A 451,042-nucleotide genomic window follows, 5' to 3' on the forward strand; every position below is an offset into this window, starting at 1 on the left:
TAGTACCGCATCACCATCGCCGGATCGATCGCCGCGTCGGCCGCGATCGCCCGGATCGTGGCGCGCTCGTAGCCGTCCGCGCCGAACCGCTCGCGGGCCGCTGCCAGGATCGCCGCCCGGGTCCGATCGGACTTCTTCTCCGCCATGCCCACAGCATATGCCAACGCCTGTTGACTTTCGCAAGATGTGGACCTAGCGTGAAAGTCAACAAGTGTTGATAAAGGAGAGACGATGACTCCGCGAAGTACAGAGGTCGTAGTGGTGGGTGCAGGTCCGGTTGGGCTTGCGGTGGCGGTCGGGCTTCGGCTGCACGGGCACGACGTGGTGCTGATCGACAAACTGGCCGAGGGTACGAATACGTCCCGGGCGTGCGTGATCCACCCGCGGACGCTGGAGGTGCTGGAGCCGCTCGGTGTGACCAAGGAGCTCGTCGAGCGCGGACTCGAGCTGGAGGACTTCACGATCCGGGCCGGCAGCCGCAAGCTGATCCCGGTCGGATTCGAGGACCTGCCGACCGACTACCCGTTCGTGACGATGATCCCGCAGCCGGTCACCGAGCAGGTCCTGCTCGAGCGGCTACAGGAGCTTGGCGGCACCGTCCTCCGTCCGTACGCCGCAACCGGGCTGACGCAGAACGCCGACGGCGCCAAGGTCACGCTCGACAACGGCGACGTGATCCAAGCGCAGTACGTCGTGGCTGCCGATGGCATGAACAGCACGACCCGCGAGCTGGCCGGTCTGCGGATGCCCGGCAACACGCTGGAGCTGTCTCTGAGCCTGGTCGACATCCGCGTCGAAAGCGGACTGCCGACCGACGAGGTCGGGTTGTACTTCGCGGCGTCCGGGCTGCTCGTGGTTGCGCCGTTGCCGGACGGAAGCTTCCGCTTGGTTGGTGAGGTGCACGACGCACCCGAGCACCCGGACATTGCCTTCGCGCAGCAGCTGGTCGACGACCGCGGTCCGCGGAAGGCGCACCCGAAGGTGACCGAGGTGGTCTGGGGTTCGCGGTTCCGGATCCACGAACGGGTCGCGGACGAGTACCGCTCCGGTCGCGTCCTGCTCGCCGGCGACGCAGCCCACACCCACAGCCCGGCCGGTGGTCAAGGCATGAACTTGGGTCTGCGTGATGCGGTCGCTCTGGCAGACGCACTTTCCCAGGCGCTCAAGGGCGACGACTCCGACCTGGACACGTACGCCACGAACAGTCGCGCGGAAGCAGTTCGGGTGATCGGACTCGCGCACCGCCTGACCCGGCTGGCCAACGTCCCGCCGGCGATCCGTCCGGTGCGCAACGCCGTACTCAGCATCGTCGGCCGAGTCGGCAAGGCCCAGACCGGCCTAGCCAAACAACTCGCCGGTTTCCCCGAGCGTTAGCCGGCGGTGGATTCGCGGATCTGAAGGATGTACGGGACGGTGAGGTCGCGGTGGGTGGTGTCGCCGTGGCCGGCGATCCGTTCGAGCAGGAGGGCGACGGCGTTGTCGGCCAGCCACTCCTTGTCGGGCGAGATCGAGGTCAGCGTCGGCGAGTGGTACCGGCCGTCCTCGATGTCGTCGAACCCGACCACGGCGACGTCGTTCGGCACTCGCAGCCCGGCGTCGGCCAGTGTCCGCAACGCGCCCAGGGCGAGCAGATCGTTGAAGCAGAAGACCGCGTCGGGCGGCTCCGGTAGCGCGAGCAGCTCGCGCATCGACGCGGCGCCGTCCTCCCGGTGGTACCCGGTCCCGGCCAGCTCGAGCGCCGGATCGTGCGGCAGACCGGCCGCCTTCAGCGCCTTGCGGTAGCCCTTCCGCCGGACCGCTCCCGTGCTGGTCCCGCCGACGCCGATCGCCGCGATCCGGCGTCGCCCGATCGAGATCAGATGCGAGGTCGCGTCGTACGACGCCTGCACCGAATCGACCGCGACCCGGTCGAACTGACCGCCGGCCGGTCGCTCGCCGAGCAGCACCAACGGCTTGCCGGTGTCGGCCGCGGTCAGTTTGCTCGGGACGGTGGTGATCGGGGAGAAGATGATGCCGTCGATCAATTGCCCGCGCATCCCGTCCATGACTACCCTCTCGGCCGCGGCCTCGCCCTCGGTCTGGTCGATCAGCACGGTGATCCCGCGGCGCTTCGCGGCCCGGCTGATCGCGGCCCCGAGCTCGGCGAAGTACGGCGAGGCCATCTCCGGGATGGCCAGTGCGATGAAGTCCGAGCGGCCCTTGCGCAGTGAGCGGGCGCTGACGTTCGGCCGGTAGTCCAGCGCGGCGATCGCGGCCTCGACCTTGGCCCGGGTCTGCGCGGTGATGTGCGGGTAGTCGTTGATCACGTTCGAGACGGTCTTCACCGACACACCGGCCTGCGCGGCCACATCACTCAGCCTGGTCGCCATCGGAAGCCTCCACTCACCGTGCTGTCGCCCGAGTGTGCCATCGCCGAGCTCTTTACAGAGATTGTCAATCGTTGTAGACAACCACGTTAAACGTTGTAAACGACTCTGGGGAGATCCTGTGGCTCGGCTTGTGGTTGACCCGGCGTTCGTGGTCGGTGACCTGGACCGGCGGTTGTTCGGCTCGTTCGTCGAGCACATGGGGCGCTGTGTCTACACCGGCATCTACGAGCCCGAGCATCCGACCGCCGACGCGGACGGGTTCCGGCAGGACGTGCTCGAGCTGGTCCGCGAGCTCGGCGTCACCGCGGTCCGCTACCCGGGCGGGAACTTCGTCTCGAACTACGACTGGGAGGACGGCGTCGGCCCGAAGGACCAGCGGCCGCGGCGGCTCGACCTGGCCTGGCGGGCGATCGAGCCGAACCAGTTCGGCACCGATGAGTTCGTCGCCTGGTCCCGCAAGGCCGGCGTACAGCCGATCTGGGCGGTCAACCTCGGCAGCCGGGGGATCAAGGAAGCCGTCGAGCTGCTCGAGTACTGCAATCTCCCGCCCGGCACCGAGCTGTCAGACCGCCGGGTCGCGAACGGCAGCCCCGAGCCGCACGACCTCAAGATCTGGTGCCTCGGCAACGAGATGGACGGCCCGTGGCAGATCGGCCACAAGACCGCCGAGGAGTACGCGCGCCTCGCCGAGGAGACCGCGAACGCGATGCGCCGGGTCGAGCCCGATCTCGAACTCGTCGCCTGTGGCTCGAGCAACGCCGGCATGCCGACGTTCGGCGAGTGGGAGCGCGTCGTACTGGAACGCACGTACGACCTGGTCGATCACATCAGCCTGCACGCGTACTACGAACCGCACGACGGCGACCAAGCGAGCTTCCTGGCCGCGTCGGAAGAGATGGACCGGATGATCTCCTCCGTCATCGCGACCGCCGATCATGTGAAGGCGTTGAAGCGCAGCGACAAGGAGATCACCTTGTCGTTCGACGAGTGGAACGTCTGGTACCAGCAGCACTTCCCCGGCGAGCTCGGCCTCGGCATCCGTGAGGTCGGCCCGCTGATCGAGGACAGCTACACCGTCGACGCCGCGGTCGTCGTCGGCAGCCTGCTGATCACGTTGCTCCGGCATGCCGACCGGTTGAAGATTGCTTGCCTTGCGCAACTGGTCAACGTGATCGCCCCGATCCGCACCGAGCCCGGCGGCCGCGCCTGGCGGCAGACCATCTTCCATCCGTTCGCTCTGACCGCGCGGTACGCCGGTCCGACCGTCCTGCAGACCGCGGTGAGCGGCGGACCGGAGATCGACACCGCCGCCTTCGGCCGGATCCCGGCCCTGCTCAGCACGGCGACGTACGACGAAAGCACCGGGGAGACCGCGATCTTCGTGGTGAACCGGAGTGAGAACGACAAGGTCGACCTGGAGATCCCGGTGACCGGACGCCGGGTGATCGAGCACCTTGCCCTGTACGACGAGGACCGGTCTGCCGTCAACACGGCGGACGATCCGGACCGGGTGCAACCCCGGACCGTCGACGGCACCGAGATCGTGGACGGTGTCTGCACTGCCACGCTGCCTCCGGCTTCGTGGCATTTGATCCGTTTGAGTTGAAGGGACCCGCCCTGTGCCTTCTCAGAGATTGCTCGCCGCAGCACTCGCTGTCGTCGCGGTAGCGGCAGGTATGTCGCCTGCTACCGCAGCGCCGGTCGTGACCACCACCAACCCGATCACCTCCAGCTTCGCCGACTCGTTCGCGGACCCGTCGATCATCCAGGGCCGCGACGGCTACTGGTACGCGTACGCCACCTCCGACCCGCTCGTCGCGAACGGCCCGTTCGGCCTGATGCACATGGCCCGGACCAAGGACTTCAGCTCCTGGGAGTATCTCGGCACGGTCTTCAACGACCAGACCAAGCCGGCCTGGGCCGCGCCGGGCTCGTTCTTCTGGGCTCCGGACATCCGGTACTTCGGCGGCCGCTACATCATGTACTTCACCGTCACCGACACCACTGCCAACGCGGGCGGTGATCCCGCGATCGGTGTGGCCACCGCACCGACCCCGGCCGGACCGTGGACCGCGAGCGACGGCCCGGTCGTGGCACCGCGGTCCGACGGCAACGGCGGCTACCTCGGCACCATCGACCCGGCCGAGCTGACAGCAGCCGACGGCAAGCGATACCTGTACTACGGCGGCTTCAACGGCGGCATCTCCGTGACGGAGCTGAGCGCCGACGGCATGCACGCGGTCGGCACTCCCACCCAGGTCACGATCGGCGACCGCTACGAAGGCTCGTACGTCGTCTATCGCGACGGCTGGTACTACTTCATGGGCTCGTCGATGAACTGCTGCGCCGGCCCGACCACCGGGTACTCCGTCTTCGCCGGCCGGTCCCGCTCCCCGCGCGGCCCGTTCGTCGACGCGGACGGCGCCGCGCTGACCGACTCGAGGGTCGGCGGTACGACGGTCATCACGCAGAACGGCAACAAGTGGATCGGGCCGGGCCACCATGCGTTCATCACCGACGCGGCCGGTCAGGACCACATCGTCTACCACGCGATCGACCGCGGTACGCCGTGGTTGACGGACCCGTTCGGGATCAACCGGCGGCCGATGCTGATCGACAACATCGACTGGATCAACGGCTGGCCGCGGACCCGGGCAGGCCTCGGACCGTCCGAGGGACCGGTGCCCGCGCCAACAACCGGTTCAGGGCTCGGCATCGACTCGACCGATCCGGCCGCCGGACTGGTCGGCGCTGTGAGGCAGCCGGGCGATTCGCTCGGCGGACCGGCCGCGTCCATCTCCGGCGCTGCACAGACTCGTAAGGCGGCTCCTGGCGGTTCGCTGCGGGTCGAGGCGGACGTCAAGCTCGGGTCGTCGTTCACCACAGTGGTTGGCAACCAGGTGGTCGCGACGGTGGCGAACGGCAAGCTGACGGTGAGCGTCGGCCGGCGGACGAAGACGGTCGCGTTGCCGGCGGACTTCGATCGCTCGCAGTGGAACAAGCTCAGCGTCCAGATGTCCGGTTCGACCGTGACCGCGCGGTTGAACGACTCCGGTCTCGGCGACTTGTACGCCGAGGCGCAGGTCGCCGTACCGGGTCTGAAGTTGCGGTCGTCGCCGGTGCGGTGGCTTGGGTCGGCGGAGGTGGACAACCTGACGGTGCGTCCGGTTGCGCCTCCGGTGACGCGGATGGCCGACGTACCGCGGACCGGGAAGCTGCTGGCCGGGGACGACTTCAACGGTGCGCTCGGTGCGGACTGGTCGTGGGTCCGGCAGGACGACAAGGCGACTGTTGCCAATGGCAACCTGAGCTGGCCGCTGGAGAACGCCGACATGGTCGGGGCCGGGAACAACGCCGGTCTCCTGCTGCATGCGACGCCGGCCGGGAAGAGCTGGATCGCGGAGACCAAGCTGCACCTCGACACTGGCACCGGCGACGTTCGCAACTATCAGCAGGCGGGCATGATCGTCTACCTGAACGACGACGACTTCGCCCGGCTCGGCGATGTCGCGATCTGGAAGACCCGGCAGACGGAGTACGGGCGCGAGCTGGTGGCGCGGCCGTCCGACGGTGCCACGTCGTACGGCGCGGCCGCGATCGGGCGGACCGCACCGACGATGTGGATGCGGATCGCGTACCACCAGAACGCCGCCGGTGAACACGTCTACCGCGCCGGCACCTCGGTGGACGGCAAGAACTGGACCTGGGGCGCATCCTGGGTCCTACCGGCCGCCGCTCGCATCGGCCTCTTCGCACACGGTGAGTTCACCGGCGCGAACCCACCGCCCATCGCAACCTTCGACTACCTGAAGTTCTACGAGAGCAAATAGATGCCTTTCTCCAATCCGGTGTACGACGGGAACTTCGCCGATCCGCAGATCATTGCGGTGGGCAACGAGTACTACGCGTTCGCGACCAACGGGCCGCTGGGTAACGTGCAGACGTTGACGTCCCGCGATCTGGTGTCGTGGGAGCCGGTCGGCGACGCGTTGCCGTCGTTACCGGATTGGACCAGGCCGCGGACGGTGTGGGCGCCCGAGGTCGCCGTACATGCGGCGGACCGCTACGTCATGTACTACACGTCCCGCGACACCGCAGTCGATCGGCAGGCTGTCGGTGTCGCGGTGGCGTCCACACCCTCAGGTCCATATGTCGACAAATCTCCAAGCCCTCTCATCAGCCAGGCCGACGAGGGCGGGTCGATCGACGCGTCGCCGTTCCAGGACTCGACCGGCCGGCGCTGGCTGTACTGGAAGAACGACGGCAACGCGATCGGCGTGGACACGTGGATCTACGTGTCCGAGCTGTCCGACGACGGACTCTCGCTGATCGGTCCGGTACGACGGATGATCAAGCAGGACCTGGCCTGGGAGGGCAATCTGGTCGAGGCGCCGTACATGGTCGAACGGAACGGGAAGTTCCACCTGTTCTACTCCGGCAACGCCTTCGACAAGGCGACGTACGCCGTCGGGCATGCAGTCTGCGAGTCGCCGATCGGTCCATGTGTGAAGTCCGGCGATCCGATCCTGTCCAGCTCGCCTGATGCTGCCGGGCCGGGACACAACATGGTCCTGGGTGACTGGTTCGTCTACCACGCCTGGGATCCGGCGCAGGTCGGCACGGACCCGAAGGGCCGCACGATGTGGCTCTCGCGGCTGACCTGGGACGGCGACACCCCGATCGTCCAGCCGCCGCTCGCCGACAATCCCCTGCGTCCATAACCTTTTCGGTCCCGCCCGCATCAGGCTCTGTGGAAGAAGCAGCTCTGGGGAGGGATCGTTATGCGACGCACTGTTGTCTCCAGCCTGGCGGGGGCGGTCGCGCTGACCGCGGCAGCGTTCGTGCCATCGGCGCACGCCGCAAGCACCGCCACCACCGAGGCTTGTTGGATGAACCCCGGCTCGGTCACCGCCAAGGGTTTGCAGACCGGCTTCAACATCACCGCCGGCACACCGCCGACGATGACCACTCCCGGCACCGACAGCCCACCCGTGTTCCCGGCGGGGAAGGTCCGGCTGAGCTCTTCGTTCGAGGTCGAGCCGAGCGTGGCCGGCGCGGACCACTCCGGCTACGTGGTGGAGGGCGACACCCTGTTCAGTCGGTCCTACAACTTCAACGAGGGCACCGACATCACCACCCGGATCGGCGGTGGCTGGACGAACTTCACCGCGCTCGAGGTCGCGCACTTCGAGCAGGGCAAGGCGTTCCACTCGCTGGCGTACGGACTGCGCAACGACGGGACGCTGTTCCGCTGGACGGTCGGCACCGGCTGGCGGAGCAACGGGTCGGCCACCGGGTTCGCGTCGGTCAAGTCGATGGCGCTGATCAGCAAGACGGCGACGTACGACACCTTCCTCGCGAACACCCGCAGCGGTGCGCTCTACACGATCCGCATCCCGGTCTCGGCGCCGATGAAGCCGATCGTCACCAAGGTCCGTCCCGGCACCTGGCAGGGCTTCGAGACGATGATCGCGCAGAAGTGCGGCAACTACGGGACGCTCCTGCTCGGGATCGACAAGGACACCGGATCCGGCTACCTGTACGCCGTCGGGCACGCGAACGGTGCGTCCACGGTGATCAACAGCCTGGGCAAGGTCAGCGGCACCTTCCCGGACCCGGTCTACTTCCGCTGGGGCCCGGTCTTCTACCTCGACCCGCTGAACGGAGACTGACATGTTGCTGACGGCCATCCTCGCCACCGCGGCCTGTTCGCTCGCACCGGGATCAGTGCTCGACAGCGGAGCACAGGACAACGGCGGAATTACGGTGGGCTACCCAGCTCGCAACGTCGGGCTGCCCGGGCCCATCTTCGGCGTCTTCGCGCCGGGAGCGGTCCGGCTCAGTACGACGTTCACGAGCGACGCGTCCAACCTCGGCGCCACGAACGCGGGCTGGGTGGTGCAGGGCGATTCCCTGTACTACCGCGTGTACTCGATCGACACCATGAACGAGTTCGTCCCGGGCCTGCCGAACGTCACGCAGCGGGTCGGCGGCGGCTGGTCCAAGTTCACCGCAGTGGAGGTGTCCCAGACCACCGCTCGCACAACGGCGTACGGACTGCGCAACGACGGCACGTTGTTCCGCTGGTCCGTTGGTGGCGGGTGGAAGGCGACCGGCTCGGCGACCGGGTTCGCGGCGGTGAAGTCGATGGCGCTGATCAGCAAGACGGCGACGTACGACACGTTCCTCGCGAACACCCGGGGCGGCGCGCTGTACACCATCCACATTCCGACCGCGGCGCCGATGAAGCCGATCGTGAAGCCGGTCCGCACCAAGACCTGGCAAGGCTTCGAGAAGCTCCTCGCGAGCAAGTGCGGTCAGAACGGCACGCTGCTGGTCGGCATCGACAAGGACACAAAGACCGCTCACTGGTACGCCGTTGGTCGCGCCAACGGTACTGCCACGGTGATCAACCACCTCAGCTCGTCCGCGGGCAGCTACAAGGCCCCGGTGTACTACCGCTGGGGCGGCACTCCTGACATCGACCCGCTCAACGGCGAGTAAGGACCTCCGTCAGGATCGTCAGGGCGCGGTGCAGGTCGGACGTCGACGGAGTCGCGTAGCCGATCACCAGCCCTGGCGGTCCCGGCACGGTACGCCGGTACTCCGAGAGCGGGGCGATCACGACACCTGCTGCGCGGGCTTCGGCGGCGATCCGGAGATCGTCGGCGTCGTCCGGCAGCAGCAGGGTGATGTGCAGGCCGGCGTCCTGGCCGATGACCTGGCCATACGGCGAGAGGACCGCGACCGTGTGGGTACGGCGGTCTGCGTACAGGCGGCGGCCGCGGCGGACGGCATGGTCGAGGTAGCCGTCGTGGAGCATGGCGAGCATGGCGGCCTGCATCGGCCAGCCGGGCCAGTCGCCTGAGTTGGCGCGGTACGCGGCGAGGCGGTCGACGACCGGCTCTGCTGCCACCAGCCAACCGAGGCGGAGGGCCGGGCTGATCGTCTTCGACAACGTCCCGAGGTGGACTACGCGCTCCAGGTCCAGCTGGGCCAGCGCGGGCAGCGGCGCGACGTCGTACCGGAACTCGCTGTCGTAGTCGTCCTCGATCAGCATGCTGCCGGTCCGGCGCGCCCAGCGGACCAGTTCGTTGCGTCGGGCAACGGGTAGCCGGCCGCCGAGCGGGTACTGGTGGGACGGCGTGACGTAGACGGCGGCGACATCGTCCTTTAAGGCGCTGACCTGCAGGCCGTCCTCGTCGACTCCGACGTCGACGATCTCGAGGTGGTGGTCGCGGGCGGCGGCGACCGCGTTGAGGTAGCCGGGATCCTCGATCGCGATCCGGTCGCCGGGCTTCCTCGTGACGGAGAGCAGCAGGCGGAGCCCGTGCACAGTGCCGTTGGTGACGAGCACGTTCTCCGGTCCGCAGGCGATCCCGCGGACCCGGCCGACGTGATCGGCGAGGGCGGCGCGGAGCGCGGGCAGTCCGGCAGCGTCGTCGTACCCGCCGGGTGGTGACTGGGTCGACACCTCACGCCAGGCTCGGCGCCAGCCGGGATCCGGGGTCGGGGCGATGTACGGGATGCCGGGACGGAGGGTCAGGAGCTTCTCGCCGGAATCCGCTGGATGCGTCGTGCGGCGTCGTACGGCGGGTTGCAGGGGTACGACGTCCGTGACGAAGGTGCCGGCGCCGGTGCGGCCCTCGATCCAGCCCTCAGCGTGGAGCTGGTCGTACGCCGCCTGCGTGACGGACCGGGAGACGGCCAGGTCGCGGGCCAGGTCCCGGGTGGACGGGAGTCGGTGACCGGCCTGGAGTCGGCCGTCGAGCACTGCGGCCCGGAACTGCTCGGCCAACTGCAGGTGCAGCGGGATCCCGGCGGCGCGGTCGATGGTCAGCGGGAGCGAACTCTCCACGAATGGACTACCTGATTCGAACGGGAATGGACCGTGCCAGCATGCCACTCGTACTCGAATCTAGTTGTATGACCACTCCACTCCAGCCGACTGCCCGGACCTCGCTGCGTCGTTCGAAGGAGCGTGCTGCCACTGACCGGCAGGAGCTGTACGACGTCCTGCTCGACGGCATGTTCTGCCACCTGGGTGTGGTGGTGGACTCCGATCCGCTCGTACTGCCGACGGCGTACGGCGTGGATCTGGACCTTGGGCCGGACGGGACGCTGTACCTGCACGGCTCGGTCGCCGCTCGCAGCGTGGTCGCGGCGCCGCGGCAGACGATCTGTGTCACGGTCACGCACACCGACGGTCTCGTGCTGGCTCGGTCCGCGTTCCACCACTCGGTGAACTACCGGTCCGCTGTCATCTTCGGCGTACCGCGTCTGGTGACTGACCCGGACGAGAAGCTTCACGGGCTCAACCGGATCGTCGACCACCTGGTCCCTGGTCGGTCGAACGCGGTTCGGCCGCCGGACCGCAAGGAGCTGGCCAAGACCTCGGTGCTCGCGCTCTCACTCACCGAGGCGTCGGTGAAGACTCGCTCCGGGCCGGCCAACGACGAGGAGCAGGACCTCAACCTGCCGTACTGGACAGGCGTGATCCCGCTCCACGTCATCGCCGGCGAACCGGAGAACAACCCTGACTGCGACCTGCTGGTGCCGGCCCACGTTCGCACTCGCGCGAACCTGCTGGGCGCACCGTCTTAAGCAACCGTCCCCTTGTTGTAGCTCTTCTGCGCCCAGAAGTAGCCGACGACCGCGATCGCCAGGCACCAGGCCAGCGCGAGCCAGCCGTCGCCGCTGTCCATCGGCGTACCCAGCAGCAGGTGGCGCAGGGTGTCGATGATCGGAGTGAACGGCTGGTACTCGGCGAACCACCGGATGCCGCTCGGCATCGCGTCCAGCGGGATGAAGGTGTTGCTCAGGAAGGGCAGCAGCAGGCTGATCGGCAGCACGATGTTGCTCGCGCTTTCCGGCGTCTTGCTGGTCAGCCCGAGCGCGATCGCGAACCAGGTCAGGGCGACCGTCACCGCGATCAGCAGGGCGGCGGCCAGCAGCCATTCTCCGAACGATGCGTTCGGCCGGAACCCGATCAGGACGGCGAAGCCGACGACCAGGCCCAGGCTGACGATCGTCAGGATCACGTTGCCCAGCACGTGCCCGGTCAGAACCGCCGGCCGGAAGATCGCCATCGTCCGGAACCGGGCCACGATCCCTTCGGTCATGTCCATGCAGACGGCGACCGCGGGCGACATCGTCCCGGACGCGATCGACATCAGCAGGATCCCCGGGGTCAGGAAGTTGATGTAGTCGCCCCGCCCGCCTCCGCCGCCGAGGCCGGCCGAGAAGGTGTCGCCGAAGATCAGGCCGAACAGCAGGATCATGATCACCGGCATCCCGAGGGCGCCGAGGGACAGGCCCGGGTACCGCTGGGCGTGCCGCAGGTTGCGGCGGAGCATGGTGCCGATGTCGGCCAGCGGGCGGATCGTGGCGCCTGCCGGGTTCATGGTGGTGCTCATTTGGTCGTCACCTTCTCGTGCTCAACGGGCTGGGTGGACTCGGTGGACTGGGTGGGTTGACCGGTGACGGCGAAGAACACGTCGTCCAGGTCGGGGGTGTGGACGGTCAGTTCGTCGACTTCGAGCGACGCGTCGTCGATCCGCGCCAGCAGGTCGCGCAGCGAGTGCACGCTGCCGTCGTTCGGCACCTGCAGGACCAGCGACTCGTGGTTCGGTGCGGCGGTCGGCAGCACCTGGGCCGCGAGCGAGAACGCGTCCGGCGAGGTGAACCGCAGCCGGATGTGCCCGCCGGGTGCGAGCCGCTTCAGCTCCTCCGGCGTACCTTGGGCGACCAGTCGCCCGTGGTCGAGAACGGCGATCCGGTCGGCGAGCTCATCGGCCTCGTCCAGGTACTGCGTGGTGAGTAGGACTGTGACGCCGCCGGCGACCAGGTCCCGGATCATCGTCCACATGCTGTGCCGGCTGCGCGGGTCGAGACCGGTGGTCGGCTCGTCCAGGAAGATGATTCGTGGGCTGCCGACGAGCGTCATGGCCAGATCCAGGCGGCGCTTCATGCCGCCGGAGTACGTCATCGCGAGCTTCTTGCCGGCCTCGACCAGGTCGAACTGCTCCAGCAGTTCGTCTGCCCGGCGCCGGGCCTCCGTCTTGCCGAGGTGGTAGAGGTCGGCCATCAGGATCAGGTTCTCCCGGCCGGTCATCAGGCCGTCGACCGCGGAGAACTGGCCGGTGACGCCGATCGCGGCGCGGACCGCTTCGGGGTTCTTGTGCAGGTCGTGACCGGCTACCCGGATCTCGCCGGCGTCGGCGGTGATCAGGGTGGACAGGATCTGCACCACGGTGGTCTTGCCGGCGCCGTTCGGGCCGAGCAGGGAAAAGATGGTGCCTTCGGCAACGTTCAGGTCGATGCCGTCGAGCACGAGTTTCTCGCCGTAGGACTTGCGCAGTCCGATGACGTCGATCGCAGCTGACATGACTGTTCCTCGCTTGTTTTCAGGCAGGCCGAACCTGCCCCAGGTGGCTAAGGGGGTTGTTCCGGGCGTGCTTACCCAACCGACCGACCTAGACCAGGTCGCCGGTGCTGTTGTGGTGGCTGTTAGATGTCGAGGTCCTCGACTGCCGGCTGGCCGGCGGCTTCCTCGACTAGTTCGTACAGGTCTTCGGGGATCAGGTCGCGGAGTTCCTCGACCGTTTCGACGATCTGCAGGCTGGCCTCGCCCTGCGCCATGCTCCAGGACTGGTCGCTGCTCCAGTTGCCGATCCAGGAGCGCCAGCCGGTCAGGAACCGCTCGTCGTCACCGTTCACGATGAACTGGCTGCGACGGTCGGCGTGCAGGACGAACTTGCCGGTCCGGCTCCGGTACACCTTGAAGGCTTCGTACCCGGTGCTGCTCGAGCGCCCGCCCTCGGCCAGCAGTACGCCGGAGAACCGTTGCTTGCGGCCCGTCCCCCGGCCCACCCGCACGGTGATCTCGTCGTACCCCTCGAACCGGCCCTCTTCCAGCTCGACGTACTTCCGCAGCGCGATCGAGATCGCCGAGGACAGGTTCCCGGCGAGCTCGCCTGCCTTCTTGTACAGCGGCAGGTCGTCGTCGGACACGTAGATCGTCTTGTTTGGCATCGCAGTCTCCTTCTACGCAGAACTATACGCAGAAGGCTCCGTAGATGTCTACATATATCTCTACGTAGATGCAGGCGAGTACAGCCAAGGGCTGGTCAGGTCGAAGAACTCCGGCGGCTCGGCGTCCAGTGCGTCCAGTTCGTCGACCGTCGCCTTGAGGTCCGCCGGCGGTTCCTTGCGCTCGCCGTCCCGCGCCTCTGGACGAACCCGGCCGCCTCGGGATCGCCGGTCAGGCCGGGCGTCACGTCCTCGGTGTCGAGGAAGGTGGCGTCGCCGCTGAACACCGACGAGAACTCGTGCCACCACTTGTCCTGCGCCGGCTACTCGCTGTTGCTCCGCGCGGCGTCAGCGGACTCGAACCGAGCCAGCGCCCCGCGCCTGCTCGGCGTCGCTAATCCGCCCCTGAATGACCTGAACAAACATGATGCGACCCTCCCCGCTCTCCCCGGGCCGCTAAGACTGCTTCGACAGTACGCCTGCCTGCTGCCAACGTGAACGGTGTGGAAACTCATCCACTCAAACCTGAGTTATCCACAGATTTGGGGCAATTTCGGGCTGTTTCGGTGGAGAAGTCGGGCTCAGGCTGGGGACAACTTGGCCGAATCGGTGTGCACAACTGGGGATACCGGTGTGGATAACTCCACTGATGACATTTGTACGGAGTACCTGGCCGCCGCTCGCCCTACTGTCAGGGCATGAGCACTCCGACGATGCCCGCCAACCCGATCGGGGCGTTCTTCGCCCGCGTCGGCGCTCCTCGCCGGCCGTGGCTGACCGGCGCGGTATTCGTCGTCACCGCGGCCGCTCTCGTCGCCCAGTTGGCAGACGAGTCACTGCTGGGACACGTCCAGCGCGACGCCACCGCGATCGATGCCGGGCAGTGGTGGCGGTTGATCACCGGCATGTTCTTCCAGGACGGCGGGCTGCGCGGCGGGATCTTCAACCTGGTCGCGCTCGCGGTCGTGGGCACGTTGGCGGAATGGTGCTTCGGCCGGGTGCGGTGGCTCGTCCTGTACTTCGGTTGCGGGCTCTTCGGGCAGTTTCTCAGCTACGTCTGGCTGAATCCGGTCGGGGCCGGGAACTCGATGTGCGTCGCCGGGCTGCTCGGCGCGCTCGCGGTCGTCGTACTGCGGACCCGTGCCGCACAGCCGCCCCGGGGCTTGTTCGTGGCCGCCGTACTGATCGGGCCGCTGGCTGTGCTCGACACGGTGGTCCATGACAACCACGGCATGCCCGCGCTGCTCGGAATGGTGCTCGGGCTACTGCTCAGCCCCGGGCGAAGTGCTGGTTGAGCGCGGTCAGACCCACTGAGTGGAGACGACGAAGCCGACCGCGATCAGGCCCATGCCGATCAGCAGGTTCCAGTTGTTCAGGTCGTTCATGAACGGGATCTTGTCGCCGGCGATGTAGAAGACGACCAGCCAGGCGAGTCCGACCAGCCAGCAGAACAGCATCACCGGCGCGACCCACACGCGGCTGGTGGTGCGCGGCCGCTTCGGGGTCTTCTCGACCTTGACCTTCTCGGTCTTCTTCTTGTTGCGACTGCTCGACTCGGGCACGACTGAACTCCTTGTAAGGACGGACGCATAAGCTGACCGCGAGGACCTGTAGGGGTCCGGTCCGGGTTAGCGTAGTGCAGAGAGCAACATGGAGATCACGGGTGCGTAGGTTCAGGCGGATTTCGCTGTGGCGCGTGGGTGCGCCACTGGCTCTGCTGTGCGCCGGACTGCTGTTCGCAACCAGCGCCACCAACGCCCGCGGCACCGACCTACGGCCCAGTCGCAACACTACGCTCGCGGGCCTGGTGGAGGAACAGAGCCGCCGCAGCGCCAGCCTGGTCCGCCAGCACGCCGCACTCACCCAGGACATCGAGAAGCTCCAGGCGCAGCAGGGATCGATCGATCCGGCGCTGGCCAAGCAGCTCAAGGACCTGTCCGACGAGGTCGGTACGACGCCGGTCACCGGACCGGGCCTGACCGTGACGCTGAAGGACGCGCCGTCCGAGGTCGTCAAGGAGAATCCGGACGTCGACGCCGACTGGCTGGTGATCCACCAGCAGGACATCCAGGCCGTGGTGAACGCGCTCTGGGCCGGCGGCGCGGACGCGATCTCGATCCAGGACCACCGGGTCATCTCCACCACCGGGATCAAGTGCGTCGGCAACTCCGTCGTACTGCACGGCGTCCCGTACCTGCCGCCGTACAAGATCACCGCGATCGGCGACCGGCGGAAGCTGCAGCAGGCGCTCGACGACTCGCAGTACATCGAGAACCTGCAGGACTACGTGGTGAAGTTCCAGCTCGGGTACGACGTGAAGAGCGAGTCGTCGATCTCGATGCCGGCCTACGAAGGCACCCTGGACCTGCAGAGCGCGACCGTTCCCGGGTTCGAACGGACTCCGTCGGCGAGCCCGACCGTCAGCGGGCGATAATGGTCCGCATGCCGCGGATCCTTGTCGTCGACAACTACGACTCCTTCGTCTACAACCTGGTCCAGTACCTGCAGCAGCTGCAGGCCGACACCACGGTACTGCGCAACGACGAGGTCACCCCCGACCAGGCCGGTGAGTACGACGGTGTGCTGCTCTCCCCCGGTCCCGGTACGCCGGAAGAGGCCGGCGCCTGCGTGGACATCGTGAAGGAGACGGGCGGCAAGGTCCCGATCTTCGGGGTCTGCCTAGGTCTTCAGGCGATCGGTGTCGCGTACGGCGGTGTCGTCGGCCGCGCTGACGAGCTGCTGCACGGGAAGACCAGCCAGGTGTTCCACGAGGGCGCCGGCGTACTCTCCGGACTCCCGTCGCCGTTCACCGCGACCCGGTACCACTCGCTCGCGATCGCGCAGGACACCGTGCCGGACGAGCTGCAGGTGACCGCGCGGACCGAGGCCGGCGTCATCATGGCGGCCCGGCACCGCGACCTCCCGGTCGAAGGCGTGCAGTTCCACCCGGAGTCCGTGCTGACCGAGGGCGGTCACCGGATGCTCGCGAACTGGCTGGCCATCTGCGGCGACCCGGACGCGGTCGCCCGGTCCGTCGGCCTGGCCCCGATCGTCAGCTGAAAACAAATCCCCGGGGCAATCGCCCCGGGGATTCATGTTCTAGCCGCCGATTGTGATGCCCGGCGTGGTGGGCGTGCTCGGTGGCGGCGTGTCCGTTTGGGTCGGCGGCGGGCTGCTCGGCTCCTGCAGCTTGTTCACCGTCAGGGTGATCAGCGAGCCCTTCGGCGCCTTGGTGTTGGCCTTGACGGACTGATTGAGCACGACTCCGTCGGCCGAGTTCTGGTCGTTGCCGAAGACCAGTCCGACCCGGAAGCCGGCCTGCTCCAGGGTGAGCTTCGCGTCGTCGTACGTCTGCGTGACGACATTGGGTACGTCGACGTTGGTCTTGCCGCTCGAGATCGTCAGGGTGAACTCCTGACCCGACGGGTACTGCCCGTTCGGGTCCGGGCTGACCGACAGCACGGTGCCCTTCTTCTCGTCGCTGTCCTGCTCGGTCGACTTGTCCTTGACCTTGAAGTTCCCGGCCGTGCCTTCCAGCGCCTTACGGGCCGCCGACTCCGACTTGCCGATCACATCCGGCACCGGGAACGCACTCCGCCCGGACGAGAACACCACGGTGACGGTCGAATTCTGCTCGGCCTCGGTCCCCGCTGCCGGCGTCTGCCGGATCGCAGAGCCGCGGCCGACGGTGTCGCTGGTCTCCGACGGTCCCTGCGCGAACTTCAGGCCCTTGTCGGTCAGCAACGCTGTCGCGTCCGCCACCGACTTGCCGCTGACGTCCGGTACGGCGACCTTCGCGGCCGGGGTGTTGGTCGCGCCGCCGCCGGCCTTGTTGTCGTTGTTCAGGTTGGTGAACAGTGCGTAGGCGCCGACCGCGATCGCCACGATCGCGAGCCCGAGCAGGAAGTAGGCCAGGCCACGGTTGCGCCGCGATCGTCCGTCCTCATCCTCTTCCAGGTCGTCGCCGCCCGGGGGCAGGATGTCGTCTCCACCCTGGCGGTAGGCCTGGGTGGCGGCCGGCGCGACCGCGGTCGGCGCCATCGCCCGGGTCTCGGACATCGCCGCGACCGGCGCCATCGGCGCGGTCACTTGCTGGCCGGCCAGCACCCGGTGGATGTCGGCGCGCATCTCGGACGCGCTCTGGTAGCGCTCCTCACGGTTCTTCGCCAGCGCCTTCAGGACGACTGCGTCGACCTCCGGCGGGATGTCCGGGTCGAACGACGACGGCGGCAGCGGCTGTTCGCGGACGTGCTGGTAGGCCACCGACACCGGCGACTCACCGACGAACGGCGGCCGGCCGGTGAGCAGTTCGTACAGCAGGCAACCGGTCGAGTACAGGTCGGAACGGGCGTCCACGGTCTCGCCGCGGGCCTGCTCGGGCGACAGGTACTGCGCGGTGCCGATCACGGCCGCGGTCTGGGTCATCGTCGAGGACGTGTCGGCGACCGCGCGGGCGATACCGAAGTCCATCACCTTGACCTGGCCCTGCGGGGTCAGCATCACGTTTCCGGGCTTGATGTCGCGGTGCACGATGCCGGCCCGGTGGCTGTAGTCGAGCGCCTCGAGCACACCCGAGGTGATCTCCAGGGCACGCTCCGGCATGATCTTGCGGCCCTCGCGGATCAGGTCCCGCAGCGTCTTGCCGGTGACCAGCTCCATCACGATGTACGGGATGGTGACGCCGGATCCGTTCGGGTCCGGCTCCTCGCCGGTGTCGTAGACCGAGACGATCGTCGGGTGGTTCAGCGACGCGGCCGACTGGGCCTCGCGGCGGAACCGGGCCTGGAAGGTGGCGTCACTGGCCAGGTCGACCCGCAGTCGTTTGATCGCGACGCTCCGGCCGAGCCGGTTGTCGAGGCCTCTGCGGACCTCGGCCATGCCGCCGCGGCCGAGCGGTTCGCCTTCTTCGTACCGGCCGCCGACGAGACGTGCCTGCGATGTCATGACTCAGCCTTCCAACCTGTCTGTGAACCCACACAAAAAACACACTCAATTTGCCCACGGTAGCGGCCGCTACCGTGGGAACCCCGTCGGAAAAGCTCACGGGCATCATTCCGTATCGCGCTCATTGGCCCAGCACCGCCTCCATCACCTTCTTGGCGATCGGCGCCGCCAGCGTGCCGCCGGCGATGTCGTTGCGGGCGACGTTCGCGTCCTCGATCATCACCGCGACCGCGACCTTCGGGTCCTCGGCCGGCGCGAACGCGACGAACCAGGCGAACGGCGGGCGCTCCTTCGACGTCTGCGCCGTACCGGTCTTGCCGGCCACCTGGACGCCGCTGATCCGGCCCGGCTTGCCGGTGCCGTTGTTGACCACGTCGATCATCATCGTGGTCAGCTGGGCGGCGACCTGCGGGGTGACGGCCTGGTGCAGCGACTCCGGCTTGGTCTCGGAGACCGTCTTCAGGTCCGGGGTCTTCACGCTCTGGACCAGGTACGGCTTCATCACCTCGCCCTTGTTCGCGATTCCGGCCGCGACCATCGCCATCTGCAGCGGGGTGGCGCGGACGTCGAACTGGCCGATCGCGGACTGTGCGGTCTGCGGCTCGTTCGGGTCGCCCGGGAACTGGCTGGTGGCCACGCTCGGCAGCTCGGCCAGCGGCCGGGAGCCGAAGCCGAACTTCGCCGCCTGCTCCCGCAGCGCGTCCGGGCCGAGCGCCAGGCCGACGCTGCCGTACGCCGTGTTGCAGGAGTAGCGCAGCGCGATGGTCAGCGTCGCGTTGTTGCTGCCGCCGCAGTTCTTGCCGTCCTCGTTCACCAGCGGGACGGTGGTCTGCGGCAGCGGCAGTTCGGCCGGCGAGTTCACCTTGGTGTCCGGCGTGTACTTGCCGCTGGACAGCGCGGCCGCCGCGGTGACCAGCTTGAACGTCGAGCCCGGCGGGTAGAGCTCCTGGGCCGCGCGGTTCGACAGCGGCCGGGTCTTGTCCTCGGTCAGGTCCTTCCAGGCGGCGTCGACCTTCGCGTTGTCGTGCGAGGCGAGCCGGTTCGGGTCGTACGACGGCGTGGTGGCCATCGCCAGCACCCGCCCGGTCTTCGGCTCGAGCGCCACGACCGCGCCGGTCTTCTTACCAAGCCCGGAGTACGCCGCCTGCTGGGCCGCGGCGTTCAGCGTCAGGGTGACGCTGCCGCCCTGCTGCGGCCGGTTGCTGATCACGTCGATGATCCGGCGGAACGCCATCGACGGGTCCGAGCCGTTCAGCTCGGAGTTCATCGTCAGCTCGATCCCGCCGCGGCCGTACCGGTAGGAGTAGAAGCCGGTCAGCGGTGCGTACACCGGCCCGTTCGCATAGGTGCGCTGGAACTTGAACCGGTCGTCCGACGGTTTGCTCTGCGCGACCGGCGTACTGCCGATCAGGATCGGGCCGCGGTTCACCGAGAACTGCGAGTCGCGGACCCGGTTGTTGTCGTTGCGGCCGTTGATCTCGTTCGCCCGGAAGGCCTGCAGGTACGTCGAGTTCGCCATCAGCGCGAGCATCAGGATCATCGCCGCAACGGCCAGTCGTCGGATCGCCGAATTCATGCTTTCTGCACCGCCAACGCGATCGTTTCGTCGGACACGGGAGCGGCCGGGGTCTGCGGTCGCCTCGCCTGGTCGCTGATCCGCAGCAGCAGCGCGATGATCGCCCAGTTCGCGACCAGCGACGTACCACCGAGAGCCATGAACGGGGTGGCCAGACCGGTCAGCGGGATCAGGCCGGTGACGCCGCCGACGATCACGAACACCTGCAGCGCGAACGACATCGCCAGGCCGGTCGCGATCAGCTTGCCGAAGATGTCCCGGCAGCCGAGTGCGGTCCGCAGGCCGCGTTCGATGATGAGGGTGTAGATCAGGATGATCGCGATCAGCCCGGTCAGGCCGAGCTCCTCGGCCATCGAGGAGATGATCATGTCGCTGTTGGCGTAGAGGGTCGCCTCCGGGTGGCCCTGGCCGAGGCCGCGGCCGAGGATGCCGCCCCAGGCCTGGCCCATCAGCCCGAGCTTCACCTGGCCGCCGTCGATCGCCCACGGGTCGAGCCAGTCGGTGACGCGGCGATGCACGTGGCCGAACGCCATGTAGGCGAAGTAGGCCCCGCCCGCGAACAGCAGGCCACCGATGATCAGCCACCCTGCCCGCTCGGTGGACACGTAGAGCAGGAACAGGAAGAGGCCGAAGAACAACAGCGACGAGCCCAGGTCACTCTCGAAGACCAGTACGCCGAGACTGGCCAGCCAGGCGATCAGGATCGGCCCGAGGTCCCGGGCCCGCGGCAGGTCGAGGCCGAGGAACCGGCGTCCGGCCAGCGTCAGTACGTCGCGCTTCACCACCAGGTAGCCGGCGAAGAAGATCACCAGGCAGACCTTGGCGAACTCACCGGGCTGGAACGACATCCCGGCGACGCGGATCCAGATCGGTGCGCCGTTGACGTTGGCGCCGAGGCCGGGGACCAGCGGCAGCACGAGCAGGATGAGACCGGCCAGGCCGAGGCTGTAGGTGAATGCCTGCAGCCGGCGGTGGTCGCGGATCACGATGATCACCGCGAGGAACCCCACGACGCCGACCGCGGTCCAGGTGATCTGCTGCGGCGCGAACGGGACACCCTTGGTCCGGCCGATCGCCGTCAGGCCGAGGTCGACGCGGTGGATCATCGCGACGCCCAGCCCGTTCAGCAGGACGGCGCACGGGAGGATGACCGGGTCCGCGTAGGGCGCTCGGAACCGCAGCGCCAGGTGCGCGATCACTGCGAGCAGGGCGATGCCGGCGGCGTAGTACCCAGTGCTGGCGGGGACCTCGTTCTGGACGGTGACGCCGATGTTGACGTACGCCGCGACCGAGACGCCGACCGCGATGATCAGCAGCAGCAACTCCACCCCACGCCGAGTACGCGGGATGATCTGGATGACCGACGTCGAGGCGATGCTCATCGGACCCCGTCGCAGTCGTCCGGGCTGCCGGGCGTCGTCGTACCGCCCGGGCTGGTCGGCGTCGTCGACGGGTGCACGGTCGGAGTCGTGACCGGAGGCTTGGAGACGGGCGGCTTGGAGACCGGCGTGCTCGGCTTCGGCGTGCTCGGCTTCGGTGTGGGAGTCGGCGTCGGCTTGATCTTCGCGGCGCACTGGGCCGCGGTCTGCTTCAGCTCGGCGACGATCGACCGGGCGCCGGCCAGGTTGTCCGCCTGGATGTTGCCCTCCACCTGCTCCCGGCTGTACGTCGGGAGCTTGTCGACCTGCAACGACTGCCGCTCGTACACCTTCGACAGGTCCAGCCCCGGAAGGTCCGCCTCGACGCCCTTGAAGATCGCGACGTAGTCGCCGTCACTGCCGACGTAGTACTGCTTCTGGGTCCAGCTGTACGCGAACCAGCAACCGCCCGCGATCACGGCCAGAACGACCACCAGTAAGGCGATCCGCCGCAGCCAGAGGAACCGCTTCGGCGGGCGCGGCGCGTAGCGCAGCTCTTCAGGGTCGAGACCGCTGCCACGTCCACCGCCACCACCAGCGCCTTCACCGCCGGTGTGGAGCGTGACCGTCGGCTCGCCGCGGCCGGTGCTGCCCTGGGCCAGCTCGGCGGCCGCGCCGACCAGTTGTGGTGCGACCCCGCTGGCCGGCTGGGTTTCGACCACGTCCGCGACCACACAGGTGACGTTGTCGTTCGAGCCCGCCTCCAGCGCGTGCGTGATCAGCTCGACGACGACCGAGTCCGGCGTACCGGAGGCCATCGAGGCGGCGATCACCTCGTCGCTGACGTAGTCGGGCAGGCCGTCGCTGCACAGCATCAGCCGGTCGCCGGCCTGGACGTCGAGGATCTCCAGGTCCGGATCGGAGTCCGGGCGGCCGTCGAGCACCCGCAGGATCAGGTTGCGGTGCGGGTGGGTGAAGGCCTCCTCCTGGGAGATCCGGCCCTCGTCGACCAGCGACTGCACGAAGGTGTGGTCGTGGCTCAGCTGGTACAGCTGCCCGTCCCGCATCCGGTACGCACGGGAGTCGCCGAGATGCGCCATGCCGAGCTGCTTGCCGTCGAACATCAGCGCGGTGACGGTGGAGCCCATGCCCTCGCGCTCGGGGTCCTCCTCGACCAGCTCCGAGAGCCGCTCGTTCGCGCGGTGGACGGCGCCGGCCAGCGCCTCGATCATGTCCTCGCCGCCGATCTCGGCGGTGTCCAGCCGCCGGATCACCTGGACCGCCGCCGAGCTGGCCACCTCGCCGGCCGCGGCACCGCCCATCCCGTCGGCGAGCAGCAGCAGGTGCGGACCGGCGTACGCCGAATCCTCGTTGTTACGGCGCACCCGTCCGACGTCGGACAGTGTGGCGTAGTCGAGCGACAGGGTCATCGAGGCAGGCCTACTTCGCGATGTTCAGCGTCGTCCGGCCGATCCGGATCGAGCCGCCGATCTCGGCCGGGACCGGGCGGGTCACCCGCTGGCCATCAAGGTACGTGCCGTTGGTGGAGCCGAGATCCTCGACCCACCACTGGCCCTCGGACAGGAACAACCGGGCGTGCCGGGTAGAGGAGTAGTCGTCGTCCAGCCGGATCTGGCAGTCCGTGCCGCGGCCGATGATCACCGGCTCGTCGGTCAGCGACGCGCCGACGCCGGCCTGCGGCCCGTCCGCGATCGTCACCGAGGCGGGCAGGCCCTTGCGCTTCTTGGCCGGCTTCGCGGTCTTCGGCGTACGGGAGGTCTGCGGTGCGACGGCGGCCGCGGCGCGGCTGTCCACCTTCGCGCCGAACAGGTCGGACCTGATCACGGACAGCACCGCGAGGACGAACATCCACAACAGGGCCAGGAACCCCAGTTTGATCAGGGTCAGGGTCAGTTCCGACATGGACTGTCTGTCACCACCCGCTGCTCGGCGGCTGGGCCATCGGCTCGTCCGCGAGGCGCAGCGTCATGGTCGTGTTGCCGATCCGGACCGTCGAGCCGTCCACCAGCTCGGACTCCGTGCTGCGGCGGCCGTTCACCAGCGTGCCGTTGGTGGAGCCGAGGTCGACCAGCACCACCCGGATCCCACCCGGGCCTTCCGGCATCAGCCGGATCTCGGCATGCCGCCGAGACACACCTGGGTCGTTGATCTGGATGTCCGCGTCGGTGCCGCGACCGAGGACGACGCCGGGCGGGTTGACCGGGCGACGCCGGCCGTTCACCTCGAGCATCACCTGCGGGTGACCGCGCCGAGGAGACGGCTGGGGCTGGTACTGGGGCTGAGGCGGGCTCTGCACGACCGGCTCGTTCGGCGGCACGTAGGGCTCCTGCTGGTAGGGCTGGGGCTCGGGCTGCTGATAGGTGGCCGGGCGTCGCTGTGGCGTCCCGACCGTCTCGCTGACCACCCGGAACTTACCGGTCGGGAGGTCGTCCTGCAGAACCAGCTCGATGTCGATCGGCCCGGAGAACGTGTACCGCTGGATGTCGGCGTGATCCCGCAGCTCGTTGGCGAGCTCGTGGTTCAGGGTCCGGCCGTAGGCGTTCAGCCGCTCGAAGTCGTCCGGACCCAGCTCGACGGTGAAGTGGTTCGGCACCAGCCGCCGGTCCCTGGACAGGATCCGTGCGGTGTTGTCGATCTCACGCTTGAGTGCCGCCGCCAGTTCGATCGGCTCGACATCACCCTTGAAAGCGCGCGCGAAGACACCGCTCACAATGCCTTCCAGGCGTCGCTCGAAGCGCTGTAGCGGTCGCACGCCTCCTCCTCCACGGTCGGTACGCCAAAGATCATCCACCGGTCGAGGCGGACACACCGGGTACGACGATCGATCGTATCGGGAGGTTCGACCGAACCCGCAATGTGAAGCACCCTCGGAACCCGTGCTAATGTTCCTTCTCGTCGCCGGGAGCACCAACTCGTGCATCTCCGACGGCAGCGCGCGGGTGGCGGAATAGGCAGACGCGCACGGTTCAGGTCCGTGTGCCCGAAAGGGCGTGGGGGTTCAACTCCCCCCTCGCGCACAGATAGTCGCACAGAAAGTCCCGGTCGATCCGACCGGGACTTCATGCGTTTCCGGGCCGTTCCGGTCCTCATACCCCCATCCTCGCGGTACGCCGCTGTGAAACAGCTGAGAGCCGCCGCTGTCTGAAGCGGTGTGTTATGTTTTGAACGTGCGTTCAGGAAATCAGACGTTTATTGAGGCGGCGCGGCGGGAGCAGTTGGCCCGGTGTGCGGTCGAGGTGATCGCCGAGGCCGGAGTGGCGAAGGCGTCGATGGCGCGGATCGCGGAGCGGGCCCGGGTGAGTGTGGGCGTGATCTCGTACCACTTCGGCAACAGGGCCGGGCTGATCGACGCCGTCGTCGGTGAGGTCGCGCGGAGTGCGGTGGAGCTGATGGAGCCGCTGATCGTCGGGCAGTCGACCGCGACGGGCGGTTTGCGGGCGCTGATCACGAGCAACCTCGAGTTCATGCGGCTGCATCCCGACGAGATCAAGGCGTTGCTGGACATCATCCGGGCCGACGAGGGCGTGTACGCCGCACAGGGCGGGAAGGCAGTCGAGGACGTCCAGCGGGTGCTGCGGTGGGGTCAGCGCACCGGTGAGTTCGGGGACTTCGACACCCTGGTGATGGCAACCTCGATCCGGGCGGCGATCGATGCCGTCCCGCCGATGATCACGTCGGACCTGGACCTCACGGCGTACGGCGAGCAGCTCGCCGACCTGTTCGAACGAGCCACCCGTAAGGAAGGGAACTGAGGTGCAGCAAGCACTCGAGCTCGAGGGTCTGACCAAGGTCTTCGGGGATCAACGGGCGGTCGACGATCTCAGCCTGAGCGTGCCGGCCGGCTCGTTCTTCGGGGTGCTGGGGCCGAACGGCGCCGGCAAGACGACTTCGCTGTCGATGGCGGTCGGGCTGTTGCGGCCGGACGGCGGTACGGCGCGGATCTTCGGGGCCGATGTCTGGCGGGAGCCGACCAAGGCCAAGGCGCTGGTCGGCGTACTGCCGGACGGGCTGGGGATGCCGGAGCGGCTGACCGGGCAGGAAGTCCTGACCTACCTGGGCCTGCTGCGCGGGCTGCCCGAGGACGAGGTCAAGCGGCGTACGACGGAGCTGCTGGAGGTGCTCGAGCTCGATCACGAGGACGACAAGCAGGTGATCGGGTACTCGACCGGGATGCGGAAGAAGCTCGGCCTCGCGATCGCGCTGCTGCACGCGCCGCGACTGCTGGTGCTGGACGAGCCGTTCGAGGCAGTCGACCCGGTGTCGGCGGCGACGATCCGGACCATCCTGCACCGGTTCATCGCGGGCGGTGGTTCGGTGGTGATGTCGAGTCACGTGATGGCGCTGGTCGAGCAGTTGTGTGATCGCGTCGCGGTGGTCGCGGACGGCAAGGTCGTTGCCGCAGGCACCGTTTCGGAGGTGCAGGCCGGCGGCAGCCTGGAGGACGCGTTCGTCAGCCTGGTCGGCGCGTCGACCCGTGGTGCGGAGGGGCTGACGTGGCTCTCGCACTGACGTACGGGACCTCGCACACGCTGGTCCGGATGCGGCTGGCCTCGTTGCGGCACGCACTCAAGGACAGCTTCCGGCTGACCTGGATCGTCACCGGTGGTCTCGTCGGCCTGGTTCTCGCGGGCGGCACGATCTGGGTCGCGGCGAAGGGCGATCACGACGTACTGGTCGTCGTACTCGGGGTGTGGATGCTCGGCTGGGTCGTCGGGCCGTTGTTCGCCGGTGGTGGTGACGAGACGCTCAAGCCGGAGTACTTCACGATGCTCCCGCTGCCGCCGCGCACGCTCTCCACCGGTCTGCTGGTCGCTGCACTGGCCGGTGTCGCACCGATCATCAGCCTGATCGCCCTGCTCAGTCTGGTGATCTCCGGTGGGACTGTCGCTGCGGCTCTTGTCGCAGTACCCGCACTGCTGCTCCAGCTCTTCTGCTTCATCCTGGCGTCGCGGCTCGCTGTCGCGGTGTACGGCGTACTGCTGCAGGTGCGGGCCGGTGCAGTGATCGCCGCGCTGGTCAACGCGTTCATCCTGGCCTTCACGGCGCAGGGGTGGGCGTTGATCGTCGCATTCGTGTCCACCGACGTACAGGGCACGATGGCGAAGGCGGCCCGGATCGCACCGTCTGGTTGGGGTTTCGACGCTGTGCAGGCCGCAGGTCGCGGTGACTGGCTGCAGGTGATCGGTCTGCTCCTGGCACTCGCCGTACTCGCGGGAGCGATGCTGTTCGCCTGGTCCGCTCTTCTGGTACGCCGTACGACGGCCAGCCACGCCAACAGCAAGCCGCGACGTCTACTGACCGCGAAGACTCCGGGAGGAGCCGCTGCGGCCAAAGAGATCCGCTCGTGGACCAGGGACCTGCTCTACGGCCACAAGGCCATCTTCGCGATCGCGTACGGACTGTTCTTCTGCATGATGCCGTTGGCGATCGGACTGAAGTCGATGCTGCCGTGGGCCGGTCCGGCTGCTGTCGTGATGGCCGGCTCGATGTCGTCCAACCTCTACGGCGCGGACGGTACGGCGTTCTGGACCACGCTGATGACACCTGGTTCGGCCCGGCCGGACGTGCGCGCCCGTCAGCGGGCGTTCCTGCTGGTCTTCGGTCCGTCGACCCTGATGATCACTCTGCTGCTCACCTGGTGGTCCGGGTACCACAGTGCTTGGCCGCTGGTGCTGAGTGCGCTGCCTGCGCTCCTTGGTGGCGCGGCCGGTCTGATCGTGGCGTGCTCGGTGTATTCCGCCGTACCAACGACCGATGCGCACAAGCGGTCCGGCAACCCGCTCAACTCGGGTGAGAACGAGGGCGAGACGATGGGCCTCGTCTACGTGATGCTCGTGCTCGTCGCGACGACCTGTGCACCGGCGCTGCTCGTGGCGCTCAACGCCGGCTGGTGGGGCGTGCCGGTCGGCCTCCTGTCCGGCGTCCTCTGCTGGTGGTACTTCGGACGCGTGGCGGCCCGGCGTCTCGACAAGCGGGGTCCTGAGCTCCTCACGCTGCTCAGGCACGGCCGATCGCCCGCGGAGCAGGCCAAGAAGACCGCGGGGTTCGATGCGCTGCCCAAGTGGCGGCGGACGCTCGCCGGCTTCTGCCTGGGGTTCGGGGCGATCCCGTTGTTCCCGCAGGCCGTCGTACCGGCGATCTTCAAGCTGACCGGCAACCACGACACCAAGTCCTGGTTCCTGGCGCTCTACCAGACCGGACCGTGGCAGTGGGTGGTCATCGTGCTGATGGCCGCGTTGGGGTTGTCGATGTACGCCTTCGGCGGGCTTACCTACTACCGCGCGAAGAAGCGCGCTCCGGGTGGGTCTGTCGCGGCAGTCGCAAGCTAGGCGCGCCGCGGTGCCGGGCCGTCTGGGTCGGGGTGATGGTGCGGTGGTTGCGCAGCATCCAGATCGCGACGGCGGCCGCGGCGATCAGACCGGCGATGCCGGCGTAGTCGGTCATGCTCATCACAGTTCTCTCTCCGGGCGGTGGGCTCGGCGGCGGCGAGTTCCGCTGGGCGTCTGACCGGAAAGTGACGGGCGCTCACCCCTTCCGTGATGGCACGGCAGTGTCGTGGCTGAATGGTGCCAATAGGAAAGCGCCGAATTCCTGAAAGGGTGGTGCCCGGAGGTGGGGTGGATGCAGGACGGCTCGTTGCTCGACGCGCGCGAGGAGCAGGCCTACCGGTTGCTGGTCGGCCTGTCCGCCGCGCGGGCCGCTGAGCTCGCCGAGGTCGCCGACCTGCCGCAGCACGAGACGGACGAAGTGCTGCAGCGGTTGCAGGCAAAGGGGCTGGTTACGGTCCAGGAGGCCGACGAGCCGGTCTTCAGCCCGCTGCCGCCGGACGTGGCCTTCGGTACGACGCTGCTGCGCCGGCAGGAGTCACTCGAGGCGGCCCGGAAGACGGTGTCCGCGCTCAGCGAGGAGTTCCGGGCCAGCGCCGGCCGTCGGGACGCGCACCACCTGGTCGAGGTGATCATCGGCGCCACCACCCTGCGCGAACGGCTGCGAGACCTGCAGAACTCGGCCCGCGAGGAGATCCTCTGGTTCTGCCGCGCGAACCCACTGGCGATGCAGGGGGCCGACAACACCGAGGAGTACGGCGCTCTGTCCCGCGGCGTCCGGTACCGGGCGATCTACGAGCGCGCGCTGATCGAGACGCCCGGTGAGCTGGACTCGATCGCCGAAGGGGTCAGCTGGGGCGAGGAAGCCCGCGTATTGCCCACGCTGCCGGTCCGGATCGCGATCGTGGACCGGTCGACCGCGATCTGCCCGCTGGTCCGTGACGACGAGCAGAGCATCGGTGAACCGTCCGCCGCGATCATCAACCGCGGTCAGCTCCTCGACGCGCTGCTGGCCCTGTTCGAGAGCCACTGGGAGTTGGCGACACCTGTGCGGCTCCAGCCCGACGAGAAGCAGCCGGTCGAGGGCTTGGACGACTCCGAGCGACTACTGCTCTCCCTGCTGGTGGCCGGCGTACCGGACAAGTCGATTGCGAACCAGCTCGGCATCAGCCGCCGTACCGTGCAGCGTCGTCTGGATCGACTGATGACGCTGGCAGGTGTGGACACCAGGACCGGTCTGGCCTTCCAGGCGGCGAAACGCGACTGGCTCTAGCCAGTCGGACCGGCGGCGGACGGGGAACCGCCGCCGGCCCGCTGGGGTCTAGCGGACGCCGTACGCGCGGATCACCGTCTGGGTGATGCTCCCGCTCGCGCTGCTCGCCTTCACCTTCAGCGAGACTGTGTCGTGCGCATTGGGTACGACGGCCAGGTAGTGGCCGAGGGCACCTACTACGACAAGCCGCTTCCACGTCTTGCCTTCGTCGAACGACGCCCAGGCCTGCAGACCGGTCGCCTTGGATGACTCGAAGCCGATGATGTGCGTCCGGGCTGCCACGCGACCAGTCAGGTCGACCGGAACCTTGTAGCCGACCTGCTGCAGCGGTAGCGGCACCGCCTTGTCATCCGGCTGCTTCGCCGAGCGGAACTCCCAAGCGGTCTGGGTACGCGTACCCCAGTTCCACTCACCTTCGGTGTCATTGCGTTCGGTGGACAGGTCCAGCTTGTACGCCGCGTTGTCGCTGGACGTGATCACGTCCTCCCACGCGTCCGGCAGCTCGGCCACGACCTGTCCGTTGCGAGACAGGGTCGCCGAGGACGAGGTGGTCTCGCCGACGGTGTAGTGCCCGGCCGCGTCCACAAACGAAGGAATGCGGAGCGACAGCCGGTCTCCGGTGCGCGTCGACTGCACACCGGGCGCCGCGGCCGGACGGACCACCGGACCGAACCACGTCTCGTCCGACGTACCACTCCGGTAGCTGCTCGGTACTGACGTCATCCCGCCGGCCAGCGGGTTCATGTCGTCCCACGTGTAGAGGTGGTGGACCCGGTGCTGCCAGAGCGAATCACCGGACGTGACCCACTCCTCCCGGACCTTCGGCGTCTCGACGAACCGCTGGGCGTCGTTCCACGAGTACTCCTGCCACGGACGCCAGCCGAACCGCTGCTCTTTGGCCCAATTGAACCCACCGTTGTCGGCGTACCGCGTGGTGATCCGCGCACTGTTCGCCGCGGTCACCTTGTAGTCGATCTTGGCCGGGATGGCCCCGGTCGAGACCTGCTGTACGTCGTACAGGTACGGGCTGGACGTGGTCAGCGTGAGGTCAATCGAAGCCTTGCCGCGAAGCTTCTGCCCGTCCTTGAACGTGGTGACCATCGCCGGGATCGGCTCCCGGTCGCCTGTCGGTCGCCAGACCGTCCACGCCGACCAGTCGGCCGGCCGCACCAGGATGACAGCTGCGGCGCCGGCTGCCGCGGCAGCCTTGATCTGCTCCTCCTCGTCCTCGGAGTCAAGCACGACCAGCGCGCCCTTCGCCTTGTCCAGCGAAGTGACGATCGGGAACCGCTTCTTGCCTTCGTACGACGGCGACTGGTGCAGCAGGTTGATGTCGAGCGGACCGGGCACGCCGGGGACCGTCGCCTGCACCATGGGCGCGACCAGCTGCCAGCGGGACGAGAACTCGAAGCTGCCGTCCTTGACCGGCTTGGTCGGCGTCACGTTCACCTGCTTGACCGTGCTGAAGTGCATGACGCCATGGCTGATCGAGCGCCCGTTGCCGTACACGCGATGCACGTAGTAGCTGAGCACCGCCTGCTGCTCCGACGGCTTCGGCGTCTCGATCGTGATCGGGACCGCCTTCCGCGCGTCGATGACGATCTCGGTGTCCTTGCTGACCACGACGTTCGGATCGGTGAACAGACTCGCCTGCTCGTCCTGCGGGTCAGAGTTCTCCACCAGCGAGTGCAGCAGGTACGTGCCCTCCTCGACCTCGGCGGTGTAGGTCCCGCCGTTCGGGATCCACGCGAGTACGTCGGATCGCGAGTTGTCGCCGTACAGCGAGATGACCGGGACGCCGGTGGGCTGTCCGTCCAGGCCGACCGCGCGCAGCGTCACCTTGTGCTTCGGACCGGACCTGAGTGCGCCGACCGCGGTGTGGGTGACGACGCCGTCGGGGCCAGTGGCAACGATCCAGCCGCTGTACTGACCGCGTCCGAGCTTGACCGGATCCAAGGCCAGCGGTACGTCGGTGCTGCCCTGCGCTGGGACTGTAACGGTCGCAGGGATGCTGAACCCGTCGGTCTCCGGCTGCTTGTCGTCCAGGTTCGTCACCTGAATGGACAGCGTCAGGGCGATCGGCGCGTCGGAGTCGTTCCGGTAGGTGATGGTCCGGGTGCCCGCGTCGGCGGTCTGTACACCGAAGTCGGCGACACCGCTCGCGGTGACCTTCTGTGCCACGGCGCGAGTCAGGTCGACCCGGCCGGCGCCCTGCTGATAGACGGTCTGCTCAGGCTGCGTCTTCGCGGTGCTGACGAGGGCGTTCTTGAGTTGGTCGGCCTTCCAGTCCGGGTGCTGCTGGGCGAGCAGAGCAGCTGCACCGGCCACGTGCGGCGTCGCCATCGACGTACCGGATGCTGCTGTGTAGAGCTCGTCGACCGGGTCGCCCATGATCGTCCCGGCGGCTCGGGCCGCGATGATGCCGACGCCGGGCGCGGTGATCTCCGGCTTGAGGCCGGCGTCGCCGAGCCGCGGTCCACGGCTGGAGAAGTCCGCGAGCTGGTCGTTGCGGTCCACGGCTCCGACGGTCAGCGCGGAGGCGGCGGCACCCGGCGTACCGACGGTCTCGTCCTGGCCTTCGTTGCCAGCAGCAACGACGAACAGGGTGCCGGTCTGCGCGGTGATGTCGTTGACCGCCTGGCTGAGTGGGTCGGTGCCGTCGGTGGCTTCACCGCCGAGGCTCATGTTGACGACCTTCGCGCCCTCGGCCGCGGCCCACTCCATCCCGGCGATGATCCAGGAGTCGTACCCGTACCCGTCGTCGCCGAGCACCTTGCCGACCAGCAGGTCGGCCTTCGGCGCGACGCCCTTGCGGGTCCCGCCCGCGCCCGCACCGGTGCCGGCGATGGTCGCGGCGACGTGCGTGCCGTGGCCGAAATGGTCTTCGGTGCCGGTCGGGCTGCCGGAGAAGTCGAAGCTCTCCTTCACCTTGCCGGCCAGGTCCGGGTGCGTCGCGTCAACGCCGGTGTCCAGTACGGCGACCTCGACGCCGGAGCCCTCGTAGCCAGCCTTCCACGCATCGGGCGCGCCGATCTGCGGGACGCTCTTGTCGAGCACCGGACGAACCTTGCCGTCCAGCCAGATCTTGGTGATGCCGCTGTTCAGCGAGCGCGCACCGGCGGCCGGCTTCAGCGATTTCCACAGGGCAGGCAACTGGTCCTTGGCCGCGTCCACAGCCCGGCCGCCGATCGACGGGAGCTGCCGCGTGGTCGTCGTACCGGCCAGACTCTGCGCGGCCCGGACGCCAGGCGTGTCCTTGACGATGAGCGGGAGGTTGGCGGCGGCGCCGTACCCGTCGGCGATCAGCTCGTCGACGTCGAACAGATCCACGTCGAGGACACCGGTGGAGACGTACGGTACGGCGTCGCTCGGCAGGACCCGGAGTCCGCCGTCGGCTTCGATCGTGTGGAACGAGACGCCTTCGCGGCCGGGTGCGGGCCGGACCGTGGCCGCCTTCTTGCCGTTGCCGGCGTCGGTCACTTCGACGACGTCGCCGGTGATCAGAGTGACAGCGCTCGTCTTGGGGCCGAGGTTTCCGGCCGGGGACGGGGGCGCGGCGGTGGCTGGGTTCGCCGCCACCACGCCCAGGGTCAGCACCGCTGCGAGGGTGACAGCGGTGATGCGCGAGGAGGACATGGGCAATTCTCCTTCGAGAGGTTTGGGGCAGGCACACCTCTTCTTTCGAGAGAGTTTGCAATCCAGTCACAGCAATCGCGCCTGTCCATCACTGCCGTAGCTGCGACATGGCGCAACCACGCCAGCACCGGCACCATCAGGACCATGACCGCACAGGTGGTACGTAGGTGGGGATGGCTGGGCACGTTCGTGATCGGCGCCGGGCTGTACCTCGCCGTCCTGGCCGTGCTCACCGACACCGGGAACCCGAACCTGTTCCCGACGCTGATCCTGCTCGGTGCGCTCGTCGTACCGCTGACGTTCGTGACGTTCGCGGCCGGGCGGTCCGGGCGGTGGCTGATCGACGGGCCGACGCTCGGCGGCTGTCTGCTGTTCGGCGGAGTGGTCGGGGTGGTGGTCGCAGGACTGCTCGAGTACGACGCGATGCGGCGGCTCGGCACGCTGCCGATGGTCGGCGTCGGGCTGATCGAGGAGGCGGCCAAACTGGTCGTGCCGGCGATTCTGGTGATCTTCTTCGGCCACCGGTACCGGACGTCGATCGGCGGCGGCATCGTCATCGGGGTCGCGGTCGGCACCGGGTTCGCCGTACTGGAGACGATGGGCTACGCGTTCGTCGCACTGCTCGAGTCGAACGGGGACGTCGGCGCCGCCGAGCAGACGCTGTTCATCCGCGGCCTGCTGTCGCCGGCTGGACACGCGGCCTGGACCGGGCTGGCGTGCTGGGGTCTCTGGCGGTTCGTGATGAAGCCGACCGGCAGGCATTTCGCCGGCTTCATCGGGATGTACGCGCTGGCCGTCGCACTGCACAGCGCCTGGGACGGCATCGGCGGCCGCATCACGTACGCAGTGGTCGGCGCGATCTCGATCGGTCTGCTGCTCTACGGCCTGCGCCGGGCCCAGCGCTCCGACGTCCCAGTGACCGTTTAGACGCTCAGCCGAGTCCTGACGCTCGACCCGTGCCGCTCGGCCGGGACGACCCACGAGGACACGATCAGTTGCTGAGATAGCGGCGCCGAGCCATGGACATTGGGTGCCGGACTGAGTACGGTCCGTAACGGCGTCCGCCACACGCCACCCTTTGTCGGTGAGGTGCTGCCCGCCAGTAGTACCTCGCTGGTGGATGGGCAGAGCAGGCTGCGGCGGACAGTCACGGCCTGATGGGGGCCCATTCACTCAGGTGGGGCGCTGAACGACACTCACTCGTTCACCGCCCCACCGGTTCAACTCTTCATCGCGTGTTCGCAGGCCGGATGTTCGGTAGCCGGACAATCTGGGCAGACTGACCGCGTTCGGTCCCCAACCGCCCCTGGGAGTAGCCGTGTCCCGATTGTTCCGTCCGGCGCTGCTCGTCACCGCCGTCCTCGCGTTGCTCGGTGGCGTTACGAGCGTTACGCCGTCCAACGCCGCCACCACGATCACCGTCGCGACAGCGATCGGCCGCCAGGACAACTCCACGGCGTCCGTCACCGGGTACGTGGTCGGTCAGCCGACCGCTACCAGCACTGTTGTCCGCAGCAACTTCCCGAACGACTTCGCGCTGGCGCTCGCCGACTCGGCCAGCCAGACCAGCACCTCGTCGATGCTCTACGTCCAGATCCCGACTGCGTTCCGCGCGTCGTACGGACTGCAGAGCAACCCGAGTCTGCTCGGCAAGCAGATCACAGTCACCGGCACGCTGGCGGCGTACTTCTCGCACCCCGGCCTGAAGAACGCGACCGCGTTCACCGGCGGTGGCGGCTCGGACCCGGGTGATCCCGGCGATCCGGGCGACTACTACGCAAACGCGGAAGGCAAGACCGGCGCCGCATTGAAGGCCGCGCTGCACACGATCATCTCCAGCCAGACCAAGCTCACCTACGACCAGGTCTGGGACGCGCTCGAGGTCACCGACCAGGACCCGAACAACAGCAGCAACGTCATCGAGGTCTACTCCGGCCGCTCGATCGCGAAGAGCAGCGAAGGCGGCGGCGTCGACGACTGGAACCGTGAGCACGTCTGGGCCAAGTCCCACGGCGACTTCGGTACGGCGACCGGCCCGGGTACCGACATCCACCACCTGCGTCCCGAGGACGTCTCGGTGAACTCGGCCCGCGGCAACCTCGACTTCGACAACGGCGGCAGCGCGGTCGCCCAGTGCTCCGGCTGTACTGCGGACTCCGACTCGTTCGCCCCTCGGCCGGCCGTTCGTGGTGACGTCGCCCGGATGATCTTCTACATGGCCGTCCGCTACGAGGGCGACGACGGGTTCCCGAACCTCGAGGTGAACAACTCGGTCGGCAACGGCACCGCGCCGTACATCGGCAAGCTGTCGGTGCTGAAGGCCTGGGCCGCCGCCGACCCGCCGGACGCGTTCGAGAAGAACCGCAACGAGGTCATCTACAGCCAGTTCCAGCACAACCGGAACCCGTTCATCGACCACCCGGAGTGGATCAGCTCCATCTGGCCGAACTAGGGCTTACTGGCTCTTCGCCTGCACATCCCGAGTGGAGCCGCCCGGACCCTGAGCCGGGCGGCTGTGCCCTGAACGCTCGCTGCTGCTCGCGACCTGCGCCTGGAGGCCGACCGGGTGGGCGAGGCCGGACCGGGCGGCGTCGAGGCCGAGCCGGATCTGAACCCAATCCCGGAAACCGGGGTCGGCGACCATGATGTGGTGCTTGCCGGACCTGGCGAGCAGACCGTCGGACAGCAGATCCTGCGCGGCCTTGTCGCGTTGCCAGGTCGACCCGTCACGCACGGGCTCCTTGCTCGGCCGCAGAATTCCTTGCGGGCCACCGGCCGCGGTCTTGACCAGCAGATTCTTCTGAATCGCGGTGCAGTTGTACCAGGCCGCGCCGTACAGCAGTTCCGACCGCCCGTTCAGTCGCGCCGCTGCGGCGTTGGCCACGGTCTCGGTGATGCCGGCGCCCGGTCCGACCAACTCGAGCGCCGAGCTGGCGAGCGCCCGCAGCCGAGCCGGATTGCCGTTCGCCTCCTTGACCAGCTTGTCGATCGCCGCCGGCTCGTGCGAGATCTTCGCCTTGCTGAGCGGCTCGGCCACGGCCGGACCGAGCTCCTGCTCGCCCCAGAGCGGAACCTTGCGGAGATCCATCTTCAGCGGCGTGGTCGTGGCGACCTTGGACTTTCCTCCGGAGGCCGTGCGCAGCCGGGTGACCGACTGCTCGCCGCCGGCCGCGATCAGGAACACCGACTTCCTCGACTCGTACATGTGCTTCGACAAGGTGGACAGCGAGACCATGTCGTCGTCGGTCGCCGCGTCGAGATTGTCGATCATGAACAGCACCGGTTCACGCTTGGCCGAGCCCAGCGTGCCGAGATAGTCCGCGAGCTCGGGCAGGCCGACGCCGACGTTGTCGGACTGCACGCCCTCGACGGACTTGTGCACACCGATCTGGGGACCGCTGGACGGGCCGAGCCGGAGCTGCTTGGTCTTCATCTTGTTCTGGGTCCGCAGGGACAGCTGGCTGAGGAGTTTCTGCACGTGCTTCGCCTCGGCGTCACCGAAGTTCTTCCGGATCGAGTCGAGTTGCTCGTTGACCGCGCGGACGACCCGGAACTCCAGTGGTTCACGCGGGGTGGCGTCGAGCCTGATCGTCGTCCACCCCTGCTCGTCGGCCATCGCCTTCGTCCGGCTCAGTTCCTGGCTCGTGCCCACGCCGGGCGGGCCCGCGAACAGGATCGTGTTCCCGTCGGGCTTGCGCTGGTCGAGAGACAGCGGCAGGCCGTCGTCCTCGCCGACCCGGTCGAGCCGGACGGCAGGATCGCCGGCGGTACCGAGGATCTGATTGATCCGGGTCGGGTCGGCCGTCGGATGGATCGGCGCGATCCGGGCAGCCGGCTTGGTGAGCTGCAGGAAGTAGTCCTCCGGAGCGGCCGGATCAACTTCCGGGTACGGCGCTCTGATGTGCTCCCGCAGGCGCGGCTCGGGGATCGTGACGTACTCACCGTTTTCACGGAGCAGTCCGCGAGCGACCAGTTCCTGGCGGGCGGCATCGATGTCCTGCCATTTGTCCTCCCCGGCCGCCTGCAGCACGTCGGGCATGAACAGGCCGTTGCGGTCCTGCTCGGCCACCGTGGCCAGCAGCTCCCGCTCGGCGTACCCGCACTCGTCCAGGCGGGACTCGTACTGCTGCTCTTCCTTGGTCTCGAACTGGACGATCGCCGCGGCTGCCACGTCCGCGGTGAACCCGGTCCGGGGGTCCGCCAGTGCTTCGGCTGCCTCCGCGAAGCCGCGGAGCCGGTACGGACTGCCGTTCGCCGCCCGGACCAGGCGGTCGACAGCCTCCTGCTCGTACGGCATCTCGGCCCGCCGCAGCGGTTCGGTCAGGGCCGGCCGCAGTTCGGCGTCGGACAGCGGGCCGATCTCCCGGACGCTGAACTGGTTCGTGAACGTGCTGGCGATCCCGGACATCCGTTTGGACGCCGCCATCATCATGGTCGTCGACTTCGCGCCGCCGGCCGCGACCAGCCAGACCGGCAGACCGCTCTCTTCCAGATGGATGGCCAGCTCGTTCAGACCGGCGCGGTCGCGGTCGGAACCTTGGTCGACGTCGTCGATCAGCAGCAGGACCGGTTTCCCGCCCGCGAGCTTGCCGAGGTCGCCGGCCAGGTCGGTCAGGGTGGTGCCCAGTTGGTCGTACGGCGTGGTGTCGCGTTCTTCCTTGTAGATCGCCTGGCCGACGTTGATCGGCCCGACGCCGAGCGGGACGCGGAGCTCATAGCCCCACCGTGACCTCCGGCCGCTCTTGGTCAGGTCACCGACGGTCCTCCGGAGTTTCCGGACTGCCCACCAGCGGAATCTCTGCTTCAGATTCTTCGACTCGGCGAGGATCGCGTTGCTGATGTGGTGCTCGAGCGGGACGTTCTCCGACGCCGCCAGCCGGACGGTCAGATAGTCGTTGCGCTTGGCCACTACCTCGGCGTGGTTGAGCTCCCAGGTCTTGCCCATCCCCGGCGGCCCGGCATACAGGACCGCGTTGCTCACCGGCAGTTTGTCGCCGATCGAGATCGGCCGGCCCTCACCGTCCGTGCGCAGGATCGAGTGCTTCGGCTGCTCGGAGTCGCCGAAGATCTTGCTCATTGCTACAGGGTGCGGACCGTAGCGGTCGCCGACACGGGTTGTACATGGCCGATCGGTTAACAGTGGGCCCCCGGCAGTTGAATCGGACCGCGCGCTCAACTGGTCTACAAGCGGCGGCCCGATCGCGCAGTACTGCGCCGAAAGGCTTGGAAGTGGCCTGTACCGCTGTCACGCTCAGTGAAAGGCTTCATTACCCGAGGGAATGATCATGAGACGAGTGCTGACCGGGCTGCTCGCGGTGCCGATGCTGGCGCTGGGGTTTGCCGCGTCCGGGGTGTCTGCGCAGGCCGCCGCCGATCCGGATCTCCACATCACCTCCGTGACGCTGAACAAGACAGCCGTGGCCGTCAGCGGACTGAACACCGCGGTGGTCACCGTGACGGTCAAGGGTTCGTACGACACCGGTACGCCGTCGGACAGCAACACTCCCGTCAATGTGATCCTCGAGCGGACCGGCGGCTCCGGCTCGGAGAGGACGCTGTTCTCCACCAACCTGCCGCGGGTCGCGAGTAACGGGACCTGGAGCGGGCCGCTGCAGGTGCCCTCGACGGCCAACGGCACGTTCAAGGTGACGGGCGTGATCACCGGCCCGTTCTTCCCGGGCAGCGGCAGCATGACCGAGCCGACGCCGTACGCCGGTCCTTCGCTCGCGGTCACCGGCACGCACATGCCGAGGATCAGCGCGTCGGTGATCCCGAAGGTGGTGCCGTTCGGCAAGCCGTACTCGATCAAGTGGGCGGTCACCGACGGCCAGACCGGCAAGCCGTACGGCAGCCGGCTCCGCGTCGTGCTCGGGGTGGACAACATCTGTGCCGAGTACTTCGGTCCGGGCTCCACGAATCTCACCGACGTCAACGGCGTGGTGACCGCCGCTCATGGGGCCGCGGACGCCGAGGCCGTCAACTGCCTGCTGCTGCCCGGCAACCCGTCGTCGAACGGCGGACTGGGCCTCGTCGTGGCCAGGCCCGGCGTCGTCACGGCCACGCCGTCGAAGACCAGCGCCAAGGTCGGCGCGATCGTTCCGGTGAACGGCGTCGTCCAGGGCGCGCCGTCAAGCTGCAAGGTGTACCTGCAGCGGCTGTACGGCGCTACGCAGTGGAAGACCGTCAGCCCGGCGGGCGCCATCCGGTCCTACAGCGGAAAGTTCGTGCTCAACGCGCAACCGGCGTACAAGGGTCTGATCCCGTACCGCGTCTGGTTCCCCGCTTGCTACAACTACCAGGCCGGCGTCAGCAAGGTCTTCTACATCCGCGGACTCTAAGAGGGCGTCTAGGGCGGATGGGTTAGCCTACTTAGGTAGCCCTAACTTATCCGCCCGAGAGGACCGTGGTCGCGTGACCAGCCCAGCACCCCGTCGTAACCGCGTCTGCAAGCGCGGCGTCGTCAGCCGGACCGAGCGGATCACTCCGCACATGATCCGGGTGGTGCTGACCTCCGACGACTTCGTCGACAACGGCTGCACCGACCACTACGTGAAGCTGCTGTTCGGCAAGGCCGGTGTCGAGTACCCCGAGCCGATGGACATGGGCGTGGTCCGGGAGACGTACCCGGCCGAGCAGTGGCCGACCATGCGGACCTACACCGTCCGCAACTGGGACGAGGCCGCCCGCGAGCTCACCATCGACTTCGTCTACCACGGCGACGAGGGGATCGCGGGTCCCTGGGCGGCCGCCGCGCAGCCGGGTGACGTGCTGTGGTTCAACGGTCCAGGTGGCGCGTACACGCCCGACGAGGCGGCCGACTGGCATCTGCTGGTCGGCGACGAGAGCGCGCTGCCTGCGATCGGCGCTGCGGTCGAGCAGTTGCCGGCGGGTGCGCGGGCGACCGTTCTGCTCGAGGTGGCGGACGAGACCGAGGAGCAGAAGTTCGGCGGCTCGGGTGATGCCGACGTGCAGTGGTTCCACCGGGCGACCGCCGCCGGCGAGCGGGGCGACAGCCTGGTCGCGGCCGTCGAGGCGCTCGACTTCCCGGACGGGACGCCGCACGTGTTCGTGCACGGCGAGGCCGGCTTCGTCTTCCGGATCCGGAAGAACCTGTTCCAGCAGCGTGGCCTCCCGCGCGACCGCGTCTCGCTGTCTGGCTACTGGCGCCTCGGCAAGAACGAAGACGGCTGGCAGGCCGAGAAGGCCGAAACCGCCAGGGCCGAACGCTCCTAGAGCCCGCGGCGTTCGGCGAGTACTTCGATCAGGGTGGTGGACTGGTTGGTCGGGAGGACCCAGTCTTCGCCGTTGGCCTGGAGGATGACGGCTGGGCCTTGGCTCGGGACCGCGTGCGTGACGGCGATCGGGAACTTGAGGCGCTCCGAACCCGAGAGGGAGAACTCGTAGGTGCCGGTGATCCCGGTCAGCGGATAGGTGCGGAACTGGTGTTCCGACCGCGGGACCGGGTGGGACTGGATGGTGACCGAGTCCGCGCCGACCAGGACGGCGGCGAGCGGGATGCCGCGGAGCCGGAAGACCAGCTCGTACGGCGTCCCGGCGAGCTCGGGGATGAACGGCACCAGCAGCACGCGATCCGCGAAGCGGGCCAGCAACAGGCCGACAACGATCCCGACGATCAGACCGGGCAGCGCGAGGATCGCCGGCCACCAGACCCCGACCGCCAGCGGGAACAGCGTGATCATCAGACCGGCCAAACCGCCGTACAGCCCGGCGACGCCTGTCCACCAGCGCGGCTGGTACCGCTGCCGTCGCCGCAGCACGAGCCCGACGACCAGCATCGCCACCGGTACGACGCACCCGATCCATGCCGCCACCGGCCCGGTCGACGCGATCACCGCGACGACCACCAGCAGGAGCACCGGGATGCCCAAATAGATCGATGCCACAACCCGCTGCACACGTCGGTGCCTAAGCTCCACGGGAAAACCCAAGCACATCCGGGCCGAACCACCTACTGTGCCGAGGGTGATCGAGATCCCCGCGAAGCTCATCCGGAACCACAGCGGGTCGGCACCCGACTGGCTGGCCGGGTTGCCCGGAGCCGTCGATCGGTACGTCGACCAGTGGCAGCTGACCGTCACCGGCGACCCGCTGAACGGCGAGGCCTCCTTGATCCTGCCCGTCGTACGGCGGGACGGGACCGAGGCGATGCTCAAGCTGCAGCCGGTCAACGACGAGAGTGAGAGCGAGGCGCTCGCGCTGCGGACGTGGAACCACGACGACGTGGTCGAGGTGTTCGAGGACGATCCCGAGATGTCGACCCTGCTGCTCGAGCGGCTCGAACCGCGGATGCTGAACGACCTGCCCGACCCCGTCGAGGCGACCCGGATCCTCGCCGGGCTCCTCACCCGGCTCAGCGCCGTACCCGCACCGCCCGGCATCCGGCGGCTCGCGGACGTCGCAGCGCAGATGATCGAGGACGCTCCTGCTCTGATCCCGCGGCTGACCGACCCGGCCGAGCAACAGCTGGTACGGCGTTTTGTCGCGCAGGTGACCGAGTTGCTGCCCGAGTCAGGCGACCGTTTGCTGCACTGGGATCTGCAGTACTTCAACGTGATGGCGTCGAGGCGGCAGCCGTGGCTGGTGATCGACCCGAAGCCGCTGGCCGGCGACCCGGCGTTCGAGGTGTTCCCGGTGCTGTGGAACCGGTGGGACGACCTGGTTGCGACGGGTGATGTGGCGCAGGCGATCCGGGATCGGTTCGACCTGATGCTCGAGGTGACCGGTATCGACCGGGACCGGGCGCTGGGCTGGACGGCGGGCCGGATCCTGCAGAACGTCCTCTGGTTCACCGCCGGCGGCGACACTCGGATCGAGGCCGAGTTGAAGGCGGTCGCTGATGCCCTCTTCGCGTGATTACATGATTACGTGACTACTCCGACGCTGTACGAGTGGGCCGGCGGGCACGAGGCGCTGCGCCGGCTGACCGAGGTGTTCTACGACAAGGTGCTCGAGGACCCGATCCTGGCACCGGTCTTCGCGCACATGGGCGAGAACCATCGCGAGCACGTGGCGATCTGGCTCGGCGAGGTGTTCCGCGGCCCCAGCCGGTACACCGACGAGTTCGGTGGCTACCCGGGGATGCTGTCGCACCACCTCAACCTCGGCCTCACCGAGGAGCAGCGATCCCGCTGGGCGGCCCTGATCGCCGCCAGCGCGGACCCGGCCGGCCTCCCCGCCGACCCCGAGTTCCGCTCGGCCTTCGTCGCCTACATCGAGTGGGGCACCCGCATCGCCCTGGCCAACTCCCAGCCCGGCGCAACCCCGCCCCCGAAGGCTCCCGTTCCCCACTGGGGGTGGGGCGAGGCCCCGCCGTACCAGCCCTAACCTCCCGGGCGCCGCGCGGGTTGTTGAGCTGGCAGACACCCGTGCAGGCGCCGAGGGACTGTGGGTTGGATACAGTCGCGGTTCACGTTGTGTCCGTCGGCGGGGATGCGAGGGTTTACCTGTGACCGCTCAGCTCGAGTACCCCGACATCCAGGACACCGACGCGTTGCTGTCCGTCCAGGGGCTGTGGAAAGTGTTCGGCCCCAAGGCGCAGCGCGTCCCGCATCGCCCCGACCTGGCCGCGCTGGACCGGGCGGCGCTCTACAAGAAGACCGGCTGTACGGCGGCCGTCCGCGACCTCAGCTTCGGTGTCGCACCGGGCGAGGTGTTCGTCGTGATGGGCCTGTCCGGGTCGGGCAAGTCGACCCTGGTTCGCTGCCTGACGCGGCTGATCGAGCCGACCGCCGGGCGGCTGATCTTCGAGGGCGAGGACCTGCGTGCGGCCGACGAGAAGCGGCTGCGTGCACTCCGGCGGAGCAAGTTCTCGATGGTCTTCCAGCACTTCGGGCTGCTGCCGCACCGCAAGGTGATCGACAACGTCTCGTACGGACTGGAGATCCGCGGCGAGAGCAAGCCGGACCGGCGTCGTCGCGCCCAGGAAGTGATCGATCTGGTCGGCCTGGCCGGTAACGAGCAGCTGTACCCGGAGCAGCTCTCGGGCGGCATGCAGCAGCGGGTCGGTCTGGCCCGTGCGCTCGCCGGCGATCCCGACGTACTGCTGTTCGACGAGCCGTTCTCCGCGCTCGACCCGCTGATCCGGCGTGAGATGCAGACCGAGGTGGTGCGGCTGCATCGCGAGGTCGGCAAGACGATGGTGTTCGTCACCCACGACCTGTCCGAGGCGTTGAAGGTCGGCGACCGGATCCTGTTGATGCGCGACGGCGCCGCGGTCCAGTTGGGCACCGGCGACGAGTTGGTCGGGGCGCCGGCCGACGACTACGTGCGCCAGTTCGTCCGCGACGTACCGCGGGCCGACGTACTCACGCTGCGCTGGATCGTCCGCGACCCGCGGCCGGACGAGCCGCTCGACGGGCCGGAGCTCGGCCCGGATCTGCTGGTCCGCGAGGCGACCCGGCTGGTGCTCGAGTCGGATCGCCCGGTGAAGGTCGTCGACCACGGCGCGCTGCTGGGTGTGATCGGCGACGAGGAGATCCTTGCCGTCGTCGCGGACACGAACTGATGGCGTCGATCACCGGTTCCGTCGAGATCGAGGTACGCCGACCCCGCCGCAGCGTGGTCGTCGGCGTCGTCCTGGTCGTCTGGGTCGCGGCGTACTTCGTCCTCCGCGGCATCGACACGCTCGTCCTCGGCGGTCAGGAGACGACCGCGCTGCACCGCTGGCTGAACGACCATCGCGACGACGTCGGCCAGGGCAACGTCTTCTTCGACGCGATCCGGATCGCCGTCGACCACTTCGTCGTACTCCTGCAGAACCTCGTCTCGCAGCCGTCGTTCGACCGCCCGGTCCCGGCGATCGGGTGGCTCGGCGTGGTCGCGATCTCGGCGTACTGCGCCTGGGCGTTCGGCAACTGGAAGGTCGCCGTACTGACCGCTGCCGGCCTCGGCTTCGTCGGGGTGCAGGGGTTGTGGCAGGAGAGCATGGACACGCTCGCGCTGACCGTCGCGGCCGTGCTGTTGTCGCTGCTGGTCGCGATCCCGCTCGGGATCTGGGCCGGGTTGTCCGACCGGGCGTTCAAGGTCGCGACGCTGGTGCTCGACCTGATGCAGACGCTGCCGACGTTCGTGTACCTCGCGCCGCTGACACTGTTCTTTGCGATCGGACCGGCTGCCGCGACCATCGCCACCCTGATCTACGCCGCGCCGCCCGCCGTCCGGCTGACCGCTCACGCGATCCGCTCGGTCCCGCCGGAGAGCGTCGAGGCGGCCCGGTCGCTCGGGTCGACCCGTGGGCAGACGCTGACCAAGGTGCTGCTGCCGATGTCGCGGTCGACCGTGGTCGTCGGCATCAACCAGACGATCATGGCCGCGCTGTCGATGGTGACCGTGGCCGCGCTGATCGACGCGCCCGGTCTCGGACAGACCGTGCTGAAGGCGCTGCAGACGCTGGACGTCGGTGTCGCGTTCAACGCGGGCCTGGCGATCGTCGTGCTCGCGATCGTCCTCGACCGGGTGACCACGGCGGCCGGTGACCGTCCCTGGCGTACGGCGAACCGTCGCCGACGGATCCTGCTTGCGGCCGGCGGCGTCGGGGTCCTGGTCGCGGTCTGGTTCTCCCGGACCTACGTGTGGGCCGCGGAGTTTCCCTCGCAGATCGGCATCGGTTCGCAGATCGCGAAGGTCGCCTCCGACGTGACGAACTGGGTCCAGGACGTGTTCGGCGGCTTCACGTACGGCGTGCGTGACGCGGTCACGAACGGTCTGCTCAACCCGCTCGAGGCGCTGCTGACGGGGTCGCCGTGGTGGCTCGTGACCGTGGTCGTGGTCGCGCTGGCCGCCGTACTCGGAGGCTGGCGAGGTGCGGTGCCGGCGGCGGTCTGCTTGGGGCTGCTGGTCGCGACTGGCGTGTGGCAGGACAGCATGGTCACGCTGGCGTCGACGCTGCTCGCGACCGTCGTAGTCGTCGCTGTCGGGCTCGCGCTCGGCGTGTGGGCCGGGCGGAACCGGCGGGTTGACGTCTGGATCCGGCCGGTGCTGGACGCGGGCCAGACGATGCCGCCGTTCGTGTACCTGGTGCCGTTCCTGGCCCTGTTCGGGACCAGCCGGTTCACCGCGATCGCGGCCGCGGTGGTGTTCGCCGTACCGGTGACCACCAAGATCGTTGCTGACGGCATCAAGGCGGTGCCGGTCGCGACGGTGGAGGCGGCGAACTCGGTCGGGTCGAGCAGCTGGCAGGTGATCAGCAAGGTGCAGCTGCCGGTGGCGCGGCGGGCGATCACGCTCGCCGTGAACCAGGGCCTGATCTACGTGCTCTCGATGGTGGTCGTCGGCGGCCTGGTCGGCGCTGGTGCGCTTGGGTACGACGTGGCCGCCGGCTTTGCGCAGAGCGAGTTGTACGGCAAGGGGTTGGCCGCCGGACTGGCGATCGTCCTGCTGGGCGTCATGCTGGACCGCATCACGCAGGCGGCAGCCCGCCGTACCCAGAATTTCCCTAGTAGAGGAGACAAGCAGTGAAGAAGCTCCGGTACGCCGGTGTGCTGACAGCGGTGGCGCTTGCGCTGACCGGGTGCGGTGGAGAGAAGGTCGGGGCTGACAAGCCGGCCGCCGCGGGGAAGGACTGCGGCACGTTCAACCTGACGGTGAGCCCGTGGGTCGGGTACGAGGCGAACGCCGCGGTGGTCTCCTACGTGGCGACCAAGGATCTCGGCTGCAAGGTGGTGGAGAAGAACCTGAAGGAGGAGATCGCCTGGCAGGGCTTCTCCACCGGCGAGGTCGACGTGAACCTGGAGAACTGGGGCCACGAGGACCTGAAGCAGAAGTACATCACCGACGACAAGGTCGCGGTCGAGGCCGGCTCCACCGGGGTCAAAGGCGTGATCGGCTGGTACGTGCCGCCGTGGATGGCGAAGCAGTACCCGGACATCACCGACTGGAAGAGCCTGAACAAGTACGCCGGGTTGTTCAAGACGTCGGAGTCCGGCGGCAAGGGGCAGTTGCTCGACGGCGACCCGTCGTACGTGACCAACGACGAGGCGCTGGTGAAGAACCTGTCGCTGAACTACAAGGTCGTGCAGAGCGGCAGCGAGACCGCGCTGATCCAGGCTTTCCGGGACGCGGAGAAGAACAAGAAGCCGCTGCTCGCGTACTTCTACGAGCCGCAGTGGTTCTTCAACGAGGTCAAGCTGGTCAAGATCAACCTCCCGGCGTACAAGACGGGCTGCGACGCGGTTCCGGCCAAGGTCGCCTGCGACTACCCGCCGTACGACCTGGACAAGATCGTCTCGAAAAAGTTCGCCGACTCCGGCAGCCCGGCGTACGACCTGGTGAAGAACTTCAAGTGGACCAACGAGGACCAGAACGCGGTCGCCCGGATGATCGCGGTCGACAAGCTCACCCCGGACGCGGCCGCCGAGAAATGGGTCAAGGACAACCAGTCGACGGTCAACACCTGGCTCGGCAAATAGCCTGAAGTGCCCTTGAGCTTGTTCACACGGGCCAGGGGCAACTATCACGATGTTGAGGAGCAACGCCGACGACACGCCGGAATTCGGACAAAACCGGGTAAGTTCGGATTCATGATCATCGTGACAGCTGCACTGAAGGGCGGGGTCGGGAAGACAACCACGTCGGTGTACTTGGCCGCGCTGGCATCCTCCAACCGTCGTACATCCACTCTGATCGACGCCGATCCGCAGGGCAGCGCCGCTGACTGGATCGCGGAGTCGGACGACGAACAACTGAATCGGATCGAGATCGCGGAGGCGCCGACCGAACGACTGCTGAACAAGGCGCTGGACAAGGTGCCGCCGGAAGGCATCGGCATCGTCGACATGCCGCCGTCGCACGAGCGGCTGCTGAACAAGGCGCTCGAACGGGCCCGGATCGTGATCATCCCGACCCGCGTCGGCGGCGTCGAGACGCCACGGGTCAAGGCCGTGATGGAGCTGGTCCCGGACGATGTGCCGGCCGGCCTGGTGATCTGCTCGGCGCGCACCTACACCCGCTCGTACCAAGAGGCGATGCAGCTGTACGCGCAGGAGGGCATCCCGGTCTGGGGCACCATCCCCGAACGCGTCTCCATCACCGCCGGCCCGACCGGCCCGCTGGCCGCCGACGGCCTCGAGTCCTACAAGAAGGTCTGGCGCAAAATCCTCGCCGCCGCCCGCAGCTGACGGACGGACGTCTCAGGGGTCAACCCCTGAGGTGGACGGTTGCCCCCCGAGAATCTGGGTGCGCAACCGACCAACTCAGGGGTTGACCCCTCAAACGGTCAGCGTTGGAGGGGTGGTTCGCCGCGGACGTACGAGCGGATCACCGTGGCTGCTGCGCCTCGGGCCCAGTCGTCGAAGGTGTGCGAGCGGAGCATCAGGCGGCAGTCGCCGGCCGCGCCGAACGCGTGCTCGGCGAACGTCCGCCGCATCCGCTCCTCGTAGAGGTCGTACTCCGCGACGCCCTCGCCCGCGATCATCACCAGCTCGGGACCGACCAGGTTCACCATTGCGGCCAGCGCTGCGCCGATCACCTCGCCGGCCCGGTCGAACGCCTCACGGGCCTGCTGGTTGCCCTCATGCGCGAGCTTGATCGCGCCGGCCAGGTCCAGGTCCGCCCGCCCGGTCGTCTCCCGGGTCCGGGCCAGGATCGCGTCCGACGACGCAACGGTCTCGACGCAACCCCTCCGTCCGCAGGTACAGACCAGGTCGCCCGGCGCCAGCGGGAGATGGCCGAGCTCGCCCGAGACGCCGTACGCGCCGGAGACGACCTCGCCGTTGATGTAGAGCCCGCACCCGATGCCGGAGCCGATGGTCACGACTGCGAACGAGTCCGCGTTCACCCCGACGCCGAACCAGTGCTCGGCCACGGTCAGCGCGCGTACGTCGTTCGACACCACGATCGGCACCCGGACCCGCTCGCCCAGCAGCTCCGCGACCGGAACGCCATGCCAACCCATCAGCGGTGAATCCCGCACCACACCGTGCGCCGCGTCGACATCACCCGACACCGCGATCCCGATCCCAGCGAGCGGACCGGCCACCGCCGTGCCGGCCTTCAGCGAACCGATCAGCGCCTTCACGTGATCGGCGAGCCGGTCGATCACTGCCTCCGGATCGGTGGTGTCGAGCTCCTCGTGCCGGATGTTCAGGATGCCCGCGGTGAAGTCAGTGGTGACCCCGATCAGGCTCGTCGGCGTGATCTTGACCCCGATCACCGAGACGCTGCTTGGTACGACGGTCAGCGGGCTGACCGGCCGCCCGATGCCGAGCTGACTGTTCGCGTCGATCGGCGCGGCCGCCTGGTCGGTGACGAACCCGGTCTCGATCAGCGGCGCGACCGCCTTCGTCACGGCCGCCTGGGACAGCCCGGTACGGCGAGCGATCTCCACCCGCGGGATCGGGCCCTGAGTCAGGATTTTGGTCAGCACCTCGACACCCGCCGGCGTGGCCAGGGGAAGCGGACGATGAGGACGCAGCGGCACGAGAACAACTTACCGGCGTGTCATGCCTCCGCGCCGGTTTCTGCCAGTGTTGGCGACGCGAGTGCCCAGCGAATGGTTCTGGTGAGGCCGTCACCGGCTGCTCGGACGACGGTGTGCTCGGCAAGTGGGACGTAGGGCAGTCGGAGCGGCAGTCTGGTCCACCACGGGAGCAGTCCGACCGCAGCGGCCGTGAGTACGCCGTACGCGGGCCGGACTGTCCACGGGACGGGTGGGTGCACCAGCATGAACCGGGCCGCTTGCCGAGCCGCCGTTGTACCGCGGAGTTCTGGCTGGTACTCCGTCAGCACCTGACGGAGCTCGGCGACGGTGGTCGGCGGGTCGATCACGCCGAGCTTGCGGGCCACGAGGGCCGCGTCCTCGACGTACAGGTCCTGCTCCTCCGCGTTGAGCGGATGCAGCCCGTACCGCTGGTGGGCGGCGAGGAAGCTGTCCACCTCGGCCACATGCACCCACTTGAGCAGGTGCGGATCGGACGCCCGGTACTTCACCCCGTCCGGGCTGGTCCCGCGGACCCGCTCGTGCACCGACCGGACGTGCTCGATCGCCTCCTCGGCGGCCGGGATCGCGCCGTACGTCGTGATGGCGAGGAAGTAGCTGGTCCGGCGCAGCCGGCCCCACGGGTCGCCGCGGTAGCCGGAGTGCGCCGCCACGGCGGCCATCGCCAGCGGGTGCAGGGACTGCAGCAACAGCGCCCGCAGTCCGCCCGCGAACATCGAGGCGTCACCGTGCACCCGGCGGATCGGGCGGTCCGGTGCGAACCAGCGCGGTCCGGGAGTGTTGTGCACCCGGTCGCGCTCAGCGTGCGGATCCGGCCCGGCGACCTTCGTCAGAATCATCCGCGCCAGACCATCCCGCAGCGGGTTCAACGCAGTCATAGGACCAGTCTCCCCGCCACTCCAAGCCTTCGATCACTGGACCACGTCCACGAAGATCGGGTTGGTGTAGAGCCAGGTGTCGAGCCACGGGTCACCGTCGTTGTCCGGGTGCTGGATCGGGCCCGCCGGGTCGGTCCGGCTGCCCAGGTACCCGCGTCCGTTCCGCCGGCCGTCGCTGCCACGCACTCTGACGTAGTGGGACCGGTCCGCGCGGCCAAGTGGGATGCGCAGCTCGTACGTGCCCTTGCGATGCCGTACGTCGACCTGCTCGACCACTCTGGTGTCCGGTGCCTTCCAGCTGTCCTTCGACACGACCGGCCCGGTGACAACCCCACGGATCACGTCCACCTGCGCCAACTGAGGCAGGAGGCCGTGGTAGTTCGGCCGGGTCGCACTGGTCACGGTGACCCGCAGTTCGAGCCGCTGCGACCGGTGGACGCGCAGCCGCCCGCCGAGCGTCACACCGCGCTGCCGCGAACCCACTGGCGCGAGCCGTACGTCGATACCGTCCACAAGCTGACCGTGGTCCACCCAAACCCGTCCGGCCCGCAGAGCGGCCATCACCTCGAGGTAGCCGTATCCAGTCACACCAACGTGAGTCCGACTGAACTGACCGGGCCAGTAGTCACTACCAGGCTGCGGTACGCCGGAGTCGGTCGGCGACGGCTTCCAGCCGAGACTGTCGAAGTCCTGCCCCGGTGGGAAGGTCCCGTCGGTCCAGGTGTCCCAGATGGTCCGGTGGTTGTCGCTGTTGGACGTGATCGAGAACAGTCGGCCCTCGGCCAGCATGCTGTCCCAGAGCCCGCCGACGGTCGCAGTCGCCCAATCGAACCCGCCGTACGTCCGGTAGGCGTCAGCTGGGTAGCCGGTGTAGCTTCCGGCACCTGGTGCGTTCACGTACTCACCGCGCTGCGCGTGCGTCGACCCGCGGTACGCGACCCACGCCGGGTCGGCGTCGCCTTGGGCACCGGGTGCGCCTTCCATGCCGATGCAGACACCGGTGTCGCGCCATGCGCGCAGCTCGTGCGGTGCGTCGATGCCGAGACGTAGTGGGTGGTTGGCGAGCACGAGTACGTCGTCGACGTACCTGGACTGCTTCTGCGCGGCCAGCCACTGGAGGGCCTTGACTGCGTGCTGCTCGTTCTCCGCGGTGTCGGCGGACCGGTTGGTCAGCTTGCCGTCGTACACCCGCTCGAACTGCTGCAACAGCGAGACGTTGTTCGGTCCGGGCGCCACGAGGACAGTGCCGTGCTCGGCGGCCGGGATGTACCACTCCAGGCCCTGGAAGATCAGCATCCGCGGGTTCTCCGCACGGGCCTTCAGGACCTCCGCGTTCTCAGCCGCGGCGCCCTTGTCGGCATGCCCGAAGTTGCTGTGCTCGGTGAACGCCATCCAGTCCAGCCCGTACTGCGCTCCCCGCTGAGCAAGCTGGCTGAAGTCGTACTTCGCGTCGTGGCTGTACCGGCTGTGGACGTGATGGTCCCCGACCAGGTACACGAGCTCAGGATCGGTCGTCGTACTGGCTGCCGCCTCCGACGTCGTCCCGGCCGCCACGGTGAACCCCGCGCCGAGCAGGCCGGCGCCGCGGATCAGGGTGCGCCGCGACACCCCCTGCGGGTCCAGTGCCTCGTCCGGAACCTGGGGATCGGCCCACTCCGGGAGTTGTTGCGTCGCCATGACGCGCAACCTTGCTGGTCCTGACAAACCAGATCAAGGCTGCGAATGGCTCCCAGGTGAATATTCGTCTGCCAGCAGTGAGTACAGCAGGGAGTCCCGCCAGGCGCCGTTGGTGAAAACGTGGTCGCGGAGGTGGCCCTCGTAGGTGAAACCGAGGCGCTTGACCACCGCGATCGAGGCCTCGTTCTCGGGGCCGATCGCGGCGGTCACCCGGTGCCGCTCGAGGGTGGTGAACGCGAACCGCAGCAGCACCCGAGCGGCGTCGGTCGCGAAGCCGCGGCCCCAGTGGTCGGCGCCGATCGCATAGCCGAGCTTCGCGCCCCAGGGGCCGCTCGGCGCGATCCGGGCGAACCCGATCACGTGGTCGTCGTCCGGACGGGTGACGGCGACCATGTAATCGGGGCGGTCCTCGCGGGCGGACCGCTCAACGATCCCGGCCAGGACCTGCTCGGCCTTGGCCCGGTCGTAGCTGTCGAAGGCCATCCAGTCGGTGACCCGGTCGTCACCGGCGATCGCCAGGTAGTCGTCGAGGTCGGTGGGCTTGAATTCGCGCAGTACGGTCCGTTCGCCGCTGAGCGGGTCCATCCGCGAAGGCTACCGGTTGAAAGTCTGCATAGGAGTCCGGGTGAACGTCTCGATCTCCTCCTGAAGCTCCCGGGCGTCGTCGGCGCGACCGGACTGCCGCAGCGCCTGGTGGACCCGGCGGGCCGAGTGCACCACGCCGTTGATCCGGCGCTCGGTCGGCAGCGTCAGCACCGGTGCGAGTGCGTCCGCCGCGCCGTCCAGCTCACCGCTGGCGATCCGGGTGATCGCCATCGCGGCGTGGCTGCCGGCGGCGTCGCCGAAAGCCCATTCCGGGTGGTTCTGGTCGGTGTAGGCGTCGACCGCCTGGCTCGAGTACCGCTGCGCCTGGTCGACTTCGCCGGGCAGCCACGCGAGCGCGTCGGCGGCGTAGTACAGCTGGCGGTTGCGGCCGAACGTGCAGAGGCCGCCCATGTCGTCGAGGTCGTCGTTGCGCACCGAGTTCCACGCCTCTTCGGCCCGCTCGAGCGCGGCCCGGGTGGCCTCCGGGTTGCCGAGCGCGGCCCAGGCACGGGCCTCGCTGACCGGGAGCCAGACGCTGGTGGTGCTGTTGGCCTGCTCGGCGTACCCGGCGCCGAGCTGGGCGTACCGGACCGAGTCGTGCGGGTTGCCGGCCCAGTACGAGACCAGGGACTGCAGGCCGCGTACCCAGGCGCGTAGGCCGTGATGGTCGGCGTTGTCGGCGCACAGGAACGCGGTCCGGGCCTGGGTCAGCGCGGCGTGCGGGTTGCCGAGGTCGTGGGAAGCCTTGGCGAGCAGCCCGCCGGTGACACCGGCCAGGAAGTACAGCTGGCGATGGTTCTCCGGGCGTTGCCGGCTCTCCAGCAGGGCAAAGACCAGATCCTGCGTCTCGACCAACTGGCCGAGGATCTCCGGCAGCGGGCGCTGCGGATAGGCGGTCGCGGCGTGGCGCACGTCGTCGTACACCTGTTCCATGGCCTCGCTTCCGAGACCGGACTGGGCCGCGAGGGCAAATGCCCTCGCGCGGCTGGCAGCCATGTCGAGAACCTCCATCTCATTACCTGTCGTGATCCGTCCACTCGCGGCAGGTGCCGGCACCACCTGGGCGGCCTGTTCGGGCACGTACGGTGCGAGGAGCTCCTCGACCTGTTTGCCGAACATGCGTTGCAGGGTGCGCCGGGTCTGAGGAGTGGTCCCCGCCCGCTCGCCCGATGCGAGCCGACGCAGGTGCCGCTCGGTGATGGTTCCACCCAGCTCGACGAACTCGGCGACGATCTCGGAGTAGGTCTGGTTCCGGCGCTGGATCATGTGCGCCAGGACCGTCTTTGGCGCATACCTACTCGCCATCGTTCCTCCCGTTCACGTCAGTTCAGACGTTGTCTCGACTTGTGCCCCACGACAAGGTGCTGTCCCCCAGATGTCCGCCAGAGGACCGGAAGAGGTCCGGCAAAGGTCCGGTCCAGGTCCTAGAGCGGTCACGGTGGGCTCGTGCACCATTACTGCCATGACAACCAGTAAGTCCAACTGGTTGCAAGGGCTCAGAGTTACGGGGTGAGAGTGCAGTGACCATCGCGGAAATGACGTCGCGGCAGCACCGGCGCAGGGTTCGGGTCTGGTTCGGCGAGCATGTCATCGCGCAGTACGTCGCAGAGGCGCCGCTGGCGGCTCGCTACGAACAGGCGATGCGGCGCCGTTTCGCCGGTCTCAAGGTCACCAACGACCTGCTCGGCCCGCTCGACTCCACTGACTGAAACACCTGTTTTACCTGAGGTGTCCGGGTCCTCCTCAGACCCGGTCCGCTGCGCCCTGGGGTCTCCTCACGCTCAGGGGCAGTGCTGGAAAGTCCGGAGCATTCCTCAGCACCGGACGAAACCCGAGGTGCGGTCCGGAGCACTCCTCAGCTCCGGACCGCACCGCCCTCCCGAACCCGGCTGGGCTTGGCGGTTGAGTTCCCTGTATCGCCGCCGCCCAGCCGTTCCAACCACCTCCTGGCCGACACCTCGGGCCAGGTAGGGACGAGTGTCCTGGGCGGTAGGACACCGGAGGCCCCCGTCACCTCACCGGGGGCCTCCCCCTGAGGTGGCCGGCTCCGAGTGTGAGCGCCGCGCCTGGGCGGTCACACTCGGAGCCTTTAGCCGTTCTCAGGCCGGCCCGGCGTCGGGGCCTTGACCAGGATGTGGGCGCCGGAGACAGGAAATTGCCTGTTCAAAGCCACCGCAGAGGGTCCACAGCCACCAGTACAGGTTCACGATGTCCGGTCGGGCTGGTGCGGTGGCTTACCGCGCCGGTCGGGCGGATTGTCGGCGGGCTCGACAGGTAGTGCACCGCGAGACACCGTACGCGCGGACGCGATCACGCTCAGGTGCACTACCCGACCGCCTGATACCTCCTGTCCAGATGCAGATCGCAAGGGCTCAGCGGGTGGCGACGTAGGCGGCGAACGGGGCGTCGGGCTGGACTTCGGGCGAGCCGTCGGTCCAGCCCTCCGCGCGGATCTCGCCGGCGTAGCGCATCCCGAGTCTCTTCATGACTGCCTGGGAGGCTGTGTTGACGCGTTCGGTGAAGGAGATAACGGCCTGGGCGCCGAGCGTGTTGAAGGCGAAGTCGAGGCCGGCGCGGCCGATCTCGGTTGCCAGGCCTCGGCCGCGGGCCGATTCCTTCAAGGCCCAGCCGAGTTCGAGCCGATCGGCCGCCCATTCCGGACCGACCAGTTCGGCGATCGCTGCGGCAGTCGGCGACTCGGCGGGGATCCGCGACAGCCCACCTCGCCCGGCCAGGGCCCCGCTCGACCGCTCGTACGCGATCCACTTGCCGACCGAGTCCCGCTCCCAGCCCGCCTGACTGTCCGCGACCCGAGCCGCCACCTCCTCCGGTGACCACGCGGCGTCGTACCAGCGGGCCACCCACGGATCGGCGAACAGGTCCGTCAGGTCCGCCGCATGTCCGGTCAGGACCCCGTTAGGTCCGGTGATCGGCTCGAGGCGGAGGCGGTCCGTGAACCTGGTCCGGACCGTATGTGCAACCAGGTCCCGCAGCCGCCGGTCCCCGTCGGTCCGGTTGACCATCAACAGGTCCAGGTCGTCCGGTCCGGCCCAGGCGTTGGCGTCGTGCTTCCCGGCTTCGAGGCGGGGCCGACTGAGGTCTCCGTCGACGGTGATGAGGTAGTCGATCTCACGTCGTACCCGGCCCTGCCACTCCCACTCCCAGTCCGCGACGGTCCAGAGGATGTCGCGGACCTTCCAGCCCGTCTCCTCCTCGACCTCCCGCGCCAGCGCCTGCTCCGGCGTTTCGCCCGGCTCCAGGTGCCCGCCGACGATGTCCCAGATCCCCGGCAGCAACCGACGGTCCGGCGTACGCCGCTGCAGATAGACGCGATGTTGCTCGTCCCGGATCAGTGCACCCACACAGTCGACCGCACGCATGCCACCAACGTATGCCCTTCCAGACGAAGAGGGATCAGGCGTTTGACAGTGGGCGTTCGACGATGCGATTCGGCATGAAAACTACGGCGGCTACGAGGAGTACGGCGGCGATCGCAGCGCCGTAGTAAACATCGTGGATCGCGGGGGCGAGGATGTCCTTCGGCAGCTTCTCCAGGTCCTCGTGGTCGCCGCCGAGCCGGGCCGCCACCACACCGTTCGCGACCGCACCGAAGACCGCGACCCCGACCGCACTGCCGACCGAGCGGGAGAACATGTTCGCGCCCGTCACCACGCCGCGCGTCTGCCAGTCCACCGAGGACTGTGCCGCGACAACCGACGGCGACGCGGAGAAGCCGAGCCCGATCCCGATCACGAAGCACGCCGTGGCCAGGTGCAGGACCGAGCTACCGGCCCCGACCGTGAGCAACAGCCCGGACCCGAGTACGACGATGATCGAGCCCATCAACATCGTCGTACGGAAGCCGACGCGCAGGTAGATGCGCCCGGCAAGCGATGCCGCGATCGGCCAGCCCAGCGTCATCGCCGCCAACGCGAATCCGGCGACCAACGCCGATGTACCGAGGACGCTCTGGGCGAACAACGGCACGTACGTCGACAGGCCGATCATCAGCAACCCGATCAGCAACGCCGCCGAGTTGGCCGAGTTCAGCACCCGCTGACTGAGCACCCACAACGGCAGGATCGGCTCCGCGGCCCGACGTTCGACCAGCACGAACGTGACCAGCAGCACCACCGCGGCGGCCAGGATCACGACGCTCGTCGTCGAGGACCAGCCCCACATCACGCCGCCCTCGAGCAGTCCGAGCAGCAGCAGCGAACCGCCGACCGCGAGCAGGATCGCGCCGGCGTAGTCGATCTGGTGGCTGGTCTTGACCGCGACCTTCTCCTGGAACCGGCGTACCAGCACCCAGGCGGCCGCCATCCCGAGCGGGATGTTCACGAAGAAGATCCACCGCCAGGAGATGTAGTCCGAGAACACGCCACCGAGCGTCGGGCCGACGAACGACGCGATGCCCCAGACGCTGGCGATGTAGCCCTGCACCTTGGCCCGCTCGGCGACCGTGTAGATGTCGCCGACGATCGTCATCCCGATCGGCTGGATCGCACCCGCGCCGAGTCCCTGGACCAGCCGGAACGCGATCAACGCCGGCATGCTCCAGGCGAACCCGCAGAGCACCGACCCGAGGATGAACAGCCCGACGCCGAGCAGCATCATCGGCTTCCGCCCACGCTGGTCGGCGAGCTTGCCGTAGATCGGCACCGACACCGCCTGCGCCAGCAGGTAGATCGAGAACAGCCAGGGGAACTGCGTGAAGCCACCGAGGTCGTCGACCACGGACGGTACGGCGGTGGCCAGGATCGTCGCGTCGATCGCGACCAGCCCGACACTCAGCATCACCGCCAGCAGGATCGGCCCCCGCTCCGACCGAAGCCCCACACTCGCCCGGTCGATCCGCTCAGTAGTCATATCGGTTGTCAATGTATGTGAACCGGCAACAATTCCCCCACGCCGTGATCGCCTACTGGACGGCGACGCGCGTGCCGAGGACGGTGGGCTCACGGACCGTTACGCTCCGGTGGGTGAGGATGCGCGATGGGCTGGTGCGAGCCGTCGTGCTCGTGGTGACCGTCTCGCTCACCCTGGTGCTGCTGCCGATCGCGATCAACGTTGGGACCGGCGGCACCGCCCCGGCCTTCCTCGAGCCGTACGTCGGTTGGGCCTGGCCGCTGATCGGGGTCCTCTGGGTGGTGGCGATCGTCACTGCACTGCTCGAGGTCCGCAATCGCCGGCTGCCCGTCGTCTCGAGTCGCAGCGCCGACCAGCCGCGCAACCGCCCGAACGCCCTGGCTCGCATCGACCGCTACATTTCCGACCGGCGGGCCGGCTCACTCGCCTCGCGGACCCGCATCGCACTGGCTCTCGACGAGCACCCGGACGCGGTGGTCCGCCCGTACGACCTGCTCGTCCAGCCGCTCGACAGCGCGCCCAGACGGGTCCCGGACGAGGCGGACATCGCAACCGTCTTCGACGAGCTCCAGGACTCCATGCTCATCCTCGGCGCACCCGGCGCGGGCAAGACCACTCTGCTCCTGGAGCTCGCCCGCAACCTCTCTGAGCAAGCACATGCCGACGAGACCAAGCCGATCCCGGTCCTGGTCGATCTGGCCGGCTGGGGTGCACAGCCGACTCGCCAAAGCGACGACGACCCAGCCGACAGCGCTCTGCTCGCCGGCTTCGTCCGTTGGCTGCTGTACGAGCTGAACGACCGCTACGGCATCCCGGCCCCGGTCGGACGCACCTGGCTCCGCACCGGCCGCCTGGCCCTCCTGCTCGACGGTCTCGACGAGATCGCCGAACCGGACCGCTCCAAGCTCGCACCGGTCTTAGGAGAGCTCAGCCGGAACTACCTGATCGGCCAGATCGCAGTCACCTGCCGAACGCACGACTACGAGCGCCTCCCGCACCAGCTCAGCCTTTACGGCGCCGTGCACATCAGACCGCTCACCAGACAACAGGTCCTCGACTACTTCGCCGCTGTCGGACCAGCCCTGGACGGTGCCCGGGCAGCGATCGAGCAGGACGACGAGCTCTGGGACCTGGTCAACTCGCCGCTGATGCTCAACGTGATGATCCTTGCGTACCAGGGCCGAGAGCCCGAGGACGTGATCGCCGGTGGGGTCGCCGACCTACGCAGGGAGCTCTTCGACACCTATATCTGCGAGGTGCTCGCCCGGAACCGCAAGGCCGGACGACAGTACGACTCCAAGACCGCAGTACGCCGTCTGTGGTGCTTGGCGTGGTGGACTCGCAGCCGGGCGGGCGACCGGACCGCCGTACCGCGGTGGATGACACCCAATGGCTGGTTCGGGTTATCGCTTCCTGAGGTGGACTATCTGACGCACGCGGTCTGTCTGCCGGCTCTGTTCGCTGCGCTGAGTGCGGGCGCGACGCTGGTGATGATCGCGCAGTACGGCGCACTTGTCGGACTGGCTGTGGCCGCAGCCACCCTGCTGCTTGTCCACCTGATCCCGCACCCGTGGCAGAAGCTCCCAGGCAGCGCACCGGACCGCTTGCCAGTACTAGCCGTCCTGTTCGTCACGGGTACGGCGATCACCGTCCTGGTGACCGTTGCTGCGCTGGGAATCGTCGAACTGCTCACGGCCAAGCTGACTCTCGGCATTGAGGCCGCGCTGATCGCCGGGGCGTACTGCGTCGAGCTGATCGTGTTCCACGCCAACCGGCGCCGGTTGCTGCTCGGTGTGCGGCTAGTCGTGGTTGTGGCGACCAGCTGGATCACGCTGATCCTCGGCGACGCCACTGGCTTCGCTTCCGGGGTTGCGATCGCGCTACTCGTCGCCCAGGGCATCCGGATGGTCAAGGCGCTGCCCACCGACCACCTCGCCGCCACCGCCGACAAGGGCTGGCGAATGGACCCGTGGGTCGTCGGCGGTGCGGTCGTGGCGTTCCTGGTCGCGCTCGTGCTCGGCGCGGACCTGTCCACGCCACAGCTGTCGGCGGTCGCAGGCATCCTGGTCGGCGCCGTCGCTGCGAAGCCCTGGCGTAGGCGGCCACCTGTTCTCGCCGGACCGCTGTCCCGGCTGTTGCATGACTCGCTGTTGCGCTGGACCGGGTACCTGCCGTGGCACCGCAGCGCCTTCCTGCAGTACGCCGCCGACCGCTACGTCCTCGCGCGCACCGGACGTGGTCAGTACGCGTTCATCCACCTCCTGGTCCGCGACCATCTGGCGGACTGCTCACCCGACCAGCTCGCAGCCAAGGTCGACCACCGCATCGCCGAACGCGCCGCTCGTCGCTAGGCAGGCTCCTTCAGTGCGTAGCCGATCAGGCTGCTGCACAACGTCAGGGCGATCAGCGTGCTCAGAGCGACGCGCAGGGACGAGTGCTCGGCGATGGTGCCGAGCACCGGAGTGGCGACGCCGCCGATGCTGACTGCGAGGCCAAGAGTCATGCCGCCCGCCGTACCGACGCGTCCCGGGAGGAAGTCCTGGCCGAGGGTCACGTGCAGCGAGAACGGGATCGACATCGCGACCGCGGTCAAGGCTAGGAACCCGAAGAACGCAGGTCCGGGTACGAAGACCAGACAGGCGATCGCCGGCACAGCGACGGCGTACGACGTGCGCATCGTGCGGACGCGCCCGTAGCGGGTGGCGAGGCGGCCGCCGAGCAACGTGCCGAGCGCGCCCGAGGCGAAGAGTACGAACAGCGCGGTCCCGCCGGTCGTCGTGCCGCCGCCGACCCGCTGCCCGGCGTACAGCGCGATGAAGGTGCCGAGGCCGACGAACACGATCGACCGGCAGACCATGATCACCGACAACCGCAGGAACGACGGCCAGTCGTCGGTCCCTTCCGCTCGGCCGCGGGCAACCGTGTCCGTAGCCCGTGATCGGACCGCCCACGAGGTGATGGCGGCGCCGAAGAGCGCGGGTACGACGAGCACCGGCGTCAGCGACAGTCCGCCGGCGGCGATGATCGGCGTGACCAGGACCGGCGCCAGCGCAAACCCGACGTTCCCGCCGACCGAGAACCAGCTCATCCCGACATGGCTGCCGCCACTCACCACGCGCGCCATCCGGGCGGCCTCCGGGTGGTACGCCGCTACGCCGAGGCCGGACAACGCGGCCGCGAGCCAGCTCAGCAGGTAGGTGTGACCGACTCCGATCAGGGCGATGCCGAGCCCGGCGGTGGTCATCGCGACCGGGATCAGCCAGGTCAGCGGCCGCCGGTCGGTCAGTACGCCGAAGACCGGCTGGACGACCGAGGACAGCAGTGTCGCGGCCAAAGTGATGCCCGACACCGCGACGTACCCGAGGCCGCGCTCGGCGACCAGGAAGGGGACCAGCGCCGGCACGCTGCCCTGGTAGATGTCCACGCAGGCGTGGCCGGTGGCCATCAGTCCGATCGGTCGAATTCTCCGCACTCATCGATCGTCGCGGCCTGGTGCCTTGTCCGGCTTCCGATAAAATGCCAACCTATGCCGGAAACCCGCCAACGTCCCGCGACCACCGGCCACCGACCGATCGAGGCCGGCGGCGGCATCGAGGCGCACTGGCACGACCGCCATCAGATCGTGTACGCCGGCCGCGGCGTCCTGTCTGTCACCACCGACGCCGGCAGCTGGGTGGCACCCGCCACCCGAGCCATCTGGGTCCCAGCCGGCACCGTCCACCAGCACCGCGCGTACGGCGAAACGACGCTGCACACCGTCCGCCTGGACGAGAACCCCCTCGGTCTCGACGCCCCGTCAGCCCTGGTTGTCAGCCCACTCCTCCGCGAGCTCCTCCTCACCTACACGTCTGGTGAGAAGGACCAAGCCGAGCCCACCGGTCGACATGGGGCGCTAGAGCGACGCGACGAGAGTGGTGCCGCGGAGCGGGAGCGGCTGCGGGGTGTGCTGCTTGATCAGCTGCGGCGGTCGCCGCAGCTGCCTACCTATCTGCCCACGCCTCGCGACGCGCGGCTCGCGGCGATGTGCACGCTCCTGCAGGACGACCCCGCGGACAGCAGGACGCTTACACAACTGGGTAACGAAGTGGGTGCCAGTGAGCGGACTCTTAGCCGACTGTGTAAAACGGACCTGGGGATGAGCTTCCCGCAATGGCGGACTCAGCTACGGCTGCATGAGGCGCTCCGGCTTCTCGCCGAAGGAGAGTCGGTGACGCGCGTGGCGCATCAGACCGGTTGGGCCTCGGCCAGTGCGTTCATCGACACCTTCCGGCGCGCGTTCGGTCACACACCCGGCTCGCGCAGAGCCTGATCCAGGATCCGGCTCCACTGCCGCACGATTCCCCGCCGGCGCGCGCTGTCGTCGGTCAGCAGGTCAGCCAGTCCGAGACCACGCGCCATGTCCAGCACGCCCTGCACGGTCTCCCGCACCCCAGGCGTCCGCTCACTGACCTCAAGCACCTCGAGCAACGCCCGGTGCGCCTGCCGCCCCACATGTGCCTCCAGCCGGACGATCTGCTGCCGCAGCGCGTCCTCGGTCGACGCCGCCACCCACAGATGCAGTGCGGCCCGGAACAACGGCCCGGTGTACACATCCGCCAGCATCCCGACGATCGCCTCGGTCCGCCCCAGCCCGCTCGGCAGCCGACCAGCCTGCGCGCGAATCTCCGCCAGCCGCACCTCGGTCATGTACTCGACCGCCGCCGCAAACAGATCCGCCCGGGTCGGAAAGTGATGCTGCGCAGCGCCCCGCGACACCCCGGCCCGCGTCGCCACCACGCTCACCGTCGTCGCGGCGTACCCGACCTCAGCCAGCGACTCGACCGCCGCAGCGAGCAACCGCTGCCGCGTTGCCCGCGAACGGTCCTGCTGAGGCGCCTTCAGAACCTCACTCACGCGCAGCCTCGCGGGCCCGGAGCTCCCGCCGCAGGATCTTCCCCGACGCCGCCTTCGGCACCGCCTCGATGAACTCCACCTGACGGACCTTCTTGTACGGCGCCACCCGCGCGGCGACGTACTCGATCACCTCAGCCTCGGTCAGCTCGACACCTGGCATCCGCACCACGAACGCCTTCGGTACTTCGTTACCGTCAGCATCGACTCCGATCACCGCCGCGTCCGCGATCCGGTCGTCGGTGAGCAGCACCGCCTCCAGCTCGGCCGGCGGCACCTGATACCCGTGGTACTTGATCAGCTCCTTCACCCGATCAACGACGTACAGATAGCCGCGCGCGTCGACGCGTCCGATGTCGCCGGTGTGCAGCCAGCCGTCGCGGTCGATGGTCGCGTCGGTCTCGGCCGGTCGGCCCAGGTACCCCTTCATCACCTGCGGTCCGCGGATCCAGATCTCACCCTCGTCCGTATCGTTGCCATCAGCACCGACCAGTCGCATCTCCGTCGACGGGAACAGCTTGCCGACGGCACCCGGCGGCGGCTCCGGGTCGTCCTGCGGTACGGCGTGCGTCCCCGGCGACAACTCCGTCATGCCATAGGCCTGCAGGACGGCATGCAGCCCGAGCCGCTTCGCGCACGCCTCGGCCAGCTCACCGTCCAACGGCGCCGCGGCCGAGGTCACGTACTTCAGCTTGGACAGATCGACCCCGTCCACGGCCGGGTGCTTGGCCAGCGCCAGCACGACCGGCGGCGCGACGAACGCCCGGGTGATCCGCTGCTGATCCAGCGTGGTCAGGAACTGCTGCAGCTCGAACTTCGGCAGGACGACGACGGTCGCGCCGAGCCGCAGCGGCAGGTTCATCAGCACGGACAGCCCGTAGATGTGGAAGAACGGCAGGATCGCGATCACCCGCTCGTCCTCCGCGACCGTGATCATCGCCTCGGCCTGCGAGATGTTGGTGGCGATGTTCCGGTGCGTCAGCATCACGCCCTTCGCCGCGCCGGTCGTGCCGCTCGAGTACGGCAGCACCGCCACGTCCTCGGCCGGATCGATCGTCACCGACGGCTCCGGGCCGGTGGACGCGAGCAGCTCCTGGATCGACCGGTACCCCTCGGCCTGGTCGCAGACGAAGATCTGCTCGACGCCGGTGCCCTCGATCGCAGCGGTCGCGACCGGCAGGAAGAGCGAAATTGTCACCAGCAACTTCGCCCTCGAGTCGACCAACTGCTTGTGCAACTCGTCCGCGGTGTAGAGCGCGTTCACCGTGGTCACGGTCGCGCCGGCCCGGGTGGCGCCGTAGAACACCACCGGGTACAGGATCGTGTTCGGGCTGTAGAGCGCGATCACGTCACCGTGCCGGATCCCGAGCTCGGCCAGGCCGGCCGCGACCCGCCGCGTCATGTGGTCCAGCTGGGCGTAGCTGATCTCCTTGCCGGTGACCCCGTCGACCATCGCGGGCCGGTCGCCGTACTCCTGGGCTCTGCCGAGGACTGCTTCATGGATCGGTACGTCGAGGATCTCGACGGGCGGGAACTCACTGGTGATGATCATTGCCCCACTCCTTTAGTACGACTTGGGCAGTCCAAGGCTGTGCTGCGCTACGAAATTGAGGATCATCTCCCGGCTGACCGGCGCGATCCGGGTCGCCCGCGCGGCCGCGACCAGCGAGGCAACGCCGTACTCCATCGTCATGCCGTTGCCGCCGAGCGACTGGACCGCCTGATCGGTTGCCCGTACGGCGACTTCCGCGGCGGCGAACTTGGCCATGTTCGCGGCCTCACCGGCTCCCATGTCGTCGCCGGCGTCGTACAGCGCCGCCGCCTTCTGCATCATCAGCCGGGCCAGCTCGAGCTCGATCTTGATCTGCGCGAGCGGATGGGCCAGACCCTGATGCGCGCCGATCGGGGTCTTCCAGACCTGGCGCTCCTTGACGTACGCGGTCGCCTTGCCGAGCGCGTGCCGGGCGATCCCGATCGCGAACGCCGACGCCATGATCCGCTCCGGATTCAGCCCGGCGAACAGCTGCATCAGCGCTGCGTCCTCGGCACCGACCAGGGCCTCCCGCGGGAGTTGTACGTCGTCCAGGAACAGCGCGAACTGCTTGTCCGGGCTGATCAGATCCATCTCGATCTGCTTGAACTCCACACCGGGGGCGTCGGTCGGGACGATGAACAAGGCCGGCTTGAGATTGCCGGTTCGGGCGTCCTCGGTCCGGCCGACGACCAGCACAGCCTTCGCCACATCGAGTCCGGAGATGAAGACCTTGCGCCCGGTCAGCGACCAGCCGTCGTCGGTACGGCGGGCGGTCGTGGTGATCTGGTGCGAGTTGGAGCCGGCGTCGGGCTCGGTGATCGCGAACGCCATCACCGTCGTACCGTCGGCCAGGCCGGGCAGCCAGTGTTGCTTCTGCTCGTCGGTGCCGAAGCGGGAGATCACGGTGCCGCAGATCGACGGGGACACCACCATCATCAGCAGCGGGCAGCCGGCCGCGCCGAGCTCCTCCAGCACGATCGACAGGTCGGCCATGCCGCCGCCACCTCCGCCGTACTGCTCGGGCAGGTTGACGCCGAGGAAGCCGAGCTTGCCGGCCTCAAGCCACAGTTCGGTCGTGTGCCCGCCGGATCGCGCCTGCCGGTTGAACCACTCGTAGCCGTACTTCTTGCCCAGCTCGCTGACAACCTTCCGCAGCTCGCTGCGCTCTTCAGACTCGACGAAACTCATGCGTTCTCCCCAACCACGGCCAGTACAGCGCCGACCTCAACCTGTTGTCCTGCCTGCACGTTCAGCTCACCGACGACCCCGTCGGCCGGAGCGGCGATCGTGTGCTCCATCTTCATCGCCTCCAGCCACAGCAAGGGCTGTCCTTCTTTCACTGTGTCACCGACCTGTACACCGACCCGGATCACCGTCCCCGGCATTGGCGCCACCAACGACCCGGCCGCCACCTGCCGCGCCGGATCCGTGAACCGCTCAACCGGAGTGAGGCTCACGCTTCCCAGGGACGAGTCCACACAAACCAATCCGTCGTACGCCGCAACCTCGAAGGATCGCCGTACGCCGTCAACTTCGAGCACCACGCGGTCCGGTGTGCTGTCGACGAGTTGGATGTTGCCGTCGGCAACCAGACCGTCGCGGGTCAGGCGGTACGCGATCTCGTGTACGGCATCGCCGGTGCGGTAGCTCTTGCACTGCGGTTGTGAAGGTAGATTCCGCCAGCCGCTCGGCACTCGCACAGGCCCGACTCGGCCGGCCGCATCAGCCAGCGCGGCGGCCAACGCCGACGTCCGCACCACCGCGTCGTCAACAGGCTTCCCAACGCCATGCTTCTCGAAGAAGGAGGTATCGGTGTCGCCGACGAGAAACGCGGGATGCCGCAGAATCCAGACCACCAGGTCCCGGTTGGTCCCGACGCCGTGGATCGTCGCTCGCTCCAGTTCCCCGGCGAGGCGCCGTGCGACCGCGGTCCGGTCAGGCCCGAACGCGATCACCTTCGCCAGCATCGCGTCGTAGTACGGCGAGACCTCCGAGCCGTCCTCGACCCCCGAATCCACCCGCAGCCGGGGTGTCGACCGGCTCTCCGGAACATTTTCGTCGCCACGTGCCGACTTTGCTCCGGAAAGCCGCCGGGCGCCGACTCCGAAGGCGTGGAGACGACCCGTTCGGGGCTGCCAGTCGTTGGCCGGATCCTCGGCGTACAGCCGCACCTCGATCGCGTGGCCTACTGTTGCCGGTGGATCCGCCGGTAGCCGCGCCCCGGACGCGACCGCGAACTGCAGCTCCACGAGGTCCAGCCCCGTGGTCTCCTCGGTAACAGGGTGTTCGACTTGGAGGCGAGTGTTCATCTCCAGGAAGTAGAAGTTGCCCGCCTCGTCCGCGAGGAACTCGACCGTCCCCGCACCCACGTAACCGATCGCGGCTGCCGCCTTCCGCGCGGCGTCGAACAACTCCGCGCGCATCGACGGGATCCGCTCGACCAGCGGTGACGGTGCCTCCTCGACGACCTTCTGGTGACGGCGCTGGATCGAGCACTCGCGCTCACCGACCGCCCAGATCGTCCCGTGCTGATCGGCCATGATCTGTACTTCGATGTGCCGTCCGGTCGCGAGGTACCGCTCGCAGAACACGGTCCCGTCCCCGAATGCCGACAACGCCTCCGCCGACGCCGCGTCGATCTCCACGGCCAGGTCCTCGAGCCGCGACACCACCCGCATCCCGCGCCCACCACCGCCGGCCGACGCCTTCACCAGCACCGGCAGCTCAGCCGCGGACACCTCGGCCGGCGTGAGCTCGGCAAGCACCGGCACCCCGGCCGCTGCCATCAACTTCTTCGCCTCGATCTTCGACCCCATCGAGGAGATCGCGTCCACCGGCGGCCCGATCCAGGTCAGCCCCGCATCGATCACGGCCTGCGCAAACCCGGCGTTCTCCGACAAGAACCCATAGCCGGGATGTACGGCGTCCGCACCGGCACGCAACGCCGCCTCGACGATCAGCTCGCCACACAGGTACGTCTCACCCGGAGTGTTTCCTGGCAGATGCACCGCCGCGTCCGCCTCGTCCACGAACGGCATCCGCGCGTCGGCGGTCGAGTGGACGGCGACCGTGGACAGCCCGAGAGCCCGGGCAGTCCGGAAGATCCGACGCGCGATCTCACCCCGGTTGGCGACGAGCACGGAGGTGATCACGCGCGGCTCCCGATCAGACACGGTCATGGGGCCTCCCGGCCTGGACTGAGGAGCGGAGGGAGCGAAGCGACCGGAGCGACGAGGGAAGGCCGGGAGTTAAAGCCCCATGACCCTGCCGGCGCCGAAGGCCCGGCCAAAAGCACAGCCATGCGCGTCACATCCTGAAGACGCCGAAGGTGGAGGTGCCTTCGACGGGGGCTGAATGGATCGCGGACAGGCAGATGCCGAGGATCGTTCTGGTGTCGCGCGGGTCGATCACGCCGTCGTCGTACAGCCGGCCGGACAGGAACATCGGCAGTGACTCGGCCTCGATCTGGCCCTCGACGTACGCGCGCATCTGGCCATCACCGTGCTCGTCGTACGGCTGTCCCTTCGCCTCGGCGGCCGCCCGCGCGACGATCGACAGCACCCCGGCGAGCTGCTGCGGTCCCATCACCGCCGACTTCGCCGACGGCCACGCGAACAGGAACCGCGGATCGAACGCCCGCCCACACATCCCGTAGTGCCCGGCGCCGTACGACGCCCCCATCAGGACGGAGATGTGCGGGACCTTCGAGTTCGAGACCGCGTTGATCATCTGCGCGCCGTGCTTGATGATCCCGCCCTGCTCGTACTCCTGCCCAACCATGTAGCCGGTCGTGTTGTGCAGGAAGATCAGCGGCGTATCGGAGCGATTAGCCAGCTGGATAAACTGCGATGCCTTCTGCGACTCCTCGCTGAACAGCACGCCCCGCGCGTTCGCCAGGATCCCCACCGGATACCCGTGCACCGACGCCCACCCGGTCGCCAGCGACGACCCGTACAGCGGCTTGAACTCGTCGAACACCGACCCGTCCACCACCCGAGCGATCACGTCCCGCGGATCGAACGGGATCTTCAGATCCCCCGGCACGATGTCCAGCAGGTCCTCGGAGTCGAGGACAGGTTCGTCGTACGACGGTTTGGGCGCCGGACCCTGCTTGCGCCAGTTCAACCGGGACACGATCTGCCGCCCGAGCCGGATCGCGTCCTGCTCATCGACAGCGAAGTAGTCCGCCAGGCCGGACTTGCGCGCGTGCATCGACGCACCGCCGAGCGACTCGTCGTCGGCATCCTCACCAGTCGCCATCTTCACCAGCGGCGGCCCGGCCAGGAACACCTTCGCGCCGCCGTCGACCATCACCACGTAGTCGCTCATGCCGGGGATGTACGCGCCGCCCGCGGTCGAGTTGCCGAACACCAACGCGATCGTCGGAATCCCTTCGGCCGATAGCCGGGTCAGATTCCGGAACATCGCGCCGCCGGGAATGAAGATCTCCTTCTGCGTTGGCAGATCCGCGCCGCCGGACTCGACCAGACTGATCACCGGCAACCGATTCGCCCGCGCGATCTCGTCCGATCGCAACGCCTTCTTCAGCGTCCACGGATTGCTCGCGCCACCCTTGACCGTCGGGTCGTTCGCGGTAATCAGACACTCGACACCTTCGACCACCCCGATCCCGGTCACCAGGCTCGCGCCCACCGTGAAGTCAGAACCCCAGCCGGCCAGCGGCGACAACTCAAGGAACGGTGTGTCGGGATCGAGCAGCAACTCGATCCGCTCCCGCGCCAGCAACTTCCCGCGCTTGTGATGCCGCTCGACGTACTTCTCCCCACCACCCGCCAACGCCTTCGCGTGCTCTACCTCCAGCGCGCTGAGTTTCTCCAGCATCGCCTCGCGGTTACTCATGCAATGAACCCCAGTCGTTTCGCGGCCAGGCCGGTCAGGATTTCGGTGGTGCCGCCGCCGATGGCGAGGATCTTCTGATCGCGGTACTGGCGTTCCACCTCGGCTTCTCGCATGTAGCCGAGCCCGCCGTGCAACTGGAGCGCCTGGTCGCAGACCCACTGCCCGGCCTCGACCGCGGTGTTCTTGGCGAAGCAGGTCTCGGCGATCACGTCCTCACCGGCGTCAGCTCGCCGGGCAACCTCCCGCACATAAACCCGCGCCACGTCGATCCGCCGTGCCATCTCGGTCAGTGTCTGCTGCACGGTCTGCCGTGAGATCAACGGCCGCCCGAACGTCTCTCGGCTGCGGCACCACTCGACGGTGAGATCGAGCGCCCGCTGCGCGCCGGCGTACGCCTGGGCGGCGAGTGTCAGCCGCTCGGCCACGAAGTTCACCGCGAGCTGCACAAACCCGGAACCCTGCGCTCCGACCAGGTTCCCGACCGGCACGCGTACGTCGGTGAACGACAATTCGGCCGTGTCCGAGCAGAGCCAGCCCATCTTCTCGAGCTTGCGAGACACCTCGAAGCCCGGCGTACCGCGCTCGATCACCAGCAGGCTGATCCCGTGCGACCCAGGCCCGTCCGTGCGGACCGCGGTCGTCACGAAGTCCGCGCGGCAACCCGAGGTGATGTAGGTCTTCGCCCCGTTGACGACGAACACGTCACCGTCGCGCCGAGCCGCCGTACGAATCGACGCCACATCCGATCCACCGTCAGGCTCGGTGATCGCCAGCGAGCCGATCAGTTCGCCGTCCAGCGTTGGCCGGACCCACCGATCGATCTGCTCCTGGTTGCCCGCAGCAACGATGTGCGGTACGGCGATCCCGCACGTCAGCAACGACGCGACCAACCCGCCCGAACCGCCCGCGTAGTGGAGCTCCTCGACCACCGCGAGCGCATCGAGCAACGACCCTCCGCCTCCACCGACCGCCTCCGGAAAGCCGACGCCGAGCAGACCAATCGCGCCGGCCTTCTTGTGCAGCTCACGCGGCAACTCCCCGTCCCGCTCCCACTGATCCAAATGCGGCAGCACCTCAGCGGTCACAAATCGCCGGACGGACTCCCGGAAGTCGTTCACAACAGCACCTCCGGTACGTCGACATACCGGGACCGCAGCCACTCGCCGACCGCCTTCGCCTGCGGATCGAACCGCGCCTGCGCCGCGACCCCCTCGCCGAGCAACCCTTCGACGACGAAGTTGACCGCCCACAGGTTGGGAAGCAGGTAGCGGGTCACCGTCAGCGGTTGGGTCTCGGGCAGCAGCTGCTTGAAGAGGTTGACCGTCAAGGTGTGCGCGAGCCAGCGCCAGGCCTTCTCGTCGCGCACCCACACGCCGACGTTCGCGTCGCCGCCCTTGTCACCCGATCGCGCACCGGCGACCCGCCCGAGCGGTACCTCCCGCGTCCGCGGCGGTCCGCTCGAAAGCTGCAGCAACGGCATCGGCTCCTCGATGTCGTCCACAGGCGCCAGCGGTTGGGTCTCGGCGGACGGCTCGATCACCTTGCGGGTGCCGTCCGGGAGTACGGCGACATGCTCCACCTCGTGAATGTCGACGTACCCAGCGCGGAAGACGCCGTACGGCGAACTGTCACCGGGCGGCGCGGTGATGTGGAAGCCGGGGTAGCTGGACAGCGCCAGTTCGACGGCGGCGCTGCTGAACGCGCGGCCGACGACCTTCGAGTCCGGGTCCTTGACCGCGCACTTCAGGAAGACGCTTGCCTCCTGCTCCGACTCGGCGTTCGGCTTCTCGGTCCAGGCCAGCGTCCACTTCAGCTCGGCCGGTCGCTGCGGCAGCGCCTGCTCGAGCTGCCGCTGCACCAGCTCGGCCTTCTGCTCCAGCTGCAGCCCAGTGAGCACGAAGTCGACCTCGTTCCGGAAGCCGCCGACGCTGTTCAGCGAGACCTTGTACGTCGGTGGCGGCGGCTCACCCTGGACCCCGGAGATCCGGACCCGATCCGGGCCGTCGGCGGAAAGCTCGATCGTGTCGAGGCGGGTCGTCACGTCCGGACCGGCGTACCGAGCGCCGGTGATCTCGTAGAGAAGCTGGGCCTTGACCGTGTCGATCGTGACCGCGCCGCCGGTGTTGTCGTGCTTGGTGATCACGCTGCTGCCGTCCGCGTGGATCTCCGCGATCGGGAACCCGGGTCGACCGAAGTCGCGGATCTCGCTGAAGAACGCGTAGTTCCCGCCGGTCGCCTGGCATCCGCATTCGATCACGTGCCCCGCGACCACGGCACCGGCAAGTTCGTCGTACTGCGTCCGCTTCCAGCCGTGATGTGCGGCGGCGGGACCGACGATCACCGACGCGTCGGTGACGCGACCGGTCACCACCACGTCGGCGCCCGCCTGCAGCGCCTCGGCGATGCCCCAGGCGCCGAGATAGGCATTGGCGGTCAGCGGTGTGCCGAGGTCGAGCTCCTCAGCGCGAGCCAGTAGATCGTCGCCTTCGACGTACGCGACCTTGGGGTGGAGGCCGAGCTTGTCGGCCAGGTCGGTGATCGCTTGCGCAAGACCGGACGGGTTCAGACCGCCCGCGTTGCTGACGATCTTCACGCCGCGGTCGAGCGCCTCACCCAGGCCAGACTCGAGCTGCCTGAGGAACGTCCGCGCGTAACCGAGCGACGGATCCTTCAGTCGGTCGCGACCGAGGATGAGCATCGTCAGCTCGGCCAAGTAGTCGCCGGTCAGTACGTCGAGCGGACCACCGGTGAGCATCTCGTGCACGGCACTGAACCGGTCGCCGTAGAACCCGGAGGCGTTCCCGATCCGGATCGGCTCGGTCATCCGAACTGCCCCGCTCGGCGACCCTTCCCCGGCAACCCGGCGAAGGCCTGGATGATCCCCAGCCACGCCTCCGCTGCGGCACCCTCCGCCGACACCGCCAGGTCATCGCGATGTCGCCGCTGGGTGGCCAGCAGGCAGAAGTCGAGCGCTGGACCGGCCACCCGATCGCTCGCGTCCTCGGGGCCCCAGCTCCACGCGTCCCCGTCCGGTCCGGTCAGCTCGACGCGGAACGGATCGGCCGGCGGGGTGCGGTCGTTGAGCAGATACGCGAAGTCGCGCGTGCGGACGGCGAGATGCGCGACGTGACGGAGGCGGTTGCTCGGCTGACGCCGTACGCCGAGTGCGTCGAAGACGTCCTGCCCGTGGGCCCAGGTCTCCATCAACCGCGCGGTCGCCATCGAGGTCGGGCTCATCGGCGGGCCGTACCAGAGCACCTTCTCGCCGGCCGGCACCTTCTTCAGCGCCTCGGCGACCTCGGTCCGGGTCTCCCGCCAGTACGGCAGTAGTTCCTCCGGCGGCAGCGCGGCCGTCTCGGCGGCACCGTCGTCGACGTACGTCGTGGGGCTCTCGGCCGCCGTCCGCAGCGAGGCCTTGAAACCCTCGGGGTCGGTCGCGGCCAGCTGAGTCGCCTCGTCCGTCCAGGCCAGGTGCGCGATCTGATGCGCGATCGTCCAGCCCTCGGCCGGCGTCGGCGTGGACCATTCCCCGGCGGCCAGCCCGCCGACCAACCGATCCAGCTCGGCACTCTCGGCCCACAGATCGGCCAGCACTTCGTCCAGTTGCACGCTGCACTCCCTCACCAGGGGATCGTGCAGCCGAGCGTCCCACGCCCCACAAAAAGAATCAAGCGTGCTTGTTTTCACCAAGGCGGACCGCCACGCAGGCAGAACTGCCCATTTGACCCCGCAAACCAGCCGTTTCCGGGACTTCTGCGTGCGTGGCGGTCCGCCCCGGCGCGGTACGAGTGGTCTAGGCGGGTTCGTTTCGGCGGTGGTGGAAAGGCTTCTCTGGGGGGTGTGGTCGGTGTTACGCAAGACCAATGCATGGTTCGCTGCCGGGGAAGGCCGCCGAGATCCGGGCGTTGTTGCTCAGTCTGATCGACACGTTGCCGGAGGGCGCCGCGCTGCCACCCGAGCGCGAGTTGGCGGCCCGATGGAACGTGGCGCGGATGACGCTGCGGCGGGCGGTGGACGAGCTGGTGATCGAGGAGCTGCTGGTCCGGCGGCATGGAAGCGGTACGTATACGACCCGGCCGAAGGTAGCGCGTTGGCTCGGGATGATCGGGTTCTCCGAGGACATCCGCCGGCGAGGGATGCGGCCGGGCAGCACCATGCTCGAGTTCCGGCACCAGAAGGCCGAGCGGGCCGCGGCGCGCCGGCTGCGGATCCCGGTCGGCGATCCGATCATCGCGTTCACCCGGCTACGGCTGGCCGACAACCACCCGATGGTCGTCGAGCGCACCACACTGCCGGCGGCGTACGTACCCGGTCTGCAGGCCGAGGACCTCAACGGTTCCCTCTACGACCTCCTCACCAGCCGATACGACATCGACGTCGTCAGCGGTACGTCGCGACTCGAACCCGTCATGCCCGACGCGAAGACGGCCGGCTGGCTGGACATCGCGACCACGCAACCCTGTCTCGCCCTGCACGGCATCAGCTTCGACAGTCGCGACCGCGTCTTCGAGTACACGTCGGCCGTCTACCGCGGCGACCGCTACGCCTTCACCACCGAGCTCCGCACCACCACCCCCAGCCCCCGCGCGAACGCCAAGGGTCTCTGACGCGTCACGGTGATTGGGTGTGCGGGCAGGCGATCAATAGGGTGCTGAGGTGGATTTGGGTTCGCCGATCAGCGTTGTAGTGCCGTCGTTGGACGGTCCGGTGTTGCAGGTGCTGGCGCAGGCCGACGAGGGATTGTCCGGTCGCCAGATCCACAAGCTCGCGGGTTCGGGGAGTGTCGCCGGCGTCCGGCTCGTGTTGCAACGGCTCGCTGCGACCGGCCTGGTGCACGTCGACGACCTGGGCAACTCGTTGCTCTATCGCCTCAATCGCAAGCACCTGGTCGCACCGATCGTCGAGCTGCTCGCCGACCTCCGCAGTACCTTGGTCAGCCGCCTCGCCGACGAGATCAGCCGTTGGCGGATCCCGCCTGTCCACGCCAGCGTGTATGGCGCTGTTGCCCGCGGCGACGGTGATCTGGACAGCGACGTGGACCTGCTCCTGATCCGGCCCGACCAGCACGAGTTTGAAGATGTGCTCTGGGAAGACCAGGTGACCCGCCTGATGCAAACCGTCGTCGACCTCACCGGCAACCCGGCCCACATCTTCGAGCTCAGCCAGACCGAACTCGCCAACCACCTCGCCACCGAAGACCCGATCCTCAACGACTGGATCCAGCCAAGCATCCAGCTCACCGGCGTCCCGTTGGCCGCGAGCCGCGCGCTAGATCACCTCGAGGTAGTCCTTCCCCGGTAGCTCGGGGAACGGGGCATGCGGCTCCGTCTGGTACCAGTACGACGTTGAGGCCAGGTCGTCCTGCAGTTGGAGGAACCGCCCGTCGCGGCGCCAACCCAAGGCCTGGACGGTGACTTGGAGATCCTCGGTGAAGCGGATCGCGTCCTGGATGTGCCAGCGGTAGAGACCGAAGCGTTGCTGGTTGTCGAAGAAACCGTCCGGTTCGATGACCTGCGGCATACCGAGGTACGGCGTGGTGAAGGTGGCGTACTGACCCTGCGGATGCTCGAACCCCCACGCGCCGCTGAAGTAGTCCTCGGTCCCGGTGCCGCAGATGGTTGGGTACTCGTCGTCGCCGTCGAGGTAGAACTTGAACTCGCCCTCGCCCCACCACCCGCTGTTGTTGCTGCCCCAGGCCAGATACGTCCCGACGTACTGCCCTTGTCCCCGCACCCCGTCGAGCAGCGTGTGCACCTCGCCGTACGGGACCGGATTGCTGCGCCGGAACTGCGCATGGAAGTACGCCATGTCCTCCGGTACGTCGGTACGCACGAAATCGACCTGGTAGAAGAAGTCCGAGACCTCTGTCTCGAGCAGGTTCTCGATCGTGATCCGGGCCCCGCCGCGGAACGGCATCTGCCAGTAGCTGTTGAACCCGCCCTTCGGATTCACCGCGATCGGCACCGAGCTGACCTGGCAATGCTGACCCCACCCGTTGCAGAAGAAGTCGCCCAGCGGTACTTCGACCGACGGCGTGTCCTCGTCGTCCCAGTACGCACGGAGTACCAGCGACCGCCACGTCTTCGAGTCGACCGTGATCCAGATGTGCGTGATCGCGCCGGAGCCCTCGATCTCCGCGAGCGTCCTGGTCGACTCGGGAGCGAGGTTAATGCACGGCTGGATCTTCCAGCCCGGACCGAGGTCGCGCGCCTGCTGGGACAGGATCCCCTCGGTCGCCCGCGCTCCGCCCGCCTTCGCGCCGTCCGGGTTCTCCGCGCTGATCGAGTAGGACCGCGCGGACGACAACCGCGCGACATTACCGAGGTGTACGTCGAGACCGTTGAAGTCAGTCATGGACAACGACCCTATGGTCAGTCGACGCCGACCGCCCGTCAGTCAGGTAGACCAGGTGTCTACCGGTAGTCGTCCAGCCGGTTGATGACCTGGTCGAAGACCGCGCGCTCGTGCTCCTTCGGCGTGTAAACGACCAGTTCGTCGAAGCCGATGTCCCGGTAGCGCTCGACCAGCCGAGCGAATCCGTCCACGGATCCCCACGGATCGATCGGCCCGTAGGCGAGCAGCAGCCGCCGGATCTTCCGCCCGTCGAGGGCCGCGTCCAGGGCCTGCACTCGCTCGATCGACTTGGCGTAGAACTCCTCCTCGGCGGCCGCGCCGGGGAATGTGACCCAGCCGTCGCCATGTGCCGCGACGACCGCGAGTGCCCGCGGTGCGTTCGCCGCGATGATGAGCGGCAGTCGTTCTTGGACAGTTCCGGGTGACATCGCGGCCAGCGAGTACGGGTAGTACGGCCCGTCGTGGTCGGCGACGTCGCCCGACAGCAGCCGGTCCACGATCGCGACGAACTCGGCCAGCCGGTCGGTCCGCTCGCGCGCGGTCCAGACCGGCGTACCCGCCATGCCGTGGTCGGTCGGCCAGACGCCGGAGCCGATGCCCAGCTCGAACCGGCCGCCGGAGATGTGATCGAGAGTGGTCGCCTGCTTGGCCAGCACGGTCGGCTGCCGGAACACCATGTTCGCGATCAGCAGCCCGACCCGGATCCGCTGGGTGGTGGCCGCCCAACCGGCGATGACGGTCGGCCCGTCGTGCACGGGGATGGCGGCGTCGCGCGGGTTGCGCAGGTTGTCGCCGGTCCACAGCCCGTCGAATCCGGCCTGCTCCGCGACGCCCGCCCAGGACGACGCGTCGTGCCAAGTGGCTGGATTGACCTTGAGTCCGAAGCGCATACCGGCCAGCCTGTCACACGATCCGGCCCGCGCCGGAAGGTCTCCCCGAGTGGTCTACTCAAGGTGCTTTACCGGGCGCGATTCGTCGGCGACAGTGAACCGGTGCCTGCTTCGTCTGTCGCGCTGATCGGCCCACCCGGACCGGCGGCCGCCTCGCCGCCCTGGGCAAGGCTATCCGGTACGACGACCTGCCTGCAGATCTCTCGTCGTACACCACTGCTCGATGATCGACGTACGCGGCGGTCACACTCCGTGGGAACCTGTAGGTACGCTGCACTTCACCGGCTCACCCGCCGTGATGTACGACGAGAAGCTCGGCACCGTCCGCCTGGTAGCGAACGACACCGCCGGCCAAGACCGCCGTACCCGCAAAGTGAACCGCTGGCACCTTCCCTGGCAAGACTATTCACACTGGATCACCGCATGACTCGCATTGCTATCGACGGCGGTCAGTCCGCCCTTCGGCTTCGTGTTCTTCCGTCCGGCCGGACCGGTGAGGGACCTGGCTACACGCACGGACCGGACGCGCTCCGCAAGATGCTCGACGCGATCGGTACCGCCGCGGCCGGAGCCGAGCTGACCGGTCCGGTCGAAATCGTTGCCCTTGGCCTCACTGGTTACCCACAGGCTCCTGGTGCCGCGGAGAAGTTCGCGGCAGACGTCGGCGAGCTGCTGGATGCCGACGAGGTCCGGCTGACGCAGGACATGGTCACGGCTCATGCGGGTGCACTGCCGGAAGGGTACGGCGTTGTCGTTGCCGCTGGCACCGGTCTCGTCTGTCTCGCGGTCGACCGGGACGGCACGTGGCGCAAGCTCGACGGACACGGGTACCTGTTCGGGGATGCGGGCAGCGCGTTCGCGATCGGCCGCGCCGGACTCGTCGCCGTACAGCGAGCCCGCGACGGCCGCGGCCCGGTGACCAAACTCGCGGACACCGCCCTCGACCCGGTCACGCTCTACCGCTCCTCGACCCTGGTCGACGACGTGGCCCGCTTCGCTCCCGAAGTACTGCGTTGTGCGGCCGAAGGTGATCCGGTCGCGTACGAGCTCGTCGTACGCGCGGCCGGTGATATCGCCGAGACGATCGCCGCCGCGGTTGCCCAGTTGGCTGGTGAAGGACCCGTCCCGGTCGCCTGCGTCGGCGGCCTCTTCAAAGGCGCCGGCGAGCAACTCCTGACCCCCGTCCGCGAAGCCGTGCCATCGCGCGCCCGACTAACGCCCGCCGCGGGCAACTCACTCGACGGTGCGGAACGCCTCGCCACCGGACCTGCAGGAACGTACGCCGACCTGATTGTGATGCACCGGCGATGAGAACTCTTGCCTCCGGCACCCTTGTGGTGTCCTGCCAAGCGGGGCCGGAGAACCCTTTGTACGGGCCGTCCTCGATGGCGTTGATGGCTCAGGCCGCCGAGGCCGGCGGTGCCGGGGCGATCCGGGCCAACGGGCCCGAGGACATCGCGGCGATCCGAGCGGTGACCGACCTGCCGATCATCGGGCTGCACAAACTCGGCGATCCGGCCGGCGTGTTCATCACCCCGACGTACGAGTCCGCAGCCGGTATCGTCGCAGCCGGCGCCGACCTGGTCGCGCTCGACGCGACGCTCCGACCGCGGCCCGACGGGCAACGCGTGGACCGTCTAATCGCCCGGATCCACCGCGAACTCGGCGTACCCGTGATGGCCGATGTGGACAGCCTGGAAGCCGGTCTGGCCGCCCGGGACGCGGGTGCCGACCTGGTCGCGACGACCCTGTCGGGCTATACCAATGGCCGTACGCCGACCGGACCTGACGTCGAACTGGTCCGGCAGCTCGCGGCCAAGCTGGACTGCCCGGTCGTTGCCGAAGGCAGGATTCGTACTCCCGAAGACGTCCGTGCCATGTGCGATGCGGGCGCGTACGCCGTCGTGGTCGGGCACGCGATCACGAATCCGATGGACCTCACTGCCCGGCTGGTCGGCGCGATCCCGGTCGGATAGCCCGAGAGTAGTGGTCCAGTCGATCTTGTCGACCGAGCTCGAATCATCTTCCGCGCGGGTGTCGCCCAGGCGTATCCATGACTCACCAGCGGACAGCAACTCCAGCAGCAACCCGCAGCCCCGGTTCATCCAGTGCAACCCGCCGGACCTGATCGAGAACGTCGGCCTCTCCCGGGCGTGGAACGAGTCACACATCGGCACGTACTTCTTCAACAGCGTGATCGTCGTGTGCGGTGGCGTCGTACAGAACCTCGGGTTGATGAACTCGTACCTTGGGCTGATCCTGGTGTACGCCGCGCACGGGATGTCGTTCTCGGTGTTCTTCCTGACGGCTTTTTTCAGGACGCAGTCGAAGGAGCTGGCCGAGGCCGCGCTTGTGGATGGGTGTACTCATTGGGGTGTGCTGTTCCGCATCATGCTCCCGCTGGCTCGGCCTGGACTCGTCAGCATCGGGATCTTCCAGTTCCTCGGAATGTGGAACGAGTACCTGTTGCCGTTGGTGCTCAACACCGACGAGAAGCGTTACCTGGTTACCCAAGGCTTGGCTAACATCGCGGTGACCCAGGGGTACCACTCTGACTTCTCAGGCTTGTTTGCTGGACTGACCATCTCCATAATTCCGGTGTTGGCCGTTTATCTCGGCTTCCATCGTCAGATCAGTGCCGGTATGACAGCTGGAGCCTTGAAATGACCGAACTCCTCCTGGCCGCAACGTCCCTCGACGTCACCCCGCCGCCCGGCCACCGGCTGGATGGGTACGCCGCTCGCGCGGGCGTCGCCACCGGTACTGCGGACTCGCTCCGCGCGACTCTGATCTGGTTGTCGACCGCGCACGATCCTGGTGTGCTGTGGCTCACGCTGGACGCGATCGCGGTGGGCGCTGCCCTTGTTGCTGAGCTCGCGGAGACCGCTGGTGCCGCAGCCGGCATCCCCGCGTCGCAGGTCGTCGTGTCCGCCTCGCACACGCACTCGGGGCCGTCCGGATGGACCGGCGAGATCCACCCCGTCATCCCAGCTGCGCAAGAGCGCTCGTTGGTTGACCCGCTGCTCGCCGCGGTGAGGGGTGCTCAGCTCGACCGACAGCCGGTGACCGCATCGTGGCGTTCGATCGAGGTGACCGGCGTTGGCACCAACCGGCACCGCCGCAACGGTCCGCACGACAACACGGCCGGCATCCTCGCTCTGCACTCGCTGTCGGGCTCGCTCGAGGCGGTGCTGCTCGACTTCGCCTGCCACCCGACGACGTACGGCCCCGAGAACCTGCAGTACTCCGCCGACTGGCCAGGCGCCGCCCGTGACGCGCTGGCCCCCGCCGTCGTCGGCTTCCTCCAAGGCGCCGCCGGCGACGTCAGCCCCCGCTTCACCCGCCAGGGCCGCGGTGCCGCCGAGGTCGCCCGCCTGGGCAATCTCCTGGCTGCCCGCGTCCGCGAAGCGCTAGCCGACCCGGGCCTCGAGCTACCGCAGTCAGCACCGGCAATCCGCCGTACCACTCTGACTCTGCCGGTCCGCTCAATCCCGACCGTCGACGAGTCGGAAGAGTTGGTCACCGCAGCGGAACGCGGTGTGAACAGGGCCGACGACGCCACCGGCCGCATCTCCCAGACCCGCCTCGAAGGCGCCCGCGGCCAAGCCCTGATGGCCGCCGCCGCCCTACCGCCGACCCTCGACCTCCCCGTCAGCGCCGTCACCATGGGCGACGTATGCTGGATCAACCTGCCGGTCGAACTCTTCGCCGTCCACGGCGCCTGCCTCGAGCACGACAGCACCCACCCCATCACCCGAGTCATCGGCTACACCGACGGTTACTACGGCTACGTAGTAGACCCATCCGCCGCCGAAGCCGGCACCTACGAAGCCCTCATAACCTTCTTCGACCAACCCACCACCAACACACTCCTCACCGAAACCGCCACCTTCGCCAACACCTAAAGGGACTGCTGGCAACCCCGCGTGCTACGCAGCCGCCCTCTCGTCGCTCCGCTCCTCGATGCACCCGCTACGCGCGCCCCCACCCGCCCCCCGGCTCAGCGCCGGTGCATCCTTTCCGGCTACCGCCGGGACTGGCGGCTGCCGCCGCGTGCGACTGCCGGCCCGTCCTCAAAGGCCCGCGTTGACGAGAACTCCGCGTGTCTTCTCGTCGGTGATGCCCATGGATCGGGGCCCCGGACACCGTTTGGGGGCGTGCGACAGGCAATAACCTGTCGCACGCCACCACACCCTGTCCGAAGCCCCGATGCGTGACCAGATCTGCCAGCTCTACAGAACCAGTTCTGGTTGGAGTTTCTTTGCTGGCCAGACTCGTTGTTTGCGGGCGGCCAGGGTTGAAGCGGCCAGGGCTGCGGCGAACCAGGCGGCTAGGGCTAGGAGGTCTGGGAGGAGCGACGTGCTGGGGCCGCCGTACATGAGGTGGCGGACGCCGTCGATGGCGTAGCTCATCGGGAGGGCGTGGTGGAAGAAGTACAACGGCGCCGGGATGGTTTGCCAGGGGAACGTGCCGCCCGCGCTGACCAGCTGGACCACCATCAGCACCAGCCCGAGGAACTTGCCGACAGCACCGAACCACGCCGACAGCGCGTGCAAGATCGCGACGAAGGTGAACGACGTCAGGATCAGGAACCCGACCGTCAGCCACGGATGCGCGGCGTGAATGCCAAGCCCGAGTGTCACGGCGACGAACACCAGCGTGGCCTGGATCGCGCCGAAAAGAGCCGGAGGCAACCAACCACCGAGAGCGACGCGGAACGGCGACTGCAACGCGGCGAGCGCCCGCGGTGACAGCGGCCGGACGAGCAGGAACAGCACGTACGCGCCGATCCAGCACGCCAGGCTGAGGAAGAACGGAGCCAGACCAGCGCCGTAGCTGTCGGCTGTCGCCTGCGAGACGTTCTGCAGAGTGACGGGCGCGCCGAGCGTCTCGGCGACAGCCTTGCGCTGGTCGGCGGACGGGTTCGGGATCTGCTTCACGCCATTCGCGAGTCCGGTGTTCAGTTGCGTCGCACCAGCTTTCAGCTGACCCACACCAGTAGCAAGGCTGTTCACGCCGGTCAGCAACTGACCCTGACCAACCACAGCCTGCTTCTCACCAGCCGCGAGCTGCTGCGCACCGGTCTGCAAGCTGCCGAGCCCAGTCTTGAGTTTGGACGCGCCAGCGTTGAGCTGGTGCGCACCATCGGCGGCTGAGCTGATCCCGTTGGTCAACGCCGGCGTCGCACCCGCCAGTGCACTGGCGCCGTTGGACACCTTCCGTGCCCCGACAGCGAGCTGGTTGAGCTGCTTGGAGGTCGACTGGATCTTCGTGTTCGCGCGTACGACGGGAGTCCGCAGCTTCGCCGTTTCCAGCAAAACCTCGCGGATCTGGTGCCGACTGAAGCCCTGAGCCTTCAGTTTCGCTGCCAGGTCCGTGTCAAATGTCTTCAGGTCCTTCACCAGCGTGCCGGACGCAGTCGCGACCTGCTTCCCGACACCGGCGATCTTCTCGTTGCCATCAGCAACTTGATCCGCGCCGGCAGCCAACGTCTTCGTCTGCTTCGGCAGTGTCGCGGTCTTCTGCTTCAACGTGCCCAGACCGCTGTCGAGCTGCGAGGCCCCACTGGCCAGCGACGTCGCACCCTGCGACGCCTGTGTAGCGCCGGTCGCCAGCTGGGTTGCGCCGGCGGACAGCTGCTTCTGCGCAGTGTTGAGTTGCGTCGCGCCGGTCTGCAGCTTCCCGACCCCGGTCGCCGCCGACGTCAGCCCGGTCTGCAGCTGTGCAGCCCCGGCGGCCGCGGAACTCACCTGCGTATGAATGGTGTTGTACCCGGCCAGCAGCTGCGAAGCCGCCGTCTCACTCACCTCCGACGCCACCGTCTTCGTCACCTGCGCGACGACCTGGTTGGCGATCGTGTGGGCGATGTAGTTGTTCGCGTCGTTGGTCAGCAGCTCCAGCTGCGCCTGACGCGGCGTGAAGTCCGCGGCCGACGCCAGGTCGGAGGAGAACGACTTCGGCAGCACGAGGGCGAACTCGTACTTCCCGTCCGACACCCCCGACGTCGCGTCCGCACGGTCGACCTCGTGCCAGTCAAAGCTCTTCGACTTCACGAGCTCGTCCGCGACCTGCGGTCCGACGTTCAGTTTCTCGCCGGTGGCCAGCGTCGTACCCGCGTCCTCGACGACGACCGCGGTCGGGATCTTGTCCAGCCGGCCGTACGGATCGTGGTTCGCGTAGAGGTACAAGCCGCCGTACAGCACCGGCACCAGCAGTAGCGCGACCACGGCCAGTTTGGGCAGGCGTCCGGCGGTGAGACGCCGCAACTCACTCAGGGCCATCCGCAGCGCGGTCACGCCTCTGTCTCCTCTACGTCTGATTCTTCGTCGATCGGTGTCACGGGCTCCACTGGAGCGACCGGAGCGACCTGTACTGGGTCAGGCTGGTCCGTCTCGCCCATCCGGGCCGCCTTGACGTCCAGCAGTCGCGCTGAAGCGTCAGCACACGTGATGATGACGCCGTACCCCTGCGCGGCCAGATCGCGCCCCAGCTCGTACCAACTATGCGGATCACCACCATGTCGGTCCGGCATGGTCAGAATGACCACCTGTACGTCGGGACGCGCCACGGTCAGCTCCGCGAGCAGTCTGGTGCGTACGACGACCGGTAGGTGCTCGAATCGCTTGCCGGCGTGCTCAGCCGCGTCTTGCTCGTCCAGCCACTCCAGAACGGCCTTTCGACCTGCCTTGCGGCCAGCGATCGCCAGCTCCTCGCCCACAACCGTCTGGACCGGCAGCGCGTCGTCCGGCTCGGTAATGCCCGGTGCGTCGACCACTGCGACCCGTCGGCGGAGCAGAGCCGGATCTGCCTTCCCGTCGAGCTTGACGGTCCCGGTGTCCGGCTTGAGTCGCCCGGACAGACCCAGTGCCGCCGCCACGTGCCCAGCGCCCGGGTACCCAGTCAGCAGCACCACCTGGTGGTCCGCGACCGACACCGACGTGGCATGCAGCATCGGCGCGTGCGGACCCCGCACACTGATCCTGGTGGCCTCGAGCTCCATCCTGCATCCCCGTTCAATACGGTTGTGTATTCAATACAAGACTGTATCCTACTCTTATGGAAACGCCCAAGCGCCGCCGCTCCAACACCCGGGCCCGTCTGCTCGAAGGAGCCCTGGAGGTGTTCGCCGAGCGCGGTTTCCACGGTGCGTCGGTGGAGGACATCTGTGAGCGGGCCGGGTTCACCCGCGGCGCCTTCTACTCGAACTTCGCGTCCAAGGACGAGTTGGTCCTCGCGCTCTTCCAGGCCACGACGGACCGCCTCCTGGAGCAGATCGAGGCGCTGCTACCCGAGCTGGCGAACCAGCCCGGCTCCCTCCTGGACGCCGTACTCGGGCTGCTCGACGAGACCGCGCCGGACCAGCGCCAGTGGCACCTGATCTCTACCGAGTTCACGCTGCACGCACTGCGCGACCCGGACGCCGCGAAGGCGCTGAACAAGCAGCGCGCGATGTTCCGCGACAGCCTGACCAAGCTGGTCGAGCAGATCACCACGACCAGCCAGCTAACGCTCACCGTGCCCGCAGAGCAGTTCGTCCGACTGGTGATGGCCGTACACGAGGGCGCCAGATCACAGAGCCTCCTCGAACCGCGCAAGGTCCCAGCCGGCTCTCTGGAGCACACCTTCCTGCCAATGGTGCTGGAGGCTGTGACGTCCTCCCCCGGTAATTAGGAGGGGAAGCGCGCCACTCGGCGCAGTACGGCGTCCGCGCCCGGAGTGGCCGGGTGGCTGAGCAGGTCGGCGAGCGTCGTCGTAGGTGTGGCGGACCAGCGGCTGCGAAAGTCCACGTAGAGCGCAGTCAACTGCTGCGCGGCGGCCTCGGGCAGTCCGAACGTTCCGGTGAGGTAGACGACGAACTCGTCGTCGGTGACCGCGCGGAACGGCACGCCGGCCAGGTCGGCCAGCTTGTCCCATCCGATCGCGTCCGGACCAGTCAGCTCCACGACTGCGCTGTCCAGGTCTGTGCTCAGCACGACCGCGGCGGACGCCTCGGCAAGATCCGTGAGTGCAGCCGGGGTGACCGAGGCGCCGTTCGCGGGCGCCACCAGCTCGCCGGTCTTCCGGCCCCAGGCGACGTCCCGCGCGAGCGCGTCGGGCAGTCCCGCGGCCAGTCGCACGATCGTCCAGCTCGGTCCGGCGGCCCGTACGGCGGCTTCGAGCTCGCGGTAATCCTGGACGGTCGGCATCGTTGCTCGCTCCAGATCGGGCCAGCTGGTCAGAACGATCCGGCGTACTCCGGCCTCGGCTGCGGCACCGATCGCGGCGGTCACGCGCCGACGACGCGCCGACGGGTCGGTGCCGAAGAACGTCGCGTTCACCAGGATCGTCTCGACTCCGGCCAGAGATGCCCGGAGAGTCGCCGGGTCGTCGAAGTCGCCCGGCCGATAGTCGACCCCGGGCACCGGCTGGGCCTTCGAGGGCTCGCGCACCGTCGCGACGACGGGCTGATCGGTCAGTGTTTTCAGGTGGGAGACGACGGCCGAGCCGAACTCGCCGTGGCCGCCGGTGATCGCGAACACCATTCCGGGCTCCTAGACTAAGCGGGGTCATCGCCCCGGTAAATATACGGGGCGCACGCCCCGGTTAGCAAGGAGGACAGCAGTGAGCCCACGGGCACCGCGCGCCGACGCGCTCCGCAACCGTGCCCGCATCCTCGCCGCGGCCCGCGACGCGTTCGCCCGGGACGGCCTGGACGTCCCGCTCGATACGGTCGCCGAGCGGGCCGGGGTCGGTGCGGGGACGGTGCACCGGCACTTTCCGACCAAGGAGGCGCTGGTCGGTGCGGTGATCGCCGATCGGCTCGAGCAGCTGGCCGACCGCGCGACGCTCCTCGGCGAGCAACCCGAGGACTTCTTCGCGTTCCTGGGTGAGCTGGTCGAGTCCGGCCGCGACAACCTGGCGCTCTCCGCCGCCCTCGGCGGCACCTTGGGGGCTGATGGCGCCGCCTTCGCCGAGCGGCTGTCCAGCGCCTTTGCGTCGTTGCTCGCCAAGGCGCAGAGCTCCGGCGTTGTCCGGCAGGACGTCACCGCCGCCGAGATCCACGCAATCCTCGCCGGCGTACTCGCCACCGAAAGCCGCCTGCCACCAAAGCGCCGAGGCCTCGGCCTCGAGATCGCGATCGCCGGACTGCGCGCTAGCCGACCTTCACGTTGACGGTGTGGAGGCCGGTCGAGCCGTTCGGGGCCGGTGGTGCGGACGACTCGACCTGTGGGTTTCCCTTGTCGTCAGTCGCCCGTACCTGCAAGACATGTGTGCCGCGTGGCGCGTCCCAGGTCCAGTGCCACTGCCGCCAGGTGTCGATCGACGCGTCCGTCGCCAGTGTCGCCTGTTGCCATTGGCCACCATCGACGCGGACCTCGACCTTGGACACGCCGACATGCTGGTCCCACGCCACCCCGGCCACAGTCACCGGCCCAGGCTCCACCTTCTTGCCGCCTGGTACGTCGATCCGCGACGACAACTTGATCGGCCCGAGCGCCGACCAGCCGCGCGGCGTCCAGTAGCCCTCGAACTGGTCGAACCGAGTCACCTCGATATCCACCAGCCACTTCGTCGCCGACACATAGCCATACAGCCCGGGTACGACGATGCGCACCGGGAACCCGTGCTCCACCGGCAACGGCTGTCCGTTCATCGCGAACGCGAGCATCGCCTGCCGACCGTCGAGCAGCGTCGGGAGCGGCGTACCTGCGGTGAACCCGTCCTTCGACATCGACTGGATCGCGTCCGCGTCCTTGGACGGGCCAGCCTCCTCGAGCAGGTCCTTCAGAACGACGCCGGACCAGAGCGCGTTCCCGATCAGGTCGCCGCCGACCTCGTTGCTCACACAGGTCAGCGTGACCCACTTATGCACGACCGGCCGCTTCAGCAAGTCGTCGAACGTCAGTTCGATCTCGTGGTCGACCATGCCGTGGATGCGCAGCTTCCAGTCCGCGGGCGCGATCTGCGGCACCGAGAGCGCAGTGTCGATCCGGTAGAAGTCGTCGTTCGGCGTGGCCCACGGTACGGCGCCGTTCGCCTGGACGCCGGCCGGCGGGTTGAGGCTCGGAGGCTTCGGAAGCTGGAGCTTGTTGCGGGCGTCGGCGACCGCGGCGCGGTTCCCGCCGACGACCCTGCCGAGCAGGGCAGCCGCTGCCGAGCCGAGCGCAACCCCGCCCGAGAGCTGCAGAAACCCGCGGCGGCTGACTGCGTCGTCCGGAAAGTTCAGAAGCGGTTCGAGTCGTCGGCTGAACAGCCGCAGGATGATCAGCGCGGTGATCCCGGCCATCGCGGACGGGAGGAACCCGGTCTGCCCAGAGTCGGCGCGGGTGAGTGCTGCTGCGACCGCGGCGCCGGTGAGCGCGACTGTGATCAGAGCACCGGCCCAATACCGCCGTACGGCGAGAACCCCGCCGACCGCGGCCAGGGCGACCACGACGATCACGATGCCGGTCCGGAGCGCGGTCTTGTCGTGGGTGCCGAACCAGGAGATCGCGAGATCCTTCAGCCACGGCGGCACCCGGTCGATGAACGCCGACCCGATCGCCACCACGGGCGTCTGCGGAGTGCCGAGGAATCCGGCCGCCACACTGCCGACCGCGAGACCGGCGAGGGCCGCGAGTACGCCGCCCACCGCTCCTCGCCATCGAAATCCGCCAGGAGCCTTTGGGTCAGCTTGTTGCTTCACTTCTCAACAATTGCGCGGCGGGGCGCCCGACACCAGCCGGACGCCCCATTCGTTAGTCGCGGGTAATGCTTGGCAGGGTGTTCAGATCCGGTCGGGTGTGATCGGGCCGAGCCCGGGCCGGCCGTTCGGCCAGCGGCGGGCGTTGTCCCGGACCCGTCGAAGCTTGCCGAGGACGATGTCTCGGTCGTCTGCCAGCTGGGACATCCAGAGGCTGTCGATCTCGAGCAGGTGGTCCGGCAGTGCTTCGCGCAACCGGCGCCTTCCCTCCTCGGTCAGGACGGCGAACGAGCCGCGGGCATCGTCGGGACAGGGCTCCCGGCGGACCAGTCCGAGGTTCTCGGCACGGTCGACCAGCCGGGTGATGCCGCCAGTGGTGACGGTCAACTCCCGGGCGAGCGAGGTGAGACGCTGTTTCTCGCCGTGGCTGCGGGCAAGCCGCAGCAACAGTTCGAACATTGCCATTTGCAGTCCACTGCGCTTCAAGGAATGGCGCATCAGGTGATCCAGTTCGGCTGCTGCTTCTCGCAGCAGGCCGTAGGCCGTCAGCACGTCGCTTTCCCAGGGTTCGGCGGCGCGAGTGGGTTCTGCATCGGCGAGCGCTAGGGGCGAGCAAAGCGAAGGCGCGATGGTCATGCGCGGACTCTATTAGCTGACTAGGTCACTTCGCTACACGGGGTGACCTTTCGGCTACAGATCGACCGGCAAACGCAAGAACCTTGAGCGTAACGAACCATCTGGTCTAGCGCGGAGTTCTTCCACCTGCGCCAGACATTCCTCCCTGTGGATAACTTCCGCGGGCCTACCGCGATTTTTGCCACCCTTGACCCGTGAGGTTGTCGACCAACGGATCGGGGAGTCAGATGAGCAACGACACGGAAGAGAAGTCGCCGTACGGCGCTGGTTTTATCGCGGCCTGCATCGTCGTCGGCGCCGTCCTGCTGTGCGGCCTCCTGATCCTCGTCACCGGCTCGGGCTCCTCCGGGAGCGCAACGGCAAGCGCCCAGCAGCCGCCCGATCCTGCTCCGGTAGCCCGGGCGGAGAACGATCCGGCCACTCCTGTCAGTACCGTCGATCGGGCGCAGGCTGGTGGTTGCGGCCTCCCGGCCGGTGACCAGGCGGTTCCCGACAGGGCCCCTTCGGTGGACAGCTGGGAGGTCAGTCGACGGATCGTCGTACCGCGATCGTCGGCGTACGGCCCACGGACAACCGACACCGACGGTTTCCGGCATTGCTTCGCCCACTCGCCGACCGGCGCGCTGTACGCCGCGTACAGCGCGATAGCGGCGATTGCCGACCAGAGCAAGGTCGTCCCCACCGCCCGAAAACTGATGATCCCCGGGGCGGCGACCGACAGCCTGATCCAGGAGCTCACCATTCAGCAGACCTCGACGGAATCGTCCTCGATCCAACCGGTCGGCTACCGGGTCGTCGACGCCGGGCCGGAGCGGGTGACCGTCATGCTCGCCTTCCCGGTCGAGTCCGTGTACATGAGCGCCACGCTGACCCTCGTTTGGTACCAGGGCGACTGGCGGATCCAGCCGCCGGCACCCGGGCAAGCTGTCGGAGCGCCCTTCGCTCAGCACCGTGATCTGGCCGATTTCGTGAACTGGAGTGGTGTCTGATGTGCGGACCAATGGACATGAAGTGCCACGTGGTGGACGCCGTCCAGTCGCTCACCAACGGGTGGTTCCAGAATGCCAACAAGATGTCAGCGGACTTCTTCTCGACCGCTCTGAACTCGCTGGCGACCTTCTGGGTCAAGCCGAAGACACCGGTCGCGCTCGCCACCCCGAACGATGACGGCACGTGGACGAACAGCGGCACCGTTCAGTTCGTCCATGACAAGACCCTTGCGCTGACGCTGACCATCTTCTCGCTCGCGATCGTCATCGCCGGCCTGCGGATGGCCTGGGAGCGACGGGCAAGGCCACTCCAGGAGCTGCTCAAGGCAATGCTGACCTTCGTCGTTGTCTGTGGTTGCGGCACGGCGGCAGTGCAGGTCATGGTCGAGTGGTCGGACGCATTCTCCGTGGACGTCGTCACTTCCGCGCTCGGCGGTGACTCCTTTTCGACAGCGGTCATGAACCTGATGAGCGCTCAGAACGACCGCGGCTCGACCGCCGGCATCACCTCGTACGTCATGCTGATTCTGCTCGCGCAGATGGCGACCTTCGCCTCGCTGATCCAGATCGTGCTGATGCTCATTCGATCGGCCATGCTGGTCATTCTGGGCGCAACGCTGCCGCTGGCGGCCGCGGCGACCAACACCGAGGTCGGCAAGGCCTGGTTCAAGAAGTACTGCGCCTGGACCCTGGGCTTCATCGCCTACAAGCCCGCGGCTGCTCTCATCTACGCGGCGGCGATCAAGCTGAAGGACGAGGACATGCTCGGTTCAGGGAGCGGTCTGACGCAGTCCCTGACCGCCTTGATGATGATGATGCTCGCGATTCTCGCCATGCCGGCGCTGCTGCGCTTCGCGGTGCCGGTCACCGCGGCGGTCGGCGGCGGCTCGGCCGGGATGGGTGCGGTGGGTCCCGATGTCGGCGGCATGGCGACCGGGGCGCTCAACGTCGGCTCATCCGGCGGCGGCCGGGGCGTCGGTGGCGGGAGTGGGGGCGGTGGCGGGGCTGCGGCGACGTCCGGCGGTGGTCCTTCGGGTGCGGGCGGTGGGGCAGCCACTGGCGCGAAGATGGCAGGTGGCGCGGCGTTAGGCCCGGTAGGCATTGCCGCGACTGCCGCTCGGAAGGCGGCCGGAGCGTTCGCGGGGGCGGCGTCACACTCGGCCGGTGAGTCGGGTGGCGGAGGCGGCTCCGGCTCATTCGCGCCGCGACCAAGCGGTGGCGGGGGTGGCGGACGATCGACTGGTGGAGGCTCCGGGGGCGGCCGCCCGAAGTCGGCCGGCTCATCGAGCTCCGGCTCCGGAGGCAAAACACCGGCTGGCGCTGGAGTCGGAGGAGGTACCGGCGGCCCCTCCGGCAACTGGTAACAGCTCCAGCCTCCTCAGATGAAAGCATGAGGAGCATGCAGCTGGATCGGATCGCGCTTGTCTCTGATGTGCACGGGAATCTGACGGCGCTGGAGGCGGTGCTGGCGGATATCTCGAGTCGGGGGATTCGGCGGATCTTCAACCTTGGGGACTACGTCGGGAAGGGTCCGCGGGGCAGCGCGGTGGTGGATCGGTGCCGCGAGGTCTGTGAGGTGAACCTGCTCGGGAACTGGGACGACTACCTGCCCGACCCGGATCGCCAGGAGGATCGCGAGGGGCTGCGGTGGTGGAAGAGCGAGTTGCGCGAGGAGCAGTGGGGCTGGCTGCGGGGGCTTCCGTTCTCGCATGACTTCGTGATGAGCGGGCGGCAGGTCCGCTTGTTCCATGCCTCATCGACGAGCGTTCACCGGCGGATCTCGTTCGATCACGACGAGACGGAGTACCTCAGCTTCTTCGAGAACACACCGGCCACCGGGGACGGCCCGGCGCCATCGGTTGTCGGGTACGCCGACATCCACGACCCGTACTTCGAGGAGTCCCTGGGGCGGACCCTGTTCAACACGGGCTCGGTCGGCAACAGCCTCGGCGACCCGACGCCGGTCTACGTGATCCTCGAAGGTGTCCTCGACTCACCTGAGCCCGCACCATTCTCGATCCAGTTCGTCCGCGTGCCGTACGACGCCCATGCCGAACTGGCCGTCGCCCGCGAGCTCGGGATGCCCGAACTCGACGGCTACGAGGCCGAGATCCTCCACGGCGTCTACCGCACCGACCTCTACAAGAACACCCAGTACGGCTACCACCGAACCCCTCCGTCCCCAGGTTTGTCCACACCTGTGGACTAGATGCCATCAGCAACCATGTGGTGGTTGTTCAGCTGATCGTCACTTGACGAGGAGGGCTTCGGATCCCACGGGGTGGTAGCCGGCGGCCAGGAAGGCTCGTAGTGAGGCGGCGTTGCCAGGGGTGATCTGGGCCCAGATCGAGGCGTCGGGCGGGATCAAGGCGCGCGCGGCGCGGGCGAGTCTGCGACCGTGGCCCTGGCCGCGGATGTCGTCGGGGAGCTCGATGGCGCATTCCAGGCGGTTGGCCAGGCCGTGGCCGGTGATGACGAGGGAGCCGTGGATGTCGCCGTACACGCGGACGTCGGTCCGGTACTCCAGCGCCCGCTCGACCCGCGGGTGCTCGTGGTCGCTGAGGACGGTGAGGCCCTTGATCGCGGCCGCGCGTTTGGCGGGGTCGGTGATGGACGGGCCAAGCATCATCGCGTCGATCGAGCTGACGCGGCGGCCGGTCAGCTCGGCGAGCGCGGTAAGGAACGGCGGGTTGGTCGGCGCGGCCAGGTCGCCGGCCGGTACGCGTTCGGCGACCCATTCGGGGCTGACGTCCGCGGCGATCACGATGTGGCCGGTGAACGCGACCACCGCGGCCTCACGCTCCGACGGTGCTGGTACGACGCTGATGCCGAGGTCCGGGGCCGGGAAGAGGCCGCGTTCGACGCCGCGCAGAATGTCAGCAAGAGTTCTCATCACGAGCATTGTCGCGGAGATCCCGCGTCACGCTCAGACGCCACGGTGCCCAACGGGTCGACGCCACCGCGATCTTCCCCAGCGGGTCCGCGGGTGGAGACGCGCCTGAGGAGGCAGCACGATGCGGAAACCGCAGCTGGTGAAGGCCAAGGGTTTGCCCGACCGGGTGACGATCTACGAGGTCGGCCCGCGTGACGGGCTACAGAACGAGTCGGCGATCGTCGACGTCGCGGTCAAGGCCGAGTTCATCCGGCGGCTGGTCGACGCCGGCCTGACCACGATCGAGACGACGAGCTTCGTCCACCCGAAGTGGGTCCCGCAGCTCGCCGACGCCGCTGAGTTGCTCGACCAGCTGGAGCTCCCCGACGAGGTCCGCGCCCCGGTCCTGGTCCCGAACGAGCGCGGCCTCGACCGTGCCCTCGCGGCGGGCGTACGCGAGATCGCGATCTTCGCAAGCGCGACCGAAACCTTCGCGGCGAAGAACCTCAACTCCACCCTCGATGACCAGTTCGCGATGTTCACGCCGACGATCCAACGGGCGCTCGCCGAAGGACTGACAGTCCGCGGGTACGTGTCGATGTGTTACGGCGACCCTTGGGAGGGCGACGTACCGATCGACCAAGTGGTCAAGGTCGGGGCGAGACTGGTCGACCTCGGGTGCCACGAGCTGTCGCTGGGCGACACGATCGGTGTGGCGACGCCGGGTCAGGTGAGCACGCTGATCGCCGGGTTCGATGCTGCTGGGGTGGGCGTCGACAAGCTGGCCGTGCACTTCCACGACACGTATGGCCAGGCGCTCGCCAACACACTCACCGCGCTGCGTGACGGGATCACGACAGTCGACAGCTCGGCCGGCGGTCTGGGCGGATGCCCGTACGCCGAGAGCGCGACAGGCAACCTCGCCACCGAGGATCTCCTCTGGCAGCTCGACGGCCTCGGCATCGAGACCGGCGTCGACCTGGAGGCGCTGGTCACGACAAGCGCCTGGATGGCCGAACAACTAGGCAAGCCATCACCGAGCCGAGTAGTCCAAGCCCTCGCCGGCTGACGCTACCCCTCGCCCCTGTCCTTTCCGCTTCAAGTTTATTCGGCTTCGCCTCACCCGAGACGCAGGTATCCACACGCACCTCGCGCGGCGAACATGCCTGGCGGCGCCAGTTGAGGGAGGTGCCACGTTGTGCACCGGAGGCGCACCGTTGGGTGGTTGGGGTGCGGATCTGGTGCACAAAGTGGGCCGGAGCCGGCCGCCGGCGGAGCCAGGTGGGTGCGCGAGGCGAGAGCGTGACGGGGTGCGCGAGGCGGGCGGCCGGGTGGGAGGGGCAGTGTTCGCTGGCGGCAGGGGAAACTGTCGGTGGGGTGGGTCACGATGGTGGGGTGAGTGCGCAGCGGGTTGAGCTTGGGGAGTTTTTGAAGGCGCGGCGCGCGCGGGTGGCTCCTGGGGACGTGGGGCTGCCGGCGGGTGGGCGCCGGCGGACGCCTGGGTTGCGGCGGGAGGAGTTGGCGCAGCTCGCGGGGGTTGGCGTGACTTGGTACACGTGGCTCGAGCAAGGGCGGCCGATCAACGCGAGTGGGCAGGTGCTGGACGCGGTTGCGACGACGCTCGGGCTCACCCCGGTCGAGCGGGAACACCTGTACCGCCTGGCCGAGGCGACCCCGGTCCGGCTTCCGTCGACGTCGGACTGCGCGAGTGAGGCGGTGTTCATCGAGATCGTCAACGCTCTCGATCCGCTGCCGGCGGTGATCACCAATACCCGGTTCGACATCATCCGCGCCAACCGTGCGTACAACGACCTGTTCCACGACTGGCACCAGCTGCCGTGCATCCACAAGAACCTGCTCTGGTGCGTCATCACCGAGCCGTCTGCCCGCGCCCAGTTGCTGAACTACGAGACCGAGGTCCCGTACCTGGTCGGTCGGCTCCGCTCGGCGTACGGCGAACACATCGGCGACCCGGACTGGGAGACCGACCTTGAGCGGCTGCGGGCGATCAGTCCCGAGTTCGCCCAGCTGTGGTCGCGGCATGAGGTTGCCGCGTGTACGCCGCGACTGCGCCGGATCCTCAACCCGGTCGCGGGCGAGCTGGACTTCACCGTCACCGAGCTCGCGGTCCCGGCGCACCCGGACCTGGTCCTGTTCGTCGAGACCCCGGCGAACGAGGACACTCGCACCAAGCTCCCGCTCACCCGCAGGCAGCCGGCCGACCAGTCAGCGTGACCGCGGGGGTCACTGCTCGATGGAAGGACGGATCCGGCGCAGCAGGCTCTTGTCGGCGTACTGACCGACGCGGTACGTCGACCAACCGTCGACGCCGGCGCCGACCGCACCACCGAGCAGCGGAATGCGGCGGGTGATCGTGAGGGCCATCTTCTTGCCGCTGATCCGCGCGATCAGCTCGGCGACGACTTCACCGGAGACCTGACGGTCGAGCTCAGGGTCGAACACCGGAGCGGTCGCGATGGCGATCGGAGACGTCGGCAGGCTCGACTTCTTCAGCCGGTCGGCGACGCCGTCCTCGCCGAGCAGGCAGGTGATGACGGCGGTACGAACGCGTGGATCGCCCAGGTCGTATCCGCGAAGGTGCGCGATCGCGGCCACCATCCGGGCCTGGACGATCGCGATGCCGGTCAGGTTCGCGGGCAGGGCGACCGGGAGGGTGACGAGGCCGCCGAGGCCGGTGGCGAATCCTTGCACGCCGGCCAGCCGGATGTGCTGGTCGATCACGGCCTCGATCGCGAGCTGTGGGTCGCCGCCGCACCGGGCCAGCTTGTTGTCGGCGATCCGTTCCGCGCCCGGGAACCGCTGGTACCCGTCGATGGCGATCTCGAGGATCTGGCGCAACACACCGCCCGCAGCCGTCGGCGCAAGTCGCTGGGCGGCGGGCGCGAGACTATTGGCAACGAACCTGGCTACTCCGGCCACGGTGCTCCTTCCCGCCCGACCCCACGCGTAGAACCCGGACGTGCTTCAACTGTACGTGGCTTCCCGGCCCCCGCCACTCGGGGCAAACCCTTGGTGTCCCCGGACCTCCGGCCCATCACAACTGCGTCCGTTCCAAGCGTCCACGCGTGACCGAGCCGCCGCTGAGCGCATTGTGATGGCGTGGCGGTCCGTGGGGGTGGGGATGGGTGAAGATGGGGGTGTGCCTGTCGAGCCTGCTCCATCTATGTGGGAGTTTCCGCCGGTTGGGGTGGCGGGGGCGAGTGATGTGGTTGCGGGTGGGGCGGACCTGGAGCCCGGCACCGTGCTGGCGGCGTACCGGCGCGGTCTGTTCCCGATGCCGGACCATCGCGGCTCGATCCTGTGGTGGTCGCCGGTCGATCGGGGCGTGATCGACGTCGCCGGCTACAACCCGTCGCGGTCGTTGCGGCGGGCGCGGGCGAAGTTCGAGATTCGGGTCAACACCGCGTTCGACCAGGTGATTCGCGCCTGTGCGGACCCGCGCCGCCCAGGGTCATGGATCGACCGGGACGTCATCGCGTCGTACACCGAGCTGCATCGGCTCGGTTGGGTGCATTCGGTCGAGGCCTGGGACGGCGATGAGTTGGCAGGCGGGCTGTACGGCGTTGCGATCGGCGGACTGTTCGCCGGTGAGTCGATGTTCCATCACAAGACCGACGGCTCGAAGGCGGCCGTTGCCGGGACGATCGAGTTGCTGAACGATGAGTACGCCGCCGACCGGGTGTTCGACATCCAGTGGGTCACCGACCACCTGGCAACCCTCGGCGCGGTCTCGATCCCTCGGGAAACCTATGTACGCCGAACCTCGCGCGCCGTCGATCTCCCACTCCCGAAAGCTTTCAGCTGAGCTCCAACGAAGAAAGCTTTCAGCTGAGCCCGACGAAGGCCGCCATCTGCCGTGAGGCCGAGGCGAAGAACTCGTCCGCCGGATCCATCGACCCGACCAGCTGACCGAACAGCTCGAAGCTGATCATCCCGAACAGCTGCGTCCACACGATCACCGTCCGCACCAACACCGCCAGCGGAACGTCCGGCGCCAACGCGACCAGCACCTCTGCCTGCTGCGCCACCAGACCCGACGGCTCCGGCGCGTCGGCCGGGACGACCAGCCGCCCCGAAAGCTGAGCCCGCTGCAACAGCCCAAGCAGCAGCACCGGAACACGGATCGCCGGCTCAACGGTCGTCTGCGGCGCCTTGTACCCACTGATCGGCGACCCGTAGATCAGCGCGTACTCGTGCGGATGAGCGCGCGCCCAATCCCGGACCGCCGCATAGATCGCCAGCCACTCATCGACCAGATCGTCGCCGCCGGCAGCCGCCTCGGCCGCCGAACCGAGCGCGTCGTACGCGTCGATGATCAGCGCGGTCAGCAGCTCGTCGCGACTCGGGAAGTACCGGTACAGCGCCGACGAGACCATCCCGAGCTCCCGGGAGACCGCGCGCAACGAGAGCGCCTCGGCTCCGACAGTCGCGAGCTGCCGGCGCGCGGCGCTCTTGATCTCCTCGGTCAGCTCGGCCCGGGCTCGGTCACGGGCAGTACGTCCGGCGTTCATAGAGCCAGTGTGCCACAGAAACGAGAGCACTGCTCTTGACAGTGAGCAGCGATCTGATATTCACTGATCTCAACAGAGAGCACCGCTCTCGCAAAGCCGAAGGAATCGCCGCCATGACCGAGTACAAGCAGACCTACGACAGCAAGCGCGTCATCACCGCGAACGAGGGCAGCATGCGGGTCTTCAACAAGATCGTCGCCCGGATGACGAAGCTCGGTCTGAGCCTGATGGGCAGCCGGGTGCTCTCGGTCCAGGGCCGCAAGTCCGGCGAATGGCGCAGTACGCCGGTCAACCTGCTGGTGATCGACGGTCAGCGCTACCTGGTCGCCCCGCGCGGCCACACCCAGTGGGTGAAGAACCTGCGGGCCAGCGGCACGGGCCGGCTGCAGCTCGGCGGCAAGGTCGAGACGTTCCACGCCGAGGAGCTCGCCGACGCGGACAAGCTGCCGGCGCTGCGGCTGTACCTGAAGAAGTGGGCCTGGGAGGTCGGCGCATTCTTCGGCGGCGACGTCTCGAAGACCTCCCCCGACGAGGTCCTCCACCACATCGCCCCCGGAGTCCCGGTCTTCAAGATCAACGCCTGAAGGATCGACTAGTGATAGGCGGCCGCCTGGATCCGGTACAGGTCGGCGTAGTGCCCGTCGAGGGCCATGAGCTCCTCATGCGTCCCGGTCTCGACCACGTGCGCACCGTCGAGTACGACGATCCGATCGGCCATCCGCACGGTCGAGAACCGGTGTGAGACCAGGATCGTGATCCGGCCGTCCGTACTCTCCTTGGCCGCCGCCGCGTACCGCTCGAACAAGGCATGCTCGGTCTCGGCGTCCAGCGCGGCGGTCGGCTCGTCGAGCACCAGCAGGAGCGGCCGGTCCCGCATGAAGCCACGCGCCAACGCCAGCTTCTGCCACTGCCCGAAGCTGACCTCCGCACCATCCGGCCAAGTCGATCCGAGTTGCGTGTCCAGCCCAGACTCGAGCCGCTCCAGAACGTCCTCCGCTCCAGCCCGTCCAACAGCGGTCGTGACAGCCGGTACGTCGTCCAGCCGCGGAAGATCACCGAGTCCGACACTGTGCCCGGCCCGGAACTCGAACCGGAAGAAGTCCTGGAACGCACCCGCGATCTTGAGCCGCCACGCCTCCGCCGGTATGCGGTCCAGAGGCGTGTCGTCCAGCAGGATGCGTCCGCCGGTCGGCTCGTACAGCTTGCAGATCAGCTTCACCAGAGTGGACTTGCCCGCCCCGTTCTCACCGACGACCGCGATCACCTTGCCGGCCGGCAGATGCAGGTCGACGTCGTCCAACGCCAGCCGATCGGACCCGGCGTACGCGAAAGACACGTGCTCCAACCGGATGCCGTCCGTGAGTCGATCGGGTGCGGGCAGATCGGCCGTGGTGTCGAACGAGGCTGCGTAGTTCTCCAGCCAGACCAGCCGTCGCGACCCGTCCAGCCAGATCCCTCGCAGGAAGCCGATCTCGCCGACAGTTGCGCCGATGTACGACGACAATCGCGCACCGGCCGCCAGGATCAACAGCACGTTGCCGACCGAGCCGTGTAGCCCGGTCGCGACGTACAACACCGCACCGACGTACGCCGCTCCGAACACTGCCCAGGCGGCCGAGTGCCACGCGGCACTGGTCCATCGGGCGGCCGCGATCGGCTTGTACCACTGCTCCCATTCGCTGCGACGGTTCACCACGAGGTCACGCCCGATGCCGATGACGCGAACCTCTTTGCCGGGAGCGGGCGTGGTGGCCGTCTTGAACAGATGGTCGGCCAGTCGGCTGTGAGCGGCGTACTGCTCCTCGATCCGACGCTCGACGCCCGGCCGCCAACTGGAGCTGAGGACCGTGGGCAGCGCGAACACCAGCAGGAACGCGAGCAACGGATTGATCGACATCAGCAGGGCAACTGTCACACCGAGCCGCAGGATCCAGCCGCAGGTCGAGAAGAGCGACATGTACATGTGATCGAGCACGAACACCTGTTTGCGCAGTACCGAAAGGCGATCCAGGTAGTCGCGGCGTTCATGGTGCTCGACCGTGGCGACGGACGCCTGCAGTCGGGCGACATGGGCCTCGAGCATGATCGTGACGCGATCCCGGAACCGCCGGGAGATCCGGGTCGACAACGTCCGCAGGAGCCAGGTCGCGGTCACGGACAGCGCGAGTCCGCCCGCGGCCAGCAACGCCGCACGCCGGTCGTGGTGCAGCACTCCGTCGGCGAGGATCTTGAGCCACAACGCGAGCAGGGCATCCGGTACTGCGGCCAGCAGGGTCATCACGAACGCGGCGACGAGCAGCCACGGCTCATGTTGGTAGCCGAGCTTGCAGAGTCGCCACATCGCGGGAAGTGCCCGGGGGAGATCGTCAGAGCGTGTCATAGCTGAGCCCTTCCTCGTCGACCTCGGCCGTGAATCGCTGCGCCTGCAGGTCGAACATCGTCCGGTACCGCCCACCGAGCGCCATCAGCTCGTCGTGGCTGCCGAGCTCGACGACATGACCGTCCTCCAACACGCAGATCCGGTCGGCGTGCCTGACGGTCGAGAACCGGTGCGAGATGAGGATCGTGGTGACGTCGCGGGTCGCGGTCAGGATCCGGTCGAAGATCGCCGCCTCGCCGCGGACGTCCAGTTGGGCCGTCGGTTCGTCGAGCAGCACGAGACCCGCGCCCTGCCGGACCGCGCACAGCGCCCGCGCCAACGCGACGCGCTGCCACTGACCGCCGGACAGATCGGTGCCGTCGCCGTACCCCGTTGCGAGGCGGGTGTCGAGGTCAGCCAGATCCGCGGCGCCCGCGTCCGCGAGCGCGGCCCGGATGTCCGCCTCCGGAGCACCTGCGGGTGCGACGTTGTCCCGCAACGGAAGCTCGAGCTTGAGGAAGTCCTGGAAGACGGCGGCCACTCGCCCGCGCCAGGCGTCGACGTCGAGTTGTCGGAGGTCGCTGCCGTCCACGCGGATGGTCCCCGAGTCGGGGTCGTACAACCGGCAAAGCAGCTTGGCCAGCGTGGTCTTGCCCGCACCGTTCTGCCCGACGACGGCCAGCGACGAACCGGCCGGAATCTTCAGATCCAGCCCGTCGAAAACCGGCCGATCAGCATGTGGATAACGGAAACTCAGTCCCCGGATGTCGAGCTCGACAGCGCCTCCTGGAACTCTCAGGGTCCCAGGAGACAACGCACCGGCCGGCGCCATGGCCGGCTCCAATCGTTGTACGGCGGCAACCGGCGCGGCCGCACCGTCGAGCGCCCAGTTCAGCCCGCCGAACGCGATCATGCCGACACCGATCGCGACCTGGGCGAACACCACGAGCCGGTCGAGCTCCAGCCGACCGTCGATCGCCGCGGCACCCAGCGACCAGAACACGACACCGTTTGCGACGGCGATGATCAGCAGGCTCCAGATCATCGGGCGCTCCCGCAGCCGGGTCGCGGCGTACTGCAACTCGAACAGCCGGCGACGCCGCTCGGTGAAGCGCTGCACAGTCCAGTCGGCGAGGCCGAACAGCCGCAGCTCCTTCGCCGGATCCGGGCCGACCGCCAACTCGTAGGCGTAATTCGCGTGCCGTTGCGCCGACCGGACCTCGGCGGTGTTCCGGTCCTTCCAGACGCCGCTCTCCCGCAGCAACCAGTGCGTCGCCGTCCAGGCGGCGACGAGTAGCAACGGCGCCCACCAGGTGTAACCGAACAGCACGATCGCCGACGCGAGACCGCCGACCAGTTCGACCAGGCTGCCCGCGACGAAGTCGACGTTCAGATACATCGGCGGACCGGTCTGCCCGTGATCGAACTCCCGGGCAACGGTCAGATCCTCGCTCAGACTCGGGTCTTCGAGGTGACCGATCCCTGGCGGTCCGACGCATGCTTCCGCGAGCTTGTCGTTCAGGTACGCCGACACTCGGCTGCCGAGGTTGGCGCTGACGGCCTGGTGCATCGGCGTGAGCACCTGCAGCAGGATGAACGTCGTACCCATCAAGGTCAGCGGCGCGGCCAGCGCAGTACTGTGCTGAACCGCGCCGATCAGCCAGCCCATCGCGATCGCGAAAACCGCGGGCAATACGCCGCGCGCCAGCAGAAGCACCCACCAGGTAGTGGCCAGCTTCGAATCCGCGCGCGGCAGCACGGCAAAGAACTGCCACTCGGGGCGACGATGCAGCCGATTCACCATCTGCTCACCATGGCACGCGCCACCGACGAAAATCTTGAACGTTTGCCGGATCGCACCAGAACCAAGGGATTAGGCCGCGTGCGAGATCACGATCTTGCCGAATCCGCCGCCGTCGAGGTAGTAGCGGAAAGCGGCAGGAGTCTCGTCGAACGGAAAGACTCGATCGATCACCGGGCGCAGATCGGCGGCGGCGATGGCCTCGTTCATCGACTGGAAGTGCGCCTTGTGTCCCAAGGCGATCGGGCGCAGCGTGACCGAGGAAGTGAACAGCAGACGCGCGTCGATCGGGTCAGCGCCACCGAGCGAGCCGACGAACGCGACCTCGCCGCCAGTCGCGGTGGCCCGCAATGACTCGTTCAGCGACCCGGCCACATCCACGACGTGGTCGACACCGCGGCCGTCGGTCAGTTCACGTACCTGCTTCGCCCAGTCGGGCGTCAGGTTGTGGTTGATGACCGCATCGGCGCCGAGCTCGGTCAGCCGCGCCGCCTTCTCGTCACTGCCGGCGGTCGCGATCACGCGAGCGCCGAGCAGCTTGGCGAACTGCAGCGCAAACAGCGACACTCCGCCCGACCCGAGGGTCAGTACGTGTTCGCCAGGCGCCAGACCTTGCCCGCCGACAAGAGCGTTCCACGCGGTCACAGCCACACACGGCAGGGTCGCCGCCTCTTCATACGTAAGCTGACCCGGGATCGGTACGACGCCGTCCTGATCGAGTACGGCGTACTCCGTCAGCAGACCGTCCAGTGAGCCGCCGAGCTGGTCGGCGTGCGCCAGATCGAAGCGGCCGTCGAACCACCGCTGGAACACGACCCCCATCACCCGATCGCCGACCTGGACCCGATCCACCTCCGCGCCCACCGCGACGACCTCACCGGCCCCGTCGGACGCAGCGATGATGTCGTCGGCGACCGGCAGCGGATAGCGCCCGCGCAGAATGTTCAGCTCCCGCGAACTGAGCGAGTTCGCCCAGATCCGCACCAACACCTCGGTCGGACCGGGCGCCGGCACCGGATGTTCCCGCAACCGCAGACTCTCAAGCCCACCGCCGTACTGAATGTGATAACTCTTCATCGTCTCCACCCCCCAACCGTGCGCCCACCCCCCACCCACCCTCAATTCCCGCCCAGGAATCAGGCCCTGCCGCCGGTTAGTCCTCGTCTGCGGCGGAGGTCAGCTCGGCCTCCAACTCGGCAACACTCGGCAGCGCGGACTGAAACTCCTCGGGGAGCGAGTTGTTGATCGCGCTCGTCCACTCCGCCACTCCGATCGGCGCCTTGAAGCCCTTCAGGGCGTACTCGGCGACGACCTGCTTCTTGTTCCGGCAGAGCAGCAGACCGATCGTCGGCTTGTCGCCGTCCTTCGCGAGTACGTCGTCGACCACAGCCATATAGAGGCCGAGCTGCCCGAGGAACGACGCGTCGAACTTGACGGCTTTGAGCTCGACAACCACGTAGCACCTGAGTTCGAGGTGGTAGAAGAGCAGGTCGCAGAAGAACTCCTCGCCCTCCAGCTCGAGCCGAACCTGCTGCCCGATGAACGCGAATCCTTGTCCGAGTTCGAGGAGGAACTTGCCGACGTGCTCCACCAGCTTCTTCTCCACCTCACGCTCGCGCCAGCCGTCGGTCGCGCCGAGGAAGTCGAACAGGTACGGGTCGCGGGTCGCCTGCTGAGCGAGGTCGGACTCGTCGGGCGGCATCGCTGTCGCGAAGTTGGTCACCGCCTTGCCGGCCCGCTGGTGGAACCGGCTCTCGATGTGCAACGCAAGTACATCCCGACTCCAACCGCGCTCGACCGCCGCGGCGGCGTACCAGGATCGCAACTCTGGGCTGCCGAGCTTCTCCAGCAGGGCGACGTGGTGACGCCACGGCAATTGTGCAATGCCGCGTTGCACAAATGAGGGATCCGGCCAGGCGGCCGCGAAGGCTCGCATGTACTTGAGGTTGCGAGGCGAGTAGCCGGTCACCCCGGGAAAGCGGGACTTGAGGTCAGTTGAGAGGCGGTCGATGACCTTGGCGCCCCAGCCTTCCTCGTTCTGGCGGTCGAGGATGTCGCGCCCGATCGACCAGTAGCTCGTCAGCATTTCTTGATTGGCGGCGGTGACGGCGCGTCGGTGACCGGTGGCGACGTGGTTGGAGACGCTGTCGAGCAGCTCGGGGTACCAGGCGGGGAGGGAGGATCGGGCCGGGGCGCTCTCGAAGCGCGGGGTCTTGTTGTTCATGTGCTCAGGCTGGCTGGCTCGACGTGTGCGACACGACGGCCTTCGTGGGGCTTCTCGGGGCAGATCGGGGCAGATTGGTTGGGGTGCCTGCGAAGATGGCTGGATGATTACGCCCGAGGAGTTGAACGCGGCACCCAAGGTGCTTTTGCATGACCACCTGGATGGGGGTCTTCGGCCTGAGACGGTGTTGGAGTTGGGGCGGGAGATCGGGCATGCGTTGCCGCGGGCGGATGCTGCCGAGCTTGGGGCGTGGTTTGTCGAGTCGGCGGATTCGGGGTCGTTGGAGCGGTATTTGGAGACGTTTGATCACACGGTTGCGGTGATGCAGACCGCTGAGGCGATCAAGCGGGTGGCTAGCGAGTGCGTTCAGGATCTGGCGGCGGACGGGGTGGTGTACGCCGAGATTCGGTACGCGCCCGAGCAGCACCTGAACAAGGGGCTGACGCTCGAGCAGGTTGTGGATGCGGTGCGTGAGGGGTTTGAGCACGGGATGGCGACTGCGGAGCGGCCGATCGTCGTACGGCAGTTGCTGACCGCGATGCGGCACCAGGCTCGCTCGATGGAGATCGCCGAGTTGTCGGTCAGGTACCGCGATGCGGGTGTGGTCGGGTTCGACATCGCCGGCGCGGAGGCCGGGTACCCGCCCACCCGTCACCTGGACGCGTTCGAGTACCTGCAGCGGGAGAACGCGCACTTCACCATCCACGCCGGCGAGGCGTTCGGGCTGCCGTCGATCTGGCAGGCGATCCAGTGGTGCGGCGCCGACCGGCTCGGGCACGGCGTACGGATCATCGACGACATCACGTACGACGAGGCCGGCGAGAAGGCTGAGCTCGGGCGGCTCGCGGCGTACGTCCGGGACCGGCGGATCCCGTTGGAGATGTGCCCGAGCTCCAACCTGCAGACCGGTGCGGCCGCGTCGATCGCCGAGCACCCGATCGGGCTGCTCGCCAAACTCCGCTTCCGGGTCACGGTCAACACCGACAACCGCCTGATGAGCGGTACGTCGATGAGCCGCGAGCTGGCCCTGCTCGCCGAGGCCTTCGGGTACGACCTCGCCGACCTCCGCTGGTTCGCGATCAACGCGATGAAGTCCGCCTTCCTCCCCTTCGACGAACGACTCGCGCTGATCGACAACGTCATCAAGCCTTGGTACGCCTCAAACTGAACGCTGGTAAGTCCTGAAAGCTCGCGTCGACAACCATCCGACGATCAACGTGAATGCCAGTAGATAGGCGCCATGCCGCCATACCGAGGACCAGTCGGGGTCAGCGGCCAGGGACTGGCGGGCTGCGATCGTGGCCCAGTCGACCGGGTTGTAGCGGGCGGCGACGTTCACCCAGTGCGGCGCCACCGACGGGTCGATCATGATCGACGACATGAAGGTCAGCGGCAGCGAAACGAACTGCGAGATGCCGATCAGAGCCTCCTGTTGCCGAGTGAGCAGCGCGACCGCGTTCGAGAGCGACCCGAAAGCGGTCCCGACCAGCATCGACGCGACGATCGTGACCAGATAACCGCCGACACCGCCGTCGTACCGCGCACCCGCCGCGAAGCCGATCGCGAACACCAGGATCGTCTGGATCAACGTCGTGGTCGCGTTGCTCAACAGTTGCCCGGCCATCAGCCCGCCGCGGCTGACCGGTGACGCGAGCAGCCGGTCCATCACGCCGCGCTCCATGTCCTGGATGAACGACGTACCGCTCCAGCCGCTGGTCATCAACGCGGTCATCATCACGATCCCCGGCGTCAGGAACGCGATGTACGACGAGTCGCCGAAGCCCGGGATGCGTACGACCCCTTGGAACAGCTGGCCGAACAGCAGCAGCCAGATCGCCGGCTGGATCAACGTGAACGCGATCAGCGCCGGCTGCCGGTACGACGCACGCGTCCACCGACCGAAGACGAGAGCTGTATGAGTGGACATCACGCGGCCTCCTCAGCGACCTTGAACGAACGACCGGTGTGCTGCAGATAGACATCGTCCAGCGACGGCCGCGACACCGTCACCGCGACGACCGGAATCGCCTTGTCCTCAAGGGCTCCCAGTACGGCGGGAACTGCGGTCGCACCGCGATCGACGCGTGCCCGCAGAGTGTTGCCCTCGACAACGATCTCGCCGATACCGGGCAACTGCTGCAGCAAGGTGCGGACCGACCCGTCGAGGTCGGCGTCGACCAGCTCGACCTGCACGGAGTCGCCGCGCAACGCGGACTTCAGCGCCTCCGGGGTGCCCTCGGCAACGATCTTGCCGTGGTCGACGATCGCCAGCTGACCGGCCAGCCGGTCGGCCTCCTCCAGGTAGTGCGTGGTGAGCAGAACGGTCAGGCCTTCCTGGCCGGACAGCCGGATGACCTCGTTCCACAGGTCGGCGCGTGCCTCCGGGTCGAGACCGGTCGTGGGCTCATCGAGGAACAGCACGCGAGGCCGGTGGACCAGACCGAGTGCGACGTCCAGCTTGCGCTGCATGCCGCCGGAGTACGTCTTGACCGCTCGGCTGCCGTGGTCGGCCAGGCCGAACCGCTCCAGCAGCTCGCCAGCCCGGCGTACGGCGTCCTGTCGGGACAGACCGAAGATCCGGCCGCTCAGCACCAGGTTCTCGAGACCGGTCGCCATCGGATCCGAGCTGGTCTTCTGCGGGACGTAGCCGATCGAGCGCCGGACCTGGTCCTGCTGAGCGACCACGTCGTACCCAGCGACACGCGCCGTACCGGAGTCGGCCCGGGACAGCGTGGTGAGGATCTTGACGGTGGTGGACTTGCCGGCGCCGTTCGGCCCGAGCAGCCCGAGGACGACGCCTTCCGGAACGCTGACGGTGAGACCGTCGAGCGCTCGTAGCGGTGGTTTCTTGCGGCCGGCCGGGTACGTCTTTACCAGGTCGACCGCTTCGAGGGCATGCGTGATCATCAGGTGACTCCCTTGTGTGCGGGGAGCCGGCCCGGGCTGGCTATCCTGATGGGTGCGCCTTGGGTGCCAGGTCTTCGGACCGACTCGAGGAACCGCGGCCCTTGACCCTGGTGTTGCCGCACCGTTGGGTCGAGGGCCGCATCTTTACTGTGCTTCCGGCGGCATCGCCTTCATCCAGGCGAACTCCTGGCCGAAGTACTTGACCGGATCCTTCAGCTGCTCGGTAGGACTGATTCCCTCTTCCAGGAAGACCTTCCAGGCCTTCCGCCAGAACTCCGAGCCGCCGAGTTCGTCGGTGCGGATCTCCTCCACGAGCTGGTGAACGTACGCCGACTCGGCCGCCAGCAGCGCCAGCCGGAACTCCGACTCGACCCAGAAGATCCGCGGGAACTCCATCGACGCCATGTGCTCGTGCAGCGCGGTGGTCTCCTCGATCTCCGCGTCGACCACCGCGAGCCGCTGCTCCAGCAACTCGACGGCACGATCAGGCGGCAGACCGGGCAGATACGCGAGGCCTGCCTCCAGCGGGTGGAACTCGCGCGACGGCGTACCGACCAGCTCGGACAGCCAGTCGCTGAACTCGGCCTGCCCGGCGTCGGTGATCTGGTACACCGTCCGCTCCGGCCGATTGCCCTCCCGGACCGTCTCCAGCGCCTCGACGAAGCCGTGCTTCTCCAGCGATGCGACGACCGAGTAGAGCGAGCCGTAGTTCATCTTGATGCTCTGGTCCTTGCCGCGGGCCCGGAGCATCGTGGAGATCTCGTAGGGGTGCATCGGCCGCTCGTTCAGGCTCCCGAGCACGGCGAACGCGAGTGGATTGCCCACCTTGCGTCTGGCCATCGCCCCTCCTCGATCTCGATTACTCGAAATCGAGTATTAGGCGACGGGTATCCGATGTCAAGTATTCAGCCGGGCGAACGCGCGAGCTCCCAGCCTGCGGACCCGCAGCGCCGCCAACGCGCGATACGCCGGCTCCTCGACGTACTTCGTCAGCAGCCAGGCCAGCGCGATCACGCCGATCACGGCGCCGGTGATCTGGGTAAGACGGCCCGCGCCGAGCTCCATCAGGCGGTACGCGATCAGGTAGCCGACCACCTGGTTGAGCAGGTAGAGCCCGAACGAGATTCGCGCCAGGAACTGGATCGGCCGCCGGAAGCGCGCGAACGCCGTCCAGTCCGGGCCGCGTGCAGCCAGGGCGACCAGTACCAGCAGAAACCCGATCCCCAACGACGAAGGCAGGTCCGAGGTGTGTGCGTGCTGGGCGAAGACGGTCGCGACCAGCAGAGCCCCGAGGTGCAGTACGCCGATCCGCCGCTGCGACCAGAGCCAGATCGCGATGCCGATCGCGAACAGCTGCAGGCGATGCAGACCGAGACCGTTCCAGGTCTGCTGCACCCAGAGCGGACTCTGGCCGATCCGGTCGTTCCACTGCAGCACCACCGGCGCGATGATCATGATCCAGAGCAGAGTGGTGATCCGCGTCCCGAGTCCGCGCGGCCACAGCAGAGCGGCTGCAGCGAAGGCCATCAGCTGCAGCGGCAGCGTCCAGTACGAGCCGTCAATGAGCTGGATGCTCGGGTCGAACGAGGCCGCCAACGTCAGGTTGGCCCACAGGTCGCGCCGCGTCGGCAGGATCCAGTTGGTGGGTCCGAAGAGCACGACAACCGTGTAGGTGAACAGCACAGCGACCAGGTACGGCGGGAGCACTCGACAGACTCGCCGCCACAACCAGCGGTACGTCGACCCCTTCCGGATCGTCACGCAGACGAAGTACGCGCTGATCACCAGCAGGATGCTGGCGCCGACCTGGAACGGGTACCGGCCGAGCGGTGCGCCGAGCTCGGGGTGCAGGAACGGGCCTTGGTACGTCACGTGGGTGAAGATCACCGCGAGCACCGCCAGCACGCGGATCACGTCCCAGCTCAGCCTGCGTCCAGTCCTGACCGGGGGACGGTCCGGCGTCGTCACACTCACTCCATCTACGTCGCTCGTTACCCCCTCGTGACCCTAGGGGCCCAAGGGGGTGGCGACGCAAATCGAGCAGTCAGCCGTCAGCGGTGACACGTGTGCGGTGTCACCTTCAGAGCGGCTTCACCCAGCGAGACCACTCCGGCTGGGGCGCGTAGCCGGCGATCGACCAGACTCGGTGCGCCTGCTCGTTGTCGTCGAGCACCATCGCGTCGGCCCGCGTCCCGCCGTACGACGTGAAGCGGGCCTCGGCGCGGGCGACCAGTTCACGCCCGATGCCCTGCCGCCGGTGCGTCGGCGCGACCGCGAGGCGGTACAGATGGCAACGCCATCCGTCCCACCCGACGATGATCGAGCCGACGACAACATCGTTGTCTACGGCAAGGATGAGCGCCTCCGGATCGCGGTCGATCAGCCGCAGTACGGCGTCGGGCGAGTCCGGCGGGCGATGGGAATCCTCAGCGGCACCGGCCCAGAACGCCAGTACCGCAAGGGCATCCGAGGGCGCCGCGTTGCGATAGGCAACCATCATCCGGCGGTCTGGAACGTACGGCGGTAATCCTGTGGCGGCACGCCCACCACTCTACGGAAGTGGTGCCGCAGTAAGGCGGCCGTCCCAAATCCCGATTCGGAGGCGATCTGCTCGATGCCCATCCGGGTTTGTTCGAGGAGGGTGCGGGCGCGCAGTACGCGCTGAGTGGTGACCCACTTCAACGGCGTCGTACCCGTCTCGGCGACGAAGCGGCGGGCGAAGGTCCGCTCGGACATCTGGGCTCGTTTGGCCAGTGCGGGCACGGTGTGGTCGGTGCTGAGGTTGTCGACCATCCAGTCGAGCACCGGCTGCAGGCTCTCGCCGGACGACTCCGGCACCGGAACCTCGACGTACTGCCGCTGGCCGCCGTCGCGTTGCGGTGGGACGACCATCCGGCGGGCGATCCGGGTCGCGACCGCGCTGCCGAGCTCGCGGCGGACCAAGTGCAGGCAGGCGTCGATTCCGGCCGCAGTACCGGCGCTGGTGATGATGTTGCCGTCGTCGACGAACAGCACGTCCGCGTCCAGCTTCGCGGTCGGGAACTGCTCCATGAACTTCTTCACGTACCGCCAGTGGGTCGTGCACGGCCGGCCGTCGAGCAGCCCGGCGGTTCCGAGCACGAACGCACCCGAGCACACCGTGAGCAGGATCGCCCCGCGGGCCTCCGCCTTCCGGAGTGCATCCAGGATCCGCTCGTCGTACTCATGCCGCCACGTGGTCGCCGGGATGCCGATCAGGTCCGCGTCCTCGAGCTCTTCCAGCCCGTACGGCGCGATCACCTGGGAGTGGCTGCTCGTCTGCAGGGGTTCACCCGGGCTGGTCGAGCACACCTTGAAGTCGAACGGGGGCACACCGTCATCGGTCCGGTCGATGCCGAAGACCTCCGCCAGTACGCCGAACTCGAACAGTGCGACGTCCTCCATCAGGACGACAGCGATCTTTTGCAGCATGCCGACAGTATGGCAGTAATTTGTCGGACTATGTCAATAGTGCCACTAGTGGCAGGATCTGTTGGGTGGCATTATTACTGCCATGACCGGATACATCGCATTCGTAGTACTCGTGCTGGCCGTCATCGCGGTTCTGGAGATCAGCAACAAGCGCCACTCGGGTCCGGAAGGGACCTTTGTGTCGCGGAACTCCGACGACCGTGACGTGGCCCGGACCAAGCTCGACCTGCTCGCCCTCGGCGCTGCGGCCAAGCCCTTCAACAACAAGCCTGCTTCGACCACCGCGAGCGTGCAGACCATTCGCACCGCCCGCCTGCTCCACCACGGCCGTCACGCGGCCTGATTTCGCCAGCTGGGGGCGGTCGCGTTCGTGACCGCCCGCAGTACGCCCGCTGGAACGTCCTCGAGGGTGGAGTTTCACCTACCCTCGACCGTGTGACTGACTACCTGGATGTGAATCGGGCCAACTGGGACGAGCGGGTGCCGGCGCACGTGGCCTCGCCCGGCTACCACGTCGAGGAGTTCGTCTCGAACCCGTCGTACCTGAGCGAAGTGGTCCGGTTCGACCGGCCGCGGCTCGGTGAGATCAGGGGGCTACGCGGCGTACACCTGCAGTGCCACATCGGCACCGACACCGTGTCACTCGCCCGGCTCGGGGCGCGGATGAGTGCGCTGGACTTCTCGGCGCCGGCGATCGAGCAGGGCCGGTCGCTGTCGGAGCGGATCGGGTTGTCGGTGGACTTCCACGTGGCCGATGTGTACGACGCGGTGGAGGTGCTCGGTGCAGCGTCGTACGACTTCGTCTACACGGGGATCGGGGCGCTGTGCTGGCTGCCTGACATTCAAGGGTGGGCGCACGTCGTCGCCGGACTGCTGAAGCCCGGTGGGCGACTGTTCACCCGCGAGGGTCACCCGATGCTGTGGGCGCTGGACGCCGGCCCCGAGGTCCCCAAGGTGCGCTTCCCGTACTTCGAGACCGCGGAGCCGATCGTGTGGGACGAGGGCGGGACGTACGTCGAGACCGACGCCGAGTTCGCCACCACCGTCACGCACGAGTGGAACCACGGGCTCGCCGAGATCATCACCGCCCTACAACAGGCCGGACTGGTCTTCGACTCCCTCGCCGAGCACGACAGCGCACCGTGGAACGCCCTCCCCGGCCTGATGACCGAGGACGCCGACGGCGAGTGGCGCTTGACGGAGAACCCGCAGCGTCTGGCCTGCACCTACACCCTGCAGGCGCACAAACCCATTTAGTGAGCCCGGCGCTGCTGGACCTTCTGGAATGCCTGCTTGATCTTCTGCTGGTTCTCCGGCTTGCTCAGCTCACGCTGCGCAACCTGCACCAGCTTGGCGACCACGGCGCCCTTCACCAACGTCTTAACAAACCCCATCAGGGCCTCCCAAACTCTGTTGCCCCCGACGCTACCGTCCGCCACAACCCCCCTCCATGGGTAATCCTCCCGAACTGTCCCTGATGTCAGGCACACTAGAGGGGTGCCTGAGTTGCCGGAGGTGGAGTCGCTTGCCACGTTTCTGCGGGAGCGTGCGGTGGGGCGTGCGTTCGTGCGGGCGGACATTACGGCGATCAGTGCGTTGAAGACGTATGACCCGCCGGTGTCCGCGATGGTCGGGTTGCTGATCGACGACGTGCAGCGGCACGGGAAGTTCCTGGACATCTCGGCGCAGGGCGTGCACCTGGTGATTCACCTGGCGCGGGCCGGCTGGCTGCGGTGGAAAGAGGAGCAGAACACCGGGCTGGTCCGGCCGGGGAAGGGCCCGATCGCGCTCAGGACCGTCCTGGACGACGGGTCAGGGTTCGACCTGACCGAGGCCGGGACCCAGAAGAAGCTCGCGGTGTACGTCGTTCGCGATGTCAACGAGGTGCCCGGGATCGCGCGGCTCGGGCCGGATCCGTTCACGCTGTCGCTCGAGGACTTCGGCAAGATCCTCAAGAGCGCGGGCCGGGTCCAGCTCAAGGGCGTACTGCGGAGCCAGTCGGTGATCGCCGGCATCGGCAACGCGTACTCCGACGAGATCCTGCACGTCGCGAAGATGAGCCCGTTCAAACCGGCCTCGAACCTCTCCGACGACGAGCTCAAGACGCTGTACGACGCGATGCGCGAGACCCTCCAGGACGCGGTCAACCGCTCCGCCGGCCTCGCCGTACAAGACCTCAAGTCGGAGAAGAAGTCCGGCCTGCGGGTGCACGGCCGTAAGGGTGAGAAGTGCCCGATCTGCGGCGACATCGTCCGCGAGGTCAGCTTCGCCGACTCCTCCCTGCAGTACTGCGCGACCTGTCAAACCGGCGGCAAACCGCTGGCCGATCGACGGTTGTCGAAGCTGCTCAAGTAGGTTTCCCGCCTATGCGGAAGATCTACGTGGCAGCGCACGTGTACATGATTCTCGGGGTGGTCAGCGGGCTGTACTACCGCGAGCTCACCAAACTGAACGACTTCACCGGCGACTCGCAACTCGGCGTCGTCCACACCCACATCCTTGCCTTGGGCATGCTGTTCTTCCTGATCGTGCTCGCGCTGGAGAAACTCTTCACGCTGACCGCGGGCAAACTGTTCGACGCGTTCTTCTGGGTCTATAACGCCGGCCTCGCACTGACCGTCGGCATGATGCTCGTCCGCGGCACGATGACCGTGACCGGCCACCAGACCGGCCCCGCACTCGACGGCATCTCCGGCCTGGGCCACATCGTCATCACCCTCGGCCTGATCTTCTTCTTCGTGAACCTCGGCAAATGCCTGCCCGCCAAGGAGAAGTCCGAAAAGGCCGAGGTCAGCTAGGTCGTCATTTGGTCGAACATGGTTTTTACGTCGGGGGTGTTCGGGGTCGACAGGAGAGTCGGCGTACCGCTCGTTGTACGGCGTGAGGTGACCGCGAAGACGTAGCCGAGGTTGGCGTCGATGCGGTCTTTCAACCACGGGCCGCCGCTCGCGCCGCCGTTCATCGTGCAGGGCAGGGCTGAGTCCGAGCCCGACGGGTAGGTGTCGCCGTCGCAGTAGTACGGCACCTCGCCGTTGTACGGCGGTTCGGCCGGCCAGCCCCAGATCCGGGTGCCCGGCTGGCTCTGACTGTTGCCCCACGCCAGTCCGTTCCCGCCGACCGCGTCGATCAGGTTGGCGCCGTCGCGCTGCTGCAGCGTCACGAACGCCTGGTCGTGGGCGAAGTCGCTGCTGTCGATCCAGGAGTTGAAGGCGCGCGCCTGGCTCCAGTTCCACAGGCCGTAGCCCGACTGGCCGTTGTAGTACGCCGGCGCGAACACGATGTTCGAGTGCCACGCACCGCCGGCGCCGCTGTGCACGCAGTGTCCGGCGGTGATGATCAGGTTCTTGTAGTCGTTGTTGATCGTGGACGCCGAGCAGACGTAGTTCAGCCCGTTGTCGACGAAGAACAGCTTGCCCGCCGTACTCGGAACGGCGTCGTTGGCGACCTTGAGTGGCGCGACCGGCTTCGAGGCGATGCCGCTAGAGGTCGAAGGCCCTTGTTTCAAAGGGGTTCCGGCGGGCAGATCGGCCGGGATCGCGTTCCGCAGCTTCTCGACGGTCCAGTACCCGGTGGCGTCGAGTGCGCCGGCCCGTGTCTTGGCCGGCAAGGCAGGAGCTTGTACGGCGGTTGTCGGTGCGGTGACGTCGGCTGCGGCCGGAGCGACGGCGGCGCCGGAGACGAGCAGGATCCCGGCAGCGAGCAGGCGAACAGTTTTACGCATGCGTGACTCCTCGATCGGGGCGGTAGATCGATTCACTGCCAGTACAGGGGAAGCGCTCTCAGAACGCAAGGTGTTACAGGTGTACGACGTACGGTGATGAAGCCGAGCGTCGGCCGGCATCCAAGCGCACTCGCAACTCGTGGTCGCCCGGTGGTCCGGTGAGTCGGGTCGCCCAGCCGACGGAGCGGCCGGGGTCGAGGCCGTCGAAGGTCCAGGTCTGGTCAGTCGCGGACCATCCCGGTAGCAGTGGGAGCTCGACCTCGCCGCGCGCTGAGGTTCGTCCGAAGTTGGTCACCACGACGGTGACCTCGTCGCGGCCCGGGTGGATCGACGCCAGCACCGTCCCGACCGGTGCGACGAGCACCCGCCGTACGCCGGTTGGCACCGCAAGCGGGACGACCCGCAGCGCGGGCATCGGGAACGGGCCGATTGTGGACCGGGTGAGCTGCTGCCCGGTCACGCCGTACGTCCGGCCGGCGAGCCGGACGTGATGCCAGCTGTCCGGCTCGACCATGCCGACGAACCGTACGGCGACATCGGCGGCGCGGCGGGCGACCAGGTGAGCCGTCGTACTCAAAGGTGTGAGATCCCAGACGCCGTCCGCGTTGGCGGTGACCGAGTCCTGCGGAACGATCCGCAGCTTGCCCTGCAACGCGACCCGGACCACCGGCGCATCACCGGAGTCAGGCAGCCGGACGACCAGATCGTCTCCGTCGTGACGCCAGGTCAAAGCCCGGCCGGTGTGGTCCTCGACGACGTGCCGTGGGGTGGTGGCGAGGCCCGGCAGGCGTACTTCGTCGTCCGGTGGCCGGCGCGCGATCCGGAGCAACAGCAACTCGCGACTCCGCAGGATCGCCTCACCCCAGGGTTGCGGTTCGAACTCCCCAGGGATCCCCTGAATCAATGCCACCGCGGCCTCCTCCCAGCCACGGTCCGAAATCCGCCGCCCGCTGTCAACGCCTTGTCCCGCACTCCGGGCAACCGTCTTCCACCTCCAGCCACCACGAGGCCCGGCCGGGTCTGACATGCTGGGGGCATGAAGCGGAACCAGGAGATCCCCTCGGTCGTCGTGGCCGATCTCGACGACGCGCTGCTGGCGGAGGCGTTCGTGCTCGACGTGCGCGAGCCGGACGAGTGGGATCGCGGCCACATCGAGGGGGCCGTCCACATCCCGCTCGGCGAGTTGCAGGAGCGGGTCGGCGAGGTGCCGCTGGACCAGAAGGTGCTCTGCGTCTGCGCGGTCGGCGGGCGTTCCGGGATGGCCACCCAGTTCCTGAACCAGCTCGGCCGGGAAGCCATCAACCTCGACGGTGGCATGCACGCCTGGCAGACCTCCGGCCGCCCGGTCAGCACAAACTGACGGACCGGCCGTTGTCGGGCAGGGTCGCCTCGACCAGCCAGCCTGCAGCAGCCGGTCCCGCGACCAGCTGACCACCCAGGTCCTGCACGCGTTCGCGTAACCCGGCCAGCCCACGACCGGTCCCTGTCAGCAGCGGTCGGGCCTGCACCGCCGCGCCGTTCTGCACGCGCACAGTCAGGTCCCGGCGAGAGCCGGTCACCACGACTCGTACTGCGGCACCCGGTGCGTACCGGAGCGCGTTCGTAAGGCTCTCCTGCACTACGCGGAACGCCGCATGCGCCACCGGCGCCGACACGCCGTCGCGCGACCCTTCGAACCGGCACGACACGTCCAGCCCACTCCGCGCGGCCCGGGTGACCACCTCCTCGATCAGCGACAGATCAGGCCCGCCGATCTCCATCCCACCCAGGAGCTCGACCAGTCGCTGCAGGTCGTCGTGCCCCTGCCGAGCCGACTCCGCCAGCCCAGCGAACACCTGCGACGTGCCGACCGGATCCCGGTCGACCAACCGCTGCCCGGCCGCCGCCTGGATCACCATCACGCTGATCGCGTGCCCGACGATGTCGTGCAGCTCCGACGCGATCCGGGCCCGTTCGTGCCGTACGGCGAGCTCCGCGAACAGCTCCCGCTCGTCCTCGAGTTCGCGACCGCGCCGCGTCAGCTCCTCGGCCGACTCCCGGTGCAACCGCAGTACCGTGCCGGCGAGGAAGCTCGGCACGCTGAACATGATCAGCGGTACTTCGGTGTTGTCGCCGAGGATCTCCCACAGCACGAACAGGTACGCCGCCAACGCCCCCGCCGCGACCCAGGCCGCCCGGCCCGACCACCCCAGCGCGGCGACCAGCGTCACCAACGCAAGGATCGCGAACGCCGTGTCCGGAAACCAGCCGTAGTCGGACAACACAGCCGGCACCAACCACAGCGCAGCACCGACAATGGCGGACACCCGCGGATGACTCCGCCACCACAACACCGTCAGCCCGCTCGCGACCAGCGCAGCCGTGAAGAGGTTCCCGACCAGCGTCGTCGGCCAGCCGTGGATCGCAGTCGGCAGGACGATGACCGCGGCGACCAGCGCCACGATCCCCGCCGACTCGAGCCTGCGTACGGCGTTCATCTCAATCAGCCGACTACCGGCAGCTGAGCGACAGCACCCGCCCGGCCCTTGCTGACCTTCACGTCGACCGAGCCGCCCAGCAACTTCGCGCGTTCCTTCGCCCGGACAACGGCCGCCTTCAGATCGGCCGCCTCGCCCACCTGCCCGTTCACCCGGATCTCGAGCGCGTCGTCCTCGAACCGCACCGTCACCACGATCGGCGCATCGGCCTGATCGGCCAGCGCCGTCACCAGGTGCTCGACGATCCGGTACGCCGAAAGCTCCACAGTCGCAGGCAATGCGCGCGGATCGCCCGTCACGACCAGCTGCGAATGCGCCGTACGAAGTCGAGCCAGCAACGTGTCGAGATGCGCGACCGTCGGCGTCGGCGCGAAGGCGATGTCGTCGCCGCGCAGCAGCCCAACGATCTCGCGCATGTCGTCCAACGTCTGCCGACTGCCCGACTCGATCGACTCCAGCACCGCCCTCGCCTCGGCCGGCGGCAAGCCGTTCGCGGATTCGGCCGCGGTGGTCAGACCAGCGAGCCGTTCCTGCAGCAATCCGTCGAGCTGCCGCGAGAGCCGGGCCCGGTCGTCTGCGACCTCGAGAGCAGCCCGATCGTCCCGCAGTTGCCGCAGCTCCGCTTCCCGATCGGCTAGCTCTAGGTTCAGCGCCGTACGACGACGAGCTGCCAGGCCGACCCCGAACACGATGCAGACGATCGGCAACGCCAGGATGATCGCGCTCGGGCCGGTGGTCGAGTCGATCACCAGCACAAGCACGGTCAGTACGACGCTGAGCCCGCAGACGATCCAGGCCGTCGCCTTGTCACTCGCAATCCCCCCGAGGAACGCGAGTACGAAGGCCAGCGGCAGACCCGCACCGCAGCGGGTCACCCAGCCGAACAGGACGTCGTGCAGTGCCATCACCAGCACGGACGCCGCGGCGACGGCGAGGATGCCCCGCCGCCACCACAGCACCGGAATCGTCGCCGCCGCGAAGACCGGGATCATCCAGAGCGAGTGAGAGCTCTGTGCGTGCACCATCGATCCCTCCGCGATGGCGTTGCGCACCTGCTCGTCGGACATCTGGGTGTCCTCCAGCATCAGCAGAACGCCGAGCACGGTGAGGCCGCCCGCGATCCCCCAATCGCGGAGCTTGATACTTCTGAAGACCTCACCCATGACTCGGCTCCCCCGCCCCAGCAGTCCCGCTCAGGCGACCGTACGCTCGTGGGCCGGTGCCAGCCCGGCGGTCTGCTGCTTGGTGACTCGATTCTGCACGAGTACGCCGACTCCGTAGAAGAGCGCAGCCCCCGGCAGCGCGATCACCAGCGCACCCGCGACGGTGTCGATCGACGAGTCCCGGGCCAGCATCACGAGCTGGATGACGACGATGCCGACCAGGCCGATCACCTGGTTCCGCCAGGCGCCGGCGAACCGGGCGACGGCGTACGCCAGGGCGAACGTCAGCGGGAGCATCACGCCGCAGCGCGTCAGCCAGCCGAAGGCCAGCACGTGGGCGACCGTGGTCACGGCGGTGACGCCGACGACCGCGAGGATGTTGCGCCGCCGCCACAGGATCGGCAGCGTCACCAGCAGGAACGCCGGCGCCATCGCCCAGGTGGTGGTCGACAGCGGGTGGGGCAGGTCGGTGCTCGACGCTCCGATGTTCTCAGCCATCATCAGCAGACCCGCAACGGTCATGAGACCGGCCAGTACGTAGTCGAGGGGCCGGATGCCCTTGAAAATCTCGCTCATCGGTCTGTCCTTTCGGTTCGGGTCCGTCTGAACCCCCATGACGCGAAGGTAGATTTCGGCCGGCGTGGCCTGCGTCTGGCGCGAGGACGACTTGCCGGGGTCGGCCGTCGTCCGTGCGGATGACGGCGATCGGCCGCACGGATGACGAAGTACGGGCACAATCACTGTGTGTCCGACAAGATCCGGGTCCTGGTGGCCGACGACCAGAGGCTCGTGCGTACCGGGTTCCGGGTGATCCTGGAGGCCGAGGGCGATATCGAGGTGGTCGCCGAGGCCGACACCGGGACTGAGGCGATCAGGCAGGCCCAGCTGGTCGCGCCGGACGTGATCCTGATGGACATCCGGATGCCCGAGCTGGACGGGCTGTCCGCGACCGAGCAGATCCGCCGGCAGCCGGACCCGCCGACGATCATCGTGCTCACCACGTTCGACCAGAACGAGTACGTCTACCGCGCGCTGCGTGCCGGTGCGGCCGGATTCCTGCTCAAGGACTCCCCGTCGACCCGGCTGATCGCGGCCGTCCGCGCGGCGGCGACCGGCGACTCGCTGATCGAGCCGGCCATCACCCGGCGGCTGGTCGAGCAGTTCGTCGAACCCGTCGTACCGCAAGGACTACCGGCCGAGCTGCAGACGCTGACCGAGCGTGAGCTGGAGGTACTGCGGTTGATCGCGCGCGGACTGTCCAACGCCGAGATCGCGGCCGAGCTCGTGGTCGCCGAGACGACGGTGAAGACGCACGTCGCCCGGCTGCTCACCAAGCTCGGGGTGCGGGACCGGGTGCAAGCGGTTGTGGTCGCTTACGAGACTGGATTCGCCAACCGCCGCTGAACAACAGGTGAAAGACCTTCCGATCCGGCTGGCAAGAGGTTAGTTTGTCACAGCTGTCCGTCCGTTGGGGAGGCTCCTGTGTCGCTCGTCCGTGCTTTGACTACAGCCGTAGGCGTCGGCGGCCTACTGGCCGGCGTACTCGTCGATCCGGCCCTCGCCAAGACCAACGGGATCACCGACGCCGCCATCGCGCAGGACGGCGTACTGACGTCGCGGGTGGACAGCCCGGTGGCGCCGGGCGTGAACTACACGTCGTTCGAGCGCCTCGACCCGAAGGGCTGGCAGCGCGGCGACATCCTCGACACCGACCTGAGCAAGCACGGCGTGACCGTCGACCTGGTCAACAACGGCGGCAAGGTGTCCGGCGGTCAGCCGCTCAGCCAGCAGCTCGCCCGCAAGGGCGCGATCGCCGGTGTGAACGGCGACTTCTTCGACATCAACGACACCACCGCGCCGCTCGGCGTCGGGGTCGAGCAGAGCGGCAAGCTGCTCAACGCCCCGGCCGCCGGGCACAACGACACCGCGGTGATCGGCAAGGACGGCCTCGGCCAGATCGCCCAGCTCTTCCTGCAGGGGACGGCGGTCGACGGTACGACGAAGCTGGAACTGACGAACCTGAACTCGCCCGCGGTCAACGCGGGCGGCATCGGCCTCTACACCCCGGAGTGGGGCGACGCGGCCCGGACCCGGACCGTCGACGGCCTGCCGACCGTCCGCGAGGTGATCCTTCGCGACGGAGTGGTCGTCTCCTCTGCCACTACTCCGGCCACCACCCCGTTGGCGGCCAACGAGCAGTCGCTGATCGGCCGCGAGGCCGGCGCCGACGCGCTCACCGCGCTCCAGGTCGGCGACAAGGTCGACGTGCAGTACGGCCTGCGCCCGGACGCGGCGAACGTCGCGGTCGGCATCAGCGGCAACTACCAGCTCGCGAAGGACGGCAAGGTCCCCGACGACGTGCCGGACGCGGACCTCGCGCCGCGGACCGCGGTCGGGTTCGACGCGGACGGCAGCCGGATGATCCTGCTCACCGTCGACGGCCGGGCGACCGGATCCCGCGGGCTGTCGCTGAAGGAAATGGGTCAGCTGATGATCAGCCTCGGCGCTGACGACGCGCTCAACCTGGACGGCGGCGGCTCCTCGACGATGCTCGCCCGGACACCCGGCAAGGCCGCGCCGGACGTGGTCAACGACCCGTCCGACGGCAGCGAGCGGCTGATCCCGAACGGCCTCGGACTGCTGCCGGTCAAGGGCTCCGACAAGCTGAAGGGCTTCCGCGTCGAGTCCGTCGGTACGTCGCAGGACGGCCCGGACGCCGACGTCTCCCGCAGCTCCCGCGTCCTCACCGGCCTCAGCCGAGTCCTCAGCGCCACCGGGTACGACGAGACCTACGCACCCGCTTCCGGTACGCCGTCCTGGTACGCCGGCAGCAACGTCCGCGTCGACCAGCACGGTGTCGTCACTGGTCGCCGGGCGGGCGACGTGGTCGTCACCGCGACCCGCGGTTCGGCCAACGGAAGGTTCCCGATGACAGTCCTCGGTACGCCGACCCGCCTCGCCCCCTCGACCCGTCAGGTGTCGCTGTCCGACCCGTCCGCCACCGGCTTCTTCGAGGTCGACGGGTACGACGGAGACGGCTTCTCCACCTGGATCGAGCCTCAGGACGTCAAACTCACCTACGACTCGGCGGTCGTCAAGGTCGTTGCCAAGCGCAACGGTTTCGAGGTGAACGCGCTGACCAGCGACGCGGTCTCGACCGTGATCACCGCGAAGGTCGGTGCCCTCAGCACCCAACTGAGTGTCACCGCCGGCCTGACCAGCACCGTGGTCGACAAGCTCGACGACCTGACCAAGTGGGCCGCGAACGCCGTACCCGTTGGAGCGGCGACGGCGACCGAGTCCGCCGCGGAAGGTCATGACGGCGGGCAGGCGATCGCGCTCGACTACTCGCTGACGGGCAGTACGGCCACGCGGGCGGCGTACCTCTCGCAGACTCCGCAGCAGACGCTGCCCGGTCAGCCGCAGAAGCTCGGTGCCTGGATCTACGGCGACGGCAAGGGCGCCTGGCTGCGGGCGAACGCGTACGACGCGGCCGGCGGTACGGCGCAGACGCTCAACCTCGCGACCACCATCGACTGGACCGGCTGGAAGTACGTCGAAGCCGACATCCCGCCCGGGTTGACGTACCCGCTGCGGTTCTGGCGGATCTACGTTGTGGAGACCTCGCCGACCCGGCAGTACTCGGGCCGGATCATCGTCGACGACCTGACCGTGCGAAGCGCGCCGCCGGTGACCATGGACCCGCCGGCGAAGGTGATCGACCCGATGGTGGTCACCGACGGGACGGTGGAAACGAGCGGGCGGTGGCGGTTCGCGGTGATGTCGGACGCGCAGTTCACGTCCGACGACCCGAACTCGGACTACGTGAAGCAGGCCCGGCGGACGATCCGCGAGGCGCTCGCGCAGAAGCCCGACTTCCTGGTGATCAACGGTGACTTCGTCGACCGGGCGTTCGGGCCGGACATTGCGCTGGCCAAGCAGATCATCGACGAAGAGGTGGCCGGCAAGGTGCCGGTGCACTACGTGCCGGGCAACCACGAGACCTACGGACCGGGCGACCTGTCGGAGTGGAAGAAGGTCTTCGGGGCGGCGACCAGCACGTTCGACCACAAGGGCACCCGGTTCATCCTGCGCGACTCGTCGCTCGGGTCGCTGCGGGCCGGTGGGTTCGACCAGATCCTCGACCTGCGCAAGCAGCTCGACGACGCGGCCACCAACAAGACGATCAAGAACGTCGTGGTGATGGCGCACCACCCGATCGACGACCCGTCGCCGACGCAGAACTCGCAACTCGGTGACCGCAAGGAAGCCGCGATGATCGTCCAGTGGCTGGCCGACTTCCGGGCCTCGACCGGCAAGGGCGCCGCGTACATGGCGGCGCACGCCGGAACGTTCGCCGCGACCAGGACCGACGGCGTACTGCTGCCGCTGACCGGCAACTCGGGCAAGAGCCCGGCCGCCGCACCGGACGCCGGTGGGTTCACTGGCTGGGCGCTGGTCGGGATTGACCCCAAGGCCACGGCAGCTCCGGCCGGCGAGCGGAAGTGGTCTGCTCCTGAGCGGTCCTGGTTCCAGGTCGAGCTGCGGCCGCACGTCGACTCGCTCGAGCTGACCGCGCCGGCCTCCCTGCGTCGCGGCCAGTCCGCGGCCGCATCCGCCACGGTCATCCAGGACGACCGCCGGGTCCCGGTCAGCTTCCCGGTCTCCGCGGACTGGTGGGGCTCGACGCTCCTCCACATCGGCCCGGCGAAGACGGCTCCGTTCTGGGCAGTCGCGTCGTACGACCCGGCCACGGGTCAGCTCACCGCCCTCCGCCCGGGCACTGCCCAACTAGGCGTCACCGTCAACGGAGTCTCCAAGAGCACGACGCTGCGGGTCGATTGGTAGCGTCACCCCGGTGACTGACGTGGTGGTGCCGCAGCGGCTGCGGAGTGGTGACCGGGTCGCTGTGGTGGCGCCGTCGGGGCGGGTGGACGGTTCGCGGCTCGCGATCGGGCTGGAGTACCTCAGGTCGTGGGGGCTCGAGGTCGAGGTGATGCCGTCCGTGCTGGCCGGTCATGAGCGGCTCAGTTACCTGGCTGCGGACGACAAGGCACGTGCCGAGGACCTGCGGAACGCCTGGCTCGATCCGCAGTACGCCGCGGTGTTCTGCGCGCGCGGTGGGTACGGCGTGCAGCGGATGCTGGAGTACGTCGATTTTGACGAGCTGGTCGCCGTACCGAAGTGGTTCCTCGGCTTCAGCGACATCAGTGCGCTGCACGAGCCGCTGAACGCACGTGGTCTGGTGACGCTGCACGGCCCGATGGCTGCTGCTGTGGAGCAGTTGGAGAACGAGGTGGGCCGCGAGCGGCTGCGGGCGCTGCTGTTCGAGCCGGAGAGTTTGACTGACCTGCTGGCACCGCATGGCGCGCGCACTGTGGTCGGTGGGGTTGCCGAGGGGCGGCTGTGTGGTGGCAACCTGGCGCTGCTGGCGTCCAGCGTCGGTACGCCGACCTACGCGCCGCCGGCGGGCATCGTCGTCCTCGAGGAAGTTGACGAGGCCGGCTTTCGAGTGGACCGGATGCTCACCCAGCTGTTGCGGGCTGGGTGGTTCGACGAGGTGACGGGCCTGGTCGTCGGCGACTTCACTGGCGTCCAGGACCCGCTCGATGTCGTTCGCGAGCGGCTCGAGCCTCTCGGCGTACCGATGGTGGAGGGTGCAGCGATCGGGCATGAGGCGTTGAACCTCGCCGTACCGCTGGGACTGCCGGTACGGCTGGACGCGACCGCTGCGACCCTCACCCCAGGTGGTCTCGCAGGAAGCTGAACGCCTGCGGGTAGGCGTCGAGGCGGTTCTTGAGTTTGGCGAGACCGTGGCCCTCGTCCGGGTACACGAGCAGCTGGCACGGTACGCCGCGCTTCGTCAGCGCGTCGGTGATCTGCTCTGCCTCCGACAACGGCACGCGTGGATCGTTGGCGCCGTGGATGACGAACAACGGCGCCCGGATGTCATCGACCCGGCTCAGCGGGCTGGCCGACTCCAGGAACTCGCGGTCCGTCGCCAGGTAGCCGTACTCGCGCTCCCGCATGGTCCGCCGGTAGTCCGACGTGTTCTCCAGGAACGTCACCAGCGAAGCGATTCCGACGATGTCCACACCGGCCGCCCACAGGTCCGGCTGGAACGCGACACCGGCCAGCACCATGTACCCGCCGTACGAACCGCCCCAGAGCGCGGCCTTTTTCGGGTCGCCGCCGATGGTTGGCAGCCAGGCGTTGATCGCGGCCAGGTCCTTCACCGAGTCCAGTCGCAGCTGGCGGTCGTCGAGCGTGTACCAGCGCTTGCCGTAGCCGGCCGACCCACGGACGTTCGGCACGACGACTGTGTGCCCCTCGCCGGCCAGCGCCGAGATGATCGGGCTCCACATCCGCAGCGCCGCGCCCTCCGGACCGCCGTGCACGTGGACCACCGTCGAACCCAGGTCACCGGTAGTCGGCCGGAACACGAACACCGGCACCTGCTCACCGTCGAACGACGGCACCCGCAGGCTCTCCGGATGCTGCAGCTCGGCCGGCACGTCCGGCGCCTCCGCAGGCCGGATCGCGGTCAGCTCACCACCCGGCACGAACCGGAACACAGTCGGCGGCATGACCGGCGAGTTGTACGTAATCGCCGCGAACGAGCCGTCGGACGACCAGATCGGATCCGGCGTGGTCATCGACAGCGCCGCGCAACCACCGGCGGGCAGATCAAGCGGTGCGATGACCGACCCGTCCTCCAGCCGGTGCAGCGCCAGCCCGACTTCCCCGTCCTCCAGTACGGCGACCAGCAGGTGCTCTCCGTCAGGTGAGGGCCACCCGGCCAGGTCACGGGCGTCGTCTACGAGTACGTCGCTCCACGCCGCGTCAGCCACGTCGTACCGGCGCAGGGCCATCCGGTCGCGGTCGGCGTTGGTCGAGACCAGGAATGCCGACGAGTCCGGCAGCCAGGCGATCGGGCCCTGGTCGTTGTGCGCGTCCTCCGGGGTGAGCTCGGTGACGGACCGGCTGGAGGTGTCGACCAGCAGCAGCTGCATCGAGTTGGCCGGGCTGCTCGCCTTCGAGAGGACGACCCACTTGTCGTCCGGGGACGGGTTGACCGCCATCACCCAGCCGCCACCGTCGTACTGGACGGTCTCGCGGCCGGTGGCCAGCTCGTGGGCGACCAGGTCGAAGTCGATGCCGTTGCGGCGGTTCGTCGTGTAGAGCACGCGTCCGTCCCGGGCGGCGACCAGGTGGTGGATGTACTCCGAGTCGTGCACAAGCGGCGTCAATGCGGGCAGACCGGGCTCGTCGAGGTCGAGCAGGGAGAGCTGGCCGCGCTCGTCGCCGCCGGTGTCGTGCTCGACGACCACGCGGCTGCTGCCGGGAACGAACCGGGCGCCGCGGCAGGTGTCGCCGAGGTCGGTGAGCGCACGCCAGGTCCCGTCCGGGGCGACCTCGTTGACCTGGCGGGTGCCGGTGCCGTCATACAGCACCAGCATCCGGCCCTCGTCGTCCACGTCGAGGGCCATCGCGGTGGGCAAGGAGAACAGCGTTGTCAGCAGCACGCCTTCATCCTCACACGAGGATGGGTGGATCCGCGGGGCCTTATTGGATCCTGTGGATAACCGTGGACCCACCCATCCTGTGCGTCAGCGCTCGCCGTGCCAGGAGTGCCAGAGGGCGGCGTACGGGCCCTGGGCGTCGACCAGTTCGTCGTGGCCGCCCAGCTCGACGATCTTCCCGTCCTCGACCACTGCGATCACGTCGGCGTCGTGCGCGGTGTGCAACCGGTGCGCGATCGCGACCACGGTCCGGCCCTCGAGCACGGTCGCCAGAGACCGTTCCAGATGCCGGGCCGCCCGCGGGTCCATCAACGAGGTCGCCTCGTCCAGGACCAGCGTGTGTGGATCCGCCAGCACCAACCGGGCCAGCGCGACCTGCTGTGCCTGGGCAGGCGTCAGCGAGACCCCGCCGGAACCCACCTCGGTGTCCAGCCCGTCGTCGAACCCGGCGACCCAGCCGTCGGCGTCCACCGACCGCAGGGCCGCCCAGAGGTCGGCGTCGGTCGCGCCCTCCCTGGCCAGCCGCAGGTTGTCCCGAACGCTGCCCACGAACACGTGGTGCTCCTGGTTGACCAGGGCAACGTGACTACGGACCTGCTCGGCAGACATCTGGTCCAGCGCCGCACCACCCAGGGTGATGTCACCGACGCGTGGCGAGTAGATGCCGGCCAGCAACCGGCCGAGTGTCGACTTCCCTGCACCAGAAGGCCCAACGAGCGCCACCCGGGCGCCCGGCTCGACCGTCAGCGTCACACCGTGCAGTACGTCGCGGCCCTCCAGGTAGCCGAACCGCACGTCGTCAGCCAGCACAGTCCGGCCGTCCGGCTCGGCGCTGCTCTCCGTCGTGGCAGTCTCCACCTCGCGGACGCCGACCAGCCGGGCCAGTGACACCTGCGCCACCTGCAACTCGTCGTACCAGCGGATCATCATGTTGACCGGCTCGACCAGTTGCTGGATGTACAGCGCACCTGTGGTGAGTGCACCGACCGTTAGCCAGCCCTGGATGGCGAAGCCGCCACCGATGACCAGCACTGCTGCCAGCGCGATGGTGTGGGTCATGTTGATCACCGGGAACAGGATCATCCGCAAGTACAGCGTGTACCGCTCCCAGGCGACCCACTGACCGATCCGGGTGTCACCGAGGTTGATCCGGCGGTCACCGAGCCGGTGCGACTCCACGGTCCGGCCGGCGTCGACCGTCTCGGCCAGCGCCGACGCCACGGCGGCGTACCCAGCCGCTTCCGATCGGTACCCCGATGGTGCACGCCGGAAGTACCAGCGACCACCGATGATCAGGAGCGGCGCGGCGATCACCACGGCGATGGCCAACGCCGGCGCGGTCACGATGAGCGCACCGATCAGCAGTGAGGCCCAGATCACCGCGATCGTCAGCTGCGGCACGGCGTCCCGCATCGCGTGCGACAGCCGGTCGATGTCCGTGGTGATCCGGGACAGCAGGTCACCGGTCCCGGCGCGCTCCAGCACACCTGGCGGCAGCCCGACCGCGCGGACCAGGAAGTCCTCGCGCAGGTCGGCGAGCATCTCCTCGCCCATCACGGCACCGCGCAGCCGGGTCAGCCGGACGAACACCGTCTGCACCAGAAGGGCGATGACGAAGCCGATCACGACGTACGGCAGCTGCACTTCGGTGCGACCCTCGGACAGCTTCTGTACGACGTTACCGAGCAGCCACGGGCCGACCATGCCGCTCAGTGCCGCCGCCGCGTTCACCACGGTCAGCCAGAGGAACTGGCGCCGGTGACGGCGGAACAGGATCTTCAGGTAGCTGCGCACAGTCACGCTGCTTGCCACCGGGAGCCGCACTACTTCCTGTGGGGCTGCCGGGTCGTACTCCGGGCGCTTCACGCCAACTCCTCGAGAGTGGATTCTTCTTCACGGGTTACGACAGCGCGGTACCGCGGGTTGGTGTGCAGGAGGTCGTGGTGCGTACCGACCGCGTCGACGCGACCGTCCGGCACGAACACCACCCGCTCCGCGCGGTCCAGCATCAGCGGACTGGACGTGAACACCACAGTGGTCCGGCCGGCGCGCAGCAACTGCAGACCGTCCGCGATCCGCGCTTCGGTGTGCGCGTCCACGGCACTGGTCGGCTCGTCCAGCACGAGCACCTGCGGGTCGACGTACAGCGAGCGAGCCAACGCCACCCGCTGCCGCTGACCGCCAGACAGTGAGCGACCGCGCTCGGTCAGCACCGCATTCATCGCGTCTGACTCACCAGCAGGCAGCGTCTGCCGCAGTACGTCGAGGATGTCCGCACACTGCGCAGCGTCCAGCGCAGTCTCCGGAGAGACCGCACCACTGGCTGGCACGTCGAACAGCTCGTGCACCTTCCCCGACAGCAGCACCGGGTCCTTGTCCTGCACCAGTACGACGGTGCGCGCGGAGTCCAGCGGGATGTCGTCCAGTGCGACGCCACCGAGCAGGACAGAGGCTTCGCCGTCGGCCGTCGGGCTGTGACCACCCAGCCGGTCGGCCAGCAGACCACTTGCGTCCGGGTCGCCAGAGACGACCGCGGTGAAGCTGCCGACCGGCACGTGCAGACCACTGACCGGGTCGAACAGGTCGCCCGCCGGCAGCTGAGCCTCGGCGGTGCCCTTGGTCTCGTCGGTCCGCTGCAGCGACAGCACCCGCGCGGCCCGGCGAGCCGACACCTTCGAGAAGATGAACGCGCTCGCGGTCTCCTCGAACGTGTGCAGCGGCACCAGCATGAACGTGACGAAGCCGTACGTCGTGACCAGCTCGCCGACCGAGATCCGGCCGGACGTCACCATCCGAACGCCCATCCAGACCACGACCACCAGGAACAGACCGAACAGCAGGACCTGCAGGGCTGCGATCAGCGACCACATCCGCGCACTACGGACCGCGCTGCTCCGGTACTGCTGCGAAGCCTCGCGGTACCGGTCCAGGAACAGCTGCTCACCACCGATGCCGCGCAGCACGCGCAGACCGGCAACGGTGTCGGCAGCCAGCTCGGTGGCGCGGCCGCCCTTGGCGCGCTGCTCGTCCGCACGACGCTCAGCCGGCCCCATCAGCGGCACGATCGAGAACGCCAGCACCGGCACGGCGACCGCGACCACCAGACCGAGCCGCGGCTCGTAGAACAGCAGACCGATCACAACGGCGAAGCAGGTCAGCAGGGCGGCGGCGAACCGGCCCAGCACCTCGACGAACCAGCCGATCTTCTCGACGTCGCCGCTGCTCACGGCGACGACCTCGCCGGCGGCGATCCGGCGGGTCAGCAGCGAGCCCAGCTCCGCGGCCTTGCGGAACAGCAGCTGCTGCAGGCGCGCCGCAGTACTGATCCAGTTGGTGACGACGGCGCGGTGGAAGAACGAGTCGGCGCCGGCCTTGGCCGCGCCGAAGACCAGCAGCAGCCCACCGGCCAGCATCAGCTTGGGCCAGGACAGGTCGATCGCCGCCTGAACAGCGAGGCCGACCGCGACCGGAGCGGCGGCGATACCGCCGAAGTAGACCAGACCCCAGAACACTGCGAGGGCTTGGCCGCGCAGCTGCTGGTGCTCCAGCCAGACGATGAGTCGGAGACCGGATCGGGTGTCGGGCACACCCGGATCGGCGAACGGGACAAGGCGCAAAGACATGACGTCTCACAAGAGGCGTAGAAGGGTGGAAAAGGGCACCTGACCAGGCGAATAGATCAAGCCTAGGCGGCCCCGCCGACAGTCCGTCAAACCCTTTTCAGTGCTGTCTTGGTATAGTCGTTTCGTGGCGCAACGAAATGAAAGAGCCGACTTCGCGCGAGCGGTCATGGACCTGATCGACCAGGGCCACCGCGGCATCTCGCGACGCCTGGATCTGACCAGGGTCCGAGTGCTCGGCCTGGTCGCGGACCGCGGCCCGATCCGGCCGAACGCGATCGCTGCGGAGCTCCGGCTCACCGCCTCCGCGACGAGCCGTCATCTGACCGCTTTGGAGCAGGCGGGCCAGGTCGCGGTCGAGCCGGATCCCAGTGATGCCCGGACGTTCCTGGTCGAGCTGACCGACCAGGGGCGCCAGGAGATCGAGGTGACGGTCCAGGCCGGCGTCACGGCGTTCACCAGCGTGATCGACGACTGGTCCGACGAGGACGTGGCCATGGCCACCGCACTGATTACCCGCCTCAACGAGGCCTGGGCCCAGCGACCTCCCGCTGCTGCTCCTGAGTCCAGCGCGGGACCACGGTGGCGCCGAGCACGCAAAGTCGAAGGAGAAGCCAGTGACTGAACGGCCAGGGACCATCACCTGGGTACGCCGGTTGCTCGTTACCGCCGCCGTACTCGACTTCATCGCACTGATCGCGTTCGTCGTGGTCTACGCGACCGACCGATCAGCCATCGCGGACTGGGTCAGCAGCTCACCTGCGTTCGCGGGACAGGTCCGCAATGACGGAGTCGACGCGACTGTCCGCTACGCGACGGTGTCCGTGTCTGCGGTCCACCTGATCATCACCGTGCTGTTCTTGTGGCTCGCAGTGGCCGTCGGCCGTGGTCGGCAGCGGATCCGGGCCACTGTGTTGCTGGTGATCACCACCTGCATCGACGGCTTCGTCAGCACGATGCCAGTCGGCGGAGCGGTCCAGCAGGTCGTCATGCTCGCCGCAGTGGCCGTAAAGATCGCCGCCCTGGTCCTGCTCTGGGCTCCCCGAAGCTCACGAGACTTCTTCACGGCCACATCCCGGGACCAGCGCCACCTGCCCGCTCCGGCACGCTGACCGCGAGGTACCGTCGACTTGTCGGACAAGTCGATGGGAGTTCGGTGGAGGCGTTGAGTCGCGGGCGTCGGCTGCTGATCCTCGGCATTTGCTGCATGAGTCTGTTCATCGTCGGGTTGGACTCGACGATCGTGAACCTGGCGCTTCCGGCGATCCGGTCCGAGTTCGGGGCGTCGGTCGAGAAGCTGCAGTGGACGATCGACGCGTACACGCTGGTGCTGGCCAGTCTGCTGATGGTGTCCGGGTCGACGGCGGACCGGGTCGGGCGGCGGCGGACGTTCCAGGCCGGCCTGGTGCTGTTCGGGATCGGGTCGTTGCTGTGCGGATTCGCGACGAGCATCGACCTGCTGATCGCGTTCCGGGTGCTGCAGGCGATCGGTGGCTCGATGCTGAACCCGGTCGCGATGTCGATCATCACCAACACGTTCACCGATCCGCGCGAACGGGCGCAGGCGATCGGGGTCTGGGGCGGCGTGGTCGGGCTGAGCATGGCGGTCGGACCGGTCGTCGGCGGTTCGCTGGTCGACGCGGCCGGCTGGCGGTTCATCTTTTGGATCAACGTCCCGGTGGCGGTGGCCGCAGTACTGCTGACTGCTCTCTTCGTACCGGAGTCGCGTTCGGCGGTGCCGCGACGGATCGATCCGGTCGGGCAGATTCTCGTCGTACTGCTGCTCGCCGGCCTGACCTACGGGATCATCGAGGGTCGATCGGCCGGGTGGGGTTCACCGCTGATCATCGGGTGCTTCGTCGTGTGCGTGGCGGCTCTGGTGACTCTCGTGTACTACGAACGTCGCCGGGAGGAGCCGTTGCTGGAGCCGCGGTTCTTCCGGAGTGCACCGTTCTCTGGGGCCACCCTGATCGCGGTGTGTGGGTTCTCGGCATTGTCGGGGTTCCTGTTCCTGAATTCCCTTTATCTGCAGTCGGTCCGCGGGTTTAGTGCACTGCACGCCGGTTTGCTGACGCTGCCGATGGCGGCGATGACTGTGGTGTTCGCACCGATCTCTGGGTGGCTGGTGGGCCACCGTGGACCGCGGGTACCGCTACTGGTGGCAGGCAGCATGCTGACCGTTGCCGGCCTCCTGCTGTCCCGTCTGGACCTGTCCACCTCGACCGTGACGCTCTTGGTCAGCTATCTGGTCTTCGGGCTCGGCTTCGGCATGCTGAACGCGCCAATCACCAACGCTGCCGTGTCTGGGATGCCACGTGCCCAGGCCGGTGTCGCAGCGGCCATTGCCTCGACCAGCCGACAGGTCGGCGCCTCACTCGGCGTTGCGATCGCCGGCACCGTGCTGACTGCCCGCCTGGTTGGCCCACTCGAGACAGGCTTCGTCGACGCGGCCAAGCTGTGCTGGTTCATCATTGCGGGCTGCGGAGTACTCGTACTGGTGCTCGGATTCATCACGACGACCCAGTGGGCTCGGCGTACCGCAGACGGCCTGCTCAGGGCTGGATGATGCCAGCCCGGATCAGTGCCTTCAGGCGACCGCGGAGGATCTTCTGGCGGCGCTCCTCATCCGGGAACAGGTCCAGGTAGCCAGGTCCCTCGGCGGCGAGCAGGTCGTCGTCAAGGCGTCGTACCGTGCCGGCTGGGGCGCGGTGGTTCATCGCTGCCTGCACTGCGGCGCTGTCGATCTCCTTGAGCAGAGCGGTGAGCTGCTCCTCGGTGGTGACGCCGAGCCGGTGCAGGATGCCGAGGACCCAGGCGTAGTGAGTTGTCTTGGCATGCGGCGCGTCCGGGTAGCGACGGGTCAGGTACGTCGTCAGCGTGCCGGTGGTGAGGTCCAGCGGCGCCTTGTCCGACGCGGTCGCCGCCAGCTCGCGGTACAGGCGGTCGATCTCGGTGAACTCGTTGTCGGCCAGCTCCATCAGCGCAGCGGCCAGCAGGAACCGCCGGTCGAACTCCGGCCTGCGGCCCGGCGGGATGTCCAGCTTGTACCGGATGTCGTGCTCGAACTCGGCCCACGCGTGCTGGACCGCCGTACGCACCTGGATCTCCATCACCAGGTTCTTCAGTACGGCGTACTCCGGCAGCTCCCGGCGGTGCGCGTTCAGCCGGACCAGGTAGTGCTTGCTCGCGTACCCGAACACGCCCTGCGCGCGGGTGTGGGCGCCCATGTCGGTGTGCTCGACGATCTCGAACTCTTCCTCGATCACCTCACAGACCCGGTCCACCGCCTCGACCAGGAACGTGATCACCCGGGCCGCGACCAGGTCGGTGATCTGCTCGAGCGGATCGTCGTACTTCGGCCTGGTGGGATCGTCGGGGTGCGGCTTCGACGCCTTCGCGAGGAACGACTCGGGCTCCTTCGCCCGGGCGGTCGCGGTCAGGTAGTTGATGCCTTCTTCTTCACCGATCAGCTCGTTGATGAGCGCCTCGAGCTTCCGCGCACCACCGACGTACTGCTGGTGCACCCGCTCGTACAACGTCCCCGCTTGCTGCGCCCACTCCACCTGCATGCGGGAACGATAGTGCTCTTCGGCTTGCTCGTGCTGTCTATCGGAATCTAGTCATTTCGCTAGAAAGTCGTAGACACTGCTCGCGACACGCTCTGGTCGTTGATTGGTCAATCTACGGAAAACGCTAGACGGGCTCATACAGTGACAGCATGGATCCGATCCGGAATCCCTATGCGCCCGGCGCCGGTCAGCGGCCGCCTGAGCTGGCCGGTCGCGACACCGAGGTGCGGCAGTTCGAGGTGGTACTCGAACGAGTCGCGGCAGGCAGGCCGGAGCGGAGCCTGGTGCTCAGCGGGCTCCGAGGCGTGGGCAAGACGGTGCTGCTCAACACGTTGCGTTCGCAGGCGATCAAGCGGGCCTGGGGCACGGGGAAGATCGAGGCGCGGCCGGAGCAGAGCATCCGGCTGCCGATCGCGCAGGCGTTGCACACCGCGATGCGGGAGCTGGGCCATCGGCACCGGGACGACGAGCGCGTCGACCAGTTCAGCGCCGTACTGAAGGCTTTTGCGTTGCGTACCGGAGCTGAGGACCGCAAGGGGATCCGGTGGCATCCGCCGGTTGACGTGGCTGCTGCGAAGGGGCGGGCCGACTCCGGTGACCTGGAGATGGACCTGATCGAGCTGTTCACCGACGCGGCCGACCTGGCCGGCGATCTGTCCGTTGGGGTCGGGCTGTTCATCGACGAGATGCAGGACATCAGCGCGGACGACCTGTCCGCGCTGTGCGCCGCTTGTCACGAGATTTCGCAGCAGAGCGCGCCGCTGGTTGTCGTGGGCGCCGGTCTGCCTCATCTGCCCGCCGTACTGTCAGCGAGCAAGTCGTACTCCGAACGGCTCTTCCGGTATGTCCGCGTCGACCGTCTGGCTCGTGAAGCGTGCGACCGGGCGCTGATGGTGCCGGCGGAGAGCGAAGGCGTGCAGTACGACGAGGAGGCGCTGGACGAGCTGTACGCCCAGACCGACGGCTACCCGTACTTCGTCCAGGCATTCGCACACTCGACGTGGGACCACGCGCCTACCTCACCAATCACGATCAAGGACGTCGCTGTCGCTGCGCCTGAGGCGTCTGCCGAACTGACCGTCGGGTTCTTCGGATCGCGCTATGAGCGGGCTACTCCGGCGGAACGCGAGTACATGCGTGCGATGGCTGAGTTGGGTATCGGCGTGGACGACGGGTCGGTCCCGACCGCGGAGGTCGCCAGCACCCTCAACCGCAAACCTCAGTCCCTCTCCCCGGCTCGAGACGGCCTGATCAAGAAAGGCCTCGTCTTCTCCTCCGAACGCGGCACCGTAGCCTTCACCGTCCCCCACTTCGGCAAATTCCTCCGGACCCGCACAGCCTGAGAACTGTGGTGGTACGGGGATGTGGTCGTCCCCCGCGTGCTCCGCAGTCGCGATCGACGCCGGCTGCACCGACGGCGGCACCGGCCTCGTCCAGGACCTCGCCTCGCCCGATCATGCACCTGGAGACAATCGCCGGGGTCTGGGAACAGGCTATTGCTTGTTCCCAGACCCCGGGAGTTGTCGCGGCGACCCTCGATGTGCGCGGTAGCTGAGCTGACTGTGCTCGTCGGTGGGGATTGCCGAGCCGCGTTGGAACCGACCGCGGCTTAACGAAACTGGCCTTCCGTGGGGTGGGTCGGAGTGGATAGGGTCAAGTGTTATGACCACCCGGCGGAGCGGCCAGCAGTCGGGTGCGCGTGGGCGGCATAGTCGGCGGAAGTCTTATCGCGGGCAGTGGTTTGCTGTTACGGCGCTGGCTGTCCTCGGCACTGTGGTGGTGGCTCATCCGGATGTGGCGCATCGGCAGTCTTTGGCGGCTGAGGTGGTTGCGGGGGCCAACGAACCGACGGTCGAGGCGCCTGTTACGGCTGTCGTGACGCCGACGCCGGTTGTGACGCCGACGCAGAAGTTCACTACTCCGTTGCGGCCGGCACCCACTCTGACGCGGAAGCCGAAGGGTGCGAAGCCGAACGTTCTGGTGTCGACCGGGAAGCTTGCCGTGGTGCCGGGGTTCGACAAGGCGACCGGGGTGCGGGACAAGCTGACGTACCGGGTGGAGATCGAGCAGGGCGTGTCGGTGAACGGCGCCGCGGTCGCCGCAGCAATTCACAAGACGTTGACGGATCCGCGTGGTTGGCAGGCGGTTCATCCGGTGAGCTTCGAGCGGACCGACAAGGTCGACGCCGATCTGCGGATCATCCTCGCGACGCCGGCGCTGACCGACAAGCTCTGTCTGCCGCTCGACACCGGTGGTGAGGTGTCTTGCCGGGTCGAGGACCGGGTAGTACTGAACGCCAAGCGGTGGATGTACGCGATCCCGGCGTACAACGGGAACGTCGACCTCTACCGCAGCTACCTGGTCAATCATGAGGTCGGGCACGCGCTCGGGCACGGTCACTCGACGTGTACGAAGCCGAAGACCCCCGCACCGGTGATGATGCAGCAGACCAAGGGCCTGGCCGGCTGCCTGCCCAACGCCTGGCCCACTATCAAAGCGACCTGAGAGACTGGGTACGACGGGAAGGAGTAAGCGATGTCGTCACAGGACTTCCCGACGTACGGCCGCGGCGAACCCGAGCAGCAGCCACAGCAGGAACAGCAACAGCGGCCCGGCGCGGACCAGCACTTCGCCCCACCCACGCCGTACGGCGGTGGCACCTACGTCAACGGTCAGCCCGCTCCGCCGGAGCACCACTACGCGCAGCCGCAGCCGTACGGCACTCCACCGGGCCAGTACGGCCACCCTGAGGGCCCGCACCACAACCAGCCTCCGATGTATCGTCCCGGCACCCCGTACGGCGGTCCGGTGACGCCCGAGCCGCACGACCTCCCGGCGTACGGCCGGGAGCAACCAGTGGCTCCGCGCGACCCCCGCGCCGCCAGAGTGGTCGGCCTGGCGACTCTGATCGCCGCGTTCTACGGACTGCTCGTCATTTCCGTCCAGCGGGTCTCGCTGCGCGACATCTCGCAGGCGCCGGGCTCACCGCTCAACCACCCGCTCCGCACTGATGTGATCGACGCGATCGGCCAGCTGCTGCTCGTGGTGGTCGGCGCCGGTGCACTGGTGATGTGGATCCGTGACGTGCTCGCCCGCCGCAAGGCAGGCCGCCAGCCCGAGCCGCTGGAGCTGGGCGGCCTACTACTGGTCGCCGTCTCCGCAGTACCGATCCTGGTCTGGCTGATCATGGTGCTGTCCACCGGCCTCGGCGCGGTCGACGACTCGGTCCACCGGCTGCCCACGGCGTACGGCTGGGGCGGCGCCGGTCTGCTGATCCTCGCCGTCGGCCTGTTCCTCGGGTACCGCGAGCTGAAGCCCGACGTACCGAATCCGGTCGTCCAGGGTCCTCCGGCCAAGGCACCCTGGGAGTGAGCGCACCTGTCGTCCTGGTGCCCGGCCTGGGCCTCGGCCCGGAGTCGTACGCCCGGACGGTCGAGCACCTCGTCACGCCGTACCACGTCGTCACCCTGCCCGGGTACGGCGAACCTGCCGGCACCCGCGAGGACCTGCACCCACGTGCTCTCGCGGTAGCGCTGGCCGGCAAGATCCGCGAGCGGTCCGTACTCGTCGGCCACTCGGCCAGCTGCCAGATCGTCGTCGAGACGGCGATCCGGTACGCCGACCTGGTCCACGCACTCGTCCTGGTCGCACCGGCCGGCGACGCGAGGATGTCGAGCTGGGTGGACCGGGCCGTCCGCTGGCTCGGGTCCGCCGTACCGGACTCACCGAAGCTGATCCGGGTCGTCACCCCGCAGTACGCGCGTACGACGCTGCCGACCATCGCCCGCGCCGGTGAGGCCTCCCGGCACCACGACCTGGCCGAGGTCATCTCCCGGGTCAAGGCGCCGGTGCTGATCGTCCGCGGGAAGCATGACCTGATCTCGACGGCGGAGTGGGTCGAACGGCTCGCCGAGCTCAGCCACGGCGAGGCCCGGACGCTGGACACCGGCGCCCACATGCCGGTCGTCACCAACGGCCCGGAGCTGGCCGCTCTCATAGAACGAGCCGCGGCGCTGCCGGAAACTAGCTGACGCGTTAAACTCAGCGACACATACCTATGCGGGAGCTCGCACCGAAAGATGCGCGGGCTGAGAGGGCGACAGCAGGGTCGCCGACCGCCTGAACCTGACCGGGTAATGCCGGCGTAGGGATTGGGGTCTTATGACCAGCACTGCTGTTCGTCCTGCGAAGAACACCGAGGCGCCGCTCGTCCTCACCACCGATGTGCCGCGGACGCTCGGCTTCTTCGACCAATTCACGCTCTGGGGCAATTTCGGCATCTCGCTGTTCGGTCCGGTGACCGGTGCGCTGGTGGCGGCGTACACCGGCTCGCTGTGGCAGGGACTACTCGCGGTGGTCGTCGGCTGTGGCATCGGCGCGCTGGTGCTGGGCGGTGCGGCCGTGTTCGGGTCGCAGACCGGTGCGCCTGCGATGGCGAGCCTGCGCGGTCTGTTCGGCCGGCGTGGCTCGATCGCGCCGACCATCCTCAACATCGCGCAGAACGTCGGCTGGGCGACGATGGAGATCATCGTGATCTCGCAGGCCGCAGTCGCGGTGACGAGCGAGCGGTGGCGCTGGGTCTTCGTCGTACTGGCCGGGATCATCGCGACCACGATGGCGATCCGTCCCCTCGGCAGCGTGAAGATCCTGCGGAAGTTCATGGTCTGGTTGGTGCTGATCGCGTCGGTCTACCTGTTCGTACAGGTGCTCAGCAAGCCGGTGCACGGGCTGCCACAGGATGGCGTGTTCGGCTTCTGGCCGGCCGTCGACCTCGCCGCCGCGGGTGTCGTGTCGTTCGCCCCACTGGCTGCCGACTACACGCGGCACTCGCGCACTAACAAGGCTGCCTTTGCTGGCTCATCACTCGGCTACGGTCTGGCAGCGATCGGGTACTACGCGCTCGGTGTCGTTGCCGTAGCCACATTGCAGACCAACAGCGACGACGTGATCACCGCACTGGTCACACTGCCCGCCGGTGCGATCGCACTGCTCGTACTGCTGGTGGACGAGGTCGACGAGGCGTACGCGAACGTCTACTCGACCACGATGGCCGCCCACAACCTGATCGGCCACATCGACCGCCGGTGGATCTCGGTCGCGATCGGCGTGATCGCCACCGGCATCGCGCTAATGGTTGACCTGGGCAACTACACGCAGTTCCTGTACTTGATCGGCTCGGTCTTCATCCCCTTGTTTGCAGTGGCTATCGCGGACTTCTTCGTGGTGAGCAAGATGAAATGGGACGTCTCGGACACGGCCCGCTTCCGTTGGCAACCAACCGTCGCCTGGCTGATCGGCTTCGTCGCGTACCAACTGGTCAACCCCGGCACCGTCAAGGGATGGTCCCCGTTCTGGACCAACCTCCAGCAGTGGCTTTTCAACAACCACCCGGTCCCCTCCTGGCTCGGCGCGACGTACACCTCGATCGTCGTTTCGATGGTGGCCGCGGTTCTGCTCGGACGAGTAAATCGCCGACCGCTGGACAACTGACCCGGAGTAACCGGAATACTGCAGGCATGCTGAATTCCGCATTGCGCAGTCGGGCCGAGTACGCGGAGCTTGGGGCCGATGGGTTGGCCGCGCGTACGACGCCCGAGCGGGACGCGCTGATCGTCAAGGCGGTCGAGGAGTTGCTGGACGGCCGGGAGACGGTGCTCGACCTGTGCTGCGGGTACGGGCGGATCGCGCTACCGCTGCGCAAGGCCGGAAAGGTCGTCCGCGGGCTGGACATCTCGCCGAACCTGCTCGAGGCCGGCCAGGCGCAGGCGGCTGAGCAGGAGCTCTCGATCGACTGGGCGATCGGCTCGATGACCGACCTGCCGTACAAGTGGGACTCGTTCGACGCGGTGATCTGCCTGTGGACGGCGTTCCACGAGTTGTTCTCCGAGGACGAGCAGATCTCCACGATCTGCGAGGTTTCCCGGGTGCTCAAGCCGGGCGGGATCGCGATCATCGAGGGCCCGGTCTGGGGGCCGGCGACGGCGGCCGAGATCGCGAACGGAATGCGGCAGGGACCGGAGCACCGGATCGTCACCACCGAGCATGACGACAACACCAGCAGCGTGCACTTCATCCACGACGAGATCAGCTACGGGCGCCTCTGCGCGGCCGCCGGAATCGACGACTACAAGGTCTACAAACGCGACTGGGGCGGCCGCCGCAGGCTCATCCTGGAGATCCACGCGCCGGCAAGTTCCTGACACGTCAGGAGGAGCAGATCCCCACTCCACATTGGGGACCTGCTCCTTATGTTTGCCGAGTCTAAAACCATTCCGGACGATTCCGGAAAATTCACCCTTTTGCTTCGAGATTCAGCAAGAAACGCTTTGCCTCGAGGCCACCGGCGTACCCGGTGAGTGCGCCGTTGGCGCCTACCACGCGGTGGCACGGCAGTACGACGCAGACCGGGTTCGCGCCCAGCGCCGTACCGACCGCGCGAGCCGCCTTCGGCTTGTCGATGTCACTCGCGACCGTTCCGTACGTCGTCGTCGCGCCGTAGCGGGTGTGGTCCGGTAGGTCGTTCAGCACGAGTCGCTGGAACGGCGTCGCCAGCGCGAGATCCACCTCCAGGTCGAAGGTGTGACGACTGCCCGCGAGGTACTCGTCGAGTTGCCGTCGGACGTCGTCCAGCGGCCGGGGCTGCCGGAGTACCCGCGGCGACACGGCTCGAGCGAGACGGGTGGTCATCGTCTCCTCGTCGCCGAACGAGCTGGCGACCACGCGGCCGCCCGCGATCGCGAGCAGCAACGTCCCGATCGGGGTGTCGTGCAGGGTGTACGCGACGTCGGCGTCCGGGAAGGTGGGTGGTTTCAGGTCGGGGGTGGTGAGCCGGTTCAGCCGGCTCTCGAGGTCAGTCATCATCTACTCCGAGTTTGCTGCGCAGGGTCGCGAGCGCGTCGCTGACGAGCCGGCGCGATGCGGCGGGCGTGGTGTCCAGAGCGGCGGCCACGCCGTGGTGGTCCAGGTCGCCGACGTACTTGAGCGTGACCGCGAAGCGTTGTCGCTCCGGGAGTTGGTTGACCGCTCGCCAGAGTTCCGGGTCCGGGAAGTCCGTGGCTTCCGGGCCCTCGACCGCGACCGGGGGCGCTTCGTCCAGCGGGCGCTGCGGTTTTCGCGCTCGGTGCACGTCGGTCGCGCACCGGGCGGTGATGGTGAGGAGCCAACTGCGCAGGTTCTTCGCCGACGTCAGCTTCGGATAGGCGGCGTACGCCTTCTCCCAGGCCCGCTGTGCCGCGTCGTCGCCGTCCACCGGCCCGGCCATCGCCCGCGCCAGCCGGGCCACGTCCCGCCAGTGCGCGTCGATCAGCGCCTGGAACGGCGGCAGCACGCCAGGCTTCAGCTGCGCCTTCTCCCGAGTCATCACGTTAGTAGAACGCACCCGGTCAGTCCGATGTGAGGGCGGCCGGTCCAGATCACGAGATTGTCTAGTTAGCCGATAGACAATGATGCGAAGATAGCTGACATGACGACGACACTCCTCACCCGCCGTCGCGTCATCGATCTGCTGCGGACGGCGAGCGCCACCTGTCGGTGACGCCTGTTCTGCCACTTCGCCCTGCATGAGGCCCCGTCGATACCGGCCTCCCCCAGAAATTCAGCACAGCCCGCCCGGCAGTTGCTGCCGGTCGTCCCTGCCCCGATTCCGAGGGAGAGACATGTCTTTGCCTGCCCTGAATCGTCCTGCCCTGTCCGTCGTACCCGACCATTCCGAGGAACGGATCGTGGACGCCGACGTCTACAAGTCCGTCTTCCGTCGCCACGCCGCCGGTGTCGTGGTGATCACCGCGGACGCCGGCCACGGCCCGGTCGGGTTCACCGCCACCTCGCTGGTCTCGGTCAGCCTGCTGCCACCGCTGGTTTCGTTCGCGATCGCCACCAGTGCGTCCAGCTGGCCGACCGTGAGTACGACGAACAGCCTGGTGATCAACTTCCTGTCCGCCGACCAGGACGCGATCGCCGGCCGGTTCGCCACCAGCGGGATCGACCGGTTCGCCGAACCGACCCGCTGGTCCCGGCTGGCATCCGGCGAGCCCGTACTCGACGACGCCCCGAGCTACCTGCGCGCGCAGGTCGAGCACCGTTTCGCCGTCGGCGACCACTACCTGGTCGTCGCCCGCCTCTCCACCCATACCGAACGACGTGAACACGAGTCGTTGCTGTACCACGACGGCCACTACGCGAAAGCACACCATGTCTAGAAAACGTCTCTACGCCGTACTCGCGCTCCTCGCCGTCGTCACCGGTTGCAGCGGCAACGCAGCCGCCGACGGTGCCGCCAAACTCTCGCTGGACGCGCCGCTGCCGACCACCGTCCCGGCCGGCGCCAAGATCGTCGTCGGTGACCCGGCCACCGAGGTCGCACTGAAGCTCTCCGGTCAGTACGACAAGGTGTCGAAGTACGTCCAGTTCGCGAACCTGAGTGGCGGTCCGCAGACCACCGAGGCGTTCCGGGCGCACGCACTCGACCTCGGCTCGGTCGCGGAGATCCCGTCGATCAACGCGACCTGGACCGGTCTGCACGTGAAGATCGTCGCCTCCAAGTTCCGGCAGGACCCGATCGGCCACCCGATCTACCAGCTCGGCATCGCCCCCGGCACCTCGGTGAAGACACTCGCTGACCTGCGCGGCAAGAAGATCGCGTACAGCCCGGGTCAGGCCCAGGGTGCGCTGATCCTGAAGGTGCTGAAGAAGGCCGGCTTGACCAAGGAAGACGTCAAGCTGGTCGAGCTGCCCAGCACCGGTGACGTCTACGTCCAGGCTTTGGCCGGCAAGCAGGTCGACGTCGCCCCGATCGGCGGCGTACAGATCAAGCGCTACCTGGCCAAGTACGGCAAGGACGGCGGCGCCACGATCGACCACGGCCTGCGCGACGACGCTGGGCATCTCTACGGGCCGGTCGAGTCGCTCGAGGACCCGGCGAAGGCCGCGGCGATCCGCGCGTACGTCGCCGCCTGGGGTATCGCCCAGGTGTGGATCGACAAGCACCCCAAGGAGTGGATCCAGGGGTACTACGTGAAGGACCAGGGCCTCACCGAGGCGGACGGGCAGTGGCTGGTCGAGAACGCCGGTCACCCGGACATCCCGGCCGACTGGAGTGACGCGATCCAGCGCCAGCAGGAAACCATCGAGCTGCTCGCCAAGGAGACCGGCAACCCGGTCATCCAGGCGAAGGACCTCTACGACCTGCGGTTCCAGACCGTCGCCGCGGACGCGATCAAGGGAGGCGCCAAATGAGCGCGACAACCCTTCCCGGACTGCGGTCCCGCACGACCGCGGCTCCCGTCGTACGCCGTCGTCGCCTCGGACCGGGGAAACCGATCAAGTTCGGGGCCGCGATCGGACCCGTGCTGTTGCTGGTGATCTGGAGCGTCGGGTCGGCCGCTGGTTGGATCGACCAACGAAATCTGTCCGCGCCGTGGACCGTGGTGACCACGGCCGGCGACCTGATCGCGGACGGCCGGCTCCAGTCGAACCTGTGGACCTCCGCCCAACGAGCGCTGCTCGGGCTCGCACTCGGCATCGTGCTGGGCGTCGTACTCGCCCTGATCTCGGGGCTGTCCCGGCTCGGCGAGGCGGTCCTCGACGGACCGATCCAGATCAAGCGGGCGATCCCGTCGCTGGCGCTGCTGCCGCTGCTGATCCTCTGGCTGGGCATCGGTGAGTCGATGAAGGTCGTCACCATCCTGCTCGGGGTGTTCATCCCGATCTACATCCACACCCACAACGGCCTGCGCACGATCGACAGCCGGTACGTCGAACTTGCGCAAACCGTCGGTCTGTCCCAGTGGGAGTTCATCCGGCGCGTGGTCCTGCCGGGCGCGCTGCCCGGATTCCTGCTCGGGCTGCGGTTCGCGGTGACCGGCGCCTGGCTGTCGCTGGTCGTCGTCGAGCAGATCAACTCCACCAGCGGTATCGGCTACATGATGGAACTGGCCCGCACGTACGGACAGACCGACATCATCATCGTCGGCCTGGTCGTCTACGGCGCCCTCGGCCTGCTCTCCGACGCCGTCGTCCGCCTGATCCAGAGGAGGGCCCTGACATGGCGCCGAACGTTAGCTGCTGCTTAATGGCCGGGCCTCCGGCGCCGGCGGGGTCATGGGGCTTTGACTCCCGGCCTTCCCTCGTCGCTCCGGTCGCTTCGCTCCCTCCGCTCCTCAGTCCAGGCCGGGAGGCCCCATGACCGTCATCACGACTGCAACCGTCCAGGTCCGCGATCTGGTACGCCGGTACGACGAACGCGCCGTACTGGATGGACTCGACCTGGATATCGCTCCGGGTGAATTCGTTGCCCTGCTGGGGAAGAGCGGTTCCGGAAAGAGCACGTTGCTGCGGGCCTTGGCCGGGCTGGACTACGACGTCGAGGGATCCGGTGAGCTCGCCGTACCGCAGAACGTCTCGGTCGTCTTCCAGGACTCCCGGTTGTTGCCGTGGGCAAGAGTGCTCGACAATGTCGTGCTCGGTCTGAGCGGCGCCGGCGATCGCGGACGGAAGAGCCTCGAGGAAGTTGGGCTCGCGGGCCGCGAGCAGGCCTGGCCGAACGAGCTGTCCGGCGGTGAGCAGCAGCGCGTCGCGTTGGCGCGGTCGCTGGTCCGGGAGCCGGAGCTGCTGCTCGCGGACGAGCCGTTCGGGGCGCTGGATGCGCTGACCCGGTTGAAGATGCACGTGTTGCTGCGGAAGCTGTGCGCGACCCACCAGCCCGCCGTACTGCTGGTCACGCACGACGTCGACGAGGCGATCGTGCTGGCCGATCGGGTGATCGTGCTCGACGAGGGCCGGATCGTCGCGGAAGAAGTGGTCGAGCTGGCCGCCCCGCGGAGTTCGGCCGATCCAGGATTCGCCGCGATCCGGTCGCGGCTTCTCGACGCTTTAGGAGTCTCGCTGTGAGTCGACAGTTGCATTTGAACGCGTTCCTGATGAGTACCGGGCATCACGAGGCGTCGTGGCGGTTGCCGGAAAGCGATCCGTTCGCGAACACGTCGGTGGCGCATTACCAGGGCTTGGCGCAGTTGGCCGAGCGCGGGAAGTTCGACTCGATCTTCTTCGCTGATTCGCCCGTTCTGATCGGTACGGTCGGGCGTCGGCCGGCTGGTTCTTTGGAGCCGACCGTGTTGCTGACGGCGATCGCGGCCGCGACGTCTCGGATCGGGCTGATCGCGACCGCGTCGACGACGTACAACGACCCGTACAACCTGGCGCGACGGTTCGCCAGCGTGGACCACGTGAGCGGTGGGCGCGCGGGCTGGAACGTGGTGACGACGGCCGGCCCGGACGCGGCTCGCAACTTCAACCTCGCGGACCAGCCGGCGCACGCCGAGCGGTACGACCGGGCGGCGGAGTTCCTCGAGGTCGCCTACAAGCTGTGGGACTCGTGGCAGGACGACGCCGCGATCGCCGACAAGGCCGAGGGCGTCTGGGCGGTGCAGGAGCGAGTGCAGCCAATCGACCACGTCGGGCGGCACTTCCAGGTCCGCGGGCCGCTGAACCTGCCGCGGTCGCCGCAGGGGCATCCGCTGATCGTGCAGGCCGGGTCGTCCGAGGACGGCAAGGGACTGGCGGCGCGGTACGCCGAGGCGGTGTTCACGGCCCAGCAGACGCTGGAGGACGCGCAGGACTTCTACCGGGATCTGAAGGCGCGCACGGTCGCGCTCGGGCGTGACCCGGAGACGATCAAGATCCTGCCGGGGATCGTTCCGGTGATCGGATCGACGGTGGAGGAGGCTCAGCGGTTGGAACGGCAGCTGGACGAGCTGATCCGGCCCGAGTACGCGCGGCTGCAGCTGGCGAAGACCCTGCGGGTGGCGCCGGAGGACCTGCCGCTGGACCAGCAGTTGCCGGCGGACCTGCCCGACGAGGACGAGATCGAGGGCGCGAAGAGCCGCTACACGCTGATCGTCACGCTGGCCCGGCGCGAAAAGCTGACCGTTCGCGAACTGATCGGCCGGTTGGGGGGCGGGCGCGGGCACCGGACGTTCACGGGGACCCCGGAGCAGGTCGCGGACGCGATCCAGCACTGGTTCGACGCCGGCGCCGCCGACGGCTTCAACATCATGCCGCCGGTTCTTCCATCCGGCCTCGCGGTCTTCGTGGACGAGGTAATCCCGATCCTCCAGGCCCGCGGTCTCTTCCGCACCGAGTACACCGGCACCACACTCCGTGACCACTACGGCCTACCCCGCCCCACCGGCCGTACGGCGGCGTTGCAGGAGGTAACCGCCTGATCTGGGTGCTGGGTTCCGTCAGGTGGCGGGATCCAGCACTCGTACGACCAGCTTTCCGACTGCCTTGCCGTCCTGCATGATGCGGTGGGCTTCGCCGATCTGCTCCATGGTGAAGACGCGGTCGATTCGGATCGGGAGTTTGCCTGCGGCGACCAAGTCGACGTACCGCTGGAACGCCTCGGCCGGCAGGTCTGAGCTCTCGCCGCCGTATGCCGTCAGCCGGACGCCGTTCGGGAGATAGTCCATCGGGTAGAAGTCCGGGATCGTCCAGGCATCACTGAGCATTCCGGTGAAACACGCCGTGCCGTGGATCGCGACCGCCTTCAGGGTGTCCGGAAGGACATTCGTGCCAACCAGTTCGAGCGCCGCGTTCACCCCGTCCGGAAGAATCTCCCGCACCTTTTGCGCAACGTTGCCATCATCAACAATCGGGTAGTCGACACCCAGCTCCCGCAGGACATCCAGCCGCTGCGGATTCCGCGTCGTCGAGAACACGGTCAGCCCGCGTTCCTTCGCCAGTACGGCGGCTGCCACCCCGACGGACGACGTACCTCCGCGGACCAGCAACGACTGACCCGGCTCGATGGCCAGGCCCGTGTAGAGCGAACCGTGGGCGGTCTGCAGCATCTCCGGCAGCGCGCCCAGCGTCGCCCAGTCGAGGTCGGTCTTGACCGGGATCACCGACGACGCCGGTACGACGGTGTACTCCGCGTACCCGCCGTCGAACTCGCGCCCCATCCCGCCCATCATCGCGACCACCTGCTGGCCCGGCGCGAACTCACCACCCGGCGCCGCGTCAACGGTCCCGGCCGCCTCGATCCCGGGGATGACCGGGAACCGCGCGTTCGTCGCCAGCCCGGCCCTGAGGTGGTACTCCGACCGGTTCAGGCCGAACGCCTCCACCTTGATCCGCACCCACCCGGACCTGGGTTCGGGGACGGCAACCCGTCGTACCCGAAGCTCCTCAGGCGCCACCGGCCCATCCAGAACAACTGCCCGCATGTCCATGTCGCCTATCCTGACCCATCGTGTGAAAGAGTTTCTTTCATGGGGAAACTCCCTCGCGTCGTCGCCCATCGCGGCGCCAGTGACGTCAATCCGGAACACACTCTCGCGGCGTACCGCCGGGCGATCGAGGTCGGCGCGGACGGACTCGAGTGCGATGTCCGGCTCACCGCCGACGGACATCTCGTCTGCGTCCACGACCGCCGGATCGACCGCACCTCGAACGGCCGGGGCGTGCTGTCGACGATGAGTCTCGCGGAGCTCGAGTCGTTCGACTGGGGCTCCTGGAAACGCCCGTGGGCCGATCTCGACGACGAGGCCGAGCTGCCCGATCTCGACGAGATGAAGGTGCTCACGCTCGACACGCTGCTGGCGACCGTCCGGGACGCCGGACGGCCGGTCGAGCTGGCGATCGAGACCAAACACCCGACCCGGTACGCCGGTCTGGTCGAACGCCGCCTGATCGAGGCGCTCGACCGCTACGGCTGGGCCCGTCCGAAACTCGGAACGGAGTCGCCGATCCGGGTCATGAGCTTCTCCTGGCTGTCGCTACGCCGGATGCGTACGGCGGCGCCCGGCCTGCGGACCGTCCTGCTGATGGACCGGATCCCGCTGCGTTTCCGCGACGGTTCCCTGCCGACCGGGGTCTCGTACGCCGGGCCGAGCCTGGAGCTCGTCACCGCACACCCGGAGTACGTCGACCGCGCCCACAAGCACGGGCACCAGGTGCACGTCTGGACAGTCAATGCCGAGGAAGACATCCGGCGCTGCCGCGAGATCGGCGTCGACGTACTCATCAGCGACCGCCCCGAACTCGCCGTACGGACCTTGGCGGAACCGCCGGAAGAGGTACGACGTCGGAGCTGAGCTCTTGGTTTGTGACACGCCGAAACGATTGTGTGTGGCCTGTGTCACGTGGGTATGGATACGTAGTGGCGCGAATGCGGGCGGTTATTGCAACGTTCAATTCCGTCGATTTCGTTACGGTTTCTTCGGGTTTAGGCGGGATCCTCGCCGCGCTATGTAACGGAATACCTGCGGGTGTTTTTCCCGCCTGGATCGTGGGCAGATGTCTTGGTGGCTGTACCGATCATTGAGGAGACCCTGCTTGTCCTCTGCGACCCTGCCCGCCGACGTTAGCGTCGTGGACGTCGTACTGCCGCACGAAGTGTCCGCGGTAGCGGATGCCCGCCGCCGTCTGGCCGCCTATCTCAAGCGTTACCGGATCACCGAAACCGCCCGTGACGACGCACAGCTCGTCCTGTCCGAGCTGCTCTCCAACGCGATCCGGTACGCGCCGCCGCTGCCTGCCGGTGAGGTCCGCGCGGCCTGGTGGATCGACCGGGCCGGCATTCACGTCGAGGTCACCGACGGTCGCGGCGACACCGAGCCGCAGCGAATCAGCGGCACCCACCCCGAGTCGATCGGCGGCCGCGGATTGGCGATCGTCGACATGCTCACCACCGGCTGGGGCGTTCGTACCGCCGCCCACCACCGCACCGTCCACGCAGTAGTCCCCAGCTAACCCGCTGCCCCACCCCGCCTTCTTCCTTCCCTCCGCTCTACTCCGGAGAGGGTTCGCCTGTCCTCACCCGGCTTCTTCTTTCCTTCCCTTCTGCTCCCTTCCTGAGTGGGTTCGCTCTGGGGTGGGGTTGGCTGCAAGACTGCGGGGTTATGGGAAAGAAGTCGCGGCAGCGCGCGAAGAACACGACGACCGTCACGCTCGACCCGGCCGACCTGGTGGACGTCGGGCCGCGCGAACCCTGCCCGTGCGGTTCGGGCAAGCGGTTCAAGCAGTGCCACGGCAAGGACCTGGCCCAGGCCGCGGACGCGTTCGTGGTGCGGCCGTTCGAGGGACTGCCGGCCGAGTGTGACCTGATCGCGTTCCGCGAGATCGTCCCGTCCGGCACCGTCGAGCTGGAGCTGACCGGCGACAACGCGGGCAAGAAGATCAACCTGGTCACGTTGCTGCCGATGGCGATGCCCGGCCTGGTGCGCGACGACGAGACGGTCTGGATCGGCATGCAGACGCACGCGTCGTCCGGCGACCCGAGCCGCGACCTCGGGCACGCGATCACCGCCGCGCTGCACACCGAGCCGGGCAACCCGATCGAGCTCGGCGACCTGATGAAGGACGGCCCGCGGCTGCAGGATCTGATCGACACCGCGAAGCCGGTCGAGGTCAAGGTGCACGAGGGCTTCGACTACTGGGTCGGTGAGAACGTCGAGGACCCGACCGGTGAGGTCGCCGCGGGCCTGGAGCGCGCGAACGCCGCGGCCGCTCCGACGGTACGGCTGGAGTCGGTCGACGCGGCGTACTGGACGCAGATCGGCGACCGCATCTACCTGCGCTGGGTCATGCCGCACACCGAGGACACACTGCTCGACGCGCTGGCCCGTCTCCACGCGGCCGGCTCGTCCGCGCTGATCAACGGCAGCCGGCTGATCGGCTCCTTCCGCGCTCTCGGCGTACTCGCACCGGTCTGGGAGCTCCCGTCCGGCACCGAGGCCGCCGACGTCGAGAAGCCGGCCGCCGACTTCGCCACCGCCCTCGAGAAGGCCCTCGCCACCGAGGCCCCCCTCACCACCGAGGAGCGGGCGGCCCGAGCCGGCCTCTCCAGCCGCCAACTAACCATCCGCTGACAGACGCACGAACGCCCGGCTGGAAGGTCTCAGCCGGGCGTTTCGTGTACTTAGAGTGGTCTAGGCCATGATCGTTAAAATCTGCCTAGGAACGTGGACGGCCCAAGTCCTGCTGACGGGGGAGCAACAGGGCCTGGGCCTAGCCATGAAGAGTACTCATGATGGTGGTCCGCCACAAGCCCCGATCTCACTCCGCGTGTCGTAGGGCTCACATGGCTGGACCGGGGACGAGCTCAGAGGGCGGCCGGAGCGCGGAGTACCGGGCAGGACATGCATCGCGGCCCGCCGCGGCCGGAGCCGAGCTCGGAGCCGGAGATCCGGATGACCTCGATGCCGGACTCCTCGAGCCGCGCGTTGGTCTCCACGGTCCGCTCGTACGCGATGCAGACCCGCGGAGCCAGCGCGAGGGTGTTGTTGCCGTCGTCCCACTGCTCCCGCTCGGCCGTCACCGGGTCCAGGCCGGTGTCGATCCGCCGGAGCGTGTCGATGCCGAGCGCCTTCGCCGCCGCGACCAGGAACGGTTCGGACTCGGCGACGTGCAGCTCTTCGCCGTCGGTCGTGACCGCGAGCGCCCGCATCTCCTCGGCCATGTTCGGATACATCAGTACGGCGTCGGTGTCGACCATCGTGCACACGGTGTCGAGATGCATCGTGGCGCGCTGCTGAGCGATCGGTACGGCGAGCACCGTGTGCGCCAGCCCCTTCGCGAACACCCGTCGCGCCAGCCGCTCCACGCCGGCGGGCGTCGTCCGCTCCCCGACCCCGACGGCGAGTACGCCGGGACCGAGCGCGAGTACGTCGCCGCCCTCGACGTGCTCCAACTGGTGGTCGTACACCTTGTCGGCGCCCGCGAACCGCGGGTGGAACGTGTAGATCACCTCGGTGAGCTGCGTCTCACGCATCCGGGCCGGCATCGCCAGCGAAGTGACCGCGACCGAATCCCGGATCCAGACGCTCGAGTCGCGGGTGAAGAGCAGGTTCGGCAGCGGGTCGATCAGGAAGTCCTCGTGGGCGAGCAGCGACGTGACCAGCCCGCCTGCGCGTACTTCGTCGTTGCGTACGCCGGCCATCAAAGCCTCGGCCAGCCCCGCCGGATCCAGATTGCCCAGCGAGGCGCGTAGGTAGTCGCGCAGGGTGTCGCCCAGTCGCAGGTCCTCGGTCGCGCCGGCGATCGCCTGGGCCCGGGCTGCGGGATCGGCGAGCGACTCGGTCAGCAGCTCGCCGAGGTACAGCACCTCGACGTCGCGGTCCCGGAGCGCCTGGGCGAACGCGTCGTGCTCGTCCTGGGCCCGGCCGACCCAGGGGATGCCGTCGAACAGCAGCTTGTCGTTGTTCCGCGGGGTGAGCCGGCGCAGCTCGTTCCCGGGGCGGTGCAGCATCACGGTTCGGAGCGGACCGACCTCACTGTCGACGCCGTACGCCGTACCGCCCTGCTGCGCCTCGATCATGTCCGCCCCTTCGCTCCGGTAGTGCCCACCACGCTACGGCAGTCCACTTCTGATCTGTCTGATTGTCAGACAATATCCTACTTAAGAGCGGACTCGGTCGTAGAGGAGGCAGAGGGCGCCGGAATCGGTGGGGGTGGAGTCGGTGAGCTTCCAGGAGGTGGCTGGGAGGCCGTCTTCGAACAGGCGGGCGCCGCCGCCGACCAGTTCCGGGTCGAGGGTGATGCTCAGGCGGTCGACCTCGTCGGCGGCCAGTAGTGCCTGGATCACGCTCGTGCTGGCCAGGACGATGATGTCGCCGCCCTCCTGGTCACGCAGCTGCTTGACGACGTCCGCGGGCTCGCCGTCGGCGATCCGGGAGTTCTGCCACGGCGTCTCGGTCAGCGTCGTGGAGAAGACCACCTTGTCGGTCTCGTTCAGCCAGCGTGAGAACGCCCGGTCCTGCGGCGCCGCGGTCTCGTCGTCGGCCACGGCCGGCCAGAAGCCGCCGAAGCCCTGGTAGTTCTTACGCCCGAGCAGGGCGGTGGTGGCCGTCTCGGTCACCCGGATCATGTGGTCCCGGGCGCCTTCTGTGATGGCGTGCGGGACGATCCAGCTCATGTCGTACTCGCCACCCGCTCCGTTCACTCGTCCGTCGAGTGAGAGCGAGATGTTGGCGGTTACGGTGCGGCTCATTTCGGTACCTCGTTCTGTTCGGTGTGGTCTGACACCTGAAATCTTGCTGCGGTCAGCGCCACGGAACATCTGCCACCTGGCCGATATCCACCAGCCGCCTGGCTGACCTGCTCGTCGTACGAAAGGACGAATATCCACAGCCGACCGCCGCTGACGAGGTCGATCGGCTGGAGAGGAACTAGGCTGACCTGCTGTGTCCGGTCATGCTGTACCCAACAACGACGTGTCCCCCGAACCCTTCGAGCGCGCCGTCGCCTGCGTGATCCCGGCGAAGGACGAGGCCGAGCGGATCGCGGCGACCGTCGACGCGGTGCACAAGATCATCGGGGTCGACCTGGTCGTGGTCGTCGACGACGGCTCCACGGACGGTACGGCGGAAGCCGCCGAGCAGGCCGGTGCCGTCGTGGTCCGCCACGAGCGCAACCGAGGCAAGGCCGCGGCGATGGAGACGGGCGCGGCTGCGGTCGCGGATCGAGACGGAGCCCGGGCGCGCCACCTGCTGTTCCTCGATGCTGACCTGACCGACTCCGCGTCCGGCGCGGGGCCGCTGATCGAGCCGGTGCAGACCGGTCGCGCGGACATGACCATCGGGACCCTGCCGGCGCAGGTGCGGACCGATGGGTCCAAGGCCGGCGGCCACGGGTTCGTCGTACGACTGGCGCGGGCTGGGATCCAGGAGGCGACCGGCTGGGCTCCGGAGCAGCCGTTGTCCGGGCAGCGCTGCCTGACTCGGGCTGCGTTCGACTCCGCCGTACCGCTGGCTGCTGGGTTCGGGGTCGAGACGGCGCTGACGATCGATCTGGGCCGGAAGGGCTTCCGGATTGTCGAGGTGCCGATCGAGGTCAGGCACCGCGCGACCGGGACTGACCTGCGTGGTCAACTGCATCGCGCGAAGCAGTACCTGCACGTCCGCCGGGCGCTTGCCGGACGCAGCGCGCTCCCCGCGGACGGTGGTGGACCGTCGTTGCGCAGTCTCTTCCCGCGGAAGTCAGCGCAATGAGTACTGATCTTCAGCTTGGCCAGAAGTACGGCCGCCGGGCCGTCGCTCTCTACTTGGCGTGTACGGCGCTGATCGTCGCGGTCGGCCTGCTCGGACCGTCCGTGGTCGTGCTGACCCTGACCGGCCGGCACCCGTGGCTCCCGTCGTACTGGTTCGATGCCCATGCCAACGACTGGCTCGTGTCGGTGATGATCTACGTCGCGATCGCCCTCGGTGGGTACGGAGTTTTCCTTGCCACCAAGGCACTCCGGCACGGCTGGGCGCCGCGCGTCGACAGATTGATTGCCCTCGGCATCGGTACGACGGCGGCCATCACGTTGGTGCCACCAATGGCATCCGGTGACGTCCTGATCTACGCGGCGTACGGCCGGATCATGACGCTCGGCGGCGATCCGTACACGGCCTCGCCGGCCGACACGATCCGGCTCGGGTACGACCCGGTCATCGCTGCGACCGAGCGCCCGTGGCAGGGCGCGCGCAGCGTGTACGGGCCGATCGCGACCTGGATTCAGTGGCTCTCGTCGCTGATCGGCGGCAACTCGGCGCAGCTCACGGTGTGGATGCTGCAGCTGTCGGTCGCGATCAGCCTGGTGGTCACCGGGCTGCTGCTGGTCAAGCTGGTCGGCAAGGACCTGCCCGCTCGACGCCGGGTGATCATGCTCGGCCTCGCGAACCCGCTGATCCTGTGGTCGGTGCTGGCCGGTGCGCACAACGACGCGATCGCGGTGATGTTCGCGGTGATCGCGCTGGTGCTGTTCCGGCGGCACGTGTTCCTGGCCGGCATCCTGATCGGGGTGGCCGGCTGCACCAAGCTGTCGATCGGCCTGGTCGGTGTCGCGATGCTGTGGGCGCTGCGAGCCGATCGGCGGAAGGCCGCGTTCTTCTGCGGCGGCGGTGTGATCGCGATGGGCGGTCTGTACGCGATCGTCGGGCTGCAGGCGTTCCAGCAGGCGCGGTCGCAGACGTCGTTCATCTCGACCGGCACGCCGCACAAGGTGCTGCTGAGCTTCTTCACCCTGTTCCTGCCGAACGGTCTGGTCCGGACCGTTCTCGCGATCCTCGCCTGGGTCGGCCTGATCGTGGTCGCGATCCTGCTGACGCAGGTGTTCCCGAAGTCGCTCGTACCGCAGGTTCACCCCGACGACCCGACCCCGGCCGCGATCCGGTACACCGCGATCTACGCGATCGCCTGGGTCCTCACCGCGATGTACTCACTGCCTTGGTACGACGTGATTGCCTGGGTCGCCCTGGCTGCCGTCGCGGCGTCGAAGGTTGACGGGTGGATGGTCCTCCGTACGACGATGCTCGCCATCGCCTACGTACCCGGCCGGGACCCGAACGCCCGTCAGGTCGCGGCCAGTCTGTCCGGATCGCTGGAGTTCTTCAGCGCGCGGCTGCGCGACACGATCTGCCCGGCGGTCGAGCTGGCGGTGCTGATCGGGCTGATCGTGTGGGCGCGGCGCAACGGCGCGCAGTGGTGGCCGTACGACTGGCCTCGCCGGAAGCAGAAGGCCGTGCCGCAGAAGGCCGAAGCTCTCTAGCCCCAGAGGTCGTGACCCGCCGCGATCGCCTTGGCCAGAACAGACTTCACCGGCTTCTTGAGGACGGACGCCGCGGCGGCCACGTCGTCGTACTCCGGCTGGACGTTGACCACCTGACCGCCGTACCGCGCGATCTTCACGTGGATGCGCTGGCCGTCGACCTCGACGGTGGCGAACTCGCGGTCGGCGGCGTGCTTGCGGATGCCGAACTCACGCAGTCCGATCGCAGAGGTCTCGGACAGGATCACGGCCCGGACTGTTTCCGCGTTCGCGCGGCCGACGAGGACCGACAGGGTGTGCGCCGGTCGGCCCTTCTTCATCAGGATCGGGGTCAGCCACGCGTCGGCGGCGCCGGCCTCCATCAGCCGGGCCAGGACCTGCGGCCAGATCCGCGGGTCGAGGTCGTCGACGTTGGTCTCGTAGACGAGTTCGGTGGCGGAATCGTCGGTCGTCTCGCCGAGCACGACCCGGACGATGTTCGGCACCTCGACCGGGTCACGGCCGCCGGCCCCGACCCCGGTCTGCTCGATCCGCATCGGTGGCAGTGGACCGAAGTCGTCCGCCAGGGTCGCTAGCAGGGCCGCTCCGGTTGGTGTGGTCATCTCGTACGGCGCTTGGCCGCCAGTGACTGGTGCTTGGGCCTCGGAGAGTACGGCGAGGACCGCGGGGCCGGGGACAGGGATCCCGCCGTGTTGACCGCGTACCTGACCGCCGCCTCCTAGAACGACGGTGGACACGACGATCCGGTCGATGTCGAGCGAGACGGAGGCAGCGGCTACTCCGACGATGTCGGCGATCGCGTCGAGTGCGCCGACCTCGTGGAAGTGCACTGCGTCGGGCTCGACACCGTGGGCGGCTGCCTCGGCGCGGGCGAGCCGAGCGAAGGTGTCTAGGGCTCGGGCTCGGACGGCGGTGTCCAGCTGAGCCTGCTCGAGCAAACGGCGAACCTCAGCCCACGGCCGAGTCGGCGGGTGCTGGTGCCCATGCCCTGCACTGTCGCCGCTCGCCGCATCTGCATGCCCGTGGCCGTGACCATGCCCGTGACCTGCGGCGTCGTGGCTGGTGTCGGGGATGCTCTCCGGGTGGGGGGTGCCGTCGACCTTGACGGTGGCTTTGGTGGCGGCGATCTGGTGGCGGGCGGTGAGGGCGACGGTGACCGACAACGATGGGTCGACCGCGGCGACCGCGGTGTTCACGACGTTGAGGTCGGCGCCGGCGGACAGGAATGCGCCGAGCAGCATGTCACCGGAGGCGCCGGCGGAGCAGTCGATCCAGGCGATGCGCATCAGGCGTCCTTCCTCTCGCGAGGAGCGGACCGGCGGGCAACGCGCGCGGCGAACACCCCGGCCCCGAAACCGTTGTCGATGTTCACGACGGACACTCCCGGCGCGCACGAGTTGAGCATCCCGAGCAGCGCGGCCAGCCCACCGAACGAAGCGCCGTACCCAACCGACGTCGGCACAGCCACCAGCGGTACGCCGACCAGCCCGCCGACCACACTCGGCAGCGCACCCTCCATCCCGGCGACCACGATCAGGCAGTCCGCAGCGTCGAGCCGCTCGCGTACGCCGAGCACCCGGTGCAGCCCAGCCACACCCACGTCCGTGATCACATCCACCTCGGCGCCGAACACCCGTGCAGTCGTCGCCGCCTCAGCAGCCACCGGGGCATCCGACGTACCAGCAGCCACCACGGCGACCGTCCCGCGCAGTACGCCAGGCTCGCCGAGGACCGCCGTACGGCCAACCGGATCGACCACAGCATCCGGCAGCGCGGCAGTCACCGCCTCCTGCGCCTCGACCGTGAGCCGGGTCGCCAGTACGGCGCTGCCCGGGTGGGTGGCGTGCAGGGTCTGCAGCAGTTCCACGACCTGAGACGGCGTCTTGCCGGCTCCGTAGACGACTTCGGCGTCGCCGGTACGCTCCAGCCGGTCGGTGTCGAGACGCGCGTAGCCGAGGTCGTGAACGCCCGGTTGTGGGCCCTGATCAGGCAAATGTGTCACGCCGCGAATCTACGTTGCCCCGGCCCGTGGTGCCGCATCCGTCCCGGCTCACACACGCTGTGCGATCGCCTGAACACTCAGGCATAACACCGGATGCTTTAGGCTCTCGTGCGTGTCTTCGACGTTAGCCGGTGCCTTCGGGGTCGCCGCCCTGTTCGTGGCGGTGCTCGCCCTGGTGTTCGCGATCCAGGCCCTCCGGGCCCGGACCGTCACGTCGGACAAACTCACCCCAGCCGCGGCCCCCGAACCGGAGCCGCAGCTCGAGCAGCCGGAACCCAAACCCGGCACGGTGAAGTCCGAACTGCGCAAACTGAACAAGGACCTCGCCGCCACTCGCGGCGAACTGAAGGAGACCCTTCAGCACCTGGCGGTCGTCCGGTACGACGCTTTCGGCGATACCGGCGGCAAGCTGTCGTGGTCGATGGCGATCCTGGACAACCACGGCGACGGCGTCATCCTCACCTCGATCAACAGCCGCGCCGACGCCCGCACCTACGCCAAAGAAATCAAAACCTTCACCAGCGAGTCCAAACTCTCCCCAGAAGAGGAAGAGGCGCTGGAAACCCTCCGCAAGGAATCCGAACAGCCGTAAACACCCCCGCGGGTTGGGGTGGGGATCTGCAGGCCATCGCAATGCGGGCCGTCGGGGTGGCTCCCGCGGGGGCTCCCGGCTGCGAGGGCCGTTGTGATGGCGTGGGGATCCGGCTGGGGGTGATGTCCGCCGGGTGAAGGCCGCCGGGCACGGAGGCTGGTTAGCGGCGTTTGGGGACTCGGGCTGTTAGGGCGCCGGGCTCGATTTCGCAGGACAGGTATTGGCCGGGGCCGATGGGGTCGCCGTCTAGTTGGCGTTGGACGGCTACGGCGGCGTGGATTTCGACTTTGCGGCCGGTGAAGCGTTCTAGGTACATGTCGGCGCGGTTTGTCCTCGTCATCAGGCGCCAGAGGACGATCGGCCACTGGGTCACCCGGCGTGGTGCGATGACCACCACGTCCAGCAAGCCATCGTCCGGCCGCGCGTCCGGCAGCAGCGGGATGTTCGCCTGCAGCATCCCGACGTTCCCGACCACGACCGTTCGGACCCGGCGGTCGATCGGCTCGGCCTCGTCGATCGTGAGCTGGACTCGGACCGACGGATGGTTGATGTTCTTCGCCGCGCCCACCAGGTACGCCGTCCAGCCGATCTGCTTCTTCAGGTGCGGCGGGGCGTCCGAGATGATCGCCGCGTCCAGCCCGAGCCCGGCCATCACCGCGAACCGGTCGGTGTCCAGCCCGTCGCCGTGTACGCGGACCAGGTCGATCCGTCGATCGCGACCCTCGAGGATCCGCTCCAATGCGTCGTCCAGGTCGAGCGGGATGTGCAGGTTGCGAGCCAGCAGGTTGCCCGTGCCGGCCGGGATCACCCCGACCGGGATCCCGGTGTGAGCCAGCGCCGAGCACACCACGCGGACCGTCCCGTCCCCGCCGGCGACCAGCACCAGGTCCGACTCGTTCTCGATCGCCTGCTTGGCCATCGCGTTCCCGGCGTCGTCCTCCCGGGTCTCCAGCCACAGCGGTTCGTCGTACCCACGGACCTCGAGCGCCCGCGTCACCTTCCGCCGGAACGCCAGTCCGTCGCCGACCTTGATCGGGTTCACGATCACGGCAGCCCGCGGCGGGGCCGTCGTACCGTCGCTCTCGGACGGGGTACGACGACGTCGCCGGCGCAGCCCTGGCCGGAGGCCGAACCCGATCGACGTCGCGGTCAGGATCGCCAGCCCGAGCGCCCAGCCGCCGAGCACGTCGGACACGTAGTGGACGTTCAGCGCGATCCGGTCGGCGGACGCGATCCAGACCACCGCGATCACCGGCAGCAGCACCAGCAGCCGGAACCGCCGCCGCCAGCCGCGCACAGACGGCAGCACCACGCCGAGCGCGCCTGCCATCACGAAGGCGGCCGTCGCATGGCCGGACACGTACGACCAGCCGTCCGCATCGACCAGAGCCTGGGCCGGATGTGGTCTCGTGAAGATGTACTGGACCGCCTCGACCAGGCCGAGCTCCGCGCCGGCGCTCACCAGCAGCCACATCGTCAGCAGCCGAGCCCGGCGGCGCCAGAGGTAGGCGGCGACGACCACGATCACGGCCCGCGAGGTCCACGGCAGCACCACCGCCCCGATGACCTGCCAGAAGTCGACCACGTTCGGGCGAATAGCGCCGTACGCCGCCGCTCGGGCCGCCACCGACTGGTCCCAGCGCGCCAGCGGAGGCCAGTGCTCGAACACCAGCAAAGTGATCACGATGAAGGGCAGAGCACCCAGGACGACCGTGAGCGCACGGCCGACCGGACTGGGTGGGTGGTGGTTCATTGCCCGCTCGGATCCCCCTCTGTGGTCACGTGACGCCACCCCATCATCCCGAATACACTTCGCCGCTTCTGACACGCCCCGATACCCTCAGGGTGTGATTGACGCGAAACTGCTCCGTGAGAACCCTGATGCCGTCCGCGCGGCCCTGACCAAGCGCGGCGAGAGTACAGACCTGGTCGACCAGATCCTGGTCGCCGACAGTGAGCGTCGATCGTCCATCTCCGCCTTCGAGGCGCTCCGGGCCGAGCAGAAGACGCTCGGCAAGGCGGTCGCTCAGGCCAAGGGCGACGAGCGGACCGCGCTGCTGGAGCGGACCAAGGCGCTGGCCGCCGAGGTGAAGACCAACGAGGCCGCCGCGAACGACGCCGGCCGCCGGTACGACGAGCTGGCCGCCAGCCTGCCGAACCTGGTCTCCGACGAGGCCCCGGTCGGCGGCGAGGACGACTTCGTCGTGGTGGAGGAGGTCGGCAAGCCGCGCGACTTCGCCGCCGAGGGCTTCGAGCCCCGCGACCACCTCGAGCTGGGCGAACTGCTCGGCGCGATCGACATGGAACGCGGCGCGAAGATCAGCGGCTCGCGGTTCTACTTCCTCAAGGGCGCCGGGATGCTGCTCCAGCTCGGCATGCTGCAGCTGGCCGTCCAGCAGGCGGTCGAGAACGGGTTCACCCCGATGATCACGCCGACGCTGGTCAAGCCGGAGGTGATGGACGGCACCGGGTACCTGAACGCGCACGACGACGTCTACCGGCTCGAGGACCCCGAGCTGTACCTCACCGGTACGTCGGAGGTCGCCCTGGCCGGCTACCACATGGACGAGATCCTCGACCTGACCGCGGGCCCGATCCGGTACGCCGGCTGGTCGTCCTGCTACCGCAAGGAAGCCGGGTCGCACGGGAAGGACACCCGCGGGATCATCCGCGTCCACCAGTTCGACAAGGTCGAGATGTTCTCCTACTGCAGGCTCGAGGACGCTGCCGCCGAGCACCTGCGGCTGCTGGCCTGGGAGAAGGAGATGCTCGACAAGATGGAGCTGAGCTACCGGGTGATCGACACCGCGACCGGTGACCTCGGCGTCTCGGCGTACCGGAAGTTCGACTGCGAGGCGTGGGTGCCGACGCAGGGCCGGTACCGCGAGCTGACCTCGACGTCGAACTGCACGGACTTCCAGGCCCGCCGGCTGAACATCCGGCACCGCGACGCCGACGGCAAGACGCAGCCGGTCGCGACGCTGAACGGCACACTGGCCACCACCCGCTGGATCGTCGCCATCCTGGAGACCCACCAGCTCAAAGACGGCTCGGTCCGAGTGCCAACCGCCCTCCAGCCGTACGTCGGCGGTCGCGAGGTCCTCGAACCGGTCAACAAATGACGGACCGACCGCGGCCGACGGCCGTTGCCCTGGACATCGATGGGACGTTGATCGACCACGACGAGGGCCTGTCGCCCGCGGTCGTCGACGCGGTCCGCCGTACTGCCGCGCAGGTGCCGGTGATCCTGGCGACCGGCCGGGCCTGGTCGACCACGAAGCCGGTGGCCGAGCGGCTCGGCCTGCCGGCCGGCGGGTTCGTTGTCTGTAGCAACGGTGCACGGACGATGCGGTTCCCGGACGGTGAGGTCGTCGACGAGCGGACGTTCGACCCGACGACGGTGATCGCCTCGGTGCGCAAGTACGCGCCGAACGCGCGGATGGCGGTCGAGGAGTCCGACGGCACCTACCTGGTCACCGCACCGTTCCCGGACGGCGACCTCGGCCGGGACGCCAGGATCCGCGTGGTCGGCGACGACGAGCTCGCGCCGCAACCTGTGACCCGGTTGATCATCCGCGACCCGGACCAGTCCGAGAGCGACTTTGTCCACCTGGCGGAACGGCTCGGCCTGCACGGCGTCAGCTACTTCGTCGGATGGACCGCCTGGCTCGACATTGCGCCCGAGGGCGTGGACAAGTCAACCGGGCTGAAGGTCGCGCTCGCACAGTACGACCTCGATCCTTCCGGCCTGCTGGCAATAGGTGACGGACGCAACGATATCGAGATGCTGACCTACGCAGGCCTCGGCATCGCGATGGGCGCAGCGCCCGACGAGGTCAAGGCCGCCGCCGACGAGGTCACCAAGTCCGTCCAGGACGACGGTGCCGCGACCATACTCAACCGCTGGTTCTGACGCAACGCCTTTCGGGCAGCGCCGAAAGGGTTGACGTCGAAAGGGTTGACAGGGCAACTTTGCCGTAGGCAACCGAAAGGCCCGGAACCCCTGCTTTCACAGGGCTTCCGGGCCTTCGCTGTCAGTGACCGATAGTCCGCTGGCGGGCCGAGTATCGGATCAGGCGACCCGGCTGCTGCCGGTCCGGCGGGGCTGGCACTGCTGGTCGACCACGGTGTCGAACGCGTCCAGCACGGCGCTGACCTCGGGACGCGGCCGCGGCGTCTTGGCCGCCGGGCTCTGACCGCGGCGCGCACGGCGCAGGTGCCGCTTGACCGTCGACAGCGAGCATCCCAGCCGCATGGCCAGCGACTCCAGGCTGTCGTTCGGGTACTGCGTCCGCAGCCGGAGCACCTCTTCGTGGCTCACCGGACGGCGGGTCCCGCGCGCACCGGCAAGCTGGTCGAAGTCGTCGGCCTGCACCTCGACGTCGAGCAGGTTGCGGATCGAACGCCGTTGTACCGCAGTGGTTCCGGCGACGAAGCCGCTCACGTCGTGCTCGGCGACGGCGCTGTACAGGCATTCGGTGAACACCGGGCACGAGGCGCACAGCGCCTTGGCCTCACGGACAAGCTGTTCGTACCGCTCCCGTGTACGACGGGTTGCGGACGCGGGCGGCGGCTCTTCCATCAGGCGGTGCTGAAAAATGTCGGTACGGGCGATGCAGCCGGTCATTGCCCCCTGCCTGATGGAAGCTGTGTCGACAGCCGCTCGGGAGCTGCTGCCCCCCGGCCCCGCTAGATTGGCGCTGTTGACGGTCATCAAGGCTCCCCAAGTATCAAGACCCGAATGAACGAACGATGTATGCCGTTCGTCCGCACAGATCCGCTAGCTGATGGACCCGCGCTTTGTTGCCGGCCCACCGTGTCGTCCCGGGCGCGGGACGCACCGATCCATAACTGTTGACGCCACTGCCGAGGTTTTGGTTGCAGCCAATTCCACAACAGTTCTTCGACGTTTGTGTATGTGCTTCCGGAGGTGGGCGGCTTCAGTCGCGCTGATCCAGAACACGCTTAGGACGCGGCCGAACAGCCGCCGGTTCCCCACCAGACCAACGCATGAAATCACGCGCCAACCGCGTGGCGCAGGGGAACTTGCTGCCTTTGCAGCATCCTGCCGTAACGGTCTGATGACGTTGTCAAAAGCTCAATCAGATAAGTCAAAAACGGCTGAATCCGCTGTCCAACGGCTTGCGCCCGGGCTACTCGAAGGAGTAATGCGATACCGGCTCGGACGACGATACGGTGACCTCGTGACGGCTTCGCAGTACCCCCGCCTGATAGCCACCGATCTGGACGGAACACTAGTACACAGTGATGGAACCGTGTCCGCCCGCACCTTGACAGCGGTGCACGCCGCGCAGCGCGCCGGCAGTGTTTTCGTGATGGTTACCGCCCGGCCACCTCGCTGGCTGCACGACCTGTCCGACCTGGTCGGTGAGCACGGCGTCGCGATAGTTGCCAACGGCGCTATTTTGTACGACGTCCTGCACCGTAAGGCGATTCGGACCCGGTTGATCGATCCCGCGGTCGCGCTGGACGTCGCGCAGGCGATTCGCAAGGCGATCCCGGACGTGCAGTTCGCGATCGAGCGACCGGACCGCTACGGACAGGAACCGGTCTACCTCAATCGCTGGCCTAAACCTGACAACACGTTGATCGCGGCGGTCGAGGAGCTACTTTCGGAGCCGGCCGCAAAGCTGCTCGTCCGGCATCCGAGTCTGCACTCGGACGAGCTGCTGGCTCGCGTCACACCGTTGGTCGGCCAACGAGTCACGGCCAGCCACAGCGGAGGTCATGGATTGGTGGAGATTTCGGCGACCGGGGTCTCGAAGGCCGCGATGCTGGCCGATTTCGCCGCAGAGCAAGGAATCTCGGCTGCTGAGACGATCGCCTTCGGTGATTCGATCAACGATCTGCCGATGCTCGCCTGGGCCGGTACGTCGTACGGCGTGGCGAACGCGCATCCCGAAGTACTAGCCGTGGTGGACAAAATTGCCCCGGCAAACGACGAGGACGGCGTCGCCGCCGTCCTCGAGGAGTTGTTCCAGCCTTTGAAATAAGGCGTTACAGATACATCCCGGCGCTGCCCGGGCCGTCGGTCGTGCTGGCCTGCGGGGCGCCCGGGAAGCCGGGGTGTTCTTCGCCGGGCAGCTGCTGGCCGCCGGGTAGTGCGCGACGCATCTGCTCCAGCTGCTGGCGCGCGGCCATCTGCTGTGCGAAAAGGGCCGTCTGGATGCCGTGGAACAAGCCTTCCAGCCAACCGACCAGCTGCGCCTGCGCGATCCGCAGTTCGGCGTCGGACGGGGTGCTGTCGTCGGTGAAGTCGAGGCTGAGCCGCTCCAGCTCTTCGACCAGCTCCGGCGCCAGACCGCTCTCCAACTCCTTGACCGACGCCTCGTGGATCGAGCGCAGCCGGGCCCGGGAGGCCTCGTCGAGCGGAGCCGACTTCACCTCTTCGAGCAGCTGCCGGATCATGTTGGCGACCCGCATCACCTTGGCCGGCTGCTCGACCAGCTCGGTCACCGACCGCGGTTCGTCCGCGTGTTCGTCGTGATCGGAGCGCGGCGGCCCCTCGACAGCCATGCCGTCGGGCCCGACGATCAGCACCTTGCCGTCCTCGGTCCTCGCCCCGGCCATCGGAACTCCCTGGCCCTCGCTGCTCTCGCTCATCTCCCCATCCTAGGCGCGCCTCATGAAGTGCGGGCGCGGTGCCGTCGGACCGCATCTCGGTTGGCGCAGGCGGGGCTGCAGTAGCGCTGGCGGCCGGTGCGGGACAGGTCGGCGTACACCTTGCCGCAGCCTTCGGTGGCGCAGCGTCCGAGTCGCGTGATGCCACGGCCGGCCAGGTGCAGCGCAGTACCGGTGCTGATCAGCGTCGCGACCAGCCGGCCGACCGGAACGTGGTCCGGCCGGTAGTGCACGTGCCATCCGTCGCCGGCGTGGTTGGTGAGCCGCGGATGCTCGGTGTACTTCGCCAGCATCGCGTTGACCAGATCGACGCGGGTCTGCTCGTCTTCGGCGTCCACAACCCTCAGCCACTCCTCGAGCGCGATGTGGACCGCATCCACGTCGGCCGCGGTCACCCGGCGCTCGCGCACGAGAGGGCTCTCGACCGCGCTCTGCTCGCACCACTCGATCAGTTCCTCCGGCGTGGTCGCCGGCCGGTTGACGAGGTTGACGGCCAGCAGAACAGCGTCCGCGCCGTAAGGGTTGAGATGCATAATGCCATTACATCACGATGGATCCATGACAGATCACCGTCACCGCTGGACCGCGGTCTCCGCCCACCAGGTCAGCGAGGGGCTGGTCGTGTACCAGCGGTGTGCTTGCGGCCAATGGCGCATCACGAGCACATCGCCGTACCCCGAGGTAGAGCTGATCATTCCTGGGTGAGCCGACGGACCAGGCGGGCTGTTGTCGCGTCGACGTCGTACGGGTGTCCGGTGCCGGGGGTCAGTTGGTCGAGGACGAGGCCGTCGATGGCGAAGTGCAGGAGGCGGATCTCCTCGGCTCCGCCGGGCAGGCCGGCGTTGGAGTTGAAGGCGACATCGGCGTCGAATCCCTGCCGAAGGGTGCGCGACAGGATCTCGTGCAGGCCGGGACGGCGGGCCGCTTCGAGGCGGAGCTCGAGCAGGGCGAGCGAGAGTTCGGGCCGGCCGAGCAGCCGCTCGACGATGTAGTGGACGTAGTCGGTCATCAGCTCGAGATCCGGCTTGCGCTCGGCGAGCGGCTCGAGGGTGGCCGGGTCGGGGGCGAGTCGCTCGAAGATCCGCTCGCCGAGGGCGCCGAGGAGTGCGTCGCGGGTCTTGAAGTAGTTGGACGCGGTCCCGGCCGGGAGTCCGGCTGCCGCGTCGACGGCCCGGTGGGTGAGGCCGCGGGCGCCGGATTCCGCGAGTACGGCGAGGCCGGCGTCGGCCAGTTGGGTACGGCGTTCCGGATTCCGGGGCATGTTGACAGGCTAGCAGGGTTCCACTACAACTGTCGTACACAACAACGACAGCTGTAGTGGTCAGGAGAATCTATGCAACCCGCGGCATTCGGCGCGACCGTGGTCACCGACCGACCGGCGGAGGTCGCCACCTTCTACACGCAGTACCTCGACCTGCAGGTCGGGATCGACCTCGGCTGGTTCGTCACGCTCCGCCGGGGTACGGCGGACTGGGAGCTGGCGATCTGCGAGCGCGGCCATCCGACCGTCCCGGCAGCCGTGTCCGCGCTGACCGAGAGCACGAACGTCTTCGGGTTCATCGTCGACGACGTGGACAAGGTCGCCGCCACGCTGGAGGAGGGCGGCGTACAGCTCGAGAGCGAGCCGGTGACGGAGGTCTTCGGGCAGCGCCACTTCTTCGTCCGCGACCCAGCCGGCACCTGGATCGACGTCATCCAACTGGTCGAGCCCGACCCGGAGTGGGTAGCGGCGAACCTAGAGAGTCAGGAGGACCTTGCCTAGCTGGGTGGATTGCTCGAGCGTCTCGTGGGCCTTGGCGACCTCGGCGAGCGGGAAGGTCGAGTGCACGATCGGGCGGACCTTCTTCGCCTCGATCAGCGGCCAGACGTGGCCGACGACCTCGGCCAGGATCCGGCCCTTGTCCTGGACCGACCGGAACCGCAGCCCGGTCGCGATCACCGAACCGCGACGGCTCATCAGCCGGCCGAGGTCGAGTTCGCCCTTCGCGCCACCTTGCATCCCGATCGTCACGAGCCGCCCGTCGTACGCGAGCGACTTCACGTTGTCGGTCAGGTACTTCGCGCCCATGATGTCGAGGATCACGTCGGCGCCGGCGCCCTTGGTCGCCTCTTGGACGACCGAGGCCCACTCGGCTTCCTTGTAGTTGATGGCGACGTCCGCACCGAGCCGGGTGCAGAACTCCATCTTCTCCTTGCTGCCGACCGTGGTCAGCAACCGCGCACCGTGCGCGACGCCGAGCTGGATCGCCATCGTGCCGATCCCGGATGAGCCGCCGTGCACCAGCAGGGTCTCGCCGGCCTTCAGATGCGCCGTCATGAACACGTTCGACCAGACGGTCGCGACCACCTCGGGCAACGCCGCGGCGCTGACCAGGTCGAGGCCGTCGGGGATGGGCATCACCTGCGGCGCGGGTACGACGACCTTCTCGGCGTACCCGCCGCCGGCCAGCAGCGCGCAGCACTCGTCGCCGACCGACCAGCCCTCGACCTCGGCACCGACCGCGGAGATCCGGCCGGACACCTCGAGACCGATCGTGCCAGGGGCTCCGGGCGGCGGCGGGTAGAAGCCTTGCCGTTGCATCAGGTCGGCCCGGTTCACCCCCGCGGCGACGACGTCGATGACAACCTCGTCGACGGCCGGTTGCGGGTCCGGGATCTCGCCGATCCCGAGGACCTCGATTCCGCCGGCACCGTTACACACGACAGCTCGCATGTTGCCCAACCTACCCTCAGCGCTCGACCAGGTTCGCCATGTCCTGAGCGATGCTGTCGAGGTAAGTGGTCTCGCCTATCGACTGGAACCAGTCCCACAGTTCGAGCGAGTGGTAGAGCCGGTAGAGATCGACCCGGTCTGTCGGCAGGACGCCGTACCCATCGGTGAGACCGGCGAGCTTCTCGGCGTTGTCGTGGGCGGAGTACTGGATCGTCTTGGCGATGTCGATGAACGGGTCGGCGGCGATCGCGTTCTCGACGTCGATGAATCCGCTGACGCGCCAGGTGTTCGGATCGACGAGCACGTTGCCTTCGTGGAAATCGTTGTGGCAAAGGACGGCGGCCTTGTTGTCGGCGAACAGCTGCTTTCGTTCATCGACATGAGCGCTGATCTTCGCGTGCAGTGTCGCATCACCGCCGAGCTGCTCGAACTCGCCCAGCTTCTTGGCGAACTGCCGCTGCATGTACTGCGAGTTGTCCGGCAGCGGATCGAGGATCTGGTCGGTCAGATAGCCGTACTCCGGTTGGTCGATGCGGTGAATGCGGGCGAGCAACTCGCCGAGCTGCGTGTACATCGCCCGCCAGTCGGGCGGGTCGAGCTCGGACAGCGGTACGCCGTCGAGCTTGGTAAGGATCGTGAATGAGTCGCCGGTGTGCACGACTCGCGGGATCGACCCTTCGAGCTCCTGCTGCAGCAGGCCGTAGACGTGGACTTCCTTGGACTGCTTCCAGACCCACTCCGGTGCGTAGACCTTCACGATCAGCGGGTCCGCGTTCGTCCGTACTTCGTAGACAGTGCTGAGCTGGCCGCCGGTGCGCTCGACAACTTCGACGACCTCGGTCCCGGGGCAGGCGTCGGTCACGACTTGGGCGATGTCCATGGGCTCGACGCTACGAGTCGTGTCCAGGCATTTTCAGCCTGTTAGTCGTCGAGGCCTGTTAGTCGTCCAGGCCTTTTCAGTCGTCCAGGTCGGCCCAGGTGTCGACGTCATCGCCGGCCCGGGTCGGTTGGGTCCAGGTGAGGTCGAGGCCGGCGAGCGTACGCCGTACCGACTTGTCCCGTGGATCGCCGACGCGGCGGATCGCCTCGGCCAGAGCGGTACGCCGGTACGCCGTCGCGAGCTGCTGCTCTCGTCCGGACGTGTCCCGCAGCCCATGCCCGTCGTACTCGCCGAGCCCTTCTGTGAGCAACGTGACGTCGTCCTTCGTCAGCCAGGGCAGATCGCAGCTCACCACCACAACCACCGGCGCCTTGCCGCGTTGGAGGCCGGCCGCCAGCCCGGCCACCGGCCCACCGGAGGGCGGATCCTCCACGGTCCAGTCGACTTCGCGGTACGTCGTCCTGGTCGGCCCGACCACGATCGTCGTGGCTGCACCGGCCGTCGCGGCCAGTACTCGATCCAGCAACGTCGCCCCGTCGAGCACCAGCATCGCCTTGTCGACTCCACCGAACCGAGTGGATCCGCCCCCAGCCAAGACCACCGCGTCAAACTCCACGCACGCAGATTAGTCCTTGGGGAGCATCGCCTCCCTGGCTTGCTGCATGCGGTCGCGTTCTTCCGGCGCCAGGGCCCGAACCCGCGCAACGCCACGATCCGGTGCAGCCGCCGTACGTCGGCCGCGTCGTACGCCGACCGTAGGTCCTGACGTCGCGTGAGGTTCAAGCTGCGCCTTGTGCGGCACCATGGAGAGATGAGGATCGCCGTGGTGCAGACCGCCAGCAGCTACGACAAGGCTGCCAACCGCGACCTGGTCACTCGCCTGGTTGCGGACGCCGCGCAGGGCCGGCCGGACCTCGTCGTCTTGCCGGAGGCGATGATGGCCGACTTCGGTGACTCAGTGGCGGAGGCCGCCGAGCCGTTGGACGGCGAGTTCGTCTCGACACTGCGGAAGGCTGCGGTCGAGCACGGCGTGGCGGTCGTGGCCGGCATGTTCGAACGCAGCTGTGACCAGCATCGCCCGTACAACACGCTGCTCGCCGTCGGCGCGGACGGCGCCCTGCTCGGTGCGTACCGCAAGATCCACCTGTACGACGCCTTTGGCTACAAGGAGTCCGACCAGCTGACCCCGGGGGACGTGGCGCCTGTGGTGGTGCAGGTCGGCGACCGGTCGCTCGGTCTGATGACCTGCTATGACCTGCGCTTCCCCGAGCTCTCCCGTGCACTGATCGACGCCGGCGCGGACGTACTCGTCGTACCGGCCGCCTGGGTCCGCGGGCCGCTGAAAGAGCACCACTGGACCACTCTGCTCACGGCCCGCGCGGTCGAGAACACCTGCTACGTCGCAGCGGCCGCCCAGAACGGCAAGAAGTACTGCGGACTCAGTCAGATCGTGGACCCACAGGGCATCGCCCTGGCGTCGGTGGGCGAGTCGGACGGACATGCGGTCGCGGAGATCACGGCCGAGCGGCTGGCCGACGTACGCAAACGCAACCCATCTCTCCAGAACCGCCGCTACACCGTCTCACCACGCTGACCAATTGGCCCGAAATCATCCCTGACACGTTAACCTCCTTGGCGTGGTCGATGGGTTTGATCTGGAGCATCACGGTGATCTCGAGGTCGGTGAGGGGCTGGTCGACCTCGCCGTCAACGTGCGTACCGGCACGCCGCCTGCCTGGCTGATCGATGCGATCACGTCGAGCCTGACCGACCTCGCGGCGTACCCGCGGCAGGAAGCGGCGGTCGCCGCGGTCGCTCAACGGCACCGTGTCGCGCCGGACCGGGTGCTGCTGGCGGCTGGGGCCGCGGAGGCGTTCGTGCTGATCGCGCGGGCGTTCCGGCCACGGCATCCGGTCGTAGTTCATCCACAATTCACCGAACCCGAAGCAGCGCTGCGGTCGGCCGGTCACCTGGTCGACCGGGTGATCCTGCGGCCGGAAGACGGGTTTGTGCTGGACCCATCCGCCGTACCCGCCGACGCCGACCTCGTTGTCATCGGCAACCCCACCAACCCGACCTCGGTGCTGCACCGGGCCGACGACCTGCGCGAACTCGCCCGGCCGGACCGGATCCTGGTCGTCGACGAGGCGTTCATGGACGCCGTACCGGGCGAACCCGAGTCGCTCGCCGGCGCGTCCATCCCGGGACTCGTCGTCGTGCGCAGCCTGACCAAAACCTGGGGACTTGCCGGGTTGCGGGTCGGATATGTTCTCGCCGGCGCGAGTTTGATCGAACAATTGGCCGCCGTACAACCGCACTGGCCGGTGTCCACTCCTGCTCTCGCAGCAGCAATTGCCTGCAGCAACGAGCGTGCCGTGGCGGAAACGGCACAAGCCGCGCTGGACATCGAGCAGCAGCGTGTCCACTTGATTGACAAACTCGGTACGGTGAATGGACTTTCGACGTACGGCGTCGCCCGTGCGCCGTTTGTTCTCGTGCATGTTGCGGGAGCTGCCAGGGTGCGGGAATCCCTACGTACACAGGGGTTTGCGGTTCGCCGCGGGGACACGTTCCCGGGACTGGGACCGGACTGGATGCGGATCGCAGTACGTCCGGAAGACGTCACCGACGGATTCGTCAAGGTGCTGGCCGACCTGCTTCGCCTCTGATTCTGTTCCGGCCGGGGAATCGAGTTGGCGCTGTAACGCTCGAGGGGTTTAGCCGGGGTCCACTTTGCGCACAAGATGGCCATGGTGCCCATTTCTGATGTCGTGGGCATCTTTCTGGCCATTCGCGAAGGGAGCAGCACAATGGGTCTCAACGACGACGACATGAACACCTCATCCGAGGGTGGCGAAGGCCTGGCCGACGGGGGCGCGAGCTCGGGAGCCACCGATGGTGGTGCCGACGGCGGCGCCGGCGGCGGGTACGAGGGTTCGGGCGGCGGCTCCTCGAGCGGCAATACATCCGGCGGGTACGGCGACGACGGGTCCTCGGGCGGCGAGGGTACTGCGGATGGCGGCGCGAACCCGGGTGGCTCTGATGGTGGAGCGGATGGCGGCGCGAGTTCCGGTGGCTCCGATGGCGGTGCCGACGGTGGCGCAGATGGCGGTGCTGGTGGTGGCGCGGGCGGCTACGGCCAGTCGGACGGTGGCGACTCGCAGGGCGGCTCCGATGGCGGTGACTCCGGTGGTTCTGGTGGCTACGGCGAAGGCACTGCGGACGGTGGCGCAAACGAGGGTGGATCGGACGGCGGTGCCGATGGCGGCGCCGGCGGGTACGGCGGAGGCTCGGGCGGCGACTCGTCCGGCGGGTCCTCCTCGGACGGCGGCTCGGGTGGTGAAGGTACTGCGGACGGTGGCGCGAACCCGGGTGGCTCCGACGGCGGAGCTGACGGCGGTGCGAGCTCCGGTGGCTCCGATGGCGGTGCCGACGGTGGCGCAGATGGTGGCGCTGGTGGCGGCGCGGGCGGCGATGCCGGCGGGAACTCCGGAAGCTGGTGACCACCGTGCCGGAGTCCGGGCAGCTCCCGCCCAAACACGAGCCAACCTCCCACCAGCCAACCGGTGGCGACTTGGTGCGGGACGAGTGCCCGGCACTCCGGCGCTGTGTGGCAGGTGACCTGAACGAGTTCGCCAGCTCCTACTGGGGTTCGCGAGCGTTGCTGTCCCACGGCCCGGACCTGCCCGCGCCGTACGACGACCTGTTCAGCCTGGAAGCCGTGGACGAACTCCTGTCCCGCCGCGGCCTGCGAACGCCTTTCCTACGAGTCGCCAGGAACGGCTCGGTCGTAGGCGACAGTCAGTTCACCGGACCGGCCGGCGTTGGCGCGGAGATCGCGGACCAGGTACGGGACGACAAGATCGCTGCCCTGTTCGCCAGCGGCCACACCGTCGTACTGCAGGCGCTCCACCGGACCTGGCCAGCACTCGTGGACTTCTCCACCCAACTGTCCGCCGACGCGGGTCATCCGGTACAGATCAACGCGTACATCACCCCGGCCGAGTCACAAGGCTTCTCCGCGCACTACGACGTACACGACGTCTTCGTGCTGCAGGTAGCCGGCGAGAAGCACTGGACTGTGCACGAGCCGGTACATGTCGATCCACTGCGAGACCAGCCGTGGACGGACCACGCAAAGGCTGTTGCAGCGGCGGCACGAGACAAGGCGCCAGTGATCGACGAGGTACTGCGGCCCGGTGACGCGCTGTACGTGCCACGCGGGTTCCTGCACTCTGCCAAGGCTTTGGGCGGAGTCAGCGCGCACCTGACGGTTGGACTGCACACTCTGACGCGCTACCTACTCGTACAGGAGCTGGCCGGGCTAGCCGCCCACCAGGAGTCGCTGCGTACCGCACTGCCTCTTGGCTTCGACCCCGGCGACCCAGAACAACTCGCCGAGATCCTGCCGCAGGTAGTCCAGCTCCTCACCCAGGAGATCCAATCCGCGACCCCGGACGCGCTGGCCGCTCGCCTCCGCCGCCGTACCTGGTCCGGCAACCGCCCGGCCCCACTCCCACCCCTGGCCCACGCCGCCTCGATCGCGTCCGTCTCCGTAGGCACCTCAGTCCGCCTCCGCCCCGGCCTCCGCTGCCGAGTCGTCCCCGGCGACCCAGTCGTACTCCAACTGCCGGACCGCACCATCACGTTCCCAGCGATCACCGGGACAGCAGTCACCGAACTCGCCTCAGGCGCCGACTGCAAGGTAGGCAACCTCCCCGGCCTGGACGACGCCGACCAGCTAGTCCTGGTCCGCCGCCTACTAACCGAAGCAGTAGTAGTAGCAACCACCCAATAACCCCACCCAACCGCCGGCGGCATGCAGACGTGGGGAGGATCTTCTACCCAGAACGGCCCAGAATCCTCCCCAGCCTCATCCCACCGGTCCGTCCGGCAGGGTGAAGCAGGCGCCGACCGCGTGGTGCGAGGGTGCGGGTAGTTGAAGGCGGCAACCGTATTGTGAGGTGCTGTGGACCGCGGGGATGGTGGATACCGACCGGAGACCGGCTGTGCAGCTCAGGCCGACCTCCGCGGTGACTCCCTGATCGCCACCGCCCCACCTGCCGAGCGCTGGCTGCTGATCGAGTCCCACACCCCGTGGCCCCGGCAGGCCCTCACAGCCCTCCACCACAGCTCCTCCGTACCAGGAGGCGAGGAGGCGCTCACGACCCTCGGCCGTAGTACCCCCGGAGCGGGTGGTGGGGCGCCGCGGGGAGGGGGTGGTGGGGAGTTGGGGGATGTTGTTGGTTGGCTGTGTCGGGAGTTGGGGATTCGGCCTGTGCTGGTTCGGCGGTATGGGCGGGTGGATCGGGCGCGGAGTCGGCAGTGGGGGCTGGTCGACTGTCGGCCGGGGCGTGAAGAGGTTCGGTGGGGGCCGTTGCCGACGGACGAGCATCTGTTGGACGTGCTCGCCGGCAAGGATCCTGGGACGGTCAGCAACGAGCCCGTCTATCTCGTCTGTACGCACGGGCGTCACGACGCGTGCTGCGCCGTCCGAGGTCGGCCGGTTGCTGCGGCGCTCGCCTTTGCATACCCGGAGCGGACCTGGGAATGCAGTCACATCGGCGGCGACCGATTCGCAGCGAACGTTGTCGTCCTACCGCACGGGCTCTTCTACGGGCACGTCCCACCGACCCGCGCTGTCGAGCTCGCGACGCAGTACGACGAAGGTGTCGTCGTACCCGATCTCCTCCGTGGATCAGGTGCGTTCATCCCGCCTGTCCAAGCGGCGCAGCACTTCGCCCGAGCCGCTGGTCACTCGCCTGCCGTCGACAATCTCCTTCCACGGTCTGTCCAGGAACTCTCCAACCACCGTTGGCGAATCCTCCTCGCATCCACCACCGGCCCGATCTCCGTCGAGGTGTCAGCACACCTCGACACCGTCAACGCCCGGCTGACCTGCGCAGGCTCCTCCCCCACCCAGATCCGCCGCTTCGAACTCCACACCCTGACCACCACCTGATCCGGCAGCACCACTCGATCCCCGCCGGTACGACGAATCCGCCCGGCGCCACTCGGTCCGTCAGGCTGGGTCTATCGGGCGATCGGTGAAGTGGGCGCCGAAGAAGGCTGATTGGCGGGCCATGATTTCGCGTAGGGGTGTGTCGCGGGGAACGCCGTACACCGTGCCGGGGAAGTCCAGTTCGCGTTGGACCTGCCACAGCTCCTCGTGCCGGTCCGGGGAGAAGAGCTGGGCCGGGTCGCCGGCGGCGATCCATCCGATCGGGAGGATCGTGCCTGCTTCCAGGCGCGAATTCACGTGCAGCACGCTGTTGATCCGGAGCTCCGCGCCTGCGCCGGCGACGGAACCAGGGAACAACGCGGCGCCCGTGGCGATGAAGACCTCGTCCTCGACCGTGGCGCCGTTCACGTGTGCATGGGGACCTACCAGGACCGCGTCGCCGATCAGGGCGGGATGGTCGGCCCGGCCGCGCACCAAGGCGTTCTCCATCACCACACTGTTCTCGCCGAGCCGGACCTCGCCGTTCTCCGCGGTCAGCACCGCACCGTGCAGGACTCTGCTGCCTTCGCCAAGGACGACGGCGCCGCAGAGCACGGCCGATGGAGCGACGTAAGCGGATTCGGGCACGACCGGTCGCCGGCCGCGGTGTTCGAGCAGCATCTGTCGCTGTCCTTTCGTCGCGTGATCACCTCTCTCAGCTGTACCCAGTCTGGTCTGCGGACTCTCCACAGCCCGGGTCCTCACAACCCCGGGCGGCGGTGTCCTCCGGGCCGTTCCACGTCGAGGTGGGAGGCTCGGTCCATCGGACAATCCGGGTGGAGAACCGCGAACTGAGGCAACATTAGAACAGATGTTCGAAGGATTGCAACGCATCCTGACAAGTCAGGCAATGCCAGATCGGAGCGGTCAGATCCGCTCGGCGCTGAGCCACGGCGGCCTGATCGAGCGACGTCAGCGTGCAGAGATCCAGGAACTCAAGCTCGCGCTCGCCGGTCGCGAGGTTCGCCGCTCTGGCCGACACCCGCGGTCGACGCGGCCGAGGCGTTAGCAGCCAAGTACGCGACCGCAAGTCCTGGGGCCGCGCTGCGCCGCAAGGTGTTCCAGATCCGCCCTCAGTTCGTCGCGTCGCACTGGATTCGGCCGCGCGATGCGCTAAGAGCCGGCCCGTGCTTATTGCGTCCTACTCGGTGGTCGTGGCGCTCGGCGAGCTCTTGGCGAGCGTCTCCTTCTTCCGGGCACGGTAGGCGCGCATCGACGCCTGACTGGAGCACTGCGTGCTGCAGTAGCCGGCCGATGTGTTCTTGCTTCGGTCGAAGAACGCGAAGTGACAAGGCTCGTTCCGGCATGCCTTGATCCGGGCCCACTGACCTGAGAGCGCAAGCTCGGTCGCCGCTGCCAACACGCCCGCGAACGCGCCCGCTACTCCGCCGCAGCCTGGACCAAGACGCGCCTCCGCGCCGCTCAACCGCACTGCGACCGGACACTTGTCACCAGCTCGCTCGAGGATCGCCTCGGCAGACCGGACCGCCGGGTCAGAGGTAGCAGGGTCATTCGAGTGCGAGAGCAGCACGGTCACCAGCGCGTCACGCAACTCTCGAGCCTCGACGACGTCCGAGTCGGTCACAGTCCGCGCCGGCTCGGCTCCACTCCACGCCACCTCGCCCAGCCAGCCCGTCAATCCTTCCGTGTCGGTGAACCGCTCGACTCGATCGCCGGCGTCCGCATGAGTGTTCGCGAACGCCAAGACCAGCTCCAGCGCGGACAACGTCGAACCAGTGCTCACGTCGCTCCCCTCAGGGTGGTTGTGGTCGCTCGCGGTTCAACCCTAACAGAAGCTCCAAGAATCGCCTTGGCGTTAGGAGTGAACCTGCTATGGTCACAACCATGACGAATTCAGTCGACACCCAGTCCCAGTCCACTCGCACCTGGTTCATCACCGGTGCCTCGTCCGGAATCGGCCTCGCACTCGCAGTCCGAGCAGCAGAACGAGGCGACAACGTGATCGCCATCGCCCGCCGCGCCGAAGGCCTGACGCAGCTGACCGAGAAGTACGGCAACCAGGTCCTCGCCGTCAGCGCCGACGTCGCCAACATCAACCAGCTGCAGAGCGCCGTCAACGCGGGCGTCGAGCGGTTTGGGCGGATCGACTTCGTTGCCAACAACGCCGGCTATGGCGTCTTCGGCGCCGTCGAGGAAGCGACCGACGCGCAGGTCCGCGCGATCTTCGACACCAACGTGCACGGAGTGCTCAACGTCTTGAGGGCAACGCTGCCGACGCTGCGCGCACAGAAGTCGGGCCACGTCCTGCAGGGCTCGTCCTACTTCGGACAGATGGCTCACGCAGGGGTCGGCATGATCGCGGCAACCAAGTTCGCTGTCGAAGGTCTGACCGAGGCCCTGTTCGGAGAGCTGGACCCGCTGGGCATCAAGGTCACGCTGATCGAGCCGGGCCTCACGGCCACGTCCTTCCTGGCCAACCTGGACCACGTCGAGACCATCGCCGACTACGACCAGACGGTGCGCGAGGTACTGAAGACAATTGGCGGCCTGCCGCCGACCGCGTTCAACGGCGCCGAGCGCGTCGTTGACGCGATCATCGCCGCCACTGAGGCGACCACCGCGCCGCACCGCATCGCGACCGGGAGCGCCGCCGTCCAGGACATCCGCACTGCACTGGTCGCCCGAATCGCCGAACTCGACGAATGGACCCCGGTGAGCAACGCGGTCGACGGCACCAACTGAACGCTCACCCCGACGCGGCCCGAGAGCGCCCGACGGCCCCTGGCGTAGTCGCCAGGGGCTGTGCTCGTCCGAGCAGGAAGGCACTGCTAGGACACCGCAAGGCCCGATGCACGGACGTGCCGTACCGCGTGTCCTCGCACTCTCCTGCCGCGTTGAGCGCGTGCCCGTGAAGATCGATCGGAGCGGTCAGATCCGCTCGGCGCTCAGCCGCGGCGAGACCCGGGCCAGGACATAGATCGTCAGGCTCGCAACCAGCGCGAGCACCGCGAGCGCCAGCCACGGCAGGTCGTGATGAACCACGAAGAGCTTGGCGAAGAACACCGGCGCCAGCACGCTCGAGAAGGCGAACGAGTACTGCCAGTACGACAGGTACTTCCCACGCCCGACCACCGGCGAGACAGCGGCCGACAGCGCGTTGTTGGTCGCCGCATGCAGTACGTCGGCGAACGCGTAGCAGGCCGTGGCCAACACCAGCACCGGCACGACCCACCCAGCCGCGATGTGCACCTGCAGTGCCATCAGCACCGCCCACGCTGCATAGACGACACCGGCGACCACCATGACGTTCGTACGCCGCAGCCGCTCGGTGTGCCGGACGACGAGCGTCTGACTCGTCGCCAGGACGACTGACGTCGCCGCGATCAGAACGCCGACCAGCCACTTCGGCACCGTCAGCGCCTCGGTGACGAACACCGGTACGCCGACGCCCAGCATCATCGTGCAGAGCGCCAACAGGGTGTTCGCACCAATGAGCACCAGGAAGGTCTTGTCCTTACGGAGCAGTGGCGCTGGACCGTTGTCCTGCTCGGTCCGCTCGTGGTGCGAGGGGTGCAGCCGCAGGAGGAGCAGACCGGCGAAGTAGAACGTCGCTGCGTTGACCGCCATGGCAACGAGGAACGGCGCGTCGCCGCCGATTTGCAGCAGCGCTCCGGCCGCCAGTGCGCCGAGCGCGAGACCGCCGGCCTGCATCATCCCGCCCAGCCCGAACCATTTGTCCCGCTCGCCCTCGTCGGCGACGTCCGCGAGCAGACTGAAGATCGCCGACCAGAACACGCGCTGCCCGGTCGTCATCACCAGTGCGCACAGGAACAGCACCCCGATCGACCGGCCGAAGAAGAAGCCGGTGAACGCCAGACCCTGGGCGAACTGTGCGGCCACCACGATGTTGCGCGGCCCGACCCGGTCGACGACCAATCCGACCGCGCCCGGTGCCGCGATGGAGAAGAGGGCCGCGACGGTCAGCGTCAACCCGGCCGTGCCGAGTGGGATACCAGCGACCTTGTTGAAGTACAGCAGCAGGAGTGGTCCCGCGCAGCCGCCTCCGAACGAGTCGATCGCCAGGCCGGCCAGCAGCGGTACTCGGCCGCGTACGTTCGGGAGACCGAGTGACGTGGCTGCGGGCATGACTCAGTGCTCCGATCGGTCGTTTTGCGGCTGGCGAACCCTAGCAAGCGTTTGCCGGCGACTCCATTCGATTTCAGTCTGCTGCGGGCACCCGTCGTACGGCGACATGCCGGAGCGGACGCCAGGCGACCGCTGTCATCACCACCATCGCCACGAAGGCGATCGCGAACGGCGCGGCCAGTCCGAACCGTTGCGCCAGTACGCCGCCCAGCGCCGAACCAATCGCAGCACCGCCAACTGAGGCCAGCAGGTACACGCTGTTCACTCTGCCCATCAGAGCATCCGGTGTGGCGAGCTGACGTGTAGTAGTCGAGACGATGCCCCACACCACGGCGTGGACGCCGAAAACGACCATGGTCGCGCCGGCGACCCACGGGTTCCGGGTGAGCGCCAGCACGAGATGGACTGTTGTTTCGATGATCAGACCGGCGCGGAGCAGGGTCACCGAGCCGACGCGCGGTTCGAGGAAGTGGTACGTCGGCATGCCGAGCACGCCGCCGACAGCGCCGACCGAAACGAGCAGACCGAACTGTGTCTCGGTCAGACCGAGCCGCTCGCGGGCGAAGAGTACCCAGGTCGCGAAGGCGGCGCAGAAGGTGATGTTCATGACCAGGATGGACAGGGCGAGCGTCCGTACGCCGGTGTGGTGCCAGAGCCAGCGGACTCCTTCGCGGACTTCGTGCCAGATAGCTGCGCGGTCGGACTGGTCGGGCAGTGGCGGACGTACGGCGACGCGAGCGACCAGGGCTGCTGCGGCGGCGAAGGTGACCGCATCGAAGACCAGTGGGACTCCGGCGCCCACCGCGAACAGCAGTGCGCCCAGCGGCGGTCCGCCGAGCTGCTGGAGGACGGTGCCGCTGGCGAACAGCCGGGAGTTGGCTTTGCCGAGATGAGCTTTCGGTACTGCGCTGACCAGCAACGCACCGGATGCGTTATCTGCAAGGGTTTCCGCCGTACCGAGCAGGAAGAGCGCGAGGTAGATCGCCCAGAGGGGTGAGGCGTCGAGCAGTACAGCGACACCGAGAGCGGCCAGGACGATCGCCCGAAAGGTGTCAGCGGCAACGATCATCAGGCGGCGGTCGAGACGGTCGACGAGTACGCCGCTGAACAGCGCGAACAGCAACCAGGGCAGCTGCTGGACAAAGGCGGCGGCGCCTACCGCGGCCGGTTGAGTGGTGATCGAGGCAACGAGCAACGGACCGGCGGCGAGCATGGCGCCGTCGCCGAGGTTGGAGATAATCGAGGCCGGCCAGATCTTGCGGAAATCGGAGCCGAGCTCGGACGGAAACGCAATCGCGCCAAGGGAACGCATAGGACTCCTGAGGGCCTGACGAATCAACAGAACGCCGGCTGCTCCCCCGGCGGCGGATCCGCCGTTGGCCAGACCATACCGGCCGCTTCCCGCCCCCGCACTCCGATTCGCCCCACCCCACCTGCGCTATCCTCGACGCTCGGCGGCAACCGCCTGGAGGGTTCGCATAGTGGCCGAGTGCGCTGGTCTTGAAAACCGGTATGGCGGGTGACCGTCATCGTGGGTTCGAATCCCACACCCTCCGCCTTTTGAGTCCCGCAGCAGGCCTCTGACCAGCTGAAACGTCAGGTCGGAGGCGGTGCTGAGAATTTCTGCCAATGGGCTGTCGGATCCGGAGTGCGGCGTTCGTTGTAGGAGTGACGGGCAGCCGGAGGAAGGCCGCCGAAGTGGCAGAAAGGTATGGCGCGCATGCGGAAACTGGTCTACGGCATGAACTTGACCCTGGACGGCTACGTCGCCGCGCCTGGGGACGACATCGGCTGGGGTACGGCTAGCGACGAGCTGTTTCAGTGGTGGCTCGATCAGGAGTTGGCGATCGGGCTGTTCTTGTACGGGCGCAAGCTGTGGGAGGCGATGAGTTCCCACTGGCCGACCGGCGACCAGCAGCCCGACGCTACGCCGGCACAGATCGAGTTCGCGCGGAACTGGCGGGACACGCCAAAGGTGGTGTTCTCCTCGACGATCGACAAGGTCGACTGGAACACCCGCCTGGTCACCGGCGACGCCGTAGCGGAGATCACCCGACTCAAGGCCGACGACGGTGAGCCGATGAGGGTTGGTGGTGCCGCGCTCGCTGGGGCGGCGATGCGGGCCGGGCTGGTCGACGAGTACGAGATCGTCACCCATCCGGTGCTGGTGGGCGGCGGCAAACCGTTCTTCTCCGCACTGGACAGCTGGGTGAACCTGAACCTGGTGGAGACGCGGACGTTTCCCGGCGGCGTGGCCCTGGCCAGGTACGAGACGAGGCGTTGAGCGCGATCCCTTCCCTGCTTGTCTGAGGGAGTGGCAGCCCGCCCCGGGGCTAGGTCGAGAGCTGCGGACGGTCTTGGCTTGACGCATGCCGATATGGGCATATGATTGCGGCATGGCACGAGCTGCGACTACGTCGGATGTGTTCAATGCGATTGCGGAGCCGCAGCGGCGGGACATTTTGGTGTTGTTGCGGGCGGGGGAGCGGCCGGTGACTGAGTTGGCTCGGGAGTTGGGGATGACTCAGCCGGGGGCGTCCAAACACCTGCGCGTACTGCGCGAGGTCGGGCTGGTGCGGGACCGGAAGGCGGGCAAGCAGCGTCTGTACGGGCTGGATGCGCGCGGGCTGCGGCCGGTGCACGAGTGGTCCGGCGGGTTCGAGCAGTTCTGGAATGAGAGCTTCGACCGGTTGGACGCCTACGTGCAGGACCTCAAGCAGGCAAGGCCGGAGGAGAGCTGATGGGTACGACGGCGGCCGACCGCGAGATCGTCATTTCGCGGGTGATCGACGCCCCACAGGAGTTGGTCTTCGAGGCGTTCACCGAGATCCGGCACCTGTCGCAGTGGTGGGGACCGGAAGGGTTCACCACCACCACTCGGGCGTTCGAGTTCCGCGCCGGCGGAGTGTGGGACTTCGTGATGCACGGACCGGACGGGACGGACTATCAGGAGTGGATCTCCTGGACCGAGATCGCCCCGCCGGAGCGGATCACCATGCTGCACGGCGAATGCCGCGATGACCCGAACGCGTTCGAGTCGGTCCTGACGTTCGAGCCCGCCGGCTCGGCGACCCGGGTCGAGATGCGCGCGGTGTTCCCCACCAAGGAACTGCGCGACGAGGCAGCCGAGAAGTACCACGCGATCGAGGCCGGCCAGCAGACGCTGAGCAATTTGGCGGCCTACATCACCCAGATGAAGGAGGGCCGCTGATGGCCGGGAAAGTGTTCTTCGGTGTGTCGATGTCGCTGGACGGGTTCATCGCGCCGAAGTCCAGCGAGGAGTTGATGGGGAAGCAGTGGATGGAACTACAGGGGTGGGTCTTCCCACTGCGGTTCTTCCGGGAGAACTTGAAGCTCGGCAAGGGCGGCGAGGAAGGGCGCGACAACGACATCGCCCGGGAGACGTTCGAGCGCACCGGCGTGAGCGTGATGGGCAAGCGGATGTTCGACGCCGGCGAGCGGATGTGGCCGGAGGAGGCGCCGTTCCACACGCCGGTCTTCGTCGTGACGCACGAGAAGCGTGACCCTTGGGAGCGGCCGGGTGGCACGACGTTCCACTTCATCAACGACGGCATCGAGGCCGCGCTCGACCAGGCCCGCATGGCCGCCGGCGACCGCGACGTCCGTATTGCCGGTGGCGGCTCGACGATCCTGGAGTATCTGAACGCCGGCCTGATCGACGAGTTCACGATCGCGCTGTCGCCCGTGCTGTTCGGCGCCGGAGTCCGCCTGTTCGAGGGCATCGACGCGAGCCGCGTCGCCCTGGAGCAGATCAACGCCGAGCATTCGCCGAAGGTGACGCACCTGACCTACGCCGTCCGGCAGCGGTAATTGGATTGCTGATCGGCCGTGGCCGCCGGACGATGCGGGCATGACCATCGCGCAGCTCGATCCGGCCGACTCTGTGGCGATGGGCCGGTGGTACGACCTGAGGGTCGCGGCCAGCCAGCAAGATCTGCCTGACTTTCCCGCTCCCAGCCGACAGGAACACGCGGCCCGGTTCGAGTACCCGTGGCCGGCCTTGACTGAAGAGGCGATGCTCGCCTGGGACGGAGACCGGGTCGTCGGAGCTGCGTCGTACCTGATGCCACAGACGGAGAACCTCAGTACGGCGTACCTCGAGCTGGTCGTGCACCCGCAGTACCGGCGTCGCGGTATCGGGACCGGGTTGCTGGAGGAGGTCTACGCGGCCGCCCGGCGACACCACCGGAGTCTGGTCGAGATCGAGACGGTTCGGGCGCTGCCCGGCGGCGTTGCGCGTGACGAGGCCGGCTACCGCTACCTCACCAATCGCGGTTATCAGCCCGGCATGACGAGCATCAGATCCCGATGCCAGATCGCTGGTTCAGAAGGCGACGAGGCGCCCGACGGGTACTCGCTGGTGCAGTGGCGTGACGCCGTACCCGACGAAATCATCGAGGACGTCGCCGCGCTGCAAACCCGGCTCCTGCTCGACGCGCCCAGCGGCGATCTGACGGTCGAGCAGGAGGTGTACGACGCTGCTCGGGTACGCGCCCAGGAGGCGACCGAACTGGGCCGCGGTCATCGCGCCTACTCGACCGCGGCCCGGCACGACGCGACCGGTCAGATCGTCGCCCGTACCAAGGTCGCGTTCGAGGGCAGCGAAGCCACTCACGGGCGGCAGCGGATCACGATCGTCGAGCCGGCCCACCGAGGCCAGGGTCTCGGTCTGATCGTGAAGTCGGCCAACCATGCGTACGCACGGGCAAACGAGCCGGCGCTGCGGGTCATCGACGCGTGGAACGCCGAGGACAACACGCATATGCGGGCCGTCAACGCACAGCTCGGCTTCCAGCCGGTGGACAGCTGGTCGGTCTTCCAGCTGCCCACAAATCCGAGCTGAGACGCATAGGCAGGTGGCGCGATCACCTGGCAGCATGCGAGTCATGTCTACCGACTACGGACTACCGATCGGCCAGGTCCTGGGCGATGGGTTTCGGGTTCCCGAGCTGCTGCCGAGCTGGACCGCTCTGGAAGGCATCGTGCTGGTCAAATGCCTGGACGCCGAAGGCCACCCGAGCTGGGCGTTCCGCGAGACCGAAGGGATGAACGTCGAGGAAGTGATCGGCGTTCTCACCATTCAACTGGACATGCTGCGCGAACGCGCTGTCGACGCCTTTCGGGGAGACGACGAGGACGACTAGCGAGCGCGCGGTGTAAGTCAGTTGTCAGGTGGCCTCGATCGTGTCGAGGTCCCGGACGGCGAAGCGGTGGTGTTCCCACTCCTCCCCGAGGATCACGTGCAGGCAGTGGCGGACGGTCTCGGGATGCTCGGGATTGTGCGGGTTCTTCCGCGGTTCGTCGAGCTCGGCCGGGGTAGTGGCGGCGATGAAGTCGCGGACCATGGCGACACGGCCGGCGCGGGCCTCGAGCACCTCGGCGTACGACGGGGTTTTCGCAGCGGGGTCGTCCGTGCCGCCGTACTTCAGCCCGATCGGGTGGTACGGATCTTCGAGCTCCAGGATCCCGCGGCCGAGCCAGGTGTCCGTGGCGTGGACAAGGTGTCGCTGCGTCTGCGCGAACGACCACTCGCCGCCCACCGACACATCGACCGCGCCGGCAGGCATGCCCTCGGCGCGGTCGAGTGTGGCCGCCCAAGTGCGCTCGATCTCAGCCCAGGCCGCCAGCAGACCGGCCGGATCCTCTGCATTCCGATTCGCGCGGCCTGGGAACCGGCGGTTGAGCTCAGCGTCGACGTACCCCGCCACCTCGATGCCGTTGACCTTCAGGCTGCCGCCGGGCTCACCCAGCCAGGGCGAGTCGATATCCCCACCCTGGATGTCGACGCCGTGCATCACGGTCCCGGAAAGATCGCACTCGACGAACCGTGCGCCGTGCAGGTTCGCCTCGAAGAACTCCGCCGCCTCCAGGTCGTCGGACGGACCGAATTTCGTCATGCCATCTCCCTCGTTTGTCGATGTGCGGCGAGCCTAGCCGTGACCTCGGACACAAAAGTCGTGCGCGGGCCGCGCGGCCCGTGATGGGGTCGGGAGAACTGACAGCGCGACGGAGGGAACGGGTCATGGACGTCCTGAGTGCGGCGGAGCGGGTGGGCTTCTCGGAGCGGGACCGGGTGCGATTCCAGCCGGTCGAGAACGAGCTGCGGGTGCCGGACGAGGCCGAGGCGTTACTGGAGTACTGCGGTGTGAATGCGGCTGATCGGCAGGAGATGCTGGCCGCGCGCCCGGATCCGGATCGGGATCCGGACTGGTGGGCGATCGCGTCGGCGCTGGCCGGTGAGGTCGAGCGGGATCTGGGGCTTGCGGTTCCGTCGACAGGGTTCAGAGGCTGGCCCGCCGTGCCACGGGATGCCTCGGCGGTGGGGTTGTTCGCTGGTGCGTGGGCGCTGCTGGCCAACGTGCCGCGGCTGCTCCAGCTACACGCGGACCGTGGTGTGCCGGAGTCGGTGACCGTTGCGACGATTTCGGCGCTGGGTGGGGTGATGGCGACGCACCGGCAAGTCTTCGGTCGTGCTGGTGTCGGACTGATGCCGCTGTGGGGTCCGCCGCTGCGGTTCCGTGGCGCCGACTACGAGATTGGTCGGCACGATTACACCCGCACTCAGCTCGGCCTGGGCGATGGAGTCTCCGGACACCTGCTCTTGATCCACATCCCACCGACCGGCCCACTCGACGTACAGGCGTCGGAGGAGTCCGTGGCGACTGCGGTGGAGTCCTTCAAACGCTGGTACCCGGAAGAGCCGATAGCGGCGCTTGCGTGTCACTCGTGGCTGCTGGACCCACAGCTGGCCGAGTACTTGCGTCCTGACTCGAACATCATCCGTTTCCAGCGGCGCTTCGACCTGCTCCCCCTGCTGACACCGGAGGACCAGTCCGAGGGCGACCGGGAGCTCATGCGCCTCGGACTGCAGTTGCCGGTGCCTGATGGCGCGCTGACCGAAGAGGACCTTGCCGGCGTGCCTCAGGACTCCACACTGCAGCGTGCTTTCGTGACCCACCTGCGGAGTGGTCGGCATTGGTACGGGCGCACAGGCATGCTTACAGGATGGAACTGAGGATTTCAGTCGGGCAGGACGAGCTGTGGGCCGAGCACCTGGCCGGGGGTGGCGTACCGATCGTCTTGCTGCACCCGGGGATCGGTGACTCGCGTGTTTGGGACCTAGTACTGCCAGGCCTGAGCGGTCGGCGGGTGCTGAGGTACGACGTCCGTGGGTTCGGCAGGTCGCCGCAGCCGACCACCGAGTTCTCGCTGCTCAAGGATTTGGAGACGACTCTGGACCAGCTGGACCTCCAGCGTGTGCTGCTGGTCGGCTGCTCGATGGGTGGCGGTACGGCGCTCAGCTTCACGCTGGCGCATCCGGACCGAGTCCACGGTCTGGTGCTGTTGTGCCCAGGTGTCCCCGGCTTCCCCCGGCCCGAGGAGGCCGAGCTGGATGCGGAGTACGACGTACTGGCTGCTAAACGGGACATTGAAGGTCTCGTGCAGCTGGGACTGCGAGACGGGGCAGCAGCCGGGGCCGACGACGCTGCGGTCGCCCAGCTTCGCGCTGCTGTCCCAGGGTGGTTTGGTCAGGAGGAGTACCAGCAACCGGACCCGCCTGTGTATGACCGGCTCCAGGAGATACAGGTGCCGTCTGTCGTCATGGTCGGCGACAAGGACCGCCCGATCCTCGCAGCCGTGGCCGGTGCCACCGCGGCCCGCATCCCCGGGTGCGAGTTCATCTGGATGTCCGGCGTCGACCACCTCCCCAGCCTGCGCGACCCAAAGCTGGTGACCGACACCATCCTCCGCCTGGCCGGTGACTACGAGGCTGGATAGATCCAGCGATCCAGCAACGCTGCGGCCCGGCCGGTGTCGACTGCCTCTCGGCAACGCTCGAAGCAGTCTGGTAACTGCTCAAGGCCGGACTCCAGCGACAGAGTCGTTAGTGCAGCAGCGGCGTTCAGCAGTACGACGTCGCGCACCGGGCCGTGCTCTCCGTCGACCAGCCTGCGCAGCAACTGGGCATTGAACGCCGCGTCACCACCGCGCAGCTCAGCCAGTGACGACGGTCGCAAACCCAACGAGCGCGGGTCGAACACCACCTCCGACGCAGACCCGCCATGGACCATCCACAGCCGCGAGTACCCAGTAGTGGTCAGCTTGTCGAGCCCGTCGTCGCCACGCGCCACCAGTGCCAACTTCCCCTGCTGGGCAAGCGCGCCGGCGAGTACGGGAAGCATCCGTGGGTTGGCGACGCCGACCAGCTGGTGCTGCGGGTCGGCCGGGTTGAGCAACGGCGCCAGGACGTTGAACGCGGTCGGGACAGCCAGCTCACGTCGTACGACCGCAACCTCGCGGAGCACCGGGTTGAAGCGTGGAGCGAACAGGTAAGTCAGACCGACCTCAGCCGCGACCTGTGCTGCTTCTGTAGCTGACAGGTCGAGCGGTACGCCGAGGTGCTCGACGAGATCACCAGAGCCGGCGGCTGACGAGGACGCTGCCCGTCCGCCGTGTTTGACGACTGTGACGCCGGCAGCGGCCGCAACCACCGCAGCCATGGTGGAGATGTTCGCCGCACCGGTCCGGTCACCACCCGTGCCGACGATGTCCACGAACGGTCCGCGGATCCGCACCGGCGTCGCGTGCGAACGCAGTACCGCGGCCAGACCGTTGAGCTCGTCGGGGGTCTCGCCCTTGGCCCGCAAGGCGATCAGGAACCCGGAGATCTGGGCCGGCGAGGCTTCACCCAGGACCAGTTGGTCCATTGCCCAGCCCGTGTCCGCCGCCGAGAGGTCGGAGCCGGCCAGGAGTGCGGAGATCAGGCCGGACCAGGTCCGGAGTGTTGTCGCCATCGAGAGTCCTCGGGGGGTGCTGGGCCGCCCACGAGGAGACATCACAACGGCCGCCTCGCAGGAGACGGCCGGGTGGATACGCGCGAAGTCAGGCCGTCAGTCGACGGCCCACCACATACCTGCGCGCTGGAACATGCCTATGACCCTACCTGCCACCCCCGGATGTAGTCGACGGTGAAGCTGGGAACCTCAAGTCGCTCGCCGGGGAAGTCGAACACGGCCAGCATCAGCTGCATCGGGTACGTCGGTGCGCCCTGGCAACTGCGGATCGCGGTGCCGTCCACGGAGAACGTCGCCTCGCCACCGGTCCACTGGACTGCATACGTGTGGAAATCACGCAGGTCGATCGGGAGACGGACCGCCTCGAAGTCCTGCGGTACGGCGGGGTCGCGGATCGTCTTCAGGCCCATACCGACGGCAGCTGACTCACCGGGGACCAGTGCGTTGCCGAACACCTCCATGACGCAGATCTCGCCACACCGGTCCGGCTGGTCCTCCAGCCCGACCATCCAGAGCGACACCATCGACTGTGGACCCAGATCGGCCTTGGCGCGGAGTTCGACGTACCCGCCGCTTGGAGTCCAGCCCCAGAACGGCTCCTGCTCCTCCCGGACGACCAGACCGTCGCGGTACGGCTGCTGCCCTACTGTGCTGCCGACCGGTCCGGAGAAGTTGCCTGACTGGATGCCGGAGACCCGCAGGTCTGGCTGGTGGTCGCCCTCGCACCAGAGGCCTTGGTCGACCGGGATGCTGAGTGTCAGGCAGGAGTCGGCCAGGTGGTACGTCGCTGCCGATGCGGCGCGAGAGCTCCACGGTGGCAAGTAGTGCGGTGACCAGACGGACAGGTCCAGCGACGACGCGTCGAAGTCGTCCTCGAACACCAACTCGCTCATGACCCAATGATGAGTGGACCGGGCAGCCTGTCACATCATGGTGTCCCGATTCGTCAGGGAAGTGATGGGACAGGAGAACGCAGCGGTGGACGACCACGAGCAGCTGGCTCGCCAGTTCGAGCAGAGCCGGGGGCATCTGCGTGCGGTCGCGTACCGGATGCTCGGATCGGTGGCTGAGGCAGAGGACGCCGTACAGGAGGCTTGGCTGCGGCTGAGCCGGACCGATGTGAGTGCCGTCGGCAATCTGGCCGGCTGGCTGACCACGGTGGTCTCGCGGGTGTGTCTGGACCTGCTGCGGAGCCGGAAGTCGCGGCGGGAGGACTCGCTGGACACGTACGTGCCGGATCCGATCATCGGCCGGGTGGACGGTGACCTGGGGCCGGAAGACGAGGCGCTCCAGGCGGATGCGATCGGGCTGGCGCTGCTCGTCGTACTGGAGACGTTGTCGCCGGCTGAGCGGTTGGCGTTCGTGCTGCATGACATGTTCGGGGTCGGGTTCGACGAGATCGCGACGATTGTGGATAAGTCGCCTGCCGCGACCCGTCAGTTGGCGAGTCGGGCGCGGCGGCGGGTCCAGGGTGCTCCGGCGAGTGACGGGGATGTCAGCCGGCAGCGGGCGGTCGTGGAGGCGTTTATGGCGGCGTCCCGTGGCGGCGACTTCGAGGCGCTGCTCGAGTTGCTCGACCCGGACGTCCTGCTCCGCGCGGACGCTGGTGCCGCGACCGCGGAGTACGCCGGTCCGGCCGTGTCGAAGCTGGTCCGCGGTGCTCGGGCCGTGGTCGAGCAGGCGCTTCTCTTCAGCCGGATGGCGCCGTACAACCAGCTGGTGTTGGTCAACGGCGTGCCTGGGGTGATGACCGTGGTCAACGACCGTTTGATGGGCGTGATGGCGGTGACCGTTGCCGACGGCAAGATCACTCAGATCGACATCCTGGCCGACGTGGACCGGCTCCAGGTCATCCCGCTACCAGCCTGAGTACCCGCTCGGCCTGCGCCTCGGCGGTCCCCGGCGGATTGCGGTCCGCACTCGGCCCACCGGGCCCGATCAGCGTCAACCAGAACCCGGACCACAGACAGCGCGCTGCTCGGAACCGCTCCGGCTCCACCGCAAACCGCCGTACCAAAGAAGTCCAGTCGGTCTCTCGACCCGCCAGATGCTCCACCAGGTTGGCGATTTCGACGGTCCGGTCGCCCAGCCCGGCGTCCTCGAAGTCGACGATGCGAACCCGTGTGCCGTCCCACAGGTAGTTGCTGAGGTTCGGGTCCCCGTGGGCGACCACTGGGTCGAGTACGACGGTCAGGTCGGGCGGCTCGTTGTCGAGCCAGGAATGCGCCGCCTCGGCGATCACCCCGTCGCCGTCGCAGAGCGCGGTCAGTCCGGCGCGGGTGCGAGAGACGAGCGCAGACAGGTCGATCGGAGCCAGTCCTGTCGGTGGGACTGACCAGAGCGTGTCGAGAGCGTCACCGAGTGCGGTCTGCATGGATGCGGTGAGCGAGCCGCTCAGTGGCCGGCCGGGTACGACAGTCATCGTCAGCGACGGGTCGGTGGACAACGTGAGCGGCCGCGGGACCAGGCCGGGGGTTTCCTGGGAGAGCAGGGTGAGTGCGGCCCACTCGCGGGCTGGTTCGTTGCGGGACCAGGACGTGTAGTGCTTGGTGAGGGTGCGGCCGGTGACGGCGACTTTGTGGGTCATTGGAGGAGTGTGTCGATAACTGGGTCTCTCCTTCGACGTATGGGCAGGAGCGGATACGGCGAGGGAGTGGGTCGGATGTCTACGCAGGTGGTTGCGGCGGTTGCCAGTGAGGTTGTGGCGGGTCTGTTGGGGGCGGGGTTCAACGGTGCGGTCCGGCTGCCCGGTGAGGTGGAGTACGACGAGCAGCGGCGGTCCGTGATCCCGTCGGTGGACTCGCGCCCGCTGATGGTTGCGGAGGCGTACGGACGCACCGACGTGCAGGCAGCGGTACGGACGGCCCGCGAGTACGGCGTACCGCTTGCAGTGCAGGCGACCGGCCACGGGACTCGCGTACCGGCGGACGGCGGGATCTTGCTGAAGACGACCGCGATGACGTCGTTGCTGATCGACCCGGAGCGGCGGATCGCCAAAGTTGCACCAGGGGTTCGCTGGGGTGCGGTGCTCGACGCGGCTCGGCAGTTTGGGCTGGCGCCGCTGTCTGGTTCGCATCGAGACGTCGGCGTCACCGGATACACCCTCGGCGGCGGTGTGGGCTGGCTGGCCCGCAAGTACGGGTTTGCGGCCGACAGTGTGATCCGGGCCGAGGTCGTCACCGCTGACGGACGTGTGGTCACCGCGAGCGCCGAGCAGCACCCTGACCTGTTCTGGGCGATCCGCGGCGGCACCGGCAACTTCGGCGTCGTCACGTCGCTGGAGTTCCGCCTGTACCCGGTCCGTCAGGTCCACGCCGGCACCGTGTACTACGGCATCGACCGCGCCGCCGCGATCCTCCGCCGGTACCGCGACTGGACAACCACCATCCCGAACGAGCTGAGCACGGCGGTCGTCCTGACCCGCGTCCCCGGCACCGAGCAGCCCGCCGTCGCGATCAAGGTCATGTACGCCGGTCCCGCCGACGTCGCCGAACACCTGCTCAAGCCGCTCTTCGCAACAGCCGGCCAACTTCTGGCCGGTGAACTCCGGACCATCGAGTACGCCGATGCCGCGATGGGCGGCACGCCCGCCCGGCACCTCGACTTCCTGGACACGCTGACCGACGAGGTCATCGACATCGTCACCGAACTCGAGGACGCCACCGTCGAGATCCGCCACTGGGCCGGCGCGATGGCCCACCCGGGTCCCGGCGCCGGACCGGTCGGCCACCGAGAGGCGTCGTACTCGCTGATCATCGATCGCGAGGTCGCCGGTCTGCCGAGCTCCGGCCGGACCTTCGTGAACTTCCTCGGCGACCCGGGCCGCGCGGACACGGCGTACGCAGCCAAGGACCTGCACCGACTCCGCGAGGTCAAGCGCGCCTACGACCCGACGAACTTCTTCCACCTGAACGCGAACATCCGGCCGTAGAAAAGCGACCCGGTCCCCAGGAGGGTCAAGGGACCGGATCGCTCAGGGCGCCTCAGATATTCAGACCGTGCCGACGTTCCCGTAGACAGATACGTGGACGTGGTCCATGTGGTTCGCGGTCGCGCCGCCGCGGTCCTCCATCGCGCGCCAGCCTTCGCTGCTGCGCTGCACCGTCCAGATGTGCTGCTCCCAGATCAGCTGGCTGACACCGAGCTTCTTGTAGTTCGCCTTCAGCCAGTCGGCGATCTCCTGGCCCTCCGACGAGCTGTTGATCATGATGTCCACCGCGCGGCCGGACGAGTGCTCCGAACCACTGTCACCGGAGCGCAGACCGCCGTACGTCGAGATGTCCGGGAACATCGCGCAGATCGCCCGGTGCACCCGGATCGCGTCCTGGGTCAGACCGCTCTCCATCGCGGAGCCGGACTTGCAGGCTGCCTGCGAGATCGCGCCGACGACGCTCGCGGCCGGCTTGGTCGCGGACAGGTACTGCGCCTTCACCCAGCGAGCCTTGCCGTCGCTGACCACCTGGGCCCAGATGCCGTCGACGGTGCCGGTGACCGAGACCTTGGTGCCCTTCGGCAGCACGTCCAGCAGGACGCCGGTCAGCGGGAGCGACCAGAGGTTCACATCGGTGGTGGTGTACTTCGTGCCGGTGATCTTCGGCGCCGTGGCCTTCAGGTCCTCGGCGGCGCGAGTCTTGGCCGAGGTCGGCTTCGGGATCGGCGCCTGCTTCTTCAGGTGCTTCGCCGTCGGCGATGCCTTCGGCTTCGGAGTCGCGCTCGGCGTCGAAGACGTGACGGTGATCGGCGGACGCAGAGCGTCCCGGCTGATCGTGGCGTCGCGCGACAGCTGCAGGGACGAGCTGGCGATCGACGGGTCGAACTGGACATGCTGGCTGGGGATCGCGGCCGCGGAACCGGTCGCCACCAGGGCTACTGCCGCTCCGGGGATCGCAACCTTGATGAGACCTGGCTGGATCACCCTCGCGCGCGCCTGGCGGTGCCGCGCCTGTCTATGCCGTCCTTCAGCCACTTCTTGAACCCAATCTGCCGAGACCAAAACGTTATCGACCGGAGGAGTCAAGCACACATCGCCGCGCCGGTTCGAATCGGACCCCGGTCTTAACGCATTACGAACATCCACAGGCTCGCCGCGACCGTGATTTGCCCGGTATCCGGATGTGACCGTTCCGAGATCAAACGCTTGGTGGGCAAATCGCCGTCGTGATCACGGTCGCGACGTGCTCGCCGTACCGCTCGGGGGACCAGTCGCGGAGCAGGACGAGGAGCTCGTAGAGCTCGACCGAGATGTACGTCCACAGGACGTCCGCGACCTCCTCCAGGGTGATTCCGGGCCGCAGCTCGCCGGTCTCGAGCAGGTGGCGGCCGAACATGGTCATCCCGGCCAGCCGCTCGTCGAGCAGGGTCTGCCAGGTCTCCCGCAAGGTCTCGTCGCTGTGCCGGCCGTCCCGGATCAGGATCTGAACCCGCGCCGACCGCTGTTGCCGCACGACCACGCCGGCGACGTACATCCGGATCTTCCGGCGTACGTCGGGTTGGGCCTGGATCGCGAGCGCTTCCGGTCGTTGCGCGATCGGCAACGGCTCGTCGTCGCCGGCGATGACGAAGTCGAACACCGCCTTGGCCAACGCCGCCTTGGTGCCGAATCCCTTGTAGATGCTCTCCGCCGAGACGCCCGCCCGCCGCGCGACCGCGCTGATCGTCGTCGCCTGGAACCCGTCGGCCTCGAACAGCTCTTGCGCCGCGACCACGACGTCGCGCCGCCGCTGCTCGGCGCGTTCACGCCGGGTCACGGCGTTGTATTTCCTCTTGACGTCCGTCATTCCAGATCCCATGCTTTTGAGTACAGGCAGACTGTATCGAATTATGTGGGGGACAACGATGAGCACAACAGCAGGCGTGTCGGCCGGTGAGGTCGCAGTCCGGAGCATCCTGATCATGGCCGATGGGGAGCGGTCCGACTTCGACGAGCTGATCCACCCGCGCGCGGTGAACCGGGAGGGCGAGAACGAGCCGCCGGAGTGCCGGGTCGGTGGACCGGCCGGCTTCTACGCCACCGCGCTCTGGATGCGGACGGCGTTCGAGGGTTTGGCCTACGACATCCACCATGTCATTGCCGATGGCAACTTAGTGGCGGTGAACTCGACGATGAGCGGGCGGCACGTGGCGCCGTTCGTCGTCTACACGCCGGGCGGTGACGTGGACACGGCCTTCCCGCCGACCGGCAAGACGTTCGCGGTCACGCAGTCGCACTGGTTCCGGATCGAGGACGGGAAGGTCGCCGAACACTGGGCGAACCGCGACGACCTCGGCCAGGCGCAGCAGCTCGGCTGGGTGCCGCCGACGCCGGCGTACCTGTTCCGGATGGCCCGCGCAAAGTCGCGAGCCAAGCGGGCCGCGTAGGACCGCCAGGCGGTGCTGCTGGTTGACTGCGCGGGTGGACTTTCGGATCGAGCGTGGGGTGGTTGCGCGGCTGGTGATCGATCGGGTCGCGAAGCGGAACGCGTTGACCTGGGCGATGTGGGAAGCGCTGCCTGGACTGCTCGCCGAGCTGGCGGCTGATGACGAGGTCAAGGTCCTGCTCGTCACGGGCGAGGGACCGAGCTTCTCCGCCGGTGCGGATATCCGGGAGTTGATCTCCGGCGACGATCCGGCCGATCCGATGGCTGAGTTGCGGGCGTTCAACCTGCGGGCGCAGGCGGCGTTGCGGGAGTTCCCGAAGCCGACGATCGCGGTCGTGCGCGGGCACTGCATCGGCGGCGGTCTGGAGATCGCGGTCAACTGTGACTTCCGGTTCGCCGCCCCGGACGCGAGTTTCGGCGTCACGCCGGCACGGATCGGCGTCGTCTACCCGCCGGCCGCGATCAAGGTCCTGCTCGACCTCGTCGGTCCGGCAACCGCGAAGTACCTGCTCTTCAGTGGTGAGCTGCTGACCGCGGACCAGGCCGAGCTCAAAGGCCTGGTCGATCGAGTGGCCGACGATCCGATGGCGGCCGCCGAGGCGTTCGCGGACACGCTGGTATCGCGGTCGCAGCTGACGATCCGTTCCGCCAAAGAGTCAATCAACGCACTGCTGTCCGGCCAGGACCCAGACCCAGCAGCGGTACGCCGGTATCGCGAGACGATCGCATCCGGTGAGCTCGCGGAAGGGATCGACGCCTTCACGCAGAAGCGTTCACCGGAGTTCCTCTGGCATCCCCGCTGAAATCAGCGTGCCGCGGAGCTCGACCCGGTCACCGACCGCGGCCGACACCTGCGACGCGATCGACTGCGCACGCGCATCGTCGTCGGCGTCGATCAGGAAGAACCCGGCCAACTGCTCCTTGGCCTCACCGAACGGTCCGTCGGTGACCACCTGCGCACCGTCACGGATCTGCACGATCCGGCCCTCGGCCGGCGGCAGCAGGCCCTCCGAGCTGACCAGCTCACCGGACTCGGCAAGCTCCTGCTCGAGCCGCATCAACCGCTCGACGGCCTGCTGGTCCTCGTCGGTCCAGGTGCGGTCGAGGCTCCGGAAGATCATCACGACGTACTTCATGGCTTCACCGTAGCGACGACAACCGACAAGAACCCCGCGGACGTGGTCCGCGGGGTTCTTGTCGTCTCGGTCAAGGGTGAATCAGAACCAATGCCGTCTGCCTCCGATGGCACGGCCCGTCGATCCGAGCAGGAAGAGCACCGCTCCAACCACCAGCAGCACAATGCCGATGGTCCACAGGATCGGGATACTCAGCAAGAATCCCAGAATCAGCAGGATCAAACCGAGGATGAGCATGAAGCCTCCTTCTCAAGCGCCACCGGGCGGTTCGCTGGCGGCCGCACGAATCAGGTGCCCACACTTCGGACCCCGAACCTCCAACAACTGTTTGAGGTCACGACGCCACCGGCTCGAGCCGCGGTGAGCGACTCCGCGTGAGCAGTACGCCGCAGCCGGCCAGGCCGATCACGATGAAGATCCACACGGTTGCGAACGCGATCCGGTATCCGTGAGCGAGGTCGACCGGTGTAGTCCACGCCGTCGCCACCGCGGAGACCGCCGCCACCCCGATCGCGCCGCCGATCTGGAAGCTGGCGTTCTGCAGACCGGATGCGACGCCGGAGTCTTCACCGGCCACGGTGCTGAGTGAGGCGATCGAGCCGGCAACCGTTCCGGCGCCCAGTCCGGCACCGAAGATCGTCAGTCCCCAGAACGCCAGCTCGAAGTACCCGGAATCCACAGTGAGCCGAGTCATCAGCGTCGTACCCACGCCGGCGATCAGCAGCGACACAAAGGCCACCAGGCGCGGTCCGACCCGGGTGACGAGGTGCTGGCCGATTATGGAGCCGACGACTGCGGCTGCTGCCAGCACTGCGGACATGAGGCCGTAGCGGACTGCGGACACACCCAGTGCCAGCTGCGCGTACTGCGTGTAGACGAAGTTGAGTCCGAACGCCGCCAAGCCCCAGCTGATCGTGATGAGGTTGCCGCCGACGAGTGCGCGTGAGTGGAAGATCCGTAGCGGCACGAGTGGTGCGGACGACCTCTTCTCCACCAGGACGAACAGTGCGAAGAGGGCGGCGGACAGTAGTACTAACAAGACAGTGCGTGCCGCGGACGACTCTGGTGCCTCGATGACGGCGTACACGAGCACGATGAGTGCAGCGGTGACGGTGACCGCTCCGGCTACGTCGAAACCGCGGCGTCCCGGTCCGCGGCTGTCCAGCAGCAGTACGGGTGCCAGTACGACGACCAGCAGGCAGACGGGCACGTTGATGAAGAAGATCCACTGCCAGCCGAGTCCGTCCGTGACGGGCCCTCCGATCAGCGAACCCGCCGTACCGCCGACCCCACTGGTCGCGCCCCAGATCCCGAGTGCCTTGTTGCGATCCGGACCGGACGGGAAGGTCGTCATGACGATCGACAACGCACTCGGCGCCAGTACGGCGGCGGCCGCGCCCTGCAGGCCGCGAGCGAGCACCAGCGCGTCACCACTCCACGCGAACCCGCACAACAGCGAGGACCCCGCGAACAGCAGCAGTCCGGTGATGAACACGCGCCGCCGACCCAGCAGGTCGGAGATCCGGCCGCCGAGCAGCAGGAGGCCGCCGAACATCAGCGCGTACCCGCTGGGCACCCATTGCACGCCACCGGTCGAGAACGTCAGCTCCCGCTCGATCGACGGTACGGCGACCAGCACGATCGAGGCGTCGAGGATGATCATGAACCCGGTCAGGCAGAGCAGTGCCAGCGCCAGCCAGCGCTTCGAATCCGTAACCATCAGACATCTCCAGTACGCCGGGACGCCCGGGCTGAGCGTCACTCGGTAGGGACGTCGATGCTGGACCGGTGGAGTCGACATCCCGGATCTGTCGAAGTTCGGTCGGCTTGTTTCGACGTACCGGGTGACAGGGGGTCACAGGGGCCTCCGCGAGGGACAGGATGGTGCCTGTGAAGTACATGCTGCTGATCTACAGCAACCCCGAGAGCTGGGCGAGCCTGTCCGCCGAGCAACGCGACGGTCTGGCCGAGGCGCACGAGACGCTGGCTCGGGAGCTCACCGAGCAGGGCCTACTGGTCAGCGCGGCCGGTCTGGCCGACCCGATCACCACGCGGACCGTCCAGGTGCGTGACGAGACCACGACCACCACCGACGGACCGTACGCCGAGGCGAAGGAGCACCTGGCCGGGTTCTACCTGGTGGAGTGCGACAACATCGACCAGGCGATCGGGTACGCCGCCCGGATGCCGGATGCGGAGTATGTCGCTGTGGAGGTGCGACCCGTGATGGACATGTCCGGGCTGGAAATGTGACCGACTTCGAGCTCCTGCTGCGGGAGCAGACGCCGCAAGTGCTGAGTGCGCTGGTCCGGCACTACGGTCACTTCGACCTGGCCGAGGAAGCGGTGCAGGAGGCACTGCTCGCGGCTGCGCAGCAGTGGCCGACCGAGGGCGTGCCGGACAACCCGCGTGGTTGGCTGATCCGGGTCGGGTCGCGGCGGCTGACCGATCTGCTCCGTAGCGAGTCGGCGCGGAAGCGGCGTGAGGAGAACGCGGCCCAGCTCGCCGCTCCGGAGGAGTTCGTTGCCTCAGGCCCAGAGATCGACGATCCGGGCGGCCGGGACGACACGCTGACCCTGCTGTTCCTCTGCTGTCATCCGGCCTTGTCGCCGGCATCGCAGATCGCCCTGACGCTCCGTGCGGTCGGTGGTCTCACCACTGCACAGATCGCGGCCGCGTTCCTGGTGCCGGAGGCAACCATGGCGCAGCGGATCAGCCGGGCGAAGCGGAGCATCAAGCAGGCGGGCAGTTCGTTCGAGATGCCGCCGGAGGCAGAGCGGGACGAGCGGCTGGGCGCCGTACTGCACGTGCTCTACCTGATCTTCAATGAGGGCTACACCGCATCGTCAGGTACGTCGCTGCACAGTGCGGAGCTCACCACCGAGGCGATCCGGCTCGTGCGTGGGGTGCGGAAGCTGCTGCCGGACGACGGTGAGGTGGCGGGGCTGCTGGCACTGATGCTGCTCACCGATGCGCGGCGTCCGGCCCGGACTGGGCCGGAGGGGTCACTGGTCCCTCTGGCCGAACAGGACCGGTCGAAGTGGAACAGGGCGACCATCCTCGAGGGTGAGGAGTTGGTGTCCGATGCGCTGGCCCGGACGCAGCTGGGGCCGTACCAGGTGCAGGCGGCGATCGCAGCGGTCCATGACACGGCTGAGCATGCCGATGACACCGACTGGCGGCAGATCGTCGCGCTGTACGACGTACTCGAGCAGCTGGTCGACAACCCGATGGTGAAGCTCAACCACGCCGTTGCGGTCGCCATGGCGGTCGGTCCGAAGGAAGGGCTCGCCGTACTCGAGCCACTCGAGGCAGACGACCGGATGAACCACCGGCTGGAGGCTGTCCGCGCGCATCTGCTCGAGATGGCCGGCGACGTGACGGCTGCGCGGAAGAGCTACCTGCTGGCGGCCCGTCGTACGACGAGTGTGCCGGAGCGGAACTACTTGCAGTCGAAGGCGGACCGGCTGACCTGAGGTCGCGCCGCCCCGGTGGATGTGTCAGGTTGGAGGGGTGGATCTCACCAGGGCGTCACTCCTCCGGGAGATGCTGAGCGGTACTGAGCTCGGGAGCCGGACGACTGAGTTCGCCTATTCACTGCGGCGGTTCACGACCAGGCGTAGTGGGCTCATGCTGTTCGGGCCGGTCGACGACGAGCCGTGGCACCTGACCGCCCACCTGGATGACGAGCTCCACCGGGCCGGCATCGAGGACTTCCGCCCGTCCCTGGTCCGCTGGGCGCCCCTCCGGACGCACCGCCGCACCTGGCGATCGGTCTGGACCGGCTGCGGGACGCTGGTCGCGGTGAGTCGCTCCTGGTGGTCGCCGAGGACGATCCGGCCGACACGTTGCTGGAGCGGATCAGCGACGTACGACGACGCGGTACGACGATCTTCAGCATCGGGAACGGTGACAAGGAGCTGGCGTCGCTCAGCCACGAGACCATCGTTCCGGAGCTACTGGTGCCGGACGGGTTCGGCTGGACGAGTCGGGCGCTCGAGTACGACCACGACGAGCCCCAGCCGGCGTTGACCGAGGTAGAGCCGCAGACCGAGGGCTTCGAGATGGCCCAACACCTGGTCAGCCTCGCCGCCGCCGACGAAGACGCCGGCCGCCCCCACTGGCGCCGCCGCCTCCGCAACGCCATCGAACGCCTGAGCGGCGAACCGGGCTAAGCCTCGAGGTACAGCGCGCACAATCGGGGCAGGTGAGTCTCCAGCTCGTCCCCGTCGTCGAAGTCGATCTCTGTGCCTGCGGGTAGGTCCGGCGTGTCAGGGGCGTCCGCGTCGACGGCCTTCCAGTACGCCGCTTCGTCGCCGGTCACGTTCTTGTAGGCGTGACTGCCGACGTGCAGCATCCCTTCGCCGTCGAACCCCTCGAAGCCCTCCGGCCGGTCCTCGTCGACCACGTCCGCGAGCGAGTCCGGATCCGTCAGCGCGGCGTCCCAGACCTCCCGCCCCTGCGCGATCAACCAGCCCCGGAACGAGTCGAACCCGTCCTCCGAGGCGCCGGAATTGATCAGGTACGCCGCCGCCCACAAGTCCCACCGGTACGACTCGACCTGCAACCGCGCGAGCTCCACTCCGAACCGGGCGATCTCGTCGGCCTCCGCCGTACCCAGCACCTTGGTCAGCGCGTCCGCGACCCCGTCCGGATCAGCCACAGTGTCATCCACCGAGGCCCGCGCACCCTCGACCAGACCCCAGAACCCATCCTTGTCCACCCCCAAACCATCTCACCCACCCCGGGTCCAATGGGAGCGCTAATCGACGGTGATCTTCAGACAGATTGCTCCGGCGTTCCCGGCCCAGCCGTCGCCAGACTCGGTGTCGGCTGCTCCACAGGTCCCGCTCCGACCAACTCGTCCTGGTCCGTCGACGTCGGCGAGTGCGGGAGGCTCACAGCCTCGTCGGACTCGGCGCCGTCCTGCGAGGACAGCGCCGTCGAGGTCAGCGACGGTCGTTCGTCCGGCGGCTCCGGGGTTTCGCGCAGCCGTGGCGGGACCGCCGTCCAAGCCCGCAGGTCCTGCACGATGTCCCCGTAGAAGGTGTTGATCGCGTTTTCCACCGAATCGATGAACGATCCGCGGCCGCGCGCGCGCTTGCTGCCGAGCGGCGATCCGAGGGCGATCCGGAACGAACGCAGTTCCTTCTTCGGGTCCTCGATCAGCAACGCCGGTTGATCACGGACAGCACGCAGTAACTCCGCAGTACCGGCTCCACGACCGTGCATCACGAACGCCTCGAGCCTCGTGGAGTCCGGTGCGTGCCGGAGTTGGCGGAGCAGCCAGTTGACGCGCGTGGTGGCCCGGCCGTCGCGCGGTGCCGCGATGTCGATATGACAAGTGACAGCGCCGGCCCGCAGGTCGGCCGTCACAACCATCGGCCCGACCGCGTTCGGGATGTTGATGGCGCCGTGCAAGGTCCCTTGGGTACTCATCGACTGCACGAGCGACTGTGAGCGCTGCTCAGGATCGGCCAGTTCCTTTCGCGACAAGGCGGGCGTGACGTCGTCACCGAGCTTCCGGCCGAGCTGCAGGCTGACGTATCTGAGCAGTGCGTCGAACCGGGCGGCCACCTCGGGAGCGCACTTGTCGCCGGGCCGGAGGGTGCCGGAAGCGACAGCCTCCCGAGTCGTCACCCACGACGGTCCCATGTCGTCGAACTGGAGTGCTCCTGACCGCGGATGCTCCAGGTAGCGGATCAACTCGCCGAGGATCCAGGCCTGATCGGGATCGGCGACGCCCCGATGTTCCTTCTGCAGCACGGCTTCCGCCAGGACCATCGACCAGGACCAGTGGTGCAACGCGACTCGCTTGAGCTTCCGCTTGTCGACCTTGGTCGGGTGCAGGCCGGCGACAGCGGGAATCTCGTTCGAGATCGTCACGACGGCATCGAAGCCCTGCTCGCGGGCGATGTCGAGGTACGCCTCGAGCTGCTCGGCATCCAGCACATTCACGCCGGTCTTCACTTCGACCAGCGCGGTCCACTCTTTCTGCCCGCGCTTGGCACGCAAGAGGCCGTCCGGATAGAGGCGCCGTTCACCCAGGTAGAACGGCACCTCGATGTACGTCTCCAGCTGTCCGGCCGGCGCGCCCATCGGCTGCGTCAGTACCCGGCCGAACTCGCGCACCGACGACATCACTGCGAGCAGTGCCGACGTCGCACGGCGCTCCTGCTCGTCGGCTCCGTTGATTCCCGAGGTCGGTATCAGGCGTGCCTGATGCCAGCTTTCCTCTGTCATTGCCATCCCCCGCGGGTTTGTCCCGGCAGACCCCCCACAGGCCCGCATCACCGTGATTACCCGTCGAGTTCGGCACGTTACTCCCCCGATCACAGAACGTGAAGGGCCTGACTCTGCGTCAGATCAGAGTTCGTTGGCGAAAGCTTGGAGGGTTGGGGCGAGGGTGGTGGGGGCGGTGGTGTGGTTTTCGCCGGGGATGGGTTTGAGGGTGGCGGTGGGGAGGTGGGTGGCGACGGCTTCGGCGCCGGCGGAGAGGGCGGGCCAGGTCTGGTTGCCGTGGAGGACCAGTACGGGGACCTTGATGGCGGACCAGCGGTCGGTGGGGAGGGGGTTGCCGGACATGGTGGTGCCCATGATGCGGCCGTCGTACGCGATGGTGTGGGCGACTTCCTCGACCGGGGCCCAGTACGGGGACTGCTTCATGCCGGCGATGGCCTCCGGCGGCATGCCGATGGCGGCGGTCATGAAGAGTTCGGCGGCCTTGTCGCGGCGGCCTTCGGCGATGAAGGCGTCGAGCTGCTCGACGTAGTCGGCCGGGAGCGGCGGGCGGGAGTCGTCGACGACGACCGGCGGCTCGAAGAGGGCTAGTCCGGCGACCGGCAGGCCGGCCGCGGCGGCGTCGAGCGCGAGCAGGCAGCCGGACGACCAGCCGAACAGGATGGCCGGCTGCCCGGCGTCTTCGATCAGCGCCGCGATGTCCTCGATCTCCCGCTCGATCGCGTACGGCGCGGTGTCGGTGCTCTGGCCACGGCCGCGCCGGTCGTACACGTACGTCCGGAACTCGTCGCTCAGCAGCTTCCCGACCTCGGCGTTGGCCGGATTGACGGCGCGATGGGCGGTGGCGCCGTCGATCAGAATCAGCGGCCGCCCCTCGCCGTACGTCTCGAACGCGATCGTGGTGCCGTCGGCCGATGTCACTGTGTTCATGGTCAAGGATCCTCACTCGATGGGAACTAGACCGTACAGTACTCACGACAGAACTGGACTGTCTAGTATGATTTCGCGAACGCCCCCAAGGAGGACCTCGTGCAGCCTGCCGATACCGAGCTCGAGGGCCGGACGCCGCGCAAGCGCCGCGCGATCCTGGCCGCCGCGACCGAGGTGTTCCTCCAGCACGGGTACCTCGGCGCGAGCATGGACGAGGTCGCCGCCAAGGCCGGCGTCTCCAAGCAGACCGTCTACAAGCAGTTCGAGAACAAGGAACGCCTGTTCGCCGAGATCGTGCTCGGCACCAGCGACGTGGTGATGGACGAGCTGGTCCAGGCGTGCGCCGACACGCTCGACGGAGCCGTCGATGCCCGGGAAGCCCTGCGCGCGTTGGCCCGCCGGCTGCTGCAGAGCCTGACCGCCGACAGTGTGCTCAAGCTGCGCCGGCTCGTGATCGCGGAGGCGGATCGGTTCCCGGAAGTGTGTGGCGCGTGGTTCAACAGCGGGTTCGAGAAGTCGCTCGACGCGCTGGGCGAGGCGTTCACCAGGCTGAGTGACCGCGGTCTGCTCCGCGAGCTTGAGGACCCGACGCTGGCGGCGTACCAGTTCGCCGGCCTGGTCATGTACAAACCGATGAACCGCGCGATGTTCGCAGGCACCCGGCAGCGGGCGAAGACCGGTGAGCTGGAGAAGCTCGCCGACCAGGCGGTCGACGTCTTCCTCGCTGCGTACGGCGCCTGACAGCTACCCGTCGTCTGGTCGAGGACTGGTGACATGCAGGTGGATCCGCCAGCCTGTCCAGGCCAGGAGACCCACCGGGATCGGTAGCCAGAAGGAGGCGAGCCGGTACAGGAGTGTCCCGATGAGCGCCGTGTCCGGGCTGATTCCGATGAGGACCAGAAGTGCGGTGAGACCGGCGTCGACGAAGCCGAGACCACCCGGCGTGATCGGGATCATCGCGAGGGCCTGGGCGACGACATAGGCCAGGAGCACCATCGAAGGGCGAGCGCGCACATCGAGAGCCGCCAGCGCGGCCACGAGCGCGGCGTAGTCGAACATGCGGTTCGCTGCTGCCGCCAAGGCTGCGGCCCACCAGCGGCCCTCGAACGCGGCGGCGACCCGGTCTCGCTGCGTGACCAGCAGCGCGGCGCAACTTTCGGCGGTCACGCTGCGCTTGACCAGGTGGATGACGTGCCCGGCCGCGCGGCCGACCAGCACCACGAACCGGGGCCAGGTGAGCGCGGCCACTCCGAGACCGACGATGACGGCCGCCATGATCAGCGAGACCAGCAGGCCGAGCTCGAGTTGCCGGGCCGGCGGTGGACCGATCAGAACGGCGGGGACGGTCAGCACGGGCAACAGCAGCAGTACGCCGGTCGTGATCAAGCCGATCGCGGTCAAGGCGGAGGCGACGACCGCGGCCGGCTGTCCGGCTTGGATCAAGAGCCTGGCTTGCAGGACGCTGCCGGTGGCCGCGCCGCCGGGAAGGACCTTGCTGGCCGCGTTCCCGGCCAGTTGCGCCGTCGCGATGGTTCCCCACCCCGTGGTGACCTGGTCCTCGACGTGCTGGTCCAGGGCCAGCCTGGCGAGCCACCACAGTGCGGCGAAACTACAGCCCTCCAGCACTACCAGGACCGGGAACCACCAGGGATCCACGTCCGCGAGGCGCGGCCAGGCTCCGAAGAGCGACAGGATGCTCGGCGCCACGACGTACAGGCCGACGCCCGTGATCGCCAGGCCGACGGCGCGGCCGCCCCATCGCCGTACCAAACCACTGCCAGCGACGCGCATGACTCACCTCGCACAGAGAACCACTCGCCCCGTCACCATAGCGCGGGATCGCGGGCTCAGCCGGTTCCTCGCGTTGAGGTGCGGACCACCAGCTCCGGCGTGAAGATGACTCGCTGGTGCTCGTGGTCCGGGTTCGACGACTCGTCCAGCAACAGTTCGGCGGCGGTCCGGCCGAGTAGTTGCCGTGGCTGACGCACCGAGGTCAGCGGTACGGCGGCGGCCTCGGCGTACTCGATGTCGTCGTACCCGACGATCGCGAGATCCTCCGGAACCCGCAGCCCGAGGCTGACGCACTGTTGCAGCAGTCCCAACGCCAGCAGGTCGTTCGCGCAGAACGCGGCCGTCGGCCGGCGGTCCACCGGGAGGCCGGCGAGTCGTTGCCCAGCGCCCCTGCCTTCGGCGACGGTGAGGGCGCCGGTGGTCAGTTCGATCAGGTCCGTCGCGGGCCGCTCGGCCTTGTGCAGCGCGTTGCGGGCTCCGTCGCGGCGGTCGAGGACCTGGCCGATCGTGTTCGGGCCGCCGACGTACGCGATCAGGCGGTGGCCGAGCTCGAGCAGGTGGGAGATCGCCAGTTCGCCGCCGAGTACGTCGTTCACCGCGACCGAGCAGTGTTCGGTGTCGTCGAGGGCGCGGTCAACCACCACGACCGGCGTACCGCGGGAGGGGAGTTTGCGCAGGCGGGAGGAGTTCTGGTCGATCGGGGTGATCAGGATGCCTTGCACCCGTTGCTGTTCGAGCAGGTCGAGGTAGTCGGCCTCGCGGTCGACGTCCTCGTTGCTGTTGCACAGGAACACCGAGAGCCCGGCCGCCTGGGCCGCCTCCTCGACGCCCTTCGCGACATCGGTGAAGAACGGGTTGCCGGCGTCGAGCATCAGGTACGCGATGATCCGGCTGCTGCCGGCGCGCAGTTGCCGCGCCGACTCGTTCCTGACGAACCCGAGCGCAGCCATCGCCGCTTCGACCTTCGCCCGGGTCAACGGGCTGACGACCTCGGGCCGGTTGAGGACGTTCGAGACGGTCCCCAGCGAGACACCGGCGGCCGCCGCGACCGCTTTCACGCCGGCCGTGTGCCGCTTGTCGGTACGTCGTCGTCTGCGTTCGGGCAGGGCCTCCGCATCATCCACTGACACGAGACCTCCCTGCTCGACCAGTCGGCGTGTTGAAACGTCTTAGCCGAGGAAGCGTACCCGCTGACCCGCCGTTTTCGGCAGTAATGGTCCGGGATCGGCCGCGAAAGCTGGGCGGGCTCTTGACGGCCGCAGCCGCCCGAGCTTACTTTCGTGCAGTCCACTTGAAACCTTTCAGCAACTCTCCCGCCGCGAGTTGGAGGTGACGATGGCCGACAGCTCACCGGTGCTGCGCGTCCGTGCCGTCTCCAAGTCGTTCGGTGCCGTCGCCGCCGTCCGGGAGGTCTCTTTCGACCTGTACGGCGGTGAGGCACACGCCCTGGTCGGCGAGAACGGGGCCGGGAAGTCCACGATCGTGAAGATGCTGGCCGGCGTACACCGGCCGGACGCCGGCACGATCGAGCTGGCGGGTACGCCGGTGGACCTGAGCAGCCCCGCCGACGCCAAGGCGGCCGGGATCGCGGTCATCTACCAGGAGCCGACGCTGTTCCCCGACCTCTCGGTGGCGGAGAACATCGGGATGGGCCGGCAGCCACTGGGTCGTTTCAAAACCATCGACCGGGCCGCGATGGTTCGCCAGGCCGGCCAGCTGTTCACCCGCCTGGGCGTGTCGATCGACCCGAACCGCCCGGCCCGCGGCCTCTCGATCGCAGACCAGCAGCTGGTCGAGATCGCGAAGGCGTTGTCCGCCGACGCCCGCGTGGTCGTGATGGACGAGCCGACCGCCGCACTCACCGGTGTCGAGGTCGAGCGGCTGTTCGCGGTCGCGCGCTCATTGCGTGACGACGGCGCGGCGCTGATGTTCATCTCCCACCGCTTCGAGGAGATCACCGCGCTCTGCGAGCGAGTCACGATCATGCGCGACGGCCGCCTCGTCTCCACCGACCTGCTCACCGACATCACCGTCGACGAGATGGTCCGCAAGATGGTCGGCCGCGACCTCGGCGCGCTGTTCCCCAAGCAGGACGTCACGCCCGGCGCGACCGCCCTCAGTGTCGCAGGCATCTCCCGCGACCCGGTGTTCGCTGACATCTCGTTCGACGTACGCGCCGGTGAGATCGTCGCGCTGGCCGGGCTGGTCGGATCCGGACGCTCCGAGGTCGTGCAATCGATCTTCGGCGTGGATCCGCGCGACGCCGGCACGGTCCAGGTCGGCGGCAAGACCCTCAAACCCGGTACGCCGAAGCAGGCGATGGCAGCCGGGGTCGCGCTGGTTCCGGAGGACCGTCGTCAGCAAGGCCTGCTGATGGAACTCTCGATCGAGCGCAACGTCACGCTGCCCCGGTCACGAGCGCTGTCCCAGCTGGGCTTCCTCACCGGCGGACGCGAACGACGGTCGGCGAAGGAGTGGACCGATCGGCTGAAGACGAAGTACGGAAGGCTTTCCGACGAGGTCGGCACGTTGTCCGGCGGCAACCAGCAGAAGGTCGTGCTGGCGAAGTGGCTGGCCACGAACCCGAAGGTCCTGATCGTCGACGAGCCCACCCGCGGGATCGACGTCGGCACCAAGGCCGAGGTCCACCGACTGATGTCATCGCTCGCAGCCGACGGCGTCGCCGTACTGATGGTGTCGTCCGAGCTGCCCGAGGTGCTCGGCATGGCCGACCGCGTGCTGGTGATGCGCGAAGGTCGCCTGGTCGCGGAGTTGAGCCGCGCGGAATCCACCGAAGAGTCAGTGATGTTCGCCGCCACCGGCCAAGAGGCGACGCTATGACGGCGGTCGGACTGCCAGCGCCGAGACGGTCGTCGCTGGATGTCGTACTGCGGGCGCGTGAGCTCGGCATCGTGCTCGCGCTGGCGGTGCTGGTCGCGGTCACGACGATCTCGAACCCGCGCTTCCTGTCCGGGCAGAGCATCCGCGACATCCTGCTCAACACCGCGATCCTGGCCGTTCTGGCGGTCGGTCAGGCCGTGGTGGTGATCACTCGCAACATCGATCTCTCGGTCGGCTCGGTGCTCGGCCTGAGCGCCTTCACCGTCGGCACCCTGCTGCAGAACAACAACCTGCCGGTGATCCTCGCGCTCCTCGTCGGTGCAGGCGTCGGCGTGGTCTGCGGTGCACTCAACGGAGTCCTGGTCCGCTACGGCAACGTCCCCGCGCTGGTCGTCACCCTCGGCACCCTGTACGTCGTCCGCGGTGTCACATACTTCTGGGCCGGCGGCAGCCAGATCAACGCCGACGAACTGCCCTCCGGCTTCCTCAACTTCGGCAACGCCACCCTGATCGGCATCCCGTACCTCGTACTCCTCGCAGTACTCGTCCTCGTAGTGACCGGAGTAGTACTCCGCAGCTACCGGATGGGCCGCGAGTTGTACGCGATGGGCTCCAGCCCACAGGCCGCGCGACTCGCCGGCATCCCGGTCGCCCGCCGGACCATCGGCGCGTTCGTCGTCAGCGGCGGGCTGGCCGGTCTCGCGGGCGTGCTGTTCGCCGCACGGTTCGGCACGATCGACGCCGCGGCCGGCACCGGCTACGAGCTGAACGTGGTCGCGGCCGTCGTGGTCGGCGGCGTCGCGGTCTTCGGCGGCAGCGGAAGCGTCTGGGGCGCCGCGCTCGGTGCGTTGCTGCTGACCACGATCGGCAGCGCCCTCGCCGTACTCGAGATCAACCAGTTCTGGCAGCAGGCGATCGTCGGTGCGCTGATCCTGCTCGCGATCGGCGCCGACCGCCTGGTCGCGGCCCGGGTCGCAGCGAGCCTGAAGAAGCGAGGCTCACATGTCAGCTGAGCTCACCGCCACCCGCGCGTCCCGCTTCGCGAACTGGAACGTTGCCATCATCGCGATCACCGTCGTCGTGCTGATCGTCGCAGCCGCGACCGTCGACAACTTCGGTACGTCGGAGAACTTCGGCTTCCTCGTCCTCGACGTCCTGCCGATCGCGATCATCGCGCTGCCGATGACGCTGGTCATCGTCACCGGCGAGATCGACCTCTCGGTCGCGAGCACGCTCGGCCTGTCCAGCGCGGTGATGGGCTATCTGTGGAACCAGAACCAGCCGATCGAGACAATCATCCCGCTCTGCCTGCTGCTCGGCGCGGTCCTCGGTGCCGTCAACGGCTTCTTCGTCACCGTCCTCGGCCTGCCCTCGCTCGCGGTGACGATCGGCACACTCGCGCTGTACCGCGGGCTGGCGTTCGTCGTCCTCGGCGATTCCGCGGTCGCCGACTTCCCGCCGTCGTATACCGCGTGGGTGACCGGCACGATCGGGAGTACGCCGATCCCGAACGTGCTGATCATCATCGTCGTACTCGCGATCGTCTTCGGCGTGATCCTGCACGCGACGCCGATCGGCCGGGCCGTGTTCGCAGTCGGCGCGAGTGAGCAGGCCGCCCGGTTCGCCGGCGTACGCCCGGGACGACTGAAGTTCTGGCTGTACGTCGCCAGCGGGCTCGTCTCTGGTCTGGCTGGAGTGCTATGGACGCTGCGCTACTCCAGCGCCCGCGCCGACAACGGTGCCGGACTCGAGTTGGCCGTGGTCGCCGCCGTACTGCTCGGTGGTGTTTCGATCTTCGGGGGCAAGGGCGCGCTGCCCGGCGTGATCGCCGGCGTCGTGCTCCTCGGCTCACTGCAGAACGCATTGCGCCTGTCCGACGTGTCCAACGAGGCCCTCAACGTGGTGACCGGCGTCCTGCTGATCGCCTCGGTGCTCGGTCCCAACCTCGCCAACCGCTTGAAGGGGTGGAAGCAATGACTCGACGGAAGAACCTGGCAGTGCTGGCAGTCGTCGCCCTGGCGCTGACTGCCTGCGGTGGTACGACGAAGTCCAGCACCGAGAGCCAGAACACGGCGGCCCCGGCGACCACCGCGGGCAAGGCGGATCCGAACGCCCCGATCAAAGAAGGGCTGAAGATCGCCTACCTGCCCAAACAGCTGAACAACCCGTACACCGACGTCGAGGTCGGCGGCGGCAAGGTCGCGGTCGGTGAGCTCAAGGGCGAGTACAAGCTGGTCGGCCCGAACGACGCCAGCGCGTCGTCGCAGGTCAGCTACATCAACACACTCATCCAGCAGCAGCAGAACGTGATCGTTGTCGCGGCCAACGACCCGAACGCGGTCTGCCCGTCGCTGAACCAGGCCCGCAAGGCCGGCATCAAGGTCGTCACGTTCGACTCCGACGCGGCCAAGACCTGCCGGGACGCGTTCATCAACCAGGCCACCACACAGGGCATCGGCGAGAGTCTGGTCAAGATGGCGAGCGAGCTGGCCGGCGGTTCTGGTGAGATCGCCATCCTCTCCGCGACCCCGAATGCCACGAACCAGAACTCCTGGATCCAGGTGATGAAGACCGAGCTGGCCAAGCCGGAGAACGCGAAACTCAAACTGGTCAAGATTGCCTACGGCAACGATGACGACCAGAAGTCGTTCACCGAGGCGCAGGGCCTGCTGCAGTCGTACCCGAACCTCAAGGTGATCGTCTCTCCGACCACGGTTGGCATCGCGGCGGCCTCCCGCTACGTGAGCGCGTCGAACTACAAGGGCAAGGTGGCGATCACCGGTCTCGGTCTACCGAACCAGATGCGCAAGTTCGTCAAGGACGGCACGGTCAAGAAGTTCGCCCTGTGGAACCCGGCCGACATCGGCTACCTGGCGGCGTACACCGGTGCCGCGTTGAGCTCCGGTCAGATCACCGGTGCCCAGGGCGAGAAGTTCAAGGCCGGGAAGCTCGGCGACTACACCATCGGCGCGGACGGCGAGATCGTCCTCGGCCCGCCGACCGAGTTCACCGCCGCAAACATCGACAAGTTCAACTTCTGAGGGCTGCCCGTGAACCGCTATTGCTTCTGTCTCCAGGTCCGCCCGGACCGCTTGGAGGAGTACGTCGACCGGCACCGCAACGTCTGGCCGGACATGCAGGCCGCGCTGCGGGACTCCGGTTGGCACAACTACTCGCTCTTCCTCCGCGACGACGGCCTGCTGATCGGGTACGTCGAATCCGAGGACCTGGAGGCAGCGCAGAAGGCGATGGCGGCGACCGAGGTCAATACCCGCTGGCAAGCCCAGATGACCGAATTCTTCAAAGGCATAGACGGCCGGCCGCCGGACGAGTCGTTCCTGCTGCTGCCCGAGATCTTCCACCTGAAAGAGGACTGACAGATGACGACCGAAGCCGTGAAGGCCGCCCTCAGCCGCCAGGAGATCGAACTGCCCTCGTGGGCGTTCGGCAACTCCGGCACCCGGTTCAAGGTGTTCACCCAGCCGGGTGTTCCCCGCTCGCCGGAGGAGAAGATCGCCGACGCGGCCGTCGTCCACAAGTACACCGGGGTCGCGCCGAGCGTGGCGCTGCACATCCCCTGGGACAAGGTGGACGACTACGCGGCCCTCTCGGCGTACGCGAAGGAGCAGGGCGTCCGGCTCGGCGCGATCAACAGCAACGTCTTCCAGGACGACGACTACAAGCTGGGCAGCGTCACCAACCCCGATCCCGCGGTACGCCGGAAGGCCACCGACCACCTGCTCGAATGCGTCGACATCATGGACGCGACCGGGTCCCGGGACCTGAAGCTGTGGTTCTCCGACGGCACCAACTACCCGGGTCAGGACGACATCCAGGACCGGCAGGACCGGCTCGCGACCGCGCTGAAGGAGGTCTACGACCGGCTCGGCGACGACCAGCGGATGCTGCTCGAGTACAAGCTGTTCGAGCCGGCCTTCTACACCACGGACGTGCCGGACTGGGGTACGTCGTACGCGCACTGTCTCGAACTGGGGCCGAAGGCAACGGTCTGTATCGACACCGGGCACCACGCGCCGGGCACGAACATCGAGTTCATCGTCGCGTTCCTGCTCCGGGTGAAGAAGCTCGGTGCGTTCGACTTCAACAGCCGGTTCTACGCCGACGACGACCTGATGGTCGGGGCGGCCGACCCGTTCCAGCTGTTCCGGATCATGAACGAGATCGTCCGCGGTGACGCGCTCGACCCGGAGCGCGGCATCGCGTTCATGCTGGACCAGTGCCACAACATCGAGGAGAAGATCCCGGCGATCATCCGCTCGGTGATGAACGTCCAGGAGGCCACCGCGAAGGCGCTGCTGGTCGACCGCGACGTACTGCGGAAGGCCCAGCAGGAAGGTGATGTGCTGGGCGCCAACGCGGCGCTGATGGATGCCTACAACACCGACGTACGGCCGCTGCTCGCGGAGCTGCGCGAGTCGCAGGGCCTCGACGCCGACCCGGTCGCGGCGTTCAAGCGCAGCGGGTACTTCGACCAGATCACCAAGGACCGAGCCGACGGCCAGCAGGCCGGATGGGGAGCATGAACAAAATGACCGACACTGCAGCCGAGCTCGTTGCGCGTAGCAACCGACTGGGTGCCGATCCACGCAACACCAACTACGCGGGTGGCAATACCTCCGCGAAGGGTACGACGACCGACCCCGTCACGCAGCAACCTGTGGACCTGCTGTGGGTAAAGGGCTCCGGTGGCGACCTCGGCACCCTGACCACCGCCGGCCTCGCTGTGCTGAGGCTGGATCGGTTGAACTCGTTGGTCGACGTCTACCCTGGCGTCGACCGCGAGGACGAAATGGTGGCCGCGTTCGACTACTGCCTGCACGGTAAAGGCGGCGCGGCACCGTCGATCGACACCGCGATGCACGGTCTCGTCGACTCCCCGCATGTCGACCACCTGCACCCGGACTCTGGCATTGCGCTGGCGACGGCTGCGGACGGCGAGAAGCTGACTGCGGAGTGCTTCGGCGACCGAGTGGTGTGGGTGCCGTGGCGGCGGCCCGGGTTCCAGCTCGGTCTGGACATCGCCGCGGTCAAGCGGGAGAACCCGCAGGCGATCGGCTGCATCCTCGGCGGTCACGGGATCACCGCCTGGGGCGACACGTCGGAGGAGTGCGAGGCGAACTCGCTCGACATCATCAGGACCGCCGAGCAGTTCCTCGCCGAGCGCGGGAAGCCCGAACCGTTCGGTGCGGTGGTCGACGGCTTCGAGGCGCTCCCGGTCGAGGAACGCCAGGCCCGGGCTGCGGCGCTGGCTCCGGTGATCCGCGGTCTTGCGTCGACGGACAAGCCGCAGGTCGGCCATTTCAACGACTCCGACGTGGTGCTGGAGTTCACCGCCCGGGAGCGGCTGGCCGAGCTGGCCGCGCTGGGCACCTCGTGTCCCGACCATTTCTTGCGGACGAAGGTCCGGCCGCTGGTGTTGGACCTCCCGCCGAGCGTCCCGCTCGATGAGGCCGTCAGTCGGCTCCGTGAGCTGCACGAGCAGTACCGCGTGGACTACGCCGCATACTACGACCGGCATGCCGAGGCGGACAGTCCGGCGATGCGCGGTGCGGATCCGGCGATCGTGCTGGTGCCTGGGGTCGGCATGTTCAGCTTCGGCAAGGAGAAGCAGACCGCTCGGGTGGCCGGCGAGTTCTACGTCAATGCGATCAACGTGATGCGCGGCGCCGAGGCGGTGTCGACGTACGCGCCGATCGACGAGCGGGAGAAGTTCCGGATCGAGTACTGGGCGCTGGAAGAGGCCAAGCTGCAGCGGATGCCCAAGCCGAAGCCGCTCGCCACCCGCGTCGCCTTCGTGACCGGTGGGGGATCCGGGATCGGCAAGGCGATCGCGCAGCGGCTCGCGGCCGAGGGTGCCTGCGTGATCGTGGCGGACCTCGATCTCGCCGCGGCCGAAGCAGTCGCGAAGGAGATCGGGTCGTCCGACGTGGCTGTTGCCGTGGGCGCCGATGTGTCGTCGGCGGATGCGGTCGAGGCTGCGCTGCAGGACGCCGTACTGGCGTTCGGTGGTGTCGATCTGATCGTCAACAACGCCGGTCTGTCGATCTCGAAGTCGTTGCTGGAGACAACAGAACGCGACTGGGACCTGCAGCACGACGTGATGGCGAAGGGTTCGTTCCTGGTGTCGCGGGCGGCCGCGAAGGTGCTGATCGACCAGGGGATGGGCGGCGACATCATCTACATCTCCAGCAAGAACTCGGTGTTCGCCGGCCCGAACAACGTCGCGTACGGCGCGGCCAAGGCGGACCAGGCGCACCAGGTCCGGCTACTCGCGGCCGAGCTCGGCGAGTACGGGATCCGGGTCAACGGCGTGAACCCTGATGGCGTCGTCCGCGGATCCGGGATCTTCGCCGGCGGCTGGGGAGCGAAGCGGGCCGCGGTGTACGGCGTACCGGAGTCGGAACTGGGTGCGTTCTACGCGCAGCGCACGCTGCTCAAGCGCGAGGTCCTGCCGGAGAACGTGGCGGCAGCGGTGTTCGCGTTGGCCGGCGGCGATCTCACTCACACTACCGGCCTGCACGTGCCTGTCGACGCCGGTGTGGCAGCCGCGTTCCTGCGGTAGGCGGTCGTTATGTGGAGCATTGATCCGAGCCGGTCGGTCGACGGTCACGGCGCCCTGCCCTGGGTCGAGCCGCGCAAGACGCGGATCGGCCTGGTGGCGGGTGGGCTGGGCGCCTACTGGCCGCAGTTCCCGGACCTGTTGCCGCAGTTGCAGGCGTCGGCTCGTCGGGTGGCCGAGCGGTTCTCGGCGCTCGACTGCGAGGTGGTGGACGTCGGGTTCATCTCGGACGCGCAGGAGGGTGCCGCGGCGGCGGAGAAGCTGCGGCTGGCGGACTGTGATCTGATCGTCGGCTTTCTGACGACGTACATGACTGCGTCGATGCTGGTCCCAGTTGCCCAGCGGAGTGGGGCGCCGGTGCTGTTGTTGAACTTGCAGCCGACCGAGGCGATGGATCACGACACCTTCGATACGGGCGCTTGGCTCGCGTACTGCGGCGCTTGCCCGCTACCGGAGATGGCGAACGCGTTCGAGCGGTGCGGGATCGACTTCCGGTCAGTGTCGGGCTACCTCGAGGACGAGCGGGCCTGGGCGCGGATCGACCGGTGGATTCGCGCGGCCGGCGTTCGCGCGGCCCTGCGGCACGGACGGCACGGCCTGCTGGGGCACCTGTACCCGGGGATGATGGACGTGATCACCGACCCGACGCTGGTCTCGGCGCAGTTCGGTGGGCATGTGGAGATCCTGGAGATCGACGACCTGCGGGTGCGGGTCGAGAAGGTCTCCGACGCCGAGACGTCCGCCCGGATGGAGTTGGCGCGGGAGGTCTTCACCCTCGACGACTCGGTCGACGAGGACGACTTCCGCTGGGGTGCGACCGTGTCGGTTGCGCTCGATCGGCTGGTCGAGGACTTTTCCCTTGATTCGTTGGCCTACTACCACCGCGGCCTGGACGGCGAGACGCACGAGCGGGTCGCGGCCGGGATGATCCTCGGGGCTTCGTTGCTGACGGCAAGGGGTGTGCCGGCCGCGGGCGAGTACGAGCTGCGGACGTCGCTGGCGATGCTGGTGATGGACAAGCTCGGTGCGGGCGGGTCGTTCACCGAGCTGCAGGCGCTGAACTTCAACGACAACGTCGTCGAGATGGGCCACGACGGGCCGGCGCATTTGGCCATCTCGGCCCGGAAGCCCTTGCTGCGTGGGCTTGGCGTGTACCACGGCAAGCGCGGGTGGGGCGTCTCGGTGGAGTTCGACGTACAGCATGGGCCGGTCACGGTCTGCGGATTGGGGCAGCGGCGGGATGGATCGTTCAATCTGATCGCCTCCGAGGGGACCGTCGTACCGGGTCCGTTGCTGCAGATCGGGAACACGACGTCGCGGGTCGACTTCGGGTGCGACCCCGGCGAGTGGACCGACGCGTGGTCGGCGTCCGGCGTCGCACATCACTGGGCGCTCGGTACCGGTCATCGCGCTCGCGACCTGGCCGCGGTCGCGGACCTGCTCCATCTCGATCTCACGGTCGTGTCGCCATGAAGCGCGTCGCGGCGGTGGATCTGGGCGCGTCGAGCGGGCGGGTGATGCTCGGCGATGTCGGACCGGACTTCCTGCAGTTGCGCGAGCTGAACCGCTTCTGGAACGGACCGGTGCGCGTGCACGGCCGACTGCATTGGGACATCCTGCACCTCTACCGCTCGACGCTGGACGGCCTGCAGGCTGCCGGTGCACTCGACGGGATCGGCATCGACTCCTGGGCAGTCGACTACGGCCTCCTCGACTCGGACGGTCGTCTGCTGGGCAACCCCGTCCACTACCGCGACGCGCGTACCGACGGTGTGATGGAACGCGTGCTGGAGGAGGTCCCAGCTGCCGAGCTGTACGCCGTTACGGGCCTCCAGCAACTGCCCTTCAACACGATCTGCCAGCTGTCCGCCGAGAAGTTGGAGCAGGCAACGAGTCTGTTGATGATCCCGGATCTCCTCGGCTACTGGCTCACCGGTGAGATCGGCGCCGAGCGGACCAACGCCTCCACCACACAGCTCCTCGACGTCCGGACCCGGGAGTGGAGCGACGAGCTGATCTCAAGGATGGGCCTTCCACGGCGGATCTTTCCCGAGCTGCGTGAGCCGGGTGACGTGATCGGTACTGCGTTACCCGACGAGACCGGGTTGGTCCCGGGGATCCCGGTGATCGCGGTCGGGTCGCATGACACGGCGTCGTCGGTGGTCGCCGTACCAGCTGAGCACGATCGCTTCGCCTACATCTCGTCCGGAACCTGGTCGCTGGTCGGGCTCGAGTTGGATGCGCCGGTGCTGACCGATGAGGCTCGCGACGCCAACTTCACCAACGAAGGTGGCGTGGACGGGCGGATCCGGTTCCTGCGGAACGTGATGGGGCTGTGGATTCTTCAGGAGTGCCAGCGGGTGTGGGGCGACGACGACTTGGACGGCCTGCTGCGGGACGCGGCTGCTGCGCCGCCGTTCGCCGTACTGATCGATCCCGATGCTCCGGAGTTCCTTGCCCCTGGCAACATGCCGGCCCGGATCGACGAGCACTGCCGGGCGACCGGGCAGGAGCCGCCGCGTTCCCGGGGTGCTGTGGTTCGCTGCATCCTGGAGAGTCTGGCGCTGGCATACCGACGTACGTTGCGGTCGGCGCAGACGATCGCGGACCGCGAGGTCGACGTACTGCATGTCATCGGCGGTGGTTCGCAGAACGAGCTGCTCTGCCAACTGACCGCCGACGCGTCGGGACTGCCAGTGCTGGCCGGTCCGGTCGAGGCATCCGCGCTGGGCAACGTACTTGTCCAGGCTCGCGCTCTCGGCGAGCCCCTTCCGGACCTGAGCGCGATGCGCGCACTGGTCCGGTCCACACACTCCCTGCGGCGCTACGAGCCGCAGGGTAAACCGGCCGACTGGGACGCCGCCGAGTCCCGGATGATCGGAACCAGGTGATTGATATGACCGTCCTCCCTCAGGAACTCCGACCCCTTGCCCGGCGGGTGCCGCCGCGCGAGATCAGTCATGACGATCTGCAACTGCTCCGCCTGCTCGCGACCGGGTTGCCGGTCGACGCGGTCGCGCGCCGGCTCGAGTTGTCCGAGCGCACGGTCCGGCGCCGTACCCGCCTGATCTGCGACCGCCTCGGTTTCAGTACCGCCATCGAGGCGATCGTTTGGGCGGCTCGTCGCGGCCTGGTCTGACATACGGTCAGATCAGATACCTGAATTCTGGTGAGTTCGGGTTGATGCGTTCGATGTCGAGCGGCGCGGCGTCCATCCTGGCCAGCAGGCCGGGAAGGTCGTCGCGGCTGCTGATCTCGATACCGACCAGCGCGACGCCGGTCTCGCGGTTGTTCCGTTTCACGTACTCGAACAGCGCGATGTCGTCGTCCGGCCCGAGCACTCCATCGAGGAACGTGCGGAGGGCGCCGGGCTCCTGCGGAAACGTCACCAGGAAGTAGTGCTTCAGGCCCTCGTACACCAACGATCGTTCGAGGATCTCGCCGTACCGGCTGACGTCGTTGTTGCCGCCGGACAGCAGACAGACGACCGTCTCACCCGGGCGGACGTCGAGACCGTTGCCTAGGGCACTTGTCGACAAAGCGCCCGCGGGCTCGGCGATCAGTCCGTCGGTCTGGTAGAGCTCGAGCATCTCCGAGCAGACGAGCCCTTCCGGCACCGACATCAGCTCGACGCCGGCCTCCTGGACCAGCGGCAGGGTCACCTCTCCAACCCGTCGTACCGCTGCGCCGTCGACGAAGCTGTCCAGGTGCGGCAAGGTCACCGGCGCACCGGCCTCGAACGCTGCCGCCATGCTCGCTGCGCCGGCCGGCTCGACCCCGACGATGCGTACGCCGGGATGCCGATGCCTGATCCACGTTGCAACCCCTGCAACGAGACCGCCGCCGCCGACGGGAACCACGAGTACGTCGGGAGCCTGGCCGAGCTGCTCGACCAGCTCGACGGCCACGGTCCCTTGGCCTGCAACGGTCCTCGGGTCGTCGAACGCCGGGACCATCGTGGCGCCGGTCGCCTCGACCTCCGCGAGTGCGGCCGCGGCTGCGTCGTCGTACGTGTCGCCGGTGACGATCACCTTGACCTGCTTGCCGCCGAGGGCCGCGATCCGGTCCCGCTTCTGGCGTGGCGTCGTACGCGGAACGTAGACCTTGCCCTGGACGCCGAGGATGTGGCACGAATACGCCAGCCCCTGGCCATGATTGCCGGCGCTCGCGCACACCACGCCGGCCGCCTTGGCCGCGTCGTCGAGCTGGGCGATCAGGTTGTACGCGCCGCGGAGCTTGTAGGAGCGCCCGATCTGCAGGTCCTCGCGCTTCAGCCAGACCTGCGCTCCGGTGCGCTCGGAGAGGCGGAGGTTGCGCTGCAACGGTGTACGCACAGCGACGCCGTCGAGACGCTTGACCGAGTCCTCGATCGCTGCCGCGTCAACGGTCGATCGAGCGACTGAACTACTGCCGTGCATGACGTTCCTTCCCGTGCATGTGCACGATCCTCGCCGATTCGCTCGCTGCACAAGATGATCCGCGTCCACAGTCCGGACCGGCGGGTACCTTTTGCGTTCCAGACTCTTGCACCAGGCGTGAAACGGCTCTTCACTGGGCAGTCTAGTTTTCATACGCTCACTCGGTGTAACGATCAGGGTCCTGATCGGGATGAGCCGGGTAAAGCCGGTCAGTGAGGACTGGAGGGCACAGATGGAACTGATTCCGTTCAGTCTGTGGGGCGACGCTTTGTGGTGCGGTCAGGAAGTCGTGCGGGAAGCCCCGCACGAGCAGGCGATCCGTAGCCTGTTCCCTGATCCCATCCCGGCGCGCGGCGCAGATCTGGACACCGAGGCGGACCTCGTCCCGGAACCGCACAACCGTTTCGACCCGCGGTCGATCGCCGTCCGGGTGCATGGCAAGGTTGTCGGCTATCTGCCGAGGGACGACGCGCACCGGTACCACCCGGTGCTGTCAGAGCTGGTGGCGCAAGGCCTGCAACCGCAGGTGCCGTGTCACTTGTGGGTGAGTGAGTGGGAGCCGGCGGACTGGGACGGCAAGGGCGCCCAGGGCACCGAATTCCACGCCAGCGTCGCGGTCGCCCTCGGGCAGCCGCACATGCTCGTGCCGGTGAACCTGCCCCCGCCGGGCAGTTTTCACCTGCTCCCGGCCGGCAGCGGCATCGTCGTACCGGGTAGCGAGGTGCATCCCGACGTACTGGCGCCGTTCTTCCGGGCGGAAGGCGAGTGCTGGGCGTACTCCACCATGCACGCGATCGAGGAGGAGGACGGAATCCAGGACCGGCACCGGATCGTGGTCGAGATCCGGCTCGACGACGAACCTGTCGGCCGGCTCAGTCCACGGTTGAGCGCCGAGTTCCTGCCGGCGATCCACTACCTCTCGGACATGCGCGCCGAGACCGCAGCCCGCATCGCCGTCCGCGGCGACCGCACCGCATCGGAGGTGACGCTGTACGCGGCGAGGAGTCACGACCTGCCGGCCACCTGGCCGGACGGGCTGGCCCGCTCCCCAGTCGCTTCCCCGCAATGGCACTACTGGGCGACCAAGGAAGCCAACTAGGCGGCTGCGCAGTGCTGACCAGGTCCGGCCGGCGCTGCGGAGCTACTTCAACAAGTAAAGGTTGTCGCCACACCAGGCCGCGAACGTTCGTGGTTCGCGGCCGGTGAGGCGGCGTACGTCGTCCGTCCGCAGGCCGATCGTGTCGGCCCGCATCAGGTTCAGGCCCTCGACGATCGCCGCGGCCAGGTCCGACGGGGCGCCGTCGGGGTAGCGGAACCGGACCGCGTCCTCAGGAGTCTCGATCGGGCGGACCTCGATGCTGCGGCCGATCGCGTCGCCGAGGATCGCGACCTGCTCGGGCAGAGTGAACGACTCGGGCCCGGTCAGCGTGTACTCCTTCTTCTCGTGGCCGTCCTCGGTCAGCACGGTCGCTGCGACGGCCGCGATATCCGCCGGGTCGATCGGTGCGGCCCGACCAGGGCTGATCGGGTCCATCACGTAGCCGCCGGCGCGGATCGTCGGCAGCCAGTCGAACGCATTCGTGTGGAAGCCGGTCGGCCGCAGGAACGTCCATGGGATCCCGGAGTCCTGGATCAGTTGTTCGCGTTCGTGATGCCAGTGGCCCATCGCGGGGATCGGGTCGCCGAGCACGGCGTACGACGAGAGCAGTACGACGTGCTGTACTCCGGCCGCGCGGGCTGCCGTGATCAGCTTGGCGGTGTGGGCGAGGCCGGTGCCGGGGACGAGCAGGAACACCTTGTCGACGCCGTGCAGGTCGACCGGTCCGTCGAGGTCGCCGAGCTGTTGCTCGGCGGGCAGGTCGGCGCGGGGGCTTCGAACCAGGGCGCGGAACTCGGCGCCTCGGCGATTGAGCTCTTCGACGAGTTTCCGGCCGATGTGCCCGGTGGCGCCGGTGACGAGTAGCATGACAGACTCCTTTACCGGTTAACGATTCGTCGAGAACGTTAACCGGTAAATGATCTGATCGTCAAGGAGTGTCAATGCCCGAGTTCCTGGAGCTGCACAGCAAGACGTCCAAGTTGCTACGGGCCGCGGCCGATGCCGCCGTACAAAGGCACGGACTGCGGCTCGGGCAGGACCATCTGCTGGCCGCGCTGTGGGCCGAGGACGGGCGTACGCCCGGCGAGATCGCCGCCTCGGTGAACGTCACCACGCCCGCCGTCACCAAACTCGCCACCCGGCTGGCCGAGGCCGGCTGGCTCGAACGCCGGCCCGATCCCCGCGACAACCGACTCGTCCGCCTCTGGTTGACCCCCGCCGGCCGCGCCCTCCAGAAGCCGATCGAGACCGAACGCCAGACCCTCGAGGACCGCGTCACGGCAACCCTCACCAAAACCGAACGCGCCCAGCTACTGAAGGCCCTGACAAAGATCAACCAGGTCTTGCTCGACGGGCCGTGACGTACCTTGGCTCCATGGCGAACGCACCGGAGTGCCCGGTTTGTGGGCAGCAGGGAGTGCCGATTCTCTACGGCCTCCCGACCCGGGTTGCCCGCGAGGCGGCAGCCGCCGGCAAAGTCCGGCTGTTCGGTTGCGTCGTACCGCGTGAGCCGGATCAGTGGACCTGCGCGCAGTCGCACACCTGGCGCGCCGATGACGACGACGTACTGATCGCCGTCATCGACGCTGCCCTAAGGAACGACTAGGCACTCGCGGGCCGGATGTTCTGGTTGAGGTGGAACAGGTTGGTCGGGTCGTAGGTGTTCTTGACGGCCACGAGCCGGTCGTAGGTCGCCGCCGGGTAGGACGCCCGGACGATGTCCTCGTTCGTCTCGCCGGTGAAGTTCACGTACGACGCCGCGCCCGGGCCGAGCGAACTCCCGGTGGAGCGCGCCCACTGGACGGCTTCGTCGTACCCCTCGGCCTCCGGCGTGCGGGCGACCACGTTGAGGATGAACTCGTGGTCGCGGGTGCCGAACGCGGTGGCGTCCGCGGGGACCCGGCCCATCGCGCCACCGAGGTGGTGGACGTGGAGCTCGGAGAATCCGTTGGGCACCTTGGTGTGTGCGTCGACGATCGCGTCGAGGGTCGATCCGCCGAGGTCGTGGAAGAACGCCGACCGGAAGTAGTTCCGCATCCCGCGCGGGAACAGCGGATCGAGCAGCGTCTGCATCGCGTTGTACGGCATCGGACCGAACAGGTCGGCCACCACCGGCGCGAGCTCACGGAACGGCTTGGTCGCCGCATCGCCGGCCTCCGGCTGCCCGGACCACATTCCTAGTACGGCGACGATGGGCTTGCCGTGGACCTCTTCCGGCAGGAACGGCAACGGTGGCGCGGTCGTCAGGTTGATCGCCAGCGACAACTCGTCGGGTGCGCCGGCTGCCGCCGTACTGAAGCCGCGAAGGACCTCGGCGGCCTGATCGCCCGGGTAGAAGACGAGACCGGCGAACACCGTCGGCCCGACCTCGTGCGCCTTGAACTCGAACGACGTGACGACACCGAAGTTGCCGCCACCGCCGCGCAATGCCCACAGCAGTTCGGGATTCTCGTCCTCACTCGTGTGCAGGTAGCGCCCGTCCGCGGTGACGATGTCGGCCCCGACCAGGTTGTCGCACGCGAGTCCGGCGCGCCGGACCAGCCAGCCGATCCCGCCGCCGAGAGTGAAGCCCGCGACCCCCGTCGTGGATACCAGTCCACCAGTCACGGCCAACCCGAACGCCTGTGCCTCGGCGTCGACGTCCGCCCACACACACCCGCCCTGCGCCACGATCCGGCGCCGATCGGGGTCGATCCGGACCGCGTTCATCAGCGACAGGTCGATCACCAGGCCGCCGTCGGTGGTCGAGAAACCGGGGATGCTGTGACCGCCGCCCCGGACAGCCACCGTCAACCCCTCGCTCCGGGCGAACTCAACCGCCCGGATGACGTCGGCCACTCCCTTGCACCGGACGATGAGCGCCGGCCTCTTGTCGTGCGCGGCGTTCCAGATCGACCGCGCTTCGTCGTACGACGGGTCGGCCGGACGGATCAGCTCGCCACGCAGTCCTTCGGCAAGTTCACCGAGTGTGGCCTCCCCGAGCGTGTCCTGCCGCGCTTGCGTCGTTGTCATTTCCACTCCTGATTCGTTCCCGTCCAGGAGGCTTCCCGGACTGACAACGACATTAGGAAGGACGCCTTCGCAATGACTTAGCGTGACTTAGCCGGCCATGAGCGCGGCAGCACGCGCCGTACCGATGTGGCAGCCCAGGCGGGTGAAGAGCGTCGACGCCACCGGACCGTGTCTGGCCAGCATCTCGGTGTCACCGTCCTCGGCGGCGAGCTCGGCGGTGAGCAACCGGGTCCACGCCTCGAGGCGCAGATATCCCTGCGGGTGAAAGGCTTCTACCGCCTCTTCGGCCAGCATTCGCGCGGTACGGCGCTCGCCGGCGAACAACTCGACGACGGCCAGGTTCAGCAGCGCGCCACCGGCAGCGGGCGCATCGTCGACCGCCTCGCCGCGATCGAGGGCCGCTCGGGTGAGTCGCCGTCCCGCTGCTGGGTCGCCGGCCGCCGCAGAGAGCAGGCCGAGATTCGCCAGCGTCAGGCTCTCGCCGCGGCGATCTCCCAGTTGCTGACGGATCCGGAGCGCTTCCCGCAGATGCGTCTCGGCCGGATCGAACAGTCGCTGATCGCGTTCGATGCAGCCGAGATGGTTGAGGGCATGGCCGATCCCGGCCGCGTCGTCGATTCCACTGAAGGTTTCGACAGACCGGCGTACGGCGTCCTGTGCGGCGGCAAGGTCTCCGTTCAGCCGGTGCGCGTCGGCCAACGCAGACAAGGCGTAGCCGGTGCCCTGTACTGCGCCGACCCGTCGACCGAGCAGGAAGGTCTCCTCGAACACCGGGACCCACCATCCGTCGACCGGCACGAGCGGCAGGCACATCGTGACGGCGGGGAAGAATCGGCCCACGATCGGGTCGATCTGGCCCAACCGCCGCAGGCATTCGGTGAAGCGTCGCCGCGCGAGCCCGACGTCCTCGCGGAACAGTGCGGCCATCGCGGCCAGCCCTTGAGCGGCCGCGGCCAAGGGTGCTGCTTTCAGGGAGTCGGCCTGGGCGAGTGCGTCGACGGCGGTCTGTTCGACCTCGTCGAGATCACCACTCCCGAGCAGCAGTGTGCCGCGCAGTACCCGGGTGGTCGCGAGGTCGATCGGATCTCCGGACTGCTCGGACACCGCGACCGCCTCGTCGCCGAGACGGGGGAGCCGGCCGGCCAAGCCGCTCCGGGCGAGCAGGATCGCCAGCGCGAAGAGGGTGCGCGCCCGCGCGTGGGACGGTGCGACCGCCACCCCGAGAACGCGTTCGAGCCAGCCCGCACCTTCGGAGAAATGACCTCGCGCCAGCCAGTACTGCGACAGGCTGAGACCGAGCAGCAAGGCTCGCTCGTGATCATGCTGGAGCGCCCAGCTGAGCGCACCGCGGAGATTGTCGTGGTCGGCGTCGAGGAGCTGGGGGCGTTCGACGACGATGCCGGCCCGCTCGGGATCCTCCTCGGCCGCCAGCTCCAGGAAGTGCCGGCAATGCGCGGCCTCCATCGGTGCGGCCTCGTGGGCGGCGACCAGACGCTCGTGCGCGAACTGCCGAATGGTCTCCAAGAGCCGGTACCGGGAGCGCGGCCCGTCGTGGTCGACCAGCAGCAGCGACTTGTCGACCAGACGACCGAGGACGTCCAGAACCTCCGGTCCGGGAATCCGCTCGTCGGCACACACCTGCTCGGCGGACCGGAGCGAGAAGCTGCCGGAGAAGACTGCGAGCCGGCGCAGCAGCATCTGCTCGTCCTCCGACAGCAATGCGTGGCTCCACTCGAGCGTCGCCCGCAGGGTCGCGTGCCGGGTGACCTCGCCGGCGCGGCCGAGCAACGGAAGCGCTGCCCCGAGACGCGCGGCGATCTCCGCAGCCTCGAGGTGCGACGCCCGCGCGGCGGCCAGCTCCAGGGCGAGCGGAATGCCGTCGAGACAACGACAGATCTCCACGACGGCGGTGGCGTTGCTTGGGTCGAGTACGAAGCCGGGCCGTACGTCGCGGGCCCGATCGACGAAGAGCCGTACCGACGACAGCGTGCCGAGCCGGTCCAGGGCACCCGCATCGGCTTTTTCCGGAAGCTCGAGTGAGGGTACGCGCAGGGTGACTTCGCCCGGAGCGTGTAGGGGTTCGCGGCTCGTCGCGAGCAGGCTGACTCCGGGGCAACTTCGTCGTACCGCGCTCGCAAGTTGGGCACAGGCGGCGAGGAGGTGTTCGCAGTTGTCGAGTACGAGGAGGAGGTTTCGTGGAGCCAGGCGGGTGATCAGGGTGCGCGTCGAGTCCGATCCGGCGGCGGGGTCGAGGCCGAGCGCGGCTGCGACCGTGTCCGCGACGAGTTGCGGGTTTGCTACCGGCACGAGGTCGGCGATCCAGACGCCGTCGGCGTACGAGTCGACCAGCCGGCGGGCCGCCTCTTCCGCCAGCCGGGTCTTGCCTGCACCTCCCACTCCGGTGAGCGTGACGAGTCGGCCTTGCTCCAGTAGGCGATGGACGTCCGCGATCTCCCGCTCGCGGCCGACGAAGCTCGTCAACGCCGGCGCGAGGTTGTGCCTTGACTGCGCTTCGACGGTTCCGGTCAGCAGTTCTTGGTACACGCGTTGTGTTTCCGGGTCGGGATCGGTGCCGTACGCAGTACGCAGGTCGTTTCGCAGACGTTCGTACTGCGCCAACGCTTCCGACGAACGGCCCGTCGCCGCGTGCCGTCGCATCAGGCTGCGGACACCGTGCTCGTGCAGCGGATCGATGGCGAGTGCGCGCGTCAGCGCATCGAACGCCTCGGCTTCCTGACCGACTGCGGCGGCCGCGTCCGCGAGGTCGACGAGCAGATTGCCGAAGGTCGCCCGGAGTTCCTCCCGCGGCCGGACGGCCCAGTCCTCGAACCGGTCCTCCGGGAGGAGATCGCCCGTATAGACAGCGACTGCGGCGCGGAGGTCCGCCAGGTCACCGCTGGTCCGGCCCAGTGCCGCCAGCCTTTCGAACGTCCGTACGTCGACCTCGACGAGCCCGTCCGCGAGCAGTACGACGAAGTCGTCGCGCAACTCCAGTAATCCGTTGCTCGGCTCGTCACCCGCAAGCACTCGCCTCGCGACATGCAGGGCCTGGTGGAGATTGTTGACCGCTGATGTCGGAGGCCGGTCCGGCCACAGCATCTCGAGCAGTACGTCGCGGTGCAGCCGCTGATCACGCGTCAGCGCGAGCAGCTTGACCAGCGTCCGCGCCTTCCGCAGCCGCCATACCAACGGATCAACGGATCGCCCCGCGCGATCAACCCCAAAACCACCAAGCAGCCGGATCCTCACCCTGCACTCTCCCCCCACCGATCGTAGGCCCCACTGTCGGCGAGGATGGGCGGATGAGCCAGCGGTGGAACCACAACATCCACTACCACCCACGCATCCTGCAGGCCGTCCCGGTCGGCGCCAAGCGTGCGTTGGACATCGGCTGCGGTGAAGGCATGCTCACCCGCGAACTGCGTGCCGTCGTACCAGAGGTCACCGGGATCGACCTCGATACGCCCAGCCTCGAGTTGGCACGGGGGTACGGGGACGACATCTCGTATGTGTACGGCGACTTCCTGGAGTATCCGCTCGAGCCGGCGTCGTACGACGTGGTCGCGTCGGTCGCCACGCTGCATCACGTCGACGCCCGCGCGGGGTTACTGCGAATGCGCTCGCTCCTGCGACCGGGCGGGGTGCTCGCGGTCGTCGGCCTCGCCCGCGCGACCCTGCCACGCGACCTGCCGCGCGAGCTCGCCGGCGTAGCTGCGAACTTGGGCTACCGCGCCGTCAAGGGCTACTGGGAGCACTCGGCACCAATCGTGTGGCCGCCGCCCGTCACCTACCCCGACATGCAATCCCTCGCCACAGAACTCCTCCCCAACGCCACCTACCACCGCCACCTCCTCTTCCGCTACACAATCACCTGGACCCAACCCCAATGACCGACTACTGGTTCTTGCTGTAGTCCGCGCCTAGCATCGCGTCAGGCGAGCGTACCGACGGACGGGTAGTAGTCGGCGCCACAACGACCGACCTCACCGGGCTCCCGCGTGAACGCACCCGCCTCCGCCGGCGCGGATCGACTACTACCCGTTCGTCGGTACAGCCCAACATCCAGGGGGCAGGATGAGTGACAAGGATTATCCGAAGCTTGGGGCCTACCGGGAGCTTTCTGAGTTGGAGCGAATCAGAAGGCTTGGCCCGAATGAGGAATGGGTTCCGCTGGATGTGACGGGTGAGGCCAGGTACTCGGCGGAGTGCGATCGGATTCGCGCGATGCTGAGGCAGTTGGACGCATACGACGGGGGCATGCTCTGGGACTCCGAGACGGCAACGCTGACGATTCAGATGACGAGCGAGGACGCGCTCCAGGAAGCGCGACTCCTCCTGCTGGTCACGGACCCGACCTGGCTGCGCGTCATGTTCGTCCAGGTTCAGTACCCCTTGCAGGAATTGAACCAGCTCGCATCCCGGCTCTTCGAGCACCAGAACGAATGGGCCGGCGCCTCAGGCTTCAGTGGCGGCGTCGACCAGCGCGCAAACCGGCTGGAGCTGCTCCTCGACGGCGAGCACCCGGACGCCGACCTTCTGATCCGCGCCGTCGAACGTCTCGCCGACCCGAGGATCAAGCTTGAAGTTTGGCGCCGATGAGTTGGTAGATGTCGTCGTGGGCGCCGGGGAGGTCGTCGTGGCCGAAGTCGGGGTAGGCGCGGAATTCCTTGACTGACTGGAGTTTGTTGTAGGCCGCGAACTGGGTCGACGGTGGGCAGACCTGGTCTTCGAGGCCGACGAAGAGGGTCACCTCGGCCTGGATCCGCGGGGCCAGGTTCTGTACGTCGATGTAGCCGAGGGTGGTGAAGACCTCGTCCTGCCGCAGGTGCCGGGGATCGCGCTTCCGGAACCACGTGACGATCTCGTCGTACGGGCCGGTCTCCAGGTTCAGGTCCCAGGTCCGCTGGTAGTCGCACAGGAACGGGAACACGCTCGCCGTGTACTTGATCGACGGCGTCAATGCAGCCGCGACCAACGACAGCCCGCCGCCCTGGCTCCACCCCGTCGTCGCGATCCGCGAGGCATCCACCTCAGGCAGACCGCCGATCAGATCAGCGAGCCGCCGCGTGTCCAAGAAGATGTGCTTGTACAGCAACCCGTCCGGGCCATCGTCCAGACCGTGCACCAGATGATGCTGCAATGAGAAGCTGTTCTCCGCCTGCGACGACGTACGGAAACCGACCTGCTCCCGCACATCCAGAGCCGCCACCGTGAACCCGCGAGCCGCATACGGCAGGAGCTCGACCCACTTCGGCTGCTCGCCGCCGTACCCGTGGAACAGCAGCACCGCCGGCCCGGTCGGCTCGGCAGGACGCAGTACCTTCGCGTGGACCCGGTAGCCGCCGGTCCCGTTGAAGTACAGGTGCTGCGCGGTCGCCGTCGTCAGCGGGAAGTCGACCGCATCGACGAACTCGGCCTCAGCCGGTACGTCGTCGAGCGAAAGCAGCGCCTTGTCCCAGAACTCGTCGAAGTCCGCCGGTCGCGGGTTCGTGCCCTGATAGGTCAGTAACTCGTCGTATGACAGCTCGAAGGAAAGCACCGCATCATTCTGCGCTGTCGGCGTCGTCCGGCGCAGTCCCGTCCCAGATCGTGTACCCGTGAGCCGCGTTCAGCTTCTCCCGCAGCGTGGTCTCGAGCGAAGGCACGCGCTTGGGCGAGATCCACGAGATCGGCAGCAGGATCGGGTGGTCGGGCTGCTTGGTCCGCAGCACGATCGCCTCGCCGTGCGTGGTGTCCACCCGGCCGACCTCGGTGACGTCCGTCCAGGGCGTCCGTACGCCGCGCACCTCGATCTCGTTGTCCCGCAGCCGCGCCACCTTCGGCGGCCGGGCCAGGATCCACAGGCCGGCCAGCGTGATCATCCCGCCGAGGGTGACGAACACCGACACCGCGACGGCGGGCAGCCCCAGTGCCCAGAGCACCGCGGCAACCCCGAGAATGATCAGCCCGGCGGCCAGGATCCCGAGGAATCGGCCCGCCCGCATCCGGTACGTCGTACGCATCAGCACAGGATCTCATCCACCAGGGGTGACCACGTCAGAAGGATTCCGTCTCCGACGACGACGCGTTGCCGAGCGGGGTCTTGGCCAGGCTGATCGTCCAGTTGTACGAGCCGTCGAAGACGTCGTCGAACTTCTGGTACGAGCAGTTCTCGGTGAACCGGTGGTTCTTCGCGTCCCAGTTCGTCCCGGACTTGAAGTAGACCCAGTAGTCCTGGCTGCGGATCCCGCTCAGCGTCGTCTTCTTGTTGGCCCGGACGTAGATCGAGGCCTGCGGCGACCTCGGGTTGCTGCCGGCGATCACGATGACCACGTCGTCGCCGGCGTTGGTGATCTCGAGCGAGCCCGAGCCGCGCGGACCGGACCGCTGGAACACGTCCCCGTTCTCGCCGCGGCCGCCGAGCACGGCCGGCGCGACGGGCTTGGCGGGCACCGACAGCGCGCCGAACTTGACCCCCTTGCCGATCGACGTCTGCACGCTCTGCGCGAGCGACGCGAACGCGGTCCGCACGCCGTCCTTCGCCTCGTACAGCCGGACCTCAGGCGCCTTCGGCAGCCCACAGCTGGTCTTGGTCTCGCCGGCCTTGCTCAGGTTCGTGGCCACGCTCCCGGAGTACGAGTCGAAAGCATCCAGTACGGCGGGATGCGCCGACACCAGCCCGCGCGGCGGCGTGATCTTCGCCAGCGCGCTGCGTTCGATGACGACGGCGGCCGCGAGCTGGGCCCGGCCTGCATCGAACGCTGCGACCGTCTTCGCGTTCATCACCCGGGCGACGTCCGGCTTGAGGACCTTCTCGACGTTCGTCAGCGCCCGCTGGTACATCGGCACCGAGAGCGCGACCGCACTCGGCTTAGGTGTCGGCTTGGGTGCCACCGACGAGGGTGGTGCACTCGTCTTGGTCGGCGTACCGCCAGCAGCTGGGGCATCGCCCTTCTCGGGTTCGCTGCTGCAACCCGCGCAGACCAGAACAGCAGCACCAACAGCTCCGACAACCACCGCGAACGAACGCCTCACAGTCACTCCCAGTTGTGACTCAATTCCATCGTGCTCTCATACTTCCGCTGGGAGGGTTCAACAGAGCGAATTTGTCTCAGTTTCCGGTCTGGCTCGGGTTGTACGCGCACGCGTCGTTCAGGTTCTCGGCGGTGCCCGGCGTGACCGGCGGCTTGGTCGGCGTCTTCTTGCTGGTGCCGGAGGTCGGCTTCTTGGTCGGCTTGGCCGTCGGGGTCGACGCCGCCGCGGGGTTGAGTCCCTTTTGGATGAGCTGCTGCATCGCGGTGTAGTCGGGGTTCTTGCCGGTGGGGAAGTTCTTGTTCTTGTCCAGGTCGATGTTGGTGACCTTGGCGTTCTTTACCTTGAGCGCGAGCTGGGTGAATGCGCCCAGGATCTCCTGCGGGATGTCGGTGCGCAGCAACTGCTTCCCGGCCGCGGCGATCTGCTGGTACGACGTGACCAGGGCCTGCGGGTTCGCGCTGCTGACCAGCGCGTGGATCGTGCAGCGCTGCCGCTCCTGCCGCGACGGGTCACTCAGCCCGTAACGGCCGCGGGCGAACCACAGCGCGTGGTACCCGTCGAGCTTCTGGTTCGGACCCGGCTCGATGTAGCCGCTCGGCTTCTTCTCGGTGTTGGACCCCGGGCCTTCGCCGTAGTCGCCGCCGATCGGCACCCGGTAGTTGACGTTCACGGTGATGCCGCCGAGCGCGTCGATGATCTGCTTGAAGCCGGCCAGGTTGACCTGCATGTAGTAGGAGATGTCCAGGCCGAGCGCGGCGCTCGCGGCCAGCTTGACCACGTCCGCGCCCTCGTTGTCGGTCTGGCCGAGGATCCCCGGGTGTGCCTTCGGGATGTTGTCGTACATCGCGTCGAGGTAGTACTCCGGCTGCTCGACATTGCCCTGGCTCGGGTCCCAGAAGCCGTCCGGGTACACCTTGTGCAGCGGCGAGTCCTCCGGGAACGGCATCCGCATCCAGTTCCGGCTCAGCGAGATCAGCGCGGTGTTACCGGTCTTGGTGTCGATCGAGGCGACGATCACCGTGTCGGTCCGGACCCCGGTCCGGCCGACGCCGTCGTCGGCGCCGAGCAGCAGCAGGTTCAGCCGCGGGGTCTTGGCCCACGGGTCGCTGACGTTGGTCACCTTCGGCCGGGTCGCGCTCTTCGAGTTCTTCTCCGACTGGAACACGCTGCCGACCAGGTCGCGCTGCGCCATCACGGTCTGCGCGGCCACGGTCGTCGGTACGGCGATCGCGAAACACAGCAACCCGACGAACATCGAGCCGGCCAACCGGGCCGTATAGGTCATGCTGACCGGGCGGAGCAGCTTGTGCGACGCGACCACGACCCAGATCCAGCAGACCCCGAGCACGACCACGACAGCGGTCGCGATCAGCAGCTGCCGCGGCGACACCGCCAGCGCCAGCACCGAGTCACGCTGGGTCAGACCGACGTACGCGCCGATCAGCAGCAGCCCGACGCTGATCGTCAGGATGAACGCACCGAGTTTCTTCCGGCCGCCCATCAGCAGGCCGGAGCCTGGCACCAGGGCGCTGAGCAGGGTCAGACCGATCGCCTTCGAGGCCGTCCTGGCCCGGTGCGAACGGTGCCGGGACCGACTGGCCCGGGGCGCTGCTCTCCGACCGGCTGCGCGAGTACTCCGCGACATAGCTCCGTTCCCTGATCGACGACCTGGCGACCCCTCCGTCGGCCGCCGAAGCAGCCCACGGTACTTCAGACGCCCACGACAGCCGTTTGGTTGACGTGATGCTGGCGACCCCCGTCGATGCCGCCACAGTACAGGGGCCTTGGGCTACTGCCTCAACGTGCCGCCCCCACCACCGAGCGTGGCGGCCTACCCGCTTTGCCGCAGACCCGGTCGAACGGATAGTCTTGGCCGTCGTCGTGTCCCCCTCGCGGGGATCGTCGGAGGAGGCGTCGCCTAGTCCGGTCGATGGCGCCCGCCTGCTAAGCGGGTTGAGGGTAATCCCCTCTCGCGGGTTCAAATCCCGCCGCCTCCGCACCTCGGAGCACCCTGTCTGCAGAAAGCGCAGACCAGGGTGCTCCGGCCGTTTCACCGGGGGTGCAACCCCCGGACCCCGCCCGGAGGGGCTCCGCCCCCGGACCCCTGGGGTGCCTGGCTGGGTTAGTTGTTCGGGGACTGTTTTGCCGCGGCGATCAGTTCGACTGTGCGGGCGGTCATCGGCTCCGGCGAGACGATGAGGTGGTCGGCGCCGAGCTTCTCGTACGCCGCGAGTGCCTCGGGGAGTTCCTGTACGGCGATCGCGCGCGGATCCGGATCCGGTACGGCGGGCTGGTCGGGATCGCGGACGATGATGCCGACGGTTCGCGCTACCGCGTCGTCGGGGCGGTTGGCGGTCTCGAGCGCCTGACGGAGAGTCTCGAGGCGTTCCTCGACCTTCGCGTCCGGGGCGCCGTACCAGGCCGTGTTCCAGGCGTCGGCCCATTGAGCGATCAGGCTCATCATCCGCGGACGGTGGCCGGCGATCAGGATCGGGATGCGGTGCGGCGGGGCCGGGTCGAGGCTCGCCTCAACGACCTTGTGGTAGGTGCCGTCGTACGTCACCGTCTCGCCGCGGACCAGCCGCGCCACGATCTCCAGCCACTCCTCGAACCGGCCGACACGGTGATCGGTCGGCAGACCGAACGCTTCGTACTCCGGATCGTGCCAGCCCGCGCCGACGCCGAGGATCAGCCGGCCGCCGGAGACCTCGTCCAGGGTCGCGGCCATCTTCGCGGTCAGGCCCGGATCGCGGAACGACGCGCACAGCACCATGTTGCCCAGCTCGACCCGGGTCGTGATCGCGGCGACCGCGCTGAGGAGAGTCCAGCTCTCGTGCATGCCGTAGACCCGTCCTTCCGGGTCGCGGTAGAGGAAGTGGTCAGCGATCCAGACCGAGTCCAGCCCGCTCTGGTCGGCCGCCTCGGCGACCGCCCGGACGTCCTTCCAACCCGGCATGGTCCCGCCCGGACCGTCCTCGCCGCCGAGCGGCAGCATCACACCGATCTTCATGCGCCGGCACTCCTCAGGTTCTCAGGGATTCGCATGCGGCCAACGTAGTTCGATCCTGGCGATCTGAGGAGGACTGGTCTGAGGAGGACGCAGCGCGGCGCCCCTGCCGGTGAGCAGGGGCGCCGCGCTTTGGTCCGGCCGCCGGCTTCCGGTTCGGCGGCCGGCGTCAGGTCAGCCCAGTCGGGCCTTCAGGTTGTCGAGCTCGACCTTGAGCTCGGTCGGGACGGTGTCGCCGAGCTTGGCGAACCACTCCTCGATCAGCGGCAGCTCGGCCTTCCACTCCTCGGCGTCTACGTCGAGCGCGATCTCCAGCTCCCGGTCGCTCAGGTCCAGCCCGGACACGTCCAGCGAACCCGGGGTCGGCACCCGCCCGATCGGCGTCTCGATCGCGTCGGCCTGGCCCTCGAGCCGGTCGATGACCCACTTCAGCACCCGGCTGTTCTCACCGAAGCCCGGCCAGACGAACTTGCCCGCCTCGTCCTTGCGGAACCAGTTCACGTAGAAGATCTTCGGCAGCTGCGCCGCGTCGTGCTGCTTGCCGACGGTCAGCCAGTGGTCGAAGTACTGCCCGGCGTCGTACCCGAGGAACGGCAGCATCGCCATCGGGTCCCGCCGTACGACGCCCACCTGGCCGACCGCGGCCGCGGTGGTCTCCGACGACAGCGTCGCGCCCATGAACACGCCGTGCGCCCAGTCGCGCGACTCGGTCACCAGCGGCACCGTGGTGGCGCGCCGGCCGCCGAAGATGATCGCGGAGATCGGTACGCCGTTCGGGTCGTCGTACTCGTCGGCGAGGATCGGGCACTGCTCGATCGGGGTGCAGAACCGGCTGTTCGGGTGGCTGGACAGCTCGCCCGAGGCCGGCGTCCACTCGCGGCCCTTCCAGTCGGTCAGGTGGTCCGGCGGGGTCGGCGAGTAGCCCTCCCACCAGACGTCACCGTCGTCGGTGAGCGCGACGTTGGTGAAGACCGAGTTGCCTTTCTCGATCGTGCGCATCGCGTTCGGGTTGGTCTTCCAGCCGGTACCGGGCGCCACACCGAACAGGCCGAACTCCGGGTTCACGGCGTACAGCCGGCCGTCCTCGCCGAACCGCATCCAGGCGATGTCGTCGCCGAGCGTCTCGACCTCCCAGCCCTCCAGGGTCGGGTCGAGCATCGCCAGGTTGGTCTTGCCGCACGCGCTCGGGAACGCCGCCGCGATGTAGTGGACCTTCTTCTCCGGCGAGATCAGCTTCAGGATCAGCATGTGCTCGGCCAGCCAGCCCTCGTCGCGGGCGATCGCGCTGGCGATCCGCAGCGAGTAGCACTTCTTGCCGAGCAGCGAGTTGCCGCCGTACCCGGAGCCGTAGGACCAGATCGCCCGCTCCTCGGGGAACTGGACGATGTACTTCTCGTCGTTGCACGGCCACGGCACGTCTGCCTCGCCCGGCTGCAGCGGTGCGCCGACCGAGTGCAGGCAGGGCACGTACGGCGCGTCCTCACCTAGCTTGGCCAGCACGTCGGCGCCCGTACGGCACATGATCCGCATCGACGCGACGACGTACGCCGAATCGGTGATCTCGACCCCGAACATCGGCTTCTCCGCGGTCAGCGGGCCCATGCAGAACGGGACGACGTACAGGGTCCGGCCGCGCATCGAGCCGCGGTACAGCTCGGTCAGCGTCGCCTTCATCTCGACCGGGTCGACCCAGTTGTTGGTCGGGCCGGCGTCCTTCTCGTCGACGGAGCAGATGAACGTCCGCTGCTCGACCCGCGCGACATCCGACGGATCCGTGCGTACCCAGAACGAGTTCGGCTTCTTCTCGTCGTTCAGCCGGACCATCGTGCCGGCCGCGATCAGCTCGTTCGTCAGCTTGGCGTACTCCGCGTCCGACCCGTCGACCCAGTGGATCCGGTCGGGCTGCGTCAGCTCGGCGACCTCGGCCACCCAGTTCAGCAAACCGGCGTGCTGGGTCGGGGCCTTGGTCAGGTCGTACGGCGTCGAGGCTTCGCCGGGGAGGGGGTCGTTGGCGGCTGCAGTGGTGGCGGTCTCGGTATGGGTCGGGCTGGCGGTCGTCGTCATTCGCGGCTCATTCCCTCTCGGCTGTCGGGCCCGGCGCGTTCGTCCTCTCGACGCTGAAAGGCGGGTACGGCGTCCGGCCGCCGGGGTCTCCGGCGGTTCGATGCAGCTGGCTGGCGGTGTGATCTGTCGCATACCAGTGCGCCCAGTGGGCGTATACCAGTGTGCAAGTGGTACTACGGTACGCGACCGACCCCGGGGCTGTGAACCGCCAGAAAGTGAACCGGGTCACAAAGTTTTCGCGACAATCGCTTTCCGGCGTCGCTTGTGAAAATGAGAACGGCCCGCGCTGTTCGCGCGGGCCGTTCCTGCAGATCTTCCGGTCGATCAGCTGGTCTGCCGCCAGATGTCGTTCACGACCCGCTGGATGTCCGGCGCCTCGACGGGCTGGCCGTAGACCATCGCACCGACCAGCCACCACTGCCCGCCGCTCAGGAACGCGTGCGTCATCGTGATCGTGTACGGCGCTTTCGGCGACACCGTCAGCCAGGTCCGCGCGTCCTTCGCGGTCGCCGGCGTGGTCGTCTCGTAGATCTTCGTCCACTGCTGGTCGAACGTCGGCCGGTCGGACAGGCACTGCGCCAGGCTCACGCACGGGTGCAGCGCGAACTGCGCCTTGAACGCGTTCTTCAGGCCGCCCGGGTCGTACTCGGTCGCGGTGACGATCCGCCGCAGGATCAGCTGCGACGACTCACCCAGGAAGTCCACCTGCGGCGGCCGCGGCCAGCCGACCGCGAACGGCAGCTCGGCATTCGCGACCACCTGCACGTCGGCACCGGCCGGGTACGCCGCGCCGAAGATGCCGGGCGATCCGTCCGGGCGTTTGTACGGCGCGGTCGTCACCCGGTTGACGGGCGGGATCAGGACGGCGGACGGGATCGGCTCCGGGCTGACCGCGGGTGCCGCCGGACCGTTGGCGTCGGTCGGGTCGTCCTTGACGGCGCTACCGATCGCGGAGCCGATCGAGTACGCGATGCTGAAGACGATCAGGACGACGATCGCGATGACGGCGTACACCCAGCCGCCGATCTTGCGGCTGTACTGCCGGGCGACGTCGATCTTCGACTGCGGCTGCTCTGTCGTGGCCTGCGGTGGTTGTTGTGGATGGTCGACGTACGACGGGATGTCTGCAGCGATCGGAAGGGTCGGCGGCATCGCGCCGTACCCGCTGAGCTGCTCGCGGATCGCCCGCAGGGAGGCGTCGTCGTTCCCGATGATCCCGTCGAGCGGGTCGATCAGCCGCTCTGCGCCGGTCTGCCCGGGGATCAGCTGGGTGATCGCGTACGGGCGGCTGGAGTTGAAGTTCGCCGCCCAGAGCGGAGCCTCCTGCTGACCCGGCACCAGCGCCGTCGCGCGGCTCGCCTCGGCCAGCCGGTCCACGACCGTCTGATCGCGGACGCCGTCCTCGCTCAGCACGAGCGCGATGATCTCCATCCCGGTGAACGTGCGGCCGTGCCACAACTCCGCCAACGGGTGCTCGAGCAGTCGCTGATCGAGCTGGTAGCCCGGGATCTCCGGCGTACTGTTGCTCACTTGCTCTCCCAGATAGCCCGGTCGGCCAGCGCCAGCGCCGCCTTCTGCGCCACGTCGGCGTCCACCGGGTTGGCCGTGTAATCCACCTGCACGACGACGTCCGCGCGCTGCACCAACGCATGCACGATCCACGACTCGCCGGCCCGCCCGTTCGCGATCCGGCTGACCTTGGTCGGATAGGGCCGCTTCTCGTCGACCATCTTCATCGCCGACCGGTCGAACGTCTTCTTCGCCATCTGATCCGGCGTGAACGGCACGTTGCCCGCGCCCGCGTCCCGCCCGCCGTACGGCGTGATGGTGAGCTTCACGCTCGCCGCGGTGTACGCCTGGATCTTCGCCCGCGAGCTGCCCGCCTGACAGATGATCGTCGTACTCCCGGTCTGCATCATCGTCACCGGCCCACTCGATGCCTTCGGCAACATGCTGGAAACGTCACCGATCCGCGCACACAGATCCGCCGCCATCACCCGCGCCGGCGCGATGTCGTCCGGCGTCACCGGCTGCCCGACCGCCCACCCGATCCCACCACCCGCCACCAAGGCCACACCACACCCGATCGCCGTACCCCGAACCAGTCGACTACCCATGCCCGCGACCTTAACCACGCAAAGGTCCTCCCTATAAACCGCGCCTTAGACGCGACACCCCCAGCCCCGGTTCCAAACGAAAGCCGGCCGTGGTGCAGGAGCTCGCCTGCCGACCTCGGACAGGACTCGGGGCTTCGGACAGGACCTGGTGACTTCGAAAAAGTAATACCTTGTGGAAGGCAACCAAAGGGTGTCTGGGGCCCCGGCAAGTGGCTCAGTTGAGGAGGGTTTTTACTGAGCCGCCGGAGTCGGTGAGTTTTGTGCCGAGGCCTTTGAGTGCGTCGCCGACGGTGGCGAGGATGTCCGAGAGGTCCTGCAGGTTGCCCGCGAGGCTCTCGATCTCGGTCGCGACTCCGCCGATCTGGCCGCTGCCGTCGTTCAGCTTCTTGGCGGCCGCGTCCCCGATCCCGGGGATCTTGTCCAGCTCGCCCGCCAGCCCGGACAGCATCCCGGCCGCGTCCTTCAGCTTGTCCTTTGCCGCGTGCATCGTTCCCGCACTCCCGGTCAACGCCTTCCGCGCACCACCCTCGCCGTCATCCCCGACCAACGCACCGGCAGCCCTACCCGCCTGCTCGCCGGCCTCAGCCAGCCCGGTCCCGATCGTCTTCAGCAGCTCCGGCAGCTTCCCGATCACGCTCAAGGCGTCATCCGGCAACCCGCGCACCAGATTCAGCACCTTCTGAAAGTCGTCCGAGTTGTCCATCACGAACCCGACGGCCTTCTTCACGTCCCCCAGATCCCGCCCACCCAGCAAGTCCTCGATACCCATATCCCGGATCGTAGGGCCCCGCCACGTCCCCCTCCCGCCACCTCGCCGTACGACCGAATCCCCAGCTCAGGAGCCGATTGGCCTAGACGCGCCGCCGCCATGTATCGTTACTCGACGTTGTCCCAGCGCTCGTAGCTCAACGGATAGAGCATCTGACTACGGATCAGAAGGTTGGGGGTTCGAATCCCTCCGAGCGCGCAAACAAAACCCCAGGTCACGAGCTACACGACCTGGGGTTTCGCCACTTCCGGGGCTGTTCTTGCTAACGCCTCTGCTAACACGGCACCAGTGCTGACGGGTCTGGACCGTCGTCTTCATCGTCCTGGTCCTCGTCGACGTGGTCAGCAGCAGCGAACACGCTAGGCGAATGCTTGGGCTGCTTGCTCGATCTTCGCCCGATGTGCGGCCCAGTCGGCGTCGTCGTGCTCGGAGGACGGACTTGAATCTGACCCGAGGGCTCCGTCGAGCTGCTCGCGGAGGATGTCGGCGTGACCCAGATGCCGATTCGTTTCGTTCAGTAGGTGAACCATGACGTTGAACAGCTTCACGTCCGGCCGAGGCCACCACGGCACATGCCCTGGCGTGTCAATCGGCAGCTCCGCAATGGTCGCGTCCGCGTGCTGACATGCTCTGGTGTACCCGTCGACGATGTCGGCGCGTGACTCATCCTCGGTGACCCACAGCCCGTCGCGGTTCTGGAACCCCGGGTCGTCGAATGTCGGGATCGGTTCGGGATAGGGACGATCGAAGATCACTCCGAAGTATCGAGCTTCGGACAAGGTCAGGTGCTTTACCAGGCCGAGCAGGTTGGTCCCGGTCCTGGTCAGCGGACGACGTACGTCATATTCGGACAGGCCGTCCAGCTTGCCCAGCAGAGATGCCCGACTCCACCGCAGAGCGCGGTGCAGGTACTCCTTGGCGAACTCATCAATCATCCCAAGAGGGTCGCATGCCAAGGTGGCAAAGAACGCCGATCACAGCAGGCTTGCCAACGGGGCTGCTAAAGGCCCAGGCAGACAGTCTCTGACCTGGGCTTTTGTGTGTCCGGAATAGGGCTCGCCGGCCAAAACTGTGTGCGAGGGGGACGGTGGGGCTTCTACTCTCCGGGCATGGAGCTGCGGGAAGAGTTGGCGGGGGACGGGCAGGGTGTGCGGGACGTTCATGTGCGGGCGTTTGGCGATCATGGGTTTGTTGTGGCTGAGCTGGTCGATAGCTTGCGGAAGACCATCGCGGCCGGCGGCGGGCTTTCGCTGGTGGCCGAGCTGGATGGGCAGGTGGTCGGGCATGTCATGTTCACCAGCAGTCTGCTGGATTCGGCTCGGCGGCTGGTTGAGGTGCAGGTGCTGAGTCCGTTGGCCGTGGTGCCTGAGCTCCACAAACGTGGCATTGGCTCGGCGCTGGTTCGGCACGGGCTGGGGATGCTTGCCGAGCGGGATGTTCCGCTTGTGTTCTTGGAGGGCGATCCGGGGTACTACTCCCGCTTCGGATTCAGGCCAGGTGGTGACCGGGGCTTCCGCAAGCCATCTTTGCGGATCCCGGACGATGCGTTTCAGGTCTTCGAGCTCCCGGCGTACGAACCATGGATGACGGGGACGCTGGTCTACGCAGAGCCGTTCTGGCGGCATGACGCCGTCGGCCTACGCGACCCCAAGGCTTAGCGACGGCGGTCAGGCCAGCCAGGAGGCGTAGAAGATCCCGAGCCCGGCCGCGACGAAGATCCCCGCGACGATCCAGAAGCGGATTACTACGGTGACTTCCTGCCATCCCAGGTGTTCGAAGTGATGGTGAATGGGAGTGATTCGGAAGATCCGTCGCCCTGTTCCCGTGAGTTTCCTGGTCAGCTTGAAGCAGCTCATCTGCAGCATCACGGACAAGGTCTCGAGCACGAACAGTCCGCCGATCACGGCCATCAGGAGTTCGGTCCGCGACATGATGGCCAGCCCGGCCAAGGCGCCACCGATGGCGAGGGAGCCGACATCGCCCATGATGATGCGTGCGGGCTTGGCGTTCCACCAGAGGAAGCCGACACACGCTGCGGCGATGGCGGCCGAGAAGACCGCGAGGTCGAGCGGGTCGCGCACTTGGTAGCACTGTGCCTGCACCACAGTCGGCCGGGATGAATCGCACAGCTGGTTGTTCTGCCAGACATTCACGATGGTGTACGCGCCGAAGATCAACGCCGAAGCCCCGGCGAGCAGCCCGTCGGCGCCATCGGTGAGGTTGGCGCCGTTGGAGGTCGCGGCGACGATGAACCAGATCACCAGCAGAACCACCACCAGCGGCAGCTTGATCCCCCAGTCGTGAGTGATGGAGATGTACTGCGACGCCGGCCGGACGCCGCGCCCGTCGGCGAAGAGTTGCGTGGCCAGGACCCCGAAGACGAGCGCGACGAGCGTCTGACCCGCCATCTTGGCCCGGCTGCTCAGACCCCGATTGTCCTGCTCATAGACCTTGATGAAGTCGTCGAGGAACCCAACCACCCCGCAGCCGAAGAACAGCAACATCAGCAGCCAAGCGCTGGCGCTCGGCCACCGGCCGGTCAAGATCGTTGCCGCCAAGTAGGCCGCGATGGCACTCAGCACGATCACGAGACCGCCCATGGTCGGCGTACCCCGCTTGACGAGATGTGTCGTCGGTCCGTCCTGCCTGATCGGCTGGCCGAAGCCGTGACGGGCAAACCATCGGATGGCGACCCGGGTCCCCAGCAGCGAGCAGACCACGGCCAGCGCGCCGCTCAGGAGTATTGCTCTCAAAATTCAGCCCTCTCGGCCATACGGGTGGTCGATCCCTTCGAGGCAAGAGGGAGTCGTCTCGGAGTACGAGAATGGGCAAGTCGGTCAAACATATCGAACCGCTAGGGCGTACCCGGCGGAGCTTTCGGCATCACAGCGTCGAACAGGGGCCAGCCGTCAACCTCCGCCGTTCCCGCCGTCGGGAACAGGCCGCGGGCCAGCGCCTCATCCAGCAACACTCTGACGCTGCCGGGCTCGTGGAGGTTCAAATATGCCCGATCGGGCAGGCGTACGGTCGCACCCTCGTCGAAGTATCCGTCGGCGATGACGCGGTCAGGGCCCGGCTGGAACGCGATTCGCAGACGGGCTTGGAGTCCGGGACGCCACAGCGTCAACGTGCTGCTGCACCCGGGGTAGCCCCGCACCCGATCGTGCCGGTGCCCGAAACTCCATCCGTACACAGTGCCGGCGGCAACCATTCGGCGTCGCCTGCGCCTGCTGCCCATGGCGGCACTCTAATCCTTCCCCGGCCCGTCGCCTTCGGCGTCTGAGGCGTTGACACATATCCATATAGAGATATGTTCGAGTGGTGCCCCGCGCTTCGACAACTTCGGATGTCTTCAACGCGGTCGGTGACGTCCACCGCCGCGCGATCCTCGATGTGCTGCTCACAGGCGAGAAACCGGTTGGGGCGATAGTCCGCGACGTCTCGATGTCCCAGCCCCAGGTCTCGAGGCACCTACGGGTGCTCGGTGAGGTGGGACTCGTCAGGTGCCGGGCCGACGGCCGCCGCCGGCTCTACCGCTTGGCTCCAGAGCAGCTTCAACCCCTGCACGACTGGGTGGCCAAGTACGAGCGGGCGATCAACGACCGACTGGATCGGATCGAGGACTACCTCGAAGAGTTGCAACGACAAGGAGAGGGCAGTGGCACCTGATCGGCACGGCTCTGCAGTCATCGCGTTCCCCAACGAGCTCGAGGTTGTCATCACCCGAGAGTTCGACGCTCCGATCGCTCTCGTCTTCGACGTGTTGACGAAGCCCGAGCACGTGAGCAGGTGGGGTGCGACACCCCCGGACCGGATGACGGAGTGCTCGATCGACTTGCGGGTCGGGGGAAGCTACCACTCCTCCTTCGTGACCGGAGACGGAACGGTGTTCTCGTTCAATGGGATCTACCTGGAGGTCGAGCCGCCGGTCCGAACCGTGGAGACGTGGCACTTCAACTGTTGGCCGGATGTTGAGGCAGTCGAAACGATGGAGCTGCAGGAACACGCCGGAGTAACGACGTTCACTTGGAGACTGGCGTTCAGCGACAAGGCCGGACGCGACCACATGACAAGTTTCGACGGCCAGCAAGACAGCCTCGACGAGATGGAATACCGCCTCAGGTCACTTCTCAACCCCAGCCGCGCCTAAGGCTGAAACTCATTCGGGTGAGTGGCGGGCCTGGTTCAGGTTCGATTGGTGGGGGCCGGAGAGCCAGTCTTGAGCTAGACGCGGGTCGGGCGGGTCCTGTCCTTCGCGGAGGGCATTGATGTAGGTGCGGTCGGCGGCGAAGCGGGACGACACCTCGGGCCCATTGGCGATGGATCCGTGGCCGGGGATCAGGACGGTGGCGTGGCGGGCCGCCTCGTCGAGTTGGTCGAGGGCCGTTTCGTAGGCGGTCAGCTGGTTGTGGCGGCGGGCGTCGAGGAGGGGAATCAGGACGTCGGAGAGCATGTCGCCGGCGATGAGTACGCCGCGATCCGCGAGGAGGATTGCGGCGTGGCCGGTGGCGTGTGCCTCGTGCTCGATGAGCTCGCCCGGGATGGGTCCTCCGTCCGCGGGCAGCGGGGTGAGGAGTCCGATCAGGTCGAGAGGGATGCCCGACGCGCTCTCCGCCGCCATCGCTTGCGCTCGCTCGCGGGCTTCGCCGGCGACCTGGGCGCAGCCAGCAGTCGCATAGCGCGGTACGTCGCCGTACCGGGAATGCCACAGCAGGTGGTCCCAGTGGGGATGGGTGGAGAACCCGGCGATGACCGGAATGCCGAGCCGGTCCACGTCATCGGCGAGTTCGTCCAGATCGGAACCGTCGATGCCGGGATCGACCAGGATCAACCCATCGTCGCCGCGCACCACGACGGCGTTGCTCCAGACCCACTCGCTCTGCCGGACCCAGACGCCGTCAGCCACCTCATTCAGCATCCATTCACTGTGTCACGAGGTACGACGCCCGCGAGTCAGGCAGTCAGAATGTGGCGATCGGGTTGACCGGGCTGCCCGACGTACCGGCGAAGCGGACCGGCGCGACTGCGAGCTGGAAGTCCCACTGCCCGAGCTCGGCAGCTGTCGTCGCGCACGCCTCCAGGTCGCAGTTGTCGAGCAGCCACAGACCCATCGCGACCAGACTCACGGCGTGAACCGGCATCAGCACGTCGTCGTACCCGGACGGCTGAACGTCCTGCGGAGTGTCAGCACCGATCAGCGCGACGCCGCGTTCATGCAGCCACGGCAGGCAGGACGCGTGCCAGCCGGCCTGCGTCATGCCGCCGGCCGGACCGGCCTCATGCCGAGCACGGCCGTAGCCGGTCCGCAGGAGTACGGCGTCGCCGGACCCGACCCGCACACCCTGGCGACGCTCGGCCTCCTCGAGATCCTCGGGGAACACGCCCTCGCCCGGTTCCAGCCAAGGCACATCGCGGACCTTCGCGATGTCCAGCAGGACGCCCCGCGTGACGATCCCGTTCGCTGCCGCCGTGACGGCTGCCCACGCGGATCCGGTCTCGGCGTGGACCAGCGAGTGCGACCGCCCGTTGTACATCTTGCCGTCCCAGAACAGGTGGCAAGGCGAGTCGAGGTGGGTGATCGTGTTGCCGTGGAAGAAGATGCCGAGCCGCTCGTTCGAAAAGCCCCAGCGCCGGTCGTTGTGGAAATGCGCCGGCATGTGCTCGGCGCCCGGCATCTCGGCGGCGCACGGACACGCCGTCGTCGACCGCTCCATCTCCTCCGGTACGGCGATCTCCCACGCGCACGACAGACTCCGGCCGTGCCGCACGGCCCGCGCCGCCGCGAGACGGACGTCGTCGGTGATGAGGTTCAGCGTGCCGAGCTCGTCGTCGTCGCCCCACCGGCCCCAATTCGACAGCGTGTCGAAGTACTGGAGCACCTCGTCCTGTGTCGGCACTACCGTCCTCCTCCGGTCACGCGGGCAGGGTATCCCGCCCCTCGTTGGGAGTCAGGCATGCAGGGTGGGCCGGTAGATGAGCTCCTGGCTGCGGCCGTCGAACGTCCGGCTCTCGATCAGCTCGAGGTCGAAGTCCGCCGCACCCTCGAAGATCGGCTCAACTCCGGTCTGACCGGCGATCACCGGGAAGACGGTCACCTGGACCCGATCGACCAGGCCGGCGGCCATCAGCGCTCGGTTCAGCGACAGGCTGCCGTGTGAGCGCAGCGGTACGTCGGACTCCTCCTTGAGTCGTGCGATCAACTCGACCGCGTCGCCGCTCACGACGGTCGCATCCGGCCAGTCGAACGGTCCTTCCAGCGTCGACGACACCACCGTGGTCGGCATCGGCCGCATCCGCGCGTTCACCGGGTCGAGTTCCTCGTCCGGGATCTTGCTCACGCCGACCATCTGCTCCATCAGCCGAAACGTGTTGGCCCCGAAGACCATCCGCTGCGCCTCGCCGTACTGCGCGATCCGCCGCTCCAGGAACTCCGGGCCGTGCTTCCCCCAGTAGGGACCCCAGTCGGCGTTGTCGTACGACGCAAACCCGTCGAGGCTGGAAAAGACGTCGAATGTGTAGCTCGCAGTCATGATGCTCCCCTAGATCCCATCGGCCGCCCCCACGGACAGCCACTCGCCCCTGCGTCGAACACCCAACCCCTAATTCGACATCCTCACCCGAGCTTCGCCAGCGAATCAGCAGACTCGCGGATCGATCAACCCAGCGCGGAGGAAACCGATGGTGAAGGGGGCGATGCGTCCGTATGGTTGCCGGAATGTCGACGTGGAGCACGCCCGAGCGAGTCGAGCCGCCGAATAATCCGATCGACGAGCGCGCGGCCCTCGAAGACCGGCTCGATTTCCAGCGCACGACCTTGCTGCTGAAATGTGGCGGGCTGACGCCGGAACAACTGGCGTTGCGGTCGGTACCGCCGTCGAAGCTTTCGCTGCTCGGCCTTGTTCGGCACCTGTCTGGAGTCGAGGCCTGGTTCCATGAGTACGACGACAAGCCGGATCACCTGTACTTCTGGGATTACGGGCCGGGCGCCGCCGGCGTCGAGGTCGACCCTTCGCGCGCCGACGACGACCTGGCGAGCTATCAGGCGAGCGTCGCCCGGTCGCGAGAGGCCGTCGCCGGGCTCAGTCTCGACGCAGTCAGCCCGGGCGAGGACTACACGCTGCGGTGGATCTACCTGCACCTGATCGAGGAGTACGCCCGCCACAACGGCCACGCGGATTTCCTCCGCGAACGCATCGACGGAGCCACCGGCGAGTAGCCCCCGATCGCTGCAATCGGCGCTCGACGCAGCCCATCGAGCCGACGTGCGAGCGCGGCGGTGTCAGGTCGGGTCTAGTTCGGTGATCAGCTTTTCGATGCGGGCGCGGATGTCGTCACGGACCTGGCGGACGACCTCGATGGGCTGGCCGGCCGGATCGGTGAGGTCCCAGTCTTCGTAGCGTTTGCCGGGGAAGATCGGGCAGGCGTCGCCGCAGCCCATCGTGATCACGACGTCGCTGTCACGGACGTCTTCGGTCGCGAGGATGTGCGGTACGGCGCCGGTGATGTCGATCCCGACCTCACTCATCGCCTCGACCGCCACCGGGTTGATCTGGTCGGCGGGCTCGGACCCGGCCGAGCGTACGTCGATCCGCTCACCGGCGAGGTGCCGCAGCCATCCCGCGGCCATCTGAGACCGCCCGGCATTGTGGACGCAGACGAAAAGAACAGCAGGCTTACTCACGCTGACGCTCCCGTTGCCAGCAGGCTCGCGATCCGTTGCATGCGGTCGCGGATCGGCCAGTAGTAGACCCAGGTGCCGCGCCGTTCGCAGTCGACCAGGCCGGCCTCGCGGAGCACTTTCAGGTGATGCGAGATCGTCGGACCGGACACATCGAACTGGGGCGTGATGTCGCAGACGCACACCTCGTCACCGGCCGAGGCGATGATCGACAGCAGTCGCAGTCGCACCGGGTCGGCGAGCGCCTTGAAGGCCGCCGCACCCTCGGTCGCCTGCTCGACGTCGAGTACGGCGGACGAGATCGGCGTACAGCAGTCACTCGAGGCGAGCTGTTGTTTCGACATACGTCTATCTTGACTTCTATCTAATCAAGAGGCAAGGTGACGTTGATTCGATGAACGTCTAGATAGTGGGGATGAGGACATGACCGAAGCTTCGGTGGTGGTGATCGGCGCCGGCCCGATCGGGTTGGCCGCGGCTGCGCAGCTGGCCGAGCGCGGGATCGAGTTCACGGTTCTGGAGGCCGGGCCGAGTGTCGCGGCGGCGATCGACGAGTGGCGGCACGTGAAGCTGTTCAGCCCGTGGCGCTACGACATCGACTCCGCCGCGCGGCGGTTGCTCGAACGCGCCGGCGGTTGGACCGAACCCGATCTCGGCACGCTGCCCACCGGCGGCGACCTGATCGACGACTACCTCGAGCCGCTCACCAAGACCGCTGAGCTATCCGGCCGGATTCGGTACGACGCTGAGGTCGTCGCGGTCACCCGCGTCGGGTTCGACCGGATCCGCACCGCCGGCCGCGAGCACGCGCCGTTCCTCGTCCGGCTCGCCGATGGGGCCGAGTTGCTGGCGTCCGCGGTGATCGACGCGGCCGGCACTTGGCGTCGGCGGAACGTACTCGGCGGCTCGGGCATCCCCGCTCGCGGTGAATCGAGCCTCGCTGACCACATCGCGCACGCACTGCCCGACGTACTCGGCCGCGACCGTGACCGCTTCGCAGGACGCCGTACGGCGGTAGTCGGCGCCGGCCACTCCGCGTCAACAACCCTGCTGGAGCTGGGCGAACTCGCCGAAGAGGTCCCTGGCACGGAGGTGCTGTGGGTGGTCCGCGGGAACGATCAGGCGCGCACGTACGGCGGTGGCGACGCGGACGAACTGCCTGCCCGCGGGGCTCTTGGCACGCGGTTGAAGAGGCTGGTTCAGTCGGGCCGGGTCGAGCTGGTCAGCGGATTCCGGACCGAGGAACTCGCGCCGACCATCGACGGCCGCGTGGAGCTTGTCGCCGGTGAACAGCGCATCGTTGTCGACACGGTGGTGAACTCGACCGGCTTCCGCCCGGACCACGACATGGTCAGTGAACTCCGCCTCGACCTGGACCCGATCCTCGGATCGACCCGAGCCCTCGCGCCACTGATCGACCCGAACAAGCACTCCTGCGGCACGGTCCCGCCACACGGCGTCGACGAACTCACCCACCCCGAGCCGGGCTACTACGCAGTCGGCGCAAAGTCCTACGGCCGAGCGCCGACGTTCCTCCTAGCAACCGGCTACGAACAGGCCCGCTCGGTCGTAGCCGCACTAGCCGGCGACTGGCAATCCGCCCGAGACGTCCAACTAACCCTCCCCGAAACAGGCGTCTGCTCCTCAAACCTCGCCTACGACACCCCCGAAGCCGGCACCTGCTGCGGCCCAACCCCCCAACCCCTCGACAGCGACCTATCCACCGGCCTCCTGACAATCATCGACACCCCCACCACCCAATCAACCTGCTGCAGCTAACACCGGCCACGGGACGTCATGCGGTTGCCAGGTCGCGGGCGGGGATGAAGATGTTGGCTTGCGCCAGGTACTCCGGGGTTTGGTGGATGATCTCGTCGCGGTTCAGGAACGGGTGATCGGGGATCCATGGGTCCGCGAGAGCCTTCACCTTGGTCCATTCGGGTGGGGTTTCGCCGGCTGCCGTGAATTCGTGCGCAGTCAGTACGGCGAGCAAGGTGTCGAAGCCTGTGTGACCGGTCGTGCTGGGCGCGGCCTCCCAGGCGGCTTCGGAGCCGTCGTGACGGCGTAGTAGGAGGCGTAGGTGGTCGCGGCCCTGGAGCAGCATTCGCCAGGCCCAGTCCTCGTCGTTCGCCTCGCGAATGGCTGTAGCGGTAGCCGGCGCCGTCATGATCCTGTACTCACGCGCTCTCTCCTGCGCCGTCGGCTCGTCTTGCTGCGTCACGGTCAGGGGTTTGTGGGGGACCAGACGCCTAGCCATTGGTCGGCGTTGTATTGGTGGAAGCGTTCTAGTTCGGTGAAGCCTAGTTTTTGGGCTAGGCGCATTGAGGGGGTGTTGGCGGTTTGGGTGCAGAGGACGACTCGTTGGCCGGGGAGGGCGGTGGCGAACCATTCGAGGGCAGCTGCGCAGGCTTCAGCGGCGTACCCATGGCCCCACGACTCAGGTAGGAACATGTAGCCGAGCTCGGCCTCGCCCGCATCCGGTCGGACCTTGACCGAACTCTCCGCGTCGCGCGAGTCGAGCATGACCGTGCCGATCATCGCTCCGTCAAGGTCGACGACAAAGAGCCCGGGTCGCCGCTTGGGTTCTTCAGGTACGGCGCTTTCGAGCTCCTCACGCGATCGCGCGCCGCCGATGTAGGTCCCGACCTCAGGCGACGCGAACAACTCGATGAGCGCCGTACGGTCCCGGGCCTCGGGCTCGCGGAGTACCAGCCGCTCGGTCTTGATCGGAGCAGGCGGCCAATCGACGGGTCCGAGCTCACTCATGGCGCGCAACCTACCAATCAGAGGAAGACGCGGGCGATCTCCAGCCACTTCCCGGCGTCCTCGCCAACCGCCGTGAGGTTGGTCTCGGCAAGCGATCTGCGGTGCGTGACACGAAGGCAGAAGTCGAGCGCACTGCCTTCGACACGTTGTACGGCGTACTCCGGTCCCCATGTCCAGATTTCGCCGTCGGGACCACTCAACTCGACACGGAACGACTCTGCCGGAGTAGGCAACTCAGCGGCATAAAACGAAAGCTCTCGACCCGCAACTCCCAACCAGGCCACGTGCCGAAGCCGACTCGTCGGAGGGTGTACGACGCCCAGCGCATCGAAAACGTCCTGCCCGTGAGCCCACGTCTCCATCAACCGGAGCGGAATCATCAACGCTGCCGTCAACTGCGACCCGTACCAAGGAAACGCATGATCGAGCGCACCGAGCGCCGCCGCAACCTCGGCACGACCTGCCCGCCATCGTTCCAGCAACACCGACCGCGGTTGGGCCGCTCCTGCCGCACCGCAAGATGAGCAATCTGGTGAGCGATCGTCCAACCCACCGCAGGCGTCGGCTTGGACCAATCGGCCTCCGCTGACACCAGAGCGTCGAGCTCATCCCCTTCAGCCACCAAGTCAGGCAGAGCAACCTCGCGCTCCACACCGGACAGGTCCAGGCCGTAGTCCAGCATCCGATCCCCCAGGGTCGTCGATCTGGCGTTGGAGAGGCTACCTGAGCACCACTAAGGCATGATCTCGGCGTGGATTCTGAAGAGGTCCTGACGGGAGGAAACGTCGCCGCGCAGGTTGTGCGCGTCGGCTCGACCGTGCGCAAACCCGCCCTGCCTCAAACCGCTGACGTCGAGGCACTGCTCTCTTATCTAGCCGAAAAGCAGTTCGACGGCGCCCCGCGCACGTTGAGGCGGGACGAGCAGGGGCGGCATGTTCTTGAGTACATCCCGGGCGAGCTGGCCCACGCGCTGCCGCCGTCGACGCCGGACGAGTTGCGCCGGATCGGGCGGCTGATTCGCGAGCTCCACGACACGATGGAGAGCTTCCAGCCACCCGCGGATGCCCCGTGGAAAGTGATAGTCCCCGACCCCAACGGCGGCGACCTGATCTGCCACAACGATCTCGCTCCCTGGAACCTGGTCCGCAACGATCAGCGCTGGGTCTTCATCGACTGGGACAACGCGGGACCGTCGTCGCGCCTGTGGGATCTCGGGTACGCCGCAACTGCGTTCGTACCCTTCGTCCCGGGAGGCGACGTACAGGCAGACGCTCCGCGGTTGCGTGCCCTGGTGGACGGCTACGGGCTCGACCTGGAGCAGCGACTGGCCCTGCCCGGGCAAATCGCGGCGCGCACGCGGGGACAGTACGAAATCCTGGTTCGCGGCCACCGCACAGGCGAGCAACCATGGGCGCGGATGTACGACGAGGGGCACGGTGACTACTGGGGTCCGGCCGCGGCGTACATCGAAGAACACCACGACGCGTGGCTCGCAGCGCTGGCCTCGGACTACCCCAGCCGGTGAGCTGTCCGAACACTCGCCGGCTAAAGGCCGATCCAGCCGCGGTACGTCGGCATGTCGACGTTGCTGCCGCAGACGATGGTGACGACGTGTCGGCCGGCGAATCGGTCGCGGTCTTCGAGGATCGCCGCGATGCCGAGGGCGGCTGATGGTTCGACGACCAGGCCGGCGTGGTTGAGGAGCATGCGCATGCCGGTGATGATCGACGCCTCTTGGACGAGTACGGCGTCGTCGGCGACCAGGAGGAGGTCATCGAGGACCTCCGGGATGGGGAAGCGGCCGGCGACACCGTCCGCGATCGTGTTCGTGGACTCGGTGGTGACGACGCGCCGTTCGCGCCAGGAACGGGTCATCGCCGGCGCGCCCTCCGGCTGAACGCAGATGACGTCGACATCGGGTGCCAGTTCCTTCACCACATGACCGACGCCGGTCGCGAGCGCTCCGCCGCCGAGCGCAATGAGTACTGCGTCGAACTTCGTCGTACCCTCCATCAGCTCCAGACCGATGGTCGTTGCCCCTTCGCAGGTCTCGAGGTCCAGGCTGTCCTCGAGCAGCCGAATGCCGTCGTACCGCGCGATCTCGGCCGCTCGCTCGCGAGCCAACTCATGGTCGCCGTCGACGAGTTCGAGCTTGGCGCCCAGCGCGCGGATGCGATCGAGCTTGGCCGCGGTCGCGAACCGGGAAGCGACAACGGTGACGTCGAGCCCGCGCCGACCGCCGGACCAGGCAAGCGCCTGACCGAGGTTGCCCGCGCTCGCGCACACCACGGCTTTGTTGCCGCTGGCGACCAGCTGGCTCGCGACGAGTTCCGTACCCCGACCCTTGAAACTACGCACCGGATTCGCCGTCTCGAGCTTGACGGTCACCTCACACCCAAGCTCAGGCTCCAACGCCTCACACCGGTACTGCGGCGTATCCAGAAACACCGGATCAATCACCCCGCGAGCCGCCCGAACCCGCCCAACATCAAGCCGACTCTCCCGCACAACCAACACCCTAGTCACCCCAAGGTCCCCTCAACGAGATCGAGGTAGGCGCGCGCGGCGGCGAGGCTGTCGAGATTCGTGAACTCGTTGAGCAGCTCACGCAACGCAGCGAGGTGATCCGGCCAATCGGTCTCGGGCGTGCCGCCGAGGAACTCGATCGTGCGGGGAGTCTCCGGGGAACGGCGGGCGAGTTGCTTACCGGCGATCGGTACGAGCGCCAACCGCATCGCGTCCTGCTCATCAAGGGTCTTCGGCGTGGCCGGCTCGTACTCGCCGCGGTATTCGGAGAGGGCGGCCGATGCCTGGCTGATGCCCTGGCGGTCGAACACGACAGTGCTGTCGGCCGGCCAGGTCGCCCGCGAGACCGGATGAATGTGCCAGTCGACCCACAGCGGCAGTCCATCCACGACGTACTGCGCACTAACCGCCCTCGTACCGACCGGTCCGTTGTGCCGAGCATCAATCTCAAACACAAGCCGACCAGGCCCACTCGGCAGGCGCGTCGAGTATTCGTCAAGGTATTCGTCCGCCACGACGACGAGCAGGTCAACGTCGCTCCAATCGTCAGCGGTACCAGCCCCCAGCGACCCAACCAACGCCACACCAACCACCACCGGATCCCCCCGAAGCGCAGCAGTCACCGCCCCCAACCACCGCTCCCGAAGCGCGGCCAACTCCGGCGCACACATGACGAGCTATTCCTCTCCGGAGAAGCGTTCCCAGGCTGATTGGCGGCTGATGCCTACGGCTGCGCCGATTCTGGCCCAGGTGACCGATCGGGAACGGAGACGCAGTACGCGCTCCTGTACGGCGGCTTCGACCTGGCCGCGGGACGAGTCGAGCTGCACCATCTGGGCCAGCAGTTCGTCGTCGCTCTTGCCGTCCAGCGGTGGGAACGTCGGCATCGGTTGCCCGCTCAGCAGCTGTTCACACAGGCCGACGCACTCGTTGCAGATGAACACCCCGGGGCCGGCGATGAGCCGAGCCACCTCGTCCGCGACCTTCCCGCAGAACGAGCAACGCATCACGTTGTCCGGCATAGCGCCCTCCAATCTTGTCAGGCTCTCCCTGACGGAGTGTCAGGCTAGGCCTGACAAGCCACGCGGGTCAAGATGTCCGGGAGAGGATGGTGGCTCGCCGCGGGACTGGGGGATCAGATGGATGCGCTGGGGGAGCCGTCGGCGGTGGTTGTTGTGGTGCTGCTTGTGGGGTTGTGCTCGTTAACGTGTTCGGGTTTCTGGCTGTGCGGAAGGAGCGGGTCGGAGACTGGTACGAGGGGGCGGTGTTCGCGACGTTCGTGCCGATTGCGGTGTCGACGATTGTCGGGTGGATGCCGTTGTTCGTCGTCGGCATCAGCGGGCATCTGTTGGTTGCGCTCTACGCCACGTTCCGCTGGTTCCGCCCGCGGTGAGGGACGAGGATCTGGGGATGGATGCGTCGACGTACGTCAGATATCAGAGTCCCGTTCCGGATCGGCGGGGCCGGCGGATCGGGATCTTCGGGTTGGTGAACATGCTGGGCCAGCGGGGGATGCTGACTGCGGACGAAGAACAGTTCCGGCGTACGACGAACGCCTGGTACGACGCGACGTACGCGAATCCCTCGACCACTGATCCAACGGTTTATGAGGACAATCCCCTTGCGGCAGCATGGTTCGCGACGACGGCCGAGCAGCTCCTCGAGCCGATCCCCGGATACCTGGCGATCCTTGCCGCCCACAACCTTCCGTGCGAGCGCTACGCCTCCACGTCCCCAGGCCGCGTCATCTACCAGGATCCGCACCAGGTGGTCGTCGTACCCCACGAACCCGAGGACCTCGACCGAGCCGCAACCATCATGTGGCTCCCACCCCGCCGGAAGGGCTGATCGGGATGGGGTTGGTGTACCTGACGGGGTCTTCGGGGGCGGGGAAGACGGCGGTTGGGGGTGTGCTTCGGGGGCGGGGGTTTTTGGTGTACGACGTCGATGGTGACGGGCTGGCTCGGTGGGTTGCGGACGCGACCGGAGTCGAGGTGAGCATGCCGGCGTACCGGGGTGAGGCATGGTTTGCGGAGCATACGTATCGGGTGCCGGTGGAGACGGTGCGGCGGATCGCGGGGGAGGTTGGGGATCGGGTGGGGTTCGTCTGCGGGACGGTCGGGAACGACGGGGAGATCTGGGAGCTGTTCGACGCGGTTGTCAGTTTGAGCGTCGATGCGGAGACGTTGCGGCAGCGGCTTGTTGGGCGGGGTGCGTTCGGGTCGGAGGCGGCCGAGCTGGAGCGGGTGCTCGCGTGGCACTCGCGAGTGGATGAGGACAACGAGGGGTACGGCGCTGTGCTGGTCGACGCGACCGGACCGGTCGAGCAGGTCGCCGATCGCGTCCTCGCAGCCCTCGAGCGCGATGGGCGTTGCTCGGGGTTGGGGGAGGTGGTGTAGTACGTCCTATGAGTGAGGACTGGGAAGGGTCTGGGTTGCCGCGGGGGATTGTGGGGGTGTTGGAGGAGCCGCGGGTGTTGGGGGAGATTGCTGAGCGGCTGGGGGTGACGGACGCTCGGGTGCTTTGGTACTTGGAGAAGCTTCGGGACGCCGGGCGGGTCGTCGAGGAGGACGGCGCTTGGCGGCGTACAGCGGCCGGCGCGGATCTTGCCGCGAGTCCGGGTGAAGTTAACGACGGGCGGACCGAGTTGCCGGGGTCGAGTGCGCAGGATTATGTGCAGGCGTACGCCGATGCGGCGGCCGGCATGTTCGGGTCCGGGTTCGTGCAGGACAGTGGGGAGCATGCGGGGCGCGTCCCGGGTGAGCGGGTCGCCGAGTTCCACGAGCGGCTGCGGAGTTTGATCGGGGAGTACTTCGCGCCGGACAAGATCGACCGGGCGGCCAGTCCGAAGTACGGGTTCGGGTGGGTGCTGACGCCGGTTGATCTGCACCCGCTCGACGACTAGGGCGTCCAGCAGAGGCAGAACGGGTGGCCGGCCGGGTCGGCGTACACCTGGACGCCGCGAGCCGCGGTCGGGTCGTCGGCCGGTTTGAGGAGTCGGGCGCCCAGGGCGAGGGCTCGTTCGTGGGCGGTGGTGTGGGCGTCGACGCCCTCGAAGTACAAGTCGAGATGCATCTGCTGCGGCGTACCGTCAGGCCACTCCGGCGGTACGTGGTCGGGCGCCAGTTGTACGCCGAGTGCCCAGCCTCCGTCGACCCAGATCGCGTGCCAGCGGTCGCTCCATTTCTCGACCGTGCCGTCGAGGAAGGCCGCCCAGAACGTGCTCTCGGCCTCGATGTCGGCCGCGTCGAAGACGATCATCCGGTGCTTGATGTCCATACACACGAGTCTGACTGCTGAAGTGGCCACGTGGATCACTTACGGTGATCTACATGGCGTTCGCGGCGAAGGGGAGCAAGGGAGAGTCGTTCCTTGCGGTGGTGCTCGGTGGTGGGACGGCGTTCGGGCTGGTCGTGATCACGTCGCGGGCCTGGAAGGCGTGCCACGTGGACGTCACCGGCAGCGTGCCGAACGGGCTGACGCTGTTGTTCCTCGGTCTGCCGCTCGCGCTGATCGTCAACCTGGTCCTGTTCACCCTCGTCTTCCGGTACGCCGGGAAGGCGTTCCTGTTCTCGCTGATCGCCGCGGCCATCGCGATCGCGATCGCCGACCTGGCACTGTTCTCCTGGCAAGGCACCCCGGCCGGCTCCCCCGGCAGCTGCCCCGGCAACGTCCCGCCATGGTGGCCAACCTGGATCCCGACCTGATCCGGTCAAAGCAGTCGTAGCAGCGCCGCGGCCCGTTCGGGATCGCCGAGGTACGCCGACATCGGGAACAGCCGGCCCCAGGAACCGGCGCGTGTCAGCTGGCTGAGGCGGCGGGCGAGCTCGGCCGCGCGGCGGAGGTCGGTCGGCGTGTGACCGTCCGCCGTCCACGGCTCGAGGTAGACATCGAGAAGGCGCGGAACGATGTCCGGCCCGTGCTGCTCGGCGGCGCGGTCGATCGCGACGAGCAGGCTGCAGAACGGGTGGCCGACATTCGCATCACCCCAATCGAAGAAGGTGTACCGCCCAGGCCCCGCAACCAGGATCTGCCCGTCATGTAGGTCGGCATGATCGAGCGTCTCCGGAATCCCGAGCCCAGCCAGCTCCGCGCACCAATCCACCAGACGAGGCCGAAACGCCAGCAATCGTTGACGATCCGCGACGCCGAGCGTCCGGTTGCCAGCGACGGTCTCATCAAAGATCTCAGGCAGCCTGAACACCCGAGCATCGGGTACGCCGAGTCGCACAAGCTCACCCGCCCGCGGTACGAGCGCCCTTTGCAGGTCGGCGTACTGCGTCAACACCAGCTCCCACTGCAGCGGTCCAGCGGACAGCGTCCGCAGTATCGGACCGCCGTCCGGGAGCAGCGACCAGCCGCGGGCGGTGTCGACGGCGTACGGCGTGAGGACGTGCTCGGGCGTCCATCGCGAGAGCGCCTCGGAGAGCGTGGGCTCGAAGGCACTCCCCGGTGAGGCGGCCTTGAACCAGACCGGTCGAGCCGCGTCCACCCTGATGATCACCGACCACGGCCGGACCCGCACCCACCGCTCACCGTCGAGGTCGAGTATCGCGAGGTGCCGATCGAGCCAGTCGACAGCCGCCGTACGCCAGGCCGGATCGTCCCAGGGCGTCCGAGCGTCCGGGTACGCCCCGCGGTCGATCTGCATGGGGTCAATAATCGGGGGATGACACGCTGGCCGGACACCCACTATCGGGTCGGCATCTCCGGCTGGCGCTACCCGCCGTGGCGCAAGGTCTACTACCCCGACGGCCTCCCGCAGCGAGCCGAACTCGAGTACGCCTCGAACCGGCTGAACTCGATCGAGCTGAACGGCTCGTTCTACGCGCTCCAACGGCCGTCGTCCTACCAACGCTGGTACGACGAAACGCCGGACGGATTCGTGTTCTCGGTCAAAGGTCCGCGATTCGTCACGCACATGAAACGGCTGGTCGACGTGGACGCGCCGCTGGGCAACTTCTTCGCCTCCGGAGTGTTTGCGCTCGGCAACAAGCTCGGTCCGGTGCTGTGGCAACTACCACCGAACTTCCGGTACGACGCGGATGTATGTGCAGCCTTCTTCGCCCGGTTGCCTCGGACAACGAATGCCGCGGTGGAAGTTGCCAAGGGCCACGACGAGCGGATGGAGGGCCGCGCGCTGCTGGAGTCCGCCGTCGACATCCCGCTCCGCTATGCGATCGAAGTACGGCACGAGAGTTTCAAGACGCCTGGATTCGTCAAGCTGGCGCGGGAGCACGACATCGCGGTGGTGTGTGCGGACACGGCCGGCAAGTGGCCGATGTTCGACGACGTCACCGCCGACTTCGCCTACGTCCGGCTGCACGGAGCCGATGAGCTCTACGTCAGCGGGTACGACGACAAGTCGCTCGACCGGTGGGCGCGGAAGATCCGCTCCTGGGACTGCGACACCTACGTGTACTTCGACAACGACGTGAAGGTGCACTCGCCGTACGACGCCGAACGGCTGGCGAGCCGGCTCGGAATCGGTTCGGCCGCTGCCGAAGTATGACGGGCTTACCGTCGGCTGCATGACAGACAACCCTGGAGAGCTCGTCGCGCAAGCAGTGGAACGATCGCTCAAGCTGGTCGTCACCTGGCCGGCCTGGGACGGCGAGCCGCGGACGTCCGACGACGGGCGTACGTACACCCCGCACAAGGCGGTCCGCCGGATCGCCGACCACATGGTCGATCACCTGGCCGAGATCGAGGCGCTGCTGGCCGGCGTACCGACCCAGCCCGACGAATGGCACGCGAGCGCGCTCACGTCTGCCGCCGACCTCGCGCCGTTCACGGAGGACGACGTACGCGAGGCCGAGCAGCGGCTCAGCCGGCTCGGTCGGACCTTCGTACTGCGGTACGCCGCCCTGGACCCGGCCGAGTGGGACAAGGACCGCAGCCCCAACTGGACCCTCCGCCAGATCGCCGAGCACCTGACCGAACTCGACTGGTACGCCGAACAAGTAGGCAACTTGTCGCAATCGAACTAGTTACAACCGAACTAGAACAGCCGCGCGCCGACCGGCTGCTCCAGGTCCAGCAGGAACTGCTTCCGCTTCAGACCGCCGGCGTACCCGGTCAGCGACCCGTTCTTCCCGATCACCCGATGGCACGGGATCACGATCGACAACGGGTTCTGCCCGACCGCCTTGCCGACGGCCTGCGCTGCGTGGGTCGGCTCCCCGAGCCGCCCCGCGATCTCGCCGTACGTCGTGGTCTCGCCGTACGGGATCTCCTCGAGCACCGTCCACACCCGGCGCTGGAACTCGTCCCCGTGCAGCTGAGTCGGAAGGTCGAACGTGACTCGCTCGCAGGCGAAGTACTCCTCCAACTGCTCGACGACGACGTCGATGAGCGGGTCCGACGCCTCCACGCCCAACGTCTCCGCCGTCGGCTTCACCCAGTGATGCGGGAAGTAGACGCCGATCAGCGCGCCGTCCGACACCACCACCGTGAGCTCCCCGATCCGGGTGCTGACCTTCGCATGCCTGTTCATACAGGTAGAACGCGTCAGCACCCGGACCTGTGAGGGCTTACGACCCGATGCGCTCCCGCGTCCGCTGCCGGAAGGCCCGCCCGATCGTGGTCCAGTCTTCCGCCTTCAGTTCGGCGACCGCGATTGCCGGTCGGCCGTCCTCCGGTGCCTGTGCGACCCACTCGCCGCGCATGTTGGTTACGCCTGCCACCAGACCGGTCTCCGGGTTGGCGGTGACGGCCAGACTGATCCAGTACGTGTTGTTCGCGGCCGTGCCCTGCGCCTGTACCCCGATGTGCCCGTTAGGCCCGTCGGTGCTGGCGTAGGAGACCAGTACGGCGTCGACGCCGAGCCGGTCGTACTCGGTGAACAGCTCCGGGAACATCACGTCGAGCCCGAGTGCGAGCCCGAAGCGGTATCCGTCCACCTCGAATGTCACCGGCTCCGTGCCCGGCGAGTACATCCAGGTGACCTTGGTGGTCGAGAGCGCGCGTTCGTCGTACCGAGTGACCAGTCGGCCCTTGTCCGATACGACGTACATGCTGTTGTGCGGCCGCGCGTCCGGCTGTTGGTGAACCGATGGGATCACCGTCCAGATCCCGAGCTCACCCGAGAGCCTGGTGATCTGGTCGAGCTCGGCGTCGAGCACCGGCCAGTCGGCCTTCGTCCAGTCGGACGGACCGATCTCGTCCGGACCGAGTGAGGACATCACCCGCTTGCTCGGGAAGCAGAGCGCCCCCTCGCCGAAGTGCACCAGCCGCGCCCCGGCGGCCGCGGCCTCCCGCATCAGGCGACGCACCTCCGCGCCGCTCTCGCGGAGCAGCTCGGGGTTGGTCGGGTCGTCGTGCACCGTCGACTGGGCGACGGCGATTCGTAAGGATTCCGGCATGTCTTCTCCTGCTGGAGTCGGACGGAAGTGCCGGAGGGCAGTCGTGTAGGACTCGCCGGTTTTCGCGGCTCGGGCTCGGACCCGTTGCTTGAAGTTCCTGTGCGCTGTCATCTGGCCTTCCACGCACTCGCACGCGATCCCCCAGCGATCCCGTCGAGGCGGCTGACCAGGACGAGCGGCCCGAGACAAGAAGTCCCTTTGCCTTCTCATGTGACCAGGCTGGGGCCGGTCGACGAAGGTGAGGCGCAGGCCGCGCCGGACCCACATCTTGACCGAGTTGCGGAGCCCTCGTCAACCAGGCTCGCCTCAGCGGTGCAGGTGGTCGTCGGCCGCGGCCATCGCGATCCCGACCAGCTCCGGGCTGAGGTCGACGACCGAGTTGCCGTCGGCGTCCAGCTTGCCGGATTCGGTGATGGCCAGGCCGATCAGTGCGAGCGCCCCGGCGCGGTGCCGTTGCAGGCGAACGGCCGGGTCCTCGCGGTGCGGTACCTCGCCGGCGTCGTCCCGCTCCCAGGCGGCGACGGCGCGCTCGGCCAGGGCGGCCGGCACCGTGACCCGGATCGCCGGCAGTCCGGCCGCGCGGAACGTCGTACCGATCAGACCCAGCACTCGTGCGTCGTTGGCGTACACAGCCCTGGATGGTAGCGACCACGGGCGGCATAAAGTCGGACCCGCGCACGGTTGTCATCGAAGTACCACCAAGACGATGGTTGGGAGCAGAGGGTGAGCATTCGAGTCGGGTACAAGGCGTCGGCGGAGCAGTTCGGTCCGCGGGAGCTGGTGGAGTACTCCGTCCGGGCCGAGGAACTCGGGCTCGACAGTGTGACCGTGTCGGACCATTTCCTGCCGTGGCGGCACGAGGGCGGCCACGCGCCGTTCGCGCTCGCCTGGATGGCGGCGGTCGGCGAGCGGACCAATCGGGTGCAGATCGGTACGTCGGTACTCACGCCGACGTTTCGATACAACCCGGCGGTGATCGCGCAGGCGTTCGCCACGCTCGGCGAGCTGTACCCCGGGCGGGTCATGCTCGGCGTCGGCACCGGCGAGGCGCTCAACGAGATCGCCGTGTCGGGGATGGAGTGGCCCGAGTTCAAGGAGCGGTTCGCCCGGCTGCGGGAGGCTGTGCAGCTGATCCGCGACCTGTGGACGAAGGACGGCGTCAGCGCCGAAGGCCCGTACTACAAGACCGTCGACGCGTTCATCTACGACCGTCCGGAGACCCCGCTGAAGGTGTACGTCGCCGCGGGCGGTCCGCTGGTCGCGAAGTACGCCGGCCGGGTCGGTGACGGGTTCATCGCGACGTCCGGCAAGGGCATGGAGCTCTACACCGAGAAGCTCATCCCCGCGGTGAAGGAAGGCGCGGAGAAGGCCGGGAAGAAGTTCGAGGACATCGATCGGATGCTCGAGGTCAAGGTGTCGTACGACCGGGACGCCGCTCAGGCCCTGGAGAACACCCGGTTCTGGGCGCCGCTGTCGCTGACGCCGGAGCAGAAGCACAGCGTCACGAGCGCGACCGAGATGGAGCGGCTGGCCGACGAGCTGCCGATCGAGCAGGTCGCCAAGCGGTGGATCGTCGCGTCCGACCCGGAGGAGGTCGTGAAGCAGTTCCAGCCGTACCTCGACGCCGGCTTCAACCACTTCGTCGTACACGGACCGGGACACGACCAGGAGCGTTTCCTGACCCAGTTCACCGAGGACGTCCTTCCGCTGCTGCGCAAACTGGGCTGAGCCGCCACAATCGCGACGTGGGCGATTACGAGATCCTGCAGGACAGCGACCCGCGGTGCGCCGAGCTGGAAGCAGCCGGCTACCGCGTGGTCGCTGAGTCGTGGGCCGTTCGGCTGTTCGACCCGGACCGCGAGTTGCTGGAATCCGCCGTACGCCGGGCAACCGCCGGCGGACTCACGATCCGCGAACTCGGACCCGAGTCGGCCGAACTCCTGCACAACCTCGAGAAGGCCAACGAGCCCGACTACCCGTACACGCCCGCGACGCATCGCGTGGTCGGTGAACTCGTGGACATCCGCGCGCTCTGGCCGGCGTACCGAGTCTTCGGCGCCTTCGACAGCAACCGCCTCGTCGGCGCCACCGTCATCCGCCAGAAGGACGGCTTCGGCGACACCTTCTTCACCTCGGTCCTCGCCACCCACCGCCGCCGCGGCGTAGGCCAAGCCGTCAAAGCCGCCTCGATCCTCGCCTTCCTCGACATCGGCATCACCCGCTTCTCAACGGGCGGCGCCGCCGCCAACCAGGCCAGCCTCCAAGCCAACCAGTCCCTCGGCTACCAACTAACCGAAAGCTGGCGCACCTACGCCCCGGGCCAGTAGCCCCAGCCGGCGCGGGCGGACGTAGTACTTAGTGGAGGTCGTCGGATAGGGACTTGGCTGCTTGGGTTAGGAGGGGGACGGCTCGGTCTACCAGGGCTTCGGTCATGCGGCCGGCTGGGCCGGAGATGGAGATGGCCAGCGGGGTGGGGGCGTCGGGGACGGCGACCGCGACGCAGCGGACGCCGACTTCCTGTTCGCCTTCGTCCATGGCGTAGCCGGTGTCGGCGGCCTGGTGGAGTTGGGTGGTGAAGGCGTCGGGCGTGGTGATGGTGTTGTCGGTGTGCTTCGGCATGCCGGTCCGGTGCAGGAGATCGCGTACTTCGGACTCCGGCAGGCCGGCCAGGATCGCCTTGCCCACGGCCGTGCAGTGCGGGAGCACGCGCCGTCCTACCTCGGTGAACATGCGCATCGAGTGCCGTGACGGGACCTGGGCGAGGTACACGATCTGGTCGCCGTCGAGCATCGCCATGTTCGCGGACTCGCCCAGTTCGTCGACCAGCCGGGCCAGGTGTGGGCGGGCGAACACACTGAGCATGTGTCCCGAACTCTCACCGAGCCGGATCAGCTTCGGCCCGAGCACGTACTGCCGGGACGGCTCTTGACGCAGGTAGCCGAGGTCGACCAGGGTTCGAACCAACCGGTGGATCGTCGGCAGCGGCAGGCCGGAGGCCGTGGCCAGCTGGGACAGGCCCATCATCCCGCCCGCGTCGGCCATCGTCTCGAGCAGCCCGAAGGCCCGCTCGATGGACTGCACACCGCCGGTGCGGCCCTTGCCGTTCGTCTCCGCCATGGAAGCCATCCTTTCCGGATGACGGAAGTTTAGCGCCAGATCCCGGAAACGCCAGACCTTGTATCTTCCGCACAGTAGATATTAGTCTCCACAATACGGAAAAGGAGGCTGCATGAGCCTGGATGACCTGACGGCGGAGCTCGACCGCCGGTTGGCCGCAGCGGATGCGGCGCTGACCGCGGACTACCGAGGCGATCGCGGCGTCCGCCAACCGGTGCACACCGTGTACGTCCCGGCCGACCGGTACGACGTACGCACGGTGGCCGACTGGGGTACGCAGGCCCGCGCCGCGCTCGACGAGCACGCCGGCTCGGCGACCGAGTTCGCGAAGGTGCTCGATCTCCCGGCGGAGTTCGCGGACGAGGTGTACGAACGCGTCCGCGCCAAGCTCGAACGCGAGCCGATCGAGGACCTCCGCATCGACTTCGAGGACGGCTACGGCAACCGCCCGGACGACGAGGAGGATGCCGCCGCGATCGCCGCGGCCCAAGCCCTCTCCGCCAACCCGGCAACCCCCTTCCACGGCTTCCGGATGAAGTCGCTCGAGGCCCCGACCCGCCACCGCGCGCTCCGGACCCTCGACCTCTTCATCAAAGAAGCCACGATCGACGACGGCTTCGTCATCACGCTCCCGAAGGTCACTTCGGTCGAGCAGGTCGAGGCGATGGTGTTCGCACTCGAGACCCTCGAGCAGCAGTACGGCGTACCGCAGCTCAAGTTCGAGATCCAGGTCGAGACACCCCAGGCGATCCTCGGCTCGGATGGGACCGCGTTGATCGCAAGGATGGTCAAGGCCGGCGGGCAGCGCGTGACCGGTCTGCACTACGGGACCTACGACTACTCGGCTTCGCTCGGCGTCGCGGCGGCGTACCAGAGCATGGAGCACCCGGTCGCCGACCACGCGAAGGACGTGATGCAGTTGGCTGCGGCCGGCACCGGCGTCTTCGTATCCGATGGTTCGACCAACGTTCTCCCGGTCGGCGATGCCGTACCTGACGCCTGGCGTCTGCACTTCCGGCTGGTACGACGTTCGCTTGCCCGCGGCATCTATCAGGGCTGGGACATGCACCCCGCTCAGCTCCCGACTCGCTTCGCGGCGACGTACCTCTTCTACCGAGAAGGCTTCGACCAGGCCGCTCTCCGACTGCGCGCGTACCTGGGCCACGGCGAGTCCGGCTACCTCGACGAGCCGGCAACGGCGGTCGCGCTCGCCGGTTTCGTACTGCGTGGCATCGAGTGCGGCGCGGTCGACACAACCGAGTTCGACACCGCAGACCTCGCCAGGCTGGCCCGCCGGGCTTAGCCTCGCGACATGCGACTGGTTGCGGAGTTCACCACCGAACCCTTCGACGTCGAGGGTTCGCCACCCGCCCACGCCACCGAAGCGCTGCGTGCGGCGGAGGAGGCCGGGCTCGACTGCGAGTTCGGCCCGCTCGGCACGCAGGTGAGCGGCGAGCAGCACCTCCTGCTGCCCGCCCTTCCGAAAGTGCTCGAGGCCGCGTTCGCCGGCGGCGCGAGCCAGGTGACGTTGCAGGTACGCCGCGATGCCTGAACAGCACCCACTCGTCGAGGCGATCACGCCGCTGGTCGAGCGGCTGAACGCGGAGCTCGTCGCGCCGGGCGACGTCCGCGCCGACGACATCCCGCTGGTGTGGGAGGGGGAAACGGTGGTCGCCGTACGCCTGCCCAACCTCGCCGCCGACAGCGGCCCGGTCGGCGGCGCCGGCGCCGGCGCGACGGTCGGGGGTGGCGTTCAAGGGCTGTTGACGGACGTCGCCGACGAGTTGGGTGGGCCGCTCAACGAGCTGTCGCGCGGTGACAAGCAGCAGGCGGTGCTGATGCTCGAGGCTCGGGGTGCGTTCGAGTTCCGGAAGTCGGCCGAGATAGTGGCCGAAGCGCTGGGCGTCACCCGCTTCACCGTCTACAACTATCTGAACCGCGCGCGCTGATTTTCAACAAACTGTTGACGACAGGCGAGGCGGCTGTCACGCTCTCGTCATACGGAAAGTCGATTTCGGGATTCGAGAAGGTGTGTGATCCGTGGACCTGGAGGAGTTCAACTCCACTCCGGCCGACCGGCTCCGGCCGGCGCTGGCAGCCTGCTGCGACGTGCCCCGCTGGGTCGACGGAATCCTGGCCAAGCGTCCGTACGGCGACCTCGCCGCACTGACCGCGGTCGCCGACCAGTTGCTCCGGGAGCTCGACGACGACGAGGTCGATCGTGCTCTCCAGGCGCACCCGCGGATCGGCGACCGGCCGCAGGGCGCGAGCACCGAAGCGGCCTGGTCACGGTCCGAGCAGTCCGGCGTCACCGACGAGCCGGAGGTACGACGGGAGCTTGTCGAAGGCAACCGTCAGTACGAGGAGCGGTTCGGCCGGGTGTTCCTGATCTGTGCCACCGGGCTGTCCGCCCGGGAGATGCTGACCAAGCTCCGCGACCGTCTCGCGAACGACAACGCGACCGAGGCGACCGTCGTACAGGAGGAGCTGCGCAAGATCGCACTGCTCCGGCTGGCGAAGGTGGTGGCATGAGCTCGCTCAGTACTCACGTCCTCGACACTGCTCTGGGCCAACCGGCACAAGGCGTTCAGGTCCGGCTCTACCAAGGTGACGTCGTCCTGGCGACCGGTGCGACGAACGACGACGGGCGGATCGCGGAGCTCGCACCGAAGCTGGAGCACGGCACCTACCGGCTCTGGTTCGACGTCGCGTCGTACGCGGCCGCGACGAGTCAGGACATCTTCTTTCCCGAGGTCTCCGTGACCTTCACGGTCGCCGACGAGCGGCACTACCACGTCCCGTTGCTGCTCAGCCCGTTCGCGTTTTCCACCTACCGAGGGAGCTGACTCCGATGGCCATTCACCTGGGAGCCAACCAGTACGGCAAAGCCGAGAGCCGCGTGGTCCGGATCTACCGCGACACGCCCCGCCACCAGATCCGCGATTTGAACGTCTCGACCGCGCTCCGCGGCAACTTCGAGGCCGCGCACACCACCGGCGACCAGAGCGACGTACTGCCGACCGACACGCAGAAGAACACCGCGTTCGCCTTCGCGAAGGAGAAGGGTGTCGGCGCGCTCGAGGACTACGCGCTGACGCTCGGCGCGCACTTCCTGGACGCGTCGCCGGCTGCCGAGGGCGCGCGGATCGAGGTCGAAGAGTACGCCTGGGAACGGATCCAGGTCGACGGCCAGGGTCACGACCACTCGTTCGTACGGACCGGCGGCGGCGTGCGTACGACGGTTGTCAACGTGGAGGGCCGTGGCGCCGAGCGGAAGACGTACGTCGTGGCGGGGATCAGCGATCTCGTCGTACTGAAGTCGACCGGGTCGGAGTTTCACGGGTTCCTCAAGGACAAGTACACGACGCTGCCGGAGACCGACGACCGGATCCTCGCGACGTCGCTGGTAGCTCGGTGGCGGTACGACCACACTGAGGTCGACTGGGACAAGTCGTACGACGAGATCAAGGGGCTGCTGCTCGAGCAGTTCGCCAAGATCCACAGTTTCGCCTTGCAGCAAACGCTGTACGGCATGGGTGAGGCGGTTTTGCAGCAGCACCCGGAAGTTGCCGAGATCAAGTTCTCCGCGCCGAACAAGCACCACTTCCTGGTCGACCTGTCGCCGTTCGACGTCGAGAACCCGGGCGAGGTCTTCATCGCCGCGGACCGCCCGTACGGCCTGATCGAGGCGACCGTGACCCGTGACGACGCGAGCGACGCCGGCAGCGCGTGGCACGCGATACCCGGATTCTGCTGAGCATGGCCGCGATCGTGATCGAGGGCGCCTACGTGGCTACCCTCGATCCGTCCCGGCGCGAGTTCGTCGGGCATGTTGTTGTCGAGGGCAAGCAGATCGTTGCGGTCGGCCACGGTCCGGCGCCGTCGTACGGCGATGCCCGGGTGATCGACGGGGCGGGATGCCTTGTCACACCAGGATTTGTGAACACACACCAGCACCTGTACCAATGGGTGACGCGCGGTCTTGCCGCCGACGCCACGTTGTTCGAGTGGCTGACTACGCTGTACCCGGTCTGGGCGCGGATCACCGAGGAGTCCGTGTACGTCGCGGCCCAGGCGGCGCTCGCCCAGCTAGCAAAGACCGGCTGCACCACCGCGTCGGACCACCACTACGTCTTCCCGCGTGATGGTGGCGATCTACTCGCCGCGGAGATCACGGCGGCCGCCGAGATCGGACTGCGGTTCCACCCGTCGCGTGGGTCGATGGACCGTGGTCAGAAGGACGGCGGGCTGCCGCCGGACTCAGTTGTCGAGGACCGCGACGAGATCCTCGCCGCGACCGAGGCCGCGATCGACCGCTGGCACGATCCGTCGCCGGACTCGATGCTGCAGCTCGTAGTCGCACCGTGCTCGCCGTTCAGCGTGAGCGGCGAACTGATGCGCGAGTCGGCTGAGTTGGCTCGGCGCCGCGGCGTACGCATGCACACGCATCTGGCCGAAACCACGGATGAGACGGATTGGTGCCGGGAGACGTTCAACTGCACGCCTCTCGAGTACGCCGACCAACTGGGCTGGACCGGCAACGATGTCTGGTTCGCGCACGGCATCCACTTCGACGACACCGAGATCAAGCACCTCGGCAGTACCGGCACCGGCGTCGCGCACTGCCCCAGCTCCAACGCCCGCCTCGGCGCCGGCATCGCCCGCACCGCGGACCTCCGCGCGGCAGGCAGCCCCGTAGGCCTAGGTGTGGACGGTGCCGCTAGCAACGAATCCGGAAGCCTCGTCGAGGAAGTCCGCCACGCCCTCCTCTTCGCCCGAGCCCGCGGCGGCCCGCAATCCCTGACCGTCCGAGCGGCCCTCGAGATGGCCACCCTCGACGGCGCCCGCATCCTCGGCCGCTCGGACGACATCGGCTCCCTAGAGCCCGGCAAACTCGCCGACCTGGCCGTCTGGAACCTCAACACCCTCGCCCACGCCGGCATCCCCGACCCGATCGCCGCACTCGTCCTCAGCACACCTCCGCCCCTCGACCTCCTCCTCGTCAACGGCCGCCCTGTGGTCCAACACGACGTACTCCAAACAGCCGACCCCGACGCCCTCGCCGCCGACGTCGCCCGCACCCAGGCCAAGCTCCTCGCCTGATTGCGACAACCCCCGGGGTCTGGGAACAAGCAATAGCCTGTGCCGCGACACCGAGGGTTGTCCACAGATCCACAATCGCCCGTCCGGCAGGGGCGTGAGACGTGCATCTTCCTGGGCATGAATAGGAGATTGGAAGTGATCGCGGCCGGGCGGGGCGGATGGTTCACGCGGCCGGATGCTCTCGCCGCCGGGTACAGCGACAGTCAGTTGCGGCAGCGGGTGCAGAGCGGACAGTGGCTCAGGCTGAGTTTCAACTCGTACGTCGACCCGCGCGCTTGGCCAACCGAGGAGCCGCCCTGGGAACGGGCGATCCGCCTCCATCGGCTGAATGTGCAGATGGGGAGCGCACGGCTCGGTGACGTCGTCGTGAGTCATCAGTCCGCGGCGATGCTCCACGGTTTGCCCGTCTGGGGGACCGATCTGGCCAGGTCACACTTCACCCGCCTGGCGTCCGGTCGCGCCCGCAGCGGTCGCGCGGTCCGGGTGCATCGCGGTACGACCGCCGCCGACGAGGTCGTGGAGCTGGGCGGACTCAAGGTCACCAGCGTCGAACGCGCGATCGTGGAGACTGCCTGTACGACCTCGTACGAGGTCGGTGTGGTCCTGGCCGACGCCGCGCTGCGGATGCAACTCACGAGCCGGGAGGGTCTTGCCGCGGTCGTACGACGGCATCGGCGTTGGCACGGCTCACCGGCCGCACACGCCGCGGTGCAGTTCGCCAACGGCCTGAGTGAGTCGGTCGGGGAGTCGCGACTTCGCGTTCTGATGGCGAACCACGGGCTGCCGGCCCCGGAGCTGCAGGTGGAGATCCGGGACCAGGCGGGCCGGTTGATCGGCCGGGTCGACTTCCTGCTCCTGGGCGTGCTGGTGATCGAGTTCGACGGCGCGATGAAGTACGGCGACAACGCGGACGCCGTACTGGCGGAGAAGTGGCGTGAGGACCGCCTACGCGAACGCGGCTACGGCGTACTCCGCTTCGGCTGGGCCGACCTCAACCGACCCCACGCCACGGCCGCGCGGGTCTGGGAAGCGATCGCGAGATATGCGCCGGGGTCTGGGAACAGGCAATAGCTTGTTCCCAGACCCCGGCGGGTGTGCCTAGTGGAGGAGTTCGCCGTCGATCCAGACCGCCTGGACATCGGCGGGGGTGCCTAGGGTGAAGATTCGAGCCAGGGCCTCTTCGGTGTCGGCGGCGTGGGCGATGCCGACGGCCAGGGGCGAGCCTTCCGACGGGCGGAGGAGTTGGGCGTCGAAGCGTTGACCGACGCTCAGGTGGCCGACCTGCGGAAGGTCGAGTGCCTCGGCGCCGGCGGCGGAGGAAAGGTAGAGCAGGTGCGCCGCGGTGAGCGGGCGGCCGTGGTCGGCCAGCAGTTGCTGGCAGAAGTACGCCTGCAGGCCTTCCTTGAGGAGCGAGAAGCCGGTGCCCGCTCCGACATCGGATCCGAGGGCGACGCGTACGCCGTACTGCAGGTGCCGACTCAATGGGAACAGGCCGCTGCCGAGCGCCGCGTTGCTGGTCGGGCAGTGGGCGACGGTCGCGCCGCTGTTGGCCAGCGTCTTGAGCTCGACGTCGGTCGGGTGGACGTTGTGCGCCAGCACGGTACGCCGGTCCACCAAGCCGTGCCGGTCGTACGTCGTGACGTAGTCGGCGCCGCCGAACAGGTCGGCCACGGACGCGATCTCGGCCTCGTTCTCGTTCACGTGGGAGGTGAACAGGGCGCCGGGGATCGCGTCCATCAGTTCACGGCAGGTGGCGAGCAGGTCGTCCGTGCAGGACAGGGAGAAGCGTGGCGTGACGGCGTACCGGTTGCGACCGACGCCGTGCCAGCGGTTGGCGAGGGCCAGGGATTCGGCGTATGCGCGGACTGGTGTGGTGAGGAGCTCGGGTCGCAAGAGGCGGTCGCTGAGCACGAGACCGCTGGTCACGCGCAGACCCACCCCCGACGCGGCGTTGAAGAGCGCGTCGACCGCATCGACGTAGTGCGCGCCGAAGACGAGCGCCGACGTGGTCCCAGCAGCGGCAAGGCCGTGGACGAACTCGTTGGCAACACCGGTGGCATAGGCAACGTCCGCCATCCGAGCCTCCTCCGGCAGGGCGTACCGGTCGAGCCACTCGAGCAGCGGAAGACCGAGCCCGCCGACGGCGCGGATCTGCGGGAAGTGCACGTGGGTGTCCACGAAGCCCGGCAGTACGACGCCGTCGGTCAGGTCGACGATCTGCTCGGCCGGATGGGCCTGCCGGATCTCCCGGAACGGGCCACGGGCAACGATCACGCCGTCCTGGACCAGCAGGCCCGCGTCGGTGTCGACGCGCAGCTCGCCGCCGGTGAACGGATTCTCCGGCGTGTCGATGAACGTGCCACGGAAAATAGTCATGCCTTCGCCTCACGATGAGCCGACGCGGGGCGACGCTCGGCGGTGAACAGTTCGAGCAGCCAGGCAGCAACGCTGACCGCGATAACAGCCGGCTCTTTGCCGGTCACACTGGGAATGCCGATGGGGGTGACGATGCGCGCGATCGCCTCCGCCGAGTTGCCGTCCTCGGCGAGCTTGCGCTGGAAGCGGGTCCATTTCGCGCTGGAGCCGATCAGCCCGATGGTTGCCAGCGCATCGTTGCGGATGGCAACGTCACACAGCGCCGCGTCCTCCGCGTGGTCGTGGGTCATGATCACGGCGTGCGTGCCCGGCGGCAGCTCGCTCACGACCAGCTCCGGCAGCACCGGCACGTTGTGTACGTGGACCTGCGCCACCGACTCATCCAATACCGCAAGGCGATTCGCCGTCAGCTGATCCGACCGCGAGTCGACCAGATGCAGCTCGATGTCATGCCGCGCGAGGATCCGCGCCAACTCGAGTCCGACATGCCCGACCCCGAAGATCGCGACCGACGGCACCACAGGCAACGGTTCCAGCAACAACTTCACCTCTCCACCACAACACTGAACCCCATGCTGGTACGGCGCTTTGTCCGACAACGCCGCCGTCAGCTCCTCGGGAACCGTCACGCCGTCCGCGATCATCTCCCGCGAACGCTCGATGGCTAACGCCTCCAGGTTGCCGCCGCCAACCGTTGCCCAGACGTTGTCCGAGGCAACGACCATCTTGGCGCCGGCCTCCCGCGGTGCATGCCCGCGAACCGACATCACCGTGACGAGGACCCCGGCCCGACGCCCGGATCGTAAGCGCTGGATCGCCTTCAGCCACTCCATGAGACACCACCCCGTGCGCCTTCGAGAGCCCAATAGACGGCCTCAGGTGTGGCCGGCGACGGCAGATCGACGCTCGTACCGGGAGGGCCGAACGCAGCCGCCGCATGCCGCAACGCCTCGCGAACCGAGAACGCCAGCATCAACGGCGGCTCACCCACAGCCTTCGAGCCGTAGACCGCGCCGTCCTCGTGGGCCTTCTCCAGCAGCCGGACGTTGAAGACCTCCGGCATCTCCGAGAAGCTCGGCAGCTTGTAAGTGCTCGCCGCCTGGGTCGCCAACCGCCCGCGCCGGTCGCCGGTCGATTCGTCCCACCGCAGGTCCTCCAGCGTCAACCAGCCAGCCCCCTGGACGAACCCACCCTCGATCTGCCCGATGTCGATCAACGGACTCAGGCTGTCGCCGACGTCATGCACGATGTCGACCCGCCGCAACGTGTAGGACCCGGTGAACCCGTCCACCTCGACCTCGGACGCCGCAACGCCGTACGCGAAGTACTTGAACGGCTCGCCCCGCATGGCGTTGGCGTCCCAGTGCAGCCCCTCGGTCCGGTAGAACCCAGCCGCCCACAACTGCACCCGTTGCATGTAGGCCGCCGCGACGATCTCCTCCCACGGCACGCCATCACCCGACAGTCCGCGTACGACGCCATCGACGAAGCGCACGTCGGACGGGCTGATCCCGAGCCGCCCGCCGGCGACCTGGGTGAGCCGCTCCCGGATCTGCTCGCACGCGTTCTTGATAGCGGCACCGTTCAGGTCAGCGCCCGACGACGCCGCCGTGGCGGAGGTGTTCGGGACCTTGTCCGTCCGCGTCGGCGCCAGCCGCACTCGCGCGAACGGCACCCCCAACGTGGTCGCAGCCACCTGCAGCATCTTCGTGTGCAGGCCCTGGCCCATCTCGGTGCCGCCGTGATTGATCAGCACCGACCCGTCCTTGTACACGTGGACGAGCGCCCCGGCCTGGTTGAACGCGGTCAGGTTGAACGAGATCCCGAACTTCACCGGCGTCATCGCCAACCCACGCTTCACGTGCTCATGCGTGGCGTTGAAAGCCTCCAACGCTGCCAAGCGAGCCGCGACGTCCCCGCCGTCGATGACCTGGCTCCAACACGACTCGAGTCGATCCGCGTGCCGCACGGGTTGCCCGTACGGCGTGGCGTCGCCCGGCTGGTAGAAGTTCAGTCGACGCAGCTCCAAGGCGTCGTACCCAAGCAGCGGAGCGCAGCGGCCGAGGATGTCCTCGATCACCAGCATCCCCTGCGGCCCGCCGAACCCGCGGAACGCAGTCTGCGAAGTCTTGTTCGTCTTGGCGATCTGTCCGTCGACCCGGACATGCGGAATCTCATAAGCGTTGTCGATGTGACACATCGCCCGGGCCAGCACGGGCTCGGACAGATCCAGACTCCACCCGCCGTCCGCGGTCAGCGTCGCATCCAACGCCATCAGCCGGCCGGTCGAATCGAACCCGACTGTCCACTTGCTGTGGAATCCGTGCCGCTTCCCCGACATCGTCATGTCCTGCGTCCGGTTCAACCGCAGCCGCACCGGCCGCCCGGTCAGCGTCGCGCCGAGCGCAGCGATCGCGGCGAACCCATGCGGCTGCATCTCCTTGCCGCCGAAGCCGCCGCCCATCCGCAAGCACTGCACCGTCACCGCGTGACTGGCCAGCCCGAGTACGTGCGCGACGATCTCTTGCGTCTCCGACGGATGCTGCGTACTCGACTGCACGAAGATCTGCTCGGACTCATCGACATGGGCCAACGCCGCATGAGTCTCCAGATAGAAGTGCTCTTGCCCGGCGAACTCGAACTCTCCGCTGAACACGTGCGCCGCGCTGGCCAACGCGCCCTCGACATCACCGCGCTCCAGATGACGCCCGATCCCCTGGAAGCTCCCGGCGTCGATCGCCTCGCGAACGGTCACCAACGACGGCAGCGGCTCGTACTCGACCTCGACCGCCAACGCCCCGAGCCGCGCTGCCTCCAACGTATCCCCGAGCACCCAGCACACCGCATGCCCGTTGAACATCACCTCACCCGGGAACAGCGGCTCGTCGTGCTTCACACCCGCGTCGTTCACCCCCGGTACGTCGTCCGCCGTCAACACCCGCACCACACCAGGTACGTCGTACGCCGGCTTGACCCGCAACGCAGTCACCCGCGCGTGCGCATGCGGCGATTGCACCGGCCACGCATGCAGCACGTCCTTGGTCCGCAGTACCAGATCGTCTGTATATAAGGCAGTTCCGGTCACATGCAGCGCGGCACTCTCGTGCGGCATCGGTACGCCGACAACCGGCTGGAGCGGCCGCTCCGACAACGAGCTCATGCCTCCACCCCCTGGAAGTAGAACCGCAGCAACGACTGCCCGAGCATCGCCGAGCGGTACGACGAACTCGCGCGGTGATCGTCCATCGGCGTACCCTCGGCCGCCATCACCGCCGCCGCGGTCCGCACGGTCTCCTCCGTCCACGGTTTGCCGATCAACGCGGCCTCGGTCGCCCGCGCCCGCAGCGGTGTCGCGGCCACCCCGCCGAGCCCGATCCGAGCCTCCGCGACCACGCCGTCCCGAACGTCGACGGCGTACCCGATCGCAACGCTCGAGATGTCGTCGAACCGACGTTTAGCGATCTTGTGGAACGCGGTCATAGGTGCCAACGGCAACGGAATCACGATTGTCTTGATCAGTTCGTCGGCCGCCTTCACCGTCTGCCGGTAGCCGGTGAAGTACTCCGCCAACGGGACGACCCGCTCGCCGCGCCGCGACGCCAGCACGAGCGATGCGTCCAACGCGAGCAAAGCCGGCGGGGTGTCGCCGATCGGCGAGCCGGTGCCGAGGTTGCCGCCGATCGTCGCGCCGTTCCGGATCAACCGCGACGCGAACTGCGGGAAGAGCTGAGCCAGCAACGGCACCCGCCCGGCCAGCCGCCGCTCGATCTCTGTCAGCGTCAACGCCGCACCGAGCCGAACCTCCGAAGGTCCGAAGCTGAACTCGCGCAGTTCGGCCAGCCGATCGATCGCGATCGTGAGCGGCGGCCGCGAACCGAAGATGTTCACCTGCACACCGAGATCGGTCGACCCGGCAACGATCTGCGCGTCGGACCTCTCGGCCAGCAGATCGAGCACACCGTCCAGGGACGCGGGCCGGACGAACTCCGCCTCCCCGGACACGATCCCGGTGGTCGCGGGCGCGGGCGGCGGCGAGAGTCGACGTACCGCCAAGGCGTCGTTCTCCGTTGGATCTTCGAGCGCGTACGCCGCATCGCGGATCGGTCGGTAGCCGGTGCAGCGACACAGGTTGCCGCTCAGCGAGTGGAGGTCGAAGCCATTCGGGCCGTGTTCATGATCGCCCTCACCAGTTGAGCGACCGGACCGGTAGTACTCGGCGGCCATGCTGCAGACGAAGCCCGGCGTACAGAACCCGCACTGCGATCCACCGCGGATCGCCATCTCCTTCTGCACCGGATGGAGCGCCGCGGGTGAACCCAGGCCTTCGGACGTGATCAGCTCCTGACCGTCCAGCGATGCGATCGGCAGCAGGCACGCGTTCACCGCGGTCCACTCGGTCGGCGCGTCCGTACCAGGCCGGGCGACCAGCACCGAGCAGGCACCGCACTCGCCTTCCGCGCAGCCCTCCTTGGCGCCGGTCAGACCACGCTCCCGCAGCCAGTCCAGCACGGTGGTGTGGACGGATATGTCACCAAGGGCGGCGAGCTCACCGTTCACCGTCACGGCAGGGGCACGGAGTGCTTGAGTTGTCATCGGTTGCTGCTCCAACGGGTGCGGGCACTATGGATCGGGTTGGCGTCGGAGACGAAGTCGTCGAACCGGTAGCCGGCGATCTTCGCGATCTCGAGCAGAGCGGCGGCGAACTCCTGGTTCTCGCAGTTCCCCAGCCGCTCGCGACCCTGCTCGACGATCCGGTCGTACGACTCGGCATCGCGAACCGAGATCACCAGCGGGAACCCGAACCGCTCTTCGTACGACGACGTGATCGAGGCAAGCTCGTCGCGCTCGGGATCGCCGAGGAAGGTCAGCCCCTTGTCGGACTGGTCCCGCAGCGACGCCTCACCACTGAGGCCGTCGGCAACGAACTGCGAGCCGAGCTGCGGGTACGCCTGGATCAGTTCGCGCTGCTCCTCGCGGGATCCGGAGAACAGCGCCTCCTGGAACGACCGGCGCAGCGCGTGAGTATCGGCGTACGGGCGCATGTCCCAGGCCTGCTCGACCGCCCACCGCGGCCCCTGGAACAGACTGCCGAAGGTCTCGACGAACTCCTCGCGGCTCATCTTGTTCACCTGGTCCAGCCGGACAGAGTCACCAGGCTGCCCCGCCACTGCCGGGCCGAAGTTCTTGCCGACGTGGTGGAACAGGATGTTCAGGAAGATCGCGGTGAGGCTGCCGAGGGTGATGCCGCTGCCGAAGATGATCTCGGCCCAGTGCGGTACGGCTTGCGCGACCTGCGGCTGAGCGGTCACGTACATGGCCAGGCCGACGCTGGTCGCCACAATCACGACGTTGCGGTGGTCGTGGAAGTCGACCTTGGTCAGGGTTTGGAAGCCGACCACGGCCACGGTGGCGAACATCGCCAGCGCCGCGCCGCCCAGCACCGGGTGCGGTACGCCGGCCACGATCGCGCCGGCCTTGGGCAGCAGGCCGATCAGGATCATGATCGCGCCGGCCGTCGCGACCACCCAGCGGCTGCGGATCCGGGTCAGCCGGACCAGGCCGACGTTCTCGGCGAAGCAGGTGTACGGGAACGAGTTGAAGATGCCGCCGATCGTGGTGGCCAGACCGTCGGCCCGCAGTGCCCGGGCGATGTCCTCGCGGCCGATCCGCTTCTCGACGATCTCGCCGGTCGCGAAGACGTCACCGGTCGTCTCGACCGCGGTGATCAGCATGACCACGACCATCGAGATGATCGCCGCCACCGAGAACTTCGGCCAGCCGAAGTAGAACGGTGTCGTCACGCCGGCCCAGGCCGCGTCCCCGACCGCCCCGAAGTGCGCGTCGCCGAACGCCCAGGCCACCAGGGTCCCGACCACCAGGCCGATCAGTACGGCGATGGTCGCCATGAAGCCCTTGAAGACTCGCTGGATCAGCACGATCAAGGCCAGCGTCCCGAGTGCGTAGGCCATGTTCTTAGCGCTGGTCGGTGCGGCGTCGGGTCCGGCGCCACCGACCGCGTCCCCGGCAGCGACCGGAAGGAGAGCGAGTCCGATGATCGTGATCACCGAGCCGGTCACGACTGGCGGGAAGAACCGGATCAGCTTGCTGAAGAACGGCGCGATGAAGAAGGTGGCCAGACCGGCGACCAGTACGGCGCCGTAGATCACCAGCAGACCGTCCGTCCCGCCGCCCGCGGCCAGGCCGATCGCGATCATCGGCGACACCGCCGTGAACGTCACGCCCTGCAGCAGCGGCAGCCGTACGCCGACCTTCCAGAACCCGACGGACTGGATGATCGAGGCGATGCCGCAGGTGAACAGGTCGGCGTTGATCAGGTGGATGAGCTGCTCGGTGGTGAGGCCGATCGAGCTGGCGAGCAGGATCGGTACGATCACCGCTCCGGCGTAGAACGCCAGCACGTGCTGGGCGCCGTACACCGCCAACTTGCCGGGGGACAGCAGCTGGTCGACGGGGTGACGGCTGCTTTGCCGGCTACTGGGTCGCAGGACTGCCTTCATCGGGACACGCTCCTCGGGGTTTTGACCTGCACCCGAGCATCGGCTCACCGCGCCCCGGATTGCACCCGGTGAACCTCCGAAGATGAACCGTTCATGAATCCTTGAGTTGTGTGATCACACAATCAGAGCGATTTGAGTGCGAGGAACACGTCGACCCGGTCTTCTAGGCTCGACAGATCGCGACCGGTCAGTTGCTCAACGCGTTCGATCCGGTAGCGAACGGTGTTGACGTGCAGGTGCAGCGACTCCGCCGTACGCGTCCAGGAGCAGTCGCAGGCGAGGAACGCCTGCAGCGTGGCGAGCAGGTCGGCATGGGTACGCCGGTCGTTCTCGAGGACCGCTCCGAGGACACGGTTGGTGTAGGTACGCCGTACGTCGTCAGGCAGCGTGGCCAGCAGGAGCACGTGGGACGCGACCTCGTCGGAGGTGACCACCGACACCGGTGCGCGACCGGCGCTGGCTGCACGCTGGGCGAAGCGGGCCTCCTCTAGTGCGCCGGCGAGTGCGTCGACCGAGGTCTCCCCGCTGATTCCGACGGCAAGGCGCGCCCGGCCGAGCCCAGGACCTAGTCGGCCGAAGGCTCGGCGCAGGTGGTCGGGCAGTTGCGAGGTGTACGGCAGGAACGCGACCAGCAGCCCGTCGCGTCCGGGAGCGACGACGGCCGGGCCGACCGTCAGGGCGACGTCCTCGAGCAGGCTCAACGCGACCTCACTCGGTCCGTCGTCACGCAGCTCGGCGACTGCGACGACCATCGGCCGGTCCGAATGCGACCCGGCCTGCCGGAGCCGCGCCGCCACCTCGACCTGCGGCGCGCCGGACTCGACCAGCGCCATCGCATCCGCAACCAATGGGCGTAATGCTCGACGGCCCTCATCCCGGCGGGCGCGGTCCAGAGCGGCGATCGCGCAGAGTTCGTGCACCGCCTCCACGTGGTCCCGCGACCATTCGTTGTAGTCGCCCTCGATCACCAGGACCCACGCGGTGAGCCGGTTGCCCAGACCAGATCCGACCGGGAACAGGCTGTACGACGCGTCGTTCGCCACCGCCACAGCCGGCGTACGATCCGCGGTCAGGAACCGGCGAGTCACCGCGTCAGCGGCATCGGCGGCGAGCTCGCCCGGCCCGGGTACGACGTGCCGCCCGGTTGGAGTCAGTACACGACAGTCGTGCCCGATCTCCGCGGAGATTCGCGCCGCCAACTCGTCGAGACTGCGGCCCGCCGCGATCGACGACAACAGCTGCCGCTGGCGGACCAGGCTCGCCGAAAGCCGTGCTCCGGTCTCGGCCGATCCCGCCGCCGCGACGTACTCCGTCACATCGGCGAACGCGATCTCGATCGGTACTTCGATCAACGTGACCTCGTGGCGTCGGCAAGCCTCCAGCAGGTCCGTCGGCACGTCGCCCAACTGGGCCTTCCCGGCCAGGATCGTGGTCGCCCCGCGGCCCGCCATCGAGGCCACGAACACCTCACTGTCCATCGGTCGGCGGCGCCAGACCAGCCCGGTCAGGACGAGCTCCCCGCCGTTCAGGTAGCGGCCCGGGTCCAACAGGTCGGTGGTGACGAGTCGCCCGATCGGCCGGTCCAGCACTCCACCCGCGGAATGCAGCAACCGCAACCCCAGCTCGGGCGCGTCAAGCAGCTCGGCCAACAGCACGTCACACCTCCTCTGTTGGACGTTTAGAGGAACGTACAACGCGCGCGCCCCCGCGAGACAGCCCTCGCCGGACGCTTGACGTTCGCTCAATCCCGCGCCTATGGTCATTTCGCAGACCAGAAATAAAATTCCGCAATACGGAAACATGGGAGTTCGGATGAGTCACCAACTGCGGTACACGGTGAACTGTTCGCTGTTGTTCACCGAGTTGCCCCTGCTGGAGCGACCGGCCGCCGCTCGCCGGGCCGGATTCAGCGCGGTCGAGTTCTGGTGGCCGTTCGTCGAGGCCGTCCCGCCGGACCGGCAGGTCGACGCGTTCGTCAGCGCGATCACCGACGCCGGTGTCCAGCTGACCGGCCTCAACTTCTTCGCCGGCGACATGCCCGGCGGCGACCGCGGCCTGGTGTCCTGGCCGAAGCGGTCCAGCGAGTTCCGCGACAACGTCGACGTCACCGTCGGCATCGGCGAGCGACTCGGCACCAAGGGCTTCAATGCCCTCTACGGCAATCGGGTTGATGGCAGCAGCGAGCAGGAGCAGGACGACCTCGCGGTCGAGAACCTCGCCCTCGCCGCCCGGGCCGCCGCGCGGATCGACGCCACCGTCCTGGTCGAGCCGGTCAGCGGCGCCGATCGCTATCCGCTCAAGACCGCGGCCGACGCCCTCAGAGTGATCGATCGCGTCCAGGCGGCGCACGACGTACCGAACGTCGGACTGCTCGCCGATCTGTACCACCTCGCGGTCAACGGCGACGACGTGAACAAGGTGATCGCCGACAGCACCGACTGGGTCGCCCACGTGCAGATCGCCGACGCGCCGGGCCGCAACGAACCCGGCACCGGCACGCTCCCGCTCGACCAGCAGCTCACCGCCCTCGAGGCGAACGGCTACACCGGCTGGGTCGGGCTCGAGTACAAGCCGTCCACCACCTCAGACGCAAGCTTCGGCTGGCTCCCGTTCGAGCGCCGCTGATGACCTCAGGAGATCTGACATGACGAACATTGCCTTCATCGGCCTCGGCATCATGGGCAACCCGATGGCCGTCCACCTCGCCAACGCCGGCCACACCGTGGTCGGGCTGGATCGTTCGCCGGAGCGCGCCAAGGACCTGATCGCGGCCGGCGGTCGCGCCGCGGCCTCGCTGGCCGAAGCGGTCAAGGGCGCCGACGTGATCTGCGTGATGGTGCCCGACTCACCCGACGTCCAGGACGTGCTCGAGGGTGAGGACGGCGTCTTCCAGCTGGCTGAGACCGGCACGCTGATCATCGACTTCTCCAGCATCCGGCCCGACGTCACGCAGCAGCTCGCCGAGCAGGCCCGCGCCCTCGGCTTCCGGCTGCTCGACGCCCCGGTCTCCGGTGGCGAGGCCGGCGCCAAGAACGCCATCCTGTCGATCATGGTCGGCGGCTCGGCGGACGACTTCGCCGAGGCCAAGCCCCTGTTCGACGTGGTCGGCAAGACCGTGGTCCACGTCGGCCCGAGCGGTTCGGGGCAGACCGTCAAGGCGGCCAACCAGCTGATCGTGGCCGCGAACATCCAGGCCGTCTCCGAAGCCGTGATCTTCCTCGAGGCGTACGGCGTCGACACCAAGGCTGCTCTGGAGGTTCTGGGTGGCGGCTTGGCTGGTTCGACGGTGCTGAATCAGAAGAAGGAGAACATGCTGTCCCGCTCCTTCCAGCCCGGGTTCCGGATCGACCTGCACCACAAGGACATGGGCATCGTCACCGCGGCCGCGCGCGAGGCGGGTGTCGTCGTACCGCTCGGTGCTCTGGTGGCCCAGCTGGTCGCGTCCGCTCGGGCGAACGGTGACGGCGGTCTCGATCACTCGGCGCTTCTCCGCGGTGTTGAGCGTCTTTCCGGAAAGAAGGTCGACTGATGGCTCGGATGCGTGCGGTTGACGCCGCGGTTCTGATCTTGGAGAAGGAAGGGTCGACGCAGGCGTTCGGGTTGCCCGGTGCTGCGATCAACCCGTTCTATGCCGCGATGCGCGACCATGGCGGGATCAAGCACGTTCTCGCCCGCCACGTCGAGGCTGCCTCGCACATGGCCGAGGGGTACACCCGGGCGCGCGCCGGCAACATCGGCGTCTGCATCGGTACCTCGGGACCGGCCGGCACCGACATGATCACCGGCCTGTACTCCGCGGCCGCCGACTCGATCCCGATCCTCTGCATCACCGGCCAGGCGCCGGTCGCGAAGCTGCACAAAGAGGACTTCCAGGCCGTCGACATCTCGGCGATCGCCAAGCCGGTCGCGAAGTGGGCGGTGACCGTGATGGAGGCCGCGCAGGTTCCGGGCACCTTCCAGAAGGCGTTCCAGCTGATGCGTGAAGGCCGGCCGGGTCCCGTGCTGGTCGACCTGCCGCTCGACGTACAGCTCGCGCAGATCGACTTCGACATCGACACGTACGAGCCGCTTCCGGTCTCCAGCCCTGCTGCTACTCGGGGGCAGGCGGAGAAGGTGCTCCAGATGCTCGCGGATGCCGCGCAGCCGCTGATCGTCGCGGGCGGCGGTGTCGTCAACGCGGACGCGGCCGATCTGTTGGTCGAGTTCGCTGAGCTCACCGGGATTCCCGTCGTACCGACGCTGATGGGCTGGGGTGCGATCGGCGACGACCACCCGTTGAGCGCTGGGATGGTCGGGCTGCAGACCTCGCACCGCTACGGCAACGCGACGATGCTGGCTTCCGATCTGGTCCTTGGTATCGGCAACAGGTGGGCTAACCGGCATACCGGCGGTCTGGACGTTTATCGGGGTGACCGGAAGTTCATTCACGTGGACATCGAGCCGACGCAGATCGGGCGGGTGTTTGCGCCGGACTACGGAGTCGTGTCGGATGCTCGCGCCGCTCTGCAGATGTTTGTCGAGGTGGCGCGCGAATGGGCCGCGGCGGGCAAGCTTGCGGACCGGTCCGCGTGGGCCGAGGAGTGCCGAGAGCGTCGTACGGCGTTGCAGCGCAAGACCCACTTCGAGAACACGCCGATCAAGCCGCAGCGGGTCTACGAAGAGATGAACCGCGCCTTCGGGCCGGACGTCCGGTACGTGAGCACGATCGGGTTGTCGCAGATCCAGGCCGCGCAGATGCTGCACGTATATCGGCCGCGGCACTGGATCAACGCCGGCCAGGCCGGGCCGCTGGGCTGGACGGTGCCGGCGACGCTGGGGGTTGCGGTCGCTGATCCGGAGAGCACTGTGGTGGCGTTGTCGGGTGACTACGACTTCCAGTTCCTGATCGAGGAGCTGGCGGTCGGCGCGCAGTTCAACATCCCGTACATCCACGTGGTCGTGAACAACTCGTACCTCGGGCTGATCCGGCAGGCGCAGCGTGGCTTCGACATGGACTTCTGCGTGCAGCTGTCCTTCGAGAACATCAACAGCCCGGAGGTCAACGGATACGGCGTCGACCACGTGAAGGTCGTGGAAGGCCTTGGTTGTAAGGCCCTTCGCGTCTTCGAGCCGGACGGCATCCTGCCGGCCCTCGAGCAGGCCAAGAAACTGATGGTCGAACACCAGGTCCCGATCGTCGTCGAGATCATCCTCGAACGCGTCACCAACGTCTCCATGGGCGTCGAAATCGACAACATCATCGAATTCGAAGACCTGGCGATCTCCCCGGAAGACGCGCCGACAGCACTGGCGCTACTGGACTGATGGCTCTCACACTTCCCCCCCGAGCGGAGCGAGGGGCAGGTCTTCGGGTCGTTGTTGCCTCTGACAAATTCAAAGGAAGTTTGACCAGCGCGGAGGTGGCAGCCGCGGTCGGTGCCGGGGTACGACGAGTTTGCCCCGACGCGACCGTGGTCCCTGTACCGGTGGCCGACGGCGGCGACGGAACCCTCGCCGCCGCCGTCGGCGCCGGTTTCACCCTGGTCCCGATCGTTGCCTCAGGCCCCACCGGCTCGCGAGTGCACTCTGGATACGCGCGCCGAAACAACACAGCCGTTGTCGAGCTGGCGGACGTCTCCGGGCTCGTCCGCCTCCCGGAGGGGCGCCGGGCACCGATGACCGCGACCACCTACGGCACCGGCGAACTGATCGCAGCCGCAATCGACGCCGGCTGCACCCGCATCATCCTCGGCATCGGCGGCAGCGCCTCCACCGACGGCGGCACCGGCCTAATCCAAGCCCTCGCCGCGCCCCGCCCGTTCACGCATGTGGAGACAACCGCCGGGGTCGGGGAACAGGCTATTGCTTGTTCCCCGACCCCGGGAGTTGTCGCGGCGCGGCTGGAAGGGGTGGAGGTGGTGGTGGCTTGTGATGTGGATAATCCGTTGACCGGGCCTCGGGGTGCGGCGGCGGTGTACGGGCCGCAGAAGGGCGCCACGCCTGAGCAGGTCGTCGAGCTCGACGGCAGGCTGAGCGCGTGGGCCGACGAGGTCGCCGAGCACACCGGTCGGGATCTGCGGGACGTGCCGGGTGCCGGGGCAGCGGGTGGGGTCGGGTTCGCGGCCCTCGCACTCCTCGGCGCAGAGCTGCGACCGGGTATCGAACTGGTCCTGGAGATGGTCGGCTTCGAGCAGCAGTTAGCCGGCGCCGACCTCGTCATCACCGGCGAAGGCGCCCTCGACGAACAAACGCTGCACGGCAAAGCCGTAGCCGGCGTGGCCGCCGCGGGCACCGGGATACCGGTGGTTGCTGTGTGTGGGGTTAATCGGCTCGAGGCTCACCAGTTGCAGGACGCCGGTGTGCGGGCGGCGTACGCGCTGACCGATCTGGAGCCAGACGTGCAGCGGTGTATCGCGGAGCCGGAGCCGTTGCTTGAGCGGCTTGGCGAACGGATCGCGATCGAGCACCTTACGATGACACGAAGGGAGAGAGGCGGCGGATGAGTCTTCTGGATCTCGTGATTCGGGCCCGGCGAGTCGTGCGGGCCACGGGTGAGCAGCCGGGCGCGGTCGGCATCCGTGACGGACGGATCGTCGCAATCTCGCCGTACGACGCCGATCTCGACGCCTCGACGGAGCTGCGCCTCGGCGACGACGAAGTACTGCTGCCAGGCCTCGTCGACTCCCACGTGCACGTCAACGACCCCGGGCGTACCGACTGGGAAGGCTTCACCTCCGCGACCAAGGCGGCGGCCCGCGGTGGCGTCACGACGATCATCGACATGCCGCTCAACAGCATCCCGCCGACGTGCGACGTGCCGGCGCTCGCCCTCAAGCGGAAGACTGCCGAGACCCAGGCGTACGTCGATGTCGGGTTCTGGGGCGGCGCGATCCCGGGCAACGTTGCCGACCTGCGCCCGCTCCACGACGCCGGCGTGTTCGGCTACAAATGCTTCCTGCTGCACTCCGGCGTCGACGAGTTCCCGCCACTGGACGCGCAGCAGGTCGAGGCCGCGATGCGCGAGATCAGCACCTTCGACGGACTGCTGATCGTGCACGCCGAGGACGCCCACCGCATCGACGAAGCCACGCCGCCGAACGGCGCGAGCTACCTCGACTTCCTCAACTCCCGCCCCCGCGCAGCCGAGAACGAGGCCGTTGCCGGAGTCATCGACCTGGCTCGCGAGACGGGCTGTCGTGTCCACATCCTGCACGTCTCGAGCGCCGACGTCCTCCCGCTGATCGCCAAGGCCCGCAACGACGGCGTACGGATCACCGCGGAGACTTGCCCGCACTACCTGACCTTCAACGCCGAGGACATTCCCGACGGCGCCACGCAGTACAAGTGCTGCCCGCCGATCCGCGAGGCCGCCAACCGCGAGCTGCTCTGGGGCGGACTGCGCGACGGCACCATCAACCTGGTCGTCTCCGACCATTCACCGTCGACGATCGACCTCAAGCACCTCGACACCGGCGACTTCGGCACCGCGTGGGGCGGCATCGCGTCCCTCCAGCTCGGCCTGCCCGCCGTCTGGACCGAGGCCCGCCGCCGCGGCTTCACGCTGACCGACGTCGTCCGCTGGATGTCCACGGCGCCCGCGGCGCAGACCGGCCTGCGGACCAAGGGCCAGATCGAGATCGGGTACGACGCCGACCTCTGCGTACTCGCCCCCGACGAGACCTTCACCGTCGATGCGAACCAACTCCAGCACAAGAACGCCATCACGCCGTACGACGGACGCACGCTCGCCGGCGTAGTCCGCAGTACCTGGCTCCGTGGCGAACCCGTCGACATCGAGGCCGGCCCCCGTGGCCGCCTGCTGACCCGAGGAGAACAACGATGAGCTACTACTCCCCGAAGGGAGGACTGCCGGCGCAGACCGACCTCACCACCGACCGCGCGGTCTTCACCGAGGCGTACGCCGTCCTCCCGCGCGGCACGATGCGCGACATCACCACCAGTCGGCTGCCGTTCTGGGACGACACGCGGTTGTGGGTGATCGCGCGGCCGCTGTCCGGGTTCGCCGAGACGTTCTCGCAGTACATCGTCGAGGTCGGGCCTGGTGGTGGGAGCGACAAGCCGGAGACCGATCCGGCCGCCGAGGCCGTGCTGTTTGTTGTCGCAGGCAACCTTGTGCTGACGGTCGCAGGCGAGAAGCACGCGCTGGCGCCGGGCGGGTACGCGTACCTGCCGCCGGGTGGCGACTGGACGCTGCGGAACACGAGCGACGCGGTCGCGACGTTCCACCTGGTCCGGAAGGCGTATGAGCGGATCGACGGGATCGACGTACCGCCGGCGCTCGTCACCAACGAGGCGGACGTCGAGGGCATCGCGATGCCGGACACCGACGGCCGGTGGAAGACGCAGCGATTCATGGATCCGGACGACGTCCGGCACGACATGCACGTGAACATCGTCAGCTTCGAGCCCGGCGGCGTGATCCCGTTCCCGGAGACGCATGTGATGGAGCACGGGCTGTACGTGCTCGAGGGCAAGGCCGTCTACCTGCTGAACAAGGACTGGGTCGAGGTGCAGGAGGGCGACTTCATGTGGCTCCGCGCGTTCTGCCCGCAGGCCTGCTACGCCGGCGGTCCGGGCCGATTCCGCTACTTGCTCTACAAGGACGTCAACCGCCACCCGAAACTGACCGTTTAGTCAGTGATCTGTACAGGGCGTTGCGGTGGGGGCAGCGGGTCGGTGACCAGCCGGGCGTGCCGCTCGACGTCGTACCGGGTGCCGTCGTAAGCGAGGCGTTGGCGCTCGAGGCCCTCGGAGAGGAAGCCCGCGCCGGCGGCGACCGCGCAGGAAGCCGGGTTGTTCAGGCGGTGGCCGAGCTCGAGGCGGTAGAGGCCGGCCTCGTGGTGGGCCCAGCGGGCGAGGGCGCGGAGTGCGTCTCGGGCGACGCCGCGGCCGCGGACCTCGGCGAGGGTCCAGTACCAGGTCCAGCCCACCTGGTGCCGGTCGATGTTGGTCACGGCGACGCACCCGATCGGGTGATCGTCGGCGTCCGCGACGGCGTACACGTGTCCGTTGTCCAGGTCCGCGACCCGCCCGATCCAGTCGACGGCGGACGCCCGGTCCACGATCCCGCCCTGATAGACCATCTCGGGATCGGCATGCGCCGCCGCCAGCCGCAAGGCATCAGCCGTCCGCCATCGCCGCAGCCCCAGCTCCCCGAGCGCGTATCCCATCCATCGAATCTACCCCCGCCCCGCCTCCCGCAATCCGCCCCTCGGCGCGTTCCCGCCCTCCCTGACCGGCTGCGGACGTGTCTGAACCGTCGGACACGTCCTGGGAGAGGATAGGGCGCATGGGATATCTGGATTTCAGGGATCAGGTTGTGGCCGTGACCGGGGCGAGTAGTGGGATCGGGGCTGCGGCCGCGGTCGGGTTTGCGGAGGCCGGGGCGACGGTGGCGCTGCACTACCACCGCAACGAGGAGGGAGCGCGGCACACCGTCGGCGCGGTGCAGACGGCCGGCGGTACGGCGTCTTTGCACCAAGCGGACCTCGCCGACCCGAAGTCGGCGGACGCGTTCGTCGACGAGGTACTCGCGGAGCACGGGCGGATCGACGTACTCGTGAACAACGCCGGCGACCTGGTCCACCGGTCCGCGATCGCCGACGTACCGGATGAGGAGTTCCACCGGATCCTGGACGTCAACCTGACGTCGGTGTTCGCGCTCTCCCGGCGGATCGTGCCGGTGTTCCGGGCGCAGGGCGGCGGCTCGATCATCAACGTCACGTCGATCGCCGGGCGGACCGGTGGCGCCGGTGGATCGGTGGTGTACGCGACCAGCAAGGGCGCGGTCAGCACGTTCACCCGCGGTCTGGCCAAGGAGCTCGCCCCGGACGGCATCCGGGTGAACGCGATCGCGCCAGGCGTGATCAAGACCCCGTTCCACGACCGCCACACCGGCGACGCGCAGATGCAGGCCATGCTCGCGACCATCCCGATGGGCCGCACCGGTACGCCGCACGAGTGCGTGGGAACCATCCTGTTTCTCGCCTCCGAGCGGATGGCGTCGTACGTCACCGGTCAGATCATCGAGATCAACGGCGGCCAGTTGATGCCGTAGGCAACCTTCTGCGCTCGGAGCCGATTGCCAGGAATCCCCAACGGTACAACCAGTCTGGCTGGCTAACTTCGTGGTTGTCGCAAGCAGTTGACCGCGGCAACAACCAACACGAAGGAGAACCTCATGAGCCTCAAGAAGGTCGCCGTCCTGAAGCCGAAGGCCCCCAAGGCGCCGAAGCACCCCAAGAAGCCTGCCAAGAAGCTCCCGCCGCGCCGCCGGCCGATCGGCCGTTGATCCAGTCCTGACAGTGGGGCCCGCATCCGTGCGGGCCCCACGTCCTTGTGGAGGCGGCATGACCATTCGGCAGGCGTTCGCGCGATTCTGGCCGCTGACCCGTGGGGATCGGCGGTGGTATGTCCTGGTCTGCGTCTGTGTGATCGCCGCGGCGGTGTGCGAGACCGTCGCGATCCTGCTCTTCGGCCACCTGACCGACCACGCGCTGGAGCAGGGCTCGCTCGCGGCGTTCTGGCATCCGGCGACCGCCTGGCTGGGGGTCGCGATCCTTGGCGCGATCATCGGCTACCTCGGCAACTCGCTCGCGTTCTGGAGCGGCGAGCGGTTCGTACGGCGACTTCGCGCGCACGTATTCGGGCATGTTCAGGAACTGCCGCCGGACTTCTTCCAGCGCCATCGTCGCGGCGACCTGGTCGAGCGGCTCAGCGGTGACGTCGAGGCGATCGAGCAGCTGGTCGTGTCCTCGGCGATCGGCGTGGTCTCGGCGGTGTTCCGCATCGTGCTGTTCTCGGCCGCAGCGATCTGGCTGTGCTGGGATCTCGCTCTCGTCACCTTCGCGTTGGCGCCGCTGCTCTGGCTCGCGGCGAAGATCTTCACCGGTCCGATCAGGCGATTCGCCCGCTCCGAGCGGGTCGCCGATGGCGCGATCACCTCGGTGCTGGAGGAGTCGCTCGGCACGATCGAACTGACGCAGGCGTACAACCGGAAGCCGGCCGAAGAGACCCGGCTGGATCGTGAGGCTGGCGCCTGGATGCGCGCCTCGGTGAGCGGCGCACGGCGGAGCGAACTCTACGAGCAGGTGGTCGAGGTCCTCGAAACTCTGTGCGTACTCGGAGTGATCGGCCTCGGCGTCTGGGAGATCTCGCAGGGCCGGATGACGCTCGGCGCGCTGCTGTCGTTCGCCGCGTTCCTCGGCTATCTGTACCCGCCACTCCGCAGCCTCGGCGAGCTCAACCTGACCGCCACCGCCGCGACCGCGGCCACCGAACGCCTTGCCGAGATCCTCTCCGCGGCCCCGTCCGTCACCGATCCAGAGCACCCAGTCGAACTCGAGCACGTACGTGGCCGTGTCGAGTTCGACCGGGTCGGATTCCACTACCCCGGCGCCGGTACGCCGGCTTTGACCGGGTTCGACCTGACCGTCGAGCCCGGGGAGTTCGTCGTACTCACAGGTCCGAGCGGCGTCGGCAAGTCGACGATCGCGAAGCTCCTGCTCCGGTTCTACGACCCGACCTCGGGCCAGGTCCGGCTGGACGGCGTACCGCTGTCTTCATTTGCGGTACGGCGTCTGCGCGAGAGCATCACGTTGCTCCCGCAGCAGACGCTCGTCCTCCGTGACACCATCCGGGCGAACGTCGCGTACGGCCGCCCCGACGCCACCGATGAGGAGGTCGTCGAGGCGGCCCGATCAGCCGCCGCTGATGAATTCATCACCACGCTGCCGGAAGGCTACGACACGGTCCTCGACCCGTCGATGCTGTCAGGCGGCCAACTCAAACGTCTGACCTTCGCCCGTGCTCTTCTCCGCGACACCCCGGTCCTCGTCCTCGACGAACCGACCGCCGGCCTCGATGCCGCCTCAGCCCACCAGATCATCACCCCACTCCGAGCCCTCGCCCGCAACCGCACCACGATCCTGATCACCCACGATCTGTCGCTCGCGCAGTACGCCGACCGCGTCGTCGCGCTCAGCGGGACAGGGTCCGGAAGCGATGCGCCGAGAGTGGGAGGAAGACTGCTGTCAGCAGCAAGGGAGCTATGACGGCAGCGAGCCCGGCGTGCGTGCCGATCCAAGTGGCCGTGGCTGAGGGATCGGGGTTGCCGAAGAGGGCTCGGGACGCGGTCGCGGTGGACGACAGCGGGTTCCATTGGGCGATCGTCCCGAGCCAGTCCGGCATCGTCGAGGTGGCGACGAACGTGCTGGACAGGAACCCGATCGGCCAGACCAGCACCTGCACCATCGTCACGCTCTGCGCGTTCTTCACCGTCAGTCCGATGAAGATCCCGACCCACAACAACGCGAATCGCAGCAGCAACAGCAACCCGAACGCGGCCAACGCCGACGGCAACCCTTCGTGCCACCGCCAGCCAAGGGCGAGCCCGGTCGCGACCAGCACGACCAGCGTCACCACCGAGTCGAGCATGTCCGCGATGCACCGCCCGAGCACCACCGCCGTCGAACTCATCGGCAGCGACCGGAACCGGTCCGTCACGCCCTTCGACACATCGGTGGCGACCGCAGTCATCGTGCCCTCGAGCCCGAACAGCATCGCCAGCGCAAAGATCCCCGGGACTAGCAGCTCGTAGTACGACGAACCGTCCGGGAACTCCATCGCCCCGCCCAGCAGTCCGCCGAACATCAGCAGCATCAGCACCGGGAAGAACCAGGTGAAGATCACCAGCCCCGGTTGGTTCCGCCAATGCGTCAACGTCCGCCGCGCGATCGTCCAGCCGTCCGCCAGCGCCCATCCGAGGCCGGTCATGCGGCCGCTCCCGTCAGGTGCAGGAACACTTCGTCCAGCGTCGGCCGCCGCAAGGTGATGTCCTCCGGCTCGATCTTTGCCTCATGCAACGAGTTCGCCATCACCACCAGGGCCTTCGTCCGATCCTTCACCGGAACGCTCACCCGTACGTCTTCCACCCGGATCTCCCCGTCCGCCAGCGGTCCGGCCAACTCGACGACCCGCGGTACGTCGGCGGGATCCGCGAGTACCAGGTCGAGCCAGTCCGATCCCAGTTGTGTCTTCAGCTCATCAGGGGTGCCCTCGGCAACGACCTTGCCTGCCTTCAGCATCGAGATCCGGTTCGCCAGTTGGTCCGCCTCCTCCAGGTACTGCGTCGTCAGCAACACCGTCGTACCGCCGTCGACGAGTTGCCGTACGGCGGACCAGACCTCGATCCGCCCGGCCGGATCGAGGCCGGTCGTCGGCTCGTCCACGAAGAGCACGCGTGGCGCGACGATCAGGCTCGCCGCGAGGTCGAGCCGCCGCCGCATGCCGCCGGAGTACTTGCTCACCGCCTGATTGGCCGCCTCCGTCAGGCTGAAGCGTTCCAGGAGTTCGTCTGCCCGGCTCTTGTGATTCTTCAGATGATTGAGCCGCCCGAACATCACCAGGTTCTGCCGGCCCGTGAGTAGCTCGTCCACGGCGGCGTACTGCCCGACCAGACCGATCCGCCGCCGCACCTCCGCTCCTTGCCGGCGGACGTCGTACCCCGCGATCGTCGCCGTACCGGAATCCATCTCCAGCAGCGTGGACAGGATCCGCACCGCCGTCGTCTTGCCGGCGCCGTTCGGGCCGAGCAGGCCCGTCACAGTGCCGGCCGTGACCTCCAGGTCGAAGCCGTTCAGCCCCGCCCCATCCGTGCCGCCCTGGTAGTTCTTCCGTACGCCGACGGCCTCGATCACTCGTTCCGTAGTCACTTCCCACCTCTCGGGTCGTTGAGCCGTAGAGTGTACCGTACATTGTACGGCTCAGGTACGATGCCTTCAACGACGAGTGGTGGAAGAAGGTTCCGGTGGCGGGAAGGAAGGCGGCTGCGCCCGATCCGGCGCGCAGTCTGGCGCTGCTCTGGGGGAGTCACGCCAAACCCGGCCGCTCCGGCCTGACCGTGCGCGCGATCGTCGACGCCGCGGTCGAGCTCGCCGACACCGACGGCCTCGAGGCGCTCTCGATGCGGATGGTCGCCGAGCGCCTGAAGGTCGGCACGATGTCGCTCTATACGCACGTCCCCGGCAAGGGCGAGCTCACCGACCTGATGTTCGACCGCGTGTACGGCGACCTGTACGCGGACCCGGACGAGCCGTCGAAGCAGCCCGGCGGCTGGCGGGGCGCGCTCGAATTCATTGCCCAGCGCAACTGGGAGGTGCTGACCGCGCATCCGTGGATCCACGAGGTCCCGGCCGCCCGGAACGCGCTCGGGCCGAACATCACGCTCAAGTACGAAGCTGAGCTACGTCCCCTGGACGGCCTCGGGCTGAGTGATGTCGAGATGGACTCGGTGCTCGCTCTGGTCCTTACGCATGTCCTGGGCACTGCACGCGCGGCGGCCGAACAGCTCCGCTCGCAGCGCGAGTCAGGGCTGTCCGATCAGGAGTGGTGGACGGGTATCTCCCCGACCCTGGCCTCCGTGATGGCAGGCGCGGCCGACCGCTTCCGCCTGGCCGGCCGCGTCGGCACGTCAGTCGGCGAGCACTTCCAGTCCGCGATGGACCCGGGTCACGCCCTGAGCTTCGGCCTGACCCGGATCCTCGACGGCGTCGGCCTGCTCATCGCGGAGCGATCAGCCGTTGAGTAGATCCTCGAACGGGGTCGGGTTGGCGAACGGGTCCGCCTGGGTCGGAGTCTCGTGCTGGAGGGCGGCGACGAGTTCGCCGGCCGCCTGGGTGATGCGGGGGCGGAGGCTCGCGGCGTTCGGGCCCCAGTCGGTCGAGGCGGCGTACACCCCGGTCGGGACCGGCAGCGCCTTCAGGTAGGCGAACAGCGGGCGGAGGGCGAAGTCCAGGACCAGCGAGTGCCGCTCGGTGCCACCCGTCGCGGCCAGCAGGACCGGCTTGCCGGCGAGCGCCTTGTCGTCGAGTACGTCGAAGAACATCTTGAACAGACCGGAGTACGACGCACTGAACGTCGGGCTGACCACGATCAGAGCGTCCGCCGCGGTCACCGTCTCGAGGACCTCGCGGAGCTCGGCCGACGGGAATCCGGTGAGCAGGTTGTTGGTCAGGTCGTGGGCGTAATCGCGGACCTCGATCGTCTCGACGCGGGAGGTGATCCCGCGGCCGGACAACTCATCCGCGGCTGCGGCCGACAATTGGTCGGCGAGCAGCCGGGACGACGAAGGTGTCGTCAGCCCGGCTGTCACCACGGCAATCAGTTTGTCGTTCATTCGATCGTCTCCAGCTCGCGCGCCCGCTCAGCCGCGGCCTTCAGTGAAGCATGCGTCGGCGCGTCCGGTACGTGTGCCGGCTTCAGTGCCGCGAACTCCTTCCGCAGTACCGGAACGACCTCTTCGCCGAGGATGTCCAGCTGCTCCAGCACGGTCTTCAACGGCAACCCGGCGTGGTCCATCAGGAACAACTGCCGCTGGTAGTCACCGAAGTGCTCCCGGAACGACAGGGTCCGCTCGATCACCTGCTGCGGGCTACCGACCGTCAACGGCGTCTCGCGGCTGAAGTCCTCCAGCGACGGACCGTGCCCGTAGACCGGCGCGTTGTCGAAGTACGGCCGAAACTCGCGGACGGCGTCCTGCGAGTTCTTCCGCATGAAGATCTGACCGCCGAGCCCGACGATCGCCTGGTCGGCGGCGCCGTGCCCGTAGTGCTCGAAGCGCCGGCGGTACAGCTCGATCATCTGCTTGGTGTGCGAGATCGGCCAGAAGATGTTGTTGTGGAAGAACCCGTCACCGTAGTACGCCGCCTGCTCGGCGATCTCGGGTGACCGGATCGAGCCGTGCCAGACGAACGGCGGTACGTCGTCGAGCGGCCTCGGGGTCGACGTGAACCCCTGCAGCGGCGTACGGAACTTGCCTTCCCAGTCGACGACATCCTCACGCCAGAGCCGACGGAGCAACGCGTAGTTCTCGACGGCGAGCGCGATTCCGTTGCGAATGTCCTGCCCGAACCACGGATACACCGGACCGGTGTTGCCGCGCCCCATCATCAGGTCCACCCGGCCGTCGGCCAGGTGCTGCAGCATCGCGTAGTCCTCAGCGATCTTCACCGGGTCGTTGGTCGTGATCAGCGTCGTAGAGGTGGACAGGATGATCTTCGACGTCTGCGCCGCGATGAACCCGAGCTGGGTCGTCGGCGAGGACGGCACGAACGGCGGGTTGTGATGCTCGCCCTGCGCGAACACGTCCAGCCCGACCTCCTCGGCCTTGAGCGCAATAGCCACCATCGACTTGATCCGCTCACCCTCACTGACCGTCGTCCCGGTCGTCGGGTTCTCGGTCACGTCACCCACGGTGAACACACCGAACTGCATCCGTCCTCCTCGCCTAAGTAGTTCACTATTAAACTACACAACGCGCGCCCCTGGCGAGTCATTCCGGGCGGACGTGAGCCACTCATCAAACAGCCGCGCCGATCCCGTTGCACGCTCAGCGTGCAGGATCGGCGCGGCTTTCAGTGAGTTTGGTGAGTGCCTGCGGTCCGGCTCAGGCTGCGTCGAGTACGGCGACCTGGTCGGGGGTCAGTTGCAGGTCCACGGCGGAGTACGAGTCGCGGATGGTTTCCGGGCGGCTGGAGCCGGGGATCGGGATGACGACCGGGGACTTGGCGAGCATCCAGGCGAGGGTGAGTTTCTGGGGGCTGACGCCTAGCTCGGCCGCGAGGGTGTGGAAGGCGGGGTGCTTGGCGCCGAGGTCGCCGGCGCGGGAGATGCCGCCGAGTGGGGACCACGGGAGGAACGCGATGCCGCGCTCGTCGCAGAGGTCGAGCTCGTCCTCGCTGGACCGGAAGGCCGGGGAGAACTGGTTCTGCACCGAGACCAGCCGGTCGCCGAGGATCTCGTTGGCCTGCTCGATCTGGGCAACGTTCGCGTTGGAGATACCGGCCATCCGGATCTTGCCGGCGTCGAGGAGGTCGCGGATGGCGCCGATGGAGTCCGCGTACGGCGTCTTCGGGTCGGGCCGGTGGAACTGGTACAGCCCGATCGCCTCCACTCCGAGCCGCTTCAGCGAGGCCTCGGCCGCCTCCGCGATGTGCTTGGGCGAACCGTCCAGCGTCCAGCTTCCGTCGCCCGGACGGAGGTGGCCGCCCTTGGTGGCGACGAGCACGTTCGAGGTGTCACCGCCGTACGACGCCAGCGCCTTGGCGATCAGGCTCTCGTTGTGGCCGTCGTCGGTCGCGGTCAGGTGGTACGCGTCGGCCGTGTCGATCAGCGTGATCCCGGCGTCCAGCGCGGCGTGGATGGTCGCGATCGAGCGGGCTTCGTCGGGCCGCCCCTCGATCGACATCGGCATCCCGCCGAGTCCGATCGCGGATACCTCGACGTCACCGATCCGGCGGGTCTTGTTCGTGTCAGTTGCCATACATCCAACGTCCCGCGCCCGTGGCGACAATTCCAACAGGAATATCCGCACACAGTGAGTACTGCGACTGCTTAATCAGCCCGGCAGGTCGAGGCGCTGCGTGCCGACCACCGCGAGGAGTTGGAGCGCCTCTTCCGACGGAGAGCCGGGGGTTGCGGTGTAGATGATGACCTGTTGGTCGCGGTCCGGGATCGCGAGGGCGTCGCAGTTCACCGTGACCAGGCCGACGAGCGGGTGCTGGAAGGACTTGCACAGGGTCGGTTCGGCGGCGATCTCGCGGGCTTCCCAGAGTTGGGTGAATTCGGGGCTGCCGGCCAGCAAGTCCGAGACCAGTTCGCGGAGTTCGGGATCGTCCGGGTAGCGCGCCACGGTCGATCGCAGGTGGTTGACCGAGCTGCGGGCGAAGCGCTCGGCATCCGCGACGGAGTACACGTGGCCGACATCGCCGGTCAGGAACGCCCGTCGGATCAGGTTCCGGTCGCGCCGGGAGCGGACCGAGAAGTCCTCCATCAGCGCGGTGGCCAGATGGTTCCAGGCGATCACTTCGTACGACGCCGACAGGACGACCGCGGCCGCGTTCGGCAACCGGTCGAGGAGATCGAGGATGCTCTGCCGGACCTCACGTGGCGGTCCGACCGGTCGCACCGGTGGTACGCCGGCCAGGTGGTGGAGATAGTTGCGCTCGGCATCGTTCATCCGGAGTGCCCGGGACAGTCCGGCCAGCACCTCGCTCGACGGATGCGGCGCACGCGCCTGTTCGAGTCGCGTGTAGTACTCGGTGGAGATGTACGCCAGCTGAGCCACTTCCTCCCTGCGGAGTCCCGGCGTACGGCGTCGTCGACCGGCGGGCAGGCCGACGTCCGACGGGTTCACCCGCTCCCGTCGGCTGCGCAGGAATGCCGCCAGCTCTCCTTTGTCCACGTCATCCAGTCTGCCTCGCCGCTGCGGTTTAGCCAGGTACTACTGGTGTCTGGTTACTCGCACCCGCGGCGCACAGGCTCGATGCCATGGACAAACTGCTCGAAAACAAAGTGATCTTCATCGCCGGGGCCGGTCGCGGGATCGGTGCCGCGGCTGCTCGACTGTTCGCCGCCGAGGGCGCTCAAGTGATGCTCGCGTCCCGGACCGAGACCGAGATCGCCGCTGTCGCGAAGGAGCTCGACGCGGCCTATACAGTCTGCGACCTGGCGGACCCCGACTCTGTCCGCGCCGCGGTCGATCAGACAGTAACGGAGTATGGACGCCTGGACGCCGCCTTCAACAACGGCGCCATCGGTCAGCCACCAGGCCCGATGGACGGGCTCAGCCAGGAGGACTTCGACCAGGTGTACGCCGTGAACCTGCGCGGAGTGTGGTCCGCGATCGTGGCCGAGGTCGGCGCGATCCGGGCCACCGCCGGCCACGGCAGCATCGTCAACACCTCCAGCGTCGGCAGCTTCGCCGGCAATCCCGCGCTTCCGGCGTACGGCGCGATGAAGCGGGCCGTGAACAGTCTGACGGAGTCGGCCGCGATCACGTACGGCCCCGAGAACATCCGGGTCAACGGGATCGCGCCCGGCACCACGATGACCGAGATGCTGCAGGACTGGGACCGCGCGACGCCAGGTGTGATTGACGCGCTGAACGCCCGGACCCCGCTCGGCCGCGGCGCGGATCCGAGCGAGGTTGCCCAGGCCGTCGCCTGGCTGCTCAGCGACCGGGCGTCGTACGTGACCGGTGCTGTACTACGCGTCGACGGCGGCCTGGGCGTTTAGTCAGGCGGAATGGACGTGCGGGCGGCGGTCCTCGACGACGTACGTCGCTCGCGTGCTGACCGAGGCATTGGGCGTCTCGACGAACGGTACGACGCGGAAGTCCGAGCGCCACTGCTTCTGGTCGACGGTGACCCGGACGTACCCGCGCTGGGAGTTGAAGAACTTCAGGTGCGGGTTTGCCTCGAGGAACTGCTGGCCCTGGTCGGTCATGTCGGCGCCGTTGCCGCCGCTGGTGATCGACGTACCGACGAATTCGGTGCCGACCGTGGCCGAGTCCGGGTTCGCGAAGTCGCGCTTGAGTTCGAGGGCGTAGTTCTGGTGCCGGTCGCCGGTGATGACGACCAGGTTGCGGACGCCGCTGTCCTGCGCGGCCGCGAGCACCTTGTTGCGCTCGGCAACATAACCGTCCCACGGGTCCAGCCAGACGTGAGTCTCCGGACCGGGCGTCCAGTCGGTCTGGCCCATCGGGGTCTGGTTGCCGATCACCTGCCAGCGGGCCTTCGACTGACGGAACCCGTCCAGCAGCCAGGCGCGCTGCTTGCCGCCGAGCATCGTGTTGTCCGGGTTGAACCGGTCGTCACAGCTGGACGAGTCACCGTCGCCGCACGGCTGGTCGCTGCGGTACTGGCGTGTGTCGAGAATGGTGAAGTCCGCCAGCCGGCCGTACGGGAGCCGGCGGTGGTACCGGATGTCCGGACCGGACGGCATCTGCGCGTGCCGCACCGGCAGGTTCTCGTACATCGCCTGGAACGCGTCGGCCCGGCGAGCGCGGAACACCGCCGGGTCCTGGTCCGGCTCCGTGTCGGTCTGAGAGATGTCGCCGGCCCAGTTGTTCTCCACCTCGTGGTCGTCGAAGGTGTGGATCCACGCGTGCGCGGCGTGCGCGGCCTGCAGTGGCACCTCGGTCTTGTAGAGCGAGTACTGCAGCCGGTACCGCGCCAGGTCGAACGTCTCGGTGTGGAACCGCGGGTCGGTCGTCACGCCACGCTTGTTCGTCTTGACGCCGGACTCGTAGATGTAGTCGCCGAGGTGGACGACGAGATCCAGGTCCTCCTGAGCCATGTGGTCGTACGCGGTGAAGTACCCGTCCTGCCAGGCGTTGCAGGACGCGAAGGCGAACCGCAGGTCGCGCGGCGTGGTCAGCGGGTGCGGCGTGGTCCGGGTCCGGCCGGTCGGCGAAACCTCGCGGCCGGTGCGGAAGCGGTAGTAGTACACCTGGTCAGGCAGCAGGCCGTGGACCTCCGGGTGGACCGAGTGGCCGAGCTCTGGTGTCGCGATAACGCTGGACCGGCGGACGATGTGCCGGAAGTTCTCGTCGTGGGCGACCTCGTACTCGACCCGGACCGGCCGGGCGGGCATCCCGCCCTTCCCGTCGACGGCGTACGGATCGGGCGCGAGCCGGGTCCACAGGACAACACCGTCGTACTGCGGATCGCCCGAAGCGACCCCGAGCGTGAACGGGTTGCCGGTGCCGGACGGGGCGGCGTACGTGGTCGAGGCATCCCAGACCCCGGTGCCGAGCAGTACGGCGGCGGAGCCCGCACCCCCGTATCCGAGGAAGCGGCGGCGGGAGACGGACATGGTTCCTCCAGATGAAGGGCGGTCAGGTGGGGGAAAGCGCTGTCAGTGTTCAGTTGTGACTTGGCTAGGAGGTTAACTAGTCTGACCGGGAAATTAACAGCAATCAACGGTACGACGATGGTTTCGCTACGCTGACCCGATTGCTAGCTACTCGGGGAGCTGACTGATGGCCTACGAACCGTGCCGCTACGCCCAGCGCTGGCCGGACCTGTTCGAACCGCTCGACGACGACCAGAAACAGCGGGTCAGCGACGCGCTGTCGAACAACCGGCTCGAAGGTTGGGAACCACAACGCGACGACGTCGCCGACCTGGTCGACCGTGAGCTCGGCCGGATCGACACCGCGGAGTACATCCGCCGGACGATGGCGAAGGTGACCGGCGGCGGCCCGGTGTGACCGAGGAGGTCTCCCCGGAGAAGCAACGCTGGAACGCGTACTTCTGGGAGCCCGGCGGCTGCCTGCGGAACAAGCTCGGCATCAAGAACCCGTTCGAGCTGCCCGTCGCCGAGTATCGGTTGCGGGCGGTCCGGCAGGGCGAGATCGATCGCGGTGAGGTCGACATCCCGCGCACCTACGACAAGGCGCACCTGCAGGCGATCCACAAGCACATGTTCCAGGACGTGTACGACTGGGCCGGGCAGTTCCGCGACGTCGACATCTCCAAGCGGGGCAACCCGTTCGTGCCGGCCGAGCTGCTGGACAAATGGACCGGCAAGGTCGCCGCGAAGATCAACGACAAGGACTGGTCGACGATGTCGCGGGAGGAGTTCGTCGAGGGCATGGCGGAGGTCTACAGCTACCAGAACCTCACCCATCCGTTCCGCGAGGGCAACGGTGCTTCCGCCAAGGTGTTCATCAGTCACGTGTCCGAGATGTCGCCGTACCGGCTCGACTTCGACCGCGTGGAGAAGGACGAGTGGAACGAGGCGTCGAGCGCGTCATACCCAGAGGATCTGGAGAAGAGCACCGATCCGGACCCGAGCAAGATGTACGCCGTCTTCGACAAGCTCACCGTCGAGCGGGGCTCGGTACTGCGGCCCGACTCGGAGCTGGCGGCAGCGCTGCACCTGCAGAACTCGACGTACGCCGGCGTGGACGTCGACGGACCGAACGGCGACGCGGGAATGGGCGAGCGACCGGAGACGTACGCCGTCGCCCAGGAAGCCGACCAGGACACCGAACGCGACGACTGACCCGGACCGCCGGTGCTTGATCGGCGAACCGGCTGCCGGTGCAGGATGGGCGGTATGACCGACGAACGGATTCGCCGTGCCCGGCCGGAGGACATCCCGGCACTCGTGGAGCTCGTGTACGCGCTGGCGGAGTACGAACGTGCGCCCGAGGAGTGCCACCTGACCGCGGACCAGCTGCAGACCGCCCTCTTCGGAGACAACCCCGCGGTCTTCTGCCACGTGGCCGAACACGAGGGCGAGGTCGCCGGCTGCGCGATCTGGTTCCTCAACTTCTCCACCTGGCGCGGCGTCCACGGCATCTACCTGGAAGACCTCTTCGTCCGCCCCGAAACCCGCGGCACCGGCCTAGGCAAAGCCCTCCTCACCGCCCTCGCCCAAGAATGCGTCCACAACAACTACGAACGCCTCGAATGGTCCGTCCTCAACTGGAACACCCCCGCCATCAACTTCTACGAGTCCCTAGGCGCCAAACCCCAAGACGACTGGACCATCTACCGCCTAACCGACAAAGCCCTCACAAAGCTGGGCTCGTAAGAAACCGCTCGCGCAACTCGGCGAGCAGCCGCGCCTTGTCCTCGAACGGCCCCGTCGCCAGCCAGATCGTTTCGACCGCAGCCTTGAACGCATCCTCGTTGAAGGTGGCGGATACCACGGTCGTGGTGTTGTCGAAGGCGTCGCGATCGTCGAACCACCCATGTTGCCGGGTGACGAACCGGTGGACGGTCGTGCGCTGCTCCGTCCCCGGCTCGACCGGTCGCGGCGGCCCGTTGAGCGTCTCGAGCCAGTCGGCGCCACGGTCCATGCGATCCAGGACGCCGGCGGTCCGCTCGTTGCCGCCGTACCCGGCCTGCTCGCACGCGCGTCGAGCCGCCCACCGAGCCATCGAGCGCAAGGTCTGCGCGTCGGTTTGCTCGAGCACGTCCACCAAAGCCCGGTCCAGCGCCGACAGTTCCCGGCCGAACGTGGCTCCTTCGATCCGCTCACTCGGCAACGCCCCACCCCAAGCCGCCGCCCGCTCGGCAACCCGTTGCTCTTCGGCCTGCCGCGCCTTCTCCTGCTTCAGCTCGGCGAATTGAGCAGGCGTCGGCTGCTCGCGGGCGACCTTATGCCAGTACGCAGCTTGCCCGCTGGTCTCCTTCACCACCCGATCGGGCGCGGGTCGCGCCGGCCAGAACTGCAGCAGGTACCGGTCCACCAACGGCTCGCCGTCCATCGGCGGCCCGGCCTGGTGACCGGCGCCCATCCCCCAGGCGGAGTACCGGACGCGGTAGTCCACCTGCGGCTCAAGATCCAGCGGCCACGACCCACCGTCTCCCGCCCAGGTCATCAACACCGCGTCACCGATCGGCCGGTACGACGCCTCGACGACCTCCTCGGCGCTGTACTCGACCGAGGGCATCTCGTCGTGCAACTCGACTGTGAAGCCGACGTCGCCGGTGTGCATCCCGGTGATCAGAAACAGCATCCCGGGCACTGCCGCACCGCACAGCCCGTTCCGCTGCCCACCAAAGCATTCACCGAGGCCGGCGGAGTTGTCCGCACTCTCCACGTAGATCTGCGCATAGGCCACCCACGCAGGTCCGGACATCAAGGTGCGCACGTCGATCCCCCCAGAAGTCGATGGGACCTATTTGAATCACATGCGCACGCCGGCTTCAAGGCGGATGAGCTGCAGCTTCGTGCAGTTCGGCGGAGTCGGCTGGTGCGAGGGGCTCACACAGTTGGTGGAGCGGCCTCACCACATCCCGCTCACTCTCCACGAGCCGGCGGTAGCGCGAGGCGGTCACGCGCGATAAGCGCCAAGTGGCGCGCTAAGCGATGGGTGGGTGGGAGCGGCGCGTAGCACCGCGTGGGGCCTACGGGCGGCGGTTTTTGGCTGCGTACATGGCTTGGTCGGCCTGGTGGAGGAGGGTTTCGAGGTCGGTGGTGGTGGGGGTGATGGGGACGGTGCCGACGCTGGTGGTTACCCGTACGGCGATGTTGGGGAGGGGCTGGCTGACGGCGGTTTCGAGGCGGGCGATCAGGGTGGCGAGGTCGTCGTCGGCGATGTCTTCGGCGAGTACGGCGAACTCGTCGCCGCCGAGGCGGGCCACGGTGTCGCCGTGGCGGACGGCTGTGGTCAGGCGGGTGGCGATCTCGCGGAGGGCGCGGTCGCCGGCTTCGTGGCCGTAGCCGTCGTTGACGAGTTTGAAGTGGTTCAGGTCGCAGAACAGCAGCGCGCCCGGCCGGCCCGTTCGCCGGGTCCGCTCCAGGACCGTGTTGAACCGGTGCAGCAGCAGTCGCCGGTTCGGCAGGCCGGTGAGCGGGTCGTGGGCGGCGTGGTGGCGGAGTTCGCGTTCGGCGTCCTTGCGGGCAGTCACGTCGTCGATCTGGACCAGCAGGATCCGGGGCCGGTCGGCGCCCTGCTCGACGATGGCCGCCGTACCGCCGAGCCAGATCGCGTTCCCGGACGGCTGGGTGAAGACCCGCTCGAACCGGTACGTTCCGTTGCCAGCGGCAACGTCTTCGAGGTCCTGCCGGGTCGAGTCGGGCTCCTCGTCGCGGAGGAACTGGGCCAGCCGCGATCCGACCAGGTGGTTGGCGTCGTACCCCGTGATCCGGCAGAAGGCATCGTTCACCTGAAGGACCAGGCCCCGGTCCGGGCCGTCGAAGCCGATCGTCGCCATCCCGTTCCCGGCGCCCTCGAAGACCAGCCGGAAGGTCTCTTCGCTGGCCTCCAGCCGGGTCTTCTCGGCGAGCAGCTGGTCGGCCAGCCGGGCCTTGTCGATCGCCAGCCCGGCCTGGGTGGCGAAGATCTCCAGCAGCTCCCGGTGAACCGGTCCCGGCCGCCGCTGGTCCTCGGGCAGGTCGACCGAGAGCATCCCGACCAGCTCGCCGTCGGACGAGTACAGCGGCGCGAACAGCGCGTCGAGCGGGTGCCAGGCGCCCGGGTCGTCGGACACCGGTACGTCGGGCACCCAGCCGACGACCTCACCCTCGGGCAGCCGCTCGTGCGGCACGAACCGGAGCTTGCCCCACTCGTCCGCGATCGCGAACTCGCTGTCGAAGATGTCCTGCGCGCTGACCCGGCCGAGCAGCGCCTCCCGGGCCTCCGGCGACCCGGTCACGGCGATCACCTCGAACTTGCCGTCCGGATGCCGGAGGTTCAGTACGGCGATCCCGAATCCGAGCCCGTTCACCACCCCGTCGACGACGGCCTGCAGGGTTTCGGCAAGGCTTCGCCCAGCGCCCATCCGGGCGCTCACCTCGTACAGGCGACGGACGGCGGACAGCCGGACCGTGGGCTCGTTCTGCACTTGTCGAGAATAGGCCGATTTCACCGCCGGTGAGCAGGCGTATCCACACTGACCCGGTTAAGCGTTTGTTGTCACAGGAACTCTGCGAGGCCCCGGTAGCTGCGCTCGGCCGACTTCCAGGCGTCCGTGGGCTTGTCGTGCTCGACCAGCCACTGCTCCACGCCACCCGCTTCGGCGTGCTCGAATATCGCGCCGAAGTCCAGCTTCCCGGCCCCGACGTCCTCCCACGACCCGTCCTCGGCCATGTCCTTCACGTGCAACGCCGGGAACCGGCCGGGGTTCTCCTGGAACAGCTTCGCCGGGTCGTGCCCGCCGTCGACCGCCCAGTACAGATCCAGCTCGAACCCGAGCAGCTCGGGGTCAACACCCAGCAGGATGTCGTACAGCACCTGCCCGTCGACCTCGTCGAAGTCGTGGCCGTGGTTGTGGAACAGCAGCTTCAGCCCAGCGTCCCGCGCCGCCTTGCCGGCCTCGGTGAACGCGGCCGCCGCGGTCTTGTAGCCCTCGACCGAACGCAGCTCGGCAGGAATCGACGGTACGACGGCCCACTGCGCGCCGAGCGTCTTGACGTCGGCCAGCGCGCCGGCCCAGTTGTCACTCATCCGCGCGTACCCGACGTGTTCGAGCACGATCTTCAGCCCGGCATCGTCCGCGAACGAGCGGATCTCCTCGGCGCTGTGGTCGAACCGCCCACTCACGCCGACCGTCCGATAACCGATGTCGGCGAGACGCTTGAGCGTCCCCGGGTAGTCCTCGGCGAGGACGTCCCGCATGGTGTAGAGGTGCATCCCGATCCCGTTGGCGGGGATAGTCATACAGACAGCTCCTTAGATGACGTGTTCCTGATAGCGCGCCAGCGCCAGGTCGAACGTCTCCTGACCGGGCGCGTCCCACAGTTGCTGGTTGAAGATCTCGACCTCGATCGGCCCGTCGTACCCGGCCGCGTCGCAGGCTTCCCGCAGCCGGCGCAGCTCGATCGAACCATCGCCGACCATGCCGCGGCCGAGCAGCGTGTCCTCGGGCAGCGGAACCACCCAGTCGCTGACTTGGTACGACGCGATCCGGTCGCCGGCCCGCTCGATCTGCCGGTAGATGTCCGCGTCCCACCACAGGTGGTACGCATCCACGATCACGCCGACCTGCGACGCCGGGAACTGCTCGGCCAGATCCAGCGCACCGCCGAGCGACGACACCACACAGCGGTCCGAGCAGAACATCGGGTGCAATGCCTCGACGGCCAGCGTGACCCCACGCTCCTCGGCGTACGGCGCCAGCTCGGCGAGACCGTCGCGCACCATCGCGCGTGCTCCGTCGAGATCACGTGAGCCCGGCGGCAGGCCGCCGCTGACGAGGATCAGCACCGACGTACCGACGGTCGCGGCCTCGTCGATCGCTCGTCGATTCTCCTCGATCTTCGCCTTCCGTTCGGTCGGATCGGTCGAGGTGAAGAACCCGCTCCGGCACAACGACGAGACCTTCAGGCCCGCGTCTGTGACCAGCCGGGCCGCTTTGTCGACGCCGTACTCCTGGATCGGCTCACGCCATAGGCCGATCCATTCCAGGCCGGCCTTGGCGCTCGCCGCGACGACATCCTCGAGCGGCCAGTACTTCGTCGTCGCCTGATTGAGGCTGAATCGATTCATGCGTCGATCCCGCCGACACGCAGCAGCTGCCGGAACCGATCGACGGCCAGCTCGGGATTCGTCAGTACGCCGGCCTGGTCGGCAAGGCGGAACGTTTCAGCCAGGTGTGGCAGCGACCGTCCGGTCTGCAGGCCGCCGACCATCGTGAACCCGGGCTGGTACCCGTTCAGCCAAGCCAGGAAGGCGATTCCGGTCTTGTAGTAGTACGTCGGCGCCGAGAAGATCTGCCGCGCCAGCGGGACCGTCGGGGCGAAGACTCGCTCGTAGGTGTCGAGATCCCCGTCATCAAGGGCCTTCAGAGCGGCCGCAGCAGCAGGGGCGATCGCGGCGAAGATGCCGAGCAACGCGTCGCTGTGCTGATCGCCGTCGCCGCGGATCAGCTCCGGGTAGTTGAAGTCGTCGCCGGTGTAGAGCCGCACGCCCTCCGGCAGACGGTTGCGCAGGGCAACTTCACGCGAGGCGTCCAGCAAGGACACCTTGATGCCGTCGACCTTGTCCGCGTTGGCGTTGATCAACTCGATCACCACATCGGCTGCAGTGTCGAGCGAATCGCTACCCCAGTAGCCGTCCAGCGCCGGATCGAACATCGACCCCAGCCAGTGCAGGATCACCGGCCGACTCGATTTCCCAAGCAGGTGGTCGTACACCTTCCGGTAATCGTCCGGCCCCGACGCAGCCGCGCACAACGCGCGACTGGCCATCAGGATCGGTTGCGCTCCAGCGTCCTCAGCAATCGCGAGCTGCTCCTCATAGGCCGCAGTCACCGCCGAGAGCGAATGGTTGCCAGCAGCAAGTTGATCCGTGCCGGCGCCGACCGCGATCCGTCCATCAGGCGCCTCGGCCGCCGAACGCCGGATCAGCTCCTGCGTCGAGGCCCAGTCCAGTCCCATCCCGCGCTGCGCGGTATCCATCGCCTCAGCCACCGACAACCCGAGCGACCACAGATGCCGCCGGAACTCCAGCGTGTGCTCCCAATCGATGACCGCGGGCGCCCCCGGCGAGTTGTCGCCCAAAGGATCGGCGACAACATGCGCGGCGGCGAACGCCAGCCGCGAGCGCGCCGGCGCATAGGTGCCCTGAGCAACTGGTTCACCGATCAGCCGGTAGGTCTCCAGTCCGCTCTGGGAGGGAAGCTTCAATTCCATCAGTTCGCCTTCAGGCTCAGCTCTGGTACCTCGAGCTTGCGGCCCTCACGCCAGGACTGCAGACCCAGCTCGGCCAGCTGCACGCCCCGGGCGGCCTCGACGAAGTCCCAGGTGAACGGCGCGTCCTCGACCACGTGCCGCAGGAACATCTCCCACTGCACCTTGAACCCATTGTCGAAGGGCTCGTTGTCCGGCACCTCGGCCCACTGCTCCCGGAACTTCTCGGTGGCGGGCAGATCCGGGTTCCAGACCGGCTTCGGCGTCGCCGACCGATGCTGCGCCCGGCACCGCCGCAGACCCGCAACCGCGGACCCCTCGGTCCCGTCCACGTGGAACTCGACCAGCTCGTCCCGGAACACCCGGGTCGCCCACGACGAGTTCATCTGCGCGATGATCCCGCCCTCCAGCTCGAACACGCCGTACGCCGCGTCGTCCGCGGTGGCGGCGTACTCGTCGCCCTGTTCGTCGACCCGGGTCGGGATGTGGGTCGCGCCCTGGCAGTAGACGGACTTGACCGCGCCGAAGGTCTGGTCGAGCACGTACCGCCAATGGCAGAACATGTCGAGGATGATGCCGCCGCCCTCTTCGGCCTTGTAGTTCCACGACGGCCGCTGCGCTTCCTGCCAGTCGCCCTCGAAGACCCAGTAGCCGAAGTCGCCGCGGACGGAGATGATCCGCCCGAAGAACCCGCCGTCGACAAGCCGCTTCAGCTTGCGCAGGCCGGGCAGCGACAGCTTGTCCATCACCACGCCGTTCTTGAGGCCCGAGTCGACCACCAGCCGGGCGAGGTCGACCGCGGCCTCCAGGCTCTCGGCGATCGGCTTCTCGCAGTAGATCGCCTTGCCGGCCTCGACCGCGGCGCGGACCCCCTTCTCGCGGAGTTGGGTGAGCTGGGAGTCGAAGTAGATCTCGACGTCCGGCTCGGCCAGCGCCTCGGCCAGGTCGGTGGTCCATCGCTCCAGGCCGAGCTGCTCGGCGATCCGGCGCAGCTTCGGCTCGTTGCGGCCGACCAGGATCGGTTCGGGGATGATCATCGTGCCGTCGGCGCCGAGCAGGCCGCCCTGCTCGCGGATCGCCATGATCGAACGCTCGAGGTGCTGGCGCAGGCCCATCCGGCCGGTGACGCCGTTCATCACAATGCCGATGCGTCGCTCGTTCACAGTCGTGCCTCTCACGCGTTGGTGTCGTAGACGTCGAGCCGGCCGCACATGCCGTGCCTGCCGAACTCAGTGGGTACGGGTAGCTGGTGCAGTTCGGCCGACTCGAGGTGCGGCGCGATCCCGGCCTCGAGGGCGTCGAGCGCGGCACCGGTCTCGTCGGCGAGCCGGCGGGCGCCCTGCTCCCAGCGCCTCCGCCAGTCCGCCAGCTGGGGCTGAACGATCCGGATCGCGGCCGCGAAGAAGTCCTCCAGCGCCGCCGGTCCCTCGGACTCGTAGCGCTCCCGCAGTACGTCGTACCCCTGGAGCGCGAGGTCGCGCCGGGCTATCGCGGACGCGGTCAGCGCCTCGCCCTCGCCGCTGAGCGCGGTCGCCTGCAGGTAGGTCTCGCGGTCGGCGAGGTGCTCCGGCGGCAGCGTCAGTACGGCGTCACCGGCCTCGGGGAGACCGGAGTTCGACATCAGGGTCAGGATCTGCAGCTCGCCGTCGTTGACCAGCCGGTGGATCGTGCCGGGTTCGAACCAGACCACGGTGCCGGCCTGGAGCGGGGTCTCGGTGTAACCCTTCGTGTTCAGAGTCTGGACCGAGCCGGTCCCGCCGACCACGTAGTACCCCTCGGAGCAGGCCAGGTGGACGTGCGGCGTACCGCCGACCAGGCCGTCGGGGGCCTCGACGTCGTACACGGTCAGCCTCGAGATGCCGATACCGCCCGGCAGCGCCAGGGCCGGACCGGACTCGAAGTCACACATGTACGCCTCCCTGGTGAGCCTGGGAAAGGGCTTTCCGCAGCCTGTGATCGCAACCTTAAGTGGGCGCCCAGGCCGAGTCAACCTGTAACGGAAAGCGATCTCCATCGACAACCGGTCACAGCCCGAACGGGGCTTGGGTGGAACCGTCGCGCAGTAGCGTCCGTCGTAGCTCGTCGACAAGACACCCGCCCCTGGCCAACGGCCAGACTCTTGTGGAGGCAGTGATGGCAAACAGGATCAGCAGACGGCAAGCTCTGATGCTCGGTGGCGGTGCGCTCGCCGGCGCCGCGACGTTCGGTTCGGTGGTCGGCGCCCGGTCCGCTTCGGCGGCGACCGACTGGTTCCGGCTCCCGATCATCACGGCGAACATCGGCCGCAAGCACCTCCCCGCTCGCGGTCCCGCGATCCAGGCCGTCCGCTCCGGCGATCCCGGTAATCGGCCGTTCGTCGGCTGGCAGGAGATCAGCGAGGGCGACACCGGCGAGCCGGCGATGATCGCGCAGAACTTCGGCGACGCCTACGACAACGCCTTCCTGAACGACGCCAGCTCCTACCGGGTGCCGATCTCGGTCCCGACGCCGTGGAAGGTGATCAACTCCAAGCCCACCTTCGTGCACGGCGTCATCCCGGACGTGAGTCCGCCGCGCTGGGTCAACGAGGTCGTGGTCGAGCACGGTGCGCACCCGGGGCTGAAGTTCGTCCTGATCAACACGCACTACCTGCACGGCGCGTACAACGGTCAGCAGAGTCCGGCCCTGCGCGACGACTACGACCTGCACAAGAAGATCCACCGCGAGCGGGTGATGGCGCACAACGAGAAGGGCCACCTGGTGATCTGGACCGCGGACACCAACAACCCCGGGTACGACAAGGCGACCGGCCAGGACGCCGAGCGCAAGGTCTTCGCTGACGGCATCGACCGGATCAACTGGCTGCCCGGCGACGGTACCGTCCAGCTCGACCTGGTGAACACGAACGTGGTCCCGATGAACGTCGACGACCACAACGCTCGGGTGGCGATCTTCCGGATCAGGCTGGCCTGACTGCGTAGATCGGCGTGCGCCTGCTATGAAGCGTAGATGGAACCTGAGGAGCAGCGGGAGGTCTACGCGACCATCGACCTGGCGTTGCGGGTCGGTGAGGTGCTGCTGTCCAGCGGCGCCGGTACGGCGGACGCGACCGCGACGATCCTCGGAGTCACCGCGGCCGGCGGACTGCGCGGGTGCGAGGTCGACATCACGTTCACGTCGATGGCGGTCTCGTACCAGGCCGCGCCGGACGTCGCGCCCGAGACGCACATCCGGCTGGTCCGGTACCGGTCGCAGGACTTCTCCCGGCTGACCGACGTCGACCAGCTGGTACGACGGTTCGCCCGCGGCGACGTGACTCGCGAGGAGGCTTCGCGTGAGCTGGCCAGGCTGACCAGCGCGGGTCCGCCGTACCCGCGCTGGAGCGCCGTGCTCGCCTGGGGCGTGATGGCGGGCGGCGCGACGCTGCTGCTCGGTGGTGGCTGGCTGATCACGCTGGTGGCGGTGCTGACCGCAATTGTGATCGACGTCAGCAACCGCTGGTTCAACCGCCAGCGGCTCCCCGCGTTCTACCAGCAGGTCGCGGGTGCGTTCGTGGCGACCGCGGTCGCACTCGTCCTGTACGCCGTCCACGCGCCGGTCAAACCGTCCCTGGTCGTTGCCGCCGGCATCATCATGTTGCTGGCCGGGATCGCGCTCACCGGTGCCGTTCAGGACGCCATCACCGGGTACTACGTGACCGCGGCGGCCCGAAGTCTCGAGGCGATGCTGCTGACCGGCGGGATCATCGCCGGCGTCTCACTTGGCCTGGCTCTGGGGCTCAAATTCGGTTTGAACGTCGGCATCGAGGCCCAGACGATCAAGCTCGGGAACCTCCCGATCATGGTCGTCTCCGGCGCGGTGATGGCGGTCGCGTTCGCCTTCGCGTCGTACGCACCCCTCCGCTCGCTGCTGCCGGTTGCCGTGATGGGCGCTCTGGGCTCGCTGATCTTCACGCTGATGATCCGTGCGTCCTTCGGCCCAGCCTGGGCGACTGCCGCCGCGGCGTGCGTCATCGGCCTGGGCGGCTACTCGATCGGCCGCCGGGTCGGCGTGCCGCCGCTGGTCGTGGTCGTCGCCGGCTCGATCCCGTTGCTGCCAGGACTCACGATCTACAAGGGCCTCTACGAGTTGATGAGCCTCGGCAACCTGATCGGCATCGTCAGCCTCACGACCGCGGTCGCCATCGGCGTAGCCCTCGCCTCCGGCCTGATCCTCGGCGAGTACCTCGCCCAGCCGATCCGCCGCGAGGCCCGCCGCCTCGAAGACCGCCTCGCCGGCCCCCGCCTGGTCGGCCCGCGCCGACCGGTACGACGCCGTACCCCACGGCCCCGCCGCCGCCGTCGCTCTTAGCTGCTAGATCCGTGTCATCGGGTTTCCTCCAGGTGCTCGTCGGCGCTCGCGCTTGACAATGTTTTATCCAGCTGGGTAACTTTTACTCATGCGGATAAATCAGAGCATGGATCGGACTCGGAGTACGGCGGCCCGGCGGGATCAGATCGTCGCCGCGACGATCACCGTGCTCGCCGAGCGCGGGTACGCGGCGGCGTCGTACGACGCGATCTGCGAGGTCGCCGAGCTGAGCAGCAAACGGCTGATCTCGTACCACTTCAGCACCAAGGACGAGCTGCTCGCCGAGGTCCTCCGCCGGGTCACCGCCGACGCGGCCGAGGTGATGCGTCCGGCGATCGAGGCCGCCACCGGGCCGGACGAGAAGTTGGCGGCCTACATCCGGTCCAACATCGAGTTCATCGCCGCCCGGCCGGATCACGTCCGGGCGGTGCAGCAGATCGTGTTCGGCGGTGCGCCGGTGCCGACAGAGGAGGCCGACGCCGCAGTCGCCCGGCTGGCCGCGCTGTTCCAGGACGGGCAGCGGACCGGGTTCTTCCGGAAGTTCGACACGTTGCTGATGGCCTACACCGTCCGCGCCGCGATCGACGCCGCGGCCGGCCGCCTGATCGCCGGCGCCGCCCCCGAGAACTGCGCGACCGAGCTCGCCGAGACCTTCCGCCGAGCGACCCGGATCCAGCGATGAAGATCGATACGGCAGGGAGCGAACCGATGACGACCGAGACCAAGCCGAAGGCGCGCTGGGGTGCGGTGCTGGCTCCTGTCCTGGTGGATCTCGTGCTGCCGCTGCTGATCTTCTACGCGCTCCGCCGTTCCGGCGTCGGCGTGGTCGGCGCGACCCTCGCCGGTTCGGTGATCCCGGTCGTGCGTACGGCGTACTCGATCGTCCGCGGCCGCAAGGTCGACTGGATGGCGGTGTTCATGATCGTCGCGCTCGCGGTCGGCACGATTGCGTCCCTGGCGATGCACAGCCCGCGGATGCTGCTGGCCAAGGACGGCGTGATCACCGCGCTGTGCGGCCTCTGGATGCTCGGAACGGTTGCCCTCGGCAAGCCTCTGCTGCTGTCGATCGGCCGCGGTATCGCCGAGGCCAAGCGCGGCAAGGGCGGCGGCGAGGTCTGGGCCGGCCGGTGGGACCGCGAGCCCGGCTTCCGCAACGGCATCCGCCTGATCACGATCGTCTGGGGAGTCGGTCTGGTCTTCGACGCGGTCGTCCGCGTCGTCATCGCGTACGCACTACCGCTCGACGCCGTACCCGCAGCGACGACGATCCAGTGGATCGTGCTGTTCGCGCTGCTCTACGGCTTCATGATGATCTACTCGCGCAAGAACGATCTGCTCGCATGAACGACGTACTGGTCGTCGGCGCCGGACCCACCGGGCTGTTGCTGGCCACGGAGTTGGTGCTCGCCGGAGCGAACGTCGTACTCGTGGACAGGGCCGCCGAGCGGTCCGGACAGTCGAAGGCGTTGTCGCTGCAGCCGCGGTCGGTGGAGATCCTGCACTCCCGCGGGCTGCTCGGACCGCTGCTCGAGCACGCGCCGCGGTTGCCCGCCGGGCACTTCGCCGGGCTGCCGGTGCCGCTCGACTACACGGCGTTGGACACCAGATTCCCTTACCAGCTTGGGATTCCTCAGTTGCGGATCGAGCAGGAACTGGAGGATCAGCTGGCGGCGGAAGGTGTTGTCCTACGACGAGGTCTCGAGCTGACCGGGCTCCGGCAGGACGAGGCCGGCGTCGTTGCGGCGTTCGCGGACGGTACGACGATCCCGGCGGGGTGGATCGTCGGCTGCGACGGGGCGCGGAGTGCGGTGCGGAAGCTGGCCGGGATCGATTTCCCCGGACGGGACGGACGGTTCAGCGCGGTTGTTGCCGACGTCGTGATCTCCGGCATCGAGCCGGACTGGGCACTACCGTCGCTGGTACCGCGGGACGGTGCGGTGATGACGATGGTGCCGCTGGAGGACGGCGTCCACCGGGCGCTGTTCACGGGCCCGGAGCAACAAAATCTGCCGAAGGATCAGCCGGTCACGCCTGCGGAGGTCGCGTCCGCGCTGCAGGCTTGGTACGGCGAGGACGTCGTACTGCGTGAGCTCCGCTACGGCTCGCGGTTCACCGACGCCGCGCGACAGGCCGATCGGTATCGCGTCGGCCGGGTCTTCGTCGCCGGTGACGCGGCGCATGTTCATTCGCCGACCGGGGGTCAGGGGATGAACCTTGGGCTGCAGGACGCGTTCAACCTGGGATGGAAGCTCGGCGCGGTCGTGCGGGGCGAGGCGGGTGAGGACCTACTCGACAGCTACCACGACGAACGGCATCCGGCCGGGGTCGCCGTGCTCGCGAACACCCGCGCGCAGGGCGTGCTGATGGTGCCGGACGACGATGTCGCTTGCTTGCGGGAGACGTTCGTCGACCTGCTCGGCGTACCGGAGGCGAATCGGCGGTTGGCCGGGGTGATCTCCGGGGTCGGGCTCGCCTACGCGGCCGGGGAACATCCGCTGGTGGGCCGGCGGATGCCGGATCTGACGTTGCCGGACGGTACGACGGTGGCGGAACGGCTGCGCGGTGGGCGGCATGTGCTGCTTGACTCGGCTGTGGACGGTGAGCTGCCGGCCGCGCGGATTCTGGTCCGGCCGGACGGGTATGTGCGGTGGGCAACCGATGATGCGGAGTCCGAAGTACCGGAGTTTCCGGGCGTCCGGGTGACCATGGGGCAGCTGAGCCGTTAGAGTTACCGACTGGAAACATCGGCCGATCGCCGGGGTGACCCGGCGGGCTCGGAGGATCGACGTGGCTTTGGGTAGGACGTCCCCGCGGGATCTGCCGCTGTTCGCGGATCTGTCCGGACGCGACATCAGGGAGATCTTCCGCGCCGGCGAGGAGGTCTCGGTGCCGGCCGGGTGGTCGCTGATCCTCGAGCAGACGCCACCGGACGCGGCGTACCTGATCCTCAGCGGTACGGCGGCGGTCCGGTCGAAGGGCGAGGAGATCGCCGAGCTCGGCCCGGGCGACATCGCCGGCGAGGTCGCGGTCCGGAAGAACACGTTGCGGACGGCAACCGTCACGGCGAAGTCGCGGCTGCAGCTGCTGCACTTCACCCGGGAGAAGTTCGACGACTTGACCCGGCGGCTGCCCGCGTTCCGGGACGCCATCGACGCCACCATCGCCGAGCGCCGCGGTGGTTCCTGAGCCGAGCCCGGACCTGGGCGCGCTGCAGCGGGAGTTCGAACGGACGCTGCTCGGCGGGGACCGGAAGTTTACCCGGGTGCAGGTGTCGGAGCGGGCCGGGATCTCGAGTGAGCGGGCCGAGCGGATGTGGCACGCGCTCGGGTTCGCGACCGTGCCGGACGACGAGATCGCCTTCACCGACGACGACGTGGAGGCGCTGCGGCTGGTCGCGACGCTCGAGGACGACGGGTTCATCGAGCCGGAGATGGAGTCCTCGCTGGCCCGGAAGCTCGGGCAGACCCAGTCCCGGCTGGCGTCGTGGCAGTCGGCCATGTTCCTGGACTTCCTCGGCGGGTCCAAGCTGGCGGCCGACGAGGCGATCGAGGTCGCAGGGCTGTTGCTTCCGGCAATGGAGCGGTTGCAGACGTACGTCTGGCGCCGGCACCTGGCCGCGGCCGCCGGACGGGCAGTGGCGGGTTCCGACGAGCTGGCGCGGGGTGTGCGGGCGGTCGGGTTCGCGGACATCGTCAGCTACACCCGGTTGACCCGACGGCTGACCGAGGCCGAGCTCGGCGAACTGATCGAGCGGTTCGAAGGTATGGCCGCCGACGTGGTCGCGCTGAACGGTGGACGGGTGATCAAGTCGATCGGTGACGAGGTGCTGTTCGTCACCGACACGGCCGCGCAGGCTGCCGCGGTCGCGCTGGCGCTCCAGGATGCGGTGACCGCGGACGACGACCTGCCCGAGCTGCGGATCGGGCTCGCGTACGGCACGATCCTGATCCGCCTCGGTGACGTGTACGGCGAAGTCGTCAACCTCGCCGCCCGGCTCACCACCGAGTGCAAACCCGGCCGGGTCCTCGCCGACCGCGAGTTGGCCGCCGCCCTCGATGGCCACCCCGCCTACCGCCTCCACCGCCTCCGCCGGGTCTCGGTCCGCGGCTATCGCCACCTGGTCCCCTACGCCGTCCAACGCGCGGACGGTCCGTAGCTTCTGCGTCAGGGGCATGCCATACGGTTTGGTATGTGTGGGATATTCAGACGCCGGCCGATCTGTCAAGGCTGAGCGGGGGCGACCCGATCGTCGAGTGGGCCGCGCAGGGCTTCGGAGTCGGCGTGCGCGCCTGGACCGCTGGGGCCGCGGTGGCGGTTGCCTCGCCGGATGTGTCCAAGCATGATCGGCTCGCGGTGATCGGGCCCGTGGCGGACGCGGCGCCGTTGGTGCGTGACGTACTGCGTGAGGTAGGCCCGTCGTACCGTCCGTTCGGGGACGAGGACCTGGTGCGTGCCTTGGCGGAGCGCGTGCCGGGGCTGGAGTTCTCGGCGACGTTCGGGTGGATGGACACCGCCGAGATTCCGGAGGTGACCACGAGCGCCGCCTGGCTGGATGGCGACACCGGCGTCGAGGCGTTGCTGACCGAGGCGTCGCCTTCGTCGTACGCGTGGCCCGGGCATCCCGGCGTACGGCGATGGGCTGCGGCGACCGGGGATCGCGGTGAGCTGCTGAGTATCGCGGCCGATGCGTGGAGTGCGCCGGAGGTCGGGTTCCTGGCCGGGGTCGCGACGCATCCTGTTGCCCGGGGCAAGGGATTGTCGCGGCAGGTGTCCGGGTTCGTGACGGCCGAGCTGGTCAAGCGGTACGGGCGGGCCGCGTTGATGGTGGACCGGGGCAACGCGGCCGCGATCGCGGTCTACCGGCGACTCGGCTACACCTATCGCCGAGTCGCCGCGGCCGGCATTACCGAGTCGGCTGGACAGTAAGGGTTGCGCCAGGAGTCGGCTTAGGTGTCGTCACACCGACGCTCGGCTTAGGCGTTGGGCTCGGGGCCGGGCTGGGGGTGACCGGGGTGGCCGGCGCCGGTGGTGGGACGAACGGAGCCTTGGTGGTGTCCTTGCAGTTGTCCGGACCTGAGTCGCCGTTCTCGTCGGGGGAGACAACCGCCTGCGGGAACAGGTTGCTGGTCGTGTCGCGCGATTCCTGACCGTAGCTGGTCGCGCAGTCCTGCACCTCCAGGCCGATCGGGTTGCCGTCCTGGTCGTACAGCCGGACCGGGACCTGCTTGCCCTGGGCATCGAACGGGTAGATGTTCGAGACCTGGGTCCCGTTCAGGACGAGCCCGTTCTCCGGCGGACTGTAGTTCGAGCTGCCGCGATAGCTGTTGTAGTTGTCGAAGAGCCCGAACGAAGCACCGGCGTACGCCGCCGCCAGGAACGACGGGACCGCGATCGCCGCGATGACGTTGAGCGGTACGACGTACCACAGCCAGCGCCTGTCCCGCTGTGTCTTCCGGCCGATCCAGATCGACACGGCGGCGCCTGCGATCGCGCCGACCACGGTCACCGACTCGGCGCCGAACAGCGCGAAGAACCCGCCGCCACCGATCACGCCGCGAGCGACCCACCAGACCGGCTGGCCGATCGTCAGCAACTCGTGCCGGATGTGCGGCGGGATCTGCTCGATCCACCCACGGATCGCCGCCGCGCCGCGTGCGCCTCGGGGCGTGTCCAGGACGATCCGCGGGTCGTTGCCGCGTAGCGCCTGTACGCCGAGGAACGCCGCGACGAACAGGATCCCGAGCCCGAGCAGTCCGAAGAACGCCGTCCCGTCTCGCGACCAGGCGAAGATGCCGACCACGATGAAGAACGGGCCGACGATGGATGCGATCAGGCCCCAGCGCAAGGCCTTCCAGCCCGCGTCCAGGTGGTCCTTGCCGACTGGGGCGGTCCGCACCGGGTAGCCGGCCGCGGTCCGCAGCTCGTCGGCGTACTCGCGCGGGGTGCCCAGGCGCTGCTGCAGGTCGTTGAGAGTGGGCTCGGCGCTGAACTCGGCGGCCACCTCGGTGAGGTGATCGCTGACGTCCTGCAGCACGTCCTCCAGCTCACCCGGCGGCAGATCGCTGAGCTCGGCTCGCACCTGGGCCAGGTAGAGCGCGACCGCTCCGGTCAGGGTGCTGTTCACGCGGCCTCCTTCTCCAGCAGTAGCACCGACATCGTGTCGGCGAAGTGGTTCCAGGTCTGGGTGGATCGGGCCAGCAGCTCGTGGCCGGTCTTGTTCAGCCCGTAGTACTTGCGGTGTGGGCCTTCCTCGCTCGGCTGCACGTACGACGTCAGCGCGCCGGCCGCGAACAGCCGGCGCAGCGTCCCGTACACGGACGCGTCCGCCACGTCGTCCAGCCCGGCCGCGCGCAGCCGGCGCAGTACGTCGTACCCGTAGCCGTCGGCGTCCCGCAGTACGGCGAGTACTGCGAGATCCAGCACACCCTTGAGTAGCTGGCTCGTGTCCATCAGACCTCCTCCAGCACCGGCGGTTCTCCCGGTGCTCTGCCGAGAACACTACTACACACTGCGGAGTACTCCGCAAACCAGTGAGAGGTTCCGCAATTTCGATCAAGTCGGAAGCGGGTGCGCGGGGGCACAGTGGTGGGCATGGCGGATGTGTTCGAGGAATTCGTGGCAGTGGTCGCGGCGGGACTGGGCGGGCCGTGTGAGTCGGTCAATGGGGCCGGGCTCGCGGGGCGGGTGCATCTGTCGCGGTTCCACTTCGATCGGGTGATCGGGGCGGTGGCGGGCGAGTCGCCGTTCGCGTTCCGGCGGCGGGTGCTGCTGGAGCGGGCGGCGTACCGCTTGCTGACCGAGCCGGTCGGTGTACTCGAGATTGCTGTTGAGGCCGGGTACGGATCGCACGAGGCGTTCACCCGTGCGTTCGCCAGGGCTTATGGGATGTCGCCGCGCGAGTGGCGGCGGGAAGCGTCGCGGGTGTTCTTCCTGACGGCGCCGAGTGGAGTGCATTTCCAGCCGCCGGCCGGGCTTCGGCTGCCGGCTCGTAGAAAGGTGAGAGGTATGGACGTACTGGTCAGAATGGTCGAACATCACGTCTGGTTGACGGGCGAGCTGATCGAACGCGGTGCCCGTCTGGACGCTGCAGTGCTGGATCGCCCCATCGAACTGTCGGTCGAAGGCATCGACGACGACATCTCGATCCGCTACCTGCTGGACCGCCTTGTCTGGCAGGAAGAAATGTGGCTGGCCTCAGTCGAGGACCGCCCGTTCCAGGTCCCGGAATGCGGCGTCGGCGTCACCACGCCGATCCCCGAACTCCGCACCCGCCACGCCGACGCCGGCTCACGCTTCGTTGCCCTGGTCAACCAGCTGAACGAGGAAGGCCGCTTCGACGAAAGCTTCGTCGACACCACCTGCGAGCCCCCAAGAGTCTTCACGTACGGCGGAATGGTCGCCCACGTCCTAACCTTCGCCGCCCATCGCCGCTCCCTCCTAGTAGGCGCCTTCCACACCGCCGGCATCACCGACCTAGCCTTCGGCGACCCCATGCTCTTCGTAGCCGAAGGCAACTAACCCACCGAGTCGTGGAATTTGGCTGGAATCGGCAGCCGATTTTCACGACTCGGCAGTGGGGCCAGGAACCAAACGCCACGACTCGGCGAACCGATCAGGCGGCGAGACCCGGGTGGCGTCGGGTGTGGAGGTCTTGAGAGATGCGGGCGACGACGGTGCCGGGGGTCTGCAGGAGGTCGTACGCCGTGATGACACGAACCAGCCAGCCTTCGCGTTCCAGGTTCTCTCGTCGGCGGATGTCCTGCCGCCATTGACGGGCATCCCCGAGATGGTGCTGACCGTCGTACTCGATCCCGAACTTGAGCTCCGGGTAGCTCAGATCCGGCTGCGCGAGCCAGCCGCCCGCGGAATCAGTGACGACGTGACCGATCCGCGGCTCGGGCAGACCGTTGAGAACGATGAGGAGTCGCAGCCGGGACTCCATCGGCGAGTCGACGCCCGGCCGGACGAGCGCAGCCGCTTCCCGCGCGAGCCGGATGCCCCGAACACCGATCGTCGCGGCCGCCAACTCGACCAGGTGCTCCGGCACCACGTCCGTCCGACGGACAAGGGCATCCCCGGCTGAGACCAGCTCGACGAGATCGCAGTACGGCGCCAGGTCGAGGAACGTTCGCTCGGGCGGAGTCAGCAGCAGCCCAGCTCGCCGTACCTGCTCGAGGTGCTGTACTTCGTGAACGCGCAGGCCGCTCACCCGTGGAAGACTCACCCGCGGATCGCGCTTGACAGTCACGTGCACGACGTCGCCGGCGCGATCGTCGGCGGTCCACAGACTCAATGCGGTCTGGTGGCTCACGACCGCGCCGGGCGTCAGCAACAACGCAGCCTCGGCCTGCACCCGCGGCGTCAGGGCGACCTGCGCGCCGACGTACACCGACCCCAACACGCGCCGGTAATGCACTCCGCGCAGCACACCCCGAGACATCCCCGCGACTAGAGCCTCCGCTGCCGTGAACAACACCCAGCCATTGTCCAGACTTCCCCGACCGACGGACGTCCGTTATCCACAGGCCGCCGAGTCGTGGCGATTGGCTGCTAGCCCGGACCGCGAGTCGTGGATCGGGGCGGATTTTCAGCGCCAATTCTCACGACTCGGCGAAGGGTTAGTTCTTGGGGTTGTGGAGGTCGGGGCGTTGGGTGGGGGTGGTGATGTCTACGTCTATGGGTTGGATCTTGGTGGGGGCGGCGAGTTTGCCGGAGGTGACGGGGATGTTGAGTTTGCTGCCGGCCAGGTCGATGGTGATGGTGGCGCCGGTGTCGTTGGGGCTGGTCCACCCGGTGTCGGAGAGGGTGATCGCGAGGCCCACGACGCGGCCCTTGGGGATGATCTGGTCCTGGGCGCGGAGGGGGACGTTGACGGTGGTCCACTTGCCGGGGGTCAGCGGGGTCGGCTTCGAGAGGGACTTGGAGTGGGCGGCGTCGATCCAGCCGCGGCTGACGATGCCGTGATCGCTTTGGGTGGTGAGCTTGTCGACGGTGAAGTAGCAGCTGTCGTCGTAGTCGGTGCTCGAACCTTCGCAGGTGCTGTCGTCAGTTGTACGGACCCCGGAGTACCGCTCGGCGTCGCCGTACTCGATCAGGCGGGCGGTGACCGGGGTCGTCGTGGAGTCCGACTTCAACCGTAATGTGACCGAAGGTGTCCCGCTGACTCGCATCGGTGCGGTCAGCGGTGCGGACAGGAACATCTGCCGTCCCGCGATCACGTCGGTCGGGTCGGTGACGATGTCGTCCTCGGTCAGGTCGGGATCGTCGGTGATCATCACCGAACCCTTGCCTGCGGCACCTAGTTTGCCGGCGGACAGCGGGACCGACACCGGGCGGTTCACGGCCGGCCAGGTCTTGTAGTCGCGCCAGACATCGGATGAGGTCTCGATCGAGACTGCCGGCTCTTTCATCACGCCGTTCTGCAGGCCCTGCAGCCAGTAGTCGAACCACTTGTGCAGCTCGTCCACCCACTCGTCCCGCCGGAACTCGAACGGGTCGACGTGGTCCTCGCGGCTGAGCCACAGCTTGCGGGGCACGTTGTTGCGGGACAGCGCCGACCACCACTGCGAGAAGTGGTTGGTCTGCACGTTGTAGTCGCTGAGTCCGTGCGTCATGAAGACCGAGGCCTTCACCTTGGACGCGTCCTTCGTGTAGTCGCGCTCGGACCAGAACGCCGTGTAGTTCCCGGTGTCGTCATCGTCGTTGTCACCGAGCTCGCCGCGGACCTCGTCACACGCGGGGTTGTCGGTACCGACGTACCCAGCGAGCCAAGGCATGTAGTCGTCCGAGTACGGTACGCCGCCCGAGCGGGTGTAGTCGTACCAGGACGAGATCGCCGAGATCGGCACGATCGTCTTCAAACCCTTGACCCCGGTCGCCGCGACACCGTTGGCCAGCGTGCCGTCGTACGACTTGCCGATCATCCCGACCGCGCCGGTGGTCCAGGACGCCTTCACCGCTTGCCCGTCGGCAGTGTGCGCGGTGTTGCGTCCGTTCAGCCAGTCGATCACGTCGACCACGGACTGGATCTCGTTGCGTCCGCCGACGTCACCGCAGCCGGTGGAGCGACCGGTGCCGACGATGTCGACGCCGACCATCGCGTAGCCACGCGGTACGAAGTAGTTGTCGTAGTACAACGGCATCTTCCGGATCACGCCGTCGCTGTCGTACGTCTTCTTCTCGTTCTCGTTCCCGCGTCCGCAGCAGGAGTAGTACGGCGACGCGTCCATGATGACCGGGATCTTCACGCCGGTGAGGGCGGGCTCGCTCGGCCGGACGATGTCGACGGCAATCACGTCGTCCTTGCCGTCGGAGTCGGTGTCCATCGTGGTGTCGACGTACACCGACTCGCGGATCGCGTCGGAGTAGTCGTAGACCGGCTGCGTGCTCTTGGTGCGTACGTCGACATGCTGCGGCACACTGGGTGCTGCCGAGGCAGTGGCACCGGGTCCGTCCGGGATCGGCGCAGCCACAGCGGGACCGGTCACGGTCGCGAGGCTGAGCACGGCGGACGAGGCCAGGATCGTCATCCTGGCACGGACGGTCGTCATGGCTGGGAAGGCTAGTCACTCGCGCGCCGCAACGCCAGGTTCAGCCGAGATTGGCAGCGATCTGCCCGATACTCAGCGTGAGAGCGGGCGGGTTCGATAGGGTGACCGCCACACCGCCCCCGGGGGGACGCACGAAAGGGTAGGCCAGTGAATCTGCGAGCACCAGTGACCTTGCTGGACGTTGCACAGCGTGCCGGAGTGTCGGTCGCGACCGCCTCCCGCGTGCTGAACGGCGGGGACCGGGTGCCCCGTCCCGAACTGCAGGAGCGGGTCAAGGCCGCCGCCGACGAGCTCGGCTACACGCCGAACGCGCAGGCGCAGGCGCTGGCCAAGTCGTCGACGAACCTGGTCGGCATCCTGGTGCACGACATCGAGGACCCGTACTTCGCCGCGATCGCGAACGGCGTGATGCGCGCCGCCGACGAACGCAACCTGCTGGTGATGATGGCCAGCACGTTCCGCGACGCGGACCGCGAGATCGCTTACCTGTCGTCGTTGCGGGCGCAGCGGGCCCGGGCCGCGGTGATGATCGGCAGCCGGCGCACCGACGCGGACAGCTTGGCGCGGACGGCGTCCGAGGTCGAGAACTTCCTCAACTCCGGCGCGGGTCTCGCACTCGTCAGTCAGTCCGGGATGCCGGCCCACACGGTCGAGCCGGACAACCGATCCGGTGCCGCCGACCTGGCCCGCGAGCTGGTCGGGCTCGGCTGGCGGAAGTTCGCCGTACTGGGTGGTCCGGAGACTCTTGCCACTGCACGGGATCGGCGGGACGGCTTCGTGGCCGGTCTGGCCGAGGCTGGGTTGCAGCCGGTTTCGATCCAGACCGGTGAGTTCACCCGCGACGGTGGGTACGCCGCTGCCGAGCAACTGCTTGATCGACAGGCAGATGTGGACTGTGTGTTCGCGGTCAACGACGTGATGGCCGTTGGTGCGATGTCCGCGTTGCGGACGCGCGGTGTCGACGTACCGGGCAAGCTCGGGGTCGCCGGATTCGACGACATCGCGACGCTGCGGGACGTGTGGCCGGGGCTTACGACCGTGCGGCTGCCGCTGGAGCAGATGGGCCGGCGTGCGCTCGAGCTGGCGATCCAGGGCGGCGATGTGACGTCCGAGTTGTTCAAGGCCGAAGTAGTACTGCGGGAGAGCACCGCACGCCGCTGAAATATGCTCATCCGGTGACCGTCTCCGAGATCTTCGACCCGTCGGCCTGGAAGCAGGTCGACGGCTTCGAGCTGACCGACATCACCTATCACCGGGCGGTCGACGCCGGTGTGGTGCGGATCGCGTTCAACCGGCCCGAGGTACGCAACGCGTTCCGGCCGCAGACCGTCGACGAGCTGTACCGCGTCATGGACCACGCGCGGATGTCGACCGACGTCGGTTGCGTGCTCCTCACCGGCAACGGACCGTCGCCGAAGGACGGCGGCTGGGCGTTCTGCTCCGGCGGCGACCAGCGGATCCGCGGCAAGGACGGTTACAAGTACGCCGAGGGCACCACGGCGGACACCATCGACCCGGCGAAATCGGGCCGGCTGCACATCCTCGAAGTACAACGCCTGATCCGCTTCATGTCGAAGGTCGTGATCTGCGTCGTACCGGGCTGGGCCGCAGGTGGTGGGCACAGCCTGCACGTGGTCGCGGACCTGACGCTCGCGTCCGCGGAACATGCGCGGTTCAAGCAGACCGACTCGGATGTGGCGTCGTTCGACGGCGGGTTCGGGTCGGCGTACCTGGCGCGGCAGGTCGGGCAGAAGTTCGCCCGGGAGATCTTCTTCCTCGGTGACGAGTACTCCGCCGAGGACGCGTACCGGATGGGCATGGTGAACAAGGTCGTCCCGCACGCCGACCTCGAGGCCGTCGCGCTGGAGTGGGGCAAGAAGATCTGCGCGAAGTCGCCGACCGCCCAGCGGATGCTGAAGTACGCCTTCAACATGATCGACGACGGGCTGGTCGGCCAGCAGCTGTTCGCCGGCGAAGCGACCCGCCTTGCCTACGGCACCGATGAGGCCGCCGAGGGCCGCGACTCCTTCCTGGAGAAGCGCCCGGCCGACTGGTCGCCGTACCCGTATGCCTTTTAGTTCTTAGGGTTTGTGCAGCCTTCTAGCCGCGACCTCTGTCCCGACCGCCCGGTCTCCCGACTATGGAGGCAACACGGGCGAGGGGGAACAATGGCTGGATCATGGTGGATGCGTGTGCCCGCGCTCGGTCAGCCGCCGAGTGCGTTCACCGGGTACGCCGACCTGCTCGCGGCGCGGATGTGGCATGGCGACCGATGGCCCACCTTGGTGAACTACGGCTGTCCGGGCGAGACGACGGAGAGCTTCGTGGCCGGCCCCTGTCCCTGGAGTGCGGCCGGATTCGCCTTGCACGACACGTTTTCCGGGCCTCAGCTCGACGCAGCGGTACGGTTCCTCCGGGCGCACCGCGGCCGGGTCGACCTGGTGACCGTGTCGTTGTGGGGCAACGACGCCAACGCATTCGTTGCTTCCTGCAACGGAAATGTCCAGTGCATCGTCGACGGTGCCCCGGCGGCGATCGCACGGGTGGCCGGGAACCTGCGGACCCTCCGGCGGGCGGCCCCGGACGCGGACCTGGTCGTGATCGGAGCGTACGACGCCAAGCTCGGCGCCTTCGAGCTCACCGGGCCGATCTTCACCGCACTCAACCGGACAATGGCGGACGCGGCCCGGAGTGCGCGCGCGACGTACGTCAACCCGATGCCGATCTTCGACGCCATGACCGCCCTGACCTACTGAGCCACGCCGTACAGCCGGTCGCCCGCGTCGCCCAATCCGGGGACGATGTAGCCCTTCTCATTGAGGTGCGAGTCCATGCCGGCGATGACCAGGTTGCAAGGTACGTCGAGGTCGGCGAGTTCTTGTTCGACGCGCTTCACGCCTTCTGGTGCGGCGAGGAGGCAGATCGCGGTGATGTGGTCGGCGCCGCGTTCCACCAGGAACTGGATCGCCACGGCCAGGGTGCCGCCGGTGGCCAGCATCGGGTCGAGTACGTAGCACTGGCGCCCGGACAGGTCTTCCGGCAGTCGTTCGGCGTACGTCGAGGCCGTCAGCGTCTCCTCGTTGCGCACCATGCCGAGGAACCCGACCTCGGCCGTCGGCAGCAGCCGGGACATGCCCTCGAGCATGCCGAGACCGGCCCGCAGGATCGGTACGACGAGCGGCTTGGGCGCGGTCAGCTTGACGCCCTGCGCCTCGGCGACGGGGGTCTGGACGGTGACCGGACCGGTACGAACGTCCCGGGTCGCCTCGTAGGCGAGCAGCGTGACGAGCTCCTCGGTCAGCCGACGGAACGTAGGTGAGTCCGTGTGCTCGTCACGCAGCGCGGTGAGCTTGTGGGCGACGAGCGGGTGGTCCACGACGAGGATCTGCATAAGCCGGAACGGTACCGTCGGCGATTCCCATCACGCGAGCGCCGCGGCTGTCAGACTCTAAAGTGCAGTGGACTGTGCCCCTGATCTCGCCCACCAGGGAGTGCCCGATGACCGACGGGATTACGCCCGAGCAGCTCGACCGCCTCCGCCGCCGCGAGGCCTTCCTGCGCGAACGCGACGAGGTCCGCGCCCTCCGCGACCGGACCGCACCGCGGCGGGCGCGAGTCTGGCAGTTGGGGGAGGCTCTGCGCAGGGCGGTCACTGAGGGTGAGGGCGAACCGCCAGCCCATCACAACTACGCCGGCTGCGGTGTCGCCCCGCCTGAGCCGCCGGTCGAGACGCAATCGTGATGGCCTAGCGGTCCGGGCGTTCCCGTGGACCGCAGGAGTCTGGGACGATGAGCCCGTGTCCGATGCCACAGCTGGGCCGTTGACCACCGACCTCGACTTCGCGGTCGCCGCTTACACCGAGGACGGGAACTGGACCGTCACCCCGCTGGTGATGCGTGGTGAACCCGACCTGTCCACCCTGGTCTCCGCACTCCGCCGGTTCCCGGGCGAGGGCGGCGTACTGGGGATGGTCTCGGTCGACGAGGACTTCTTCGTCCTGGTCCGCGTCGACGGTGGCCGGGCCCGGCTGCTGATCTCCGATGTGACGGCGGCGACCGAGTGGCCGCTGGCTCGGCAGATCGTCGACGAGCTCGACATCCCGCTGGCCGATGACGACGACGAACAGGTCCCGGCCGGCGACCTGGCGATCCTCGCCGACCTCGGGATGAGCGCGATGGACCTCGGCGCGCTCTGCGACGACGTCGACCTCTACCCGGAGGAGATGCTCGAGGAGATCGCGGATGCCCTTGGGTTCGGCAACCAGTTCCACGACGCGATCGAAGCCGTTGGCTAGCCCGATCCTGCGGCGCGAGTGGTCGCGGTTGATGACGCTGGCACTCGAGGAAGCGGAGTTGGCGCTGCCCGACGTACCCATCGGGGCGATCGTGGTGGACGCCGACGGTGAGGTGATCGGACGCGGTCACAACGAGCGGGAGACGACGGGCGACCCGACCGCACACGCCGAAGTACTGGCCATCCGGCAGGCAGCGCGACACGTCCGGGAGTGGCGGCTGACCGGGTGCACGCTGGTCGTCACGCTCGAGCCGTGCACGATGTGCGCGGGGGCGATCGTGCTGTCCCGGCTCGAGCGGCTGGTGTTCGCGGCGTACGACGAGAAGGCGGGCGCGGTCGGATCGTTGTGGGACGTGGTCCGGGACCGGCGGCTGAACCATCGGCCCGAGGTGGTCGGTGGGGTGATGGCCGACGAGGCCGGTGCCCGGCTGCGCGATTTCTTCATTCGTCACCGGCCTTGATATTGTCCTCGGCGGTGGCGTGTCCGAGCGGCCGAAGGAGCGCGCCTCGAAAGCGCGTGACGGGCAACCCCCGTCCGAGGGTTCAAATCCCTCCGCCACCGCCAAACCGCCCTCCGGGGCGGAAGAGATTCGGAAACCCTGATGCTGTGTGATGCGTCAGGGTTTTCGTCACTCTGGACCTGACTCGGGACGCTCGACGAGAGGGCCCCAATGGATGTTGAGGAGCTCGACCGGATCCTGCTGGCAGGGGCCGCGGTGCTGCTCGTCGCGGTGGTCGCTGTCCGGTTGTCGGCGCGGCTCGGGCTCCCGTCGCTGCTGATCTACCTCGGGATGGGGCTGCTCCTGGGCGAGGCGGGGCCCGGTCACATCCACTTCGAGGACGCGCAGCTCGCGCATGCGCTCGGGTTCGCCGCGCTGGTCATCATCCTGATCGAGGGCGGTCTGACCACGCGGTGGAACGAAGTACGGCCTGTGATGCCGCTCGGCCTGGTGCTGGCGACGGTCGGGGTCGCGGTCAGCGTTGCTGTGGTCGCCTGTGTGGCGCATTTCGTGCTGGGGCTCAGCTGGCAGCTGTCCGTACTGCTCGGGGCGGTGACGTCGCCGACGGACGCGGCGGCCGTGTTTTCGGTGCTTAGACGCGTGCCGGTCCGTCCACGGCTCCGCGGAGCGCTGGAGGCGGAGTCCGGTCTGAACGACGCGCCAACCGTGCTGCTGGTCACGCTGGTGAGCACCGGTGAGGTTGGCGAGAAGGGGCTGTTGTCGTTCGCCGGGCTGGTGGTTTATGAGCTGGTCGTCGGGGCGCTGTTCGGTCTGCTGATCGGGTGGGTGAGCGTCGGCCTGATCCGGCGGATGGCGCTCGGGTCGGCGGGGCTGTACCCGCTCGCGGTGCTGTCAGTGGCGTTCATCTCGTACGCCGGTGGGTCCGTGCTGCTGCATGTGTCCGGGTTCGCGGCCGTGTACGTGACGTCGTTGGTGCTCGGGCGGGCCGAGTTGCCGCATCGGATGGCGACCCGGTCGTTCGTCGACGGGATCGCCTGGCTGGCGCAGATCGGGTTGTTCGTGATGCTAGGCCTGCTCGCATCACCGGGGCGGTTCCGGCTGAACGACGTACTGGTCGCCCTGGTGATCGGGATCGCGGTGACGGTCGTCGGGCGGTTCGCGTCGGTGGCGATCTCGGCGGCGCCGTTCCGGCTGCCGTGGGCGGAGAAGACGTTCATCGCGTGGGCCGGGCTGCGGGGAGCGGTGCCGATCGTGCTGGCGACGATCCCGTTGGCCGAGGGGGTGCCGCACGCGGACCGGATCTTCGATGTGGTGTTCGTGCTGGTTCTGCTGTTCACGTTGCTGCAAGGACCGTCGCTGCCGTGGCTGGCGAAGCGGCTGGGTGTGCTGGACGAGAACGCGGCGCACGAGGTGGACATCGACGTGGCTCCGCTGGAGTCGCTCGGCGCGGACATGCTCCAGGTCCACGTCCCGAGCGAGTCCCGCCTCGCCGGAGTCGAGATCGGCGAGCTCCGGCTGCCTCCCGGTGTCTCGGTCTCCCTCGTCATCCGCGGCGAACGTGCCTTCGTCCCAGACCGCCGTACCGTCCTCCGCGCCGCCGACGCCATGCTCGTCGTCGCTCCCAGCCCGGTCCGCGAGCAAACCGTCCGCCGCCTCCGAGCCGTCTCCCGAGCCGGCCGCCTAGCCGGCTGGTTCGGCGAACGCGGCCGCGAACAGCACTGATCCGGTTTGTGCCGCATGTTCTTCTGAACTACCTTTGAACTATGAGTGAGCTGCCGGAAGTCAATTTCTCCGACCTGCTTCAGCGCCCCAATGAAACAGTCGAAAAACTCAAGGCAAGCCGCACCCACGCCCTCCGCGTCCACCGCCGAGGCAGCGAGGACGACCTGGTTCTGAGCACTGTCAAGCAGGCGGCGGACGAGCAGGAAGTGGTCGACCTCGCGGTGCGGGTCCTGCGTGCGGTGATGAGTGATCCGGTACTGCGCTCGCAGACCCTGCTGGACATCCTTCCGCGGATCTTTCCGTGGAGCATGTTCCTGCCGCCCGAGGATCGGGTCGAGTTCGCTCAGGAACTCGTCGACGTGATGGACGCCAGCTCGGAGCTCGGTGTCTCGGCGCCAGTGCTGACCTTGATCGCCCAATGGCGCAACACGGCCGACGTGTGGGCCGATCCGGAGCTGCTCGGCATCCTCCGAGCGCCGCGCGAGGACGGGCTCGGCCCGGTGCCTAGGCCGACCGCGGAGTGAGCCCCGCGAAGCGCGGTGATCGGGTCGCTCCGCCGGCCGGCCCTGATCACTGGGAGATCAAGTACTACAACACCCCTGCCGTCAAAGGATGGGAAGAACTCTGCCGCCAGGCGCCGGGCAATACCGAGCGTGCCTGGGCGGAGATCCGGGTCGAGCCGCAGCCGTTTCCGGCATCCGCGAGGCACCACCGGTTGAAAGGTGTGCTGTCCACCGAGCACGGCCTCGAGCAGTGGCAGTACGAAGTGACCGGTGGCGGCCGGATCTGGTACCTCGTCGACGCCGACAAGCGCACCCTCTGGATCACGTACGCCGGGACCGGGCATCCCAAGGCTACTGATTGATCAGTTGGGGTTTTGGCCTGAGGGGATGGGTTGGGTGGTGTGGATTACGGGGAGGCAGACGGTGGCGCCGGCGGGGACCTGGACCGAGGGGATGCCTTTGAGTCGTACCGAGCCGAAGCCGGCGCCGATGACGAGGTCGACGGTGTGGTCGGTGCGGCCGTCGGCGACCAGTTGGGCGCGCTGGTTGAGCTGACCGGCGATCAGCAGCATCTCCGGGGCGTTCGCGGCGGCGCCGCGCAGCGAGACCACGTCGACCTTGTCGCCCTTGGGCTCGTTGGAGACCTTGTTGATGTTGAAGCCGCGCTTCTTCAGCGCGTCGGCAACGCGACTCGCGGAGCCGGCCCGGGCGCCGCCGTTGTACACGTTCAGCACGACCTGCTTCGGGAGCAGGCGGTTGTTCGTGAGTTTCTGCTCGGTGCAGGTCGGCTCGGCGCTGCTGCTGATCAGGGATTTCCACCCCCACCAGCCGCCGCCGGCCAGGATTCCGAGCAGGATCACCATCGTCACCGGCGTACGCCAGCGGATCCGTGAATGCGGCCTCGGCTGCGGATGGATCGCTGTCATCGGCTCAACCCCCCGTGAGCAGACATGGGTCAGTCCACGACCAAGACCCGGGCGTGCAGGACCAGACGCTGCTGCAGCGCCGCGCGCAGGGCGCGGTGCAGACCGTCCTCGAGGTACATGTCGCCCTTCCACTCCACGACGTGCGCGAACAGGTCGCCATAGAAGGTCGAGTCTTCGTCGAGCAGGGCGTTGAGGTCCAGAGTGCCCTTGGTCGTGACCAGTTCGTCAAGCCGCACCTGCCGTGGGGGCAGGGAGGACCAGTCCTTCGGCCGCAACCCGTGGTCCGGGTACGGCCGGTCGTCCCCGACGCGCTTGAAGATCACCCCCCGAAGTCTAGCGGGGTTACAGGTCTCAGGAGGAGGTCATGAATATCACCGGAATAGTCCGGTGTTCGACTCAACCTTTTGAGGCCGTCGGAACGTCCTACAGGGATGGCGCGACGCGTGTGGTCACGATCCGGGTGATCGCGGAGGACTAGCATGCCGACCGGGAGTTCCGTCAACCGGGGAAAGGCACGCTGAGATGGCCGAGTCAGGCGACGTCGTGGAGACCGTCAAGCAGGGGTACGCGTTCGATGGGCCGGCGCTCGAACTGGGCGCGCTGCTGGTCGACGACGAGCCGAAACCGGAGGCGACGGTCCGGATCCCGCTCGGGATGATGAACCGGCACGGCCTGGTCGCGGGTGCGACCGGTACCGGTAAGACGAAGACTCTGCAGCTGATGGCGGAGCAGCTGTCGGCGGCCGGCGTCGCGGTGTTCGCGGCCGACGTGAAGGGCGACCTGTCCGGGATCTCGCAGCCGGGCGAGAGCAGCGACAAGCTGCTGGCCCGGACCAAGGCGATCGGTCAGGACTGGACTCCGACCGGCTTCCCGACCGAGTTCTACGCGCTCGGCGGGCAGGGCACCGGGATCCCGATCCGGGCCACGATCACGTCGTTCGGACCGGTACTGCTGTCAAAGGTGCTCGGGCTGAACGACGTACAGGAGTCGTCGCTCGGGCTGATCTTCCACTACGCCGACAAGGCCGGGCTGACGCTGCTCGACCTCAAGGACCTGCGGTCCGTCATCACGCACCTCACCTCGGACGAGGGCAAGGACGACCTGAAGGAGCTGGGCGGGCTGTCGGCGGCGACCGCGGGCGTGATCCTGCGGTCGTTGATCGGGTTTGCCGACCAGGGCGCGGAGGCGTTCTTCGGGGAGCCGGAGTTCGACACCGCGGACCTGCTGCAGCAGCGGGACGGCAAGGGCCTGATCTCGCTGCTCGAGTTGCCGAACCTGCAGGACCGTCCGGCGCTGTTCTCGACGTTCCTGATGTGGCTGCTGGCCGACCTGTTCCACGACCTGCCCGAGGTCGGCGACGTGGACAAGCCCAAGCTGGTGTTCTTCTTCGACGAGGCGCACCTGCTGTTCGCGGACGCCTCGAAGGCGTTCCTGTCGGCGATCGCGCAGACCGTCCGGCTGATCCGGTCGAAGGGTGTCGGCGTGTTCTTCGTGACGCAGACGCCGAAGGACGTGCCGGACGACGTACTGGCGCAGCTCGGTTCGCGGGTGCAGCACCAGTTGCGGGCGCACACGCCGAACGACGCGAAGGCGCTGAAGGCGACGGTGTCGACGTTCCCGAGTTCGTCGTACGACCTGGGCGAGGTGCTGACCCAGCTCGGAATCGGCGAGGCGATCGTGACGGTGATGAACGAGAAGGGCGCGCCCACGCCGGTCGCCTGGACCCGGCTGCGGGCGCCGCAGTCACTGATGGCGCCGGCGTCCGCGGAGCAGATGACCGCGGCGGTGCAGGGGTCGCCGAACAACGCGAAGTACTCGCAGGCGGTCGACCGCGAGTCGGCGTACGAGATCCTGGCGGCGAAGGTGCAGGCCGGTGCGCAGCAGGCCGAGGCCGAGAAGCAGGCCCAAGAGAAGGCACAGCAGCAGGCCGAGCGATCGCAGCAGCAGGAGCGGCCGCGGGCGCAGAAGCAGGAGAAGTCGATGGTCGAGCAGGTGGTGGGTTCGAGTGCCTTCAAGCAGTTCGCCCGCACGGCCGGCCGGGAGATCGTCCGGGGTCTGTTCGGCGCCGCCCGCCGGCGCTGATCCGAGTCCGAAGAGTTTTCAGGTTTTCCCTTCCCCGCAAGGGAAAACCTGTAGTGGTTGTTGATCAAACGACTGAATCGGCGTCGATTGTCGATCGTTTCCAAGTCGTCATCCACAGCCGCGCCGTCACCGATTGGGACCTTGCGCTGACTCGTCGTACCGTGTGAGGTGATGGTTGCGCAGAGTAGGCGAGCGATACGTTCCTGGGCGCTCTGGACCCTGACGGTCCCGGCGTTCGTCGTCGTGGTGCTCGTCGACCTGGCCGCGATCGGGTACGCCGTGCAGGCGTTCACCGACCGTCCCGACTGGCGCGGCCTGGATGTCGTGTTCGCGCTGACCGTCTCGGCGCTGATCTCGGTCGAGGGCGCTCGCCGGGTGGAGAGCCGCCGGCGGCGTGGCGGTGCGCTGCACAAGGACCTCGCCCCGGCCTGGATGATCGCGGCCGCCGTCATCCTGCATCCGGCGCTGGCGATCCTGGTCGCGGTCCTGCTCCGGATCTGGTGGCGGATCCGGGCCGGCAAGTGCATCCCGTACCGTTGGGCCTTCTCGACGGCGGTGCACGTGCTCGCCGTCGGCGCCGCGCACGCGGTCTTCGTCTCGCTCCAGGACGCGACCGGCCACAGCGACCTCGGTCTGGTCGTCTCGATGATCGGCGCAGCAGCGGCGTACGTCGCCACTGACACCGTGCTGTGCGGGCTCGCGATCTCGCTCATCATCCCGGGCAGCAGTCGCCGCGAGGCGGTCGGCGGCCTGGACGACCTGTGCACCGACGCGACCGCCGCCACCCTCGGTTGTTTGCTCGCGGCCGCCTGCCTGATCAGCCCCTGGTTCGCGTTCGTCGCCATCCCGATCACACTGACTGCGCAGCGCGCACTGCTTCTCGGGCAGCTGGAGACCGAAGCGCAGACGGATCCGAAGACCAGCCTGACCAGGGTCGACTGGTGGCGCCGCCGTACCGAAGAGATGTTGCGTACGGCGCGGAACCAGCGCGAACCGATGGCGGTCCTGCTGATCGACATCGACCACTTCAAGCTGGTCAACGACCGGCACGGGCACCTGGTCGGCGACGAAGCCCTGCGCGCGGTCGCGACCATCCTGCGCAGCGCGATCCGGGCGAAGGACGTGATCGGCCGGTTCGGCGGCGAGGAGTTCGTGATCGCGCTCCCGGACACTGGGCTGGACGAGGCGACGGTCACCGCCGACCGCCTCCGCAACGCGGTCGCCGCCAGCCCGCTGGCCGCGATGTGCGCCGGCGTCCTCGACGACCCGGATCTTGACCCGGACACGTTCCTGCTCACGGTCAGCATCGGCGTCGCCGTCTACCCGGCCGACGGGTCGACCGTCGACGACCTGCTGCTCCGCGCCGACCGCGCGATGTACGCCGCCAAGGCCGCCGGCCGCAACCGGGTCCGCCTGGCCGCCGACACGATCCCGCTGCCCCGGCTGACCGCGTCCACACAATTCTCGGAACCAGCAGAACCTTTGGCCCCGGTCCAGCGTCCTGTGAGGTGAGGACGGCAGGACGGAGCGCTGATGGCGGCAACGGGGAGTCGTGACGACGACTTCACGGGGTTCGTGCTGGCCAGATCCGCGCGGTTGGTGCACTTCGCGCGGATGCTCTGCGGCGATGCCGGCCTCGCGGAAGACCTGGTGCAGAACGCGCTGGAGAAGGCGTACCTGCGCTGGGACCGGATCGAGATGGCAGACCCGTTCGCGTACGTCCGGCAGGCCGTGGTCAACCAGCACCTTTCCTGGGTACGTCGTCGGCCGTGGCGGGAGCGGCCGAGTGGCGGCGCCACCGAGCTGGATCTGTTCCTCGGCCCGGTGGTCGACGACCCGTCCGGCGCGGTCAGCCGGCGAGTGGGCCTGGGGGCGGCGCTCGCGACACTGAGCCGTCGCGAACGTGCCGTCGTCGCGCTGCGGTACGTCGAGGACCTGACCGAACGCGAGACCGCAGAGGTCCTCGGCGTCGCCGTCGGCACGGTGAAGAGTGCCAACGCGCGAGCCTTGGCGAAACTGCGCGTTGCTCCCGAGCTGAGCGGCGTACCGGTGGGGGAGCGAACATGAACGACAAGATCCTCGACGAGGACGAGCTCCGGACGCTGCTGGCGCCGGGCGATCAGGACACGCCGCTCGACCCGGCCCGGGTGATCGCGGGAGCACAGCGCCGCCGCCAGCGCCGGGGGTTGGCTGCTGTCGCGGCGTCGGTCACCGTGGTGGCGTTCGTTACCGGGGCCGTCGCGGGGGTTGCTTGGAGCCGGATGCAGGGGTCCGGACCCGAGCCCGCCCGGCCGGCGCCGACGATCGTCCCGGCACCGACGAATCCCACGCCTTCGAACTCCGTGCCCACGAGCCCAGTGCCTACGAGCCCTGTGCCGACGCTCTCGACGCCGACGCGTCCGGTGCCGACTACTCCGGGGCCGACAAATCTGAGGCCGTCGAGTCCGCCGTCCAGTCCGCCGTCGAGCCCGGCGACGGTTCAGTCGCCGACGGCGGTGCCGACTCCGAAGTTCGGCCGGACTCCGCCGCCGGTGCCGTCCAGGATTCCGACCACCACTCCGCAGACTGTGCCGCCGACGTCCACTCCCAGCTGACCAGAACCTTTTCCGGGTCGGGTCGCGTCCTTCAGCCCGACCGAACGCCGAAAAGGTTGTGGAGAGCAACGATGACAGAACTAGGACGGAACCGCCGCGTGACCCGGCTGGTGATAGGCGGAGTCGCGGCTGCGGTCGTGGTGGTCGCCGTCGCGGGTACGGCGATGGCGCGCAGCGGGTCGACCGACGGCGACGGAGGTACGCCGGTCAACGCAACGCCAACCGCGTCCCCGAGCGCACCCGACGCAACCCCGAGCCAGTCGCCAAGCGTGGCGACGCCGACCGCATCCCCGAGTCAGCCGTCCAGTGTGGCGACGCCGACCGAGAGCCCGAGCAGGGTGCCGAGGCCGGTGCCGCCGACCGCGACCCCGAGCCAGTACCCGAGGCCGGTGCCGACGAGGTCGCCGGGCGCGACTCCGACCCGGTACGCGACGCCGGTGCCGACCGTCGCACCGAGCTGGGCACCGCGAGCAACGCCGACCCAGCCGCCACGTGCAGTCCGCCCGACGCCGACCCAGCCGCCGACGGCCTCGCCCACCGGCAAGTAGCCCGGACCTCCGCCACCGATCAAACGCCGGCCGCACGCCTGCTGAGCAACTCGGTGAGCGTGCGGCCGTTGCGTTGCTGGACGTTGGTGAGTGGCGGACGTGCAGGCCATCACAATTGACTGCTCGGCGTGGTCCGAAGGGGCGGGCCACGCCGAGCGCGCGATTGTGATGGCCTGGCGGTTCAGCAGGTGGCGAAGGAGGCGGCTGAGATCCATGCCTTGGCGACGTACATGCCGGCGTTGACGCGGAGCCAGACGTTGGAGGTGCCCTGCGAGCCGGTGACGCTCTCGCCGGTCGTCTGGCATTCGACGGTGACCTGCGCCGACTTGCCGGCCATCCCGACGACCGCGCCGGTCGAGTTCGGTGCGTTGCGGACGTTCAGGTACCCGGACGAGATCGACACCGTCCCGCGCCCGCCGTCGCCGGTCCACAGGTACGTCACGTCCACGAACCCGTTGTCAGCCAACTTCAGCGCGTCCCAGAACACACCGTCCGCAAGGTCGATACCCGCCGGGTTGGCGACCGTCCGACCGAACTCGTCCTTCCCGCCGTTGTAGCCGTTCTGGTACGCGGCCTGCGCCTCAGGCTTGCCCTGCGCCAGGTCCTTCCACATCTCCCGGGTCGCGCTCGGGTTCCAGTAGTCGTCCTTGGTGTTCCACGGCCCGACATCCCACACCGGCTCGAACGCGCAGCGCGAGGCCGTGCAGACCTTGACCGAGTAGGTCCCGGATCCGCTGCCGGACAGTCCGCGCCGCGACGGCAGCGCGACGAAGTGATCGCGGCTGACGATCACGTGCCCGTTGGCCGTCGTACCGCCGACCAGACCTTCTCGGGTCGCGAAGACATGCGACTTCAGCGGTGCGGCCTGAACACTCATCCGCGGAGCGGCCGCCTTGTCGGTGGGTTGGACGGTGACGTCGCCGACCCACGGGTTGGCGCCGGTCGGCGGCGCGCTGACGATGATCCGGACCTGCACCTGATCGCTGGCGCCAGCCAGTGCAGTCGGCGTACCTGCGGCGGCTGCAGTCCATTCGGACCACCTGTCGTTCAACCAGGACCGTACGTCGACCTCCGCCGACGAACCGTCCGGCGTACCGGTCGTGTAGCCGACGACGACCGCAGACGTCGGTACGGCGAAGTGGACCGGGCTGAGCTCAGCCAGACCGGAGCGTTGCTTGATCTTCGTCGAGCCGAACGCGGCCGGGGCGTCGCCGAGGATGATGCGGCTGCCGTCGACCTTGACGTTGCTCGATCCGGCGACCGGCTGGGCCGCGACGGCGACTGGATTGGTGGGCTCGGCGTTGCTCGGCAAAGCCGCTGTAAAGATCGCGGCGGTCGCCACCAGACACGCGGCGAGCTGGGCAGTACGGGTGATACGCATGGGCGGACCTCCGGGGCGGTGAAGGCGTGTGCACCCAATGTGACAAACAAACACTGCCTCTGCATAGCCCGTGAATAAATTTCTCCTGACCAAACAGAACCCGATCGGTCACTCAGCGGGTTTGGACCGGTGTGACAGAGGCTGAGGAGAATCGATGACCCGGACCGCGGACGCCGACTTCGAGCGATTCGTGTTGGCGCAGTCGACCCCTTTGCTCCGCTTCGCGGAGATGTTGTGCGGCGATCGGCACACCGCCGAGGACCTGGTGCAGCAAGCGTTGATGCGGTCCTATCCGAAATGGCATCGGCTGGACGGCGACCCGTTGCGGTACGTACGACGGGTGCTGGTCAATCGGTTCCTCTCACAGGCCCGCCGGCGCTGGAACAACGAAGTACCCAGTGACCCGGTGCAGAACGACTGGGACCAGCGAGCGGTGGCGGACTTCGCCGGGGAGGTGCAGACCAGGGAGGCCGTGCTCTCGGCCCTCGAAGGTCTGACTGTCCGGGAGAGAGCCGTGGTCGCGCTGCGCTACTCGCAGGATCTCTCCGAGGCCGAGACCGCCGAGCTGCTCGGCATGGCGGCCGGGACCGTGAAGAGCACGGCCTCCCGGGCCCTGGCCAAGTTGCGTCTGGCACCCGACCTGATCGACAGCGTAGTTGGAGGAAACTGATGAGTGACGAGAAGCGGGTACGCGACGCGCTCACGTACGAGATCGACCCGTGGCAGCCGGATGCGGCCGACCTGATGCGGCGCGGCAAGCGCCTGACCTGGCTGCGTCGTGGACTGGCCGCGGCGGGCGTCACCGCCCTGGCCGGAACCGTTGCGACGGTGTCCGCCGCGGTCGGCGGCCCGGCCCCGGTGAAGAACCTGCTGGCCGGTGGCGGGAAGCCGCCGGTGCCGGTGGTGGTCCCGACCGGTGCTCCGCAGGCGCCGTCGGTCGACCCGACCTGCCTGCCGGCCAAGCCAGAGCTGCCCAAGGTGACGGTCTCGGTGAACAAGACCATCGACCCGAACAACCCCTCGAAGCCGACCCTGCCGGCCAAGCCGACCCTGCCTGCGAAGCCAACTCTTCCGGCCAAGCCGTCGCTGCCGACCGCGAAGCCCACGCTTCCGGGCAAGCCGAGCTTGCCGACCACCCGGCCGTCGTTGCCTGGTAGGCCGTCGATCCCGACCACGAAGCCCACCTGGCCGACGACCAAGCCGACGCTGCCGGGCAAGCCGTCGATCCCGACGACGAAGCCGACCCTGCCCGCGAAGCCTTCGCTGCCGGTGAAGCCGAGCCTGCCGACGGCCAAGCCCACTCTGCCGACGCTGCCGACCGGCAAGCCGTCGCTGCCGAGCAAGCCGTCTCTCCCGGCGAAGCCGACCCTGCCCGCGAAGCCTTCGCTGCCGGTCAAGTCTTTGCCGACGGCGAAGCCGAGTCTGCCGGACTGCGTGCGCGGCGTACCGACTGCGAAGCCGACCGCTCAGAAGCCCACGCTGCCGAGCCTTCCGGGCAAGCCGTCGCTGCCGACGACGAAGCCGACCGCGCCGAAGGGCATCCCGACTGTCACCGTGAAGGTCACGGTCGACCCGGGCAAGCCGACGCTGCCGACCAAGCCGTCGATCCCGACGACGAAGCCGACGTTGCCGACGATCCCGTCCTCGAAGCCCAGCTTCCCGACGCCGACCGTCCCGACCACGTTCCCCACCGGCCACCCCTCCCCCGGCCGGTAGGGCATCCCGCCACCGGCGAGTAGGCCAACCCTGCAGGTCTACTCGCCGGTGGCCCCATCCGCGAGTTCGCGGGCCACATCCAGGTGGCCCGCGTGCCGCGCGTACTCCTGCAGCACGTGGAACAAGATCCAGTTCAGCGTCGGCCGGTCGTCGATCCCGAACCGCCCACCCGCCGGCGCGATGGTCGCCGGGTCCGCTCCGCTGACCACCTGGCGAGTGAACTCACCACCCGCGTGCAATTCAGCCAGCAGACTCTCGAGCGAGTCGTCCGGCGTCAGCGTCCAGCGGCCGTCGGGGTTGTCGGCCGAGTCACCCCACGGCTGCTCGACCTGCTCGGCGGTGAAGCCCCAGCGCAGCCAGCGTCGCTCCATGAAGACCAAGTGCTTCAGCAGCTCCAGCGGCGACCAGCCTGACGGCAGGCGGCTGCCGCGCAGGTCGGCGTAACTCAGCCCCGTCAGCTTCTCCTCGATGATGCCGCGGTACCGATCGAGGTACTCCAGATGCAGCTCGATCGTGTCGGCAACGTCCCTGGCCGGCTTCACGAGAGGGTCCTCAGGTAGGCGGCGGTCGCGTCGTCGGCCGGATAGAACGACTCGATCATCAGCTCGGACACCGTGACGTCGAGCGGCGTACCGAACGTCGCGATCATCGTCAGCAGCGAGAGCTCATGGCCGTCGTGAATGAGTCGGAACGGGACGACAGGCCCTTCCGGCCCCAGCTGCGTCGGCTTGTCGTCGGCGGCGTACTCGCGGAGTTCGTCGTACAGATCCTGGAGCTCGGGGTCGGCGGTGCTCGTGACCTGGCGTTGCAGGCTTGCGAGCGCGGTCGCGCGGACCTCGGCGACGTTGCCGATCCGCCGGGCCAGGCCGTCCGGGTGCAGGGTCAGCCGGAGTGCGTTGATCGGTGCCTGCAGCAACTTCTCGTCGACGCCGCCGGTGAAGATCTGGATCCCGGCGTTCCACTCGACGATGTTCCACCAGCGGTCGACGACCAGCGCCGGGTACGGCTCGTGCGCCTTCAGCAGTCGGCGCAGGGTGGTCCGGATCGCCAGCATGGCCGGCGAATGCAGGGACGACTCGGTGTAGATCGGCGCGAACCCGCCGGCCAGCAGCAGTTGGTTCCGGTCCCGCAGCGGTACGTCGAGATGCTCGGCCAACCGCAGCACCATCTCGCGGCTCGGCTTGGACCGCCCGGTCTCGACGAAACTCACGTGCCGGGTGGACACCTCGACCCGGTTCGCCAGCTCTAGCTGACTGAGCCGTCGCCGCTCCCGCCAGCCGCGGAGAAGCTCGCCAACCGGCCGCTGAAAGGTCTCATCGATCGTGGCTGCCATGCATCGACCGTAACTGTTCGCGTAGACATCTCCATTACCTCAGACGTCATCGACGGTCTGCCGGCGTGGCGGCAAGGTTCTGGTCACCGAAACCTTTCAAGGAGGAAACACCATGAACGCCACCGCTCTCGCCGACCAGTACTTCGCGACCTGGAACGCAGCCGACGCCGACCGCCGGGCCGAACTGATCGCCGGAACCTGGACCGAGGACGCGACCTTCCAGGACCCGAGCTTCGAGACCACCGGCCACGACGAACTGAACAAGCTGGTCGGCGCCGCGCAGCACATGTTCCCCGGCCTGACCTTCGTCCGGATCGGCGACATCGACGAGCACCACGGCTACCTGCGCTGGACCTGGCACCTGAAGGTCGAGGGACAGGAGCCGGTGGCCGGCGGCACCGACATCGTCGTGCTCGACGGCGACGGCAAGATCCAGAAGCTGGTCGGTTTCCACGATTTCGCGCCGGAGCACTGAGGCGCGCGTCGGCTGATTCATACCAGCCGACCTGCCCCGCCCACCACCTAGGTTGGCGGGCATGTGGAAATCGTTGGCTGGGGCAATAGCAGGGGCCGTGCTGGTGGCCGCCGTTCCGATGAGTACGGCGGCCGCCGCGGGAACCCTGGACTGGAAGGCGTGCAAGCCCGGCGCGGTCGAGCAGTGCGTGACGCTGACCGTGCCGCTGGACTGGTCGAAACCGTCCGGCCCGACGACGAAGGTCTTCGTCGCCAAGGTCCCGGCGAAGGACCAGGCGCACAAGCTCGGCGCCTTGTTCTTCAACCCGGGCGGGCCGGGCGGCGCGGGCGCCTCGATCTTCGCCGCGGGGCTCGCGGACGCGTTCCTGCCGCAGTTCCGGGACAGGTACGACCTGGTCAGCTTCGACCCACGCGGGACGGGCAGCAGCAGCCAGCTCGACTGCGGTCCGGTGCTGCGACCCGGCGTACCGGTGTTTCCGAAGTCCAAGGCGCAGTACGACGCGATGGTGGCTTCGAGCCGGGCGATCGGGGAGCAGTGCTTGAAGCAGCACGGCGATCTGATGCGGAATCTGGACACGCGGACGGTCGCCCACGACATGGATGCCATCCGGGCGGCGCTCGGCGAGTCGAAGTTCAACTACCTCGGCATCTCCTACGGGTCGTACCTGGGCACGATCTACGCGCAGCAGTTCCCGAAGCGGGTCGGCCGGATGGTGCTCGACGGGATCCTGGACCACAAGCAGGGTGCGACGCGCTTGACGATCGAAGAAGCTAAGGCAATGGAGGACGGGTTCAACCGGTTCTCCGCCTGGTGCGACACGGACACGTCGTGCGCGCTGCACGGCCAGAACGTCGGCAAGGTGTACGCCGCGACCGTCCGCAAGGCCGACAAGACCCCGCTGACCGGTCCGAACGGGCCCGTGACTGGTGACGCGATCCGGATGGCGTTGCCCAGTTTGTTGCCCTTGACATCAATGGTCTCGGACAACTGGGCGGACCTCGCGACCGCGCTGGCCAAGGCCGCGAAGGGCGACGGCACCGACTTCGCGAACCTCAGCTACCTCGGCGACCCCGAGACGGCGTACGCCGCCGTGTCCTGCATGGACCTGCCCGGCGAGTTGCACGGGTACGCCGATGCGCGCGCCCGACTCGCACTGGCAAAGGCGGTCGCACCGCGGGTTGGTGCGGCCGTCGAGGGTTGGGCGATCACGGCCGCGTGTTCCGGCTGGCCGATCCCGCCGAGCAACCCGTGGCAAGCGACGCCGGTGCACGGTACGGCGCCGATCCTGATCACGTCGACGCTGCACGACCCGTCGACTCCGGTCGTGAACGCGCGCAGCCTGGCGCGGCAGATCGACAACAGCCGGCTGCTGACCGCGGACGTCTATGGACACACGGCATACCTGAATTCCGACTGCGCGCGGGACCGGATCACGACGTACCTGCTGGAAGGAAAGCTGCCGACCGGGAGCTGTTAATTGGGTGGAAGCTCCACGTGGTCGAGCGCAGGATTGATGAATGCTCACTGCCGAAGAGCTGGAAGTCTTCGAGCGCGACGGGATCGTGAAGATCCCGTCCGCGTTCTCCACCGACGAGGCCGCGCGGATGCGGGACGTGTTGTGGCACGAGCTGTCGGAGCGGCACGGGATGGATCGCGACGACCGTTCGACCTGGACGCCGTTGCGACCGACCGGTTTGAAGACCACCAAGTCTTCGCGTACAGCAAATGCGGTGCTGGGACCGTCGGTGCGATCGGCGCTCGACGGGCTGCTCGGTGAGTGGCTCGAGCCGAGGCATCAGGGACAGGTTCTCGTCACCATGCCGGAGGGCGTGCCGTGGGCGGTGCCGCATCGTCAGTGGCACACCGACGTCGGGTTCGAGACGCCGACGGAGGCCGTGAAGATCTGGGCGTTGCTAGGCGATCTCGAGCCGGGTGGTGGCGGGACGCCGCAGGTCGCGGGTTCACACAAGGTGATCGCGCGGTTCTTGACCACGACTGAGGAGCGCGAGTTCAAGGCGGTCCGGGATCAGGTGCTGCGATCGGATCCGTGGTTCCGCAACCTGACCTCGGAGGAGCGGTCGGTGGACCCGATGGCGCCGGCCGAGCTCGACGGTCTACCGGTCCGGGTGGTCGAGCTCACCGGTCAGGCGGGCGACGTGTACCTGACACATCCGTGGATCCTGCACTCGATCGCGCCGAACGCGGCTGACAGCCCGCGGATGATGCGCAGCCGCTTCATCTTCGCAGCTGCTTCATCGTGACAGGGCATTGACCAGCCGGGCGCAGCGCACCGGGTCTTCGGTCAGACCCGTGGACAGTCCCCACAGCCAGTAGCCGACGGTCCGCCAGATCACCCAGTCGCGCGCCCGGTCCCGGTCCAGACCGGCTTCGCGGACCGCGATATCGAAGTACGGGACGATGTCGGTCATCTTGTCGAGGTCCCACCACAACACGCGACCGAGGTCGAACTCGATGTCGCCGCGATACAGCACCGGGTCGACGGTCAGCCACTCTTCTCGGTGCCCCGCGAGTACCTGGCCGGAATGAAAGTCGCCGTTGACCGCCGCGGTCGACGTGGTCCCGGTCGGGGCGACGTCGAGCGCCTCGCGCAGGATCGCGACGTCGAACGGGCGGCCGAGTCGCTCCCACTGCGGCTCCAGCTCAGCCGACCAGGACGTCACGAGGTCGGCGGTCGACTGCGCGTCATCCGGCCCGGGTACGGCGAGCCGGCGCATCAGCTGCCCGAGTATGGCGATCACCTCGTCGATCGGCCGCGTCGTCAACGGTGTCGAGAGCCGCTCGAGCAGCATCGCTCCGGCCTCGGCGTCGTCGTCCCACAGCTGGACCATGCCCCGGCCGTCCCACCACTTCAGCGCGCGGGCGTGTTGCGTGATCTCGTCCCCAGGCAGCGACATCCGTAGTGCGAGCTCCACGCAGTCGCGCACGACCGGAACGACGATCGCGTTCGACCCGTGGGCGATCGGGCCCGCGATCGCGAGGTTCCAGCGACGGCACTGTTCGTCGACGGCTCGGGGCAGCGACTCCAGCCAGGCCTGCCCTTCGGTCCACCAACGTGGCATCTCGAGGAACGTCTTGGGCAGCTCGATCACCCGGAAACCGTAGCGGGGCAACCCGGGGCATGCCCCTTGATTTTCAGAAGGCCTCCCCGGAAACGGGATCGCGGACCATGATGTGGGACATGGGCGGAGAGGTTGAGGTGGACGGGTTGCAGTTCGACCCGGAGGTTTCCCGGCAGATCGAGTCGGTGTACACGACGCCGGATGTAGTCGAGCAGCGACGGGTAGTACGGGCGGCGCTCGCATTGCGGCCGGGGGACCGCGTGCTGGACGTCGGTGTCGGACCAGGACTGCTGGCGGCGGAGATGGCCGCCGAGGTCGGACCGGACGGGCGGATCTGCGGGATCGACGTCAGCGAGAGCATGCTCGCGATCGCGGGGACGAGGACCGACGTACCGGGCGGGCCCGGTATCGAGCTCGAGCTGGCCTCGGTCGCGCGGATCCCGCACCCGGCGGAGAGCTTCGACGTGGTGGTCTCGACCCAGGTCTTCGAGTACGTCGACGACATCGCCGGCGCGCTGGAGGAGGTACGACGGGTACTCCGGCCGGCCGGTCGCGTCGTACTGCTCGACACCGACTGGGGTTCGGCGGTGTGGCGGTCGAGCGACGACGGGCGGATGGCGCGCGTACTGACCGCGTTCGAGGATCATCTGGCCGATCCACATCTGCCCCGGACGCTGGCCGACGTACTGGACAAGTCCGGTTTCACGCCGACCCACCAGCAGGTGGTGCCGATCCTCAATACGGGGTACGACGACCGCTCGTACAGCGCGGGCCTGATCGACATCGTGTCGGCGTTCGTACCCGGTCATGCCGGGGTGACGGAAGAGGAGGCGCGCTCGTGGGCGGACGATCTGCGGAGTCTCGGTGCGAGCTACTTCTTCAGCCTGAACCGGTACCTGTTCGTCGCGTCCGCACTCTGAAGGCCCTCATTGCCCGAACTCGGCGGGTGCATCCTGGGAGAGACACACCCGCCGGCCCGGTCGTTCTCCCGCCCCTCAGTGGGAGAACTCGCGGCTCGGTGAACACCACCCATGCCCGAATGGCACTGACCGAACCGCGGGACCACCTAGAGGTACCCCAGGACCCGGGTCCGCACACCCCCCGGCACGCAGACCGGACGGAAAACTTCACGTTCCTCAAACCTTCGCCGCTGGTTGCTGACCTAGCAGCCACCTAGGCTGGACGGCGATTTCGTACGCCGGGGGTCGGCGTGCGGACGCACAGGGGGAAGGAACAGCAATGCCGGAAGTGTTCGACGACGAGTTGACCGATGACGAGCTGGACCAGCTGGAGGCGCTCGGCGCGGCCGAGGACGCGGACCTGATCATCGGTACGGCGGTCGGTGAGAAAGATGCCTGAGGCAAGGATTAAGTGGCGCGGGTTCGCCATGAACAAGCGCACGGTGGCGATGGTCGAGGCCGCCGAGCAGCTGTACCACTCGAAGTTCGCGATCCTGCAGGGGTCGTACAACGCCGGCGGGGTGGAGGCCTCGGCCGGCACCCATGACGGCGGCGGGGCGGTCGACGTCGATGTCCGGACGAAGAGCGCCGCGCAGCGGGTCGCGGTGGTGAAGGCGCTCCGGCAGGTCGGGTTCGCCGCCTGGCTGCGTACCCCGGCGCAAGGCAACTGGCCGTACCACGTGCACGGGATCGCGGTCGGCGACAAGGACCTGTCCCGAGGCGCTGCGAACCAGGTAGCGGAGTACCACCGGAAGCGGAACGGGCTTGCCAACCGGGGCAAGGACGACGGCCCGGCCGGGTACTACGGGATGACCTGGGAGCTGTACCTGAAGGCACACCCGCCGAAGGACCCGGTGCCGGACTCGACGATCTCGCTGGCGGCGATGGCGTACGCACGGACGCATGACGCGATGGCCGGCGTCTGGGGCGCGGACCGGGCCCGGGTGATCGCCTGGGCGGCGCACCCGAGGGTCGGCGCGATCACCAAGGCCGAGACCGTCCCGGCGGTCGGTGTGCCGTGGCACCTGCACTTCCAGCGGGTGATCCGCAAGGTGCAGCTGCACTTCAAGTTGGAGGTGACCGGGATCTTCAACAATTCCGTCGCCGCCGTGATGAAGCGGTACGGCTACACGATCGTGGCCTAGATGTGGGCAAGGCCCCACCGGTAGCAGCCGGTGGGGCCTTGTTGGTCCACTACCGCCCGGGCATCCCCGGTGCAGCTGTGGAGGTGGAGAGCGGAACCGACGCCGATGCAGGGGTCAAGACGTCAGCTCCGCTTGCTTATGGAGTTGTCACTACCGAGTCGACCGCCCAGACCTGCGCCTGGTGGAACTCGAGGTGCTGCCGCATCGCCGCCGGTGCGCCGATGCCGAGGTGGTTCATCGTTGGTACGACGACCGCGCGGACCTCGGACCGGCGGACCTCTTCGAGCAGTGCGTGGAACGCGGCGGACTCGGCCGAGTCGCGCTCGGTGTAGACGGTGCCGAGGGTGAACCCCTCCGCGCTGGCGAATGCGGCGAGCGAATCGGTCGCCGCGGCCAGCTCCTCCGCGCAACTCAGCGCGTCGGCCCGTACATACCCGAGCAGCGTCGGCCGGGTGGTCATTGTTCTGCCATACCCACCAGCACCGGCTCGCTCGTCACCCGGAGGGAGGCGAACCGCCGACGCATGGCTTCCTCGTACTGCCCGGCCTGCTCCACACTGGTGGTGTGGTCCGCGATCGGATGAGCGCCGAACCAGACCCGCACCCGACGGTGCGTTGCGGGGGTCTCCAGCGTCTCGGTCATCGCGGTTCCTTCTGCAGTCTCGGTCTCAGAGCCGAACGGCTTTGTCCGGCCCTGAGTAAAGAACACAGCATGCGGGGTGCCTTCGGAACACTTTGGAAGGGACCTTTACAGAGGCCTAACGCAGAGTAGGGAAACCCTACGAATCCGCAGGTCAACGCCGTCTCCAGCCGAGCGTCGAGGCGCCTGGGAAACCTGTCAAGAATGTTCGCAGCAATATGCAGATAACGATTCAGCGACGCCCAGGCTATTCGAGCAGCGATAAAATGTATGACGACCTGCTAACCGTTTGCACTTGCCCGCTCACGCACCGATATACGGCGAACCTAGCCGCGCTCAGGTCGGAGTCCGGGTGAAGCTGGCCGGGTGACGCGGTACGACGAACAGGGTGAGAGCTGCCGCGCCGACGGCGATCACTGCGATCAGATTGAGCGTGAGGGGTAGGTCGAGGACCAGTGTGATCGCCGGGGCAGCGAGAGCACCGATCAACAGTGCCAGTGAGTCGGCGGCGAAGAAGAGGGCGCCGACGCTCGCCAGGGTGGTCGACGGCGCGGTCCGCTGGATCGTGGTTTCCACCGTGATCAGCAGGATGCTGCCGGGCAGCCCGATCAGGACCGCGGCGGCTACAGCCACCGGGATGGTCGGGGCGTTGAAGAGTCCGAAGTACGCCAATGCCGTGACGAACTGGGTGAGCGTGAGCAGCTCGCGGATTCCCAACCAGGTGGCGGCTTTCTTGCTCAGGGCCGCGCCGACCAGGTAGCCGGCGCCGAGGCCGGAGATCAGGTAGCCGACGACGTACCCGGGGGCGTGCAGGCGGTCGACGGTGAACGGCACGAGGAGCGCGGTCAGGCCTGCGTTCGCGGTGAGGAACGCCGTCTGGCCGACGAGGATGCCGCGAAGCGCTCGGTTGCGTACGACGGTGTGGAGCCCTTCAAGTGGTCGCGGTGGTACGCCGGTGGTCGCGTGCCGGCGGGTACGGACCGTGGTGATGATTGCCGCCGACAACAAATAGCTGATGATGTCGACGGCGAGGACGAACTTGATCCCGGGGCCGGCCAGGAGCAGTGCGCCGAGCGGTGGCGCGGCGAGCCGGATCGCGCTGCTGGTGACGGCGTTCACCGCGTTGGCTGTTGCCAGCTCGCTGCCCGTCCCGACGACTGCTGGGAGTAGGGCGCGGGCGGCGGGTCGGAACACTGTGGTGGCGCTGTTCTCGAGCAGGATCGCGAGGTAGATCAGCCAGACATGATCCCGGTCGGCGAACAGGATCAGTGCCACCGTGGCCGCGCTGACGAGATCCGCGATCCACATCGCCCGCGCGAGATCCCACCGGTCCAGCAGCATGCCGGCCCATGGCCCGACGATCAGTGCGGGAAGGGCTTCCAAGGCCAACGCGAGTCCGGTGGCCACCGCCGAGCCGGTCAAGGTGAACACGTAGAACGGGATCGCCACCACCAGCAGCCACGAGCCGATGCCCGACACCGCGCCGCTGAGCCAGAGTCGCCGGAAGTCCCTCACGCCGCCGGAATCTATCCTCAAGGAATAGACATCCGCAAGAGTGTTCTGTGAAGATACTGTTCATGGAGTTGGGTGAGGTACTGCGCGACCGTCGCAAGGCGGCCGGACGCACCATCGCGTCGGTCGCCGTCGATGCCGGCCTGTCCGTCCCGTACATCGCGAACCTGGAGAACGGCCGGGGCAACCCCACGGTCTCCGCCCTCGACCGACTCGCGACCGCGCTGGGCGCACAGCTCGAGGTCCGGATCGCCGACGAACCACCGCCCCCGCAACCATCAGTCGGCGCCGACCTCGTCTCCGGCGTCGACCGAGTCAACGAGCTCGTCGCCACCCTGGCCGGCACCAGATCCCGCGCCACCACCCGCCGCCACCTAATCGCCACCCTCGACTCCCTCGCCCTCCTCCTAGGCCGCCCTCCAACCCCCACCGACCTAACCCGCCTCCTAGATCTCCTCCAACTCGCCACCTGACGTCGACCACCTCGTCGCCCGCCTCGGCTCGCGACCCGACTTCAATCACCTGCTCGACCTACGTCGGCTCGCCTGCCTGCTGGCCTGGTCCGGCTTGCTGGCGTCGGCGCACGTAGGGTCCGGGGTTATGGAGATCGGTACGCGGATTGCCGCGGCCCAGTTGACCGGATCGGCGCGCTCGAAGCGGCAGGTGATCGCCGGACCGCTGGCCGGCCTGTTGCACGACGAGGACGCCTGGTACCTGTCCGGCGTACTCGCGGCCGAGCCCGGCCAACCGTTCGATCCGAGCGAGATTGAATGGGCACTCGACACGATCCGCCAGGCGTTCGCAGCCGAAGGCCGATGGGTCCACGCGGAGCTGGTCGACGAGGCGAACCCTGGCCTGGCCGAGGCGCTCGCAGCCAACGGAATGACGATCGTGTCGCACCTCCCGCTACTCGTCCTCGAACCAGCCGACCTGGTCGTCCCCGAACTCCCGGACGGCGTGACGGTCAAGGTCGTGGAGTCCGCGGAGGATCAGGCTGTCGCGAACGCAGTCTCCACGGACGCGTACGAGATGGACGCCGCCTTCGTCTACAAGCCGGATCCCGCCGACGGCGGTGCGGTCCTGGTTCACGTGGACGGCGTACCGGCAGCAACGGCAGCGTGGACCGCAGTCGCGGACGAGGTCTCGGAGATCGCCGGAGTCGCCACGATCCACAGCCACCGGCGCCGCGGACTCGGTGCGATCGCAACGGCGTACGCCACGCAGAAGGCCTTCGAGCTAGGCGGAGCAACTCTCGCCTGGCTGACTCCCGGCGACGACGGCGCCGACCGAATCTACCGCCGCCTCGGCTACACCCCCCAAGCCACCGCAGTCCACCTAGGCGACCCAGAAGGCCACCTATCCGACCTCCGCTAACCAGCCGACCTGACGAGCCCGGCACGGCTGACAGCCGACCTCCGCTGACCAGCCGACCTCCGCCGACGAGGCCGGCGCGGCTGACGAGCCGGCCTCCGCTGACGAGCCGACCGACGCGGCTCGGGTGGACTGCGGCGGCCTTTTGCGCTGGTAGGCCGAACATTTCACGGGCCTGTGAACAGGCGCTGGGGTCTGGAGACAGGAAATAGCCTGTCTCCAGACCCCAGTAGCTGTCTCCAGACCCGAGTAGGTGCGGCCGGCGCGGTCTGTGGTCGCCAGCGCGGTGGGTGGCTCGGCCGGCAGCGGGTCCGCGAGCGTAGCCGGAACGTGCTCCGCGTGGCGGCCCGAGGTCAGCGGACGGTGAAGCCTGCTTTGCGGAAGGCGTCGGCGAGGGAGGTTTCGTCCATCGGGGTCTCGGGCTGGTTGCCGCGGCCCTGACCGCCCTTACCTCCCGGACCACGGTTACCGCCGCGACCACCCTGGCCACCGCGACCGCCCTGCCCACCTTCGCCGCCTGAACCGCCAGGCCCACGACCCTGACCGCCCTGTCCACCTGAACCGCCGGGACCACGACCCTTACCGCCTGACCCGTTGGCGCCTCGGCCGCCTTGGCTGCGGTTGCCGCCCTCGCCGCCCGGACGGCCCGGCCCGCCGCCCTGACCGCCTTGGCCACCCTGACCTCGGCCTTGGCCGCGGCCGCCTTGGGTGCCTGGGGTTCGGGGGCCCGAGCCGAGTTCGTCGTCGAGGCGGAGGGTCAGTGAGATTCGCTTGCGGGGGATGTCGACTTCGAGGACCTTGACCATGACGATGTCGCCTGGCTTGACGACCTCGCGGGGGTCCTTGACGAAGGTCTTGGAGAGCGCGGACACGTGCGCCAGTCCGTCCTGGTGTACGCCGATGTCGATGAACGCGCCGAACGCGGCCACGTTGGTGACCTGGCCTTCCAGCTTCATCCCCGGCTTCAGGTCGGCGAGCTTGTCCACACCCTCGGCGAACACCGCGGTCTTGAACGCCGGCCGCGGGTCCCGGCCCGGCTTCTCCAGCTCGGCCAGGATGTCGGTCACGGTGGGCAGGCCGAACATCTCGTCGACGAAGTCCGCCGCCTTCAGCCGCTTCAACTCCGACGACCCGATCAACGACTTCACGTCCGACCCGGTCGCGTCGAGCATCCGCCGTACGACGGGGTAGGCCTCGGGGTGCACGCTGGATGCGTCGAGCGGGTCGTCGCCCTCGGGGATCCGGAGGAATCCCGCCGCCTGCTCGAACGCCTTCGGCCCGAGCCGCGCGACCTCCTTCAGCGCGGTCCGCGACTTGAACGGACCATTCTGATCGCGGTGCAGGACGATGTTGTCCGCCAGGCCGGGCGTGATGCCGGAGACGCGGGTGAGCAGCGGCGCGGACGCGGTGTTGAGGTCGACGCCGACCGCGTTCACGCAGTCCTCGACGACCGCGTCGAGCGAGCGGGACAGCGAGTTCTCCGGGAGGTCGTGCTGGTACTGCCCGACGCCGATCGACTTCGGGTCGATCTTCACCAGCTCGGCCAGCGGGTCCTGCAGCCGGCGCGCGATCGAGACCGCCCCGCGCAGCGAGACGTCCATCCCGGGCAGCTCCTGAGAGGCGAACGCCGATGCCGAGTAGACGGACGCACCGGCCTCCGACACGACCGCCTTGGTCAGATTGAGCTCAGGGTGCTTGGCGATCAGCTCGCCGGCCAGCTTGTCCGTCTCTCGGGACGCCGTACCGTTGCCGATGGCAATCAAGTCGACGTTGTGCGCGGCGGCCAGCTGGGCCAGGGTCGCGATCGACTTGTCCCACTGGTTCTGCGGGACGTGCGGGTAGATCACGCCGGTGTTGACGACCTTGCCGGTCGCGTCGACGACGGCGACCTTGACGCCGGTGCGGAAGCCCGGGTCGAGGCCCATCGTGGCTCGGGTGCCGGCCGGTGCGGCCAGCAGCAGGTCGCGCAGGTTGGCCGCGAACACCCGGATCGCCTCGTCCTCGGCGACCTGCCGCAACCGCATCCGCAGGTCGATGCCGAGGTGCACCAGGATCTTCGTCCGCCAGGCCCAGCGAACCGTCTCGACCAGCCACTTGTCGGCGGGACGGCCCTGGTTCTCCACGCCGACCTTGCGGGCGATCGTCGTCTCGTACTCCGTCGGTCCGTCGGCTGCCACGCCGGCGGGCAGCGGCTCGACGGAGACCGTGAGTACGTCCTCCTTCTCGCCGCGGAACAGCGCGAGGATCCGGTGCGACGGCATCTTGGTGAACGGCTCGTCGAAGTCGAAGTAGTCCGAGAACTTCGCGCCCTCGGTCTCCTTGCCCTCGCGCACCGCGGATGCGAGCCGGCCCTGCGTCCACAGCCGCTCGCGCAGCTCACCGATCAGGTCGGCGTCCTCGGCGAACCGCTCGACCAGGATCGCCCGGGCGCCGTCGAGCGCCGCCTGCGGATCCGGTACTTCGGCGTTCACGAACACCGCTGCCGCCGCGATCGGCTCCACGTCCGGGTCGGCCATTAGCCCGTCGGCGAGCGGCTCGAGGCCGTTCTCGCGGGCGATCATCGCCTTGGTACGACGCTTGGGCTTGAACGGGAGGTAGATGTCCTCGAGTCGCGACTTGGTGTCCGCCGCCAGGATCGACGCCTTCAGCGCCTCGTCGAGCTTGCCCTGACTCTCGATGGACTCGAGCACCGTCTGCCGGCGCTCCTCCAGCTCACGCAGATACCGCAGGCGTTCCTCGAGCGTGCGCAACTGCGCGTCGTCGAGCATCCCGGTGACCTCTTTGCGGTATCGCGCGATGAACGGGACCGTCGACCCCTCGTCCAGCAGCGCCACCGCTGCCCGCACCTGGTTTTCCCCGACTTCCAGCTCTTCGGCGATCCGCTGCTCGACCGACTGCACCACTGTCCGATTCCCCTCTACCGACAACACCCGACGAGCATCCTGTCGCCCCGTCGGACTCACATCCTTCCCCATCTCACCCCCACCCCGAAACTCGATCCCCTCACCCTGTGGACAAAGCCGCCGGTTCTCGGGTTCAGCTATAGTGCTATTCAGATAGTTAAATAGATAGCTGAGGAGAACTCATGCGCGGTCTCGCGGTGCTCGCCGCATTGGCTATGGCCTTGTCCACCACGTCTGTCGCGTCCGCTGCGACAGACCCGACTCCGGCGCCCTACCTGCCCGCACCGACGGGCTCGGCGCCGGTCGGCAGTACGTCGCTGTATCTGAAGGACACCTCCCGTCCTGACCCGTGGGTGTCGTCGGTGCCCTACCGGGAGCTGATGGTGTCGCTGTACTACCCGGCGGCTTCGAGTCATGGACCAAAGGCGCAGTACATGACGCCGGAGGAGTCGGCCGCGTTGCTGGACGGCAGTGGCACCGGCCTGCCGCCCGAGACTCTGGCCCGTACGCGGACCAACTCCGTCCAGAACGCGCGGCCCGTGGGTCGGCGGCACAGTCTGCCGCTGGTGGTGCTGTCGCCGGGGTACAGCAACCCCCGTGGCACGCTGACCGCGCTGGCGGAGGACTTGGCGAGTCATGGGTACGTCGTGGCGCTGGTCGGCGACACCTACGAGGACTCCGGCACCAGCTTCCCCGACGGGCACTTCACCACGTGTGCGACCTGCGACCTGACCCATGACGATGCGTTCTGGGCGAAGGTGGGCGACACACGGGCTACCGACGTGTCGTTCGTGCTCGACCGGCTGACCGGTCGGCACCCGGCCTGGCGTGGCTCCGACCTCATCGACCCATCCAGGATCGGTATGGCCGGCCACTCCGCCGGTGGGGCGAGCTCCATCCCGGCCATGGTCGCCGATCCACGCATCCGCGCCGGTGTAGATGTCGACGGCGTGACCACGAACCCGGTCCCCGTCTCCGGGCTGTCCCGGCCGGTCCTGTTCATCAGCCACGCGCGCGGCGGCACCGCCTGTCTGCCGGTCCCGTCCTGGGACAAGGACTGGCCGCAGCTGACCGGCTGGAAGCGCTGGCTCGAGGTGGCCGGCACAGTGCATGCGTCGTTCACCGACGTCGGCCTGTTCTCGGACCAGTACGGCCTCGACATCGGCGCCACTACCAGCGGCACCCGCACGCAGGCAGTCACCAGGACCTACGTAGAAGCCTTTTTCAACCAAACCCTGCGCGGCCAACACCAGCCCCTGCTGGCAAAGCCCTCCACGCACTACCCAGAGGTCGCGTACTGCCGGTGACAGCAGTACTCCCCGGGACCACAGCGGTCCCGGGGAGTGCGGCGTACGGGTCAGGCGGCTTCGAGGCACAGTTCCCGGTCGGTTGACTCGGCCGGCTGCTTGGCCGGGCGCATCACGGTGATGGCGACGACTACCGAGGCGGCGACGATGGCGGCGGCTACTGCGAAGGAGAAGTGGTAGCCGGAGGTCAGGGCCTCCAGGGCGGGCTTGGTGCTGGCGGCGGTGCGGGTGGCGGAGAGGGTTGCCAGGATGGCCAGGCCCAGGGCGGCGCCGACCTCGCCCATGGTGCCGATCAGGCCGGAGGCGAGGCCTGCGTCCTCAGGCTTCACGTCGGACATCGACAGGCCCATCAGTGCCGGGAAGCAGATGCCGCCGCCCAGGCCGAGCAGGGCCAGCACCGGCAGGACGTGGATGAAGTAGTTGCCGCCGACCGGAGCCTGGGTGAAGAGGGCCAGTCCGACTGCGATCAGCGACAGTCCGACGATCAGCGGGCGGCGCGGACCGAACCGCATGACCAGCTTCTCGGAGTACTTCACCGACAGCAGTCCCATCACCACGGTGGTCGGCAGGAACGCCAGTCCGATCTCCAGGGCGTCGTACCCGAGCACCCGCTGCAGGTACAGCGAGCCGAGGAAGAAGATCCCGAACATCCCGGAGCTGGACAGTGCCTGGATCAGGTTCGCACCGGTCAGCGTCCTGGAGCGGAAGATCCGCAGCGGCACCAGTGGGTTCGCCGCGGTCGCCTCACGGGCCACGAAGGCGGCCAGTAGTACCAGCGTCACGGCAGCCAGCGTCAGCGTCCGGGGAGCGGTCCAGCCCAGCTCGGCAGCCGGCTTGACGATGGTGAACACACCGACCATCAGCGCCCCGGTGATCAGCACCGCACCCGGTACGTCGGTGCCCTTGCCGATGCCCAGACCCTTGTCCTTCTCGATCAGCTTCAGTGCGAGTACTACGGTCAGCACGCCGAGCGGCAGGTTCACGAAGAAGATCCAGTGCCAGCTGATCGCCTGCGTCAGGACGCCACCGGCCAGCAGACCGATCGACCCACCGGCGGACGCGACGAACGCGTAGACGCCGATCGCCTTGGCCTGCTCCCGCGGCTCGGGGAACAGCGTCACGATCATGCCGAGGATCACTGCGGAGGTCAGCGCACCGCCGACGCCCTGGATGAACCGGGCGATGACGAGCATCTCCTGCGTCTGCGCCAGCCCGCACAGTACGGAGGCGGCGGTGAAGACGATCAGTCCGGCGGTGAAGACGTTCCGCCGGCCGAGGAGGTCGCCCAGCCGGCCGGCCAGCAGCAGCAGGCCGCCGAAGGCGATCAGATAAGCGTTCACTACCCACGCGAGTGAGGAGCTGGTGAAGCCGAGGTTGTCCTGGATGGCCGGCAGGGCCACGTTCACCACGGTCACGTCGAGCACGATCATCAACATGCCGGCGCAGAGTGTGTACAGAGCCAGCCAGCGCGAGCGGCCGCCCCGCGCGGCCGGCGAAGTCGCCTGGGTGTCGGTCGTCGCGTACATCTCGGATCTCCTTGCAGTTCGTCGTATTTGGGCCTTACACCCATACGTCGAACTGAAGGAGCTCAGATTGACACGTCGTCAGAAGTTTTTTCGCGACGCGTCCGAGACAGCATGTACGCCGTGACTGCCGGGACCAGTCCGGACCCGATGACGAGCAGAGTCGGCACCTGCGACGCCAGAGCGAACCAGGTGAGCAGTACGACGACTCCACCGGCCACTGGGATCGGCTTCCTCAGCAAGAAGTGGTTCGCCGACCGGAACAGCGTTTTCATCGTCGCGTCGGCAGCCGCGGCAGGTAGTACTGCCAGACCGCTCAGGTAGAGCCCAAGGACCAACCCGGTGAGCGGGACCAGGACCAGCAGCGCGAACACCCGGGCCGGACCAGCGGCGTACGCCCAGAACGAGATGCCGAAGGCCAGCATCAGGCCACCGACGTACAACGCGAACCCGGACAGCCAGAACTGCTTCATCGCCCAGCGGAACTCCCGGAAGAACCGCCGCATCAGCTTCGGCTTCTCCTGGCTGATCGCGTCCGGCAGCACCCGTTGCAGCGCGAACGCGGCCGGGAACAGGGTCAGGATGCCCAGGCTGATCACCAGGAACACCAGTTGCAGCATCAGCAGGTCACCGACGACGGCCAGCTTCGTCAGCACCGTGCCGGTCCGGCCGGTACTTCCGTCAGCAGGGGGGACAGCCACCGATCGCCTCCTCGTTCCGTCCGGGCGTGCCTTGATCGTATGATCACGAACAATCACGCGAAGATCAGGGGACCGCATGCTTGCACAGGAGCGCCACGAGCTGATCCTGCGGAGCCTGCGGCGGCACGGCCGGCTCCGGGTGGCCGATCTGGTGGCCGAGCTGGGCGTCTCCGCGATCACAGTACGCCGGGACCTGGCCGAACTGGACTCAGCCGGCCTGCTCCGCCGGGTGCACGGCGGCGCGATCGGCACCGGCACGGCCGACCAGCCGACGCAGGGGAGCCGGCTCACGATCGGCATCATCGTGCCGAGCGCGGCGTCGTACTACTCCGATGTGATCCGCGGCGCCGAGGCGATCGCGGACCGGTACGGCGCCCGCCTGGTCCTCGGCGTCTCCGGGTACGACGTGACGATGGAGCGCGACCGGATCGACAAGGTGCTCGGCATCGGGGTCGCCGGGCTGCTGATCAGCACTGCGCTCGGCGACGGCGACGCGGACCGGCTCGACTCCCGGCTGGACGATCTCGACGTACCGGTGGTGCTGCTCGAGCGGGCGTTCGGGTTCCCGCACGTGGCCCGCGAGTACGACCACGTCCGGACCGATCACGCGTACGGCGCGATGCTGGCGCTGCGGCATTTCGTCGCGCTCGGTCACCGGCGGATCGCGATCAACCTGCAGGCCACAGTCACGGCGTACTGGCTCCGCAGCGGGATCGAGACGGCCGCGAAGGCGCTCGGCGTCGAGGTCTTCCTCTCGCCGGTCGATCTGCCGATGCGCGGCGACGACCCCGGCGCCGTCACCCAGGTCGACGCGTTCCTGGCCGAATGCGAGTCCTTCGGCGCCCGCGCCGTACTCGTCCACTCCGACGAACACGGCGCCCGCCTGGTCGAACGCGCGATGGAGCTCGGCCTGCGCGTCCCCGAGGACCTCGCGGTCATCGCCTACAACGACGTCACCGCCTCGCTGGCCGTCGTACCCCTGACCGCCATCTCGCCGGCCCGCCGAGCCCTCGGCGAAACCGCCTGCGACCTCCTCCTCCGCAAACTCCAGTCGCCCACCACCCCGGTCCAGCACCTCAGCCTCCTCCCCACCCTCAACATCCGAACCTCCTGCGGCGCTGCGCCGGAACAAAACCTGGCGATGTTCCGGTCTTGATCGAATGTGATCATTCGAGCGCTGAGGTATTGACGGGGAAAGCCCTTTCCCATACTTTCGCTGCACTTGAGGGGTCGCGGGCCCCCAGCTGAAACAGGCAGCGAAGGAGATACCCCTGTGAAACGTGGTGTGGGACTGACCTTGCTGGCCGCTGCGCTCAGCGTCGTGGTCAGTAGTTGTGGCAACGGGGTGATCGACAAGAGTACGGACGGGGTCCCGCCGGCCGAGGCCACCGGGACGCTGCGGGTACTGCTCCCGTCGTTCCCGCCCAGCACCAAGGGCCGGGAGGAGTTCCAGAAGGTTGTCGACGATTTCCAGAAGACCTATCCGAAGATGAAGGTCGAGCCGGACTTCGCGACGTACAACAACCTCAACGAGAAGCTGTCGACCTCGATCGCGGCCGGCATTCCGTACGACGTGATGGTCACCGGGGTCGGCTGGATCCAGCCGTTCGCGTCCAAGCGGATCTTCGAGGACCTCGGCAAGTACGGTCTGACACCGGACGTGATCAAGGAGAAGAGCACCGCGGCGCTGATCCCGGCGGTGACGTACGACGGCAAGCTGTACGGCTACCCGCTGATCGCCGACACCCGCGCGGTGGCGCTGCGCAAGAGCGCGTTCCGCGAGGCCGGCCTGGATCCGGACAAGCCGCCGACCTCGCTGGCCGAGATCAAGGTGGCGGCCGAGAAGCTGACCAAGCGGGACAAGAACGGCAACATCACCCGAAGCGGGTTCGACCTCGCCTCCGCGACCGGTTTCCGGCAGTCGTTCACCACCTTCCTGTCCTCGACCGGTACGCCGCTGTACGTCGGCGGCGAGCCGAACTTCGACAACAAGGCCGGCCTGGACACGCTGCTGTGGATCAAGTCGATGATCAACAACGTCCAGCCGTACGGTCAGACGAACGCCGCACAGCAACCTCTCGTGCTCACTGGTGAGGCCGCGATGGGCATCGTCGGCGGTGCGGTCGACTGCTCCGACAAGGGCATCGGCCAGAAGAACTGCGACGACCTGAAGTTCTTCCGGTTCAACAGCGGCAAAGAGATCGAGTACGTCGGTGGCGACCTGGCCTCGATCGGTTCGCGCAGCCGGCACAAGGACGCCGCCTGGTCGTTCATCCAGTCGCTGACCAAGCCGGCCACGCTGGACGCGCTCGCCAAGCTGAACAAGAAGGTCCCGGCCTACAAGGACTCCGCCAACTCGCCGCAGGCGAAGTCGAACCCGTTGAGCCAGTTCGTCGCGGACGGACTGATCTATGCCGCCAACGAGAACGAGGTGCCGGCCAACTGGCTGGAGATGCGCGGCAACTTCGACATCCAGCTCACCCAGGCGGTCCTCGGACAGAAGGATCCCGCCAAAGTGCTGCACAACCTGGCAGGACAGTCCCGATGAGCACAACTCTCGAACGCCCCGCACTGGGCACCCCGCGCAAGGTCGCTCCGGCCAAGGACCGCGGCACGTTGCTCCGCAGTCAGGTCCGGACCGGCTGGACCCTGCTGACGCCGGCGCTACTGCACTCCGGCATCTTCATCGTCATCCCGGTTATCGCCGTACTCGTGCTGAGCCTGACCGACTACAGCTTCGGTGACACTTGGTCCTGGGTCGGTTTCGGGAACTACTCCACACTCTTCCGCGACGTCGACTTCCTGGCCTCGTTGTGGCACACGGTGCTGTACGCGATCGTGGTGATCCCGATCTCGATGGCGATCTCGCTCGCAGTCGCGATCGGGCTGAACCAGAAGATCAAGGGCATCGGCTTCTTCCGGACCGCGTTCTACATCCCGACGGTGACGGCGACGGTCGCGATCGCCACCATCTGGCTGTGGATCTACAACCCTGGCTCGGGTCTGGCCAACGGCTTCCTCAGCCTGTTCGGCGTCGCACCGAACCGCTGGCTGGCCGACCCGGCGACCGCGCTGCCGTCGCTGATGGTGGTCGGCATCTGGCAGGGCCTCGGCACCAAGATCATCATCTATCTGGCCGCGCTGCAGGGTGTCTCCAGGGATCTGCTGGAGTCGGCCGATCTGGACGGCGCCAGCCGCTGGCAGAAGTTCGCCAACGTGACCTGGCCGGCGCTGGGCCCGGTGCAGTTCTTCGTGCTGATCACGTCGATCGTCGGCACCTTCCAGGTGTTCGACCTGGTCTACGTGATGACCCGCGGCGGACCCGGCAGTGAGACTCGCGTGCTGGTGCTGGACATCTACCAGAACGCGTTCCAGGACCTGAAACTCGGCTACGCGTCCGCCGAGACCGTGATCATGATGATCGTGATCGCGCTCTTCATCGGCGTCGGACGCCTGCTCCAGAGGGCGGATACCAATGACTAGCGCAACGCTCCCGGCTGTCGGCGCCGGCCAGTCGTCGTCGAAGCCGTCCGCGATCCGGCCGGGCCGGATCCTGCTGTACGTCGTACTGATCATCGGCGCGCTGCTGATGATCACGCCGTTCCTGTGGATGGTGCTGACCGCGTTCAAGAGCGACCTGGAGATCATGAAGTTCTCCTGGTTGCCGTCGGAGCTGCGCTGGCGCAACTTCACCGAGGCGATGCAGACCGCGCCGTTCCTGCGGTACTTCCGCAACAGCCTGTTCATCGCGGTCGGCGAGACGGCCTTCACGCTGGCCGTGTGTACGACGGCCGGCTACGCGCTGGCGAAGATGCCGCTGCGGGGCGGGAAGATGCTGCTGAACTACTTCATCCTGCTGTTGCTGGTGCCGTTCCAGATCATCCTGGTGCCGCTGTTCATGATCGTGAAGTCGATCCCGCTGTTCGGCGGCAACAACATCCTCGGCCACGGCGGTATCGGTTGGCTGAACTCGTGGTGGGGCCTGATCATCCCGCTCGGCGCCGCGCCGCTGTTCACCTTCCTGGCCCGGCAGTTCTACGTCTCCCTGCCGGACGAACTCGCGCAGGCGGCCCGGGTGGACGGGCTCGGCGAGTTCGGCATCTTCTGGCGGATCATGACCCCGCTGATCAAGCCGGCCCTGATCACCATCTGCGTGTTCCAGATCGAGGCGGCCTGGAACGGCTTCCTCTGGCCGCTGATGATCACCACGTCGGACACGATGCGCCCGCTGCAACTGGGGCTGGCGATCTTCTCGCAGAACCCGGCCGAGATTCAGTGGCCGTATCTGATGGCCGGTACGGCGCTTGCGACGCTGCCGATGATCGTGCTGTTCGTGTTCGCCCAGAAGCGGTTCGTCGAAGGAATGGCGAACGTCGGCATCAAGGGCTAGAAACCCTCGAACAGGTGCTCACCCCGCCCCGGGTGAGCACCTGCGAGGCCCCCTCCACATGCGGTGGTCCCGAAGAAACACCGGAGCTTCCCACGTAGTCCCCCCACCGGGTCGCTCGTTCGGTTTATCGGCACAGTGTGCCGGTCGTTACAGCATTCATGAGGTTTTTTCGCTAGTTCTCGAAATGATTTCCTGAACTCCGCCAGAATCGCGACGTATTGCACGCGCCCGGCAACGGTCGGTAGGCGTTCAGCTCAGATGAGCCCGTACGACGTACCTGAGCACCGGCTCGAGGTCCGTCGTACCGAGGAGCTCGAGGGCGTTTGTGGCGCGGAGAGTGGCCAGGCCGTGGATGTTCGTCCACAGTGCGGTGGCCCTGAGCTCGGCGTCGTCGGTGGGGCCGATCAGGTCGACGAAGGTCTGGAACAGCGGGAGTGAGGTGGCGCGAAGGTTGCCGCCGGCGCCGGCCAGCAGGTCATGGCGGAAGATCAGGCCGAACATCCCGGGCCGTTCGGCGGCGAACTCGAGGTAATGCCGGGCTGCTTCGACCAGGAGGTCTTCTGGGGAACCGTCGGCTGGCTCAAGGCGGGCGGCCAGATCTGCCAGACCGGTGGCCGCGATCGCGGCCAAGAGTGCGTTGTGGGTGGGGAAATAGCGCCGGGGGGCGCCGTGCGAGACGCCGGCGCGGCGGGCGATGGCGCGCAGGGTGAGGTTGGCGAGGCCCTCCTTCTCCAGGAGTTCGACCCCCGCCTCGACGAGCCGATCGGGCAGTGACACGTAGACATTGTCTCCTGCTTGGGTTGACCTGCCGGCCTGGGTACGATTCCGGACGTGACTGCCGGGTCGGCTGCTTTCAGCCATTCACGAGTTGGGGTCCCGGCTGCGCTCTGAGCGCCGCGCGGGCCCCGCCGGGCCTTCTCTCCGTCTGCAATTGTTTCCACGACATGAGAGAAGCGAATCCTGAACGATTTCACCGCACAGCTCATTGACGAGTTCCAGGCCAACGCCGGCCAAGTCGGCGGCCCCTTCGAGAACTCAAGGTTGTTGCTCCTGACAACCACTGGCGCCCGCTCCGGGCAACCGCGCACCGCGATCCTCGGGTACTACCCGGACGGCAACCGGGTGCTCGTAGTCGGCTCGGCCGGCGGCCGTCCAACGCACCCGGCCTGGTACCACAACCTGCTCGCCAAGCCCGAGGTCACCGTCGACCTCGGCATCTTCACCTATCCGGCAACGGCAGTCGTACTGCGTGGTGCCGAGCGCGACGAGGTCTTCGCACGACTCGTCGAAGCCGATCCTGGATGGGGTGAGTACCAGGCCGGCACCACCCGGGTCATTCCGGTCGTCGCGCTCGTCCCGAGGCCTGGTCCGCCACCGGGAGGCGGATCGTTCGCCGAGGCGTTGAAGACCATCCACTCGGCCTTTCGGCGGGAGCTTTCGCTGATCCGGGCGGAGGTCGCGAAGTCCGGCACGCTGCGCGCTCAGCTCCGGATCAACTGCCTCACCGTCTGCCAAGGCCTGCACTATCACCACACCGGCGAGTCGACCGGACTCTTTCCGGCGTTGGTGAAAGAGCACCCGGAGTTGGCCGACGTGGTCGCCGCACTGCAGTCCGAACACGACCAAATCGCCGTACTGCTAGAAGAACTAGAGCAACTCGTGGCAGCGGACGCCCTACCCCAGGTCGACGAGCTGATCGCCCAGCTCAACGCCCACCTCGACCACGAGGAGGCCCAGCTACTGCCTTATCTCTAGGGGGTCCGTAGACGTTGCGGGTCTCCCTGACATGTACGTGTTAGGGAGACACTCCAACTCCGGCACGCGCCAGACGATTGTGAGTTGCTCGTCGAGAGGCAACGACGGTCGGCCGACCATGACTCTGTCGAGGACATACAGGAACACCAAGCGGAGAGAGTCGTCGGCGACCTCGTCGACGGTATCTCTCGAAAGAGCCATCGCCTCCTCGACGACTTCGATGTCGGCCTCCAGGACGGACAGTTCGCCGACGATCTCCAGGTCGAGATCGCCGGCACTGCGCAAAGCTGCGATGGAACGCACGATGAGATCCGGTTCCAACTCGAGGCGATCCAGGATCTGTTCCAGTACGAACTCGTCGGCGAACTCGGCGTCGATGCATGCGTGTTCTACCGGAGCCGAGTCGGCCTGATCGGACTCTGGTTCAGCGACCTCGAATGTCCGAGACCAACGCGTTGCCGAGAAGCACGCTGCTAGCCACATCGCTTCGGACAGATCGAGGATCACATCGCCGACGATCGGTACGTTGAGCAGGTCGCGCAAAGCAGGATCACTCTCGTCTCTGCCGAGTCGTTCTGCCAGTCCGCCGTTGAGGCGGAGCGACTCGGCAGTGATGATCTCGGGCTCCCAATCGAGGTCGCTGTGCAGCAGGGTCGCGTAGTCGTCCCCTTTGCGCTGCCAGAAAATCAGGTCTTCGCCGTGCTCGTTGACGAAGTGCAGTACGTCGTCGGCGGGGTCGAAGTCCGCTCCGGACATCTCGCTCAGTTGGGTGCGAACAGCCTGCATTCCCCGGAAACGTCCGATATAGAGCCTCACTGCCGAAACGAACTCATGCATGGTCTGGGTCGTCAGTTGTGCGTTGGGACTGATCCCGATCGCCGAGAGAGCTCGACCTGAAGCGCGCGCCCGACGGAGTTGATCCGTAGCGTTCGCCCAGTAGAGCAGTTCCGTCTCAGGGTCGTACACCACGCAGAGCACCGGAACGTTGCCGTCGGACCACGTCTCTGCATGGTGGCCGACAGGTACGCCGTAGCCGTTCGCCCGGCGCCAAGAGACGCCACCTTTGACTTGGATTTTGACCATGTCCGCGGTCGTGCGGCCGTCCTCGGTGAAGGTCACATACAGGTCCTCGCCGAAGTCGTTCTGGCCATCGATCTCCTGAACGATGTGGTCGAAGTCTTCCAGCAACGCTCGTAGGGCGTTGACGGCCGCGCGCCCAACTCGGCGGCCTCGTGGTATCGACGGCATGTCCCCCCGGTCGGATGCGTTTTGGTTGGTCGGCGGCAATGAGGTCGATTCCGGCAGACCGATGAAGTGGTCAAGGTTTGCAGTACACCAGCCAGACGCTGAGCCTTCGAGCATCCATTGAGATCACGAGTCGCCTTCGCAAGCAAGAGATCGGTCAGTGCGAGGCGCGGTCAGATCGACATTTGCGTTGCCTTCTCCTTAGGGAGCCTCAGCGTCGTCTCTGGAGAGAAGCGACAACGGCTGCGGCAGGCTCGCAAACCTGGCTTGTGAATTGCGCGGGTGCCGACCGACAGGGCTGGTGCCTACTCGGCCGCCATATAGGGGACGCCGGGCTAGTAGGGCGTAGGAGTTGGGGAGTCGGCCGGACCAGGCGGCGGCGTTGGTGCCGTCCTGGGGTCGCCAGAACGGTTCGGCGTACTCCTCGAGCACCTGGAGGTGGAGGCCGGCCGTGGTGATTGCGGTGACGATCTGGCCGAGGGTCCATTGCGACTCCCGCGCGCCGTTGCCGGGGAACGTGTCGTTGGTGTGTGACTCGGCGAAGTAGCTGCGGTCCGGGCGGATCCGCGGTTCGTCCTCGTCCCAGCTCCACAGTGGGACGGCCGGGTGGCCCTCGTAAACAAAGAGGTGTCCGCCCGGCCGGACCACTCGCGCCACATCCCGTGCCCACGCGTTGATGTCGCGCATCCAGACCAAGGCGCCTTTGCCGGTGTAGACGAGGTCCGCGCACGCATCCCGGACCGGTACGCCGGGCACCTCGGCGACCGCGTAGTGACAGCTCAGCCCGAGCTCGGCCGCGCGCCGTTGGGCTGCCCCCGCAGCAACCGAGCTGTAGTCCACGCCGATGACTGCTCGCGCGCCGGCCTTCACCATGCCCACGTCGTCCAGCCCGTGCCCACTCTGCAGATGCACGACCAGCGGTCGCTCCGCCAGCACGGGGGCGAGAAGTTCCCGCTCGCGGTCGTGCAAGAGCCGGTCGCCTCGAGCCTCTTCGAGGAGTTCGTCGTACTCCCTCACGTGCTTGGTCGAAGCCTGCTCCCACACGGCCCGATTACCCGCTACCACCTCGTCCATGCCCCAAGTCAGCCCGACTCGAGCTCGTCAAGCAAACGCATATCGTGCAGGTCCTGCCGTCTGAACTCGTACCCCTGATGGGATCGCCGCTGCGCGCTGACCGGCATACACCGCACCTGCCGCCCGCCGATCCACCCTTCAACCGCCGGCGGGATGAGGTAGGTCTTCCCGTCGAAGTCGAGCTGCTCGGTCCCACCCAGCACCGGCGTACTCGGATGCAGATCCACCCGATGCCCTTCCTCGGCATGCGTCAGTTGCACCGTCACCTCGACGTACCGCGCATCCGTCAGCTCGTAGCCCAGCCCACCCAACACCTCCACCGCGCGATCCAACTGAGGCCGAACCACGCCCAGATCCAAATCCCCATGCGCCCGCGTCTGCCGCCCGACCAACGCGTCCACACCCCACCCGCCGTCCACCCACACATCCACTCCCGCGAGCGCATCCAACAACCCATGCACCCGCTCGGCAGTCATCATCGAATCACCTCATAGCGAAGGCTGACCACACCGTCAGCGGTGGCCTCGGTGGAGAGGAGGTGGAGCCGAGTCGGCTCCACGCCTAGCTCCAGCTCTGGCCCGTCGAAGACTGTCGGGACGCCGGCACCGCCAATCGCGGCGGGGAACAGGATGAGGTGGAGCTCGTCGACCAGGTCCGCGCGGAGCAGCGCGCCGTTCAGCGTGCCGCCAGCTTCTGACACGACGCAGGTGACGCCGAGCTTGTCGCGCATCCGTCGCAAGGCGAGCGGGAGGTCGACGCGGTCGTCACCGGCGACGAGGTACGGGATGGTCTCGCGGCGCAGATAGGAGAGGTACGACGGTGGCGTCGTACCCGCGACGAGAAGCAACAAGTCGATCCCGTCGCCACCCTTCGTATCCCATTCGACCCGTCCGCGCCCGTCGACCACGGTGAACCACTTGCGGTGGTCCGGGTGCTTGACCACCTCATCCGGCAGGAAGTCGTCGTACAGTCCCTCCGCCTCCGCCGCAGGTAGGTCCAGCGGGCCGACGTCCGGCGCGACGAACGTCCCGCTGCCCTCGAGGATCGCCGTCGGTGCGTACAGCTCTTCCAATAGCGCAGTACGCGCGGCACCGGCCTCGTCTGCGCCCGGGGGTTGGACCGAATGCCACATCTTCCCGGCCTCCTCGGACAGCAGGACGCGGGACCGGCCGAGCGTCACCCGGCCGTCCACCGATGCTGTCACCGATACCACCACTCGCGGTCTGTCGCTCATGAAACCCTTCCTATCAAGGGGTTCCGACAATTCACTCGTTGTGGAGGACCTTGGCGATCGTTGTATGGGCGGCCGCGCGCGCCGGGACGTAGGCGCCGGCCGCGGCGATGACGATGCCGGCGAGGATGAGCAGTGCCAGCAGACTCGCGGGATAGACGTTGAGCATGAACGACGGGATCTCGACCTGGGCGCCGTTCGCCATCGCCGGCACGACCACTCGATGGGCGATCATCCCGAGCGGGATGCCCAGCAGGCCGCCGATCGCACCCAGTGCGACCATCGACGTCACCACCATCACGGTCACCTGCGCGGGCGTCATCCCGATCGACTTCAGCATGCCCAGGTCGCGGCGGCGCTCGCGGGTGTTGAGTACGACGGTGTTGAAAACGCCGAGCGCGGCCACCGTCCCCAGCATCAGCGTCAGGAGTACGACCGTCGCCAGTACGATCGTGACAAAGCTCCCGGCATCCTGACCATCCGTCTCCAGCAGCCCTGAATCCTTCGCCTGCACGGCGCTGACATAGGTGTCCAGATCCGTGCCAGGCTTGACGGTGATCTCGTAGATCGAGGCCCGCTGGTTCGGCGCGACCAGCGCCAGCGTCTGCCAGTTCGACAGCACCTCATCGCCCGAGTTGTAGAGCGCCTTCCCGACGATCTGCACGCGAACGCTCTTGTCCTGCGCCTGCAGCACCACGGTGTCCCCGACCGCCAACCCATGCTGGCGAAGGAACCGCTCGGACACCACGACCTGCCCCGGGCCGTCGAACCACTTACCCTCGATGATCCGAAAACCGACCTGCTGGAAGTCCCCGCGGTAGAAGGACACCCGCAGGTCCGTGCTGGCGCCGACCATCCGCATCGGCACCTCGGCGCTCGCAGCCACAGACGAAGCACCTGGGGTTGACCGCAGCAACGCCTCGTCCTGCGCGTCGGTCAGCTTCGCTACTGGCGGCGCGCCCTCACCCTGCGGTGGCGGACCGTTCCCCTTGAGACCCCCGAACATCGTCACGTCGACCGCACCGACCCGACTGGCCGCAGTCTGGTACGTCGTCAACGACTTCCCCAGTCCAACAGCAAACGTCACACTCGTGACTCCGAGTACGACGGCCGCCAACGTCAACGCCGTACGCCCAGGACGGGCAAACGGCAGCCCCAACCCCAGACTGACCGACCGCGGTAGCCGAGTGCCGCCCAACCAACGCTGCACTCCCAAAGCCCGCCCGGACTGCGGTGCGCTGCCGGCACTGATCGCCTGAGCCGCTGACAGGCTCCGGGCCCGCAAGGCAGGCACGAGCGCAGACAGCGCCACCAGAGCCGGTACGCCGAGCAACGCCGCAACGTCCACCCAGATCGGTACGCCGATCCCTTCGGCGCCGTAGTTCTCGAAAGCCCTTGTCAGCAAGGATGTTGCGAGTATGTTGCCCAGAACAACACCGCCGGCACACCCGACCACAGCTGGGATCGACACCATCCCGAGGTACACCACCATCACCTGTGACGGCGTGAACCCCAGAGCCTTCAGTACGCCGATGTGCTTGAAGCCGGCGACCACAGCACCACTCACGACATTCGCGACGATCAGTACGGCGACCGCGAGGCCCAGCCAGCCGAAGACCATCAGGAACGGCACAAACGTGTTCGGCTCGCCAGCTGCGGCTGCCCGCAAGGCCAGATAGGACTGCGTACCAATCAGTGCACCAGACGGCAGACCGGCGGTCACACCGTTCTGTCCAGCCGTCAGTTCCGCATTCGTCGCAGCATGCGCGAAGCGATAGAGCATCTGCGTCGACGTCGGCTTCAAAGCGGTCATCTGCGCCGGTGTGACCCACGCGTCGGCAGACTGACTGACGCTGTACGCGAACCCGACGATGGTCAGCTTGTTGTTGCCGGCCACGGTCATCGCCGATCCCAGCGTCGGCGTACCGCGCCCGGTCGAGTCAGTCGGGTTGCGGTTCAGCACGATCTCACCCGGCTTGTCCGCCCAGCGTCCCTTCCACACGTTGAGCCGGTCCACCGTTCCGGCAGGGTCGGCGCGTCCCACCAGCACCAGAGACGTTGCTGGTCCACCAGTGTTGACGTCGACTGTCGCCTGGCCGAACGGTCCGGCGACCGCTGCCGCACTGCGCGCCGCATCGGTCAGCTGTGCGTCAGTGACCTTGGTTCGGTCGTACGACGCGAGCAGCTGGGCGCCATGTTGTTTCGTGTACGCCTGGTCGAACGGTCCACTCGAAGCAGCCAACAGCCCCAGTGCGACCACGATCATCGTGGTGGACAGCAGTACGACCACGCCGATCACCAGGGTCTGGATACGACGTCGGCGTACCGCTGCTCGGGACACCGGCCAGACGGCGCTCACGACGTACGCTCCAGGCTGCGTTCGCCGGCGATCTGCCCGTCGACGAACTCGATGACCCGGCTGGCGCACCGCGTGGCGAGCTGCTGGTCATGTGTCACCAGCAGCAGCGTCTGACCGATCTGGTTGAGGTCCAGCAGTAGGTCCATCACCTGCTCGCCGGCCTTGGTGTCCAGCGCACCTGTCGGTTCGTCGGCGAGCAGTATTGCCGGACGGTTCATCAGGGCGCGAGCAACCGCGACCCGTTGCCGCTCACCGCCGCTCAGCTGCGACGGGTAGGTGTTGCGCCGCCCGGCGATGCCCAGCTCCTCGAAGAGCTCGAGTGCGCGCTTCCGCGCCTGCGAGGCCGACGTACCGGTGAGCTGTGCGGCCAGTGCGACGTTGTCGAGGGCAGACAGGTCGTCCAGCAGGTTGAAGAACTGAAAGATCATCCCGATCCGGCGGCGCCGGAACAGCGCCAGTCCCTTCTCGTCCAGCGTGCCCAGGTCGTCGCCGTGTACTACGACGGATCCCGACGTCGGCCGGTCCAGTCCGGCCACCATGCTGAGCAGTGTCGACTTGCCGCTGCCGGACGGTCCCATCACTGCGACCGCCTCACCGGCGTGGATCTCCAGCGACACTCCATCGAGCGCCACCGATTCGCCGTACTCCTTGCGCACGGCGGTGAGCTGTACAACCGCCTGTCCGTTGCCTACGTCCTCCGTCATGCTGCTCACGCTAGGGCCGCAGAGCCGCCGCTGACGTCAGCCTGCCGGGGTAATGTCCACAGGCCGTCATCCTGGGGATGTACGGCGTGCGACCGGCGGATGATGCGCAATTCGCGACGGCCCTGGGACAGTGGATCTCGTGATCATCCTGTGGCTGCTCGTCGCGGCACTGGCCGTGCTGGCCGCTCTCCTCGCGTCTGCGCTCCTGCGCGCGAGTCGGGCGCACACCCGGGCGCTGGAAGAGCGCGGGTGGTTGCTGGAGCGCGAACGGGAGACAGCCGCCCGGACCGCGGTCGACGCCGAGCGGGCACGGATTGCTCACGATCTGCACGACATCGTGAGTCACAACGTCAGCGTGATGGTCATCCAGGCCGGTGCGGCGCGACAGGTCCTGGCAACCGAGCCAGAGCAGGCCGAGGCGGCTCTGCTTGCAGTGGAGGCCGCAGGTCGGGACACCATGGCCGAGCTGCGTCACCTGCTCGGTCTGCTCGTGCCGCAGGCGTCAGATGACGAGCCGTTGTCACCACAACCGAGTCTGAGTCGTCTGAGTGCACTGATCGACCGGATCGCCTTCGCAGGCTTACCTGTCGAGGTACGGATCTCCGGAGACCCTCGACCACTCCCGACCGGTGTCGACGTGACGGCGTACCGAATCATCCAGGAGGCGCTGACCAACGCGCTCAAGCACGGCGACGGCGTGAAGGCCGAAGTGACAGTCCGCTATGCCGCCCACGCCGTCCGAGTAGAGGTCCTCAACACCGGTCCGAGTGTCCTCACCGGTGGTCGCTCGCCTGCTCCGGAAGGCGACGGTCGCGGTCTGCTCGGCCTGAAGCAGCGAGTGGCCGTGTACGGCGGTGACCTGGACGCGCGCCGCCGTCTCGGTGGCGGCTTCCGGGTCCGCGCCAAGCTCCCCCTGGAACGCCCGTGACGACGCGGGTCGTGATCGCGGACGACCAGGCCCTGGTACGGACCGGCTTCCGAATGATCCTGACGGCGCGGGGGATCGAGGTGGTCGGTGAGGCCGCGGACGGTGCCGAGGCGATCGACGCCGTACGACGCCTGCACCCGGACGTCATCCTCATGGACATCCGCATGCCCACCATGGACGGGCTGGAAGCCACGCGCCGCATCCTTGCCACCCCGACCGATTGCCGCGTCCTCATCCTCACGACCTTCGACCTCGACAGCTACGTGTACGCCGCTCTGGCGGCCGGCGCGAGCGGATTCCTGCTGAAGGACGTGACGCCCGAACACCTGGCCGCAGCCGTCAGCCTGGTCACCACCGGCGACGCCCTCCTGTCCCCATCGATCACCCGACGCCTTGTAGAACGCTTCGCAACCCCCACCGCCACCCAGCCCGCCATCCACCGCGATCTGGCCGCCCTGACCCCACGCGAACTAGAGGTCCTCACCCTGATGGGCCACGGCCTCTCCAACGCCGAAATAGCCACCAACCTGACGTTGAGCGAAGCAACCGTAAAAACCCACGTAGCCCGAATCTTCGCCAAACTAACCCTCCGAGACCGAGCCCAAGCCGTAGTCCTCGCCTACGAAACAGGACTGATCTCTCCGGGCGACCGTTGACCTCGGCCCTAGGCCGACCGAATGGCGACATTACGGCCGCGGGGCAGCATCAGGGCCGCGGCCGTGGTGGCTATCAGCATCACAGCCGCGACACACAAGGCGACCCGCAGACCCGCAATGAACTCACCCCGGTCCGCGACCAAGGCTCCGAAGACGGCCACGGCGAGCGCGCCGCCCGTCTGCCGGAAGGAATTCAGGATCCCGGCAGCCATTCCGGCCCGATCTGCGGCGATGTCGTTCAACAGGACGGCGGTCAGGGAAGGTACGAAGAAACCTAGGCCGAGGCCGACCGGGATGAGCATCGCCGCGATCACTGGTCTGCTGGTGCCCTCGCCGATCCAGAGCAGGCCGAACATCGCCAGCGCGAAGATCGCTTGTCCCGTGGCGATTGGCATCCGCGGCCCGAAGCGTGCCGCAGCCCTGGCCGAGGCCAGATTGGCTCCGGTGATCACGGCCATCATCGGTAGGAACATCAGCCCCGCGGCCATGGCGGACAGGTTCAGAACGTCCTGAAAGAACAGGCTCAGCGCGAAGACCAGCCCGTAGAACGCGGCATTGCCGACGAAGCCGATCGCGACCGAAACCGTCACGGTACGCGAACGGAAGAGGTCGAGCGGAACCAACGGCGCGGCGGTACGTGCCTCGATCATGATGAACGCGGTCGTCGCCACTGCGGCGAGCCCCAGGCAGCCTAGGACCACGGGCTCGCCGAAGCCGTTCTCCCCTCCGTCGATCACCGCGAAGGTGAGCGCCGCGAGCGCGACGATCGCCGTGAGCTGGCCGTACGGATCGAGTGGCGTGGCACGGCGCGGCGAGCGCTCCGAGCGGGTCAACACCGCGAGGGTGGCGATGCCGACGGGCAGGTTGACGACGAAGATCGCCCGCCAGCTCAGAGTGCTGGACAGCACCCCGCCGGCCACCGGGCCGGCGGCCACCGCGACGGCTCCGCCAACGGTCCACAGCGCGATGGCCCGTGCCCGTTCGGCCGCGTCCGGGAAGGCCTGCCGGACGAGGGCCAGCGAGGAGGGCAGCATGATCGCCGCCGCGCTCCCCTGGATCAGGCGGGCGGCGATGAGCTCCCCCAGCCCCGGGGCCAGCCCGCAGGCCGCCGAGGCGATCGTGAAGACCGCGACGCCGGCGCCGAACGCGCGGCTCGCCCCGATGCGGTCCGAGAGCGAGCCCGCAGAAAGCAGGAGTGCGGCGAACATCAGCGTGTAGGCGTCCACGATCCACTGCAGTCCCGCCGTACTGCCGCCGAAGGTCCGCCCGATCCCGGGCAGCGCCACGTTCATCGCCATGGTGTTGAGGTTGAGCAGAAAGATGCCCATGAACGTGGTCGCCAGGATCAGCTTCGGTGCGGCCGTGCGTTGCCGGGCATCCCGTGACGCGCGGGCTGGTTCAACAGTGGTCATCCGTCCAGACTGGTGAGGTTCGCGAGGGCGAGGCAGATCGTGATCTTCCGGGGTGCGCCATAGGTGGGTGTAACAGGGCCAGGCTCCGGGCCGGACCCCTGATCACACGCTGGCAGAATGACGACATGACCGAGTTCGGGAAGTTTCTGCGGGCTCGCCGTGGCGACGTACGCCCGGTTGACGTCGGCCTGCCCGCCGGAGCCGGCAGGCGCCGTACGCCGGGTCTGCGCCGGGAGGAGCTGGCGGCGCTCGCCGGTGTGAGCATCGACTACTACATACGTCTGGAACGCGGCAAGGAGACCCATCCGAGCCCCTCCGTGGTCGAGGCATTGGCCGACGCGCTCCGCCTCAACCAGGAGGAGAGCGGCTTCCTGCACGAGCTGGCGGCGCGGGCGGCGCGACGTGCGCCCGAGCCCCGTCCCCTGCCGTCACGGCGGGTCCGTCCGACCGTCACGCAGCTTCTGGAGACGCTCCGGCCCAACCCGGCGTACGTAGTGAGCCGCACCAACGACCTGCTGGCGGCCAATCCCGGCGGGCTGCGACTGCTCCACGGCATCGCCGACTGGCCGGAGCGGCAGCGGAACACTGTCCGGTACACCTTCCTGCACCCAGCTGCCCGCGAGCTGTGGGCGGACTGGGAACAGAAGGCCAAGAGGTGCGTCGCCCAGCTGCGGGCGATCGCCGGCACCGATCCGGATGCCCCGGATCTCGCCGCGCTCGTAGGTGAGCTGATCGTCAAGAGCCCCGACTTCAACCGGCTCTGGGAGCGGTACGAAGTGCACACGATCGGCGACGGCGAGAAGACGCTCCGACACCCGGAGGTCGGCACGATGACGCTCTCGCACGAAGGGCTGTCGCTGAACCGCGCACAAGGCCAGCGCCTCGTCATCTACATGGCGCCGCCCGGCAGCCCGGACCACGACAAGATGACGCTCCTCGACCTCGCCGCCTCCGGCCCGTCCATCGGATCCGTCGAGACGACGCCCGTCCCACCCTCTCGGAGACAGGGCTAGGCGCTAACGAAATCCCGATCGACAAAATGTTGTCTATCCGTGGGCGATGGCCAGTTCGGTGAACATGGCCCTCATCTCCAAACGGAGGGTCCGGCAGAGCCCGATTGTTGGACTGGCTGGAGAGAAGCCAACGAACTATCCGCAGTTCATCGCGGTGGGGCTCTTCGACGTATTGCCCGGTGAGAACAATGGTGGAGGATACGAGATTCGAACTCGTGAGGGGTTGCCCCCAACACGCTGATCACCCTGTGACGGCGTTACGAGGTTTCCCTTCGGATGCTCGAGAAGCAAGAGCGCCGCAGCAAACTCTTCCACTCTTTCACCCGGCTCGCGTTCCCAGTTGACCGTTGTCAAAGCCATGCCTCCGAGTGGGTGACTCTGCGGTGGAGGAGACCTTCGCGCCGGGGCGGTGTCGTCAGGCGAATTGGAGGGCGGGATGTGCGCGGTTCTCAGGGCTTCACACGCACACCCCGCCAGACTGTGAGGTCAGTCCTCGTCTAGCCATTCCGCACCGTCAGCGGTGCGGTGGCAGCCCTTGTGATCTCCGAGGACGCACGGCATGCCGGACTTCGGGTGCAGACCGTCGCAGACGTCAGTTCCTGACCACTCCACCCCATCCATTTCGCGCCCCGTGTATGTGCCGTTCATGTCCTCAGCTTGGCGACAACAGAGTGTGAGATCACTGGTTCCCGCGTATCCCTCTGGCTCAGGATGCAGGGATACAAGGGCATGGGGGACACTGGGCAACGTGACCTTCGGAGAGCGTCTGAGGGAGTACCGGGATCACCGGGGTTGGTCTTTGGCCGACCTCAGCGGCGCCACGCACTACAGCCGGTCGTACTTGTCGAATCTGGAGAACGGTAGGAAGGTCCCGACCGAGGACCTAGCGCGGTCTTGCGACGAAGCGCTACGGGCCAAAGGGGAACTGATCTCGGCAGCTCGCGGAGACACGGTCTCCAAGCTCGATCAGACGCCGTGGCAGACAGCTGAGCTGATCCAGCGCATGCAGGTCAGCGACACAACGGCGGGAACTCTTGAGAGCCTCCATGCGACCGTCGAGGAGCTGTGTTGCCAGTACAACCACCGAGATGCCCTTGAGCTCCGCAAGGAGGCCCACGGCTGGCTACAACACGTCGCGGGTCTCCTGCGTCGTCCCGTTGGTTTGAAGGCACACACCGATCTGCTGGTGGCCGGTGGATGGCTTGCCCTGCTAGCCGGATGTGTCGAGTACGACCTCGGGATGCGAACGGCAGCAGAGTCCACCAGGACGGCCGCCATCCAACTTGGGTTAGAGGCCGGCCATCCGCAGATCGTTGGCTGGGGCTACGAGATGACTGCGTGGTTCGCACTGACACAGGGGCGCTTCCGCCAAGCCGTCGACGCCGCCGAACAAGGGCAGACCGTGGCGCCGGAAACCACAGTGCACGTGCAACTCATCGCTCAGGAGGCCAAGGCCAAAGCACGCCTCGGCGACTCAGACCTGCACACAGTGCTTGAGCGCGGCAAAGAGATTCTCGACCACTTGCCGTACCCCGACCGGCCAGACAACCACTTCAAGGTAGACCCCGCCAAGTGGGACTACTACGCAATGGATGTCCACCGCATCGCCAAAGACGACGAGCTAGCCACCCAGTACGCCCGCGCTGTGATCAAGGACAACATCACCCCGGACGGCATCGAACTCAGCCCGATGCGAATCGCCGAGTGCCGTCTTACCCTCGGCGTCATCGCGGGCCGCGAAGGCGACCTCGAACAGGCCGTTGCGCTAGGCATCTCCGGCCTCAAAGAGGGCCGCCAAAGCAAGCCGCCCCTCCAGATGATCTCCGCAGAACTCGACCAGGAACTCCGCAAGCGCTTCCCTGGGGAGGGTCTGATCGCTGAGTTCGAAGAGGCCGTGCGCGGGGTCTGAGGATGATCAGTACGGCGGAGTTCGTCGTACTGATCACAATTGACCGCAGGTCGTGCTTCGGCCGTGTCGGGCCTCAGCCGACGAACGCGATTGCGTTGCCGTCCGGGTCGCGCACGATGAAGTCGGTGCCGCCCCACGCTTGTTTGGTCAGCTTCTGCACGATGTCGGCGTCAGCGGCCAGATATTCCGTGTAAAGCTCGCGTGCGTTCGGCGTCTCGATGAACGCCATGATGAGCCCTTCTCGTTCCGCGGCACCGGCCGCGAACACCGGCTCGTGGACGAGCTTCAGGTGCAAGGTCGCGCCGTCGCGCGACACCGACCCGTAGAACGGCGGGTTGCCGTGCAGGAAGTCGATCCGGAAGCCGAGCTGGTCCCGATAGAACGTGGCCGAGGCATCGACGTCGGCGACGTACAGCACAGGTTTGGCGCTCGCGACTGCCGTGTCCTGAGCCTCCGGCTGCTCGCTGGTGGGCGGGGCCGCTTCCGTGCTCGCCTTGAGTTCGGCCCAGCTGGCGCAGCCCGCTTCGAGGGCGATGATCTCTTGGGCTTCGGTGAGGGGAAACTTCAGCGCGAGCGCTTCGCGGTCGGACAACGTGCGATAGCGCGCGAGCTGTCGGATGCGACCGCCGATCGAGAAGTTCCCATCGCGGTGCCAGCGAACGAGCAGTTTCGCCTGCTTCTTGTACGTTTCGAGCTTGGGCATGGCGCTCCCTCTTCGGTCGTGAAGTAGGTGGGCCTTGCCCTTTCGGCTGCTGTGCCGCTGCGCCCTACGACCGGGTTGAACCCGCGCCTGCGGCTTCGAGATTACCACGGCGAAACGGCCCGGTCGCTGCTGCGAACGGGCCTCGAAGTCGTGAGGGGTTTGCCTCCAACACATCTTCCAACTGCTCACGTGGTGGGTCAGTGCCGGCCGTGGCCGCCGTCACTGCGACGGCGTTGCAGTGTGAACTTTTCGAAAACCGACAGCTCGCCGGTGGGCGTGATGATGTTGTAGTAGGTGACGTAGATGCGGGTCATGTCACCGGGGTGACGGCCCGGGTCGACGCTGAACTCGGCGAAGCCGTACGGATGCTCCGCGTCGCGGACGCCGATCCAGATCGCCGTCTCCTGCTCTTTGACCGAGTTGAACTTACCGACGTGCTTCATCTGGACCTGTGCCGAGTGATGTCCATGACCGTCGGCGTCGTCGGTGGTGAAGCTGTTGTTGGTGATGCCGGACACGCCGCCACCGCCGAGGACCATGTGCGTCGTGCCGTGCGCGCTGTCGATCACGTCGAGTGCGGTCTGACTCGGGTTGGGTGTGAGAGTGACGCTGCCGGGGACGACGCCACGCACCGCCAACGAGCGCTCGTAGTCGTGCTCGTGGCCACAGACCACCAGGTCGACGCCGTACTTGTCGAACAGCGGTCCGTACGCCGCGCGCAGTGCGACGTCGGCGCCGTTCGCGGCAGTCGCAGAGCTGATCATCACCTGGTGCATGCAGACCACGATCCAGTCGATGTCCTTCGAAGCCCGTGCCGACTTGAGCTCCCGCTCCAGCCAGGCGAGCTGCCGACCGCCGGAGTAGCCGTTGATGTAGATATCGCCGCCCTCCTGCAGGGCGATGTCGTCGTTCTGCAGGGATATCACCTTCACCGAGCCGACTGTGAAGGAGTACCAGAGATTGTCGAGCTCGGGCTGGTTCTCGGTCGAGGGCAGCTCGAAGTAGGTCTGGTACGCGTCGAGACCGAGCTTGCCGTTGCCCGACTCGATCTCATGGTTGCCCGCGCACGGCATCCACGGACGGAATCGCGCCGAGCGGCTGTTATTGGCGAGGAAGTCGTGCCAGACGCGGATGCGGTCGGGGCCGGTGTTGGCGTAGCACAGGTCACCGTTGAGGAGGTGGAACAGCGGGCCGACCTTCTCGATGCCGGTGACGATGTCGGCAGAGGCGGGCGTGGCGTTGGGCTCGAAGTCCCGGCCCGAGGCGTCGGCCGGGTTCGCTGCAGTCTTCCACGTCACACTGGGCGCACCCTGGTCGCCGAAACTGGTGAAGGTGAACGGAGCTCTGCCGGACGGCGCCGTGTGGAAGGTGCCGGCGTCGGGGGTGGCGCCGTCGTGCTGGGCCGCGTACAGGTAGTCGGTATCGGCCCTGAGCTTGTTGATCAGCGCGTGGTGGACCCAGACGGTCCGCCCAGAGGCGCCGTCCACGTAGGTCTTCGTCGTCGCGTGCACTGTGGAGCCGAAGCCGCCACTCAGCGTGCCGTAGACGACGCGCGGCTTCTTGACGGCCGCGTCGGTGACCCACGAGACGACCATCTGGCTGCGCGGGTCGGCGCCGAAGGTCAGGTGCAGGCCCTGGACGGGGGTGGTGGCCGAGCCGGTGGCGAGACCGGTGACCTCCGACTTCGCCGGGACCGCCTCGGCGGTTCCGGCGCCGAGGATCAGTGGCCCGGCGGCGGCGCCGGACACTGACGCGCCGAAGACGCCGAGCGCGTTGCGACGAGAGATTCGAGTTTGCTTGGGTGCTTCGGACATTCCGGGGCCTTTCGCGTCGTCGGGCGCAGTCGAACACCAACCGGACAGCAGCGGTTCGAACCTGACCGCGGTTTGCACAGGCCAGTGATGCGCACACTGACGGACGCTAGGAAGCACAGACGACCGGCGCAGCGGGACGCGTATGAACGTCAGATGGCAGTCAGCGCAACGGACGTCAACGCCCGAAGCCTGAGCAACTGAGACGGAACGGGTCCGGGGCGGCTCCCTGTAGAAGGGAGCCGCCCCGGCTCTTGTTCCGACTCCTAGACCTGGAATCACGTCCTGAGCTGCGGAAACGTGACTCTGTGAACCTCTAGGAAAGTGGCGGAGGATACGAGATTCGAACTCGTGAGGGGTTGCCCCCAACACGCTTTCCAAGACCGCAATTCGACGTTCAGCCGGGTTCGGGAGTCCTTCGGGAGCGTGGATCCGGCGAGCCGCGATCGTCGGCGAACGGCCCCGAACGGCGGCGGATGAGACCCACTTTGAGACCCGGACAGATGCTGTGCATGTCCTCAGCAGTCTTCCGGGGCAGGGGAAACGTCCCTGCATGTCACGTTGTCGAAAGCAGCGATGGCTACGTCAAACGCCGCAGCGTCTACAGGAGCAAGGATCGGGTCCCCGGAGGGGCCGACGAGTGTCGCCGGGACGGTGCGCATCACGGCCCGCATCGCATCGCGGGCAGCGGGTGTGCCGAAGACGTGGATGTTGTTAATGGCTACCTGTGTCCTATATCGGGCGTGTTGAAGCTCTCCGGCCGTAGTACCGCAGGTTGGCTTCTTCGCCTCTGCACAGGCGAGTCGTTCGGCCTCAGCGGTGAGGTATTCGTTGGCAGCGTCCCGGAACTCTTGGTAGACAGGCTGTCGCTTCTCCCTCACACGTTGATCCCGGTCGAAGGCCAACTGTCGCTCTTGCGAAGCCCGGCCTGCTTGGAGACTTTGATAGCTGACCACCGTCGCAGAACCTGCACCGATCAAGGTGCCTGCGAGCCCGAAAATCCCGGCCAACCAGGCGTCGGTTAGTCGAGAGCCCTGGCGTGCCGGCCGCCTTCTCTGGGTTCGGCGCTCCGCGAATCGGGACTTGATGGACATCCGTGCAGGGGACATGCGAGGACCTTAGGCCCCGGGGTATTGCCGGGACAGTTGTTACACCGGCTGACCGGGCGAATTCTTACCCTTCACGTCCGGTCGCGAGGGTGGCCGGACCCCGGACAGATAGGACGCGCCGCACCAGACGGATCTAGATTTGGGTTCGTGAGCGTTGACTGGACAAGAGACGAGATCATCCTCGCCTGCGATCTCGTGATGGCCAACGGCTGGAAGGAGCTGCGAGCCTCGCGGCCGGAAGTCGTCGAGCTGTCACAGCTGCTCGTCCGCGCTCCGCTGCACCCGACCGCTGTTCGCGATGACAAGTTCCGCAACCCCAACGGTGTCGGGCGCAAGACTTCTGACATCGCAACCCAGCATCCGGACTACCGCGGCCGGCCAACGCGCGGGAACCGGCTAGACCGAACGGTGCTGGACGAGTTCCGCACCGAACCAGAGCGCATGAGACGCGTCGCCGCCGAAATCCGCGCCGCGATCGAACGAGGTGATGTTGAGACATTGCCGACGAGCGAGATCGTGGCCGAAGACGTGGAGGCGCAGGAAGGCCGAATCCTGTTTGCACGGCATCTCCGTCGCGAACGGAGTCCTGAGCTCAGGCGACGGAAGCTCGCTCAGGTGCAAGCCGAGGGCTTGGCAGTCGCATGCGAGGTCTGCGGTTTTGATTTCGCCGTGGCGTATGGCGAGCGCGGGCGGGGATACATAGAGGTGCACCATGTGTTGCCACTGCATGTGTCCGGCACGATCAAAACGCGCCTTCAAGACCTCGCGCTGCTGTGCGCAAACTGTCACCGGATGGCCCACCGGGGCGTGTGGATTACCCCGTCAGCGCTCCGCGAACTGCTGGCGACCAGCTGAACCCCACGTCGGCGGGGACAGGGCGATAGTCCAGTGCCGGCGGATTATGCACTATGTGGTCGCCGCTTTGGCCACATGCTGGGCATGTCTGGTAACGGATCAGTAACGATTTATGCCGCTGAGCGGGCTTTGCCGACGCAGCATTCGTCGCCTAAGCGTGACAGCTTTTGGCCTAGCCCAGCTAGTGACTAAGCGTCGTCGCCTCGCGTACCGTCTGCCAATGCATGACGAACGGTAATCAGGCGGCTCGCATCTCGTGGCGGAGTGTGAGCCGAGGGGGGCGTAACCATGAAGACGCTAGGCACGTTATGCAGTTGCCCCGAAGGGCCGCTGGAGTGCACACCTGACGAGGAGATCCTCACCCACTGGGGGCGCAGGGGAGACTTTAGGCAAGAGCCAAGGGTGGACAGAGAGATTGAGATGTCACTTCTGGCGGGGGAACTGTCGGTCAAAGAGGCCACCGACTACGTCAATCCAATGAGTAGGCGCAACGCGGCTGTCCGTTACACGACGGCTGGTGCGCTCAGAGCGGCGGGGTTCGCAGTTGTCCATACACTGGGTAGGGTGCGCAGTCAGAAGCACGTTTCAATCGTTTGGCCGCCTGATGACCCGCTCAACGAGGCCAAAGTGCCCTGGCCGCCAGCCGTGGTCGCCAGGTTCAATGAATGCTTCAATGACTAGGGGAGGATGTGACGAGATGAACGCTGACAACCTAGTCAAGCGCGGATGCAAGCCGTGGTTGCCCTCAGCTGAGGCGACCGATCTAGACGTGTGGCACATGTATGAGATTCCGACCGTAGGCACCTTTAGGACCCGGGGTGGGGATCTGGTGCTCTTCGCGGTCGTGGGCGATCTGGACCCAGAGCGTGAGGTCACTGTCTGGGCTTACACGAAGATCGATGAGGCCATGGTCGACGGACTCGAGTTCGATACCACCGCTGAGCTTCATGAATGGGCCCGGCAGCGGTTTGCTGGGGTCCACGTCGTCTACGCGTTGGCACTCGACCTTGCGGTTGAGCGTTGGTCGCCGGTTGAGAACCCCGGGGACCTGCACAGTGGGGCTGTCGAGTTCATGGATCAGGTCCGCCGATCGATCGAGCCAGCGACGCACGATCCAGCAGTCGATTTCGAGGTCAAGCAGGCTGAGGTCACCGCACTTGTTGACCTTGTGCCGATGTCTTCCTGAGAGAGACGCACCGATGCCCCGGTTCCCGCGAGGGAACCGGGGCATCGAGCATTGAGGGTGGGGACTAGTACCTTCGCCGCGTCTGTGGATAACCCAGCTCGCGCCGGCATGAGTTCCGCCATGCTGATCAGGCGACCTCGGGCAAGGTCACGGGCCAGGACCCGTCACGCGCCGATTGCACTGGCTACGGGGACCCCAGCCCGCAGACCACCCGTAGCCGCGCGGCTAGCTGCCCCATGACTGGACGGCCGGCCGTTTCGAGAAGGCCTGGACCTCGTCTTCTGAGAGACGTCTCATCTTTGAGGAATGCGCCCATCGACCGGGTTCCAGGGGATGCCGCTCAAGATAGGTGATGTACCCATGCCAGCCGTCGTCTTCGCGAGCCCACATATGCAGGAGGGCAACCTCCGTCATGCTCGGTGAGACCGTCAGTTCGACATGGACAGGAACGTCACGCCAGCGAGCAGCCTGGTCGGGACGCTCGCCAGGTCCCTCGTATCGCAGGCTGAGGACAGCCGCGTGTATGCCCGCGTCAGGACCAGTCAAGCCGCGAGCGACCCATTCCCTCCTGTCCTCGTCCCAGACACCGTAATGGAACGGGGCGCTCCCCTTCGGAGCGTCCGGGTCCCAGCGCTGGGCATAACGCAATCTGCCTCCTCATTCCAGGGTCAGTAGAGACCTCCGAAGCTGCCCATCAACCGATTGCGGCGACCAGCTCCGTCATGCTCTGCACAACGGCGTCGGCACCGGCAATCGAGAGGGCATCCGCCTTGCCGGGCTTGTTTGCGTAGCCGATGGTGAGCGTTCCGGCTGCCCGGCCTGCTTCCATGTCGCTGGTTTGGTCACCAATGAAAACGCAGGCGGAAGTACGGATCCCCAGTGCCTTCGCAGCGTTCTCAATTAAGTGCGGGTTGGGCTTCATCAGGGTTGGGTCTGAGGGATCGCGACCCTCGACGTGCGCGACTCGGTCGACGAGGCTGGCGCGGGCGAGGTAGCGCACGACCGCTTCGGCATAGTTGTTGCTCACGATCGCAACCAACTTCCCGCTGCTCTGGCACGCTGCTAGCGAGTCGGCTGCGCCTGGAGTCGGGAGCGCCGTGTCCACCGCTCGCAGTTCTGCGTCTTGCAGAGCCCTCTCGAGCTCGGCCGCCAACTGTGGCTCATCGGCGGCTGCAAGCAGCAAGTCGTGAGGGCTGGTCGCCTTCGTCAGAGCGTCATCAAGGTCGTGACGAACCGTTCCGGCCAGCTCGCGCAGTTCGCTGATGATTTGCTGGGGAGGGTACCCGTGGAATACCGAGCAGATCGGTCCGTCGAAATCGAAGAGGACTGCCTCTGCGGCGGCGAATATTTGCCGAAGTGGATCAACTGTCACAGTTCGCGGACCTGCCCCAATGTGCCCCAGAGACTGTCGAACCATCGCCGCGCCTGATCAACGTACTGCGAACCCGTTGCCTGGTCGTTGTCGCTGAGTGAGTGATGGAAAAGAACCGTGTCTTTACCTACGGCATCGAATATCGGGACGGTTTCTCCATCGATCTCCACCTCGCGCTCCCTGACCGGATAGAACCCGAAGAAAATCTCTTCATCATTCAACGCGTAGAGCTTGAACATCATCGGGAGGCCAGCGACTACTCGCGCCTCAACTTCAGTCTTTGATACGAGTCCCAACTCCCCGAGTTCGCGGATGGAGTGGGTGATCTCGCCCGCCGATCGGTGGGCGATTCCTGCCACCCTTGCCCGGACGCTCGGGTCGTCACCTGGCGTGCCGCCGGCACGCGACGGCACGGCGATTGGCTGATTGAGATCCGGCAGAAGCATGCGGATATGGATCGACTGAGGAGTCAAGCGACCGCGCCTGATGCGATCAATCGGCTCCTCAAGCGCCCCCAGGAGTGTTTCACCGGTGAGGCCCGCGAAGTCGATATGCACGGAGTCGCGTTCGAATGCCTTTTCAATGTGTGGACGCAAGCCGACTGCCTGGTCGGCCTGCTCGCGCACATATACGCCGCTTCCGACACGAGAGACGATCAAGCCCTCATCGCGCAAGATCCTTAGCGCCTGCTGAATTGTCATCCTAGCAACGCCGTACTGCGTTGCTAGCTCGTTCTGAGACGGAAGTTTCTCCCCCGCCTTCACCTTGTGCGTGAGGATCGCCGCGCGCAGAGCGTTGGCGACCTGCTTGAACGGCGGTCGCGGGTCAGACGGATCTAGCTGCTGCTCCATGCCCAGAAGCTTACTAGCTGACTAGGCAGGCTAGGGCAGTTCTGTCCAGATACTTGACCTGACTAGCCAGCCTATGTAGCTTGCTGTCTACGAAATCTGGCTAGGCAGGCTAGTCCGACTAGCCAGGTGGCGTCTCGGCGTTGGTACCCGCCGAGACGCCTGGGTCGTACTAGTCGTCTGAAGAGGAGCACAACCCATGAGCATCATCCATCTCGCGGCTGTCGGTGGCGAGGACCCGATCGCTGCCGAACTGGCCGCCATCGAGTGCGAGTGGCCGCTGATCGCGGCCGAGCTTGACGTGTTGGACGCCGAGATCGCGTTGATCAATTCCGCTCCGAATGCGTCGGAACTGGACCGGCGGCGAGTGCGGCGCGCGGAGCACCGTGTACTGACCGTCAAGCGCAAGTTGGCTTACCTCGACGGTGCGCCAGCGCTGCCATGCGGGTGCGCCGAGAGCGTAGTCACGAGCTTCCTTCGCGGCGGCGGGGAACAGTGCTCGTCATGCGGATCGACCTGGGATCGTCACGACCGCATCATCGCGTTTCGCGGCATCACTAGCGCGGACGGTGCCGCATGAACCGCCGCACAGCGCAGAGTCTGGAGCAGACCTGGGCGGATCGGCTCGGGATTGACAGCCCCGACGCCGTGGGACACGAGCTGGCCGCGCGCTTCGAGCACCTGTCGCGGTTCGTACTGACCGATGAGATGCCCCCGCGCGGGGAGCTGGTGTCGGCTGAGGCCGCGACGGCGTACGGCGAGCTATGGGTGTTGGCCGGGTTCCTGGCCGACGCCAAAGAGGCCATGACGGGCGAGGAGGACGACGGCCGATGAACCTCGACCGCATGGACGCGATGATCAAGTCCGCTGATGACGCCTATGGGGCGATCCGGAGCCTGAACGACGCCACGATCACGGCCACTGTCCCGGCACCAGTCGCGTACGCGTTGCTGGGATCGCTGAGCCAGCTTCAGGACGCGGTTGCTCAGTTCGCGGGTCAGATCGCGACTGGGCTTGATCGGTCGCTGTTGGACTTCGATGTGTACGACGACGCCCGTGACCCGGCTGAGAGCGTCGCGATGGCGGCCGCCGCGCTGGAGGAGGCGAAGACGTACGCCGCTGTCGTTGCTGAGCGGGTGAGTACGGCGCAGTCCGCGATCGCCTGGCAGGGTTTCCAACTGGACAAGGAGGGCGACCGGTGAGCACTCCCGTCCAGGTCCCGGAGAATGCGCCGGCAACGGCCAAGCCGAACAGCGTCGACCGGCTGCGGACGGCGGCGGCCGAGGCGTCGCAGGTCCGGGCGCTGTCCACTCACCCGGACGTGGTCGCGCTGCGTGTGGAGTCGGTGCGGACGCAGGTTGACCGGTGCATGTGGGTCGGGATCGTGCTCGGTCTGGCGTTCACGATGGTCAACGTTCAGGCGTTCGCCGCCCAAGGCGCTGCGCTGTGGTCGCTGCCGTGGTTCGCGGCTTGGCTGCTAGACCCGATGGTGTCGCTTGTGCTGATCGCGGTGCTGCGCGCTGAGCAGATCACCGCGCGGTATCAGGTGAGCGACCACACCAAGTGGATCGGCCGCACGAAGCGGTTCGCGTTCGCTGCGACGTACGCGATGAACACCTGGTCGTCGTTCCTGCACGGCGACGTGGCTGGGATCGTGTTGCACTCGGTTCCGCCGCTGCTGGTGTTCTGCGCTGCTGAGACCGCTCCGGTATTGCGGGACCGGCTCACCGAGGCCGTGCTACGGGCAGAGCAGGCCGCCGCGCTGGCCGACCCGGAGGGGGCATCTCACCGGCTCGACACCGCCCCGGCCGTCACCGAGCTGCCCACCACTGCCGAGACACCGCAGACGGCCTCTGAGGCGATCGAGACCGTACCGGCCGCCCCGAGTAGGCCGAAGCCGTCACACACGCGCAGGAAGTCTGCCAAGCCGGGGCGCAAGCTGCTGGCCGACTACGTGACCGAAGCCCTAGCAGCCGTCGAGCCGGGTACGGCGGCCGATGCCATCACCCCGGCGTGGGCGCGATACACGACCGGTTGCTCAACCGGCCTGTCCGCCAAGGTCGCCGCGGCCGTCCGCGACGCGCTGAACACCATCCCCGAAACGACCTCCCAAACGAGCACTTACGACACGGACGCACCGGGCGAGACCGCCCGCGTCGCGGCCTGACCGATAGGAGCGAGACGGCATGGACAACGTGCACAAGCTTCACGACGACAACACCGACCACGATGCCGACGAGTCCACGCAGGATGTTGCTCAGGGCATCATTCGTGTGCCCGCGGAGCGGATCGACTCCGACGAGGTCTTCGACATCACCTCTGGCGACGACGACACCGAGGCTGAGGCCGAGGTCCTGACTGCCGAGGAATCGGCCGAGGTCGATCGGAGGCTGGCGAACCGTGGCGCGCTGGTGCGCCGTGCGGTGACGACCACGCAGGTGGTGGCGCGGGCGTCGAAGACGGTCGCGACGCACGACCGGACGAAGACGACCGGGAAGGTGCTGCTGCGCGAGTCGTTCACGGTTGTGCAGGGTGTGGAGTCGTGGGCGAAGCGGGCGTGGGATGCCTCGACCATGGGCACCTACCGGCGCCAGATCAAGGCCGCTGAAGCGGTCGGCGATCGCGAGGAGTTGAAGGAGTGGACTGACCGCAAGGAGATGGCCACCGAACGCCGTCACCGTCGCCTGATGGACCTGCCGAAGCTCGCCTGGGGTGTCCTCAAGGTCGCCGTCGCGATGACGGTCGGGGTGCCGCTACTGGTGCTGATCGTCGCCATACTCACCAAGGCGACCGGGAACGGGTCGTTCACGGGTGTGTGGCTGGGGTTCTTCGCGCTGATCGGGGTCCTGATCGCGGCGGGTGCGTTCGTGTGGAGCCTGCTGGCGGTCGCGGGACCGTTCCTGCTGGTGTTGGCCGCGTGGCGCGAAGGCAAACGGCGCGCTGAACCGCCGCAGTGGCTGGTCACGACCGCTGATGCGGACTGGGTTGCGGCCATCGATGAAACCACGATCGCGCGGGCACTCGACGCGCTGCGTATCGCTTCCATCACCCAGTACCTGAAGTCCGGGCTGAAGCTTCAGTTCATCACCCCTGCCCGGGTGGATGGCCGCGGAACGCATGCGGTGGTGCGGTTGCCTGCCGGTGTCACGGCTGAGCTGATTGCGAAGCGCCGCACCCAGCTCGCGACCGGGCTTCACCGGGCCGCGAAGGAGGTGTGGCCGACGACGGGTTCTGAGGCCGGCATCTTGGATCTGTGGATCGCGGACAAGGGCGCATTGGCTGAGGGTGCGGGCGAGTACCCGTTGCTGGCCGGTGGTTTGGTGGATGTGTTCAAGGGTGTGCCTGCTGGGAAGACGCTGCGGGGTGACGCGATCCACGCGCCGGTGATGGAGCGCAACACGATCACGGGTGGCATGCCGGGTCAGGGCAAGTCGTCGGCGGCGCGGGCGATCATGGCCGGGTGCGCGTTGGACCCGACCGCTGAGCTGCGGATCTGGGTGCCGGATACGAACTTCGATTTCGAGGTGTTCAAGCCGCGCTGTTCGTCGTACGTGATGGGTGCTGACGACGAGTCCATGAAAGAGATCCGCGACCAGCTCGTGAACGTTCATGAAGAGGTTCAGCGTCGCGGTGAACGGCTCCTCAAGTACGAGGTTCCTGCGGTCACTCGTGAACTCGCCTCCGCGGGTGTCGGGCTGCATCCGCTGGTGTGTCTGCTGGAAGAGGCGCACGTCGCGATCCAGGACGGCACCTACGGCAAGGAGATCTCGAAACTGCTGGTGGACATCGTCAAACTCGGCCGCAAGCGCGGTATCCACATGATCGTTTCGACGCAGGCTCCGACCAAGGAATCGATGCCGCGGGACGTGACCCGCAACTGCTCGAACGGGATCGCGTTCGCGGTCGGTGACCACGTCGCCAACGATGGTCTGCTGGGCCAGGGCGCTTACCGGGCCGGGCATCGCGCGACCGAGCTGATTCCCGGTACCGACCGGGGAACGGCTGTGGTGAAGGGATTCAGCGGGGAACGGTCCGAGATCGTGCAGTGGTACTACCTCGACGTCTCCAAGGGCAACGACCAGGTCACACCGATCATCAAGCGGTCCCTCGACGCGATCGCCAAGCTCGGCAAGGCCGCGCCGGACTCCCGTCCAGTGCAGATCGAGACCCGCGACCTGCTGACGGACCTGGACGAAGTCCTCGGAGACGACCCGGTAGCGGTCGCGGACGTGCCCGCGCTGCTCAAGCGGCACGCGCCGACCTGGACGCCGTACCAGGCGCTCACCGGGAAGGCGCTGCGGGAGCTGCTGGCCGCCGAGCACGGGATCAAGGTGCCCTCGACTGGGAACCGCTACCCCGTCGATCCGGCCACTATCCGTGACGCGATCGTGCGGCGCGAACAGGACGCGACCAGCCCTGACGAGGACGGCGACGACGCCGGCCAACTCGCGAGTTAGCTCCACCCTCGGGGTCGAAGACCGCCCGAATCGGGCTCTGACCAGCAGTTTCCGGCCCCGGGTTAACTCGCCTCACTCGCTAACTTTCCGCAGGTCAGAGCCACATTAGCCCTCTAAGAGCCGGTGAGTTACAGACCTAACCCGATCACCGGCAGCTAACTCACCCCGATCATCCACCCCGGACGGACACCGCTAGGTGCTCGCCCCGGCACGTCACACCCTCGACCAACTACAGAAAGTGACAGACATGTCTGGTCCCGTCCACGCCGCAGTCCTCGTCGCCTCCGCACTGATCGTCGCGATATCGGCGATCGCGCAGGCACCGACCCGAGACGTACAGATCGCCGTCCTGGTCACCACAGGGCTCGTGATCATCGGGCTCTATCTGCTGGCCTGCCGGATCTGGCCCTACGCCAAATGCACCCGCTGCTCAGGCTCGGGCAAGTCCCGATCCCTGTCCGGCAAGAAGTTCCGCGACTGCCCGCGCTGCAAAGGCACCGGCCGCCGACGCCGGATCGGCCGACGCCTGATCGACCGCCACAGCAACCGCTGACCCGGAGGACACCACCCATGGCCACCGCACGCAAGCCACACCGCAAGACCTCAAACCGCGGCCCACATGACGAGTCGCGCGAGGAGTTCCGCGACCAGCTCGCAGACCTCCACCGCACCAAGCCCGCCGCCGAACGCGACGACGAGAAGGAGCGTCCGTTGACGCCGCGGGAGGAGTACCGCGCCGCGCTGGACGAGCTGAACCAATACTCGACCAACAACGAGACCACCGAAGCCCTGGCTGCGCGGGAACGCTTCGAGCAGGCAGGGCGCAAGCGTCGCTGGTGGCGTCGGTGACGGCCGCGCTGAACGGGCTCAGCCTGCACCCGGCGAAGTCGCGATGGGTCGAGCTGTGGAACGGCAAACAGGCTCTCGGCTGGGACTACTACGGAACGCCGGTGTTCCGGTTTCGGTGGGCACCCGCAGGGCTCGCCACCCGCCGCCAACTCCGGGCGATGCGGATGTGTCCCGGTGGGCAGGAGCCGTACGCGCTGCTGGTGTGGCGCAAGGGGAAGCGGTGGGCGTGGCTGTACCGGCTCGACCTCGCACGCCCATCTCGTAAGCCATCACCAGCACAGCTCAACGCCCTGGACAAGGCAATGCAGGCACGGCGGACCTGCCGCCAGTGCGGCCGGGTCGTCACGTACTGCGTGCCCACTCACGACCCGCTGTGCGACCTGTGCATGTACGACGTCGACCACGTCATCGGCGCAGACGCCGCCTAATCCACCTCGAGGAGGAATCCACGATGAACGACCTGCTGACTGCCGCCCTGGACGCTACCTCGCATGGCTGGCCGGTGTTCATGCTCGGTCGCTCCAAGCGACCCGTTGCCAACTGCAACGACTGCCGCGACAATCCGCACGACCCGGCGAACTGTGGGCACCTGACCTGCCACGGGTTCTACGCCGCCAGCACCGACCCCGATCGGGTCGCGCAGATCGTGGCGGCCGTACCTGCCGGACAGCTCGCCGTACGGACTGGTGCCGTGTCTGGGCTGGTCGTGGTCGACGTCGATCCCGCACACGGAGGTAGTGACAGCCTGGGCGAGCTGGTGGCGTTCCAGTTGGTGCCGCGCACGCTGTGGGTTCGTACCGGCTCCGCTGGAGTGCACCTGTACTACCGCCACCCCGGCCGCGAGGTCCCGTCGCGGCCGATGCCGAACCGGGCCGGAATCGACATCAAGGCAGACGGCGGGTACGTCGTTCTCCCGCCCTCGATCCACCACCGCACCCACCAGCCCTACCGATGGGGCGACGGACTGGCCGAACTGAGCGAGATGCCCCCCGCGCTGATCGACGCCTGCCTACCCGCTACGCCGGCCGATTCCACCACCCGCCCGGCCGGGCCGATCCGGACCGCCAAGGCGGGGGGCATCTCGAACCCTCAGAGCCTGCTCACGTCCACCCTCAACGCCGTACGCAACGCACCCGAGGGAAAGCGCCGAACAACGCTCTACGGAGCCGCTAGAGGCGTCGCTCGGATGGTCGCGGCCGGAGCTATCACCCAAGCCGACGCGATCGCCGCACTGACCGACGTAGGACAGCAAGTTGAACAAACCGCCCGCGACATCCAAGCCGCTATCGCTGGTGGCTTCCATGACGAAGGGATTGCCGCATGACCCCGGATCAGACCATGCCCGAACAGGTCAACGGTGCCGAGCTGCTGGACGAAGTAGCCGAGACCATCACTCGTTACGTCGTACTACCCAGCGACGCCGCGCTGACCGCGGTAGTGCTGTGGATCGGTGCGACGCACGCCGTACCCGCGTGGAACTGCGCGCCGCGGCTGGTGATCCGGGCGCCAGAAAAGCGGTGCGGAAAGTCGCGACTGCTCGACATGGCCGACGGCATGGTGCACCGGCCGCTGATGACCACCAACGCGTCCCCGTCAGCGGTCTACCGGTCGATCGGGCTCATGCCGTCCGATCCGCCGACGCTGCTGATCGATGAGGCCGACACGATCTTTGGCCCGAAGGCGGGTGACCACGAGGACCTGCGCGGGCTGCTGAACGCCGGTCACCAGCGGGGACGCCCGACCCTGCGCTACGACGCCGGATCCAAGAACGTGGAGCGGATCGAGACCTTCGCCATGGCCGCACTCGCGGGAATCGGCACCATGCCCGACACGATCGAGGACCGGGCTGCCGTGATCCGGATGCGTCGCCGCGCGGCCGGTGAGACCGTGCAGCCCTACCGGGTACGCCGCGACGGGCCGGTGCTGGCCGACCTGCGCAATCGGCTGCACGCGTGGGTCATCATGCACCTGGACGAGCTGACCAACGCGGCCCCGACGATGCCGCTCGAAGACCGCGCCGCCGACACCTGGGAACCCCTGATTGCGCTGGCCGACCTGGCAGGCGGTCGCTGGCCCCAGGCCGCCCGTGGAGCTGCGTTGACACTGCTGGCTGAGCTACAGGACTCCACCGAGGTCTCGCAGTCCGTACGGCTGCTGACCGACTGCCGGACCGCATTCGGCGCGGCGACCGCGCTCCCGTCGACCGTGCTCGCCCAACGGCTGCGCGCCGACGAAGAGTCGCCCTGGCAGGAGATGCCCGCACCGGGCGGACTCACCGTACGGCGACTGGCCGCGCTGCTGCGCGAGTTCGACATCACCCCGAAGAACCACCGCTGGGAAGACGGCACCCAGTCCAAGGGCTACACCCGCGATGACTTCGCTGACGCCTGGGCGAGGTACTGCCCCGAACCCGCCGAAAACGGCTCTAGCCAATCAACCGTCACGAACCGTCCCAACCGTCCCATCGCAGGTCACGCCGGGGACGGATCGGTCCCGTGGGACGGATCGAACCGTCCCAACGATCCATCCGTCCCCGCTCTGACCTGGGCAGGGACGGTTGGGACGGATGGGACGGACGACCCGGAGAAGCCCGCACAGGCTGCCACCTGCATCCGTTGTCGGCGGCCCCTTTCGCACGACGACGGCAGCCGCACACACCCCAACTGCGCATGAGTGAACGCGACCGACTGACTGAAGGAGATCTCTTCCCGATGAGCATCGCTGAAGACTCGATCACCACCACTGCGCCGCTCTTGCTGACGGTGGAGCAGGCCGCGCAACAGCTCGGCATCGGCCGGACAACGGTGTTCGCCCTGCTGAAGTCAGGCGACCTCGAATCGATCCCGCTCGGTCGCCTCCGGCGAATCCCAGCGGAGTGCATCACCGAGTACATCGATCGTCTCCGGGCCGCTGCCCGAGACAACCGACAGGCCGCCTAGGAGGGAATCCCAATGAGCGAAGAGAAAGCGAAGCGTCACAAGAACCCTGACGGCCGGTCCTCGATCTACCTTGGCGCGGACGGCTACTGGCACGGCCGCGTGACCATGGGTGTAAAGGACAACGGGCAGCCTGACCGGCCACACGTAAAGCGCAGGCGCAAGGAAGACGTAGTGGCGCGTGTCAAGGAGCTGGAAAAGCAGCGCGACAGCGGCAAGGTACGGCGGGCCGGGCCGAAGAAGTGGACGGTTGCGGAATGGCTCACGCACTGGCTGACAATCGCCCGGCCGACCCTGCGAGACGGCGCATACGACGCATATGAAGTCGCCGTGCGGGTGCACCTCATTCCCGGTCTCGGAGCGCACAAGCTGAACAAGTTGCTGCCCGAACACCTAGAACGCTTCTACACGAAGATGCAGGAGAACGGGTCGGCGGCCGGCACTGCTCATCAGGCGCACCGGACCATTCGCAGAGCGCTGGGAGAAGCCGAGAAACGCGGCGCGCTGACAGCGCACAACCCTGCCGAGCTGGCGAATCCGCCACGGCTCGACCTGGAGGAAGAGGACGAGATCGATCCGTACACCGTCGACGAGATCAAAGCGATCTTGGTCGAGGCCAACAAGCGCCGGAACAGTGCGCGGTGGGCAATCGCCTTGGCGCTCGGATTGCGTCAGGGCGAGGCACTGGGACTGAAGTGGTCGGACGTCGATATGAAGGCCGGAATACTGCGGGTGCGACGGAGCCTGAACCGGCCCAAGTACAAGCACGGCTGCGACGGCGAGCCGTGCGGTCGGAAGCCCGGATTCTGTCCGAAGCGCCAGAAGGCCCGACCGGACGCAGCACCGACGAAATCGCGGGCAGGTCGCCGGACGATCGGCCTACCGACGGAGCTGACGAAGATTCTGCGGGCTCACTGGAAGGAGCAGGCCGCCGAAAGGACCCGAGCTCGCCAACTCTGGAAGGACGAAGGGTGGGTGTTCGCCAAGCGGACCGGAGAGGCGCTGAGCCCGAACATGGACTACCGGGAGTGGAAAGGGATCCTGAAGGCGGCCGGGATTCGTGACGGCAGACTGCACGATGCCCGGCACACGGCCGCGACCGTCCTGCTGCTGCTCGGCGTACCCGAGCGGGCCGTCATGGACGTGATGGGCTGGTCGTCGTCATCGATGGTCAAGCGGTACCAGCACGTCACCGCGCCTGTCCGGATGGACATTGCCGAACGCGTCGGCGGACTGCTCTGGGCGGCCACCGAGGCGGGGGAGAACGACGACCCGGACGAGGCGGCTGGCGGAGTTCTCGTGCCTGCGTGAGAGGCTGTTGAGACCCTGGGACATGAAGAGGGGCCGGACGCTCAGCATCCGGCCCCTCTGTCCTTCGTGACTCCGAAGCCCGAAAACCGCTCTTGACCAGCGGTTCGTGCTCCGAACGTGCGAACTTCAGACGCTTCCGCATACTCATCCAAGCTTCGCCAATCAGAACACATGTGCGTTACGAGCGTCTGAGGATCTCGACCGTGACCTGATGACAGGGCGTCAGGGTTAGGGCAGAGTAGTGAGCGTGGGTGGGGATAAAAATCGCAGAGTCACATATCACGAGGCTATCTCGATCTTGACGGCGCAAGCAGACGCCGATTACGACGGCATCTATACGCCCGCAGTCACGGGTCCGCCCGGAGGGAAGGTCTTCTGGGATATAGACGGTTACGTCGATCCGCTACGCGGAGATCGGACCCATGCCGATTCGATCAAAACCTCCGGCGGCGACATGTCAGCCGTCTCAATCCTTCATTACCTTTTCCGTTCATCAATGGTTCTATCGACAGACGCCGGTGCGGAAGTTTGGGAATACTTCCAAGACTTCAGTCGAATCTGCATGGGCGACGCCGCCCGACTCGCCTACATGGGTGGTCTACTACCGAGACCCGTTTGGGTCGACGAGTTCAAGCAGAAATTGGTCCTCGCGCACCCTGGTCACGCCGAGCAGATTGATCAGGTATCTATTGCAACTGTAATTAGACCGCAAATTCTTGCATTCAGTTACCCTGGGCGACGGCTTATCGAGATCTCGGCTGTTTCTCGGGAGCACTTACGGTCGATCAATCTTCTACTTTGGACTGTTGCCGACTCGATCCTCAATCCAGAATCACGCCCGGACGGAATTCGTGCAGGTGAAAAACTTCTCGACCTGCTCCTGCCCTGGATTTTTGCACTGTATTACCACAATACTAACTACAGTCGCCTGCCCATCCTCAGGGCGCCATCGTATGGAACATTCGGAGCTGCGCAGCGACTTTCGCACACACAGGTCGAGTTCATGCTGGCTCACGAGTTCGCTCATATGCTACTGCATAGCGGCAAACCGTTCGATCAGGCACTCGAAGTTGAGGCAGATGGATTTGCCTACGACCTGCTATTCGACGCCCAGCCCTTCGTGGAGAAGGAGACGCCCTTTCTGACGTTCATGGCGTTAAGGTGGCTCTTCCTTTATCTATCGCTAGACAGGATCGTTGGAGCGGTCCTTGCCGACTATCCAGTTGACTGGATAGAGATACCGATCCGCGATCGGGAGCTCCCATTTCTCCGTCGGGCTGGCGACCTGCCTGCATCCCGGTCTCTCCAACGAGTCTGGCAATTGGGTGACTTGCTGCTATTTCAAGCCAAAGGACTCTTATATGAGCGCGGTCCGTTGTGGCTTAAGAAACAGGCAGATGAGTTTCGCGAGAACTTCTGTTTCCCTGCAAATGGACCGAGTTAGAGCTATTGGAGAAAGATGACACCAAATGTCAGATGATCGCCAAACTTTTACGCTCAGATTGGAACTAGACAGCAGTGGGCAACCGCTACTCAGCGACACGGAATCGCCAGCCGTTCTCGTCGACGAGCCGGACCTGACGATTTCATTAATCGAAGACGAGGAGAGCGGATACGGATTCGGCCTGGGCGAGGTGGTCACCATCGTCATTGCCGTTTCAACCGGCGTAGCTTCCGATATCATCGCGGACGCAATCAAGAGTTCCGTAAAAGCCATCGTGCGACGAGTGCGCGGTACGAATGAAGATGGCTCTGGAACCGACGCCGACGTCGCCCGCGTTGTCGAGAGCGAACGTTCGATTAGCAGTTCCGAGCCACCCTCGGTTTCTGAGCAATAGTTTCCGAGGACGATCGGAGCTGGCGAATATTATGGGATGTAGAGGCGCCTTCAGGCACATCGATCCCCTGGGCTCGCACGGTGGACCCAGCATAGGCGTCAGATGACGTACTCTCTAGCGCCGGCCAGCTTCGGCTGAAGCGTCCGCCGCAATCAGCGGTGAGATCGCGCCACGAGCCGCGGCCGTCGCCCGCGACGGGTTCCGGCTGCTGGGAGAGCCGGAGTGGGTCCATCATGGACGTGCCTGAGAGGGCTGTTGAGACCTTCGTTGAGACCCTGGGACATGAAGAGGGGCCGGACGCTGAGCGTCCGGCCCCTCTGTCGTTCGTGCCTCCGGGGTCCGAAACCGCGCCTTGACCTGCGGTTTCTTCCGTCCGGGTGACTGGCGGAGGATACGAGATTCGAACTCGTGAGGGGTTGCCCCCAACACGCTTTCCAAGCGTGCGCCCTAGGCCTCTAGGCGAATCCTCCAAGCGGAGAGGATACCGAAGGGGACGGGGGAATCAGAAATCGGCGGTACGCCGGACTGGTCGTCTAGGGTCTTGCGCATGGGTGAGGTGGTGCTGCGGCCGGTCGGGCCGGGAGACGTGGACGCGTTGCAGGAGCTGATCGAGTCTGATCCTGGGTACACCGAGCGGATCACTGGGTACCCGCCTGGGCCTAGTGATGCGCAGAGTCTGTTGCTGATGCGGCCGGAGGGTCTTCCGGAGGAGTCGAAGGTCGTTCTGGGTGCCTTCGCGGCAGACCAGATGGTTGCCGTCGTCGATGTGCTCAGAGGGTTCCCGAATGACCGGACTGCGTTCATCGGTCTGCTCGAGGTCCATTCGAAGCACCAGGGTCTCGGCTACGGCAAAACGACGTACAACCTCATAGAGCGGTACGTCGGGACCACGTGGCCCGAGATCGAGACGCTGCGCCTGGCTGTCGTGGACACCAACGCTCAGGTCGCCACCGGGTTCTGGCAGCGGCAGGGATTCGAGCCGACCGGTGAAGTACGCCCGTACCGCTACGACAAGCTCGAATCGACCGCCCGCCTCTACGAGAAGCCGCTACCCGAGCAGCACGGGAGCTAGCGCACGCCACTGGTCGATCGGCTGCGGACCGGTGACGCCAGTGATCACGTTGACGGTGACGTGGTCGGCGCCGGCGTCCAGGTGCTCGGTCAGCTTGGCCTTGATGTCGGCCGGACTACCCCAGGCGGCCAGTGCGTCGACCATGTGGTCGGGCAGCTCAGCCTGGTCGCTCTCACTGAACCCCTGCCGCTTGAACGACGCGATGTACCCAGGGATGCGAGTAAAGAAGCCAATGGTGTCCCGGGCGATCGCCCTGGCCCGTTCTGCGTCCGTTTCGAGTACGACGAGGTGGCTGACGGCTAGGAGCTTGTCCGGGCCCAGGACCTTCCGTGCATCGGCGGAGTACGCCGCACTGGTCAGGAACGGGTACGCGCCGGCGGACCGCTCCGCAGCCAGCTTCAGCATCTGCGGGCCCAGCGCAGCGAGCAGTCGACGTTCCACAGGTACGTCCAGCTCGTCCAGGTACCCATTGAGCGTCGCGAACGGCTTGGGCCCGTGCGCCCCACCGAGACCGACAGTGAACCGTCCCGGCGCGGCCGCCTCCAGTGCGGCGTACGTCGTACCCACATCGGCCGCGCTGTACTTCGACACCGCCAGAATCCCGCTGACGAACTTGATCTCCGTCGTCGCCTCGACCAGATCGGTGATGGTCTGCAGCCCGGGCAGCGGGCCGCCGGACAGCCAGATCACCGGATAGCCGATCTCCTCTGCCGCGCGCGCCGCCGCGATCGAGTCTGCACTGCTGTCGAGCCCCGTCGTGATCCCGAACGGGCCGAATTGATGATCTGTCACTCATCCAGCATGAGCCCTGATCGGATCCCTCCGCCAGCGGTGTTCGCTCAGAGCGTTCGGCTCGAGCCGATTCCTGATTGCCGAGACGCATCCCGTACACTCATGGCTGGTTCCCCGCGTGGCGGTATCTCGCCCAAATCCCCCAGGGCCGGAAGGCAGCAAGGGTAAGTGAGCTCTTCCGGGTGCGCGGGGAATCCTTATGTCCAGGGCCTGGCGTCGTGAGGAGTCCGATGAATCCCGAGAGCCGCTACCTGCAGGAACTGATCATCGCTGAGCTCGGCGTGCCCGCGGCGTTCGACGCAGCTGCCGAGATCGAGCAGCGCGTCGAGTTCCTGGCGGACCGGCTCCGGGTGACCGGCGCGACGGGGTACGTGCTCGCCATCAGCGGCGGCGTCGACTCCGCCGTCGCGGGGCGGCTGGCCCAGCTTGCTGTCGAGCGGATCAGGTCGGAGGGCGGCCAGGCCGGCTTCGTCGCCGTGCGGCTGCCGTACGGCGTACAGGCCGACGAGGCGGACGCGCAGCGCGCGCTGGCGTTCATCAAGCCCGACGAGACGTTGGACGTGAACATCAAGCCGGCTACCGACGCCATGGTCGAGTCGGTCCGGCACGCCGGGCTCGGCGATCGCGAGGACTTCCACGTCGGCAACGTCAAGGCTCGCCAGCGGATGGTCGCGCAGTACGTCGTGGCCGGCGCCCGCGGCGGCCTGGTCATCGGCACGGACCACGCGGCCGAGGCGGTGATGGGCTTCTTCACCAAATACGGCGACGGGGCGTGCGACCTGACGCCGATGTCCGGTCTGAACAAGCGGCGCGTCCGCGCGGTGGGCGAGGCGCTCGGCGCGTCGCCGGAGACCACCGGCAAGGTGCCGACCGCCGACCTCGAGACGAACAACCCAGGCGTCCCGGACGAGGCCGTGCTGGGCGTGACGTACGACGAGATCGACGACTTCCTCGAAGGCCGCGAGGTGGACGAGAAGGCGGCGAGCACGATCATCGCGACACACCGCCGTACCGCTCACAAACGCGCCCTGCCGCTCGCCTTCAGCTGAGGTCGGCGCGCGCTCCGCTCAGGCGGCGTGGGTGAGCTGGCGGACGCGGTTGGCGAGGCGGGCCAGGCGAATGGTCGCGATGTTCCGGTACGCCGGGCGTAGGACGGTCGCCAATGGCCCGGACTGCTCGAATGTGTGCGTGACTCGGCTGTCCGCGGCGATCGTCCAGGTCCCGACCTCGCGGAAGCCGGGCACCTGCCAGGTGATCTCGATCCGGTCCGGCTCGACCACCGTGTACTGCAGCTCGCCGGCGAAACCTGGCCGGACGCGCAGCGCGTAGCCGGTGCCGAGGTCGGCCTCGGCGGGGCCGTCGATGTCCAGAAACGCTTCGTTCCACTCAGGAAGTGCGAGGGCGTCGAGCAGGACGTGGCGGATCGCGGCGGGGCCGGCGTGGATGGTCTCGGTGGCCTGTTCCATGACTAGTTCTCCTGAGTGGCGAGTTCGGGATCCCGGCGGCGGGCCAGGGCCGCGCCGGCCGGAAAGGCGTCGGCGAGAATGCGGAGCGTGCTGATGGTCTCGTCGAGGGCCTGGCCGGCGACGAGGTCGTGCATGGTGCGGTGCAGCCGGTTTTCCGCGGTGATGATGCGGCGGTGCAGAGCCCGTCCCGACGTGGTCAGGCTGAGCGCGAGGTAGCGCCGGTCGACCTTGTCGACGCCGCGTTTCACCAGTCCTTGGGCGACGAGGCGATCGACGAGACGGCTCGGGCTGTTGCCGGTCTCGCAGACCAGCAGCCCGCCGAGAGCGTTCAGCGTGAGCGGGCCGTGGTCTCGCAGCACGCGCAGAACCTCAGCCTGGGAAGGGGTTATGCCCAACGGGCGCAGCTCGGCGGCGAGCAGCCGGTTGCCCTCGCGCTGGATCGCCAGCACCAGGTAGCGAAGCTCCTCGACAACCTTCATGACCGATATATTACACGACACACGTGTCATGACATCTATTGGACGCGAGTCTTTTCGCGAGTTGATCGGTGACTGTTGCCCGAGGCGACGGGTTCCGGGAAAGTGCCGGAGAAAGTCCGGCTGAGGTCATGGTCAAGGTGACATCGCGACTGGCACAGTGTGTGCATGAAGGGTCTGATGCAGAGTTACCAGCTGTCCCTGGACACGATCTTCCGCCGGGCGGAGCAGTTCTACCCGGACAAGACCATCTACACCGGCGGTCCGGCGCCGATCAAGCTGACGTACGGCGAGTGGGCCGACCGGACCAGACGGCTGGGCGGCGTCCTCGACACGCTCGGGATCAGTCCGGACGGCCGCGTCGCGACCTTCGCGTGGAACTCAGGGCGTCACCTCGAGCTGTACTTCGCCGCGCCCTGCACCGGTCGGGTGTTGCACACGCTCAACATCAGACTCTTCCCCGACCAGGTCGTCTACATCGCGAATCACGCCGAGGACGAGGTCGTGTTCGTCGATCGGTCCCTGCTGGCGCTGTTCCTGCCACTGCTCGAGCGGCTTCCAGAGGTGAGGCATGTCGTCGTGATGGACGACCTGCCGGCTGGGGCGCCGGGTGCGGAGGTCCCGGACGACCCACGCTTCCACGACTACGAGGAGCTGCTGGCCGCGGCCAAGCCGGTCGAGTTCCACGTCGAAGACGAGAACCAGGCCGCCGCGATGTGCTACACGAGCGGTACGACGGGGAATCCGAAGGGAGTCGTGTACTCGCACCGGTCCACCTGGCTGCACTCGATCGGCGTACTCACGAACGCCGGGATCGGGCTGACCGAGACGGACACGGTGATGCCGGTCGTGCCGATGTTCCACGCGAATGCCTGGGGTCTGGCGCACGCGGCACCGATGGCCGGCGCCTCGCTGGTGTTCCCGGGGCCGGACATGAGCCCGAAGGGGATCCTCAAGCTGCTGCAGGAGCAGGAGGTCACGCTCTCGGCCGGTGTGCCGACGATCTGGCAGGGGCTGTTGCCGTTGCTCGACGGCGTCGAGTTGCCGAAGCTCAGGCGGATCCCGTGCGGCGGGTCCGCCGTACCGGAGGCTCTGTCGGAGGCGTTCCGGGCGAAGCTCGGCCGGCCGATCCTGCAGGCGTGGGGGATGACCGAGACGAGTCCGGTCGCGACCGCGTCCCACGTTCCGTCGCGGAACCAGGACCTTCCCGAGGAGGAGCAGGCTCACCTGCGAGCCCGGGCCGGGTTGCCGCTGCCGGGTGTCGAGGTGCGGATCGTCGAGCCAGGCTCGATCGAGGCGCTGCCGTGGGATGACGAGGCGACTGGTGAGCTGCAGGTCCGCGGTCCGTGGATCGCCGCAGAGTACTACCGGCCCGACGACGGTGCTCAGCTGAACACCGAGGACGGCTGGATGAAGACGGGCGACGTCGCCGCGATCGACCAGTACGGGTCGGTGCGGATCGTCGACCGGACGAAGGATCTGGTGAAGTCCGGGGGCGAATGGATCAGCTCGGTCGAGCTCGAGAACCTGCTGATGGCCAACCCCGCGGTGAAGGAGGCCGCCGTGATCGGCGTACCGCATCCGAAGTGGGATGAACGGCCGCTCGCGTGCGTCGTCCTCCAAGAGGGCTCGACCGTGACCGGCGAGGAGATCCTCGAGTACCTTCGCCCGCTGGTCGCGAAGTGGTGGCTCCCGGATGCGGTCGAGTTCATCGACGAAGTCCCGAAGACTTCGGTCGGCAAGTTCTCCAAGAAGGACCTCCGCACCCGCTTCGCCAACTACCACCTGAAGTGAATGCCTGCGGCAACCAATCGGCTGTGGACGGTCAGGTGAAGTTGACCTGGAAGTGATTGCGGAGGTGGTTCAGGGTTGCTTCGACGAACTCGGTAGGCCAGGGGCTGTCGGTTAGCTTCGCGAGGGCGGTGCCGCGGGTGATGAACTGGCGGCAGATGTACTGATTCGCCACGATGATGTCGGCGGGGTCGGTGCCCGCGGCTGGGATGGCTTCCAGGGTGGCGCGTTGCTCGTCGGAGAGTAGGGCGTTGAGGCGCTTGGCTCCACTGGTCCGGCGTACGCCGCGTTCGGCCAGCATCAGCGCGATCAGTTGGTCGCGGACGGCGCCGATGCCCTGGTTGCCGACGATCCGCTCGTCGCGGCCGAGGACCGTGACCAGATTGCCCAGGAAGTAGAAGAAGAGGTTGACGTTGACCGCGGGCCAGTACGGCTCGCCGGCCCGCCCGCCCTTCGGAGCGATGTCGCCGTCCGGGAACAGAGTCCCGTCCCGGTCGAACAGCACCTTGACTCCGTCGTACTGGTCTCGAACGAACGATTCGAGCGGGTGCACGATCAGATCGACGTGCAGCCACTCCGCGGTGATCCCGAGCCCGCCGATCATCCCGGGCAGCCCTTCGGCCAGCACGGTCGGCCCGGTGAGCTTCCGCAGTACGTCGTCCCAATGCTCCGCGAACCACTCCGCGCTGTCGTCTGTCACCACTAGATGTACGTCGACGTCGCTGTAGCGGTCCGCCGCGCCGGTCGCGTAACTGCCGATCAGATAGACCGCGAGAATCCGCTCATCCTCAGGCAGCAGCTCCCGAGCCCGCACGATCACCTGTCGTTGACGCCCATCCCCAGCCGACACCCCACCACCCTAGACCGCAGCGCCCGCCGGCCAACGCCGCGATCGGGCATCTCTGACCCGCGCTCCCCGTACCGATCCGGCCCCGCCCGGGCTCGCCCGGGACCCGACCGCGCACGGCCTCGACACGCACGCACCGCACCGCGCCGGCCGCGTCGGCCCCGCACCGGTCCGCACCGACCCGGTCCGGCTCGAAACTAGAGCCAGTTGCCGGGTCTGGAGACACCTTGTGGTGGCTGGGGACAGGAAATATCAGGTCTCCGGACACCGTTTCCTGTCTCCGCACCCCACTTCTGGCGCCGTCCCGGTTCCGGTCCGGGACTGCCGCGCCGGTTCCGTCTTGGTCTGCGGGGGCTGCTTCGGCGGGCGGGCGGTTGGGCTTGGGCGGGAATTGTCGGGTGGCGGCGCTAGGGTTGCCGGGTGGAAGCGCCCCTTGCCTTGTATCGCCGGTACCGCCCGGAGACGTTTGCGGAGGTGATCGGGCAGGACCATGTCACGGCGCCGTTGCGCAACGCGTTGAGTAACAACCGGGTCAATCACGCCTATCTGTTCTCCGGACCGCGCGGGTGTGGGAAGACCACCAGTGCGCGGATCCTCGCCCGGGCGATCAACTGTGAGAAGGGCCCGATCGCCGAGCCGTGCGGGGTGTGCAAATCCTGCACCGACCTGGCGCGCGGTGGTCCCGGCAGCATCGACGTGATCGAGATCGACGCGGCGTCGCACGGTGGTGTGGACGACGCCCGCGATCTGCGCGAGCGCGCGTTCTTCGCGCCGGTCGAGAGCCGCTACAAGATCTACATCATCGACGAGGCGCACATGGTGACCACGCAGGGCTTCAATGCCCTGCTGAAGCTGGTCGAGGAGCCGCCGCCGCACCTCAAGTTCATCTTCGCCACCACCGAGCCCGACAAGGTCATCGGGACGATCCGGTCGCGTACGCACCACTACCCGTTCCGCCTGGTTCCGCCGAAGATCCTCGCCGACTACATGGCCAAGCTGTGTGAGGCGGAGGGCGTCTCGATCGAATCGGCCGCATTGCCGCTGGTCGTGCGCGCCGGCGCCGGTTCGGTACGTGACTCGTTGAGCGTGCTGGACCAGCTGATCGGTGGAGCTGGGCCGGGCGGCGTGACGTACGAGCTAGCCGTTGCGCTGCTCGGGTTCACGCCGGACTCGTTGCTGGATGCGTGTGTGGACGGGTTCGCGGCACATGACAGCGCGGCGGTGTTCGAGACGATCGAGAAGGTCATCGAGACCGGTCAGGACCCGAAGCGGTTCGCCGAGGACTTGCTGCGGCGACTGCGCGATCTCGTGGTGCTGTCCGCCGTACCGAATGCTGTCGCGTCCGGTCTGATCGAAGCCGCCGAGGACCAGGGCGAGCGCCTGCAGACACAGGCCGCCGGGATCGGTCCGGCGGAGCTGACCAGGGCCGCGGACATCGTGGCGGCTGGCCTCCTGGAGATGCGCGGTGCGACCGCCCCCCGCCTCCAGCTGGAACTCATCTGCGCAAAGGTCCTCCTCCCCGGCGCCGACGATTCCACCAACGGCATCCAAGCCCGCCTAGACCGCATGGAACGCCGCCTCACCATCGGCACCCCCGCAGGTACGCCGGACACGGCACAGCCGGGCTCCGGTACGACGGCGTCAACCCAACCAGCTCGCGGTACGACGGCCTCCGCCGAGCCGGGTCCAGGTCCGGCAGCCTCGGCCCAGCCAGGGGCCTTCGCCGAGCCGGGCGTCGCTGATACGGCGCCTTCCAATCAGCCAGCGTCCGGCGCGGGTGCTTCCGGTGCTGGCGGAGGTGCGACCGGCGGAGGCGCACGCGGAGCGGATGCTGCTACGAGCAGGTCAGCAGCGCGAGCCGCTGCAACCGGTGAGAGCGGGGAGCGGGCCGACGGCTCTGCCGGGACCCCATCTGCAGGTGCTGCGGTTGGTGGAGGCGAGGCAGGTGGAGTCGCCGGTCCAAGCGGAGCTGCTGGTGTGGGCGGAGCGGACGCCGATGGTGCCTCCGCGACAGCAGATCACTCCACGGCGGATGCAGCAGGCGCAGGTGGTGGAGCTGGGGCAGCAGGTCCGGCCGCTGCGTCGGTCAGCTCCACGGCTGGTAGTGCGGGCTCAGCTGCGGGTGGTGGACGGACTGGTGCTTGGGGAGATGGAGCTGCGTCTCCGGTCAGCGCAGCGCCCGCCGAGGTGGGAGGTTCTGCCGCCGGTGGTGCGGGAGCGTCTGAGGCTGCCCCGTCGGCTGCTGCTGGGATCAGCGGGACTGCCGGTGGAGCTGTTGGGTTGGCCGATATTCGGCGGTTGTGGCCTGAGGTTTTGGAGGCCGTGAAGACTAAGCGGCGGTTCGCTTGGATCATGTTGAGCCAGAACGCGCAGGTCATCGCGATCGACGATCAGACGCTGACGCTTGGGCTGGTGAACGCGGGAGCCCGCGAGAGCTTTGCGCGGTCCGGGAGTGACGAGATCCTTCGGCAGGCGATGGTCGACACCATCGGCGTCGACCGGCGGGTCGAAGCCGTGGTCGATCCGTCCACTGACCCAGGCGCCGGCGGATCCGCCGGCCGACCGGGCGGTCAGGGTGGTACGCCAGGCGGTCATGGTGGCGGTGGCGGTACGTCGGGTGGTCACGGTGGAGGCGCCCCTGGCGGGACCGGTGGTGGTGCGCAGGGTGGCAGCGGTGGTGGACACGGGCCGGGCGGAGGCGGTGCGGGAGCAGGTGGTCCCGATGCGGGCGTTCCGAGCGCGGGCGGTGCCGGCGGTCCTGGTGCAGGCGGATTCGGCGCGGCTGGGCCGGGAGTAGGCGGCGCGGGCGCGGGCGGTGCTGGTGTGGATGGTCCCGGTGCTGGTGATTCCGGTGTGGGCGGGTTGGGCGCCGGAGGTGGCTCTGACGGGGCCGGGGCGGCTGGCGTTGGCGGAACTGGAGCAGGTGCCGGCGGGTTCGGTGCCGGTGGATCTGGAGGGGCGGGGCTCGGGGACGGTGCTGCTGGCGTGGCCGGCGGTGGTGCGGGAGCTGCGGTCGGTGCGACGGGTGGGGGCGTAGGCGATTCGGCGGGCAGCTTCGGTGGTGGCTCGGGTGCTGGCGGGACTGGCGGTGGACCGGGTGCGTCGGATGCTGGCGGGCCTGGCGGTGGCCCGGGTGGGCCGGGCCGTGGTGCGGCGGGACTGGGCTCGGGTGGGTCGGGTTCGCGTGGAGCTGGTTCGGGCGGCGCGGGCTCAGGTGGAGTCGGTCCAGGCGGAGCGGGTTCTGGTGGGGCCGGTGTAGGTGGAGTTGGGGCGGGTGGGGCTGGCCCGGGAACCGGTGGTGGGCGGTCGGGGCAGTGGGGGGAAGGGGCGGGGGCTGCGGTTGTTTTGCAGGAGCCGCCGGATTCGGAGTACGACGTACCGCCGGGGGTGGATCCGTGGGAGGACGGGCCTGGGGGGCGGGCGGCTCAGCAGCCGACCCGACAGCCAAGTCAGCAGACTGGCCAGCAGGCAGGGCAGCAGGCAGGGCAGCAGTCGGGGCAGCCGGTTGTTGATCGGCGGGAGCAGGCTGCTAGTAAGCGGCGCGCTGCTGAGGCAGCCGTGGCGGCTGAGCAGGCTCGGCGGGCGGCTGAGGTTTCGGCTGCGCCTGAGGTGGCGCTGACTCCGGAGGAGGAAGCGGACGCGATCGGCGAGGATGACGTGGTGCTGGAGGAAGACTCGCGGTCGCATACCGATCTGCTGCGGGAGACGCTTGGCGCTCAGATCATCACTGAAGAGCCCAACTGAGTTCAGCCGGATCGAGCCGGCGCTCTGAGGCCCGGCCGTGGCCCAGGCGTGCAGTTGAGCGCACTCGGTGCCGACCGTGATGGTCTGGCCGTCGGTCGAGGTCGCGGTCGTTGAGTTGGATGCGCCGGCGGGGAGCTACAGGCGCGGGTCGCTCGGGACTGCCACAGGGCTGTCCACAGGTGTGGCGGTGGTGGGGCGGTGGGGGGTGTGCGTGGTTCGCAGGGGCGTGGGGAAGGGTGTGCACAGGGGTGTGGATAAGTTTGGGGAGACTGGTCGGTTTCTGGGGGTGGGTGGGGTTGTCGGGGGGACCGGCTAGTGTTGAGGCTCCGGCTGTCGGCGGCGTGTCGGGGGCCGGGTAGGAAGCTCGGGCTCGGGAGAGCGGTTCGGACGAGGAGATCGCAGTGTTCGACGGTGGCGGTGCTGGGGGCTTCGACATGTCCAACCTGCTCGCGCAGGCGCAGGCGATGCAGAACCAGCTGATGGAAGCGCAGGCAGACCTCGAGGGTCAGGAGATCGAGGGGTCGGCCGGTGGCGGTTTGGTGACGGCACTGGTGTCCGGCACGGGCGAGCTGCTCAGCCTGAACATCAAGAAGGAAGCCGTCGACCCGGACGACACCGAGACGCTGGCCGACCTGGTCGTCGCCGCGGTGCGTGACGCCTCGGAGAACGCGAAGCAGGCTGCGGCCGCCGCGATGGGTCCGCTGGCCGGTGGGCTGGGCGGAGCGTTCGGTGGCGACGGTGGATTCCCCGGCTTCGGCGGTGGAGAGCCGGCCGGCGGGCAGTCCGCTCCCGCTGGATTCGGACTGCCCAGCGCGACGCCGCCCGCGGTCGAGTCCGGCGGGACCGCCGACGACAGCGAGCCAGGCGACGACAAGCGCGATGACAACCGCGATGACGGGCGCGATGACAATCGGCCAGGCGGCACCAGCCAAGCAGGCGATGAGAGCCGCGGCGGGGTCGGACCGGCGGGTGGCACGAGCAACGGTGGCGTCGGGTTCGTGAACCCAGGGGCCGGCGAGTCCGGCCGGAACCCGGGCTGACGTGTACGAGGGGGCCGTTCAGGACCTGATCGACGAGCTTGGGCGGTTGCCCGGTGTGGGTCCGAAGTCAGCGCAGCGGATCGCGTTCCATCTGCTCGCGGCCGACGAGACCGACGTACGGCGGCTTGCGCATGTGCTCGTGGAGGTCAAGGAGCGGGTCAAGTTCTGCGAGATCTGCGGCAATGTCGCGGAGGAGCCGCAGTGCCGGATCTGCCGTGACCCGCGGCGGGACCTGGCCCTGATCTGTGTGGTCGAAGAGGCCAAGGACGTGGTGGCGATCGAGCGCACCCGCGAGTTCCGTGGCCGGTACCACGTGCTCGGCGGGGCGATCTCGCCGATCGAGGGGATCGGGCCGGACGAGCTGCGGATCAAGGAACTGATGCAGCGGCTGGCCAGCGGTGAGGTGACCGAGATCATCCTGGCCACCGACCCGAACCTGGAGGGTGAGGCGACGGCGACGTACCTGAGCCGCCTGCTGCGGCCCATGGGGTTGCGCGTCACCCGTTTGGCTAGTGGACTTCCTGTAGGCGGTGACCTCGAGTACGCCGACGAGGTCACACTCGGACGGGCGTTTGAAGGGCGACGATCGATCGATGACTGAACCAACCGATATTGCAGAGCTGGCTTTGAGTACGGACTCCGAGGACCTCGAGGAGTTCGCCGAACAGATCGCCGATCAGGTCCGGAGCTTCCTGATCTCGGTCCGCGACATCGCCGCGCAGCCGGACGAGGACGGGGTCGACGAGGGCCTCGCCTCGCTGCCGTACCTGCTGCTCGAGGTGAGCCAGCTGCTGCTCGCCGGCGGCCGGCTCGGGGCGTTCGAGGACTTCGTTCCCGAGGAGCGGTTCGAGAGCGACGCCGGTCCGGATCCGGATCTGGACGCGATGCGGGACCGGCTCGCGGTGCTGTTCGAGGGCCTGGACGAGTACGCCGAGGTCTTCGACCCGTACGCCGCTCCGCCCGAGATCACCGTCAACCGGCTGTCCGACGACCTCACCGCGATCGCGACCGACCTCGTGCACGGTCTCGCGCACTACGAGGACGGCCGGGTCACCGAGGCGCTGTGGTGGTGGCAGTTCTCCTACGTCTCCACCTGGGGTGCCGCGGCGAGCGCCGTACTGCGGGCCATCCAGTCGCTGATCGCGCACGACCGGCTGGAGCCGGCCCACGACGCGGAGACTGAGGCGACCGACCGTGAGCTGGTCGAGGTCGCGGAGGAAGCCGTCCAGCGCCGCTGAAGTTATCCACAGGTCGCCTCCGGCCGGGGCGCGCGAGGACTGCCTCATCACATACGGTGAGGGCTCGATCCCGGTCAGGAGGCGGAGATGCAGCAGCAGGTGGACTCTGGTACGTCGTTCACGACCAAGCGCACGCGTGCTGTGGTCGTCGCAGTGATCACGACGCTGCTGGTCGTCGTTGTGTTCCAGCCCTGGCGGCTGAACTTCGACGACTACCCGGTCTTCCAGACAATCTTTCTCATCCTGGCCGCGATCTGTCTGAGGCACGCGGTCCGCGGCTGGTACAGGGTGCTGCGTGGCCGCAGCGAACTGCAGATGACGCCGGCCGACCTGACCATGACGTACCGCGGACGTCAGCTGACGATCCCGTGGTCCGAGGTGGCCGACATCCGCATCGAGGGCAAACCGAAGACGCCGTGGGTCGTCGCGCGACTGAGTCCTGCTGTCGATCGTGCCGCCGTGCCGGTGAGGCGGCGCCGCGACGGTTCGTACAAGCTGTTCCCGATCGCGCACGGGCAGCCGAGCAAGGAGCGGCTGCAAACCCGGGAGCGGCTGCGATCGGCGATCATGGGCTGCGGCCGCCGCTACCTCGAGCCTGATCAGCGCGTGGCCTGACTGGTGCCCGGGCCGACTGGCGCGTGGAGCTGGCGGTCGGTTGAATGGCGCGCGTGGCTGTTCATGAGGTGATTCAGCGGATGCCGGACCTCGGCGCCGTTCGGCGGGTCAGTCGGGCGTTGGCGGTGCTTGATCTGGTGCTGAACGAGGATCCGAGCACCAGGTACTTCCAGTTCGACGCGCGCTGGTCCGAGACCGAGGAAGCCGCGTTGATGCGGGACGGGTCCGGGAACGAGTACTCGATGGTGTTCTCGCCGGACGGCGCGTTCGCCTACGGGTTCGATCACGAGTCGCCGATGTCGCCGTACGCGAACGACCACAAGCTGTGGCCCGGTCTGATCGACGGCGTGCCGGAGGTGTTCCACAGCGCGCGGGACGAGAAGGCTTTCAGCGACGACGGTGTGCCGCGGGCGACGGTGTGCTTCTGGCGGACCACGAGAGACACGGCCTGGCGTTGTGGTCCAGTGGAGAACGTCGAGGCCGACGGAGCCGACTGGCTGTTCGAGTTGGTGGCCGACGGACGGCCGGAGGCGTACCTGACCTTCGCTGAGGAGTACTACGAGGTGGCGCTCGACCTCGAGCCGATTCGGCATGTGTACGCGCTGATGCCGCTGACGGAGTACGTCGTGACGGTGCTGAATCCGCAGCGGCAACTCAGTGATCTCGCCGAAGGGATCGCCGAGATCGGTTACCCGCGGTCCTGAAGCGCGTTAGCGTGACGCCCGATGACAACGCATCCACAGGATCCGGCCGTGGTCGGGTCGTTCGCGATCCAGGGCCGGCTCGGCCGTGGGGCGATGGGTGCGGTCTACCTTGCTCATTCGCCGGGCGGCCGGTTGGTCGCGGTCAAGGTGGTTCGCGAGGAGCTCGCCGATGATCCGGGCTTCCGGGCTCGGTTCGCACGCGAGATCGACGCAGCCCGGAAGGTCGGCGGGGCGTTCACCGCGGCGGTCGTCGATGCCGATCCGAACGCGGACCGTCCGTGGCTGGCAACGGAGTACCTGCCGGGACCGACGCTGCAGAAGGCGATCGAGACGTCCGGGCCGTTGACGCCGGACGGAGTGCAGTCGCTCGCGGGCGGGCTGGCCGAGGCATTGATGGCGATCCACGCGAGCGGTCTCGTCCATCGCGATCTCAAGCCGTCGAACATCGTGCTCACCGACAACGGGCCGCGGGTGATCGACTTCGGCATCGCGCGGGCGCTCGAGGAGACGAGTCTGACGGCGACCGGTCTGGTGGTCGGTACGCCGGGATACCTGTCGCCGGAGCAGATCACCGGGACGGGGATCGGGCCGGCGAGCGACCTGTTCGCGTTCGGTGCCGTGCTGGTGTTCGCTGCGTCGGGACGCGGTCCGTTCGCGACCGGGACTCCTGCGTCGTTGCTTCACCGGATCGTCAACGAGCAACCGCACATCCCGCCGCTGCCGGGTCCACTGCACGACGTCGTACGCCGATGTCTCGCCCGCGACCCCGCTCAGCGCCCGACGCCCGCCGAAGTACTGCAAACCCTTAGACCCACAGCATTCCTGAACCAGCCCACCATCCCCGTCACGCCCCCGACAAAGATCCTGCCGCCACAAGCCCCACCCTCAACAAAGGTCCTACCGCCTCCATCAGCACCCGCCCAGCCTCCGCCAGCGCAAGCCCCGCTTCCACCAGCGCAAGCCTCGCGTCCGTCCGCGCAAGCCGCGCTTCCGCCAGCGCAAGCCTCGCGTCCGTCAGCGAAAGCCCCGCGGCCGCCGGCTCCGGCACAACCGGTGGGCGCGAGCTTCGCGACGAGTCGGGTGCGGCCGGCGGTGTTCGCGGCGATCACCACGTTCGTCGCGCTCGCGTTCATCCCGTCCGACCCGCGAGTCCAGGCCCACCCGGCCCTCGCGACGCTTTACGGGCTGGTGTCCCTCACCTTCTGGTACTTCGCCATCCGCCACTGGATCCTTGTACTCAGACCGAAAGTCGTCCTTCGCCTGTCTCCACAGGGATTGACGGTCAACCGCGCGTACCGCGAAGCCACCATCCCCTGGCGCGGCGTCACCCGGCTCCACGTCGGCGGCGACGCCAAACACCCGTGGCTGATCGCCTGGCTCGAACCGCCGTACCAGAACCAACTCCCCGTCTCGCATCGCCGCCACCACGGCGGCCTGCGGATCTACCCGATCGCCCACGGCGCCACCCGCACCCGCCGCCAGACCCAGGTCAACGAACTCCGCGCCGCCCTCAATTGGTACGCGGGCCGGATCCACGACAATTCCTACTGATGAACATCCGGCCAGCCACCGCCGCCGACAGCCTGAAAATCAGCGAGCTGCTCATCGCGTCGTGGGGCAGTCACATCGCGGTCGCTCACGGCGTCGCGTACGACGTCATGACGCTGCCGGCCATCGTTGCCGAGGAGGACGACCGGATCGTCGGCCTGCTCACCTACAACCTGCAGGACCAGGAGTTCGAGGTCGTCACGATCGACGCCCTGGCGCAGCATCGCGGTGTCGGTACTGCGCTTCTCGCGGCTGCGACCGAGGTCGCGCGGGAAGCAGGAGCGCGCCGCCTTTGGCTGGTCACCACCAATGACAACCTCGACGCGCTGCGCTTCTACCAACGTCGCGGCCTGCGCATCGTCGACGTTGGGCCCGGCGCCGTCGACGAGTCCCGCAAGCTCAAACCGACGATCCCGCTCACCGGCGCCTACGACATCCCGCTCCGCGACGAACTGGTCCTCGAGCTCCGACTGACCGACTAACCCGGCGAGGCGGACCGACTGATCCGGTGAGGCGGACCGACTGACCCGGCGAGGCGACCGACTAGTCCGGCAGCATCGGCATTTCTAGACCCTGCCGCTTGCCGAGGAGGACGCCTCGGGTGATGGCGTTGGTGCCGAACTTGTCCTTGACCTGGTCGAGCGCGCTGTCGAGCTCGTTGTTCGCAGCCTTGTCGAACGGCAGAGCCAACTGCAGCGCCGCCTCGTTCTCCAGATTGCCCACAGAGATGCCGATCATGGTCAGCCCCTGAGCAGCGATCAACGGATGGGCAGTGCGGAGCAAGGCGCGGGCCGTCACCAGAATCGCCCGAGTCTGATCCGTTGCCTGCGGCAACGTATGCGAACGAGTAGCGCGGCTGAAGTCGTCGAAGCGCAGCCGCAGCGTGACCGTCCGCCCGGAACGCTCCGCGCTACGCATCCGGCGCGTGACCCTGTCGACCAGTCCGGCCAGCACCGCGTCCAGCGTCGCCGGCGACTTCGGCGAACGCCCCAGCGCCCGCTGCGAACCGATCGATCGTCGCCGCCGCCCGACCTCGATCGGGCGCGGATCGCGGTTGTGCGCCAAAGCGTGCAGGTGCCGACCGGACGCCCGCCCGAGCATCGCGATCAGCGCGGCCTCGGGCAGCATCGCAACATCGCCGACCTTGGTGAGCCCACGACTCCGCAGCTTCTCCGCCGTCACCTCGCCGACGCCCCACAGCCGCGAAACATCCAACGGATGAAGGAATTCCAGCTCCCGATCCGGCTCGACCTCGAGCAACCCGTCGGGCTTCGCGACCCCGCTCGCCACCTTCGCCAGGAACTTCGTCCGCGCCACCCCGACCGTGATAGGCAGCCCCACCCGGGACAGCACCTCGGCCCGCAAGCGTTGCGCGATCTGCACCGGCGTACCGCGGATCTTCCGCAAGCCGGCCACATCGAGGAACGCCTCGTCGATCGACAACCCCTCGACCAGCGGGGTCGTGTCCTCGAAGACCTTGAAGACCGCCTTGCTGGCCTCGGAGTACGCCGACATCCGCGGCTCGACCACGATCGCGCCGGGGCAGCGGCGCATCGCCTGCCCGCCGTTCATCGCCGTCCGCACGCCGAATGCCTTGGCCTCGTAGCTGCAGGCGAGCACCACGCCGGCGCCGACGATCACCGGCCGTCCGCGCAAGCGCGGGTCGTCCCGCTGCTCGACCGACGCGTAGAACGCGTCCAGGTCGGCATGCAGGATCGTCGCCCCGCGCGAGCCCGGTAGTTCCGACACGAACACATGTTCGCATACAGCGCCGACAAAAGAGATAGGGAGAAATCCCGACGCGGCACACCGGTTTGTCAGGACAGAATGCAGCCTATGGACCTGTCGGCGTACCGCGAGCTCTGGAAGACCCACGGTGTCGTGGCCCTACTGGCCTCGGCGCTGGTCGCGCGGATGCCCGTGCTGGCGACGATGGTCCCGCTGTCGTTCCTGGCCAAGGACGCGGCCGGCAACTTCGGCTGGGCCGGTGTGGTCGCAGGCGCCTATTCGATCGGTACGGCGGTCGCCAGTGTGGTCTGGTCCCGGATGGCGGACCGCAGAGGTGCGCGAAAGGTTGTCATCGGCACCGGGATGGCCTGGGGGCTGTGGATGGCAGTGCTCGCGTTGCTGCCGTACAGCTGGTACCGGCTACTCCCACTCGCCGCTGCGATGGCAGGTGTGTTCGTAGCGCCGGTCACGTCAGCACTGCGCGCCAACTGGCCGCGCATCGTCAGCGGCCCGAGGCTGCGCGCCGTCTACTCGATGGACGCCACCGCGCAGGAGCTCCTGTTCGTCTTCGGTCCCATGCTCGGCGCGATCATGGTCAGCTTCGCCAGTCCGCGGGCTGGTCTGCTGACGTGTGCAGTCACGGCAGCCGCCGCCATCTGGTGGTTCGGGCTGAACCAGCAGCCCGCCGTACCGCACGACGAGACGACCGGGCCGCGTCCCACTGCCTGGCAGTTGATCTTCCATTCGCATCGCACGCCGATCCTGCTCGCCTGGGCCTGTCTGGTGATGGGGTTCGCGTCGATGTCGCTCGGCATGGTCGCCGTGGCCGATGAGCACGGCAACCGACTGATCGCAGGCATCCTCGAGACTGTGGCCGCCGTGGGCAGTGTCACCGGCGGCGTCATCAACGGTGCGCTCCCCGGAGGTCGTACGTCGGCCGTGTGGAGGCGGATGCTGGCGTTGTCCGCCCTGGTCACGGTCTGCATCTTCGTGACGTCGTCCGTGGTCGCACTGGCGGTAGCGATGTTCGCGACGGGCTGCATGATCGCACCGACGGTCGCGGCCCTCTACGAGCGTGTTGGTGCACTCACGCCGACCTCCGCGCATACCGAGATCTTCGGCTGGACGCAGAGCGGCGGGATGGTCGGTTCGGCGATCGGTGCGGCCGTCGCCGGTGCGGTGGTCGAGGCGGGCGGCGTTCGCTACGCGTGGGTCCTGACGGCCGGTCTCGCCGTACTCGCGACCCTGTCCCTGCTCCGCGTTCCGCCCCATCGGCCGGCCGAGACCAGTGCCGTCGAAGGCGCGACCGTCGCGGCATAGCGGACGCGATAGTTCGCTTCCAGTACGCCGTTGTTGCGGGCGCACATCGAGATCAGTCGGAGCAGCCGGCGGTCCAGCAGCATGCCGCGACCTGCGGCGACCGGGTGGATGAGCAGCGAGACCTCGTCGATCAGTCGCCAGCGCAGCAATGAGCGGACCAGAGTCAGACTGCCGATCACATACAGGTCGTCGCCCGGGATGGCCTTCAAAGCAGTCAGGACCCGGCGTGTGTCGCCCTGCAGAATCTCGGTGCCGGGACGGGCCACGATCGGCCGGGATCCGACCACAAGGTTGCGGGTGTGCTCGAGTCCGGTCAGCGAACCGGCGTACCGGTCGAACGTCCGCCGGCCGAGCAGCACCGTCTCGGCCGCACCCACCAACTGCCCGAGTGCAGGCTGAGGATCGGACAGCCACTGCTCGGGTCGTTCGACGATGCCATCTTCGGACATGCACAGCCTGGCGACGATGTTCCGCATACCAAGCCAGATGCAGGCGGGGGACCGAAGGTTGTCAGTCCTTTCGCCGGGCGCGGTGCAGCTCGGTTTCGAGGGCGTCGAGCCGGTTGGTCCAGAACTTGCGGTACCGGTCCAGCCAGGTGTCGATCTCGCGCAGCGGACCGGGGTCGACCGCGTACAGCCGCCGGGTGCCGTCGACGGTCACGGTCGCGAACCCGTTGTCCCGCAGTACCCGCAGATGCTGCGACACCGCGGGCTGGCTGATGCCGAACTCCGCGCCGATCGTGCCGGCGATACTGCCGGCCGGCAGCTGGCCGTCGGCGAGCAGCTCCAGGATCCGGCGCCGGACCGGATCGCCGAGAATATCGAACGCGTGCACCACACCAGTATTTCAGTGATGACTTATATGAACAAGTCGCCGGACGGTTTCCGGTTGGCGACGACCCCGGCCGGGGAACCTTGCGGTAGCACCGCCTATCGGCCGGACGCTCCGCCCGGCTGCTGGTCAGCCGGTAGGCAACGGGCAGGTCACGGCTAGAATGACCGATGAAACTACGCCTGGTGCAACGCCGCACGGCGTATCGCAACCAGTGGTTTGAGGAGACACAACTGTGGGACGCGTCGTACACAAGTACGGCGGTTCTTCGGTCGCCGACGCCGATTGCATCAAGCGCGTGGCCCAACGGATCGTCGCGACAAAGAAGGCCGGGAACGACGTGGTGGTGGTCATCTCCGCCATGGGCGACACCACCGACGAACTGATGGACCTGGCCAAGCAGGTCTCTCCGCTGCCCCCGCCGCGCGAGCTGGACATGCTGCTCACCTCGGGTGAGCGGATCTCCGCCGCGCTGCTGGCGATGGCGATCGCGAACCTCGGCTACGAGGCGCGCAGCTTCACCGGCTCGCAGGCCGGCGTGATCACCACCTCCGCGCACGGCAACGCCCGCATCATCGACATCACCCCGGGCCGGATCGAGGGCGCGCTCAGCAAGGGCCATGTCGCGATCGTGGCCGGTTTCCAGGGCGTGTCCCAGGACACCAAGGACATCACCACGATGGGCCGCGGCGCCTCCGACACCACCGCCGTCGCGCTCGCCGCCGCGCTGAACGCGGACTACTGCGAGATCTACACCGACGTGGACGGCATCTACACCGCGGACCCGCGGATCGTGCCGGCCGCGAAGCAGATCCCGAAAATCTCCTACGAGGAGATGCTCGAGATGGCCGCCTGCGGCGCGAAGGTGCTACACCTACGCTGCGTCGAGTACGCGCGGCGCTACAACGTCCCTGTCCATGTGCGCTCCTCCTTCTCGCAGAAGGAAGGCACCTGGGTCGTCGATGCGAAGGAACTGAATCAGATGGAACAGGCGATCATCACCGGCGTGGCCCAGGACACCAAAGAGGCCAAGATCACCGTTGTCGGCGTGCCCGACAAGCCCGGTGAGGCCGCCCGGATCTTCGAGACGGTCGCCGGCGCCGAGACCAACATCGACATGATCGTGCAGAACGTCTCGGCGGTCGCCACCAACCGCACCGACATCTCCTTCACGCTGCCCCGCGCCGACGGCGCCCGGGCGATGTCCGCCCTGGCCCGGATGAAGGACGAGGTGGGCTACGAGCAGTTGCTGTACGACGACCAGATCGGCAAGGTCTCGGTCGTCGGCGTCGGAATGCGCTCACACCCGGGCGTATCGGCGAAATTCTTCTCCGCGCTCGCCGACGCCGGCGTGAACATCGAGATGATCTCCACCTCGGAGATCCGGATCTCGGTGGTCGTGGACGAGAACCTGGTGAATGCTGCCGTGACCGCGGCGCACACCGCATTCGATCTGGACGACGAGCACACCCAGGCCGTCGTCTACGGAGGAACAGGACGGTGACACCTGTGAGCGCTGTGGAGAACACGATCGAGGACCGGACGGGTCTGCCCTCGCTGGCGGTGGTCGGTGCGACCGGCGCCGTCGGGTCGGTGATGCTGACCCTGCTCTCGACCCGGGAGAACGTCTGGGGAGAGATTCGGCTGATCGCCTCCGAGCGCTCCGCTGGTAAACGGCTGAAGGTCCGCGGCGAGGAGGTCGAGGTCGTCGCGCTCAGCGAGGACGCCTTCGACGGCATCGACGTAGCGATGTTCGACGTACCCGACGAGGTGTCGGCGCACTGGGCTCCGATCGCGGCCGCCAAGGGTGCGGTCGTGGTGGACAACTCCGGCGCGTTCCGGATGGACCCGGACGTCCCGCTGGTCGTTCCCGAGGTCAACGCCGAGGCGGCCCGGAACCGGCCGAAGGGCATCATCTCCAACCCGAACTGCACGACCTTGTCGATGATCGTGGCGATGGGCGCGCTGCACCACCGCTACGAGCTCGAGCAGCTCATCGTCGCGTCGTACCAGGCCGCGTCCGGCGCCGGTCAGGCCGGCATCGACACGCTGCACGACCAGCTCACCAAGGTGTCCGGCAACCGCGAGCTGGGCAGCTCGCCGGGTGATGTACGACGGGTTGTCGGCAGCGACCTCGGTCCGTTCGCGGCCCCGCTCGCGCTGAACGTCGTGCCGTGGGCCGGTTCGCTGAAGGACGACGGCTGGTCGTCCGAGGAGCTCAAGGTCCGCAATGAGTCCCGCAAGATCCTCGGACTGCCGGACCTGAAGGTCTCCGCGACCTGCGTACGGGTCCCGGTCGTCACCACGCACTCGTTGTCGGTGCACGCGCGGTTCGTCCAGGAGGTCACCGCCGACGGCGCCCGTGAGGTACTGCGGGATGCCCCGGGCGTGCTGCTGTTCGACAATCCGGCCGAGGGTGAGTTCCCGACGCCGGCCGATGTCGTCGGCACCGACCCGACCTGGGTCGGCCGGGTCCGCAAGTCGCTGGACGACCCCAACGCGCTGGAGCTGTTCGTCTGCGGCGACAACCTGCGCAAGGGCGCCGCGCTGAACACGGCGCAGATCGCCGAGGTCGTGGCCAAGGAGTTCGCCGCGGTCAAGGCCTGAGCGAAAGGATCGACCCGCAAACCCATTGTTTACAAGGGGTTTGCGGGCCGATGCCTACAGCCAGTTCTCCCGGGCGGCGTGCAGTGCGAGCTGGAAGCGAGTACTCGCGCCCGTCCGGTTCATCAAGCGTTCCAGGTAGCGGAAGAACGTCCGGCGGCTGATGCCGAGCGTTCGGGCGATGGTGTCGTCCGCGGCGCCGGTCGCGAGCAGTGCCAGCAGGCGCCGCTCGATCGGCTCCAGCCGGTCGTCCTCGGCGCCGACCGACGCGTGCAGCGGCAGCGCGTTACGCCAGCAGAGCTCGAACATCCCGATCAGCGCGGTCAGCAGGCTGCTCGGCCGGATGATCAGCAGTGACCGGTTCACATCGGTGTCGCGCACCGACATCGACACGAACGCGATCGAACCGTCGATGATGGTCAGCTTCGCCGGTACGTCGGGCAGCACCCGGGCCTGCTCGCCGGCCTCCACGCACGGGAGGATGTTCTCGGTCAGGTAGCCGGGCACCTCGACGGACTCCGGTGAGTACACGACCCGGTAGGAGACGCCCCGCTTGAGGTGGTCGATCTCCTCCTGGTTCGGTCCACCGATGTAGTACGGCGGGGAGTCGATGGCCAGGATCTCGCGTTGCGCACCGCTCTTGATCTGGTGGATCCGCTCGATGATCGCGCTGCCGGTGACGACCTCGATCAGGTGCGTGGTCGACTCGTTGTGCACGGTCCGGCGGAACTCGTCGTACGCGTTCAGGACCTCGATCCGGGCCTGCTTCAGCTCGGACTCGCGGCGCAGCGTCATCGCCTCCAGGCCCGCGTCCGGCGGCACCGGCAGATAGCGGGAGTGGTCCGAACCGGACCGCCTGGCCAGACCGGCCTGAACCAGCCCTCCCAGGATGCTGTCGATCGACCGATCCCGGTCACCGACCGCGTCGTCCAGTTCGGTGATCGACGACGGGCCGGTCCGCAGCAGGTGCTGGTAGACCGCGATCTCGTCGTCGTTGAGCCCGAGCACCTTCAAATGGTCGGCACGCTCCGTCTCCGTTGTGCTCACAACTCTCCCCTCCCTTCCGATTGCTGTCACCGTCCGCTACCGTCCATCCAGCGTAGAGGGGGCGGTCCAGCGCCGTCGGCACCGTCCGTGTCGACGTGTATGCACGCAGCGATATTTGTTGTCCTGTCAGCATTCTTGTGCCGTGTCACCATCTGGCCACCACTTCTGCGCAGTTGTGAGCGAGAATTGAGGTCCAGCAGCCCGGCGACGGACCACCTGAGCGCCGCCGGGCTGCTGTTCCAATTCTGGCCCGAGTTGGCTGTCTCGTCAGCGGGCCCTGTTTCGGTTGGGTCTCGATCCCGGCGTATCGGTGCCCTCGCACATCCGTGCCATCACCGGCTGTGCTGAAGGGTGTACAAACTGTGGCATCTCCAATCGTGAGGCCGATCAGGAGGAGAAGCCCGATGCGACCGGTTCCGCCGTGTGCCGCCGCCCGTGTCGGTGCTGCCGTCCCCAGCGCGCTGGCATCTTTGCAGGGATTCCACGTGCCGCTGTCCTCCCCTGGCCTCCGGTCCGTCCCCACACCAGCTGCGCGCACCTGCCGGCGTCCGCAGCCGCTCTGGGGACGGATTGAAGGTGCGATGACCGCCGCCCTGGTCATCGTGCCGGCCGGTCCGGCTCGGCATGCGTCCGTCTCCGCCCGTCGCGGACACGCCGCCGGATCGATGGTGGGACCCCGGGAGGTGCCGAGCGGTGCTCCGTGGATAGTGAGGCTGTCCATGGGGAGTGCGGACGTGGTGTTGCGTGTCACGTCCGCTGCCCGGCAAGCCCCGGCCAGGAAGCACTTCTTGGGGTCCCGCCGATAACACCGGCCTCTCGTGACCACAGCAGTCACGGGCTCGGTGTGGCGCGTCACGTCAACTTCGGGTGGGTGCGTAGCGTCGTACCCATGAATTGACAGCGATTTGACCTTGCTCACTGTTGTTCACTGCCGGGCGCGGCGAGCATGGTCGGTGCGCTATTTCTGTGCGCAGGAAGGCGTTTTGGCCGACGCTGGCTGTCAAATGTATATTCCGGATAACGATCGGCGAAGGACGACTGGTGTTGGTGACGCAGGCGCATACGGCGTTTGGTAGCCGTCTGTACGTCGTTGCTCACAATGGAGGACCACTGTGTCGTCGGCCCTGATGCCGATCCGCTACTCTGCTTCCCGGTCTGCGTGGCCCGCCGTCGTACCGGGCGGCACCGCCGAAACCCAGGTGATCGGCCACAGAGGACTCGACTTCCGGCAGAGAGAGGCGTCGCCTGAATGAACGCGACTAGCGTCGACGAGGAGTTCAACCCGTCGGTGCACGTGTATGAACCGCACAAGGTCGGCTTACCGGCACTGCGTCCGTACTTCAAGGCGCTGTGGCAGCGACGGGAGTTCGCGGCCGAGATGTCCCGGACGAACATCCGGGCGGCCAACACGAACACCTTCTTCGGCCAGGTGTGGCTGGTGCTGAACCCACTGCTGCTGGCCCTGGTGTACTACCTGCTGACCGACATCATCGCCGGCGGGGGCGCGAAGGTGGGCGCGGCGGAGCGGTTCGCTCACATGTGCGCCGGCCTGTTCGCCTTCTACTACTTCTCCGGTGCGATGACGGCCGGCGCGGCCAGCGTGGTCGGCGGCGGCAAGCTGCTGATGAACCAGTCGTTCCCGCGGATGCTGCTGCCGCTGTCCGCGGTTCGGACAGCGTTCTTCCGCTTCCTGCCGACGCTGGTCGTGTACCTCGGGATCCACATGGTCATGCGTCAGAAGCTGCACTGGCAGATGTTGCTCGCGCCGGCGTTCCTGATCATGCTGACCTTCTTCGCCGCCGGCATGGGCATGATCTTCGCCGCGCTGCAGGTGTACTTCCGCGACACCACCAGCTTCCTGCCGTACTTCGTCCGGATCTGGCTCTACATGTCGCCGGTGCTGTGGTTCGCCGAGCAGGCGCCGCCGAAGTTCAAGGGCTTCATCCAGTACAACCCGCTCTACCCGCTCCTGGGCGGCTGGGCCGACCTGCTGGTCAAGGGTGCGATTCCGAAGTGGCAGATGTGGGCCGGCGGTGGGTTCTGGGCGATTCTTGCCTTCGTGGTCGGTTCGTTGTTCTTCATGTCGAGGGAGCGTGAGTTCGTTGTCCGTCTCTGAGACCGAGAAGAAGCCGATGCAGAAGAGCACGTCGAACGTTCCGGCCGTCAAGGTGCAGGACGTGTCCATCACCTACCGGACCACGTTCGAGCGAGTGCCGACCTTCAAGAGCGCGCTGGTCCGGTTCGGCCGCGGCGAGCGGGCGGTCCGCGAGGTCAAGGCCGTCCAGAACGTCTCGTTCGACGTCAACCACGGCACCACGATCGGCATCATCGGCGCGAACGGCGCCGGCAAGTCGACGCTGATGCGTGCGGTGGCCGGCATCCTGCCGCCGACCTCGGGCCGGATCGAGGTGCACGGCCGGGTCTCCACGCTGCTGTCGCTGGGTGTCGGCTTCAACGCCGCCCTGTCCGGCAAGGAGAACGTGATCCTCGGTGGACTCGCGGCGGGCCTGAGCCGCAAGGTGATCGAGGAGCGGTACGAGGAGATCTCCGAGTTCGCCGAGCTCGGTGACTTCATGGAGATGCCGATGCGGACGTACTCGTCCGGCATGTTCAGCCGGCTGGCGTTCTCCGTCGCGGTGCACATGGACCCGGACATCCTGCTGATCGACGAGGCGCTGTCCGCCGGTGACGCGTCGTTCAAGAGCAAGGCCGCGGCCAAGATGGGCGAGCTGGTCACGAACAGCCGGACCATGTTCCTGGTCAGCCACGCGATGAGCAGTGTCCGCGAGATGTGCAACGACTGCATCTGGTTGCACAAGGGCAAGCTGATGATGCGTGGCGAGCCCAACGAGGTCATCCAGGCCTACACGAAGTTCCTGCAGGTCGGCGAAGCGGAATCCGTCTCACTCGAGGACCTCTGACCAATGTCACGCAGCACGGCGCCGGACGTGGGGATCATCACGACCGGTCACGACGTCGCCGACGCGCGCCTGCACAAGATCACCGCGGCCCTGCAGCACCGCGACCTCCGGGTCGAGCTGTGGGGTCTCGGTGATGCTGACGGCGGTCCCGCGGGCGCGGTCGTGCACGCCGGGCCGCGCGGCAACCTGGTGCAGCGGCTGGCCCGCAGCGTCGTACTGCCGTGGCGGACCAAGGCCAAGGTGGTGATGACGGTCGACCCGGACATGATCCCGGTCGCCCGCCTCGTCACGGCCATCCGGCGCCGCAAGCTGGTCGTCGACGTCCACGAGGACTACGAGCGGTTGCTTGCCGACCGTGCCTGGGCCAAAGGTCCGGCCGGTCTGCCGGCCCGGCTGATCGTCCGCGCCGGGTCGAAGCTGGCCGCCGGCGCCGACCTGACCGTGGTCGCCGACTCGCACCTGGCACCGCACGAGGCGAAACACCGCCTCGTGGTGCAGAACCTTCCCGACCACGGCTTCCTGGCCCCGTCACCGCCTGAGGGTGCGCCGCGTGCTGTGTACGTCGGTGATCTCCGGGTCAGCCGTGGACTCTTCGACATGGTCGAGACCGTCGCCAGTGCGCCGGAGTGGTCTCTCGACCTGGTCGGCCCGGTCGCGCCGTCGGACCGGGACCGGCTCGAGGCCCGGATCGCCGAGCCCGATCTGGCCGGCCGGGTCCGGCTGCACGGGCGCCAGCCACCTGCGGACGCCTGGCGGATCGCACAGGGTGCCTGGGCGAGCCTGGCCATGCTGCAGCCGACGCCTGCGTTCATCGAGGCGATGCCGTCCAAGATCTACGAGTACCTCGCCAGCGGTCTTCCCGTGCTGTCCACCCGGCTGCCCCGGCAGACCCGGGTGATCGAGGAGTCCGGTGGCGGAGTCCTGGTGGACTCGGTGGCGGAGGCCGCCGAGACCCTGCGCCGCTGGTCCGCGGACCCCGGTGAGCTGGAGAAGTTGCACGACCACGCGCTGCAGTGGGCGGCGGAGCACCTGCCGACTAACACGCCGTACGACGACCTGGCCGACGCGATTCTCAATTTGCTAAAGGGAAGTGCATGACCGACCGCCCACATCTGTTGTACGTCGCCTGGGGCTTTCCGCCCTGCCGAGGCGGCGGTGTCTACCGGGCACTGGCCACGGCCAACCGGTTCGCCGCGCTCGGCTGGAAGGTGACCGTGCTGACGGCCGACCGCGACACGTTCTTCCGGTTCACCGGTGCGGACCTGACTCTCGAGGAGCGGGTCGACCCGTCCGTCGAGGTCGTCCGGGTCCCGTTCGAGTGGCCGATCCTGGAAGCCGACCTGCGCAAGTGGTCCAAGCGCCGGGCGCAGAACCCGAAGCTGTGGAGCAAGTGGCGCACCAAGCAGGACCAGATCCCGTTCCCGGAAACCGGGTACGGGCCCTGGCGCTCGGTGATCGAGAAGGCCGCGGAGCAGATCCACAAGGCCAACAAGGTCGACCTGACCGTCGCCACCGCGAACCCACATGTCGCGTTCACCGCGGCGTACCACCTGCACAAGAAGTTCCAGGTGCCGTACGTGATGGACTACCGCGACGCGTGGCTGCTGGACGTGTTCACCGGTGACCGGCTGCACGAGCCGAACAGCCGCGCGGCCAAGTGGGAGAAGAAGCTGGTCGAGTCCGCTCGCGAGGTCTGGTTCGTGAACGACCCGATCAAGGAGTGGCACGAGAAGCTCTACCCGGCCCAGGCGTCGCGGATGCACACGGTCGCGAACGGTTTCGACCCGGACCTGGTCCCGGACACCGCCGACCGCGGCGCCGTCACCGACCGGCCGCTGGTCTTCGGGTACGTCGGGACCGTGTCGCCGAAGGTGCCGCTGGCCGACTTCGTCGAGGGCTGGAAGCTGGCCAGGGAGCAGTCCGAGGAGATGGCCGGCGCGAAGGCCAAGATCCACGGCTACCTCGGGTACTACGCACAGCCGCGGGCGGACATGCTCGCGACGATCAACAGCGCGGCAGAGGCCGGGGTCAGCTACGAGGGCCCGGTCGGCAAGGCGGAGATCGCCAAGGCGTACGACGAGTTCGACGCCCAGCTGCTGATGCTGGGCAAGGGCCGGTACGTGACCAGCGGCAAGGTGTTCGAGTACCTGGCGACCGGGTTGCCGGTCGTGTCGGTGCACGACCCGGAGAACGCGGCCTCCGACGTACTGCGGGGTCATCCCCTCTGGTTCCCGGTGTCGGAGGTGACTCCGGAGGCGATCGCGGCCGCGCTGATCGAGGCGGCGCACGCGGCCCGGACCGCGGACGAGGGCATCCGGGCGAAGGCCCGCGAGTTCGGTGCGTCGTACCGGCGTGATCTGCAGCTGGATCCGCGGATCGAGTCGCTGGCTGCGTCTGTGAAGGAGGTCGCGGCATGAACACCGTCGTACTGCTGTCCACGCGGCGGCTTCCCCCGACGTACTTCGACCAGGTCCGTGAGGATCTTGGTGACCCGAACATCACGATCGACGTGGTCGGCTGGGTAGCTCCGTCCGCGTGGGTGGCCGACAAGGTCAACTCGTTCACGCTGATCGGCCCCGGCCGGATGCCGGCACAGCCGGCCCCTGAGCCCGAGCCGGTGGTGGAGCCGTCGGATGAGGCCCCGGACGCCGTCATCGCGCCAGAGGCTGTCGCCGACCCAGAAACCGTCGTTGCGGACGAGGCGGAGGTCGCCCCGGCTGCCGCGCAGGTTGCTGAAGCCGCGCCCGCACCGAAGCCTGCGCCGAAGCCTCGGCCCACTGGTGCGAAGCGCGTCGTCAAGGCGGTCGAGTGGCGGGCTCGTAAGGCCCGCAAGATCGCCGGGCGGATGTTGCCCAAGGCAATCAAGACCTCGGCGCCGGTGAAGTTCCTGCGCGGCCAGCGGGCGTCCAGCGATCTCGGGAAGACGTACTGGGAGCGCGTGCTCAGCCGCCGCGACGTACTGGCGACCATCGACAAGGCCGACGTGGTCGTGGCGCTGGATGCGGGTGCGATCTGGGCCGGCTGGAACCTCGGCCAGCAGAAGGCGAGCACCCCGGTGGTGCTCGGGCTGCCGGCCGCCCGCCGCGAGTTCGACCAGCTGAAGGCCCCTGTAGGTAATGGGTGAAACGATGACGGTGACGCGTTCGATTCGCGAGCACCTGCCGGCGCCATTGGCCCGGACCGCGGGAGCGGTCCGGCGGCGCCTGCGTGGCTTGCGGTACTCGTTCGCGCAGCTGCCGGCGTTCCCGCCGGTCGCGACGACGCCGGTGCGGATGCTGGTCGGTCCGACCAACTCCGCCGGTCAGGGCCATGCCTGGGCTCGGGCCGCCAAGACCGTCGAAGGCGTCGACGCCGTCTCGTTCACGATGCACCGCAAGGGCCGGTTCGAGTTCGCCGAGGACTACGGCGTACCGCTGGCCTGGTTCGGCCAGCCTCGCTGGCAGCGTGCGCAGGAGCGGTACATCCTGACCAACTGCACGCATGTGATGGTCGAGTCGTTGCGACCGATCTTCGGTGCCCGCGGTTATCCGGACGCGGGCGCTGACATCGCGGCGATGGTCGACAAGGGCATCGACGTCGCACTGGTTTTCCACGGCTCCGACATTCGCCTGCCCAGCCGGCACGCGAAGCGCGAGCGCTGGTCGCCGTTCACCCCGGGTGACGAGCTGACCGAGCGCCTGGAGCAGCAGGCCCGCCTGCACGCCGAGCTGGTCGAGTCGCTCGGACTGCCGGTGTTCGTGTCCACCGTTGACCTGCTGGACGACGTACCGGATGCCAAGTGGCTCCCGGTTGCGATCGATCCGGCGCCCTGGCAGCAGGCCGCCCGGCCGCTGTTCAGCCAGGACAAGCCCGTCGTCGCGCACGTTCCGTCGAACGCGAAACTCAAGGGCACCGAGGAGATCGACGCTGTCCTCACCCGGCTGCACGACACCGGCCAGATCGAGTACCGGCGGATCACCGGCGTACCGCACGCCGGCATGCCGGCGGTCATCGGCGACGCAGACATCGTTGTCGACCAACTCCGGATCGGCCTGTACGGCGTGGCGGCCGCGGAAGCACTCGCGGCCGGGCGGATCGTCGTTTCGTACGTCGGTGACGCGGTGCGCCAGCGGGTGCGTAGTCTGGCCGGGCGAGAGGTGCCGATCGTGGAGGCGGATCCCGACACCCTGGGTGACGTCGTCACCGGCCTGATCGCCGAACGTGGCGCCGCCGCCGAGCGGGCGGCCGCAGGCCCCGGTTTCGTCACGGAGCTGCACGACGGACGCCGCTCGGCCGAAGTACTCAAGAACTGGCTCATTTCGAAGGAGACCCTGTGACGTCCCGCATCGCGCCGTCCGCCGACGTCGACGACAGCGCCGAGATCGGCGACGGTTCGTCGGTCTGGCACCTGGCCCAGATCCGCGAGAAAGCGGTCCTCGGCAAGAACTGCATCGTCGGCCGTGGCGCCTACGTCGGGACCGGGGTCCGGATGGGCGACAACTGCAAGATCCAGAACTACGCGCTGGTGTACGAGCCCGCGTCCCTCGAGGACGGCGTGTTCATCGGCCCGGCCGTAGTACTGACCAACGACTACTTCCCGCGCGCGGTGAACCCGGACGGTTCGCCGAAGAGCGGGCACGACTGGGAACCGGTCGGGGTGACGATGAAGGAAGGCTGCTCGCTCGGTGCGCGCAGCGTCTGTGTCGCCCCGGTCACGATCGGACGCTGGGCGACCGTCGCCGCCGGTGCGGTGGTCACCAAGGACGTGCCAGACTTCGCGCTGGTCGCCGGGGTTCCGGCTCGTCGGCTCAAATGGGTCGGCAAGGCGGGGGTCCCGCTGCTCGACGTCGGGAACGGCGAGTGGAAGTGCCCGAACACGGGCGAGATGTACATCGAAACCGACGGACGGCTGCGGCCGGCCGGTGAAGCAACGGAGGAGAACTGATGGTGCAGCCGATTCCGGCCGCGAAGCCGATCATCGGGAAGGAGGAGCGCGAGGCTGTCGACCGTGTCATGCAGTCCGGCATGCTCGCCCAGGGTCCTGAGGTGGCGGCGTTCGAGCAGGAGTTCGGCGCAGCGCTGGTCTCCGGCCGTGCGTGCGTCGCGACGAACTCGGGCACGTCGGGTCTCCACCTCGGCCTGCTGGCCGCGGGCGTCGGACCGGGTGACGAGGTCATCGTCCCGTCCTTCACCTTCGCCGCGACCGCGAACAGCGTCGCGCTGACCGGCGCGACCCCGGTGTTCGTCGACATCGAGCCGACGTACTTCTGCCTGGACCCGGTCGCGGTCGAGGCCGCGATCACCGAGAAGACCAAGGCCGTCATGCCGGTGCACCTGTTCGGTCACCCGGCCAACATGACCGCCCTGCAGGCCATTGCTGACAAGCACGGCATCCAGATCTACGAGGACGCCGCGCAGGCGCACGGCGCGACCTGGAACGGTGCCCCGGTCGGCACCTTCGGCGAGTTCGCGATGTTCAGCCTGTACCCGACCAAGAACATGACGTCCGGTGAGGGCGGCATGAACTCGGTCGCGAACGCCGACCTCGAGCGCCGGATGCGGCTGTTCCGCAACCAGGGCATGCTCAAGCAGTACGAGAACGAGGTCGTCGGCCTGAACAACCGGATGACCGACCTGCACGCCGCCATCGGTCGCGTGCAGCTGACCAAGGTCGGCGGCTGGACCAAGCAGCGGCAGGAGAACGCGGCCTTCCTGGACGCGAACCTGGCCGGTGTCGGCATCCCGGCCGTGGCCGCCGAGGCGAGCCACGTGTACCACCAGTACACGATCCGGGTGACCGAGGACCGCGACGGCTTCGCCAACGCGCTGCGGACCGAGTACGGCGTCGGCTGCGGCGTCTACTACCCGATCCCGAACCACCGGCTCCCGTCGTTCAAGCGTGAGCTGGACCTGCCGGAGACCGAGAAGGCCGCGGCCGAGGTGCTCTCGCTGCCGGTCCACCCCTCGCTGTCCGAGGACGACCTGAACCGGATCGTGGCCGCGGTCAACACCGTGTCGAAGGCTGGTGCGTGAGATGGCGAACCTGCGTGCGGGCCTGATCGGCCTGGGCATGATGGGACGGCACCACGCTCGCGTGCTGGCCTCCCTCGACGGCGTCGACCTGGTCGCGGTCGCGGACCCGGGCGGTGACAAGTTCGGCGTGGCCAGCGGTCGTCCGGTGCACGAGACGATCGAGCAGCTGATCGCCGAGAAGCTCGACTACTGCATGGTCGCCGTACCGACGCAGTACCACGCCGAGATCGCGAAGTCGCTGGCCGAGGCCGGCGTACACGCGATGATCGAGAAGCCGCTGGCCGGCTCCTCGGCCGAGGCGACCGAGATCGCGAAGGCGTTCGAGGCGGCCGGTCTGGTCGGCGCGGTCGGTCACATCGAGCGGTACAACCCGGCCCTGCAGGCGCTGCGGGTCCGCCTCGAGGCCGGCGAGCTGGGCGACATCTACCAGATCACGACCCGTCGTCAGGGCCCGTTCCCGGCCCGGATCGCCGACGTCGGCGTCGTCCTCGACCTGGCTACGCACGACATCGACCTGACCGCGTGGGTGACGCAGTCGCCGTTCGTCACGGTGGCCGCGCAGAGCGCGCACAAGTCGGGCCGGCAGTACGAGGACCTGATCGCCGTCACCGGCAAGCTGGCCGACGGCACTGTCACCAGCCATCTGGTCAACTGGCTGTCCCCGATGAAGGAGCGGCTCACCGTCGTCACCGGTGAGAAGGGCGCCTTCATCGCCGACACCCTGACCGCCGACCTGACCTTCCACGCGAACGGCACCGTCGTCACGGCGTGGGACGACGTCGCGCACTTCCGCGGTGTCAGCGAGGGCGACATGGTCCGGTACGCGATCAGCAAGCCGGAGCCGCTGCGCACCGAGCACGAGTCGTTCCGCGACGCGGTGCTCGGCAAGGAGGCCGACATCGTCACGCTGCAGCAGGGTCTGACCACCGTCAAGGTGGCCGAGGCCGTGCTCCAGTCGGCCGCCGAGGCACGCACCGTCACCATCGTCGGGGAGTCCCTGTAGTCATGAAGGTTCTGAGTGTCGTCGGCGCACGGCCGCAATTCGTGAAGCTGGCTCCGGTGGCGGAGGCCTTTGCCGCCACCGAGCACCAGCACGTGATCGTGCACACCGGGCAGCACTACGACAAGAACATGTCCGATGTGTTCTTCGCCGACCTGCGCATCCCGGCCCCGGACGTCCACCTGGGCGTCGGGTCCGGCAGCCACGGGGTCCAGACCGGCGCGATGCTGGCCGCGATGGACGCGGTACTGGACGAGCACAAGCCGGACTGGGTGCTGGTCTACGGCGACACCAACTCGACGCTCGCCGGGACGCTGTCGGCAGTCAAGATGCACCTGCCGGTGGCGCACCTGGAGGCCGGGCTGCGCTCGTTCAACCGGCTGATGCCGGAAGAGCACAACCGGGTACTCACGGACCACGCCGCGGATCTCCTGCTGGCCCCGACCGAGGTGGCGATGGGCCACCTCGCGAACGAGGGCCTGAAGGACAGGTCGCGGCTGGTCGGCGACGTGATGACCGATGTCTGCTTCCGGGTCCGCGACGCGGTCCAGGACAAGCAGCTGGACCTGCCGTTCAACCGCGGCGAGTACGTCGTCTCGACCATTCACCGGGCCGAGAACACCGACGACCCGGCCCGGCTGGCCGCGATCGTCGACGGTCTCGGCGCGACCGGTACTCCGGTGCTGCTGCTCGCCCACCCGCGCCTGGTCGCGAAGTGCGCCGAGCACGGCATCAAGCTGGAGCGTCCGGACGGTTCGCTGCACGTCCGGGAGCCGCTGGCGTACCCGGAGATGGTCGCGGCCGTCCTCGGTTCGGCCGGCGTGGTGACCGACTCCGGCGGTCTCCAGAAGGAGGCCTTCCTGCTCGGCCGGGTGTGCACGACGCTGCGCACCGAGACCGAATGGGTCGAGACGTTGGAGGGCGGATGGAACGTTCTGACATCCGACGTGAGTAAGCTGCCGGAGTTGGCCGCACGGCCGGCTCCCTCGGGGGACCGCCCAATGCCCTACGGGGACGGACACGCTGCGGAGCGTGTCGTCTCCACTCTCGCGGAGTAACTACATGACGAAGGCCGCCGAAGAGAACCAGACGTCGACCCAGGAAGTAGCTGGGTCGACCGATGTCGGGACCCCACCGCCCGGCGCGCCTGTCAGTGCCTTCCCGGGCGAGTCCGGCGCACCGCCGGCCCGCGCCGCGGGACGGCTGCCACGAGTCGAGTCGCTCACCGGCCTTCGCTGGTGGGCGGCCTTCTTCGTGTTCTGCCATCACATGACCAACCTGGCGCCGCTGCCGATCTTCGACTTCCTGAAGTACGGCACCTCCGGCGTCACGTTCTTCTTCGTGCTGTCCGGTTTCGTGCTCACCTGGTCGGCCCAGAAGGGCACCAAGATCCGGACGTTCTACCGGCGCCGGTTCGCCCGGATCTTCCCGCTGTACTTCCTCACCCTGATCGCGGCGTTCTTCGTCTTCTACCGGGTCGACCCGCCGGCCGGGATGTCCTGGATCAAGCCGATCTCGATCGGCGTGCTGGTGCTGTCGGCGTTCCTGCTGCACGGCTGGTCGAACAACCCGACCATCCTGTACGGCGGTAACCCGGCCGGCTGGACGCTGTCGGTCGAGGCGTTCTTCTACGCGTACTTCCCGTTCGTCTGGCGGGCCACGCAGCGGCTGAAGACGGCCGGCGGCCTGATCCTGTGCGTTTCGGTGATCGTGGTCGGCGGGGCGTACCGGCTGGCGTTGTTCCACTACAAGGACGTCGTACCGATCCTGCCGCAGCCGGTGCTGCACTCGGTGGCGTTCCTGTTCGGTATCGGCCTGGCGATCGCGCTGCGGTCCGGCTGGAAGCCGCGGATCCCGGTGTGGTTCGCGTTCCTGGTCACCGGCGGCGGCCTGTACGTGCTCTGGTACTCCGGTTCACACCCGGCCAACTTCCCCGGCGCGGTCACGATGGGCCTGTGCCAGAAGGAAATCCTCACGTTCCTGTATGGCTTCCTGATCCTCGCGGTGGCGGCCCGGGACATCCGCGGCGGCCGGTCGTTCCTGCGCAGCAAGCCGATGGTCGCGCTCGGCCAGTGGTCGTACGCCTTCTACCTGACGCACGCCACCATCCTGTACGCGATCAAGGAGCAGCATGGCGTGGCCGGCCCGATCGGCTGGTCCAACCTGACCTGGTACGCCGGTGTGCTGGTCATCTCGATCTTCGCCGCAGGCGTGCTCTACAAGTTCGTCGAGCACCCGCTGGAACGGAAGCTCCGAGGCCCCCGATGAAGAAGAATCACTACCTAGTGGAGAACCTGTGCGTGTCAGTGTTGTTGCCTTAGGCAAGATCGGACTGCCGTTGGCGGTCCAGTTCGCGGCCAAGGGCCATCAGGTCGTCGGCGTCGACATCAACCAGAAGTTCGTCGACCTGGTGAACGCCGGTCAGGAGCCGTTCCCGGGTGAGGCCCACCTGCAGGAGCTGCTCGCCGAGACCGTGGCCGACGGCCGCCTGCGGGCGACCACGGACTACGCGGACGCGATCCCGAACAGCGACGCGGTCGTCGTGGTCGTGCCGCTGTTCGTGGACGAGAAGACCGGCGAGCCCGAGTTCGGCTGGATGGAGAGCGCGACCCGCTCGCTGTCCGAGCACCTCAGCCCTGGCACCCTGGTCAGCTACGAGACCACCCTGCCGGTCGGCACCACCCGGAACCGGTGGAAGCCGATGATCGAGGAGATCTCCGGTCTGACCGAGGGCACCGACTTCCACCTGGTGTTCTCGCCGGAGCGGGTGCTCACCGGCCGCGTCTTCGCGGACCTGCGCAAGTACCCGAAGCTGGTCGGCGGTCTGTCCGAGGAGGGCGCCAAGCGTGCCATCGCCTTCTACGAGGCGGTGCTGGACTTCGACGAGCGTCCCGACCTGCCGCGCGCGAACGGCGTCTGGGACCTCGGTTCGGCCGAGGCGTCCGAGCTGGCGAAGCTGGCCGAGACGACGTACCGCGACGTGAACATCGGCCTGGCGAACCAGTTCGCCCGGTTCGCCGGCCAGAACGGTATCGACGTACACGCCGTGATCGAGGCGTCGAACTCGCAGCCGTACAGCCACATCCACCGGCCCGGTATCGCGGTCGGCGGGCACTGCATCCCGGTCTACCCGCGGCTGTACCTGTGGACCGACCCGGAGGCAACCGTTGTCCGGGCCGCCCGCGAGGCGAACGCCGCCATGCCCGACTACACCATCGGCCTGCTCGAGGGCGCCTTCGGCGACCTGAAGGGCGCGAAGGTGGTCGTGCTCGGCGCGGCGTACCGTGGTGGGGTGAAGGAGACGGCGTTCTCCGGAGTCTTCCCGGCCGTCGAGGCGCTGAAGGCGCGCGGCGCCGAGGTGTCCGTGCACGACCCGCTGTACACCGACGAGGAGCTCCAGGGTCTCGGCTTCACGCCGTACACGCTGGGTACTCCGGTCGACGCGGCGGTGCTGCAGGCGGACCACGCGGAGTACGCGCAGCTGACCCCGGCCGAGCTGCCGGGCGTGAAGGTGCTCGTCGACGGTCGCGACCGCACCGACCCGGCTCGCTGGGCCGGCGTGCGTCGGATTGTGATCGGAAGGTCGGTCAGCCAGTGACAACTGCCGACCTTCGGGTCGTGATGATGGTCGCCAATGACGTCACCAACGACAGTAGGGTCCGCAAGGAGGCCGCAGCACTGGCCGAGACCGGAGCAGAGGTAACTGTGCTCGGTGTCTCGGCCAGCGGCCTGCCGTCGAGGGAGATGCTCGACGGTGCGCTGATCGTCCGGGTGGCGGTGCCCTTCGCACTGCGTGAGGAACGGAAACGAAGCCGCACGGCGCGCCGGAACTGGCGGCCGCCGCTGGTGGGTTACAGGTACCGCGCGACCTATGTGGCGCGGAGCGAGCGGGTCGCGGCCGAGCTGAAGGAGCTCAAGGCCGACTCCGGGCACGCGATCGCGCGGGCCAAGGCGGGCCAGGGAAATCCGCTCAAGTTCAAGGCCGGCGTCGCCACCCGGCTGGTCCGGCGGGCGCGCTGGAAGGCCGCCGAGCGGGCGGCATGGGTTCGCAAGGGTGTCGGCAACAAGGCCGACGCGCCGTTCAAGTTCAGCTGGCGCGCGTACGACGGTGTGCTGCACCGGCTGCCGTGGCCGGCGCCGTGGCGCAAGCTGCACCCCGAGGCGCTGGACCTGGAGGTCGCGTTCGGCGACCTGATCGACCGCCTCGAGCCGGACGTCGTGCACGCCCACGACATGCACGTGATCGGTGTCGCGACCCGCGCCGCCGGCCGCGCGAAGCTGCGCGGCCGCACGCTGAAGGTCGTTTACGACGCGCACGAGTACGTTGCCGGCCTGTCGCAGTACGGCGCGCGTACCCGGCGCTCGATCGCGGCCTGGGCCAACCACGAGCGCGAGTACATCGGTGACGTTGACCGGGTGGTCACCGTCAGCCCGGCGATCGCGTCCCGGCTGCAGGCCGAGCACAAGCTCAAGCTGAAGCCGACCGTGGTGATGAACACGCCGAACCCTGCTGACGTGTCGGTCGAGGTGTCCGACATCCGCAGTCAGATCGGTCTGGCTCCCGACGTACCGCTGCTGGTTTACAGCGGTGGCGTGACGCGGGCGCGTGGCGTTCACACCGCAGTACAGGCGCTGGTCGACCTGCCCGATGTGCACCTGGCTGTCGTCTGTGTGCCGGGTGTCGCGACCGACGCGGTCCGTGCCCTGCAGACGCAGGCGATCCAGCTAGGCGTCGACAACCGGCTGCACTGCCTGGAGCCGGTGAAGCCGGACGAGGTGGTCGCGTTCCTGCGGACCGCCGACGTCGGCCTGATCCCGATCCTGCGCTACCCGAGTCACGAGATGGCGCTGCCGAACAAGCTGTTCGAGTACGCCTTCGCCGGTCTGCCGGTAGTAGTGAGCGACATGCCGAGCATGAAGGAGTTCGTCGACCGGACCGGGATCGGCGAGGTCTTCACGGCCGAGGACACCGCGGACCTCGCGGCCAAGGTACGCACGGTGCTCGCGGACCTGGACAGCTACCGCGAGCGGGTCGTGGACCCGGTGTACCAGCAGGAGGTGTCCTGGTCCGGCCAGGCGGCCAACCTGCGCGCTCTGTACGGCGAGCTCACCGGGCGTCAGCTGGAGGTCGTCCGCCCGGGCGGGCCGGTCGAGAAGAAGCAGCCGCATCTGCTGATCGGTCCGGTCAACAGTGCCGGGCAGGCCTGGCTGTGGGCGACCGCGGTCGAGCGCGAGGTGCCGGACGTCAAGGTCGAATCGCTGACCACGGGCAGCGGCATGTTCGACTTCAAGGTGCACCGCACCGGGACCTACAAGCAGTACCGGACCGACCTGCGCTGGCAGCTCGAGCTGACCGCGTACGCGTTGCGCGAGGTCACGCACGTGCTGTTCGAGGCGGGGCGGCCGATGTTCGGTCAGCTGCGCGGGCAGATGTGGACCACCGACGTACCGATCCTCGAGCAGGCCGGGATCAAGCACGGCGTGCTGTTCCACGGCTCGGAGATTCGCGACCCGGCCCTGCACCGGGCGCGCTACCGGTACTCCCCGTTCCGCGACCCCGAGGACGAGCTGACCCAGCGGCTGCAGTCCGGCAACGACAACATGCGCCGGCACCTGCAGGGCTACGACGGCCCGGTCTACGTGACCACGCCGGACCTGTTGGAGTTCGTCGAGAACGGCATCTGGATCCCGCTGGCGGTCGACGTCGAGGGCTTCGCGTCGAACCGGCCGGTGCTCGAGCGCGAGGTTCCGGTGGTGCTGCACGCACCGTCGGCCAGTGCACTCAAGGGCTCGGCGTACGTCGACCCGGTGCTGACCGATCTGGAAGCGCGCGGCCTGATCACGTACCAGCGGGTGCAGGGCGTGCCGCACGCGGAGCTGGCCGAGATGGTGAAGGACGCCGACATCGTCGTCGACCAGATGCTGCTCGGCTCGTACGGCGTCTTCGCCTGCGAGGCGATGGCGGCCGGCCGGGTCACCGTCGGCCACATCGCGGACCCGGTCCGGGACCTGCTGCCGACCGATCTGCCGATTGCCGAGGCGACGCCGGACGACCTGTCGGAGGTGATCGAGCGGCTGGTCGCCGAGCGCGACTCGGCCCGGAAGATCGCCGACGCCGGCCCCGGCTACGTCCGGGACCTGCACGACGGGCACCGGTCGGTCGAGGTATTGCTGCCGTTCCTGAAGAACGAGCTCGGCCCCAGGCTCAGCGCCGACGAGACCGAGGCCGGCGGCAAATAGGTGCGGATTCTGATGATCGCGCAGTCTCCGATCGCCGGGGACTCGCGGATCCTGCGGGAGGCCACGGCGCTGGCCGCGGCCGGCCACACGCTGCACGTGATCGGCCGCGATGTCCCGGACGGCTTTGAAGTCGGACCGGGCGTCACAGTCGAGTCGGTCTCCCGCTCTTCCGGTCTACGGGCCGGGAACGGCGGTCTCGCGGTCGGGCACGGTCAGAACGGGCCGAAGGTGCTGGTGCAGCGCTTTGGCCGATGGCTGCTGTTGCCGGAGCACCGGAACCGGACCGAGAAGCATTGGCGGACCGCGGCGGCTCCTCGAGTCGCTGCCGCTGGCCCGTTCGATGCGGTGCATGCGCACGACTTCAACACGTTGGAGCTCGCTGCGGAGTACGCCGAGAAGTGGTCGGCTTCGCTGGTGTACGACACCCACGAGCTGTGGTTCGACCGGGCGCTGCCGGGGCGGCCGACGCCGTTGTGGCGGGCGCGCGGGCGGCGGTCCGAGGTCACGCTGGCCTCTAAGGCGCGGGTCGTCATCACGGTGTCGGACGGGATCGCGGAGCGGTTGCGGTCGCGTGGACTGGCCGACGTACGCGTCGTACGGAATACGTTCCCGCGGGCGGACGACGTACCGCCGGCGCCGGATCGGCCGGAGGGACTTCTGTACGCCGGTCGCATCGGGGCCGGACGGGATCTGCCGACTGTGGTCGCGGCGGCTCGGCAGTTGGCGCCGTTCCGGACGGTGCTGATGGGGTCGGTGGATCCCAACTATCGGTTGGATCTGGGCCCGGTGGAGACCGTCGCGGAACGCTCGATCGACGAGGTCGACGACACGCTCCGGACGTACGGGATCTCGCTGGTGACGCTGACCAACACCTGCGAGAACCACCGCTTGGCCCTTCCGAACAAGCTCTTCCATGCGGTCCGCGCCGGCGTACCGGTCGTCGCGGCCGATCTTCCCGAGCTGCGCGCCGTCGTCACGCAGTACAAGCTCGGCGGCTTGTATGAGCCCGGCAACCCGCAGTCGCTGACTACCGCGGTCCGCACGGTGATCGAGAACTACAGCACCTACACCGACGGAGTCCGCGCGGCCGCCGCCGAGCTCAACTGGGAACACGACGCCGCCACCCTCGTCGCCGCCTACTCAACCCTCTGAACCCAGGTCCGCAACCTTTCGAGGCTGCGATGCATCAAGCTGGGTGAGGGGGACGCCATGAAGCGATGGGTGACAGCTTTGGCCGGGGGTGCGGCGCTTGCCGCGGCCGGGGTAGTACCGACGAACGCACAAGCAGCCGGGAGCACCGCAGCAGCGGTCTGCAATATCCAGCTGGGATCGGTGACGGCGACCGGTCTGCAGACGAGTCGGACGGTGATCGCGAACATCCCGCCGACGGTTGAGCCGTACGCCCAGGGCCTCGCGGTCTTCCAGCCCGGGCAGGTCCGGCTCAGCTCGCGGCTGACGTCTGAGCCAGGGCCTGGAGGCGACGACCGCTTCGCGTACGTCGTCATCGGCGACGGGCTCTACTACAGCGGCTACCGCACCACCATGACCGGCGGCCTCGACCCTGAGAACCCGCCGGGACTCGGCCGGATCGGCGGCGGCTGGACCAACTTCACCGCGATCGAGCTCGCCGACTACGCAAGCTACCCGGACGGCCGAATCAGCCGCACCGCGTTCTACGGACTGCGCAACGACGGCGTCCTGTTCCGCTGGAATGTGGTGAACCGCGGCCTGCGGGCCAGCGGCTCGTACCTGGGCTTCGCGTCGGTCAAGTCGATGGCGCTGATCGCGAAGACGCCGACGTACGACACCTTCCTGGCCAACACCCGCGGCGGTGCGCTGTACACGATCCGGATTCCCTCGGCATCGCCGATGAAGCCGATCGTGACACCGGTCCGAACGCGTACCTGGCAGGGGTTCGAGACGCTGTCGGCGATGGCGTGCGGCAAGAACGGCACGCTGCTGATGGGGATCGACAAGGACACCAAGACCGCCAACCTGTACGCCGTCGGTCACGCGAACGGTCTGTCCACGGTGATCCAGTCCCGGGGCGTAGTCCCCGGAACGTTCGACGACCCGGTCTACTTCCGCTGGGCGCCGATCTCGCTCTTCGACGTCGCCAACGGCGACTGATCGACGGGACCGAGCTGGCCGACAGCTTCCCGGGGCCGAGGCGAAGCGGCGTGGGTGGGAGCTGGTCCAGGTCGTCCCGGATCTGAGCCAAATCAAGCCGGACGACCCGGTTACGGTCGCGACGCTGAACGACGTACCGCAGGCTGATCTGCTGGTTGTGAGTGGAGCCGAGGATTGGCCGGCCGATGTGGCTGCGGCGGTCGGCCCGATCGGGGGCTCGGCCCGTCGGCTGTACGCCGCTTGGAACACGACCATTCAGACCACGAGGTGCAACTTGACCGCGGCGACTCCGATCTCGATCCGCTGACCCCAGCTGATGCTCAAGGTGTCGGATTCCATCCCGTCGCCGAACACGACCAGGTCGGACTCGGCCGTGATCGTCAACGAGTCCGGTGCCTTGAGCAACCCTTCGGTGTTGGCGGTACCGGTCGCCGGCGACGGCCAGGCCTCGCGGACGAACCAGCACAGCATCGGATCGATCGGCGACGGCAGAGCGAGCGGACTCCGTCGTTCCTGCCAGGCCGATCGGCACCAGCCGGTCGATCCGGTGCCGGTGCCGACCAGGATCCCGGACGACGACTGCCGCTCGGGTAGGCCGTCGGGCGAACTGAGTCGGTAGCGCGCGGACTGGTGCGTGCGGTGGCCGACGTACACCTCGTTCAAGGCGATCAGTTGCTGTCCGTCATCGGTGCTCGCGGCAACCATCGTCCGCTCGGTCGTCTGCCGGGTGACTAGCAGGTCGGTGATCGCGGCGGGCTCGTGCGGTACGAGTACGCCGGGGTTGCGGGCCGGCTCGGGGTTGATCCCGATGACAGGCTGACCGTCGAGGTACTTCGCCACGTTCGCGACCAGACCGTCCTGGCCGACCGCGATCACCACGTCCTCCGGCCCGAACCCGAACCGATCCAGGTCGTTGCGCTCAGCAACAGCACGACGCCAGTCCAGCGGAATAGCCGCCGACACCGTGGCCAGCGCGTCCTGTTGCGCCTGGTGCCGCGCATCCAACTCAGCCAGATCCCGCCCCCGCCCAGCCAAAAAGAACCCAGCCTGCTGCCGAGTCCCATGCCTCGCGACAAGCTCGGTCAGCTCGGTCGCCCGATGCACAACCACCGCCCGAGGAGGCAGACTCATCGTGTCTCCGCCAACTTCGCGAGCAGTGGGGTGATGAGGTCCGGCGTGAGGTTCAGGGTGCCGATGTCCGGTAGGGCTCCCTGCTTGATGGCCAGGGCGAGGATGGTTGCCTGGTCCAGCTCGGCGTACGCCTCCATCATCGCCTGCTCGGCGGCCGCCTCCGCCGCACCGATGACCCGCTTGGCATCCGCTTCCGCCTCGGCCAGCGCCCGCTGCCGCCCAGCAGCGGCCTGCGTCTCGATCTGACCGGCCGCGGCGGCCTCGGTCGCGCGCATCCGTTCGTTCTGACCGCGCTGGTTGACCAGCTGCTCCTCGCGCCGTGCGAGCTCGATCTGGTTCTGCAGTTCGTTCTCGGCAATCGACCGCTCCCGCTCGACCGCCATCGCCCTCCGCTCGTACGTCGCCTTGTCCGCAGCCTGCTGCACCATCTCCCGAGTAGGCGTCTGCAGCGCCTTCTCGACATCCCGCTCGGCCCGGACCGCCACCACGCGAACGTCCTCAACCCCGATGCCGATCCCGGTCAGCCGCTGGTCCTCACGCAGCCCGGTGCCGACCGCCGCACGCAACGCGGCCATGCCTTCCGAGAGCGCCTCGGTGAGCGACATCCTGGCGAGCAGGTCGAGCGCGGTCTGCTGTGCCAGCTCGGTCAGCAGTCCGCCGAGCTGCTCGAGCGGAGTCGACCGCCAGAGCCCGGTGTTCGGGTCGATGCCGAAGTCCAGCCGACCAGCCGCCAGCGCCGGGTCGATCACCCGGTACGTCACCGTCGCCTGTACGACGACGTCCTGGAAGTCCTGCGTACGACCATGGAACAGCAGCGGCTGCTCGCGGTCGTCGATCGGGATCTCGCTCAGCGACGAATTCAGCGCCCGGAACCAGAACGCCTGGCCAGCGCCGTCGTGCGCGACCTTGCCGTTGCGCAGGTGCCGCACGTGGGTGGTGGGGTTGGCCCGCAGGTGACTGATGAAGCGGAACCGGGTGATGTCTGCCATCTCGTACTCTCCTTGTCGTCACTATGACGATAAGACCTGAGATGACTTTTCGTCAAGGTGACGATTAAGGTAGGCGTCATGGACTTCGAACCACTCGGGCTGGCGACTGACCTGGTCATCCTGACCGTCCGCGACGGTCGCCTCCAGGTGCTGCTGATCCGCCGCGGCATCGCGCCGTACCAGGGTCGCTGGGCGCTGCCCGGCGGATTCGTCCGACCCGACGAGGACCTGGAGACGACCGCGCGCCGCGAACTCGCGGAGGAGACCGGCCTGTCCTCGGACCGCATCCACCTCGAACAGGTCGCGACGTACGGCGCCCCCGACCGCGACCCCCGCGGCCGAGTCGTCAGCGTCGCCTACCTGGCCCTGGTCCCCGACCTCCCCGCCCCCACCGCCGGCTCCGACGCCGCCTCAGCCCACTGGATCAACACCACCGACGTCGATGCCGGAAGCTTGGCGTTCGACCATCAGCGGATCCTTGCCGACGCTGTGGAGCGGGCTCGCGCCAAGCTCGAGTACTCACCGCTGGCCACGGCCTTCTGCCCGCCGGAGTTCACCATCTCCGAACTCCGCGGCGTGTACGAAGCGGTCTGGGGCACCCCGCTCGACCCGCGCAACTTCCACCGCAAGGTCACCAAAACCACCAACTTCGTCGAGCCCGTAGGCAGCACGACAACCCGAGACGGCGGCCGCCCCGCCCAACTCTTCCACCGCGGCACCGCCACAACCCTCCACCCCCCAATGACCCGCGGCTGAGTAATGGTGCAGGTCGACAGGAGGTGTCGGGCATTGCGGCTGCCTCGACCGGCGATCCAGGCGTGCAGGGCAATGTACGTAGAGGGATACGTCCTGTTCTCCTGCACGCCGTCCCCGATCGATCGCCTGGGAATCCGGCGCAGAGCTCACCGCTCAATCAGTAGTCGACTGCGTCCTCTTCGCCGTCACCCAACCCCGCGACTGCTTCATCCGTGGGTTCTGCTTCGAATAGCTAGTTCTTCGGCGGTTATTAGGTTGGTGTGGGTGCCGGGGGAGCCGCAGGCCCAGGTGCCGGCGATGGTGCCGGCTTGGGCGGCGTCGGACCAGGGGGCGCCGTCCAGGTAGCGGGCCAGGAAGGCGGCGACGTAGGCGTCGCCGGCGCCGTTGGTGTCGACGACGGGGCGGTCGGGGAACGCGATCGCCGGGAAGTGCCGGACCGGTTCGCCGCGGACGTGTAGGTAGCTGCCGTCCGCGCCGGCCATCGCGACCACGACCTCGGCGCGGCCGTTGGCCAGGATCCAGTCGACGCCGTCCGGCGGGAGGGCGCTGGCCGAGACGAAGACGATGTCCGAGGCGGTCGCGAAGTCCTTGTGGTGGTCGTTGCGGCCGTCCCAGTCGTGCAGGTCGGTGGAGATCGAGCGGTCGGCGGCGATCGCGTCGCCGAGGGCGTCGCGGGCGAAGTCCATGATCGAGACGTGGACGTGGGCGGCCTGCCGGATCACCGGTCGCCACAGGTTCGGGTCGACGCGGAGTCCGGCCGGGTGCCGCGCGTCGTACAGCGAGAGGCGGCGGCCGTCCGGGCTGACCAGGTTCACCGACCGCCGGGTGCCGCTCGGGTGCAGCGTGACGCGCAGCGGGATCCCCAGTTGCTGGTACGTACGGCGGATGCGAGCGCCCTCGGGGTCGTCGCCGATCACGTCCACCAGACCGGCGTTCAGCCCGAGCAGGTGGCAGCCGAGCGCGACACCGTGCCCGGTGTGCGCCAAGTACGACTCGATCGGGTCGACCGCGATCGAGTCGACGTCCCCCAACGGCAGGCTTGGCACCCGCACGATTGTGTCGATCCCTACTCCGCCAATGACCAGCACATCCAACTCCACGGGTCCCGTCATACCCGACTTTCGGCAGGGATCACAGGTGTCTTTCGCAAGCTGAACAGACCCATTGCGGGCAGGCACAGTCGAACCATGCTCACCCGACGCGTTCTGCTCGCCTCAACCGGCGCGGCGCTGGTCGCTCCGCTCACACAATCCGCCTGGGCCACTACGCGGAGTACTCCAATCCCGCTCCGCTTCCCGCGACCCACCGGACCGTTTCCGGTCGGCACAACCGAGCTGCATCTCGTCGACCAGGATCGCGACGACCCGTACGTTCCCGGGCGGCCGCGTGAGCTGATGATCAGCGTCTGGTACCCGGCGAGTCGGCCCGCCGAGCCTGCGCCGTACCTGCCGCCGCTGACCGCCCAGGTGTACGCCGAGGGTGCCGCAATCGCGCTCGAACAGCCGCTCGGGACCATCGACTGGGCCGGCGCCAAGAGCCACGCGGGCCTGCTGGCGCCCGTCAGCCCAGGTCGTCGGCCGGTCGTGATCTTCTCGCCGGGGTTCGGCGTACCGCGTGGGCTCGCCTCGATCGGTGTCGCCGAGCTCGCGAGTCGCGGGTACGTCGTGGTGACGGTCGACCACACCTACGAGGTCGCGGGCGTCGAGTTCCCCGGCGGCCGGCTCGAAGTACAGACGCTGCCGACCACGCCGTACGCACTCCTCGCGCGGTCTGCCCGGTTCGCCGACATCCGGTTCGTCCTCGACAGCATCACCCGCCTCGCCCGCGGCGAGAACCCCGACGCCGAGCAGCGACAGCTCCCAGCCGGACTCAGAGGCCTCTTCGACCTCACGCGGATCGGCGCGTACGGCCACTCGGCCGGCGGACTCAGCTCGATCGACCTCCTGGTCGACGACCACCGGATCCGCGCCGCGATCGACCTGGACGGCGAACTCGGCTACGGGTACGACGACCCCTCCGACTGCCCGACCGTCGCACAAGGCACCGACCGGCCGTTCCTGCTGATGGGCTCCGGCAACATCGGCCCCGGCCCGCACGACCACCGCACCGACCCGTCGTGGGGCCTCTTCTGGGACCACTCGTCAGGCTGGAAGCGCGACCTGAACTTCCCGAACGGCCGCCACTACAGCTTCATCGACCACCAGGCGCTGATCCCATGGTTCCAGCGCTTCATCACCGTCCCGCCGGAGCTGATCGAGAACACCGTCGGTACGGCGGACGCAGGCGACGTACTCCGCGCCCTCCGCACCTACATCCCGGCGTTCTTCGACCAGCACCTCCGCCACCGCGCGCACGACTGGAACCACGCGCTACCGGAGACCAAGTTCATTGCTTGATCGGGGCGCCGGTCTTCTCCTGGAGTTCGTCGAAGGTAACCCCGTCGGCCAGCTCGACCAGCTGCAGGCCGTCGTCGGTGATGTCGAGAACCGCAAGGTCGGTGATGATCCGGTTGACCACGCCGCGACCGGTGTACGGCAGATCGCACTCCTCGAGGATCTTGTGGGAGCCGTCCTTGGCGACGTGCTCCATCAGCACGATCACCTTCTTGGCGCCGTGGACCAGGTCCATCGCGCCGCCCATGCCCTTGACCATCTTGCCGGGGATCATCCAGTTCGACAGATCACCCTTGGCCGACACCTGCATGGCACCGAGGATGGCCGCGTCGATCGCGCCGCCGCGGATCATCCCGAACGACAGCGCGGAGTCGAAGAACGAGGCTCCGGGCAGGGTGGTGACGGTTTCCTTGCCGGCGTTGATCAGGTCCGGGTCCTCCTCGCCGGCGATCGGGTACGGCCCGACGCCGAGGATGCCGTTCTCGGACTGCAGGACGACGGTGACGCCGTCGGGGATGTAGTTCGGCACCAGGGTCGGCAGGCCGATGCCGAGGTTCACGTACGAGCCGTCCTCGAGCTCGGAGGCCGCGCGGGCGGCCATCTGCTCACGGGTGAGTGGCATCTCAGGCCTCCGTTTTCTGGACGGTGAGTTTCTCGATCCGCTTCTCGATGTCCTTGCCGACGGCAACGACACGCTGGACGTAGACGCCGGGCAGGTGGATCTCGTCCGGGTCCAGCTCACCAGGCTGGACCAACTCCTCCACCGAGGCGATCGTGACCCGGCCGGCCATCGCGGCCAGCGGGTTGAAGTTTCGCGCGCTGCGGTCGAAGACCAGGTTTCCGTGGGTGTCGCCCTTGAGTGCGTGCACCAGACCGAAGTCGGTGGTGATCGACTCCTCCAGCACGTACTTCGTGCCGTTGATCTCGCGGGTCTCCTTGGCGTCGGAGGCCTTCGCGACCGTGCCGTCGGCGTGGTACTTCTGCGGCAGCCCGCCATCGGCCACCTGCGTGCCGACACCGGCCAACGTGTAGAACGCCGCGATCCCGCAGCCACCGGCCCGCAGCTTCTCGGCCAGCGTGCCCTGCGGAGTCAGCTCGACCTCCAGCTCCCCGGACAGGAACTGACGGGCGAACTCCTTGTTCTCCCCGACGTACGACGAAGTCATCTTGGCGATCCGCTTGTCCGCGAGCAGGATCCCCAGTCCCCAGTCATCGACACCGCAGTTGTTCGACACCACGCTCAGCCCGCTCACGCCCTTGTCGTGCAGAGCGCTGATCAGCTGCATCGGATTGCCGCACAACCCGAAACCCCCGACGGCGAGACTCGCCCCGTCCCCGATGTCCGCCACCGCTTCTCGCGGCGACCCATAAGTCTTGTCCATCAGCTGCTCCGTTGCAGTCGGTCCCGATTAGCTCCCGACTCTAACCAGCCCCGCCCCGCACCGCGATGTGGCTACCACCACAACCGACCCGGGGGATAACCCCCGGTGAGCTAGGCGGAGGCCTCGGAGGCGTTCAGCACCGACAACTCGTGCAGGGCCTCTTGGTGGGCGATGTCCAGGTGCGGGATGGCCAGTACGGCGGACAAGTGGGCGCGGGCGGCTGGGAGGTTGCCCGAGACGCGAGCCGTGCGTGCCAGTCCGACCCGTGCCGCGGCAACGGTCTCCACGAGGTCGGCGTGCTCACCGATGGACAGCGCCCGGCTGAAGTCGGCGTGGGCGTCCTCCAGCTTCCCCAGCCGCCGGTAGAGCTCGGCGCGCTCGCACAGCAGCAGTCCGGTCTCCTCCGCGAGGCACAGGTGCTCAGCGAGCTCCAGCGCCTCCGTGGTGACGTCCAGCGGCTCGTCGACGACGTGACGGAGCGCGTTCAGGGCCAGGAACATGCCCCACCGGTCCTCGAGCATCCGGAACCGGCCCAGCGCCGTACGTAGGGCCTGTGCCGCGTCACCCGGTGTAGCCCTGGTCAGAGCCGGGTAGCCCCGGCACAGCTCGACGGCGGCACGTGTCCACGCGTCACCGCTCTCGTTCCGCTCCAGCACGTCCTCGACCACGTCGGCCGGCTCGAACGGTCCGAACACCAACGACCACAGCAGCACAGTCACGGAGTACCGGAATGGTCCTGTCGTCGTCAGCACGACCTGCTGGGCCAGCTCCACCTGCTCCTGCTCGGCCGACGCGGCGCCGTGGATGACGGCGAGCAGGTACTCCTCGTCCAGCCCGACCGGGACGGTCCGGCCGAGCATGCTGAGCACCCGCTCGGCCGCCGCCGCTGCCTCGTCCTGAAGCCCGTGCGACCACCAGTACGCCGAGTAACGCGCAACGAGCCGGAGGGCGGTCCGCAGGTCGCTCTCACACGCGCGTTCGATCGCGCTGACGACCTGGTCCGCCTCCAGACTGTGTGGATCGCCGGAGCCCCCCAAGTTCACGTACCTGATTGTCTCGCGCCCGTGTTAACGCCGCGTCACGGGGTCAGAAACGAAGGATGCCCCAGCGGTCCGGGAGGTGCATGTCTTCGATGCCCTGCGGGGACCAGACCCAGAACTCGAGCTGCTCGCCCTTCACGTACGCGCCGTCGACCACTTCGTGCGGCCACTCGCAGCGCATCAGGTTCATCCGCCACTCGTCACCCGCGTTGGGCGGCGTAGCCCGACCCTTGTTGTACGACGCTAGGTCGGCCCACGGTACGGCGAGCTCGACCGTCCACGCGGTGTCCGTGTCGGACGGGTCGTTGACCGTACCGTCGACGTGCAGCGCGGTCCGCAGACCGGGCAGGTTCGTCGGGTCGATCGGGACGCCGCCGTCGACGTATGGCTTCGGCAGCGTGAGCTCCCAGATCGTGCCGAGCGGGTTGATCTCGAACTCGTAGTAGTTCAGCCCGTCGCCGTCCGGGTCCAGGAACAGCTCGAAGTTGTTCTCGTGGAAGAGCTTGCTGTTCTTCTCGGTCATCGTCGACCAGACGTGCGGCTCCTCGAGCAGGCCGCCGACGTACAGGTACTGGTCGTCGTACATCAGCTTGGCCCGGGTCCGGAACCGCGGCGCCGGGCCGTCGTGGATCGGGACGAAGTCGGTGGTCCAGGGCACGTCGGCCCAGGCGGGATCGGTCAGGGTGCCGTCGAGGTTCGGCGTGGTGGCGGTCCGCGGGCACTCGTAGACGGGCAGGTCAGACATCGGCACGCTCCAGCAGTCGGGCGACGAGATTGGCGAGCAGGAAGGTGATGGCGGTCAGCGCCGGTACGACGGCGAGGATCCAGGGCGAGTCGAAGTGGCCGGTCAGGAACGCGACCACCAGCGCGACCATGAAGGCGACCCCGAGGAACGGGATCAGGCGCGGATGCGGCATCGCGAGCCGGCTGAGCGCGAGGCCGCCGAGCACCATCGTGACGACCACGATCAGCACCAGCAGCGGTAGCCCGAGGGCACCGCAGTTCGTGGTGTCGCGGAACCGGTCGCAGCTACGTTCACTCAGCCACACCAGCGCGATGGTCGCGAACCCGCAGAGCAGACCGACGACCGCCAGGATCAGCCACGGCGGCAGCGGCGGGGCGTCGTACCGTCCCGCGCGCTCCTGGTCTTCGTCCTCGTCGGCTGCGTCCAGAACGGCTTCCAGATCGTCTGGCATCCGGTCGTCGTCGTTCTGACTCATTCCCGAAGGCTATCTGTTGGCTGCTTCGTAGAGGACGTCGTACAGGACATGACGGTCGAGGAGGTTGCCCTGGGGCTGGAGCCAGGCGGTGAGGTCGGCGGCCGCGGATTGTCCGGCCAGGCAGGTGACGGCCACGTCGGCGGACCCGGCCGTGACGATGCCGCCTTGACCGTCGACCGGCGGTAGTACGACGAGGAAGCCCTGGACCGTGGCGGCTTCCAGGAAGTTCTGCCAGGCGGTGATCGCGGTGCTCAGGGCGGGACTGCCACCGAAGGGCTGTCCGTCGCGTAGGAGTGAGCCGTAGCCGTCGATCGAGTACGTGCCGGGCGGGCCGACGATCGACGCGACCACGGCGACCCGGGAGCCCGCGATCAGCAGGTGATCGATGGTGACGCCGCCGATCCGCGGATTGTGGACCAGTTTCGCGGCCGGCAGCACCGACAGCACACCCTCGAGGATGCGTCCGGTCCGGCGGGTCCGCAGTACGTCCGAAGGCGCGAGCGGCGGCGTCCGCCCGTCGTTGATCAGCGGCTCACCCGGCCGGCCCCAGACGTTGGAGTCGTACGCGGCCTGCTTGTCGATCGCCTGGTCCAGTTCGCGCGCGACCGACCAGCGCCAGGTCGTCAGCCGGACCAGCACGAAGCCGCCGATCGCGACATACAGCACGACCCGCGCGGCGGTGTTCAGCTCCGAGTTGCCGAGCACGAGCGCCGCGACGAACGCGATCGCGACCAGTACCCCGACCCGGCTCAACAGCCGGCCGAACGGTACGCGTGCACGCCAAGGTCGCGGCAGGCCGGCGACGCCCAGGCAGAGCAAGGGGATGCCGTAGAGAAGGTTCTTCGGACTCGTGACGGCGACCGCCAGCACGGGGCCGATGACCACGATCAGCCACGCGACGAGCAGCACGAGCGAGACCACTCGCCACCGCCCGAACCGCGGTACGACGCGCACCGGTCCTTGCGGCTCACTCGGGGCCGGACCAGTCGGTGGAGGATCGGTCCGAGGCGCGTCGGCGCGCGGCGGAGGGTCTCGGGGCGGTGGGTCCCGCGGCGGCGGATCGCGAGGCGGAGGGTCCTGGCGCGGCGGCGTGTACGTCGTGTTCCCGCCGTACCCGGGATCCGGCCGCGGCGGCGTGGTCCGGGTCTGCCCGGCGAGCTCCCGGTCGTACGCGGTGCGCTTCGCCGGATCGCCCAGCGTCGTCCACGCCTCCTGCACGAGCCGGAACAGCGCAGCGTTGCCGCCCTGGTCCGGATGCACCTGGCGGACCAGCTTCCGGTAGGCGCTCTTGATCTCGGCGGTCGTCGCCGTCCGATCGACGTTCAGCACCTCGTAGTGGTTGGAACCGCTCACGCCCCAGCACCTCCGCGACGACTCATAACGCACTCAGGGCCAGCCACCGAAGTGACTGGCCCTGAGTGTTGGTCGGGCTGACAGGATTTGAACCTGCGACCTCTTCGTCCCGAACGAAGCGCGCTACCAAGCTGCGCCACAGCCCGAGGTCGCGAGTAGCTTACATGGGCTCAGCGTCCGGACGAAATCGGATTGATCCGTGGGACGAGGGTGAGCAAAGTCGCCTCCGGCCGGCAGGCGAACCGGACCGGCGCGTACGGCGACGTGCCGAGGCCGGCCGACACGTGCAGGGCGGCCTGACGGCCGTCGTACCCCCAGGTGGACAGGCCTTTCACCCGCGACGTGTCCAGGTCGCAATTGGTCACGAGCGCGCCGTAGAACGGCACCGCCAGCTGACCGCCGTGCGTGTGACCGGCCAGGACCAGGGGATAGCCGTCGCCGACGAACCCGTTCAGGACCCGTTGGTACGGCGCGTGCGTGACGCCGATCGACAGGTCCGCCGTCGGGTCCACCTCGCCCGCAACCTCGTCGTACCGGTCGCGCTTGATGTGCGGGTCGTCGGTGCCGGCGAAGTCGAGGTGCAGGCCGTTGACCTTGAGGGTGGCCTTGGCGTTGTTCAGGTCGGTCCAGCCCGCCCCGGTGAACGCGCGGCGCATCTCCTCGTACGGCAGGTCGGGACCGTGCGGCTTGTGACGCTGCTTGTGGGCGGGCAGCAGGTACTTGCCCGGGTTCTTGAAGTGCGGCTTCCAGTAGTCGTTGGAGCCGAACACGAACACACCCGGCAGATCCAGCAGATCGCCGTACGCACGGAGCAGCGGGCGAACCGAGTCCTCGTGGGAGAGGTTGTCGCCGGTGTTGACGATCATGTCGGGCTCGAGCGCGGCAAGATCGTTGACCCAGCGGATCTTCTTCTCCTGGGTGGGCCACAGGTGCAGGTCGGACAGGTGCAGCACCTTCAGCGGCGCGGTCCCCTCCGGCAGCACCGGCACCGTGACTCTGCGCAGTGTGAACCAGCGCACCTCGATCGCGGCCGAGTAGGCGACGCAGGCAGCACCTACGGCACCCACGACGCCCGTAGTCTTCAGGGCGGTCCTGGCGATACTCATTTCACCAGCCTGCCACAATCATGGTCATGTCCAACTCCGGAATGAAGCAGCGCCTGCACGACGACATGACCGCCGCCCTGAAGGCGCGCGACGAGATTCGCAAGTCGACCCTGCGGATGGCGCTCACCGCGGTCACGAAGGCGGAGGTGGCCGGCAAGGAGGCCCGCGAGCTCAGCGACACCGAGATCATCGACGTCCTCGGCTCCGAGGCGAAGAAGCGCCGCGAGTCGGTCGTCGCGTACCGCGAGGCCGGCCGCGCCGAGCTCGCCGACAAGGAACAGGCCGAGGCGGACATCCTGGCCGAGTACCTGCCCGAGCAGCTCACCGAGGACGAGATCAAGGCCCTCGTCACCGAGACCATCGCCGCCACCGGCGCGGCCGAGCTCGGCCCCCGCGGCATCGGCAAGGTGATGGGCGCCCTCCAGCCCAAGGTCAAGGGCAAGGCCGACGGCGGCATCGTCTCCGCCGAAGTGAAACGCCAGCTAGGCGCCTGAAAAACAAGTGCCCTCGTCCGCTTGGACGAGGGCACTTTCGTTTGTCAGCCGTGGCCGCGTCCGCCGCAGTTGGGGTACTTCGGGTTCCAGGGCGGGCAGTTCGGGTTGATCGTCGTACCCCCGCCCGGCGGTTTGGTCGTGTTCTGCGGAGGCTTCGGCGTGTTCGGCTGACCCTTCTTGCTGCCGTTGGAGACGTAGATCGTCACCAGTGAGCCGTCAGGCGCGCCGTCGCGTTGCCGCGGGTCGGTATAGGCGACGGTACCGGCGGTCTCCTCGGAGTTCACCGTGCCGGAGGCGACCGTGACGTCGAAGCCGGCCTGGCGGAGCTTGTTGGCGGCGTCGTCGGGGTTCATGCCGTTGACGAACGGGAGACTCTTCACGTCGCCGCGCTGGATCTTGTCCGACGGCGCGACGAAGTGCGTGGTCGGGTAGCCCTGCAGAGCGGCCTTCATCGCGGCCTCCCAGATCGGACCGGCGGTGCCTGAACCCGTCGGGTCGTTGATCCCGTGGCCGTTCAGGGTCTGACCCTGCAGCGGCCTGTAGGGCAGCGATGCGTCGGCCACCGTGGCGGCCGCGGCGAGCCTGGTCGAGTAGCCGGCGTACCAGACTGCCTTGGCCTCGTTGATCGTTCCGGTCTTGCCGGCGAGGTCGCTCTTGCCGAACTTCAGCTTGCCGCCGGTGCCGGCCGGCTCCATCACCTGGTGCAGAACCGCGTTGACGCCGTCGGCGACTTCCTGCGACAGCGCCTGCTTGCAGTCCGCCCCGGGGATGCTGACCGACTTGCCTGCCGAGTCCTTGACCGAGGTGACCACCCACGGCTTGCAGTACATGCCGCGTGCGGCGAAGGCGGCGTACGCGCCGGCCAGCTGCAGCGGCGTGACCAGGTCCACGCCCAGCGTCATCGACGGGACCTGCTGAAGCGGCTGGAGCGACTGGGCGTTGTACATCCCCAGGGAGGACGCGATCTTGGCGATCGGGCACAGGCCTACCCGCTGCGAGAGCTGCAGGAAGTAGGTGTTGGTCGACTTCTGCGCCGCCTGGATCATCGTCGGGTCCGCGACGTTCTTGGTCGAGTTCTGCGGGTCGTAAGGGCTGATGATCTTGTAGGGCCCGTTACAGGTGCTGAAGGTCTGGCCGGTCAGGTGCAGCGGGCTGGGCGAGTTGATCTTGTAGGTGAGCGGGATGCCCTTCTGGATCGCGGCCGCGATCGTGAACGCCTTCATCGTCGAGCCGTTCTGGAACCCGCCGTACCCGCCCGCGTAGGTCTTCGGGGCGTTGTAGTTGTACGCCGTTTGCCCGCGCTTGCTGCCGTACTTCCGGCTCTGCGCCATCGCCTTCACCAGGCCGGTCCCGGGCTCGACGATCGTGATCGCCGCGATCGCCTGGTCGGTAGCCTTCGCGTGCGTGTCGATCGAGCGCTGCGCGTCGGCCTGGATCTTCGGGTCGAGCGACGTCCTGATCGTCAGGCCGGCGGTCTTCAGGTAGTTGGCGCGGTCGGTCTTCGTCTTCCCGAACGCCGCGTTGTTCTCGAGCTCGGAAACGACGTACTCGCAGTAGAACGGGTACGGGCCGTTGCCGCAGCCGAGCTTGTTGGAGCGAACCTTGTTGGGGTCGATGACCGGGGTCTTCAGCGCCGAGTTGGCCTGCGCCACCGAGATGACGTGCAGCTCGAGCATCCGCTTGATCACCACGTCGCGACGTTCCTTGGCGCGGTTGGCGTTGTTCGTCGGGTCGTAGCCGGTCGGGTTCTTCACCAGGCCGGCCAGCATCGCGGCCTGCGGGAGGGTGAGCTGGGAGGCGTTCACCGAGAAGTAGTGCTGGGCCGCGGCCTGGATGCCCCAAGCGCCGTCACCGAAGTTGGCGAGGTTGAGGTACTTCTCCAGGATCTCGTTCTTCGAGTACTGCTTCTCGACCGCGATCGCGTACCGCAGCTCGGCGACCTTGCGCTGGTAGGAGTCGGCGGTCGCATCGGCAACCTCCTGGGGCGTTTTCGCCTTCTCGACCAGGCTGATCTTCACGTACTGCTGGGTGATGCTCGAACCGCCCTGCTGCACCGTGCCGGCGGACTGGTTCTGCAGCAGCGCGCGCAGCGTGCCCTTGAGGTCCAGCGCGCCATGCTCGTAGAACCGGTCGTCCTCGATCGCGACGATCGCCTTCTGCATGATCGGCGCGACCGCGCTGAGCTTGACCGGCACCCGGTTCTGCTCGGCCAGCGTGGCGATCACCGAACCGTCCGCGGCCAGGATGGTGCTCTTCTGCTTGAGCGGCACCTCGTCGAACTGCTGCGGCAGGGACTGAAGAGTGTCGGAGGTCTTCTCTGTGGTGAACCCGGCGAGGCCGGCGAACGGGATGGCCAAACCAGCGGCCAACGCCCCCGACAGCACGCTCACCCCTAGAAACAGAACTACCGATTGGACGACTCCCCGGTCGCCCTTCTCCCTGACGCGCATGGTTATAGAGACTACGGGATCGGGCGTTTGGGTTACCGCCTCGACTATGAGGTCCATCACACCTGCTGGACAAGTTCATCCGAAAGGACGAGAGGGCCCGAGCAGATCGCTCGGGCCCTCTTGTTGTACGACGGTTTTACGACGGTCAGGCGGCGTACTGGCGTGCGTCCACCTGGGCCGGCACGAGTGCCAGCTCCAGCACCTCACGGACGTCGCTCACCGGGTGAACGGTCAGCTCCGCGAGCACGGACGCCGGCACATCTTCCAGGTCAGGCTCGTTCCGCTTCGGGATCAGGATCGTGGTCAGCCCGGCCCGGTGGGCGGCGAGCAGCTTCTGCTTCACCCCACCGATCGGGAGGACCCGTCCGGTCAGCGACACCTCACCGGTCATCGCGACCTCCGAACGGACCGGCCGTCCGGACAGCAGCGACGCCAGTGCCGTCGTCATCGTCACACCCGCCGACGGTCCATCCTTCGGGACCGCACCGGCCGGTACGTGGATGTGGGTGTTCCGTTCGGCGAGATCGCCGACCGGCAGACCCAGCTCCGCACCGTGCGACCGCAGGTACGACAGGGCGATCTGCGCCGACTCCTTCATCACGTCACCCAGCTGCCCGGTCAACGTGACTCCGGTCGGACCGGTCTCCTTGTCGGCCAGCGACGCCTCGATGAAGAGCACGTCACCACCCGCACCGGTGACCGCCAGTCCGGTCGCCACACCCGGAAGCGCCGTACGCTCGGCCGACTCCGGAGTGAACTTCGGCGAACCCAGGTACCCCTTCAGGTCCCCGGCGTCGATCGACAGGCTGCCAACGTCTTCGCCCAGTGCGAGCTTCGACGTCACCTTCCGCAGTACGCGGGAGATCGACCGCTCGAGCTGCCGTACGCCGGCCTCTCGCGTGTACTCGCCGGCCAGCAACCGCAGCGCCGAGTCGTCGATGGCCACCTCGTCCGCCGTCAGGCCGGCCCGCTCCAGCTGACGCGGGAGCAGGTGGTCACGGGCGATGACGACCTTCTCGTCCTCGGTGTACCCGTCCAGCTGCACCAGTTCCATCCGGTCCAGCAACGGCGCCGGGATGGAGTCCAGTACGTTCGCCGTGGCCAGGAAGACCACGTCGGACAGGTCCAGCTCGACCTCCAGGTAGTGGTCCCGGAAGGTGTGGTTCTGCGCCGGGTCCAGGACCTCCAGCAGAGCGGCTGTCGGGTCGCCCCGGTAGTCCGCACCCACCTTGTCGATCTCGTCCAGCAGTACGACGGGGTTCATCGAACCCGCCTCGGTGATCGCCCGGACGATCCGGCCCGGCAGCGCACCGACGTACGTACGCCGGTGACCGCGGATCTCGGCCTCGTCCCGAACACCACCCAGCGCGACCCGGACGAACTTCCGTCCCATCGCACGCGCCACGGACTCACCCAGCGAGGTCTTACCCACACCAGGAGGACCGACCAGAGCCAGTACAGCGCCACTGCGACGCCCACCGACCACGCCGAGACCACGGTCCGCGCGGCGACGCCGTACGGCCAGGTACTCGGTGATGCGCTCCTTCACGTCATCCAGTCCGGAGTGGTCCGCGTCCAGCACGGCCCGCGCCTCACGGATGTCGTAGCTGTCCTCGCTCCGCTCGTTCCACGGCAGCTCGAGAACGGTGTCCAGCCAGGTCCGGATCCAGCCGACCTCGGGGGACTGCTCGGAGGTCCGCTCCAGCTTGTCGACCTCGGTCAGCGCGGCCTTGCGGACGTGCTCCGGCAGATCGGCCGCCTCGACGCGAGCCCGGTAGTCCTCTTCCTCGGACTCGGCCTTGCCGTCCAGCTCGGCCAGCTCCTTGCGGATGGCGGCCATCTGCTGGCGCAGCAGGAACTCGCGCTGCTGCTTCTCCATGCCCTCCTGGACGTCCTTCTGGATCGTCTCGGAGACCTCGAGCTCGGCCAGGTGGTCCTTCACCCAGCCGATCAGCTTCTCCAGCCGCTCGGACACGTTCGCGTTCTCGACCAGCCAGGACTTCTGCTCGTTGGTCAGGTACGACGCGTAGCCGGCCAGGTCGGACAGCTCGGAGGGGTCATCCACCTGCTTGATGGAGTCGATCACCTGGTACGCGCCGCGACGCTGCAGCACGGAGGTGGTCAGAGTCTTGTACTCGCGGGCCAGCTCGGCAGAACGGCCGTCGGTGATCTCGTGCATCACCGTCGCGCCCACCCACAGGGCAGCACCCGGACCGGTGGTCCCGGCGCCGATGCGGACCCGCTGGGTCCCGCGGATCACAGCCGCCTGGGCGCCGCCCGGCAGCCGGCCGATCTGCTCGATCTCACCGAGCGTTCCGGCCTTGGCATATTTTCCGTCCAGCCGCGGGACCAGGAGGACCTGGTCCTGACCTGCTGCCTGCGCGGCGTCGATGGCCGCCCGGGCCTCGCTGTCAGCGAGCCGGACCGGCACGACCATCCCGGGCAGGACCACAACGTCGTCCAGCGGCAGAACAGGAAGATTCAACGTATCGGTCACGCTGTCACACCCTTATCCAAAGATTGAGTCTGACAGGCTCAACCATTGGCCCGACCAGGTCATTCCCGAGGCCCTCGGAGTTCGCTGACGGTGAAATCAGGCGGTCAGCAGCTCGGCTATCTGGCGTAGACCGGTCAGGTCGTGCACGTCGTCGGCCAGCGCGGGTACTTCGACGATCCGGATCGAGCGATGACCCCGCCGGAACCGTTCGGCCCGTTTGTGGTCGCCGACGACCTGCTGCATCTTGTCGGCGTGCAACCGCAGTACCGCGGCTGTCAGCGGCGACTTGTCCGCTTCTTCGAGCTTCTCGGCTGCAGCGAGTGACCGCTCCGCCGAAAGCTCAGGTGCCTGCGTTGTCGTCACCCGGTTCAGCACGACGCCGGCCAGCGGCATTCCCTCCGCCCGCAACCGCTCGGCGAAGTACGACGCCTCTCGCAACGCATCGTTCTGCGGCGCGGCCACCACGAGGAACGCGGTGTGCGGCTCCCGCAGCAGCGCGACAGTCTTCTCGGCCCGCTGCCGGAAACCACCGAACAGCGTGTCGAACGCGGCCACGAACGTCTGTACGTCGGTCAGCACCTGAGCGCCCAGCACCTTGTTCAGCACCGACATCGCCATGTTGACCCCGGCCGACATCAGCTTGAACGGCCCACGCGCCGGCGCCAGCAGCAACCGCAGGAAGCGGCCCTCCAGCAACGACGCAAGCCGCTCCGGTGCGTCCAGGAAGTCCAGCGCGGACCGTGACGGCGGAGTGTCGACGACGATCAGGTCCCAGTCGCCGGTCCGCTCGGCCTGCTTGTGCAGCTGCCCGAGCTTCTCCATCGCCATGTACTCCTGCGTACCCGCGAACGACGAGGAAAGCGCTTGATAGAAAGGATTCGCGAGAATCTGCTCAGCCTTCTCCGGCGTCGCATGCTGCAGTACGACGTCATCGAACGTCCGCTTCATGTCGAGCATCATCGCGTCCAGCCGGCCGCCGTTCTTGGCGTTCACCTCGGCCACGGCCCGCGGAGTGTTGTCCAACTCGGTCAGCCCGAGCGACTGCGCCAATCGTCGCGCCGGGTCGATCGTGAGTACGACGACCTTCCGGCCCCGCTCCGCTGCCCGCAGGCCTAGCGCGGCCGCCGTAGTCGTCTTACCGACTCCGCCCGCGCCGCAGGTCACGATGATCCGGGTCTCGGGATCGTCGATCAACGCGTCCAGATCCAGATTCATCGGCGTAGTTCCTCGGCCAGATCGAAGAGAGCGCCGTGGTCGATACCCTCCGGCTGCAGTGCCAGCTCGACGACTTTCTTGCCTAAGGCATCGATTCGGTCGCGGTTCTCGCGTTCCAGCCCGATCCGGATCGCGTGGTCGTGCGCCTCGGTCGCGAGCGTGGCCACCAGGTCGTCGCCGATCGTGATCCCGGCCGCCCGGAGCCCCTTGGTCAGCTCGGCGGTCGGCAGTTTCTCCTTCACCGCAAGGGCAAGCGCGTCGTCGTCGAGCGGGCTGTTGCGGACCATGTTCACCACGATCGACCCGATCCGCAGGTCCAGCGCCTCCAGTTGCTCGACCGCGTCGAGGGTCTCCTGGACCGGCATCTCCTCGAGCAGCGTGACCAGGTGGACCTGGGTCACGTCCGATCGCAGCATGCCCATGATCGCGTCCGCCTGGTTGCGGATCGGTCCGACCTTGGCCAGGCCGGCGACCTCGTGGTTCACGTTCAGGAATCGCCCGATCCGGCCGGTCGGCGGTGCGTCCAGCACGACAGCGTCGTACGCGAGCTTGCCGTGCGCCTTCCGGCGGGTCGCCTCGTAGACCTTGCCGGTGAGCAGTACGTCGCGGAGCCCGGGGGCGATCGTGGTGACGAAGTCGATCGCGCCGACCTTCTCCAGCGCCTTCCCGGCCCGGCCGAGGTGGTAGTACATGTCGAGGTACTCGAGCAGGGCGGCCTCGGCGTCGACGGCGAGCGCGAACACCTCCCCACCGGCAGGCCCCTGCGCGATCCGGCGTTCGACGTACGGGAGCGGAGGTACGTCGAAGAGCTGAGCGAGCCCCTGGCGACCTTCGACCTCGACCAGGAGGATCCGCTTCCCCTCCTCGGCCAGGGCAAGCGCCATCGCGGCCGCAACGGTTGTCTTCCCGGTGCCCCCCTTGCCGGTGACCACGTGCAGTCGCGCCATAGGTCCCAGGGTAGGTGGTGGTCCGCAGGACACCGTTAGAGTCCCCTTCATGAAGAAGTTCGAGTACTTCACCGCACCGCTGCTGGTCCACTCGACCAAGGAGATCCTGGACAACTTCGGCCAGGACGGCTGGGAGCTCGTCCAGGTCGTGCCGGGCATGAACCCGGAGAACCTGGTCGCCTACTTCAAGCGCGAGATCGAGGACAAATGAGCCACCCCGAGGAGAAGCTCGCCGAGCTCGGCCTGAAGCTGCCCGACGTGGCCAAGCCGGTCGCCGCCTACGTCCCGGCCGTCCGGACCGGTGACCTCGTCTACACGTCCGGTCAGCTGCCGCTGCGCGAGGGCACGCTGATCGCCACCGGCAAGGTCGGCGACGCCGTCACGCCCGAGGTTGCCAGCGAGTGTGCGCAGCAGTGCGCGCTGAACGCGCTGGCCGCGGTCAAGGCCGAGATCGGCGACCTGGCGAACGTGAAGCGGATCGTGAAGGCGGTCGCGTTCATCGCGTCGACGCCGGACTTCACCGGTCAGCCGCAGGTCGCGAACGGCGCGTCCGAGCTGTTCGGCCAGGTCTTCGGCGAGGCAGGGCAGCACGCTCGCAGCGCGGTCGGCGTCCCGGTCCTGCCTCTGGACGCCCCGGTCGAGGTCGAACTCATCGTCGAGGTCAACTAACACGACCGGGGCGGTGGGGCGGGAAAGGTATTAGACACAGTGCGTGACCTCAGCTCGGAACTGATGACCGGCCGGATGGCGGAAGTCGCGCTCGAGTACGCCCGCGGCACCCGCGGTCCGACCGAGCCGCGTCCCGCCGCAACGGTCATCCTCCTGCGTGACGTTCCGGCCGGCGGGCCTGAGGTCTATCTCCTGCGGCGCCAGCGGACGATGGCGTTTGCGGCGGGTATGACGGTGTTCCCCGGCGGGCGGGTCGACGCGACGGACTCGAGCGTCGCGGATTCGTGGTCCGGTCCTCCTCCGGCCTGGTTCGCGTCCCGGCTCGGGTGCTCCGTGGAGACCGCGGCGGCGTACGTCGCTGCTGCGGTCCGCGAGACCTTCGAGGAGTCCGGCGTACTGCTGGCCGGACCCTCGCCTGACGCAGTCGTCGACGACACCACCGGCGCCGACTGGGAGGCGGACCGGGTCGCGCTGGAGACGCGTGCGGTCGGGTTCTCCGAGTTCCTGCACCGGCGTGGTCTCGTACTGCGCGCGGACCTGCTCGGACCGTGGGCGCACTGGATCACGCCGGAATTCGAGCCCAAGCGGTACGACACAGCGTTCTTCGTCGCCGCACTCCCGGCCGGGCAGGTCACCCGGGACGTGACGAGCGAGTCCGACCAGGTCACCTGGATCCGCCCGGCGGACGCGGTCGCAGCAGTCGACGCGGGCGAGGTGCTCATGCTGCCCCCGACGTACCTGAGCTGCCGTGAGCTCTCGCAGTACGACGATGTAGCCGCGATGCTGGACGCCGCCGGCGAACGGGAGATCCGGACGATCATGCCCACCGTGCGCGTCGACGGCGACCAGGCCTATCTGGAGACGACATGAGAGTCACCGACTACGCGAGCCTGGTGCTGGCCGCGAACCCCGGCCCGATGACGCTGGACGGCACCAACACCTGGATCCTGAAGGCGCCGGACGGTGAGCGAGCGGTCGTCGTCGACCCGGGCCCGATGCTCGAGGACCACCTGACCGCGGTCCTCGCGGCGGCAGGCAAGGTGGCCGTCGTACTGCTGACCCACAAACACCCGGACCACTCCGAGGGTGCCGTCTGGTTCGCCAACCAGGCCGGCTGCGGCGTACGCGCCGTCGACCCCGCCTTCCGGATCCCGACCGATCACGCCCACGGCCTCGGCGAAGGCGACGTGATCACCGCCGACGGCCTCCGCATCGAGGTCCTGCCGACGCCTGGCCACACGCTCGACTCGGTCTGCTTCTGGCTCCCACAGGACGGCTCGCTGCTCACCGGCGACACCGTCCTCGGCCGCGGTACGTCGGTCGTTGCCTACCCAGACGGTGCCCTAGGCCCCTACCTCGACTCCCTGAACCGCCTGCTGGCCTTCGCCAACTCCCCGGCCGGCGTAACCCGCCTACTCCCCGGCCACGGCCCGGTGATCGACGACCCCGCCGCCGTACTCACCTACTACCTCAACCACCGCGAAGAACGCCTCAACCAGGTCCGCTCAGCCCTCACCGAAGGCCACACCACCCCCGAAGCAATCGTCCAACACGTCTACACCGACGTACCCCAACCCCTCTGGCCCGCCGCCGAACGCTCAGTCCGAGCCCAACTCGACTACCTGAACGGCTAGCGCCCACCCGGCTGACCCACCTGCGCGTTGGGGGTTGCCCATTCGGTTGGAGGGTTGCCCACTCAGATTCTCAATGGGCAACCCTCCAACTGAGGGGATGCCCACCGAGTTGGAGGGTTCGCGCGGGTTATCCACAGGTTGGGGGTTGGCCGCAGCGGGCGGGGCGGCGTACGGCTGATGCTTGGTGGGTGAATCCGAAGTTAAAGCTGCTCGCGGACGGGCAAGGCGGGGTCTACAGCCGTGGTCAGGCCGCGGACAGCGGTTACACGCCGGGCCAGATTCATGACCGGATCCAGGACGGACGCTGGGAGCGGATCCGCTACGGGCAGTACGCCGAGGCAGTGGACCTGAGCCATCTCGCTCCATGGGATCAACAGGGCCTGAAGCACCGTCGGCTCGTCCACGCGGTGCTGAACTCGATGCGGCCCGGCACCGTTGCCGTAAGCCACCAGTCGGCGCTCGCCCTGCACGGCGTACCGCTGTGGGGCGTGGATCTCTCGGAGGTTCACCTCAGCCGTCTCGATCGGCACCGCGGCGGCCGGATCGCCGGTGTGCGCCACCATCGAGGCAAGCTGACAGCCGCGGACCTGGCCCTCGTGGGCCACCTGCCGGTGACGACCGTGCCGCGCGCTCTGTTCGAAATGGCCTGTACGTCGACCTTCGAAGCAGCGGTCGTCAGCGCCGACGCTGTACGTCGCCATCATCCGATCGCCGAGCCTGAGCTGCAACGTTTGCTGGACGTGACGGAGTTCTGGCCGGGGAGTCCGACAGCCAGGTCTGCTCTGGACTTCAGCGATCCGTTGTCGGAGTCCGTTGGTGAGTCACGGCTACGAGTGCTGATGCACACACACGGACTTCCCGCGCCCATGCTCCAAGTGGTGTTCACCGACGCCGACGGGTTCGTCGCCCGGGTCGATTTCTACTTCCCCTCCGAACGGACCGTGGTCGAGTTCGACGGTTTGGGGAAGTACGCCGGCGCGTCGTCGGAAGCGCTGATCCAGGAGAAGCTGCGAGAAGATCGCCTGCGTGCGCTCGGGCTGCAGGTCGTTCGCATCACCTGGGCGGACCTCCAGGACCCCGCCCGCCTGATCGCGACCATCCGCAAGGCCTTCGCCCGCGCCTGAGCCCGGCAGTCGAGCGGTTGCCCATTGAGCTGGAGGGTTGCCCCCTCAGATTCTCAGTGGGCAACCCTCCAACTGAGGGGATGCCCACCGAGTTGGAGGGTTCGCCCAGGTGCGGCGAGGGCTGCCCGGCTCGCGGTGTACGGGGGCTCCGGTGTACGGGGACTCCGGTGTACGGGGACTCCGGTGTACGGGGACTCCGTGTGCAGCGGGCTCGCGGTGTGTAGCGGGCTCGCGGTGTGCGGCGTGGGTCGGGTCTTGAGACCCGGGGTTAGCGGGCTCGGCGTTGGAGGCGGTCTACGTCTAGGAGGACGACCGAGCGGGGTTCTAGGCGGACCCAGCCTCGGGAGGCGAAGTCGGCCAGGGCTTTGTTGACGGTTTCGCGGGAGGCGCCGACGAGTTGGGCCAGCTCTTCCTGGGTGAGGTCGTGGTGGACGTGGACGCCGTCGTCGGCGGTGCGGCCGAAGCGGCTGGCCAGGTCGAGGAGGGCCTTGGCGACGCGGCCCGGTACGTCGGAGAACACCAGGTCGGCCACGACGTCGGAGACCTTGCGGAGCCGGCCGGCCAGCTGCAGCAGCAGGCCGCGGGCCACCGCCGGGCGGCCGTCGAGCCAGCGGAGCAGCTCGTCGTGGGTCAGGGACATCAGCGTGGCGTCGGTGACGGCGGTGACGGTCGCGGACCGCGGTCCCGGGTCGAACAGCGACAGCTCGCCGAACATCTGGCCCGGGCCGAGCACCGCGATCAGGTTCTCCCGGCCGTCGGCCGACGTACGGCCGAGCTTGACCTTGCCCTCGACCACGACGAACAGCCGGTCACCGGAGTCGCCCTCGTGGAACAGCACCTGGCCGCGCCGCAGCCGGCTCTCGGACATCGACGCGGCCAGGGCGTCGGCCGCCTCGTCGTCGAGCTGACTGAACAGCGGTGCCTGTCGGAGCACTGCGGCATCCACTTTGGGCCTCCTAGGACCTTCGACCACGACTACGGACGGGGGATCACCCCACCCGGCGAGAAGAGCGTATCCACCCGCTCGCCCCAAAACCGTAGCCCCTCGGGTGTCGGCACCGCCACGTAGGCCGCTCCCGGCGCGCCGGGACGGTAGTCAGGCGAGGGAGATTTCCGCGGGTTGATCGGCGAGCCAGTTGCCATGGAACCCGTACGGGACGCGGACGGGGAGCTGAATCGTCGCCACCGGCGGTGCGGTCAGATCGGTGGCGTCGAGGATCACCAGATCGCTGGTACCGGAGGCGGCGTCGTAGACATAGGTCATCAGCCAGCCGTCGCCGCCCGGGCGGTTGTCGGCCGGGACGAAGGCGGCCTCGCCCGGCGTACGGCCTGGACCGAACTCGTGCGACGTGACCCCACCGTCGCGCAGGTCGTAGCGGATCACTGCACCGTGAGGTGCGCCTTCAGCGGGCGTCCGGGTGACAGTGGCATGTCCGTGGCGAGTATCCAGCCCGGCCAGCCGGTCGTCGATGCGCGGGAACTCGGCCGCCCGGTCGTGGAGTTGTTGCTCGCGGACGGTGCCGGTCGTCAGGTCGAGGGTCCAGCGCCACAGCGTTGCCTGCTGGGAGTCCGTGCTGTTCTTCCGGAACAGCTCCGGATAGCGCATGACATGCAGGACGATCTGTTGGCGGCCATCGGGCCCGGTCTCGTCGTGGGCGTTGAGGGTGTGGAAGACGTAGCAGGGATCGATCGGGAACCAGCGGACTTCGCCGTACGGGTCGTCGCGCCGCAGTACGCCGAGCCGAGCGCCGTACCCGTCGTTCCAGCTGAACGGCATCCCGCGACCGGACCTGGCGATCTCCAGATCGAAGACCACCGGGAGGCCCATGAAGATGACATGGCCGGCGGAGAGGTTGAAGTCGTGGTTCATCGTGGCGGCCGGAACGTCGATGGGCCGGCTGATCACCAGCTCCCCGGTCGCGTCCGCCTGGTGATAGGTCAGGTACGGCGCGGTCAGGCTGTAGCCGAAGAAGTGCAGCTCGCCGGTCGTCGGGCAGGTCTTCGGGTGGGCGGTCATTGCCGTCCGCAACTTTCCGCCGAAGTCGTACGAACCCACGGTGTCCAGCTCACGGGTGAGCTCGTAGGGGTAGGAGGACTCGACCAGGGCCAGCGTGCGTCCGGCATGCCGGACGACGTGGGTGTTCGCGACACCCGCGGTCAGATCCAGGTTTCCTTCAGTGTCGTTGACCTTGGCGCCGTCGGTGAAGGTCGACGTACGGACCCAGCGGTTGCGGTAGGAGACCGCCCGGCCGCCTTCGATCCGGACGCCGTGGATCATGCCGTCGCCGAAGAACCAGTGGCCCGAGGCGGCGTCGTGCGGATTGGGGCCGTTGCGCAGGTACCAGCCGGTCAGCCCGGGTGGGATCTGGCCGGTCACCGGCAGGTCGTAGGCGGTGAGTTCCTTGTCGACGGGCGCATAGTTGCCGGCCAGATGGGGTGCGGTCTGCATGAGTGGCTCCTCAAGGAGGTTTCAACGGGTCCGGAGCTGGGCGGCCTTGGCCTGGATGTGGGCCACGTAGCGGAGGGTGAAGACCATCGGTACGACGAAGGCCGCGATCTGAACGACCGTCCGAGTGGTCGAGCCGGAGTGCGCGAGAGTGGCGAGAGCGACCGCGGCGACCGCGAAGCTCGCGGTCCAGACGGCGGTGATGATGACGTTGGTGCGGACGAACAGTGGCTGGTCCCAGAACTCGCGGGGCGTGGTCTGCTTGGCGATCCCCAGCGTGAACGGCTTCCGGACAACGAGCGAGACGCCGGCGATGAGGGCGAGCGTGGCCGACGACAGTGCCGCCGTGTAGGGGTGCAGCCCGCTGTCCGGTGTGGTGAACGCGAGGACGGTGATGGCGGCGAAGAAGACGGCGGAGCCGATCTCGATGATCTGGGCGTCGAGCGTGCGGCCGGACCGGGTCTGCACAGCGATCAGTCCGAGGGAGAGGACCAGGGCGATCAACGCGGCCCAGTTCCAGTGTGCCGACGGAATGATCGCGTAGACGATCCACGGGGCGAAGGTCCGCAGGTACGACATGAGGGTTGCTCCCTAGTTGGCGGCCGATCGGAGGTTCCGATCGCGACAGGTCAAAAGTAGAAGGTCCCTACTAGACATGTCAAGAGTGGAAGGTAGAATAGGTGGCATGAGCCTGCGACACGCCCTGCTCGGGCTGCTGGTCGAACACCCGGCCAGTGGCTACGACCTGCTGAAGACCTTCGACACCTCGCTCGCCAACGTCTGGCCGGCCACCCAGAGTCAGCTCTACGGCGAGCTGGCCAAGCTCGCCGACAGTGGCCTGATCGTGGTCTCCGAGCAGGGTCCGCGCGGCCGCAAGGAGTACACGCTGACCGATCCCGGCCTGGCCGAGCTCCGCCGCTGGCTGACCGAGACCGAGCCGCAGCGCACCCGGAGTGACGTCCTGCTCCGGGTCTTCTTCCTCGGCGTCCTCACTCCCCAGCAGGCCCTCGACTACCTCGACGGCCAGGCCGCGCAGGCGGCCGGGCTGCGTGCCGAGTTGAAGAAGCTCGACGACGCGATCGACTGGGACGACGCGGACCTTTCCGTCTACGGCCGGATCGCGCTGGAGTACGGACAGCGTCTCGCCGCGATGCAACAGGAATGGGCCGAATGGGCCCGCACCCAGGTCAAACCCCGCTGAGGGCCGCAGCCGGCGGTGATGAGAATCATTGAACTCCTTGCGGATCAGTGGTTCTGGGCAGGGGCTTTTCGGGGGAGCAGCCAGACCACGCAGCAACTCAGGAGCGTGACTCCTGCGACGACGAGGAGGCTGGTGCTGACGGCATGGGCCTGGCCCGGGCCGAGGGTCTTGAAGTAGACGGTGGTGACGGCGGCCGCGCCGATCGCGTTGGCGAGTTGCTGGACGGCGGCGAGTGAGCCGCTGCCGCTACCGGCCTCGTCCGGGTCGGTGTCGCCCATGGTGACGTCGTAGATCGTCCCGAAGCAGGTGCCCATGCCGAGGCCGATCACGAAGACCGCGGGGACAAGGGCTCCGACGGGAGGACCCTGGACGTGCACCGCGGCGTACAGGCCGGCAGTGCCGAGCAGAGTAATCAGCAGGCCGATGAAAACGAGAGTGCGACCGAGCTTCGCGATCAGCTGGTAGCAGGAGATCGAGGCGATCACGATGCCCGCGGCGATCGGGGCCATCCCGACGGCGGCGGCTCGGAGCGGGGAGTAGCCGAGCCCGTTCTGCAGGAAGAGCGAGATGACGTAAAGCAGTCCGGCGACAGCGGCGAAGAAGACGACGCCGAGTAGCAGGCCGGAGGTGAATCCCCGGTTCTTCAGCAGGGACGGCTTGATGAGCGGATTGGCGGCCGTGGTCTGGCGCCGTGCGAACAGCCCGGCGAAGATCGCCCCGATGGCCAGGAAGGCGATTGGTTCGGCCGTCCAGCCGGTGCCGGAACCTTGGATCAGGCCGTACAGCAGACCGAACATCGCTACCCCGAGCAGGCCGGAGCCGAGCCCGTCGACGGAGACTCTGCGGTCGCCCGGGTCGCGGGGCAGCAGCCGGAAGGCCGCGACGGTCGCGACGCCGCCGAGCACGATGTTGATCAGGAACATCGCGCGCCAGCCGAGGCCGAACAGGTCGGCGTCGATCAGGAATCCGGCGAGGATCGGGCCACCGACCGCGGACAGGCCGAGAGCGGGACCGAAGGCGCTGAAAGCCTTGCCGATCTCCTCGCGGGGGAAGACCGCGCCGAGAATGCCGAAGCCCTGTGGGATCAGCACGGCTCCGAAGGCACCCTGGATCAGCCGGGCGACGATGATCGAGGTGGGGTCGAAGGCGAGACCGCAGGCGACCGAGGCCAGTGTGAAGCCGGTGATGCCGATCAGGAACAGCCGGCGGCGGCCGAACCGATCACCGAGCCTGCCACCGACGACCAGCAGAACGCCGAGGGCGAGGGCATAGCTCGTGCCGAGCCACTGGACCAGCGAGTCGCCACCGCGCAGGTCCCGGGTGATGGTCGGCGCGGCGATATTGGTGATGGTCGAGTCCAGCAGGTCGAGAATCTCGGCCGCGAGGATCACGGCCAGGATCGCCCACCTGCGGCGGACAGCGGTCGGAGCATCGAGCGTGGTCATGGCTGAACCTCTTCCGGACAGGGCATCACGAAGGGACGGCCGTCGCGACTGCGGACGGCCGTTGGCAGGAACGGCTTCAGAGGCTGGGCACCTGGCTCACCAGACCGACTGATGGGCGAACAGCCAGTTCATCCTCGCCAGCTCCGCAGGGCTCCCGCCCTTCTTGAGGATCAGTGGGAGGACCAGGTCCCGGGCCACCCGTCCCACCGGCCCCTGCTTCTTGGTGTTGTTCATGCCGGCACCCCACTTCACGACCCGCTCGACCCGCGACCTGCGTTCCAGTTCGTACGCCGCGAGCGCAGCCGGCACGTCCG

The 451,042-nt window shown here is 67.8% G+C and carries 453 protein-coding genes, 7 tRNA genes, 1 other RNA gene, 2 pseudogenes and 1 riboswitch (2 of these 464 running past the window's edge); of the genes and pseudogenes, 251 read left to right on the forward strand and 212 right to left on the reverse strand.

Annotated elements, in window-relative coordinates:
• Positions 1-146: the 5' end (the start) of a TetR/AcrR family transcriptional regulator gene (locus EV650_RS23755; RefSeq protein ID WP_134121220.1), read on the reverse strand. 415 nt of this gene lie to the left of the window's left edge; only the first 146 of its 561 coding nucleotides appear in the window; it begins with the start codon at positions 144-146; its stop codon lies beyond the left edge, outside the window.
• Positions 147-231: 85 nt separating this feature from the next.
• Here EV650_RS23755 and EV650_RS23760 point away from each other — a divergent pair, with 85 nt between their 5' ends.
• Positions 232-1,374 carry an FAD-dependent oxidoreductase gene (locus tag EV650_RS23760; protein ID WP_134121221.1) on the forward strand — a complete coding sequence of 381 codons (1,143 nt, stop codon included), beginning with the start codon at positions 232-234 and terminating at the stop codon, positions 1,372-1,374.
• On the opposite strand, the gene EV650_RS23765 is transcribed toward EV650_RS23760, so the two are convergent.
• Complete coding sequence (locus EV650_RS23765) at positions 1,371-2,369, reverse strand: LacI family DNA-binding transcriptional regulator (RefSeq protein WP_134121222.1); 999 nt, start codon at positions 2,367-2,369, stop codon at positions 1,371-1,373. The genes EV650_RS23760 and EV650_RS23765 overlap by 4 nt on opposite strands.
• Before the next feature lie 118 nt (positions 2,370-2,487).
• Between EV650_RS23765 and arfA the strand changes: the two genes are divergently transcribed.
• Genes arfA through EV650_RS23790 form a run of 5 tightly spaced genes read left to right on the forward strand, consistent with a single transcriptional unit; the run spans position 2,488 to position 8,873 of the window.
• Entirely contained in the window at positions 2,488-3,975 is a 1,488-nt protein-coding gene (gene arfA / locus EV650_RS23770) for an arabinosylfuranosidase ArfA (RefSeq protein ID WP_134121223.1), read from the forward strand.
• A gap of 13 nt (positions 3,976-3,988) precedes the next feature.
• Positions 3,989-6,199 (forward strand): family 43 glycosylhydrolase, encoded by a 2,211-nt coding sequence (locus EV650_RS23775; RefSeq protein WP_238174411.1) that lies wholly within the window; start codon positions 3,989-3,991, stop codon positions 6,197-6,199.
• Positions 6,200-7,090, forward strand: coding sequence for a glycoside hydrolase family 43 protein (locus EV650_RS23780; RefSeq protein ID WP_134121224.1), 891 nt, complete (start codon positions 6,200-6,202; stop codon positions 7,088-7,090). It abuts the gene before it with no gap.
• A 60-nt stretch (positions 7,091-7,150) separates the two neighbouring features.
• Positions 7,151-8,041, forward strand: coding sequence for a hypothetical protein (locus EV650_RS23785; protein WP_166678250.1), 891 nt, complete (start codon positions 7,151-7,153; stop codon positions 8,039-8,041).
• A 1-nt stretch (position 8,042) separates the two neighbouring features.
• Positions 8,043-8,873 (forward strand): hypothetical protein, encoded by an 831-nt coding sequence (locus EV650_RS23790; protein WP_238174412.1) that lies wholly within the window; start codon positions 8,043-8,045, stop codon positions 8,871-8,873.
• Here the strand turns inward: EV650_RS23790 and pdxR are convergent.
• Entirely contained in the window at positions 8,860-10,227 is a 1,368-nt protein-coding gene (gene pdxR, locus EV650_RS23795) for a MocR-like pyridoxine biosynthesis transcription factor PdxR (protein ID WP_134121225.1), read from the reverse strand. The genes EV650_RS23790 and pdxR overlap by 14 nt on opposite strands.
• Before the next feature lie 68 nt (positions 10,228-10,295).
• Between pdxR and EV650_RS23800 the strand changes: the two genes are divergently transcribed.
• A complete protein-coding gene (locus EV650_RS23800; protein WP_238174413.1) occupies positions 10,296-10,973 on the forward strand; it encodes a pyridoxamine 5'-phosphate oxidase family protein in 678 nt (225 codons plus the stop codon).
• Here EV650_RS23800 and EV650_RS23805 read toward each other — a convergent pair.
• From EV650_RS23805 to EV650_RS23820, 4 genes are all read right to left on the reverse strand, one after another.
• On the reverse strand, positions 10,970-11,785 hold the full coding sequence (locus EV650_RS23805; protein ID WP_134121226.1) for an ABC transporter permease: 816 nt from the start codon (positions 11,783-11,785) through the stop codon (positions 10,970-10,972). The two genes, EV650_RS23800 and EV650_RS23805, sit on opposite strands and share 4 nt — an antisense overlap.
• Complete coding sequence (locus EV650_RS23810; RefSeq protein WP_134121227.1) at positions 11,782-12,756, reverse strand: ATP-binding cassette domain-containing protein; 975 nt, start codon at positions 12,754-12,756, stop codon at positions 11,782-11,784. The genes EV650_RS23805 and EV650_RS23810 overlap by 4 nt, the downstream gene beginning before the upstream one ends.
• Positions 12,757-12,878: 122 nt before the next feature.
• Positions 12,879-13,403, reverse strand: a complete 525-nt coding sequence (locus tag EV650_RS23815; protein WP_134121228.1) for an EXLDI protein — start codon at positions 13,401-13,403, stop codon at positions 12,879-12,881.
• 60 nt (positions 13,404-13,463) lie between these two features.
• On the reverse strand, positions 13,464-13,706 hold the full coding sequence (locus EV650_RS23820; protein WP_134121229.1) for a hypothetical protein: 243 nt from the start codon (positions 13,704-13,706) through the stop codon (positions 13,464-13,466).
• 392 nt (positions 13,707-14,098) lie between these two features.
• Between EV650_RS23820 and EV650_RS23825 the strand changes: the two genes are divergently transcribed.
• Positions 14,099-14,695, forward strand: a complete 597-nt coding sequence (locus EV650_RS23825) for a rhomboid family intramembrane serine protease (RefSeq protein WP_202874868.1) — start codon at positions 14,099-14,101, stop codon at positions 14,693-14,695.
• 6 nt (positions 14,696-14,701) lie between these two features.
• Here EV650_RS23825 and EV650_RS23830 read toward each other — a convergent pair whose 3' ends face one another.
• A complete protein-coding gene (locus tag EV650_RS23830) occupies positions 14,702-14,962 on the reverse strand; it encodes a cell division protein CrgA (protein ID WP_134121230.1) in 261 nt (86 codons plus the stop codon).
• 134 nt (positions 14,963-15,096) lie between these two features.
• Here EV650_RS23830 and EV650_RS23835 point away from each other — a divergent pair, with 134 nt between their 5' ends.
• Both EV650_RS23835 and EV650_RS23840 read left to right on the forward strand, forming a co-directional pair.
• Positions 15,097-15,834: a DUF881 domain-containing protein gene (locus EV650_RS23835; protein ID WP_238174414.1), complete on the forward strand. Its 738-nt coding sequence runs from the start codon at positions 15,097-15,099 to the stop codon at positions 15,832-15,834.
• An 8-nt stretch (positions 15,835-15,842) separates the two neighbouring features.
• Positions 15,843-16,460 (forward strand): aminodeoxychorismate/anthranilate synthase component II, encoded by a 618-nt coding sequence (locus tag EV650_RS23840; protein WP_134121232.1) that lies wholly within the window; start codon positions 15,843-15,845, stop codon positions 16,458-16,460.
• A 39-nt stretch (positions 16,461-16,499) separates the two neighbouring features.
• Here EV650_RS23840 and pknB read toward each other — a convergent pair whose 3' ends face one another.
• The 6 genes from pknB to EV650_RS23870 all read right to left on the reverse strand — a co-directional run bounded on the left by pknB (position 16,500) and on the right by EV650_RS23870 (position 24,051).
• The gene (gene pknB, locus EV650_RS23845; RefSeq protein WP_134121233.1) at positions 16,500-18,344 is read right to left on the reverse strand and encodes a Stk1 family PASTA domain-containing Ser/Thr kinase; all 1,845 of its coding nucleotides are present in this window, start codon (positions 18,342-18,344) and stop codon (positions 16,500-16,502) included.
• Between the two features lie 121 nt (positions 18,345-18,465).
• A complete protein-coding gene (locus EV650_RS23850; protein WP_134121234.1) occupies positions 18,466-19,920 on the reverse strand; it encodes a peptidoglycan D,D-transpeptidase FtsI family protein in 1,455 nt (484 codons plus the stop codon).
• The gene (locus EV650_RS23855; protein WP_134121235.1) at positions 19,917-21,302 is read right to left on the reverse strand and encodes an FtsW/RodA/SpoVE family cell cycle protein; all 1,386 of its coding nucleotides are present in this window, start codon (positions 21,300-21,302) and stop codon (positions 19,917-19,919) included. The genes EV650_RS23850 and EV650_RS23855 overlap by 4 nt, the downstream gene beginning before the upstream one ends.
• Positions 21,299-22,708 (reverse strand): protein phosphatase 2C domain-containing protein, encoded by a 1,410-nt coding sequence (locus EV650_RS23860; protein WP_134121236.1) that lies wholly within the window; start codon positions 22,706-22,708, stop codon positions 21,299-21,301. The genes EV650_RS23855 and EV650_RS23860 overlap by 4 nt, the downstream gene beginning before the upstream one ends.
• A gap of 10 nt (positions 22,709-22,718) precedes the next feature.
• On the reverse strand, positions 22,719-23,201 hold the full coding sequence (locus tag EV650_RS23865) for an FHA domain-containing protein FhaB/FipA (protein WP_134121237.1): 483 nt from the start codon (positions 23,199-23,201) through the stop codon (positions 22,719-22,721).
• A 10-nt stretch (positions 23,202-23,211) separates the two neighbouring features.
• Positions 23,212-24,051, reverse strand: a complete 840-nt coding sequence (locus tag EV650_RS23870; RefSeq protein WP_134121238.1) for an FHA domain-containing protein — start codon at positions 24,049-24,051, stop codon at positions 23,212-23,214.
• Positions 24,052-24,232: 181 nt separating this feature from the next.
• On the opposite strand from EV650_RS23870, the gene EV650_RS23875 reads away from it, so the two are divergent.
• The 5 genes from EV650_RS23875 (at position 24,233) to EV650_RS23895 (ending at position 28,898) form a co-directional block, all read left to right on the forward strand.
• Positions 24,233-24,316 (forward strand) — tRNA-Leu (locus EV650_RS23875).
• Positions 24,317-24,466: 150 nt separating this feature from the next.
• Positions 24,467-25,051, forward strand: coding sequence for a TetR/AcrR family transcriptional regulator (locus EV650_RS23880; RefSeq protein WP_134121239.1), 585 nt, complete (start codon positions 24,467-24,469; stop codon positions 25,049-25,051).
• A 1-nt stretch (position 25,052) separates the two neighbouring features.
• The gene (locus tag EV650_RS23885) at positions 25,053-25,808 is read left to right on the forward strand and encodes an ABC transporter ATP-binding protein (RefSeq protein WP_134121240.1); all 756 of its coding nucleotides are present in this window, start codon (positions 25,053-25,055) and stop codon (positions 25,806-25,808) included.
• Positions 25,793-27,628 carry a hypothetical protein gene (locus EV650_RS23890; protein ID WP_134121241.1) on the forward strand — a complete coding sequence of 612 codons (1,836 nt, stop codon included), beginning with the start codon at positions 25,793-25,795 and terminating at the stop codon, positions 27,626-27,628. Before EV650_RS23885 ends, EV650_RS23890 begins: the two co-directional genes overlap by 16 nt.
• Positions 27,629-27,920: 292 nt before the next feature.
• Positions 27,921-28,898, forward strand: coding sequence for a helix-turn-helix domain-containing protein (locus EV650_RS23895; protein WP_134121242.1), 978 nt, complete (start codon positions 27,921-27,923; stop codon positions 28,896-28,898).
• A gap of 48 nt (positions 28,899-28,946) precedes the next feature.
• Here EV650_RS23895 and EV650_RS23900 read toward each other — a convergent pair whose 3' ends face one another.
• Positions 28,947-32,534: a S8 family serine peptidase gene (locus tag EV650_RS23900; protein WP_134121243.1), complete on the reverse strand. Its 3,588-nt coding sequence runs from the start codon at positions 32,532-32,534 to the stop codon at positions 28,947-28,949.
• 144 nt (positions 32,535-32,678) lie between these two features.
• Here EV650_RS23900 and EV650_RS23905 point away from each other — a divergent pair, with 144 nt between their 5' ends.
• The gene (locus tag EV650_RS23905; protein WP_134121244.1) at positions 32,679-33,461 is read left to right on the forward strand and encodes a PrsW family intramembrane metalloprotease; all 783 of its coding nucleotides are present in this window, start codon (positions 32,679-32,681) and stop codon (positions 33,459-33,461) included.
• 391 nt (positions 33,462-33,852) lie between these two features.
• A complete protein-coding gene (locus EV650_RS23910; protein ID WP_238174415.1) occupies positions 33,853-34,986 on the forward strand; it encodes an endonuclease in 1,134 nt (377 codons plus the stop codon).
• Between the two features lie 3 nt (positions 34,987-34,989).
• On the opposite strand, the gene EV650_RS23915 is transcribed toward EV650_RS23910, so the two are convergent.
• Positions 34,990-37,611, reverse strand: a complete 2,622-nt coding sequence (locus EV650_RS23915; RefSeq protein WP_134121245.1) for a hypothetical protein — start codon at positions 37,609-37,611, stop codon at positions 34,990-34,992.
• Positions 37,612-37,819: 208 nt separating this feature from the next.
• On the opposite strand from EV650_RS23915, the gene EV650_RS23920 reads away from it, so the two are divergent.
• Entirely contained in the window at positions 37,820-38,872 is a 1,053-nt protein-coding gene (locus tag EV650_RS23920; protein ID WP_134121246.1) for a hypothetical protein, read from the forward strand.
• A 73-nt stretch (positions 38,873-38,945) separates the two neighbouring features.
• Positions 38,946-39,767, forward strand: a complete 822-nt coding sequence (locus EV650_RS23925) for a siderophore-interacting protein (protein WP_134121247.1) — start codon at positions 38,946-38,948, stop codon at positions 39,765-39,767.
• Here EV650_RS23925 and EV650_RS23930 read toward each other — a convergent pair.
• A complete protein-coding gene (locus tag EV650_RS23930; protein ID WP_134121248.1) occupies positions 39,764-40,438 on the reverse strand; it encodes a hypothetical protein in 675 nt (224 codons plus the stop codon). The two genes, EV650_RS23925 and EV650_RS23930, sit on opposite strands and share 4 nt — an antisense overlap.
• A gap of 79 nt (positions 40,439-40,517) precedes the next feature.
• Here EV650_RS23930 and EV650_RS23935 point away from each other — a divergent pair, with 79 nt between their 5' ends.
• The 6 genes from EV650_RS23935 to EV650_RS23960 all read left to right on the forward strand — a co-directional run bounded on the left by EV650_RS23935 (position 40,518) and on the right by EV650_RS23960 (position 46,669).
• Positions 40,518-41,408 (forward strand): aminoglycoside phosphotransferase family protein, encoded by an 891-nt coding sequence (locus EV650_RS23935; RefSeq protein WP_238174416.1) that lies wholly within the window; start codon positions 40,518-40,520, stop codon positions 41,406-41,408.
• 12 nt (positions 41,409-41,420) lie between these two features.
• The gene (locus EV650_RS23940) at positions 41,421-41,879 is read left to right on the forward strand and encodes a group II truncated hemoglobin (RefSeq protein WP_134121250.1); all 459 of its coding nucleotides are present in this window, start codon (positions 41,421-41,423) and stop codon (positions 41,877-41,879) included.
• A gap of 121 nt (positions 41,880-42,000) precedes the next feature.
• Entirely contained in the window at positions 42,001-43,059 is a 1,059-nt protein-coding gene (locus tag EV650_RS23945; RefSeq protein ID WP_134121251.1) for a quaternary amine ABC transporter ATP-binding protein, read from the forward strand.
• Positions 43,059-45,011 carry an ABC transporter permease subunit gene (locus EV650_RS23950; RefSeq protein ID WP_134121252.1) on the forward strand — a complete coding sequence of 651 codons (1,953 nt, stop codon included), beginning with the start codon at positions 43,059-43,061 and terminating at the stop codon, positions 45,009-45,011. The genes EV650_RS23945 and EV650_RS23950 overlap by 1 nt, the downstream gene beginning before the upstream one ends.
• Entirely contained in the window at positions 45,008-45,961 is a 954-nt protein-coding gene (locus tag EV650_RS23955) for an ABC transporter substrate-binding protein (protein WP_134121253.1), read from the forward strand. Before EV650_RS23950 ends, EV650_RS23955 begins: the two co-directional genes overlap by 4 nt.
• A gap of 111 nt (positions 45,962-46,072) precedes the next feature.
• A complete protein-coding gene (locus tag EV650_RS23960) occupies positions 46,073-46,669 on the forward strand; it encodes a ParA family protein (RefSeq protein ID WP_134121254.1) in 597 nt (198 codons plus the stop codon).
• 98 nt (positions 46,670-46,767) lie between these two features.
• On the opposite strand, the gene EV650_RS23965 is transcribed toward EV650_RS23960, so the two are convergent.
• Genes EV650_RS23965 through EV650_RS23985 form a run of 5 tightly spaced genes read right to left on the reverse strand, consistent with a single transcriptional unit; the run spans position 46,768 to position 52,433 of the window.
• Positions 46,768-47,970 carry an ROK family transcriptional regulator gene (locus EV650_RS23965; RefSeq protein ID WP_134121255.1) on the reverse strand — a complete coding sequence of 401 codons (1,203 nt, stop codon included), beginning with the start codon at positions 47,968-47,970 and terminating at the stop codon, positions 46,768-46,770.
• A gap of 20 nt (positions 47,971-47,990) precedes the next feature.
• Entirely contained in the window at positions 47,991-48,866 is an 876-nt protein-coding gene (locus EV650_RS23970; RefSeq protein WP_134121256.1) for an oxygenase MpaB family protein, read from the reverse strand.
• A 33-nt stretch (positions 48,867-48,899) separates the two neighbouring features.
• On the reverse strand, positions 48,900-50,543 hold the full coding sequence (locus EV650_RS23975) for a PHP domain-containing protein (protein WP_134121257.1): 1,644 nt from the start codon (positions 50,541-50,543) through the stop codon (positions 48,900-48,902).
• 33 nt (positions 50,544-50,576) lie between these two features.
• The gene (locus EV650_RS23980) at positions 50,577-51,128 is read right to left on the reverse strand and encodes a GNAT family N-acetyltransferase (protein ID WP_134121258.1); all 552 of its coding nucleotides are present in this window, start codon (positions 51,126-51,128) and stop codon (positions 50,577-50,579) included.
• Positions 51,129-51,137: 9 nt separating this feature from the next.
• Positions 51,138-52,433, reverse strand: coding sequence for an NsdA family TPR-like regulatory protein (locus tag EV650_RS23985; RefSeq protein WP_134121259.1), 1,296 nt, complete (start codon positions 52,431-52,433; stop codon positions 51,138-51,140).
• A 215-nt stretch (positions 52,434-52,648) separates the two neighbouring features.
• Here EV650_RS23985 and EV650_RS23990 point away from each other — a divergent pair, with 215 nt between their 5' ends.
• Positions 52,649-52,837: a hypothetical protein gene (locus EV650_RS23990; RefSeq protein WP_134121260.1), complete on the forward strand. Its 189-nt coding sequence runs from the start codon at positions 52,649-52,651 to the stop codon at positions 52,835-52,837.
• A gap of 663 nt (positions 52,838-53,500) precedes the next feature.
• On the opposite strand, the gene EV650_RS23995 is transcribed toward EV650_RS23990, so the two are convergent.
• Together EV650_RS23995 and EV650_RS24000 are read right to left on the reverse strand one after the other, a co-directional pair.
• Positions 53,501-54,508, reverse strand: coding sequence for a GNAT family N-acetyltransferase (locus EV650_RS23995; protein WP_134121261.1), 1,008 nt, complete (start codon positions 54,506-54,508; stop codon positions 53,501-53,503).
• 34 nt (positions 54,509-54,542) lie between these two features.
• Positions 54,543-55,997, reverse strand: coding sequence for an MDR family MFS transporter (locus EV650_RS24000; protein ID WP_134121262.1), 1,455 nt, complete (start codon positions 55,995-55,997; stop codon positions 54,543-54,545).
• A 119-nt stretch (positions 55,998-56,116) separates the two neighbouring features.
• Between EV650_RS24000 and EV650_RS24005 the strand changes: the two genes are divergently transcribed.
• Positions 56,117-58,348 carry an NACHT domain-containing protein gene (locus EV650_RS24005; RefSeq protein ID WP_238174578.1) on the forward strand — a complete coding sequence of 744 codons (2,232 nt, stop codon included), beginning with the start codon at positions 56,117-56,119 and terminating at the stop codon, positions 58,346-58,348.
• On the opposite strand, the gene EV650_RS24010 is transcribed toward EV650_RS24005, so the two are convergent.
• A complete protein-coding gene (locus EV650_RS24010) occupies positions 58,345-59,469 on the reverse strand; it encodes an MFS transporter (RefSeq protein WP_238174417.1) in 1,125 nt (374 codons plus the stop codon). The genes EV650_RS24005 and EV650_RS24010 overlap by 4 nt on opposite strands.
• 54 nt (positions 59,470-59,523) lie before the next feature.
• On the opposite strand from EV650_RS24010, the gene EV650_RS24015 reads away from it, so the two are divergent.
• Positions 59,524-60,306 carry an AraC family transcriptional regulator gene (locus EV650_RS24015; protein WP_134121263.1) on the forward strand — a complete coding sequence of 261 codons (783 nt, stop codon included), beginning with the start codon at positions 59,524-59,526 and terminating at the stop codon, positions 60,304-60,306.
• On the opposite strand, the gene EV650_RS24020 is transcribed toward EV650_RS24015, so the two are convergent.
• From EV650_RS24020 to EV650_RS24055, 8 genes are all read right to left on the reverse strand, one after another.
• Positions 60,279-60,890, reverse strand: coding sequence for a TetR/AcrR family transcriptional regulator (locus EV650_RS24020; RefSeq protein WP_202874871.1), 612 nt, complete (start codon positions 60,888-60,890; stop codon positions 60,279-60,281). The genes EV650_RS24015 and EV650_RS24020 overlap by 28 nt on opposite strands.
• The gene (locus EV650_RS24025; RefSeq protein WP_134121264.1) at positions 60,883-62,439 is read right to left on the reverse strand and encodes an AMP-binding protein; all 1,557 of its coding nucleotides are present in this window, start codon (positions 62,437-62,439) and stop codon (positions 60,883-60,885) included. Before EV650_RS24025 ends, EV650_RS24020 begins: the two co-directional genes overlap by 8 nt.
• 12 nt (positions 62,440-62,451) lie before the next feature.
• Entirely contained in the window at positions 62,452-63,609 is a 1,158-nt protein-coding gene (locus EV650_RS24030; RefSeq protein ID WP_134121265.1) for an acyl-CoA dehydrogenase family protein, read from the reverse strand.
• On the reverse strand, positions 63,606-65,600 hold the full coding sequence (locus tag EV650_RS24035) for an acetyl/propionyl/methylcrotonyl-CoA carboxylase subunit alpha (protein WP_134121266.1): 1,995 nt from the start codon (positions 65,598-65,600) through the stop codon (positions 63,606-63,608). Before EV650_RS24035 ends, EV650_RS24030 begins: the two co-directional genes overlap by 4 nt.
• A 127-nt stretch (positions 65,601-65,727) precedes the next feature.
• Positions 65,728-67,281: an acyl-CoA carboxylase subunit beta gene (locus EV650_RS24040; RefSeq protein ID WP_134121267.1), complete on the reverse strand. Its 1,554-nt coding sequence runs from the start codon at positions 67,279-67,281 to the stop codon at positions 65,728-65,730.
• Positions 67,278-68,399, reverse strand: a complete 1,122-nt coding sequence (locus EV650_RS24045; protein ID WP_134121268.1) for an acyl-CoA dehydrogenase family protein — start codon at positions 68,397-68,399, stop codon at positions 67,278-67,280. Before EV650_RS24045 ends, EV650_RS24040 begins: the two co-directional genes overlap by 4 nt.
• Complete coding sequence (locus EV650_RS24050; RefSeq protein ID WP_134121269.1) at positions 68,396-70,105, reverse strand: acyclic terpene utilization AtuA family protein; 1,710 nt, start codon at positions 70,103-70,105, stop codon at positions 68,396-68,398. Before EV650_RS24050 ends, EV650_RS24045 begins: the two co-directional genes overlap by 4 nt.
• Complete coding sequence (locus tag EV650_RS24055; protein ID WP_134121270.1) at positions 70,102-70,890, reverse strand: TIGR03084 family metal-binding protein; 789 nt, start codon at positions 70,888-70,890, stop codon at positions 70,102-70,104. Before EV650_RS24055 ends, EV650_RS24050 begins: the two co-directional genes overlap by 4 nt.
• Before the next feature lie 254 nt (positions 70,891-71,144).
• On the opposite strand from EV650_RS24055, the gene EV650_RS24060 reads away from it, so the two are divergent.
• Complete coding sequence (locus EV650_RS24060; RefSeq protein WP_134121271.1) at positions 71,145-71,888, forward strand: GntR family transcriptional regulator; 744 nt, start codon at positions 71,145-71,147, stop codon at positions 71,886-71,888.
• A 49-nt stretch (positions 71,889-71,937) separates the two neighbouring features.
• On the forward strand, positions 71,938-72,582 hold the full coding sequence (locus tag EV650_RS24065) for a hypothetical protein (RefSeq protein WP_134121272.1): 645 nt from the start codon (positions 71,938-71,940) through the stop codon (positions 72,580-72,582).
• Here EV650_RS24065 and EV650_RS24070 read toward each other — a convergent pair.
• Positions 72,550-73,635 (reverse strand): glycoside hydrolase family 172 protein, encoded by a 1,086-nt coding sequence (locus EV650_RS24070; RefSeq protein WP_134121273.1) that lies wholly within the window; start codon positions 73,633-73,635, stop codon positions 72,550-72,552. The two genes, EV650_RS24065 and EV650_RS24070, sit on opposite strands and share 33 nt — an antisense overlap.
• A gap of 59 nt (positions 73,636-73,694) precedes the next feature.
• A complete protein-coding gene (locus EV650_RS24075; RefSeq protein ID WP_134121274.1) occupies positions 73,695-74,525 on the reverse strand; it encodes an LLM class flavin-dependent oxidoreductase in 831 nt (276 codons plus the stop codon).
• A 223-nt stretch (positions 74,526-74,748) separates the two neighbouring features.
• Between EV650_RS24075 and EV650_RS24080 the strand changes: the two genes are divergently transcribed.
• From EV650_RS24080 to EV650_RS24100, 5 genes are read left to right on the forward strand one after another with little or no spacing between them, the layout of a single operon-like run.
• The gene (locus EV650_RS24080) at positions 74,749-74,952 is read left to right on the forward strand and encodes a hypothetical protein (protein ID WP_134121275.1); all 204 of its coding nucleotides are present in this window, start codon (positions 74,749-74,751) and stop codon (positions 74,950-74,952) included.
• Entirely contained in the window at positions 74,949-75,836 is an 888-nt protein-coding gene (locus tag EV650_RS24085; RefSeq protein ID WP_134121276.1) for an N-acetylglucosamine kinase, read from the forward strand. The genes EV650_RS24080 and EV650_RS24085 overlap by 4 nt, the downstream gene beginning before the upstream one ends.
• The gene (locus tag EV650_RS24090) at positions 75,833-76,501 is read left to right on the forward strand and encodes an N-acetylmannosamine-6-phosphate 2-epimerase (RefSeq protein ID WP_134121277.1); all 669 of its coding nucleotides are present in this window, start codon (positions 75,833-75,835) and stop codon (positions 76,499-76,501) included. The genes EV650_RS24085 and EV650_RS24090 overlap by 4 nt, the downstream gene beginning before the upstream one ends.
• A 58-nt stretch (positions 76,502-76,559) precedes the next feature.
• On the forward strand, positions 76,560-77,192 hold the full coding sequence (locus tag EV650_RS24095; RefSeq protein WP_238174418.1) for a carbohydrate ABC transporter permease: 633 nt from the start codon (positions 76,560-76,562) through the stop codon (positions 77,190-77,192).
• Entirely contained in the window at positions 77,189-78,430 is a 1,242-nt protein-coding gene (locus EV650_RS24100) for a neutral/alkaline non-lysosomal ceramidase N-terminal domain-containing protein (protein ID WP_134121279.1), read from the forward strand. Before EV650_RS24095 ends, EV650_RS24100 begins: the two co-directional genes overlap by 4 nt.
• Before the next feature lie 327 nt (positions 78,431-78,757).
• Here EV650_RS24100 and EV650_RS24105 read toward each other — a convergent pair whose 3' ends face one another.
• Positions 78,758-80,821 carry a YhgE/Pip domain-containing protein gene (locus EV650_RS24105; RefSeq protein WP_134121280.1) on the reverse strand — a complete coding sequence of 688 codons (2,064 nt, stop codon included), beginning with the start codon at positions 80,819-80,821 and terminating at the stop codon, positions 78,758-78,760.
• Entirely contained in the window at positions 80,818-81,525 is a 708-nt protein-coding gene (locus tag EV650_RS24110; protein WP_134121281.1) for an ATP-binding cassette domain-containing protein, read from the reverse strand. The genes EV650_RS24105 and EV650_RS24110 overlap by 4 nt, the downstream gene beginning before the upstream one ends.
• 56 nt (positions 81,526-81,581) lie before the next feature.
• On the opposite strand from EV650_RS24110, the gene EV650_RS24115 reads away from it, so the two are divergent.
• The gene (locus EV650_RS24115; protein WP_134121282.1) at positions 81,582-82,196 is read left to right on the forward strand and encodes a TetR/AcrR family transcriptional regulator; all 615 of its coding nucleotides are present in this window, start codon (positions 81,582-81,584) and stop codon (positions 82,194-82,196) included.
• On the opposite strand, the gene EV650_RS24120 is transcribed toward EV650_RS24115, so the two are convergent.
• The gene (locus tag EV650_RS24120; RefSeq protein ID WP_134121283.1) at positions 82,193-83,047 is read right to left on the reverse strand and encodes an NAD(P)H-binding protein; all 855 of its coding nucleotides are present in this window, start codon (positions 83,045-83,047) and stop codon (positions 82,193-82,195) included. The genes EV650_RS24115 and EV650_RS24120 overlap by 4 nt on opposite strands.
• Before the next feature lie 79 nt (positions 83,048-83,126).
• Here EV650_RS24120 and EV650_RS24125 point away from each other — a divergent pair, with 79 nt between their 5' ends.
• A complete protein-coding gene (locus EV650_RS24125; protein WP_134121284.1) occupies positions 83,127-83,678 on the forward strand; it encodes a TetR/AcrR family transcriptional regulator in 552 nt (183 codons plus the stop codon).
• On the opposite strand, the gene EV650_RS24130 is transcribed toward EV650_RS24125, so the two are convergent.
• Both EV650_RS24130 and EV650_RS24135 read right to left on the reverse strand, forming a co-directional pair.
• Positions 83,659-85,137 carry a molybdopterin-dependent oxidoreductase gene (locus tag EV650_RS24130; protein ID WP_238174419.1) on the reverse strand — a complete coding sequence of 493 codons (1,479 nt, stop codon included), beginning with the start codon at positions 85,135-85,137 and terminating at the stop codon, positions 83,659-83,661. The two genes, EV650_RS24125 and EV650_RS24130, sit on opposite strands and share 20 nt — an antisense overlap.
• A gap of 135 nt (positions 85,138-85,272) precedes the next feature.
• A complete protein-coding gene (locus EV650_RS24135; protein ID WP_238174420.1) occupies positions 85,273-85,824 on the reverse strand; it encodes a MarR family winged helix-turn-helix transcriptional regulator in 552 nt (183 codons plus the stop codon).
• 227 nt (positions 85,825-86,051) lie between these two features.
• Between EV650_RS24135 and EV650_RS24140 the strand changes: the two genes are divergently transcribed.
• From EV650_RS24140 to EV650_RS24150, 3 genes are read left to right on the forward strand one after another with little or no spacing between them, the layout of a single operon-like run.
• Positions 86,052-86,813 carry a DUF8175 domain-containg protein gene (locus tag EV650_RS24140; protein ID WP_134121286.1) on the forward strand — a complete coding sequence of 254 codons (762 nt, stop codon included), beginning with the start codon at positions 86,052-86,054 and terminating at the stop codon, positions 86,811-86,813.
• 11 nt (positions 86,814-86,824) lie between these two features.
• Positions 86,825-88,177 carry a TrbL/VirB6 family protein gene (locus tag EV650_RS41435; RefSeq protein WP_166678251.1) on the forward strand — a complete coding sequence of 451 codons (1,353 nt, stop codon included), beginning with the start codon at positions 86,825-86,827 and terminating at the stop codon, positions 88,175-88,177.
• Positions 88,178-88,203: 26 nt separating this feature from the next.
• Positions 88,204-89,022, forward strand: a complete 819-nt coding sequence (locus tag EV650_RS24150) for a metallophosphoesterase family protein (RefSeq protein WP_238174421.1) — start codon at positions 88,204-88,206, stop codon at positions 89,020-89,022.
• A gap of 39 nt (positions 89,023-89,061) precedes the next feature.
• Here the strand turns inward: EV650_RS24150 and EV650_RS24155 are convergent, their stop codons facing one another.
• On the reverse strand, positions 89,062-89,706 hold the full coding sequence (locus EV650_RS24155) for a GNAT family N-acetyltransferase (RefSeq protein ID WP_134121288.1): 645 nt from the start codon (positions 89,704-89,706) through the stop codon (positions 89,062-89,064).
• A 121-nt stretch (positions 89,707-89,827) separates the two neighbouring features.
• Here EV650_RS24155 and EV650_RS24160 point away from each other — a divergent pair, with 121 nt between their 5' ends.
• On the forward strand, positions 89,828-90,754 hold the full coding sequence (locus EV650_RS24160) for a hydroxymethylglutaryl-CoA lyase (RefSeq protein ID WP_134121289.1): 927 nt from the start codon (positions 89,828-89,830) through the stop codon (positions 90,752-90,754).
• Between the two features lie 326 nt (positions 90,755-91,080).
• Positions 91,081-91,920, forward strand: a complete 840-nt coding sequence (locus EV650_RS24165) for a helix-turn-helix transcriptional regulator (protein ID WP_202874873.1) — start codon at positions 91,081-91,083, stop codon at positions 91,918-91,920.
• A 9-nt stretch (positions 91,921-91,929) separates the two neighbouring features.
• Here EV650_RS24165 and EV650_RS24170 read toward each other — a convergent pair whose 3' ends face one another.
• Positions 91,930-92,625: an EcsC family protein gene (locus EV650_RS24170; RefSeq protein WP_134121291.1), complete on the reverse strand. Its 696-nt coding sequence runs from the start codon at positions 92,623-92,625 to the stop codon at positions 91,930-91,932.
• Positions 92,626-92,869: 244 nt separating this feature from the next.
• Here EV650_RS24170 and aat point away from each other — a divergent pair, with 244 nt between their 5' ends.
• Positions 92,870-93,511: a leucyl/phenylalanyl-tRNA--protein transferase gene (aat, locus tag EV650_RS24175; protein ID WP_134121292.1), complete on the forward strand. Its 642-nt coding sequence runs from the start codon at positions 92,870-92,872 to the stop codon at positions 93,509-93,511.
• A gap of 19 nt (positions 93,512-93,530) precedes the next feature.
• On the opposite strand, the gene EV650_RS24180 is transcribed toward aat, so the two are convergent.
• On the reverse strand, positions 93,531-94,217 hold the full coding sequence (locus EV650_RS24180; RefSeq protein WP_134121293.1) for a TetR/AcrR family transcriptional regulator: 687 nt from the start codon (positions 94,215-94,217) through the stop codon (positions 93,531-93,533).
• 113 nt (positions 94,218-94,330) lie between these two features.
• Between EV650_RS24180 and EV650_RS24185 the strand changes: the two genes are divergently transcribed.
• Positions 94,331-94,801, forward strand: coding sequence for a nitroreductase family deazaflavin-dependent oxidoreductase (locus EV650_RS24185; protein WP_134121294.1), 471 nt, complete (start codon positions 94,331-94,333; stop codon positions 94,799-94,801).
• Between the two features lie 8 nt (positions 94,802-94,809).
• Here EV650_RS24185 and EV650_RS24190 read toward each other — a convergent pair whose 3' ends face one another.
• The 4 genes from EV650_RS24190 to EV650_RS24205 all read right to left on the reverse strand — a co-directional run bounded on the left by EV650_RS24190 (position 94,810) and on the right by EV650_RS24205 (position 100,601).
• Positions 94,810-96,597, reverse strand: a complete 1,788-nt coding sequence (locus EV650_RS24190) for an ABC transporter ATP-binding protein (RefSeq protein ID WP_134121295.1) — start codon at positions 96,595-96,597, stop codon at positions 94,810-94,812.
• Positions 96,584-98,380, reverse strand: a complete 1,797-nt coding sequence (locus tag EV650_RS24195; RefSeq protein WP_134121296.1) for an ABC transporter ATP-binding protein — start codon at positions 98,378-98,380, stop codon at positions 96,584-96,586. The genes EV650_RS24190 and EV650_RS24195 overlap by 14 nt, the downstream gene beginning before the upstream one ends.
• Before the next feature lie 69 nt (positions 98,381-98,449).
• Positions 98,450-99,454, reverse strand: a complete 1,005-nt coding sequence (locus EV650_RS24200) for a zinc-dependent alcohol dehydrogenase family protein (protein ID WP_134121297.1) — start codon at positions 99,452-99,454, stop codon at positions 98,450-98,452.
• Positions 99,455-99,530: 76 nt separating this feature from the next.
• Positions 99,531-100,601, reverse strand: coding sequence for a PDDEXK nuclease domain-containing protein (locus EV650_RS24205; protein WP_134121298.1), 1,071 nt, complete (start codon positions 100,599-100,601; stop codon positions 99,531-99,533).
• Positions 100,602-100,704: 103 nt separating this feature from the next.
• On the opposite strand from EV650_RS24205, the gene EV650_RS24210 reads away from it, so the two are divergent.
• Positions 100,705-101,769: an adenosine deaminase gene (locus tag EV650_RS24210; protein WP_134121299.1), complete on the forward strand. Its 1,065-nt coding sequence runs from the start codon at positions 100,705-100,707 to the stop codon at positions 101,767-101,769.
• Here the strand turns inward: EV650_RS24210 and EV650_RS24215 are convergent.
• The 6 genes from EV650_RS24215 to EV650_RS24240 form a co-directional block, all read right to left on the reverse strand.
• Positions 101,761-102,528, reverse strand: coding sequence for an ABC transporter permease (locus EV650_RS24215; RefSeq protein WP_134121300.1), 768 nt, complete (start codon positions 102,526-102,528; stop codon positions 101,761-101,763). The two genes, EV650_RS24210 and EV650_RS24215, sit on opposite strands and share 9 nt — an antisense overlap.
• Positions 102,528-103,508 carry an ATP-binding cassette domain-containing protein gene (locus EV650_RS24220; RefSeq protein ID WP_134121301.1) on the reverse strand — a complete coding sequence of 327 codons (981 nt, stop codon included), beginning with the start codon at positions 103,506-103,508 and terminating at the stop codon, positions 102,528-102,530. The genes EV650_RS24215 and EV650_RS24220 overlap by 1 nt, the downstream gene beginning before the upstream one ends.
• 144 nt (positions 103,509-103,652) lie before the next feature.
• On the reverse strand, positions 103,653-104,348 hold the full coding sequence (locus EV650_RS24225; protein ID WP_134121302.1) for a PadR family transcriptional regulator: 696 nt from the start codon (positions 104,346-104,348) through the stop codon (positions 103,653-103,655).
• A gap of 57 nt (positions 104,349-104,405) precedes the next feature.
• Complete coding sequence (locus tag EV650_RS24230; RefSeq protein ID WP_166678252.1) at positions 104,406-105,476, reverse strand: acyltransferase family protein; 1,071 nt, start codon at positions 105,474-105,476, stop codon at positions 104,406-104,408.
• A 112-nt stretch (positions 105,477-105,588) separates the two neighbouring features.
• Positions 105,589-106,008, reverse strand: coding sequence for a GNAT family N-acetyltransferase (locus tag EV650_RS24235; protein WP_134121304.1), 420 nt, complete (start codon positions 106,006-106,008; stop codon positions 105,589-105,591).
• Positions 106,005-106,958 (reverse strand): GlxA family transcriptional regulator, encoded by a 954-nt coding sequence (locus tag EV650_RS24240; RefSeq protein ID WP_134121305.1) that lies wholly within the window; start codon positions 106,956-106,958, stop codon positions 106,005-106,007. Before EV650_RS24240 ends, EV650_RS24235 begins: the two co-directional genes overlap by 4 nt.
• Before the next feature lie 82 nt (positions 106,959-107,040).
• On the opposite strand from EV650_RS24240, the gene EV650_RS24245 reads away from it, so the two are divergent.
• Positions 107,041-107,301, forward strand: a complete 261-nt coding sequence (locus EV650_RS24245) for a hypothetical protein (protein ID WP_134121306.1) — start codon at positions 107,041-107,043, stop codon at positions 107,299-107,301.
• Between the two features lie 92 nt (positions 107,302-107,393).
• On the forward strand, positions 107,394-108,215 hold the full coding sequence (locus EV650_RS24250) for a class I SAM-dependent methyltransferase (protein WP_134121307.1): 822 nt from the start codon (positions 107,394-107,396) through the stop codon (positions 108,213-108,215).
• Here EV650_RS24250 and EV650_RS40440 read toward each other — a convergent pair.
• Positions 108,212-108,352: a hypothetical protein gene (locus tag EV650_RS40440; protein WP_166678253.1), complete on the reverse strand. Its 141-nt coding sequence runs from the start codon at positions 108,350-108,352 to the stop codon at positions 108,212-108,214. The two genes, EV650_RS24250 and EV650_RS40440, sit on opposite strands and share 4 nt — an antisense overlap.
• A 103-nt stretch (positions 108,353-108,455) precedes the next feature.
• Between EV650_RS40440 and EV650_RS24255 the strand changes: the two genes are divergently transcribed.
• Positions 108,456-109,313 carry a DNA-formamidopyrimidine glycosylase family protein gene (locus tag EV650_RS24255; protein ID WP_134121308.1) on the forward strand — a complete coding sequence of 286 codons (858 nt, stop codon included), beginning with the start codon at positions 108,456-108,458 and terminating at the stop codon, positions 109,311-109,313.
• 11 nt (positions 109,314-109,324) lie between these two features.
• Entirely contained in the window at positions 109,325-109,756 is a 432-nt protein-coding gene (locus EV650_RS24260) for a DUF2871 domain-containing protein (RefSeq protein WP_134121309.1), read from the forward strand.
• Here EV650_RS24260 and EV650_RS24265 read toward each other — a convergent pair.
• Together EV650_RS24265 and EV650_RS24270 are read right to left on the reverse strand one after the other, a co-directional pair.
• Positions 109,753-110,679, reverse strand: coding sequence for a trypsin-like serine peptidase (locus EV650_RS24265; RefSeq protein WP_134121310.1), 927 nt, complete (start codon positions 110,677-110,679; stop codon positions 109,753-109,755). The two genes, EV650_RS24260 and EV650_RS24265, sit on opposite strands and share 4 nt — an antisense overlap.
• Positions 110,680-110,752: 73 nt before the next feature.
• The gene (locus EV650_RS24270) at positions 110,753-111,589 is read right to left on the reverse strand and encodes a hypothetical protein (protein ID WP_134121311.1); all 837 of its coding nucleotides are present in this window, start codon (positions 111,587-111,589) and stop codon (positions 110,753-110,755) included.
• Positions 111,590-111,715: 126 nt separating this feature from the next.
• On the opposite strand from EV650_RS24270, the gene EV650_RS24275 reads away from it, so the two are divergent.
• On the forward strand, positions 111,716-112,039 hold the full coding sequence (locus EV650_RS24275) for a rhodanese-like domain-containing protein (RefSeq protein ID WP_134121312.1): 324 nt from the start codon (positions 111,716-111,718) through the stop codon (positions 112,037-112,039).
• Here the strand turns inward: EV650_RS24275 and EV650_RS24280 are convergent.
• From EV650_RS24280 to EV650_RS24290, 3 genes are read right to left on the reverse strand one after another with little or no spacing between them, the layout of a single operon-like run.
• Positions 112,026-113,156 carry a sensor histidine kinase gene (locus EV650_RS24280; protein WP_134121313.1) on the reverse strand — a complete coding sequence of 377 codons (1,131 nt, stop codon included), beginning with the start codon at positions 113,154-113,156 and terminating at the stop codon, positions 112,026-112,028. The genes EV650_RS24275 and EV650_RS24280 overlap by 14 nt on opposite strands.
• Positions 113,157-113,161: 5 nt before the next feature.
• Entirely contained in the window at positions 113,162-114,319 is a 1,158-nt protein-coding gene (locus EV650_RS24285) for a sensor histidine kinase (protein WP_134121314.1), read from the reverse strand.
• 30 nt (positions 114,320-114,349) lie between these two features.
• Entirely contained in the window at positions 114,350-114,895 is a 546-nt protein-coding gene (locus tag EV650_RS24290; protein ID WP_134121315.1) for a hypothetical protein, read from the reverse strand.
• Between the two features lie 168 nt (positions 114,896-115,063).
• Here EV650_RS24290 and EV650_RS24295 point away from each other — a divergent pair, with 168 nt between their 5' ends.
• The 3 genes from EV650_RS24295 to EV650_RS24305 all read left to right on the forward strand — a co-directional run bounded on the left by EV650_RS24295 (position 115,064) and on the right by EV650_RS24305 (position 120,086).
• Positions 115,064-115,723: a response regulator gene (locus tag EV650_RS24295; RefSeq protein WP_238174422.1), complete on the forward strand. Its 660-nt coding sequence runs from the start codon at positions 115,064-115,066 to the stop codon at positions 115,721-115,723.
• A 78-nt stretch (positions 115,724-115,801) separates the two neighbouring features.
• Complete coding sequence (locus EV650_RS24300) at positions 115,802-119,167, forward strand: phosphodiester glycosidase family protein (protein ID WP_134121317.1); 3,366 nt, start codon at positions 115,802-115,804, stop codon at positions 119,165-119,167.
• 10 nt (positions 119,168-119,177) lie between these two features.
• Entirely contained in the window at positions 119,178-120,086 is a 909-nt protein-coding gene (locus EV650_RS24305; RefSeq protein ID WP_134121318.1) for a S66 peptidase family protein, read from the forward strand.
• Here the strand turns inward: EV650_RS24305 and EV650_RS24310 are convergent.
• The 3 genes from EV650_RS24310 to EV650_RS24320 form a co-directional block, all read right to left on the reverse strand.
• Entirely contained in the window at positions 120,058-121,845 is a 1,788-nt protein-coding gene (locus tag EV650_RS24310) for a S9 family peptidase (RefSeq protein WP_238174423.1), read from the reverse strand. The genes EV650_RS24305 and EV650_RS24310 overlap by 29 nt on opposite strands.
• Before the next feature lie 84 nt (positions 121,846-121,929).
• Positions 121,930-123,708, reverse strand: a complete 1,779-nt coding sequence (locus EV650_RS24315; protein WP_134121319.1) for an ABC transporter ATP-binding protein — start codon at positions 123,706-123,708, stop codon at positions 121,930-121,932.
• Positions 123,705-125,465, reverse strand: a complete 1,761-nt coding sequence (locus EV650_RS24320; protein ID WP_134121320.1) for an ABC transporter transmembrane domain-containing protein — start codon at positions 125,463-125,465, stop codon at positions 123,705-123,707. Before EV650_RS24320 ends, EV650_RS24315 begins: the two co-directional genes overlap by 4 nt.
• A 124-nt stretch (positions 125,466-125,589) precedes the next feature.
• Here EV650_RS24320 and EV650_RS24325 point away from each other — a divergent pair, with 124 nt between their 5' ends.
• The 3 genes from EV650_RS24325 to EV650_RS24335 are packed head-to-tail and all read left to right on the forward strand — an operon-like array spanning position 125,590 to position 128,028.
• Positions 125,590-126,087 carry a MarR family winged helix-turn-helix transcriptional regulator gene (locus tag EV650_RS24325; RefSeq protein WP_134121321.1) on the forward strand — a complete coding sequence of 166 codons (498 nt, stop codon included), beginning with the start codon at positions 125,590-125,592 and terminating at the stop codon, positions 126,085-126,087.
• Complete coding sequence (locus tag EV650_RS24330; RefSeq protein ID WP_134121322.1) at positions 126,080-126,574, forward strand: hypothetical protein; 495 nt, start codon at positions 126,080-126,082, stop codon at positions 126,572-126,574. The genes EV650_RS24325 and EV650_RS24330 overlap by 8 nt, the downstream gene beginning before the upstream one ends.
• Before the next feature lie 44 nt (positions 126,575-126,618).
• Positions 126,619-128,028: a DHA2 family efflux MFS transporter permease subunit gene (locus tag EV650_RS24335; protein WP_134121323.1), complete on the forward strand. Its 1,410-nt coding sequence runs from the start codon at positions 126,619-126,621 to the stop codon at positions 128,026-128,028.
• Here the strand turns inward: EV650_RS24335 and EV650_RS24340 are convergent.
• Positions 128,015-129,031: a GTP pyrophosphokinase gene (locus tag EV650_RS24340; RefSeq protein ID WP_134121324.1), complete on the reverse strand. Its 1,017-nt coding sequence runs from the start codon at positions 129,029-129,031 to the stop codon at positions 128,015-128,017. The genes EV650_RS24335 and EV650_RS24340 overlap by 14 nt on opposite strands.
• A gap of 149 nt (positions 129,032-129,180) precedes the next feature.
• On the opposite strand from EV650_RS24340, the gene EV650_RS24345 reads away from it, so the two are divergent.
• The 6 genes from EV650_RS24345 (at position 129,181) to EV650_RS24370 (ending at position 135,231) form a co-directional block, all read left to right on the forward strand.
• Positions 129,181-130,374: an ATP-binding protein gene (locus EV650_RS24345; RefSeq protein ID WP_134121325.1), complete on the forward strand. Its 1,194-nt coding sequence runs from the start codon at positions 129,181-129,183 to the stop codon at positions 130,372-130,374.
• 319 nt (positions 130,375-130,693) lie between these two features.
• Positions 130,694-131,536, forward strand: coding sequence for a DUF3152 domain-containing protein (locus tag EV650_RS24350; RefSeq protein WP_134121326.1), 843 nt, complete (start codon positions 130,694-130,696; stop codon positions 131,534-131,536).
• A 30-nt stretch (positions 131,537-131,566) separates the two neighbouring features.
• Complete coding sequence (locus EV650_RS24355; protein ID WP_134121327.1) at positions 131,567-132,403, forward strand: hypothetical protein; 837 nt, start codon at positions 131,567-131,569, stop codon at positions 132,401-132,403.
• Positions 132,400-133,062, forward strand: coding sequence for an alpha/beta fold hydrolase (locus EV650_RS24360; protein WP_134121328.1), 663 nt, complete (start codon positions 132,400-132,402; stop codon positions 133,060-133,062). Before EV650_RS24355 ends, EV650_RS24360 begins: the two co-directional genes overlap by 4 nt.
• An 18-nt stretch (positions 133,063-133,080) precedes the next feature.
• Positions 133,081-133,199, forward strand: a riboswitch (TPP riboswitch).
• Positions 133,193-134,521: a purine-cytosine permease family protein gene (locus tag EV650_RS24365; RefSeq protein ID WP_134121329.1), complete on the forward strand. Its 1,329-nt coding sequence runs from the start codon at positions 133,193-133,195 to the stop codon at positions 134,519-134,521. It overlaps the preceding riboswitch by 7 nt.
• A gap of 26 nt (positions 134,522-134,547) precedes the next feature.
• Positions 134,548-135,231 (forward strand): class I SAM-dependent methyltransferase, encoded by a 684-nt coding sequence (locus EV650_RS24370; RefSeq protein ID WP_134121330.1) that lies wholly within the window; start codon positions 134,548-134,550, stop codon positions 135,229-135,231.
• Positions 135,232-135,322: 91 nt separating this feature from the next.
• Here EV650_RS24370 and EV650_RS24375 read toward each other — a convergent pair whose 3' ends face one another.
• Both EV650_RS24375 and EV650_RS24380 read right to left on the reverse strand, forming a co-directional pair.
• A complete protein-coding gene (locus EV650_RS24375; RefSeq protein WP_134121331.1) occupies positions 135,323-135,889 on the reverse strand; it encodes a methylated-DNA--[protein]-cysteine S-methyltransferase in 567 nt (188 codons plus the stop codon).
• On the reverse strand, positions 135,882-136,391 hold the full coding sequence (locus EV650_RS24380; protein ID WP_134121332.1) for an RNA polymerase sigma factor: 510 nt from the start codon (positions 136,389-136,391) through the stop codon (positions 135,882-135,884). The genes EV650_RS24375 and EV650_RS24380 overlap by 8 nt, the downstream gene beginning before the upstream one ends.
• A 295-nt stretch (positions 136,392-136,686) precedes the next feature.
• Here EV650_RS24380 and EV650_RS24385 point away from each other — a divergent pair, with 295 nt between their 5' ends.
• The 5 genes from EV650_RS24385 (at position 136,687) to EV650_RS24405 (ending at position 141,252) form a co-directional block, all read left to right on the forward strand.
• Entirely contained in the window at positions 136,687-137,229 is a 543-nt protein-coding gene (locus EV650_RS24385) for a flavin reductase family protein (protein ID WP_134121333.1), read from the forward strand.
• On the forward strand, positions 137,222-138,265 hold the full coding sequence (locus tag EV650_RS24390; RefSeq protein WP_134121334.1) for an ABC transporter substrate-binding protein: 1,044 nt from the start codon (positions 137,222-137,224) through the stop codon (positions 138,263-138,265). The genes EV650_RS24385 and EV650_RS24390 overlap by 8 nt, the downstream gene beginning before the upstream one ends.
• On the forward strand, positions 138,262-139,101 hold the full coding sequence (locus EV650_RS24395) for an ABC transporter permease (RefSeq protein ID WP_134121335.1): 840 nt from the start codon (positions 138,262-138,264) through the stop codon (positions 139,099-139,101). Before EV650_RS24390 ends, EV650_RS24395 begins: the two co-directional genes overlap by 4 nt.
• 109 nt (positions 139,102-139,210) lie before the next feature.
• On the forward strand, positions 139,211-139,918 hold the full coding sequence (locus EV650_RS24400) for an ABC transporter ATP-binding protein (RefSeq protein WP_134121336.1): 708 nt from the start codon (positions 139,211-139,213) through the stop codon (positions 139,916-139,918).
• Positions 139,915-141,252 (forward strand): LLM class flavin-dependent oxidoreductase, encoded by a 1,338-nt coding sequence (locus EV650_RS24405; RefSeq protein ID WP_238174425.1) that lies wholly within the window; start codon positions 139,915-139,917, stop codon positions 141,250-141,252. Before EV650_RS24400 ends, EV650_RS24405 begins: the two co-directional genes overlap by 4 nt.
• Before the next feature lie 18 nt (positions 141,253-141,270).
• Here EV650_RS24405 and EV650_RS24410 read toward each other — a convergent pair whose 3' ends face one another.
• Positions 141,271-142,260, reverse strand: a complete 990-nt coding sequence (locus EV650_RS24410) for a zinc-binding alcohol dehydrogenase family protein (protein WP_134121337.1) — start codon at positions 142,258-142,260, stop codon at positions 141,271-141,273.
• Between the two features lie 39 nt (positions 142,261-142,299).
• Between EV650_RS24410 and EV650_RS24415 the strand changes: the two genes are divergently transcribed.
• The 3 genes from EV650_RS24415 (at position 142,300) to EV650_RS24425 (ending at position 144,900) form a co-directional block, all read left to right on the forward strand.
• Positions 142,300-143,124, forward strand: coding sequence for a glycerophosphodiester phosphodiesterase (locus EV650_RS24415; RefSeq protein WP_134121338.1), 825 nt, complete (start codon positions 142,300-142,302; stop codon positions 143,122-143,124).
• A 241-nt stretch (positions 143,125-143,365) separates the two neighbouring features.
• The gene (locus EV650_RS24420; RefSeq protein ID WP_134121339.1) at positions 143,366-143,782 is read left to right on the forward strand and encodes an ATP-binding protein; all 417 of its coding nucleotides are present in this window, start codon (positions 143,366-143,368) and stop codon (positions 143,780-143,782) included.
• Positions 143,783-143,931: 149 nt separating this feature from the next.
• Positions 143,932-144,900, forward strand: a complete 969-nt coding sequence (locus EV650_RS24425; protein ID WP_134121340.1) for a DUF5926 family protein — start codon at positions 143,932-143,934, stop codon at positions 144,898-144,900.
• Positions 144,901-145,133: 233 nt separating this feature from the next.
• Here EV650_RS24425 and EV650_RS24430 read toward each other — a convergent pair whose 3' ends face one another.
• Positions 145,134-146,348 (reverse strand): arginine deiminase, encoded by a 1,215-nt coding sequence (locus EV650_RS24430; protein WP_134121341.1) that lies wholly within the window; start codon positions 146,346-146,348, stop codon positions 145,134-145,136.
• Positions 146,349-146,429: 81 nt separating this feature from the next.
• Positions 146,430-147,020 (reverse strand): dihydrofolate reductase family protein, encoded by a 591-nt coding sequence (locus EV650_RS24435; protein ID WP_134121342.1) that lies wholly within the window; start codon positions 147,018-147,020, stop codon positions 146,430-146,432.
• 193 nt (positions 147,021-147,213) lie between these two features.
• Between EV650_RS24435 and EV650_RS24440 the strand changes: the two genes are divergently transcribed.
• A complete protein-coding gene (locus EV650_RS24440) occupies positions 147,214-148,020 on the forward strand; it encodes a glycosyltransferase family 2 protein (protein WP_238174426.1) in 807 nt (268 codons plus the stop codon).
• Positions 148,017-149,561 (forward strand): MptA/MptB family glycosyltransferase, encoded by a 1,545-nt coding sequence (locus EV650_RS24445; protein WP_134121343.1) that lies wholly within the window; start codon positions 148,017-148,019, stop codon positions 149,559-149,561. The genes EV650_RS24440 and EV650_RS24445 overlap by 4 nt, the downstream gene beginning before the upstream one ends.
• On the opposite strand, the gene larC is transcribed toward EV650_RS24445, so the two are convergent.
• Positions 149,558-150,847 carry a nickel pincer cofactor biosynthesis protein LarC gene (larC, locus tag EV650_RS24450; protein WP_134121344.1) on the reverse strand — a complete coding sequence of 430 codons (1,290 nt, stop codon included), beginning with the start codon at positions 150,845-150,847 and terminating at the stop codon, positions 149,558-149,560. The two genes, EV650_RS24445 and larC, sit on opposite strands and share 4 nt — an antisense overlap.
• Positions 150,847-151,563 (reverse strand): nickel pincer cofactor biosynthesis protein LarB, encoded by a 717-nt coding sequence (larB, locus tag EV650_RS24455; protein ID WP_134121345.1) that lies wholly within the window; start codon positions 151,561-151,563, stop codon positions 150,847-150,849. Before larB ends, larC begins: the two co-directional genes overlap by 1 nt.
• A gap of 112 nt (positions 151,564-151,675) precedes the next feature.
• Here larB and EV650_RS24460 point away from each other — a divergent pair, with 112 nt between their 5' ends.
• Positions 151,676-152,155: a DUF4446 family protein gene (locus tag EV650_RS24460; protein ID WP_134121346.1), complete on the forward strand. Its 480-nt coding sequence runs from the start codon at positions 151,676-151,678 to the stop codon at positions 152,153-152,155.
• Positions 152,156-152,315: 160 nt separating this feature from the next.
• Here the strand turns inward: EV650_RS24460 and EV650_RS24465 are convergent, their stop codons facing one another.
• Complete coding sequence (locus EV650_RS24465) at positions 152,316-153,908, reverse strand: bifunctional phosphatase PAP2/diacylglycerol kinase family protein (protein ID WP_134121347.1); 1,593 nt, start codon at positions 153,906-153,908, stop codon at positions 152,316-152,318.
• 94 nt (positions 153,909-154,002) lie between these two features.
• On the opposite strand from EV650_RS24465, the gene serS reads away from it, so the two are divergent.
• Complete coding sequence (gene serS, locus EV650_RS24470; protein WP_134121348.1) at positions 154,003-155,277, forward strand: serine--tRNA ligase; 1,275 nt, start codon at positions 154,003-154,005, stop codon at positions 155,275-155,277.
• The gene (locus EV650_RS24475) at positions 155,274-156,068 is read left to right on the forward strand and encodes an HAD family hydrolase (protein ID WP_134121349.1); all 795 of its coding nucleotides are present in this window, start codon (positions 155,274-155,276) and stop codon (positions 156,066-156,068) included. Before serS ends, EV650_RS24475 begins: the two co-directional genes overlap by 4 nt.
• A 159-nt stretch (positions 156,069-156,227) precedes the next feature.
• On the opposite strand, the gene EV650_RS24480 is transcribed toward EV650_RS24475, so the two are convergent.
• Entirely contained in the window at positions 156,228-156,782 is a 555-nt protein-coding gene (locus tag EV650_RS24480; RefSeq protein WP_238174427.1) for a WhiB family transcriptional regulator, read from the reverse strand.
• Between the two features lie 577 nt (positions 156,783-157,359).
• Between EV650_RS24480 and EV650_RS24485 the strand changes: the two genes are divergently transcribed.
• Positions 157,360-158,169, forward strand: a complete 810-nt coding sequence (locus EV650_RS24485; protein WP_238174428.1) for an HAD family hydrolase — start codon at positions 157,360-157,362, stop codon at positions 158,167-158,169.
• Positions 158,170-158,173: 4 nt separating this feature from the next.
• Here EV650_RS24485 and EV650_RS24490 read toward each other — a convergent pair whose 3' ends face one another.
• Together EV650_RS24490 and EV650_RS24495 are read right to left on the reverse strand one after the other, a co-directional pair.
• On the reverse strand, positions 158,174-158,779 hold the full coding sequence (locus EV650_RS24490) for a bacterial proteasome activator family protein (RefSeq protein ID WP_134121352.1): 606 nt from the start codon (positions 158,777-158,779) through the stop codon (positions 158,174-158,176).
• Between the two features lie 20 nt (positions 158,780-158,799).
• Positions 158,800-159,330 carry a CGNR zinc finger domain-containing protein gene (locus tag EV650_RS24495; RefSeq protein ID WP_134121353.1) on the reverse strand — a complete coding sequence of 177 codons (531 nt, stop codon included), beginning with the start codon at positions 159,328-159,330 and terminating at the stop codon, positions 158,800-158,802.
• Between the two features lie 25 nt (positions 159,331-159,355).
• Between EV650_RS24495 and EV650_RS40445 the strand changes: the two genes are divergently transcribed.
• Positions 159,356-159,502 carry a hypothetical protein gene (locus EV650_RS40445; protein WP_166678254.1) on the forward strand — a complete coding sequence of 49 codons (147 nt, stop codon included), beginning with the start codon at positions 159,356-159,358 and terminating at the stop codon, positions 159,500-159,502.
• On the opposite strand, the gene EV650_RS24500 is transcribed toward EV650_RS40445, so the two are convergent.
• Positions 159,489-160,058, reverse strand: a complete 570-nt coding sequence (locus EV650_RS24500; RefSeq protein WP_134121354.1) for a TetR/AcrR family transcriptional regulator — start codon at positions 160,056-160,058, stop codon at positions 159,489-159,491. The two genes, EV650_RS40445 and EV650_RS24500, sit on opposite strands and share 14 nt — an antisense overlap.
• 72 nt (positions 160,059-160,130) lie before the next feature.
• On the opposite strand from EV650_RS24500, the gene EV650_RS24505 reads away from it, so the two are divergent.
• Entirely contained in the window at positions 160,131-160,559 is a 429-nt protein-coding gene (locus tag EV650_RS24505) for a VOC family protein (protein WP_134121355.1), read from the forward strand.
• Here the strand turns inward: EV650_RS24505 and EV650_RS24510 are convergent.
• The 3 genes from EV650_RS24510 to mobA form a co-directional block, all read right to left on the reverse strand.
• Entirely contained in the window at positions 160,533-161,510 is a 978-nt protein-coding gene (locus tag EV650_RS24510) for an NAD(P)H-quinone oxidoreductase (protein WP_134121356.1), read from the reverse strand. The two genes, EV650_RS24505 and EV650_RS24510, sit on opposite strands and share 27 nt — an antisense overlap.
• A gap of 16 nt (positions 161,511-161,526) precedes the next feature.
• Positions 161,527-162,390 (reverse strand): phosphotransferase family protein, encoded by an 864-nt coding sequence (locus EV650_RS24515; protein ID WP_134121357.1) that lies wholly within the window; start codon positions 162,388-162,390, stop codon positions 161,527-161,529.
• Between the two features lie 76 nt (positions 162,391-162,466).
• On the reverse strand, positions 162,467-163,006 hold the full coding sequence (gene mobA / locus EV650_RS24520) for a molybdenum cofactor guanylyltransferase (RefSeq protein ID WP_134121358.1): 540 nt from the start codon (positions 163,004-163,006) through the stop codon (positions 162,467-162,469).
• A gap of 195 nt (positions 163,007-163,201) precedes the next feature.
• Here mobA and EV650_RS24525 point away from each other — a divergent pair, with 195 nt between their 5' ends.
• From EV650_RS24525 to EV650_RS24545, 5 genes are all read left to right on the forward strand, one after another.
• Positions 163,202-163,984 (forward strand): carbon-nitrogen hydrolase family protein, encoded by a 783-nt coding sequence (locus tag EV650_RS24525; protein WP_134121359.1) that lies wholly within the window; start codon positions 163,202-163,204, stop codon positions 163,982-163,984.
• Between the two features lie 43 nt (positions 163,985-164,027).
• Complete coding sequence (cobC, locus tag EV650_RS24530; RefSeq protein WP_134121360.1) at positions 164,028-165,059, forward strand: Rv2231c family histidinol phosphate aminotransferase CobC; 1,032 nt, start codon at positions 164,028-164,030, stop codon at positions 165,057-165,059.
• A gap of 141 nt (positions 165,060-165,200) precedes the next feature.
• Complete coding sequence (locus tag EV650_RS24535; RefSeq protein WP_134121361.1) at positions 165,201-165,893, forward strand: hypothetical protein; 693 nt, start codon at positions 165,201-165,203, stop codon at positions 165,891-165,893.
• Complete coding sequence (locus EV650_RS24540) at positions 165,890-167,188, forward strand: cupin domain-containing protein (RefSeq protein WP_238174429.1); 1,299 nt, start codon at positions 165,890-165,892, stop codon at positions 167,186-167,188. The genes EV650_RS24535 and EV650_RS24540 overlap by 4 nt, the downstream gene beginning before the upstream one ends.
• Before the next feature lie 480 nt (positions 167,189-167,668).
• Complete coding sequence (locus tag EV650_RS24545) at positions 167,669-168,352, forward strand: sucrase ferredoxin (RefSeq protein WP_166678255.1); 684 nt, start codon at positions 167,669-167,671, stop codon at positions 168,350-168,352.
• A gap of 60 nt (positions 168,353-168,412) precedes the next feature.
• Here EV650_RS24545 and EV650_RS24550 read toward each other — a convergent pair whose 3' ends face one another.
• From EV650_RS24550 to EV650_RS24560, 3 genes are all read right to left on the reverse strand, one after another.
• Positions 168,413-169,012, reverse strand: coding sequence for a gamma carbonic anhydrase family protein (locus tag EV650_RS24550; RefSeq protein WP_134121363.1), 600 nt, complete (start codon positions 169,010-169,012; stop codon positions 168,413-168,415).
• A 181-nt stretch (positions 169,013-169,193) separates the two neighbouring features.
• Complete coding sequence (locus EV650_RS24555; protein WP_134121364.1) at positions 169,194-169,373, reverse strand: hypothetical protein; 180 nt, start codon at positions 169,371-169,373, stop codon at positions 169,194-169,196.
• Positions 169,374-169,532: 159 nt separating this feature from the next.
• A complete protein-coding gene (locus EV650_RS24560; protein ID WP_238174430.1) occupies positions 169,533-170,135 on the reverse strand; it encodes a CGNR zinc finger domain-containing protein in 603 nt (200 codons plus the stop codon).
• A 101-nt stretch (positions 170,136-170,236) separates the two neighbouring features.
• Here EV650_RS24560 and EV650_RS24565 point away from each other — a divergent pair, with 101 nt between their 5' ends.
• Positions 170,237-171,094 carry an SDR family NAD(P)-dependent oxidoreductase gene (locus EV650_RS24565; RefSeq protein WP_134121365.1) on the forward strand — a complete coding sequence of 286 codons (858 nt, stop codon included), beginning with the start codon at positions 170,237-170,239 and terminating at the stop codon, positions 171,092-171,094.
• A gap of 186 nt (positions 171,095-171,280) precedes the next feature.
• Here EV650_RS24565 and EV650_RS24570 read toward each other — a convergent pair whose 3' ends face one another.
• Positions 171,281-172,498 (reverse strand): MFS transporter, encoded by a 1,218-nt coding sequence (locus tag EV650_RS24570; RefSeq protein ID WP_134121366.1) that lies wholly within the window; start codon positions 172,496-172,498, stop codon positions 171,281-171,283.
• A 73-nt stretch (positions 172,499-172,571) separates the two neighbouring features.
• Positions 172,572-173,810 (reverse strand): MFS transporter, encoded by a 1,239-nt coding sequence (locus EV650_RS24575; protein ID WP_134121367.1) that lies wholly within the window; start codon positions 173,808-173,810, stop codon positions 172,572-172,574.
• 155 nt (positions 173,811-173,965) lie between these two features.
• Between EV650_RS24575 and EV650_RS24580 the strand changes: the two genes are divergently transcribed.
• The 7 genes from EV650_RS24580 (at position 173,966) to EV650_RS24610 (ending at position 177,663) form a co-directional block, all read left to right on the forward strand.
• Positions 173,966-174,054: transfer RNA gene (locus tag EV650_RS24580), tRNA-Ser, on the forward strand.
• A gap of 164 nt (positions 174,055-174,218) precedes the next feature.
• The gene (locus EV650_RS24585; RefSeq protein ID WP_134121368.1) at positions 174,219-174,782 is read left to right on the forward strand and encodes a dihydrofolate reductase family protein; all 564 of its coding nucleotides are present in this window, start codon (positions 174,219-174,221) and stop codon (positions 174,780-174,782) included.
• Positions 174,783-174,894: 112 nt separating this feature from the next.
• Positions 174,895-175,239, forward strand: coding sequence for an ArsR/SmtB family transcription factor (locus tag EV650_RS24590; protein ID WP_134121369.1), 345 nt, complete (start codon positions 174,895-174,897; stop codon positions 175,237-175,239).
• A complete protein-coding gene (locus EV650_RS24595) occupies positions 175,239-175,709 on the forward strand; it encodes an SRPBCC family protein (RefSeq protein ID WP_134121370.1) in 471 nt (156 codons plus the stop codon). The genes EV650_RS24590 and EV650_RS24595 overlap by 1 nt, the downstream gene beginning before the upstream one ends.
• Positions 175,709-176,329, forward strand: coding sequence for a dihydrofolate reductase family protein (locus tag EV650_RS24600; RefSeq protein ID WP_134121371.1), 621 nt, complete (start codon positions 175,709-175,711; stop codon positions 176,327-176,329). Before EV650_RS24595 ends, EV650_RS24600 begins: the two co-directional genes overlap by 1 nt.
• Positions 176,330-176,369: 40 nt before the next feature.
• On the forward strand, positions 176,370-177,362 hold the full coding sequence (locus tag EV650_RS24605; protein WP_134121372.1) for a GNAT family N-acetyltransferase: 993 nt from the start codon (positions 176,370-176,372) through the stop codon (positions 177,360-177,362).
• A gap of 43 nt (positions 177,363-177,405) precedes the next feature.
• Positions 177,406-177,663 carry a hypothetical protein gene (locus EV650_RS24610; protein ID WP_134121373.1) on the forward strand — a complete coding sequence of 86 codons (258 nt, stop codon included), beginning with the start codon at positions 177,406-177,408 and terminating at the stop codon, positions 177,661-177,663.
• Positions 177,664-177,687: 24 nt separating this feature from the next.
• Here EV650_RS24610 and EV650_RS24615 read toward each other — a convergent pair whose 3' ends face one another.
• On the reverse strand, positions 177,688-178,416 hold the full coding sequence (locus EV650_RS24615; RefSeq protein ID WP_134121374.1) for a DinB family protein: 729 nt from the start codon (positions 178,414-178,416) through the stop codon (positions 177,688-177,690).
• A 125-nt stretch (positions 178,417-178,541) separates the two neighbouring features.
• Here EV650_RS24615 and EV650_RS24620 point away from each other — a divergent pair, with 125 nt between their 5' ends.
• Positions 178,542-179,534 (forward strand): acyltransferase domain-containing protein, encoded by a 993-nt coding sequence (locus tag EV650_RS24620; protein WP_134121375.1) that lies wholly within the window; start codon positions 178,542-178,544, stop codon positions 179,532-179,534.
• Complete coding sequence (locus tag EV650_RS24625) at positions 179,525-180,298, forward strand: alpha/beta fold hydrolase (protein WP_134121376.1); 774 nt, start codon at positions 179,525-179,527, stop codon at positions 180,296-180,298. The genes EV650_RS24620 and EV650_RS24625 overlap by 10 nt, the downstream gene beginning before the upstream one ends.
• Here EV650_RS24625 and trpD read toward each other — a convergent pair.
• Together trpD and EV650_RS24635 are read right to left on the reverse strand one after the other, a co-directional pair.
• Positions 180,283-181,314, reverse strand: a complete 1,032-nt coding sequence (gene trpD / locus EV650_RS24630; RefSeq protein WP_134121377.1) for an anthranilate phosphoribosyltransferase — start codon at positions 181,312-181,314, stop codon at positions 180,283-180,285. The genes EV650_RS24625 and trpD overlap by 16 nt on opposite strands.
• 137 nt (positions 181,315-181,451) lie before the next feature.
• Entirely contained in the window at positions 181,452-182,207 is a 756-nt protein-coding gene (locus tag EV650_RS24635; RefSeq protein ID WP_134121378.1) for a glycoside hydrolase family 16 protein, read from the reverse strand.
• Positions 182,208-182,244: 37 nt separating this feature from the next.
• Between EV650_RS24635 and sigJ the strand changes: the two genes are divergently transcribed.
• A complete protein-coding gene (gene sigJ / locus EV650_RS24640) occupies positions 182,245-183,183 on the forward strand; it encodes an RNA polymerase sigma factor SigJ (protein ID WP_238174431.1) in 939 nt (312 codons plus the stop codon).
• Here the strand turns inward: sigJ and EV650_RS24645 are convergent.
• Complete coding sequence (locus EV650_RS24645) at positions 183,164-183,901, reverse strand: aminoglycoside phosphotransferase family protein (RefSeq protein ID WP_134121379.1); 738 nt, start codon at positions 183,899-183,901, stop codon at positions 183,164-183,166. The two genes, sigJ and EV650_RS24645, sit on opposite strands and share 20 nt — an antisense overlap.
• Before the next feature lie 75 nt (positions 183,902-183,976).
• Here EV650_RS24645 and EV650_RS24650 point away from each other — a divergent pair, with 75 nt between their 5' ends.
• Positions 183,977-185,245: an FAD-binding oxidoreductase gene (locus EV650_RS24650; RefSeq protein ID WP_134121380.1), complete on the forward strand. Its 1,269-nt coding sequence runs from the start codon at positions 183,977-183,979 to the stop codon at positions 185,243-185,245.
• 60 nt (positions 185,246-185,305) lie between these two features.
• Here EV650_RS24650 and EV650_RS24655 read toward each other — a convergent pair whose 3' ends face one another.
• Positions 185,306-186,229 carry an SH3 domain-containing protein gene (locus EV650_RS24655; protein WP_134122662.1) on the reverse strand — a complete coding sequence of 308 codons (924 nt, stop codon included), beginning with the start codon at positions 186,227-186,229 and terminating at the stop codon, positions 185,306-185,308.
• A 214-nt stretch (positions 186,230-186,443) separates the two neighbouring features.
• Positions 186,444-187,091, reverse strand: coding sequence for a TetR/AcrR family transcriptional regulator (locus EV650_RS24660; RefSeq protein ID WP_134121381.1), 648 nt, complete (start codon positions 187,089-187,091; stop codon positions 186,444-186,446).
• 58 nt (positions 187,092-187,149) lie between these two features.
• Between EV650_RS24660 and EV650_RS24665 the strand changes: the two genes are divergently transcribed.
• Both EV650_RS24665 and EV650_RS24670 read left to right on the forward strand, forming a co-directional pair.
• Positions 187,150-187,671 carry an ester cyclase gene (locus EV650_RS24665; protein WP_134121382.1) on the forward strand — a complete coding sequence of 174 codons (522 nt, stop codon included), beginning with the start codon at positions 187,150-187,152 and terminating at the stop codon, positions 187,669-187,671.
• 34 nt (positions 187,672-187,705) lie between these two features.
• Positions 187,706-188,473 (forward strand): enoyl-CoA hydratase/isomerase family protein, encoded by a 768-nt coding sequence (locus tag EV650_RS24670; RefSeq protein ID WP_238174432.1) that lies wholly within the window; start codon positions 187,706-187,708, stop codon positions 188,471-188,473.
• Here the strand turns inward: EV650_RS24670 and EV650_RS24675 are convergent.
• The 3 genes from EV650_RS24675 to EV650_RS24680 all read right to left on the reverse strand — a co-directional run bounded on the left by EV650_RS24675 (position 188,444) and on the right by EV650_RS24680 (position 190,526).
• On the reverse strand, positions 188,444-188,806 hold the full coding sequence (locus EV650_RS24675) for a YciI family protein (RefSeq protein WP_134121384.1): 363 nt from the start codon (positions 188,804-188,806) through the stop codon (positions 188,444-188,446). The genes EV650_RS24670 and EV650_RS24675 overlap by 30 nt on opposite strands.
• Before the next feature lie 81 nt (positions 188,807-188,887).
• Positions 188,888-189,043, reverse strand: a complete 156-nt coding sequence (locus EV650_RS40450) for a DUF6131 family protein (protein ID WP_166678256.1) — start codon at positions 189,041-189,043, stop codon at positions 188,888-188,890.
• 97 nt (positions 189,044-189,140) lie between these two features.
• The gene (locus EV650_RS24680) at positions 189,141-190,526 is read right to left on the reverse strand and encodes an MFS transporter (RefSeq protein ID WP_134121385.1); all 1,386 of its coding nucleotides are present in this window, start codon (positions 190,524-190,526) and stop codon (positions 189,141-189,143) included.
• A gap of 179 nt (positions 190,527-190,705) precedes the next feature.
• Between EV650_RS24680 and EV650_RS24685 the strand changes: the two genes are divergently transcribed.
• The 3 genes from EV650_RS24685 to EV650_RS41140 all read left to right on the forward strand — a co-directional run bounded on the left by EV650_RS24685 (position 190,706) and on the right by EV650_RS41140 (position 192,981).
• Positions 190,706-191,059, forward strand: a complete 354-nt coding sequence (locus tag EV650_RS24685) for a YciI family protein (RefSeq protein ID WP_238174580.1) — start codon at positions 190,706-190,708, stop codon at positions 191,057-191,059.
• A complete protein-coding gene (locus tag EV650_RS24690; RefSeq protein WP_134121387.1) occupies positions 191,056-192,282 on the forward strand; it encodes an RNA polymerase sigma factor in 1,227 nt (408 codons plus the stop codon). Before EV650_RS24685 ends, EV650_RS24690 begins: the two co-directional genes overlap by 4 nt.
• Before the next feature lie 342 nt (positions 192,283-192,624).
• On the forward strand, positions 192,625-192,981 hold the full coding sequence (locus EV650_RS41140) for a hypothetical protein (protein WP_238174433.1): 357 nt from the start codon (positions 192,625-192,627) through the stop codon (positions 192,979-192,981).
• On the opposite strand, the gene EV650_RS24700 is transcribed toward EV650_RS41140, so the two are convergent.
• From EV650_RS24700 to EV650_RS24710, 3 genes are all read right to left on the reverse strand, one after another.
• Positions 192,978-193,529 carry a DUF4240 domain-containing protein gene (locus tag EV650_RS24700; protein ID WP_134121388.1) on the reverse strand — a complete coding sequence of 184 codons (552 nt, stop codon included), beginning with the start codon at positions 193,527-193,529 and terminating at the stop codon, positions 192,978-192,980. The two genes, EV650_RS41140 and EV650_RS24700, sit on opposite strands and share 4 nt — an antisense overlap.
• Before the next feature lie 56 nt (positions 193,530-193,585).
• A complete protein-coding gene (locus EV650_RS24705; RefSeq protein ID WP_202874875.1) occupies positions 193,586-195,049 on the reverse strand; it encodes a hypothetical protein in 1,464 nt (487 codons plus the stop codon).
• A gap of 123 nt (positions 195,050-195,172) precedes the next feature.
• On the reverse strand, positions 195,173-195,976 hold the full coding sequence (locus tag EV650_RS24710; RefSeq protein WP_166678257.1) for an alpha/beta fold hydrolase: 804 nt from the start codon (positions 195,974-195,976) through the stop codon (positions 195,173-195,175).
• A 99-nt stretch (positions 195,977-196,075) separates the two neighbouring features.
• Between EV650_RS24710 and EV650_RS24715 the strand changes: the two genes are divergently transcribed.
• Complete coding sequence (locus EV650_RS24715) at positions 196,076-196,717, forward strand: TetR/AcrR family transcriptional regulator (RefSeq protein ID WP_202874877.1); 642 nt, start codon at positions 196,076-196,078, stop codon at positions 196,715-196,717.
• 3 nt (positions 196,718-196,720) lie between these two features.
• On the opposite strand, the gene EV650_RS24720 is transcribed toward EV650_RS24715, so the two are convergent.
• Positions 196,721-197,767: a lysylphosphatidylglycerol synthase transmembrane domain-containing protein gene (locus tag EV650_RS24720; protein WP_134121390.1), complete on the reverse strand. Its 1,047-nt coding sequence runs from the start codon at positions 197,765-197,767 to the stop codon at positions 196,721-196,723.
• A gap of 56 nt (positions 197,768-197,823) precedes the next feature.
• Positions 197,824-198,897 carry a LacI family DNA-binding transcriptional regulator gene (locus EV650_RS24725; RefSeq protein ID WP_238174434.1) on the reverse strand — a complete coding sequence of 358 codons (1,074 nt, stop codon included), beginning with the start codon at positions 198,895-198,897 and terminating at the stop codon, positions 197,824-197,826.
• A gap of 205 nt (positions 198,898-199,102) precedes the next feature.
• Between EV650_RS24725 and EV650_RS24730 the strand changes: the two genes are divergently transcribed.
• Genes EV650_RS24730 through EV650_RS24775 form a run of 10 tightly spaced genes read left to right on the forward strand, consistent with a single transcriptional unit; the run spans position 199,103 to position 210,327 of the window.
• Complete coding sequence (locus EV650_RS24730) at positions 199,103-200,608, forward strand: sugar ABC transporter ATP-binding protein (RefSeq protein WP_134121391.1); 1,506 nt, start codon at positions 199,103-199,105, stop codon at positions 200,606-200,608.
• Complete coding sequence (locus tag EV650_RS24735) at positions 200,605-201,621, forward strand: ABC transporter permease (protein WP_134121392.1); 1,017 nt, start codon at positions 200,605-200,607, stop codon at positions 201,619-201,621. The genes EV650_RS24730 and EV650_RS24735 overlap by 4 nt, the downstream gene beginning before the upstream one ends.
• On the forward strand, positions 201,611-202,585 hold the full coding sequence (locus EV650_RS24740) for an ABC transporter permease (RefSeq protein ID WP_134121393.1): 975 nt from the start codon (positions 201,611-201,613) through the stop codon (positions 202,583-202,585). The genes EV650_RS24735 and EV650_RS24740 overlap by 11 nt, the downstream gene beginning before the upstream one ends.
• The gene (gene rhaS, locus EV650_RS24745; protein WP_134121394.1) at positions 202,582-203,649 is read left to right on the forward strand and encodes a rhamnose ABC transporter substrate-binding protein; all 1,068 of its coding nucleotides are present in this window, start codon (positions 202,582-202,584) and stop codon (positions 203,647-203,649) included. Before EV650_RS24740 ends, rhaS begins: the two co-directional genes overlap by 4 nt.
• 9 nt (positions 203,650-203,658) lie before the next feature.
• Positions 203,659-203,985 carry an L-rhamnose mutarotase gene (locus EV650_RS24750; RefSeq protein WP_134121395.1) on the forward strand — a complete coding sequence of 109 codons (327 nt, stop codon included), beginning with the start codon at positions 203,659-203,661 and terminating at the stop codon, positions 203,983-203,985.
• 3 nt (positions 203,986-203,988) lie between these two features.
• Positions 203,989-205,152, forward strand: coding sequence for an L-rhamnose isomerase (gene rhaI / locus EV650_RS24755; protein ID WP_134121396.1), 1,164 nt, complete (start codon positions 203,989-203,991; stop codon positions 205,150-205,152).
• Positions 205,153-205,157: 5 nt separating this feature from the next.
• Positions 205,158-207,191: a bifunctional aldolase/short-chain dehydrogenase gene (locus tag EV650_RS24760; RefSeq protein ID WP_134121397.1), complete on the forward strand. Its 2,034-nt coding sequence runs from the start codon at positions 205,158-205,160 to the stop codon at positions 207,189-207,191.
• Between the two features lie 9 nt (positions 207,192-207,200).
• Positions 207,201-208,661 carry an L-fucose/L-arabinose isomerase family protein gene (locus tag EV650_RS24765; protein WP_134121398.1) on the forward strand — a complete coding sequence of 487 codons (1,461 nt, stop codon included), beginning with the start codon at positions 207,201-207,203 and terminating at the stop codon, positions 208,659-208,661.
• Positions 208,658-210,079, forward strand: a complete 1,422-nt coding sequence (locus tag EV650_RS24770) for a rhamnulokinase (protein ID WP_134121399.1) — start codon at positions 208,658-208,660, stop codon at positions 210,077-210,079. The genes EV650_RS24765 and EV650_RS24770 overlap by 4 nt, the downstream gene beginning before the upstream one ends.
• A gap of 5 nt (positions 210,080-210,084) precedes the next feature.
• The gene (locus EV650_RS24775) at positions 210,085-210,327 is read left to right on the forward strand and encodes a LuxR C-terminal-related transcriptional regulator (protein ID WP_134121400.1); all 243 of its coding nucleotides are present in this window, start codon (positions 210,085-210,087) and stop codon (positions 210,325-210,327) included.
• Positions 210,328-210,334: 7 nt separating this feature from the next.
• On the opposite strand, the gene ilvA is transcribed toward EV650_RS24775, so the two are convergent.
• Positions 210,335-211,606 carry a threonine ammonia-lyase IlvA gene (ilvA, locus tag EV650_RS24780; protein WP_134121401.1) on the reverse strand — a complete coding sequence of 424 codons (1,272 nt, stop codon included), beginning with the start codon at positions 211,604-211,606 and terminating at the stop codon, positions 210,335-210,337.
• 232 nt (positions 211,607-211,838) lie between these two features.
• Between ilvA and EV650_RS24785 the strand changes: the two genes are divergently transcribed.
• Entirely contained in the window at positions 211,839-212,705 is an 867-nt protein-coding gene (locus tag EV650_RS24785) for an HIRAN domain-containing protein (RefSeq protein ID WP_134121402.1), read from the forward strand.
• 42 nt (positions 212,706-212,747) lie between these two features.
• Here EV650_RS24785 and EV650_RS24790 read toward each other — a convergent pair whose 3' ends face one another.
• A complete protein-coding gene (locus EV650_RS24790; protein ID WP_134121403.1) occupies positions 212,748-213,572 on the reverse strand; it encodes an NAD(P)H-binding protein in 825 nt (274 codons plus the stop codon).
• A 74-nt stretch (positions 213,573-213,646) separates the two neighbouring features.
• Here EV650_RS24790 and EV650_RS24795 point away from each other — a divergent pair, with 74 nt between their 5' ends.
• A complete protein-coding gene (locus EV650_RS24795; RefSeq protein ID WP_134121404.1) occupies positions 213,647-214,066 on the forward strand; it encodes a MarR family winged helix-turn-helix transcriptional regulator in 420 nt (139 codons plus the stop codon).
• Between the two features lie 14 nt (positions 214,067-214,080).
• Positions 214,081-214,311 (forward strand): hypothetical protein, encoded by a 231-nt coding sequence (locus tag EV650_RS24800; protein WP_134121405.1) that lies wholly within the window; start codon positions 214,081-214,083, stop codon positions 214,309-214,311.
• Here the strand turns inward: EV650_RS24800 and EV650_RS24805 are convergent.
• Positions 214,308-215,717, reverse strand: coding sequence for an FAD-binding oxidoreductase (locus tag EV650_RS24805; RefSeq protein ID WP_134121406.1), 1,410 nt, complete (start codon positions 215,715-215,717; stop codon positions 214,308-214,310). The two genes, EV650_RS24800 and EV650_RS24805, sit on opposite strands and share 4 nt — an antisense overlap.
• Positions 215,718-215,804: 87 nt before the next feature.
• Complete coding sequence (locus EV650_RS24810) at positions 215,805-218,966, reverse strand: ATP-binding protein (protein WP_134121407.1); 3,162 nt, start codon at positions 218,964-218,966, stop codon at positions 215,805-215,807.
• 53 nt (positions 218,967-219,019) lie between these two features.
• On the opposite strand from EV650_RS24810, the gene EV650_RS24815 reads away from it, so the two are divergent.
• Together EV650_RS24815 and EV650_RS24820 are read left to right on the forward strand one after the other, a co-directional pair.
• Positions 219,020-219,607 (forward strand): class I SAM-dependent methyltransferase, encoded by a 588-nt coding sequence (locus EV650_RS24815; RefSeq protein WP_134121408.1) that lies wholly within the window; start codon positions 219,020-219,022, stop codon positions 219,605-219,607.
• A 184-nt stretch (positions 219,608-219,791) separates the two neighbouring features.
• Positions 219,792-220,316: a hypothetical protein gene (locus EV650_RS24820; RefSeq protein WP_134121409.1), complete on the forward strand. Its 525-nt coding sequence runs from the start codon at positions 219,792-219,794 to the stop codon at positions 220,314-220,316.
• Here the strand turns inward: EV650_RS24820 and EV650_RS24825 are convergent.
• The 4 genes from EV650_RS24825 to EV650_RS24840 form a co-directional block, all read right to left on the reverse strand.
• Complete coding sequence (locus EV650_RS24825) at positions 220,291-221,256, reverse strand: acetylxylan esterase (RefSeq protein WP_134121410.1); 966 nt, start codon at positions 221,254-221,256, stop codon at positions 220,291-220,293. The genes EV650_RS24820 and EV650_RS24825 overlap by 26 nt on opposite strands.
• Before the next feature lie 4 nt (positions 221,257-221,260).
• Entirely contained in the window at positions 221,261-221,719 is a 459-nt protein-coding gene (locus tag EV650_RS24830) for a hypothetical protein (RefSeq protein ID WP_134121411.1), read from the reverse strand.
• A 34-nt stretch (positions 221,720-221,753) separates the two neighbouring features.
• The gene (locus EV650_RS24835; protein ID WP_134121412.1) at positions 221,754-222,731 is read right to left on the reverse strand and encodes a hypothetical protein; all 978 of its coding nucleotides are present in this window, start codon (positions 222,729-222,731) and stop codon (positions 221,754-221,756) included.
• 76 nt (positions 222,732-222,807) lie between these two features.
• On the reverse strand, positions 222,808-224,376 hold the full coding sequence (locus EV650_RS24840; protein ID WP_134121413.1) for an LCP family protein: 1,569 nt from the start codon (positions 224,374-224,376) through the stop codon (positions 222,808-222,810).
• A gap of 262 nt (positions 224,377-224,638) precedes the next feature.
• Between EV650_RS24840 and EV650_RS24845 the strand changes: the two genes are divergently transcribed.
• Positions 224,639-224,728: transfer RNA gene (locus EV650_RS24845), tRNA-Ser, on the forward strand.
• Between the two features lie 125 nt (positions 224,729-224,853).
• Here the strand turns inward: EV650_RS24845 and EV650_RS24850 are convergent.
• From EV650_RS24850 to EV650_RS24870, 5 genes are all read right to left on the reverse strand, one after another.
• On the reverse strand, positions 224,854-225,741 hold the full coding sequence (locus tag EV650_RS24850) for an LLM class flavin-dependent oxidoreductase (RefSeq protein WP_134121414.1): 888 nt from the start codon (positions 225,739-225,741) through the stop codon (positions 224,854-224,856).
• 171 nt (positions 225,742-225,912) lie between these two features.
• Positions 225,913-227,802: a phosphoenolpyruvate carboxykinase (GTP) gene (locus EV650_RS24855; RefSeq protein WP_134121415.1), complete on the reverse strand. Its 1,890-nt coding sequence runs from the start codon at positions 227,800-227,802 to the stop codon at positions 225,913-225,915.
• 324 nt (positions 227,803-228,126) lie between these two features.
• On the reverse strand, positions 228,127-229,332 hold the full coding sequence (locus EV650_RS24860) for a hypothetical protein (protein ID WP_134121416.1): 1,206 nt from the start codon (positions 229,330-229,332) through the stop codon (positions 228,127-228,129).
• The gene (locus tag EV650_RS24865; protein ID WP_134121417.1) at positions 229,329-229,919 is read right to left on the reverse strand and encodes a hypothetical protein; all 591 of its coding nucleotides are present in this window, start codon (positions 229,917-229,919) and stop codon (positions 229,329-229,331) included. Before EV650_RS24865 ends, EV650_RS24860 begins: the two co-directional genes overlap by 4 nt.
• A gap of 214 nt (positions 229,920-230,133) precedes the next feature.
• Positions 230,134-230,688, reverse strand: coding sequence for a hypothetical protein (locus tag EV650_RS24870; RefSeq protein WP_134121418.1), 555 nt, complete (start codon positions 230,686-230,688; stop codon positions 230,134-230,136).
• A 125-nt stretch (positions 230,689-230,813) separates the two neighbouring features.
• Between EV650_RS24870 and EV650_RS24875 the strand changes: the two genes are divergently transcribed.
• Positions 230,814-230,886: transfer RNA gene (locus tag EV650_RS24875), tRNA-Arg, on the forward strand.
• Positions 230,887-231,047: 161 nt separating this feature from the next.
• Here EV650_RS24875 and EV650_RS24880 read toward each other — a convergent pair.
• Positions 231,048-231,623, reverse strand: coding sequence for a DinB family protein (locus tag EV650_RS24880; protein ID WP_134121419.1), 576 nt, complete (start codon positions 231,621-231,623; stop codon positions 231,048-231,050).
• A gap of 174 nt (positions 231,624-231,797) precedes the next feature.
• On the opposite strand from EV650_RS24880, the gene EV650_RS24885 reads away from it, so the two are divergent.
• Complete coding sequence (locus EV650_RS24885) at positions 231,798-232,346, forward strand: GNAT family N-acetyltransferase (RefSeq protein ID WP_134121420.1); 549 nt, start codon at positions 231,798-231,800, stop codon at positions 232,344-232,346.
• 9 nt (positions 232,347-232,355) lie between these two features.
• Here EV650_RS24885 and mraY read toward each other — a convergent pair whose 3' ends face one another.
• Positions 232,356-233,441: a phospho-N-acetylmuramoyl-pentapeptide-transferase gene (gene mraY, locus EV650_RS24890; protein WP_134121421.1), complete on the reverse strand. Its 1,086-nt coding sequence runs from the start codon at positions 233,439-233,441 to the stop codon at positions 232,356-232,358.
• A gap of 101 nt (positions 233,442-233,542) precedes the next feature.
• Positions 233,543-233,926, reverse strand: a complete 384-nt coding sequence (locus EV650_RS24895; protein ID WP_134121422.1) for a hypothetical protein — start codon at positions 233,924-233,926, stop codon at positions 233,543-233,545.
• A gap of 83 nt (positions 233,927-234,009) precedes the next feature.
• Here EV650_RS24895 and EV650_RS24900 point away from each other — a divergent pair, with 83 nt between their 5' ends.
• Entirely contained in the window at positions 234,010-234,357 is a 348-nt protein-coding gene (locus tag EV650_RS24900; protein WP_134121423.1) for an ArsR/SmtB family transcription factor, read from the forward strand.
• Positions 234,347-234,838 carry an SRPBCC domain-containing protein gene (locus EV650_RS24905; RefSeq protein WP_166678258.1) on the forward strand — a complete coding sequence of 164 codons (492 nt, stop codon included), beginning with the start codon at positions 234,347-234,349 and terminating at the stop codon, positions 234,836-234,838. The genes EV650_RS24900 and EV650_RS24905 overlap by 11 nt, the downstream gene beginning before the upstream one ends.
• A 9-nt stretch (positions 234,839-234,847) precedes the next feature.
• Here the strand turns inward: EV650_RS24905 and EV650_RS24910 are convergent, their stop codons facing one another.
• The 3 genes from EV650_RS24910 to EV650_RS24920 are packed head-to-tail and all read right to left on the reverse strand — an operon-like array spanning position 234,848 to position 237,218.
• Positions 234,848-235,606: an MBL fold metallo-hydrolase gene (locus EV650_RS24910; RefSeq protein ID WP_134121425.1), complete on the reverse strand. Its 759-nt coding sequence runs from the start codon at positions 235,604-235,606 to the stop codon at positions 234,848-234,850.
• Positions 235,607-235,649: 43 nt separating this feature from the next.
• Positions 235,650-236,585, reverse strand: coding sequence for a cyclase family protein (locus EV650_RS24915; RefSeq protein ID WP_134121426.1), 936 nt, complete (start codon positions 236,583-236,585; stop codon positions 235,650-235,652).
• Positions 236,586-236,636: 51 nt separating this feature from the next.
• Positions 236,637-237,218, reverse strand: a complete 582-nt coding sequence (locus EV650_RS24920; RefSeq protein ID WP_134121427.1) for a dihydrofolate reductase family protein — start codon at positions 237,216-237,218, stop codon at positions 236,637-236,639.
• Positions 237,219-237,403: 185 nt separating this feature from the next.
• On the opposite strand from EV650_RS24920, the gene EV650_RS24925 reads away from it, so the two are divergent.
• The gene (locus EV650_RS24925) at positions 237,404-237,904 is read left to right on the forward strand and encodes a DinB family protein (RefSeq protein WP_134121428.1); all 501 of its coding nucleotides are present in this window, start codon (positions 237,404-237,406) and stop codon (positions 237,902-237,904) included.
• 63 nt (positions 237,905-237,967) lie between these two features.
• On the opposite strand, the gene EV650_RS24930 is transcribed toward EV650_RS24925, so the two are convergent.
• Positions 237,968-238,369: an arsenate reductase ArsC gene (locus EV650_RS24930; protein ID WP_134121429.1), complete on the reverse strand. Its 402-nt coding sequence runs from the start codon at positions 238,367-238,369 to the stop codon at positions 237,968-237,970.
• Positions 238,366-238,710 (reverse strand): ArsR/SmtB family transcription factor, encoded by a 345-nt coding sequence (locus EV650_RS24935; RefSeq protein ID WP_134121430.1) that lies wholly within the window; start codon positions 238,708-238,710, stop codon positions 238,366-238,368. The genes EV650_RS24930 and EV650_RS24935 overlap by 4 nt, the downstream gene beginning before the upstream one ends.
• A gap of 79 nt (positions 238,711-238,789) precedes the next feature.
• On the opposite strand from EV650_RS24935, the gene EV650_RS24940 reads away from it, so the two are divergent.
• The gene (locus EV650_RS24940; protein ID WP_134121431.1) at positions 238,790-240,145 is read left to right on the forward strand and encodes an FAD-dependent oxidoreductase; all 1,356 of its coding nucleotides are present in this window, start codon (positions 238,790-238,792) and stop codon (positions 240,143-240,145) included.
• A gap of 16 nt (positions 240,146-240,161) precedes the next feature.
• On the opposite strand, the gene EV650_RS24945 is transcribed toward EV650_RS24940, so the two are convergent.
• The 3 genes and pseudogenes from EV650_RS24945 to EV650_RS24955 all read right to left on the reverse strand — a co-directional run bounded on the left by EV650_RS24945 (position 240,162) and on the right by EV650_RS24955 (position 241,814).
• On the reverse strand, positions 240,162-240,533 hold the full coding sequence (locus EV650_RS24945; protein ID WP_134121432.1) for a hypothetical protein: 372 nt from the start codon (positions 240,531-240,533) through the stop codon (positions 240,162-240,164).
• 56 nt (positions 240,534-240,589) lie between these two features.
• Positions 240,590-241,132 carry a GNAT family N-acetyltransferase gene (locus EV650_RS24950; protein WP_134121433.1) on the reverse strand — a complete coding sequence of 181 codons (543 nt, stop codon included), beginning with the start codon at positions 241,130-241,132 and terminating at the stop codon, positions 240,590-240,592.
• A 17-nt stretch (positions 241,133-241,149) separates the two neighbouring features.
• Positions 241,150-241,814: pseudogene (locus EV650_RS24955) on the reverse strand (maleylpyruvate isomerase family mycothiol-dependent enzyme).
• A 69-nt stretch (positions 241,815-241,883) separates the two neighbouring features.
• Here EV650_RS24955 and EV650_RS24960 point away from each other — a divergent pair.
• On the forward strand, positions 241,884-242,657 hold the full coding sequence (locus EV650_RS24960; RefSeq protein ID WP_134121434.1) for a phosphotransferase enzyme family protein: 774 nt from the start codon (positions 241,884-241,886) through the stop codon (positions 242,655-242,657).
• Between the two features lie 20 nt (positions 242,658-242,677).
• Here the strand turns inward: EV650_RS24960 and EV650_RS24965 are convergent, their stop codons facing one another.
• From EV650_RS24965 to EV650_RS24975, 4 genes and pseudogenes are all read right to left on the reverse strand, one after another.
• The gene (locus tag EV650_RS24965; protein WP_238174435.1) at positions 242,678-243,580 is read right to left on the reverse strand and encodes a threonine ammonia-lyase; all 903 of its coding nucleotides are present in this window, start codon (positions 243,578-243,580) and stop codon (positions 242,678-242,680) included.
• 74 nt (positions 243,581-243,654) lie between these two features.
• On the reverse strand, positions 243,655-244,113 hold the full coding sequence (locus tag EV650_RS24970; protein WP_238174436.1) for a hypothetical protein: 459 nt from the start codon (positions 244,111-244,113) through the stop codon (positions 243,655-243,657).
• Positions 244,114-244,173: 60 nt separating this feature from the next.
• A pseudogene (locus EV650_RS41505) lies at positions 244,174-244,329 on the reverse strand (nucleotidyltransferase domain-containing protein); the annotation flags it as partial.
• Between the two features lie 6 nt (positions 244,330-244,335).
• Positions 244,336-244,680 (reverse strand): ClpX C4-type zinc finger protein, encoded by a 345-nt coding sequence (locus EV650_RS24975; RefSeq protein WP_134121437.1) that lies wholly within the window; start codon positions 244,678-244,680, stop codon positions 244,336-244,338.
• A gap of 185 nt (positions 244,681-244,865) precedes the next feature.
• On the opposite strand from EV650_RS24975, the gene EV650_RS24980 reads away from it, so the two are divergent.
• The 4 genes from EV650_RS24980 to EV650_RS24995 all read left to right on the forward strand — a co-directional run bounded on the left by EV650_RS24980 (position 244,866) and on the right by EV650_RS24995 (position 246,563).
• A complete protein-coding gene (locus EV650_RS24980; RefSeq protein WP_134121438.1) occupies positions 244,866-245,051 on the forward strand; it encodes a hypothetical protein in 186 nt (61 codons plus the stop codon).
• Between the two features lie 17 nt (positions 245,052-245,068).
• Complete coding sequence (locus tag EV650_RS24985; RefSeq protein WP_134121439.1) at positions 245,069-245,506, forward strand: hypothetical protein; 438 nt, start codon at positions 245,069-245,071, stop codon at positions 245,504-245,506.
• An 86-nt stretch (positions 245,507-245,592) separates the two neighbouring features.
• Entirely contained in the window at positions 245,593-246,057 is a 465-nt protein-coding gene (locus tag EV650_RS24990; RefSeq protein ID WP_134121440.1) for a hypothetical protein, read from the forward strand.
• A gap of 74 nt (positions 246,058-246,131) precedes the next feature.
• Positions 246,132-246,563, forward strand: coding sequence for a helix-turn-helix domain-containing protein (locus tag EV650_RS24995; RefSeq protein ID WP_134121441.1), 432 nt, complete (start codon positions 246,132-246,134; stop codon positions 246,561-246,563).
• Here EV650_RS24995 and EV650_RS25000 read toward each other — a convergent pair.
• Positions 246,560-246,937 carry a VOC family protein gene (locus tag EV650_RS25000; RefSeq protein ID WP_134121442.1) on the reverse strand — a complete coding sequence of 126 codons (378 nt, stop codon included), beginning with the start codon at positions 246,935-246,937 and terminating at the stop codon, positions 246,560-246,562. The two genes, EV650_RS24995 and EV650_RS25000, sit on opposite strands and share 4 nt — an antisense overlap.
• 53 nt (positions 246,938-246,990) lie before the next feature.
• Here EV650_RS25000 and EV650_RS25005 point away from each other — a divergent pair, with 53 nt between their 5' ends.
• Entirely contained in the window at positions 246,991-247,365 is a 375-nt protein-coding gene (locus EV650_RS25005) for a hypothetical protein (RefSeq protein WP_134121443.1), read from the forward strand.
• A gap of 5 nt (positions 247,366-247,370) precedes the next feature.
• Here EV650_RS25005 and EV650_RS25010 read toward each other — a convergent pair whose 3' ends face one another.
• Entirely contained in the window at positions 247,371-248,309 is a 939-nt protein-coding gene (locus EV650_RS25010) for a phosphotransferase (protein ID WP_134121444.1), read from the reverse strand.
• A gap of 18 nt (positions 248,310-248,327) precedes the next feature.
• On the opposite strand from EV650_RS25010, the gene EV650_RS25015 reads away from it, so the two are divergent.
• Positions 248,328-249,170, forward strand: a complete 843-nt coding sequence (locus tag EV650_RS25015; RefSeq protein WP_134121445.1) for a DUF72 domain-containing protein — start codon at positions 248,328-248,330, stop codon at positions 249,168-249,170.
• A gap of 19 nt (positions 249,171-249,189) precedes the next feature.
• Complete coding sequence (locus tag EV650_RS25020) at positions 249,190-249,648, forward strand: hypothetical protein (protein WP_134121446.1); 459 nt, start codon at positions 249,190-249,192, stop codon at positions 249,646-249,648.
• Positions 249,649-249,659: 11 nt separating this feature from the next.
• Here the strand turns inward: EV650_RS25020 and EV650_RS25025 are convergent, their stop codons facing one another.
• From EV650_RS25025 to EV650_RS25035, 3 genes are all read right to left on the reverse strand, one after another.
• Positions 249,660-250,154, reverse strand: a complete 495-nt coding sequence (locus tag EV650_RS25025) for a methylated-DNA--[protein]-cysteine S-methyltransferase (protein ID WP_134121447.1) — start codon at positions 250,152-250,154, stop codon at positions 249,660-249,662.
• A 37-nt stretch (positions 250,155-250,191) separates the two neighbouring features.
• Positions 250,192-251,022: a carbon-nitrogen hydrolase family protein gene (locus tag EV650_RS25030; RefSeq protein WP_238174437.1), complete on the reverse strand. Its 831-nt coding sequence runs from the start codon at positions 251,020-251,022 to the stop codon at positions 250,192-250,194.
• A gap of 306 nt (positions 251,023-251,328) precedes the next feature.
• On the reverse strand, positions 251,329-251,652 hold the full coding sequence (locus EV650_RS25035) for a hypothetical protein (protein WP_134121449.1): 324 nt from the start codon (positions 251,650-251,652) through the stop codon (positions 251,329-251,331).
• Between the two features lie 93 nt (positions 251,653-251,745).
• Here EV650_RS25035 and fgd point away from each other — a divergent pair, with 93 nt between their 5' ends.
• Complete coding sequence (gene fgd, locus EV650_RS25040; RefSeq protein WP_134121450.1) at positions 251,746-252,750, forward strand: glucose-6-phosphate dehydrogenase (coenzyme-F420); 1,005 nt, start codon at positions 251,746-251,748, stop codon at positions 252,748-252,750.
• Positions 252,751-252,767: 17 nt separating this feature from the next.
• Positions 252,768-253,349 (forward strand): GNAT family N-acetyltransferase, encoded by a 582-nt coding sequence (locus EV650_RS25045; RefSeq protein ID WP_134121451.1) that lies wholly within the window; start codon positions 252,768-252,770, stop codon positions 253,347-253,349.
• A 28-nt stretch (positions 253,350-253,377) separates the two neighbouring features.
• Here the strand turns inward: EV650_RS25045 and EV650_RS25050 are convergent, their stop codons facing one another.
• Positions 253,378-254,139 (reverse strand): IclR family transcriptional regulator, encoded by a 762-nt coding sequence (locus EV650_RS25050; RefSeq protein ID WP_134121452.1) that lies wholly within the window; start codon positions 254,137-254,139, stop codon positions 253,378-253,380.
• Positions 254,140-254,251: 112 nt separating this feature from the next.
• Between EV650_RS25050 and EV650_RS25055 the strand changes: the two genes are divergently transcribed.
• The 8 genes from EV650_RS25055 (at position 254,252) to EV650_RS25090 (ending at position 260,313) form a co-directional block, all read left to right on the forward strand.
• Complete coding sequence (locus EV650_RS25055) at positions 254,252-255,442, forward strand: DUF6986 family protein (RefSeq protein WP_134121453.1); 1,191 nt, start codon at positions 254,252-254,254, stop codon at positions 255,440-255,442.
• Positions 255,443-255,451: 9 nt separating this feature from the next.
• Positions 255,452-255,691, forward strand: a complete 240-nt coding sequence (locus EV650_RS25060; RefSeq protein ID WP_130445744.1) for a thiamine-binding protein — start codon at positions 255,452-255,454, stop codon at positions 255,689-255,691.
• Positions 255,684-256,088 (forward strand): helix-turn-helix domain-containing protein, encoded by a 405-nt coding sequence (locus EV650_RS25065; RefSeq protein WP_134121454.1) that lies wholly within the window; start codon positions 255,684-255,686, stop codon positions 256,086-256,088. The genes EV650_RS25060 and EV650_RS25065 overlap by 8 nt, the downstream gene beginning before the upstream one ends.
• Before the next feature lie 91 nt (positions 256,089-256,179).
• On the forward strand, positions 256,180-256,671 hold the full coding sequence (uraD, locus tag EV650_RS25070; RefSeq protein WP_134121455.1) for a 2-oxo-4-hydroxy-4-carboxy-5-ureidoimidazoline decarboxylase: 492 nt from the start codon (positions 256,180-256,182) through the stop codon (positions 256,669-256,671).
• Positions 256,668-256,985 carry a hydroxyisourate hydrolase gene (gene uraH / locus EV650_RS25075; RefSeq protein ID WP_134121456.1) on the forward strand — a complete coding sequence of 106 codons (318 nt, stop codon included), beginning with the start codon at positions 256,668-256,670 and terminating at the stop codon, positions 256,983-256,985. Before uraD (EV650_RS25070) ends, uraH begins: the two co-directional genes overlap by 4 nt.
• A gap of 5 nt (positions 256,986-256,990) precedes the next feature.
• The gene (gene pucL, locus EV650_RS25080) at positions 256,991-257,896 is read left to right on the forward strand and encodes a factor-independent urate hydroxylase (RefSeq protein WP_134121457.1); all 906 of its coding nucleotides are present in this window, start codon (positions 256,991-256,993) and stop codon (positions 257,894-257,896) included.
• Positions 257,897-257,898: 2 nt separating this feature from the next.
• Positions 257,899-259,242 (forward strand): 8-oxoguanine deaminase, encoded by a 1,344-nt coding sequence (locus EV650_RS25085; protein WP_134121458.1) that lies wholly within the window; start codon positions 257,899-257,901, stop codon positions 259,240-259,242.
• 117 nt (positions 259,243-259,359) lie between these two features.
• Positions 259,360-260,313 carry a type IV toxin-antitoxin system AbiEi family antitoxin domain-containing protein gene (locus EV650_RS25090; protein ID WP_134121459.1) on the forward strand — a complete coding sequence of 318 codons (954 nt, stop codon included), beginning with the start codon at positions 259,360-259,362 and terminating at the stop codon, positions 260,311-260,313.
• 27 nt (positions 260,314-260,340) lie between these two features.
• Here EV650_RS25090 and guaD read toward each other — a convergent pair whose 3' ends face one another.
• The 6 genes from guaD to EV650_RS25120 all read right to left on the reverse strand — a co-directional run bounded on the left by guaD (position 260,341) and on the right by EV650_RS25120 (position 269,791).
• Positions 260,341-261,618, reverse strand: a complete 1,278-nt coding sequence (guaD, locus tag EV650_RS25095; RefSeq protein ID WP_134121460.1) for a guanine deaminase — start codon at positions 261,616-261,618, stop codon at positions 260,341-260,343.
• The gene (xdhC, locus tag EV650_RS25100; protein WP_134121461.1) at positions 261,615-262,451 is read right to left on the reverse strand and encodes a xanthine dehydrogenase accessory protein XdhC; all 837 of its coding nucleotides are present in this window, start codon (positions 262,449-262,451) and stop codon (positions 261,615-261,617) included. Before xdhC ends, guaD begins: the two co-directional genes overlap by 4 nt.
• Complete coding sequence (xdhB, locus tag EV650_RS25105) at positions 262,439-264,778, reverse strand: xanthine dehydrogenase molybdopterin binding subunit (RefSeq protein WP_134121462.1); 2,340 nt, start codon at positions 264,776-264,778, stop codon at positions 262,439-262,441. The genes xdhC and xdhB overlap by 13 nt, the downstream gene beginning before the upstream one ends.
• Entirely contained in the window at positions 264,775-266,211 is a 1,437-nt protein-coding gene (locus EV650_RS25110; protein WP_134121463.1) for a xanthine dehydrogenase small subunit, read from the reverse strand. The genes xdhB and EV650_RS25110 overlap by 4 nt, the downstream gene beginning before the upstream one ends.
• A complete protein-coding gene (uraD, locus tag EV650_RS25115; RefSeq protein ID WP_134121464.1) occupies positions 266,208-268,136 on the reverse strand; it encodes a 2-oxo-4-hydroxy-4-carboxy-5-ureidoimidazoline decarboxylase in 1,929 nt (642 codons plus the stop codon). Before uraD (EV650_RS25115) ends, EV650_RS25110 begins: the two co-directional genes overlap by 4 nt.
• Before the next feature lie 122 nt (positions 268,137-268,258).
• Entirely contained in the window at positions 268,259-269,791 is a 1,533-nt protein-coding gene (locus tag EV650_RS25120) for a PucR family transcriptional regulator (RefSeq protein ID WP_166678261.1), read from the reverse strand.
• 157 nt (positions 269,792-269,948) lie between these two features.
• Here EV650_RS25120 and EV650_RS25125 point away from each other — a divergent pair, with 157 nt between their 5' ends.
• From EV650_RS25125 to EV650_RS25150, 6 genes are all read left to right on the forward strand, one after another.
• The gene (locus tag EV650_RS25125; RefSeq protein WP_134121466.1) at positions 269,949-270,761 is read left to right on the forward strand and encodes a hydroxypyruvate isomerase family protein; all 813 of its coding nucleotides are present in this window, start codon (positions 269,949-269,951) and stop codon (positions 270,759-270,761) included.
• Positions 270,762-270,780: 19 nt separating this feature from the next.
• On the forward strand, positions 270,781-271,665 hold the full coding sequence (locus EV650_RS25130; RefSeq protein ID WP_134121467.1) for a 2-hydroxy-3-oxopropionate reductase: 885 nt from the start codon (positions 270,781-270,783) through the stop codon (positions 271,663-271,665).
• Positions 271,665-273,440, forward strand: coding sequence for a glyoxylate carboligase (gene gcl, locus EV650_RS25135; protein ID WP_134121468.1), 1,776 nt, complete (start codon positions 271,665-271,667; stop codon positions 273,438-273,440). Before EV650_RS25130 ends, gcl begins: the two co-directional genes overlap by 1 nt.
• An 80-nt stretch (positions 273,441-273,520) precedes the next feature.
• On the forward strand, positions 273,521-274,618 hold the full coding sequence (locus EV650_RS25140) for a glycerate kinase (RefSeq protein WP_238174438.1): 1,098 nt from the start codon (positions 273,521-273,523) through the stop codon (positions 274,616-274,618).
• Positions 274,615-275,958, forward strand: coding sequence for an allantoinase AllB (allB, locus tag EV650_RS25145; RefSeq protein WP_202874881.1), 1,344 nt, complete (start codon positions 274,615-274,617; stop codon positions 275,956-275,958). Before EV650_RS25140 ends, allB begins: the two co-directional genes overlap by 4 nt.
• Positions 275,955-276,770 carry a bifunctional allantoicase/(S)-ureidoglycine aminohydrolase gene (locus EV650_RS25150; RefSeq protein WP_134121470.1) on the forward strand — a complete coding sequence of 272 codons (816 nt, stop codon included), beginning with the start codon at positions 275,955-275,957 and terminating at the stop codon, positions 276,768-276,770. The genes allB and EV650_RS25150 overlap by 4 nt, the downstream gene beginning before the upstream one ends.
• Here the strand turns inward: EV650_RS25150 and EV650_RS25155 are convergent.
• Positions 276,767-277,306 (reverse strand): GNAT family N-acetyltransferase, encoded by a 540-nt coding sequence (locus EV650_RS25155; RefSeq protein WP_134121471.1) that lies wholly within the window; start codon positions 277,304-277,306, stop codon positions 276,767-276,769. The two genes, EV650_RS25150 and EV650_RS25155, sit on opposite strands and share 4 nt — an antisense overlap.
• A gap of 119 nt (positions 277,307-277,425) precedes the next feature.
• Here EV650_RS25155 and EV650_RS25160 point away from each other — a divergent pair, with 119 nt between their 5' ends.
• Positions 277,426-278,193 carry an SDR family NAD(P)-dependent oxidoreductase gene (locus tag EV650_RS25160; RefSeq protein WP_134121472.1) on the forward strand — a complete coding sequence of 256 codons (768 nt, stop codon included), beginning with the start codon at positions 277,426-277,428 and terminating at the stop codon, positions 278,191-278,193.
• 292 nt (positions 278,194-278,485) lie between these two features.
• A complete protein-coding gene (locus EV650_RS25165; protein WP_134121473.1) occupies positions 278,486-280,189 on the forward strand; it encodes an ABC transporter ATP-binding protein in 1,704 nt (567 codons plus the stop codon).
• Here EV650_RS25165 and EV650_RS25170 read toward each other — a convergent pair.
• Complete coding sequence (locus EV650_RS25170) at positions 280,116-280,910, reverse strand: ABC transporter permease (protein ID WP_134121474.1); 795 nt, start codon at positions 280,908-280,910, stop codon at positions 280,116-280,118. The genes EV650_RS25165 and EV650_RS25170 overlap by 74 nt on opposite strands.
• Positions 280,907-281,848 (reverse strand): ATP-binding cassette domain-containing protein, encoded by a 942-nt coding sequence (locus EV650_RS25175; protein WP_202874886.1) that lies wholly within the window; start codon positions 281,846-281,848, stop codon positions 280,907-280,909. The genes EV650_RS25170 and EV650_RS25175 overlap by 4 nt, the downstream gene beginning before the upstream one ends.
• Positions 281,849-281,943: 95 nt before the next feature.
• Between EV650_RS25175 and EV650_RS25180 the strand changes: the two genes are divergently transcribed.
• Positions 281,944-282,723, forward strand: coding sequence for a TetR/AcrR family transcriptional regulator (locus EV650_RS25180; RefSeq protein ID WP_134121475.1), 780 nt, complete (start codon positions 281,944-281,946; stop codon positions 282,721-282,723).
• Here EV650_RS25180 and EV650_RS25185 read toward each other — a convergent pair.
• The 4 genes from EV650_RS25185 to EV650_RS25200 all read right to left on the reverse strand — a co-directional run bounded on the left by EV650_RS25185 (position 282,709) and on the right by EV650_RS25200 (position 286,377).
• On the reverse strand, positions 282,709-283,311 hold the full coding sequence (locus tag EV650_RS25185) for an FMN reductase (RefSeq protein ID WP_134121476.1): 603 nt from the start codon (positions 283,309-283,311) through the stop codon (positions 282,709-282,711). The two genes, EV650_RS25180 and EV650_RS25185, sit on opposite strands and share 15 nt — an antisense overlap.
• A complete protein-coding gene (locus EV650_RS25190) occupies positions 283,308-284,408 on the reverse strand; it encodes an LLM class flavin-dependent oxidoreductase (RefSeq protein ID WP_134121477.1) in 1,101 nt (366 codons plus the stop codon). The genes EV650_RS25185 and EV650_RS25190 overlap by 4 nt, the downstream gene beginning before the upstream one ends.
• 172 nt (positions 284,409-284,580) lie before the next feature.
• Entirely contained in the window at positions 284,581-285,456 is an 876-nt protein-coding gene (locus tag EV650_RS25195; protein ID WP_134121478.1) for an aldo/keto reductase, read from the reverse strand.
• 75 nt (positions 285,457-285,531) lie between these two features.
• Positions 285,532-286,377, reverse strand: coding sequence for a helix-turn-helix transcriptional regulator (locus EV650_RS25200; RefSeq protein WP_134121479.1), 846 nt, complete (start codon positions 286,375-286,377; stop codon positions 285,532-285,534).
• Positions 286,378-286,463: 86 nt separating this feature from the next.
• Here EV650_RS25200 and EV650_RS25205 point away from each other — a divergent pair, with 86 nt between their 5' ends.
• Positions 286,464-287,210 (forward strand): SDR family NAD(P)-dependent oxidoreductase, encoded by a 747-nt coding sequence (locus EV650_RS25205; protein WP_134121480.1) that lies wholly within the window; start codon positions 286,464-286,466, stop codon positions 287,208-287,210.
• Here EV650_RS25205 and EV650_RS25210 read toward each other — a convergent pair whose 3' ends face one another.
• On the reverse strand, positions 287,211-288,791 hold the full coding sequence (locus EV650_RS25210) for an alkaline phosphatase D family protein (RefSeq protein ID WP_134121481.1): 1,581 nt from the start codon (positions 288,789-288,791) through the stop codon (positions 287,211-287,213). It lies immediately after the preceding gene.
• 166 nt (positions 288,792-288,957) lie between these two features.
• On the opposite strand from EV650_RS25210, the gene EV650_RS25215 reads away from it, so the two are divergent.
• Genes EV650_RS25215 through EV650_RS25225 form a run of 3 tightly spaced genes read left to right on the forward strand, consistent with a single transcriptional unit; the run spans position 288,958 to position 290,519 of the window.
• Complete coding sequence (locus EV650_RS25215) at positions 288,958-289,188, forward strand: antitoxin VbhA family protein (RefSeq protein WP_134121482.1); 231 nt, start codon at positions 288,958-288,960, stop codon at positions 289,186-289,188.
• Positions 289,185-289,985 carry a Fic/DOC family protein gene (locus EV650_RS25220; protein WP_134121483.1) on the forward strand — a complete coding sequence of 267 codons (801 nt, stop codon included), beginning with the start codon at positions 289,185-289,187 and terminating at the stop codon, positions 289,983-289,985. The genes EV650_RS25215 and EV650_RS25220 overlap by 4 nt, the downstream gene beginning before the upstream one ends.
• A 54-nt stretch (positions 289,986-290,039) precedes the next feature.
• Positions 290,040-290,519: a GNAT family N-acetyltransferase gene (locus tag EV650_RS25225; protein WP_134121484.1), complete on the forward strand. Its 480-nt coding sequence runs from the start codon at positions 290,040-290,042 to the stop codon at positions 290,517-290,519.
• On the opposite strand, the gene EV650_RS40720 is transcribed toward EV650_RS25225, so the two are convergent.
• From EV650_RS40720 to EV650_RS25260, 7 genes are all read right to left on the reverse strand, one after another.
• Entirely contained in the window at positions 290,500-291,585 is a 1,086-nt protein-coding gene (locus tag EV650_RS40720; RefSeq protein ID WP_202874887.1) for a hypothetical protein, read from the reverse strand. The two genes, EV650_RS25225 and EV650_RS40720, sit on opposite strands and share 20 nt — an antisense overlap.
• Before the next feature lie 256 nt (positions 291,586-291,841).
• Positions 291,842-293,281 carry a diguanylate cyclase domain-containing protein gene (locus EV650_RS25235; protein ID WP_134121485.1) on the reverse strand — a complete coding sequence of 480 codons (1,440 nt, stop codon included), beginning with the start codon at positions 293,279-293,281 and terminating at the stop codon, positions 291,842-291,844.
• A gap of 71 nt (positions 293,282-293,352) precedes the next feature.
• On the reverse strand, positions 293,353-294,096 hold the full coding sequence (locus EV650_RS25240; protein ID WP_134121486.1) for a sugar phosphate isomerase/epimerase family protein: 744 nt from the start codon (positions 294,094-294,096) through the stop codon (positions 293,353-293,355).
• A 12-nt stretch (positions 294,097-294,108) separates the two neighbouring features.
• Positions 294,109-294,924, reverse strand: a complete 816-nt coding sequence (locus tag EV650_RS25245; protein WP_134121487.1) for a sugar phosphate isomerase/epimerase family protein — start codon at positions 294,922-294,924, stop codon at positions 294,109-294,111.
• On the reverse strand, positions 294,921-296,069 hold the full coding sequence (locus EV650_RS25250) for a dihydrodipicolinate synthase family protein (protein WP_134121488.1): 1,149 nt from the start codon (positions 296,067-296,069) through the stop codon (positions 294,921-294,923). Before EV650_RS25250 ends, EV650_RS25245 begins: the two co-directional genes overlap by 4 nt.
• Positions 296,069-297,229 carry a Gfo/Idh/MocA family protein gene (locus EV650_RS25255; RefSeq protein WP_134121489.1) on the reverse strand — a complete coding sequence of 387 codons (1,161 nt, stop codon included), beginning with the start codon at positions 297,227-297,229 and terminating at the stop codon, positions 296,069-296,071. The genes EV650_RS25250 and EV650_RS25255 overlap by 1 nt, the downstream gene beginning before the upstream one ends.
• 11 nt (positions 297,230-297,240) lie before the next feature.
• Positions 297,241-297,975 carry a cupin domain-containing protein gene (locus tag EV650_RS25260; protein ID WP_134121490.1) on the reverse strand — a complete coding sequence of 245 codons (735 nt, stop codon included), beginning with the start codon at positions 297,973-297,975 and terminating at the stop codon, positions 297,241-297,243.
• 224 nt (positions 297,976-298,199) lie between these two features.
• Between EV650_RS25260 and EV650_RS25265 the strand changes: the two genes are divergently transcribed.
• The 8 genes from EV650_RS25265 to EV650_RS25300 all read left to right on the forward strand — a co-directional run bounded on the left by EV650_RS25265 (position 298,200) and on the right by EV650_RS25300 (position 305,321).
• Positions 298,200-299,018, forward strand: coding sequence for a hypothetical protein (locus EV650_RS25265; RefSeq protein ID WP_134121491.1), 819 nt, complete (start codon positions 298,200-298,202; stop codon positions 299,016-299,018).
• A 36-nt stretch (positions 299,019-299,054) separates the two neighbouring features.
• The gene (locus EV650_RS25270) at positions 299,055-300,395 is read left to right on the forward strand and encodes a threonine/serine exporter family protein (protein WP_134121492.1); all 1,341 of its coding nucleotides are present in this window, start codon (positions 299,055-299,057) and stop codon (positions 300,393-300,395) included.
• Positions 300,396-300,501: 106 nt separating this feature from the next.
• On the forward strand, positions 300,502-301,077 hold the full coding sequence (locus tag EV650_RS25275) for a TetR/AcrR family transcriptional regulator (protein WP_166678262.1): 576 nt from the start codon (positions 300,502-300,504) through the stop codon (positions 301,075-301,077).
• Positions 301,078-301,103: 26 nt separating this feature from the next.
• Positions 301,104-301,739: a VC0807 family protein gene (locus EV650_RS25280; RefSeq protein WP_166678263.1), complete on the forward strand. Its 636-nt coding sequence runs from the start codon at positions 301,104-301,106 to the stop codon at positions 301,737-301,739.
• Positions 301,736-303,121, forward strand: a complete 1,386-nt coding sequence (locus EV650_RS25285; RefSeq protein WP_134121495.1) for an FAD-dependent monooxygenase — start codon at positions 301,736-301,738, stop codon at positions 303,119-303,121. The genes EV650_RS25280 and EV650_RS25285 overlap by 4 nt, the downstream gene beginning before the upstream one ends.
• 61 nt (positions 303,122-303,182) lie before the next feature.
• Positions 303,183-303,581: a cyclic nucleotide-binding domain-containing protein gene (locus tag EV650_RS25290; RefSeq protein ID WP_134121496.1), complete on the forward strand. Its 399-nt coding sequence runs from the start codon at positions 303,183-303,185 to the stop codon at positions 303,579-303,581.
• On the forward strand, positions 303,571-304,551 hold the full coding sequence (locus EV650_RS25295; protein WP_134121497.1) for an adenylate/guanylate cyclase domain-containing protein: 981 nt from the start codon (positions 303,571-303,573) through the stop codon (positions 304,549-304,551). The genes EV650_RS25290 and EV650_RS25295 overlap by 11 nt, the downstream gene beginning before the upstream one ends.
• Positions 304,552-304,586: 35 nt before the next feature.
• Positions 304,587-305,321 carry a GNAT family N-acetyltransferase gene (locus tag EV650_RS25300; protein ID WP_134121498.1) on the forward strand — a complete coding sequence of 245 codons (735 nt, stop codon included), beginning with the start codon at positions 304,587-304,589 and terminating at the stop codon, positions 305,319-305,321.
• Here the strand turns inward: EV650_RS25300 and EV650_RS25305 are convergent.
• Together EV650_RS25305 and EV650_RS25310 are read right to left on the reverse strand one after the other, a co-directional pair.
• Entirely contained in the window at positions 305,299-306,519 is a 1,221-nt protein-coding gene (locus tag EV650_RS25305; protein WP_134121499.1) for a DUF1700 domain-containing protein, read from the reverse strand. The two genes, EV650_RS25300 and EV650_RS25305, sit on opposite strands and share 23 nt — an antisense overlap.
• The gene (locus EV650_RS25310) at positions 306,516-306,845 is read right to left on the reverse strand and encodes a PadR family transcriptional regulator (RefSeq protein ID WP_134121500.1); all 330 of its coding nucleotides are present in this window, start codon (positions 306,843-306,845) and stop codon (positions 306,516-306,518) included. Before EV650_RS25310 ends, EV650_RS25305 begins: the two co-directional genes overlap by 4 nt.
• 141 nt (positions 306,846-306,986) lie before the next feature.
• Between EV650_RS25310 and EV650_RS25315 the strand changes: the two genes are divergently transcribed.
• Positions 306,987-307,913 carry a helix-turn-helix domain-containing protein gene (locus EV650_RS25315; RefSeq protein ID WP_134121501.1) on the forward strand — a complete coding sequence of 309 codons (927 nt, stop codon included), beginning with the start codon at positions 306,987-306,989 and terminating at the stop codon, positions 307,911-307,913.
• A 94-nt stretch (positions 307,914-308,007) separates the two neighbouring features.
• On the opposite strand, the gene EV650_RS25320 is transcribed toward EV650_RS25315, so the two are convergent.
• On the reverse strand, positions 308,008-308,871 hold the full coding sequence (locus EV650_RS25320) for a hypothetical protein (protein WP_134121502.1): 864 nt from the start codon (positions 308,869-308,871) through the stop codon (positions 308,008-308,010).
• A 142-nt stretch (positions 308,872-309,013) separates the two neighbouring features.
• A complete protein-coding gene (locus EV650_RS25325) occupies positions 309,014-310,945 on the reverse strand; it encodes a Xaa-Pro dipeptidyl-peptidase (protein ID WP_134121503.1) in 1,932 nt (643 codons plus the stop codon).
• Positions 310,946-311,092: 147 nt separating this feature from the next.
• Here EV650_RS25325 and EV650_RS25330 point away from each other — a divergent pair, with 147 nt between their 5' ends.
• The 3 genes from EV650_RS25330 (at position 311,093) to EV650_RS25340 (ending at position 313,701) form a co-directional block, all read left to right on the forward strand.
• Positions 311,093-312,106 carry a LacI family DNA-binding transcriptional regulator gene (locus tag EV650_RS25330; protein ID WP_134121504.1) on the forward strand — a complete coding sequence of 338 codons (1,014 nt, stop codon included), beginning with the start codon at positions 311,093-311,095 and terminating at the stop codon, positions 312,104-312,106.
• 14 nt (positions 312,107-312,120) lie between these two features.
• A complete protein-coding gene (locus EV650_RS25335; protein WP_202874888.1) occupies positions 312,121-313,023 on the forward strand; it encodes a 1,4-dihydroxy-2-naphthoyl-CoA synthase in 903 nt (300 codons plus the stop codon).
• Between the two features lie 108 nt (positions 313,024-313,131).
• A complete protein-coding gene (locus tag EV650_RS25340) occupies positions 313,132-313,701 on the forward strand; it encodes a GDSL-type esterase/lipase family protein (RefSeq protein ID WP_166678264.1) in 570 nt (189 codons plus the stop codon).
• Here the strand turns inward: EV650_RS25340 and upp are convergent.
• Positions 313,695-314,336: a uracil phosphoribosyltransferase gene (upp, locus tag EV650_RS25345; protein WP_134121506.1), complete on the reverse strand. Its 642-nt coding sequence runs from the start codon at positions 314,334-314,336 to the stop codon at positions 313,695-313,697. The two genes, EV650_RS25340 and upp, sit on opposite strands and share 7 nt — an antisense overlap.
• A gap of 107 nt (positions 314,337-314,443) precedes the next feature.
• Here upp and EV650_RS25350 point away from each other — a divergent pair, with 107 nt between their 5' ends.
• From EV650_RS25350 to EV650_RS25380, 7 genes are all read left to right on the forward strand, one after another.
• Positions 314,444-314,686: a hypothetical protein gene (locus EV650_RS25350; protein WP_134121507.1), complete on the forward strand. Its 243-nt coding sequence runs from the start codon at positions 314,444-314,446 to the stop codon at positions 314,684-314,686.
• Between the two features lie 55 nt (positions 314,687-314,741).
• Complete coding sequence (locus tag EV650_RS25355; RefSeq protein ID WP_238174439.1) at positions 314,742-315,239, forward strand: tRNA adenosine deaminase-associated protein; 498 nt, start codon at positions 314,742-314,744, stop codon at positions 315,237-315,239.
• A gap of 31 nt (positions 315,240-315,270) precedes the next feature.
• Entirely contained in the window at positions 315,271-315,699 is a 429-nt protein-coding gene (locus EV650_RS25360) for a nucleoside deaminase (RefSeq protein WP_134122667.1), read from the forward strand.
• Positions 315,700-315,712: 13 nt separating this feature from the next.
• Positions 315,713-315,803: transfer RNA gene (locus EV650_RS25365), tRNA-Ser, on the forward strand.
• Positions 315,804-315,909: 106 nt separating this feature from the next.
• Entirely contained in the window at positions 315,910-317,421 is a 1,512-nt protein-coding gene (locus EV650_RS25370) for a potassium/proton antiporter (RefSeq protein WP_134121508.1), read from the forward strand.
• A gap of 41 nt (positions 317,422-317,462) precedes the next feature.
• A complete protein-coding gene (locus EV650_RS25375; RefSeq protein WP_134121509.1) occupies positions 317,463-317,945 on the forward strand; it encodes a hypothetical protein in 483 nt (160 codons plus the stop codon).
• Entirely contained in the window at positions 317,942-318,286 is a 345-nt protein-coding gene (locus EV650_RS25380) for a hypothetical protein (RefSeq protein WP_134121510.1), read from the forward strand. The genes EV650_RS25375 and EV650_RS25380 overlap by 4 nt, the downstream gene beginning before the upstream one ends.
• Here EV650_RS25380 and EV650_RS25385 read toward each other — a convergent pair whose 3' ends face one another.
• Positions 318,287-318,850: a LytR C-terminal domain-containing protein gene (locus tag EV650_RS25385; protein WP_134121511.1), complete on the reverse strand. Its 564-nt coding sequence runs from the start codon at positions 318,848-318,850 to the stop codon at positions 318,287-318,289.
• Positions 318,851-318,879: 29 nt separating this feature from the next.
• A complete protein-coding gene (locus tag EV650_RS25390) occupies positions 318,880-319,173 on the reverse strand; it encodes a type II toxin-antitoxin system VapB family antitoxin (RefSeq protein ID WP_134121512.1) in 294 nt (97 codons plus the stop codon).
• Between the two features lie 199 nt (positions 319,174-319,372).
• Between EV650_RS25390 and EV650_RS25395 the strand changes: the two genes are divergently transcribed.
• The 4 genes from EV650_RS25395 (at position 319,373) to EV650_RS25410 (ending at position 323,526) form a co-directional block, all read left to right on the forward strand.
• Complete coding sequence (locus EV650_RS25395; protein WP_134121513.1) at positions 319,373-320,932, forward strand: helicase HerA-like domain-containing protein; 1,560 nt, start codon at positions 319,373-319,375, stop codon at positions 320,930-320,932.
• Between the two features lie 171 nt (positions 320,933-321,103).
• Positions 321,104-322,444 carry a GGDEF domain-containing protein gene (locus EV650_RS25400; RefSeq protein WP_134121514.1) on the forward strand — a complete coding sequence of 447 codons (1,341 nt, stop codon included), beginning with the start codon at positions 321,104-321,106 and terminating at the stop codon, positions 322,442-322,444.
• A gap of 21 nt (positions 322,445-322,465) precedes the next feature.
• The gene (locus tag EV650_RS25405; protein ID WP_134121515.1) at positions 322,466-322,999 is read left to right on the forward strand and encodes a SigE family RNA polymerase sigma factor; all 534 of its coding nucleotides are present in this window, start codon (positions 322,466-322,468) and stop codon (positions 322,997-322,999) included.
• Positions 322,996-323,526, forward strand: coding sequence for a hypothetical protein (locus EV650_RS25410; RefSeq protein ID WP_134121516.1), 531 nt, complete (start codon positions 322,996-322,998; stop codon positions 323,524-323,526). The genes EV650_RS25405 and EV650_RS25410 overlap by 4 nt, the downstream gene beginning before the upstream one ends.
• Positions 323,527-323,821: 295 nt before the next feature.
• On the opposite strand, the gene EV650_RS25415 is transcribed toward EV650_RS25410, so the two are convergent.
• Positions 323,822-324,070 carry a hypothetical protein gene (locus EV650_RS25415; RefSeq protein ID WP_134121517.1) on the reverse strand — a complete coding sequence of 83 codons (249 nt, stop codon included), beginning with the start codon at positions 324,068-324,070 and terminating at the stop codon, positions 323,822-323,824.
• A gap of 185 nt (positions 324,071-324,255) precedes the next feature.
• A complete protein-coding gene (locus tag EV650_RS25420; protein ID WP_134121518.1) occupies positions 324,256-325,455 on the reverse strand; it encodes a DUF8814 domain-containing protein in 1,200 nt (399 codons plus the stop codon).
• A 154-nt stretch (positions 325,456-325,609) separates the two neighbouring features.
• Between EV650_RS25420 and EV650_RS25425 the strand changes: the two genes are divergently transcribed.
• Both EV650_RS25425 and EV650_RS25430 read left to right on the forward strand, forming a co-directional pair.
• Entirely contained in the window at positions 325,610-326,125 is a 516-nt protein-coding gene (locus EV650_RS25425; RefSeq protein WP_134121519.1) for a SigE family RNA polymerase sigma factor, read from the forward strand.
• The gene (locus EV650_RS25430; protein WP_134121520.1) at positions 326,125-327,171 is read left to right on the forward strand and encodes a hypothetical protein; all 1,047 of its coding nucleotides are present in this window, start codon (positions 326,125-326,127) and stop codon (positions 327,169-327,171) included. The genes EV650_RS25425 and EV650_RS25430 overlap by 1 nt, the downstream gene beginning before the upstream one ends.
• Positions 327,172-327,209: 38 nt before the next feature.
• On the opposite strand, the gene EV650_RS25435 is transcribed toward EV650_RS25430, so the two are convergent.
• Positions 327,210-327,713, reverse strand: a complete 504-nt coding sequence (locus EV650_RS25435; protein ID WP_134121521.1) for a DinB family protein — start codon at positions 327,711-327,713, stop codon at positions 327,210-327,212.
• Positions 327,710-328,504, reverse strand: a complete 795-nt coding sequence (locus EV650_RS25440) for a helix-turn-helix domain-containing protein (RefSeq protein ID WP_134121522.1) — start codon at positions 328,502-328,504, stop codon at positions 327,710-327,712. Before EV650_RS25440 ends, EV650_RS25435 begins: the two co-directional genes overlap by 4 nt.
• A gap of 112 nt (positions 328,505-328,616) precedes the next feature.
• Here EV650_RS25440 and EV650_RS25445 point away from each other — a divergent pair, with 112 nt between their 5' ends.
• From EV650_RS25445 to EV650_RS25455, 3 genes are all read left to right on the forward strand, one after another.
• Entirely contained in the window at positions 328,617-328,979 is a 363-nt protein-coding gene (locus EV650_RS25445) for a nuclear transport factor 2 family protein (protein ID WP_134121523.1), read from the forward strand.
• A 61-nt stretch (positions 328,980-329,040) separates the two neighbouring features.
• Positions 329,041-330,456 carry an alpha/beta hydrolase gene (locus EV650_RS25450; protein WP_134121524.1) on the forward strand — a complete coding sequence of 472 codons (1,416 nt, stop codon included), beginning with the start codon at positions 329,041-329,043 and terminating at the stop codon, positions 330,454-330,456.
• 40 nt (positions 330,457-330,496) lie between these two features.
• Positions 330,497-331,240, forward strand: coding sequence for a phytanoyl-CoA dioxygenase family protein (locus tag EV650_RS25455; protein ID WP_134121525.1), 744 nt, complete (start codon positions 330,497-330,499; stop codon positions 331,238-331,240).
• Here the strand turns inward: EV650_RS25455 and EV650_RS25460 are convergent.
• Positions 331,232-332,089 (reverse strand): aminoglycoside phosphotransferase family protein, encoded by an 858-nt coding sequence (locus EV650_RS25460; RefSeq protein ID WP_134121526.1) that lies wholly within the window; start codon positions 332,087-332,089, stop codon positions 331,232-331,234. The two genes, EV650_RS25455 and EV650_RS25460, sit on opposite strands and share 9 nt — an antisense overlap.
• An 89-nt stretch (positions 332,090-332,178) precedes the next feature.
• On the opposite strand from EV650_RS25460, the gene EV650_RS25465 reads away from it, so the two are divergent.
• Both EV650_RS25465 and EV650_RS25470 read left to right on the forward strand, forming a co-directional pair.
• Positions 332,179-332,979, forward strand: a complete 801-nt coding sequence (locus EV650_RS25465) for a methyltransferase domain-containing protein (RefSeq protein ID WP_238174440.1) — start codon at positions 332,179-332,181, stop codon at positions 332,977-332,979.
• Positions 332,980-333,446: 467 nt separating this feature from the next.
• Positions 333,447-334,163: a hypothetical protein gene (locus EV650_RS25470; RefSeq protein ID WP_238174441.1), complete on the forward strand. Its 717-nt coding sequence runs from the start codon at positions 333,447-333,449 to the stop codon at positions 334,161-334,163.
• A 136-nt stretch (positions 334,164-334,299) separates the two neighbouring features.
• Here EV650_RS25470 and EV650_RS25475 read toward each other — a convergent pair whose 3' ends face one another.
• The 3 genes from EV650_RS25475 to EV650_RS25485 all read right to left on the reverse strand — a co-directional run bounded on the left by EV650_RS25475 (position 334,300) and on the right by EV650_RS25485 (position 336,317).
• Positions 334,300-334,623 (reverse strand): hypothetical protein, encoded by a 324-nt coding sequence (locus EV650_RS25475; protein ID WP_134121528.1) that lies wholly within the window; start codon positions 334,621-334,623, stop codon positions 334,300-334,302.
• Positions 334,620-334,805: a hypothetical protein gene (locus EV650_RS25480; RefSeq protein ID WP_134121529.1), complete on the reverse strand. Its 186-nt coding sequence runs from the start codon at positions 334,803-334,805 to the stop codon at positions 334,620-334,622. Before EV650_RS25480 ends, EV650_RS25475 begins: the two co-directional genes overlap by 4 nt.
• A 333-nt stretch (positions 334,806-335,138) precedes the next feature.
• Positions 335,139-336,317, reverse strand: a complete 1,179-nt coding sequence (locus EV650_RS25485; protein ID WP_166678265.1) for an MFS transporter — start codon at positions 336,315-336,317, stop codon at positions 335,139-335,141.
• 62 nt (positions 336,318-336,379) lie between these two features.
• Here EV650_RS25485 and EV650_RS25490 point away from each other — a divergent pair, with 62 nt between their 5' ends.
• Entirely contained in the window at positions 336,380-336,787 is a 408-nt protein-coding gene (locus tag EV650_RS25490; protein WP_134121531.1) for a helix-turn-helix domain-containing protein, read from the forward strand.
• 127 nt (positions 336,788-336,914) lie between these two features.
• Positions 336,915-337,688: a GNAT family N-acetyltransferase gene (locus EV650_RS25495; protein WP_134121532.1), complete on the forward strand. Its 774-nt coding sequence runs from the start codon at positions 336,915-336,917 to the stop codon at positions 337,686-337,688.
• Between the two features lie 350 nt (positions 337,689-338,038).
• On the opposite strand, the gene EV650_RS25500 is transcribed toward EV650_RS25495, so the two are convergent.
• Positions 338,039-340,615 (reverse strand): Tex family protein, encoded by a 2,577-nt coding sequence (locus EV650_RS25500; protein ID WP_305000025.1) that lies wholly within the window; start codon positions 340,613-340,615, stop codon positions 338,039-338,041.
• A 155-nt stretch (positions 340,616-340,770) separates the two neighbouring features.
• Between EV650_RS25500 and EV650_RS25505 the strand changes: the two genes are divergently transcribed.
• Complete coding sequence (locus EV650_RS25505) at positions 340,771-341,895, forward strand: alpha/beta hydrolase family protein (RefSeq protein ID WP_134121534.1); 1,125 nt, start codon at positions 340,771-340,773, stop codon at positions 341,893-341,895.
• Between the two features lie 50 nt (positions 341,896-341,945).
• Here EV650_RS25505 and EV650_RS25510 read toward each other — a convergent pair whose 3' ends face one another.
• On the reverse strand, positions 341,946-343,421 hold the full coding sequence (locus EV650_RS25510) for a DHA2 family efflux MFS transporter permease subunit (protein WP_134121535.1): 1,476 nt from the start codon (positions 343,419-343,421) through the stop codon (positions 341,946-341,948).
• Positions 343,422-343,483: 62 nt separating this feature from the next.
• Positions 343,484-344,119 (reverse strand): DUF624 domain-containing protein, encoded by a 636-nt coding sequence (locus EV650_RS25515; RefSeq protein WP_238174442.1) that lies wholly within the window; start codon positions 344,117-344,119, stop codon positions 343,484-343,486.
• A 76-nt stretch (positions 344,120-344,195) separates the two neighbouring features.
• On the opposite strand from EV650_RS25515, the gene EV650_RS25520 reads away from it, so the two are divergent.
• The 4 genes from EV650_RS25520 to EV650_RS25535 all read left to right on the forward strand — a co-directional run bounded on the left by EV650_RS25520 (position 344,196) and on the right by EV650_RS25535 (position 348,509).
• Positions 344,196-345,275 carry a substrate-binding domain-containing protein gene (locus EV650_RS25520; protein WP_134121537.1) on the forward strand — a complete coding sequence of 360 codons (1,080 nt, stop codon included), beginning with the start codon at positions 344,196-344,198 and terminating at the stop codon, positions 345,273-345,275.
• Between the two features lie 117 nt (positions 345,276-345,392).
• Positions 345,393-346,667 carry an extracellular solute-binding protein gene (locus EV650_RS25525; protein WP_134121538.1) on the forward strand — a complete coding sequence of 425 codons (1,275 nt, stop codon included), beginning with the start codon at positions 345,393-345,395 and terminating at the stop codon, positions 346,665-346,667.
• On the forward strand, positions 346,664-347,602 hold the full coding sequence (locus tag EV650_RS25530; protein ID WP_134121539.1) for a carbohydrate ABC transporter permease: 939 nt from the start codon (positions 346,664-346,666) through the stop codon (positions 347,600-347,602). Before EV650_RS25525 ends, EV650_RS25530 begins: the two co-directional genes overlap by 4 nt.
• The gene (locus EV650_RS25535; RefSeq protein ID WP_134121540.1) at positions 347,595-348,509 is read left to right on the forward strand and encodes a carbohydrate ABC transporter permease; all 915 of its coding nucleotides are present in this window, start codon (positions 347,595-347,597) and stop codon (positions 348,507-348,509) included. The genes EV650_RS25530 and EV650_RS25535 overlap by 8 nt, the downstream gene beginning before the upstream one ends.
• A 249-nt stretch (positions 348,510-348,758) precedes the next feature.
• On the opposite strand, the gene EV650_RS25540 is transcribed toward EV650_RS25535, so the two are convergent.
• Positions 348,759-349,286 carry a TetR/AcrR family transcriptional regulator gene (locus tag EV650_RS25540; RefSeq protein WP_238174443.1) on the reverse strand — a complete coding sequence of 176 codons (528 nt, stop codon included), beginning with the start codon at positions 349,284-349,286 and terminating at the stop codon, positions 348,759-348,761.
• Positions 349,287-349,493: 207 nt separating this feature from the next.
• Between EV650_RS25540 and EV650_RS25545 the strand changes: the two genes are divergently transcribed.
• Positions 349,494-350,264: a nitroreductase/quinone reductase family protein gene (locus EV650_RS25545; protein WP_255512120.1), complete on the forward strand. Its 771-nt coding sequence runs from the start codon at positions 349,494-349,496 to the stop codon at positions 350,262-350,264.
• Here EV650_RS25545 and EV650_RS25550 read toward each other — a convergent pair.
• From EV650_RS25550 to EV650_RS25575, 6 genes are all read right to left on the reverse strand, one after another.
• Positions 350,247-351,626 carry a DUF4365 domain-containing protein gene (locus EV650_RS25550; protein WP_369409959.1) on the reverse strand — a complete coding sequence of 460 codons (1,380 nt, stop codon included), beginning with the start codon at positions 351,624-351,626 and terminating at the stop codon, positions 350,247-350,249. The genes EV650_RS25545 and EV650_RS25550 overlap by 18 nt on opposite strands.
• A gap of 84 nt (positions 351,627-351,710) precedes the next feature.
• Positions 351,711-352,583, reverse strand: a complete 873-nt coding sequence (locus EV650_RS25555; RefSeq protein WP_134121543.1) for a class I SAM-dependent methyltransferase — start codon at positions 352,581-352,583, stop codon at positions 351,711-351,713.
• Positions 352,584-352,591: 8 nt separating this feature from the next.
• Positions 352,592-353,062 carry a nucleotidyltransferase domain-containing protein gene (locus tag EV650_RS25560; RefSeq protein WP_134121544.1) on the reverse strand — a complete coding sequence of 157 codons (471 nt, stop codon included), beginning with the start codon at positions 353,060-353,062 and terminating at the stop codon, positions 352,592-352,594.
• A complete protein-coding gene (locus tag EV650_RS25565; protein WP_134121545.1) occupies positions 353,059-353,817 on the reverse strand; it encodes a RibD family protein in 759 nt (252 codons plus the stop codon). Before EV650_RS25565 ends, EV650_RS25560 begins: the two co-directional genes overlap by 4 nt.
• A 31-nt stretch (positions 353,818-353,848) precedes the next feature.
• Entirely contained in the window at positions 353,849-356,173 is a 2,325-nt protein-coding gene (locus EV650_RS25570; RefSeq protein WP_134121546.1) for an FtsX-like permease family protein, read from the reverse strand.
• Positions 356,170-356,877, reverse strand: a complete 708-nt coding sequence (locus tag EV650_RS25575) for an ABC transporter ATP-binding protein (RefSeq protein ID WP_134121547.1) — start codon at positions 356,875-356,877, stop codon at positions 356,170-356,172. The genes EV650_RS25570 and EV650_RS25575 overlap by 4 nt, the downstream gene beginning before the upstream one ends.
• A gap of 139 nt (positions 356,878-357,016) precedes the next feature.
• Between EV650_RS25575 and EV650_RS25580 the strand changes: the two genes are divergently transcribed.
• Together EV650_RS25580 and EV650_RS25585 are read left to right on the forward strand one after the other, a co-directional pair.
• Positions 357,017-357,805: a sensor histidine kinase gene (locus EV650_RS25580; RefSeq protein WP_238174445.1), complete on the forward strand. Its 789-nt coding sequence runs from the start codon at positions 357,017-357,019 to the stop codon at positions 357,803-357,805.
• Positions 357,802-358,461, forward strand: coding sequence for a response regulator (locus EV650_RS25585; protein WP_166678266.1), 660 nt, complete (start codon positions 357,802-357,804; stop codon positions 358,459-358,461). The genes EV650_RS25580 and EV650_RS25585 overlap by 4 nt, the downstream gene beginning before the upstream one ends.
• An 8-nt stretch (positions 358,462-358,469) precedes the next feature.
• On the opposite strand, the gene EV650_RS25590 is transcribed toward EV650_RS25585, so the two are convergent.
• On the reverse strand, positions 358,470-359,873 hold the full coding sequence (locus tag EV650_RS25590) for an MFS transporter (RefSeq protein WP_134121548.1): 1,404 nt from the start codon (positions 359,871-359,873) through the stop codon (positions 358,470-358,472).
• 125 nt (positions 359,874-359,998) lie between these two features.
• Here EV650_RS25590 and EV650_RS25595 point away from each other — a divergent pair, with 125 nt between their 5' ends.
• Both EV650_RS25595 and EV650_RS25600 read left to right on the forward strand, forming a co-directional pair.
• Positions 359,999-360,886 carry a helix-turn-helix domain-containing protein gene (locus EV650_RS25595; RefSeq protein WP_134121549.1) on the forward strand — a complete coding sequence of 296 codons (888 nt, stop codon included), beginning with the start codon at positions 359,999-360,001 and terminating at the stop codon, positions 360,884-360,886.
• A gap of 748 nt (positions 360,887-361,634) precedes the next feature.
• Complete coding sequence (locus EV650_RS25600; RefSeq protein ID WP_134121550.1) at positions 361,635-362,795, forward strand: helix-turn-helix domain-containing protein; 1,161 nt, start codon at positions 361,635-361,637, stop codon at positions 362,793-362,795.
• A gap of 73 nt (positions 362,796-362,868) precedes the next feature.
• On the opposite strand, the gene EV650_RS25605 is transcribed toward EV650_RS25600, so the two are convergent.
• The 3 genes from EV650_RS25605 to EV650_RS25615 all read right to left on the reverse strand — a co-directional run bounded on the left by EV650_RS25605 (position 362,869) and on the right by EV650_RS25615 (position 366,214).
• Positions 362,869-363,498, reverse strand: coding sequence for a glyoxalase superfamily protein (locus EV650_RS25605; RefSeq protein WP_134121551.1), 630 nt, complete (start codon positions 363,496-363,498; stop codon positions 362,869-362,871).
• 197 nt (positions 363,499-363,695) lie between these two features.
• Positions 363,696-365,312, reverse strand: a complete 1,617-nt coding sequence (locus EV650_RS25610) for a purple acid phosphatase family protein (protein ID WP_166678267.1) — start codon at positions 365,310-365,312, stop codon at positions 363,696-363,698.
• 515 nt (positions 365,313-365,827) lie between these two features.
• A complete protein-coding gene (locus EV650_RS25615; protein WP_134121552.1) occupies positions 365,828-366,214 on the reverse strand; it encodes a hypothetical protein in 387 nt (128 codons plus the stop codon).
• A gap of 351 nt (positions 366,215-366,565) precedes the next feature.
• On the opposite strand from EV650_RS25615, the gene EV650_RS25620 reads away from it, so the two are divergent.
• Positions 366,566-367,273 (forward strand): HNH endonuclease, encoded by a 708-nt coding sequence (locus EV650_RS25620; protein WP_134121553.1) that lies wholly within the window; start codon positions 366,566-366,568, stop codon positions 367,271-367,273.
• Between the two features lie 697 nt (positions 367,274-367,970).
• Positions 367,971-368,459 (forward strand): hypothetical protein, encoded by a 489-nt coding sequence (locus tag EV650_RS25625; RefSeq protein ID WP_134121554.1) that lies wholly within the window; start codon positions 367,971-367,973, stop codon positions 368,457-368,459.
• Positions 368,460-369,153: 694 nt separating this feature from the next.
• On the opposite strand, the gene EV650_RS25630 is transcribed toward EV650_RS25625, so the two are convergent.
• Complete coding sequence (locus EV650_RS25630; protein WP_166678268.1) at positions 369,154-369,831, reverse strand: HAD family hydrolase; 678 nt, start codon at positions 369,829-369,831, stop codon at positions 369,154-369,156.
• Positions 369,828-370,682 carry a GntR family transcriptional regulator gene (locus EV650_RS25635; RefSeq protein ID WP_134121556.1) on the reverse strand — a complete coding sequence of 285 codons (855 nt, stop codon included), beginning with the start codon at positions 370,680-370,682 and terminating at the stop codon, positions 369,828-369,830. Before EV650_RS25635 ends, EV650_RS25630 begins: the two co-directional genes overlap by 4 nt.
• A 196-nt stretch (positions 370,683-370,878) precedes the next feature.
• On the opposite strand from EV650_RS25635, the gene EV650_RS41145 reads away from it, so the two are divergent.
• From EV650_RS41145 to EV650_RS25705, 14 genes are all read left to right on the forward strand, one after another.
• The gene (locus EV650_RS41145) at positions 370,879-371,259 is read left to right on the forward strand and encodes a DUF6284 family protein (RefSeq protein WP_238174446.1); all 381 of its coding nucleotides are present in this window, start codon (positions 370,879-370,881) and stop codon (positions 371,257-371,259) included.
• Positions 371,256-371,513, forward strand: a complete 258-nt coding sequence (locus EV650_RS25645; protein ID WP_134121557.1) for a hypothetical protein — start codon at positions 371,256-371,258, stop codon at positions 371,511-371,513. The genes EV650_RS41145 and EV650_RS25645 overlap by 4 nt, the downstream gene beginning before the upstream one ends.
• The gene (locus EV650_RS25650; RefSeq protein WP_134121558.1) at positions 371,510-371,881 is read left to right on the forward strand and encodes a hypothetical protein; all 372 of its coding nucleotides are present in this window, start codon (positions 371,510-371,512) and stop codon (positions 371,879-371,881) included. The genes EV650_RS25645 and EV650_RS25650 overlap by 4 nt, the downstream gene beginning before the upstream one ends.
• Positions 371,878-372,846: a hypothetical protein gene (locus EV650_RS25655; protein ID WP_134121559.1), complete on the forward strand. Its 969-nt coding sequence runs from the start codon at positions 371,878-371,880 to the stop codon at positions 372,844-372,846. Before EV650_RS25650 ends, EV650_RS25655 begins: the two co-directional genes overlap by 4 nt.
• A 19-nt stretch (positions 372,847-372,865) precedes the next feature.
• The gene (locus EV650_RS25660; protein WP_134121560.1) at positions 372,866-375,136 is read left to right on the forward strand and encodes a cell division protein FtsK; all 2,271 of its coding nucleotides are present in this window, start codon (positions 372,866-372,868) and stop codon (positions 375,134-375,136) included.
• A 247-nt stretch (positions 375,137-375,383) separates the two neighbouring features.
• The gene (locus tag EV650_RS25665; protein ID WP_202874896.1) at positions 375,384-375,689 is read left to right on the forward strand and encodes a hypothetical protein; all 306 of its coding nucleotides are present in this window, start codon (positions 375,384-375,386) and stop codon (positions 375,687-375,689) included.
• Between the two features lie 17 nt (positions 375,690-375,706).
• Positions 375,707-375,985 carry a hypothetical protein gene (locus EV650_RS25670; protein WP_134121561.1) on the forward strand — a complete coding sequence of 93 codons (279 nt, stop codon included), beginning with the start codon at positions 375,707-375,709 and terminating at the stop codon, positions 375,983-375,985.
• Positions 375,982-376,413 (forward strand): RRQRL motif-containing zinc-binding protein, encoded by a 432-nt coding sequence (locus EV650_RS25675; RefSeq protein ID WP_238174447.1) that lies wholly within the window; start codon positions 375,982-375,984, stop codon positions 376,411-376,413. The genes EV650_RS25670 and EV650_RS25675 overlap by 4 nt, the downstream gene beginning before the upstream one ends.
• Before the next feature lie 23 nt (positions 376,414-376,436).
• On the forward strand, positions 376,437-377,309 hold the full coding sequence (locus EV650_RS25680; protein ID WP_134121562.1) for a bifunctional DNA primase/polymerase: 873 nt from the start codon (positions 376,437-376,439) through the stop codon (positions 377,307-377,309).
• Positions 377,306-378,658 (forward strand): DUF3631 domain-containing protein, encoded by a 1,353-nt coding sequence (locus EV650_RS25685; RefSeq protein ID WP_202874898.1) that lies wholly within the window; start codon positions 377,306-377,308, stop codon positions 378,656-378,658. The genes EV650_RS25680 and EV650_RS25685 overlap by 4 nt, the downstream gene beginning before the upstream one ends.
• A gap of 38 nt (positions 378,659-378,696) precedes the next feature.
• A complete protein-coding gene (locus EV650_RS25690; protein WP_166678269.1) occupies positions 378,697-378,924 on the forward strand; it encodes a helix-turn-helix domain-containing protein in 228 nt (75 codons plus the stop codon).
• Positions 378,925-379,095: 171 nt separating this feature from the next.
• Positions 379,096-380,232: a tyrosine-type recombinase/integrase gene (locus tag EV650_RS25695; protein WP_238174448.1), complete on the forward strand. Its 1,137-nt coding sequence runs from the start codon at positions 379,096-379,098 to the stop codon at positions 380,230-380,232.
• 247 nt (positions 380,233-380,479) lie between these two features.
• On the forward strand, positions 380,480-381,676 hold the full coding sequence (locus EV650_RS25700; RefSeq protein WP_134121565.1) for an ImmA/IrrE family metallo-endopeptidase: 1,197 nt from the start codon (positions 380,480-380,482) through the stop codon (positions 381,674-381,676).
• Between the two features lie 25 nt (positions 381,677-381,701).
• Positions 381,702-382,070, forward strand: coding sequence for a hypothetical protein (locus tag EV650_RS25705; protein WP_134121566.1), 369 nt, complete (start codon positions 381,702-381,704; stop codon positions 382,068-382,070).
• 382 nt (positions 382,071-382,452) lie between these two features.
• On the opposite strand, the gene EV650_RS25710 is transcribed toward EV650_RS25705, so the two are convergent.
• A tRNA-Ser gene (locus tag EV650_RS25710) sits at positions 382,453-382,540 on the reverse strand.
• A 77-nt stretch (positions 382,541-382,617) separates the two neighbouring features.
• On the opposite strand from EV650_RS25710, the gene EV650_RS25715 reads away from it, so the two are divergent.
• Positions 382,618-383,142 carry a GNAT family N-acetyltransferase gene (locus tag EV650_RS25715; RefSeq protein WP_134121567.1) on the forward strand — a complete coding sequence of 175 codons (525 nt, stop codon included), beginning with the start codon at positions 382,618-382,620 and terminating at the stop codon, positions 383,140-383,142.
• Here EV650_RS25715 and EV650_RS25720 read toward each other — a convergent pair.
• Positions 383,119-383,934, reverse strand: coding sequence for a TIGR03620 family F420-dependent LLM class oxidoreductase (locus EV650_RS25720; protein ID WP_134121568.1), 816 nt, complete (start codon positions 383,932-383,934; stop codon positions 383,119-383,121). The two genes, EV650_RS25715 and EV650_RS25720, sit on opposite strands and share 24 nt — an antisense overlap.
• 105 nt (positions 383,935-384,039) lie before the next feature.
• Between EV650_RS25720 and ffs the strand changes: the two genes are divergently transcribed.
• Both ffs and nadE read left to right on the forward strand, forming a co-directional pair.
• An RNA gene (gene ffs, locus EV650_RS25725) (signal recognition particle sRNA small type) lies at positions 384,040-384,136 on the forward strand.
• A gap of 28 nt (positions 384,137-384,164) precedes the next feature.
• Positions 384,165-384,983 (forward strand): NAD(+) synthase, encoded by an 819-nt coding sequence (nadE, locus tag EV650_RS25730; RefSeq protein WP_134121569.1) that lies wholly within the window; start codon positions 384,165-384,167, stop codon positions 384,981-384,983.
• Positions 384,984-385,001: 18 nt separating this feature from the next.
• Here the strand turns inward: nadE and EV650_RS25735 are convergent, their stop codons facing one another.
• Both EV650_RS25735 and EV650_RS25740 read right to left on the reverse strand, forming a co-directional pair.
• A complete protein-coding gene (locus tag EV650_RS25735) occupies positions 385,002-385,400 on the reverse strand; it encodes an SRPBCC family protein (RefSeq protein ID WP_134121570.1) in 399 nt (132 codons plus the stop codon).
• A gap of 2 nt (positions 385,401-385,402) precedes the next feature.
• Complete coding sequence (locus tag EV650_RS25740) at positions 385,403-385,879, reverse strand: MarR family winged helix-turn-helix transcriptional regulator (RefSeq protein WP_134121571.1); 477 nt, start codon at positions 385,877-385,879, stop codon at positions 385,403-385,405.
• Positions 385,880-386,044: 165 nt separating this feature from the next.
• Here EV650_RS25740 and EV650_RS25745 point away from each other — a divergent pair, with 165 nt between their 5' ends.
• Positions 386,045-387,670, forward strand: coding sequence for a long-chain fatty acid--CoA ligase (locus EV650_RS25745; RefSeq protein WP_166678270.1), 1,626 nt, complete (start codon positions 386,045-386,047; stop codon positions 387,668-387,670).
• Between the two features lie 31 nt (positions 387,671-387,701).
• On the opposite strand, the gene EV650_RS25750 is transcribed toward EV650_RS25745, so the two are convergent.
• On the reverse strand, positions 387,702-388,517 hold the full coding sequence (locus EV650_RS25750) for a nucleotidyltransferase domain-containing protein (protein ID WP_134121572.1): 816 nt from the start codon (positions 388,515-388,517) through the stop codon (positions 387,702-387,704).
• Between the two features lie 417 nt (positions 388,518-388,934).
• Between EV650_RS25750 and EV650_RS41150 the strand changes: the two genes are divergently transcribed.
• The 8 genes from EV650_RS41150 to EV650_RS25790 all read left to right on the forward strand — a co-directional run bounded on the left by EV650_RS41150 (position 388,935) and on the right by EV650_RS25790 (position 397,885).
• A complete protein-coding gene (locus EV650_RS41150) occupies positions 388,935-392,258 on the forward strand; it encodes a DNA polymerase III subunit gamma and tau (RefSeq protein ID WP_134121573.1) in 3,324 nt (1,107 codons plus the stop codon).
• A 401-nt stretch (positions 392,259-392,659) separates the two neighbouring features.
• A complete protein-coding gene (locus EV650_RS41510) occupies positions 392,660-393,298 on the forward strand; it encodes a YbaB/EbfC family nucleoid-associated protein (protein ID WP_369409960.1) in 639 nt (212 codons plus the stop codon).
• A gap of 1 nt (position 393,299) precedes the next feature.
• On the forward strand, positions 393,300-393,899 hold the full coding sequence (gene recR / locus EV650_RS25765; RefSeq protein WP_134121574.1) for a recombination mediator RecR: 600 nt from the start codon (positions 393,300-393,302) through the stop codon (positions 393,897-393,899).
• Positions 393,892-394,536 (forward strand): DUF5063 domain-containing protein, encoded by a 645-nt coding sequence (locus EV650_RS25770; RefSeq protein WP_134121575.1) that lies wholly within the window; start codon positions 393,892-393,894, stop codon positions 394,534-394,536. The genes recR and EV650_RS25770 overlap by 8 nt, the downstream gene beginning before the upstream one ends.
• An 87-nt stretch (positions 394,537-394,623) precedes the next feature.
• Entirely contained in the window at positions 394,624-395,151 is a 528-nt protein-coding gene (locus EV650_RS25775; protein ID WP_134121576.1) for a hypothetical protein, read from the forward strand.
• A gap of 44 nt (positions 395,152-395,195) precedes the next feature.
• Complete coding sequence (locus tag EV650_RS25780) at positions 395,196-395,855, forward strand: hypothetical protein (protein WP_238174449.1); 660 nt, start codon at positions 395,196-395,198, stop codon at positions 395,853-395,855.
• 21 nt (positions 395,856-395,876) lie between these two features.
• On the forward strand, positions 395,877-397,406 hold the full coding sequence (locus EV650_RS25785) for a serine/threonine-protein kinase (protein ID WP_134121578.1): 1,530 nt from the start codon (positions 395,877-395,879) through the stop codon (positions 397,404-397,406).
• Positions 397,406-397,885 carry a GNAT family N-acetyltransferase gene (locus EV650_RS25790; protein WP_134121579.1) on the forward strand — a complete coding sequence of 160 codons (480 nt, stop codon included), beginning with the start codon at positions 397,406-397,408 and terminating at the stop codon, positions 397,883-397,885. Before EV650_RS25785 ends, EV650_RS25790 begins: the two co-directional genes overlap by 1 nt.
• Before the next feature lie 61 nt (positions 397,886-397,946).
• Here the strand turns inward: EV650_RS25790 and dinB are convergent, their stop codons facing one another.
• The gene (gene dinB / locus EV650_RS25795; RefSeq protein WP_134121580.1) at positions 397,947-399,152 is read right to left on the reverse strand and encodes a DNA polymerase IV; all 1,206 of its coding nucleotides are present in this window, start codon (positions 399,150-399,152) and stop codon (positions 397,947-397,949) included.
• A gap of 87 nt (positions 399,153-399,239) precedes the next feature.
• On the opposite strand from dinB, the gene EV650_RS25800 reads away from it, so the two are divergent.
• The gene (locus EV650_RS25800; protein ID WP_238174450.1) at positions 399,240-400,451 is read left to right on the forward strand and encodes an MFS transporter; all 1,212 of its coding nucleotides are present in this window, start codon (positions 399,240-399,242) and stop codon (positions 400,449-400,451) included.
• On the opposite strand, the gene EV650_RS25805 is transcribed toward EV650_RS25800, so the two are convergent.
• Positions 400,334-400,927 (reverse strand): dihydrofolate reductase family protein, encoded by a 594-nt coding sequence (locus EV650_RS25805; RefSeq protein ID WP_134121582.1) that lies wholly within the window; start codon positions 400,925-400,927, stop codon positions 400,334-400,336. The genes EV650_RS25800 and EV650_RS25805 overlap by 118 nt on opposite strands.
• Positions 400,928-400,961: 34 nt before the next feature.
• The gene (locus EV650_RS25810) at positions 400,962-401,285 is read right to left on the reverse strand and encodes an ArsR/SmtB family transcription factor (RefSeq protein WP_134121583.1); all 324 of its coding nucleotides are present in this window, start codon (positions 401,283-401,285) and stop codon (positions 400,962-400,964) included.
• Positions 401,286-401,517: 232 nt separating this feature from the next.
• Here EV650_RS25810 and EV650_RS25815 point away from each other — a divergent pair, with 232 nt between their 5' ends.
• Together EV650_RS25815 and EV650_RS25820 are read left to right on the forward strand one after the other, a co-directional pair.
• A complete protein-coding gene (locus tag EV650_RS25815; protein WP_134121584.1) occupies positions 401,518-402,786 on the forward strand; it encodes an aspartate kinase in 1,269 nt (422 codons plus the stop codon).
• Entirely contained in the window at positions 402,783-403,889 is a 1,107-nt protein-coding gene (locus EV650_RS25820; RefSeq protein WP_202874902.1) for an aspartate-semialdehyde dehydrogenase, read from the forward strand. The genes EV650_RS25815 and EV650_RS25820 overlap by 4 nt, the downstream gene beginning before the upstream one ends.
• Positions 403,890-403,943: 54 nt before the next feature.
• Here EV650_RS25820 and EV650_RS25825 read toward each other — a convergent pair whose 3' ends face one another.
• Positions 403,944-404,933 (reverse strand): helix-turn-helix domain-containing protein, encoded by a 990-nt coding sequence (locus EV650_RS25825; protein WP_134121586.1) that lies wholly within the window; start codon positions 404,931-404,933, stop codon positions 403,944-403,946.
• 1,249 nt (positions 404,934-406,182) lie between these two features.
• Here EV650_RS25825 and EV650_RS25830 point away from each other — a divergent pair.
• From EV650_RS25830 to EV650_RS25900, 15 genes are read left to right on the forward strand one after another with little or no spacing between them, the layout of a single operon-like run.
• On the forward strand, positions 406,183-407,049 hold the full coding sequence (locus EV650_RS25830; protein ID WP_134121587.1) for an ABC transporter permease: 867 nt from the start codon (positions 406,183-406,185) through the stop codon (positions 407,047-407,049).
• Entirely contained in the window at positions 407,036-407,854 is an 819-nt protein-coding gene (locus tag EV650_RS25835; protein WP_238174451.1) for an ABC transporter ATP-binding protein, read from the forward strand. Before EV650_RS25830 ends, EV650_RS25835 begins: the two co-directional genes overlap by 14 nt.
• 3 nt (positions 407,855-407,857) lie before the next feature.
• Entirely contained in the window at positions 407,858-408,952 is a 1,095-nt protein-coding gene (locus tag EV650_RS25840; protein WP_134121588.1) for a glycosyltransferase, read from the forward strand.
• Positions 408,949-410,271, forward strand: coding sequence for a glycosyltransferase (locus tag EV650_RS25845; RefSeq protein WP_238174452.1), 1,323 nt, complete (start codon positions 408,949-408,951; stop codon positions 410,269-410,271). The genes EV650_RS25840 and EV650_RS25845 overlap by 4 nt, the downstream gene beginning before the upstream one ends.
• On the forward strand, positions 410,268-410,978 hold the full coding sequence (locus EV650_RS25850; protein WP_134121589.1) for a hypothetical protein: 711 nt from the start codon (positions 410,268-410,270) through the stop codon (positions 410,976-410,978). Before EV650_RS25845 ends, EV650_RS25850 begins: the two co-directional genes overlap by 4 nt.
• Positions 410,979-410,982: 4 nt before the next feature.
• Positions 410,983-412,170 carry a hypothetical protein gene (locus tag EV650_RS25855; protein ID WP_134121590.1) on the forward strand — a complete coding sequence of 396 codons (1,188 nt, stop codon included), beginning with the start codon at positions 410,983-410,985 and terminating at the stop codon, positions 412,168-412,170.
• Positions 412,167-412,778 carry an acyltransferase gene (locus EV650_RS25860; RefSeq protein ID WP_134121591.1) on the forward strand — a complete coding sequence of 204 codons (612 nt, stop codon included), beginning with the start codon at positions 412,167-412,169 and terminating at the stop codon, positions 412,776-412,778. Before EV650_RS25855 ends, EV650_RS25860 begins: the two co-directional genes overlap by 4 nt.
• Positions 412,775-413,866: a DegT/DnrJ/EryC1/StrS family aminotransferase gene (locus tag EV650_RS25865; protein WP_134121592.1), complete on the forward strand. Its 1,092-nt coding sequence runs from the start codon at positions 412,775-412,777 to the stop codon at positions 413,864-413,866. The genes EV650_RS25860 and EV650_RS25865 overlap by 4 nt, the downstream gene beginning before the upstream one ends.
• A gap of 1 nt (position 413,867) precedes the next feature.
• A complete protein-coding gene (locus EV650_RS25870) occupies positions 413,868-414,869 on the forward strand; it encodes a Gfo/Idh/MocA family protein (RefSeq protein ID WP_134121593.1) in 1,002 nt (333 codons plus the stop codon).
• A gap of 2 nt (positions 414,870-414,871) precedes the next feature.
• Complete coding sequence (wecB, locus tag EV650_RS25875; RefSeq protein ID WP_134121594.1) at positions 414,872-415,924, forward strand: non-hydrolyzing UDP-N-acetylglucosamine 2-epimerase; 1,053 nt, start codon at positions 414,872-414,874, stop codon at positions 415,922-415,924.
• Between the two features lie 4 nt (positions 415,925-415,928).
• Complete coding sequence (locus EV650_RS25880; protein WP_134121595.1) at positions 415,929-417,134, forward strand: acyltransferase family protein; 1,206 nt, start codon at positions 415,929-415,931, stop codon at positions 417,132-417,134.
• 28 nt (positions 417,135-417,162) lie between these two features.
• Positions 417,163-418,464 carry a nucleotide sugar dehydrogenase gene (locus EV650_RS25885; protein WP_134121596.1) on the forward strand — a complete coding sequence of 434 codons (1,302 nt, stop codon included), beginning with the start codon at positions 417,163-417,165 and terminating at the stop codon, positions 418,462-418,464.
• The gene (locus tag EV650_RS25890) at positions 418,461-421,106 is read left to right on the forward strand and encodes a glycosyltransferase family 4 protein (RefSeq protein WP_134121597.1); all 2,646 of its coding nucleotides are present in this window, start codon (positions 418,461-418,463) and stop codon (positions 421,104-421,106) included. Before EV650_RS25885 ends, EV650_RS25890 begins: the two co-directional genes overlap by 4 nt.
• A 12-nt stretch (positions 421,107-421,118) precedes the next feature.
• Positions 421,119-422,258 (forward strand): glycosyltransferase, encoded by a 1,140-nt coding sequence (locus EV650_RS25895; protein ID WP_202874903.1) that lies wholly within the window; start codon positions 421,119-421,121, stop codon positions 422,256-422,258.
• A gap of 57 nt (positions 422,259-422,315) precedes the next feature.
• Positions 422,316-423,236 carry a hypothetical protein gene (locus EV650_RS25900; RefSeq protein ID WP_134121599.1) on the forward strand — a complete coding sequence of 307 codons (921 nt, stop codon included), beginning with the start codon at positions 422,316-422,318 and terminating at the stop codon, positions 423,234-423,236.
• 255 nt (positions 423,237-423,491) lie between these two features.
• Here the strand turns inward: EV650_RS25900 and EV650_RS25905 are convergent, their stop codons facing one another.
• Positions 423,492-424,367 (reverse strand): diacylglycerol kinase catalytic domain-containing protein, encoded by an 876-nt coding sequence (locus EV650_RS25905; protein ID WP_134121600.1) that lies wholly within the window; start codon positions 424,365-424,367, stop codon positions 423,492-423,494.
• Positions 424,364-425,356: an SPFH domain-containing protein gene (locus tag EV650_RS25910; RefSeq protein WP_134121601.1), complete on the reverse strand. Its 993-nt coding sequence runs from the start codon at positions 425,354-425,356 to the stop codon at positions 424,364-424,366. Before EV650_RS25910 ends, EV650_RS25905 begins: the two co-directional genes overlap by 4 nt.
• Before the next feature lie 78 nt (positions 425,357-425,434).
• Between EV650_RS25910 and EV650_RS25915 the strand changes: the two genes are divergently transcribed.
• The gene (locus tag EV650_RS25915; protein WP_134121602.1) at positions 425,435-426,112 is read left to right on the forward strand and encodes an NUDIX hydrolase; all 678 of its coding nucleotides are present in this window, start codon (positions 425,435-425,437) and stop codon (positions 426,110-426,112) included.
• Positions 426,113-426,318: 206 nt separating this feature from the next.
• Here EV650_RS25915 and EV650_RS25925 read toward each other — a convergent pair whose 3' ends face one another.
• Positions 426,319-427,224: a carbohydrate kinase family protein gene (locus EV650_RS25925; RefSeq protein ID WP_166678272.1), complete on the reverse strand. Its 906-nt coding sequence runs from the start codon at positions 427,222-427,224 to the stop codon at positions 426,319-426,321.
• A gap of 75 nt (positions 427,225-427,299) precedes the next feature.
• On the opposite strand from EV650_RS25925, the gene EV650_RS25930 reads away from it, so the two are divergent.
• Positions 427,300-428,508 (forward strand): alpha/beta hydrolase family protein, encoded by a 1,209-nt coding sequence (locus EV650_RS25930; RefSeq protein WP_134121603.1) that lies wholly within the window; start codon positions 427,300-427,302, stop codon positions 428,506-428,508.
• Here EV650_RS25930 and EV650_RS25935 read toward each other — a convergent pair.
• From EV650_RS25935 to EV650_RS25970, 8 genes are all read right to left on the reverse strand, one after another.
• On the reverse strand, positions 428,498-429,127 hold the full coding sequence (locus tag EV650_RS25935; RefSeq protein WP_134121604.1) for a CoA transferase subunit B: 630 nt from the start codon (positions 429,125-429,127) through the stop codon (positions 428,498-428,500). The genes EV650_RS25930 and EV650_RS25935 overlap by 11 nt on opposite strands.
• Before the next feature lies 1 nt (position 429,128).
• On the reverse strand, positions 429,129-429,887 hold the full coding sequence (locus tag EV650_RS25940) for a CoA transferase subunit A (protein WP_134121605.1): 759 nt from the start codon (positions 429,885-429,887) through the stop codon (positions 429,129-429,131).
• 110 nt (positions 429,888-429,997) lie between these two features.
• Positions 429,998-430,930 carry a tetratricopeptide repeat protein gene (locus EV650_RS25945; protein WP_134121606.1) on the reverse strand — a complete coding sequence of 311 codons (933 nt, stop codon included), beginning with the start codon at positions 430,928-430,930 and terminating at the stop codon, positions 429,998-430,000.
• 43 nt (positions 430,931-430,973) lie between these two features.
• Positions 430,974-431,672 carry a carbohydrate-binding family 9-like protein gene (locus tag EV650_RS25950; RefSeq protein WP_134121607.1) on the reverse strand — a complete coding sequence of 233 codons (699 nt, stop codon included), beginning with the start codon at positions 431,670-431,672 and terminating at the stop codon, positions 430,974-430,976.
• Positions 431,665-432,147, reverse strand: coding sequence for a hypothetical protein (locus tag EV650_RS25955; RefSeq protein ID WP_134121608.1), 483 nt, complete (start codon positions 432,145-432,147; stop codon positions 431,665-431,667). The genes EV650_RS25950 and EV650_RS25955 overlap by 8 nt, the downstream gene beginning before the upstream one ends.
• A gap of 9 nt (positions 432,148-432,156) precedes the next feature.
• Positions 432,157-433,500 (reverse strand): J domain-containing protein, encoded by a 1,344-nt coding sequence (locus tag EV650_RS40730; protein ID WP_202874909.1) that lies wholly within the window; start codon positions 433,498-433,500, stop codon positions 432,157-432,159.
• A 69-nt stretch (positions 433,501-433,569) separates the two neighbouring features.
• Positions 433,570-433,646: transfer RNA gene (locus EV650_RS25965), tRNA-Pro, on the reverse strand.
• Between the two features lie 24 nt (positions 433,647-433,670).
• Complete coding sequence (locus EV650_RS25970; protein ID WP_134121609.1) at positions 433,671-434,606, reverse strand: metallophosphoesterase; 936 nt, start codon at positions 434,604-434,606, stop codon at positions 433,671-433,673.
• Positions 434,607-434,632: 26 nt separating this feature from the next.
• Here EV650_RS25970 and EV650_RS25975 point away from each other — a divergent pair, with 26 nt between their 5' ends.
• Positions 434,633-435,100 carry a GatB/YqeY domain-containing protein gene (locus EV650_RS25975; protein WP_134121610.1) on the forward strand — a complete coding sequence of 156 codons (468 nt, stop codon included), beginning with the start codon at positions 434,633-434,635 and terminating at the stop codon, positions 435,098-435,100.
• A 44-nt stretch (positions 435,101-435,144) separates the two neighbouring features.
• On the opposite strand, the gene EV650_RS25980 is transcribed toward EV650_RS25975, so the two are convergent.
• The 4 genes from EV650_RS25980 to bagA form a co-directional block, all read right to left on the reverse strand.
• Complete coding sequence (locus EV650_RS25980) at positions 435,145-437,490, reverse strand: penicillin-binding protein (RefSeq protein WP_238174453.1); 2,346 nt, start codon at positions 437,488-437,490, stop codon at positions 435,145-435,147.
• Positions 437,491-437,695: 205 nt separating this feature from the next.
• A complete protein-coding gene (gene lon / locus EV650_RS25985) occupies positions 437,696-440,047 on the reverse strand; it encodes an endopeptidase La (protein WP_134121612.1) in 2,352 nt (783 codons plus the stop codon).
• A 96-nt stretch (positions 440,048-440,143) separates the two neighbouring features.
• On the reverse strand, positions 440,144-441,262 hold the full coding sequence (bagB, locus tag EV650_RS25990; RefSeq protein WP_134121613.1) for an ArsA family ATPase: 1,119 nt from the start codon (positions 441,260-441,262) through the stop codon (positions 440,144-440,146).
• Positions 441,259-442,209, reverse strand: a complete 951-nt coding sequence (bagA, locus tag EV650_RS25995) for an ATPase BagA (protein ID WP_134121614.1) — start codon at positions 442,207-442,209, stop codon at positions 441,259-441,261. Before bagA ends, bagB begins: the two co-directional genes overlap by 4 nt.
• A gap of 49 nt (positions 442,210-442,258) precedes the next feature.
• Between bagA and sp36 the strand changes: the two genes are divergently transcribed.
• The 5 genes from sp36 (at position 442,259) to EV650_RS26020 (ending at position 445,636) form a co-directional block, all read left to right on the forward strand.
• The gene (gene sp36 / locus EV650_RS26000) at positions 442,259-442,420 is read left to right on the forward strand and encodes a Sp36 family protein (RefSeq protein WP_130386959.1); all 162 of its coding nucleotides are present in this window, start codon (positions 442,259-442,261) and stop codon (positions 442,418-442,420) included.
• Complete coding sequence (locus tag EV650_RS26005) at positions 442,417-442,878, forward strand: RidA family protein (protein ID WP_134121615.1); 462 nt, start codon at positions 442,417-442,419, stop codon at positions 442,876-442,878. Before sp36 ends, EV650_RS26005 begins: the two co-directional genes overlap by 4 nt.
• Positions 442,879-442,917: 39 nt before the next feature.
• The gene (locus EV650_RS26010; RefSeq protein WP_369409961.1) at positions 442,918-443,748 is read left to right on the forward strand and encodes an NUDIX hydrolase; all 831 of its coding nucleotides are present in this window, start codon (positions 442,918-442,920) and stop codon (positions 443,746-443,748) included.
• Positions 443,745-444,512 (forward strand): MBL fold metallo-hydrolase, encoded by a 768-nt coding sequence (locus EV650_RS26015; protein WP_134121616.1) that lies wholly within the window; start codon positions 443,745-443,747, stop codon positions 444,510-444,512. Before EV650_RS26010 ends, EV650_RS26015 begins: the two co-directional genes overlap by 4 nt.
• A gap of 188 nt (positions 444,513-444,700) precedes the next feature.
• A complete protein-coding gene (locus tag EV650_RS26020; protein WP_134121617.1) occupies positions 444,701-445,636 on the forward strand; it encodes a type IV toxin-antitoxin system AbiEi family antitoxin domain-containing protein in 936 nt (311 codons plus the stop codon).
• A 268-nt stretch (positions 445,637-445,904) separates the two neighbouring features.
• Here EV650_RS26020 and EV650_RS26025 read toward each other — a convergent pair whose 3' ends face one another.
• From EV650_RS26025 to EV650_RS26035, 3 genes are all read right to left on the reverse strand, one after another.
• A complete protein-coding gene (locus EV650_RS26025; protein WP_134121618.1) occupies positions 445,905-446,582 on the reverse strand; it encodes a Crp/Fnr family transcriptional regulator in 678 nt (225 codons plus the stop codon).
• Positions 446,583-446,732: 150 nt separating this feature from the next.
• Entirely contained in the window at positions 446,733-448,085 is a 1,353-nt protein-coding gene (locus EV650_RS26030; RefSeq protein WP_134121619.1) for a carotenoid oxygenase family protein, read from the reverse strand.
• A 21-nt stretch (positions 448,086-448,106) separates the two neighbouring features.
• Positions 448,107-448,661, reverse strand: coding sequence for a hypothetical protein (locus EV650_RS26035; RefSeq protein ID WP_134121620.1), 555 nt, complete (start codon positions 448,659-448,661; stop codon positions 448,107-448,109).
• Between the two features lie 106 nt (positions 448,662-448,767).
• Here EV650_RS26035 and EV650_RS26040 point away from each other — a divergent pair, with 106 nt between their 5' ends.
• Complete coding sequence (locus EV650_RS26040) at positions 448,768-449,283, forward strand: PadR family transcriptional regulator (protein WP_134121621.1); 516 nt, start codon at positions 448,768-448,770, stop codon at positions 449,281-449,283.
• A gap of 44 nt (positions 449,284-449,327) precedes the next feature.
• Here EV650_RS26040 and EV650_RS26045 read toward each other — a convergent pair whose 3' ends face one another.
• Positions 449,328-450,728 (reverse strand): DHA2 family efflux MFS transporter permease subunit, encoded by a 1,401-nt coding sequence (locus EV650_RS26045; protein ID WP_134121622.1) that lies wholly within the window; start codon positions 450,726-450,728, stop codon positions 449,328-449,330.
• 96 nt (positions 450,729-450,824) lie between these two features.
• Positions 450,825-451,042: the 3' portion of an FAD-dependent oxidoreductase gene (locus EV650_RS26050; protein WP_202874911.1), read on the reverse strand. It continues 958 nt past the right edge of the window; the window shows 218 of its 1,176 coding nt (coding positions 959-1,176); the start codon falls outside the window, past its right edge; it ends in the stop codon at positions 450,825-450,827.

Source organism: Kribbella kalugense, assembly GCF_004365875.1.
Lineage (GTDB): Bacteria > Actinomycetota > Actinomycetes > Propionibacteriales > Kribbellaceae > Kribbella > Kribbella kalugense.

Excerpts from the sequence above, each read along its gene's own strand:
- EV650_RS23760 (WP_134121221.1), top strand. The coding sequence starts at position 232 with ATGACTCCGCGAAGTACAGAGGTCGTAGTGGTGGGTGCAGGTCCGGTT.
- EV650_RS23765 (WP_134121222.1), bottom strand. The coding sequence starts at position 2,369 with ATGGCGACCAGGCTGAGTGATGTGGCCGCGCAGGCCGGTGTGTCGGTG.
- EV650_RS23780 (WP_134121224.1), top strand. The coding sequence starts at position 6,200 with ATGCCTTTCTCCAATCCGGTGTACGACGGGAACTTCGCCGATCCGCAG.
- EV650_RS23785 (WP_166678250.1), top strand. The coding sequence starts at position 7,151 with ATGCGACGCACTGTTGTCTCCAGCCTGGCGGGGGCGGTCGCGCTGACC.
- EV650_RS23790 (WP_238174412.1), top strand. The coding sequence starts at position 8,043 with ATGTTGCTGACGGCCATCCTCGCCACCGCGGCCTGTTCGCTCGCACCG.
- EV650_RS23800 (WP_238174413.1), top strand. The coding sequence starts at position 10,296 with ATGACCACTCCACTCCAGCCGACTGCCCGGACCTCGCTGCGTCGTTCG.
- EV650_RS23805 (WP_134121226.1), bottom strand. The coding sequence starts at position 11,785 with ATGAGCACCACCATGAACCCGGCAGGCGCCACGATCCGCCCGCTGGCC.
- EV650_RS23810 (WP_134121227.1), bottom strand. The coding sequence starts at position 12,756 with ATGTCAGCTGCGATCGACGTCATCGGACTGCGCAAGTCCTACGGCGAG.
- EV650_RS23815 (WP_134121228.1), bottom strand. The coding sequence starts at position 13,403 with ATGCCAAACAAGACGATCTACGTGTCCGACGACGACCTGCCGCTGTAC.
- EV650_RS23825 (WP_202874868.1), top strand. The coding sequence starts at position 14,099 with ATGAGCACTCCGACGATGCCCGCCAACCCGATCGGGGCGTTCTTCGCC.
- EV650_RS23840 (WP_134121232.1), top strand. The coding sequence starts at position 15,843 with ATGCCGCGGATCCTTGTCGTCGACAACTACGACTCCTTCGTCTACAAC.
- pknB (WP_134121233.1), bottom strand. The coding sequence starts at position 18,344 with ATGACATCGCAGGCACGTCTCGTCGGCGGCCGGTACGAAGAAGGCGAA.
- EV650_RS23850 (WP_134121234.1), bottom strand. The coding sequence starts at position 19,920 with ATGAATTCGGCGATCCGACGACTGGCCGTTGCGGCGATGATCCTGATG.
- EV650_RS23855 (WP_134121235.1), bottom strand. The coding sequence starts at position 21,302 with ATGAGCATCGCCTCGACGTCGGTCATCCAGATCATCCCGCGTACTCGG.
- EV650_RS23860 (WP_134121236.1), bottom strand. The coding sequence starts at position 22,708 with ATGACCCTGTCGCTCGACTACGCCACACTGTCCGACGTCGGACGGGTG.
- EV650_RS23865 (WP_134121237.1), bottom strand. The coding sequence starts at position 23,201 with ATGTCGGAACTGACCCTGACCCTGATCAAACTGGGGTTCCTGGCCCTG.
- EV650_RS23895 (WP_134121242.1), top strand. The coding sequence starts at position 27,921 with ATGCAGGACGGCTCGTTGCTCGACGCGCGCGAGGAGCAGGCCTACCGG.
- EV650_RS23900 (WP_134121243.1), bottom strand. The coding sequence starts at position 32,534 with ATGTCCTCCTCGCGCATCACCGCTGTCACCCTCGCAGCGGTGCTGACC.
- EV650_RS23905 (WP_134121244.1), top strand. The coding sequence starts at position 32,679 with ATGACCGCACAGGTGGTACGTAGGTGGGGATGGCTGGGCACGTTCGTG.
- EV650_RS23915 (WP_134121245.1), bottom strand. The coding sequence starts at position 37,611 with ATGAGCAAGATCTTCGGCGACTCCGAGCAGCCGAAGCACTCGATCCTG.
- EV650_RS23920 (WP_134121246.1), top strand. The coding sequence starts at position 37,820 with ATGAGACGAGTGCTGACCGGGCTGCTCGCGGTGCCGATGCTGGCGCTG.
- EV650_RS23950 (WP_134121252.1), top strand. The coding sequence starts at position 43,059 with ATGGCGTCGATCACCGGTTCCGTCGAGATCGAGGTACGCCGACCCCGC.
- EV650_RS23960 (WP_134121254.1), top strand. The coding sequence starts at position 46,073 with ATGATCATCGTGACAGCTGCACTGAAGGGCGGGGTCGGGAAGACAACC.
- EV650_RS23970 (WP_134121256.1), bottom strand. The coding sequence starts at position 48,866 with ATGACTGCGTTGAACCCGCTGCGGGATGGTCTGGCGCGGATGATTCTG.
- EV650_RS23975 (WP_134121257.1), bottom strand. The coding sequence starts at position 50,543 with ATGGCGACGCAACAACTCCCGGAGTGGGCCGATCCCCAGGTTCCGGAC.
- EV650_RS23980 (WP_134121258.1), bottom strand. The coding sequence starts at position 51,128 with ATGGACCCGCTCAGCGGCGAACGGACCGTACTGCGCGAATTCAAGCCC.
- EV650_RS23985 (WP_134121259.1), bottom strand. The coding sequence starts at position 52,433 with ATGGCGAGTAGGTATGCGCCAAAGACGGTCCTGGCGCACATGATCCAG.
- EV650_RS23995 (WP_134121261.1), bottom strand. The coding sequence starts at position 54,508 with ATGCGTGCGGTCGACTGTGTGGGTGCACTGATCCGGGACGAGCAACAT.
- EV650_RS24000 (WP_134121262.1), bottom strand. The coding sequence starts at position 55,997 with ATGACTACTGAGCGGATCGACCGGGCGAGTGTGGGGCTTCGGTCGGAG.
- EV650_RS24005 (WP_238174578.1), top strand. The coding sequence starts at position 56,117 with ATGCGCGATGGGCTGGTGCGAGCCGTCGTGCTCGTGGTGACCGTCTCG.
- EV650_RS24015 (WP_134121263.1), top strand. The coding sequence starts at position 59,524 with ATGCCGGAAACCCGCCAACGTCCCGCGACCACCGGCCACCGACCGATC.
- EV650_RS24025 (WP_134121264.1), bottom strand. The coding sequence starts at position 62,439 with ATGATCATCACCAGTGAGTTCCCGCCCGTCGAGATCCTCGACGTACCG.
- EV650_RS24030 (WP_134121265.1), bottom strand. The coding sequence starts at position 63,609 with ATGAGTTTCGTCGAGTCTGAAGAGCGCAGCGAGCTGCGGAAGGTTGTC.
- EV650_RS24035 (WP_134121266.1), bottom strand. The coding sequence starts at position 65,600 with ATGACCGTGTCTGATCGGGAGCCGCGCGTGATCACCTCCGTGCTCGTC.
- EV650_RS24040 (WP_134121267.1), bottom strand. The coding sequence starts at position 67,281 with ATGAGTAACCGCGAGGCGATGCTGGAGAAACTCAGCGCGCTGGAGGTA.
- EV650_RS24050 (WP_134121269.1), bottom strand. The coding sequence starts at position 70,105 with ATGACCGAGCCGATCCGGATCGGGAACGCCTCCGGGTTCTACGGCGAC.
- EV650_RS24060 (WP_134121271.1), top strand. The coding sequence starts at position 71,145 with ATGCATGGTTCGCTGCCGGGGAAGGCCGCCGAGATCCGGGCGTTGTTG.
- EV650_RS24070 (WP_134121273.1), bottom strand. The coding sequence starts at position 73,635 with ATGACTGACTTCAACGGTCTCGACGTACACCTCGGTAATGTCGCGCGG.
- EV650_RS24075 (WP_134121274.1), bottom strand. The coding sequence starts at position 74,525 with ATGCGCTTCGGACTCAAGGTCAATCCAGCCACTTGGCACGACGCGTCG.
- EV650_RS24080 (WP_134121275.1), top strand. The coding sequence starts at position 74,749 with ATGATCGACGTACGCGGCGGTCACACTCCGTGGGAACCTGTAGGTACG.
- EV650_RS24085 (WP_134121276.1), top strand. The coding sequence starts at position 74,949 with ATGACTCGCATTGCTATCGACGGCGGTCAGTCCGCCCTTCGGCTTCGT.
- EV650_RS24090 (WP_134121277.1), top strand. The coding sequence starts at position 75,833 with ATGAGAACTCTTGCCTCCGGCACCCTTGTGGTGTCCTGCCAAGCGGGG.
- EV650_RS24100 (WP_134121279.1), top strand. The coding sequence starts at position 77,189 with ATGACCGAACTCCTCCTGGCCGCAACGTCCCTCGACGTCACCCCGCCG.
- EV650_RS24110 (WP_134121281.1), bottom strand. The coding sequence starts at position 81,525 with ATGGAGCTCGAGGCCACCAGGATCAGTGTGCGGGGTCCGCACGCGCCG.
- EV650_RS24115 (WP_134121282.1), top strand. The coding sequence starts at position 81,582 with ATGGAAACGCCCAAGCGCCGCCGCTCCAACACCCGGGCCCGTCTGCTC.
- EV650_RS24120 (WP_134121283.1), bottom strand. The coding sequence starts at position 83,047 with ATGGTGTTCGCGATCACCGGCGGCCACGGCGAGTTCGGCTCGGCCGTC.
- EV650_RS24135 (WP_238174420.1), bottom strand. The coding sequence starts at position 85,824 with ATGACCATCGCGCCTTCGCTTTGCTCGCCCCTAGCGCTCGCCGATGCA.
- EV650_RS24140 (WP_134121286.1), top strand. The coding sequence starts at position 86,052 with ATGAGCAACGACACGGAAGAGAAGTCGCCGTACGGCGCTGGTTTTATC.
- EV650_RS41435 (WP_166678251.1), top strand. The coding sequence starts at position 86,825 with ATGGACATGAAGTGCCACGTGGTGGACGCCGTCCAGTCGCTCACCAAC.
- EV650_RS24150 (WP_238174421.1), top strand. The coding sequence starts at position 88,204 with ATGAGGAGCATGCAGCTGGATCGGATCGCGCTTGTCTCTGATGTGCAC.
- EV650_RS24155 (WP_134121288.1), bottom strand. The coding sequence starts at position 89,706 with ATGAGAACTCTTGCTGACATTCTGCGCGGCGTCGAACGCGGCCTCTTC.
- EV650_RS24160 (WP_134121289.1), top strand. The coding sequence starts at position 89,828 with ATGCGGAAACCGCAGCTGGTGAAGGCCAAGGGTTTGCCCGACCGGGTG.
- aat (WP_134121292.1), top strand. The coding sequence starts at position 92,870 with ATGTGGGAGTTTCCGCCGGTTGGGGTGGCGGGGGCGAGTGATGTGGTT.
- EV650_RS24180 (WP_134121293.1), bottom strand. The coding sequence starts at position 94,217 with ATGAACGCCGGACGTACTGCCCGTGACCGAGCCCGGGCCGAGCTGACC.
- EV650_RS24185 (WP_134121294.1), top strand. The coding sequence starts at position 94,331 with ATGACCGAGTACAAGCAGACCTACGACAGCAAGCGCGTCATCACCGCG.
- EV650_RS24190 (WP_134121295.1), bottom strand. The coding sequence starts at position 96,597 with ATGACACGCTCTGACGATCTCCCCCGGGCACTTCCCGCGATGTGGCGA.
- EV650_RS24195 (WP_134121296.1), bottom strand. The coding sequence starts at position 98,380 with ATGGTGAATCGGCTGCATCGTCGCCCCGAGTGGCAGTTCTTTGCCGTG.
- EV650_RS24200 (WP_134121297.1), bottom strand. The coding sequence starts at position 99,454 with ATGAAGAGTTATCACATTCAGTACGGCGGTGGGCTTGAGAGTCTGCGG.
- EV650_RS24205 (WP_134121298.1), bottom strand. The coding sequence starts at position 100,601 with ATGAACAACAAGACCCCGCGCTTCGAGAGCGCCCCGGCCCGATCCTCC.
- EV650_RS24210 (WP_134121299.1), top strand. The coding sequence starts at position 100,705 with ATGATTACGCCCGAGGAGTTGAACGCGGCACCCAAGGTGCTTTTGCAT.
- EV650_RS24215 (WP_134121300.1), bottom strand. The coding sequence starts at position 102,528 with ATGTCCACTCATACAGCTCTCGTCTTCGGTCGGTGGACGCGTGCGTCG.
- EV650_RS24220 (WP_134121301.1), bottom strand. The coding sequence starts at position 103,508 with ATGATCACGCATGCCCTCGAAGCGGTCGACCTGGTAAAGACGTACCCG.
- EV650_RS24225 (WP_134121302.1), bottom strand. The coding sequence starts at position 104,348 with ATGGCCAGACGCAAGGTGGGCAATCCACTCGCGTTCGCCGTGCTCGGG.
- EV650_RS24235 (WP_134121304.1), bottom strand. The coding sequence starts at position 106,008 with ATGATGGTTGCCTATCGCAACGCGGCGCCCTCGGATGCCCTTGCGGTA.
- EV650_RS24240 (WP_134121305.1), bottom strand. The coding sequence starts at position 106,958 with ATGCTGCAAAAGATCGCTGTCGTCCTGATGGAGGACGTCGCACTGTTC.
- EV650_RS24245 (WP_134121306.1), top strand. The coding sequence starts at position 107,041 with ATGACCGGATACATCGCATTCGTAGTACTCGTGCTGGCCGTCATCGCG.
- EV650_RS40440 (WP_166678253.1), bottom strand. The coding sequence starts at position 108,352 with ATGGGGTTTGTTAAGACGTTGGTGAAGGGCGCCGTGGTCGCCAAGCTG.
- EV650_RS24260 (WP_134121309.1), top strand. The coding sequence starts at position 109,325 with ATGCGGAAGATCTACGTGGCAGCGCACGTGTACATGATTCTCGGGGTG.
- EV650_RS24265 (WP_134121310.1), bottom strand. The coding sequence starts at position 110,679 with ATGCGTAAAACTGTTCGCCTGCTCGCTGCCGGGATCCTGCTCGTCTCC.
- EV650_RS24275 (WP_134121312.1), top strand. The coding sequence starts at position 111,716 with ATGAAGCGGAACCAGGAGATCCCCTCGGTCGTCGTGGCCGATCTCGAC.
- EV650_RS24280 (WP_134121313.1), bottom strand. The coding sequence starts at position 113,156 with ATGAACGCCGTACGCAGGCTCGAGTCGGCGGGGATCGTGGCGCTGGTC.
- EV650_RS24285 (WP_134121314.1), bottom strand. The coding sequence starts at position 114,319 with ATGGGTGAGGTCTTCAGAAGTATCAAGCTCCGCGATTGGGGGATCGCG.
- EV650_RS24290 (WP_134121315.1), bottom strand. The coding sequence starts at position 114,895 with ATGAGCGAGATTTTCAAGGGCATCCGGCCCCTCGACTACGTACTGGCC.
- EV650_RS24320 (WP_134121320.1), bottom strand. The coding sequence starts at position 125,465 with ATGTCTTTGCGCCTTGTCCCGTTCGCCGATCCGGGTGTGCCCGACACC.
- EV650_RS24340 (WP_134121324.1), bottom strand. The coding sequence starts at position 129,031 with ATGCAGGTGGAGTGGGCGCAGCAAGCGGGGACGTTGTACGAGCGGGTG.
- EV650_RS24345 (WP_134121325.1), top strand. The coding sequence starts at position 129,181 with ATGGATCCGATCCGGAATCCCTATGCGCCCGGCGCCGGTCAGCGGCCG.
- EV650_RS24350 (WP_134121326.1), top strand. The coding sequence starts at position 130,694 with ATGACCACCCGGCGGAGCGGCCAGCAGTCGGGTGCGCGTGGGCGGCAT.
- EV650_RS24355 (WP_134121327.1), top strand. The coding sequence starts at position 131,567 with ATGTCGTCACAGGACTTCCCGACGTACGGCCGCGGCGAACCCGAGCAG.
- EV650_RS24365 (WP_134121329.1), top strand. The coding sequence starts at position 133,193 with ATGACCAGCACTGCTGTTCGTCCTGCGAAGAACACCGAGGCGCCGCTC.
- EV650_RS24370 (WP_134121330.1), top strand. The coding sequence starts at position 134,548 with ATGCTGAATTCCGCATTGCGCAGTCGGGCCGAGTACGCGGAGCTTGGG.
- EV650_RS24375 (WP_134121331.1), bottom strand. The coding sequence starts at position 135,889 with ATGACTGACCTCGAGAGCCGGCTGAACCGGCTCACCACCCCCGACCTG.
- EV650_RS24380 (WP_134121332.1), bottom strand. The coding sequence starts at position 136,391 with ATGACTCGGGAGAAGGCGCAGCTGAAGCCTGGCGTGCTGCCGCCGTTC.
- EV650_RS24385 (WP_134121333.1), top strand. The coding sequence starts at position 136,687 with ATGTCTTTGCCTGCCCTGAATCGTCCTGCCCTGTCCGTCGTACCCGAC.
- EV650_RS24390 (WP_134121334.1), top strand. The coding sequence starts at position 137,222 with ATGTCTAGAAAACGTCTCTACGCCGTACTCGCGCTCCTCGCCGTCGTC.
- EV650_RS24395 (WP_134121335.1), top strand. The coding sequence starts at position 138,262 with ATGAGCGCGACAACCCTTCCCGGACTGCGGTCCCGCACGACCGCGGCT.
- EV650_RS24400 (WP_134121336.1), top strand. The coding sequence starts at position 139,211 with ATGACCGTCATCACGACTGCAACCGTCCAGGTCCGCGATCTGGTACGC.
- EV650_RS24410 (WP_134121337.1), bottom strand. The coding sequence starts at position 142,260 with ATGGACATGCGGGCAGTTGTTCTGGATGGGCCGGTGGCGCCTGAGGAG.
- EV650_RS24415 (WP_134121338.1), top strand. The coding sequence starts at position 142,300 with ATGGGGAAACTCCCTCGCGTCGTCGCCCATCGCGGCGCCAGTGACGTC.
- EV650_RS24425 (WP_134121340.1), top strand. The coding sequence starts at position 143,932 with ATGGGAAAGAAGTCGCGGCAGCGCGCGAAGAACACGACGACCGTCACG.
- EV650_RS24430 (WP_134121341.1), bottom strand. The coding sequence starts at position 146,348 with ATGATCGAGGCGCAGCAGGGCGGTACGGCGTACGGCGTCGACAGTGAG.
- EV650_RS24435 (WP_134121342.1), bottom strand. The coding sequence starts at position 147,020 with ATGAGCCGCACCGTAACCGCCAACATCTCGCTCTCACTCGACGGACGA.
- EV650_RS24445 (WP_134121343.1), top strand. The coding sequence starts at position 148,017 with ATGAGTACTGATCTTCAGCTTGGCCAGAAGTACGGCCGCCGGGCCGTC.
- larC (WP_134121344.1), bottom strand. The coding sequence starts at position 150,847 with ATGCGCATCGCCTGGATCGACTGCTCCGCCGGCGCCTCCGGTGACATG.
- EV650_RS24465 (WP_134121347.1), bottom strand. The coding sequence starts at position 153,908 with ATGAACCACCACCCACCCAGTCCGGTCGGCCGTGCGCTCACGGTCGTC.
- EV650_RS24475 (WP_134121349.1), top strand. The coding sequence starts at position 155,274 with ATGACGGACCGACCGCGGCCGACGGCCGTTGCCCTGGACATCGATGGG.
- EV650_RS24480 (WP_238174427.1), bottom strand. The coding sequence starts at position 156,782 with ATGACCGGCTGCATCGCCCGTACCGACATTTTTCAGCACCGCCTGATG.
- EV650_RS24490 (WP_134121352.1), bottom strand. The coding sequence starts at position 158,779 with ATGAGCGAGAGCAGCGAGGGCCAGGGAGTTCCGATGGCCGGGGCGAGG.
- EV650_RS24495 (WP_134121353.1), bottom strand. The coding sequence starts at position 159,330 with ATGCATCTCAACCCTTACGGCGCGGACGCTGTTCTGCTGGCCGTCAAC.
- EV650_RS40445 (WP_166678254.1), top strand. The coding sequence starts at position 159,356 with ATGACAGATCACCGTCACCGCTGGACCGCGGTCTCCGCCCACCAGGTC.
- EV650_RS24500 (WP_134121354.1), bottom strand. The coding sequence starts at position 160,058 with ATGCCCCGGAATCCGGAACGCCGTACCCAACTGGCCGACGCCGGCCTC.
- EV650_RS24505 (WP_134121355.1), top strand. The coding sequence starts at position 160,131 with ATGCAACCCGCGGCATTCGGCGCGACCGTGGTCACCGACCGACCGGCG.
- EV650_RS24510 (WP_134121356.1), bottom strand. The coding sequence starts at position 161,510 with ATGCGAGCTGTCGTGTGTAACGGTGCCGGCGGAATCGAGGTCCTCGGG.
- EV650_RS24515 (WP_134121357.1), bottom strand. The coding sequence starts at position 162,390 with ATGGACATCGCCCAAGTCGTGACCGACGCCTGCCCCGGGACCGAGGTC.
- EV650_RS24525 (WP_134121359.1), top strand. The coding sequence starts at position 163,202 with ATGAGGATCGCCGTGGTGCAGACCGCCAGCAGCTACGACAAGGCTGCC.
- EV650_RS24535 (WP_134121361.1), top strand. The coding sequence starts at position 165,201 with ATGGGTCTCAACGACGACGACATGAACACCTCATCCGAGGGTGGCGAA.
- EV650_RS24550 (WP_134121363.1), bottom strand. The coding sequence starts at position 169,012 with ATGCTGCTCGAACACCGCGGCCGGCGACCGGTCGTGCCCGAATCCGCT.
- EV650_RS24565 (WP_134121365.1), top strand. The coding sequence starts at position 170,237 with ATGACGAATTCAGTCGACACCCAGTCCCAGTCCACTCGCACCTGGTTC.
- EV650_RS24570 (WP_134121366.1), bottom strand. The coding sequence starts at position 172,498 with ATGCCCGCAGCCACGTCACTCGGTCTCCCGAACGTACGCGGCCGAGTA.
- EV650_RS24575 (WP_134121367.1), bottom strand. The coding sequence starts at position 173,810 with ATGCGTTCCCTTGGCGCGATTGCGTTTCCGTCCGAGCTCGGCTCCGAT.
- EV650_RS24585 (WP_134121368.1), top strand. The coding sequence starts at position 174,219 with ATGCGGAAACTGGTCTACGGCATGAACTTGACCCTGGACGGCTACGTC.
- EV650_RS24590 (WP_134121369.1), top strand. The coding sequence starts at position 174,895 with ATGGCACGAGCTGCGACTACGTCGGATGTGTTCAATGCGATTGCGGAG.
- EV650_RS24595 (WP_134121370.1), top strand. The coding sequence starts at position 175,239 with ATGGGTACGACGGCGGCCGACCGCGAGATCGTCATTTCGCGGGTGATC.
- EV650_RS24600 (WP_134121371.1), top strand. The coding sequence starts at position 175,709 with ATGGCCGGGAAAGTGTTCTTCGGTGTGTCGATGTCGCTGGACGGGTTC.
- EV650_RS24605 (WP_134121372.1), top strand. The coding sequence starts at position 176,370 with ATGACCATCGCGCAGCTCGATCCGGCCGACTCTGTGGCGATGGGCCGG.
- EV650_RS24610 (WP_134121373.1), top strand. The coding sequence starts at position 177,406 with ATGTCTACCGACTACGGACTACCGATCGGCCAGGTCCTGGGCGATGGG.
- EV650_RS24615 (WP_134121374.1), bottom strand. The coding sequence starts at position 178,416 with ATGACGAAATTCGGTCCGTCCGACGACCTGGAGGCGGCGGAGTTCTTC.
- EV650_RS24620 (WP_134121375.1), top strand. The coding sequence starts at position 178,542 with ATGGACGTCCTGAGTGCGGCGGAGCGGGTGGGCTTCTCGGAGCGGGAC.
- EV650_RS24625 (WP_134121376.1), top strand. The coding sequence starts at position 179,525 with ATGGAACTGAGGATTTCAGTCGGGCAGGACGAGCTGTGGGCCGAGCAC.
- trpD (WP_134121377.1), bottom strand. The coding sequence starts at position 181,314 with ATGGCGACAACACTCCGGACCTGGTCCGGCCTGATCTCCGCACTCCTG.
- EV650_RS24635 (WP_134121378.1), bottom strand. The coding sequence starts at position 182,207 with ATGAGCGAGTTGGTGTTCGAGGACGACTTCGACGCGTCGTCGCTGGAC.
- sigJ (WP_238174431.1), top strand. The coding sequence starts at position 182,245 with ATGGTGTCCCGATTCGTCAGGGAAGTGATGGGACAGGAGAACGCAGCG.
- EV650_RS24645 (WP_134121379.1), bottom strand. The coding sequence starts at position 183,901 with ATGACCCACAAAGTCGCCGTCACCGGCCGCACCCTCACCAAGCACTAC.
- EV650_RS24650 (WP_134121380.1), top strand. The coding sequence starts at position 183,977 with ATGTCTACGCAGGTGGTTGCGGCGGTTGCCAGTGAGGTTGTGGCGGGT.
- EV650_RS24660 (WP_134121381.1), bottom strand. The coding sequence starts at position 187,091 with ATGACGGACGTCAAGAGGAAATACAACGCCGTGACCCGGCGTGAACGC.
- EV650_RS24665 (WP_134121382.1), top strand. The coding sequence starts at position 187,150 with ATGAGCACAACAGCAGGCGTGTCGGCCGGTGAGGTCGCAGTCCGGAGC.
- EV650_RS24675 (WP_134121384.1), bottom strand. The coding sequence starts at position 188,806 with ATGAAGTACGTCGTGATGATCTTCCGGAGCCTCGACCGCACCTGGACC.
- EV650_RS40450 (WP_166678256.1), bottom strand. The coding sequence starts at position 189,043 with ATGCTCATCCTCGGTTTGATCCTGCTGATTCTGGGATTCTTGCTGAGT.
- EV650_RS24680 (WP_134121385.1), bottom strand. The coding sequence starts at position 190,526 with ATGGTTACGGATTCGAAGCGCTGGCTGGCGCTGGCACTGCTCTGCCTG.
- EV650_RS24685 (WP_238174580.1), top strand. The coding sequence starts at position 190,706 with ATGCTGCTGATCTACAGCAACCCCGAGAGCTGGGCGAGCCTGTCCGCC.
- EV650_RS24705 (WP_202874875.1), bottom strand. The coding sequence starts at position 195,049 with ATGACAGAGGAAAGCTGGCATCAGGCACGCCTGATACCGACCTCGGGA.
- EV650_RS24710 (WP_166678257.1), bottom strand. The coding sequence starts at position 195,976 with ATGAACACAGTGACATCGGCCGACGGCACCACGATCGCGTTCGAGACG.
- EV650_RS24720 (WP_134121390.1), bottom strand. The coding sequence starts at position 197,767 with ATGCGCGTCGCTGGCAGTGGTTTGGTACGGCGATGGGGCGGCCGCGCC.
- EV650_RS24730 (WP_134121391.1), top strand. The coding sequence starts at position 199,103 with ATGGCCGACAGCTCACCGGTGCTGCGCGTCCGTGCCGTCTCCAAGTCG.
- EV650_RS24735 (WP_134121392.1), top strand. The coding sequence starts at position 200,605 with ATGACGGCGGTCGGACTGCCAGCGCCGAGACGGTCGTCGCTGGATGTC.
- EV650_RS24740 (WP_134121393.1), top strand. The coding sequence starts at position 201,611 with ATGTCAGCTGAGCTCACCGCCACCCGCGCGTCCCGCTTCGCGAACTGG.
- rhaS (WP_134121394.1), top strand. The coding sequence starts at position 202,582 with ATGACTCGACGGAAGAACCTGGCAGTGCTGGCAGTCGTCGCCCTGGCG.
- rhaI (WP_134121396.1), top strand. The coding sequence starts at position 203,989 with ATGACGACCGAAGCCGTGAAGGCCGCCCTCAGCCGCCAGGAGATCGAA.
- EV650_RS24760 (WP_134121397.1), top strand. The coding sequence starts at position 205,158 with ATGACCGACACTGCAGCCGAGCTCGTTGCGCGTAGCAACCGACTGGGT.
- EV650_RS24765 (WP_134121398.1), top strand. The coding sequence starts at position 207,201 with ATGTGGAGCATTGATCCGAGCCGGTCGGTCGACGGTCACGGCGCCCTG.
- EV650_RS24770 (WP_134121399.1), top strand. The coding sequence starts at position 208,658 with ATGAAGCGCGTCGCGGCGGTGGATCTGGGCGCGTCGAGCGGGCGGGTG.
- EV650_RS24775 (WP_134121400.1), top strand. The coding sequence starts at position 210,085 with ATGACCGTCCTCCCTCAGGAACTCCGACCCCTTGCCCGGCGGGTGCCG.
- ilvA (WP_134121401.1), bottom strand. The coding sequence starts at position 211,606 with ATGCACGGCAGTAGTTCAGTCGCTCGATCGACCGTTGACGCGGCAGCG.
- EV650_RS24785 (WP_134121402.1), top strand. The coding sequence starts at position 211,839 with ATGGAACTGATTCCGTTCAGTCTGTGGGGCGACGCTTTGTGGTGCGGT.
- EV650_RS24790 (WP_134121403.1), bottom strand. The coding sequence starts at position 213,572 with ATGCTACTCGTCACCGGCGCCACCGGGCACATCGGCCGGAAACTCGTC.
- EV650_RS24795 (WP_134121404.1), top strand. The coding sequence starts at position 213,647 with ATGCCCGAGTTCCTGGAGCTGCACAGCAAGACGTCCAAGTTGCTACGG.
- EV650_RS24800 (WP_134121405.1), top strand. The coding sequence starts at position 214,081 with ATGGCGAACGCACCGGAGTGCCCGGTTTGTGGGCAGCAGGGAGTGCCG.
- EV650_RS24805 (WP_134121406.1), bottom strand. The coding sequence starts at position 215,717 with ATGACAACGACGCAAGCGCGGCAGGACACGCTCGGGGAGGCCACACTC.
- EV650_RS24815 (WP_134121408.1), top strand. The coding sequence starts at position 219,020 with ATGAGCCAGCGGTGGAACCACAACATCCACTACCACCCACGCATCCTG.
- EV650_RS24820 (WP_134121409.1), top strand. The coding sequence starts at position 219,792 with ATGAGTGACAAGGATTATCCGAAGCTTGGGGCCTACCGGGAGCTTTCT.
- EV650_RS24830 (WP_134121411.1), bottom strand. The coding sequence starts at position 221,719 with ATGCGTACGACGTACCGGATGCGGGCGGGCCGATTCCTCGGGATCCTG.
- EV650_RS24840 (WP_134121413.1), bottom strand. The coding sequence starts at position 224,376 with ATGTCGCGGAGTACTCGCGCAGCCGGTCGGAGAGCAGCGCCCCGGGCC.
- EV650_RS24850 (WP_134121414.1), bottom strand. The coding sequence starts at position 225,741 with ATGAAGATCGGTGTGATGCTGCCGCTCGGCGGCGAGGACGGTCCGGGC.
- EV650_RS24855 (WP_134121415.1), bottom strand. The coding sequence starts at position 227,802 with ATGACGACGACCGCCAGCCCGACCCATACCGAGACCGCCACCACTGCA.
- EV650_RS24865 (WP_134121417.1), bottom strand. The coding sequence starts at position 229,919 with ATGGGTAGTCGACTGGTTCGGGGTACGGCGATCGGGTGTGGTGTGGCC.
- EV650_RS24870 (WP_134121418.1), bottom strand. The coding sequence starts at position 230,688 with ATGGGTATCGAGGACTTGCTGGGTGGGCGGGATCTGGGGGACGTGAAG.
- EV650_RS24880 (WP_134121419.1), bottom strand. The coding sequence starts at position 231,623 with ATGATTGATGAGTTCGCCAAGGAGTACCTGCACCGCGCTCTGCGGTGG.
- EV650_RS24885 (WP_134121420.1), top strand. The coding sequence starts at position 231,798 with ATGGAGCTGCGGGAAGAGTTGGCGGGGGACGGGCAGGGTGTGCGGGAC.
- EV650_RS24895 (WP_134121422.1), bottom strand. The coding sequence starts at position 233,926 with ATGGGCAGCAGGCGCAGGCGACGCCGAATGGTTGCCGCCGGCACTGTG.
- EV650_RS24910 (WP_134121425.1), bottom strand. The coding sequence starts at position 235,606 with ATGCTGAATGAGGTGGCTGACGGCGTCTGGGTCCGGCAGAGCGAGTGG.
- EV650_RS24920 (WP_134121427.1), bottom strand. The coding sequence starts at position 237,218 with ATGACTGCGAGCTACACATTCGACGTCTTTTCCAGCCTCGACGGGTTT.
- EV650_RS24925 (WP_134121428.1), top strand. The coding sequence starts at position 237,404 with ATGTCGACGTGGAGCACGCCCGAGCGAGTCGAGCCGCCGAATAATCCG.
- EV650_RS24935 (WP_134121430.1), bottom strand. The coding sequence starts at position 238,710 with ATGTCGAAACAACAGCTCGCCTCGAGTGACTGCTGTACGCCGATCTCG.
- EV650_RS24940 (WP_134121431.1), top strand. The coding sequence starts at position 238,790 with ATGACCGAAGCTTCGGTGGTGGTGATCGGCGCCGGCCCGATCGGGTTG.
- EV650_RS24945 (WP_134121432.1), bottom strand. The coding sequence starts at position 240,533 with ATGACGGCGCCGGCTACCGCTACAGCCATTCGCGAGGCGAACGACGAG.
- EV650_RS24950 (WP_134121433.1), bottom strand. The coding sequence starts at position 241,132 with ATGAGTGAGCTCGGACCCGTCGATTGGCCGCCTGCTCCGATCAAGACC.
- EV650_RS24975 (WP_134121437.1), bottom strand. The coding sequence starts at position 244,680 with ATGCCGGACAACGTGATGCGTTGCTCGTTCTGCGGGAAGGTCGCGGAC.
- EV650_RS24985 (WP_134121439.1), top strand. The coding sequence starts at position 245,069 with ATGGATGCGTCGACGTACGTCAGATATCAGAGTCCCGTTCCGGATCGG.
- EV650_RS25000 (WP_134121442.1), bottom strand. The coding sequence starts at position 246,937 with ATGGACATCAAGCACCGGATGATCGTCTTCGACGCGGCCGACATCGAG.
- EV650_RS25005 (WP_134121443.1), top strand. The coding sequence starts at position 246,991 with ATGGCGTTCGCGGCGAAGGGGAGCAAGGGAGAGTCGTTCCTTGCGGTG.
- EV650_RS25010 (WP_134121444.1), bottom strand. The coding sequence starts at position 248,309 with ATGCAGATCGACCGCGGGGCGTACCCGGACGCTCGGACGCCCTGGGAC.
- EV650_RS25015 (WP_134121445.1), top strand. The coding sequence starts at position 248,328 with ATGACACGCTGGCCGGACACCCACTATCGGGTCGGCATCTCCGGCTGG.
- EV650_RS25020 (WP_134121446.1), top strand. The coding sequence starts at position 249,190 with ATGACAGACAACCCTGGAGAGCTCGTCGCGCAAGCAGTGGAACGATCG.
- EV650_RS25025 (WP_134121447.1), bottom strand. The coding sequence starts at position 250,154 with ATGAACAGGCATGCGAAGGTCAGCACCCGGATCGGGGAGCTCACGGTG.
- EV650_RS25030 (WP_238174437.1), bottom strand. The coding sequence starts at position 251,022 with ATGCCGGAATCCTTACGAATCGCCGTCGCCCAGTCGACGGTGCACGAC.
- EV650_RS25050 (WP_134121452.1), bottom strand. The coding sequence starts at position 254,139 with ATGGCGGAGACGAACGGCAAGGGCCGCACCGGCGGTGTGCAGTCCATC.
- EV650_RS25055 (WP_134121453.1), top strand. The coding sequence starts at position 254,252 with ATGAGCCTGGATGACCTGACGGCGGAGCTCGACCGCCGGTTGGCCGCA.
- EV650_RS25060 (WP_130445744.1), top strand. The coding sequence starts at position 255,452 with ATGCGACTGGTTGCGGAGTTCACCACCGAACCCTTCGACGTCGAGGGT.
- EV650_RS25065 (WP_134121454.1), top strand. The coding sequence starts at position 255,684 with ATGCCTGAACAGCACCCACTCGTCGAGGCGATCACGCCGCTGGTCGAG.
- uraH (WP_134121456.1), top strand. The coding sequence starts at position 256,668 with ATGAGCTCGCTCAGTACTCACGTCCTCGACACTGCTCTGGGCCAACCG.
- pucL (WP_134121457.1), top strand. The coding sequence starts at position 256,991 with ATGGCCATTCACCTGGGAGCCAACCAGTACGGCAAAGCCGAGAGCCGC.
- EV650_RS25085 (WP_134121458.1), top strand. The coding sequence starts at position 257,899 with ATGGCCGCGATCGTGATCGAGGGCGCCTACGTGGCTACCCTCGATCCG.
- EV650_RS25090 (WP_134121459.1), top strand. The coding sequence starts at position 259,360 with ATGAATAGGAGATTGGAAGTGATCGCGGCCGGGCGGGGCGGATGGTTC.
- guaD (WP_134121460.1), bottom strand. The coding sequence starts at position 261,618 with ATGACTATTTTCCGTGGCACGTTCATCGACACGCCGGAGAATCCGTTC.
- xdhC (WP_134121461.1), bottom strand. The coding sequence starts at position 262,451 with ATGGAGTGGCTGAAGGCGATCCAGCGCTTACGATCCGGGCGTCGGGCC.
- xdhB (WP_134121462.1), bottom strand. The coding sequence starts at position 264,778 with ATGAGCTCGTTGTCGGAGCGGCCGCTCCAGCCGGTTGTCGGCGTACCG.
- EV650_RS25110 (WP_134121463.1), bottom strand. The coding sequence starts at position 266,211 with ATGACAACTCAAGCACTCCGTGCCCCTGCCGTGACGGTGAACGGTGAG.
- uraD (WP_134121464.1), bottom strand. The coding sequence starts at position 268,136 with ATGAAGGCAGTCCTGCGACCCAGTAGCCGGCAAAGCAGCCGTCACCCC.
- EV650_RS25125 (WP_134121466.1), top strand. The coding sequence starts at position 269,949 with ATGAGTCACCAACTGCGGTACACGGTGAACTGTTCGCTGTTGTTCACC.
- EV650_RS25130 (WP_134121467.1), top strand. The coding sequence starts at position 270,781 with ATGACGAACATTGCCTTCATCGGCCTCGGCATCATGGGCAACCCGATG.
- gcl (WP_134121468.1), top strand. The coding sequence starts at position 271,665 with ATGGCTCGGATGCGTGCGGTTGACGCCGCGGTTCTGATCTTGGAGAAG.
- allB (WP_202874881.1), top strand. The coding sequence starts at position 274,615 with ATGAGTCTTCTGGATCTCGTGATTCGGGCCCGGCGAGTCGTGCGGGCC.
- EV650_RS25150 (WP_134121470.1), top strand. The coding sequence starts at position 275,955 with ATGAGCTACTACTCCCCGAAGGGAGGACTGCCGGCGCAGACCGACCTC.
- EV650_RS25155 (WP_134121471.1), bottom strand. The coding sequence starts at position 277,306 with ATGGGATACGCGCTCGGGGAGCTGGGGCTGCGGCGATGGCGGACGGCT.
- EV650_RS25160 (WP_134121472.1), top strand. The coding sequence starts at position 277,426 with ATGGGATATCTGGATTTCAGGGATCAGGTTGTGGCCGTGACCGGGGCG.
- EV650_RS25165 (WP_134121473.1), top strand. The coding sequence starts at position 278,486 with ATGACCATTCGGCAGGCGTTCGCGCGATTCTGGCCGCTGACCCGTGGG.
- EV650_RS25170 (WP_134121474.1), bottom strand. The coding sequence starts at position 280,910 with ATGACCGGCCTCGGATGGGCGCTGGCGGACGGCTGGACGATCGCGCGG.
- EV650_RS25185 (WP_134121476.1), bottom strand. The coding sequence starts at position 283,311 with ATGAACGACAAACTGATTGCCGTGGTGACAGCCGGGCTGACGACACCT.
- EV650_RS25190 (WP_134121477.1), bottom strand. The coding sequence starts at position 284,408 with ATGCAGTTCGGTGTGTTCACCGTGGGTGACGTGACCGAGAACCCGACG.
- EV650_RS25195 (WP_134121478.1), bottom strand. The coding sequence starts at position 285,456 with ATGGCAACTGACACGAACAAGACCCGCCGGATCGGTGACGTCGAGGTA.
- EV650_RS25205 (WP_134121480.1), top strand. The coding sequence starts at position 286,464 with ATGGACAAACTGCTCGAAAACAAAGTGATCTTCATCGCCGGGGCCGGT.
- EV650_RS25210 (WP_134121481.1), bottom strand. The coding sequence starts at position 288,791 with ATGTCCGTCTCCCGCCGCCGCTTCCTCGGATACGGGGGTGCGGGCTCC.
- EV650_RS25215 (WP_134121482.1), top strand. The coding sequence starts at position 288,958 with ATGGCCTACGAACCGTGCCGCTACGCCCAGCGCTGGCCGGACCTGTTC.
- EV650_RS25225 (WP_134121484.1), top strand. The coding sequence starts at position 290,040 with ATGACCGACGAACGGATTCGCCGTGCCCGGCCGGAGGACATCCCGGCA.
- EV650_RS25240 (WP_134121486.1), bottom strand. The coding sequence starts at position 294,096 with ATGACTATCCCCGCCAACGGGATCGGGATGCACCTCTACACCATGCGG.
- EV650_RS25245 (WP_134121487.1), bottom strand. The coding sequence starts at position 294,924 with ATGAATCGATTCAGCCTCAATCAGGCGACGACGAAGTACTGGCCGCTC.
- EV650_RS25250 (WP_134121488.1), bottom strand. The coding sequence starts at position 296,069 with ATGGAATTGAAGCTTCCCTCCCAGAGCGGACTGGAGACCTACCGGCTG.
- EV650_RS25260 (WP_134121490.1), bottom strand. The coding sequence starts at position 297,975 with ATGTGTGACTTCGAGTCCGGTCCGGCCCTGGCGCTGCCGGGCGGTATC.
- EV650_RS25265 (WP_134121491.1), top strand. The coding sequence starts at position 298,200 with ATGGCAAACAGGATCAGCAGACGGCAAGCTCTGATGCTCGGTGGCGGT.
- EV650_RS25270 (WP_134121492.1), top strand. The coding sequence starts at position 299,055 with ATGGAACCTGAGGAGCAGCGGGAGGTCTACGCGACCATCGACCTGGCG.
- EV650_RS25275 (WP_166678262.1), top strand. The coding sequence starts at position 300,502 with ATGGATCGGACTCGGAGTACGGCGGCCCGGCGGGATCAGATCGTCGCC.
- EV650_RS25280 (WP_166678263.1), top strand. The coding sequence starts at position 301,104 with ATGACGACCGAGACCAAGCCGAAGGCGCGCTGGGGTGCGGTGCTGGCT.
- EV650_RS25285 (WP_134121495.1), top strand. The coding sequence starts at position 301,736 with ATGAACGACGTACTGGTCGTCGGCGCCGGACCCACCGGGCTGTTGCTG.
- EV650_RS25310 (WP_134121500.1), bottom strand. The coding sequence starts at position 306,845 with ATGGACACGAGCCAGCTACTCAAGGGTGTGCTGGATCTCGCAGTACTC.
- EV650_RS25315 (WP_134121501.1), top strand. The coding sequence starts at position 306,987 with ATGGCGGATGTGTTCGAGGAATTCGTGGCAGTGGTCGCGGCGGGACTG.
- EV650_RS25325 (WP_134121503.1), bottom strand. The coding sequence starts at position 310,945 with ATGACGACCGTCCGTGCCAGGATGACGATCCTGGCCTCGTCCGCCGTG.
- EV650_RS25340 (WP_166678264.1), top strand. The coding sequence starts at position 313,132 with ATGCGTGTGCCCGCGCTCGGTCAGCCGCCGAGTGCGTTCACCGGGTAC.
- upp (WP_134121506.1), bottom strand. The coding sequence starts at position 314,336 with ATGCAGATCCTCGTCGTGGACCACCCGCTCGTCGCCCACAAGCTCACC.
- EV650_RS25350 (WP_134121507.1), top strand. The coding sequence starts at position 314,444 with ATGACCGACGGGATTACGCCCGAGCAGCTCGACCGCCTCCGCCGCCGC.
- EV650_RS25360 (WP_134122667.1), top strand. The coding sequence starts at position 315,271 with ATGACGCTGGCACTCGAGGAAGCGGAGTTGGCGCTGCCCGACGTACCC.
- EV650_RS25370 (WP_134121508.1), top strand. The coding sequence starts at position 315,910 with ATGGATGTTGAGGAGCTCGACCGGATCCTGCTGGCAGGGGCCGCGGTG.
- EV650_RS25375 (WP_134121509.1), top strand. The coding sequence starts at position 317,463 with ATGAGTGAGCTGCCGGAAGTCAATTTCTCCGACCTGCTTCAGCGCCCC.
- EV650_RS25385 (WP_134121511.1), bottom strand. The coding sequence starts at position 318,850 with ATGACAGCGATCCATCCGCAGCCGAGGCCGCATTCACGGATCCGCTGG.
- EV650_RS25395 (WP_134121513.1), top strand. The coding sequence starts at position 319,373 with ATGGCCGAGTCAGGCGACGTCGTGGAGACCGTCAAGCAGGGGTACGCG.
- EV650_RS25400 (WP_134121514.1), top strand. The coding sequence starts at position 321,104 with ATGGTTGCGCAGAGTAGGCGAGCGATACGTTCCTGGGCGCTCTGGACC.
- EV650_RS25405 (WP_134121515.1), top strand. The coding sequence starts at position 322,466 with ATGGCGGCAACGGGGAGTCGTGACGACGACTTCACGGGGTTCGTGCTG.
- EV650_RS25410 (WP_134121516.1), top strand. The coding sequence starts at position 322,996 with ATGAACGACAAGATCCTCGACGAGGACGAGCTCCGGACGCTGCTGGCG.
- EV650_RS25420 (WP_134121518.1), bottom strand. The coding sequence starts at position 325,455 with ATGCGTATCACCCGTACTGCCCAGCTCGCCGCGTGTCTGGTGGCGACC.
- EV650_RS25425 (WP_134121519.1), top strand. The coding sequence starts at position 325,610 with ATGACCCGGACCGCGGACGCCGACTTCGAGCGATTCGTGTTGGCGCAG.
- EV650_RS25430 (WP_134121520.1), top strand. The coding sequence starts at position 326,125 with ATGAGTGACGAGAAGCGGGTACGCGACGCGCTCACGTACGAGATCGAC.
- EV650_RS25440 (WP_134121522.1), bottom strand. The coding sequence starts at position 328,504 with ATGGCAGCCACGATCGATGAGACCTTTCAGCGGCCGGTTGGCGAGCTT.
- EV650_RS25445 (WP_134121523.1), top strand. The coding sequence starts at position 328,617 with ATGAACGCCACCGCTCTCGCCGACCAGTACTTCGCGACCTGGAACGCA.
- EV650_RS25450 (WP_134121524.1), top strand. The coding sequence starts at position 329,041 with ATGTGGAAATCGTTGGCTGGGGCAATAGCAGGGGCCGTGCTGGTGGCC.
- EV650_RS25455 (WP_134121525.1), top strand. The coding sequence starts at position 330,497 with ATGCTCACTGCCGAAGAGCTGGAAGTCTTCGAGCGCGACGGGATCGTG.
- EV650_RS25465 (WP_238174440.1), top strand. The coding sequence starts at position 332,179 with ATGGGCGGAGAGGTTGAGGTGGACGGGTTGCAGTTCGACCCGGAGGTT.
- EV650_RS25470 (WP_238174441.1), top strand. The coding sequence starts at position 333,447 with ATGAACAAGCGCACGGTGGCGATGGTCGAGGCCGCCGAGCAGCTGTAC.
- EV650_RS25475 (WP_134121528.1), bottom strand. The coding sequence starts at position 334,623 with ATGACCACCCGGCCGACGCTGCTCGGGTATGTACGGGCCGACGCGCTG.
- EV650_RS25480 (WP_134121529.1), bottom strand. The coding sequence starts at position 334,805 with ATGACCGAGACGCTGGAGACCCCCGCAACGCACCGTCGGGTGCGGGTC.
- EV650_RS25490 (WP_134121531.1), top strand. The coding sequence starts at position 336,380 with ATGGAGTTGGGTGAGGTACTGCGCGACCGTCGCAAGGCGGCCGGACGC.
- EV650_RS25495 (WP_134121532.1), top strand. The coding sequence starts at position 336,915 with ATGGAGATCGGTACGCGGATTGCCGCGGCCCAGTTGACCGGATCGGCG.
- EV650_RS25505 (WP_134121534.1), top strand. The coding sequence starts at position 340,771 with ATGCGCGGTCTCGCGGTGCTCGCCGCATTGGCTATGGCCTTGTCCACC.
- EV650_RS25510 (WP_134121535.1), bottom strand. The coding sequence starts at position 343,421 with ATGTACGCGACGACCGACACCCAGGCGACTTCGCCGGCCGCGCGGGGC.
- EV650_RS25520 (WP_134121537.1), top strand. The coding sequence starts at position 344,196 with ATGCTTGCACAGGAGCGCCACGAGCTGATCCTGCGGAGCCTGCGGCGG.
- EV650_RS25530 (WP_134121539.1), top strand. The coding sequence starts at position 346,664 with ATGAGCACAACTCTCGAACGCCCCGCACTGGGCACCCCGCGCAAGGTC.
- EV650_RS25535 (WP_134121540.1), top strand. The coding sequence starts at position 347,595 with ATGACTAGCGCAACGCTCCCGGCTGTCGGCGCCGGCCAGTCGTCGTCG.
- EV650_RS25550 (WP_369409959.1), bottom strand. The coding sequence starts at position 351,626 with ATGCTCGAAGGCTCAGCGTCTGGCTGGTGTACTGCAAACCTTGACCAC.
- EV650_RS25555 (WP_134121543.1), bottom strand. The coding sequence starts at position 352,583 with ATGGACGAGGTGGTAGCGGGTAATCGGGCCGTGTGGGAGCAGGCTTCG.
- EV650_RS25560 (WP_134121544.1), bottom strand. The coding sequence starts at position 353,062 with ATGATGACTGCCGAGCGGGTGCATGGGTTGTTGGATGCGCTCGCGGGA.
- EV650_RS25565 (WP_134121545.1), bottom strand. The coding sequence starts at position 353,817 with ATGAGCGACAGACCGCGAGTGGTGGTATCGGTGACAGCATCGGTGGAC.
- EV650_RS25575 (WP_134121547.1), bottom strand. The coding sequence starts at position 356,877 with ATGACGGAGGACGTAGGCAACGGACAGGCGGTTGTACAGCTCACCGCC.
- EV650_RS25590 (WP_134121548.1), bottom strand. The coding sequence starts at position 359,873 with ATGACCACTGTTGAACCAGCCCGCGCGTCACGGGATGCCCGGCAACGC.
- EV650_RS25595 (WP_134121549.1), top strand. The coding sequence starts at position 359,999 with ATGACCGAGTTCGGGAAGTTTCTGCGGGCTCGCCGTGGCGACGTACGC.
- EV650_RS25605 (WP_134121551.1), bottom strand. The coding sequence starts at position 363,498 with ATGCCCAAGCTCGAAACGTACAAGAAGCAGGCGAAACTGCTCGTTCGC.
- EV650_RS25610 (WP_166678267.1), bottom strand. The coding sequence starts at position 365,312 with ATGTCCGAAGCACCCAAGCAAACTCGAATCTCTCGTCGCAACGCGCTC.
- EV650_RS25625 (WP_134121554.1), top strand. The coding sequence starts at position 367,971 with ATGAACGCTGACAACCTAGTCAAGCGCGGATGCAAGCCGTGGTTGCCC.
- EV650_RS25635 (WP_134121556.1), bottom strand. The coding sequence starts at position 370,682 with ATGGAGCAGCAGCTAGATCCGTCTGACCCGCGACCGCCGTTCAAGCAG.
- EV650_RS41145 (WP_238174446.1), top strand. The coding sequence starts at position 370,879 with ATGAGCATCATCCATCTCGCGGCTGTCGGTGGCGAGGACCCGATCGCT.
- EV650_RS25645 (WP_134121557.1), top strand. The coding sequence starts at position 371,256 with ATGAACCGCCGCACAGCGCAGAGTCTGGAGCAGACCTGGGCGGATCGG.
- EV650_RS25650 (WP_134121558.1), top strand. The coding sequence starts at position 371,510 with ATGAACCTCGACCGCATGGACGCGATGATCAAGTCCGCTGATGACGCC.
- EV650_RS25660 (WP_134121560.1), top strand. The coding sequence starts at position 372,866 with ATGGACAACGTGCACAAGCTTCACGACGACAACACCGACCACGATGCC.
- EV650_RS25665 (WP_202874896.1), top strand. The coding sequence starts at position 375,384 with ATGTCTGGTCCCGTCCACGCCGCAGTCCTCGTCGCCTCCGCACTGATC.
- EV650_RS25670 (WP_134121561.1), top strand. The coding sequence starts at position 375,707 with ATGGCCACCGCACGCAAGCCACACCGCAAGACCTCAAACCGCGGCCCA.
- EV650_RS25680 (WP_134121562.1), top strand. The coding sequence starts at position 376,437 with ATGAACGACCTGCTGACTGCCGCCCTGGACGCTACCTCGCATGGCTGG.
- EV650_RS25685 (WP_202874898.1), top strand. The coding sequence starts at position 377,306 with ATGACCCCGGATCAGACCATGCCCGAACAGGTCAACGGTGCCGAGCTG.
- EV650_RS25690 (WP_166678269.1), top strand. The coding sequence starts at position 378,697 with ATGAGCATCGCTGAAGACTCGATCACCACCACTGCGCCGCTCTTGCTG.
- EV650_RS25705 (WP_134121566.1), top strand. The coding sequence starts at position 381,702 with ATGTCAGATGATCGCCAAACTTTTACGCTCAGATTGGAACTAGACAGC.
- EV650_RS25715 (WP_134121567.1), top strand. The coding sequence starts at position 382,618 with ATGGGTGAGGTGGTGCTGCGGCCGGTCGGGCCGGGAGACGTGGACGCG.
- nadE (WP_134121569.1), top strand. The coding sequence starts at position 384,165 with ATGAATCCCGAGAGCCGCTACCTGCAGGAACTGATCATCGCTGAGCTC.
- EV650_RS25735 (WP_134121570.1), bottom strand. The coding sequence starts at position 385,400 with ATGGAACAGGCCACCGAGACCATCCACGCCGGCCCCGCCGCGATCCGC.
- EV650_RS25740 (WP_134121571.1), bottom strand. The coding sequence starts at position 385,879 with ATGAAGGTTGTCGAGGAGCTTCGCTACCTGGTGCTGGCGATCCAGCGC.
- EV650_RS25745 (WP_166678270.1), top strand. The coding sequence starts at position 386,045 with ATGAAGGGTCTGATGCAGAGTTACCAGCTGTCCCTGGACACGATCTTC.
- EV650_RS25770 (WP_134121575.1), top strand. The coding sequence starts at position 393,892 with ATGACTGAACCAACCGATATTGCAGAGCTGGCTTTGAGTACGGACTCC.
- EV650_RS25775 (WP_134121576.1), top strand. The coding sequence starts at position 394,624 with ATGCAGCAGCAGGTGGACTCTGGTACGTCGTTCACGACCAAGCGCACG.
- EV650_RS25780 (WP_238174449.1), top strand. The coding sequence starts at position 395,196 with ATGGCGCGCGTGGCTGTTCATGAGGTGATTCAGCGGATGCCGGACCTC.
- EV650_RS25785 (WP_134121578.1), top strand. The coding sequence starts at position 395,877 with ATGACAACGCATCCACAGGATCCGGCCGTGGTCGGGTCGTTCGCGATC.
- EV650_RS25790 (WP_134121579.1), top strand. The coding sequence starts at position 397,406 with ATGAACATCCGGCCAGCCACCGCCGCCGACAGCCTGAAAATCAGCGAG.
- EV650_RS25800 (WP_238174450.1), top strand. The coding sequence starts at position 399,240 with ATGGACCTGTCGGCGTACCGCGAGCTCTGGAAGACCCACGGTGTCGTG.
- EV650_RS25805 (WP_134121582.1), bottom strand. The coding sequence starts at position 400,927 with ATGCGGAACATCGTCGCCAGGCTGTGCATGTCCGAAGATGGCATCGTC.
- EV650_RS25830 (WP_134121587.1), top strand. The coding sequence starts at position 406,183 with ATGAACGCGACTAGCGTCGACGAGGAGTTCAACCCGTCGGTGCACGTG.
- EV650_RS25840 (WP_134121588.1), top strand. The coding sequence starts at position 407,858 with ATGTCACGCAGCACGGCGCCGGACGTGGGGATCATCACGACCGGTCAC.
- EV650_RS25845 (WP_238174452.1), top strand. The coding sequence starts at position 408,949 with ATGACCGACCGCCCACATCTGTTGTACGTCGCCTGGGGCTTTCCGCCC.
- EV650_RS25850 (WP_134121589.1), top strand. The coding sequence starts at position 410,268 with ATGAACACCGTCGTACTGCTGTCCACGCGGCGGCTTCCCCCGACGTAC.
- EV650_RS25855 (WP_134121590.1), top strand. The coding sequence starts at position 410,983 with ATGACGGTGACGCGTTCGATTCGCGAGCACCTGCCGGCGCCATTGGCC.
- EV650_RS25870 (WP_134121593.1), top strand. The coding sequence starts at position 413,868 with ATGGCGAACCTGCGTGCGGGCCTGATCGGCCTGGGCATGATGGGACGG.
- wecB (WP_134121594.1), top strand. The coding sequence starts at position 414,872 with ATGAAGGTTCTGAGTGTCGTCGGCGCACGGCCGCAATTCGTGAAGCTG.
- EV650_RS25880 (WP_134121595.1), top strand. The coding sequence starts at position 415,929 with ATGACGAAGGCCGCCGAAGAGAACCAGACGTCGACCCAGGAAGTAGCT.
- EV650_RS25895 (WP_202874903.1), top strand. The coding sequence starts at position 421,119 with ATGATCGCGCAGTCTCCGATCGCCGGGGACTCGCGGATCCTGCGGGAG.
- EV650_RS25900 (WP_134121599.1), top strand. The coding sequence starts at position 422,316 with ATGAAGCGATGGGTGACAGCTTTGGCCGGGGGTGCGGCGCTTGCCGCG.
- EV650_RS25905 (WP_134121600.1), bottom strand. The coding sequence starts at position 424,367 with ATGAGTCTGCCTCCTCGGGCGGTGGTTGTGCATCGGGCGACCGAGCTG.
- EV650_RS25910 (WP_134121601.1), bottom strand. The coding sequence starts at position 425,356 with ATGGCAGACATCACCCGGTTCCGCTTCATCAGTCACCTGCGGGCCAAC.
- EV650_RS25915 (WP_134121602.1), top strand. The coding sequence starts at position 425,435 with ATGGACTTCGAACCACTCGGGCTGGCGACTGACCTGGTCATCCTGACC.
- EV650_RS25925 (WP_166678272.1), bottom strand. The coding sequence starts at position 427,224 with ATGACGGGACCCGTGGAGTTGGATGTGCTGGTCATTGGCGGAGTAGGG.
- EV650_RS25930 (WP_134121603.1), top strand. The coding sequence starts at position 427,300 with ATGCTCACCCGACGCGTTCTGCTCGCCTCAACCGGCGCGGCGCTGGTC.
- EV650_RS25935 (WP_134121604.1), bottom strand. The coding sequence starts at position 429,127 with ATGCCACTCACCCGTGAGCAGATGGCCGCCCGCGCGGCCTCCGAGCTC.
- EV650_RS25940 (WP_134121605.1), bottom strand. The coding sequence starts at position 429,887 with ATGGACAAGACTTATGGGTCGCCGCGAGAAGCGGTGGCGGACATCGGG.
- EV650_RS25950 (WP_134121607.1), bottom strand. The coding sequence starts at position 431,672 with ATGTCTGACCTGCCCGTCTACGAGTGCCCGCGGACCGCCACCACGCCG.
- EV650_RS25955 (WP_134121608.1), bottom strand. The coding sequence starts at position 432,147 with ATGAGTCAGAACGACGACGACCGGATGCCAGACGATCTGGAAGCCGTT.
- EV650_RS25970 (WP_134121609.1), bottom strand. The coding sequence starts at position 434,606 with ATGAGTATCGCCAGGACCGCCCTGAAGACTACGGGCGTCGTGGGTGCC.
- EV650_RS25975 (WP_134121610.1), top strand. The coding sequence starts at position 434,633 with ATGTCCAACTCCGGAATGAAGCAGCGCCTGCACGACGACATGACCGCC.
- bagB (WP_134121613.1), bottom strand. The coding sequence starts at position 441,262 with ATGAATCTGGATCTGGACGCGTTGATCGACGATCCCGAGACCCGGATC.
- bagA (WP_134121614.1), bottom strand. The coding sequence starts at position 442,209 with ATGGCGCGACTGCACGTGGTCACCGGCAAGGGGGGCACCGGGAAGACA.
- sp36 (WP_130386959.1), top strand. The coding sequence starts at position 442,259 with ATGAAGAAGTTCGAGTACTTCACCGCACCGCTGCTGGTCCACTCGACC.
- EV650_RS26005 (WP_134121615.1), top strand. The coding sequence starts at position 442,417 with ATGAGCCACCCCGAGGAGAAGCTCGCCGAGCTCGGCCTGAAGCTGCCC.
- EV650_RS26015 (WP_134121616.1), top strand. The coding sequence starts at position 443,745 with ATGAGAGTCACCGACTACGCGAGCCTGGTGCTGGCCGCGAACCCCGGC.
- EV650_RS26030 (WP_134121619.1), bottom strand. The coding sequence starts at position 448,085 with ATGCAGACCGCACCCCATCTGGCCGGCAACTATGCGCCCGTCGACAAG.
- EV650_RS26035 (WP_134121620.1), bottom strand. The coding sequence starts at position 448,661 with ATGTCGTACCTGCGGACCTTCGCCCCGTGGATCGTCTACGCGATCATT.
- EV650_RS26040 (WP_134121621.1), top strand. The coding sequence starts at position 448,768 with ATGAGCCTGCGACACGCCCTGCTCGGGCTGCTGGTCGAACACCCGGCC.
- EV650_RS26045 (WP_134121622.1), bottom strand. The coding sequence starts at position 450,728 with ATGACCACGCTCGATGCTCCGACCGCTGTCCGCCGCAGGTGGGCGATC.